Origin of the sequence: Streptosporangium sp. LJ11, assembly GCF_051918945.1 — a bacterium.
GTDB lineage: Bacteria > Actinomycetota > Actinomycetes > Streptosporangiales > Streptosporangiaceae > Streptosporangium.
Genome location: NZ_JBPXMB010000004.1, coordinates 1 through 453,382, shown reverse-complemented (window position 1 = coordinate 453,382; position 453,382 = coordinate 1). Strand labels below are relative to the sequence as shown.

Below are 453,382 nucleotides of genomic sequence, written 5' to 3'. Positions count from 1 at the left end.
CCCGACTTCGAGACCAGGCCGATGCGGCCGGCGCTGGTGATGTCGGCCGGGATGATCCCCGCGTTGGAGGCGCCGGGCGAGGCGATGCCGGGGCAGTTGGGCCCGATGATCCGGGTCTTGCCGCCCTTGGCGACCGCGTACGCCCAGAACTCGGTGGTGTCGTGGATCGGGACGCCCTCGGTGATGACCACGCAGAGCGGGATCTCGGCGTCGATGGCCTCCTTGACGGCGTCCTTGGTGAACGCCGGGGGCACGAAGACGACCGACACGTCGGCGCCGGTCTCCTTGATGGCCTCGGCGACGGTGCCGAAGACGGGCAGGCCCTCGTGGACGGTGCCCGCCTTGCGGGCGTTGACGCCGCCGACGACGCGGGCGCCGGAGGCGAGCATCCGGCGGGTGTGCTTGGTGCCCTCACCGCCGGTCATGCCCTGGACGATGATCTTGCTGTTCTCGTTCAGCCAGATGGCCATTACGCACCTACCGCGGCGAGCTCGGCGGCGCGCTTGGCCGCATCGTCCATGGTGTCCACCAGTTCGACGCCGGAGAGCTTGGCGTCGGAGAGAATCTGACGCCCGAGTTCGGCGTTGTTGCCGTCCAGACGGACGACCAGCGGGCGGCTCACGCTCTCACCGCGGGCGTCCAGCAACTGGAAGGCCGAGACGATGCCGTTGGCGACCGCGTCGCAGGCGGTGATGCCGCCGAAGACGTTGACGAAGATCGACTTCACCGCGGGGTCGGAGATGATGATCTCCAGGCCGGCCGCCATCACCTCGGCCGAGGCGCCGCCGCCGATGTCGAGGAAGTTGGCGGGCTTGGGCTGACCGGGGAACGTCTCGCCCGCGTAGGCGACGACGTCCAGGGTCGACATGACCAGGCCCGCGCCGTTGCCGATGATGCCGACGGAACCGTCGAGCTTGACGTAGTTGAGGTCCTTGGCCTTGGCCGCGGCCTCCAGCGGGTCCTCGGCGGCCTTGTCCTCGAAGGCCGCGTGGTCCGCCTGGCGGAAGGACGCGTTGTCGTCGAGGGTGACCTTGCCGTCGAGGGCCTTCACCTGGCCGTCGGCGGACAGGATCATCGGGTTGACCTCGACGAGGGAGGCGTCCTCGTCGACGAAGGCGCACCAGAGCTTCTCGATGAGCTCGGCGGCGCCGTCGAGCGCGGCCTCCGGCAGCCCTCCGGCCTGGGCGATCTCGCGGGCCTTGGCCCGGTCGACGCCGTCCAGGGGAGAGACCGGGATCTTGGCGACCTTCTCGGGGGTGCTGTGCGCGACCTCTTCGATGTCCATGCCGCCCGCCGCGGAGCAGATGGCGAGGAACGTACGGTTGGCGCGGTCGAGCAGGAAGGAGAAGTAGTACTCCTCCGCGATCGCGCTGGCTTCCTCGATCAGGACCTTGTGGACCGTGTGGCCCTTGATGTCCATGCCGAGGATGTCGGTGGCCTTCCGCTCGGCGTCGGCGGCGTCGTCGGCGACCTTCACGCCACCGGCCTTGCCTCGACCACCGGTCTTGACCTGGGCCTTGACAACGACACGGCCGGTCAGCTGCTCGGCTGCCGCCCGTGCCTCCTCCACGGTGTGCGCGACCACGCCGCGCGGCACCGGGATGCCGTACTCCGCGAAGAGCTCCTTCGCCTGATGTTCGAACAGGTCCACGAGGGTCCGTCCTTGCTTGTCCGGCTGGTGTACAGATGTGAGCGAGCCGACTCCATGATCCAAGGGGGAGCCCGGCGGTTTTGCGCCAATGAAGCCTAGCCCGCCTCATGGCATGACCAGGTAACCGGGTTCCAGATCGTACGCCCCGAACGCTGTTCGCGCCGAACCGGCCGGTCCGGCCGCCGGTCCCGCGAGCCGGTTCACCGGGCCGGCGGGCGACCTGTCAGAGGTTCGTCGGACAGGCGAGGGCGGCCGGAACACCGGCGAGAGATCCGGCGAGAGACCCGTCGGACGGGTGGGGGACCGTCAGACGGCGTGAAGGCCGTCAGACGGGCGAGGGGATCGCGCTCCGCACCCAGTCGACGATCTCCTGGGTGGTGGCGCCCGGGGTGAAGACGCGTGCGACGCCCATCTCCTGGAGGGCGGGCATGTCGGCCTCGGGGATGATCCCGCCACCGAACACCACGATGTCGCTCGCGTCGTTCTCCTTCAGCAGCTCCAGCACCTTGGCGAAGAGCGTCATGTGCGCGCCCGACAGGATGGACAGCCCGACCGCCGCGGCGTCCTCCTGGATCGCGGTGCGCACGATCTGCTCGGGCGTCTGGTGCAGGCCGGTGTAGACGACCTCCATCCCGGCGTCCCGCAGCGCCCGCGCCACGATCTTCACGCCCCTGTCGTGACCGTCCAGCCCCGGCTTGGCGATGACGACGCGGATCCTTGACACGGCATCCATCCAGACCTCCTTGTCTGCGCTCCCCTCGCGACGTGGGAGCTGTCCGCAGCGTAACCGGCCGCGCCGCGCCGGGCTCGGCGGGCCACCGCGAACCACGGTACAGCGGTACGAATTTCACCGCCTTTCCGTACGGCGCCAGGGTCCGTCTCCCCCGGCGGCCGCGCCCCGGCTAAACCGGCCGGAATACGCGGCGGAACCGGGGCCGCACAGAAAAGGGAAACTGACCGTCTGTGATTGTTCGGAAACGAAGCCGCGTTCCCGGTATAGGAGATGACGGCGCGCCAAAGGTCGGCAGGACCTCTCTGCACCGAATGTGCACGGTTAATTCAAGGCAATCCGCCAAATGCGCTACCGTTCCGTGATCTTTCTCCACAAGAATGTGTCGTCCCTCCCCCAGCGGGGTGGAGGGATCAATCAGGAGGACATCCCTTTGAAGCGATACATCGCCGGGCTGGCGTGCGCCGCAACGGCCATGCTGGGCGTTCCGGCGCTGGCATCGACCGCGCACGCACAGGCCGCCGATCCGATCAGCGCACTGAAGAAGCAGTTCGAAAACGGCCGGGGCGTCACGTACGTCGACACCACGAAGGGGCGCGCCTCGTACGGCAGCGCGGTCTTGGCTCAGCGCAAGGGGGTGCTCCAGTTCGGCGCCTCCGGAATCAACGCGTCCGACCAGACCACCAAGCTGCGCATCAAGGCGAGCGACATCGCGGAGATTACCGAGAACCTGAGCGAGGAGGAGAGCAAGGTACTGGTCGGTCTGACCAAGCCCGAGCGGGTGATCCGCGTCAAGAACACCTCCTACGTCTCCGGCGGCATCTTCGGCCAATTCCTGCCTGAGGACAAAACGTGGCTTAAATTGCCGGGCGTTCTGGGCAACACCGGCCGGTTGAGCCAGCTCGTCAATCCGGCCGAGCCCGCGACGCTCAAGGCCCTGCTCGCACGCGCCACGGTCAAGCGCCCGACCGCCTACTCGGGAAAGATCACTTTCGGCGAGCTCTACAAGGTCTCACCGTGGTTCCGAGCAGGCGTCTTCGTTGCTCCGACGGCCAAGCAGTCGAAGATCACGGTGCAGTGGAAGCTGGTTCTCGGTTCCGACCTGCTCGCCAGGAGCCTGACCACCACCTACTCCGGGACCGCCGTGGCCGCGCCGGGGACGACCATCTCGGTCGAGACCCGCTACACCGGCTGGGGCTCCAAGGTGACGGTCAAGGCGCCGCCGGCCGATCAGGTCGCCAAGCCGGGCGATCTGGACGAGGGTGTGGAGACCGACGCCCCCATCCCCCTGCTGGGCGGCAGCTGATCACCCCGGGCTGATCACACGGAACCGGTTCGTCCCGCGCTGATCACGCCACACCGATCACACGGCACCGATCGTCCCGCGCTGATCACATCTCGCACCACACGGGCCGCGCCCGGCGGGTTTCCTCCGCCGGGCGCGGCTCGCGGCGTCCGCCGACGGCGCGGGCCCCGGCACCTCTGTCGATTCTTGATCCAATATTTCGGGATATAGGGAAGAATCTTCTTCCGCCCTCCGCGACGACGCGAGGACACCTACGGGAGGACCCCCTCGATGAGGCGAATCATCGCCGCCCTGACCGGCGCCACCATGGCAGCCCTGATCGTTCCCACGCTGGTGACCGTCGCCCCGGCGAGCGCCACGACCACCCGGACCGCCCAGGCCGGCGCGGCCGACCCGGTCTCGGCGCTGAAGCGCCAGTTCAGGACCCACCGGGGCGTGAAGCTCACCGAGAACACGAAGATCGTCGGTGAGGGCAAGAAGAATCGGACGATCTTGACCCGGCGGAGCGGGGTGCTGGAGTTCGGCAGGACCGGCATGGTCGCCTCGGACCTGACCACCACATTCAGCCTGCCTGTCCCGGACAGCGAGCTCAAGGGCCTGTTCGCCCCGTCACGGACGATCTCGCTGAAGGGCGTCAGCTACACCTCGGGCGGCATCTTCGCCGAGTCCATGCCCGAGGGCAAGAAGTGGCTGCGCACGCCCAGCGGCACGCTCTCCCTGGTCAGCGCCGTCCAGCAGATCATCAGCACCGTCGAGCCCGGCACGCTCAGGGCGACTCTGGCCCACACCCGCGCCAAGCGCCCCGGCGGGACGTGGGACGGCACCCGGACCACGGTCCACTCGGGCACGATCACGCTGGCCGAGCTCTTCAGGGTCTCTCCCGCGGTACGCACGATGCTGGGCAGGAAGCCCACCGGCAGGTCCGCGACGCTCCCGGTGACCTGGAAGATCTATCTCGGCTCCGACCGGCTGGTCCGCCGGATCGTGTCGTCGTACACCGAGTCCACTCGGGGCCTCAACAGCACCGAGCTGACCTACGTCAACGACACCCGCTACACCGGCTGGGGCACCAAGGTCACGATCAAGGCACCGCCCGCCGGCCAGGTGGTCGAATTCGACGAGCTCATCGGCGACATCACCCAGCCCGAGGACCCCATCCAGGAGCTCTTCAAGGGCTGAACCGGCCCGAGGTGATGAGGGACCGAACCGGCCCACGGCGCTCGGGAAGGGCCCGGAGAGCAACCGCTCCCGGGCCCTTCCGGCCTCCCCGGACGCTCATCCGGCACAGGCTAGAGCTTCTCCAGGGGCGCGTACGCCAGCAGCAGGGTCTTCTCTCCCCCGCCACCGAAGTCGATCTTGACCTTGGTCTTCTCCGCGACGCCGTCCACGGACACGACCGTGCCCAGGCCGAACTGGTCGTGGGTGATCCGGTCGCCGGGGGTCAGGTTGGGGATCTGCCTGCCACCGGGCTTCCTGGCCGGGGCGGGACGGGAGTCGCGGCGGGTGGCGGCGCTCCAGGCGCTCTTCTCCGGATCGCTGCGCCAGTCGACCAGCTCGGACGGGATCTCGGCGACGAACCGGGAGGCCGGGTTGAACGCGGGCGAGCCCCAGGAGCTGCGGACGGCCGCCCTGGAGATGTAGAGGCGCTGCTCGGCCCGGGTGATGCCGACGTAGGCCAGGCGGCGCTCCTCCTCCAGCTCCTTGGGCTCGCCGAGCGAGCGCATGTGCGGGAAGACGCCGTCTTCCATGCCGGTGAGGAACACCACCGGGAACTCCAGTCCCTTCGCGGTGTGCAGCGTCATCAGCGTCACCACGCCCTGACCGCCGTCGGCCGCCGGGATCTGGTCGGCGTCGGCGACCAGGGAGACCTGCTCCAGGAACTCCACCAGCGTGCCCTCGGGGTTGGCCTCCTCGAACTCGGAGGCGACCGAGATCATCTCGTCCAGGTTCTCCAGGCGGCTCTCGTCCTGCGGGTCGTTGGAGGCCGTGAGCTCCAGGCGGTAACCGGTGCTCGCCAGCACCTCCTGGGCCAGCTCCGAGGGCGTCATGTCGTCGGCCTTCACCATGAGCTCGTCCATCAGCGCGACGAACTCCTTGATGGCCTTGAGCGAGCGGGTGGCCATGCCCGGCGCGTCGTCCGCCCGGCGGAGCCCCTCCCAGTAGGGGATCCGCTCCCTGGTCGCGAACGCCTCGACCATCGCCTCGGCGCGCTCGCCGATGCCGCGCTTGGGCACGTTGAGGATGCGGCGCAGCGACACCACGTCGTTCGGGTTGGACAGGAAGCGCAGGTAGGCGAGCAGGTCGCGGACCTCCTTGCGCTCGTAGAAGCGCACCCCGCCCACCACCTTGTACGGCAGGCCGGTCCGGATGAAGATCTCCTCGAACACCCGGGAGGCGGCGTTGGTCCGGTAGAACACCGCGACCTGGCCGGGCACGACGTCCTCGTGGTCGGTGAGCCTGTCGACCTCCTGCGCGACGAACATGGCCTCGTCGTGCTCGTTGTCGGCGACATAGCCGATGATCTTCGTCCCGGCGCCCTGGTCGGACCAGAGGTTCTTGGGCTTACGGCTCGCGTTGCGCGAGATCACCGCGTTGGCGGCGGACAGGATCGTCTGGGTGGAGCGGTAGTTCTGCTCCAGCAGGATCGTCCTGGCCTCCGGGTAGTCGCGCTCGAACTCCAGGATGTTGCGGATCGTCGCGCCACGGAAGGCGTAGATCGACTGGTCGGCGTCACCGACCACGCACAGCTCGGCCGGGGCGACCCCGCCCTCCCTGCCCTCCCTGACCGTGTCCCCGTCGGCGGTGCGCGGCTCGGGACGGCCGGCGATCTCGCGGATCAGGGTGTACTGGGCGTGGTTGGTGTCCTGGTACTCGTCCACCATGATGTGGCGCCAGCGGAGCCGGTAGTGCTCGGCCACGTCGGGGAAGATCTGGAACAGCGTCACCGTCAGCATGATGAGGTCGTCGAAGTCCATCGCTCCGGCCTCGGTGAGCTTCTGCTGGTAGTTGCGGTACGCCTCGGCGAGCTTGCGCTCCAGGTGGGTGGACGCCTGGGCCGACGCCGTCTCGTAGTCGATCAGCTCGTTCTTGAAGTTGCTGACCTGGGCGGAGAACGATCTCGGCGGGTAGCGCTTGGGGTCGAGGTCCATCTCGCGGCAGACCATCGCCATCAGCCGCTGGGAGTCGGCCTGGTCGTAGATGGAGAAGCTCGTCGGGAAGCCCAGGCGCCTGGCCTCGCGGCGCAGGATCCGCACGCACGCGCTGTGGAAGGTCATCACCCACATCGCCGCCGAGCGCGGGCCGATGAGCCGGTCGACCCGGTCCTTCATCTCCCTCGCGGCCTTGTTGGTGAAGGTGATCGCCAGGATCTCCTGCGGCTGCACGCCCCGCTCGCCCAGCAGGTAGGCGATGCGGTGGGTCAGCACCCGGGTCTTGCCGGAACCCGCGCCCGCGACGATGAGCAGGGGGCTGCCGTGGTGCACGACGGCCTCGCGCTGCTGGGGGTTGAGCCCGTCGAGCAACGGATGGGTCAGGGAAGAGGCTGGGATCGACACGTCCCCTAGGTTAGAGCGACCGACCGACAACCGGGTCCAGCCATCGCAAAGGAATGCGAGTGGACTCCCCCGCGGTTGTGATGACGGAGCGGTACGCGGAAAAACGGAAAGGTCTTCTCATGCTGCCCGAGAACGAGATCAACCGCGTATTGGCGGTCACCGCACACCCCGACGACGTCGACTTCGCCGCCGCGGGCACGATCGCGCTGTTCACCGATCGCGGCGTCGAGGTGACCTACTGCGTGGTCACCGACGGTGACGCGGGCGGCTTCGACCGCGAGCTGGACAACGGCGGCATGGCCGAGCTGCGCAGGACCGAGCAGTCCAACGCCGCCAAGGCCGTCGGCGTGACCGACGTGCGCTACCTCGGCCACCACGACGGGACCGTGGTGCAGAGCCTGGAGCTGCGGCGTGACATCACCCGGGTCATCCGGCAGGTCAGGCCCGACCTGGTGATCACCCACAGCCCCGAGCGCAACCACCGGTTCATCGCCCCCAGCCACCCCGACCACCGCGCGGTCGGCGGCTGTGCCCTCGACGCCGTCTACCCCGACGCGCGCAACCCGTACACCTTCCCGTCGCTGCTGCTCGACGAGGGGCTGGAGGCGTGGACCGTCCGCGAGGTGTGGCTCAACGGCGGCCCGACGCCCGACCACCACGTGGACGTCACCGACACCTTCGACCGCAAGCTCGCCGCCCTGCGCGCCCACGCCAGCCAGATCGGCCACCTGGAGGACTTCGAGAGCTTCCTGCGGGGCCGCTTCTCGCAGATCGCCGTCGAGGCGGGCTTCGGCGAGGGCCGCTACGTCGAGGCCTTCCAGCGGGTTCCCACCGCCTGATCCTCCCGAGGGTCCGAAGAGCGCCGCCGGGGGACGGGCCACGACCGGACCACCGCTCCCGCCGGGAGTCCGAGGGGCACCCGGCGGGAGGAACCGGGCCCTCCTCGCGGTCGCCGCCGGGGACCTGGAAACCTGGAAGGCACCCGCCGGGAGGTCCGCGCCGTTGAACAGCATCGATCTGTCCCTCGCCACCGCCGTCGTCGTCCTCCTGCTGGCCGTCGGAGCCGCCGCCGTCGCCCGGCTCGGCCGCCTCGGGCACGCGCCCGCGGTGCTCGTGGCGTGCCTGCGCGCCGCCGCCCAGCTCGGCGCGGTATCCCTGGTCATCGTGTGGGCCGTCGAGCACGCGCTCGCGGTGGCGGTCTTCGTGCTGGTCATGTACGGGGTGGCGAGCGTGACCGCGGGACGCAGGATCACCTCGGGTTCCGCCGTCCGGTGGGCCGCGGCGCCCATCGCGGCCGGGACCCTGCCGGTCCTGGCGCTGCTGTTCGGCAGCGGCGTCGTCCCGCCGCTGGGCATCACGCTGATCCCGGTCGCGGGCATCCTGCTGGGCGGGTGCCTGACGGTCACGGCCCTCGCCGGACGGCGGGCTCTGGACGAGCTGGCCCACCGGCGCGGCGAGGTGGAGGCGGCGCTCTCGCTGGGCTTCTCCGAGCGGGACGCGGCGCTGGAGATCTGCCGCCCGGCCGCGGCGCAGGCGCTGGTGCCCGCGTTGGACCAGACGGGAACCGTGGGCCTGGTCACGCTTCCCGGCGCCTTCGTGGGGATGCTCCTGGGCGGGGCCGGCCCGCTCCAGGCCGGAGTGGTGCAGCTCGTCGTGCTGGTGGCGCTGCTGGCCGCGGAGGCGGTGGCCGTGGTCGTCACGATCGAGCTCGCCGCCCGCGGCCGCTTCGGCGACGGTCAGCGGCCCGGGACGGACCTCTCCGGCGGGGCCAGGCGGGCGAAGAGATAGCCCAGGGAGTTGGTCGCGACGTGGAACATCGCCGGAGCGGCCAGGCCTCCCCTCCTGCGCAGCTCGGTGAAGAGCACCCCGGCCAGGCCCGTCGTGATCACCGACCCGGCCACGACGCGCGCCACCTGCCACGCGGGCGCCCTTCCGGGCGCCTCGGGCACCTCGGGCACCCCGGACACGCCCGGTGTGCCCTGCGCGTCCGTTCCGGTGGGCGTGTCCGGGGCGCCGGGGGTGTGCCCGCTCCCCGGCCCGCCCCCGGGTCCGCTCCCCGTGCCCTCCGTGCCGGGATCACGGGCGGCCGGGGCGTCGAGGGTCTCCCCCGCGGCCAGGCGGCTCAGGGCGGGGTTGGCGGCCATCATGTCGACGGCGGGCAGGATGTGCCAGAGGCCGAAGAGAACCGAGGAGACCGCGGTCGCCGTACCGTGGCCGTGGGAGCGGGCGACGAGGGCGTGCAGCACCCCGCGGAAACCGACCTCCTCGAGCAGGACCGTGCCGACCGGCACCTGGAGCAGGGCCTCCTCCAGCGCGCGGGCGCGGGACAGGGACAGGGCGCGCTCGTCGCGGAAGAACCGGCGGGTGGCCGGGACGGCGACGCCCGCCGTGTAGGCCGCGGCCACGGCGGAGACGAGCGCGCCGCCGATCCGCAGGCCCCGCGCGCGCCGGTGGAATCCCAGCTCGGCCCAGGAGAGCCCGGAACGGCGGGCCATGACGACCAGCGCGCCGGTGGCCGCGGCCGAGGTCAGCGGCGCCAGCCTCGGCGCCACGCGGTTGTTGAGCACGTTGGCCGCCACCAGCACGGCCACCGCGCCCGCCTGCACGCCCGCGGACACACCGGGCACCGCCTCGGGTCCGGCGCACGCGGCTCGCCCCGGCTCGCGCTCCATGCCCACGACCGCCCACGACTCCCTCGGACACCGTCTCGCGCCCCGCGTGCCGGGCCGCGCCGGGGACCGTGATCTTCGGGATCCCCTCGAATCCGGTTCGAGGCTACGCGATCGGAGCTCAGCCCGCGGCGGCCTGGCGCCAGCCGGTGGGGAAGCGCAGGAGACGGCGTTCCCGCACCGTCAGGCCGCCCCAGATCCCCTCGGGCTCGGCCGCGCGGAGCGCGTAGGCCCGGCACTCCTTCAGCACCGGGCACCGCTCGCAGACCGCCTTCGCCCGCGCCTCGTGCTCGGCCGACTGCGTCAGCGGGAAGAACAGCTCGGGGTCGCTCGTACCGCAGGCACCCCGCGCGGCCCAGCCGATGTCCCGCACCGTCGTCCGCATGACATCGCCCCCTGGTGGCCCGGCGTCCCCAGCCAGACTAGGTGGACCTCGGCGGCGGGACATCAGCCTCTCGGCGGATTCACCCGTACTCATCGCGGCGTACTCCGGTGGCGCGCCACCCCCGCGACACTCCCGCGGCGCCCCGGCGCCCCGGTGCCACCTCGTGGCACCCTCGTGGCCCGCTCCGGCACCCTCGTGGCCCGCTCCGGCGCCCGCGTCGCGGCCTCAGCAGGCGGTCGTCCCCTGGTTGTATCCCTTGGCGAACAGCTCCTGGCGCTGGCCCGCCGTGCCGTGGGCGTCCGGGCGCAGCCAGTCGTCGGTGGGGTCGCCCGCCGCGGCGAGGTTGATCAGGAGCTCGTCCTCGTCGCCGGGCTCGGTCTGCAGCGAGCCGCCCTTGACGAGCGCCCCCAGGGTTCCCCCGGCGTAGCAGTCGGCCTGGAGCTCCTGCTCGATGTTCAGGCGGAACGCGGTGTTCAGCTGCGCCTGCACCGCGTGCCCGAACTCGTGCGGAATGATCACGTAGACCGAGCCGTCGCCCATCCGCTCGTAGAGCTCGTTCATCCACGTCTCGTCGTAGGCGATGAAGTGTCCCGCCGAGCAGTAGAAGGCGTTGTTCGGCACCGACGGCCGCCCGCCGCAGTCGGGCCCGTTCTCTCCCTGGTAGGCGACGAACGCGGTGACCGGGCGGTAGGTCAGCCCGGCCGCTGCGAAGGTCTGCTTCCAGTAGGCCTCGGTGAGCTCCCTGGCCAGCTCGACGTCCGACTCGAACGTCTGCCCCCGCGCGCCGGGCGTGGCCTGCCCGCCGGTGGGTCCGGCCTCCGGTTCCGTGCCCTCCCCCACGCTCCCGCAGGCGGTGACGGCCGCCAGGACCAGGGCCAGGAAAAAGGAGAACGCTCTCATGGGCCCATCGTGACGGAGTCCGCGGCCCCGCGCGAGGGATCGGCGCGACCGGGGACCGGCCGGCGCGGAGGCCGGGGAGACCCGGCGGGCCCCGTCAGCCCTCGCAGCGGCGACCCCACCGGCGTTGCGGGCGTTCCGGCGGCTCGGGCGGCTCAGGCTGCGGTCCCGGAAACGATCTCGGCCGCGGTCTCACGGGGACGGCCAGGTGTGGACGGGCTCGTTGGTGTGCATGTTCTCGATGTAGCGCAGGGTCATCCGGCGCAGCGCCTCGTGCCTGTCGAGGTCGCCGAGCGCGTTCACCGCGTCGATCTGCCAGCTCGCCCCGGTCGTGCCCGTCAGGCAGCGCTGCTCGACGATCCCCAGCAGCCGGTCCCTGGCCCCGGGGTCCACTCCCCACAGGTCGAGTCCCTCGTAGGCGAGCGGCAGCAGGCGGCGCAGGACCAGCTCCGACGCGACCACCTCGCCGAGCCCCGGCCAGAACAGCCGGGCGTCCAGGCCGTACCGGGCGGCGGCGTGCAGGTTGTCCTCGGCCGCGGCGAACGACATGCGCGTCCAGACCGGGCGTTCGGCGTACGGGAGGACGCGCATGAGCCCGTAGTAGAAGGCGGCGTTGGCGGCGACGTCCGCCACCGAGGGCCCGGCGGGCAGCACCCGGTTCTCCACCCGCAGGTGCGGGGTGCCGTCCACGACCGCGTAGACCGGCCGGTTCCACCGGTAGACGGTGCCGTTGTGCAGGGTCAGCTCGCCGAGCCGCGGGGTGACGCCGCGCGCCAGCTCCTCGCGCGGGTCCTCGTCGTCGCACAGGGGCAGCAGCGCGGGGAAGTAGCGGGCGTTCTCCTCGAAGAGATCGAAGACCGAGGTGATCCACCGCTCGCCGAACCACACCCTGGGCCGCACCCCCTGGGTCTTCAGCTCCACCGGGCGGGTGTCGGTGGCCTGCTCGAACAGCGGGATCCTGGTCTCCTGCCAGAGCCTGCGGCCGAACAGGAACGGGGAGTTGGCCGCCAGCGCCACCTGGGGACCCGCGATGGCCTGGGCGGCGTTCCAGTTGGCGGCGAACGCCTCGGGGCTGACCTGGAGGTGGAGCTGGAGGCTCGTGCAGGCGGCCTCGGGGGTGATGCTGTCGGCGTAGGCCTCCAGGAACTCCTCGCCCTCGATCGACAGGTGCAGGTCCTCGCCCCTGGCCGCGAAGATCTGCTCGTTGAGGAGCTTGTAGCGGGGATTGGCCGACAGCGTGCCCTCGTGCACGTCGCCCTCTCGCAGCGTGGGCAGGATCCCGACCATCACCATGTGCCCGCCGACGGTACGGGCCCGTTCCTCGGCGTGGTTGAGCCGGTCCCTGATCACCTTCTCCAGCCGGACCGCGCCGTCCCCCTCCAGGGACTCGGGCAGGACGTTGATCTCCACGTTGAACTGGCCCAGCTCGGTGGCCCAGTCGGGCTCGGCGATGGCCTCCAGCACCTCGATGTTCTTCATGGTGGCCTCGCCGCGCTCGTCCACGAGGTTGAGCTCGATCTCCAGCCCGGCCCTGGGCTCGTCGAACTCGAACCTGGACTCGCGCAGCATCTGCGCGAAGACGTCAAGGCACCGGCGGACCTTGTCCCGGTAGCGCCGCCGGTCCTCGCGGCTGAACACCATCGCAGGTACATCGCGTCCCATACTTCGCAGAGTCGCACAGAAGTAACTGCTCGTACAGAAGTCCGCGAGGTGAGGATGCCGTGGACGCCGGGGATTCAGACCAGGCGCCGCGCCGTGGCCCAGCGGGACAGCTCGTGACGGTTGGAAAGCTGCAGCTTGCGCAGCACGGACGAGACGTGGGTCTCCACGGTCTTCACCGAGATGAACAGCTCCTTGGCGATCTCCTTGTACGCGTAACCGCGGGCGATCAGCCGCAGCACCTCGCGCTCGCGCTGGGTGAGCGAGTCGAGCTCGGGGTCGATCGGCGGGGCCTCGCTGGAGGCGAACGCGTCCAGCACGAACCCGGCCAGCCTCGGGGAGAAGACCGCGTCGCCCTCGGCCACCCGGCGGATGGCGTCGGTGAGCTCGCGCCCGCTGATGTTCTTGGTGACGTATCCCCTGGCACCGCCCCGGATCACGCCGATGACGTCCTCCGCCGCGTCGGAGACCGACAGGGCGAGGAAGCGGACCGTGGAACCGGAGCCGAGCACCCGGCGCAGCACCTCCTGGCCGCCGCCGCCGGGCATGTGCACGTCGAGCAGGACCACGTCGGGTCCCAGCGCGGCGATCGCCTTGACCGCGGACTCCACGTCCTCGGCCTCCCCGATCACCTCGATGGAGTCGCCCAGCTCGGCCCGCACGCCGGAGCGGAACAGACGGTGGTCGTCGACGATCAGGACCTTCACCACACTCATCGGACTTCTTCCCCTCGCGGTCCCGAGGGCCGCTCTCCTGCTCGTCGCGATCCCGAGGGTGATCCCGAGATCCGCTCTCCAGCCCGCCGCGATCCCGGGGGCGGGGCCCCGGCTCGCCGCGTCGTGGCTCGCTCGCCGCTCACGTCTTCTCCAGCTTCATGGTCAGCATCACTTCCGTGCCCTCGCCGGGCTCGGTCCGCACACGGGCGCTGCCCCCGTGGCGCTCCATCCTGCCGATGATCGACTGGCGGATACCCATACGATCCTCGGGCACATCGTCCATGTCGAACCCGATCCCCCGATCCCGGACGAAGACGGTGACCTCATCCGGTTCCGTCTCGGCGTACACGGAGACGACCTCGGACCCGGAGTATTTCGCGGCGTTGACCATCGCCTGCCTCGCGGCCTGCATCATCGCGGAGAGCTCGGGGGTGAGCGGGCCGTCGCCGACGCAGACGACCTCGATCGGCACCCCGTGCGCGTCCTCCTCCTCGGCCGCGACCCGCCGCACGGCCGCGGCCACCGACGCGTCGGCGTCCTGCTGGGGCTGGTAGAGCCAGTTGCGCAGCTCACGCTCCTGGGAGCGGGCCAGCCGCATCACCTCGCGCGGGTCCTGGGCGTTGCGCTGGATGAGCGTCAGGGTGTGCAGCACCGAATCGTGCACGTGCGCGGCCACCTCGGCGCGTTCCTCCTGCCGGATGCGCTCGCGGCGTTCGCGTTGCAGCTCCTTCCACAGGGCGGCCAGCCAGGGCGCCGCGATCAGCGCGACACCGCCCACGACCACCAGGGTGAACACGATGCCCGGACGCGCGCTGCCCAGCTCGTCGTTGGCCACCAGGAAGCCGATCGCGCCGACCACGACGAGCACGAGCCCGAGGAAGGTGCGGACCCGGTTCTGGCGGACCTGCCCGACGGTGTTGCTCATCCAGCGCTGCCGCCGGTCGGGGTCGGCCTGCTGCCACAGGATCAGCGAGCCGATACCGCCCACGGCGATCGGCCAGGCCCCGATCCCGGCACCCGAGGTGCCGGTGAGCCAGCCCAGGGCCATCAGCGCCAGCCCGATCGCGGCGTACGCGGTGAACTGGCTCCAGTCCCTCCCCGGCTCCCTGCCCTCGTACGGCTCGCGCGGGGTGAACATCCACAGGGCGGCGTACGCCAGGGCTCCGAACCCGTCCAGGACGGTGAGCAGCACGAAGGCCAGCCGCAGCACGACCGGGTCGAGCCGGAGCTGGGCGGCGGCACCCTGGGCCACCCCGGCGACCAGCCGCCCCTCCACCGGTCTCACCAGGCGGGGGAAGGGGGCGTCGTCGGAGGTCACGGGCGCCGCGTCGCGAACTGTCTGTCGGTCAGCCATATCGTCAGCATCGTCACATGAACCAGCCTGCCAGTGCATCAGGCGTTCCCCTGAAGCGACCCTGAGAGAGACCTGCCCTCTCCGGGACGACTCAGGGGTCTCCCGGATGCGTCATGGGCCGGGAAAGGCCACGATGAGGAACATGAACGACACCGGGCGGGCCCAGGATCCGGCGAGCTCGCCGTCCGCCTCCTCCCCCTTCGAGGAGCGCGACTTCGAGAGGCGCGACCTGAGGCGCAGCAACGAGGGGCGCATGCTCACGGGTGTCTGCGCCGGCCTGGGGAGATACGCCCGGATCGATCCCGTGGTGCTCCGGGTCGGTTTCGCGGTGCTGGTGCTCGGCTCCGGGATCGGCATCATGCTCTACATCGCGGCGTTCCTGCTGATGCGCGAGACCGACGGCGGCCCCGGCTACCTGGAGCAGTGGATCCGGCGCGACTTCGACGGCGAGACGGTCCTGACCCTGCTGACCGGCCTGTTCGCCCTCGGACTGATCGTCAACGTCTCCTCGGACGGCATCGGCACCGGCACGGTCGTGGTCGGCACGGTGTTCGCCATCGCCCTGCTCGCCGCCCATTCCCGCGGGGTCGACCTGCTGGCCGTGGCGAGGTCGCTGCCCGACCGGCTGCGCAGGCACCGCGCCCCGTCCCCGTCCTCGTCCCCGGCCGGCCGGTGGCCCGGCTCGCCCGCCCACACGCCGGGCGCCGCCGGGCAGCGCCCCGTCGGCGAGCGGGATCCGGTCGCCCACGCCGCCACCTCTCCGGCCGCCGAGACGGTCGCGGAACCGTACGCGCCCGCGGCCGGCCCGGGATCGGCGACGGTCCCGCCGCCCGCCTCCGGAACCCGGCCCATGCCCGCCTTCGAGAACCGTGCCGGGCAGGCGCCGGGCATGCCCCCGGGCCCCGTCGGACCGCCGCAACACGGGCCGCGGGACACCCCGCCGAGCCCGTACGGCGCCGCGAGGCCGTTGTTCGACTCCTCCGGCGAGCCCTTCTCGCCCTACGGCCCCTACCAGCCTCTGGATCCCCGGAGACGGCAGCAGCCGTACCTCCCCTACGACCCGTCCGCGTACCTGGGGACGGTGACGGCGCCGCCCAGGCCGCGGCGGCGCGGATCGCTCGTCGGGAGCATCACCATCTTCCTGGCCATCATCGTTGGAGGGATCATCGTGGCGATCCAGTCCGCCTCGGGATCGGTCAACATGACGGTCGCCGGCGGCGCGGTACTCGTCGTCATCGGCGCCGGCCTGCTGGTCGCCACCTGGTTCGGCCGGGGGGCGGGGCTGGTCGCGACCGGCACCGTCCTGTCGCTCGCCCTGATCGCGGGGTCCACGCTGGGCGGCGTGCCGAAGAAGTTCGGCGACTACACCTGGCGGCCCACCGCCCTGTCCGAGGTGGCGCGCACCTACTCGGTGGACGTGGGAGAGGGCAGTCTCGACCTGGGCGACCTGGCCCTGCCCCCCGGCTCGCGGACCGTCGTGAACGCCTCGGTCTCGGTCGGCGAGATAAGGGTGATCCTGCCCCCGACGGCCAGGGTCGAGGTGAACGGCTCCACCAGGTTCGGCGACGTCAAGATCGACCATGCGGTGGAGGGCGGAGCCGACATCCAGCACAACAAGATCCTGGAGCCCGAGGTGCTCCCCGAAGGGGATGTGGCCACCATCGTGCTGAACATCAAGGCCGGCCTCGGGGACGTGGAGGTGCGCCGTGCGGCCTGACGTCGAAAGGACCGAGCGCCGCCGCGTGCACCGCACCGACTGGATGGCCCTGCTCAGCGGGGTGGTGTTCATCGCGGCCGGCATCGTCTTCATCAGCGAGCCGTCCGTCCAGCCGCTGGTCATGCTCATGGTCCTGGTGAGCGGCCTGGGCTTCGCGGGCCTGGTCGCCATCCTGGCCAAGGCCATCCGGCGCTAGGTGTTCCGTCCCGGCGGGCCGGTGGCGGGTGCCGCCGGCGGTCACCGGCGACGGCAGGACCTCACGGCAAAAGACCAGATCAGGCATTAGGGTCGGAGTATGTCGGCCCTGGAGTTCGTCAGCACCGTCCGCGCGACGCGGGCCGGTCTGACGGACACGCTCGCCGACGTCGAGGGCATGACCGCGTGGGGCCGGGCGCACGCCGCCGAGCTGGGGATCGACCCGGGCTTCCTCGCCTCGGAGGAGCTGCGGCGCGAGGTGGTGGAGCTGCGGCAGGCCGTGCGGGCGCTCTTCGCCAGGGCGGTGGAGCCGGGTCCCGCGAGCGGCGCGGACGCGCACCGGCTCCCGGGGTTCGCCGAGTCGCTCGACCTGGTCAACGCCGCGGCGCTGGCCGTGCCGCTGGCCGCGCGGCTGGAGTGGCCCGCCGGCGACGCTCCCCGCGCACGGACCGTCCCGAGCGACGGGGCCACGGAGTCGGCGCGGATCCGGGCGGCCCTGGCGACGTCGGCGATCGAACTGCTGGCCGGACCCCGGCGCGAGCGGCTCCGCACCTGCCCCGCGCCGCGCTGCGTGCTCTACTTCCTCAAGGAGCACGCCCGGCAGGAGTGGTGCTCGGTCGGCTGCGGCAACCGGGCCCGCGCGGCCCGCCACTACCACCAGCACCGCGACGGCTGACCCCGCCCGGCCGGTTCTCCCCTTTTCACGCCCCGACCGGTGGATCTCACGCCTGGATTCCCACAGACGTGATTTACATCACATATTTATAATGGGAAAAATGATGATTATGCATTAGATTTACCATGCGGCCAGACTAACGGAACGAGCCGTTAGAAAGCCCGAAGGGAGAGACCAGATGACCTTCCAGACCGGCCACGTCGGCCTCAACGTCTCCGACCTCGACAGGTCCAGGGACTTCTACGTGAAGATCTTCGGCTTCGAGGTCCTCGGCGAGTCCGGCGAGGCGGGCCGCCGGTACGCCTTCCTCGGCCTCGACGGCACGCTGGTGCTCACCCTCTGGCAGCAGAGCGAGGGCCGCTTCGCCACCGGCCTGCCCGGCCTGCACCACCTGTCCTTCCAGGTTCCCGACATCGAGACGGTCCGCCGGGCCGAGACCGCGATCAGGGAGGCCGGTGCCACGCTCCACCACGACGGCGTGGTGGCGCACCGCGAGGGCGCGTCCTCGGGCGGCGTGTTCTTCGAGGACCCGGACGGGATCCGGCTGGAGATCTACGCGCCCACCGGCGCCGAAGGTTCCCCTGTGCCGGTGACCGCCGCTCCCACCTGCGGCTTCTTCTAAACGACCGTGGAGCACGCAGGAGAGCTCGCGGTTCAGCGGAGGGCCGGGGTGCGCGCGGTGGCGCTGGGTTCGGCCAGGACCCGGCCGGAGATCCCGGCGGTGGCGGCCGAGTTCCTGGGGCGGCAGCGGATGCTGCTGATCGGGGCGGCGGGGCGGGACGGGCTCCTGTGGGCGTCCGCCCTGACCGGGCCCGAGGGCTTCGCCCGGGCGCCGGACGAGCGGACGGTCGTGATCGACGCGGTTCCCGGCGAGCACGACCCGCTGGCGGGGCTGGACGGGGGCCAGATCGGGATGCTCGCGATCGAGCCGGCGAGCAGGCGCAGGATGCGGGTCAACGGCACGGTCTCGCGGGAGGGCGGGCGGCTGATCGTCCGTACCGAGCAGGCGTACGCCAACTGTCCCAAGTACATCCAGGCGCGGGAGATCGTCGTGGAACCGGCGGAGCCCGCCACCCGCTCCCCCGGATCGACCGGATCCACCGACTCCCTCGGCTCCGCCGGCTTCTCCTCGGGGACGGTGTTCGGCGACGACGACCGGGCGTGGATCGAGGGCGCCGACACGTTCTTCGTCGCCACCTCCGCGCCCGGTCTCGGCGCCGACCTGTCACACCGGGGCGGCAACCCCGGGTTCGTCCGGGTGGTGGACGACCGGCGGCTGGTCTGGCCGGACTACGTCGGCAACTCCATGTACATGACGCTGGGAAACCTGGAGCTGGACGACGGCTGCGGCCTGCTCTTCCTCGACTGGGAGAGCGGCGGCGCCCTGCACCTGACCGGGCGTGCCCACGTCGACTGGGATCCGGGGAACGTCCCGGGCGCGCAGCGGCTGGTCCGCTTCGAGGTGGACCGGATCGTCCGCGTACGGGGAGCCGTCCCGCTCCGCTGGAGGCTCGCTGAGTACTCCCGCCACAACCCGCCGGTCTGAGGGCGCGGCGCGATGGGCGCATCGTCCCCGCCAACGAGGGCAGTACCAGGGAGCGGGCACCGAACTGGAGTGCGGACACGGACCGTCGCAGGAGGTCCGGCCGGGGTTCAGGGCGGCATACTGGCAGTACGCCCCCGTGTAGTCGTAATGTCGCGACAGCGGCCGACCGGTGAGGAGCGCAGCGATGGCGATGCGATTCGAGCACGAGTTCACGGTTCCCGTACCTGTCGACCAGGCGTGGCCGGTGCTGCTCGACGTCGAGCGGATCGCGCCCTGCCTGCCCGGAGCCGCCGTGGACAAGGTCGAGGGTGACTCCTTCACCGGCCGGATGAAGATGAGGATCGGGCCGATCACGGTGACGTACCAGGGCCGGGTCGCCTTCGAGAAGGTGGACGAGGACACCCACTCCATGACCCTCAGGGCCACCGGCAAGGAGGCCAGGGGTCCGGGCACGGCGGGTGCCACGGTCGTCGCGCGCCTGCACCCGCAGGGCCCGCACACCCGGGTCACCGTCGACACCTCCTTCGACGTGACCGGCCGCCCGGCCCAGTTCGGCCGGGGCGTGATGACCGAGGTCGGCGAGAAGCTGGTCGACAGGTTCGCGGCCGGCATCTCCCGCCTGCTGGGCGAGGGTCCCGGCGTGGAGACGGCCGCCGAGACGGTCTCGGGGACGGCCGGTGTGGGCGGCTGGAACGCGAGCGCGAAGCGGGAACCGGCGTTCACGGGGCCGGACGACGTTCCGGCGATCTCGGAGACCTGGGGTCCCGGACCGGCGCGCCCCGCCGATGCCGGCGATTCCGACGATTCACGCGAGTCCGTCGACTCCACGGCCGCGTCCGCCACACCCGCCGCGTCCGCCGGTCCCGCGGGTTCGACGGCCTCCGGCCAGGAGAGCCCCGGCACCACCGGCTCGGCGTTCCCCGGCCCGGCGGGCTCGACGGGGCACGGCCCGGGAGGCCACGAGGGCACGACGGCCTCCGGCGGCACGGACCATGGTGCGGCGTCCGGACTGGGCGGCCCCGGCGGCCCGGAGGACCTGAACGGCCCCGGCGTCCCGGACGGGCCGGAGCGTCACCTCAGCGCGGTGCCGACGCCGCCCGGCCTCGCCATCGGCGAGAAGGAGGAGTCCCGCCAGAGCCACCCCGCGGGCACCTCGCGCACCTCGCTCAGCCCCGACGAGGAGGCCCTGAACCTTCTGGAGGTGGCGGGCCTGCCGCTGCTCAAGCGCGTCGCCCCCCTGGTCGCCGCCCTGGCGGGCATCGTCCTGCTCGCCTGGCTGATCCGCCGCGCCCTGCGGCACTAGCCGCCGGAGCGCGGCCCGCGATCATCGGTAGACGCACCTCTCGGCGTCGTCCGACCGGTCGGCCACCGAGGCCGCGTCGGAAACAGTGATGCCGGAAGGACAGGACATCCCTTCTTGCCGCCGGTCACCCCACCCTTCCCTGTTCTCTCACCCGCCCGCGCTCCCCCGCCGTCCGCCTTCCCGAGCACCGCGCCGACCTGTTTCCCCGACTTTCACACAACCCCAAAAACAGTGTCATCAGTGAACAAGTAGGACAACTGACTACTTTTTCTCGGGAATACCTCGGATCGTGATCAATATCCCGGAATGCAGCGTTGTGGTCATCACCTACAACGATGCCGCGCGGCTGGCCAGGGCCGTGCGGTCCGTGCTCCGGCAGTCCCTGCGCAACATCGAGGTGATCATCGCGGACGACGCGAGCACCGACGGCACGGGGAAGGTGGCCAGGGAGTTGCAGCGCAGGGACGCGAGGGTCCGCTACCTGCGCGGGGAGGTCAACAGCGGCGGCTGCGGGGTGCCGCGCAACAGGGGGGTGGCGGCGGCGCGGGCGCCGTACGTGATGTTCCTGGACAGCGACGACGAGCTGACGAGACACGCCTGCAAGAGCATGCTGCTGGAGATCGAGCGGACCGGCGCGGACTTCGTCACCGGGCAGATCGCGCGGCTGTACGAGCAGACCGGGAAGACCGCGCGCTACTACCCCGCCCTGTTCACCAGGCGCAGGACGGTGGAGGGCATCGCCAGGGAGCCGGAGATGTTCCTCGACTCCTTCAGCACCAACAAGCTCTACCGGGCCGAGTTGCTGCGGCAGGTGCCGTTCCGCGAGGACATGCACTACGAGGACCACGTCTTCAGCACCGCCCTGTACTGCGCGGCGCGGCGGTTCGCCGTGGTCCCCTGGGTGGTCTACCTCTGGCACCGGGCCTCGGCGGAGAGCGACGAGCGGCTGTCGATCTCGCTGTGCCTGACGGACATGGCCAACGTCCGCTCCAGGATCAGGGCGGCCCGGCTGAGCGACGACATCCTGCGGGACAGCGGCCTCGGCGGCCTCGGCGACCTGGTGCACGAGCGGCAGCGCCGCTTCATCCGCCAGGACCTGCGGGTCTACCTCAACCCGCTGCCCTCGCGCGATCCGGCGTGGATCGAGGAGTTCGTCTCGGTGATCCACCCCTACCTCGCGGAGCTCGACCCGGTGGTGTTCGAGACGGTCGACCCGCTCCTGCGGGTCTGCTGCAGCTTCATCCTCGACGGCAGGCCCGACGAGCTCCTGGTGGCCGCCCGGTCGCTGAACGGGCCGAAGGCCCCGCCGCGCGTCGCCGTACGGGAGGGCGGGCGCACCTACTGGGGCGCCGTCGCCGACGAGAGGCGGGAGATCACCTCGCTCCGGATGGCCGAGCTCCCCTACAGCGCCTCCCGGCTGCGCCACGAGGCGGTCGTCACCGGGGAGGGCTCGCTGATCACGCTGGCGATCACGACGTACGACCCGTTCGGGGTGCTCGCCGCCACGCCCGGCTGGACCGCGTTCCTGCGGTTCAGGAACCATCGGGTACGGCTGGAACCGCGCGCGCCGGACGGCGACGGCGGTTACCCGAGTGAGGCGACGATCGACCTCACCGCGATCCGCCACGGCCGCCTGGGCTTCGAGGGCCGCTACGACCCGGTGGTCGAGATCGTCAACCCCGACGGGCGGGTCACCTCCGACCGGCTGCTCGTCGACCCGCGCACCGCGCCGTTCGGTACGACCATCCTGTGGCACGAGGTCGTCGTCAAGGCGGAGGGGACCGCCGCGTTCCTGCGGGTGCTCTGGCGCCGCCAGGGGTTGCTGCGGCAGCTGCCCCGGCTCAAGCGGGCCGCCACCCGTCTGCTGCGGCAGCTGGGCGGGCCGGAGGTGAAGCTCCGCGTCTACAAGGGGCTGATCTCCGTGATGCCGCCGCGCGGAAACTTGGCCCTGTTCGAGTCCGACGTCGGCACCGGGTACACCGGGAACCCGCGCTACATCTACGAGGAGCTCAGGCGGCGGAACACGCCGCTGAAGGTGGTGTGGTCGGCCGCCGGGACGCGCGGGGACTTCCCCCCCGGCGTCAGGCTGGTGCGGCGGATGAGCTGGCGCCACGTCTGGACCATGGCCAGGGCGGGCTACTGGGTCGACAGCCACGGCATGCCGCTGGCCTATCCGAAACCGCCCGGCACCCGCTACCTGCAGACCTGGCACGGCCAGGGCATCAAGTCGGTCGGCTTCGACGCGCCCGACCTGCGCGCCGACTTCGACGGGCCGAGGGCGACCTGGCGGGCCGCGGTGGACCGCTGGGACGCGCTGGTCTCGCCCAGCGCCGAGTTCGAGCGGGTCTTCGTCCCCTCCAACGGCTACCGGGGGCGGCTGCTGCGGCACGGCTCGCCCCGCTGCGACGTGCTCGTGCACGGCGACCAAAAGGCGGTCAGACGGGCGAGGGAGGCGCTGGAGATCCCGCACTGGTCCAGGGTGCTGCTGTACGCCCCCACCTACCGCGACCGGGCCAAGGGGTCCGGGCGGTCGGTCAGGGCCGACCTCGCCGCGATGGCCGAGGCCCTGGCGGGCGACTGGACGGTGGTCCTGCGGACCCACCCGGTCGAGCGGTTCGAGGTGCCCGAGCACCTGCGCCACTTCGTCCGGCAGGCGGGGTCCTATCCGGAGGTCAACGACCTGATGCTGCTCTCGGACGCGCTGCTGACCGACTACTCGTCGCTGATGTGCGACTACGCGGTCACCGGACGGCCGATGCTGTTCCTGATCGACGACTGGGACGAGTACCGCAGGGTGGAACGCGGGGTCTATCACGACCTGCCCGCGATCGCCCCCGGCCCCTGCCTGACCACGACCGAGGAGCTGATCGAGGCGCTGCGCGACCTCGAGGGGCTGACGGCGTCGTTCGCCTCCAGGTACATCGCGTTCCGCAGGACGTGGTGCGCCGACGAGAAGGGCCACGCCGCGGCGAAGGTGGTGGACGCCTTCTTCGAAGGCTCCCACGTCCAGGCCCTCCGCCCCGCCGGGGCGCGGCAGCTGAGCCGCCTGTCGCTGCCGGGACGGCCGCGGTGAGCGGCGGGCACACCGGGGCGGTGGTGTTCGCGTGCATGGACGCCGACACCCTGGGCGGCGTCCAGCGGGTCACCCACACCATGGCGCAGGGCCTGGCCGAGCGGGGCCGCGAGGTGCACGTGGTCGGGCTGCACCGGGCGGAGAAGCCGTTCCGTTATGTGGAAAGGCCGCGTTACACCAGCCATGTCGTCCACCGCACTCCGGTGGGAAGGCTCTCGCGGCTGGGCAGGCGCCGCGAGCGGCGGGCGCTCGGCAGGCTGCTGCGGGAGGTGGGGCCGGGGTTCGCGGTGCTCGCCTCGCCCAGCGTGGTCGCCCGGATCGGGGGCCTGCTGCCCGAGGGACTGCTGCCGATCGGGCAGTACCACGGCTCGTACGAGCACGCGCGGGGATCCTGGCACCTCGGCTCGGTCCGCGGCCACTACGCCACCCTGGAGAAGGCGGTGTTCCTCAGCGAGGAGGACGCGTGGCTGTTCTCCGAGCACGCCCTGCTGCCCAACACCTGGTCCATCCCGAACCCGCTGCCCGCCTGGCCGTCGCGGACCGCGGACCTGACCGCCCGCCGGGTGCTCGGGGTCGGCAGGCTGGAGGGCGTGAAGCGGTTCGACCGGCTGATCTCGGCCTTCGCGGAGGCGTGCGGCCGGCCGGGTCCCGGAGGTGCCGGAGATCACCCGGAGCTCGTGGAGGCCCGTCGCGCGGCGGGTGAGGACTGGGAGCTGCACCTGATCGGCGAGGGGGTCGAGCGGGGGCGGCTCCTGTCGCACGCGGCCGCGTGCGAGGTGAGCGACCGGGTGGTGTTCCGCGGCGCGGTGCCCGCGGCCCTGATGGGGGACGAGTACCTGGGCGGGTCGGTGCTGGCACTGTCCAGCGAGCACGAGGGGCTGCCCCTGGTGGTCGGCGAGGCGGCGTCCTACGGGGTGCCCTCGGTGGCGTTCGACGTGTCGGGCGGGCTCAGGTCACTCGTCCTGGACGGGCGGACCGGGGTGCTGGTGCCCCCGGCCGACGTGACCGCGCTCGCCACCGCGCTGGCCGGGCTGATGGCCTCGGCCGAGGAGCGGCGGCGGCTGGGAGCCGCCGCCCGCGCGCACGTCGAGGCGTTCCGCCCGGACCGCGTCCTGGACCGGTGGGAGGCGCTGTTCGAGCAGGTCACCCGCTGAGCGGCACGGGCTCGTGCTCAGCGGGTCACCCGCCGGTCCCCACCGGTTCGCCGCGGGCCGGTCGGACCGGTCACCCGTTGACCGCGACGGGCTCGTTGCGCGGCAGCGGCACTCCCGCCAGCACGATCTGGGCGGAGGTGAGCCGTGCCCCCAGCGGGTTCGGCTCGCGGAGCCGGATCAGCCGGTCGAACGTGACCCGCTTGACGCGGGCCAGCTTCCGCTTGGCCGCGGTCCGCTCGTAGGAGACCATCCGCGAGGTCTCGACCTTCGGCGCGCCGGTGAGCTCGTACCCGTACGTCTCCAGCCGGTTCCCGAGCACGCTCTCGCACAGCGAGACCTCGCCGGGGTCGAGCCGGTCGCGCCACGAGCCGGTCCGCACGGTGGTCACCTCGCCGAAGGTGCGCGCGTGCCAGGTCTTGCGCGCGGGTACGGCGATGTCGGCCACCGCGCCCGGATCGCACATGGCGGGGTCGAAGTCCTCGCCGAGGAACTCGCACAGCCTGCGCAGGTGGGCCTCGGGCTCCGCGGTCAGGTCCTCGTAGCGCAGCTCGTGGTAACTGCCCTCGGGGAGCTTCGGCGCGCCGTGCCGGGCGAAGTCGATCGCCTCGGCCCAGGCGCACACCGCGCTGTAGACGCTCCCGTTGTACCAGGGCATCTCCTTCAGCGACGCCACGCAGTCGCGGCCGTCCCTGATCAGGTGCACGAACTGGGCGTCGGGGAACAGCCGCAGCAGCACGTCGGTGTACTGGAAGTACGAGGGCCGCTTGTCGCCCCAGCGCGGCTTGCCGTGCCTGGCCGCGTACGCGCGCAGCACGATGCCCAGCGCGGAGCCGAGCGTCGGCGGCCCGTCGACGATCTGCTCCAGCACGTCGTCGCGGTCCAGATCCAGCTCGTGGAAGCGCGTCTGGCGCCGGTCGACCACCCATTCGCCCAGCTCTCGCCGGCGTTCGGCGGCGTTGAGGTCGCCGAACTGGAGCCGGCGCTGGTAGGTGGAGACCATGAACCGGGTCTCCGGCGGGATGGCGACGCGCGGGTGGGCGTGCAGCATCAGCTGCAGCATCGTCGTCCCCGAACGGGGACAGCCCAGGACGAAGATCGGGCGATCGGACGTCATGTCAGACCTTCGCAAGCTCGCCGAGCTGCCGGCTGGTGAGCCGCGCGGCCACCGGGCTGGGCTCGCGGAACCGGTTGATGCGGTCGCGGATCTCCTTGCGCCTGCGCGCCCAGCGCCGCTTGGACGCCGCCTTCTCGCACGCCTGGACGTGGGCCTTGCTCGCCTTGGGCGCGCCGCTCAGCTCGTAGCCGTTGGCGGTGAGCCGGTCGGCCAGCACGGTCTCGCACACCGAGATCTCCCAGGGCTCCAGCCTGGCCTTCCACGAGCCCGCCCGCGCGGTCGTGACGTCGCCGTGGGTGTTGCTGTGCCAGACCTTGTGCTGCGGGATCGCCACCCTGGCGACGTGGTACGGCTCGGTCATCGCCGGGTCGTAGTCCTCGCCCAGGAAGTCGCAGAGCTTGCTCAGCTCGGTCTCCGGGTAGGCCGTCAGGTCCTCGTAGCGCAGCTCGTAGTAGCTGTCGGCGGGGAGCCTCTTGGCGTGCCGGCGGCCGTAGTCGATCGCCTCGCTCCAGTTGACCGCCGCGTGGAAGACGTCCTTGGTGTACCAGGGCATCTCCTTCAGCGACGCCACGCAGTCGCGGCCGTCCCTGATCAGGTGCACGAACTGGGCGTCGGGGAACAGCCGCGTCAGCAGGTCCACGTGGTGGTAGTAGCTGGGCCGCTTGTCACCCCAGCGGCTCTTGCCGTACTGCTCGGCGTACGAGCGGAAGGTGATGCCCATCGCCGACCCCAGCGTGGGCGGCCCCGCGACGATGTCGTCGATCAGCCTGTCCCCGTCGAGCTTGAGCTCCTTGAACTTGGTGTCCTTGTCGCTCACGATCCACCGGCCGACCCTGCGCCGGTTGCGCTCCTCGCGCAGGTCCCCGAAGGAGAACCTGCGGTAGTAGCCGGGCACCACGAACCGTGTCTCCGGAGGCACCGCGATGCGTGGGTGCGAGTGCAGCATCAGCTGCAACATCGTGGTGCCGGAACGCGGACAACCGATCACGAAGATCGGACGGTCGGACTGCATGACAACGAACCCCCGTAAAGCTTGGTCAAACAGATACGCGTGGCGCCTTCTGCACGAGCGGCATGACGGGCACCACCCGGGCGAAGAGCCACATTCGATAGATCAGGACGACCTCGTTCAGCAGAAGCAGCACACCCGCCGCGACCGAGAGGGGCACCAGGGCGACCGGCCCGATCAGCGGGGCGACCACGAACACCGCGGCGTGGAACTCGATGCCGCTGATCAGGTGGGTCCGCACCCGGTGGCGGGCCAGCAGGCGGCCGAACCTGCGGGGCAGCTTCGGACGCCTGCCCCCCCGGGGGCCCCGCCCGGCCCGTTTCCCGTCCCGGCCCTCGCCCGGGTTCTCGTCCCGGTTCTCGAACCCGGCGACGCGCATCGGCTCGCGGGGCGTGATGACCTCGACGGGCCTGACGTGTCCCGCGTGCTCGGCGTGTCCCGCGTGGACGGTGTGCCCGGCGGCCACCGTCGCCTCCCCGGGCCTGGGGTGTCCCACGGTCACCACGGACTCGACGGGCGCCAGGCGTCCGAGCCGGTTCTCCTTGACCACCTCGCGCACGCGCTTCATCTGCGGCGCGTTCACGTAGCGGAACAGGTCGAGCACGGCCACCCCGGCGCCGAGCAGGATGTAGGAGACGTCCCCCGTCGCCACGTACTGCCCGGACGCCAGGCCGGCGGCGCAGCACACCACCCTGATCCGGTCTCCCACGTAGTCGAGCCAGAGCCCGAACGCGGTCCCCGTCCCCTTGAGCCGGGCGATCTTCCCGTCCATGCAGTCGACCATGAAGCTCACGTAGAACAGCAGGGCCCCGGCGACCAGCCGTCCGGACGCGAAGCAGATCGCCGAGCACATCCCGAGGATCAGGGAGAAGCGGGTGAGCCCGTTGGGGGTGATGGACGTGTGGTTGGCGACGAGCAGGGTGAGCCTGCACGCCACCGGGTCGACCAGGAAAACGGTCCACCAGGAGTCTTTTCGTTTCCGGGTCGCGTGAACGTCGTCCAACGAATAGGCCCTCATGCGTTCCAGCATGGCCACGCGGCGTCCCCTCCCATCTACGCTCTGTAACTACTAGAAGATCTCCATGCCACTTCTTGACCGACCCGCGCCACAGAGATCGTGGGCTTTGAGGACGCGAAAGGCCGAGGAGGGCTTCCCCGGCCTTTCGCCCTCGCGGGGCGGGTGGTCACCGGAAGATCCGGTCCACGGCCCTGGCCGACGCGCCGCCGTCCTCCAGCGGGCAGAACCTGGCGGTGAAGGCGTCGTACGGCTTGCGGTACTTGGCGTGCACCTCGTCGGCGTCCCGTACGGCCGCCACGACCTCCTCGGTCGTGCGCAGCAGCGGCCCGGGGGCCTCGGCCTCGAAGTCGAAGTAGAAGCCGCGCACCTCGTCGCGGTAGCGCTCCAGGTCGTAGGTGTAGAACAGCATCGGCTTACCGGTCACCGCGAAGTCGAACATCGCCGACGAGTAGTCCGTGATCAGCATGTCCGCCACCAGGTACAGCTCCTGGATGTCCGGATACACCGAGACGTCGAGGACGAAGTCCGTGCCGACCCTGGGCAGCCTGTCGGTGACGCTCGGATGCTTGCGGATCATGAGCACGTGGTCCCCGCCCAGCTCCTCGTCCATGTGCCGCAGGTCCAGCCGCAGGTCGAGCCGGTAGCGCCCCTTGCTGTAGAACTTGTCGTCGCGCCAGGTCGGGGCGTACAGGACGACCTTCCTGCCCTCGGGCAGGCCGAGTCGCTCCCGGATCTCCCGGGTCCGCGTGGCGGCCCCGGCGCGGCGCAGCAGGTCGTCGCGGGGAGAGCCGATCTCCAGGACCTCCCCCTCGAACCGCAGGGCGCTGTCCAGGACCGAGGTGCACCAGGGACTGGGCGAGATCAGGTGGCTCCACCTGGCGACGGCCCTGGCCAGCCGCTCGTGGTGGTCGGACCGGGTGAACGGCACCTTCTCGACGTCGAAGCCGATGCGCTTCAGCGGGGTGCCGCGCCAGGTCTGCAGCACCGTCTGGCCCTCCCTGCGCTCGAACCAGGAGGGCAGGTGGCTGTTGGTGACGATGTACTGGCAGCGGGCCAGGGCGTCGAAGAACTCCCGCCCGTACCGCCGGACCGGCGTCACCCCCTCGGGCAGCTCCACCTGCCCGTCCCTGACGATCCACATGAACTCCAGGTCGGCACCCCGCCGCACGAGCTCCTCGTAGATCGCCTTCGGGCTGTCGGAGAACTGCCTGCCGCCGTAGCTGTCGAAGAGGACGGCGGGCCGCAGCGGCTCCCGGGACCTCGCGGGGTAGAAGTCCTCGCGCAGCAGCCGCTGCTGCTTGGGCCTGCCCGAGGCGCGCAGGTCGTCGCTCACGGTGAAGACGGCCTCGTCCATCAGGTCGGTGTCGAAGGTGAAGGTGCGGGTGGCGGAGATGTGCTCCAGCGGCGCGGACAGCCGGAACTCCACGCGCATGTCGCCGGTGCCGGTACGGATCGCGAAGCCGTGCGTGCCCGCCGGCAGCGGCAGCCGGCCGCCGAGCGTGTCGCTCCCCTCGGGCGTCACCGTGGCGCTGCCGCCGTCGAGCGGGAAGAGCCGTTCGCTGAGCCGGTTGCGCGAGGTGACGACCAGCCACGCCGGGCCGTCGATCGGGCGCATCGGGGCCCCGGTCACCTTGAGGTGGCCCAGGTCGGTCCACTCCACCCGCTCGACGTAGAACGTCGGCCGCTGCTCGCGCAGCACGAGCCCGCCCGCCTGCGACCGGTCCAGCACCACGTCGCGGCCGCGGAGCCGGTAGAGGCCGCGCTCCACGTCGCGGCCGACGAGCAGCGGCCTGGCCTGACCCCGCCCCTGGTTTTCCGAGGGTTCCGGACGCTCCGGGTTGTCCGGGAGGACCTCGAAGTGCCACTCGGCGCCGGGGTTGAGCGCGCTCATCTCCAGGCCGGCCGGGTCGAGGTCCGGCCAGCGCTCGGACAGCACCTCGTCGAGGTCGATCACCGTCTCGAAGGCGCCGTCCGTCACGGTCATCGGGTAGCGCCGGTCGCGGCCGCCCTGCGGCCGGGTCAGCCGCAGCGCCGGCGCGGCGCCGAGGTCGTCGTCACACCGGCCGCTGATCCGCAGCCTGCCCTCGGCCACCCGGTGGCCGGTGACCCATCCGCCCGGCCGCTCCACCCGGAGCCTGAACTCCTCGGCGGGCGTCCACTCCGTCCACGCCACGGTCCCCGACTCGCGCCCGGTGAACTCCAGCCGCCGCGCGGCCGGGCTCGGCTGGGACAGCCTGCCCCTGCGCAGGAGGCCCCGGGACAGCACGCACAGGTCGATCCGCCAGGTCGAGCCCGCCGGAAGCGCGGCCGGGTCGACGGCCAGCCGGAACCCGCACCAGTCCTTGCGCCTGCGCGGGCCGGTGTCGACCAGCGACAGACCGCGCCGAATCGTGACCGGGAGCCGGACCCTGCGGCTCCCGGGGCCCTCGGACACCAGCCAGGCGAGGACGTGCTGCTGGATCCGCCTGCGGGGGCGCAGGTAGCGCAGCGAGACCCGGCCCTCGACGACCAGCTTGTCGTCCTTCCAGTCCAGGCTGTCCACCCGCTGCCTCAGGTCCAGTTCCTCGCGCATCCGCGTGATCGGCCGCTCGACCTGCACGGGGCTGTTGAGGTGGTACCCGCGCAGGCCGCCGCCGACGACGCGGGCGGTCGGCTTGACCGTCCTGTCCCACTCCAGCAGCTGGAGGAGGTCGCCGATCCGGCGCTCCCGTACGAGAGCCCACTTCGCCCGGCGCTGCGCGGGGATGAGCGAGAGGACCTTCGGCCCCGCCTGGTCGAGGTAGGCGCACGCCAGGTCGAGGAAACGCTCGCGGAACTCCTCCCCCGCCTGGTCCAGCACCTGCAGGAAGTTCGGCAGGTCGCTGTCGAGGACCATCCGGTCCCACGCCTTCAGGTGCTGGGCCCGCCCGGTGCTGGCGAGGAAGCTCCGCACCGAGTTGACGGCGGCGAACCGATCCTCGATCCCCTTGACGTGCCCCCGGTTCTGCGTGATCGAGACGCTCTCCCCCTCCCGCTCCCGCCACAGGTAGACCGGGGTGGACAGCACGTCCACCGCCCCGGCCATGAAGTGGGCGGGCAGGGAGACGGAGATGTCCTCCCACAGGACCCCCTCGGGAAAGCTCAGCCCCTGCTCGTCCCAGAAGGAGCGGCGCCACAGCTTGTTCGTGACCAGCCGGTCCTTGAGCAGGATCTCGTCGCCGGTCACGTGGGTCCGCCTGGCGGAGCCGGCGAAGATCACCTTGTGCATCGCCGACTGGCGCACCCCCTGCCCGCTGAAGCGCAGGACGTTGCCCGTGACGAAATCGGACCCGCTCTCCCGCAGGCTGCACACCATCGTCTCGACGGCCGTCAGCGGGAGCATGTCATCGCTGTCCAAGAAGGCGAGGAAATCACCGGTGGCGTGCCTTATGCCGGTGTTGCGCGCGGTGCCAAGCCCCCCGTTCTCCTGCCGGATCAACTTGAACCGGTCATCACGCTCGGCGAAGGCCTCGGCGATCTCCGCGCTGGAGTCGGGAGAACCGTCGTCCACCATGACGACCTCGATGTCACTCCAGGTCTGCGCGACCAACGACTCCAGACACGCCTCAAGGTACGGTTCCACGTCGTAGATGGGCACGATGATGCTCACTGGGGCCACGATCGGTCCTCCGGTAGTCGAAAGCTCACAGTCCGGTCCATCGGCGTGAACGCCGGACACGGCACGCAGGTGAAGATCCACTCATCGTGGAAGACGTCACGGGCGCGCGGCGGGAGGCCCAGCGGTCGCCGGAAAGCGGCGGAAGGGGCCCGTGTGCCCGTCGACACAACCTGGCGGCCATGAGCGCGACGTAGACGTCACGTCAGCAGCATGGCTTCGCGACAGGCCGGGCGAACCCGAAACATGACCGCGATGGAGTGAGCTGACCGAGACTTGACCATCTCCCGTGCATCTCCCGCGGGCGGCCGGTCCGTGACGCGGCAACGCCTTCCCCAAGCCCAGGTCAAGGCTGGGAATGCACACGTCCTAGTAAGACGTGATGACCCCTCGGTCCCCCCTGACCGTCCGACACGATCGGGTGACCGAGACGGGCGAGATCGTGGGAAACGGCATTCGCGGGGGGAAGCGCATGGATTCAACAGTGGTCGTGGGAGCGGGGCCCGCCGGGCTCACCGCGGCCTACGAGCTGACCCGGCGAGGACACCCCTGCGAGGTCTTCGAGGCCGACCGCGTGGTCGGCGGGATCAGCCGGACGGAGGAACGCGACGGCTGGCGCTTCGACATCGGCGGGCACCGCTTCTTCACGAAGGTGCCGCGGGTGGAGGACTTCTGGAACGAGATCCTCGGCGAGGAGGACTTCCTGCTCCGCCCGAGAATGAGCCGCATCCACTACAAGGGCCGTTTCTACGACTACCCGCTCAAGGCGTCCAACGCCCTGCTCAACCTCGGTGTCCTCGAATCCCTGCGCTGCGTCGGCTCGTACGCCTGGGCCCGGGTCAGGCCGCCCGCCGACCAGTCGACCTTCGAGGGCTGGGTCGCGGCCAGGTTCGGCCGGCGACTCTACGGGATCTTCTTCAAGACCTACACCGAGAAGGTGTGGGGCGTTCCCGCCGCGAGCATCCAGGCCGACTGGGCCGCGCAGCGGATCAGGAACCTCTCCCTGGGAAAGGCCATCGCCGACGCGCTGACCCCCGGGAGGAACCGGAAGGAGGTCACGAGCCTCATCGAGGAGTTCCGCTACCCCAAGCTGGGACCGGGCATGATGTGGGAGGCCTGCGCCGACCGGGTCCGCGAGCGGGGTTCCACCGTGCACCTCGGCACCCGGGTCGAGCGCATCCGCCGCCACCGGGGCCGCCTGGCCGTCACCGTCCGCCAGGACGACGGCGGTACGACCCGCCAGGACGACGGCACCGGCGACGTCCGCTCCGCCGGTGACACCGGCACCGTTCACCCGGGCGGCGGGAGCGCCGTCCGCGAGGTACGTGGGAGCGCCACCCGCGAGGTGTACTGCGACGACCTCATCTCCTCGATGCCGCTCAACGCCCTGATCCGCGCGTTCGGGCCGGACGTGCCCGACGCCGTCGCCGAGGCCGCCGCGGGGCTGAGACACCGCGACTTCCTCACCGTCGCGCTGGTCGTCCCCGAGCGGTTCTCCTTCCCCGACAACTGGGTCTACATCCACTCCCCCGAGGTCCGGCTCGGCCGGGTGCAGAACTACGGCTCCTGGTCGCCGTACCTGGTGCAGGCCGGGCGGACCTGTCTCGGCCTGGAGTACTTCGTCAACGAGGGCGACGACCTGTGGCGCGCCCCGGACGACGACCTCGTCGCGTTCGGCACCCGTGAACTGGAGCACCTGGGCCTGGTGACCCCCGGCTCGGTCCAGCGGGGATACGTGGTGCGGATGCCGAAGGCCTACCCGGTCTACGACGCCGGTTACGCCGGCAACGTCGAGGTGCTCAGGAAGTACCTCGACGTGGAGTGGCCGGAGATCCACCCGGTCGGCCGCAACGGCATGCACCGGTACAACAACCAGGACCACTCCATGCTCACCGCGATGCTGACCGTGGAGAACATCGTCGACGGAGCCCGGCACGACGTCTGGGACGTCAACGTCGACGCGGAGTACCACGAGGAGCGCGCGGACCGGAAGCGGGCCGCGAGCGGCACCGGCCGTGACGCCCCCGTCCTCCTCTCGGACGCGCCCGCCCCGGCCTGACGCGCCCCTTCCCCCCGGACCAACACCAGCGATCCCATGACGCCTTGCCTGGCTCGCGCCCACCGGGCCTGAACCACCGCAGGTCAAGGCTCTCCTCCCAGCCGCCTTGGAGTTGCGCACATGACAACACAGCGATACACGGCCCCGGACGTCAGCGTCATCGTCATCACCTACAACGACGCGGCCCGGTTACCCCGGGCCGTGCGCTCCGTGCTCAGCCAGACGCTCAAGAACCTCGAAGTGATCATCGTGGACGACTGTTCCGGCGACGACACCCCCGCGGTGGCCAAGGCGCTCACCGAGGAGGACGGCCGGGTCCGCTACGTACGGCTGCCCGCCAACAGCGGCGGCTGCGGCGCGCCGCGCAACGCGGGCATGGACGCCTCGCGCTCGCCCTTCCTGATGTTCCTCGACAGCGACGACGAGTTGCCCAGGCACGCCTGCAAGAGCCTCCTGCTGGAGGCGGAGGCGACCGGCGCCGACTTCGTCATGGGCACCGTGGAGCGCGTCGACGAGGCGACCGGCGCCGTCACCCTCTGGTACCCCCAGCTGTTCGCGGAACGACGGGTCGTGGACGGCATCCGCGCGGAGCCCGAGCTGCTCTTCAACTGCCTGGCGACCAACAAGCTGTACCGGCGGACCTTCCTCGACGTCACCGGCATCCGCTTCCCCGAGGACATCCACCACGAGGACATCGTCTGGTCGACGGAGCTGTTCTGCCGCAGCAAGCTGTTCGCCATCGTGCCGTGGCCGGTCTACCGCTGGCTGCTCGCCGCCACGCCCGCCACCAGGTCGATCTCGTCCCGGCGGCACGAGCTGGAGAACGTGCGCCAGCGCGTCGCCGCCGCCGTCCTGAGCGACCGCGTCCTCGCGAGCACCCACTCCCTCGACCTCAAGGAGGACAAGGACTTCCGCTTCCTCTCCCACGACCTCCGCCTCTACCTGGGCGACCTGCCCCAGCGCGACCCGGCGTGGATCTCCGAGTTCGCCGACATCGTCATCCCGTACGTGGACACGCTCGACCCCGCCGCGATCGGGCGGCTGACCCGGGCGGAGCGGGTGTGCGTCCAGCTCGTCCGCGAGCGGCGCGGAGCGGAGGCGGCGCTCGCCGCCGTCGAGCTGGGGGGCAGGCACTCGATCCCGCCCCGGGCGGTCACCGCGGACGGCGAGCGGGTGTTCTGGGGGGCGACGCTCCCCGGAGGCGAGCAGGGACGGAGCGAGCTGGACGTCACCGAGCTGCACCTGGCGGAGCAGCCGCTGTCCGGCGCGCTGCTCCGGCACGAGCTCGTCGACCTGCAGGCGTCGAGGGACGAGATCCGGCTGAGCCTGCGGACCTACGACCCGGGCCGGGTGCTCGACGGCCGCACGCTGACCGCGTGGCTCCGTATCGGCGGCAGGAAGAGGGCGATCGCCTCGATCCCCGTCCAGATGGCACCCGTCGTGATCGGGGCGCCGGGCGAACGGGAGGAACAGGCCCCGAAGGGGCTCGAAGGACAGTGGGACCCGGAGGAGCCGGAGAGACCGAGAATCCCGCGGATGCCGGGAGCTCCCCCCGAGGGGACGGGCATCCTGGAGGGAACGGTGTCGATCTTCCTGCCCGACCTGGACTGGCCGGACAACGCCGTCAGGCCGCAGGCGGTCACGATCTCGCTCCACGAGGGCGAGCGGCGGAACATCAGGCCCCTCCTCGCGATCCCGGGGCTGTCGTTCACCTCCGTGGGCGCGGTGGGTCCGGCGGGCTCGGGCCGCCTGGTCCTCGAGGCGTCGGCCGACATCCCGTTCCGCCTCACGGCGCGCAGGCTCGGCCCCGCGTCCGGGCGGCGTTTCCCGAACGTGGCGGACCTCTGGCGGGACCTGCTGTCCGACCTCGCCACCCCCCGCAACCTGGGCCGCTTCTACCGGCTGGTCAGCGCGACGGTGCCGGTGAACCGCCGCCTGGTGCTGTTCGAGTCGGCCGAGGGCACCGGCTACACCGGAAACCCGCGCTACGTCCACGAGGAGTTGCAGCGGCGCGCCACGGGCCTGCGGGCGGTCTGGTCCCACGCCGACGTCCCCGAACGCTTCCCCGAGGACGTCGACCTCGTCCGGCGCGACACCTTCCGCTACGCCTGGACCCTGGCGCGCGCCGGGCACTGGGTGGACAGCCACAACCTCCCCTACTGCTACCGCAAGCGCAGGAGCACCCGCTACCTGCAGACCTGGCACGGTCAGGTGCTCAAGAAGATGGGACTGGACGAGCCCCGGCACCGGGCGCAGCCGTCCCTGGCCAGGAAGTACGCCGAGGCGGTGGCGCGCTGGGACGTGCTGCTCACGCCGGGCCCCGACTTCCGCCGCGACTTCGCGGAGGCCAGCGGGTTCAGGGGCGAGCTGCTGCACGCCGGCTACCCGCGCACCGACGTGCTGGTACGGCACATGGAACCGGCACAGCGCGAGCGGGCGCGGCGGGTCAGGGAGTTCTTCGAGATCCCCGCGGGAAAGCGGGTGATCCTCTACGCGCCCACCTACCGCGACAGCCGGCGCTTCAGCGGCGACTCGATCCGGCTCGACCTGCCCGCCCTCGCCGGCGTGCTGCCCCCGGACTGGGTGATCCTCGTCCGCGCCCACCAGTACGACCGCTTCGCGGTGCCCGACCCGCTCGGCTGGCTCGTCCGGGACGCCTCGGCGTTCCCCGAGGTCAACGACCTGATGCTCGCCTCGGACGTGCTGGTGACGGACTACTCCTCGATCATGTTCGACTATGCCTGCCTCGGCAGGCCGATCCTCTACTACGTCGACGACTACGAGCGCTACGCCTCCACCCAGCGGGGCGTCTGCTTCGACCTGGCCGAGGTCGCCCCCGGGCCGCTGCTGCGTGACCCCGAAGAGCTGGCCGGGGCCCTGGACGGGCTCGCCGAGATCACCGAACGGTACGGGCGGCGCTACGCGGAGTTCCGCGACCGCTGGTGCGGCCTCGACGACGGGCAGGCGAGCGGCAGGGTCGTGGACGCGTTCTTCCCGGAGGTCACGCGGTGAGATCGCTTCTTCCCGAAGACCACACAGTGAGATCGCTTCTTCCCGGAGGTCACGCGGTGAGATCGCGCAACGTCTTCTTCCTCAGCACCGACGGCGACTCGATGGGCGGGTCCCAGCGGGTCATCCACACCCTCGCCCAGGGCCTCGGCTCACGCGGGCACAAGGTCACCCTGATCAGCATCAACCCCTCCCGGCAGCCGCAGACCTACGTCGCCGACCCCGTCTACCGGCACACCACGCTGTACGACACGCCCGCCCCCGAGGCCGCCGCCCGCTCGCTGCCATGGCGCAGGGGCAGGCAGCGCAGGACCCCGGAGGAGGTCGCCGCCGCCCGGCGGAAACTGCTGCGGCTGACGGACCGGACCCGCGACGGCTACCTGGTCATCGCCTCGCCCTGGGCCGCCCACTGGATCGCCGACCTGTCCATGCCGCACATCGCCAAGATCGGCCAGTACCACCAGTCGTACGCCGAGGCGGTGGACTCCCCGAACCTCAGGCTGATCAAGAAACACTACGCGCACCTCGACAAGGCGCTGTTCCTCTGCGACGACTACGCCGCGTCCTTCACCGGACACCGGCTCGCCAACTGCGGGACCATGCTGAACCCGGTCAGCGTCTTCCCCAGGGAGGCGGCCCCGCTGCGCACCCCGCGGATCGTCTCGGCGGGGCGGCTGGTCAGGGTGAAGCGGATCGACCTGCTGATCGACGCCTTCGCCGCCGCGGCCCCGGCCGTCGCCGAGCCGTGGGAACTGCACATCATCGGCGACGGGCCGCTCCGGGCGGTCCTGGAGGCGCAGGCCGCACAGACGGGGCTCGGCGACCGGATCGTCTTCCGCGGACAGGTCGAGAACGTCGAGGCCGAGTACCTGGACGCCTCCATCGTCACCCTGAGCAGCGACTTCGAGGGGTGGGGGCTGGTCCTCGCCGAGGGCGCGGCCTGCGGCCTGCCCGCCGTGGCCTGCGACGCCTCGGCGGGGGTGAGGACCCTGGTCGAGGACGGGGACAACGGCATGCTCACCGAGCCCGGCAACACCGGGAGCTTCGCCGCCGCGCTGGAGCGCCTCATGTCCGACGCCGAGCTGCGCCGGAGGATGGGGGCCAGGGGCAGGGAACGGATGAGGGAGTACCGGCTGCCCCGCGTCCTGGACCGGTGGGAGGCGCTGTTCGACGAGCTCGACCGCTGACGGGCGGGCTCCGGGGCCCGCTCATCGACGGGGTGCCAGGGCCGCCGCCTCCCGCAGGAGCAGGGGAACGAACAGGACCCCGACGAAGATCGGCGACACCATGAACCGGAAGTCCGGCGCGGTGTTGGTGAGGATCACCCCGATCTGCTGCCCCGCGACCACGGCCGCCCCGGCGAGCGCCGCCCGGCTCCCCGTCCGCCACCACACGAGCGCGGCGGCGGCGTAGGCGAGGTAACACCAGAAGGGCGCCCGCCACAGCAGCCATTCGAGCTGCCTGACCGTGCTCGCGTCCAGCGCGAACAACCCCGCGGCCAGCAGCCCGGCGGAGATCGGCCGCTGCCGCATCACCGAGGCCGCCGGGGTGCCCTGCCAGCCTTCGGGGAGCCGGGGATCCCTCAGCGAGAAGCGGTAGAGCTCACCGCCGGGTTCGTCCGACGTCGAGGCGACCTGCCAGGCGAGCGCGGCGCGGCAGACCCGGGTGCTCAGCATCATGCCGGGGGCGCGGACCAGCAGGTCCCGCCAGAGCTCCAGCACGTCGGAGATCCGCCGCTCGGCCCGCGCGTGGCCGAACCCGGGGTCGAAGAAGACGCCCGCCATGGTCTGGCAGGTCGCCCCCCGCCGCCAGGCGTCGAGCGGGGCGATCCCCGCCAGGAGCGCCCGCTGCTCGTCGTCGAAGAGCCGGGGTCTCTGGCCGTACGCCACGGCGAGGTCGCCGAACACCGTCTGGTAGGCGAACGAGCGGGACGGCGGCGCGATGCCCATCGCCGGGTAGCCGACGCCCAGCAGGAGCAGGGGCGCCGCCACCGCCCCGGCCGCCAGGGTCGCGACCCACCGGCGGGCCCCCGGACGGCCGGACAGGAGCGCGACCAGCAGCGCGGCGGCGATCGACGCCACGAGGAAGCCGTTGTTGCGGAAGAGCCCCAGCCCGAGCAGCTCCGCCCCGAGGGCGGCGAAGCGCGGGTCCCAGGCCCACCCGCCGCGCCCACCCCTGTGCCCGGCCCCGCCCCGCCTCCGGGCTCCGCCACGCCTCCGCACCCCCTCCCGCGCCACGGACCCGGCCACGCCCCCCGCCCGGTCCTCGTCCCGCACAGCGGACCCGGCCACGCCACGCGCACGGGACCGGGCACCGGGTCGGGCCGCGAGCCGCACGGCGGTGCCCGCGGCCAGCACGGCGCACACGGTGAACGGCACGTCCTTCCACATCGACACCGTGAAGGCGCCGAGCGGCGGCGACAGCGCCGCGCACCCCACCGCCACGAGCAGCGGGCGCCCCCGTACCCCCAGCGACCGGATCGCGCCCGCGAGGTGGGCCAGCGCGGCGGCCATCGCCGCCGTCTGCAGGAGGGTGACCGGGGACAGGTCGCCGGTCGCCCTCAGGGAGAGCCCGAGCAGGGCGTCGTAGGCGACCGACTGCCCGGCCACCCAGGGGCCCGTCGTGACGTGCGCGACGTAGGTGACGGAGTCGGGACTCATCAGTCCCGGGTGGAAGGCGAGCCACCAGCCGAGCAGCGCGAGCTGGGCGGTCGCGTAACAGGCGAGGGTGAACCACCGGTCACGGGCCGGCGCCCCGCCGGTCTCCCCCCGCTCCTCCTTGACCGGTTTCGGGCTCACCGTACTGATCATCATGGTTTTCCCAGCGTGCTCCGGCAGGGGGCCGATGCCCATCATCGGGCACGCCAGGGGTCGGCCCGGCCCGTTATACACAGCCATGACCTGGGGAAACATCAAGTTTGCGCGGAGCGCGGCACCACGTGCGGCACCGTAGCCCGATCACGGGAAAATGCGCCTTTCACAGGACATTGTGACGCTTCAGCCCCGGGAGGCATCAGACGCCTCGATAGGATGCCCACTCGACCGACGTCGATTTGACCCGGAGCTCCCCTCATGAAGTCTCCTGTCCGAATGTTGCTGGCCACATCCTGTGCGCTGGCCATGTTTTCCATCCCGACCACCGCGTGGAGCGCGGAACAGCCCAGCACGACGGCCACGACGGCGGGCAAGGCCAAGCCCGCTCCCAAGGCCACGCCCACCCCCACGCCGAAGCCCGTGCCCGTGGACTGCGCGAAGGTCAAGTGCATCGCGCTCACCTTCGACGACGGCCCCGGCAAGTACGCGGACAAGCTGCTCGACACCTTCAAGAAGTACAAGTCCAAGGCGACGTTCTTCCTCGAGGGCCAGTACGTGAAGTCCCGCCCCGCCTTCGCCAAGCGGATGGTCACCGAGGGCCATGACATCGGCAACCACAGCTACAGCCACCCGCACCTGCGGGAGCTGTCGGAAGACAAGATCCGCGAGGAGCTGACCAAGACCCAGGACATCGTCAAGAAGTCCACCGGGAAGTACCCGACGACGATTCGCCCGCCCTACGGCGAGTTCGACGAGCGGGTCGCGGCGATCGCCACCCAGATGGGCATGCCGATCGTCCTGTGGAACGGCGGTTCGCGGGACTGGGCGACCAAGAACGAGAAGGCCATCTACGACGAGGTGCTCAAGAACGCCAAGCGTGACGGGGTCATCCTCATGCACGACTGGGTGCCGCAGACCGTCACGGTGATGCCGAAGCTGCTGGCCGCCCTGCAGAAGCAGGGATACCACGTGGTCGCGGTCTCCTCGCTGCGCGGCGCCAAGGCCACCAAGGCCGGGGACGTCTACCCGGTCGGCTCCGAGAAGGACGAGGACCTGTCCTCCGATTCGCCCACCGGCGACCCGGACGCCTACGCCCAGTCCCCCGAGGACGGCCTCTGAGCCGCGGCCTCACGGGAGGAAGCGGCTGGGGAGGCACCCGGCCCGCGGGCCAGCCGCCTGCCCAGCCGCTGCATGGGAAGCTCCACGTAGCGGTGGGTGAGCAGGCTCAGGCCGAGCACCACCAGCACGAACGCTGCCGACAGTGACAGCTGCACCACCTGCCCCGCGTCCCGTACGTCACCGACAACGGCGTGCATGAGCCGCAGCAGCGGGTGGTGCAGCAGGTAGATCGAGTAGCTGACCAGGCCCAGCCAGACGAGGAACCGGGGCAGCCGGCGCTCGCGCAGGGCCATCGCGGCCGCGAACGTCGCCCCGGCCAGCGCCATGGTCGCGAACCACGGCCCCGGCCGCACCCACCACCAGCCCGCCTGCTCCGACCAGACCGGGGCCAGTGCCACCAGCACGGTCGCCGCCGCCACCGGCCAGAGCCCGCCCGCGCCCTGCTCCCAGCGGCGGATCGCGGTCCCGGCGAACATCACCGCGAGGATCGCCGCCCCCAGCCAGGGCACGAAGCCCGAGAAGATCAGCAGCACCAGCGCCATCGCGCCGAGGACGTACGCGGCGGCCTTCTGGAACCGGCCGCTGATCAGGCACGCCAGGCCCGCGAAGAACAGCACGCCGGAGACGTACGCGGGCCAGGGCCCCTCCAGCAGCGGTCCCGTCAGCAGCAGTCCCGCCACGACCGCGACGGCACCGAAGCCCACCGCGTAGGTCCCGCTCGCGCGGTGCGCCCCGCCGACGAACAGCGCGGTGACGACCAGGTAGAAGACCATCTCGTAGGAGAGCGTCCACATGGTGTCGGCCAGGCCGCCCAGGTGCACCACGTCCAGCAGCATCGTGGCGTGCGCGGACACCGACGACAGGTCCCTGGGCACCTGCTCGCGGACGGGCATCCAGATCGCCATGACCAGGACGGCCGCCGCGACCAGCAGGTAGATCGGGTAGAGCCGGAACACGCGGCTGATCCAGAAGGCCCTGACGTCGCCGCGCCTCTCCAGCGAGACCGGGATGATGTAGCCGCTGACCAGGAAGAACACCAGGACGCCGTACATCCCGAGGTTGAACCAGTACGGCCTCAGGGCGGGCATGAACCAGGGCAGCAGATGCTCCAGCAACACGGCGACCGCGCCGATGCCACGCAACGCGTCGAGCCATGCCAGGCGGGTGCCGGAGGCCGGGGGGGAGTCTGCGCCGCCGGGGGTGCCGATGGGGGTGGTGGAGGACACCCGCCCCAACTTACCGCCCGGCACCTGGCGAAACCGCGCCATCGGCGCCGACGGGCCTGGGCGACCCACCCCCGCGGAGCACTTCCGCGCTTCAGCCCTCGCGGCTCACCCCCACGGCTCACCTCTGCGGCTCGGCCCTGGCGGCTCGCCCCGGCCGCGGCCTCCCGGGGCGCCTACTCCCACTCGATGGTGCCCGGGGGCTTGCTGGTCACGTCGAGCACCACCCTGTTCACCTCGCGGACCTCGTTGGTGATGCGGGTGGAGATGCGGGCGAGCACGTCGTACGGGACGCGCGACCAGTCGGCGGTCATGGCGTCCTCGCTGGAGACCGGGCGCAGCACGACCGGGTGGCCGTAGGTGCGGCCGTCGCCCTGGACGCCCACCGAGCGGACGTCGGCGAGCAGGACGACCGGGCACTGCCAGATGTCCCGGTCGAGACCGGCACGGGAGAGTTCCTCGCGGGCGATGGCGTCGGCCTCGCGGAGGATCTCCAGGCGCTCGCGGCTGACCGCGCCGACGATGCGGATGCCCAGCCCGGGGCCGGGGAACGGCTGGCGCCAGACCATGGCGGCGGGCAGGCCAAGCTCCTCCCCGGCCCGGCGCACCTCGTCCTTGAACAGCGCGCGGAGCGGCTCGACCAGCGAGAACTGGAGATCGTCGGGGAGGCCGCCGACGTTGTGGTGGGACTTGATGTTGGCGGTGCCGGTGCCGCCGCCGGACTCGACCACATCCGGGTAAAGGGTGCCCTGGACGAGGAAGTCGACGGGGCCGTCGGCGATGATGGCGCGCTGCTCGTCCTCGAAGACCCTGATGAACTCACGGCCGATGATCTTGCGCTTCTCCTCGGGGTCGGTGACCCCGTCGAGCGCCTTCAGGAAGCGCTCCTGGGCGTCGACCACGCGGAGCTTGACGCCGGTGACGGCCACGAAGTCGCGCTCGACCTGCTCGGCCTCACCCTTGCGCAGCAGCCCGTGGTCGACGAAGACGCAGGTCAGCCGATCGCCGATGGCCCGCTGGACCATGGCGGCGGCCACCGCGGAGTCGACTCCCCCGGACAGGCCGCAGATGGCGCGGCCCTCGGGGCCGATCTGGGCACGGATCGCCTCGACCGCGTCCTCGACGATGTTGAGCATCGTCCAGGAGGGACGGCAGCCCGCGGCGTCGAGGAAGTGCTTCAGCACGGCCTGGCCGTGCTCGGAGTGCAGGACCTCGGGGTGGAACTGGACGCCGTACAGGCCCAGCTCGGGGTGCTCGAAGGCGGCGACGGGCGTCTCGGCGGTCGCGGCGGTGACGGTGAAGCCCTCGGGGGCGGCGGAGACGCTGTCGCCGTGGGACATCCAGACCGACTGCGTGGCGGGCAACCCCGCGAAGAGCACGCCCTGCTGTCCGATGTCGAGGCGGGTGCCGCCGTACTCGGCGGTGCCGGTCCTGGCCACCTCCCCGCCGAGCTCCTGGGCCATGATCTGGAAGCCGTAGCAGATGCCGAAGGTCGGCACACCGGTCCGGAACAGGCCCGCGGGGGCGGCGGGGGCGCCCTCGGCGTACACCGACGAGGGGCCGCCGGACAGGATGATCGCCTTGGGCTTCTTGGCCATCATCTCCTCGACCGGCATCGTCGAGGGGACGATCTCGGAGTAGACGTGGCATTCACGCACCCTTCGCGCGATCAGCTGCGCGTACTGCGCGCCGAAGTCGACGACCAGGACCGTGTCGAAGTCAGACACCAAGACCCCCAAAAGGAACAGAGCGGTGGCCCCAGTCTATCGGCGCCTGTCAGCGCGCCTGGTCGTAGCCGGGAAACGAGGGCAGTGCCCCAGCGATCAGGGCCTCGGTCTGCTCGCGCAGGGCATCCGCGTGGCCGGGGTGGGTGAGGACCAGGAAGCGCTCCTCGCGGATGGCGGCCACCGCGGCGAGCGCCACCTCGACCGGGTCGATGCCCCCCTCCACCAGGCCGTCGATGATCGCGGAGGAGGCCGCCTCGTCCTCGGTGCGCTCGGCGGCCACGAGATTCTCCGGCCGGTGGCGGCTGGAGCGGTTGAGGCCGGTGCGCACCCCGCCGGGGCACAGCGCGGTCACCCGGAGCTTGGAACCGGCCGTCGCGAGGTCCTGGGCGAGGGACTGCGAGGCGGCGAACGCGGCGTACTTCGAGACCGAGTAGGGGCCGAAGTAGGGGGTGGCGAACAGTCCCGCGGCGGAGACGGTGTTGACGATGTGGCCCTCGGTGTCCTGGTCGATCATGCGGGGCACGAAGGCCCGGACCCCGTGGAGCACGCCCCACAGGTTCACCCCGAGCATCCAGGCGAAGTCCTCCGGCTCCCGCGTCCACATCCGGCCGCCCTGGAAGACCCCCGCGTTGTTGCACAGCACGTGGACCGCACCCAGCTCGCCGAACGTACGGTCGGCGAGGTGATCCACGGCCACCGGGTCGGAGACGTCGGTGATCTCGGTGAGCACCTTGCCCCCGAGGATCCTGCCCTCCGCCGCGCTTCCCCTCGCCGCGCTCCCCTCCACCAGCGAGGCGGTCTCCGCGAGGTCTCCCGGATCGACGTCGGCGAGCATGAGGGACATCCCCTCCGCGGCCAGGCCCAGCGCGAGTGCCCTCCCGATCCCGCTGCCCGCCCCCGTGACGACCGCGACCTTGCCCGACAGTTCACGCATAGCGCTTCCTCCAGCATCATGGTTCACGCATCGTGTTACCTCCGGACCGGCGGTTCACACCTCGCGCCGCCTCCGGTTCGCGCCGTACCCTGCGACCGCCCGGGCACAACAGCCGCCCCGCCCGACGGCCGACCGGTCACGAAGCCGCCGTACCCGACGGCCGGCCGGCCACGGAACCGCCGTACCTGGCGGCCGATTGGGCACAAACCTAACGTGAAGCCCCCGAACAATCGAGGAGGTCGCCGATGACCGGCACCGGAGTCATCGTCACCGGCGGGGCGTCGGGGATCGGCCGGGCCTGCGCGCTGGCGCTCGCCGAGGCCGGGCGCCCGGTGGCGATCTGGGACCTGGACGAGGCGGGCGCCAAGGAGACCGCCTCGCTCGCCGCCGCGCACGGCGTCGCCACGATCGCCGTCCCCGTCGACGTCACCGACTCCTCGGCCTTCCCCGAGGCGATCGCCACCAGCCGCGACGCCCTCACCTCGATCGGCGGTCTCGTGCACGCGGCCGGGATCGTGGCCCCCATGGCCGTCGGTGACCTCACCGAGGCCTCGTGGGACGCGGTGCTCAACGTCAACCTGCGCGCCCACGCCCTGCTGGTGAAGGCACTGCTGGAGGACCTGCGCGGCCAGGAGGGCTCCGCGATCGTCGGCATCTCCTCGATCGAGGGCCTGGTCGGGCAGGCCTTCATCCCGGCCTACTGCTCGTCCAAGGCGGGCATGCTCGGCCTGACCCGCTCGATGGCCCATGAGCTGGCGCCGATCCGGGTCAACGCCGTCTGCCCCGGCTACGTCGACACCCCGCTGCTCACCACCGCCGCGGGCGGCGACGCGGGCTATCTGGAGTCCTTCACCCGCAGGTCGCTCTTCGGCCGCCTGGGCCGGCCCGCCGAGATCGCGGCGGCCGTACGGTTCCTGCTGAGCGACGAGGCGTCCTTCGTCACCGGCACCCACCTGGTCGTCGACGGCGGCGCCACGGCCGTCGACCGCTGACCACGCGCCCGCCGCGCCTCCGGGTGGACATGCCGCCGGGGACCGCCGGTCACGTACCGGCGAGGGCGTGGCCGAGCAGGCCGAGGGGCGGGGAGCCGAGGTCGAGCATGGCGGTGTGGAAGCGGTTGAGGCCGAAGCCGGGGCCCCATTCGGCCCTGGCGCGGTCGCGGAGGTCGAGGATCTCCAGCTTGCCCCAGGTGTAGCGGCCGTAGGTGGGGTCGAAGGTGGCGCGCGCGGCCTCCGAGAGCGCGGCGGGACCGGCGATGTGGGTGTCGGCGGCGAAGCGGCGGGCGCCCTCCTCGACGGTCATCGTGCCGGAGTGCACGCCGATCGCGCAGGCCAGCCGGGTCACCCTGATGAGCGCCTCCAGCCACACGCCGATCTCGAAACGCGGGTCGTCGGGGGCGAAACCCTCCTCGACGCAGAGCTCCTCCGCGTAGTGGGCCCAGCCCTCCGCGAAGGCCAGCGACATCAGCGTGCGCCGCACGTCGGAGCGGGCGTGGCGCAGGGCGCGGCCGTGGGAGAAGTGCCCGGGGGCGACCTCGTGCACGTTGATCGCGGGAAGCGTGGTCTCGCTGAAGACCTCCAGCCACTCCTCGACGTCGCGCTCGGGCCACGAGGGGTCGGGCGGGGTGACGTGGTACCACGAGGGGCCGTCGGGCTCGCCGGGCGCCGACCAGCTCATCATGGCCATCGCCCACCGGCGCGACTCGGGCGCGATGCCGACCCGGCACTCCCCGTCGTGGTAGGGCACCAGGTCCTTCTCCCGGGTGAAGGCGATCGCCCTCTCGGTGCCGATCCTGGCCGCCTCGATCACGCCGCCGGGGCCGGGGTGCTGCCTGACGAGCTCGCGCGAGACCTCCAGCGGCGGCCGTCCGGCGAACCCCAGCGCGGCGCAGGACTCCGCCAGCCGGGCCATCAGGCGGTCGCGTTCGGCGTCGGCGCGCTCGGCGAGCCGTCCCAGGTCGACCGGGAGGCCGTCGCCCGCGCCCATCAGCCTGGCGAGCCCCTCGGCACCGAGGGAGGCGTCCGGGTCGCCGGTGTGCGCGGCCTTCTCGACGTGCTCCACCAGCCGGGCGTGCGCCCTGAACGCCGCCTCGCGCGTGCTCTCCTCGGCGTCCTCGGGCACCCCGGAGGCGAGGCCCCGCACCGCGCCGAGCAGGGCGGTCGCGACGGGGGCGCTGAGCAGGTCGAGCGAGGCGACCGCGTTGTCCACCGCCTCGGGCCAGCGGGCCAGGTGCGCGAGCTTGGCGGCGTGCCGCTCGGCCTCGGGGGCGTACTCGCGGTCGTAGGTGGCCAGGTCGAGGTTGCCCAGGTGCTCCAGCGGGCTGCGGCGGTGCAGCTCCAGCTCGCCGAGCTGCACCCGGGCGGCCTCCTCGAAGATCTGCAGGTGCGCCGCGTCGTACGGGTCGGCGGGCAGCGGTCCCCGGCCCAGCGCGGCCAGCCCGGCGCGCACCCCCTCGGGCGACAGGTCCTGGATCAGGCCGTCGTACTCGTGCCGCCCGGCCATTTCCCGGACGCCGGAGACGGTGAGGTCGCACACCGCGCGCAGGCGGCCGTCGAGTTCGGTCATGGACGCGACGCTATATCAGGACAGGTCCGCCCAGCCCGGGAACGACACCCGCGCATTCGAGGGCCGGGCCGGGAACCGGCCACCCGATTCCTGCCGGGCGTCCACGTGAAGCGCGCCACGGCGGACCGGAATTAATATATGGGAATATGAAATAAGCGCATTTAATACTCGGCGGATCCACGTGCCGGACGAGAAGTGCGTACTTTTACATGGCACACCCGCATCCACCGTGTTTTCGTATTTCCAGCGCCGGCAGGCGGAAAAGAATGCGGCGGCTCCGCCGATCTCACATATGCGCGATCACCACCACGCGGTCCCGGTGACGGGAGCGGAGGCGGCGGCCGCGCCCCGGCGGGATCCACGCCCTCGGCCCGGCTCCCGGGTGTGAACACCTCGCGCGCTTCCCGCGTCCCTCCCACCCGTGTGACGTATTTCCCGTTTGACGTATTTCCCGTTTGACGTCGGACCGATTCCCGCATGACGTCGAACCGCGACAGCCGAAGGATGACCTCCCGTGAAAAGCCCACCGGGCGACAGCGCCCTCCTGCGTGACATCGCGATCGCCGAGATCGGACGGGTCCCGGCCCGCGACTGGTCGGTCACCGAAGGGGAATTCTGGTGCCTGGTCGTTCCCGGCGGATACGCGATGCCCGCGCAGGGCTGGAAACTTCACGTCTCCGCGACGATGCTCTCCGCTCCGATCGTGCTTTCCCGGGTCGTACGAGTGCTGGCCGCCGAGGGGTGCGCCTTCAAGTTCCCCGCGCGGCTGGGCGACTACTGGGAGCTGCTCGCCCCCCACTGCGCCCGTGCCCAGGCGGGGAAGTTCGTCACCGCCTACCCGGCGGGCGGCGCCGAGGCGGCCCGGCTGGCGCCACTGCTCGACGAGGCCACCCGGGGGCTTCCCGGCCCGGCGATCCTGTCGGACCACCCCTACCGGCCCGGCGGGATCGTCCACTACCGCTACGGGGCCTTCGGCGGGCACCGGGTGCTCGGCAACGACGGTTTCTACGAGGTCCGGCTCCGCACGCCGGAGGGGACGGCGATCCCTGACGAGCGGCTGCCACGGTTCTCCCCGCCCTCCTTCGCCGTCTCGCCCTTCACCGCCCCCGGCGCCTCCGGAGCGGCGGACCGCGCCTTCGGGGTCCCCGGGCCACCGCAGCGGCCCGCCGTGCTGCTGAACGGCCGTTTCGTGGTCCGCGAGGCGGTGCGACACGCCAACAGGGGCGGCGTGTACATCGCGGAGGACACCGAGAGCGGCGCCGAAGTCGTGATCAAGGAGGGCCGGCCGCACGCGTCGTCCGATCTCGGGGGCCGGGACGCGCGCGACCGGCTGGCGACGGAGAGGTCCCGGCTGGAGGCCCTGGCGTCCAGCGGGGTCGTCCCTGCCGTGGTCGACTTCTTCGAACAGGGCGGGCACGCGTTCCTCGTCGAGGAACGCGTGCCGGGGACGACGCTGCGGCGCTGGTCCGAGGGGAACGCCGGGCCCCTCGGGCACGACGGCTTCGGGAACGGCGCCGCCGAGGTCCGGCCGATCCTGCGGCGCCTCGTCGACGCGCTGCGGGCCGTCCACGACCTCGGCCACGTCTTCCGCGACCTCTCGCCGGACAACGTGATGCTCCTGCCCGGCGGTGACCTCCGGCTCGTCGACCTGGAGTACGCGACGGTGCCGGGCGACATCGTCATGATCGGTGGAACCCCCGGCTACCTCGCTCCGGAACTGGTGCCGCACACCGGCGAACTCCGGCCGGCGCCGGGAGAGACGGCCGACCTGTTCGGCCTCGGCGGGCTGGCGTACTTCCTCGCGACCGGCGCCGGGCTGGAACTCCCCGAGGACGGCACGACGGGCCCGGCCCGCGGCCGGCGCCTCCTCGACCACGTCGGCGCGGTGTCCGCGGCCAACCCCACCCTCGCCCTCCTCCGCCCCCTGGTGGAGGGACTGGTCACCGAGCCGGAGGAGCGCTGGTCGCTGAACCGCTGCGCGAGGTACCTGGACGCGCTCGCCCCGGCGGCCTCCGCCACCGGCCTCACCGGCTCCCCCGCCGCGGCTCCCGCCGCCGACCTCGCGACGGCGCGGGAGACGGGGGAGACGGGGGAGACGGGGGAGACGGGGAAGGCCGGCCCCGTCCTCGCGGGGGCGAGGGCGGGCGGGGTACGACGGGCGGACCTCCTGGTGGCGGACGGGCTGGCGCGGCTGGTGGAGACCATGGACCCCCGGCGGGACAGCCCGTCGCCGTGGCCCAACGCGGTCGCCGGGGCCGGCGGGGCCGAGGCGGACCCGTGCTCGGTGAACGGAGGCGTACCGGGCATCCTGGCCGTCCTGACGCTCGCCTCCCGCGCGGCCGTCACCGACAACGCCGTCACAGACGACACGGCGGGCGCAAGAGGCGTGGCGGTCGCCGCGGCCGGGTGGCTCCGCCGCCGTCTCTCCGACGAGGACGTCTGGCCCCCCGGCCTTTACTTCGGACGCTCGGGAGCCGTCTGGGCCCTTCACGACGCGGCGGAGGCCGCGGGCGACGACGAGACGCGGGAGTTCGCGCTGCGGGCGGCGGCCCGGCTTCCGGTGGACCACCCGAGCCCCGACGTGACGCACGGGCTGGCCGGGTCCGGCATGACGGTGCTGCGCCTCGCCCTGCGCTCGGGCGACCCCGTGCTCCGCGGGCGGGCCGTGGAGACGTTCGAGAACCTGCACGGCGCGCGGTCCTACCGGATGGGGCACCCGCGGTGGCCGACGCCGGAGTCGTTCGACTCCGGTCTCGCGGGCGCCGACCATCTCGGCTTCGCGCACGGGATCGCCGGGGTCGGCACGGCGCTGCTCTACGCCGCCGTCACCCTCGGCCGCCCGGAGTGGATGGCGACCGTGCGCGAGGTCGCCCGCGCCCTGTACGAGCACGCCGACGTCGACGGCGACACCGCCTGGTGGCCGGCCCTCGCGGGGGATCCGCGGACGGTCCTGCCGCGCCGGCCGCACTGGTGCAGCGGCTCGTCGGGGGTCGGCTCCTTCCTCGTCCGGTACTGGCGCGCCACCGGCGACCCGGACGCCCTGCGGCTCGCCGGTCAGGCGGCGGTCGCGGTGCACAGGACCCGCTGGCAGTCGGGGGCGGTGCCGTGCCACGGCCTGCCCGGCGACGGCGAGTTCCTCCTCGACATGGCCGGGTTCACGGCCGACGACCGGTATCTACGCTGGGCCGGGGACCTGGCCCGATGCCTGGAGGCCAGAGCCGTGACCCGCTCCGGCAGGCTGCTCGTGCCGGACCCCTTCTCGAAGGTCGTCCCGACGTTCCTCGGCGGCACGGCCGGGATCGTCGCCTTCCTCGTCCGGCTGCGCCACCGGCACGCGCGCCCGTGGATGCTCGACGACGTCGTGGGGGACGCCTGGCGTCCTCCCGTCTCAGGCTCGCCGCCCGCTCCGGGGCGGCGGAAGGAGAAACGGTCCGCGCCCGGCGCGGCCACGAGATCGGCGAGGAGGTGAAATCGATGTCGTTCGACGTTCAGGACCTTCAGGGTCTTCAGGAGCGCGAGCCGGCCGCCGTCGAGGCGGGCCGCGTCACGAACTGCCGTATCCACATGTTCTGCACCGACAACTGATCACACGGGCCCCCTGCCCTCTCCGCGGCCGGGCAGGGGGCCCTCGGCCGTCGCGCGCCCTGCCCCTGTTCACCCCTGTTCGCGAAGTCCCGCGACGATGACCTCCAGGGCGGACCGGGGAGCCCTGCCGAGCAGGGCCCGCAGGTCGCCGCCCGTCGCGTCCATGAACCCGTTCGCGATCGAGGAGTAGGTGCTCACCAGCATCGGGACCTGGAAGGGCGCCAGGCCGAGGGCGGTGAACGCCTCGCGGGCCCCGGCGAGGGTGCCGGGCTCGTACGAGACGGTGCCTCCCGTGGCCCCGGTGAGGGCCGCGGCCAGCTCCGCGCCGCCGACCGCCTCCTCCCCGACCAGCTCGTAGGTCCGGCCCGCGTGCGCGGAGGCACCGGTCACGACCAGGGCGGCCACGTCGGCCAGGTCCTCGCGGGCCACCGCGGCCAGCCGTCCCGCTCCCAGCGGCGCGGTGATCCTGCCGTCCACGGCGGGCGCGAGCGTCGCCAGCAGCTCGGCGTAGAGGCCGTTGCGCAGGATCGTCCAGTTCGCGGCCCCCTCGCGGAGCCTGCGCTCGGTCCAGCGGTGGGCGAGCGCGTAGGCCAGGTGGTCCCCGGCGGCGCTGAGGCCGGTGTAGACGATGTGCGAGACCCCGGCCTTCTCCGCCGCCTCGATCGCCGCGCCGTGCCTGGCGATCACCACGTCGTCCTCGCCGTAGCCCGCGGAGATCAGCAGCAGCGTGTCCACCCCGTCGTCCCGCCTCAGGTCGACTACGAGCTGACCCCGTCCGGGCACAGCCTCACCCACCTGTTGCGGACCCTCGTCGACTGGTCGGCCGAGCACCGCGACGGCATCGCCGAGTCACGCCGCCGCTGGGACGCCGCCCACCCCGACTCCGGGATCCGCTGAGGGCGCCGGGATCCGCCCCGGGATCCCCGGGGACCGGCCCGGACCCCCGAGGACCGGCCTTCCGCACCGGCCGCACCGGCCGCACCGGGTTCGGCGAGGAGCGGCCCGGCGCTCCTCGCGGGGGTTCACCGGGGACCGGCCGTGGCCTCAGGTCCGGCGATCCGGTCGAGCAGCGCCTCCAGCGTCTTGTCGTCCGTGGCGGGGGCCATCACGGTGACCCGCAGGTGGCGGACCCCGCCGACCTCGGCCGAGGTCAGCTGGAAGGCCCCGTCCTCCATCAGGCGCTCGCGGATGTCCGCCTGGTCGCCGGTGCCGTACCGGAAGCAGACGATGTTGCTCTCCGGCTCGTACGGGCACTCGAAGCCCGGCCGTTCGCGGGCCAGTTCCCAGAAGCGGTGCGCGGTGGCGTACCGGCGCGCGACGTACTCGCCCAGGCCGCGCTCGCCCCGCCAGGCCAGGTTGAGGAAGATCTTCAAGCCCAGCTCGGCCTTGCTGCACTCCACGGTCCTGCCGATGAGGTCGAAGCCCTGCTCCCCGTAGAACAGGTAGCTGGCCCGCTGCCGGAAGGCCGCGTCCAGGTCGCCCTCGCGCCGGGTCAGCACCGCCGCGGCCAGGCTGGAGGTACGCAGCATCTTGTGCGCGTCCCAGATCAGCGAGTCGGCGAGCCCGATCCCGTCGAGCAGGTGGCGGTGCCGGCCGGACAGCAGCGCGGAGGCGCCGTGGGCGCCGTCCACGTGGAACCAGACGCCGTTGGCGGCGCAGAACTCCCCGATCCCGCGCAGGTCGTCGTAGAGGCCGGTCCCGGTCGCGCAGGCGTTCGCCACCAGGGCCATCGGCCGCCGTCCCGCCCGGCGCACCCGCTCCAGGGCCTCGGGCAGGCGGGCGACGTCGATCCTGCCGAGCCCGTCCACCTCCAGCGGCATCACGGCCCGTTCCCCCAGGCCGAGGATCGCGGCGGCGCGGGTGAGCGAGTAGTGCGACGACGCCGGAGCGAGCAGCGCGAGGTCGCCGGGGACGCCCTCGGCCCACGCCTCCGGGGCCACCGACGCCCGCGCGGCCAGCAGCGCGGTGAGGTTGGCCAGCGATCCCCCGTGGGTCAGCACCCCGCCGCCCGCCTCGCCGAAACCGACCTTGCCGAGCATCCAGCGCAGCACCTCGAACTCCACGGTCGCCGCCGAGGCGCCCATCTCGTAGATCGCCATCGGGTTGTTGCTCACGCCGTGGACGAGGTCGGCGAGGGCCGCGGGGAAGTCGGGAGCGGCGACCTGATGCCCGAGGTAGGCGGGATGGTGCAGCCGCGTGCCCTCGGCGAGGTAGGTGCGCAGGAACTCCGCGTGGTCGCCGGCGGTCATCCCGCCCTCGCGGATCCACCGGGCGAGCCCGAGCCGCTCGGCCAGCTCACCGGGGGGTCTGCGGCCGAGCACGGGTGGCACGCCCCGCTGGCTCTCGTCGACGTAGGCGGCCAGCTCGTCGACGGTCACGGTCGCCGCGTTCACGAATTCCTCAACATTCCACGTCACACGGGGATACTGGTCGAATTCACGACAGCTCGCCAGGCGAGCCGAATTGGACGGAGGTGAACCCGGTGAGTGTCGAACTGGATTCGGTGGACCGGCGAATTCTGGCCGAGCTGCAGAAGGATGCGCGACTCCCCAACAAGGACCTGGCCGAACGGGTGGGCGTCGCCCCCTCCACGGCGCTGGAGCGGGTGCGCTCGCTTCGGAGGCGCGGGGTGATCGGCGCCTTCCGCGCCGAGGTCGACCCGGCGACGCTGGGCCGTCCCCTGCAGGCGCTGCTCGCCCTGCGGGTGCGGCCGCACACCAGCCAGCTCGTCGACCCGCTGCGGGCCTTCGTCCTGGGCCTGCCCGAGACCATCGCCCTGTTCCACGTGGCCGGCCCCCAGGACTTCCTGGTCCACGTGGCGGTCGCCGACGCCGACCGCCTGCACCGCCTGCTGCTGGAGAAGTTCCTGATCCGGCCCGAGATCGTGCACGTCGAGACGACCCTGATCTACCGGACCGAGACCCAGCCCGTCCAGCGGCCCACCGGCTGATTCGTGTCCGGCTCCCGGGCTCAGGACGACGGCCGGGACGTCGTTCCAAGGGGAAACCGCCAGCGGGCCCAGACGGTTTTGCCGGGGTGGTCGAGGAGCGGGATGACGCCGGAGTCGTGGGAGAGGGCCTCGACGATGGTGAGGCCCCGGCCGTGCAAGGCGTCGGTGTCCAGACAGAGGTGCCGGGGCTGCCCCGGCCCGTGGTCGGTCACCTCCAGACGGAGTCCATCGGCTCCGGCCCGCAGGGAGAGGGTGACCGGGGCGTCGCCGTGGACGACGGCGTTGGCCAGGAGCTCACCGGCCACGAGGACCATGTCGTCAGCGATGTGCGCCAACGTCCAGGCGGTGAGGGTGTCGTCCACCAGGGCGCGAATCTTGGTGATCGCCGAAGGGTCGTGGGGCACGTCCCGGCAGACGGTGCGGGAGGTGTCCGGGGTGTCGGGCATCGTGGCTCCTCGGAGTGCCGGTGGAATGTGTTCGCTCTCCCACGTCGGCGGAGGTGGTGAAGCGACGAGTCGGGTTTCGCGCGTCGGCCGGGGTGGCGGCGAGGGATGCTCGACCTCACGCATCAGGTCGCAGAGCTCGTCGGCGGTGCCCGCGCACACGATCAGGGGTTGAGGTGCGGACCAGAGGGCGACGGCGTGGACGCGCCGGGTGGCCGGGCCGTACCAGACGGCCCAGGCGGGTTCCATCAGGTCGAGCCGCCGGGCGCGGGCCACGCTGTCCGCGTCCCGGCATCGGGGGTCGACCGGGGAGACGGGTGCGCCCCGCCGGTGCCGCCCTCTCGGCCGTGCCCGGACCTCCCGTCCGCTCATGAGGTCGCCGCCGGGTGGTACGGCTCGTGTTCACCGGACGCGAGCATGGATTTCGGCGGCTGATCGGCGCGCCGACGCACCCGGCTCGGCCTGAGGTTCTCCTCCAGGGTCGTGCCTCAGCATGTCTCGATCGAGTTGATCAGAGAGGCAGAGAAGGCATGGACCTGAGCGATGAGCTGAAGATGGCGGCCTGGCGTAAGGCCGCAAAAAGTGCGTCCAACCAGGGCGACTGTCTTGAGGTGGCCCCGCTGCCGGGTGGAAGGGTCGGCCTACGTGACACCGAGGCCCCCGAGAAGGCGCCGTTCGTGGTGAGCGCCGGGGTCTGGGACGCGTTCGTCGACGGGGCCAAGAAGGGCGAGTTCGACTTCTAGCCTCGGCTCCGGAAACACAAGAGCCTCCCGGCCGGCGGCCAGGAGGCTGCACGCATGGGGGCGCGCTTCATGTCCCGGTGGACATCGGGGACGCAGATCTCCCACGTCCATCTGGTCGACACCGCGTTCACCCGAGGAGCACGCCAAACGGTTACGACGTCTCGCCGACCGGTGCCCGCATGGGTTCAGGGCCCCATGGCCGATGCGGGCTCGTACGGCGGCCGCGGGTTTGACCTTGTCGCAAGGACAGGGGGTCTACTGTTCGCCATGTTGCTGATAGGCGAAATCGCCAAGCTCGCGGGCGTGACTCCGCGGACCGTACGTCACTATCACCGGATCGGGCTGCTCGCCGAACCGGAGCGTACCGCCGGCGGCTATCGAAGTTACGGCATGAGCGCGTTGAGCCGCCTGCTCCAGATCCGCAAGCTCACCGCGCTCGGCATGGGACTCGGCGAGGTCGCCGACGCCCTGGCCGACACGGGCGGGGTGGACGTGAGGGAGATACTGACCGAACTGGACACGGAGCTCGCCGGCAGGGAGTCGGAGATCCAGCGCCGCCGTGCCGTGATAGCGCGCCTCCTCGAACACGGGGACGATCCGACGCTGTCCCCCGAGCTCGCCGCGGCCGTCCGCGGCCTCGATCTGCCCCTGGACGATATCGGCATCCTCCGGGCGGCGGAGGTGGCGCTGCCCGAACTCGTGGACTCCTATCTCGCCGGGGTCGGGCAGGACTCGCCGTGGCGGGCGTGGGACCTGAAAATGGCCGCGCTGGCGGACGCCGACGCCAACGACCCGCGCGTCGAGGAGGTCGCGGGTGAGCTCTACGCGATGCTGCCGGGCCTGCTGCCCACGGACATGCCCGCCGAGCTCACCGCGGACCAGACGGCCGCCGTCGCCGGCACGGCACGGTTCGGGCAGATGATGCTGACCGATATGAGCCCCGGCCAGCGGCGGGCTCTGGAACTTCTCGTCGAGTACGGGCGACGAGAGCCGGAGAAATGGGGACAGTGACCTCTTCCGCGACGGACCGGACCCGCTCGTGAGCACCCCGCGGCCGGCGGACGTGCTCGCTCACCGGTGGCCGCCCCGAGGGGGCCGGCGAAACCCGGCGTCTGCCGTCAGGTGATGCCGACGATGGGCAGGCGCAGGGCCCCGGGGGCGGCGGCCGGGACGACGGGGCTGCGGGGGGCGACGGGCGCGAGGCGGGCGTACGGGGAGCCCGGGGCGGGGCGCGGGTCCGGCTCGCCCCGGTTGGGCCACAGCGCCATCGCCCGCTCGGCCTGGGCGGTGATGGTGAGGGAGGGGTTGACGCCCGGGTTGGCGGAGACCGCGGAGCCGTCGACGACGTGCAGGCCCTCGTGGCCGTGGACGCGGTGGTAGGGGTCGATCACCCCGGTGTCGCGATCGGCGCCGATGGCGCATCCGCCCAGGAAGTGGGCGGTGGCCGGGATGTCGAACAGGTCGAGCCAGGAGCCGCCGGGGATGCCGCCGACCTCCTCGGCCGCGTGCCGGACGAACTCGTGACCGGCGGGCAGCCAGGTGGGGTTGGGCTCGCCGTGGCCCCGCTCCGAGCGCAGCCTCCGGCCGAACGGCCCCCTGCGCGCGGACAGGGTGATCGAGTTGTCCTTCGCCTGCATGACCAGCGCGATGATGCCGCGCTCGGACCACCGGCGGTGGTTGAACAGCCTCGCCACCCGGTGGGGCGCGCGCAGGGCCTCGCCGAGGAACTTCAGCCAGCGCGGGGCGCCGCCGCCGTCGATGAGCAGGGTGCGGAGCATGCCCATCGCGTTGGAACCGTCTCCGTAGCGGACCGGCTCGATGTGCGTGCGGGCGTCGGGGTGGATCGAGGAGGTGATCGCCACCCCCCGGTTGAGCTTCTCGCCCTCGACCGACAGGCGTTCGAACCCGAGCAGCGCCTCGGAGTTGGTCCTGGTGAGGGTGCCCAGGCGGTCGGAGAGCCGGGGCAGCGTGCCCGCGGCCTTGAGCCGGTGCAGCAGGCGCTGGGTGCCGTACGTCCCCGCCGCGAAGACGACGTGCTCGGCGGTGAGCGCGCTGCGGCGCCAGGGCGCGCCCGTCCCGCGCGTCTCGACCCGGTAGCCGCCGTCCACCGGGACGACCGAGGTGACCGTGGTCTCGGGGAGGACCCTGGCCCCGGCCCTCTCCGCCAGGTAGAGGTAGTTCTTGATCAGCATGTTCTTGGCCCCGTGGCGGCAGCCCGTCATGCACTCGCCGCACTCGGTGCAGCCCCTGCGGCGCGGCCCCGCGCCGCCGAAGTAGGGGTCGTCCACCTCCACGCCCGGGGTGCCGAAGAAGACGCCGACCGGCGCCAGGTGGAAGGTGTCGCCCACGCCCATCCGCTCGGCGACCGCGCGCACCACCTCGTCGGCCGGGGTGACCGTCGGGTTGAGCGTCACGCCCAGCATGCGCGAGGCCTGGTCGTAGTACGGGGCCAGCTCGGCCTTCCAGTCGGTGATGGACGACCACTGGACGTCCTGGAAGAACGCGTCCGGCGGCTCGTAGAGGGTGTTGGCGTAGACCAGGGAGCCCCCGCCGACCCCGGCACCCGCCAGGACCATCACGCCGGTGCCCTTCTCGCCCCTGAGCACGTGGATGCGCTGGATGCCCTTCAGGCCCAGCGCCGGGGCCCACAGGAAGTCGCGGACCCGCCAGGAGGTCCTGGGGAGCGTGGTCTCGTCGAAGCGGCGCCCGGCCTCCAGGACGGCGACCCGGTAGCCCTTCTCCGTCAGCCGCAGCGCCGAGACGCTCCCGCCGAACCCCGATCCGATCACCAGCACGTCGTGGTCGAACACGGCGGCTCCCTTCGAACGACGACCCCGTCGATCACGGCGGCCTCCGGTGACTTCGACGGCCTCCCGGCGACCGTCAAAGGTCACCGGAGCCCCTCACTTCAGGTGGAGCGTCTTCATGACCTTGAAGGCGGTCGCGAGGGTGTCGGCGTACTTCTCGTACGCCATGCCGAGGATCGGCTCGAAGCCCAGCCAGGACGCCTGGCTGGAGACGGTCTGCCCCTCGGTGTACTTCAGCAGCCCCTCGGCCCCGTGACGCCGGCCCAGGCCCGAGGACTTCATGCCGCCCATGGGCGCGTCGTAGGAGGCGTAGGCCGAGCCGTACCCCTCGTTGATGTTGACCGAGCCCGCCCTGATCCGGGAGGCCAGCGCCCGCCCGCGCGGCACGTCGCGGGTCCACACGGAGGCGTTGAGGCCGTACGCGGTGTCGTTGGCCCGCTCGACCGCCTCGTCGTCGTCGCCGAAGCGGTAGATCGCGACGACGGGGCCGAAGGTCTCGGCCCGGCACATGTCCATGCTCTCGTCGACGTCGGCCAGGACGGTGGGCTCGTAGAACAGCGGGCCGAGATCGGGGCGGGCCCGCCCCCCGGCGAGGACCCGGGCACCCTTCGCGACGGCGTCGTCCACGTGGGCGGCGACCGCCTCCAGCTGCCGCCGGGAGGAGAGCGAGCCCATCTGCACGTTCCAGTCGAGCCCGGCGCCGAGCCTCATGTTCCCGACCTGCCGGACGAACCGCTCCAGGAAGGCGTCGTGCACGGAGTCGTGGACGTAGAGCCGCTCGACGGACAGGCACAGCTGCCCGGCGTTGGTGAAGCAGGCGCGCAGCGCGCCCTGGGTCGCCGCGTCCAGGTCGGCGTCGTCGAGCACGAGCATCGGGTTCTTGCCGCCGAGCTCCAGCGAGCAGCCGATCAGCCGCCGGGCCGCCTCCTCGGCGATCTTCCGGCCGGCCCGGGTGGAGCCGGTGAACGCCACGTAGTCGGCGCCGTCGAGCAGCGGTTCGCCCACCTCCGCGGGGTCGCCGAGGACGACCTGCCAGATCTCCCTGGGCATGCCGAGGGAGACCAGCAGGTCGATCGTCCACAGCGTGGACAGGGCGGTCTGGGTGTCGGGCTTGTGGACCACGGCGTTGCCGGCGAGCAGCGCGGGAACGGCGTCGGTGACGCCGAGCGAGAGCGGGTAGTTCCACGGCGAGATCAGGGCCACCGTCCCCCGGGGCTGGCGCGTCTCGACCGTCCTGGTGGCGACCGGCAGGATCCCGGCGCGCCTCCTCGGCTCCAGCAGGCCGGGGGCCCGCCGCGCGTGGTAGAGGGTGCAGCCGGCGACGTCGAGGACCTCCTCGAAGGCGTGCCTGCGGGCCTTTCCGGTCTCCCACTGGACCACGTCGAGGATCTCCTCGCGGCGGTCGAGGATGGCGTCGTGCAGGCGCAGGAAGGGCTCGGCACGCTCCCGCGCGGGCCGGGCCGCCCACGCCCGCTGCGCCTCCCGCGCCACGGCGTGGGCGGAGCGGACGTCGTCGGCGGTGGAGACGGGCATCTCGGCGAGGACCTCGCCGGTGAACGGCGCCGTGATCTCCCGCGTCTTGCCGTCGGAGGTCACGTGCCGCACGACGCGTTCGATCATGCGGGGAGCGAGGACCCTTGTCATCTCGGCCCGTGTCATTTCAGGGGGAACGGCCATGTTCGCAGCGTAATCGTGGGAGGCGTGCCCTGGCTACCGGCGGGTAGCGAGGTGTTGAACCACACGTCCTCCCGATCCGTCGTAGGGGCATGAGGACATCGATTCGTACGGCCGGCGCGGTCGCCCTCGCCGCCGCCCTGCTCGCCACGGCGTGCAGTTCGACGGAGACGAGGACCGCCGGAGGTCGTACGGCGCCGGTCGATCTGGGGAACGTCAAGCTCGTCTCCTACAGCGGCTGCGACGACATGCTGGCCGGCCTGCGCGCGGCGACGGCGAGGAACGTCGGTCCCTGGGGCATCGGCGGCCCGGTCGTCATGTACGCGGAGACGCAGTCGGACGCCTCCGCCAAGCGCGCGTCCGGTGCGCCCGAGCACTCCACCACGAACACGCACGAGGCCGGGGTCGACGAGCCCGACCTGGTGAAGACCGACGGCGATCGGGTGATCACCGTGAACCGCGGCGTGCTGCGGGTGGTGGACACCGCGACCAGGAAGGTCACCGGCACTCTCAGGCTCGTGGACGCCGAGCAGGCGTGGGTCCCGGCCGACCTGCTGGTCAGCGGCGACCGGGCGCTGGTGCTGTTCTCCGGCGGCGGGATCATCCCGTACGGCGCGACGGCCAAGCACGCGGCGAGCCCGGGACCGCGCTACGTCCTCGTCGACCTGTCGGGGAAGCCGAAGGTGATCGGCGCGCTCACCCCCGAAGGCGCCCACGTGGACGCCAGGATGGTCGGCTCGACCGTGCGGATCGTGGTCCGCAGCCAGCCGCGGATCGAGTTCCCCGACGCCGGGCCCGGCCTGTCGGACGACGAGCGCACCCGGCGCAACGCGGAGATCGTCGCCAGGGCGCCGATCGAGGCGTGGCTGCCGAAGTACGAGCTGACGTCCGCGGACGGCGCCACCTCGGACCGCAAGGTCGACTGCGGGCAGGTCAGCCACCCCGCGGAGTACAGCGGGACGTCGATGCTGACCGTGCACAGCCTCGACCTGTCGCAGGCGCTCGCCAAGACGGCCCCGATCGGCGTCGCGGCCGACGGCGACACCGTCTACGGGACGGGCACCAGCCTGTACGTGGCCAGCAACCCGCACTGGTGGTGGCCCCGCCCGGTCGACCGGGTGATCGTCGAGGACGCCCCGGCGACACCGGCCGCCGAGCCCGCCCCGACCCTCCTCCCCGAACCTTCCACCACCCCGACGCCGACCGCGACGGCGGCCCCGGAGCCGCCGCCGGAGGAGACCGAGATCCACCGGTTCGACATCACCGCGGCCGGGGCACCCCGCTATGTCGCCTCGGGCAAGGTCTCCGGCAGGCTGCTCAACCAGTACTCCCTGTCGGAGCACGAGGGGCACCTGCGGGTCGCCACCACCTCGACCGCCGCGCGGGACACCTCGACCGGCTCCCCGGAAGCCGCGCCGGACACCTCCAGCGCCGTCTACGTGCTCGACGCCGACACCCTGGTCAAGACCGGCGAGGTCGGCGGGCTCGGACAGGGCGAGCGGATCTACTCGGTCCGCTTCATCGGTCCCGTCGGCTACGTGGTGACGTTCAAGCAGGTGGACCCGCTCTACACGCTCGACCTGCGCGACCCGGCGGCACCGAGGAGGACGGGCGAGCTGAAGATCACCGGCTACTCGGCGTACCTGCACCCGGCGGGCGACGGGCGGCTGATCGGCGTGGGCCAGGAGGCCAGCGAGCAGGGCCGCACGCTCGGCACCCAGGTCTCGCTGTTCGACGTCGGCGACCCGGCCAACCCCCGCCGCCTGTCCCAGATGTTCCAGAAGGACTCCGGCTCGGAGGCCGAGTGGGACCCGCACGCCTTCCTGTACTGGGCCAGGACGGGGATGGCGGTCATCCCGGTGAGCTCGTGGACGGGGACCGAGCAGACCAACGGGACCGCCCTGGTCCTCAAGATCGACGATTCCGCGGTCACCAGGACCGGCACGGTCAGCCACCCCAGGCCCAAGCCTGCGGAGAACACCCGGGTGGCCTCGTACGACCCGGGCATCCGCCGCTCGGTCGTCATCGGCGACAGCCTGTGGACGGTCTCCGACCTCGGCCTCAAGGTCAGCGACATGAAGGACCTGGCCGACCAGGCCTGGATCCCCTTCTCCTGACCCCCTCGCGACCTGGCGAACCCCAGAGCCCGCGCCCCCGGCCCGACCGCCGGGGGTGCACCCGTTTGCACGGTCCAGACCGCCCTATAACACTGACATATACACCTTTACAAGATCTTGTCATGACACTTGAATCGGTGTTACCTCTTGCGCAACACACGTGATCCGCGTGTGCATGGCCGGCGACGGCCATCTTTCGCAGGAGGATCGGTGTCGACCAAACCCTGGTCACGCGTTACCGTCATCGCCGCCGCCACCGCGGCGCTCGTCATTCCCCTGCCGGGGGTCGCCCAGGGCGAACCCGGCGGCCGGCCCCCCAAGGTCCACGACTTCCAGGCCGAACACGGCGCCAAGCCCGACCTGGACAACCGGCGTGGCAGCGTCGCACCCCCCACCTCGCTCTCCAGGTCGGCGGCGAGCGCCGCGACGATCCGGTGGAACGCTCTCGGCACCCCGGCCGTCGTCACCGGCTCCGCCCCCCTCGCCGAGGGCCTGGACGCCGACCCCGAGCGGGCCGCGCGGGCCTACCTCAAGGCGAACGAGAGCCTCTTCGGCCTCTCCGGCGAGGCCGTGGACGCGCTGGAGAAGATCGCCGCCAACCCCATCGGCGACGGGTACGCCGTACTCCTGCGGCAGAGGTTCGGCGGCCTGCCCGCGGGCGTGGACGGTCAGGTCGTGGTCGGTGTGAAGGGCGGCAAGGTCCTCCACGTCACCTCGACCCTCTCGCGCTCCTCCGAGGCGCCTCCCGCCGCCAGGCTCACCGAGCGGCAGGCGTTGGAGATCGCGGCCAGGGACGGCGGGATCGACCTGGCCACGGCCACCGTCAAGAAGGCCACCGCCACGGCGGTACCCGCGCCCGACGGGACGCACAACGCGTTCCAGATCACCCTGATCGGCGGCGGCGAGGGCGAGCCCGCCGCGTACACGACGCACGTGGACGCGGTCAGCGGCGAGATCCTGACCCGCGAGAACCTGGTGGACCACCACAGCGCGCCGGACGACCCCCGCTGGGAGGCCTTCCCGGCCAACCCCCCGGCCGACTACTCCTCCACCGACACCCGCGCGACGTGGTGCGCCACGGCCGGGCCCGGCTGCGACCTGGTCGGGGCCGACCCGGCCACCGGCAAGGCGTGGGACGTCGACCACGCCACGGACACCCCGACGAACACGAGCGTCGGCAACGCCGCCAGGACCGTGGAGAACCGCGCCAGCGGCGACGCGTTCTCCGTCGGCACGCGCGGCAACGTGGCCACGCCGAACCGCGAGTACGTCTACCCGTGGACCAACAAGTGGTACACGGCCAAGTGCGACCCGGCCTCCCTCGACCAGCCCGGCGAGGCCGACCTCGAAGCCGCCATCTCCAACCTGCACGTCATGCACAACCGCATGCACGACTGGTCCTACCGGCTCGGCTTCACCGAGACCGCCTGGAACATGCAGAACGACAACGGCGAGCGCGGCGGCCTCGGCGGCGACCCCGAGCAGGGCAACGCCCAGGCGGGCGCCCGGGTGCTCAGCGTGCGCGACAACGCCAACCAGATCACCGGCCCCGACGGGGTCGCGCCCATCACCAACATGTACATGTGGCAGCCGATCGCGGGCGCGTTCTACTCGCCCTGCGTGGACGGCGACTACGACATGTCGGTGATCGGGCACGAGTACACCCACGCGATCTCCGGCCGCATGATCGGCGGCCCGAACGCCGGGTGGAGCGGCGCCCAGGCCGGGGCGATGAACGAGAGCACCTCCGACCTGTTCGCGATGGAGTATCTCTCCGAGTACGGCTTCCGCCCCGCGGGCGACACCCCGTACGTCACCGGCGGCTACGTCACCGGCGACAAGAAGGCGGGCATCCGCAACTACGACATGTCCAACTCCCCGCTGAACTACAGCGACATCGCGTACGACATCGTCGGCCAGCAGGTGCACGCCGACGGTGAGATCTGGTCGGCGACCCAGTACGACGTGCGCAAGGCCTTCGTGCAGAAGTACGGCCAGGGCACCCCGGCCAGGCAGAAGGCGTGCGCCGACGGCAAGACCCCGCTCGGGGAGTGCCCCGGCAACCGCCGCTGGGCGCAGGTCTCCTTCGACGCGCTGCTGCTGATGGCCTCCGGCGCGGTCAGCTACGTCGACCACCGCGACGCGCTGCTCGCGGCCGACGCCATCCGCTTCGGCGGCGCGAACCAGGCCATCATGTGGCGCGCGTTCGCCGAGCACGGCCTCGGCCAGGGCGCGGCGAGCGTCGGGGCCAACGACCCCGACCCGACGCCGAGCTTCGTCGACCCGGCCGGCAAGAACGGGAAGATCCAGCTCAAGCCGCTGCTCGAGGCCAAGGACGCCGCGCTCCGGCTGTACGTCGGCGACTACGAGGGCCGTGTCGTGCCGGTGGCCGACACCGACCCGGCGACCGAGCTCGGCGACACCGTCGAGATGACCCCGGGGATCTACGACTTCGTGGTCGCGGGCAACGGGTTCGGGCACACCCGGGTGAAGTTCGCGGTGCTGCCCGGCCTGAAGCTGCCGCTGCCGCTCGCGGTGCCGAAGAACCTCGCCTCGGCGGCGCTGGGCGCCACCGCGACCGGTGACGGCGTCAACCAGGCCAAGCTGATCGACGAGACGGAGGCCACGAACTGGGCCTCGCTCACCGGCCCGGTCAAGGGCAGGTCCGTCACCGTGGACCTGGCCGGGACCGAGCCGGAGAAGATCCGCCGCGTGCAGGTCAGCGCCATGCTCAGGCCCCCCGCCCCCACCGACCCGGCCGACCCCGGCACCCAGAACCGCTTCAGCGCCCTGCGCGCCTTCGAGGTCCTGGCCTGCGACGCCACCAAGAAGGACTGCTCCTCACCCGCGTCCTTCTCGGTCGTCTACACCAGCCCGTCCAACGCCTTCGAGACGCGCCGACCGCGTCCTCGCGGCGCCGACCTGGTCATCGAGTCCTTCAAGATCCCCACGACCACCGCGACCCACCTGACCCTGCGGGCCGTCTCCACCCAGTGCACCGGCAACCCGGTCTACGCCGGTGAGCAGGACGCCGACCCCAACTCCGCCACCGACTGCGCCACCGCCAGCCCCACCAGGGACCACCTGCGGGCGGCCGAGTTCCAGGCCTTCACCCGCTAGTCCTTCCGGAATCTCCTGCCGGCCTCTCCCGAAGGGCCGGCAGGCCCTCCGGACACCCGCCCGGCCCCTCCGGAGCCCGTCAGTCCCTCCGGAGGAGTCCCCGGGTCCCGAGTCTCTCGGGATCCGGGGACCTTTCTGTTCCGGGCGCGTTCCGCTTCCGGCCCCCGAATGGGCTAAACCGGGTTCGTCTCGGGACCGGCCACCGGCACGATCTCCGGAGCGCCCAGGCGGATAGCGTCGGCCTCCTGGTCGGTGTCCTGCTCCTGGGAGAGGCGCTCGGACTCGACGCGCTTGGTGTAGTACTCCACCTCGCGCTTGATCTGCTCGGCGTCCCAGCCCAGCGGCTCGGCGAGCAGCTGGGCCGTCTCCTCGACCACCCCCACACCCCGGTGGAAGGTCTCGATCGAGATGTGCGTACGCCGGGTCAGCACGTCGTTCACGTGCCGGGCGCCCTCGTGGGTCGCCGCGTAGACCACCTCCGCCCGGAGGTAGTCGTCGGCCCCCGTCAGCGGCTTGGCCAGCGACGGGTCCCGCTCGATCAGCGCCAGCACCTCGTCGATCATCGACCCGTACCGCTGGAGCAGGTGTTCGATCCTGGCCACGTGCAGTCCGGAGGACTGGGCCAGCCGCTGCCGGGAGTTCCACATCGCCTGGTAGCCCTCGGCTCCCACCAGCGGGACCCGGTCGGTGCAGGAGGGCGGGACCCGCTGGTCAAGGCCGTGCGCCACGGCGTCGACCGCGTCCTTCGCCATAACACGATATGTCGTGTACTTTCCCCCGGCCACCATGACCAGGCCCGGCACGGGGTGGGCCACCACGTGCTCGCGGGAGAGCTTGGACGTCTCCTCCGACTCCCCCGACAGCAGCGGGCGCAGCCCGGCGTAGACGCCCTCGACGTCCTCGCGGGTGAGCGGGACCGAGAGCACCTCGTTCACGTGGTCGAGGACGTAGTCGATGTCCGACCGCGACGCCGCCGGGTGGGCCCGGTCCAGCTTCCACGCGGTGTCGGTGGTGCCGATGATCCAGTGACGGCCCCAGGGGATGACGAACAGCACCGACTTCTCGGTGCGCAGGATGATCCCGGTGAGCGAGTGGATCCGGTCGCGCGGCACCACCAGATGGATCCCCTTGGAGGCGCGCACGTGGATCTGCCCGCGACCGCCGACCATTTCCTGGATGTCGTCCGTCCACACCCCGGTGGCGTTGACCACCTGGCGGGCCCGCACCTCGAGCTCCCTGCCGCCCTCCAGGTCGCGCACCCGGACGCCGGTGACCCGCTCCCCCTCGCGCAGGAAACCCACCACCTGCGCCCGCGAGGCGACGTTGGCCCCGTACATGGCCGCCGTCCGCAGCGTGGTCATCACATGGCGGGCGTCGTCGACCTGGGCGTCCCAGTACTGCACCGCGCCGGAGAACGCCGTCTTGCGCAGCGCGGGCGCGAGCCGCAACGCCCTCGTACGCGACAGGTGCCTGTGGCCCGGCACGCCCCGGGCGAGCCCGGTGGAGAAGCCCATCGTGTCGTACAGCACCAGACCCGCGCCCACGTAGGGCCGCTCCCAGCCGACATGCGTCAGCGGGAACAGGAACGGCACCGGCCGCACCAGGTGCGGGGCGATCCGCTGCAGCAGCAGGGCCCGCTCCTGGAGCGCCTCCCTGACCAGCTCGAAGTTGAGCTGTTCCAGGTAGCGCAGGCCGCCGTGGATCAGCTTGGACGACCTGGACGAGGTCCCCGAGGCGAAGTCGCGCGCCTCCAGCAGCCCGACCGACAAGCCGCGGGTCACCGCGTCCAGCGCGACTCCCGCTCCGACGACCCCGCCTCCGATCACCACCACGTCGAGTTCCTCGGCGCTCATCTGCGCCAGTGCGGCGGACCGCTCGGCAGGACCGAGCCGTCCGGTGCCCATTCGCGCCGTCATGTGCAACCCCCTGGGGTGCGGCTTGTCGCCTTACGTGAGGTATCTACCCATCTACCCTAGGCACCATTACCGGCCGGTAGGGAACGGCGGCGGTGATTCACGCCATACCCCCCTGAACAGCGGAAAGACAATGAGAGACCAAAGAGGGGGCAACACCGGGGAATCCCCCGAGAACGTTCGACGGCACATGGGCGCGGGAAGACGGCCGCGATGCGATCGCCCGGCTCCCGCGGACCGGTCCGGCCGCGCGCGGCGGCGCACCCCGGCGGCGGCGACGCGCCCCCATGCCCCCAGGCCCCGCCCGCGGCGTGTGACCGGGCGCGCACGCTCCGGGGTGGACGGTCACCGCTGGAGTGCCGGGAGCCGGTTCTCCCGGGGACCCGCGAGGATGGGGAGCATGAGCATCACACTCGCCGACGCCCGCGTCGTGACCCCCGAAGGTGTCCACGAAGGCTGGCTCACCATCGAAGACGGCCGCATCACCCACGTGGGCCAGGGCTCGGCCCCCGGCGCCGGGCTCGGTCTCGGCGGCCGGTACGTCGTGCCGGGCTTCGTCGACATCCACAACCACGGCGGGGCGGGCGGTTCCTTCCCCACCGGCGACCCGGACCAGGCGAGCCGGGCCGTCGACCTGCACGCCCGCCACGGCACCACCACGCTCATGGCCAGCCTGGTCACCGCGTCGCCGGACGACCTGGCCAGGGCCGCCGCCTCCCTCGCCGACCTGTGCGAGGACGGGCTGCTGGCCGGGATCCACTTCGAGGGCCCCTACATCTCCGCCGCCCGCTGCGGGGCGCACAACCCGGCGCTGCTGCGCGAGCCCTCACCCGGCGAGCTCGGCGCGCTGCTCAAGGCCGGACGCGGCCACGTACGGATGATCACCATCGCCGCCGAGCTGCCCGGCGCGCTGGACACCGTACGGGAGGCGGTGGCAGGCGGCGTGATCGCCGCCCTCGGCCACAGCGACGCCACCTACGAGCAGACGATCTCCGGCATCGAGGCGGGCGGCAGCGTCGCGACCCACCTCTACAACGCGATGCCGCCGCTGCACCACCGCGACCCCGGGCCGATCGCCGCGCTGCTCCAGGACGAGCGCGTCACGGTCGAGCTGATCAACGACGGCGTGCACCTGCACCCGGCCATGACGCGCCTGGCCTTCGAGGTCGCGGGTCCCGGCAGGACCGCGCTGATCACCGACGCCATGGCGGCGGCGGGCATGGGCGACGGCGTCTACGGGCTCGGCCCGATGACGGTGAACGTCGCGGACGGGGTGGCCCGGCTGGCCGAGGGCGGCGCCATCGCGGGCAGCACCCTGACCATGGACGTCGCGTTCCGGCGCGCCGTGCGCGAGGTGGGCCTGTCACTGGCCGAGGCGTCCGAGATCGCCTCCCTGACCCCGGCTCGGGTGCTCGGTCTCGCCGACCGCCTGGGATCCGTCTCGGTCGGCAAGCGGGCCGACCTGGTGGTGCTCACCGACGACCTGGAGGTCTCCGGCGTCATGCGCGGCGGCACCTGGATCACCGAGCCCCGCTGAACCCCTGGATCCGGGCGGCTCAGGACCAGTCCCAGCGGATGCCGACCAGGCCGGGTTCCAGCGACCCGGCCACCAGGTGCACGGCGTTGTGGGCGTTGAGGGAGAGCTCGCCGGGATTCTCCTCCCCGGTGCCGGAGCCCTGCCGGGCGAACCGCTGGACGCGCACCGGGAGGGTTTCCGGCGCGAAGTTCACCCGGAGCACGTACTGCCCGGCCGGATGCCGGAAGCCCCGCTCGTACTCGACGGTCTCCACGCCGCTCGGGTCGGCCAGCTCGTAGCGGATGATCTGCGTCTCGCCGGGCCGCAGCATCTGGTCGAACAGCAGTTCCGCCACGACCAGGGCGGTCGGCCCGTCGCGGCGGACCCGGCCGACCCGGCAGTCCTCCAGGGCCCGGACGCGCACGCGCTCCACGTCGCATCCCAGGTCGCCCCGGTAGACCATGATGTAGCGGTCGGTGGCCTCCTCGTGCGCCTGCACCACCTGGAGCGTCTCGCGCCGCACGGTGCTGCGGTCGGGACCGATCTGCAGCGTCTCGTACATCCCGGCGATGTGCAGGCGCCGGTCGTCGGCCACCCCGTTCAGATCGTGGATCATCGCCGACAGCGTCCGGGAGGACTCCATGATCGCGGAGTAGGGCAGGGCGCCCACCGGCAGCTTCCCCGCGTCCCGCCCGCGCGGCCGGGGCGGGCCGAGAAGGGCCATGAGGGAGCGCGGCGGCAGGACGAGGATCTCCTCCAGGGCGCGCACGGCGCGCAGCGACTCGGGGCGCTCAGGGCGGCGCAGCCCCTGTTGCCAGTAGCTCAGGCTCGTCATCCCGACCCGGAGGCCGCGTTCCCCGAGATGCCGGCGAAGCCCGGTCAGCGTCAGCCCGCGGGTCTCCACCGCGGCACGTAGCGCGACGTGGAAGGGCCCCTCCTTGAGGGCGACCCGGAGCTCCCGATCAGTTGGCACGTACGAATGCTCACAGATTTCTTCAAGCACGTCATTTCGGTTATCGGCGGCACGGGAGACGGCGAGCACCCGGTCTCGCGGGAGGGCGGCCCGGACGGGGTTCCGCCCCGCCCCGCGAGATGTCAGCCGATCTGCGGAGCGACGACGACCTCGACCCGCTGGAACTCCTTGAGGTCGGAGTATCCGGCGGTGGCCATCGTGCGCCTGAGCGCGCCCATCAGGTTCATCGAGCCGTCGGCGACCGAGGAGGGGCCGTGCAGGATCTGCTCCAGCGTGCCGACCGTGCCGAACTCGACCCGCTTGCCCCTGGGCAGCTCGGGGTGCTGCGCCTCGGAGCCCCAGTGGAAGCCCTGGCCGGGAGCCTCGACGGCCCGCGCCAGCGGCGAGCCGACCATGACCGCGTCCGCGCCCACGGCGATCGCCTTGGCGATGTCACCGGAGGTGCCCATGCCGCCGTCGGCGATGACGTGGACGTAACGGCCGCCGGACTCGTCCATGTAGTCGCGGCGGGCGGCGGCCACGTCGGAGATCGCGGTGGCCATCGGCACCACCACGCCCAGCACCGTGCGGGTGGTGTGCGAGGCGCCGCCGCCGAAGCCGACGAGCACCCCGGCCGCGCCGGTCCGCATCAGGTGCAGCGCCGCGGTGTAGGTGGCGCACCCCCCGACGACCACGGGGACGTCGAGCTCGTAGATGAACTGCTTGAGGTTGAGCGGCTCGGCCCTGCCGGAGACGTGCTCGGCGGAGACCGTGGTACCGCGGATCACGAAGATGTCCACGCCCGCGTCGATGACGGCCTTGTGGTACTGGACCGTGCGCTGCGGGGACAGCCGGACGGCCGTCGCCACCCCGGCGGCGCGGATCTCCTCGATACGGCGGCCGATCAGCTCCTCCTTGATCGGCGCGTCGTAGATCTCCTGCAGCCGCTTCGTGGCGGGCTCGCCCTTGAGCTCGGCCACCTCCTCCAGCAGCGGCATCGGGTCGTCGTACCGGGTCCACAGCCCTTCGAGGTCGAGCACGGCGAGACCGCCGAGCCTGCCGACCTCGATGGCGGTCTTCGGCGAGACCACGCTGTCCATCGGGCTCACCACGACGGGCAGCTCGAAGCGGTAGGCGTCGATCTGCCAGGCGATCGAGACCTCCTCCGGGTCGCGGGTGCGACGGGACGGAACGATGCCGATCTCGTCGAGCGCGTAGGCACGACGGCCGTTCTTGCCGCGGCCGATCTCCACCTGAGTCATATGTCTGTCTTTCCCGTTCCGTGCGTGCACAGCGCACGCCGCGTTCCATGCGTGCGCCATGCACGCCGCGTTCCATGCGGTCCGGCCGTGCGCGCGGCGTCTCGTGCGTGCACGGCGCACGCCACGTTCGCCCGCGCGCCCGGCGCGGGCCGCCCTAGCGACCGTGGTAGTTGGGAGCCTCGACCGTCATCTGGATGTCGTGCGGGTGGCTCTCCTTGAGGCCGGCCGCCGTGATCGGCATCAGCTCGCACCGCACGTGCATCTCGGCGACCGTACGGCACCCGGAGTACCACATGCCCTGGCGCAGGCCGCCGATGAGCTGGTGGGCCACCGCGGCGACCGGGCCGCGGTAGGGGACCTGCCCCTCGATGCCCTCGGGGATGAACTTGTCCTCGTTGCCGACGTCGCCCTGGGCGTAGCGGTCCTTGCTGAAGGAGGCGCCGCCGCGCTCGCGGTTGCGGACCGCGCCGAGCGAGCCCATGCCCCGGTACGACTTGAACTGCTTGCCGTTGATGAAGATCAGCTCACCCGGGGACTCCTCGCAGCCCGCCAGGAGGGAGCCGAGCATGACCGTGTCGGCCCCGGCCGCGATGGCCTTGACGATGTCGCCCGAATACTGCAGGCCGCCGTCGCCGATCACCGGGACCCCGGCGGGACCGGCGGCCAGCGAGGCCTCGTGGATCGCCGTCACCTGCGGGGCGCCGACACCGGCGACCACGCGGGTGGTGCAGATGGAGCCGGGCCCGACACCGACCTTGACCGCGTCGACCCCGGCGTCGACCAGCATCTGGGCGCCCGCGCGGGTGGCGATGTTGCCGCCGATCACGTCGACCCGGCTGTTGGACTTGATCTTGGCGATCATGTCGGCGAGACCCTTGGAGTGGCCGTGCGCGACGTCCACCACGATCACGTCGACCCCGGCCTCGATCAGCGCGATCGCCCGCTTCTCCGCGTCGCCGCCGACGCCGACGGCCGCCCCCACGACGAGCCGGCCGTCGGCGTCCTTGGTGGCGAGGGGATACTGCTCGCTCTTGGTGAAGTCCTTGACGGTGATGAGCCCGCGCAGCCGCCCCCCGGCGTCGACCAGCGGAAGCTTCTCGATCTTGTTCTGCTTGAGCAGGGCGAACGCGTCGTCGGTGGAGACCCCGACCGGCGCGGTGACCAGCGGCATCGGGGTCATGACCTCGCGCACCGGACGGTTCTCGTCGGTCTCGAAGCGCATGTCGCGGTTGGTGACGATGCCGACGAGCACGCCGGTCTCGTCGGTCACCGGGACGCCGGAGATCCGGTACGTCGCGCAGAGGCGCTCGACGTCGGCCAGCGTCTCGTCCGGGGAGCAGGTGACCGGGTTGGTGACCATCCCGGCCTCGGAGCGCTTGACGAGGTCGGCCTGCTGGGCCTGGTCCTCGATCGACAGGTTGCGGTGCAGGACGCCGATGCCCCCCTGGCGTGCCATCGCCACCGCCATGCGGGCCTCGGTCACCGTGTCCATCGCCGCGGAGACCAGCGGGATCCGCAGGGTGATGCCCCGCGACAGCCGCGTGGTGGTGTCGGCCTGCCCCGGCTGCAGGTCCGAATACGCGGGAACCAGCAACACGTCGTCGAACGTGAGCCCCGGCTCGGTGAACTTGGCCATCTGCGATCCTCCTGCCGCGGCGCTCTCATGACGGGGAAAGGCGCCGACCCCCGGGTCACAGTTTAGAGTCTGACGCCAAAGCCGGGGGACCCGGGGGAAAAGGCGGGGCGCGGAGGCACCGGGGAGAGACGGGCCCCGGGGGGCCCGGAGGAAGGACGGGCCCCCGGAGGACCCGGGAAAAGCGGGGGACCGAGCGGTCGGTGACCCGCTCGGTCCCCCGGATCACCGGCATCGGCGCGGAGATGCCTTGACGCCAACCGAACCCCCCTCCGCATCCGGCTGGCGGCGTGATCCGCGCCTTCGCCGACGCTGCGTCAAGAGTGCGTCACGATGCGTTCGTCTCGCAATGTCCAAACGTGCAATTGCACGAAGCTGCACACCACGGCATGCCAGTAGGAGCAACGCCCGGACAGGGACGATTCGCCGAGTTATCCTCGCCAGACCCTCGTGTCACTTGCAGGAGTCCCTCGCCGATGAGTACCGACACACCCACACTGCCCGACCCGCTGGAGAGCCTGGGGCTCACTCCGGCCCAGACGGCCCTGTACAACGCGGTCCTGCGCCTGCACCGCGCCACCTGCGCCGAGCTCGCCCAGGCCACCAACCGCTCGCCCGAGCCGCTCGGCCGCGAGCTGGCCACCCTGGTACGGCTGGGCGTGGTCGACGAGCAGGGGGGCGAGTACCTGGCCCGCCACCCGGCCGCGGCCCTCGGCCATCTGATCGCGGAGAGGCTGGACCGGCTGGCCGCCGAGAGCCGCCGGATCGACACCGTGCTCGGCTCGATCCGCGGCTTCATCCACCAGTACGACGCCGGCCGCGACTACCAGACCGGCCAGTTCTCCGTGGACCTGGTCGGAGGCGCCGACGAGCTCTACGAGAGCGTGATCGGCATGGCGGTCCAGGCCCCGCCGCTGAGGCTGCTGTCGAGCATCCCCGACCGGCGGACGATGAGCGACTTCGCGCACCGCTACGCCGACCAGTGGATCGGCGCCCAGCGTGCCGGCCTGCTCGCCTGCCGGGTCACCATCCCGGTCCACACCCTGGAGATCCCCGGCCTGCGCGACAAGCTGGACCAGTTCGAGCAGGCGGGGGCCGAGGTGCGCACCCTCGACGCGGTGCCCAGCTGGTTCCTCGTCGCGGGGGACGACGCCGCGGGCATGCCCGCCCAGTGGGGCGGCGCGCTCGCCGAGAACGCCTACAACTTCCACCTGGTCAGGGCTCCGGTCGTGGTGGCCGCGCTGCGCTCGCTCTTCGAGGAGCTGTGGGCCCGCGGGGCCCGCCTGCCCGGGACCCACCGCGACGACGGGGTGGTCCGGGTGCTGCGGCTGGCCGGTCAGGGCGTCCCCGACGAGATGATCGCCCGGCAGCTGGGCGTCTCGGTCCGCACGGTGCGCGCCAGGTTCGCCGACGCCATGGCCGAGCTGGGGGCGCAGTCCCGGTTCCAGGCGGGGGTGGAGGCCTCCCGGCGCGGCTGGCTCGTCTAGTGCCTCTCGGGCGCCGGGGGCCCGGGGCGACAGGGACCGGAGCGCCACGGCGCCGGGGCGTCAGGGACCCGGGGCGTCAGGGGCCCGGGCACACCGGGTTTCGGCCTCCGCACCACCGGGATCTCCGCCTCCCCCGCCCCGGGAATCCTTCACCACGTGCCGGTGCCGCCAGGTCTCTGACCTGCCCGTACCACCCCAGAGCGTCCTACTCGTGCAGTTCGGAACCTGTCTGTCACATCCAGGCCATAAGGTGGGATCGTGCTCGACGATGTCCCTCGCGACCCGTTCGCGGATGACCCCGACGACCCGGCGGCGGCGCTGGGCGATCCCGACGATCCCGAGCCGCTGACGACGGACGAGCGTGACGAGGCCATGACCGACCTCGCCGACGTGGAGGTCTTCCGCTCGTTGCTGGAGCCTCAGGGGGTGCTCGGCCTGGTGCTCGACTGCCCCGAATGCGGGGAACAGCACTACTTCGACTGGGAGCTGCTGCGCGGCAACCTGCGCCAGATGATCGAGAACGGCCAGCCCCAGGTGCACGAGCCCGCCTACCAGCCCAACCCCACCGACTACGTGAGCTGGGAATACGCCCGTGGTTACGTGGACGGCGTGATCGACACCGAGGAACACCGCTGATCCACGTCGTCGATCAGGGCCGCCAGCAGGGCGACCGCGGCGTCTGAGCCGGAGACGGGCCTCCTGCCGGAGAGCGCCTCCAGGAGTTCGGCGGTCTCGGCGACCGCCGGGTCCTCGTCCGGCCCGTATCTCCGAGCCGGACGTCGCGGGTGAACCGTTGTCATGATCGTTCTCGCTCCGGGTCGTCGCGAGCCCCGCCCCGCGGTTCGGGCCTCCGCTCGCGCCCCCTGCTCGACAGCTCCGCGGTCAAGCTATCGACTCCAGCTCCGCCATCGCTCGTAGCCGGGCCAGCGCCCTGTGCTGGGCCACACGAACCGCACCTGGTGACATGCCAAGTACATTACCGGTCTCCTCGGCGGAAAGGCCCGACACCACTCGAAGCATGAGCAGCTCGCGCTGGTTGTCCGGCAGCCTCGACAGCAGCCGGCGGGCGTGTTCGGCCTCGATGTAACGCACCACGGTCTCCTCCGGCCCCGGACCCTCGTCGGGCCCGTCAGGAAGGTCCTGGGTGGGCACGGCGGATCGTACGGAGCTGCGCAGCGCGTCGGCCACCTTGTGAGACGCGATGCCGAAGACGAAGGACGCGAACGGGCGTCCCATGTCACGGTAGCGGGGCAGTGCGGACAGCACCGCTATGCAAACTTCCTGGGCCACGTCGTCCGCGATGTGATACTGACCGGAAACCCGGCCCAGACGACCACGGCAATATCGGACGACCATCGGCCGCAGTTGCGCGATCAGAGATTCGATCGCGGTGCGATCCCCCTGAACGGCGAGGCTCGTCAGATCCTTGAGATCATCCCTGTGGGCGACCCCATCAGACCTCGTCGCAAGCCTCACCCCATTTTTGGCGTCGGCGACGCATCCCTCGGTCACGTTAGGCATGATGCCCGCCCTGGTAGTGACTGTCGTCATCGCAAACGGCTACGGATTGGTCACATTGAGGCGGAGATAACGGCGCGTAATCGAACGGCGACTGCAACGACTACAGAATGTGCAAATATTTCATTCGATTGCCAAATACGTCGACTATTCGTTAGAACCGCGTTTGGTCTTCTGTCCGGCGTGACGCTTGAGATCGTTTTTTGGTTTACCGCGAAACGCGAACGGCTCGCGCCTCCGGGGAGACGCGAGCCGTTCGGAACCGATGATCGGCCGGGGCCGATCGGGGGCCGGTCAGTGACCGATCAGTGACCGATCAGTGGCCGTGGCCGTGGCCGTGACCCTGGCCGGCGGCGGCCGGGGCCTCCTCCTCGGGCTTGTCCACCACGAGGGCCTCGGTCGTCAGCAGCATGCCGGCGATGGAGGCGGCGTTCTGGACGGCCGAGCGGGTGACCTTGACCGGGTCGATGACGCCCTGGGCGATCAGGTCGCCGTACTCGCCGGTGGCGGCGTTGAAGCCCTGGCCGACGGGCAGCTCGGTGACCTTCGCCGTCACGACGTAGCCCTCGAGACCGGCGTTCTCCGCGATCCAGCGGGCCGGCTCGACGAGCGCCTTGCGGACGATGGAGACGCCGGTCGCCTCGTCGCCGGTCAGGCCCAGGTCGTCGAGGACCTTGGAGACGTGGATGAGCGCGGAGCCACCGCCGGAGACGATGCCCTCCTCGATCGCCGCGCGCGTCGCCGAGATGGCGTCCTCAAGGCGGTGCTTCTTCTCCTTGAGCTCCACCTCGGTGGCCGCGCCGACCTTGAGCACGCAGACGCCGCCGGAGAGCTTGGCGAGGCGCTCCTGGAGCTTCTCGCGGTCCCAGTCGGAGTCGGACTGCTCGATGGCGAGCTTGATCTCCTTGACGCGGTCGGCGATCGCCGAGGCCTCACCGGCACCGTCGACGACGGTGGTGGAGTCCTTGGTGATGACGACGCGCCGGGCGGTGCCCAGCACCTCCAGGCCGACGTGCTCCAGCTTGAGGCCGATCTCCTCGCTGACGACCTGGCCACCGGTGAGGATGGCGATGTCCTGCAGCATGGCCTTGCGGCGGTCGCCGAAGCCCGGCGCCTTGACGGCGACGGAGGTGAAGGTGCCACGGATCTTGTTCGTGACGAGGACCGCGAGGGCCTCGCCCTCGACGTCCTCGGCGATGACCAGCAGGGCCTTCTTCGTCTGCGCGATCTTCTCGAGCAGCGGCAGGAAGTCCGAGACCGAGGCGATCTTGCCCTGGGTGATCAGGATGTAGGGGTCCTCCAGGATCGCCTCCATGCGCTCCTGGTCGGTCACCATGTAGGGCGACAGGTAACCCTTGTCGAACTGGAGACCCTCGGTGAACTCGAGCTCCAGGCCCATGCTGTTGGACTCTTCGACGGTGATGACACCGTCCTTGCCCACCTTGTCGAACGCCTCGGCGATCAGCTCACCGATCTTGGCGTCCTGCGCGGAGATCGTCGCCACATTCGCGATCTCCTTCTTGTCCTCGACCGGGCGGGCCGACTCGATCAGCCGGTCGCTGACGGCCTTGGCCGCGATGTCGATGCCGCGCTTGAGGGAGAGCGGCTGCGCTCCGGCGGCCACGTTGCGCAGGCCCTCGCGGACCATGGCCTGGGCCAGGACGGTCGCGGTGGTGGTGCCGTCACCGGCGACGTCGTTGGTCTTGGTCGCCACTTCCTTGGCCAGCTGGGCGCCCATGTTCTCGTACGGCGTCTCCAGCTCGACCTCGCGGGCGATGGTCACACCGTCGTTGGTGATGGTCGGCGCACCGAACTTCTTGTCGATGACGACATTGCGGCCACGCGGGCCCAGCGTCACCTTGACCGCGTCCGCGAGAGCGTTCACGCCGCGCTCGAGAGCTCGGCGCGCGTCCTCCTCGAACGACAGGATCTTCGGCATGACAATCCTCTCTATAAGTACGTCGGCGCATCAAAGCCCCGGGCGCTCTCGCGACCCGGGGCTCGATACGTCATCTTTGTGAAGCGAGAACTACTTCTCGATGATGGCGAGCACGTCACGAGCGGAGAGCACGAGATACTCCTCGCCGTTGTACTTCACCTCGGTGCCGCCGTACTTGCTGTAGAGGACCACGTCGCCCTCCTTGACGTCGAGCGGAATCCGCTTCTCGCCGTCCTCATCCCAGTTGCCGGGGCCCACCGCGAGGACCTTGCCCTCTTGCGGCTTCTCCTTGGCGGTGTCCGGGATGACCAGACCGGAAGCGGTGGTCTGCTCGGCCTCAAGCGGCTGGACCACAATGCGGTCGCCGAGCGGCTTAACGGGAACCTTGGTGGCGGTCGTCACGTCGGACCTCCCCTTCAGATTTGAATGATCTAGAAGAGGCGACCAGCGGTCTGCCGTCGCGGGTGTCAGACCTGCCTCGTCGCATGTATTTGGCACTCTCACCGGGAGAGTGCCAATACGGAACAGTATGCAAGGTGGCCTTGACAGTCAACACGAAGCACCCCTTCTCCGCTTCACGCGAACGTCAAGGCAGGTGGAAGCCCCTCGCGAAGCCCTACGGCCGAGGCGGTAGCGTCGGCTGGTGTGAATCTCGACGCATTCCGGGAACTCCTGACCCCGCGCGGCCAGGAGGCCCTGGGCGCGGCGGCCGGGATCGCCGGCGACGACCCGGTGTCGGCGGTGACCAGGCTGAGGAAGACCTACGACGCGGACCTGACCTCGGCGGCGCTCACGCAGGCCACGCTCCGGCTGCGCGCGAGGGAGAAGTTCGGGGCCGACGCCGATCTCATGTACTTCACCCGGACCGGCTTGGAGCAGGCCACCCGCCGGGAGGTCGCCGACCATCGGGCGCGGCGCGTCCCCGCGGGCTCGCGGGTCGCCGACGTCTGCTGCGGCATCGGCGGCGACCTCCTCGCCCTGGCCAGGGCCGGGTGCTCGGTCGAGGCCGTCGACACCGACCCGCTCACCGCGGCGATCGCCCAGGCCAACGCGGACGCCCTGGGCTTCGGCGACCGGGTCTCGGTCCGCGCCGCCGACGCCTCCGCCCTGGACCCGGCCGCCTTCGACGTCCTGTTCGCCGACCCGGCGCGCCGTACGGCGCGGGGCAGGACCTTCGACCCGATGGGCTACTCGCCGCCCTGGCCCGCCGTGCTGGAGATGGTGGCCAGGGCCGGGGCCGCCTGCCTGAAGGTCGCCCCCGGGATCCCGTACGAGTTCGTCCCCGAGGGCGCGGAGGCCGAGTGGGTCTCGTACAAGGGCGACGTCAAGGAGGCCGTGATCTGGTGCGGCGCGCTGGCGGGCGAGACGGCGCGCAGGGCGACGATCCTGCCCTCGGGCGCCACGATGACGCCCGACCCGGCCCTCGGCGCCCCCGGCACCGGCCCCGCCGGCCGCTACATCTACGAGCCGGACGGCGCGGCCATCCGGGCCCACCTGGTGGCGGAGATCGCCGCGGCGGTCGGCGGGCACCTGCTCGACCCGCAGATCGCCTACATCACCGGCGACGTCGCGACGCCGACGCCGTGGGCGTCCCGGTACGAGGTCCACGAGACGCTGCCGTTCTCGCTCAAGCGGCTGCGGGCGGCGCTCCGCGAGCGCGGCGCGGGCAATGTGACGATCAAGAAGCGCGGCTCCGCGGTGGACGTCGACCGCCTCAGGAAAGAGCTCCGCCTTTCCGGTGAGGAATCCGCGGTCGTCATTCTCACCCGAATCGGCGACCGGCCATTCGCCTTCGTGTGCGGCCCCGGCTGACCCGCCGCATCGAACCCGTTCGACCAGCAGGAGTCAGCCCTGGTTGACCAGCCAAAATAGTCAATTCTTCCAGCCAACCGGCAATTCCTCTCTTTTAATCTCGCTGCCGGAAAACCTTGATCCAGAGGCTAAGGTTGCCAGGCGGGAGTTCTCTCTCGCCTGCGGTTTCATATCGTTCATCAGCAAATCCCATCAAATCCAACCGCGCGGCTGAGCGTCGGCGAGTGAAGGAGCTCTCGGTGGATCACTCCGACCACACCCTGCTCCAGGCAGGCAGCCAGACCGCCATCTCCGACCGGATGCGCGAGCTCCTCGCCCGCGCGGCGCAGGACCACGTCTACGAGCAGCGGACCCAGGGCGCGGTGCTCGACGAGATCCGGCAGCGCCTGGAGGGCATGGAGTGGCTGCTGCGCGAGGTCAGGGAGCGCGAGATCGGCGGGCTGAACGGCACGCTGGAGTCCGTCCACGGCCGTCTGGACGACATCGCCGCCAAACCGCCCTCCTGGGCCGAGGGCCTGGCCCAGCACGTCGAGGCGGTGCGTGACCACGTCGACGCCGTCGGCGAGCGGGTCGACTCCCTCGGCCGCCGGGTCGAGGCCGTCCGCGACCGGGTCACCCCCCTCGGCGAGCTGCCGAGCCTGTGGACCGACCTCGGCACCGTCGGCGAGAGCGTGGACGAGGCGCTCACCCGCCTGCGGGCGATCTCGGACGGCACCCTGGGCCTCGACGAGCAGGTGCGGCAGCTGGCCGAGCACCTCGGCAGGCTCCAGGCCGACATGGGCATCGCGGCGCACCGGTTCAGCCGCCTGGACAGGGCCCTGGCCGACCTCTCCCAGCGCACCGGGCGCATCGAGGCGGGGATGCTCGACCTGTCGGCGAGCGTCCAGCAGGCCGTCGGCACCGCCGCCGACCGGATGCTGGCCGCCGTCGAGCAGGTCAACGGCAAGGTGGACCTGGTGAGCGGCAGGGTCGAGCAGGTGGGCGCCAGGGTCGACCTGGTCGTGCCCAGGATCGACGAGCGCGCCGCCGCCGTCGAGAACCGCATCGACAGCCGCATCGACCGGCTGGACGGCCATCGCATGGCGGCCGGTGGCCGCTTCGACACCCTCGAGGAGCGCCTCGACGACATCGAGGGCCGCCTCACCGGCCGGATGGACGTCATCGACTCCCGGCTGTCCACGCTGGACGGGCACGCGGAGAAGTCCGCCGAGCGTCTGGAGAGCCTGGACGAGCGCCTGGAGGTCCTGCCCGCCGTCCTCGGCGTCGGCGCGCTCATCGGCGTTCAGACCGACGAGCAGCGCGAGCGCTTCGACTCCCTGGACGAGCGCGTCATCCGGGCCGAGGCCGCGCTGGCCCCGCTGGCCGAGACGCTTCGCGCCCTGCCCGACCGTGACCAGCTCTCCGAGGCGCTGAGCGAGACCGTGGAGCCCGCGCACACCGACCTCACCCGCCGCCTGGGCGCCCTGGAGGAGACCATGCTGGCCCTGGCCGAGGCGCTGCTCAGGCCCACCAGGGCCGACAAGGACTGACCTGCGGGCGGGCCTCGCCTCGGTCGCGCCCCGCCCCGGCGGCCCCCGGCGGCCCGCCCGGTCCCGTACGGACGCCGTCAGCCGGCGCGCGCGACATCGGCCGGGTGGCCCTCCACGACCCTCGCCTCGGGGCACAGGTTGTTCCTGACCACGGAGAGCAGGGTCAACAGCTCGTCGGTCTGCTCGGCCGTCAGCCCCTGGGTCATCCGGCGGTGCATCTCGGCGAGGACCCGGTCCACCTCGGGGCGGAGCGCGTGCCCCCTGGGCGTGACGTCGACGATGCTGATCCGCCGGTTGGCGGGATCGGGCCTGCGGCTGACGAACCCGCTGCGCTCCAGACGCTGCAGGGTCTTGGTCATGGTGGAGACGTCGATGCCGACGATTCTCGCCAGGCCGTTCTGCGACTGGGGGCCGTTGTCCCACAGGGCGCCCATCACGCGCTCCTGGCCCGGGTAGAGGTCGATCTCCCCGAGGAGGCTGGCCAGCAGCACGCGGTGGCCGCGCGTCGCGTTGGCCATCAGGCAGTTGAGATCGCTGTCGTACTCACCGCAGCCCGGGGTGGCGCCGCACGCCCCGGCCGGGTCCCCGTCCGCGTCGCCCTCACGGGCCGCGGCGCGCTCGTCGGTCGCGTCGCGCTCTTCGTCGATCAGCGGCTCCGCCATGTCAGGTCCTTCCGTTCTCCCCCGACACTACCGCTTGCATGTTGGCCGACCAAGTTGTAAAACTACTTATTGGCTAGCCAAGTTGGCCAGCCAACAAAGGAGTTCGCCATGCCTTTCTCACCGTTCTCGCTCGCCGGTCTCCAGCTGCCCAACCGCCTGGTGATGGCGCCCATGACCCGGTCACGGTCCTATGTCGACGGGATCCCCTCGTCGCTGACCGCCCTCTACTACGCCCAGCGGGCCTCCGCGGGCTTGATCGTCACTGAGGGGGTGCAGCCCAGCCAGGCGGGAAAGGGCTACATGAACACCCCCGGGCTGCACACCGACGAGCAGGTGGCCGGATGGCGCGAGGTCACCGACTCCGTCCACGCGGCGGGCGGCAGGATCTTCGCCCAGATCATGCACTCCGGCCGGATCGGCCACCCCGACAACACCGGCGCGCTGCCCGTCGGGCCGTCCGCCGTACGACCGGCGGGCCAGATCTTCACGCCGTCGGGCCTGCAGGACTACCAGACGCCGATCGAACTGACGACCGCCCAGGTGGAGGCGACCGTCCAGGACTTCGCCGACGCCGCCGAGCGCGCCGTGGACGCGGGCTTCGACGGGATCGAGCTGCACGGCGCCAACGGCTACCTCATCCACCAGTTCCTGTCGCGGAACGCCAACCTGCGCGAGGACCACTTCGGCGGTTCGGTGGCCAACAGGATCCGCTTCGGCGTGGAGACCGCGCGGGCGGCCGTCGACCGGATCGGCGCCTCCAGGGTCGGCATCCGGCTCTCGCCCGGCAACGGCGCGGGGGACCTGGTCGAGGACGACATGCACGAGGTCTACCCGGCGCTGGTCTCCGAGCTCGCCGGGCTCGACCTCGCCTACCTGCACCTGGTGGCCGGGCCCTCCGACGACATCAACCAGGAGATCCTCAAGTCCTGGCCGAACGCCCTGATCGTCAACGACCCCTCGATCGGCGACCCGTCGGAGCGGGCCACGCGGTGGCTGGAGCGCGGCGCCCACCTGGTCTCGCTGGGCCAGTCGTTCCTCGCCAACCCCGACCTGCCGCTCCGCCTGCGTCTCGGCGCCGAGCTCAACCAGGCCGACTTCAGCTCGGCCTTCGGCGGCGACCACCGCGGCTACACCGACTACCCGGTGCTGGCCCTGCACTCCGCCTAGGACACCCCGCGGGAAGGGCCGCACAGCCGCCGCCCGACGGGGGCGCGACGGCCGGGCGGGTACCCGTGACCGGCGCACCCCCCGGGCCGGGCGACACCCGCGGACGAGGGACCGGGCCCGTCAGACGTGCACGGTGGTGACGGGCATCGAGGAGTCGGCGGGGATGTCCAGCCGCGACGGCGCGATGCCGGCCGCCACCAGATCGGAGCCCAGGGCCGCCACCATGGCGCCGTTGTCCGTGCACAACCCGGGGCTGGGGACCCGCAGCCGGACCCCGGCCGCGTCACAACGCTCCTGGGCCATCGCGCGCAGCCGGGAGTTGGCCGCCACCCCGCCGCCGATCAGCAGGTCCTGGACGTCGTGCTTGGCACACGCGCGCAGCGCCTTGCGGGTCAGCACGTCGACGACGGCCTCCTGGAACGAGGCCGCCACGTCGGGCACGTGGACCCGCTCGCCCGTCTTCTCCCTGGCCTCCACCCACCGGGCCACGGCCGTCTTCAGGCCGGAGAAGGAGAAGTCGAGCGTCCCGTCGTCGTACTTGCCGCGCGGGAACGCGATGGCCGCGCCGGAGCCGTCACGGGCCGCCCTGTCGATGTGCGGCCCGCCGGGGAACGGCAGGCCGAGCACCCTGGCCACCTTGTCGAACGCCTCGCCCGCGGCGTCGTCCACCGTGGACCCCAGCGAGACGACGTCCCTGGCGACGTCGGGCACCAGCAGCAGGGACGAGTGCCCGCCGGAGACCAGCAGGGCGATGCAGGGCTTGGGCAGCGCCCCGTGCTCCAGCTGGTCCACCGCGACGTGGGCGGCCAGGTGGTTGACGCCGTACAGCGGCACGCCCAGGCCCAGGGAGTACGCCTTGGCGGCGGCGACGCCGACCAGCAGCGCGCCGGACAGGCCGGGCCCGGCGGTGACCGCGATCGCGTCGACGTCGGCGAGGCGCAGCCCCGCCCGCCCCAGTGCCAGCTCGACGGTCGGGGTCATCGCCTCCAGGTGCGCCCTGGAGGCGACCTCGGGCACCACCCCGCCGAAGCGGGCATGCTGCTCGACGCTGGAGGCGATGGCGTTGGCCAGCATGGTGTGCCCCCTGACGATGCCGATCCCCGTCTCGTCGCAGGAGGTCTCGATCCCCAGGACCACCGGTTCGTCACGCATGGAGATCCTTCCTCATCATGATCGCGTCAGTGCCGTCCTCGTAGTAGCGGCGGCGCAGGCCGATCCGCTCGAACCCGAACCTGTCGTAGACGGCCTGCGCGCCCGGGTTGTCGGCGCGCACCTCGAGGAAGACCGACGCCGCGCCGCGACGGGCGGCCTCGGCCAGCAACTCGGTCAGCATGGCGCCGCCGACGCCGGTCCGGCGCCACTCGGCCAGCACGGCGATGGTCTGCACGTCGGCCTGGTCCCCCGCCGCGGCGAGGCCCGCGTAGCCGACGATCACACCGTCGACCAGGGCCACCACGTAGTGCCTCGTCCTCGGCTGGTCGTCGAGCTCACCGCGGAGCATGCCCTCGCTCCAGGCGTCGGCGGGAAAGGTCTTCCGCTCCACCTCCATGACCGCGGGCAGGTCCTCGACGGTCATCCGGCGCAGCACGGCGGTCATGCCGTGACCCTCTTGGGCGCCGAGGGTTCCTTGGCGTCGGGGCGGCGCAGGTAGATCGGGCGGGGCGGGCCGAGCACGGGGTGGGTGCCGCCCTCCACGGCCTCACGGACGCCCGGCTCGCCGAGCACCCCGGCGGCGAGCGCCGCCATCGCGCCCGCGTGGGGGTACTCCGGCACGTCGAGAAGCCGGGAGGCGCCGACGACCTCGGCGTACATCCGCGCGCCCGCGCCGGCCAGCGGGAGCTCCCCGGGCAGATCCTGGGGCCGGTCCACCGCGGGGCCCGACAGCCGGGTGCGCGCGTCCCGGTAGTGGCCCCAGAACACCTCCTTGCGCCGGGCGTCGGTGGCCACCAGGAACGGTTCGGCCGACCCGCTGCCGTACGCGAGCGCGTCGAGGGTGCACACGCCGTACGCCGGGACGCCCAGCGTCGTCGCGAGGGCCTGGGCGGTCACCAGGCCGACCCGGAGCCCGGTGTAGGGGCCGGGGCCCGAGCCCGCGACGACGGCGGTGACGTCGCCGAGCGAGGCTCCGGCCTCCCGGAGGACCGTCTCGATCGTGGGGACGAGCAGTTCGCCGTGGCGGCGCGCGTCGACCGTCGTCGACTCGGCGAGGACCCTCTCACCGTCGTGCAGAGCTGCGGTGACGGCGGGGGTGGCGGTGTCAAAGGCCAGGACCAGCACGAACAGTTAGCCTATCCCGTCCCGCGAGGGCTCAGGGGCACTCCCCCCGAGTGGACCGCGCGGAAAGGCGGAACGACTCAGGTCTTGACCAGGGTGGCGTAGACGATGAGGTTGTCCTGGTACTCGTTGCTGTCCCAGTCGAAGTCCCCGCCGCAGGTGATCAGCCGCAGGCCGTCCTCGAGATAGACCTTGTCGGCGGGGAACCGGTGCTTGCTGATCTGCTCGATCGTGTCCACCCGGTACTGGGCCACCTTGCCGTCGCTGCGCACGACCTTGATGACCTGCCCCTCCCGCATGTCCTTGAGCTTGTAGAAGACCGCGGGCGCGGTCTTGGTGTCCACGTGCCCGAGGATCACCGCGGAACCCTCGTCGCCGGGGACCGCGCTGTCCTTGACCCACCCCGCGACGTTCGGCTTCTCGTACGGCGGCAGATCGACCCGGCCGTCCGTCACGCCGAGCTTCATCAGGGGCGCCTTGATCCCCAGGGACGGGATGTCGATGCGGCTGGGAACGATCGAGGTGCGGGCGGGCGCCTTCTCCTCCTTGACGTCGCCGCCCCTGTTGCCGAACGCGACCATGACGGCACCGGTGATCACTCCGGCCAGGACGATCCTGGACCAGCGGGTGGAATCGGCCATCGGGGACTACGAACGGCGGCGACGCACGACCGCGATGCCGATGCCGCCCGCCAGGGCGAGGGCGAGCAGGACACCGGTCGTGCCGATCGGGGCACTCGAGTCGTCGGGGCCTCCGGCCGCGGTGCCGCCACCGCCCGTACCCGGCGCCTCGGTGCTGATGATCGTCCGGGTCGGCCTGGAGGTGGGGTCGGTGGGGGTGGGGCTCGGCTCGGTGTCGGCCACGATCCTGAGGTTGGCGCTGCCGGTGTCGTTGGTCCCCTCGCATCTGGCGTTGACCTCGTGGACCCCGGCGGCGACGCCCGCGGCGACGGTGGCCTGGCCGCGGACCCACGGGCGCGGCGTCGGGGTCGCGGTCGAGGCGGGGTCGGGCGTGGGCGTCGCGAGGATCGGGTCGAGGGTCACCGGGGTGCGGAAGATCCGGGAGGACGCGGTCCCGCGATGCTCGGGACCGCCCTGCGGGATCGGGCAGTTCGCCAGGACCCACACCTTCTGCCCGGCCTTGGCGCGGGCCGGCTGGAGCTGGACCTCGATGTCCTGCCGGCTGATGCCGGAATCAGGCGGGGTTGGGGTGGGCGTGCCCGACGGGCTGGCCGATTCGGCGCCCGCCGAGCACCCGACCAGTCCGAAAAGGACGATGGCTCCCAGAACCGCGACACGCTTGACGCTTGGCACCGTCGAACTCCACTTCGCCCTCCGGCCGACGACCCTCGCCCGGCACGATTTCCCACCTGTTCCCCATTAAACATGGGCAAACCCGCCAGAGTCGATCATCAGGCCTGACGATCTAGACCAATGGTGCGTAGTGCCAGCGTGCCAGGATTTCCCCGGCTTCGTAGGCACATCAGAGGACACCGTTCAGATGACGCCGTGCCAGCGCGGCCCGACCCCCCGGAGGGTCACGGTCCGCTCCTCGCCCGGCTCGCCGGACGCGCCCCTGCCGATGAGGATCTCCAGCCGGTCGTCGGCGAGCCCCTCCACCAGGCCCTCGCCCCACTCCACGACCGTCACCGACTCCTCCAGCGAGGCGTCCAGGTCCAGGTCGTCGACCTCCAGGTCGCCCCCGAGGCGGTAGGCGTCGACGTGGACCAGCGGCGGCCCCCCCGAGAGCGAGGGGTGCACCCGGGCGATGACGAAGGTCGGCGAGGTGATCGGGCCGCGCACCTTGAGCCCTTCGGCGATCCCCTGCACCAGGGTCGTCTTGCCCGCGCCGAGCGGGCCCGACAGCACCGCCAGGTCTCCGGGGCGCAGCAGCGCCGCCAGCTCCTCGCCCAGCTCCCGCATTTCCTCGGCGGTCGCCACGATTCTCACCGCTTCGTCACTCCTGTCGATGCCTCTCGGTGTCCCACCGCGCTTCCCGGTGTCCCACCGCGCTTCCCGGGGTCCGTCGACCCCCCGTGGCGCCGTTCGGCGCCCTCTCGGACCCTCCGGTCCTTCCGTCGGACCTCGGGCTCACCGTACGCCGTGCGCGTGCCCCCGGCTCACCGGTCCATGTCACCGGCGTCGGCGGCGTCGGCCTCGTCGCCCGCGTCCACCCGCTTGAGCAGCTCGTGCAGGGCGTCGTTGACCACGGTAGGCCGCTCCAGCTGGACCAGGTGCGAACTTTCCGCGATCTCGGTGAACCGGGCGCTCGGCAGTGCCGCCGCCATCGCCCTGCTGTGCTCGACGGGCGTCAGCCAGTCCTTGTCGCCGACCACGATGGAGGTCGGAACCCCGTTCAGCACGGACAGCGCGCTCAGCTTGTCGTGCGACATCAGCGCCGGGTAGAACTCGGCGATCACCTCGAAGGGGGTGGATCGGATCATCGACTCGGCGAAGTCGACGACCGTGGGGCTGACGTTCCTGGAGTCGCCGAAACCCAGGTGGCGCAGGGCGAGGAAGGCCACGTCGTTGCCGACCTGGCGGCTCTTGTCCACCAGCGAACCGCCGCGCCTCAGGATCGACACCGTGCCCGGCGTGACCTTGTGCACCGCCTTCGACAGCAGCGCGGGCAGGCCCAGGGAGATCTCGCCGAGCTTGCCGGTGGAGGTGGAGATCAGCGCGACGCCCCTGATCTTGTCGCCGAACAGCTCCGGATGCCGGTCGGCCAGCGCCATGACCGTCATGCCGCCCATGGAGTGGCCGACGAGCACGCACGGGCCGGGCACCAGCGCCTCGATGACCTCGGCCAGGTCGTCGCCGAGCCGGTCGATCGAGCAGTCCTTCATCGGGATGCGCGGCGAGCGGCCGTGGGAGCGCTGGTCCCACAGGACCAGGCGGTGCGTGCCGCCCAGGTCGCGCCGCTGGTAGTGCCAGGAGTCGAGGTTGAGCGTGTAGCCGTGGCAGAACACCACGGTCAGCGGGGCCTTCTCCTGCCCGTCGACCTCGGCGTACAGGGGGACACCGTCGGAGGTGGTGACCGTGGTGGGGCGGCCGCGCAGCTCTCCGAGCGGCTCGCTCGCCTCCAGGTCCGGGCGGAGCCTGATGCGTCCGACGGCGTACCGCTTGGCGAGGGCCCCGGCGGCCACTCCTGCCGACGCGACACCGACGATCGCGCCCGCGATACCGACCCTGCGCCGTCTGGTACTACTCATGCGACCCCCTGAGCTGCCTTTCACCGGTAAACGCGCGGGACCCGCGAACCGATCCTGGTCACGATCTCATGCGTGATCGTGCCGAGGGAATCCGCCCACTCCTGAGCGGTGGGCTCACCTCGCGAGCCGTCACCGAAAAGGATCACTTCGTCACCCTCCGCCAACGGGTCGTCCCCTACGTCGATCATGAACTGGTCCATGCAGACCCTGCCCGCGATCCGCCGCCTGCGGCCACCGGCCAGCACCTCCGCCAGGTTGGTGGCGTGCCGCAGGACCCCGTCCGCATACCCGAGCGGGACGAGGCCAAGCGTCGTTTCCCGATCCGTGATGTACAGGTGCCCGTAGGAGACGCCCGAGCCGGCGGGGACCCGCTTGACCAGCGCGATCCGCGCGGCGAGCGTCATCGCCGGGCGCAGCCCGAAGTCCCCGAGCCGGGGCACCGGGCTCAGCCCGAAGGCCGCGATGCCCGGGCGGACCAGGTCGTAGCGCGCCTGCGGCAGCGTCAGGATGGCCGCCGAGTTGGCGATGTGCCTGATGACGTGGGAGCCCCCCGCGCCCGCCTTCTCCGCGATGAGCAGCGCCTCGTCGAAGGCGGCCAGCTGGGCCGCGACGGACGGGTCTCCCGGGATGTCGGCGCAGGCGAAGTGGGACCAGAGCCCGACGATCTCGATCGTGCCCTCGGCCCGGTGCCGCATCGCCCGCTCGACCAGGGCGGACCAGTCCGCCGCCGTCGCGCCGCCGCGCGACATGCCGGTGTCGGCCTTCAGGTGCACCCTGGCCGTCCTGCCGGCCCTGGCGGCGGCGTCGGCGATCGCGTCGGCCGTCGCGACGGAGCCCGCCGACAGCTCGACATCGTGCCCGACGGCCTGCTCCAGCGGCTCGCCCGGCGGGATGATCCACGCCAGGATCGGCGCGGTGATCCCGGCGGCCCGCAGCTCCAGGGCCTCGCGGACGTAGGCGGTGCCCAGCCGTTCCGCCCCGGCCTCCAGGCAGGCGCGCGCGACGGGGACCAGCCCGTGCCCGTAGGCGTCGGCCTTGACCGCGACCATCATCTCGGCACCGGGGGCGTGGCTCGCGAGCAGCGCCAGGTTCTCACGGATCGCCGAGAGGTCCACCCGTGCCTCGGCGGGAGTCATCGGGAAACTCATAACCCCAGTTTGGCAGGTGAGCCGCCATGCCGGGGGCCGTTGACCAGGGAGCGCACCGCCCGCGGCAGGGCCTCGGCGACGTCCCGGGCGGTGAGAGGGCCTTCCCGTCCGGCGATCCCGTGCAGGTAGGCGGCGCAGGAGGCCGCGTCGTACCCGCTCAGCCCGGCGGCCAGCAGCGCGCCCGCCAGGCCGGCCAGCACGTCGCCGGTACCGCCGGTCGCGAGCCAGGGGCTGCCGGTGGGGTTGATCCTGACCGGTCGCCCGTCCTCGGCGACCAGCGTGGTCGAGCCCTTGAGCAGCACCGTCACGCCCAGCTCCGCCGCCGCCCTGCGCACGTTCTCCAGGCGCCGCGCCTCGATCCGCTCCCTCGGCACCTCGATCAGGCGGGAGAGCTCGCCCGCGTGCGGGGTGATCAGCACCGGCGCGCCCCGGCGGAGCAGGGACCTGTCCTGGGCCGCCAGGGTCAGCGCGTCGGCGTCGACGAGCACGGGAACCTCGCTCGACAGCACCGAGCGGGCGATGGCGCGCGCCTCGTCGCCGGTGCCGAGGCCGGGGCCCAGCACCCACGCCTGCACGCGGCCCACCTCCTCGACCCCCTCGCCCGGCGCGAGCGTGGTGATCACGGCCTCGGGCCAGCGGGCCCGCACCTGGGCCACCGGTTCCGCGACCCCCGCGTAGCGGACCATGCCCACCCCGGCCCGCAGCGCCCCGCCCACGGCCAGCACCGCGGCGCCGGTGTAGCGCTCGCTGCCGGCCGCGATCCCGACGACGCCCCTGCGGTACTTGTCGGACGACGCGCCGGGCCTGGGCAGCAGCGCGGCCACGTCGGCGTCCGTCGGCACGGCCGCGTCGGGGTCGGGCAGGTGGGGGCCGAGGCCGATGTCGACGAGTTCCGTCCGGCCCGCGTGCCCGGAGCCCGGATCGACGAGCAGCCCGATCTTCCACGCCCCGAACGTGACGGTGGCGTCCGCGAGGACCGCGGGGCCCTCCACCCGGCCGCTGCTCGCGTCCACGCCGCTCGGCACGTCCACCGCGAGGACCTCGCCGGGCGCGTCGTTCGCGAGTCCGGCCAGGGTCGCGTACGGCTCCCTGAGCGCCCCGGTCCCGCCGATCCCGAGCATCCCGTCCACGATCAGGTCCGCCGCGCCGAGCAGGTCGCGGACCCGCGCTCCCGCCGGGTCTTCCGCGGGACCGTGATCGGGGTGCGGGCCGGTCACCCGGCCGCCCGCGCGGCGCAGGGCCTCCAGGCCCGCCGCGTGGACGCGCGTCCCGGCGAGGAGCGCGTCGACCCTGGCCCCCCTGGCCGCCAGGCGGGCCCCGGCGAACAGGGCGTCGCCGCCGTTGTCGCCGCCGCCGACGAGCAGCACGACGCGGGAGCCGTACACGGCGCCGAGCATCCTGGCGCAGACCACCGCGAGCCCGGTGGCGGCCCGCTCCATCAGGGCGCCCTCGGGCAGCGTCGCCATCAGCGCCGCCTCGGCCGCCCTGATCTGGTCGGAGGTGTACGCGATTCGCATTCCACCGAATCTATCCCTCGGCGATCACGTAGGCGATGGCGACGCCCCCGTCATGGCTCAGGGAGATGTGCCACCGGGCCACGCCCAGCGCCCTGGCGACCTCCGCCGCCCGCCCGGTCACCCGCAGTTCGGGCCGCCCGTGCTCCCCGGCGACCACCTCGGCGTCCAGGTGCCGCAGCCCGGGAGGTGCCCCCAGGGCCTTGGCGACGGCCTCCTTGGCCGCGAACCTGGCGGCCAGGGAGGCCGCGCCCAGCGTGCTCTCCCCCTCGGTGAACAGGCGCTCCCGCAGCGCGGGCGTCCGCGCCAGCGTCGCCTCGAACCTGGCCGTGTCCACGACGTCGACGCCGATACCAACGATCACCCGCCCAGGCTAGTGGCGTCACGTCACCGGCCCGCGATCCCGCGGGTCAGAAGCCGCCGCGCTGCCAGGGGCCCCAGATGGCGAAGCTCATCCCCTTGGACGACTGGACGTTGACGTAGAGGGTGTGGCCGCCGGGGCCGAACGTCGAGCCGGCGAACTCGGCGCCGGAGTCGCCGTCGACGGGGACCAGCCGGGAGAAGTCGAAGATCTCGCCCCGGCGGGTGAGGCCGCGCAGGTAGTTGTCGCCCGAGCCGTCCTCGCAGAGGACCAGGGTGCCCCGGGGGCTGGCGGTGACGTTGTCGGGCAGGTCGAGGGTGACCGCGCCCGGCGACTCGTAGACGAGCCTGAGCCGCCCGCTCCACGTCTCGTACGCCCACACCTGGCCGCGTCCCTTGCCGAAACCGCTGGGCGGGGTGTCGCCGGACGCGGTCGCGCCGCCCTGGGTGGAGACGAAGTAGATCGTGCCGTGGTGGTTGATCGCCCCCTCCAGCCGGGAGAAGATCGCCGCGCCCTTGGCCCTGCCCTGGTTGCCGACGGCCTGGACGGCGACGTCGTTGGCGGGGGTGCCGATGAAGGCGGGGTCGGGGTCGTCGATGTCCACCCAGGTGGTCGCGTACGAGGCTCCCTTGGGCTGGCCGAGCGAGAGGTCCTTGCCCGGGGCGCCCCGCACGGCCAGCATCTGGAGCCTGCCGCCGTCGAGGATGCGGCGGGCCTCCAGCGGGTTCTTCGGGGGCAGATAGCGGTAGAAGCCGGAGGCGAAACCGAAGTTGTCCTCGGTGAGGTAGATCGCGCCGGTGAACCCGTCGAACGCGGCCGACTCGTGGGCGAACCGCCCGGCGTTCCTGATCGGCCCTCCGGCCTTGCCCTCGAGCGGGACCTCGAAGATGTAGCCGTGCTTCTGCGTGAGCTTGCCGTTGTCCTGACCGGTGAAGTCGTTGCCCACGTCCGGCCCGTTCACGGTCTCCTCGCAGGTCACCCAGGCGCCCCAGGGCATCGGGCCGCCGGAGCAGTTCATCTGGGTGCCGGTCAGGCTGGGGGCGGACTTGAGCACCTTGCCGTAGCGGGTGACCCGGAGGGTCGAGGTGCCGCCGCCCGCCGCCGGGTCGTAGGCCCTGGCCGGGTCGCCGAACGCGCCGACCGGGCCGTTGACCTCGTGGTTGCGGACGAGGATCGCGCTGCCGGCCGGCCCTCGGAACGCGGCCATGCCGTCGTGCCGGGAGGGGACGGTGGATCCGTCGCTGTACTTGTCGCCGGCGCCGTTGAAGGACCTGTAGTGGAAGCCGCCGGGCAGGTGGAGCCGCACCACGCCGTCCCGCTCGTCCTTGACCGGCTTCAGCGGCCCGTACCCGGCGCCCGGGAGGATCTCCCCGTTCACTCCCGCCCGTGCGACGCCGGCGAACGGCCCGGCCACCCCCAGCGCGGCCAGCGCACCGCCTCGGGCGAGGAAACGACGACGATCCATCTTGCGGCTCCCTTGGGTCCGGTGGATTCACGCCACGTTAATCCGTCCCAGTAAACCGCTATATGGCATATATCGACAATTAATCTGGCAACGAGGCGGTCAGCTCCTATACCCACTTCCGGCCGTGGATAATCCATAGACTTTGTCCACAGGCTGTGGAGAACCCCCGGCCCCGGCTTACTCCACCGTGACCGACTTGGCGAGGTTGCGGGGCTGGTCGACGTCGTGCCCCTTGGCCGTGGCCAGCTCGCACGCGAAGACCTGGAGCGGCACCGTGGCGACCAGCGGCTGGAGCAGGGTCGGCACGGCCGGGATGTGGATCAGCGTGTCGGCGTACCGCGCGACCGCGACGTCCCCTTCCTCGGCGATGACGAGGGTCCTCGCGCCCCTGGCCCGGATCTCCTGGATATTGGACACGATCTTGTCGTGGATCACCCGCTGGCCGGACGGCGAGGGGACGACGACGACCACCGGGAGCCCCTTGTCGATCAGCGCGATCGGGCCGTGCTTCAGCTCCCCCGCCGCGAAGCCCTCGGCGTGCATGTACGCCAGCTCCTTGAGCTTCAGCGCCCCTTCGAGCGCGACGGGAAAGCCCACGTGCCGCCCCAGGAAGAGCACGCACCGCTCGCCGGCCAGCGACCTGGCCAGCGCGCGGACCGGCTCGACGGTCGCGAGGACCTCGCTCACCTTGGACGGCATCTGCGCCAGCCGCTCGACGATCTGGGTGATCTCGTCGCCGAACTTCACCTCCCTGACCTGGGCGAGATAGAGCGCGACCAGATAGCACGCCACCAGCTGGGTGAGGAACGCCTTGGTGGAGGCCACCGCGACCTCGGGGCCCGCGTGCGTGTAGAGGACGGCGTCGGACTCGCGGGAGATCGTGGAACCGTTCACGTTGCAGACCGCCAGCACCCGGGACCGCTGCCCGCGCGCGTGCCGTACCGCCATGAGGGTGTCCATGGTCTCGCCCGACTGGCTGATCACGATCACCAGCGTGTCGCGGTCGAGGATCGGGTCGCGGTAGCGGAACTCGCTCGCCACCTCGACCTCGCAGGGCAGCTGGGCCCAGTGCTCGATGGCGTACTTGGCGATGAGCCCGGCGTGGTACGAGGTCCCGCAGGCGACCAGAATGATCTTGTTGATGTCGCGCAGCTCCTGGTCGGACAGCCGCATCTCGTCCAGCACCAGCCGCCCGTCCTCACCGATCCTGCCGAGCAGCGTGTCGGCGACGGCCCGGGGCTGCTCGGCGATCTCCTTGAGCATGAAGTGGTCGTAGCCGTCCTTCTCGGCGGCGCAGGCGTCCCAGTCGACGTGGTAGTCACGCGTCACCGCCGGCAGGCCCTGGAAGTCGACGACCGTGACCTTCGAGGGACGCAGCTCGACCACCTGGTCCTGGCCCAGCTCCACCGCCTCGCGCGTGTACGCGATGAACGCCGCCACGTCCGAGCCGAGGAAGTTCTCCCCGTCACCCCTGCCGATCACCAGCGGCGAGTTGCGCCGCGCCCCCACCACCACGTCGGGCTCGTCGGCCGAGACCGCGAGCAGGGTGAACGCCCCCTCCAGCCGCAGGCAGACCCGGCGCATCGCCTCCATGAGCCCCCCGGCGGCGAACTCCTCCAGCAGGTGCGCCACCACCTCCGTGTCGGTCTCGGAGACGATCCGGTGCCCCGTGCCCTCCAGCTCGGTCCTGAGCGCGGCGAAGTTCTCGATGATCCCGTTGTGGATGACCGCGATCCGCCCGTCGCAGTCGGTGTGCGGGTGGGCGTTGCGGTCGGTCGGGGCTCCGTGGGTGGCCCACCGGGTGTGCCCGATCCCCGTCGTCGCGCCGGCCGGCGGCACGGGCCGCGAGACCAGCGCCGAGCGGAGGTTGGCCAGCTTCCCCGCCCGCTTCTCCACGGCGAGGCCGTCCGCCCCGACCAGGGCGATCCCCGCCGAGTCGTACCCCCGGTACTCCAGCCGGCCCAGACCCTCGACCGCGACCTCGACCGCCGACCGCTGTCCCGTATATCCCACTATTCCGCACATTGTCATACCCCCTCCCTGAGAGATCGGCCGCCGCGTCTATGGAGAACCCCCCGGACAGCCCAAGAATCCCGACCGGCGCCCGGCGGGAACCCGCACCGGCGAATCAGCACCCGGCGGGAACCCGCGCCCAGCGGATCAGCACCCGGCAGGGGCCCGTTCCCGGCGGATCAGTAGGCTCTCTGAGCATGGCCAACGGTTTGGACACCGCGACACCGTACGTGCAGCTGAGCCGGGCACAGTGGAGCGAACTCCGGAAGAACACCCCCCTCACGCTCACCGTGGACGAACTGGAGGAGCTGCGCGGCGTCGACGATCCGATCGACCTGGCCGAGGTCACCGACATCTACCTGCCGCTCACCCGGCTGCTCAACCTCCACTTCACCGGGGTGAGGCAGCGCAGCGCGGCGCTCAACACCTTCCTCGGCGGCGGGCGGCGGCCGGCCCCGTACGTGCTGGGCATCGCCGGAAGCGTCGCGGTCGGCAAGTCGACCACGGCCAGGCTGCTGCACACCCTGCTGGCCCGCTGGCCCGAGCACCCCCGGGTGGACCTGATCACCACCGACAGCTTCCTGTTCCCGAACGAGACCCTCACCGCCAGGGACATCATGCACAGGAAGGGCTTCCCCGAGAGCTACGACCGGCGGGCCTTGGTCAGGTTCGTCGCCGACGTCAAGGCGGGCCTGCCGGAGGTGACGGCCCCGGTCTACAGCCACCTGGAGTACGACATCGTGCCCGGCGCGACCCAGGCCGTACGCCGTCCCGACATCCTCATCGTCGAGGGCCTCAACGTCCTCCAGCCCGCCCCGCCCACCGCCCTCGCGATCAACGACTACTTCGACTTCTCCATCTACGTGGACGCCAAGGTCGAGCACATCCGCGACTGGTACGTGGACCGCTTCCACAAGCTCCGGCGCACGGCCTTCGAGGACCCGAAGTCCTACTTCAGGTATCTCGCCGACCTGTCGGAGGAGGAGGCGACCGACTTCGCCAAGAATGTCTGGCGCGACATCAACGAGCGCAACCTCGTCGAGAACATCGCCCCCACCAGAGGCCGGGCCGACCTGGTGCTGCACAAGGGCGCCAACCACTCCATCCAGCGCGTCCGCCTCCGCCGCATCTGACCTTCCCGCCCCCACCCGCCGCGCTCCGCGCTCGGGCGTGTCCTGTGGAGTCCCACCCCGGGTGAGCCGGCGTGACGGGTCGCCCACCGTCGTCCGGTGTCGCCGGTCCACACGATCCAACCGGCGGATCCGAAAACCGACGGCCGCGAGGCTCGGCGTATCGCCTCCAGGGGCTTGAACCTGCCGCGACGGCAGGTCCTAACGTGGCGGACGTGATCGGGAAAGACGACGCCGGGCGCCGGTGGAGCATCGGCGAGGTGGCGCGGGCGAGCGGGGTGACCGTGCGCGCGTTGCACCACTACGACGAGATCGGCCTGCTGCGCGCGAGCGAACGCACCGCGTCGGGGCACCGCCGCTACACCGGGGGCGACGTGCGGCGGCTGTACCGGGTGCGGGCCCTGCGAATGCTCGGGCTGTCCCTGGAGGAGATCTCGGACGTGCTCGCGAACTCCACGGACGATCTGGCGGCGATGCGCGACCTGCTGACGGCACAGCTCCGCGAGCTGGAGGCGCACGGCGCACGGATCCAGCGGCTCACACAGCGGCTTCACGGCCTGCTGGGACAGATCGACAGCGCGTCGATGCCCGATCCGGACCAGTTCATGACGACCCTGGAGATGATCTCTATGTTCGAGAGCTCGTTCACGGCAGAGCAGCGGGAGCAACTGGCCCGGCGCAGGGCCGACCTCGGCCCGGAGGCCGTCGAGACGGCCAGGACCGAATGGGCCGGGCTCGTCGAGGAGCTCCTGCGGCACGTACAGGACGACACCCCCGTCGACGACCCCCGGGTGCGGGCCCTGGTCCAGCGCTGGGACGCATTGGCGAGCCGGTTCCACGACGACGGCGACGACGGTGAGCGGACCAAGGCCGCGGCGCGGCGGATGTGGCGGGAGAACAGCGAGGAGATCGGCAGGACCCTCCCCTGGCCCGCGGACCGGATGCGCGACCTGGTCCTCTACCTGGAACGCTCCCGGCAGGCCGGATGACCGCGGCGCTCCGATCCCGGCCGTCGCGGCGGCCCTCCCGGCTGTTTCGGGCGAGGCCGCATGGATAGTTTTCGAGACGAGAGCGGGTGAGGAGGGCGGGTGCCGTGGGCAGGACAGCGAGCGGTCGTGTGATCGTGAGGGTTTTGGACCCGGAGGAGGCCGAGACGATCACCGAGGAGGTCGGTACGACCTACCGGGAGGCGTTCGGTGCCCCGCCCAACAGCGAGGGGGCCGCGGAGTTCGAACACCAGCGCGCCTCCTACGCCGACCTCCTCCGACGGCGGGGGTTCCGGCTGTCGGTCGCCCGGCAGGACGGGCTGCTGGTCGGCTTCGCCTACGGGGCGTTCCTGCGGGAGGGGGGCCGCTGGTGGAACGGCGTACGTGATCCGCTCCCCGCCGGGTTCACCGACGAGTCCGGTTCCCGCACCTGGCACCTGGTGGATCTGGGCGTACTGCCCGGCCACCGCGGGCGCGGCATCGCCAGACGGCTGACCGAGGCGGTGCTGGCGGGGTGCGGGGCGCAGCGGGCGGTGCTGGCCGTGGAGCCGCGGTTGAAGGACAACCAGCGGCTTTACCGATCATGGGGCTGGCGGCAGGTCGGGAGCGTGGACGCCCCGGCGTCGTCCGTCAACGACGTCTACGACATCTACGTCCTGGAAGACCTGCCCGCGGGCAGACCGTAGGAGCGCAGCCGCTCGTCCAGGCGCACCACGGCGTCGGTGCGGTTCCAGGGTGACAGGGCCTGACGGGCGTCGGCGGTGGCCGCGACCAGTCGCGGGGACCGGTTGCGGCTGGTGAGCTCGGCGGCCAGGGCCAGCTCCGTGCAGGCCTGGCCGATCTCACGTTTCTGGGCGAACGCGCGGCTGAGATACAGGTGACCGAACGCCAGGTTGCGGGAGAAGGCCGTCCCTATCGAGGTCATCGCCTCGCGCGCGCAGGCGATCGCGTTGTCGGGTTCACGCATGTCGAGGTGGCACAGGGCGCGGGTCAGCGTGAGCATGGCCGGGCCGAAGAAGTACGTCAGTCTCCGGCCGGGGTCGTCCTCCGTGGAGTCGTCCAGCCCCGAGCGGGCGGCCGACAGCGCGGTACGGCACCGCGCGTGGTCCCTGGCCCGGTTCTTGCCGTTCTCGCGACGCGCGATTCCCGCATAGGCGCGGGCGCCGACGTCGTTGGCGTAGGCGATCAGTATGGGACTGCCGGCTCGCTGCGCCCAGGCGAGTGCCCCGAGAGCGTGCTCGACCCCGAGACGCGGGTCGCCGGACCAGGTGGCCAGGTGGCTCCACTGGGCGAGGACGTAACTGGACATGAGGTCGTCGTCGGCTTCATGAGCGGCACGCCGGGCCTGGCCGTAATAGTGCTCGGCTCCGGCGAAGTCACCGGAGTTGAACAGCAGCCACCCGATGAACCGGGATATGTCGGCGAGCAGCGACATCAGTCGCCGGCGCAGGTCCTCGTCGGCGGCGCCCGCCAGGAGCCGGCGGACCAGCCCGTGCTGCGCCAGAGCCGTCTCCAGCACGGCCTGGGGACCCAGGATGTCCTCCTGCCTGATGGCGTGACGAAGGATCGTCTCCACATGCCCGACCACCTCGCCGTCGACCCGGGAGGGTGCCCGGGAGGCCGACGTCAGGCGTTCGAGGGTGTCGCGGTCCAGGTGGGCGAGAAGGGGGGAGGCGTGCGCCGCGGCGGCCGCGGAGGCGACCACGGCCAGTAGGTCGCGGCGTTTCATCCCGTCCGCCCACTGGGTGAGAGCGGCGACCAGATAGCCGAACTCCTGCTCCCGCAGAGCCGCGACCGTGAGAACCCGATCGGCCTCGTGGCCGGGCGGCTGTGTCGGCAACCCGTCCAGAAATGAGGCGATATCGGTAACGGTGAGTACGGGCCGGGGAACGGGTCGGTCCTTGGCCGCCGGGTGCCTGCCGATGCGGTCGTCGTCACGGCTGTGGTCCTCCCCATGGACCAGGTCCCCGGCCCGGCACCGGTAGATGCGGGCCAGGCGTTCCAGTCCGGAGATGGGAGGCTCGTTGCCGGTCGCCGAAGGCCAGGCCTCCCACGCCCCGAGCCGGCGTTCGCTGAGCATGTCGTCGGGCCAGCGCAGGTTCCATAGTCGGACCACCTCGGACTGCGTGTATCGGTGTGCCTCGCGGAAGCCGCGCAGCGGATTGAGCTTGAACCGGAGCTGATAGTCCGCGGCGATCTGGCTCCACGTCGCCCCGTGCTCGCGCATCTGGGTCGTGAGAACGTCCATCTGCCGCTTGAGGCTGCGGGGTCTGGGTGGCATCGCTCGCCCCTTTCGGGCGTCACTCCCCCGAGGCGGTTGTTGTTTTCCAAACGCTACGGCATTGGTTACGCCAAGTGACGGCCGATTCAAAAACCGGCGACCAGATCGCCGATTTTGGTCACGGATCACGCCGGCGGCCGGTGGTCGCGTCGTTCGGATCCGCGAAACCCCCTCCCTGACCGCGTTCTTCGCGAGCCCGCGGTAGCGGACGGTGACAGCGGGGCCGCCGGAGCGGCGGCACGTCGGGAACCCGACGCCTCCGCCCGAGGAGCGCGGGTGCGCCTCCCCCGTCGCCACCGCCGCGAACGGGTCACCTGAAGGCGCCGACGTTGCGTCGCGCCCACTCGGCGAAGGCGCGGGGGGCGCGGCCGAGGATCCGTTCCACGTCGGGGCTCACCCGCTGTTCGGCGGCCGACGGCTCTCCCAGGATGGCGAGGGTGCCGTCCACGACCGGCTCGGGCATGAAGCGCAGCATCTGCTCCCGGGCCTCCTCGCGGCTCTGCTCGACGAACCGCACCGGCGTGCCCAGCGCGTCCCCGATCGCCCGGGCCCGCCGGCGCGGGGTGATCGGCGCCGGGCCGGTGAGCTCGTACGTGTGACCGGCGTGCTCCCCCTTGCGCAGGACCACGGCCGCGACCTCGGCGATGTCGGCCGGGTCGACGACCGGCAGCCCGACGTCGCCGAACGGCGCGGCGGCGGTCCGCCGCGAGCGGATCGTCTCCGCCCACGCGAACGCGTTGGAGTCGAAGCCTCCCGGCCGCAGAACGGTCCACTCCAGGCCCGACCGCCGGACGGCGTCCTCCAACGCCCGGAGGGGAGCGTGGGAGCCGGACTCCGGTCGCGTCCCGGCGGCCTGGGAGGACTGCAGGACGACCCGCCGGACCCCGGCCGCCCTCGCGACGTCGAGGATGCCTCGCGGGTTCAGGTGCTCTCCGGCACCGGCGACGAGGAGGAACAGCGCGTCGGCCCCGTCGAGCGCGGGCCGGAGGCTTTGCGGGTCGGCCAGGTCGGCCCGGTGGTGCGTCACGCCCTCCGGCACGTCCGAAGGCCGTCGCGAAACCGCCGCCACCCGCTCCCCGGCCTCGGCGAGCGCCCGTACGAGCACCCGTCCGACGTTCCCGGTCGATCCCGTGATCACGATCATGAAAGTCCCGCCCGTCGCGAATAAGTTAGTTGACTGACTAAAAAGACCATAACCAGCAGCCGCCCGGGCTGTCTACACTCGTCAGTGAGATGACTGACTCAGTTACCGCGAAGCGGGGCAAGCGGGAGCGGCTCGTGGCCGCCGCGTCCCGGGTCCTGCACGAGCAGGGTGTCGAGAAGACGACGCTGGCCGACATCGCCCGCGTGGCCGAGGTCCCCCTGGGCAACGTCTACTACTACTTCAAGACCAAGGATCAGCTCGTCGAGGCGGCGATCGAGGCGCACGCGCTCGGCTTCCGGGCGATGACCGCCTCTCTCGACCTGCACACCGACGGCCCCCGCGACCGCCTGAAGGCGCTCCTGCGCGGCTGGATCGAGCAGCGCGAGCTCACCGCGCGATACGGCTGTCCCACCGGGAGCCTGTGCTCGGAGCTCGACAAGCGCACCGACGGCCTCGACCGCGCCGCGGCCGAGGTCATGCGGTTGCTGATCGACTATGCCGAGCTGCAGTTCCGGGAGATGGGCCGATCCGACTCCCGCGAGCTCGCGGTCGCCCTGGTCGCCGCCTACCAGGGCATCGCACTCCTCACCAACACCTTCAGGGACCCCGAACTCATGGCCGGGGAGGGCCGCCGCCTGGAACGCTGGATCGACTCGCTCGCCTGAGCCGCCACGCCGATGACGGGGTCCCGTCGGGCGCGCCGTCGGGTGCGCCGCGAAACCAACCACCGCCAAAGGCAAAAGTTCCCTCTACTCGCGGCCATATATGCCGGATCGGCACCAAGGCTCACCCGGTGGAGTGACTTAGTGTCTGATATGTGAGCATCCCGTCCCATGGGCCGCTGAAGCTGAGCGTTGGCGCGAGCACCGGCATGAAGATCGGCGCCGCGCTCCTGGCCGTGCCCTTCGTCGGCATCCCGCTGTTCGCGATCTCGAAGCTCGAACGGGCCGCCGAGCTGTCCGCCGAGGGCTCCTCTCTCGGCCTCCAGATCCTGATGGTTCCCTTCGTCGTGGTCCTGGTGGTCTTCCTCATCGTCCTCCTCGGCATCTTCCGCTTCCGGGCGGAGCTGGAGGGAAGCGTCGTGGAGGTCCACGGCGCGTTCACGACGCGCAGGGTGGACCTCGCGCGAGCCCATGTCTGGCTGGACTCCTTCCCCGAGTGCTCAAGGGCCCGCGACCTCACCGGCCGCCGGCTCCCGTACCTGTACCTGTACGCCCAGGAGCGGGGCGGCCGCAAAGTCCTGCTGCGACTGCGCGCGGCGCGCGCCTTCATGCCGCCGCACGAGCTGGCGGCCCTCGCGGGCGCCATCGAGTCGGGCCACCGGACCGGGCGGGACGCCGAGCAGGTCTCCCGGACGGCCGACCTGCTCCGGCGCCTGAGCACCGACCCCGCCGTCAGGGTTCCCTGAGGAGATCCGCCCCCGCACCGGACACCGAACGCCGGCCCTGCGCGGGACCGCGGGACGACGACCGGGAGACGGCCATGCGGTTCCGGGCTTCAGCGGGCCGGGGCACAGGTCCTAGGGTTGGCCCGTGCTGCATCTACGCGTGATCAGTCCGCCGGAGCTGTCGGACAAGGTGCTGGAGGTACTCGACGAGTGCGTCGGCGTCGTCAACATCGTGGTGTTCCCCGGTGCCGCGCGCTCCCCCGCCGGTGACCTCCTCCAGTTCGACATCGCCCGCGAGGCCGCCAACGAGGTGATCGAGCGCTTCCAGGAGCTCGGCCTGCACACGAAGGGCTCGATCGCGGCCGAGGAGGTCGACCTGGCGATCTCGGAGGTGGCCGAGCGCGCCAAGGAGGAGGCGCCGGGCGACAGCGACGACGCGGTGGTCTGGGCGGAGTTCGCCCAGCGGGTCGACGAGGACACCCGGCTCACCTGGGCCTTCCTCGTGTTCCTCACGATCGCCACGCTGCTCGCGGCGATCGGTGTGATCGTCAACTCGCCGATCCTCATCGTCGGCGCGATGGTGCTCGGACCGGAGTTCGGCGCGATCGCGGCCGTCTGCTTCGGCCTGCTCCGTACCGACAGGGACCTCATCGGCCGCGCGGCCAGGACCCTGGTCCTGGGTTTCACCGTCGCCGTCGTGATCACCTTCGTCTGCGCGCTGGTCGCGCGGGGGCTCGGCTGGATCGGCTTGGGCACCCTGGCGACCGGGCACGAGGAGATCGAGTTCATCGTCAAGTACGACAGGTGGTCGTTCATCGTCGCGCTGCTCGCCGGGGCCGCCGGAGTGCTCTCGGTCACCGCGGGCAAGTCCTCGGCCCTGGTCGGCGTCTTCATCTCGGTCACCACGGTCCCCGCCGCCGGATACTTCGCGGTCGCCGCCGCGCTGGCCCGCTGGGGCGACATGACCGCCTCGGCCGTCCAGCTCGGGGTGAACGTCGCGGGCATGGTCATCTCCGGCGTGGTGACACTCCTCGTGCAGAAGGCCTACTGGTCCCGGTTCGGGATGAGGCTGCCGGCCCGCCCGAGTGGGAGTTAGCGGCTGAGAATTGCCCTTTCGGACGATGCGAGCCTCCTTCGTGTGACGGAGGTGCGCACCTACGGCGACGGATAGTGTCCGAGCATGACTATCCTCGCCACCGAGGGACTAACCAGACGTTTCCCCCGGGTGACGGCGCTCGACCAGCTCACCGTCACCGTCGGCCCCGGTGTGACCGGCCTGGTCGGCGCCAACGGCGCGGGCAAATCCACGCTGATCAAGATCCTGCTCGGCCTGCTCGAACCCAGCGCGGGAAGCGCCCAGGTGCTGGGCATGGACGCGACGAGCAGGGGGGCGGAGATCCGCCGGGTCGTGGGTTACATGCCGGAGCACGACTGCCTGCCGCCCGACCTGTCCGCCACCGAGTTCACCGTGCACATGGCCCAGATGTCGGGCCTGCCGCGCACCGCGGCCCGCGAGCGCGCCGCCGACGTCCTGCGCCACGTCGGGCTGTACGAGGAGCGCTACCGGGCGATGGGCGGCTACTCCACCGGCATGAAGCAGCGCGTCAAGCTGGCCCAGGCCCTGGTGCACGACCCGCGCCTGGTCCTGCTGGACGAGCCCACCAACGGCCTCGACCCGCGGGGCCGCGACGAGATGCTCGCGCTGATCCGCAGGATCGGCTCCGAGTTCGGCATCAGCGTGCTGGTCACCTCCCACCTGCTGGGCGAGCTGGAGCGGGTCTGCGACCACGTCATCGTGATCGACGGCGGCAAGCTGCTGCGCTCCTCGTCCATCGGGGAGTTCACCCAGATCACCCAGACCGTGACCGTCGAGGTCGAGGAGGGCCAGGACGCGCTGGCGGCCCGGCTGACCGAGCTGGGCGAGACCGTCACCCCGCACGGCAGGCTGCTGCTCGTCCACGTCCGCGCGCCGGAGACCTTCGACGCGCTCCGCGACGCCGTCTGCGAGCTCGACCTCTGCCTCGTGCGCGTGGAGCAGGGCCGCCAGCGCATCGAGGACGTCTTCAGGGAGCCGGTCAATGTCTGAACCCACGGGTGTCATCCACGACATCGGATACCGCCACTACGAGGGGCCGCGGCTCGGCCGCGGCCACGCCACCGCAGCGCTGACCCTGCACAGCCTGCGCGGGATCTTCGGGCTCGGCCGCACCGCCCGCTCGAAGATCATCCCGTTCGTGCTCCTGGGCGTCATGCTCCTGCCCGCGGTCGTCTCCATCGCGATCATGGCGCTGGCCAAGCAGGAGGGGATGCGCTACACCGAGTACGCGGTCGTCATGCAGGCCGTGCTCGCGATCTTCCTGGCCTCGCAGTCGCCGTACGCCGTCGCGCCCGACCTGCGCTTCCGGGTGCTGCCGCTCTACCTGTCGCGCCCGGTGACGATCTGGGACTACGTCGGGGCGAAGCTCGCGGCGATGACGACCGCCATGTTCCTGCTGCTGGCGGCACCCCTCACCGTGCTCTACATCGGCGAGGTGGTCATCGACCTGCCCGGCGACACGCACACCGCCGAATACCTCACCTCCATGGCCGGCGCGGTCTGCTACGCGCTGCTGCTGGCCTGCCTCGGCGTGGCCATCGCCTCGTTCACCCCCAGGCGCGGCCTGGGCGTGGCCGCGGTCATCGCCTTCTACCTGCTCGCCTCCGCCGTGTCGACCGTGCTGTTCGCGACGCTGGAGTCGATGGGCGACGACACCACCGCCGCGTGGGCGTGGCTGATCAACCCGTTCTTCCTGGTGGACGCCGCCGTGCACGTCGGGATCTTCGGGGCGACGCCCACCGCGGGCGTCATCTACCCGCCGGGCGGCGGATCCCTGGTCGCGGGAGTGATCATGATCGCGCTGATCGCCCTGTCCGTCACGGCCCTGATCGCGCGCTACCGTAAGGCGGCCTCCCGATGAAGATCGAACTGGCCCAGGTGTCCCGCTGGTACGGCAACGTGGTCGCCGTCAACGACATCACCATGACCGTCGGCCCCGGCGTCACCGGGCTGCTCGGCCCGAACGGCGCGGGGAAGTCCACGCTGCTGCACATGATGGCCGGGTTCCTCGCCCCCTCGGGCGGCACCGTCACCCTCGACGGCGACCGCATCTGGCGCAACCACGAGATCTACCGCTCCATCGGCCTGGTCCCCGAGCGCGAAGCCGTCTACGGCTTCCTCACCGGCTGGCAGTTCGTGCTGTCCAGCGCGAGGCTGCACCGCCTGCCCAACCCCGACGACGCCGCACGCAAGGCGCTCGCCCTGGTGGAGATGGAGAGCGCCAAGGACCGCAGGATCGAGACGTACTCCAAGGGCATGCGCCAGCGCGTCAAGGTGGCCGCGGCCCTCGTCCACGACCCGCAGGTCCTGCTGCTCGACGAGCCGTTCAACGGCATGGACCCGCGCCAGCGCCTGCACCTGATGGACCTGGTCCGCGCCATGGGCACCGCGGGCAAGACCATCCTGTTCAGCTCGCACATCCTGGAGGAGGTGGAGCGGGTCGCCCAGCACATCGAGGTGCTGGTGGCCGGACGCCACGCCGCCTCCGGGGACTTCCGCGAGATCCGCCGCCGGATGACCGACCGCCCGCACCTGTTCAGGGTCCGCTCCAGCGACGACCGCCGCCTGGCGTCCGCGCTGATCGCCGACGCCTCCTCGGGCTCGGTCTCGCTGACCCAGGCGGGCCTGGAGGTGCACGCCGTCGACTTCCGGCGCTTCACCCGGCTGCTGCCCAGGGTCGCCAAGGACGCGGACATCCGGATCCTGCAGGTCTCCCCCGCCGACGAAGACCTGGAGAGCGTCTTCTCCTACCTGATCAACAGGAGCAGCTGACCATGAACGGTGTCATCGCCGGAATCTCCTACCGGGCGCTCCTCGGCCGCCGCCGGATCTGGCTGCTGATCATGCTTCCCGTGGTGCTGGTCGCCATGGCCGCCCTGCTGAGGTTCATCGGCGCCGCCGACGAGCGGACCGCGGTCACGCTCATGCAGACCTTCGCCATCGGCACCATGCTGCCGCTGCTCGGCCTGATCGCCGGGACCGGGGTGATCGCCCCCGAGATCGACGACGGCACGATCATCCACCTGCTGTCCAAGCCGATCTCCCGCCCGGCGATCGCCCGGACCAAGTTCGTGGTCGCCGCCTCGATGCTCGCGCTGTTCGCCGCCGTGCCGACCTTCGTCGCGGCCTACCTGCTGGTCAGCCTCGAATCCGGTATCGCGTACGGCTTCGCGCTCGGCTCCCTCATCGGCGGGATCGCGTACGCGGCGGTGTTCATGCTGCTGGGCGTGCTGACCCGGCACGCGGTCACGATCGGCATCGTCTACGCGCTCGTCTGGGAGGGCGTGGTCGGCAACTTCGTGCCCGGCGCCCGCAGGTTCTCCATCCAGCAGTGGGCCCAGACGATCGCCGACCAGCTGTCGTCCTCCGCGTTCTTCTCCACCGAGATCACTCTCGGCTTCGCCGTCCCCGCCCTGGTCATCGTCACCGTCGGCGCGGTCGTCTGGGCGGGCAGGCGCCTGCGGAGCTTCTCCCTCACCGGCGACGAGTAGCCCGTCCGGACAGCGTGCACCCCGTTCCAGGGGTGCACGCCCGGGTCGTCACGAGGGCGACTGCCGCAGGTGGCGGCCGCGCCTGGAGCGGCGGAGGAACAGCAGCCCGGCCAGGGCCAGCAGCCCGGCCCCCGCGCCCAGGCCCACGTATCCCAGGCGGCTCGACACGGGGTGGGCCCTCGCGTGCGCGGCCTCGGCCGCCGCGCCGGCGGGCAACTGGTCGGAGTGGGTGGCGCAGACGATCGGCCTGTCGCTTCCCTCGGTGTTCGCGCAGGCGATGCTGGCCAGGCGCAGGAGGTCCTCCGGGGTGGCCCCCACCTCCGCGACGGTGTGGAAGGTGACGTCCTTGCCGGGCGGCACGTCGGCGCTCCAGCGGACCTGCCCCTTCGAGGCCGAGCCCCCGCCGTCCGCCGAGACGAACCTGAGGCCGGCCGGCAGGGTCTGGGTGAGTTCGAGGTCGCGCACGCGGGTCGCCCCGGTGTTGCGCACGGTGACGGCGTAGGTGAGCCGATCTCCCTCCTCGGCGGAGGTCCGGCCGTTGTCGATGCTGATGCTCAGGCTCGGTACGCCCCCGGTCACCGCCTTACCCGCCCTGCCCCCGGCACCTCCGGCGTCCCCGGGGTCCTCGGGGCGCGGTTCGAGGACGGCCGCCGCCGATGACGGTGCGGCGAGGGCGACGACCAGGGCCGCGCCGAGCCCGTAGCGGACCGCGGCGCGCAGCGTGCCGGTGGAAGGACGGATCATCGTGATCAGTGCCATGGCTTTCTCCTTCACGTTGCTCGTGTACGGGGAGTCCCGGGGCTTCCCTGGATGGCGCGGCGTCATTTGACCGTCGCGACGTAGGTGAGCGTCCCCGAATAGGTGCCGACCTGGACGAAGGGGATGTAAGCCTCGAAGTCGGTGCCGATGGCGTCTCCGTCGGGGGCGGACGCAACCGGCTGGTCGTGGACGAGCACCGGGACGGTGGTCGAAAGGGGCTGGAAGGCCGACGTGCCGCTCTCGCGCACGCGCAGGTTCCCGATCGGGATGGTGGAGTCGTTGCCGGGCTGGTCGGAGGTGAGCTCGGGGGACGCCGCCCGCACGGTGACGGTGTGGCCGTCGAAACTGTTCGTGATGACCGTCATGGTCACGGCCCGGCTGTCGCGGACCGTCGAGTCCGGTTTGCCGGTCAGGGTGAAGGTGCTGGTCAGGTCGACGAGGGTGATGCTGGTGGGGGTCACGGCGATCTGGACGGAACAGCCGGGGTCGGTGCCGCCGGCGGGGCGGGTGCTGCCGATGGTCGCCGAGGTGACCTGGTTGTCGAGGATCGCGTCGCCGGTGTTGACCAGGGTCACCGTGTACTGGACGGCCTCTCCGGCCACGACGGAGGCGCCGGTGTAGTCCGTCTGCCCTGTGTTGGCCTGATCGGGGACGCCGCCGAGAACGGCGAGAAGCGAAAGCACGGCGCGGCACCCCTCGATCGATCACGATGTCGGCGGCCTCGCGCCGCGTGGGCATCGTGACGACCGGAGTGACCGGATGGCCACCGGGGCTCGTGGCCATTCGGCACGATGAGCGGTTTCTTGGCGGGAATCCCTCCCCAACCACTGAAAGTGTCCGATCGATGACTCAGAGTGTCAATCAATGCGAAGTGTGGCGTGGCGCCGGACAAGCTGGACACAACGGGCCACGAGCACGAAGCGCGTCAAGCGCGGCGGAACGGGTACCGCGCGAGCCGGGCGGTGCCGGTCACGAAGCCCTCGCGCAACGGCCGGTCACGGAGACCGGGGTGACATACCGGACACTGCGGACCGGACACGAAGGTCATGCGTCAAAGCCGGGCGCCACAAAGGCCGGGCACGAAACGAAGCACGGCCCGCACCGGAGTACGGGCCGTGCTTCGATCGTTCAGACGCAGGCCGTGCGGACGACGTCGGCCAGCCTGCCGGCCAGCTGCTCGGCCTGTTCCGCCGAGGCGGCCTCGACCATGACGCGGATCATCGGCTCGGTGCCGCTGGGCCGGATCAGCACGCGCCCGGTCTCTCCCAGCTCCGACTCCGCGGCGCTGACCGCGGCGGCCAGCTCCGGAGCCGAGGCCTTGGACCGGTCGACGTCCTTCACGTTGACCAGGACCTGCGGCAGGCGGGTCATCACCGAGGCCAGCTCGGCCAGCGACTTCTTCTCCCGCGCCACGACCGCCAGCAGGTGCAGCGAGGTCAGCAGGCCGTCCCCGGTGGTGGCGTGGTCGAGCATCAGGACGTGGCCGGACTGCTCGCCACCGAGGTTGTAACCGCCGGCCCTCATGGCCTCCAGGACGTAGCGGTCGCCCACGGCGGTCTCGACGACGTCGATACCGGCGTTCTTGAGCGCGATCTTGAAGCCCAGGTTGGACATGACCGTGGCCACCACGGTGTCGCCGATCAGCTTGCCCTCGGCGTGCATGGCCATGGCCAGCACGGCCATGATCTGGTCGCCGTCGACGATCTCACCGGTGTGCGAGACGGCCAGGCAGCGGTCCGCGTCGCCGTCGTAGGCGATGCCAACGTCCGCGTTGCGGGAGACCACGATCTGCTGGAGCTTGTCCAGGTGGGTGGAGCCGACCCCCGCGTTGATGTTGAGACCGTCGGGGCGCGCCCCGATCGTCTCCACGGTGGCTCCGGCCCGCAGCAACGCCTCGGGAGCCACCATGTGGGCGGCGCCGTGGGCGCAGTCGAGGACCACGTTCAGGCCGTCGAGACGGCCGTCCACGGTGGACAGCACGTGGGACACGTAGCGGTCGGCCTCACCGTACGCCTCGCGTACGCGGCCGACCGAGGCACCGACAGGACGCTCCCACTTCTCGCCGAGCCGCTGCTCGATCTCGTTCTCCACCGCGTCGGGCAGCTTGTAGCCGCCTCGGGTGAGGAACTTGATCCCGTTGTCGGGGGCGGGGTTGTGGGAGGCGGAGATCATCACGCCCATGTCGGCGCTGAGAGCCGTCGTCAGGTAAGCGACCGCCGGGGTGGGCAGCACGCCGAGCCGGAGAACGTCCACACCAGACGACGCGAGGCCGGCGACCACCGCGGCCTCCAGGAATTCTCCTGAAGCCCGAGGGTCCCGGCCCACGACGGCGACGGGACGGCCCCGCCGCCCGACGCTGGTATTGAACGCCCCGGCATCGCCGAGGACATGAGCCGCGGCCACGGACAGGTCCATGGCGAGCTCGGCCGTGAGGTCGCGTCCAGCGACCCCACGTACCCCGTCGGTGCCGAAAAGGCGCCCCAACGCTTAACGCTTGCTGTACTGCGGAGCCTTGCGGGCCTTCTTGAGGCCGTACTTCTTGCGCTCGGTGGCGCGGGCGTCACGGGTCAGGAAGCCGGCCTTCTTCAGCGGCGGGCGGTTGACCTCGACGTCCAGCGCGGTCAGCGCGCGGGAGAGACCCATGCGCAGGGCACCGGCCTGGCCGGTCACGCCGCCGCCGTTGATGCGGGCGATGACGTCGAACTGCTCCTCGGCACCGAGCACCACGAAGGGCTCGTTGACGATCTGCTGGTGGACCTTGTTCGGGAAGTAGTTCTCAAGCGTACGACCGTTGATCGTCCACTTGCCGGTGCCCGGCACGATGCGCACGCGGGCCACGGATTCCTTGCGGCGGCCCGTGCCGTACGAGTTGCCGGTGGTGATGGGCTTGCGGACGGCGACGTCGCCGCTGGCGGTGGACTCGGAGGTGTACTCGGAGGGGAACTCCTCCGCGGAGTACGCTTCCTGCTCGGCCTCGACGGGCGTCTCGACACCGGTGGACTCAGCCACGGTTCTCCTCTAACTTTCCTACTCGGCGTCGGCCATCGGCCAACGCTGCTGGCGACAAGCAGCTAGTGACTACTGGGCGATCTGGGTGAGCTCGAAAGACACCGGCTGCTGCGCCTGGTGCGGGTGCTCGGAACCGGCGTAGACCTTGAGCTTCTTGATCATCTTCCGGCCGAGGGCGTTCTTGGGCAGCATGCCCTTCACGGCCTTCTCGACGGCGCGGTCGGGACGCTTGTCCATGAGCTCGCCGTAGGTCATGGAGCGCAGACCGCCCGGGTAGCCCGAGTGGCGGTAGGCCTTCTTCTGCTCAAGCTTGTTACCGGTCAGCGCGACCTTGTCGGCGTTGATGACGATGACGAAGTCACCGGTGTCGACGTGGTTGGCGAAGGTCGGCTTGTGCTTACCGCGAAGCAGGATCGCGACGTGGCTGGCCAGCCGGCCAAGCACGATGTCGGTGGCGTCGATGATGTGCCACTGACGCTCGACTTCGGCAGGCTTGGGTGTGTACGTGCGCACGGTCGTATGCCTTCTTTGGTCGCGTCTTCGGCGCTGTCGGAGAGGACAGCAACATGGTCGGTAGGTGCGGGCACACGACAGCCCGGACCTTCCGTCTCCAGAAAAAGAGGAGATGACGCCGGACGCGCCGCGTATCGGTCTGCAAGAGGAGACCAATTCGCACACAACGAACTAGCAGGATACCGGCACGGGAGAGTGCTTGCAAAACGACATGACTCTCCGCCGGTACCCCTGGCAGTCTACCCGCCCCCAAGCGGTGCCCGGGAACCGCCACGCGGGACGACGGAATCCGACGACCGCCGCAAGGGGTCGTCACCAGGGCCGGGACCCGGCGGCACGGCCTCTCCCCGCACCCCCGGGGAAGGGCGCCGGACGGTGATCTCGGGACCGCCGCGCCGGAACCTTCACGGAACGGTTCCAATATGTTCTCAGCATTCCCTTCTTCCTCACCGCAAACATCCCTATCTTTGATAGCGGTATGTGGCAGCTTCCTCACCCCGGGCATACCCAGCGAGCGCGCCTGCGTCGTATGGGGGTGTTCGCGTGCCTGCTGGCGGTCCTGCTGATCGGCTTCATCATCGGTCGGGGCAGCCGCGACGAGAACGCCGCGGACCAGATCTACTTGAACGACACCGGGCCGACGAGGCCCGCACCCAGCGGCGCCCTGGCCGGACAGGTCGAGCGCGCCCCGCTCGCCCGGGTCGCCCGCGCCTCCGTCGCCCCCACCACCCCCCAGGACCGGCGCCCGCGGCCCACCCCGAGCGCCGACGCGTCGCCCGGCGGCTCCGGGAAGGACGGCCCCTCCCGCTACCTGCTCAACGGCGACGGCGGCGACGGCGCCACCTCCGTCCTCGGCGCGATGGAGCGCGAGGTCGTCCGGCTCGTCAACGTGGAGCGCAGGCGGGCCGGGTGCGCACCGCTCCGGATCGACAGGCGGCTGACCTCGTCGGCCAGGAGGCACTCGGCCGGGATGGCGGCCGCGGGAAACCTCTCCCACAACTCCGCCGACGGCACGTCCCCCTGGGAGCGGATGGAGGCCACCGGCTACCGCGACGGCGGCGCGGAGAACATCGGGCGCGGCTACACCTCTCCCGACGAGGCGGTGCGCAGCTGGATGGGGACCAGCGGCCACCGGCGCAACATCCTCAACTGCGAGCTCACGGCCACCGGGGTCGGGGCCGTCCAGGGCCCCGACGGCCCCTGGTGGACCCAGGACTTCGGATACTCCTGAGCCAACCGGCTCCGATACCGGGCTACGCTCGGCGCATGGGTTTTCCCGTGGAGCCGCCGCGCCGCCAGCCTTACAACCGGCCTGACGCGTCGCCGCCCGCACAGGGCCAGCACTGGTTCGACGCCTCGCCGAACAACCGCGCCGCCGAGCCCCCCCAGCAGGCCTCCCGGCCCACCGGGCCGCGGGAACGCCCCGCGGAACCCCCCAGGGAACGACCCCGCCAGGAGATGTGGAGCCCGTACGACGAGGGGCCCCGCTCACGTCGCCCGATCTTCATCGCGGCCGGGGCGTTCGCCGCGCTGGTCGCCGCGGGCATCGGCCTGGCCGTGCTGGCCAACTCCGACCCCGCCCCGGTGCCCGGCGCGACGGGCCCCACCGCCGAGGCCCCCCTGATACCGCCCGCCAGCACCGCGGAGGGCAAGTTCGGCTTCGCCTCCTCCCGCGCCGGCGACCCGCACCTTCTCACCCTGAACGAGGTGTTCAAGCGCAAGAAGGTGAAGATCGGCGGGCAGACCTACCTGATGACCACGCGCAGGACCGACAAGAAGTGCGACAAGGCGGTGGTCGGGGAGAAGCTCCAGAAGGCCCTCACCGCGGCCAAGTGCAACCAGCTCCTGCGGGCCAGCTTCCGCGACGCCTCGGGGAAGATCATCGGCACCGTGGGAGTCGCCAACCTCAAGACGTCGGCGGGGGCGTCCAAGGTCGTCTCGGTCGGCTCCGGCAAGGAGCGGGAGGAATACCTCAAACCGCTCCCAGGTAAGGATAAGGTCACCAAACTTCTCGGCACCGGTGAGGCGTTCGTGGGCGAGTGGCGCCACGGGCACTACGCGGTGATGGTCTGGTTCCAGTACAAGGACGGCCATCTGCCGAAGAAGACCGAGGTCAAGAAGCTGAACCAGGCGGCCTTCGGCGCGGCGGACGCGACCGTCACCCCCGCCCTGGAGGCGCGATCACTGACCGGAAAACGCCCTTGACCATGGGTTCATACCGCCGTTTTGCGGCATGAATCCGGCAGACGATACGGCCATACTCGCATGACGATCTCCGGCTGTCGCTAGGCTGCGTCGTATGCGTGGCCAGGAATCCGGGTCCGAGCACCAACGTGAAGCCGAGGGTTCGGCAGCACCGGCGACGCCGCCGCCGAGTTTCGGCCAGCCCTCGCCCCACGTGCTGCGGACCGATCTCACAGGTGACGAGCAGCCCCACAACCCTTCGGCGTGGCCGGAGGTGACTCCCGGGGCGGCTCAACCATGGACGGTCCCCGGCGACGGGGCCCCCTACGACTGGTACGCCCAGCCGGAGGACGACCCGCCCGCCCCCTGGCCCGGCCCCTCGCACGCCGCGCCCCGGCCGGAGCCGCTCCCGTCTTCGGAGCCCTCCGGTCCCCCGCGGCCCGAGTTCTCCCCCGAGCCCTCCGATCCCGCCGGGCCCGGGTTCCCGCCCGGCCCCTCGGGGAGCGCTCGGCCGGATCTCCCCTCCGAGCTCTCAGGCCCGCGGCCCGAGCTCCCGGACCCGCGGCCCGGGTTCCCGCCCGCTCCCTCCGGCCCCACCTGGTCGGAGTTCTCCCGGCCCGATCCGGCCCCTCCGGCGTGGATCAACTCCCCCACGCCCCCGGAGCCCTCCCCTCCCGCCTGGCCGGCCCCGCCGAACCCGGGCGGCTCTTCGGGCCCGTCCTGGCCCGGCGCCCCAGGCTCGGACGCGACCTCCCCCGCCTGGCCGCCCCCGCTCCGGGACGAGACCACCTCACCCACCTCACCCGCCTGGCCCTCTCCCGCCGACCGTCCGTCCGTGCCCTGGCCCGGTACCCCCGGATCCGGCGGCTCTTCGGGCCCGTCCTGGCCCGGCGCCCCAGGCTCGGACGCGACCTCCCCCGCCTGGCCGCCCCCGCTCCAGGACGACTCCTCCCCCGCCTGGCCGGCGGAGCCGGCCGCCCCCCCGCGGCCCGGCGAGGTCGGCGAGGGCGAGCGCCACGAGCACGGGGGTTCCGCGCCGCGGAGCGACCAGCCGTTGTCCACCGCGCCCATCGTGCCGGGCGCGCCGCCCTGGCAGCCGCCGCCCGCCTTCACCGCCGCGGCCGCGGGCATGCAGGTCTGGCCCTCGTCCGGACAGGAGGCCCCCTGGCCCGCCGCGACCGGCGAGCCGGTGTGGACCGATCCTGAGGAGAGCGCCGCCCGCCCGGGAGAGCCCGGCGACGTCGCCGTGTGGCCGCCGGACGCCGCCCCCCACCAGGAACCGGGTGAGAGCGGCGACACCACGGTCGACGTCCGCGCCACCGGGCCCGCCGCGCCGGCCCACCCCGCGCCGGGGGACCTCCTGGAGGACGGCCACGGCCTCGCACCCCGGCAGGACCCGCCCGCTTGGCAGGCCCCCGCTCAGCCCTCCGCCCCGCAGGTCTCTCCTCAGCAGACCCCCGCGCCCTCACCGGCCGGCCCGCCGGACGAGGCCCCTCCCGTCCTGTCCGGCCCCGCTCCGGCGGTTGCGTCCCCGATGTCCCCCGTGTCCGCGCCCGTGGCGCAGCCCGGCACACGGCCGGGACCGGAGCCGGCCTCGCCGGTGCCCACGCCTCCCCTCGACCAGGCCGCCCGCGACCGGGCACCGTCCCAGGCCGCCGATCCCGGCCCGGAGGCGGCACAGCCCTTCCCCTCCTCGGACCAGGCGACCCCGCCGGGCGGCATCCCCGTCGTCACCGGCGTCGCGCCGCCGTTCCCGGTCCTCCCGCCCCCGCCGCCGGTGACCTCCGCGCCCGCGGGCGAGCCGACGGCGGTCCTCGGGACCGGCCCGGCGACGACGCGCGGGGCGTTCACCCCGATCTCGGCGTTCACCCCCGAGCCCCCGCCTCCCGCCCCCGCGCCGGCCCGCAGCAGGGCGAGTACGACGCTGATCGCGGCCGTGGTCGCGGTCGTGGTGGTCGGCATCGGCACCGGTGCCTTCTTCGCCTACCAGTCGTTCAGCGCCAAGCAGTCGGCGAACGCGACGGACCCGATTCCCAGCTCCGGAACCCTCGACCCCACCGACGACCTGGACATCACCGGCGAGCCCGAGCCGATCAACACCACGATGCTCAACTCAGAGAAGACCGACCCGGGCACGATGACCGTGGCCGCCGCCTTCGGCAAGAAGGTGTCCGTGGCCGGGACGACCTTCACCAGGGTCAAGACCGACGTCACCGAGCAGTGCCACAAGGCCGCGTCCGGCAAGTTCGCCGGCACCCTTCGCAGCCAGGAGTGCCGCCGGGTGCTGCGGGCGACGTACGTGGACAGCAAGCGGCGATACGCCGTGACCACGGGGATCGCCGTGCTGCCCACCCGCGAGTCCGCGGTCGCGGCCGACAAGGCCAAGAATCTCGGCAGCAACCTGTGGTTCCGCGGCCTGCCCTCGGCCGCCGGCACGGGCGGCGAGCGGGTGCACATCGCGGGCGGCTACGCGGCCGGGATGGTGTGGGGCCGCTACATCGTGTTCAGTTACGCCACCTTCAGCGACGGGCACACGCCGACCGCCAAGGAGAAGGGGCTGGGCAAGGTCAGCGGCGCCTTCCGCGACCAGACCGCGAAGGTCGTGGAGCGCCGCGTCACGAGCTGAGCGTCCGCACCCGGCGGGTCTCCGCGGCCCGCCGGGCGAGCTCCTCGGCGCCGGGATAGCGCACCTCCTCCAGGCAGAGCCCGTGCGCGGGCGCGACGTGCACCCCCGAGTCCCGTACGGCCCTCGCCAGCACCCCGCCCGGCCAGTCGACCGGGAGCCGCCCCTCGCCGACGGGCAGCAGAGACCCGACGAGCGCCCGGACCATGGAGTGGCAGAACGCGTCGGCCGTCACCGTCGCGACGACGAGCCCGTCCTCGCGGGCCCAGTCGAGCCGCTGGAGCTCGCGGATCGTGGTCGCGCCCTCGCGTTTCTTGCAGAACGCGGCGAAGTCGTGCTCGCCGAGCAGGGCGGCGGCGGCCGCGTTCAGCCTGTCCACGTCGAGGGGCCTGTTGTACCAGACGACCTCGCGGCGCCGGAGCGGGTCGACCCCGCCCGGGGCATCGGAGATCCGGTAGGCGTACCGCCTCGACAGCGCCGAGAACCGCGCGTCGAAGCCCTCAGGAGCCACCGTGACGAGACGCACACGCACATCGGGCGGCAGGACCCCGGCGAGCCTCCTGCGCATGGCGGAGAGCCTCTCGGCGAGCTCCGCCGCGGATCCCGGCTCGGGGCCCTCGCCCGCGGCCGCCCCTCGGCGGCCGCGGCCGTCCAGCGCGCCGAGCGCGCCGGGGTCCAGGTCGACGTGGGCCACCTGACCGCGGGCGTGCACGCCTGCGTCGGTCCGCCCGGCCACGGTCAGCGCCGGGGGCTCGGCGAGCCGCAGGATCCTGCCGAGCGCCTCCTCGATCTCCCCCTGGACCGTACGCCGCCCGGGCTGCTTGGCCCAGCCGGAGAAGTCGGTGCCGTCATAGGCGAGATCCAGCCTCAGCCGTACCACGATGGTTCCTTTCTGGAACTCTCACGGGCTCACGTCGCCCCCGGGCCTCCCGGGCATTCCCGGGAGAGCGTCCGGAGACCTTCCGGGAGACCGCCTGGAGAACGGAAAGGGCCCGGCGCCCCCCGCTGAGGAGGTGCCGGGCCCGTTCACGGGGCCTGAGAGATCAGGCGTTGTCCTTCTTGGCCTCGGTCTCCTCGGCGGGAGCCTCGGTCGTCTCCTCGGAGGCCTTCGTCTCCTCGGTGGTCTCGGCCTTGGCCTCGTCGGCCTCGCCGGCCTTGGTCTCCTCGACCTCGGTCTCCTCCGCCTTGGGCGCGGTGGCCTTGGCGGCGGCCGGGGCCTGGCCGACCTTGACCGCGTTCAGCGGCTCGGACACCAGCTCGATCACGGCCATGGGGGCGGCGTCACCCTTACGAAGGCCGATCTTGGTGATCCGGGTGTAGCCACCGGGACGCTCGGCGAAGGTCGGGGCGATCTCGGTGAAGAGGTGGTGGACGACGCTCTTGTCCTTGACGATCGTCAGCACCTGGCGACGGTTGTGCATGTCGCCCTTCTTCGCCTTGGTGATCAGCTTCTCCGCCACCGGACGCAGACGCTTCGCCTTGGCCTCGGTGGTCTTGATCCGGCCGTGCTGGAACAGCTGGGTGGCGAGGTTCGCCAGGATCAGCCGCTCGTGAGCCGGGCTGCCGCCGAGACGGGCACCCTTGGTGGGCCTAGGCATAACGTTCTCCTTGGGAGTAAACCCGCCCCGGCCGTACGAGGTACCGGGGTCGGGCCGGGGGCCGGAGGGCCCCCGTCATCGTGAAACTCGGTGACACCGGAGGTGACGAGGGGTCACCCGGTGCCGCGGGACGCCCGCGAGACGTGACGCTGCGGGACGTCCCGGAACTCAGTACTGCTCGGTCTCGACGTAGGCGCTGTCGTCGTCGTCGTAGCCGCCGCCGGCCACCGCGCTCGGGTCGAACCCGGGCGGGGAGTCCTTGAGCGCGAGCGTCATCTCGTGCAGCTTCTGCTTGACCTCTTCGATGGACTTGGCACCGAAGTTCCTTATGTCGAGAAGGTCCTGCTCGCTGCGGGCCACGAGCTCACCCACGGTGTGGATGCCCTCGCGCTTGAGGCAGTTGTAGGAGCGGACCGTGAGGTTCAGCTCCTCGATCGGCAGCGCCAGGTCGGCGGCGAGGGCCGCGTCCGTCGGCGACGGGCCGATGTCGATGCCCTCGGCCTCGACGTTCAGCTCGCGGGCGAGACCGAACAGCTCGACGAGGGTCTTACCGGCGGAGGCCACCGCGTCGCGGGGCTTCATGCACGGCTTGGTCTCGACGTCCAGGATCAGACGGTCGAAGTCGGTGCGCTGCTCGACTCGGGTCGCCTCGACCTTGTAGGTGACCTTGAGCACCGGCGAGTAGATGGAGTCGATCGGGATGCGGCCGATCTCCTGGCCCGGCTGCTTGTTCTGCGCGGCGGAGACGTAGCCGCGACCGCGCTCGACGGTCAGCTCCATCTCCAGCTTCGCCTTGCCGTTCAGGGTGGCGATGCGCAGCTCGGGGTTGTGCACCTCGACACCGGCCGGGGGCGCGATGTCGGCGGCGGTGACGTCACCGGGGCCCTGCTTGCGCAGGTACATCACCACGGGCTCGTCGTGCTCGGAGGAGACGACCAGGTCCTTGAGGTTCAGGATGATGTCGGTGACATCCTCCTTGACGCCCGGCACGGTGGTGAACTCGTGCAGCACACCCTCGATGCGGATGCTGGTCACGGCCGCGCCCGGGATGGACGACAGCAGCGTGCGGCGCAGCGAGTTGCCGATGGTGTAACCGAAACCCGGCTCCAGCGGCTCGATGATGAACTTGGACCGGGTCTCCTCGAGGGACTCCTCAAGGAGGGAGGGACGCTGAGCGATCAGCATGGTGAGATCTCCCTTGCATGGCGGCGCCCGCTATTTGACGCCGCTCGAACAACAGCATAGGTGCCGTACGGCGGATCGCCGCACGGCACCTACAGGAGCCGCTACTTGGAGTAGAGCTCGACGATCAGCTGCTCCTGGACCTGGGTGTCAATCTGCTGACGGACCGGAAGCTGGTGGACCAGGACGCGCAGCGCGTCCGGGACGACGCCCAGCCACGCCGGGTACGTCTTGTCACCGGCGGTGGCGCGGGCCACCTCGTAGGGCAGGAGGTTGCGCGACTTCTCGCGGACCTCGACGATGTCGTGCTCGCGCACGCGGTACGACGGGATGTCGACCTTCTTGCCGTTCACCAGGATGTGGCCGTGACGGACCTGCTGGCGGGCGGCGTCGCGCGACTCCGCGAAACCGGCGCGGTAGACCACGTTGTCGAGACGGCTCTCCAGGATCTGGAGGAGGTTCTCGCCGGTCTTGCCGGTCTTGCGGTTGGCTTCCTCGTAGTAGTTGTGGAACTGCTTCTCGAGGACGCCGTAGATGCGGCGGGTCTTCTGCTTCTCACGAAGCTGGAGCTGGTACTCAGACTCCTTGGGACGGCCGCGACCGTGCTCACCCGGCGGGTAAGGACGGATCTCGATGGGGCACTTCGCGGACTCGCACTTCTTGCCCTTGAGGAAAAGCTTGGTCTTCTCCCTGCGGCAGAGCTTGCAGTCCGCACCCGTGTAACGAGCCATTTTCTATCTTCTCCTGGGCGTCAGACGCGACGGCGCTTGGGCGGACGGCAGCCGTTGTGCGGCACGGGGGTGACGTCCTGGATGGACCCGACCTCGAGGCCGGTCGCCTGCAGCGACCGGATCGCGGTCTCACGGCCGGAGCCGGGGCCCTTGACGAAGACGTCGACCTTGCGCATGCCGTGCTCCATGGCGCGGCGGGCGGCGTTCTCCGCGGCCATCTGCGCCGCGAACGGGGTGGACTTACGAGAGCCCTTGAACCCGACGTGGCCGGCGCTGGCCCAGGAGATCACGTTCCCACTCGGGTCGGTGATCGAGACGATCGTGTTGTTGAACGTGCTCTTGATGTGGGCGTGCCCGTGAGCGACGTTCTTCTTTTCCTTGCGGCGCACCTTCTTGGGTGCACCCTGGCGGCTCTTAGGAGGCATTCTTTGCCTTCACTCCTGAGGTCTTCGGTCCTGCGGCTACGCGGACTACTTCTTACCGGGCTTCTTCTTGCCGGCCACGGTCTTCTTCTTGCCCTTACGGGTGCGTGCGTTGGTCTGCGTGCGCTGACCGTGCACGGGAAGGCCACGGCGGTGCCGAATGCCCTGGTAGCACTGAATCTCGATCTTGCGACGGATGTCGGCCTGAACTTCGCGACGGAGGTCACCCTCGATCTTGTAGTTCGCCTCGATGTAGTCGCGCAGCGGCACCAGCTCTTCGTCGGTCAGCTGGTGAACCCGCAGGTCGCCGTTGACGCCGGTGGCCTGAAGGGTCTCGAGCGCACGAGTGCGGCCGATTCCGAAAATGTAGGTGAGAGCGATCTCCAGCCGCTTGTCGCGGGGGAGGTCTACACCAACCAGGCGAGCCATGGTCGGGCATTCTCCTTCGTTATGGCGGAGGTCCTGCGCCTCACTTCCCCTCCCCATGCCCGGGGTGAGGGCCCCGGCCTCCGACCGGGGGTCTCCTGCGGGGTACGGCGCGAGCCGCCGGCGCAGGTGTGAGACACGATTACGTGAAAGCCCCACATGGATCGAGTCCGCCTCTTAGGAGCGGACTCTCACGGGGCCTTGTTTGGAGCGACTAACCCTGGCGCTGCTTGTGGCGCAGGTTGTCGCAGATCACCATGACGCGACCGTGCCGGCGAATCACCTTGCACTTGTCACAGATCTTCTTGACGCTCGGCTTGACCTTCATAGTCCTATTCGTCCCTCAGACGCGCTTACTTGTATCGGTAGACGATCCGCCCACGACTGAGGTCGTAGGGGCTCAGTTCGACGACAACCCTGTCGTCAGGAAGGATCCGGATGTAGTGCATCCGCATCCGCCCGCTGATGTGGGCCAGGACCTTATGGCCGTTGTCGAGTTGCACCCGGAACATCGCGTTCGGGAGCGACTCAACCACAGTGCCCTCGATCTCGATGGCGCCGTCTTTCTTGGCCATGTCCCTCGCGTTTCACTGATCGGTCGTCTGAGGCTTCGGAACACTAAGCAGCCGCGACCCAGCGCTTCGATGAGAGCGGCGGTTGCGACACCGCCGATGCGCAATGGTCATAGTGAACCGAAGAAGGAGTGTACGGCACCGGGCGAGGAAATGCGAAACACACGGCCGGTACCTTGACACAACCGCTACAAAGGATACCGCAGATCCCGAGCGGGACGGACGGCACGGCTCGACGCGCGAATACTCGTTTCGCCATTGTGGCACGTCCGGCCAGGTCAGGCCAGCATCCCGGCTCCCGCTCCCCGCCCCCGATCCGCCCGCTCCTCCCCCGACGTGCCACCGATCCGCTCTCAGGCCGCTCCCGGTCCGCCCTCCGGGTCCGCGCGGCGAGGCTCCATCCGGGTGATCGCCTCCGTCAGGACCACCCGGCAGGCCTCCTCGGGACCGGGAGCCCGCGTGAGCGTCCCCATCGTCCCGTCACCTCCTCGGCACCGGAAAACCTCAGGGCATCGGAAAGCCCCCGGGCACGGGAAAGCCCCCCGGCGACCCGGCGCCGGGGGGCTTGCTCGACCAACCTTATCGATCAACGTTTCCCGATCGACTTCTCTCGGCCGACGCTTCTCGACCAACACCCCTTGATCAACACCTCTCGGCCAACGTCCCGCGGAAGGGCCCCCGCCCTCATCGGATGACCTTGACCACTCGGACCGTCCCCCCGGAAGGAGTGGGGAGGGATCAGAAGGCGTCACCCCAGCGACCGCAGTCGTCGAACTTGTTGCCGCCCTCGCAGACCCGGATCTTGAAGTCGTCGAAGCCGTTGCTCTTCTTGAACCCGCCGAACTTGTTGAAGCCGGAGTTGCCGAAGGTGCTGAACACCTTGCTGTGCGAGCCGAACTTGTCGTGCCACTTGAACCACACGTAGCTGCGCTGGCGGTCGCGGTCGCGGTCGAACAGGTTGCCGTAGAACCAGTAGCGGCCACCGCTGCTGGTCCAGTAGCCCTTGAAGTAGGAGCGCTTGCCGAAGCTCTCGCCGCCGCCGAAGCCCGAGTAGTACGGACCGAAGAAGTGCTTGCTCGACGTCTGCGTCTCCTGGACCGCGACGGCGGACCCGGCCGGGGCCTGCGAGGCCGAGGCCATCGCCGACGGGGCGGCGAGGACACCCGTGGCCAGCGAACCTGCCAGCGCCGCTCCGACCAGGGCTGTACGGATCTTGCTCATTGAATCTTCCTCCTGTGAACCGGGGTCCGGCTGTCCGGACACCGCTCACGTTAGGAAGATTCAATCCCTCCTTCTGCGGAGGAATGCACACTCAACGCCCAGAGTGCACTATTACGGGTTCCGTCCTCGCCCCAGGACCGTGGCGACCGTCGTCACCAGCAACACCACACCCCACGGGCCCATGACCCACAGGGGCCACGGGTACGGGAAGTCGTCGCCGGTCACCCCGATGATGAGCCAGATCATCCAGTTGATGCCGCTGGCCGTCGCCCAGACGGACCAGGCGGCCGTCAGGCCCTTGTCCTGCGCGCCCTTCACGCTGCTCGCCTTGGCGCGCTCAGGGGCCCGGGAGGGGGCCTCGGGGAGCCGGCGCAGGTCGACGTCCGGAAGGTCGGAGGTGAGGACGGCGAGTTCGCCGTACGTCTTGCTGGTGTAGAGCTGCTCCAGACGCTCGTCGAACTCCTCCGTGGTCAGGCGTCCCTGGGCGTAGTGCTCCCTCAGGACCGAGGCGACCTTGTCGCGATCTCCGTCGGAGGCTCGCATCTCCGGACCAGCCGCCATGTCACCACATCCGCTCGCCGGCGGGCCCGAATCAGCCCGCGTCTCCCAACAGGTCGGCAAGCCGCTCTTTCCCCCCGTCAAGGGCGGTCAATACCCAAGGTCCATTATGTGTCACGGCGACGCTGTGTTCGAAGTGTGCGGAGACCTTTCCGTCGATCGTGACCACGGTCCAGTCGTCGGCCAGCACCTTGGTCCTGTCCGTCCCGAGGTTGACCATCGGCTCGACGGCGAAGCACATGCCCGGCTCGAACTTCGGGCCCCGGCCGGGCTTGCCGTGGTTGGCCACCCACGGGTCCATGTGCATCTCGGTGCCGATGCCGTGGCCGCCGTACTCCTGCGGGATGCCGTAGCGCCCCTGGGAGCGGACGTACTTCTCCACCTCGTGGCCGATATCGGACAGATGGCGGCCCACGGTGAGCGCGGCGATGCCCCGCCACATGGCCTCCTCGGTGACCCGCATCAGCTCGGTCAGCTTGGGATCCACCTCGCCGACCGGGACCGTGACGGCCGAGTCGCCGTGCCAGCCGTCCAGGATGGCGCCACAGTCGATCGAGATGATGTCGCCCTCCCGCAGCGGGCGGCGGTCACTCGGGATGCCGTGGACGACCTCGTGGTTGACCGAGGCGCAGATCGTCGCGGGAAAGCCCTGGTAGCCCTTGAAGGAGGGGATCGCCCCCTCGTCCCTGATGGCCTTCTCCGCGATCGCGTCCAGGTCCAGGGGCGTCATGCCCGGCTGGACGCTCTCCCGCAGGAGTTGCAGGGTACGGCCGACCACGAGACCTGCCGCCCGCATCTTCTCCACCTGCTCGGGCGTCTTCATCTGGATTCCATGCTTGTTCTTCTTGAACACGTGCACACCCCCTGGGGTGGTTCAACGGGCGGTCCGGGAGCCCAATTCCCCCGATTCTGCCCTAAATGACAGCACGCCACCCATGAGAAACCCATGGGTGGCGTGCTCGGTGCTATCGCTTCGCTAGCCGATGAAGGGGTTCAGAGCCTCCATCGCGCGCTGGGTGACCTCTTCCACCGGACCGGTGGCGTCCACGCCGACCAGGATCCCCTCGTCGGCGTAGAAGGAGACCAGGGGAGCGGTCTGCTCCTGGTAGACCTCCAGGCGGTGCCTGACGGTCGCCTCCTTGTCGTCGTCCCGCTGGTACAGCCGGCCGTTGCAGGCGTCGCAGACGTCGTCCTTCTTGTCATCGAAGTCGACATGCCAGATGCGGCCGCACTGGCTGCAGGTCCGGCGTCCCGCGAGCCTGCGGACGACCTCCTCGTCGTCGACCACGAGCTCCAGGACGATGTCCAGACCGACCTCGAACTCGGCGAGGATCTTCTTCAGGATCTCGGCCTGGGGCACGTTCCTGGGGAAGCCGTCGAGCAGGAAACCGTCCTGCGCGTCTTTCTCGGCGAGGCGGTCGCGGACCATCGCGATGGTGACCTCGTCGGGTACGAGGTCGCCGCGGTCCATGTATTCCTTGGCAAGCTTGCCGAGCTCCGTGCCACCCGAGACATTGGCGCGGAAGATGTCACCTGTCGAAATCTTCGGGATCGACAGGTTCGATGCGACGAACTGGGCCTGTGTCCCCTTACCCGCTCCGGGGGGCCCGACCAGGACGAGGCGCACTACTTCAGGAAGCCTTCATAGTTGCGCTGCTGCAGCTGGCTCTCGATCTGCTTCACGGTGTCGAGGCCGACACCAACCATGATCAGAATGCTCGTCCCTCCGAACGGGAAGTTCTGACTCGCACCGACGAGCGCCAGCGCGACGATCGGCACCATGGAGATCAGGCCCAGATACAGCGCGCCAGGAGCGGTGAGTCGCGTGAGCACGTAGTTCAAGTACTCAGCCGTCGGGCGGCCCGGACGGATGCCCGGGATGAACCCACCGTACTTCTTCATGTTGTCGGCGACTTCAACGGGGTTGAAGGTAATCGACACGTAGAAGTACGTGAAGAAGACGATAAGCAGGAAGAAGGTGATCATGTACGTCGGGGTGGTCCCGCCGCCGCCGAACTCCTGCGAGATCCACTGGATGATCGGGTGCGGCTCTTCCTGGGTGTTCGTGAAGAGCGTCGTGATCAGCTGCGGAAGGTAGAGCAGCGAGGAGGCGAAGATGACCGGGATGATGCCGGCCTGGTTGACCTTCAGCGGGATGTAGGTCGACGTCCCGCCGTACATCCTGCGGCCGACCATGCGCTTGGCGTACTGCACCGGGATCCGGCGCTGCGCCTGCTCCACCATCACGACCAGGGCGATCATCGCGATACCGACGACGATGACCACGGCGAAGACGAAGGCGCCCTTTTGGCGGGCGATGTTCAGCAGCTCGGACGGGAAGACCGCGATGACCTGCGTGAAGATCAGGATGGACATGCCGTTGCCGATGCCGCGGTCGGTGACCAGCTCGCCCAGCCACATGACGACGGCGGTGCCGGCCGTCATGGTCAGCACCATCGTGACGATGGCGAAGACGTTGTCCTTGTCGAGGAGGATCTCCTCGCGACACTGCGGGAACAGCTGGCCGCTGCGGGCCAGGGCCACGAAGGCGGTCGACTGCAGCACGGCCAGGCCGACCGTCAGGTAACGGGTGTACTGCGTGATCTTGGTCTGTCCGGCCTGCCCCTCCTTCTTGAGGGCTTCCAGGCGCGGGATGACCACGACGAGCAGCTGAAGAATGATGCTCGCGGTGATGTACGGCATGATGCCGAGGGCGAAAACTGAAAGTTTCAGAAGGGCGCCGCCGCTGAACAGCTGCACCATTCCGTAGATGTTGCCCGCGTCCCCCGCCTGCGCCTGGGTGAGACAACGGCTGATGTTCTCGGTATGCACACCCGGAGTCGGCAGGACCGACCCAAGTCGGAACAGCGCGATGATGCCCAAAGTGAAGAGCAACTTCTTACGCAGGTCCGGCGTACGGAACGCTCGGGTAAATGCGGTCAGCACGGTCCCTCCTGCGCGCCTGAAAGGCGAGGTCGGTCAGCGATGGTGCGGGGGTGTTCCATCTTTGCCATATCCAGTCAATGAGCCCAAGGAAATGAGTCGAGGCCCACTGTCCAGCGAACTCTAACGCACTACGGGCGCGGGAGCCCATTACGAGCCCCCGCGCCGCGTGATGATAACGCCTACAGCTCGGAGACGGAGCCCCCGGCAGCGGCGATCTTGTCCTTGGCCTTGGCCGAGAAGGCGTGCGCCTCCACGTTCAACGCCACGGAGATGTCACCGGTTCCCAGAACCTTGACGAGCTGGTTCTTACGAACCGCGCCCTTGGCGACGAGCGCGTCGACGGTGACGTCGCCACCGTCGGGGAACAGCTCGCCGAGCCTGTCAAGGTTGACGACCTGGTAGGTCGTCTTGAACAGGGCGTTGGAGAAGCCCTTGAACTTGGGCAGGCGCCGCTGCAGCGGAACCTGGCCACCCTCGAAGCCGAGCGGGACCTTGTTCCTGGCCCTCGTGCCCTTGGTACCACGACCCGCGGTCTTGCCCTTGGACGCCTCGCCGCGGCCCTTACGGACCTTCGACTTGTTGGCGCCGGGGGCCGGACGCAGGTGGTGGATGCGGAGCGGAGTGTTCTCTGCCATGTCTAGTCGACCTCTTCCACGGTGACGAGGTGCGTCACCACGGTGACCATGCCGCGGATCTCCGGGCGGTCCTCCTTGACAACGACGTCGCCGATTCGCTTCAGACCGAGCGAGCGCAGCGAGTCACGCTGGTTCTGCTTGCCACCGATCTTGGAACGGACCTGGGTAATCTTCAGGCGTGCCATGGACTAGCTCACCGCCTTCGCGGCCGCGGCCTCCGCGAGACCCTCGGCGCGAGCCTTGAGCATCCGCTTGGGGGCGACGTCCTCGATCGGGAGACCACGGCGGGCCGCGATCTCCTCGGGGCGGCTGAGGCCCTTCAGGGCCGCCACCGTGGCGTGCACGATGTTGATCGGGTTGTCCGAGCCGAGCGACTTGGACAGCACGTCGTGGATACCGGCGCACTCCAGCACGGCGCGCACCGGGCCACCGGCGATGACGCCGGTACCGGGCGAGGCCGGACGCAGGAAGACGACGCCCGCGGCCTCTTCGCCCTGCACGATGTGCGGGATGGTTCCCTGGATGCGGGGCACCTTGAAGAAGTGCTTCTTGGCCTCTTCGACACCCTTGGCGATCGCCGCGGGCACTTCCTTGGCCTTGCCGTAGCCGACGCCGACCATGCCGTTGCCGTCACCGACGATGACGAGGGCGGTGAAGCTGAAGCGACGACCACCCTTCACGACCTTGGCCACTCGGTTGATCTTCACAACGCGCTCGATGTACGAGACGCCCTTGTCAGCGTTTCCACCGCGGCGATCGTCACGACGACCGTCACGCCGCTCGCCACCGGCGGCGCCACCGCGACGCGGAGCTCCAGCCATTAGTGGTTCCTCTTCTCATTCGTAAGACGGGCCATCGGGTGCGATCCTGGATTGCGATCCTGGGACGGAGTCATCAGAACTCCAGTCCGCCTTCGCGTGCGCTGTCTGCCAGCGCCGCGATGCGGCCCGCGTAGCGGTTGCCACCCCGGTCGAACACGACCGCGGTGATCCCGGCTGCCTTGGCCCGCTGAGCGAGAAGCTCGCCGACCTGCTTGGCCTTGTCGGTCTTGGCGCCCTCCGCCGAGCGCAGGGAGGCGTCCATGGTGGACGCGCTCACCAGCGTGTGGCCCTGGGTGTCGTCGACGATCTGCACGAAGAGGTGCTTCGTGGAGCGGTTGACGACCAGGCGCGGACGCGTGGCCGTACCGGCCACCTTCTTGCGGACTCGGCCGTGGCGGCGGGCCCGCGAGACGGCGCGGGCGGCCGTGTGCTTGCCGAACGCAGTCTTGCCAGCCATGCCTACTTACCAGCCTTTCCGACCTTGCGGCGGATAACTTCACCCTGGTAGCGCACGCCCTTGCCCTTGTACGGGTCGGGCTTGCGCAACTTGCGGATGTTCGCGGCGATCTCGCCGACCTTCTGCTTGTCGATGCCGTCCACGTGGAACAGCGTCGGCCGCTCGACGCGGAAGGTGACACCCTCGGGGGCGTCGACGATCACCGGGTGGCTGAAGCCGAGAGCGAACTCGAGCTGAGTCGGGCTCTTGGCCTGCACGCGGTAACCGACGCCCACGATCTCCAGGGTCTTCGAGTAACCCTGGGTCACACCGGTCACCATGTTGGCGACCAGGGTGCGGGACAGGCCGTGCAGCGCACGGACCTTGTTCTCGTCGTTGGGGCGGGTGACGTTCAGGTTGCCGTCGTCACCCTTGGCGATCGCGATGGGTTCCGCGACCGTGTGTGAAAGCGTGCCCTTGGGACCCTTGACCGTGACGTCCCGGCCGTCGATGGCGACGTCCACTCCGTTCGGTACGGGGATGGGCAGCCGTCCGATTCTTGACATGCTGTTCGTTCTCCCCTCTACCAAACGAAGGCGAGGACTTCCCCGCCCACTCCACGCTTGCCGGCCTGCTTGTCCGTCATGAGACCGCCGGACGTCGAGATGATCGCGACGCCCAGTCCGCCCAGGACTCGGGGCAGGTTGTCCTTCTTTGCATAAACCCGCAGGCCGGGCTTGGAAACCCGGCGCAGGCCCGCGAGGGACCGCTCACGGGTCGGCCCGAACTTCAGCTCCACCACGAGGTTCTTTCCGACCTTGGCGTCTTCGACGCTCCAGGACTGGATGTAACCCTCCTGCTGGAGGATCTCGGCGATGTGCGCCTTGATCTTCGAGTACGGCATCGCCACACTGTCGTGGTACGCCGAGTTCGCGTTTCGCAGACGCGTCAGCATGTCTGCGATCGGGTCCGTCATCGTCATGGCCGGTGGCCTTCCTCACCGCGGTTTCCACAGGGGACCTACGGTGCGGTCATGGGCGCCTGTAGTCGGCGCCCGGTGAATACGACTTCTATGTGCGGCCGGTGCCACGCGCGGGCCCGTGATCGCTCACGGGGCCGCGCGGAAGGCTACCAGCTCGACTTGGTGATGCCGGGCAGCTCGCCCCGGTGCGCCATCTCGCGGAAGCAGATGCGGCACAGGCCGAACTTCCTGTAGACGGCGCGGGGACGACCACAGCGCGAGCACCGAGTGTACGCCCGGACCTCGAACTTGGCCTTGCGAGCAGCCTTGACCTTGAGCGACGTCTTCGCCATGATCAGGCCTCCTTGAACGGGAATCCGAGCTGCTTCAGCAGCGCCCGGCCCTGGTCGTCGGTCTTAGCGGTGGTCACGACCGTGATGTCCATACCACGCTGGCGGTCGACCTTGTCCTGGTCGATCTCGTGGAACATGACCTGCTCGGTGAGACCGAAGGTGTAGTTCCCGTTGCCGTCGAACTGCTTGGGCGACAGACCGCGGAAGTCACGGATTCGGGGCAGCGCCAGCGAGAGCAGCCGGTCGAGGAACTCCCACATGCGGTCACCGCGAAGCGTGACGTGCGCGCCGATCGGCATGCCCTCGCGCAGCTTGAACTGGGCGATGGACTTGCGGGCGCGGACGACCGCCGGCTTCTGGCCGGTGATCACGGTGAGGTCGCGGACGGCGCCTTCGATGAGCTTCGAGTCGCGCGCGGCCTCGCCGACGCCCATGTTCACCTTGATCTTGGTGATGGTGGGCACCAGCATGATGTTCTCGAACTCGAACTGCTCGTTCAGCTTCGCGATGATCTCTTCGCGGTAGCGCTGCTTGAGGCGCGGGAGGGCCCGCTGTCCGGTCTCGGTGGTGTTCGCGGTCATCAGTTGTCCTCACCCGTCTCCTCGGAAGCGGCCTTGGCCGACTCCTTCTTGGCGGGCTTGTCGTCCTTGGCAGGCTTCTCATCCTTGAGCTTCTTGACGTTGCTCACGTGGATGGGAGCCTCCAGGGTCTGCACGCCACCGGTCTTGGCGCCGCGCGGACCCTGGTTGGTCTCCTTGGCGTGCTTCTTGACCATGTTGACGCCCTCGACCACCACGCGCTCATCGCGCGGGTGGGCGGCGATCACACGGCCCTTGGCACCCTTGTCCTTGCCGGCGATGACCAGGACGAGGTCACCCTTCTTCACATGAAGCTTCGGCATTACAACACCTCCGGCGCGAGCGAGATGATCCGCATGAACTTCTTGTCACGCAGCTCACGTCCGACGGGACCGAAGATGCGGGTGCCCCGGGGGTCACCGCTGTCCTTGATGATGACGGCGGCGTTCTCGTCGAAGCGGATGTAGGAACCGTCGGGACGGCGGCGCTCCTTGACGGTGCGGACGATGACGGCCTTGACCACATCGCCCTTCTTCACGGTGCCGCCGGGGATGGCGTCCTTGACCGTGGCGACGATGATGTCGCCGATTCCCGCGTAACGGCGGCCCGAGCCACCGAGAACACGGATGCAAAGGACTTCCTTCGCACCGGTGTTGTCGGCGACCTTGAGCCGCGACTCCTGCTGGATCACTTGAACTCCTGTTTGTCTCGCCGGTTCTCACCCGTGGGTGAGCCTTGCGGAACCTGATGGTCTTTTTCCCCCGGCGACAGCCCTTCTCAGGACCGCCACCGCAGGCGGGGCGAAGATCGCTTCGCCCCCTTGGACGCCGTCATGGGGGGTGACGGTGTCACCCCCCACGAGGCGCGTTGCCTACTTGGCCTTCTCGAGGATCTCGATGACCCGCCAGCGCTTGCTGGCGGACAGCGGCCGGGTCTCCATCAGGAGGACACGGTCGCCGACACCGCAGGTGTTGGCCTCGTCGTGCGCCTTGTACTTGGTCGTCCTGCGGATGACCTTGCCGTACAGGGGGTGCTTGACGCGGTCCTCGACAGCGACCACGACAGTCTTGTCCATCTTGTCACTGACGACCAGACCCTCACGGGTCTTGCGGTAGTTCCGCGTCTCGGTCGTGGTTTCCGTGGCCTCAGCCATCGATCGACTCCTTCTCTACCGTGACGATTCCGAGCTCCCGCTCGCGCATCACGGTGTAGATACGGGCGATCTCGCGGCGGACGGCACGCAACCGCCCGTGGCTCTCCAACTGGCCGGTCGCTGCCTGGAAGCGGAGGTTGAACAGCTCCTCCTTGGCTTCCTTCAGCTTCGTGACCAGGGTGTCCTGGTCTTCCACCCGCAGCTCACCGGCGGTCAGGCCCTTAGCCATCACGCCTCACCCACTTCACGCTTGACGAACCGGCACTTCATCGGCAGCTTGTGCATCGCACGACGCAGGGCTTCGCGAGCCACCGGCTCGGCGACACCCGACAGCTCGAACATGATGCGGCCGGGCTTGACGTTGGCGATCCACCACTCCGGCGAACCCTTACCGGAACCCATGCGGGTCTCGGCGGGCTTCTTCGTGAGGGGGCGGTCCGGATAGATGTTGATCCAGACCTTTCCACCACGCTTGATGTGACGGGTCATCGCGATACGAGCCGACTCGATCTGGCGGTTGGTCACGTAGGAGTGCTCAATCGCCTGAATGCCGAACTCGCCGAACACGACCCTGGTGCCGCCCTTGGCGGCGCCGTGACGGTCGGGCCGGTGCTGCTTGCGGTGCTTGACCCTGCGCGGGATCAGCATGGTCAGCTCCCTTCAGCACCCGGCTGCGCAGCCGGGCCGGTCTCGGGGGCAGCCTGCGAGGCCGCCTCGTTCCTGGGGGCGGAGGCGCGGTCGCCACGGCCGGCACCCGCGCCACGACGGGCGCCACCGGCGCCGCCACGACGGGGGCGGTCGCCGCCACCGGCACCGGGGCCACGACGGTCGTCGCGGTCACGACGCTGGCCGGCACGAGCACCGGCGGCGGCCGCCTCGCGCTCGGCGCGGCTGGTCGGAGCCTCACCCTTGTAGATCCACACCTTCACGCCGATACGGCCGAAGGTGGTGCGGGCCTCGTACAGGCCGTAGTCGATGTCCGCGCGGAGGGTGTGCAGGGGCACGCGGCCCTCGCGGTAGAACTCCGAACGGGACATCTCGGCGCCGCCGAGACGACCGGAGCACTGCACCCGGATGCCCTTGGCGCCGCTCTTCATCGCCGACTGCATCGCCTTGCGCATGGCACGGCGGAACGAGACACGGCTGGACAGCTGCTCGGCCACACCCTGGGCGACGAGCTGAGCGTCGATCTCAGGGTTCTTGACCTCGAGGATGTTCAGCTGGACCTGCTTCTTGGTCAGCTTCTCGAGGTCACCGCGGATCCGGTCCGCCTCGGCGCCGCGGCGGCCGATGACGATGCCCGGACGGGCGGTGTGAATGTCGACCTGTACCCGGTCGGTGGTCCGCTCGATCTCCACCTTGGAGATGCCGGCCCGCTCCATGCCCTTCTTGAGCATGCGGCGGATCGCCACATCCTCGGCAACGTACGACTTGTAGAGCTTGTCGGCATACCACCGGCTCTTGAAGTCGGTCGTGATGCCGAGGCGGAACCCGTGCGGGTTAACCTTCTGACCCACTAGCGGGTCCTCCCCTTCGGCTCGCGGGACTCCACGATCACGGTGATGTGGCTGGTCCGCTTGTTGATCCGATAGGCACGACCCTGAGCACGGGGACGAAACCGCTTCAGCGTCGGGCCCTCGTCGACCCAGGCACGGCTCACGAAGAGCGTGTCACGGTCGAGCTTGAAGTTGTGCTCCGCGTTGGCAATGGCGCTCGAGAGCACCTTGTACACGGTCTCGCTCGCCGACTGGGGAGCGAACTGCAGCACGGCCTGCGCCTCCGAAGCGGGCAGCCCGCGAATGAGGTCCACCACACGGCGGGCCTTCATGGGCGTGTGGCGCGCGAACCGCGCCTGAGCCCTGGCTTCCATCGCTTACTCCTCTTACCCTTCGTTTTGGTCGAGTCCGTTTCGCCTTGTGAGGCTCGACGTCCTCTTCCTGAGGCGCTTATCGCCGGCTGCGGCGGTCTTCCTTGACGTGGCTGCGGAAGGTTCGCGTCGGAGCGAACTCACCCAGCTTGTGGCCGATCATCGACTCGGTGACGAACACCGGGACGTGCTTACGGCCGTCGTGAACGGCGATCGTGTGACCAAGCATGTCGGGCACGATCATGGAGCGCCGCGACCACGTCTTGATGACGTTTTTGGTGCCCTTCTCGTTCTGGACATCCACCTTCTTCTGAAGGTGGTCGTCCACGAAGGGACCCTTCTTAAGGCTACGTGGCATTTTGGCTGCTCCTACCGCTTCTTCCGCTTGGTACGACGGCGGATGATCAGCCGGTCGCTGGCCTTGTTCGCCGCACGGGTACGTCCCTCGGGCTTGCCCTTGGGGTTGACAGGGTGACGACCGCCGGAGGTCTTACCCTCACCACCACCGTGCGGGTGGTCGACCGGGTTCATCGCGACACCGCGGACGGTGGGGCGCTTGCCCTTCCACCGCATCCGGCCGGCCTTGCCCCAGTTGATGTTGGCCTGCTCGGCGTTGCCGACCTGGCCGATCGAGGCCCGGCAGCGAACATCGACCTGGCGCATCTCGCCGGAGGGCATACGCAGCGTGGCGTACTGGCCCTCCTTGGCGAGGAGCTGGATCTGCGCGCCGGCGGACCGGCCCAGCTTGGCGCCACCACCCGGACGGAGCTCCACCGCGTGGATGAAGGTACCGGTCGGGATGTTGCGCAGCGGGAGGCAGTTACCCGGCTTGATGTCGGCCGTGGGGCCGTTCTCGATGTTGTCGCCCTGCTTGAGGCCGGTCGGGCAGAGGATGTAGCGCTTCTCCCCGTCGGCGTAGTGCAGCAGCGCGATGCGGGACGTGCGGTTCGGGTCGTACTCGATGTGAGCGACCTTGGCCGGGATCCCGTCCTTGTCGTGACGCCGGAAATCGATGATCCGGTAGGCGCGCTTGTGGCCACCACCCTGGTGACGGGTGGTGACTCGGCCGTGGACGTTACGGCCACCCTTGCTGTGCAGGGGTGCAAGCAGCGACTTCTCGGGCGTGCTGCGCGTGATCTCGGCAAAGTCCGAGACGCTGGCGCCGCGGCGACCCGGGGTCGTCGGCTTGAGTTTACGGATGCCCATCTTTTTCGTTCATCCTTCGTCGGTTAATCCGGTCGAATGCCCCTCACCAGGCGGCGAGGGGCTTTCTCCCTGTACTTACTGAGCGAGCGCGTCAGCCGATCTGGCCGAAGATGTCAATCCGGTCGCCCTCGACCAGGCTGACGATGGCTCGCTTGGTGGCCGGGCGCTGGCCGTAGCCGAACCTGGTCCGCTTCCGCTTGCCCTGGCGGTTGATGGTGTTGACGCTGGCGACCTTGACACCGAAGATCTTCTCAACGGCGATCTTGACCTGCGTCTTGTTGGCCGTCTTCCGCACCAGGAACGTGTACTTGTTGTGCTCGTCGATCAGGCCGTAGCTCTTCTCGGAGACAACCGGCTTGATGATGATGTCGCGCGGGTCGGCGATCTTCTCCATCAGGCGTCTTCCTTCCCGCTCTTGCTCAGACGCGCCACGATCTGGTCGTAAGCGTCCTGAGTGAAGACGACGTCGTCGTAGCAGAGCACGTCGTAGGTGTTGAGCTGCCCGGCGTCCAGAAGGTGGACCTCGGGAGCGTTGCGCAGGCTCAGCCAGCTGAGCTCGTCACCCTCGTCGACGACGACCAGGACGCTGCGGGCCTTGGTGAGCCTGCGAAGCGACTCGAGAGCCGCCTTGGTCTTCGGGGTCTCCCCCTCGACCAGACCGCTGACCACGTGAACGCGGCCGCCGGTCGCCCGGTCGGACAGGGCCCCGCGCAGGGCGGCGGCCTTCATCTTCTTGGGAGTCTTCTGGGAGTAGTCCCGCGGAACCGGGCCGTGGACGGTGCCACCGCCGGTGAACTGCGGGGCGCGGGTCGAACCCTGGCGGGCGCGGCCGGTGCCCTTCTGGCGGTACGGCTTCTTGCCGCCGCCTCGAACCTCACCGCGGGTCTTCGCCTTGTGGGTGCCCTGCCGGCGAGCGGCGAGCTGGGCCACGACGACCTGGTGGATCAGCGGGATGTTGACCTTCGTGCCGAAGATGTCCTCCGGCAGGTCGACGGTGCCGGCCTTCTCACCGCGTACGTCGAGGACGTCAATGGTGCTCACTTGGCAGCCCCCTTCTTGGCGGCGGTGCGGACCAGGACCAGGCTGCCGTTGGCGCCGGGGATCGCACCCTTGATCAGGATGAGGCCCTTCTCGGCGTCCACGGCGTGAACCTTGAGGCTCTGGACGGTCGTGCGGACGTTGCCCATCCGGCCCGCCATGCGCACGCCCTTGAAGACGCGGCCGGGGGTGGCGCAGCCACCGATGGAACCGGGCGAGCGGTGCTTGCGCTGCGTACCGTGCGAGGCGCCGAGGCCCTTGAAGCCGTGGCGCTTCATGACACCCGCGAAACCCTTGCCCTTGCTCTTGCCCGTCACGTCGACGAACTGGCCGGCCTCGAAGGTGTCGGCGAGGAGCTCCTGGCCCAGGGTGTAGTCGCTCGCGTCGTCGGTGCGGATCTCCGCGAAGTAACGGCGCGGGGTGATGTCGTGCTTGCGCAGGTAGTCGCCGAGCGGCTTGTTGACCTTCCGCGGGTCGACCTGGCCGAAGCCCAGCTGGACGGCGGTGTAGCCGTCCTTCTCGGCGGTGCGGACGCGGGTCACGACGCACGGGCCAGCCTCGACGACGGTCACCGGGACCATCCGGTTGTCCGCGTCGAAGACCTGGGTCATGCCGAGCTTCTTGCCCAGGACGCCCTTGATCTTGTTAGCCATGTCAGTGCGTTCCCTCAGAGCTTGATCGAGATGTCAACGCCGGCGGGAAGGTCGAGTCGCATGAGCGAGTCGACCGTCTTCGGCGTCGGGTCGATGATGTCAATCAGCCGCTTGTGCGTGCGCATCTCAAAGTGCTCGCGGCTGTCCTTGTACTTGTGCGGCGAGCGGATGACGCAGTACACGTTCTTCTCGGTCGGCAGCGGCACCGGGCCCGCGACCTTGGCGCCAGTCCTTGTCACCGTCTCGACGATCTTCTTGGCCGAGACGTCGATGACCTCGTGGTCATAGGCCTTGAGCCGAATGCGGATCTTCTGTCCCGCCATAATGGCCTCGGTGTCCTTCACTGTCGTCTGAAAAAGTTACGTGCGGCCTGTTGCCGCTGTGTCATGGCCGGGTCCGTCCGGGACGGTCCCGCCACGTCGTGCCGGAGCACGTCGCGCCCTGGGGCGGCGTTCTCCGCACATGCCCCACGTAGCAGACGCTGTGAGTCCGCGCTTTCTTCCGTGATCTGGCAATTAGTTCGGTCATCCTTCGGCCGAACCAACTGCGAGATCACGGTTCGTGGGGTCCTGCCGGGGTCCGCGCCCTGCGGCGCGGTCCCCTCGTGGGGAGGCGGCCGGCCCTGCGTCGAGGGCCGACCGCCACTCCGCGATCGTACTACTTGATGATCTTCGTCACTCGACCCGCACCGACGGTGCGGCCACCCTCACGGATGGCGAACTTGAGACCGTCCTCCATCGCGATGGGCTGGATCAGCGCGACGTTCATCTCCGTGTTGTCGCCGGGCATGACCATCTCGGTGCCCTCGGGGAGGTTCACCACGCCGGTCACGTCGGTCGTACGGAAGTAGAACTGCGGGCGGTAGTTGTTGAAGAACGGGGTGTGGCGGCCGCCCTCGTCCTTGCTCAGGATGTAGACCTGGGCCTCGAACTCGGTGTGCGGGGTGGTCGTGCCCGGCTTGATGATGCACTGGCCGCGCTCGACGTCCTCGCGCTTGATGCCGCGCAGGAGCAGACCGACGTTGTCACCCGCCTGGCCCTCGTCGAGGAGCTTGCGGAACATCTCGACACCGGTGACCGTGGTGGTGGTCTTGGTCTCCTTGATGCCGATGATGTCGACGGTCTCGTTGACCTTGACGATGCCACGCTCGATACGGCCGGTGACGACCGTGCCGCGACCGGTGATCGAGAAGACGTCCTCGATCGGCATCAGGAACGGCTTGTCGGTCTCACGGGTCGGCTCGGGGACGTTCTCGTCCACGGCGGTCATGAGCTCGATGATCGAGTCGCCCCACTTGGCGTCGCCCTCGAGCGCCTTCAGCGCCGAGACGCGGACGACCGGCAGGTCGTCGCCGGGGAACTCCTGGGCCGAGAGGAGCTCACGGACCTCGAGCTCGACGAGCTCCAGGATCTCCTCGTCGTCCACCATGTCGGACTTGTTGAGGGCCACGACGATGTAGGGGACGCCGACCTGGCGGGCCAGGAGGACGTGCTCCTTCGTCTGCGGCATCGGACCGTCGGTGGCGGCGACCACGAGGATCGCACCGTCCATCTGAGCCGCACCGGTGATCATGTTCTTCACGTAGTCGGCGTGACCGGGGCAGTCCACGTGGGCGTAGTGGCGCTTCTCGGTCTGGTACTCGACGTGCGCGATGGAGATCGTGATACCACGAGCCTTCTCCTCGGGCGCCTTGTCGATCTTGTCGAACGGGGTCGCCTCGTTGAGGTTCGGGAAACGCTCGTGGAGCACCTTGGTGATCGCCGCGGTCAGAGTGGTCTTGCCGTGGTCGATGTGCCCAATGGTGCCGATGTTTACGTGCGGCTTGGTCCGCTCGAACTTGGCCTTGGCCACTGCTCTCTCCTTAGAGATTCTGACGTGACTTGCGTCTTCATATTCGGGCTTGGGGAGGCCGGCCCTTCTCGGAACCGGCCGGCGAGAGGTATCTCGCCCCGCACCCCTCCGGTGGCGGGGTGACGATCTCTCGCCTCCCGCACTCGGAACGGTGCTGGACTACTCGCCCCGCACCTTCGCGACGATCTCCTTGGCGATGTGCGCAGGCACTTCCGCGTAGGAGTCGAACTGCATGCTGTAGCTCGCGCGTCCCTGCGTCTTGCTACGGAGGTCTCCCACGTAGCCGAACATCTCAGAGAGCGGCACGAGCGCCTTGATGATCCGGGCGCCGGAGCGCTCGTCCATCGCCTGGATCTGCCCGCGGCGACCGTTGAGGTCACCGATGACGTCACCCATGTAGTCCTCGGGCGTGGTGACCTCGACGGCCATCATCGGCTCCAGGATTACGGCGTCCGCCTTGCGCGCGGCCTCCTTGAAGGCCATCGAGCCAGCGATCTTGAAGGCCATTTCGGACGAGTCCACCTCGTGGTAGGCGCCGTCCTGCAGGGTGACCTTGACCCCGACCATGGGGTATCCGGCGAGAACACCGAACTCGGCAGCCTCCTGGGCGCCCGCGTCGACCGAGGGGATGTACTCCCTCGGGATACGGCCACCGGAGACCTTGTTCGAGAACTCGTAACCGTCGTTGCCCTCGCCCAGCGGCTCAATGTCAATGATGACCTTGGCGAACTGGCCGGAACCACCGGTCTGCTTCTTGTGGACATAGTCGACCTTCTCCACCTTGCGGCGGATGGTCTCCCGGTAGGCCACCTGAGGCCGGCCGATGTTGGCCTCGACCTTGAACTCGCGGCGCATCCGGTCGACGAGGATCTCCAGGTGGAGCTCGCCCATACCCCAGATGACCGTCTGCCCGGTCTCGTCGTCACGCCGGACCTGGAAGGACGGGTCCTCCTCGGCCAGACGCTGGATCGCGGTGCCCAGCTTCTCCTGGTCACCCTTGGTCTTGGGCTCGATGGCGACGCTGATGACCGGCGCCGGGAAGTTCATCGACTCCAGGACCACGGGGTGAGCCGGGTCCGACAGGGTGTCACCGGTGGTGGTGTCCTTCAGACCCATGACGGCGACGATCTGACCCGCGACGGCCGACGGGCGCTCTTCGCGCTTGTTGGCGTGCATCTGGTAGATCTTGCCGATCCGCTCCTTGCGGCCCTTCACCGAGTTGACCACGGCGGTGCCGGTCTCGAGCGTGCCCGAGTAGATGCGGATGTAGGTGAGACGGCCCAGGTGCTGGTCGCTCATGATCTTGAAGGCGAGCGCGGAGAAGGGCTCGTTCACGTCGGCGTGACGCTCGATGACCTCCTCCTCCTTGCCGACCGCGTGGCCCTTGAAGGCCGGGATGTCGATCGGGGCGGGGAGGTAGGCGACGATCGCGTCGAGCAGGGGCTGGACGCCCTTGTTCTTGAACGCGGTGCCGGTCAGGACCGGGTTGATGGCGCTGGCCAGCGTGGCGCGGCGGATGGCCGCGACCAGCTGCTCCTCGGTGGGCTCGACGCCCTCCAGGAAGAGCTCCATCAGCTCGTCGTCGTTCTCGGAGACCGTCTCGACGAGCTTGTCACGCCACTCGCGAGCGATCTCGGCGTGCTCGGCCGGGATGTCGACGGTCTCGTACATCTCGCCCTTGGCCGCCTCGGCGCTCCAGAGCAGACCCTTCATCTTGACCAGGTCGATGACGCCCTTGAAGTCGGCCTCGACGCCCCAGGGAAGCTGGATGACGGCGGGGGTCGCGTTCAGGCGGCTGATCATCATGTCGACGCAGCGGTGGAACTCCGCGCCGACCCGGTCCATCTTGTTGACGAAGCAGATCCTGGGCACTTCGTAGCGGTCGGCCTGACGCCAGACCGTCTCGGACTGCGGCTCGACACCGGCGACGCCGTCGAACACGGCGACGGCACCGTCGAGGACGCGGAGCGAGCGCTCCACCTCGATCGTGAAGTCCACGTGGCCCGGCGTGTCGATGATGTTGATCGTGTGGCCGAGCCATTCGCAGGTCGTGGCAGCGGAGGTGATGGTGATACCACGCTCCTGCTCCTGCTCCATCCAGTCCATCGTGGCTGCGCCCTCGTGGACCTCACCGATCTTGTAGTTGATACCGGTGTAGAACAGGATGCGCTCGGTCGTCGTGGTCTTGCCCGCGTCGATGTGGGCCATGATCCCGATGTTACGGACCTTGGCCAGGTCAAGAGCGGTCGTGGTGGCCACTTCTCTCGCGTCCTCGTCGTCTCGTCGAACCCGCTGTTACCAGCGGTAGTGGGCGAAGGCCTTGTTGGACTCGGCCATCTTGTGGGTGTCCTCGCGCTTCTTGACGCTTGCGCCGAGGCCGTTGCTGGCGTCGAGCAGTTCGTTCATGAGGCGCTCGGTCATGGTCTTCTCGCGGCGGGCGCGGGAGTACTGCACCAGCCAGCGCAGGGCCAGGGTGGTGCTGCGCGCCGCGCGCACCTCGACCGGGACCTGGTAGGTCGCGCCACCGACACGGCGGCTGCGGACCTCAAGGGTGGGCTTGACGTTGTCCAGCGCGCGCTTCAGGGTGACGACCGGGTCGTTGCCGGTCTTCTCCTTGGCGCCTTCGAGGGCGCCATACACGATGGACTGGGCGATGGATCGCTTGCCGTCCAGGAGCACCTTGTTGATGAGCGCGGTGACCAGGGGCGAGTTGTGAACCGGGTCAGCCATGAGCTGACGACGGCCAGGAGAACCCTTGCGAGGCATTCCTACTTCTCCTTCTTCGCGCCGTAACGGCTACGGGCCTGCTTGCGGTTACGGACACCCTGGGTGTCGAGCGAGCCGCGGATGATCTTCTTCTTCGGGGTCGTGGTGTAAACGCGCATGCAGGTGCCGCGTCGCTGAGGGCTGGCCTTGAGCGCCGGGGTCTTGGTCTTGGTGACCTTGTCCTGGCGGCCCTTGCGGACCAGCTGCTGAATCGTGGGCACCGCGTCTCCGTTCGTGCTAGCCGGTAATTCGAATGTGATGCATTTTGCAGGTACTGCCGGTGTCATGACCTGCGGTTCTTTCATCCCCTCCGACCCACGCGGTCGGGCGTGTCGCGTAGGTTCCGCGCCACATCCCGGTTAAGGCCGGTCCGGTGGAGGAGGCCACGCGGCGCCTCTGCCGACTCCCCAATGGGAAACCTGTCGACGCGCACGCATGAAGGCCCATGAAGACATGGGCACGAAGGAAAAGACTACCCAGCCCAACGCAACACGTCAAAACGGTTGCACTCGCCAGGCGCCGGCGTTCGTGTCATGACTCCCGCGATCGGTTTCCGACCGACCGCTTCTGGGTCCGTGTCGAGTTTACCCGCCGCGGAGCACTTCTCCGGCCGTTCTCCGCATTAACGTACGGCTTTCACCGCAACATTCCGGTCAAGAAAGGTCCACATCCCCAGCTACCGGGCCTGCGGGAGGGAAAAGCACCGGCGCCGGGGAGAGGCGCGCGGAAAAGGCGACGGCGCCCGGCCCCCTTCCGGGGACCGGGCGCCGTTCGTGGCCACTCTCGGCCGGCTGCGACCGCTTAGCGGTTGTACTGCCCGAAGTCGTACTCCTCCAGCGGCACGGCCTCACCGGAGCCCGAGCCGAAGGTGTAGTCGGCCGCGGAGCCGTCGTAACCGCCGACGGTGTACATGGCGGCCTTGGCCTCCTCGGTGGGCTCGACCCGGATGTTGCGGTACTGGGGCATGCCCGTACCGGCCGGGATGAGCTTTCCGATGATGACGTTCTCCTTGAGGCCGAGCAGCGAGTCCGACTTGGCGTGGATCGCCGCGTCGGTGAGCACTCGGGTCGTCTCCTGGAAGGACGCCGCGGACAGCCAGGACTCGGTGGCGAGCGAGGCCTTGGTGATACCCATCAGCACCGGGCGTCCGGAGGCCGGCGTGCCGCCCTCCGCCACGCACTCGCGGTTGATCCGCTCGAAGCGCGGCCGCTCGACGAGCTCACCGGGCAGCATGTCGGCGTCGCCGGACTCCAGCACGTTCACGCGCTTGAGCATCTGCCGCACGATGATCTCGATGTGCTTGTCGTGGATCGACACACCCTGCGAGCGGTAGACCTGCTGGACCTCCGCCACGAGGTGCAGCTGCACGGCCCGGGGGCCGAGGATGCGCAGCACCTCGTTGGGGTTGACCGCACCGGCGATCAGCTGCTGGCCGACCGTGACGCGCTGCCCGTCGGAGACCAGCATGCGCGACCGCATCGACACCGGGTACGCGACCTCCTCGGAACCGTCGTCCGGGACGATCACGATCTTCCGCGTCTTGTCGGTCTCGTCGATGCGGACCCGGCCCTCGGCCTCGCTGATCGGGGCGACACCCTTGGGGACGCGCGCCTCGAAGAGCTCCTGCACACGGGGCAGACCGTGGGTGATGTCGGCGCCCGCCACACCACCGGTGTGGAAGGTCCGCATCGTCAGCTGGGTGCCGGGCTCGCCGATCGACTGGGCGGCGATGATGCCGACCGCCTCGCCGACGTCCACGAGCTTGCCGGTCGCGAGCGAGCGGCCGTAGCAGGTGGCGCAGACACCGATCTTGGCCTCGCAGACGAGCGCGCTGCGGGTCCTGACGGTCTCCACACCGGCCTCGACCAGCGCGGTGACGTGGATGTCGTTGATGTCGACGCCCACCGGCACGATGATCTTGCCGTCCACCTCCACGTCCTCGGCGAGGATGCGGCCGTGCACGTTGCTCTCGGCGTTCTCCGCCTTGACCAGGTTGCCCTGGGCGTCGCGCTCGCCGACGTGCAGCGGGACGCCGCGGTCGGTGCCGCAGTCGATCTCGCGGACGATGACGTCCTGCGCGACGTCCACCAGACGACGGGTCAGGTAACCCGAGTCGGCGGTCCGCAGCGCGGTGTCCGCCAGACCCTTCCGCTGGCCGTGGGTGGAGATGAAGTACTCCAGCACCGACAGGCCCTCGCGGAACGAGGCCTTGATCGGACGCGGGATCGTCTCACCCTTGGTGTTGGACACCAGACCACGGATTCCGGAGATCTGCCGGACCTGCATCAGGTTTCCTCGGGCGCCCGACTGGACCATCATCCAGACCGGGTTGGTCTTCGGGAACGCCTTCTGCATGTCGTCGGTCACGTCACTGGTCGCGTGCGTCCAGATCTCGATGAGCTCCTGACGGCGCTCCTCGTCCGTGATCAGACCGCGCTCGTACTCACGCTGGACCTTGTCGGCCCTGCGCTCGTACGTCTCCATGATCTCGGCCTTGTTCGGCGGCGCGATGACGTCCTCGATGGAGATCGTCACACCGGCCCTGGTCGCCCAATAGAAACCGGCGTCCTTGAGGGCGTCGAGCGCCGCGGCGACCTCGACCTTGGGGTACTTCTCGGCGAGCTCGTTGACGATGACCGACAGCTGCTTCTTGCCGACCTGCGAGTTCACGTACGGGTAGTTCGCCGGCAGGGTCTGGTTGAACAGGCACCGGCCCAGGGTGGTCTCCAGGCGGTAGCTGTCACCTGCCTCCCAGCCCTCGGGACCGGCCCAGCCGCGGGGCGGCGGGACGTCGCCCTTCATCCGGATCTGGATCAGCGACTGGATGTCCAGCTCGCGGCGGTCGAAGGCCATGAGCGCCTCCGACACCGAGCCGAAGACCCGGCCCCTGCCGACACCGTTCTCGTCCTCGTCCTTGAGCGTGGTCAGCGAGTAGAGGCCGATGATCATGTCCTGGGTGGGCATGGTCACGGGCTTGCCGTCGGCCGGCTTGAGGATGTTGTTCGTCGACAGCATCAGGATGCGGGCCTCGGCCTGCGCCTCGGCCGACAGCGGCAGGTGCACGGCCATCTGGTCACCGTCGAAGTCCGCGTTGAACGCGGTGCAGACGAGCGGGTGGATCTGGATGGCCTTGCCCTCGACCAGCTGCGGCTCGAAGGCCTGGATGCCCAGGCGGTGCAGGGTCGGCGCGCGGTTGAGCAGCACGGGGTGCTCGGTGATGACCTCTTCGAGGACGTCCCACACGACCGGCCGGGCCCGCTCGACCATCCGCTTGGCCGACTTGATGTTCTGCGCGTGGTTCAGGTCGACCAGGCGCTTCATCACGAACGGCTTGAAGAGCTCCAGCGCCATCTGCTTGGGCAGACCGCACTGGTGCAGCTTCAGCTGCGGGCCGACGACGATGACCGAACGGCCGGAGTAGTCGACTCGCTTGCCCAGCAGGTTCTGGCGGAACCGGCCCTGCTTGCCCTTCAGCATGTCGCTGAGGGACTTCAGGGGGCGGTTGCCGGGACCGGTGACCGGGCGGCCGCGGCGGCCGTTGTCGAACAGCGCGTCGACGGCCTCCTGGAGCATCCGCTTCTCGTTGTTCACGATGATCTCGGGGGCACCGAGGTCGAGAAGCCTCTTGAGGCGGTTGTTCCGGTTGATCACCCGGCGGTACAGGTCGTTCAGGTCCGAGGTCGCGAACCGGCCACCGTCGAGCTGCACCATCGGGCGCAGGTCCGGCGGGATGACCGGGATGCAGTCGAGGACCATCCCGTTGGGCGAGTTGCGGGTGTTCAGGAACGCCGACACGACCTTGAGACGCTTGAGCGCGCGGGCCTTCTTCTGGCCCTTGCCGCTGCGGATCGTCTCGCGCAGGTTCTCGGCCTCGAGAGCGAGGTCGAAGTTGGTCAGACGCTCCTGGATGGCCTGGGCGCCCATGCCACCGCGGAAGTAGCGGCCGAAACGGTCGCGCATCTCGCGGTAGAGCAGCTCGTCGCCCTCGAGGTCCTGGACCTTGAGGTTCTTGAAGCGGCTCCAGACCTCGTCCAGCCGGTCCAGCTCGCGCTGGGCCCGGTCGCGCAGCTGCCGCATCTCGCGCTCGGCGCCCTCGCGGACCTTGCGGCGCTGGTCGCCCTTGGCGCCCGCGGCCTCAAGCTCGGCCAGGTCGGTCTCCAGCTTGCGCTGGCGAGCCTCGATGTCGGCGTCACGGCGCTGCTCGATGTGCTGCCGCTCGACGGAGATCTTCGCCTCGAGCGACGGCAGGTCACGCTCGCGCATTTCCTTGTCGACGTGCGTGATCATGTAGGCCGCGAAGTAGATGACCTTCTCGAGGTCCTTCGGGGCCAGGTCGAGCAGGTATCCCAGACGGGACGGGACACCCTTGAAGTACCAGATGTGCGTGACGGGCGCGGCCAGCTCGATGTGGCCCATCCGCTCACGACGCACCTTGGCGCGGGTCACCTCGACGCCACAGCGCTCACAGATGATGCCCTTGAAACGGACGCGCTTGTACTTACCGCAGTAGCACTCCCAGTCGCGGGTCGGACCGAAGATCTTCTCGCAGAAGAGTCCGTCCTTCTCGGGCTTGAGCGTCCGGTAGTTGATCGTTTCGGGCTTCTTCACCTCGCCGTGCGACCACTGGCGGATGTCGTCGGCGGTCGCGAGGCCGATCCGAAGCTCGTCGAAGAAGTTGACGTCGAGCACTATGTAATCCCCTCCTCAGCTTCTAGATCAGACCTCTTCGACGCTGCTCGGCTCACGCCGGGACAGGTCGATGCCGAGCTCCTCCGCGGCGCGGAAGACGTCCTCGTCGGTGTCGCGCATCTCGATGGACATGCCGTCGCTGGAGAGCACCTCGACGTTCAGGCACAGCGACTGCATTTCCTTGATGAGCACCTTGAACGACTCCGGGATGCCCGGCTCGGGAATGTTCTCGCCCTTGACGATCGCCTCGTAGACCTTCACGCGGCCCAGGACGTCGTCGGACTTGATGGTGAGCAGCTCCTGCAGGGCGTAGGCGGCGCCGTACGCCTCCAGGGCCCAGACCTCCATCTCACCGAAGCGCTGGCCACCGAACTGGGCCTTACCGCCGAGCGGCTGCTGAGTGATCATGGAGTAGGGGCCGGTCGAACGGGCGTGGATCTTGTCGTCGACCAGGTGGAGCAGCTTCAGGATGTAGATGTAGCCGACGGAGATCGGGTGCGGGAACGGCTCCCCGGAACGGCCGTCGAACAGCTGGGCCTTTCCGTTCGCGCCGACCATGCGCCCGCCGTCCCTGTTGACCAGGGTGTTGTCGAGCAGACCGATGATCTCTTCCTCGTTGGCACCGTCGAACACCGGCGTGGCCATGTTGGTGCGCGGCTCGACCTCGGCGAAGCCCTTGTCGCGCAGCCGCTCGGCCCACGCCTCCTGGATGCCGGTGATGTCCCACCCTCTGGCGGCGATCCACCCGAGGTGGGTCTCCAGGACCTGGCCGACGTTCATTCGGCCGGGCACGCCCAGCGGGTTGAGGATGATGTCGACGGCGGTGCCGTCCTCGAGGAACGGCATGTCCTCGACCGGAAGGATCTTGGAGATGACGCCCTTGTTGCCGTGCCGGCCGGCCAGCTTGTCGCCGTCGGTGATCTTACGCTTCTGGGCCACGTAGACGCGGACCAGCTCGTTGACGCCGGGGGGGAGCTCGTCGCCCTCCTCGCGGCTGAACACGCGGACGCCGATGACCTTGCCCTGCTCGCCGTGCGGCACCTTCAGGGAGGTGTCACGGACCTCGCGGGCCTTCTCACCGAAGATCGCGCGAAGCAGGCGCTCCTCGGGGGTGAGCTCGGTCTCGCCCTTGGGCGTGACCTTGCCGACGAGGATGTCGCCCGGGACGACCTCGGCGCCGATGCGGATGATGCCGCGCTCGTCGAGGTCGGCCAGGACCTCCTCGGAGACGTTCGGGATGTCCCGGGTGATCTCCTCGGGGCCCAGCTTGGTGTCGCGGGCGTCGACCTCGTGCTCCTCGATGTGGATCGAGGACAGGACGTCGTCCTGCACCAGGCGCTGGGAGAGGATGATCGCGTCCTCGTAGTTGTGGCCCTCCCACGGCATGAACGCCACGAGGAGGTTCTTGCCCAGGGCCATCTCGCCGTCGTCGGTGCAGGGACCGTCGGCGACGACCTGGTTCACCTCGATCCGGTCGCCTTCCTTGACGATCGGCTTCTGGTTGAAGCAGGTGCCCTGGTTGGAGCGCTTGAACTTGGCGACCCGGTAGGTCGTGCGGGTGCCGTCGTCGTTCATCACCGTGACGTAGTCGGCGGAGACCTCCTCGACCACGCCCGCCTTGTCGGCGGTGATGACGTCGCCGGCGTCGGTCGCGGCACGGTACTCCATGCCGGTGCCGACCAGCGGCGCCTCGCTCTTGAGCAGCGGCACCGACTGGCGCTGCATGTTGGAGCCCATGAGCGCGCGGTTGGCGTCGTCGTGCTCCAGGAAGGGGATCATCGCGGTCGCCACGGACACCATCTGGCGTGCCGAGACGTCCATGTAGTCGACCTCGTTGGCGCGCAGGGACTCGAACTCCCCGCCCTTCCTGCGGACGAGCACGCGCGGCTCGAGGAACGTTCCGTCGGGACCGATCGGCGTGTTCGCCTGGGCGATGACGTGCCGGTCCTCCTCGTCCGCGGTCAGGTAGTCGACCTGGTCGGTGACCCGGCCGTCGACGACCTTGCGGTAGGGGGTCTCGACGAAACCGAAGGAGTTGACCCGGCCGAAGGAGGCCAGCGAGCCGATCAGACCGATGTTCGGTCCTTCCGGCGTCTCGATCGGGCACATGCGGCCGTAGTGCGACGGGTGGACGTCACGGACCTCGAAGCCGGCCCGCTCACGGGACAGACCACCGGGGCCCAGCGCGGACAGACGACGCTTGTGCGTCAGGCCGGCCAGGGGGTTGGTCTGGTCCATGAACTGGGACAGCTGGGAGGTGCCGAAGAACTCCTTGATCGACGCCACGACCGGGCGGATGTTGATCAGGGTCTGCGGCGTGATCGCCTCGACGTCCTGGGTCGTCATCCGCTCGCGGACGACGCGCTCCATGCGGGCCAGGCCCAGGCGGACCTGGTTCTGGATGAGCTCACCCACCGTGCGGAGACGGCGGTTGCCGAAGTGGTCGATGTCGTCGGTCTCGACGACGATCTCACCGTTGGCGCCGGGCATCTCGACCTCGCCGGCGTGCAGCCGGACGATGTACTCGATGGTGGCGACGATGTCGTCCTCGGTGAGCGTGCCCTGGGTGATCTCGCTGTCGACCCCGAGCTTCTTGTTGATCTTGTATCGGCCGACCTTGGCGAGGTCGTAACGCTTGGAGTTGAAGTACAGGTTCTCCAGCAGCGTCTGCGCCGACTCCTTGGTCGGCGGCTCGCCCGGGCGCAGCTTGCGGTAGATGTCGAGCAGAGCGTCGTCCTGGCCGGCCGTGTGGTCCTTCTCCAGGGTGGCGCGCATGGACTCGTACTGACCGAAACGCTCAAGGATCTGCTCGCTGGTCCAGCCGAGCGCCTTGAGCAGGACGGTGACGGCCTGCTTGCGCTTGCGGTCGATGCGGACACCGACGCTGTCACGCTTGTCGATCTCGAACTCGAGCCAGGCGCCCCGGGAGGGGATCACCTTGCATCCATAGAGGTCCTTGTCGGAGGTCTTGTCGACACTGCGGTCGAAGTAGACGCCCGGGGACCGGACCAGCTGGGAGACGACGACACGCTCGGTGCCGTTGATGATGAATGTGCCCTTGCCGGTCATGAGCGGGAAATCGCCCATGAACACGGTCTGGCTCTTGATCTCACCAGTGGTGTTATTGATGAACTCCGCCGTGACGAACATCGGGGCGGAGTAGGTCATGTCCTTGTCTTTGCACTCATCGACTGAGTACTTGGGCGGCTCGAACCGGTGATCGCGGAACGACAGGGACATGGTCCCGGAGAAGTCCTCGATGGGACTGATCTCCTCAAAGATCTCTTCGAGGCCCGACTGGGCCGGAACGTCCTTGCGCCCGGCCTGGCGAGCCGCCTCGACCCGCCCCTTCCACTTCTCGTTGCCGAGCAACCAGTCGAAGGACTCGGTCTGAAGAGCGAGAAGGTCAGGAACTTCTAGCGGCTCCTGAATTCGTGCGAAAGACACACGACGGGGACCGGCGGGTACGGCGAAGGCGTTGCGCGAGGCTGCCAACAGATGTCCTTCCGAGGGCTCGCGGCGGACTGACTACACGCACGCCAGACGACCATGCATCAGAGCACCAAAAGAAGCGGGTCGTCAAAGGGCAGCGCAAAGGGGCAGTGTAGCCGAACGGCATACACCTGTCCACTTCAGTCTCGCTGCAAGCTCCACGTTGGTCGCAGCATCGCCCGTCAGAGCCGAAACGTCAAGCCCGGGAGCTGACATTTCGGCCGGGAAATGGCCCAGACCTTGGGAGTTTTCCCACCGGGTGACCTGCGTACACCACAAGGCCGGAGACGATGCCCGACCTGGTGCGGCTGACGCTGAGTCACTCGGCGGATCGAACGCTAGCCGAGGGATCGACTGACGATCGACGCTGCCATGGCCGATGTACCCAACCGTGTGCCCAACCTAAACCAAGCCTTTACTAACAATTGGGTAAAGCGACGCGCCGATCAAGGTGGCGGAGGGTCTCCGAGCAGCGTGGAGAGCTCCGAGACCAGCCAGCGGGAGTCCTTCTTGACCATGATGAATCTGGCCCGGTTCTGGCTGACGACCCGGCGGGGCTCCTTCTCGCCCTCGGGGGTCCTGACGGTGCTCATGCTCATGAAGAGCAGCACCTCGACCCTGCCGAAGTCACCGGACTCCACCGACTCCACCCCGGCCCCGGTCACCGCGGCCTGCTGCACCGTCTTCTGCTTTCTCGCCTGCGCGGCCATGCTCCTGGCCAGCTGCCGGTAGTGCAGGCTGAGCGCCCCGGTGGTGTATCCGCCCGCTCTTGCGAAATCCTGTTCGATCGTACGATAGTCGTACGACAGCATGTCGGGGGCGACCGCGCGGGCCGCGGCGAGCGCCTCCCGCCCCGCCGTCTCGTCCGCGCGCAACCGGCTCAGGTCGGTGAACATGATCCAGACGGCCGCCGCGAGCGCGAGCGCGACGGCGACCATGAGCCCGATCGCCAGCCGGGAGACACGTCTCACAGCACCAGCTCCGCTTTGGACACCAGCCAGGCTCCCCCTACCTTGGTCACTTCCATGTTCCACCGGTAGAACCGCTCCTGCGGAGCGTCCTTGCTCCCGTCCCGCCGGACCACCGCGTCGCCCACCACCATCACCTGGGCGGTACTCCCCCTCAGTGAGACCAGCCCTGAGGCCCGCAGCGCGCCTGTTTGGAGGATCTTGTCCTTGACCGTGCTCTTCTTGAGCTCCGCGGCGGTCCTGGCGTACTCGGCCCTGGCCGCGCCCGTAGAGGTGCCGAGGATGCGCCCGATGTCGTCGTCGACGCTCCTGTAGCCCACGGAGAGCAGATGAACGGCGTGGGCCCCCGCCGCCCGCAGCGCCGCCTGCCTGTCGTCAGCGGCCGTCTGGGCGTCGCGCAGGGTGGCACCGACCCAGAACGCGGCGGCCAGCAGTCCGGCGATCAGCATTCCCAGCATCGGTACGGCGATCCTGAGCGGTCGCCGGGAGCGGCGCGAGCGACGGGAGCGGGTGGCGTGCACTGCCATGCGTCTCTCCCATCGCACGGTCTGCGGAACGCGGGCCGGCGAGCGCGGCTGCTTCGCCGCCCGGGACGGCATGCTCCCCGATCGCCGGATCATAACCCGCCACGCAGATTCACATAACGGCCTTCGCGCACATGCCCCGGGCCATTTCCCCCGCCCCGCTCGACCACGTACGAACCGGCCGGACGCGGAAACACGAAAAGAGCGGGCCACCGGCACCAGGTGGACCCGCTCTTTTCGATGAAACGAACTACTTGACGGTGACCGAAGCGCCGGCGCCCTCAAGGGCGGCCTTGGCCTTCTCGGCCTGCTCCTTGTTGACCTTGCCGTCGAAGACGGACTTGGGAGCGCCGTCAACGAGGTCCTTGGCCTCCTTGAGGCCCAGGCTCGTCAGGGCGCGGATCTCCTTGATGACCTGGATCTTCTTCTCGCCGGCGGCCTCGAGGACGACCTCGAACTCGTCCTGCTCCTCGACCTCTTCGACAGCGGCCGCACCGGGGGCGGCGGCGGCGACGGCGACGGGGGCGGCAGCCTTGACGTCGAAGGTCTCCTCGAAGAGCTTCACGAAGTCGGACAGCTCGAGGAGAGTCATCTCCTTGAAAGCGTCGAGCAGCTCGTCGGTGCTGAGCTTCGCCATGATGGTTCCTCCATACGGATCTGAACTACTAAAGAAAGTTGGGACCGCGGTTTGCGTTAATCCCCTGTGACCGCCTGCGCGGACCTACTCGCCGGCGCCTTCGCGCTTGGCGCGCAGGGCCTCGGCCAGCTGAGCCATGTTGGTGGGCAGCGCGTTGAAGACGGCGGCCGCGTGGCCCTGCTTCGCCTTCAGTGCGCCGGCCAGCTTCGCGAGGAGAACCTCACGCGACTCGAGGTCGGCAAGCTTGCTGATCTCGTCCGGCGTCATCGACCTGCCGTCGACGACACCGCCCTTGATGATCAGGAGGGGATTGGCCTTGGCGAAGTCACGCAGACTCTTGGCAGCCTCGACCACGTCGCCGTTGACGAACGCGATCGCCGACGGACCCGCGAGCAGGTCGTTGAGCTGGTTGAACCCGGCCTCGGTGGCCGCGATCTTGGTCAGCGTGTTCTTCACCACGGCGAACTTCGCATTCTCACCGAGGGAAACGCGCAGCTGCTTGAGCTGAGCGACGGTGAGACCGCGGTATTCGGTCAGAACGGCAGCATTGGAGCCGTCGAAGCTGCTCTTCAGCTCAGCGACAGCCGTTGCCTTTTCTGCCTTCGCCATGGGCCTCCTTCCAGATGTGCCGCCGGGGCAAAGGGCCCAGAGAAGCGAACAAGCCCCGGCGCAGGCGCACGGGGCTCACATGAGGAGGTTAGTCCAGATGAAAACTCACATCACAACCTACGCGGGCCGTCCACTGACGTGGATCCTTAAGTCGTCAGGCCATGCGGCTTGACGACGACCGGCGGTCTTCGGCGTTGACAGCTTACGTCCTCCCGTCCCGAATGCCAACTCGGCGTCCCCCGACGGAGACCCACGGAAAAGGCTCGCGCCCCCGGCCGGTGGGCCGGGGGCGCGAGCCTGGGGGAAACGTCAGTTTCCGCCGCGGTGCTCGGGCAGGTCGCCCACCTGGTCGGCGGGCGGGGCGGTGATCTCCACGGGCTCGTTGAAGCCCTTGAAGAGTGCCGTCAGGTTGAACGTCGCGTCCTTCTCGGAGCCGCTGAGCGTCACCTTACGGGGCAGGCTCTGGGCGTCGGCCCAGAGGTCGAACTTCACGTTCTTGGCCTGCGAGAGCTGCTCCTGGAGCTTCTCACGCTTGGCCGGGTCGATCAGCTGGGCGGCCTCGGCGACCGGGAAGGTGCCGCTGTAGTGCGTCGTGTCGACCCCGCCGACCGTCTCGGTGCCGACCGCCTTGACGTCCTTCGACGCGGTCAGCAGCTTGACGGTGCCCGCCAGGTCGAACTGCTGGGCCTGGTCCATGAACTTCCTGATCTCGGACTGCCCCTTGGCGTCGAGCTCGCTGAGCGACACCTTGGTCCACGGCTTGGTGGTGCCGGCGAACCTGTTGATGAGCTCGGACTTCACGTAGACCGTGTCGCCCGACAGGATGGCCCGCGCCCCACCGGGCACGTTCTGCCCGCCGAAGGTGATCGTGTCGAGCCTGATGTCCGTGGCCAGCTGAGGCTTGCTTTGGTAGAGCATGCTGCCCTGGACCTTGCCCGCGCCCTTCTCGCCGCCGCTGGCGTCGAGAACCACGTCCGCGGAGTAGGAGGTGACCTCCTGGGCCTTCTGTGCGCTCTGCTGCACCGCGTCCGCCGCGGCGAGTTTGATGTTTCCGAGGGAGCTGGTGCCCTGCGCACCGCATCCCGCGACCGCGACGAGCGCGGCCGCTCCCAGTGCAAGTGCGGGAGCCAATCGGCGCATTTCGTCTTCCACCCTTTCGTTCCCCCGATGATCCTGATAAAGACACTACGCGTCGACAAAGCCTGGCGCGTCGTCCGGGAGAACGAAGAAAGGCCTCAACCGAATGGCCATTCGGTTGAGGCCTTCCGCGGAAGACGTCTGGTATCAGGCGTCGAGCTCGGCGGTCAGCGCCCGCGTCTGGTTGGGGTCGACCTGGATGCCGGGGCCCATGGACGTGGAGAAGACGACCTTCTTGACGTAGCGTCCCTTGGCCGCGGACGGCTTGAGACGCAGCACCTCGTCGAGGGCGGCGGCGTAGTTCTCGATGAGCTGGCGCTCGCCGAAGGACACCTTGCCGATGATGAAGTGCAGGTTCGCGTGCCGGTCGACACGGAACTCGATCTTGCCGCCCTTGATGTCGGTGACGGCCTTGCCGACGGCCGGGGTCACGGTGCCGGTCTTGGGGTTCGGCATCAGGCCACGGGGGCCGAGCACGCGGCCCAGACGGCCGACCTTGCCCATGAGGTCCGGGGTGGCGACGACGGCGTCGAAGTCGAGGCGGCCCTTGGCGACCTCGTCGATCAGCTCGTCGGCACCGACGATGTCGGCACCCGCGGCGCGAGCCTCCTCGGCACGGTCACCGGTCGCGAAGACCAGGACCCGGGCGGTCTTGCCGGTGCCGTGCGGGAGGTTGACGGTGCCACGGACCATCTGGTCGGCCTTGCGGGGGTCGACACCCAGCCGCAGGGCCACCTCGACGGTGGCGTCGAACTTGGCGACGCTGGTGTCCTTGGCCAGCTTGGCCGCCTGGGCCGGGCTGTACAGGGTCTCGCGGTCGACCTGCGCCGCCGCGTCGCGGTATCCCTTGCTGCGCTTCATGTGATCACTCCTGTGGATCCGAGTGTTCGTGGTGCGGGCCAGCGCCTGGCCCCTCCACTTACTTCGATGTCTGATGGTCGGCGCGATCGAGATCGCGCTCGCCGCCGGTCCCCGCCGGTCTCGCGGATGCGGTTCGCCGCCGCGAGGTCACCGCCGATTCCGTACGGCGGATGGTGCTAGTCGACGATCGTGATGCCCATCGACCGGGCGGTGCCGGCGATGATCTTCTCGGCCGCCGCGACGTCGTTGGCGTTGAGGTCCTGCATCTTGGTCTCGGCGATCTGGCGCAGCTGCTCCTTGGTGAGCTTGCCCACCTTGTCCTTCTGCGGGACGGCCGAACCCTTGGCCACACCGGCGGCCTTCTTGATCAGCTCAGGCGCCGGGGGCGTCTTCGTGACGAAGGTGAAGGTGCGGTCCTCGTAGATGGTGATCTCAACGGGGATGATGTTGCCGCGCTGGGCCTCGGTGGCAGCGTTGTACTGCTTCACGAAGTCCATGATGTTGACGCCGTGCGGACCGAGGGCGGTACCGACCGGCGGCGCGGGCGTGGCCTGGCCGGCGGGGAGCTGGACCTTGACCAGCGCGGCGAACTTCTTCTTAGGAGGCATGCTTCTCTCCGGGTCCTTGCTTCTCTGAACGATGTTCCAGATCCCGCGACCGCGGGGCTCACGGCAAGTGCGCATTGGCCAGTGCCGCGAACGTGGAACCATCCCCGCGACCGCGGGGCAGACTGATGAAGTCTACGCGACCGGTTTAGATTTTCGAGACCTGGTTGAACGAGAGCTCGACCGGGGTCTCGCGACCGAAGATCGACACGAGCACCTTGAGCTTCTGCGACTCGGCGCTGATCTCGCTGACCGTGGCGGGCAGCGTGGCGAACGGGCCGTCCATGACGGTGACGGACTCGCCGACCTCGAAGTCGACCGTCGCGGCGGAGGCCTTCGCGGTGGACTTCTTGACCTCTTCCGAGGGCTCCGGTGCGAGCAGCTTGGCGACCTCTTCGAGGCTCAGCGGGCTCGGCTTGTTGGAAAGGCCCACGAAACCGGTCACACCGGGCGTGTTACGCACCGCGGACCAGGACTCGTCGGTGAGCTCCATCCGGACCAGCACGTAGCCGGGCAGCACCCGCTCCTTGACCAGCTGGCGCTTGCCGCTCTTGATCTCGGTCACGTGGTGGGTGGGCACCTCGACCTGGAAGATGTAGTCCTCCATGTTGAGGGACTGCGTGCGGGTCTCGATGTTCGACTTCACCCGGTTCTCGTAGCCGGCGTAGGAGTGGATGACGTACCACTCGCCGAACAGGCTCCGCAGGTGCCGCTTGAACTCCTCGACCGGGTCGACGTCGGGAAGGACGTCACCGTCCTCGTCGACGGCGCCGGCCGGGGCCTGCTCGGCCTCGGTTTCGGCGTCGGCGTCGGTCTCGGCGTCGACGTCCTGCCCGTCGGACTCGTCAAACGAATCCTCGGTGACGTCGACGGCCTTCTCCAGCTCGTCCTCGCGCTCTTCGCGGGGCTCGCCGGCCGACTGTGCAGACTCGGACACGGTGCTCTTTCTCTTTTCGTCGATGGCTGATGGACTCGTCCGCGGGGCTGTCTCGCCCGCTGGAGACCGCGGCTCAGGCTCCGCCGAAGATTCTCAGCACGCCCTCGGTGAACAGCGCGTCCAAAGCCGACACGATCCCGACCATGATCAGAACGAAGACCAGGACGATGATGGTGTACGAAATGAGGTCCTTGCGCGTAGGCCAGATGACCTTACGCAGCTCGGCGACTACCTGACGGTAGAAAAGGGCGGGAGAAGTGCGCTTAGTCTTCTTCTCACCGCTCGGCTTGTCTGCGGTTTCGCCGCGCGTGTCGATCGCCACAGTCCTCACCTGAATCCATCGAGTCCAACGCACATAAGCGGCGCGCTGGACGCCTGATGCGCGGACCGCTCCTAGCAGGGCACGAGGGACTCGAACCCCCAACCGCCGGTTTTGGAGACCGGTGCGCTACCAATTGCGCTAGTGCCCTAAGACATGAACCACCATACATCGGTTGGACCGAAGTTTGTCCGTGGCTCACGGTCTTGACCGCCGGTTCACGCATGCGGCGGAAAGACCATGCCGGAGTCTACGTGTGAATGGCCACCGCGTCGAACCGACAGGCGATCGCCCAGGTCAGAGACCTTTCCCGGTGCTCGTACCGCTTGCGGGGAGGAGCGTCCGCATGGTGGATATGCGGCGGAAACATCGGCACAGGTCTGTAACCATGGAGGTATGACCCGTCCTCGCATCTCAGCGCGCATCTCCGCGATCTCCGAGTCCGCCACGCTCGCCGTGGACGCCAAGGCCAAGGCGATGAAGGCGGCGGGCCGCCCGGTCATCGGCTTCGGCGCCGGTGAGCCGGACTTCGCGACTCCCGGCTACATCGTCGAGGCGGCCGTCGAGGCGTGCCGGAACCCCCGGTTCCACAAGTACACCCCGGCCGGCGGCCTTCCCGAGCTGAAGCAGGCCGTCGCCGACAAGACGCTCCGCGACTCCGGCTACCGGGTGGAGGCGGCCCAGGTCTTGATCACCAACGGCGGCAAGCAGGCCGTCTACGAGGCGTTCGCCACGCTGCTCGACCCGGGCGACGAGGTCCTGGTCGTCGCCCCGTACTGGACGACCTACCCCGAGGCGATCAAGCTCGCCGGCGGCGTCCAGGTCGACGTGGTGACCGACGAGACCACCGGCTACCTGGCGGGCGTGGAGCAGCTGGAGGCGGCGCGCACCGACCGCACCAAGGTCCTCCTCTTCGTCTCGCCGTCCAACCCGACCGGCGCGGTGTACACCCCCGAGCAGGTCGCGGAGATCGGCCGCTGGGCCGTCGAGCACGACCTGTGGGTCGTCACGGACGAGATCTACGAGCACCTCACGTACGGCGACGCCACGTTCGCGAGCATCGCCACCGTGGTCCCCGAGCTGGGTGACAAGGTCGTGGTCCTGAACGGCGTCGCCAAGACCTACGCGATGACCGGCTGGCGGGTGGGCTGGCTGATCGGCCCCAAGGACGTCGTCAAGGCCGCGTCCAACCTGCAGTCGCACGCCACCTCCAACGTCTCCAACGTCGCCCAGGCCGCCGCGCTGGCCGCCGTCACCGGCGACCTGTCGGCCGTGGCGGAGATGCGCGGCGCCTTCGACCGGCGCCGCCGGACCATGGTCCGGATGCTCAACGAGATCCCGGGCGTGCTCTGCCCCGAGCCGCTGGGCGCGTTCTACGCCTACCCGTCGGTCAAGGCGCTGCTGGGCAAGGAGTTCGGCGGCAGGCGCCCGGCGACCTCCGCCGAGCTGGCCGAGATCATCCTGGAGGAGGCCGAGGTGGCGGTCGTCCCCGGTGAGGCCTTCGGCACCCCGGGCTACTTCCGCCTGTCCTACGCGCTCGGCGACGACGACCTCACCGAGGGCGTGAGCCGCCTCGCCAAGTTCCTCGGCCAGGCCGGCTGAGCACGACGGCTCCCCGGCCGGCCGGGCACGACCTCCGTACGCGCCGGGCGGGCTCGGCCTCCCGGGGCGTGGGCCGCGGCGCCCCTCGAAGCGGTCACACTCTCGCGGGGCGTAGGTCACGGCGCCCTCGATGCGGTCAGTCCCGCAGGGCGTAGGTCACGGCGCCCTCGAAGTGGGAGGCCGCGCCCTCGTTGAAGGCCCGCGCGTAGGCGACCTCGCCGATCAGGCACACCGCGCGGGCCCCGACGGCCTCGCGGAGCGCGGTCAGGATGTCGGCCTCGGCGGCGGGCGGCCCGAAGGTGGTCCAGATGCGCTGCGCGGCTCCCAGGAGCCAGGCCGCGCGGTGGCCGTCCTCCGCGGCGGCGGCGATCCTGGCGAGCTGGTCGATGGCGAGGACGCTGCCGACCGTGTCCCTCAGCCGCCATTTGACCTCCAGCGCCGCCCTGGCCGCCGCGGAGGCCTCCGCGATGTCTCCCCGGCCGAAGAGGGCCAGGGAGAGGACGTAGTCGTCCATGGCGCGCTGTGACAGCTCCCCTCGTACCTCGTGGCGGGAGCGCGCCTCGCGCAGGATCCTCACCGCCTCGTCGAAGTCGCCGCCGAACGTGGCGGTCATCGCGAGGAAGGAGGGCAGGAAGAGCATCCCCGGCGAGGTGGGGTCCAGCCCGGCGGCCACGCGCAGCGCGTACGCCCGCGCGCTCTCCAGGTCCAGGTCACCGGTGAACAGGCGGGCCTCGGCGAGGGCGAGGAGGGCGTGTGCCTCGGCGTCGGCGTCACCGTGCCGCCGGGCGCTCTCGAGGCCCTCCTCGGCCCTGTCGCGTGCCAGGGACATGTCTCCCCGGATGAGCGCGAGATGGGCGGCGACCCAGAGCGGCCTGGACCTGGCCCGGTCGGTGACGGGGGCGGCTGCCAGGGCGCGGTCGAGATAGTGGCGGCCCTCGCGGACGAGCCCCAGATGGCACCAGAGCACCCACAGGGCCCCGGCCAGCTCCAGGGCGCCGTGGTGGTCGCCCGTGGCGAGGCAGCGGTCGAGGGCCGCGCGGATGTTGGGCAGTTCCCCGCGCGCCCAGCAGGCCCATTCGAGCTGGTGCGGGCCGTACCATTCGGTGCCCATGCGCCGGGCGGTGGACAGGTAGTGGTCGCGGTACCTGCGGGCCATCAGGCCGCTCTCGCCCAGCTCGGCGAGCCAGCCCCGCCCGTAGTCCCTGATGGTGTCGAGCAGGCGGTACCGGTCCCCCACGCGGGCGACGACGGATTTGGCCGCGAGCGTGGCGAGGACTCCGGGGACGTCGGGCAGGCGCTCGTCCTCGCACACGCCGCGCGCCGCCTCCGTGCCGAAGGCGGCGGGGAAGACCGACAGGCGGGCCCAGAGCAGGCGTTCGGCGGGCGTGCACAGCTCGTGGCTCCAGCCTGCGGCGGTGCGGAGGGTGTGGTGGCGGACGGGGAGCCCCTCACCGTCGGCCAGCAGCTTGAAATGGATGTCGAGCTGGTCGGCGAGCTGGGTCGCCGACAGGCCGCGCATGTGGCTGGCGGCCAGCTCGATGGCGAGCGGCATGCCGTCGAGCCGGCGGCAGAGCCTGGCGACGGCCATCATGGCCCGCTCGTCCGTGCGCAGCCCGGGGGCCACGGCCCTGGCGCGGTCGAGGAAGAGGCTCGGCGCGTCGTGGTCGGCGAGGTCGGCGGCCTCGGGCGGGGGGACGGGGAAGGGCTCGACGACCATGACGACCTCCAGCGGCAGGCCGAGCTCCTGGCGGCTGGTCACGATGATCTGGACGTCGGGCGCGCCGGTCAGGACGGCGACGACCATGGCCGCACAGGACTCGATCAGGTGTTCGCAGGTGTCGAGGACGATGAGGAGACGCCGGTCGGCGAGATACTCGATGAGGGACTCCAGGGCGGGGCGTTCGGCCTGGGTGTGCAGGCCGAACACTCCGGCGACGCCGTGGATGAGCAGGCCGCCGTCGCTCTCCGCGGAGAGCTCGGCCACCCAGACGCCGTCGGGGTAGTCGTCTCGGACGTTCCGCGCGGCCCGCAGGGCCAGCCTCGTCTTGCCGACGCCCCCGGGGCCGCGCAGGGTGAGCAGGCGCGTCCGGGTGAGGAGTTTCGCGATCTCGTCGAGTTCGGTGGCGCGGCCGACGAAGCTGTTCATCTCGGCCGGCAGGTTGCCGCAACGCGTCAAGAAAGTTCTCCCTGGAGTGCGTGTTCCACGGCTTCGCGCAGGCTGATCGAACCTCCCCACGCCTCCAGCCGGTCGAACTCCGCCCTGCCCAGGCGCCCGCGCAGCCTCAGCTCGGCCGCGCGGATCCGGCTCGCGATCATGGGCGAGCGGCTGGGCGGGACACCGGCGCTCTTCCACGCGGCGTCTGACGCCCCGAACATGGCGGCGGCGAAGGTGTCGTCGGCGCACGCCTCGGCGATCACGACGAACACCTCCAGCGCCTCCATGAGGGAGATGCTGTCGCCGAACAGGCGGGCCCCGCGCAGGGAGGCGCAGGCGAACTCGACGGCCGAGGCGGTGTTGCCGAGGGCGTGCTCGGCCTGGGCCAGGAGGAGGTCGAGGCGGATGAGCGTCCAGTAGTCGCCGCAGGACTCGCAGAGCTCGCGTCCCTCGCGCAGGACGGCGACGGCCTGGTCGTGGTGTTCGGCGAGCATCATGGCGGTGGCGACCACGGTGTAGGTGGGCAGGAAGCCGGGGAAGACGTTGCCGGTGGAGCGGTGGCGCACCCGGGCGTGCTTGATGAGCCGCAGGGCCTCGACCACGTCGCCCCTGACGACGGCCAGGTGGGCCTGGAACTGGCTGACGTAGGCCGTGGCGTAGCCGTCGGCGTCCTCGGCGGCGCATTCGGTGAGGATGCGCTCGGCGCGTTCGAGGTCGCCGCGCTGGATCGAGACCCAGGCGTGCACCCAGAGGGCCTTGACCCGCTCGGGGCTGGGGGTGTGGTCGAGATCGAGGCCGCGCTGGAGGAGGTCGTCGCCGGGTGCCTGCATGCCGCAGCACGCCCACAGGAACCACAGGTTGCCGACCAGGTCGAGGCCCTTGCGGTACTCCGGCGGCCGGGAGTAGCAGTATTCGATGGCGCCGCGCATGTTGCCGCATTCGAGGACCAGCCTGCGGTACCACTCCAGCTGGCGGCCCTGCCAGCTCATCTCGGCGCGGGCGGACAGCGCGAGGAAGTGGTCGCGGTGGCGGCGCTGGGTCTCGTCGGTCTCGCCGAGCCGCTCCAGCCAGACCACGCCGAACTCGCGGACGGTGTTGAGCAGGCGGTAGCGGACCCCGCCCTCGCCCTCCTCGCGGACGAGGACGGACTTGTCGAGCAGGCCGAGCAGCCCGTCGAGGACGTCCTTGACGGCGAGGGCGCCGCCGGCGCAGACCTCCTCGGCGGCCTCGATGTCGAAGGTGCCGGCGAAGACCGAGGCCCGCGCCCACAGGAGGCGCTCCTGCGGGGTGCAGAGCTCGTGGCTCCAGCCGAGGGCGACGCGCATGGAGCTGTGCCGCCGGGGAGCGGCGGCCCGCCCGCGCGGGGTGGCGCCGGCCCTCTCGGCGTGGATCTCGCGCTCGGCCGCGGGCGTCGTACGGCCTTCGAGGGCCGCGGCGATCTCGTCGGGGGAGGTCACGTGGCCGTCGAAGGCGGCGAGCCCGGCGGTGGAGATCGGGCGGCCGTCGAGAGTGGCGGCGAGCCCGTCGAGGGTGCCGGGGCCGCCGGGGATGCCGTCGGCCACGGCGAGCCGGATCGCCAGCGGCAGGTTGTCGAGGCGCCGGCAGAGCTCGGCCGGATCGGTGCCGCCGAGCCGGTCACCGGCGAGGGCGGTGATCAGATGGACGGCGTCGGCGTCGGGCAGGCCGCCGACCGGGTAGAGGTGCTCGCCGGGCAGGCCCAGCCGCTGCCTGCTGGTGGTCAGGACGCGCAGTCCCTCGACCGAGCGGAGCAGCAGGCCGACCAGGATGCCCGCGGTGCCGACGACGCGGTCGCAGGTGTCGAGGACGAGCAGGGTCCGGCGCGCGAGGAACTCGTCGACCAGGGCCCGCAGCGCGGGGACGCCGGGCTCGCGGTGGGTGCCGATCGCGCCGGCGAGCGTCTCGGCCAGGGAGTCGAGGTCGGCGGGGGCCTCCGACAGCTCCACGACGTGGACGCCGCCGGGGAACGCGGGTTCGAGGGTGCGGGCCAGCCGCAGGGCGAGACAGGTCTTCCCGACCCCCGCGGGGCCGGTCAGCGTGACGTGCCGGACCCTTTCGAGCAGCGCGGATACGTCGGCGAGTTCCGTTTCCCTGCCGACGAAGACGTCCGCTTCCATGGCAGCCCCAGCGTCCTGACAACGTGTGCCTCCACGGTCGCACGGAGACGTGGTCCGCTGAAAGCCCGTTTCCTAAATTTCCTCGATATAACAGGGGATCGGATATGGATGGGTGTGCCCTGAACCCGGTAACCCCCGCCCGAAATAACACCTTAAAACCTATAAATAGGCAATTGGGAAAGCAGCGCGAAACACCGGGGAGGATGGGCGGGGGCCTGCGCGTTCCCGGCCAGGTCCCCGGCGCCGTGCGGTGACGCGCACGGACCGGGATCGCAGCGACGCCGTACCCCGTACGGCAGGAAACCCGTCAAGGCCGCCCCGTCTCCTTCCGCCGCCGGCAAGGCCCCTCCAGCCCTCCCCGGCACGCGAACGGATCGTCAGGTCGAGGCCAAAAACCGCGGGGCCCTCGATCGGGGCCGCCCGGGGTACGGCACCATATTGAAATGCCACGTCCCCTCAGCGAACTGCCCAAGGCGCACCTGCACCTGCACTTCACCGGCTCCATGAGGCACTCGACCCTCGTCGAGCTCGCCCGCGAGCACGGGTTACACCTTCCCGACGCGCTCGAGGAGGACTGGCCGCCCCGGCTGCGCGCGACCGACGAGCGGGGCTGGTTCCGCTTCCAGCGGCTGTACGACATCGCGCGCTCGGTCCTGCAGCGGGAGAGCGACGTCTACCGGCTGCTGCGCGAGGCCGCCGAGGACGAGGCCGCCGAGGGATCGCGCTGGCTGGAGATCCAGATCGACCCCTCCGGGTACGCGTCGAGATTCGGCGGGCTCACCTCGGCCATGGAGCTGATGCTCGACGCGACGCGCAGGGCCGCGGACCACGCGGGGATAGGGATCGCCGTCGTGGTGGCCGCCAACCGCACCCGCCACCCCCTCGACGCCAAGACGCTCGCCCGCCTCGCCACGCACTACATGGACCAGGGCGTGGTCGGGTTCGGGCTCTCCAACGACGAGCGGCGCGGACGGGCCCGCGACTTCGACGGGGCCTTCCGGCTGGCCAAGCGCGCCGGCCTGCTGGCGGTGCCGCACGGCGGGGAACTGCTGGGCGCGGCCAGCGTGGCCGAGTGCGTCGACGTGCTGGACGCCGACCGTGTCGGGCACGGGGTGCGGGCGGCCGAGTCGCCCAGGCTCATGGAGCGCCTCGCGGCCCGGGGGATCACCTGTGAGGTCTGCCCGACGTCCAACGTCGGTCTCGGGGTGGCCGAGCGCGCCGAGGACGTGCCGCTGCGGCGCCTGTTCGAGGCGGGGGTGCCGATCGCGCTGGGCGCCGACGACCCGCTGCTGTTCGGCGCCAGGCTGCTGCCCCAGTACGAGCTCGCCAGGCAGGTGTACGGCTTCTCCGACCCGGAGCTGGCCGAGCTGGCCCGCCAGTCGGTACGGGCGTCGGCGGCTCCGGACGACGTGCGCGAGAAGCTTCTCCAGGAGATCGACGACTGGCTGGCGCCGGAGGGCTGAGCGGGCGGTCCCCGGCTCCGACGCGCCACACGGCCCCCGGCCGCCGACGCGTCCGGCCGGCTGACCCGAGCGGGCGATCTCCAGCCGGTCGGCCGGTCGGCCGCCAACGCGCCGGGCCGGCGTCAGCGGACCGAACGGGCGATCTCCAGGGCACGGCCGAGCTCCCCGACGCCCTCCAGGCGCAGGCCGACCCGTCCCCGCTGCCAGATGAGGGTGGGCCCGGCCGGGCGAGGACGGACCGCGGCCTGACCACCGCTCCTGGGCAGGTAGGTGAGGCCGTGGTGGACCGGGATCCACTGCGCCCGCGAGGCGCCCACGCCGGTCTCCTGCGGCCAGGGCGGGCCGAGCTCCTTGCGGAAGACGAGATGGAGGGTGCCGTCGTACTCGTCCAGTCTCAGGCCGGGCCAGAACAGCGACACCACCCTGCCGCCGTCGCTCACCCTGACCTCTGTGGGAGCGCCGAGCGCGGCCGGGAGGGAGATCGGGAACGCCACCTGTTCCCGGGCCCGCTCCAGGGTGACCCGCCGCTCGCCGGGCAGCGGCTGGGGCACCCCCGAGGGCAGCGGCCCCGGGCCGCCGGTCCTGAACTCGACCCCCGCGAAGCGCAGGATCTCCGCGACCGCCGCCCTTCCCGCGGGCGTCGCCCCCAGCAGCAGGGCGACGAGGATCGCGGCGGCGGCGACCGCCGCCCGCCGGCGCGCCCGGCCGCCGTCCCGCAGCGCCTCCCACCCGCGCCGGAGGGCGCCGGGAGCGCCGGGGGCCGCGGGCGCCTTGGGGACACGCGTCCCGGGAGCGGCGGTTCCAGGGGCCGTCGCCGGTGTCTCTGGGACGGGTGCGTCAGGGGCCGGAGTCTCGGTAACCGGTGTCTCAGGGGCCGGCGTCTCGGAGGCGAGGGGTGATTGGAGGCGGGCCCGTACGGCCCGCGCGACGTCGGCGGGGGGCGGGGACGGGACGTCGAGGGACCGGCCGAGAGCGAGGAGCCGGGCTTCGAGGTCGTCAGGTGAGGTCACGGGCCACCTCCTCGCGCAGACGGGCCAGGCCGCGGGAGGTCCGCGACTTGACGGTACCGACGGGAAGGTCGAGCACCTGGGCGGTCTCGGCCTCCGACAGCTGTAGGAAGTACCGGCAGACCACGGTCTCGCGTTCCCGTTCGGGCAGCGTACGCACCGCGTCGAGGAGCCGCGCCCTCCGGTCGGTCGCCACCGCCGCCTCCTCGGGCCCCTCGCCCGGCTCGGGAACGGCGTCCGTGAGCCGCGCGGCCAGCCTGTCGCGACGTCCGCGGGAGCGGGTCAGGTTGTGCGTCTCGTTGGCCACGATCCGCAGCAGCCAGGGGCGGAAGTGCGCGTCCCTGCGAAAGGAGGCCAGATGGCGGTGTGCCTTGACGAACGCCTCCTGGACCACGTCCTCGGCTTCGTCGGCGGCCCCGAGCATGGCCGCGGTGCGGTGCGCGATCGCGCTGTAGCGGGTGACCAGCACCTCGTAGGCGTCCAGATCACCGGCCAGCGATCGGGTGATCGCCTCGTCGTCGTCCGTCGGGGGCTCCTTCGCGGATGTCGTGAGAGATTCCACCGCATACGAGCCGTTTGCGGAAGTCCCTGTCCGCGGGCGCGCGGAATCGCCCGCCGGGGGCGGGGCGGCTTCGGCGGTCAGTGGAGGGCATAGGCGACCGCCGCGTCCGGGTCGGCCTCGTAGCCCTCGGCGAAGACCGCGTCATAGGTCTCGTCGCCGAGCAGCTGCCTGGCCGTCCGCTCGGCGACGGTCCTCGGCTCGGACATGCCCTCCGAGCCGAAGCCCGTGAGCCCGAAGGTGGCCCACAGCCGTACCCCCGCCCCCTGGAGCCTGGCCGTGCGCCGGCCGTCGCCCTCGACCGCGGCGATCACCGCGAGCTGGTCGACCGCGAGCGCCACCCCGGTGGCGTCGCGCAGGCGCCACTTGACGTCGAGCGACTGGCGGGCGGCCTCCGCCGCCTCGGCCACCCTGCCGAGGCCCAGCTGGGCGATGGACAGGACGTAGTCGCCGCAGGCGCGGGCCCAGCGCTCGCCGCGCGCGTCACAGAGCCGCTGCACCTCCTTGAGCACCGAGACCGCCCTGTCGAACTCGCCGCGCCAGGTGACCGCCATCGCCGCGGTCACCAGGGCGAGGGGTTCGCTGACGGTGGCGGCCTCGGCCCGGCGGAAGTACTCGCGGACGAGCTCGACGCGGGGTTCGACGTCCTCCAGGGCTCCGGAGCACAGGGAGCCGCTGGCCAGCCGGAGCTGGGCGTGCCCGGCCGCCGCGTAGTCGCCCCAGTCGAGGGCCGCCGACAGCGCCGCCTCCGCCCGGCGGCGGCCCAGTTCCAGCTCTCCCCTGGCGATGGCCACGCAGCCGTCGGCCCACAGGAGCCGGGGCAGCCCGGGATCGGTGACGGGAGCCGCCTCGATCGCCCGCGTCATGTGGTAGCGGCCCTCGTTCAGCCGGCCCAGGCAGAACCAGAGGATCCAGAGCGTCCCGGCGAGCTCGACGGACGTCGGGGAGGCGGGGTCGAGGGCGAGGCGGAGGTCGGTCATGGAGAAGGCGAGCCTGGCGGCCCACTCCTCCTGCCCGGGGCCGTACCAGTCGGCCTCGGCCCTGCGCGCCAGGTCGAGGTGGTGGTAGCGGTGCCGCTGCACCAGCCGGTCCTCCTCGCCGAGCAGGGCGAGCCGCTCCCTGCCGTACTCCCTGACCGTGGCGGGCAGCCGGTAGCCGCCGGGCACGCGGACGAGGAGGAACCTCTCCGCCAGGCTCGCCAGCAGGTCCGGTACGTCGTCCAGGTGCTCGTCGCCGCACACCCACTCGGCGGCGGCCGTGTCGAAGCCTCCCGCGAAGACCGAGAGCCTGGCCCAGAGCAGGCGTTCCCGCGGGGCGCACAGCTCGTGGCTCCAGCCGATCGCGGCGCGCGCGATCCGGTGGCGGGGGATCCGCGCCCGGCCGTGGAGGACCTCGAAGTGGTCGTCCAAGTGATCGGCGAGCCGCTCCACCGGCAGGGATCCCAGCCATCCGGCGGCCAGCTCGACGGCGAGCGGTACGCCGTCCAGCCTCCGGCAGATCCTGGCCGCGGCCACCGTACCGGCCCGGGTCGTCTCCAGGCCGGGCGCCACGATCCCGGCCCGGTCGAGGAAGAGGCGAAGCGCGTCGTTCTCCTCCGGTTCCTCCGGCTCCTCCGGCTCCTCCGGGGGTTCCTTCTCCGGCTCCGACCTCTCCGGCGTCCTCTCCGCCCTCGGGTCCTCCGGCGCCGTGCCTTCCGTCCATCGGGCGGCCGCCCCCGGGCCGGGTGCCGCGAAGGGCTCGACGGGGAGCAGCGCCTCCTGCGGCAGTCCGAGCGGCCGGCGGGAGGTCGCGATGATCCGTACGCCGGGTGCCGCCGCCAGGATCTCCGTGACGAGGTCGCGGCAGGCCGGCAGGAGGTGCTCGCAGGCGTCGAGGATCAGCAGGAGTCTCCTGCCCGCGAGGAACTCGACGAGCGTCCCGGTCTGCGACCGCGCGGACCGCTCCGGGAGGCCGAGGACGGCCGCGACCGTGTGGGCGAGCAGATCGCCGTTGCGCTCGCCGGAGAGCTCCACCAGCCAGGTGCCGTCGGGGTGGTGCTCCTGCCGCTCCCGCGCGGCCCTGACCACGATCCGCGACTTGCCGATGCCCCCGACACCGGTGACCGTGGTCAGCGGCGTACCGGCCAGGAGCTCCAGCAGCCGCCGCACCTCGCTTTCCCTGCCGATGAAGCCATTCGTCTCCGCGGGCAGGTTCCCGCGCCACCATTGGATCTGTTCCATCGATTCGCGCTCCTTTTTCCACTCACCGGGAATCGCACCGTTTTCAAATCACGAACCGGTCGGCCCGCCATTTCCCAGAGGGGTTTCCTTGTCCCCCGGTGCAAATCTCCCCGCCGGGTCGAGGCCGAACTTCCTCCGTACGGCGTGAACCGTGGAAATGCTGGTGCTTTATGGCTGATTCGGCGGAGCCGGTAATCGGGGTGGAGCACGGGGCGTGCCGCCCGGCGGGCCCGGCCGGTGCTCGCCGCGAAAGGGCTCGTCATGGAGGGACGGCACCGGCCGTGAAGCGTTTAAGGGGCCGCCGCGAGGGAAGCGCCACTAGACTCTGGCTGTCCCTGGTCGTGGCCTCGCCGCGGCCTTTCCGTAAGCGAGCTGGACGGAACCGCATGTCTGGGTATGACCGCGTAGTGCAACCCGCGGCCGGTGACGAGGCCCTGGAGAACCACCTGGGTGGGGACGAGGCCAAGAACTACCGGCAGTACGAGCTCGACATGGTCGCCCCGCACGTGGGCCGGTCCATGCTGGAGATCGGCTCCGGGCTCGGCCACTTCGCCGAGGCGTTCCTGCCTCGCCTCGACCGGCTGGTGGTCAGCGACTTCGACCCCTACTGCGTGGAGCAGCTGCAGAAGCGCTTCGAGGGCCGCGACGACATCGACGTGCTCCAGTTCGGCCTGCCGACCGAGATCCCGATCGGTGAGAAGGTCGACACCGTCGTGATGATGAACGTCCTGGAGCACATCGAGGACGACGTCGAGGCCCTGCGCTCCCTCGCCAAGGTCACCCTCCCCGGCGGCCGGATCGTCATCTGGGTGCCCGGCTACATGCAGCTGTACGGGGACTTCGACCGCAAGGTCGGCCACGTCACCCGCTACACCCCCGCCACCCTGCGCAGCACGGTCTCCAAGGCGGGCCTGGACATCGACGTGCTCAAGCCGATCAACTTCCTGGGCGGCATCGCCTGGTGGGCCGCCGTCCGCCGCGGAGGCGTCGGCTACCCCGACCCCCGCCTGGTCAAGATCTACGACCGCACGGTGGTGCCCCTGACCCGCCTCATCGAGCGCTTCGTCCGTCCGCCGTTCGGGCAGACCGTCTTCTGCGTCGCCCGCGTTCCCAAGTAGTCCCGGGCGAGCGCCCACGTAGCCCACAGTGCCCACAGTGCCCACAGTGCCCACAGCGCCCCCACAGTGACCACGGTGACCCGCGCGCGGTGCCGCTCCTTTTCAGGAGCGGCACCGCGCGCGGCCTTTTCACGGCTCCACGGCTCTCAGGGAATTCCCAGGATCCTCCTTCGAAGATCACAGCTCGGGACGATTGCCTGATCGACGTCTTCCCATCGGGAGACGTTCCCGGAAGGACCACCATGAAGAGGAAACTGGCACTCGGCGCCGCGGCCATTACGGCGTCGATCATGCTGACGGGCTCCACCGCCTGGGCGACCGGCACGACTCCCCCCGTGCCCACCGGCGTGACCGCCATCGCCGACCAGCTGCTCAAGGCCGACTCCACGCTTCGCGGGCCGCGGCTGCGCTCCCACTACAACCTGTGGGTGGTCGGCATCCACGGACGGGCCACCGTCAGGGACAAGAAGTCGACGTTCATCGACTACACCTGGCAGCGAGGTGTGATCACCGCCAAGGGTGAGAACAAGCTGACCGTCAAGAGCAAGGACGGACTCGTCTGGAACTGGAACCTCGACACGTCCACGAGGTTCCGCAGGCTCGGCGTCCGCGCCGACCTGACCAAGCTGGTCGTCGGGGACGGGGTCTTCGTGATCGGCGTCCCCACCTCGACCGACCCGACGGCCGCCGCGGTGTTCGTACCGCGTGACCGCGCCCTCCTGGACCCGCCGGTCACCACTCCGGGGAGCTGACCGGGGACTCCGGAGGCCCGGCGGAAGCTGACCGTGAAGCGGTGGGATCACCGAGATGCGCCGGAATTCCACCGCTTCGCGGCGGCCTCCAATTGAGGACTAACAGCTACGAAATAGGACGAAGTACGGATCGGTAGGCAAGAATGGGGCCTCCATGAACGAGCGCACCATCCTCGTCGTCGAGGACGACCCCAACATCCGTGACATCGTCGAGGTCGCCCTGCGCTTCCACGGCTTCGGGGTGACGGGCGTGGCGACCGGCGGGCAGGCCCTCGACGCGGTGGAGGGCGGCTCCCCCGCGCTGATCGTGCTCGACGTGATGCTTCCCGACGTCGACGGTTTCGAGGTGTGCCGGAGGATCAGGGCCGCGGGCCTGCACACCCCGGTGATCTTCCTGACGGCCAGGGACACCCCCACCGACACCGTGCGCGGCCTCACCCTGGGCGGCGACGACTACGTCACCAAGCCCTTCTCCGTGGAGGCCCTCGTCGCCCGCGTGCGGGCGGTGCTCCGCAGGACGGCCGTCTCCGACGACCTTGGCGGGACGCTCAGAGTGGCGGACCTGGAACTCGACGAGTCACGCTGGGAGGCACGGCGGGCCGGAGTCGCGCTGGACCTCTCCCCCACCGAGTTCCGGCTGCTCGCCTTCCTGATGGAACATCCCGGACTGGTCCTGACGAAGCGTCAGTTGCTGGAACACGTCTGGGGCTACGGGGGTTCGTCGCAGGTCGTCGAGACGTACATCTCCTACCTGCGCCGCAAGCTCGACCCGCTCGGCCCGCCGCTGATCCACACCCAGCGTGGAGTGGGTTACGCGCTGCGCCCGCCCCGGGGCACCTGATGTCGCTCAGGGCGCGGCTGCTCGCGGGCCTGCTCGCGGTGAGCACGGCCCTGCTGGTGATGCTGTCCATCGTGAGCGTCCTCGTCCTGCGCGGGCACCTGATGGAAAGACTCGACGGGCAGCTGCGGGCGGCCACCGCGACCGCCGCCAAGCGGATCGTCGCCGCCCCCGGCGGCCAGCTCGCGCAGACCCTGACCGGGTCCACCTACGCCGTGGCCGCGATGAACCTCAACTCGGGCCGGGCCAGGCTCGTCAACGGGGACGCGCCCGCCGCCGCGACCGTACCGCGGCTGGTGGAGAGCCTCGGTGCCGCCCGCCTGAAGGTTCAGGCCGAGAGCGGGGAGGCGTTCGTCCTCGACACGACGGGCGACCAGCGCATGATCGCGCGGGTGGCCGAGGCCAGGCAGGGCAACCGGCTGGTGGTCGTCGCCGTCCCGCTGGAGTCCGTCGAGGCCCCGATCCGGCGGCTCGTCATCGCCGAGCTGCTCACCGGCGGCGCGCTGATCCTGGTGCTGGCGCTCGCCGGCCGCGCCCTGATCACCAGGGGGCTCTCACCGCTGGCCAGGATCGCCGGGGCGGCGTACCGGATGGCCGGGGAGGGCGACCTGTCGGTCCGGATGCCCGAGGACCCCTCGGAGGTCGGGCGGATCGGCACGGCCGTGAACCTGCTGCTCGACCGGATCGCGGGGGCCTTCAGGGATCGCTGGGCGTCGGAGGAGCGCGTCCGCCGCTTCGCCGCCGACGCCTCGCACGAGCTGCGGACCCCGCTGTCCACCATCCGGGGGTACGCCGAGCTCTACCGGACCGGGGCGCTGCGCGCCGAGGACATGCCCAGGATCATGGGCAGGATCGAGGACGAGGCCACCCGGATGGGTGATCTCGTCAGCCAGATGCTCGACCTCGCCCGCCTGGACAGGAACGCCGGGCTCCAGCTCACCGAGACCGATCTGGCCTCGGTGGCGCGCGACGTGAGCGCGGACTGCACGGCCATCGAGCCGGAGTCGCCGATCGTCGTGGACGCCCCGGAGTCGCTGACCGTCACCGCCGACGAGGCGAGGATCCGGCAGATCCTCGTCAACCTCCTGGCGAACGTGCGAGCGCACACCCCCGCGGGGACGACGGCCACCGTGCGGGTCGCGCGGCGGCCGCCCGGCGGTGCGCTGATCGAGGTCTCCGACGACGGCCCCGGGATGTCCGCCGAGCAGGTGGACAGGGCCTTCGACCGCTTTCACCGAGGCGGGGAGCGGATGCCCGACGGTGCCGGGCTGGGACTGTCGATCGTCAAGGCGATCACCGACGCGCACGGCGGCGGCTGCTGGATCACCTCGGCCCCCGGAGAGGGCACCCGCGTTCACGTCGAGCTTCCCGAGCGCCCCGTCCCGGCGGGGCCGGCCGGTCTCGCCGGGTGAGCGCGGTCCGGAACCGGCGGCGAACAAATCGGTTGCACGCCTCGGTGGGCCGCCGTATGTTCGACCGCATGTGGACCAACTCCTAGGAGCCGGCGTCGATCGGTCCTCGCCGATCCGCCCGCACTCAGCCCTCTGGCCCCGTTCGTCCGACGCGGCAGCTGAGTCGTCCGACCCGGGATCTCACCGCGTCGTCACATTCTTCAAGGAGTCCATATGCGAATTCACGCTGCCCACGAACTCGCGCAGAAGCGCGGCGGGAAGTCCAGGACCGCCAAGACCCCCAAGCCCCGCACCCCGCTTCCCGAGCACGTCGTGCCCCCGGCGCCCCGGCACCTGCCGATGCCCCCGGCGCCGATGAGACCGACCCACCAGCCGCGCCGGATCCCCGGCAAGGGCGGCCGCTGACCTTCGGGCCCCTTCGCGAAGCCGACCTGCCGGCCCCGTCGCGAAAACACGGAAGGCCCCGGTCCTGGATTCCAGGACCGGGGCCTTCCCCACCTCACGGGCGCCTCACGAGCCCACCTCGCGGGCGCCCCGTGAACGCTCGGGTGCCCCGAGTGCCTCAGGGCGCCGGCGTCACAGACGCTCGATGATCGTGACGTTGGCCTGGCCGCCGCCCTCGCACATCGTCTGCAGCCCGTACCGGCCGCCGGTCCGCTCCAGCTCGTGCAGGAGCTTGGTCATCAGGATCGCGCCGGTGCCGCCCAGCGGGTGACCCAGGGCGATCGCGCCGCCGTTCGGGTTGACCTTCGCCGGGTCGGCGCCCAGGTCGTTGATCCACGCCAGCGGGACGGGGGCGAACGCCTCGTTGATCTCGGTGACGTCGATGTCGTCGATCGACAGGCCCGCCCTCTTCAGCGCCTTCTGCGTCGCCGGGATCGGCGCGGTCAGCATGTAGACCGGGTCGTCGCCGGTGAGCGCCAGGGTGACGATGCGCGCCCGGGGGGTCAGGTTGTGGTCGCGGACGGCCTGCTCGGAGGCGATCAGGATCGCTCCCGAGCCGTCGGAGATCTGCGAGGAGGTGGCGGCCGTGATCATGCCGTCGGGCTTCAGCGTCTTCAGCGACGCCATCTTCTCCAGCGTGGTGTCCGGGCGCGGGCCCTCGTCGTCCTCGACACCGTTGATCGGGGCGATCTGGTCCTTGAAATAGCCGTTCGCGACGGCCTTCGAGGCCCGCTGGTGGCTCTCGTACGCGAACCGCTCCAGTTCCTCGCGCTTGAGACCCCACTTCTCGCACATGAGCTCCGCGCCGCGGAACTGGGAGATCTCCTGCTTGCCGTACCGCTCCACCCACTTCTCCCCGAACGGGAAGGGCATGCCCTTCTCCAGGGCGGCGGTGATGCTCGACCCCATGGGGACGATGCTCATGGATTCCACCCCGGCGGCGACGACGAGGTCCTGGGTGCCGGAGAGCACCCCCTGGGCCGCGAAGTGGATCGACTGCTGGGAGGAGCCGCACTGGCGGTCGATGGTCACACCGGCGACGCTCTCCGGAAGGCCCGCCGACAGCCACGCGTTGCGCGCGATGTCCATGCTCTGCGGGCCGAACTGCATGACACAGCCCATGATCACGTCTTCGACCGCGGACGGGTCGACGCCCGTACGCTCGACGAGCGCGCCGAGGGTGTGCGCGGCCAGATCGGTGGGGTGGACGGTGGACAGACCGCCCTTCTTCTTGCCGACGGGGGTGCGGACCGCCCCGACGATGTACGCCTCTGCCACAGTGCCTCCTGCTTGCGGAACCGAGCTGCCTGCGAAACCGAGCAATGTTCGGTTATTAGGAGGTTACAACAGAACTTTCGCCCGCGCCCTGGACGGGAGCGGCGCGCACGGCGGCGAGGATGATCGCGTCTTTCCGGAGCACCGGATGAATCCGAGACCCGGCCCGGCCCGAGCGGTCCGTTCAGGCCTTCTTCGTGCTCGTCATGGTCGCGTAGGCGATGACGTTGTCGGTGTAGTGGCCGGTCGCGCGGTTGTAGGTGCCGCCGCAGGTGATCAGGTGCAGCTGGGGGGTCGGCGACCGGCCGTACACCCGCTGGGTCGGGAACACCGACTTCTCCGCCTGCTCCAGGCCGCCCACGGTGTAGACGGCGATGATCCCGTCCTTGCGGTGCACCTCGATGACGTCGCCGTTGCGGATCTCGTCGAGACGGCTGAACACCGCGCTTCCCGAGCGCGTGTCCTTGTGCCCGAGCATGATCGCGGGACCCGCCTCGCCGGGAGTGGGTCCCGAGCGGTACCAGCCGACCAGGTTCGGGTGGCCGACCGGCGGCACCTCGATGGCGCCCTTCCTGTCGAGCCCGACGGACCTGACCGGCGCGTTGACCCCGAGCCGCGGGATGACCAGGCGCACCGGGGACGAGGGCTGCATGGCCGGGGCCGCGGGCAGGCTGGGCAGGGGCGGCGGCGCGGTCGGGGGCGCCTGGAAGTAGGGGTTCGCCGGTGCCGCCGCCAGGTCGCGGGGCGGCAGCGTGGTGCGCTGGTCGGCCAGACCGTACTCCTCGGGCGAGGCCAGCATGTAGAGCAGGCCCACCAGCACCGTGACCACCCCGGCGATCCCGGCGAGGATGAGCACCGACCGCATCATCCGGCTGCCGGGGGGCTCCTCGTACGGCGGGCCGTACCCCTGGTGGGGGCCCGGCGGCGGGTACGGCGGCTGGACCGGGACCGGCCGGTAGTGCGGCGGCGGCCCCGGGGGCGGCCAGCCGCCCGGCGGCGGGGGGGTGGTCATCCGGCCACCCCGATCAGCCGCGACCGGCGGTGCGACGCCGCAGCACGAGCCCGCCGATTCCGGCGAGGGCCACCGTCAGCACACCGCTGAACATGATCATCCGAGCGTCGGGCCCGGCGTCACCGCCGCCGCCCGTGGAGGCGGCGCCCTTGGGGGTCTCGTCGATCTGCTCGTCGGAGTCGGGGTCGGGTACCGGGTCGGAGGTCTTGGTCTGGGTGACGGTGAGGGTCGGCCTGGGGGTCGCGCTGGCACTGGCACTGGCGCTCGCACTGGCACTGGCACTGGCGCTCGCGCTCGCACTGGCGCTCGCGCTGGGGCTGCCCGTCCCCACGGTCACCCGCAGCGCGGCGGGCGAGGCCTGGGCGGCCTGGGGCGGGGCGCAGTCGAGCAGCTCGGCCTCGCTCCCGGCACCCGCCGCGCCGGCCGCCAGGAGCAGGGTGAACGCGTCGGGCTGGAAGGCGACGACCCCGGTCGCGAGGGGGGTCACCGTGACGACCAGCGGAGGCGCGGTGACCGGCTGCCCGGCGACCGGGGGCGCGGCGGTGACCAGGATCGGGCGGAGCTCCGTGGGGAGCGCCAGGACTCCCGCGGGGCTGGCGCTGATCTGCATCTCCGCGTCGGCGACGAGGCTCGCGCCCGCCGGGGCCGGCGCGGACGGGGTGAGGGAGGGAAGGACGGCCGGCGGGCTGATCTTCCAGGTCGCCACCAGGGGGGAGTTCACCACTCCCGCCGCCGGACCGGTGAGGTCCATGGTGAAGGTGTACGTCGCCGACGGTGACGGCGCACCGGCGAGCGTGCAGGTGTAGGCCACCGGTGTGGGAGCGGCGTAGATGGAGGCGAGCGCGGGAAACGCACCGAAGATGCCTGCGCCCGCCGTAGCGATCACGGCCGTCTTGACCGCGACGCGCAGCCGCGTCTTGGACTTCAGCACAGTTTCTCCTCGTTCCAGCTTGATCGGCCGGCCTCACACCGGCCGCCGAGGCTTACAGGTTGTGGTCAAGGTTCGGCATAGATCCTACGAACACAGACCGCGCCACGCGAGCAAGTCGGCTAAACGGACACAAATTCCCATCTATCCCACAGCAAACGACACCGTACATCGGTAAAGCCCGTCGTGGCGGGTCGGGCCGGACCCCGGCCGGACACGGAACGTGCGGGAGATACCTCACGGAGCCCGCCCGAGGGTCCCGCCGCCCGGGGGGACGGGCGGCCCGGGGTTGGCAATCAGCGTCCGGATATATGTAAAAAACCAGGTCAAAACTGGTGTGGCCACACTTAAAGATCACCCTACGGAAGCCCCATCGGGCAGGGTGGAACCTGCGGTGGGCCCGATTCGGACGCTCCGAATATCCGTTTGGGTTGTTGAAATATTTCATCGACACACCCACCGTGGTCATCGGCCCGTTCATCTGACCGGGGCCTCGCGTTCGCCCGCGAGGTCGCCGCGCGGGCTGGACGGCGTCCGGCGGCTCGACCGGTTCCCGTTCGGGAAGGATTCGGTGGAAGGCGTGCGAACGGGTATACGGGGCATGAAGAGCATCACCGCGCCCTCGGCCCGGTGGGCCGCGAGGATCACTTCGCCGCCCCGCGGGCGTGAGGACTCCCCGGCGGCACGCCGCGTCGTCCGAAGGGTTCCGCCGAACGCCTTCGCCGAACAGCGACGATCATCCCCGGGCTCTCCGGTAAGCCTTCCCCCGCCCGGCCGCGAGCCCCTTCCGGGGCTCTCCCCCAGCGGATGGATCAGCGATCACCTTGAGGTTTCCCCATTGGAAGGACTGAGATGAGCACGCCGGTTGCATCGCGGGCGCGCGGCGGGCAGGTGCCCCGCCGGCGGATCCCGGTGAGATGGATCGCCGTCGCCCTGGCGGTGGCACTCCTGGCGGCCATCGGGTTCAGCACTCAGTACCGCTCGGCGGAGTCCGTCGCGGCGGCGGGTCCCCGGCGTTTCGACCCGGCCGCGTACGGAGCGCGGACGTACGAGGACAAGGTCGTGCCCGCGATCGAGAGGAAGGCCGTCGAGCTGCCCGTACTGGTGAAGGCCATGAACGCCGACGTGGATGCGGCCGGGAAGCGGTACGGCGTCCGGCACGGCAACGGCCCCTACACCTTCGCGGTCGAGGGCGCCGGCACGGCCGGGACGGTGAGGTCGGGACTGATGCACGTGACCGTGCCCGGCCTTCCCCCCGACACCCGGGTCTCGCTGCAGGTCGGTCCGATCATCAACGGCACGGCACTGCGGGACGCGGTGGGGTTCATCAGCTTCGGGCAGTTCCTCGATCAGGTGGAGTACGCCAACGCCGCCACCGCGCTGAACGACCAGATGCGGGAGAAACTGCTCAAGAACCTGGACGCACCCCGGCTGGAGGGCAAGAAGATCTCCTTCGTCGGGGCCTTCAGCTTCCTCACCCCCTCCGTCGTGACCATCACCCCGGTCTCGATCAAGGAGATCGCGTGAGGACCCCGACCACCACCGTCCTGAGCGCCCGGGACGTCACCAAGGTGTACGGGAACACGCACGTGCTCCGGGACGTCGACTTCGACGTCGCCGCCGGCCGGGTGACCGCGCTGTTCGGCGAGAACGGGGCCGGCAAGTCGACCCTGATGAGGATCCTCTCCGGGATCGAGCACCCCACCACCGGCCATGTCGAGCTCGACGGGGAGCCCGTCAGGTTCGTGTCGCCCCGCGACGCCGCCGACCAGGGCGTCGCGATCGTCCACCAGGGGCTCAGCCTCTGCCCCAACCTGAGCATCCAGGACAACCTGTTCCTGGCCAGGGAGATCCGCGGGGGCCCCTGGGTGATCGACCGCTCGTCCCAGCGGGCCACCGCCGCGGCGGTCCTCCACAGCCTGGAGGAGTATCTGGATCCCGACCGGCTGGTCGGTGACCTGACTCCGGGCGAGCAGCAGATCGTCGAGATCGCGAGGGCACTCCTCCAGGAGGCGCGGGTACTGATCATGGACGAGCCCACCTCGGCGCTCACCGCCCCCGAGGTCAAGGTCCTGTTCCGGATCATCAAGGAGCTGGCCTCGAACGGCGTGGCGATCGTCTACGTCTCCACGCACCTGGAGGAGGCACTGGAGATCGCCGACGACGTCGTCGTACTGCGTGACGGGCGGCTGGTCGCCACGGCGGACGCCGACAACGTCGGCGTCCGGTGGGTCGTGGAGCGGATGACCGACCGCGACCAGGGCGACCGGTTCCCGCGCGGTACCGCGGTCGCCGGGGAGGAACTGCTGACCCTGCGCGACCTCGTGGTGGCCGACCCGGCCAACCCCGGCCGCCTCGCCGTCGACGGCCTCTCCCTGACCGTGCGGGAGGGCGAGATCGTGGGGATCTACGGGCTGACGGGCTCGGGCCGCACCGAGTTGCTGGAGGCACTCGCCGGCCGGATCCCCTCGCAGTCGGGCCGCGTCCTGCTCTCCGGCACCCCGCTGGAGCACGTGGGGATCCGCGACCGCGTCGGCCTGGGCATGATCCTGGTCCCGGGGAACCGGCGGCGCGACGGCCTCGTCCAGACGATGTCGGTCGGGGAGAACCTCTCCCTGGCCGGGCTGGGCGCGTTCGTCCGGCGGCTGCTCATCCGCCGTGACCGCGAGCGGGAAGCCGTCTGCCGGATGATCACCGACATCACCGTCGGGACGGGCGGCACGGAGGCGTCGGTCGCGTCGCTGAGCGGCGGCGACCAGCAGAAGGTGATGATCGGCAGGGCGCTGCTGACCGCCCCCCGGGTGCTCCTGCTGGACGAACCCTCGCGCGGCGTCGACGTCGGTGCCAGGACGGACATCTTCGAGCTCATCGCGGCACAGGCGGAACGCGGCCTGGCCGTCCTCTTCACCACGTCGGACGCCGAGGAGGCCCTGCGCGTCCCCGACCGCCTGCTGGTGCTCGCCCGCGGGGTCCTCGTCGGCGAGTTCCGGCGCGGCACGACGACCCGGGAGGAACTGCTGAAGGTCTCGGACGGCAGCGCCTCCACCGCCATGGACATCGACCCTGACATCGATCGGGACACCGGCACGAGCACGGACGGGGACGGTGCGGGGTGACGCCTCGGGAAACGCCCCCCGCACCGGCGCCGCCAGGTCACTCTCCGCCGGGGAAGGCCACAGCCGAGGCCCGCCGCCTCTCCCTGGTGAACAGCCTGTTCGAGCTACGGGCGCTCATCGCGCTCGTGGCCATGATCGTGGCCTTCGGCCTGCTGTCGGACACGTTCCTCTCCGCGCCGAACCTCGTCATGGTGGCCAAGCACATCGCGATCAACGCGGTGATCGCGCTCGGCGTGCTGCTGGTCGTCGTCAGGGGCGGCATCGATCTGTCGGTGGGCTCGATCGCCGGGCTCTCCGGGGTCGTCGCCGGCGAGTTGCTCGAAGGACTCGAACTCGGGTTCGCCGACGCCTTCGCCTACCCGCCCGTGTGGGGCGTGATCGTGCTCTGCGTCGCGGTCGGCATGCTCGTCGGCCTGGTGAACGGCGTCGTCATCACCCGGTTCAAGGTGCCGCCGTTCATCGCGACGTTCGGCATGCTGTACGTGGCGCGGGGAATCGCGCTGCTGATCTCCGACGGCTCGACCTATCCCAATCTGAACGGCAACCCCGAGCTGGGCAACACCGGCTTCGAGGTCCTCGGCACCGGGCGCCCGCTCGGCCTCCCGGTGGTGATCTGGATCGCGGTCCTCCTCGCCGTCGCCGTCGCGCTGGTGCTCGCCAAGACGCCGTTCGGACGGTGGCTGTACGCCGCGGGCGGCAACGAGCGGGCCGCGGAGCTCTCCGGGGTCCCGATCGACCGCGTCAGGACGGCCGTGTACGTGATCTCCGGTGGCTGCGCCGCGCTCGCGGGTCTCGTCATCGCCTCGGAGCTGGCCTCGGCGACGCCGCTGGCCGGTGAGACGTACGAGCTCAACGCGATCACCGCGGTGATCCTCGGCGGCGCCGCGCTGGGCGGGGGGCTCGGCACGGTACGAGGCGCTCTCATCGGGGCCTGTGTCGTCGGCCTTCTCGCCGAGAGCCTGGTGCTCATGGGCGTGTCGGAGTTCTGGCAGATCGTCATCAAGGGAACCGTGCTCGTTCTCGTCGTCATGCTGGACCAGGGCCGGCAGCGGTTCCGGCGGCGTGGGGCCACCGCGTCGGCGATGGCCGCCGGCAGGCGACCGGGCTGACGTGGCCGGACGGCCGCGGCAGCCGGGGACGGGCCAGGGCTCCGGCCCCGCCCCGGGGTGCCGCGGCCACCTGTTCGTACCGGGCCGGGGTGTCACCGGTCTTGGCGGCCCCTTGATTCCCCCGTGATTCTCGAAGCACCACGATTACCGCTTCTTTTGGATTTTCAGATTAATCACAAATCCCCCCATCATTGGGGAATTGACAGGATAAACGCATGGCAGTCGAAGCGTTCAGCAGCGAGATCACGCTGCGCATCAACGGTGTCGACCACTCCGTCTCCCTGGACAACCGGGTGACCCTCCTGGACGCGCTACGGGAACATCTCGGGCTGACCGGGACGAAAAAGGGATGCGACCACGGGCAGTGCGGGGCGTGCACGGTCCTGCTGGACGGCCGCCGGGTGAACAGTTGCCTGACGCTCGCGGTCATGGCCGCCGGGCAGGAGGTCGTCACCATCGAGGGGGTGGCCGGCCTGGCCGGCTCGAACGATCTGCACCCCGTCCAGCGGGCGTTCCTCGATCACGACGGCTTCCAGTGCGGCTACTGCACGCCGGGCCAGATCTGCTCGGCCATCGGCGCGCTCGACGAGGCGCAACGGGGCTGGCCGAGCAACGTCACCGAGGACGTCGCCGCGGGCGTCGCCTCCAGCGGCGCCCTGGACGCCGAGGAGGTCCGCGAACGGATGAGCGGCAACCTCTGCCGCTGCGGGGCGTACGCCGGAATCGTCGAAGCCGTCCTCGACGCGGCCGGCGGGGGAGGCCCGGACCCGGTTCTCTCCGGGTGGAATCCCGGGAGCGCGCGATGAGGCCCTTCACCTACGAGCGCGCCACCGACCCCGGCGCCGCCGCCACCGCCGTCCTCGACGGCACCGGCACGATGTTCCTGGCCGGCGGTACCAACCTCGTGGACCTGATGAAGCTCGGCGTGGTCGAGCCGGCGACGCTGGTGGACATCACCCGGCTGCCGTACGACCGGATCGAGCACCGGGCCGACGGCGGCGTGCTCATCGGCGCGATGGTGCGCAACAGCGACCTGTCCGGCGACCAGGGCATCAGGGAACGTTTTCCCGCGCTCTCCCAGGCGGTGCTGGCCGGGGCCTCCGGGCAGTTGCGGTCGATGGCCACCACCGGCGGAAACCTGCTGCAGCGCACGCGCTGCCCGTACTTCCAGGACGTCACCAAGCCGTGCAACAAGCGCGAGCCGGGTACCGGCTGCTCGGCGATCGGCGGCGACCACCGCGACCTGGGAGTGATCGGCACCTCCGTCGCGTGCGTGGCCACCAACCCCTCCGACATGGCGGTGGCGATGGCCGCCCTCGACGCCGTGGTGCACATCAGGCTCGCGGGAGGCGACGAGCGGGCGGTCCCGCTCTCCCGCTTCTACCTGCTGCCCGGCGACACTCCGGACCGGGAGACGGTGCTGGAGCCCGGTGACCTGATCACCGGGATCGAGCTGCCCCCACCCCCGGACGGCGCGGCGATGCTGTACCGCAAGGTCCGCGACCGCTGGTCCTACGCGTTCGCGGTGGTCTCGGTCGCGGCGGTGGTCGCGACGGAGGCCGACGGTTCGCTGCGGGAGATCCGGCTGGCGCTGGGCGGGGTGGCCCCCGTGCCGTGGCGGGCCCGGGAGGCCGAGAGGATGCTGGCCGGCCACCGGCCGACCAGGACGCTGCTGCTGGCGGCCGCGGATGCGGAGTTCGTGGCGGCGCGCCCCCTCCCGCGGAACGAGTTCAAGATCGGGCTGGCCGGCGACCTGATCGCGGCGAGCGTCCGAGATCTCACCGAACCGGCGGGGTCCACGGGGAACGGCTTCACTCGGGAGGAGCGGGGATGACCACTCTCGACAAGGTGGTGGGCGGGGCACCGGTCAGGATCGAGGGACGCGACAAGGTCACCGGCGTGGCCCGCTACGCGTACGAGTACCCCGTACCGGACGCCGTCTACGTCTGGCCGGTGCAGTCCACGATCGTCCGGGGGCGGGTGCGCTCCGTCGACGGCGCCGCCGCGCTGGCCCTGCCGGGGGTGATCGCCGTGCTGGACAGCGGCAACGTCTCCCGGCTGCGTCCCGTGCAGGACGCCGAGCTGGCCGTCCTGCAGTCGGCCGACGTCGCCTACCGGGGGCAGATCGTCGCGGCCGTGGTCGCGAACACCCTGGAGGGGGCCCGCGAGGCGGCGTCGGCCGTGCGCGTGGACTACGAGGAGGAGGAGTACGAGGTCGTGCTGGATCCCGGCAGCCCGCGGATCTCCTCTCCGGAGAAGGTCAACGCGGGTCTGACGGGGACGGTCGAGTGGGGTGACGCCGAGAGCGCCCTGGCGGCGGCGCCGGTCGGCGTGGACGCCGCCTACACGACCCCGCCCGAGAACGCCACCCCGATGGAGCCGCACGCCACGATCGCGTTCTGGGAGGGCGAGACCCTGACGCTCTACAACGCCGACCAGGCACCGTGGGTGTCGGCGACCGCGATCGCCCAGCTGTTCGGCCTTCCCGAGAGCGCGGTGAGCGTCGTCGCGGACCACGTCGGCGGCGGTTTCGGGTCGAAGGCGGCGACCCGCCCGCCGACCGTGCTGGCGGCGCTGGCCGCCCGCGCCGTCAGACGACCGGTCAAGGTGGCGATGACCCGGCAGCAGATGTTCGCGCTCGTCAGCTACCGGACGCCCACCGTGCAGCGCGTACGCCTGGGGGCCGAACGCGACGGCAGGCTGACCGCGGTGTGGCACGACGCGCTCCAGCAGAGCTCGAAACTCGTCGAGTACACCGAGCAGACGGTCGCGCCCAGCCGCGTCATGTACGCGACGCCCAACAGCCACACCGTCCACCGGCTCCTGCGGCTGGACGTGCCGAGCCCCTCGTGGATGCGCGCTCCCGGCGAGGCTCCGGGGATGTTCGCCCTGGAGTCGGCGATGGACGAGCTGGCGTACGCCCTCGGGATGGACCCCGTCCAGCTGCGGATCGTCAACGAGCCTTCGGCCGACCCCGAGTCGGGCCTCCCGTTCAGCAGCCGCAACCTGGTCGCCTGCCTGCGTGAGGGGGCGGCACGCTTCGGCTGGGCCGGGCGCGACCCCACGCCGGGCGTCCGCGAGGACGGCCGGTGGCTCGTCGGGACCGGCGTCGCGTCGTCGACCTACCCCGTCTACACCAGCGCGTCCACCGCGGCCGCCTATGCCGAGCCCACGGGCAGGTTCGTGGTCGAGATCGCCGCGGCCGACATCGGCACCGGCGCCCGCACCGCGCTCACCCAGGTCGCCGCCGACGAGCTCGGCGTGCCGATGGACCGGGTCACGGTCAGGGTGGGCCGCAGCGTCTTCGGCCCCGCGGCACTCGCCGGGGGGTCCATGGGCACCTCCTCCTGGAGCTGGGCGGTGAGCAAGGCCTGCCGGGCGCTGGTCAAGGATCTCGACGAGCGGTCCGGCCTGGTCCCCCCGGAGGGCCTGGGAGCACGGGCGGACACCGCCGAGGACCTCGCCGGGTGGAAGCGCTTCGCGCGCCACTCGTTCGGGGCGCAGTTCGCCGAGGTCGGGGTGAACCTCGACAGCGGGCAGGTCCGTGTCGAGCGGCTGCTGGGGGTCTTCGCGTGCGGCCGGATCATCAATGCCAGGACGGCGCGCTCGCAGTTCCTCGGCGGCATGACGATGGGGATCTCCATGGCCCTGCACGAGGCCCTGGAGCTGGACCCCCGGTTCGGCGACTTCGTCAACCACGACCTGGCCGGATACCACATCGCGGCGAACGCCGACGTGCGCGGGATCGAGGCCCACTGGATCGACGAGCAGGACGACGAGCTCAACCCAGTCGGCGCCAAGGGCATCGGCGAGGTGGGGATCGTCGGCACCGCCGCGGCGATCGCCAACGCCGTCTTCCACGCCACCGGTTTCCGGCAGCGGGACCTGCCGATCACCCTTGAGCGGGTACGGGCGGCCATGCGGACCCGATGACGGGGGGCGCGTCCGCCGGTCAGACCCGGTGCGCGCCGGTGCGCGTCAGTCTCTGGTGCGAAGCTGGTCCCGTACGGCGCGGGCCAGGCCGGGGTCGTCGGCGATCACCCCGTCCACTTTGAGCCTGCACAGGCGCTTCAGCCACCTCCTCACCTCTTCGGTGGCGCGCCCGCCGGAGGTGTCGCCCCTGAGTTCCGCCCGGAGCCGCGCGGCGAGCTTGCGAACCGTCGTGGCGTGGACCAGGAGCCCTTCTTCCTGGGCGTTCCTGACCAGCGCGACAGGCGACACCGGCCTGCCGTCGATACCTCCGGGATCACCGGGACCGATCCGCTTGGTGACCACCCCGATGCCGTCGGCATACTCGGCGACCTCCCGCAGCCCCTCCGGGGTGACCATGTCGTCATAGGTGAGCGGGTCACCGGCGCTCGCGAGGTCGTACGGGGCGCCGGTGGCGCCGACGAACTGGATGAGCCGCAGCCGCGTGAGGGGACGCAACCGCTTGAGGTTCCCGGTCTCGAAGGACTGGATGAAGGCCGGGTCCCGCTCGTCGTCCCATCCGTACCGCGCGAAGGTCTCCAGCAACGGCTCCTCGAGCGGCAGCCCGATCGAGGCGAAGTAGGAGGGGAACTTGGTCTCGGCGTAGACGCCCACCCCGTGCTTCTGCGCGAGCTGGACCACCTCGTCGAGCGTCGGGATGCGCTCCGTCCCGTCGTACGCGGTGTTGTCCCGCCGCTCCTTGGGGAAGCGTTCCCTGGCGCGGAGGGTACGCAGCTCCTCCAGGGTGAAGTCCTCGGTGAACCAGCCGGTGTGCCGGATGCCGTTGATGACCTTGGACGTCCTGCGGTCGGCGAACTCGGGATGTCTGGCGATGTCGGTGGTCGCCGAGAGCTCGTTCTCGTGCCGGGCGACCAGCACGTGGTCCTTGGTCGAGACGAGATCGGGCTCGATGTAGTCGGTGCCCATCGAGATGGCGACCGTGTACGCGAGAAGCGTGTGCTCGGGACGGAACGCGCTGGCTCCACGGTGTGCGATGACGATCGGCGTGACCTCGTGGCGGCCGAAATGCCTGGCCTCCGGGTTCGCGGCATGCCCGGCCGCGAAACTCACGGACCGTCCGTCCGTGGAGCTCGCGGGCCGCTCGGCCGTCGAGGCAGCGGATCGTTCGTCCGCGGGGCTCGCGGATCGCGTGCCCGTCGAATCAGCGTGGTGGAGGACACCGATCGCGGCGATCCCTACGAATACGGCCAGCACACCGGCCCGCGCCTTGCTCACCTGTGTACACCCCTCGCTCTGGTTCAGCGGGGGAGACACATTCGCATAAACGGCTATACCCGGACCGGACATGCGATTAACGATCAGAAGCGATTCTGACTGAGATAAGACCACATGACCGTCTCCTGAGGTATTTCCCCGGATGTGTCCCAGTCTTGTCGGCCACAAAAAAAGAGTGAGCGACCAATCGCTCACTCCTCGGTGCGGGAAGGGGAAACCCGGGTCAACAGACGGTCACGCGTCCCTGTTCCCGGACCTGGCCCCGGCCTCACATCCCCGCATCGGCCTCAGGCGGCGATCCGGCACCGTCCGGGCCCCGTCCGGGCCCCGTCCGGCGAACCGGTGGCTCACGGGCCCCGAGCCCGGACGGCGAACCGGCCCTCCACCCGCCCCGACCGCCGAACGGGCACCGTACCGGCTCCCGGCGACGGGCGGGTGTCCTCGCGTCACCGCCCGCGCCCGCCCCGTCCCTCACCCGACCAGCCGTTTCCGTGCCGGTGTCCCCGCCGGTATCCGTACCCGTGACGACGGCGCCGCTCGCCCTGCCTGACCCACGCCGGCCGCGCGAACTCCCGATCCCTGTCGCGCCCGAATTCCCGGTCCCTATGGCGCCCGAACCCCCGGTCCCCGTCGCGCCCGAACCCCCGGTCCCCGTCGCGCCCGAACCCCCATCTCTCGCCGCGCTCGCGCCCCGGATCCCCCCGTCCGGCCGCCCTGGCCCGGTGCCGTCCGCCGTCCGAATATCTCGGCCGCCCGAAGCCCCAGTTCCCCTTGCGCTCGATGCTCGTCCTCGATCGCTCGGCCGTCCGTCCCCCGTTGCCCCAGTTCTTGGTCGTCCAGCCCCCGGCGTGCTTCGGCGTCGAGTGCGCGGGACGCTTGGCACCCCAGCCCGTGGATCGCTCGTTTCCCGACTTCGGGTGCTGGACCGCGCCGAGAGCGGCCACCCCTATGAGTACGGCCACGACCCCGGCTCGCACGATGCTCACCTGGACACACCCCCGCCTTCTGATCATTCGGGGGGTCGTCTCCTGTTGTACGACTTCCTACCCGGATCACCGGGGAGGCTAACGACCGGCGACGGGCGGCGAAGGGGCCGTGACCTGCCGGTTCGGCGAGCACCGCGCCCGGCTCTCGGGCCGTGCGGTACGGCGCGGTCAGGCTCGACGGGTCTTCGACAGGGTCGCGTAGACGATGATGTTGTCGGTGTAGTGACCGGTCCTGCTGTTGTAGACACCACCGCAGGTGATCAGCCGCAGGGTCGCCTCACCGGTGTTGCCGTAGACCCGCTTCGACGGGAAGGCCGCCTTGCTGACCTGTTCCACCCCGTCGACCGTGAACTCCGCGAGGCTTCCGTCGGAACGGGAGACCTTGATCTTGTCTCCGCGCTTGACCTCCTTCAGCCGGCTGAAGACGGCGGCGCCTTTCTTGGTGTTCACATGCCCGAGCACCACCGAGGGCCCCTGCTGCCCGGGAATCGGGCCGTGCTTGTACCAGCCCGCCTGGTTGGGCCTGCTCAGCGGAGGCGTCTGGATCTCCCGCTTGGAGTCGACGCTGAGCGCCATCAGCGGGGCCAGCACGCCGATCTTCGGGATGGCCAGCCGCCGGGGCTTCACACCGTCGCTCTTCAACGGCTCCGGAGGCATGACCACCGGCAGCGGCGGCGCCGCCGTGGGCGCGGCGGCCGTCAGAGGGGCGTCGAGCCCGCCCGGCCCCACGGAGGACGGCGTCACTCCCGCCGGCTGCTGGCCGGCGGCCGGGACCTCCTGGATCTGGATGTTGCTGTCCGCCGCCTGCGGCACGGGCGGGCCGTACGGCTCCTCCTCCAGCGCCGGAGTCAGGTACGCGAGCAGACCCGCCATGATCGCGGCCACCCCGCCGAGCGACCCGGCCACGAGGAGCCCGGCCATCAGCATGCTCCCCTTGGGCTTGGGAGCCGGACCCCGGCCCTGGTAGGGGTCGGGACCGCCCTGCACGGGTCCTTGATACATCCGGCGCCTCCTTCAGCTGTCCCTCTGGCCGCGCGCGTGTGCCGCCCGCCGCCTCATCAAGACCACACCGCCCAGTGCGCTTCCCGTCACCATCGCCGTGCCCGCGCCGAGAAGCCCCAGCCCGGAGCCTCCCCCCGGAGCCTCACCGGTCTGCGCCCCGCCGCTGGGGGTGATGATCACCTGTGGCGCGGTGGGGGTCGGCCTGGTGGGGGTGACGGTGGCGGTCACGGTCAGGGTCGGCTTGGGCGTCGAGGTCGTCGTGCTCCTGGTGGTGCTGTTCGTCCCGCCGTTCTGGTTGCCGTTCTGGTCGCCGTTCGAGCTCGGGGTGACCGTGGGGGTAGGTGTGATCGTGGGAGTGAAGGTGGGGGTGATCGTGGGTGTGACGGAGGGGTCCGAGGTCACGGTGATCGTCGGGCTGGGCGAAGAGGATCCGCCCGGCTCGGAGATCGTGACGTCCACCGAGACCGGCGCGCTGACGAGCGTGCAGGTCGCCCGGTAATCGGCCGGCGGATTCGCCAGCTCCCTCGTGATCACCCGGAAGGCGTCAATGTGTGCGGGCTTGCCGCCATCCATGTTCGTGACGCGGAGGGTGTACTTGCCGTACTTAAGACCGTTGAACCTCCACAGCGTGACCCCACCCTCGTGCGCGGCGTTCGTCGTCGTGCCGTCGGCGTTCTTCGAGGCGTCGACGAAGGACGGCGTGGCGTCCACACCGTCGATCTTGAACCCGACCCTCCCCGCGTCCTTGCTGCGCCGGGCGATGTACTCGACCCCGGTGCCGGTGAACGTGAAGTCGGCGTAGGAGCCCCCCGTGGTCGTACGGTGGAGGTCGCGGCCGTAGTCGCCGATGCTCAGCGGCTCGTTGATCACGGGTTCCCAGTCGCTGTTCGCGTGGTATGTCACCTGGGGGTCGTCGTTGTTGACCACGACCTCACCGGCCGGAGGCATGAAGTCGACGAACAGCCTCCGGGGGCTGACCTTGAGCGTGCCCGCCCTGTCGGTGTGGGCGGAGTCGGAGATCCCGTCGGGAAGCTTCAGGATCTTTCCCGGCTGCAGCTTGCCCGGCTGGTCGACGGAGCCCTTCGGCTGGAGGACGCCGACCCAGCTCCCGGAGACCTGCACGTTCCCGGTGACGAAGACCTTGCCCCCGGGGCCGAAGTAGCCCGGAGAGCCGAACCTTGCCGGGTCGCCGTTCTTGTAGTTGAGGGCCCAGCCGATGTTGAGCGGCTCCCCGACCGTGAGCGTGGTGGGAATCGACACCTTGGTCCGAAGGTTCACCACGCTGCTTCCCAGGGCGATCCCGCCCGTACAGCTGTAGTCGACCACGAGTTCGGCATTGCTGGCACCGGACGCACCGGTGGGCAGCGCGACCAGCGCGCCGCCGACAAGGCACAGGGCCGAAACCGCGAGAGACCTACGGAGCCCAGATCGCCACCGAACCACCACACACTCCGATCACGAAGGCTGCCGTCAACGGGCATACCCATAGCACACCGAGGGTAGATCGTACGGTTTCTACCGTCTTCGCCGCAGCGAGATCGCGGGTGGATCCGAAGACCGTGGCGCACTTGTGATCTGGATGTACCTCTTCATACCTCCACACATCGCACGAACGCGCCGGGTCCGGGTGTACCTGCTGGTAACAGAATCGTATTCTGTGTCACGAGCCGTCATGAGCCGTCGCGAGTCCTAGGAGGCACACCATGCAGCGAGACCTCTTCGAGGAGGAGCACCAGCTCTTCCGGGAGACCGTGCGCGAGTTCCTGGCCCGCGAGGTGGCGCCCCACCACGACCAGTGGGAGAAGGACGGCATCGTCCCCCGCGAGGTGTGGAAGAAGGCCGGAGAGATCGGGATGTTCGGCTTCGGGGTGCCCGAGGAGTTCGGCGGAGCCGGAATCACGGACTTCCGCTACAACGCGGTGATCGTCGAGGAGGTCATCGCGATCGGCGCGTCCGGCCTGGGCTACTCGCTGCACAACGACGTGATGGCGCCGTACTTCGTGGACCTCACCAACGACGAGCAGAAGGCCCGCTGGCTGCCCGGGTTCACCTCCGGCGAGCTGATCACGGCCGTCGCGATGAGCGAGCCCGGCGCGGGCAGCGACCTGCAGGGCATCAGGACGACCGCCGTGCGCGACGGCGACCACTACGTGGTCAACGGCCAGAAGACCTTCATCACCAACGGCATCAACTCCGACCTGGTCGTCACGGTCGCGAAGACCGACCCGGCGGCGGGCGCCCGGGGCATCTCGCTGCTCGTCGTCGAACGGGGCATGGAGGGCTTCACCCGGGGTCGCAACCTGGAGAAGATCGGCATGCACGCCCAGGACACGGCGGAGCTGTTCTTCGACAACGTCAGGGTCCCCGCGGCCAACCTGCTGGGCCCCGAGGAGGGGCAGGGCTTCTTCCAGCTCATGGCCAACCTGCCGCAGGAACGCCTGTCGATCGCGGTGATGGCCGTGGCGGCGGCGGAGACGGTCCTGCGGACGACCATCGAGTACTGCAAGAGCCGCACCGCCTTCGGCCGGAACATCGGCAGCTTCCAGAACACCCGGTTCGTGCTGGCCGAGCTGGACACCGAGGTGGACATCGCCCGCCTCTACGTGGACAGGTGCATCCTGGCCCTCAACGCCGGGGAGCTCACCGCCGTGGACGCCGCCAAGGCGAAGTGGTGGACCACGGAGCTGCAGACCAAGGTCATCGACCGCTGTCTCCAGCTGCACGGCGGCTACGGCTACATGATGGAGTACCCGGTGGCCAAGGCCTGGGTCGACAGCCGCGTCCAGACCATCTACGGCGGCACCACCGAGATCATGAAGGAGATCATCGGCCGCTCCTTCGGTTTCTGAGAAGCACACCTGCTTCCGGGGGACACGCAGCGGCTCCGGGACGCCCCAGCGGGGAAACCGCCGTCCACGCACCCGCGGGACGGCGGTTACCGGTGATCGGCCGGGGTCGTCACCTCTCGCTGATGTCCTCGATCTGGACGGCCACCCCGTCCTTGATCGTCACCTTGGCGAAGAAGGCGCCCCCCTTCTTGATCGCCTTCTGCAACTGCTCCACCGAGCAGCTGTACGGGGCGTTCCCCTCCTTGCAGACCAGCCCCCGCGCGTCGCGGACGACCGTGTACGGCAGCAGGAGGGCTTTCACCTCCTGGTCACTCTCGGAGGTCACGGTGATCCCGTCCACCCCGCGCAGGGCGATCTTCCCGTTCACCGCGGTATCAACTCCCCGGCCCCCGGGAATGCTCGTGGACGGCGACGCCGTGACGAGCGCGTCGACGTCCACGGACGCGGAAACGGACGCGGACGCGGACGGAGAGGGCGAAGAGGACGCGGAGGAAGACGGGGAGAGGGTGACGGACGGGGTGGCGGTCACCGTAACGGTGGCGACGGCCGGCGTGCCGGACGCCCCGGGCGCGGCACTCCCGCCCGAACATGCGGAGAGGCCTGCGCCCAGAACTGCCACCAGCAGGGCACGCGTTACCTTCGATGTTCTGTTCACGAAAGGTAACGATCCCATGGGTTGGGGATTGCGGTTACCGGCCGCACAGGCGGCTCCGCCGACGCATACTGGTCAGCGGAGACTCCCCCGAGGTGGTGACGATGGACAGCGGGCTGATTCTGCTGATCTTCCTGGCGTTCCTGTTCGCCTGGGGCCTGAACCGAGTGCGCCGCGCCCTCCGGTTCGGCCCGGTCGCCTACCTCGGCGTCATGGTCGCGTTCGTCATCGCGATGCTCGCCATCTGGGGACAGACCATCCGCTGACTCCTTCCGCCGGGCCCGGACGTCCTGAAGACGAAGCACCGCCGAGCCGGCCACTCCGAGCCGGCCACCCCCGGATGCCCGTCCCCGGGACCGTACGACGCCCCTACCGGGACGCCTCCAGCAGCACGCTCGTGACCAGCTCCGGGTCGTCGGTCATCGGCAGATGCCCGCAGCCCTTGAGCAGCTTCACCCGCTGCCCCGACCACCTGGCCGCCCGGATGGCCTGCCGGCGCGGGAGCAGCCGGTCGTGCTCGCCCCAGGCGATCGTGACCGGCGCCTTCGGCGGCGCGGGAGGCATCAGCCCCGCGAACGAGGCGAGGGTCTCGTCGAAACCGGAGGAGTCCCCGAGCGACTGGAGGGCGGCGAGCAGCGCCTCGGGCGTGAGCCTCACCGGATGGGCGACCAGGACGCCGGCGCAGAGGATGCGGCCCAGCGGATCTTCCGCGAGGGCTGCGGCCCGTCCGGGGGGAAGACGGCGAGCGGAGACCCTGATGGCACGGAGGACGGCCCGCGTGTACGCGAGCTCGCTGCGGTTCCAGAATCCGGCGGGAGAGAGCGCGGTGGCCGAGCGGACCACCCCGCGCGAGGCCAGTTCGAGGGCGACGTAACCGCCCAGGGAGCTGCCCGCCACGTGAGGGTCGCGCAGGCCGAGCACCGCGAAGAAGGACTCGATCGCGTCGGCCAGGCTTTCTGCCGTGTACGGCGTGCCGGGCGGCAGCGGCGGCGAGACGCCGAACCCCGGGAAGTCGACGGCGATCACGTCCCGCTCGGCGGCGATCCTGTCGAGCACTGGCAGCCATGCCTGCCAGTGATGCCCGATCCCGTGCAGCAGGACCAGCGGGGAACCCGTCCCTCGCCGTTCGAACGCCAGCTCCATACCCCCGAGTCAACCACCGATCGGGGAGGTGTTCCAGCTCTGCCGCGTCTGGTTCAGCGTGACCTGGTGGGGATCTCGAACCAGACTGCCTTGCCCTCCTTGGTGGGGCGGGAACCCCAGCGCTTGGCGAGCTGGTCGACGAGGTAGAGACCGCGTCCGCCCTCGTCGTTCTCCCCCGCGCTGCGGATGCGCGGCAGCCGGAGATCCTGGTCGAAGACCTCGACCCAGACGGACTCCCTGCCCCGGCGGAGCCTGAGCGTGAACTCCTTCTCGTTGACGATCTCGTCTTCGAAGCCGGGGACGTCCCAGGACTCGTCGAACGGCAGCGGAGGGCCGTCCATCGTCAGCTCCCTGCGCGGGATGCTGGCGCTGGCGGCGTGCAGCACGACGTTGGTGACGACCTCGGAGACCAGCAGGCAGGCGAGCTCGGCGCGCTCCTCGGGGACGTTCCAGCCGACGAACGCCTCCGACGCCATCCGGCGCGCCTCCCCGACCATGATCGGCTGGGCGGGAAAGGTGCGCTCCTCGACGGCGAGGTCCTCGGAGGCGGACCTGAGCACGAGGATGGCCATGTCGTCGTCGATCTCGCCGGGCACCGCGACGGTGGCGGCGTCGGCGAGGCGCTCGACGGAGGCGTCACTGATCTCGATGAGCTTGCCGCAGAGCTGCGCCAGCGTCTCCTCGACGTTGGGCGGCCTGCCGTCGGCGTCGCGGATGGGGCGACGGTCGACGAGCCCGTCGGTGTAGAGGAGCAACGCGGCCCCGGGGGGCAGCGTCCGCGTCTCCTCCTTGTAGACCAGGTCGGCGTGCATGCCCTTGGCCCGCACCCCCAGAGGCTGGCCGACCTCGTGGATGTCGAGCTCGGTACAGGTGTCGCCGATGAGCAGCAGCGGAGGCGCGTGACCGGCGTTGGCGAACGACAACTGCCGCGACCAGGCGTCGTACACCAGGTACTGGCAGGTGACGATGGGCGGGACGCTGATGTCGGTGCCGCTCTCGTCCTGCTCGGGGGTGGCGATGATGCGTGTCCACTCGTCGAGCCTGGCGAGGATCTCCGCGGGCGGCTTGTCGTCCTGGGCGAAGGCCCGCAGGGCCGCCCGCAGCTGCCCCATGACCGCCGCGGCCTTGGCTCCCCTGCCCTCGACGTCGCCGATGACGATGCCGACCCGGCCCGCCGACAGCGGGATGACGTCGTACCAGTCACCGCCGACCTGGGTCTGGATGCCCTGCCCGTGGCTGGCCAGGGGGGCGGCCGGGTAGTAGCGGACCGCGATGTCCAGCCCGTCGAGCTGCGGCAGCGCGCGGGGCAGCAGGTGCTTCTGGAAGGACTCCGCGGTGTGCCGCTCCTCCTCGAACAGCAGGGCGTTGTCGACGGCGAGCGCGACCCGGGTGGCGATGGCCCCCACGAAGTCGCGGTCGAAGGCGTCGTAGTGCGGGCTGCGCCGGTCTGTCAGGTTGGACAGCCCCAGGTACATCAGCCCGAGGGTCTCGCCGCGCACGCACAGCGGCGCCACGATGGCCGAGGTCATGCCGATCTCGGCGGCCAGGCGGGTGTTGGCCTCGCCCGGGCTGGGGTAGTTGGTCTGGGAGAAGTCCTCGACGAGGATCGTCTCCTGGCGGCGCAGCGCGATCTCGGCGTAGTGCCCCACCGGGTAGCGGATCTCCGCCCCGAGCGGCGCCCAGGTGTTGGGCGGCGGGCTCCAGCCCTGGACGTGGGTGGAGACCCTGCGGGTCAGCCGTCCCTCCTCCATCAGCTCGATGAAGCAGTGGTCGGCGAACTGCGGGACGAGCATCTCGGCGACGCGCTTGAGCGTCTCCTCGACGTAGAGCGATCCGGCGAGGCGCTCGCCGATCCGCTCCAGCAGGCCGAAGCGGTCCTTCTCCCGCTCGTTGCTGCGCATCGCCTCGCGGGCGGTGATGACGATGCCCGTCACCGCTCCCGAGGGGTGCCGCAGCGGCACGGCCTGTGCCCGTACGTAGATGATCGTGCCGTCCCCGCGCCTGACGTCGAACGTGCCCTCCCAGACGCCGCCCTTGAGGACGTGCTTGGAGAGCTCGACGGCGAGCGGGTGATCCTTCTCCATGATGCCCAGGGAGAGGGACTGGTCACGGGGCCCTGATGTGCCGGGGCGCCCGAACAGCCTTTCCGCGAACGGGTTCCAGTAGAGAAGGTTGCTGAACCTGTCGGTGACGACCACCGCCATCTCAGCGTGATCCAGGACGGAGCCGGCCGTAAGGTGATCAGCGGCGTCCTGGGAAACATCCCCCCACCGCTTCATCCGGTGACCGCCCGTCGTGGGCGGGTGTGTGCAAAGCGAACCACGGTTGCTCCTGCAGTCTCGGCCTGGGAGCGGAGGGACTCCCGAACGGGATCCAACCGAGCTAAGGGGCCTCGGTCAGCGTGTGGAGACGAAAACGTGCGCGGCAATCTCTCGCGGGAGATCCGCAAGAAAATTGTCCGCCTCGTCGTCACCTGTCACCCGCACACCGTCGTCGCTCGCCGCGAGCGTCACCTCGCGTCCGGGTTGTATCCCAACTTGCTTGAGTTTAAGCATCACAGCCGGATCGCTTTGCACTTGTTCGCTAATTCGCCGCACGACAACGGGTATATCTCTGGGTCCGGCCATCGCCGCCATCGACGGCAGCGACTCCGGCCTCCCGCCGGGAACGCCGGGAACGCCGAGTTCCTCGAGGCCGGGTATCGGATTGCCGTGCGGATCCTCGGTGGGATTGTTGAGCAGGCTGACGAGCCTGGCCTCCACGGATTCGGACATGACGTGCTCCCAGCGGCACGCCTCGATGTGCACCTCTTCCCAGGGCAGGCCGATGACCTGGGTGAGCAGGCACTCGGCGAGGCGGTGCTTGCGCATGACGCGGGTCGCGAGCGTGCGCCCCAGGTCGGTCATGGTCAGGTGGCGGTCGCCCTCGACACGGACCAGGCCGTCACGCTCCATCCGGGCGACCGTCTGGCTGACGGTGGGTCCGCTCTGCTGGAGGCGCTCGGCGATGCGCGCGCGCAGGGGGACGATGCCCTCCTCCTCCAGCTCGAAGATCGTACGAAGGTACATCTCCGTTGTGTCGATCAGGCCGTGTGCGGTCAAGGTTCCTCCCGTCCTCTCTCGATGCTACGTCCATCGCGCGGTGTTCCCGGGAGGGCGGCGCGGGACCTCGGAAGTTTGAGAAGACGACCCTATTGGGAGAACAGCCCACGATGACAAAGGACGGCAACGCCGGAGGGCGCCAAATCCTTCCCTAGCTGCTCAAACGCTACGCGTGAGCGGGCGATATTTTCTGAAGGCCGGAACGGCCAGTCCCACCGCGACCACGGCCACCGCGCAGGCGATCCCGCCGCCCACCCAGGCCCACGTGGCGCCGAACCACGAGGCGGTGCCCCCGGCCCGCAGATCCCCCAGCCTGGGGCCTCCCGCGACGACCACCATGAAGACCCCCTGCATCCTCCCGCGCATGTCGTCGGGCGCGTGGGTCTGCAGGATCGTCTGCCGCCACACCGCGGAGATCAGGTCGGCGGCCCCGCCGAACGCCAGCAGGGCGACCATCAGCCACAGCTGCTCGGCGAGCCCGGCCGCGGCGACGGTGAGCCCCCACGCGGCGATCACGTACGTGAGCGCCAGTCCCTGGCGCCGGACCCGGCCCACCCAGCCCGACAGCAGGCCGCCGAGCACCGAGCCGATGGCGATGCTGGCCGAAAGCCAGCCGAACGCGATCGGGGAACCGCCGAACCGCTCGTCCACGATCTCCGGGAACAGCGCCCTGGGCAGCGCGAACGCCATGGCGATCAGGTCGACGACGAACGACATCAGCACGACCGGGTGCCCGGATACGTAGCGCAGGCCGTCCACCACCGACCGCAGTCCCGGGCGGGTCACCTCGCCGACCGGTTCGAGCCTCGGCAGCCGCACCGCGGCGTAGAAACCGGCGCCGAACAGCAGCGCGTCGATCAGGTAGGCGATGGCGAAGCCGCTCTGGGCGAGCACGACCCCGCCGACCAGGGGCCCGATGACGGTGCCGAGGCCGCCCACCAGGAAGTTGAGGGTGTTGGCCGCGGGGATCAGGTCGGCGGGGACCAGCCTGGGGATGATCGCGCCCCTGGTCGGCCCGGTGATGGCGAACCCGGTGGCGTGTACGGCCACGGTGGCCAGCAGCAGGCCGACGCCGGTCGAGCCCAGGGCGGCCTGGACCAGGAGCGCGAGCGTCCCCGACCATGCGATCAGCGCGCCGATCATGAGGAGCCTGCGCCGGTCCACCGCGTCGGCGATCGCGCCTCCCCACAGCCCGAAGACGACCAGGGGGATCAGATTGGCGGGGCCGAGCATGCCGACCCAGAAGGACGACTTCGTGATGTCGTAGATCTGGGCGCTGACGGCCACCGAGGTGAGCTGGAATCCGATGAACGACACGCCCTGACCTGCCCAGAGCCGCCGGTAGGCGGGTATGGCGAGCGGGCGCGTATCAGCCGCGTGTCTGCGGACGAAGTCCCCGAAACCCACCCCGTTACCTCTCTACCTGACATACATGGATATATCAGTAAAGAGCGGGCAGAGTCTCAAGGGGCCAGGCGTTCGACGATCCAGGTGGCGCCGGAGCGCCGGTAACGGAGGCGGTCATGCATGCGGTCGGTGCGGCCCTGCCAGAACTCCACCTCGGACGGCACCACGCGCAGCCCGCCCCAGAAATCGGGGATCGGCGGATCCTCGGGCCAGCGCTCCGCCAGCTCCTCGTAGCGGGCGTCCAGCTCGTCCCTGGAGTGCACGACCGCCGACTGCCGCGACGCCCACGCGCCGATCCGCGACCCGTAGGGCCGGGACCTGAAGTAGGCGGCCGACTCCTCGCGCGGCAGCCGCACCACCGCGCCCTCCACCCGCACCTGGCGGCGGATGGAGTGCCAGGGGAACAGCAGGGCGGCCCGCGGGTTCTCCGCCAGGTCCCGGCCCTTGCGCGACTCGTAGTTGGTGTAGAAGACGAACCCGTTCTCGTCGTAGCCCTTGAGCAGCACGGTCCTGGCCGTCGGCCGTCCACCCGCCGAGGCGGTCGCCAGCACGGTCGCGTTCGGCTCGGGAAGCCCGGCGTCCACGGCCTCGCCGAACCAGAGGGCGAACTGCGAGAAGGGGTCGGGGGCGAGGTCTGCCTCGATCAGGGGCAGCCCCTGGTACGTGCGTCGAAGGCCCGCCATCGAAGGCGGTCGCGATGTGGCATCCACGGGAAGGTATTCTCCCGTGCCGAACAGGAAGCCCGCGCGGCGCCCCCCACCTGGGGCGATCGCGTTCCGGCGGGTCCGGCGGCACACCGCCTCGGCCCAGGGGGTTGAATATGACCCGCCGGTATCTCGACATCAAGGCTTTGACTTCAAGAAAGGGAGGCAGCCGAGAATGTCCGACTTCAAACCCGGGCTCGAAGGCGTTGTAGCTTTCGAGACGGAGATCGCGGAACCGGACAAAGAAGGGGGCGCCCTTCGTTACCGGGGCGTCGACATTGAAGAGCTGGTCGGCCGCGTCTCTTTCGGACACGTGTGGGGCCTGCTTGTCGACAACGAGTTCCAGCCGGGTCTGTCCCCGGCCGAGCCCTTCCCCGTCCCCGTCCATTCCGGTGACATCCGCGTCGACGTGCAGAGCGCGCTGGCCATGCTGGCCCCCGCGTACGGCTTCAGGCCGCTGCTCGACATCGACGACGAGCAGGCCCGCGCCGACCTGGCCCAGGCCAGTGTGAACGCACTGAGTTTCGTCGCGCAGTCCTCGCGCGGCCTGGGGAAGCCGATGGTCCCCCAGAGCGAGGTCGACAAGGGTGAGAGCATCGTCGAGCGGTTCATGATCCGCTGGCAGGGCGATCCCGATCCCAAGCACGTCAAGGCCATCGACGCCTACTGGACGTCCGCCGCCGAGCACGGCATGAACGCCTCCACCTTCACCGCCAGGGTCATCGCCTCCACCGGAGCCGACGTCGCCGCGGCGCTGAGCGGTGCGGTCGGCGCCATGTCCGGGCCGCTCCACGGCGGTGCGCCCGCGCGCGTGCTGCACATGATCGAGGGCGTCGAGCAGGTCGGCGACGCCAAGAAGTACGTCCAGTCGGAGCTCGACAAGGGCCAGCGCCTGATGGGCTTCGGTCACCGCGTCTACCGTGCCGAGGACCCCCGGGCACGCGTGCTCCGCCGCACCGCCAAGGAGCTCGACGCACCGCGTTACGAGGTCGCCGCGGCGCTGGAGAAGGCCGCGCTGGAGGAACTGCACGCCCGCAAGCCCGACCGGGTGCTCGCCACCAACGTCGAGTACTGGGCCGCGGTCATCCTGGACTTCGCCAAGGTTCCCTCGTCCATGTTCACCTCCATGTTCACCTGCGCCCGCACCGCGGGCTGGGCCGCCCACATCCTGGAGCAGAAGCGCACGGGCAGGCTTGTCCGCCCCAGCGCCGACTACGTGGGTCCGTCCCAGCGCTCGGTCCAGGACGTCCCCGGAGGCAGCGAGGTCGTCCACCCCTTCTGATTCCCCCTCCTGTACGGCTGTCGCGCGGCGTCTCGCGCGGCAGCCGTCGCCGGTTCCGGCCCTCCACACCCCCGGACCGTCCCGCCCGGCCCCGTGATCACCCAGCCCTGCCCAAAACCCCGCCACGGCTCGTCTCAGAATCCGGACCCCGTCCTGGTCCGATCCTCGGGCTCAGTAGGCTGGTCAGGTGGCTGACATCGTGATTCCCTCTGACATCAAGCCCGCCGACGGCCGTTTCGGCTGCGGGCCCTCGAAGGTGCGCCCCGAGCAGCTGTCGGCTCTCGCGGCCTCCGGATCCAGTGTCCTGGGCACCTCTCACCGCCAGAAGCCGGTCAAGTCGCTGGTCGGGCGCGTTCGCGCGGGGCTCTCCGAGCTGTTCTCCCTCCCGGAGGGGTACGAGGTCGTCCTGGGCAACGGCGGCACCACCGCGTTCTGGGACATCGCCGCCTTCGGGCTGATCCGCGAGCGGTCCCAGCACCTGCACTTCGGTGAGTTCTCCTCCAAGTTCGCCTCCGTGGCGGCCAAGGCCCCGTGGCTGGGCGACCCGACCGTGATCAAGTCGGAGGTCGGCAGCCACCCCGAGGCCCGGCTGGAGGAGGGCGTCGACGTCTACGCGCTCACCCACAACGAGACCTCGACCGGCGTCGCGATGCCGATCAGGCGCGTGGGCGAGGAGGGCTCGCTCGTGCTGGTCGACGCCACCTCGGGGGCGGGCGGCCTGCCCGTCGAGGCGAGCGAGTTCGACGTCTACTACTTCGCGCCGCAGAAGAGCTTCGCCTCCGACGGCGGCCTCTGGATCGCCCTGATGTCCCCGGCCGCGCTGACCAGGGTCGACGAGATCGCCGCCGGCGGCCGCTACGTCCCCGAGTTCTTCAGCCTTCCGGTGGCGATCGACAACTCCTCCAAGGACCAGACGTACAACACCCCGTCGGTCGCCACGCTCTTCCTGCTCGCCGAGCAGATCGAGTGGATGAACGGCAACGGCGGCCTGGCCTGGACGACCGCCCGCACGGCCGACTCGGCCCAGCGCCTCTACACCTGGGCGGAGAAGACCTCCTACACCACCCCGTTCGCGGGTCCGGAGTTCCGCTCCAACGTGGTCGGCACGATCGACTTCTCCGACGGCGTCGACGCCTCCGCGATCGCCAAGGTCCTGCGGGCCAACGGCATCGTCGACACCGAGCCCTACCGCAAGCTCGGCCGCAACCAGCTGCGCGTCGCGATGTTCCCCTCGATCGACCCCGACGACGTCGAGGCCCTGACCACCTGCGTCGACTACGTCGTCGAGCGCCTGTAGTCCCCGGCTCCCGCCCGGGAGCCGGAATCCGTTCCGCCCGTCCGGCGGTGACGGCCACGGCCTCCGCTCCCGTCCCGGAAGCCGGACTTTCGGCTCCCCGGGCGGGAGGCCAGGTGTGCCCGGCCTCCGTGGTCGGTACGGCTAGGGCAGCGTGCTCGGGGTCCCGCCCGGCCCCGGGGCGTGCGCCTGCTCCCCCGCGCGCCGCGCCAGCTCGTGCAGCAGGCGCAGGGCGTCGTCCGGATCCACCCCCTCCGCGAACCGCGAGAGCACCGGAGCCCGGTCGGGACTCCCGGCCAGGGCCGCGAGCATCAGCCCGGCCACGTGTTCGTCCCGGGAGCGGCTGGCGGTGTAGCGGAAGGCGTTGCGCACGGGTGCCCGCTCCAGCAGGCCCTTCCTGACGAGGCGCTCGGCGACGGTCTGCACCGTGGTGTAGGCCAGGCTCCGTTCGGCGTCCTGATTCAGCATGTCCTGTACCTGGCGAACCAGCAGTGGCTGCTTACAGCCCCACAGCACGTCCATGATCGCGCGTTCCAGGGATCCCAGGTTCACCCGCGGCCACCTTTCGAGGGTCGCGCCCGGCTGTGATGGCCCTGGAACATGTACGGGCACGCGGCCAGGCAGGTTCACACATGAAATTTTGTCACATTGTCACTTAAATCAACCGATGCGGCCATAGCTGATGAATTTCAGCAGGATTTTCTGTCGCTTGGTCATGGAAGAAACCATCCAGCGGTCATGGAAGAAACCACCCGGAAAAGGCGTCCGGCCGAAACACGCCGACGCCGGGTTCGGCCGCTGGGACGCCGGGCCCTTCGCCCGTACCGTGTCGGCCCCGCCGGTGGACGGCGCTCCGGAGCGGCCTCATTCGCCCGTGGAGACGTATCCGGCCGACTTCGACTCCGGGAGATTCCAGCGGTTCCACGAAGCGCCACATAGCGCCTACAGCCCCGTACAGAGCCCTTCCAGGATGAAGCCCCCGATTTCGGATGGCGACGGGCGCGCGGGGGCGGAAAGAGTCCCGCCCGGAACTCGCGGGGGCGGGAAAGGCTCACACCGGGAAGGCGGCCGGCGGGCAAGCGCCTCAGTAGGCGGGGGCGACGGCCCGGCGCCTGCGGCGTACCACCCAGGCCGCGATGACGCCACCGACCAGCCCGAACAGGTGGCCCTGCCAGGAGATGCCCGACTCGCCGGGAAGCACGCCCCAGATGATCGAGTAGTAGGCGATCGCCACACCGACACCGATCACGATGTCGAGGGCGCGACGGTCGAACAGGCCACGGGCGACGACGAATCCGAAGTAACCGAAGACCAGACCGCTGGCACCGACCGTGATGGCCAACGGCGAGCTGGTGAACCAGACGCCCAGACCGCTGACCAAGACGATGATCAGGCTGGCGGCCAGGAACCGGCCGATCCCGCGCAGCGCGGCGAGGAAGCCGAGAATGAGCAGGGGCAGCGAGTTGGCCATCAGGTGGCCGAATCCGGCGTGCAGGAAGGGGGCGAGGAAGATGCCGCCCAGACCCTCGGGATCCCAGGCCCGGATGCCGTAACCGTCGAACTCTCCCGGCAGGACGTAGTCGGCGACCTCGATCACCCACATGGCACCGACCACGAGGACATTGATGATCGCGGCGCCCAGCGCGCCCGCGGCCAGATTTCCCGCCCTGCGCTTCAGAAGATCGCCGGAGGATCGGCCGGTGGGGGACATCCCGGTCGGGTGGTCGTTCATGCACTCTCCTGGCCTTGGAGCGGTGGCGTGGATGTCAAGTGCCCCCGCCGCACCCGTCCACACCTTTACCGTACGCACTCCTGGCCGTGAACGCGCCGGGCGCGATCCCGTGGATCGCGCCCGGCCCGCTGAATTCTCGCCGCTCCCGTAGGGGTTACTCGCCCTTCCACCGGGGAGCGCGCTTCTCGGCGAAGGCCGCCGCCCCCTCCATGGCGTCCTTGGAGCTGAACACCGGGCTGATGATCTCCCCTTGTTTCGTGAACATCTCGTCGCGGCTCCAGTCCGCCGACTCGACGATCACGCGCTTGGTCGCGGCGAGCGCCAGCGGGGCGTTGGCGGCGATCCGCTTCGCGAGCTCGACGGCCGTGGCCAGCGCCTCGCCCGCGGGCGTGACGTGGTTGACCAGGCCGAGCTCGTACAGCCGGGAGGCGGGGAAGTGGTCGCCGGTCAGGGCGATCTCCATCGCGACGTGGTACGGGATGCGCCGCGGCAGCCGCATCACGCCGCCCGCCCCCGCGACCAGCCCCCGCTTGGGCTCGGGAAGCCCGAACTTGGCGTCCTCGGAGGCGATGATGATGTCGCAGGCCAGCGCCAGCTCGCAGCCTCCGGCCAGGGCGTAGCCCTCGACGGCGGCGATGAGCGGCTTCTTCGGCGGCGCCTCGGCGACGCCGCCGAACCCCCTCCCCTCCACGACCGGGAAGTCCCCGGTCAGGAACCCCTTCAGGTCCATGCCCGAGCAGAACGTGCCGCCGGCGCCGGTGAGGACGTAGGCCGCCACGTCCTTGCGCTCCTCCAGCTCGTCCAGCGCACCGGCGACGCCCCGGGCCACCGCGCCGTTGACGGCGTTCCTGGCCTTGGGGCGGTTGATCGTGATGACGGCCACGCCGCCGTCGACTTCGACCAGAACCTCGTCAGACACCGGGTGACTCCTACTTGGGCTGGAAGCGGATGCCGCCGTCGAAACGGACCGTCTCGGCGTTCATGTAGTCGTTCTCGATCAGCGAGCGGACCAGGTGCGCGAACTCGGCGGCCTGTCCCATGCGCTTGGGGAAGACCACCGGGGCCACGAGCTTGGCCTTGAACTCCTCGGCGTTGGCCGAGAAACCGTAGATCGGGGTGTCGATGATGCCGGGGCAGATGGTGTTGACGCGCACGCCGATGGCGGCGAGGTCGCGCGCGGCCGGGACGGTCATGCCGACGATGCCGCCCTTGGAGGCCGAGTAGGCGACCTGACCGGTCTGCCCCTCCAGCGCCGCCACCGAGGCGGTGTTGATCACCACGCCGCGCTGGCCGTCCTCGTCGACCGGCTCCGTCTTCGCGATCGCGGCGGCGCCGATGCGCATGAGGTTGAAGGTGCCGATCAGGTTGACCTCGATGACCTTGCGGTACGAGGCCAGATCGTGGGGCGAGCCGTCACGGCCGACGGTCCGGCTGGCCCAGCCGATGCCCGCGCTGTTCACCACGACGCGCAGCGGCCTGCCGGTCGCCACGGCCGCGTCCACGGCCGCCTGCACCTGCTCCTCGTCCGACACGTCGGCCTTGACGAAGACGCCGCCGAGCTCGTCGGCGAGTGACTTGCCGCGCTCCTCGTTGAGGTCGGCGACGACGACGGTGGCGCCGTGCGCGGCGAGGTCGCGGGCCGTGGCCTCGCCGAGGCCGCTGGCACCGCCCGAGATGATTGCTGCTGCTCCGTTCAGGTCCATGAGCGGACTTTAACGCGCCTACCGAATGAAGTTCTACTGGGGGTGGCTAAAACTCTCCGCCACCGATGTCCATGGCCGGTACGGCTAGATCTCCCCGACGGCGCTGCTCACGTCGGGGTAGACCTTGATCCGCCGGTCGAGCCCCGTCGTGCGAAGGATCCGGGCCACCGGCGCCTGGGGGGCCGCCAGCGAGACTCCGCCGCCCTCGCTCGTGGCCAGCCGCCACGCCTCGATCAGCACGGAGAGGCCGCTGGAGTCCATGAAGGACAGGGCGGTGAGGTCGAGGACCAGCCGCGCACCGTCCAGCTTGATCGCGTCGCGGACCTCGTCTCGCAGGAAGGGAGCGGTGAACAGGTCGAGCTCACCCTCGACAGCCACCACCACGGCGTCCCCGACGGCGCGGCGAGCCAGCCGTAGCTTCATCAGTCCTCCTCGCGCCCGAAGGGCAGACCTACTTTACTTCGCCGTCACTCCGCGCGAGGTCATGCGCGACTGTTCACAGCAAGTTCACGCCGACCTCGCTCCGGTGTCCGGGATCTCGCACCCGGCACCCGGATCGAGACCGGGGCCGGAGACCCCGGAGTCAGGGAGCGGCGAAACCGTACGGCAGTTCGAGCCGGTGCGCGGCGAGGAGGCTCGCGTCGGCGAGGATCTCGCGGGTCGGCCCGTCGGCGGCGATGACGCCTCCGGAGAGGATGAGCGAGCGTTCGCACAGCTCCAGCGCGTACGGCAGGTCGTGGGTGACCATCAGGACGGTCACGTCGAGCCCCCGCAGGATCTCGGCGAGCTCGCGCCGGGAGGCCGGATCCAGGTTGGACGACGGCTCGTCGAGGACCAGGATCTCCGGTTCCATGGCCAGCACGGTCGCCACCGCGACCCGGCGGCGCTGGCCGAAGGACAGGTGGTGCGGCGGCCGGTCGATCGTCTCCAGCATGCCCACGCGCTCCAGCGCGTTCTTGACCCGCCGCTCCAGCTCCTCGCCCGCGACCCCCATGTTGGCCGGGCCGAAGGCCACGTCCTCGCGGACGGTCGGCATGAAGAGCTGGTCGTCGGGGTCCTGGAAGACGAGCCCGACCCGTCTGCGGATCTCCATGAGCGACCCCTTGCCGACCGGCAGCCCCGCCACGGCCACCGTGCCGTGCCCGGCGGTCAGGATGCCGTTGAGGTGCATCACCAGCGTGGTCTTGCCCGCGCCGTTCGGCCCGAGCAGCGCGACCCGCTCACCGCGCTCCACCCGGAGGTCCACGCCGAACAGCGCCTGCGTGCCGTCGGGGTACGCGTACGCCAGGCGGCTCACCTCAAGCGAGGGCGGCGGGGGCGGGGACGCGGTCGAGGACGGCCCAGGCGGCGAGGACGGCACGGTCACGCGAACCCCCAGCTCCCGAGTAGCACGGCGAGTGCCGCACCCGGCAACATACCGGCGACGAGCCACTGCCGCGAAACGGCGGAGAGATCCTGGATGACCGGCATCGATCCGGTGTAGCCCCGGCTGAGCATCGCCAGGTGCACCCGCTCGCCCCGCTCGTACGAGCGGATGAACAGCGCCCCCGCCGACCTGGCGATCACCGGGATGTGCCGCACGTCCCTGGCCGCGAACCCGCGCGACTCCCTCGCCACCCGCATCCGGCGCATCTCGTCCAGGATCACGTCCATGTAGCGGAGCATGAACATGGCGATCTGCACCAGCAGCGGCGGCAGCCTCAGGCGCTGGGCGCCCAGCAGGATCAGCCGCGGCTCGGTGGTGGCCGCGAGCAGCACGCTCGCGACCACGCCCAGGGTCGCCTTGGCCAGGATGTTCCAGGCGGCCCACAGGCCCGCCACGCTGAGCGAGAGGCCCATGAAGGTCGCCCTCTCGCCGAACCCGATGAACGGGATGGCCAGCGCGAACACCACGAACGGGATCTCGACCGCCATCCGCCGCAGCACGAACCCCGCCGGGACGCGCGCGAGGGCCGTCACGGCGGCCAGGAGCACGGCGTACAGCCCGAAGGCCCAGAACCACTCGCGCGGGGTGGCGACCACCACCAGGGCGAACCCGGCCACCGCCACCAGCTTGCACTGGGGCGGCAACCGGTGCACGAGCGTGTCGCCCGGCCGGTGCAGCTGGTGATGGTGCCCCGCTCCCATCAGACGGAGACCTTCTCATGACTGCCGTCCCTGCCGGTGCCGCCGTCCTCGCGGCGGCGCACGGCGTAGAACACCCCGCCGCCGACGGCCAGGGTCACCCCGACGCCGATCAGCCCGGCCACGCCCACCGGGATGCCGCCCACGTCGCCGTAGTCGGCGAGCGGCTGCTCGCCCAGCGCGTGGTCGTCCGCCTGGCCGATGAAGCCCTTGTCCTCGGCGACCCGCTCCAGGCCGTCGGGCGAGGAGGAGGCGTAGAAGCTGACGACGCCCGCCAGCAGCGCCGCCACCGCGACTCCGGCGGGCAGGAACCAGCCGGGACGGCGGGCGGCGACCGGCGCCGAAGACGCGGAAGACCCCGAGGTGGCGGGGCTCCCGGGGGTGACGGTCACGTCGCCGTCCGCACCGCGCAGGACCAGCGGCGCGACGAGCTCGCGGGCGCCGTACACCAGGTCGGGCCGGATCGCCAGCACGGTACTGACGGTGACCGCGGTGATCAGGCCCTCCCCCACGCCGATGAGCAGGTGCACGCCGCCCATGGCGGCGGCGACCGTGCCGATCTCGATCGGCGCGGTGCCGCCGGCCCAGAACAGCAGGGTGAACGCCAGCGCCGAGGCCGGCACCGAGACCAGCGCCGCGACGAACGCGGTCGCCGCCACGGCACCCCTGTTCCGCACGCTCCGGGTGATCAGGCGGAAGACGCCCCACCCGACCAGCACGGCGACGAGACCCATCAGCGTGATGTTGACGCCCAGCGCGGTCAGCCCGCCGTCGGCGAAGAAGAACGCCTGCACCAGGAGGACCACGGCCACGCACAACACCGCCGTGTACGGGCCGACGAGTATCGCGGCGAGCGCGCCGCCGAGGAGGTGACCGCTGGTGCCCGCGGCGACCGGGAAGTTGAGCATCTGGACCGCGAAGACGAAGGCGGCGACCAGTCCGGCCATCGGAGCGGTGCGGTCGTCGAGCTCACGGCGGGCGCCGCGCAGGCAGACGGCGACGCCCGCGGCGGCCACCACTCCCGCCGACACCGAGACGGCGGCGTTGAAAAAGCCATCGGGTACGTGCACAACAAGCCTCCGAGGTGCGGATTTGCACCTAACTTTAGGCCATTGGCTTGTAGTTGCAAGAATGTGGCATTAACGAACGATACGTCTGATGAAAGTTCTGGGGCCGAGAGTGCGGACCACCGTGCTGAGCCGGCCCTTCCCCGCCGTGGCGTAGGGCCTGACACTCCACCGGATCGCGCCGCGCCACCACGTGCGCGGCTGCTCGATCACCTCCGGCACCGCCTCGATCCTGAAGCGCGCGGGCGGCCCGCCCAGGTCGAGCTCCAGGTAGGCGTCCCAGGTGCCTGGCCCCAGCCGCCCCATCGCCGGGGAGGCCGTGAACGTGCCGCCCGCGCCGACCGTGACCGGCTCGCGCCGCTCCCGGCTCGACTCGCGCTCCCGCCAGACCAGGGAGCGCACCGCGTCGGCCGCCGGGGCCGCCGCGCCCACGCTGACCTCGCCGTCGAGCACCAGCCGGTGCCCGGCCGCCCAGCGGGCGCGCACCAGCCTGGCGCCGCCCGGCACCGCGACCACGTGCCCGCCGATGTCGAGGCTGAGGTTGCCGTACGGGTGGGTGAAGTACGGAAGGGCGACGACGTCGCCGACCACGCGCGGCGCGGGCGGCGCGATCAGCCCCTCCCCGTCGGCGCCCAGGCGCGCGAGCCGGGGAACGCCCTCGAACGCGACGCTCACGTGGACGTCCCAGATGCCGGAGGACAGGGTGGTGACGTCGACGATCCCGGTGAACCCCGCGCAGTCGCCGGCCACCGGGACCACGACCTCGTCGGACGGGCCGGGGTCCACGTGCCGGCGCCGCAGCACCAGGGCGAGGTCCCCGCCGGTGATCTCCGGGCGGTCGTGGCGCTCCAGCGTGCTCAGCGCCACCTTGCCCGAGATGGCCAGCCGCCCCTCCCGTTCACGCTCCCAGCGAAGCGCGGTGAGCTCCCTGCGGACCGAGGCCGACTCGATGTGCGCCAGCCGCACCAGGCGGTCGATGTCCTGCAGCGCGGCGATCCGGCTCCGGTCGATCGCGGGGAGCCGCTCGCGGACCCCGTCGGTCAGCCACCGCTCGCACATGTCGGCCACCTCGGCGGCGATCTTCTTGCGCTCGACCTCCCCGGCCTCCAGAAAGGGCCTGCCGAGGTTGCCGAAGGCGTCCATCCGGAAGTGACGCCGCAGGAGGTGGTCACGAAGATCCCCGGGGCGTACGTGGGCGAGCATCAGCTCGATCGGCCGCCTGATCATCCGCAGCCAGGAGACCGGGTCGCGGCTCCCCTGCCGCTGCATGATGCTGGTGCCGTCCGGCCGGGCGACCAGGTGGTAGCAGTCGTAGTCGGCGACCACCGAGATCACGTTCGCGTGACAGTAGGCGTGGGTGGTGAAGACGACGTCCTCCCCCACCAGGAGCGTCTCGTCGAAACGGATGGCGTGCCGCTCCAGCATCTCCCTGCGGAACAGCTTGAAGCAGCTCAGACTGTTGTAGACCGCGCTGTCGCCGAGGGGCACCCGCTCGGCGTTCTCCTTGAACATCGAGATCGGCACCTTGCGGTCATGCCCGACGATCTTGCCGAGCACGATGTCCGAGCCGTTGCGGTCGGCCATCGCGAGCATCCGCTCCAGCGCCTGGGGGCCGAGATAGTCGTCCGCGTCGCAGAAGAAGACGTATCTGCCGCGCGCGTGGGAGAGCCCGACGTTGCGCGGGCGCCCCGCGCCGCCGGACGCCTCCTGCCTGACGACGCGGATCACCCCGCGGTGGCAGGAGGCGTACAGGTCGAGCAGCGCGGCACCACCGTCGGTGGAACCGTCGTCGACGACCACCACCTCCAGGGCGACACGCTGGATCAGCAGCGAGGTCAGGCACCTGTCGAGATAGGGCCCGCAGTTGTGGAGGGGGACGATCACGGTGACGTCGACGTCGGACCGGATCGCCTCCTCGCTCGTGATCTCGTGGCCGCCCCGCTCCACGCTCGTGCTGTCGCAGCCGCCCCGCTCCGTGCGGACTCGCTGGAGGATCGTTACTGTCACCGCCGCGCCCCTCGTCGGTCACTTTCCGCTTATCTAGCGTCTCAGTATGTGACGAAGGGTCGTCCGTACGGGGCGAATCCACAGGGTTGCCTCCCCGATCTGCCGGCACGGGAGACCGCACAGGGAGCGAAACGACCATTTCGTACGCCTTGCGGCGTACCGCGGATCTCGCTGGACCTCACTGGACCTCGTCACCGACCCGGGCGGGGGCCCCACGGCCGCCGCCCCGACCGTCGACGCCGAGGTCGTCGCGAGCGGGGTCGTCACGACCGCGCGGCCCCCGAGCCGCCCCGAGGCGCGCCCGGTGCCGGCGGCGCGACAGCCAGGCGAGGGCGTACAGGGCCGCCGCGACCGCGATCAGCGCCCCGAGGAAATGGAGCGGGAAGATGACCAGCGTGACGCTCCGCCGGGAGGTCCCGCCGCTGCCGGAAACCGACACCGTCGCGCGGCAGACGCACATGAACGGCGGATTCGCCCACCTGGCGGTGACGCTTCTGCCGACCCCGCGGGGCAGCGTGAAGTCGGGGAACGGCACGTCGTAGCCGTTCACCCCCACCTCCAGGCTCCGCGGGGCGAGGAAGTCGCGGTGAACGGTCCCGACGTTGTCGACGGTGGCGGTGAAGTCGATGGGGCCGCCCGTCGTGAAGCCACCGGAGGTGGTGAGGTCGCCGACGTTCACGGAGGTGTCGATCGGCCCCGGAACCGTGAGGTAGATCGGCGTCCCGATCACCCGGTCGAGCTTGATGTCGCCCCCGCCGGCTCCGGCGGGGACGGCGAAGAGCAGGGCCACCTGGTACCCGCCGTGCTCGGGCCCGGGCGGGGGGTCGATCCGCACGGTGACGCGCCGCTCCGCGCCGGGAGCGAGACGGAAGCCCGCCGGCGTGACCCTGAGCCAGCCGGCGGCGGAGTGGGGGGCGTCGTGCTCGAAGAGCATCTCACCGGCCTCGCCCACCGTGAAACCCGCCTTGTCGACGACCATGTCGACCGGCGACCGACCCCTGTTGACCACCTGGAACGACCGGGGTGCGTCGATCTCCTCCGGACCGACGACCAGGCGTGCCGGACTCACCGTCAGGGAGAAGTCCGGATCCGGGGCCGGGCCGGACGCGCCGGAGGCTCCGCATCCCGTCACCGACGCCATGCCGCCCACCACGAGAAACGCGACGATCCCGCGCCGAAGCCTTCCGGCCACCGCACATCCCCCTACCGTCGTGGAACGCCGCCGGGGCCCGCCCGGGCGGCCACGCCCCGGCCGGACACTCCACCGGACGCCCGGCCCGCCACCGCACTCGCCGTCACCGCACCCACGAGCACCGGCAGGACTCCGGGCACCCCTCGCCCAAAGATCCCTCAAGATCTTTTTCTCGACCCGTCTGCCGTCGACCCGTCCGAAGGGGAAGCGGGCCAGGGCCACGGGGACAAGGTGGATCCCCCAACCGGAGGAACGACCTTGGCCCCGTGGCCCGGGTCTGCTCGGCTTGTCCCGGGTCGATGGCGGGCGGGTGATCAGGCTTCCACCTCAGCCACATGCGGCCCTGCGTACGCGCTTCGGCGATCATCCCGGAGTCGGAGTGCCCCCGCCGGAGGCTTCAGACAGTTAAAGTGATCCCAACGCTTACTTCTCTGCTGACGTGATGGTGACCTTGCCATCACGTACTACGTCAACGACGTGGGTCCCCGACCGTAAGGGGTACGTGCATCCCGGTGCGCTGGGCCTGCAGCGTGGCCCGAGTTTTTTGATCTCAGGGATGGACGCCTTCGGCCGAAGGACTGGAAGAAGGCGCAATGGTGCCCGAATTACTTGGGCATGTCCTTGCTGGTCCTCCTGCAGTGCTGGTGGGGATTATCGCTTGGTCTTTGAGAGTCGTACCTGGTCAGATAGTTCGTCTGATTCTTGGTTCAAAAGCACTCAAGAAGGCCAGGACAGCCGATGTCCCTGCGGTCATGGAGGCGTTGGCTCGGTGGGACAGAGAGTCGCTGACGGCTCCTCCTACCGACGAAGCGGCATCCTCTGACCAACCTCAGCAATAGGCAGGAACGTTTTCGCGCGCGGTACGGCTTACAGCACGACCGCGCGCCCACGCCGAACGCCCGGCCGGCGGGCGGGCAGCTGAGGGCCGGGTACGGCGGCGCGCCGCCGCTTGATAGCCCATACGAACAATTCGGCAAGTCACCCGTGAAGCTTTGACGACCCGGGCAGACGAGTGCCGTCGTGGTGGCGGACGGCCGGCGCCTGGTCGTGGTGCACGGCGTCGAGGACGCGGATGGCGAATGCTTCGGATGCGAGTTCCCGGACCTCGTCCGCGGTGACCCAGCGGAACGCGCGGGCTTCGTCGGTCTCGGTGAGCCGGCCACTGATGACCTTGCAACGGAAGACCAGGGCGACGATGCCACGCGTCATGTTCTTGTAGACGCCGGTCAGGGTGACGGGTTCGACCGTCAGACCGGTCTCTTCGCGGATCTCCCGAAGCAGACCCGTGGTGATGTCCTCGTCTCGCTCCAGGACGCCGCCGGGTGCTTCCCAGTGGTCGTTGTCTCTGCGCTGGATGAGAAGTGCGCGGCCTTGGTCGTCGATGATCACGCCTGCCACGCTGACGGAGTGCTGCGGGTGGTGGTGATCCATCGGATGTCCTCCGGGGCTGCTGATCGCTATTCTCAAGAGGTCGCATGGCATGACGGAGCAACCATGCATCCCACGCGGCGGCAAGGGGTGGATGTACGTCAGCCGGCGGCGTAGCCTGATCGGCGGTCTGCCGGGGACGGCTGATCCTTGGCGATCTTCAAAAACTCATCCACTGCCCGTCGCGAGGGCGGGGGCTCATCGTGCTGACCCTGTCTGACGAGTGCCCCGGAATCAGCCCGCATGCGCTTCTGGCTCAACATGATCATGTGAATCCGGAGTGGCGGAAGCCGAACGGGGCTTTGGGGCGGGCGCAACCGGAGTCGTGGACGTGTGGATGTCGGACCACGATCTACGAACTCCGTGTTGGTGCTGGGCAGACAACCGCTATCCCGCCGACCCGCCCGTCACGTTTCAAGGCGCGTTTAGGGTGTGGCCATGAGCCGATGGATGCGCGCCGCCGCCGACACCGGCCTGGCGATGCTCGTCGGGATCCTGGTGGGCATCGCGATGAGCGTGGCGACCGAGCCCGTGCTCGGATCACGGCCTCCCGACGCGATCGCCTACGGTCTCGCCGCGGTCATCGGAGGGGTTCTCCTGTTCCGCAGACGGTCGCCGCTGGGAGTGCTCCTCCTCACGGCCGCGTGCCTCCTGCTGTACTACGGGCTGGAATATCCAGGAATCACCCCGGCCGTTCCCCTGGCTCTCGCGCTCTACACCGCGGCGTCGGGAGGACTGCTGGTGTGGTCGCTCGGTGTCGCCGCGCTCTTCGTCGTGCTGGGGCTGACGATCCGCCCCCTGCATCTCGGCGAACCGATCCTGCCTGTGCTCACGGACATGACGGCCCAGGCAGGGCTGCTCCTCGCCGTCGTCCTGCTGGGTGAGACCATGCGCAGCCGGAGGGTACGGCTCGCGAAGGCCGGGGAGCGGCTGGCCCTGGTGGAGGCCGGGCGGGAGCGCGAGGCGGCCCGGCGGGCGGCGGAGGAGCGGCTGCGGATCGCCGGGGATATACATGACGTGCTGAGCCACACGATCACCGGGATGACCATCCAGGCGGCGCTGGCCGACGAGATGCTCGACGATCGGCCGGCCGACGCGCGGACGGCTCTGCGCGCCATCCGCACGGCCGCCAGAGAGGCCACGATCGAGCTCAGGTCGGCCCTGGGACTCCTCAGGGCGGACGACGGCGAGACCCCGCCGCGCGTACCGGCTCCGGGCCTGGGCCAGGTCGGCGAGCTGACCGAACGGGCGCGGAGCGCCGGTCTGGAGGCGACGGTCATCGTGAAAGGTGAGGCACGGCGGCTGCCTCCCGCGGTGGACCTCGCCGCGTTCCGCGTCGTGCAGGAATCGGTGACGAACACGATCCGGCACGCGAACGCCGGCACGGTGCAGATCACCCTGGCCTACGAGCCGGACGCGCTCGAGGTCGAGGTCGTCGACGACGGACGTCCCCGCGAGGGGCGCGACCGGAGAGACGAACGCCCGGAAGCCCGGGGGACCTCGGGATACGGGCTCAGCGGGATGGGAGAGCGCGCCTCGTCCCTCGGCGGAACGCTCACGGCGGCGCCCCTTCCCGGTGGCGGATTCTCCGTCCTCGTCAGGTTGCCGATCGGAGAACCCGCGTGATCCGGGTACTGATCGCCGACGACCAGACGATGGTCCGGGTGGGCCTGCGCGGCCTCCTGGAGAACGGCGACGACATCAGGGTCGTCGCGGAGGCCACGACGGGGGAGGACGTGGTCCGGCTCGTACGCGAGCTGCGCCCCGACGTGGTGCTCATGGACATCAGGATGCCGATCATGGACGGGCTGGAGGCCACCAGGCGGATCGCCGGGGACGACACGCTGTCCGCGGTTCGCGTGATCGTGCTCACGACTTTCGATCTCGACGAGTACGTCATGGACGGCCTTCGCGCGGGCGCGAGCGGCTTTCTCACCAAGGATGTCGAACCCGCCGACCTCCGGCAGGCGGTGCGCGTGGTCGCCCAGGGAGAGGCGCTACTGTCCCCAGCCGCGACCCGCCGGTTGATCGCCCGGTTCCTCGCCCAAGAGCCGGCCCCTCGGGACACGGGCGCGCTCGGCAGGCTCACGGGCAGGGAGCGCGAGGTCATGGCGCTCGTGGCGGCCGGGCTGAGCAACGAGCAGATCGGTGAGCGCCTGTCCATGAGCCCGGCGACCGCACGCACCCACGCTCACCGGACGATGGTGAAACTCGGCGCGCGCGACCGGGCCCAACTCGTAGTGATCGCCTACGAAACCGGCCTGGTCCGCCCCGGACACGCCTGACAATCCAAATACGCCCGACAACCACGGCGCGCCACACAGCCAGGACACACCCGGCACCGTACGGCTCCCACCCGGCCGTCCATACGGTGATCCGCGTAGCCGGTGTCGGCATCGGGCGGATGCGGGCGCCCCCGCCGGGAACCTAGCGTCGGCGCCCATGTACGAGTTCGCGGTGAATGTCGACAGCATTTTGGTGATCCTGCTCCTCATCGTCTGGGGCGCCGCGGGCCTCCTCTCGGGAGGTCTCTCAACGCGCCGCCGGACCCGGCTCCTACTCGCGCTGATCGGCGCGGGGACGGTTGTCGTGGTGGCCCGGGGGATCGGCACCGGCCTGCTGTGGTCGAACGGCTGGGTCTTCGTCGCCGACCGGGTACTGGTGGCACTCCCCCTGCTCGCCGTCCCGATGGTGGCGATGTTCGCGCTGGCCGTCCCAGCACTGCGGCGGATCGCCGGTCGACGTCAAACGACGAACGGAACGGCGGAGACGGCGGAGGCAGCAAGGACGGAGAGGACACCGGGGACGGCGGGAGCACCGCCGGCGCCCTTCCCGGTTTCCGTCCGGGTCTCCGTGCGGACGACCGCGGCGGCAGCCCTGCTCGGCGCCTTCATGGAGTACCTCTCCCGTCCGCTCCCGCCGTACGGCGCGGACATGGCGATCTACGCGGGCGTCCTCCTCGTGGCAGCGGCGGCGTCCCGGGGGCGAAACCCCCGTCCCCGCCGGGCCGGGACCAGGCGGGCCGTGGCCGTCACCGCCCTGGTGGCGACGGCCATCACCGGCGCGGGCGCCTACGAGATGCGGACAAGCCTCCTGCCCGACCGGATGTCCATGATGGGCCACGGCGACGTGGACCACGGAGGAGGTCCCGGCGGTTCCCACCACGGGAGCCGGGCATCGGGCACCCCGGCCGTCAAGGCCGTCAAGGCCGTCAACGCCACCGACCTCACCGGCCCGCGCACGGGCACCCCCGACCGAGCGTTCACCCTGACGGCCCGGGAGACGAGCATCCGGCTCGGCTCCGGCGCCGTGCTCGACGCCTGGACCTACGATGGCCGGGCACCCGGGCCCGCGCTGACCGTACGCGAGGGCGACCTCGTCCAGGTGACGCTCGTCAACAGGCTTCCCCGCGAGGGGGTCACCATCCACTGGCACGGCCTGGACGTGCCCAACGCCGAGGACGGCGTCGCGGGCGTGACCCAGGACGCCGTGCAGCCGGGTGAGAGCCACGTCTACCGGTTCCGCGCCGACCAGGTGGGCACATTCTGGTATCACACCCACCAGCGTCCCCTCGTCGGCGTGCGGCGCGGGCTGTTCGGCTCGCTCGTGGTACTTCCCCCAGAAGGCACCACGGGCGAGGACATCACCGTGATGGCCCACAACTGGGAGCGTCCCGACGGGCTGGTCGCGGCGTTCGGCACGTCGGACACGCTCGACCGCCGGCCGGTGAGACCCGGCACCCCGGTACGGCTACGCGTGATCAACACCGACAGGAACGCCTGGTCGGACGTCGAGTCCAGGAATCTCGTACTGCTGGGCACGCGCTTCCGGGTGGCCGCCATCGACGGAGTCGACCTCGACGGCCCCTCCGAACTCGACGGGGTGCGGCTCTCCGTGGCCGAGGGCGGCCGGTACGACCTGACCTTCGTCATGCCGGACCGGCCGGTTCTCCTGGCCGACCTCGCCAACCCTCGGGCCGGACTGCTCCTGAGCCCCGGCTCGGACGGCCCGGTGACCGCGCCCTCGATTCCGTCTGACGCGCCGCTCTTCGACCCCGCGACGTACGGCACGCCGGCTCTGGTCCCCTTCACCCGCTTCGACCGCGATTTCACGGTCATCATCGACGACAGGATCGGCTTCCACGACGGCACCCTCCATTTCCTGCCCACCGTCAACGGGCGCAGCTTTCCTCATACCCCCGTCCACATGGTCCGGCAGGGTGAAGTCGTCCGTATGACGTTCGTGAACCGCAGTCACCAGGTCCACCCGATGCACCTGCACGGGCACCACGCCCTCGTGCTTTCCCGGAACGGCCGCCCGAGCACCGGGAGCCCCTGGTGGATCGACACCCTGGCCGTCCAGCCTGGCGAAACCTACGAGATCGGATTCCGCGCGGACAATCCCGGCGTCTGGATGGACCACTGTCACGACCTCGGCCACGCGGCCGACGGCATGGTGACGCACCTGGCCTATGAGGGGGTCTCCACTCCCTACGAGATCGGACACGGAACCCCCAACCAGCCGGAGTGATCGGGTCGCGGGCCCAACTCGCGGGAATCGAATCCCGCTGTCCCTGCGGCCGGTTCACGGAGTGAGGACGATCCGGCCGCGAAGGCCCCCTTCTCGAGCAGGGCGTGTGCGGTCCGGGCGTCGTCGAGCGGCAGTGTCCGCGCGGCTACCGGGCTCCCCGATCTCCATTTCCACGATCTCGCCACGTCGGCAACACTCTGGCCGCCTCCAACGGGGCGAGTCTCAAAGAGCTGATGTCCCGCATGGGGCACTCCTCCATCCGGGCGGCGCTGATCTACCGGCACGCCGGTCAGGACCGTGACGAGGCCATCGCGGAGGCCCTGGTCAAGGCACTCAAGGGGGCACGCAAGACGGCCACGAAGAAGGCATCCGTCACCCCGACCGGGGAACGCGCCCGCACCGTCATTAGGAACGAAGCCCTGGACCGTCGATCGCCCCCGGCCACCTTCGGAGATCAGCTGCCATCAGGCGATCGTGAGAGGTCAGCCCGGAACAGTCCACCCCCGCCGCGCATACCGGGGATCATGCCGCACGAAAGATCCCCAGACGCAGGCGAGCTGCCCCAGATCGCGTCACTCCTCGCCGGAGAACCGCTCCCACGCGGACTGGCGGGTGATCCCGAGAGCTTCCCCGAGCCTGGCCCAGGTGACGCCGCGCCGACGCAGTTCCTGTGCCCACGAGCGCAGGTCAGCCTCGGCCTGGTCGATATGCGCGGCGACGCGCGGAATATGGCTCAGCATCTCCTCGTCAGTCAGCGACTCCCACACGGGCACGCGCGGCCCTGCGGGACTTTCGGGGCTCCCGTCGATGATCGACGCGGACAGAGCCACGCACTCGTTGCAGATATACACTCCAGCACCGGCGACCAGCTTGTCGACCTCGGTGGACGGCTTGCCGCAGAAGGAACACCGAGCGAGTTCGGTCAGGGTGTCAGGCAGCGTCACAGCGCACTCCTAAGGTGTCAGGGCATCCCTGACACTGTATATTGTCAGGGGGTCCCTGACAACCCGTATGCGTATTGCACCGCTCTGAAGCGCCGCTGCCATAAGGCGAGCAGGGCTAGTTCGGCCGACGACGGCACGGCGGAGAGTAGATCTCTGTCAGGTGGCGGTGCGGCCCCGGTGCGGCGGGTTGGATGGGTGCGGCGCGCGAGCAGTGCGGCGGGCGGCCCGATTCCCGCCGCCGTTCGGGACCGGCGCCCACGCCGCACGCCCGGACGGCGGGCGGGTGGAGGGCCGTGCGGCGGCGTGCCGCGCCGCCGCTTGACGCGCGCGGCGCTGATCTACCAGCACGCCAGCCAGGACCGGGACAAGGTCATCGCCGAGGCGCTTGGGCAGGCGTTCAAACGGGCACAGGAAGCCATCGGGTACGCAACGGGCACGGAAGATCATAAAGTTTCCCTGAACGACGAAAGGCCAGGCCAACCGATATCGGTTGGCCTGGCCTTTCACATACGAGCCGACGAGGGGAATCGAACCCCTGACCTACAGTTTACAAGACTGTTGCTCTGCCGATTGAGCTACGTCGGCGCGGTCGCCAGTCGAGTGTAGTCGGCTCACTCCCCGTACGTCACCGAGGTATGCCCTGCCGATCGCGAACCGTTAGGAACGGCGGTGGCGGGCGACCTCGTAGAGGGCGATGCCGGCGGCGACCCCGGCGTTGAGGGACTCGGCGGCGGCATGCATCGGGATGCGGACGACCAGGTCACACGACTCGCGGACCAGGCGGGACAGGCCCTTGCCCTCGGAGCCCACGACGACGACCAGCGGGCCGTCGAGGAGGTTGGCCTCACCGAGGTCGACCGTCCCCTCGCCGTCCAGGCCGATCACGAACAGGCCCGCCTCACGGTACTCCCGCAGAGTGGCGGTGAGGTTGGCGGCGCGGGCGACCGGCAGGGTGGCCAGCGTGCCCGCCGAGGTCTTCCAGGCCCCGCCGGTGACCCCTGCCGAGCGGCGGGAGGGGATGACCAGGCCGTGGGCGCCGAAGGCGGTGGCCGAGCGGGCGATGGCGCCCAGGTTGCGGGGGTCGGTGACGCTGTCGAGAGCGACGATCAGCGGGACCTCCGCGGCCTCCTGGGCGACGCGGACCAGGTCGTCGGGATGGGCGTAGTCGTACGCCGGGATCTGCAGGGCGATGCCCTGGTGGATCCCGCCCTCGGTGAGGCGGTCGAGCTTCTCCCTGCCGACCTCCAGCATCGCGATGCCCCGGTCGGCGGCGATGCGGACCGACTCCTTGACGCGGTCGTCGTTGTCGATCCGCAGGGCCACGTAGAGCGTGCTGGCCGGAACCCCGGCCCGCAGCGCCTCGACGACGGGGTTGCGCCCGCCGATGTGCTCGGGCGCGTCGTCGCTCCGCCGGGTGCGGACCGGGGTGCGCGGGGAGGAAGACCTGCCGGTCTTCTCCTCGCGCTCGATCCGCTCGGTGCGCGCCTTGTCCTTGTGCCAGTGCCGCAGATGCGCCGGCGGGGTGGCCCCCCTGCCCTCCAGGCCACGACGGACGTTGCCGCCCGTGCCCTTGGTCGGACTCTTCTTCTTCGCGGGTCGCCCGGACCCTTTACCCCCACCAGCCATGGTCTATAGCGTACGGCCTGGTTTCACCGCGAGAGTTCCCAGCGTGGTCCCTGGGGGGTGTCCTCGACGTGGATGCCCGCGTGGGAAAGCTGGTCACGGATGCTGTCGGCGGCCGAGAAGTCCTTGCGCGCCCGCGCCGCCTGCCGCTGTTCCAGCGCGACGGCGACCAGCGCGTCGACGGTCGCCCGCATGCCGGTCTCGCCGCCCGAGGAGCGCCACTGCTCCGAGCGCGGGTCGAGACCGAGGACGTCGAGCATGTTCTGCGTCTCGGCGAGCAGCCTGGCCACCTGCTCCTTGTTGCCCTGGGCCAGCGCGACGTTGCCCTCGCGGACCACCTCGTGCACCACGGCGAGCGCCTGGGGGGTGCCCAGGTCGTCGTCGAGGGCGTCGGAGAAGGCCTGGGGAAGCGGCGCGTGGGCGTCGACGTCGTGGATGACCTCGGCCGCCCGGGTGACGAAGCCCTCGATGCGCTGGTAGGCCGAGGCGGCCTCGAACAGCGCCTCCTCCGAGTAGTCGATCGAGGAACGGTAGTGCGGGGCCGCCAGGTAGTAGCGGAGCTCGACCGGGCGGACCTTCTTGGTGACCTCGGGGACCAGCAGGGAGTTGCCGAGCGACTTGCTCATCTTCTCCGCGCCGATCTTGAGCATGCCGTTGTGCATCCAGTAACGGGCGAAGCCGTCGCCGGCCGCCTGGGACTGGGTCAGCTCGTTCTCGTGGTGCGGGAAGATCAGGTCGACGCCACCGCCGTGGATGTCGAAGGTGGACCCGAGATACTTGGTCGCCATGGCCGAGCACTCCAGGTGCCAGCCGGGGCGACCCCGGCCCCACGGGGTCGGCCAGGTCGGCTCACCGGGCTTCTCGCCCTTCCAGAGCGCGAAGTCGCGCGGGTCACGCTTGCAGGAGTCGGTGTCGGTGTCGCCCGCGGCCCGCATGTTCTGGAGCTTCTGGTTGGACAGCGAGCCGTACCGGTCGGCGTAGGACATGACGTCGAAGTAGACGTCGCCCTCGGAGGCGTAGGCGTGTCCGGCGGCGATCAGCCGGTCCATCAGCTCGATCATCTCGGGCACGTGGCCGGTGGCACGGGGCTCGACGGTGGGGGGCAGGCAGCCCAGCACCTCGTAGGCCCAGGTGAAGGCCCTCTGGTTGCGCTCGGCGACGGCGAACCACGGCACGTTCTCCGCGGCGGCGACTCTAATGATCTTGTCGTCGATGTCGGTGACGTTGCGGCAGAAGGTCACCTCGTAGCCGGACCTGATCATCCAGCGGCGGAGCACGTCGAAGTTGACGCCCGAGCGGATGTGCCCGATGTGCGGGGGAGCCTGCACGGTGGCACCACACAGGTAGATCGAGGCCCGGCCGGGTTCGACCGGGACGAATTCGCGGACAGTGCGTACGCTGGTGTCGTATAGCTGCAGGCTCACGAAGGCAAGGCTAATGCCTCACCTCCCCTCACAAACCGAGTTGCGGGACGTTGAAGACACTCAGCAGAGTGTTTTATGACCATTGGCGGCGAATGTCGCCCAGTTGGTCCGGCAGAACGGCATCGCGACAGAAGATGCGGCCGATAGTGATCCTGACGACCATCCTCTCCACCTGGAGATTCCGCTCGCCCCACCCCTCCCCCGGTCTTCGCGTGTCATCTCCCGGGCGAACGCCCCGTCGGGATCATCCTGTCGAGGCGGCCGTCCCTCTCACCTCCACGCGGCGATGACATGGACGAGGTGGCGGTAAGAGCCGGCGCGGTCGGACACCGCGACGGCCGTGCGCGGGTCGCGCGAAGTCGACACCCTCACGCCGTGCCCTGACCGTCGAGAAGCCGAGAACACGACGCTGTCCCCGACCGTCGACATCAGGATGTCGCCCCTGTCCGTCTTCGCCCGGACGGCACTCGCCCGCAGGCTGTCGACGCCGTTGAGACCCGTCACGGGGCGACGTTCGCCGCGTCGGACATCTCGCGCACGGGATCGGATGATTTTGCCGGCCCTCTGCCTCGACCGCCTTCGAAAAACTTCCCCGATCATGCTAGATGCCGATTCTGTAGGCTCAAAGGGCCATGGACGTCAAATCCCCCGGGGCGGCAGGCTCGATCTCCCGCCCGTCCCCGCCCCCGCCCCTGCCCATCGCCGCCGAGCCGAGCCGGGTGGCCGTCGCCCTGCGCCGCGCCGGGATCGCCGTCACCGGAGTCGGCGTGGCCGCGCTCACCGCCGCGGCCTGCGTGCTCTCCTTCGAGGATCTGCGCGCCCTCGCCGTGGCGGGCAGGGCGCCCGTCGGCCTCGCGTATCTGTATCCCGCCGCCTTCGACGCCCTGCTCGTCATCGCGATGATCGGCGTACTGCTGCTGCGCGGCGGACGGTGGCCGGTACGGCTGCAGGCGGGTGTGATCCTGACACTGCTGTTCGCCGGCGCGGCCGCCGCCGAGGTGTCCACCGCCATGCGGATGGCGGTGGACGAGGGGCGCGCGGCCGTCGTGGTCGCCGTCGCCCCCTGGGTGATGCTGATCCTGGCCCTGTGGCTCTGGCTCCTGCTGATCAAACACGCCGCCGCCCGGAGGGCCGCGAGCGACGCGGCCCTGTCCGGCCTGCCGTCGTCCGAGCGCGACATCGTGCCGTTCCCCGAGGCGAGCCCGGCGGCTCCGAACCGCCCCTCCGCGCCCGACCCCGGGGAGCGGTGGCAGGACCCGCCGGCCCACCCTGAGCAGCCCGTCCGCCCTGGTCACGAGGAGCATCCGGGTCACGGAAGCCGTCCGGGCCATGGGGACCACCCCGGTCACGGGGACCGCCCCGGTCACCCGATGCATCCAGGGCATCTGGTGCACCACTCCGCGGCGGAGATCATGCTCGACCCGCATTCCGCGCCGCCCCTGGAGGCCGCCCCGCACCACGACCTCCCGGTGGGAGAGCCGGTGGTCGGTCCCACCGCGGCACCGGAGACACCCGAGGTCACCGACATCCCGCAGGACCCGCCGTCTTCGCGGGAACCCGCGGCCCCCCGGCCGGGCAAGCCGATGCGCTGGGGCGACCTGGTCCGGCCGCGCCAGGGCGACCTCCTCGTCCACCCGCCCCGCCCGGCCGTACGAGCACCCGAGCCTGAGAGCGGCGGCAGGGTCAGCGAGCGGGTGGAGACGTGGGACAGCGACACCGACCTTCCCCGGGAGCAGGCGGCCGAGGTGAGCGAGCGCGACGCCGACACCCAGCCGATCCTCGCCGTGAAGGACCGCCCGGCGAGTGCCCCACCGGGCGGGACGGCCACGGAGCCGGCGGCGACGACGCCCGCGGAGAGCGCCGCGAAGGCGCCTGTGGCGAGGGAGAGGCGCACCACGGGCCGGAAGGCCGGAAAGTCCCCCGACCCGGCGCACGGCGCCGAGGCCGCCGAGGCCGGGGAGGAGGCCGAGGCGCGGTCGCACGACGAGGACGGCGCCGCGGCACCGCCCTCCGGGCGGATGCGCAGCACGCCCGTACCCCCGGGTGAGTGAGAGATCGGGGGCGCGTCAAAGACGAGGGCGAGCGGGGGGCGGACCTGGACGCGGGAGGCGGATCCGATCCGTCTCCAGGCGGCCGTCGAGCACGACAAGAACCCCGAGCCTGACGTTCCGGCGACCCGGCTCCCCTGCGACCCGGTGACCCGTCGATCCGCCGACCCGGTGCCGCGCAACCGGCCGCGACCGCCCGCCGGACAGGGCGCCAGGGCCCGGCCATGTCCGGTGCTCCGGTCGTACGCCCGTCGGGTCAGCTCCGGGGCCTGGGAGGAGCTGACCCGGTCTTCGGGCCGTCGCTCAGCGAGGTCTCTCAGCCGGGATGGCCGAGACCGCTGAGATCGGCTACGTGGTCGGCGTCCCTCCGGCCCCGTCCACACCCCGCCGCCGCCCGGCCGGCGAAGAGGCCGGCCGGGCGGCGGCGGGGTCTGTGCCACACGCCGCGGTGGAACCGAGCGGCGGTCTCCTGCCGGAACCACCGTTCACCACCGGGTGTTGGACCGGCCCGCAGCTATTCGCTCACACATGTGTGAACGGCGCCCCGCTGCGGACCGGCGATTTGCTCACCTCCGGGCCCGGGCCAGGATCGGCCGGAAGCCGGTTCGGCACGCTGCTCGAACCGGCCTTGAACGACCGAGACCCGCTCGGCAGATCAGATGGAACCGAGCGGGTCTTCTCCTGGAGCACGATGACATCGTGCGCGTCACCGCGATTGCCTCCGGACCGGAGGGGGTCCAGTCGAGTCTCGGCGAGGTCACCGGGATGGTTCACCCGGGGTGTTCGCTAGACCCTGGAGCGCTTGAGACCCGCGACCAGGCCGACACCGACGATGGCGAGGCCCACCTGCATGACGAGTTCGATCCAGTCGATACCGTCCGTGGTGGTGACGCCGAGGACCTGGGCGAGGGCGGTACCGATAAGCGCGGCGACGATGCCGACGACGACGGTCAGGATCACTCCGATCGCCTGCCTACCGGGAAGCAGGAGACGGCCGAGGGCGCCGATGACCGCGCCGATAACGATTGCCCCGAGAATGGACGCGATAGTCATATTCAACCTCCCAGTGATCGTGAGACCTTCACTCTCACAGGGAGGTGGCTACCCCCTGAGTCACGGTTATTCCTAACAGTGGCAAAAAATCCTTCAGTGCGTCTTTCTCGCCTGCATCTGGACGACGAGGAGCACCGCGAGCACCGCGAGTGCCAGCTGGATGATGTGCTCCCACCAGTCGATCCCTCGCGTGTTGGCCAGACCGAGCGCTCCGGCGATGAGCGAGCCGATGAGCGCGGCGACGATGCCGACGATGAGCGTCAGACCGATGCTGATGTTCTGGCGCCCGGGAAGGATGAGACGCGCCAGGGCACCGATGATGGCGCCGATGATAATTGCGGAGACAATCGAGACGATCATGTCCGGCTCCCCCTGTTACGAGACACGGTCACCAAGGGGTTACCCAGCGCATTCATTGATCACGCTAAAAGAAGGGGTGGCCCGTACCGCGCCAGTAACGGGCCACCGCCTCGATATGGATCGACGAGCATTCCGCGCCGCCCGCCGGAACGTTTTCACGTTCCGTATGGAAGACGTCTGACACCCGCTACAGGTTCACCACGATCGCGGTCGCGACGGCCGCCACGCCTTCGCCGCGCCCGGTGAGGCCGAGCCCGTCCGTCGTGGTGGCGCTGACGCTCACCGGAGCCCCCACGGCGGCGCTGAGAGCCTTCTCGGCCTCGACGCGACGGGGGGCGAGCTTGGGACGGTTACCGATCACCTGGACGGCCACGTTGCCGATCTCGAAGCCCGCGGCACGCACCTTGCGCGCGGTCTCCTCCAGCAGGGCGGCACCCGAGGCGCCCGCCCACCGGGGATCGGACGTGCCGAACAGGCCGCCGAGATCACCGAGACCCGCCGCGGACAGCAGGGCGTCACAGGCGGCGTGGGCCGCGGCGTCACCGTCAGAGTGACCGGCCAGGCCGGTCTCGCCGGGCCAGTGCAGACCGGCGAGGTGAAGCTCGCGGCCAGAAGCGAACGGGTGGACGTCGACCCCGACGCCCACCCGTGGAAATGTCTTGTTCAGGAGTTGAGAACCTCGTCCAGCAGGGCCTCGGCCTTGTCCTCGTTCGTCTTCTCCGCGAGCGCGAGCTCGCTGACGAGGATCTGCCTGGCCTTCGCCAGCATCCGCTTCTCTCCTGCGGAGAGTCCGCGCTCCCTGTCTCGCCGCCACAGGTCGCGAACGACCTCGGCAACCTTGTTGACGTCGCCGGACGCCAGCTTCTCAAGGTTCGCCTTGTAGCGTCGGGACCAGTTCGTGGGCTCTTCGGTGTGAGGCATTCGAAGCACGTCGAAGACGCGCTCAAGGCCCTCTTGTCCGACGACATCGCGAACACCGACGAGTTCTGCGTTGTCAGCCGGCACCTGGACGGTAAGGTCGCCCTTGTCGACCTTAAGAACCAGGTAGGTCCTTTCCTCACCCTTGATGGTTCGGGTCGTGATCGCCTCGATCCGAGCAGCCCCGTGGTGGGGGTAGACGACAGTGTCGCCGACCTGGAAAGTCATGTGACAAGTACCCCTTCCGCTGTACTCAAGAGTACCACGTATCCACAGCCTCCCGGAACAGTGAAATCACCATAACTGCAGGTCAAAGCCGCATCTTATGACTTGACAAGTGCCCAAGTGTGTGAATCAAGGGGACAAAAAGCACTTATGACCTGCGTTCCGCGGCTTCGGATGATGAGGTGGGGCGGCGGGAAACCCGGTAAACGTCGCCGATAGGGTTGCCCTTGCCCTATCTCACGCGTGACAAGGAGAACTCGCACCGTGACCCGCAACATCCGCCACCGGGCGATCGTCGCCGCGGCGTTCCTCGCAGCCGCTCCGGCCCTGGCCGGCTGCGGTGCCGGATCCGACGCGATCACCAACAAGCCCTACTCGCCGACCGAGGCGCTCTCGGTCAAGACGAAGGGCATCGACATCTCCCAGGCCTTCTTCCTGGGGCCGGACTCCGGCGCGACGCTGCCGGCCGGGGCGGCCACCCCGCTCTACCTGTCGGTGGTCAACACCAACGCGGGCTCCGACCAGCTCGTCGGCCTCGGCGTCGACCCCGCCCTCGGTACGGCGAAGGTGAGCGCGCCCGTGACGCTCCCTCAGGACCAGCGGGTGAACGTCGGCAAGCCGACCCCCACGATCCTCGTCGAGGGGCTGAAGAAGCCTCTCAGGGGCGGCGAGGGCCTCAAGGTGCAGTTGCAGTTCGCCAACGCCGGCATCGTGCAGCTCACGATCCCCGTCATCACCCGCAGCCGCGAGTTCACCGCCTACCCGCAGGCTCCCGGCGCCTCCGCGGCCCCCACGCCGTCACCCACCCCCTCCGCCACCACCGGGGACGAGCACTCGGGCCACTGACCCTCCGGGGCCGGCGACGGCCTCCGGACACGCCGAGGGGCCGTACGGCGCGGGCACGCCGTACGGCCCCTCGGATCGTCCGGAGGCGAAGCGTCCGCCCGGACGGGCGTCGTCCCGGAAGCGGGCGATCGTCCGGGAACGGGCGGGACGGCCCAGACCTCGGCGGGTCGGACCTCCGAGGCCCAGACCTCGGCGAGTCAGACCTCGGCGGGGTCGAACTTGTAGCCCAGCCCCCGGACGGTGAGGATGCAGCGCGGGTTGGAGGGGTCGGACTCGACCTTGGCCCGCAGCCGCTTGACGTGCACGTCCAGGGTCTTGGTGTCGCCCACGTAGTCGGCGCCCCAGACCCGGTCGATGAGCTGGCCCCGGGTGAGCACCCGCCCGGCGTTGCGCAGCAGCACCTCCAGCAGCTCGAACTCCTTCAGGGGCAGCTGTACCGGCTCACCGCGTACGGCGACGATGTGGCGGTCGACGTCCATCCGGACCGGACCGGCGGCCAGCACCGCCGACTCCAGCTCCTCCACGTCGCCCTGGCGGCGCAGCACCGCGCGGATGCGGGCCACCAGCTCTCGCGAGGAGAAGGGCTTGGTGACGTAGTCGTCGGCGCCGAGCTCCAGCCCGACGACCTTGTCGATCTCGCTGTCCTTGGCGGTGAGCATGATGACGGGCACGTTGGAGCGCTGCCGGAGGGAGCGGCAGACCTCGGTACCCGGCAGGCCGGGGAGCATCAGGTCGAGCAGCACCAGGTCGGCGCCGTTGCGGTCGAAGGTTTCCAGCGCCTCCGGCCCGGTGGTGGCCACGGCCACCTCGAAGCCTTCCTTGCGCAGCATGTATGACAGGGCGTCGGAGAACGATTCCTCGTCCTCGACAACGAGCACGCGAGTCACTGCGCGGCCTCCAGGGGAATCGTGACTGTTGCTGGTTCCGTGACCGCCATGCCGCCGAAGGCGGGCAGGCGGAGGGTGAAGGTGGAACCGGAACCTTCCTTGCTCCACACCGTGACCGCCCCGTTGTGGGAGGCGGCCACGTGCTTGACGATGGCCAGGCCGAGGCCCGTGCCACCGGTCGCCCGCGAACGTGCCGCGTCGACGCGGAAGAACCGTTCGAAGATCCGCTCCTGGGCGCTCTCGGGAATGCCGATCCCCTGGTCGCTCACGCTGATCTCGACGGATTCGGTGTTGGGGCCCGCCGCGCGGGCGCTGACCACGACCCGGGTGTGCTCGGGGCTGTAGGCGACCGCGTTGTCGATGAGGTTGCGCAGGGCGGTGACGAGGAGCTCGTCGTCGCCCCATATCCGCAGGCCCTCGACCCCACCGGCGACGAGGGTGATGTCCTTGGCCGCCGCGGTGGTGTTGCAGCGGTCGATGGCCTCGTGCACCGCCTCGTCGATCAGGACCGGGCCCGGGGTGGGAATGGGCTCGGCGCCCTGGATACGGGAGAGGGTGATGAGGTCCTGGACGAGGTAGGTGAGCCGGGCCGCCTCGTGCTGCATGCGCCCGGCGAAGCGGGTGACCGCCTCGGGGTCGTCGGCGGCGTCCTGGATGGTCTCGGCCAGCAGCGACAGCGCGCCCACCGGCGTCTTGAGCTCGTGGCTCACGTTGGCCACGAAGTCGCGGCGCACCGCCTCGACGCGGCGGTGCTCGGTCTGGTCCTCGGCGAGGACGAGCACCTGACCGTGCGAGCCGAGCGGGGCGACCCGCACCGCGAAGTTGGTCGACTCCTGGCCGAACTTGTGGCCGGCCACCTCGATCTCGCTCTCGCGGATCTCGCCGTCCCTGCGTACCTTCCTGGCCAGGGCGAGCAGCTCGGCCGCCATCAGGTGATCTCCCTTGACCAGGCCGAACGCGCGTGCCGCCGAACTGGCCCGCAGCACGCGGTCCTCCTTGTCGAGCACGACCGCCGAGGACGGCAGCACGGCCAGCACCGAGGCGACCCCCTGCGGCAGCGCGCCGGGCTCGACGCCGTCAACCGGTGTCATCGCACTCCGCTGTCCATGGGTATGGCGGACGACCATCACGGCCAGCGCTCCCACGACGAAACCGGCCAGTGCGGCCAGGCTCGCCATCAGCTCACTCACGTGGTCCTCCCGTAGGCTTCACGCCCTCGATGGTAGGTCGGGCTTTTCCTGTTGAGGACTGCTAAGGGGGCATGACCACGGCCTTTCCCATAAAGTTCACTTTACGGTCGAGGTTCGTTCACCGTTACCGCCCTACGGTGAGTCTCATGCGCGACGCCTACCACGAAGAACTCGACGCCCTCACCGAGCGGCTGGTCGAGATGACCCGACTCGTGAGGTCGGCGATATCGCGGGCCACCACCGCCCTCCTGGACGCCGACATCCACCTCGCCGAGAGCGTCATCTCCCAGGACGAGGAGGTCAACCGGATCTTCGCGGAGATCGAGGCCTCGATCTTCGACCTGATGGCCAGGCAGCAGCCCGTGGCCGTGGACCTCAGGATGATCATCGCGGCGCTGCGGATGGGCACCGACCTGGAGCGCATGGGCGACCTCGCCGAGCATGTGGCCAAGATCGCCCGGTTGCGCCATCCCGAGTCCGCCATCCCGCCGGAGGTACGCTCCACCATCCTGGAGATGGGGCAGATCGCCGAGCGCCTCATCACCAAGACCGGCAGCTGCATCGCCTCGCGTGACGTGGAGTCGGCCCTGGAGCTGGAGTCCGACGACGACGCCATGGACAAGCTGCACCGGAGGCTGTTCAAGGTCCTGATGGCCCCCGACTGGAAGTACGGCGTCGAACCGGCCATCGACGTGACGCTGATCGGCCGCTACTACGAGCGCTACGCCGACCACGCGGTCCGCGTCGCGCACGACGTGGTCTACCTGGTGACGGGCTCCCGTCCCCAGGACACCTCCGCCTTCTGACCCCCGCCGCCCCTCGCGAACGTCTTCGCGAGAAGCCGGAAAAGGAGGGAGGGCCCGCCGGATCCGGCGGGCCCTCCCTCCTTTCGTCTGTTACGGATGGCTTTCTTCGGTTCCGGGATGCCGGGGCTATTTGCCCTGGTTGGCCACGGCCTCGATGGCGGCCTCGGCGGCGGTGGGGTCGAGATACTGCCCGCCCTTGGTGACCGGGTGGAAGGCGTCGTCCAGCTCGTACCGGAGCGGGATGCCGGTGGGGATGTTGAGCCCGGCGATCTCGTCGTCGCCGATCCCGTCCAGGTGCTTGACCAGTGCCCGGAGCGAGTTGCCGTGCGCGACGACCAGCACGTTCCTTCCCTGCGCGAGGTCGGGCACGATCTGGTCGTACCAGTACGGCAGCATGCGCTCGACGACGTCCTTGAGGCACTCGGTCCTCGGCATCAGCTCGCCCGGCAGGAGCGCGTAGCGGGCGTCACCGGCCTGGGAGAACTCGTCGTCGTCGGCGATCGGGGGCGGCGGGACGTCGTAGGAGCGGCGCCAGAGCATGAACTGCTCGTCACCGAACTCGGCCCGCGTCTGCGCCTTGTCCTTGCCCTGTAGGGCGCCGTAGTGGCGCTCGTTGAGCCGCCAGGACCGGGAGACCGGCAGCCAGAGCAGGTCCGCGGCGCCCAGCGCGAGGTTGGCCGTCTGGATCGCCCTGGTCAGCAGGGAGGTGTGCACCACGTCGGGACGCACCCCCGCGTCGAGCAGCAGCCGCCCGCCGCGGCGCGCCTCCTCCTCGCCCTTGGCCGAGAGCCCCGCGTCCACCCATCCGGTGAACAGACCCTTTGCGTTCCACTCACTCTCACCGTGCCGAAGCAGCACCAAAGTCGACATGCCGACAAGCTTAGTGGGCGCTTGCTTGGCGTCTCCGGCGCTCCACCCGGCCTGAACCCGGCCTGAACCCGGTCTGAACCCGGCCTGAACCCGCCCGGCCCGCCGGCGGACCCGGCCGCCCCAGCCCTCGGAGCCGGCCTTCGAGGGTTCGAGACGGTGGGACGGGGCGCCCTCAGCGCTCGGGGTCGGCGAAGCGGGCGAAGGCCTGGAGGTTGGCGAGCGACTCGCCGCGCTTGGCACGCCACTCCCACTCGCGCCGGATCGAGGAGGCGAAGCCCAGTTCCAGGGCGCGGTCGAAGCCCTCGTCGGAGTAGGTGAGCACGCATCCGAGAAGGCGGTCGACCTCCTCGTCGGTGACCGCCTCCAGCGGGACGCGGCCCACGAGATAGACGTCGCCGATGGGGTCGAGGGCGAAGTGCACCCCGTACATGGAGCCGTTCTTGGTGAGGAGCCAGCGGTAGAACTCGGCGTGGTTCTCGTCGGGCTGGCGGCAGAAGAACGCCTCCACGTGCAGTGCCTGGTCGCCGACGATCAGCCAGGTCATGGTGGCGAGCTTGTGCTGGCCGGGGAGCTTCACCAGGAAGGCCCCCGGCCGGGGCTGCTCGTAGGAGGCGTCCGCGCTCTTCAGCGCCGCCTCGATCACTTCACGCATGGGCCCAGCTTACGAGCGGGCCTCACGAACAGCGCGCCATCCGCTTCGCGGGCGCTCCGCGCGTGGACCTCACGGGCGGGCCTCAGGAGTTGACCGCGATCGGGAGGCGGTGCAGGTTCGTCATCGCCCCGGCGTAGACGTCCGCCAGCCGGGCCGCGGTGGCCGACCAGCCGAAGGCCGCCGCGTGGGCCACCGCGCCCGCCGACAGCGTCTCCCGCCAGGCGGGCTCGTAGACGAACCGGCGGAGCACCCGCGCCCAGTCATGGGCGTCGTGCCCCTCGACGAGCACTCCGGACACACCGTCGCGTACGGCGGTGCGCAGCCCGCCCACGGACGCGGCGGCGACGGGGGTGCCGCAGGCCTGGGACTCCAGGGCCACGAGACCGAAAGACTCGTTGTGGGAGGGGACGACGGTCACGTCGGACGCGCGGTACCAGTCGACCAGCTCGTGCTGGGGCGCGGGGGGAACGATCCTGACCACGTCGGAGATCCCCAGCGAGGCCGCCACGTCGGTGAGGTAGGAGGGCCTGGCCAGACCGTTGCCGCTGGGGCCGCCGACGCAGGCGACGACCAGCCTCGACCTGAGCGAGGGGTCGTCGATGAGCATCCTGGCCGCCGCTCGCAGCAGCACGTCCGGGGCCTTCAGCGGCTGTACGCGGCCCACGAACAGCAGCACGTGAGCGTCCTGCGGCAGCCCGAGCCTGTGGCGGGCCGCGCCCTGGGAGGCGGGCTGGAAGACCCTGAGGCTCACGCCGGGGTTGACGACCTCGACGCGGGCCGGGGCGGCTCCGTACAGCTCGACGAGTTCCCTGGCCTCGGTCGGGGTGTTGGCCACCAGGCGGTCGGCGACGTCCACGACCTGCTGCTCGCCCAGCACCCGGGCGGCCGGCTCCGGCCTGTCGTCGGCGGCGAGCAGGAGGTTCTTCACCTTGGCCATGGTGTGCATGGTGTGCACCAGCGGCAGGCCCCAGCGTTCCTTGGCCAGCCAGCCCACCTGACCGGAGAGCCAGTAGTGGGAGTGGATGACGTCGTAGCGGCCCGGCTCGTACATGGCCTCGGTGCGCAGCACCCCCGACAGGAAGGCGCAGAGCTGGCCGGGCAGGTCGCCCTTGTCGAGCTCCTCGTACGGCCCGGCGGTGACATGGCGGACCGAGACGCCCGGAACGATCTCCGCGACCGGTGGCAGGTCCCGGGATGTCTGCCGGGTGAAGATCTCCACCTCCACCCCGAGTTCGGCCAGGCGTTTCGCCACTTCGACGATATAGACGTTCATCCCGCCCGCGTCACCGGTCCCCGGCTGGTCCAGGGGGGACGTGTGCATGCTGATCGTCGCGACCCGGTTGACCCGCCGTCGCCTCACCGACACCACCTCCGAGAGGGCTCAACCATGGAAAAATCAGCAACATTCCCGACACATAGCCGCGCCAGGTCCGGGCGGGGCGGCCCCGGTGCTTCCTGGCAGGATGGGGGTCCATGAAGAGGACAGCTGTGGTGACAGGGGCCAGCAGCGGGATCGGCGAGGCGACGGCCCGCAGGCTCGCCGCCGAGGGCTTCGAGGTGGTGGCCGCGGCGCGGCGCAGGGAGCGGCTCGACGAGCTGGCCGCCGAGGTGCCCGGCATCCGCCCGGTCACCCTGGACGTGACGTCACAGGAGTCGGTGGACGAGCTGGCCGCCTCGCTCGAGCGCTGCGACGTGCTGGTGAACAACGCCGGGGGCGCGATCGGCCTGGAGCCCGTGGCGAGCGGGAAGGTCGCCGACTGGCAGCGGATGTACGACGTCAACGTGATCGGCACGCTCCGCATGACCCAGGCGCTGCTGCCCAGGCTGATCGAGTCGGGCGACGGCGTGCTGCTGATGCTGACCTCGGTGGCCGGGCTCGTCTCGTACGAAGGCGGCGGCGGCTACAACGCGGCCAAGCACGCGCAGACCTCGATGACCGAGGTGCTCAGGCTGGAACTGGTCGGTCAGCCGGTCAGGATCGTCGAGGTCGCCCCCGGGATGGTCCACACCGAGGAGTTCTCGCTGAACCGCTTCCGCGGCGACTCGGCCGCCGCCGGACGGGTCTACGAGGGCGTGCCCGACCCGCTCTCCGCCGACGACGTGGCCGACGCCATCGCCTGGTGCGTGACCCGCCCGGCCCACGTGAACATCGACCGCCTCGTCATCCGCCCCCGGGCCCAGGCCGCCCAGCACAAGGTCCACCGCGTCTGATCGTGCGGAGGCCAACGGAGAAGCCGATAGGAGCGATCACCAGGGGGACGACCGGGCACAACCGCCTGCGGCGGGCCGACCGCTGGGTCGTCGCCGCGCACGGCCGCCTGCTGCGCTCCGCCGTCCGCCCGCTGGTGGTCGACCTGGGGTACGGGGCCTCGCACACCACGACCCTGGAGATGTTCCTGCGGCTGCGCGCGGTCTGCCCCTCGGTCGAGGTCGTCGGCGTCGAGATCGACCCGGCCAGGGTGGCGGCGGCCAAGCCGTACGAGCGTCCGGGACTGTCGTTCACGCTGGGCGGTTTCGAGCTGCCGGTGGCGCGGCCGCCCCTGCTGGTCAGGGCGTTCAACGTGCTGCGGCAGTACGGGGAGGCGCAGGCGTGGGAGTACTGGGCGATGCTCTCCGAACGGCTCGCGCCGGGCGGGGTGATCGTCGAGGGCACCTGCTCGGAGGTGGGCCACCGCGCGGTCTGGGCCGGGCTCGACCGCTCGGGGCCCCGGACGCTCACCCTCTCGGCCCGCTTCGACGCCTTCGAGCGCCCCTCGGACCTGGCCGACCGGCTGCCCAAGACGCTCATCCACCGCAACGTCCCCGGCGAGCCCGTCCACGCCTTCCTGCGCGACTTCGACCGGGCCTGGGCCGTCAACGCCCCCCTGAGCTCGTACGGCTCCCGGCAGCGCTGGATCGCCGCCGCCGAGACGCTCGCCGGGACCTGGCCGCTGGCCGGGCACCCGCCGCTGGGCGGCCGGGCGCGCTGGCGGCTCGGCGAGATCACCCTTCCCTGGGCCGCGGTCGCCCCGAGGTGACCTCGAAACGTTGGTAAGGCAACCCTAAGTTGTTTACATATATTTGGTAAAGTCCGCGTATGGCAGAACTGCGGTTCGTGGTGGACCCCGAACTCACCCCGGCGCTCACCGGCGAGCTCGTCGAGTGCTGGACCGAGGTGGTCAACGCCGGAGGGTCGGTCGGCTTCGTCCCCCCGGTCACCTCAGACGACATCCTGGAGACGGCGACCGCCACCTTCGCTGCCTGCGACGCCACCCGCGACGACCCCGACCATCTGCTCGTCGGGTTCGACACGGAGGGCAGGGTGGCGTGCTGGCTGGTCCTGGGCGACGGGAAGTCGTGGCTGCGGGCGCACTGGCGCTGGGTGTGGCGCGTGATGGTCGATCCCAAGCACCAGGGCAAGGGCTACGGGACGCTGCTCATGCGCGCCGCCGACGACGCCGCCCGCGGCCTGGGCGTGGAGGCGCTGCACCTTACGGTCCGCGGCGGCACCGGGACCGAGGGCTTCTACGGCCGGCTGGGATACGTGGAGGTCGGCCGGATCCCGCGGGCGATCCGCCTCGCTCCGGGGGACGACCGGGACGAGATCTACATGGTCAAACAGCTGTGACGCACGTCACTCGACAACCCGTAGTACTACCCCTCGTGGTGCGGGAGTTAGGCTTGGATGCGTGAAGGGTCTCGGCGAGCTTGAACGCAGCATCATGGACATCATCTGGGCACAGCCATCTCCCGTGACGGCGCGGGAGGTCGGGCGTCTGATCGCCGACCGCGACCTGGCGCCCACCACCGTGATGACCGTGCTCGACCGGCTCACCCGCAAGGGGTTCCTGCTCCGCACCCGGGACGGGCGCGCGTGGCGGTACGCACCGGCGGAGAGCCGCGACGCCTACGTCGCGGAGCTTATGCTGGAAGCGCTGGATATGACCGGTGACCGGTCGGCGGCCCTCACCCGGTTCGCCCAGGCCGTCACCGGCACCGAAGCCGACATCCTGCGCAGGGCCCTGACGGACCTGGAGGAGCTGGAGGACGAGTAGATGACCGCGGCAGCCCTGGCGACGCTCGCCCTGGTCTGCGCGGTCGGCGCCTGGCGCTTCACCCGGGCGCGGTGGACCTACCGCGCTCCGCACGTGGCCATCGTCCTGTGGCAGGCGCTGGGGGTCACCTGGGGCCTGGCCGGGACGGGCGCCCTGCTCGGTTACGCGCTGAAGCCCTATGACGAGGGCGTGCTGCACGGACTGCGCGAGTTCGTGGCCTCCTCGCTCGCCGGCGGACGCGGGTTCCCCCAGCCGTACGAGCTGCCGAGGATCGTCGCGCTCGCCGCCGGGCTCACCGCGCTGGCCGTGCTGATCCTGGTGCTTCTCGCCGCGGGCGCGCAGACGTTCCGCGCCCGCCACCGCCACCGCACCCTGCTCGCCCTGATCGCCAGGGAGGACCCGGTGGTCCCCGGCGTGCGGGTGCTCGACCACCCGGGCGCCACCGCCTACTGCGTGCCCGGCCTGCGCTCCCAGGTGGTGGTCAGCGAGGGGGCTCTCAAGCTGCTCTCCGCCGACGAGCTGAGCGCGGTGCTCGCCCACGAGGCCGCCCACGTGCGCGAGCGGCACGACCTGGTGCTGTTGCCCTTCGCCGCGTTGCGCCGGGCGCTGCCCTGGTCGCGCGTGGTCAAGGACGCGCAGAGCGAGGTCGGCCTGCTCGTGGAGATGGCCGCCGACGACGTCGCCCGCCGCTGCTGCTCCGCGCGCCGCCTGGCGACCGCCCTGCTGCGCTTCGGCACCGCGGGCGCCGTCCCGGCCCCGCACGGCGCGCTGGGCGCCGCGAACTCCACCGCCGCCGTGATGGCGAGGGTCGAGCGCCTGGTGAACCCGATCCCGGTCCTGCCACGCGGGATCCGCTACGCCATCGTCGCCTTCTCCGTCGCCCTGACGTCGTCGGCGCCGCTGCTCTGGCTGGTCCCGTACTGAGACCCGCGCCGAGGCCCGTCGCGGGCCCGCACCGGGCCCCGCCGGAGCCGGTGCCGCGTCGACCCGCCTTGAAGATGCCGCGTTGAACCGCCTTGAAGATGCGACCGGCCCGCATACCGAACCCGGGTCTCACCCTGGAGTTCCGGCCGGATTCGTCCGTCTATAGCCAAACTCACCCCAAAGTGCTTGCAAGTGTTAGCCAACCCGTTTGCAATAGCAAGCACGATGCGGCAGACTCGACCCATGGCACTACCCAAGGTCGGCTCGATCGGTGAGTACATCCGCGAGCAGCGCACGCACGCGAAGATCTCCCTGCGACAGCTCGCCGCGGCGGCGGGGGTCTCCAACCCCTACCTGAGCCAGATCGAGCGCGGGCTGCGCAAGCCCAGCGCCGAGATCCTGAACCAGATCGCCAAGGGCCTGCACATCTCGTCGCAGGCACTCTACGTCCAGGCGGGCCTCATCGAGGAGCGCGAGCCGGACAGCGACGTGCTGACCGCGATCAGGGCCGACCACCTCATCACCGAGCGCCAGCGCCAGGTGCTGATCGACATCTACGAGTCGTTCCGCAAGGAGAACCAGCAGGCCGAGGCCCCGGACGACGACGCGCAGACCTCCCAGAAAGCACGTCTCGCACCGGAGCCCCGGCGGGGTGACGCGGACTCCTCGCCTGACGGCGAGGCGCCGCTCCCCGGGGAATACCTCACCGCGTTGAAGCCCTACGCGGTCCCCCCGAGCAACGGCCACATCACCGAGGAAACCAAGGAAGGTTAACCCATGCCCATCACCGCCGAAGTCAAGAAGCTGGCCGAGTCCAAGCCGTTCTACGCCGTCGCCGGGGCCGGCGACTTCGCCGTCGAGAAGCTCCTCGAGCTTCCCGAGCAGATCCATAGGCTGCAGGGCCGCCGCGAGGAGATCCGCGAGGCCGCGAAGGACCTCCCGGAGAGGGCCAGGCAGCTCGCCGGCAAGGCCGAGGGATACGCCAAGGACTTCCCCGTGAAGGCGCGCGACTACGCCGACCAGATCGCGGGCCGGGCCAACGAGCTCTACGAGGAGTTCGCCAACCGCGGCCGCAAGGTCGTCTCCAAGACCAGCGGCGAGATCGCCCTGGAGCTGGAGGAGGTCTCCGAGGCCGCCGAGCCCGCGATCGCCTCCGCCCGGACGCCCAGGAAGGGCACCCGCGCCTCGAAGCCCGCGACCGGCAGGTCCACCACGACCGGCAGGTCCACCACGACCGGCAGGTCCACCACCAGCGGCAGGTCCACCACCAGCGGCAGGTCCACCCCGCCCAAGGGCTGAGCGAGTCCCTCGCGGACTCCGGTTCCACGGCCCGCCCCGGCGTCGTCTCCGGTGCGGGCCTTCGACGTTCGAGGGCCCGCGCCCGGCGAGGGCGGGGAAGCGGGCCGGCACGAGCGGGCGCGAGAACGGGCCGCCGAGGTCGGCCGGTACGGGCCGAGGACGACGCGAACGGGGCTTTCGGCATTAGGCTGAGGGAGACCGGCGAGGCGAACGTTCTGGAGAGACGATGATCGAAATCCACGGTGCCCTGGACCTGGTCTTCTGGATCCTGGCCGTCGGAGTGTTCGCGCTGTCGGGCTGGGCGCTCGTGCACGCGGTGAAGACCCCGGCACAGGCGTTCGCGGTCACCGGCAAGCAGACCAAGAACCTGTGGCTGGTCATCCTCGGGCTGGCGGCCCTGTTCGGCTTCGCCGCCGCGGTGCAGTACCTCCAGGTGCTGAGCATCTTCACGATCGCGTCCGTCATCGCCTCGGGCATCTACCTGGCCGACGTGCGCCCCGCCGTGCGGGAGATCGGCAAGGGCGGGGGCAACCAGGGGCCGTACGGACCCTGGTGAACCGGTCCCGGCCCGTCGTTTCGCGCGGGCCCCGTGGACGACTCGGGAAAACCGGGTTGCCCGGCGAGGTTCCGGCCGGTAGACACACCGGATGATGTTCGCGCGCAAGCCCACGCTCGCCGGAGAGCACGTGACGCTCCGGCCGGTCGGTCCCGAGCACGTGGACGGCCTCTGGGAGCTGGTCAACGACCCCGAGACCGTCCGGCTGACCGGTTCGCACGGCAAACCCGACTACGAGGGGCTCAAGGCCTGGTACGGCTCGCGGGGCGAGCACGGCGACCGGCTGGACCTGGCGATCTGCACCGCCGGGGACGACGCCTACGTGGGCGAGATCGTGCTCAACGAGCTCGACGCCGACAACCTCTCCTGCAACCTGCGCATCGCGCTGATCGGCCCCCGGGCGTACGGCAGGGGGTACGGCACCGAGGCGATCCGGCTCACCCTCGACCACGTCTTCCGCACCACGCCGCTGCACCGGGTGGCCCTGGAGGTTTACGCCTTCAACGAGCGGGCAGCGCACGTCTACCGCAAGATCGGCTTCGTCCAGGAGGGCGTCTGCCGTGACGCTCTGCGTCTAAACGGGGAATGGTATGACTCCGTAATCATGGCGATACTTGCCCCTGACTGGGTTGTCAGGGAAATTTGACATACACATGGTGATTTTTCGGAAACATCTTTTGACACTTCCGAAACAATGCTAGGTTCACTGGGAGCGCTCCCACCTGTGCAGGATCTTGGTGTGGAGGAAGTTATGACCGATCTACCCACACTTGCCCAGGTCGCCGCAGAGGCAGGGGTCTCCCCCGCCACAGCGTCCCGGGTACTCACCGGTTCAGTCAGAGTCAGCACGTCGACTCGTAGGCAGGTGCATGACGCAATATCGCGTCTCGGTTACGTAAGACATCGCGCTCCCCGGGGCGGCTCCGGTCGCCGATCCGACCAGGTCGTGGCCATCGTGGTCTGCGAACCCGCGCACCGGCTCTTCACCGAGCCGTTCTACGCGCGGATGATCACGGCTGCGGAGGAGGTCCTCACCGGGCACGGCGTGCCACTCGCCGTGATGACCGCCACGGCGGCCACCTCCACCATCGCCACACCGCCGCTCGTCGCCGGAGGCATCGACGGCGTCCTGCTGATCGGCGCACGTGACAGGCATCCGCTCGTGGTGACCCTGGCCGCCTCGGGCATTCCGGTACGGAGTGCGGGCCGTCCCCCGGACGGCATCGACCTCCCCCACGTCGACATGGACAACCGCGACGGAGGCCGGCAGGCGGCGGAACACCTGCTGCTCGGCGGCCGGAGGTCCATCGGCGTCATCGCGGGTCCACCGGCCCTTCCGGCCGCCCGCGACCGGCTCGAAGGGTTCATGCAGACCCTCTCCCTGGCCGGGATGACCGGCGTGCCGGTCGCGTACGGCGACTTCAGCCACACGTCGGGAGTGCACGGCATGCAGTGGCTGCTGCGCAGGATGCCGCACGTCGACGCGGTCTTCGCCGCCTCCGACGTGATGGCGGCCGCCGCGCTGCAGACCCTGCGCCGGGCCGGCCGCCGGGTGCCGGAGGACGTGGCCGTCATCGGGTTCGACGACGCCCCCGCCGCCCGGCGGACCTCCCCCACGCTCACCACCGTCCGCCAGCCGGTGGAGGAGTTCGCCGCGCTCGCCACCCGGCTGCTGCTGCTCTCGATGAGCTCGGCCGGTGCTCCCCGTGACAATCCCGTCCTCCCCACTGAGCTGGTGGTCCGTGAGTCCGCCTGACCAGGTCGGGCTTCGCGCGGGGGACGTGCTCACCCGCAGGTACCTGTTGCTGGAGCGGATCGCGTGGGGTGGCATGAGCGTCATCTGGCGCGCCTTCGACCAGTCGCTCCAGCGGATGGTCGCCGTCAAGCTGCTCGACGGCGAGCTGGGCGTCGACCTGGGGGAGCGCGAGCTGATCCGCAGGGAGGCGCGTGCCACCGCGCGCCTCATCCACCCCGACGCGATCGAGGTCTACGACTACGGGGAGACCGTGACCTCGCACGGTCGCCTGGCCGCGTACGTCGTCATGCGTCTGCTGGAGGGGCGCCCGCTGTCGGACCGGATCAACGAGGGCCCGCTGCCGTGGGCGGAGGCTGCGACGATCGCCGCCAGGCTGGCCACCGTGCTGGCCGCCGCCCACGAGCGGGGCATCGTGCACCGGGACGTCACCGCCGAGAACGTGCTGCTGACCTCGGCGGGCGCCAAGCTGCTCGACTTCGGCATCGCGGCGTTCATCGGGGAGGACGCCGACGACCGGGCCTCCGACTACGGGACCCCTCCCTACGTGGCGCCCGAGCGGCTCACCGGCACGGTCGCGGACCCGGCGAGTGACGTCTACGCGCTGGGCGTGCTGCTGTTCGAGATGCTCACCGGCGATCCCCCGTACCCGGAACGGACCTGGGAGGAGATCGAGAACGTCCGCCGGGAGGGACCGCCGCCGGTGGCGGAGGTGCCGGGCATGCCCGCGCGGATCAGCGCGCTCTGCCAGGTCTGCCTGTCGCACCGGCCCGAGGCCAGGCCGAAGGCGCAGGAGGTGGCCGACGACCTGGCCGCGGCCCTCAGGCCCCCGGCCACGTCCCCGGTCCACTGGACGCGCGCGCACGGGCTGGTGGGCTGGACGGTGGTCGCGACGGTGGCGGCGCTGCTCGCGGGTCTCCTGGTGTGGAGCCGGATCTCCGGCTCCTACGAGGAACAGGTGGCAGCTCCACCGGGTCGGGGGACGGCACCGCCCACGGTCCTCGACCCCACCACCGCCTATCCCGAACCGGGCACGACGCCACGCCCCAGTCCCTCTCCGTCCGGCCCCGCCCCCAAGCGGGGCGGGTACGCGGCGGAATCCGCACCGGGGGTGGAGACGATCCCCTTCTCCACCCCCAATCTCAACCAGAGCGTGCGGCGCTTCAACGCGGTGCTGGCCAGGGGGGAGGACGAGGGCAGGATCCGCCCGGACGTGGCCCTGGACCTGCGGCAGGTGCTGGCCAACAGCGTCTGGGGCTCCCGCGACCTCGCCCCGATCCGGGGAAAGATCGCTGACCGCCACCGGGAGGGCTCGCTGCCCGACGACTTCCGCCACGCTCTGGAGGCTCAGCTCCTGCTCGTGTCGGTCGCGTTGACCGGCTAGGGAGCCGACCGGCTGGAAGGACGAAACACACGACCGGGCCCCCTCGAATCCTCGGGTGGAGGGGGCCCGGGTTCCGGCCGCCGGGGTTCGCGGTCTCGAAGCCGGCGGCCGGGCCGTGCGGTGCGCGATTCCCGCCGGCCCGTCGAACGCCGAGCCTCCCGCGGGCATGCCCGTCCCTCCCGCCACCCGCCACACCGGCCGGTGAAACTTTCACCTCGTGCCCGGCGGGGCGATCGCCGCACAGGGCGAGATGGGAGGGGTCGCGGCCGCCGTGGAAAGGCGCCGGCGATCCCGGCGGCGGTTGACGGGACCGGGGTGGGCGCCGAACCATGGCGAGCGCGACCGGCCGCACCTCTCGATCGCGGGGGCCCTCCCCTCGCGTACAGATCCCGTCCTCGAAGGGCCCTTGATGAAAGTCCTGCGTGTTCGCAGGTGGCCGGCGGCGCTCGCGGCGCTCGTGGTCACCTCGGCGCTGGCGGTCGCGCTCGGCTCCTCCCCGGCCGGTGCCGCGGGCGGAACCGGCACCGGCTACCTGCGCACCTCCGGTAACAAGATCGTTGACAGCACGGGCGCGACCGTCCGGTTGACCGGCATCAACTGGTTCGGCATGGAGACCGACAACAAGACCTTCCACGGGTTGTGGTCGAGCAACCCGTGGAGAGGCCAGATCGACAAGATGGCCTCGCTCGGTTACAACACCCTTCGCGTGCCGTTCTCCAACGACGCCCTCAAGCCCGGCGCGGTGGCCAGCGGCGTGAACGACTTCGTCAACCCGGACCTGGTCGGCGACAGCCCGCTGCAGATCCTCGACAAGGTCATCGCGTACGCCGGAAGCAAGGGCATGCGGATCATCCTGGACCGGCACCGGCCGACCGCGGCCGGGCAGTCGCCGCTGTGGTACGTCGCCGCGACACCGGAGAGCACCTGGATCAACGACTGGAAGGCGCTCGCCCAGCGGTACGCGGGCAACACCACCGTCATCGGCGCGGACCTGCACAACGAGCCGCACGCCGAGGGCACCAATCCGGCCGCCACCGGGGCGTGCTGGGGCTGCGGGGACACCGCTCGCGACTGGCGGCTGGCCGCCGAGCGGGCGGGCAACGCGGTGCTGTCGGTCAACCCCAACTGGCTGATCTTCGTCGAGGGCGTGAGCTGCCCGAGCGGTGGCCTGTCGAACGTCTGGGACAACGACCCGAGCAACGACGAGGACTGCGGCTGGTGGGGCGGCAACCTGTCGAAGGCCGGGGAGTTCCCGGTGCGGCTGAACGTGGCCAACCGGCTCGTCTACTCGCCGCACGACTACGCCACCTCGGTCTACCGCCAGACGTGGTTCGACGCGCCGAACTATCCGGCGAACATGCCCGCGATCTGGGACAAGTACTGGGGCTACCTCTACAAGCAGAACATCGCCCCCATCATGCTCGGCGAGTTCGGGACCACCATGCAGGCCGCGGTGGACAAGGTCTGGCTCCAGGAGCTGATGAAGTATCTGGGCACCGGGGTGAACGGGATGTCGTTCACCTACTGGTCGTGGAATCCCAACTCGGGTGACACCGGGGGCATCGCCAAGGATGACTGGACCTCCATCAACCAGGACAAGCAGGACATCCTCCAGCCGTACCTGATCCCGCCGGTCGGCGGCGGCACGTCCACCCCGACCCCCACCCCGACCCCCACGCCGACCCCGGGGACCACGGCCTGCGAGACGTCGTACGCGCTCACGAACTCCTGGCAGGGAGGCTTCCAGGCCGCGCTGACCGTGAAGAACACCGGGACCTCGGCCTGGAACAACTGGTCGGTGAGCTGGACCCTGCCGTCGGGGGTGACGCTCGGCAGCGGCTGGAACGCCACCGTCACGCAGAGCGGGACCACCTTCACCGCGAAGGCCCCGAGCCACGCGGCCAACCTCGCGGCGGGTCAGTCCGTCGTCGTCGGATTCACCGCCAACGGGCCCTCCACCCCCGGCGCGTCCGGGATCACCTGCACCTGATCCCCGACTCCCCGTTCCACGGAACCGTCGAGGGCGTGCCGCCGAGCGGCACGCCCTCTCGTGGTGTGAACCGCGGCCGAAACAAGGACGCGGCCCTTCGTCGTGCGGACGCCGCCCTCGCCGCCGGATCCGTCCCCGCCGGAATATCCCGTGTACCCCCACAAACAGCAACATAGCCATATCTCTCTTATATGCCTTGATAACTACGCAATAAAACATCCCGCATGTCGCATAACAGATACGACACCGCCGACCAGCGGAGCCAGAAAAACGGCATATCATCGGCAATACGCCTGGACGGAGAAATACCAAAAGAAAAGGATGGAACCGTGACAGTCATTGGTCACCCCCATATCGTTTCGCGAAATACCGTCCGTTCCCGGCCGGGGTCCTGACCGTCGCGGTCGCGCCGGGCCGTGTCGCCGTGTCGCCGTGTCGCCGTGTCGCCGCGACACCGCGTACGGCGAGCCCGGCGAGCCCGGCGACGGCGCCCCCGCTCGACACGACCGTGGACCACGCGTTCCTGGCGGGAACGACGGTCACCGACACCGGCGCCACGCTGAGCGCGGTGTGCACGTCGAGGGTGGCGGGCAGGCTCATCGCCGGTCCGCGCGTCACCCCCGGGACCGTCCATGTCCGGCCTTCCCGCGTTCGAGACCATCGAGGGCGTGCCGCCAGGCGGCACGCCCTCTCGTCGTGGAAACGGACCCGCGAACGCCACCGAGCCGCGGCCGGCGGAACGACATCCCACCGAATATCGCCAAAAACAACAACATGCCCGCATTTTCATTTGTCCACGAATAAGTAACGCGACAAAGCAAGCCGCATGTCGTACGGCAACCACGACACCGCCGATCAGTAGTCTCGGAAAAACGGCGCATCATCGGCAATGCGCCTGGACGGAGAAATACCAAAAGAAAAGGATGGAACCGTGACAGTCATTGGTCACCCCCATATCGTTTCGCGAAATATCGTCCGTTCCTGGCTGGCAGGAGCAGTGACGGTCGCGGTCGCGCTGGGCTGCGTCGCCACGACACCGCGCGTGGCGAGCGCGGCGCACACGACAGGCACGGCGGGTACCGCGGGCACGGCGGGCGCGCCGGTACCGGTACCGGTGACGCTCGGCGCGGCCGCGGACTTCGCGGTCCTGGCGGGGACGACCGTCTCCGGCACCGGGGCCACCGTCGTCACCGGCGAGGTCGGGGTGAGCCCGGGCTCGGCGACCGCCGGATTCCCGCCGGGCGTCGTGGTCGGCGCCGTCTACCTGGACGACTCCGTCGCCGAACAGGCCCAGGACGACCTGGCCGCCGCCTACGCCAACGCGGCGAGGCGGCCCGGCACCGCCTCCCTCCCCGCGCAGCTCGGCGGGACCACGGTGGCGCCGGGCGTCTACAACTCCATCTCGGGCGCCTTCCAGATCGGCGGGGAGCTGACCCTCGACGGGCGGGGGGATCCGAACGCCCTCTTCGTCCTCAGGGCTCCCGCTCTGACCACCGCGCCCGCCAGCACGGTGCGGCTCGTCAACGGCGCCCAGGCGTGCAACGTCATCTGGCAGGTCGGCGGTTCGGCCTCGCTGGGGGCCGGCTCCCGCTTCGCCGGGACCGTCCTCGCGCTGACCTCGATCACCGCGGCCAGTGGCACGACCGTGAACGGCCGTCTCCTGGCCCACATGGGCACCGTCAATCTGGACACCACCACCGTCACACGATCCGCCTGCGCGGTCGTGCCGCAGCGGAAGACCGCCACCAAGCTGGCCGCGTTCTGCGATCCGGGAGCGCCGGGTCACCTCACCCTTGTCGCGACCGTCACGGCCTCGGGGGCGGTCCCCCCGGCCGGGCCGGTCGATTTCTTCGCCAACGGGGTACGCCAGGAACAGATCCCATCGGACGCCACCGGCCACGCGAAACTGATCGTGAACAAGATCCCGTTGCGCACCCATGAGTTCGTGGCGGCCTTCGCGGGCACGAACCGGCTGGAGCCCAGCGCCTCATCGGTGCTGACCGTGCCCGTCGGCCCCAAGGGCGTCTGCCCGGCGCCGCCGGCGAGTCCGGCCGCTCCCGCCGCCACCGCCGGCGACGGCGGAAAGGGCCGGGACGCCGTGAAGCGTCCGCGCAGCTACACCCTGTTCGGGCCGAAGCACCGCGAACGCAAGCGTCACCACCCACGATTCCGGCAGCATCGCCACGCGCGCTGACAGGACGGGCCGGAGAACTGTGAATCCGCCCCACCGGCCGGCGGCCGGTGGGGCGAGCCGCCGGCGGGCGCCGCGTGCGGGTCAGGTGAGCTTGTCCTTGAGCTTGCCCAGGGGGCCGACCTCGGTGCCGAGGGCCGGACCGGCCGGCTCGCCCATGCTGCCGTCGTAGGTGGCGTACAGCTTGGGGTCGGGCGGCGGCGCGGTGGCGGGACCGCCGAGCGGCCGGGGATCGAGGAGGTAGGAGAACTCGTGACGACCGTCCGGCTGCGGGCCGGACGCCCAGCCCCCCAGCGTCCCCTCGGTTCCCTCCGACAGGTCCCAGATCGCCGAGGCGTGCTCGGCGTACTCCTCGTCGAACAGGTCGTCCGGGACGATGACGTCCTCCAGGCCGTCGGCCTGGAGTTCCTCGATGGCCTTCAGCCACATGTTCTGGTGCAGGGTGTCGCGGGCCAGGTTGAACTTGAGCATGTCGCGCACGCCCGGGTCGTCGGTCATGTGGTAGAGCCGCGCGGTCTGCAGGCGGCCCTGGGCCTCGGCGGCGACGTTGGCGCGGAAGTCGGCCAGCAGGTTGCCGCTGGCCACGATGTAGCGGCCGTTCCAGGGGTAGCCGTTGCTGTCGGCCAGCAGGGGACCGCCTCCGGAGACGATGGCCTGCTGGAGGTCCATGCCGCCCAGCACGGCACCGACAACAGGGTCGGCGGCGGCCATCTTCGTGGTCGCGGTGGCGGGCGCCCCCTCCAGGAGGCGGGCGATCATGGTGGCGATCATCTCGACATGACCGATCTCCTCGGTCGCGATGTCCATGATCAGATCCTTGTACTTGCCGGACATCCGGCAGTTCCAGCCCTGCATCAGGTACTGCATGGTGACGGTCATCTCGCCGTAGGCGCCGCCGAGCAGTTCCTGGAGCTTGTGGGCGTAGACCGGGTCGGGCTTCTCCGGCTTGGCCTCGAACTGCAAATGCTTGGTGTGCAGGAACATCAACCGCTCCTCGGCTCGGGCCCCGGGTGGAGCCGTCCGGGACCGCACGCCGCCTGCCGACGGAAGGGCGCGACCCCGCTGGTGAACATGGCGGGGGTCACTTACGAATCCCACCAGACTCACCGGTGGACCGGCAGGAGCGACACACTCGTGCAGATCAGTCGCGATCCAAAATTTCGGTCAGATCGTCGTCGGTCGCGGCGGGCACGGAACGCGGCGACCGTGAAGGCCAGAACGCATATCCACAAGCAAGCACTCGGCTGGCAAGATCGAAAGTCATGAAACTTTCATGACCCGCGAAAAAGGCCTTCCGGATCGCAGCAGCCTGGCGGCATGGGCCGCGAAACATCGGTGTAACCGGGGGCGCATGCCATTGACATCCCGTTCACCGTCTCCAGAATCCCTTATGGGAGCGCTCCCACCCCCTCTCTCCCTTGCTTGATCCGATGCGGTGCCACCACCAGCGACTTCGCATCGATCCCCACCCACGGAGGCCCATTTCATGCATCTGTTCCCCAGTAAAGCGGGAGCGCTCCCACGCTTCCGGAGGCGGATCGCCGCGCTGGCGCTGCTCAGCCTGGCGGCCGGGACGACCACCGCCCTGGCAGCCTCCCCGGCCCTCGCCGCCGTCTCCTGCGACGTGACGTACAACACCACCGACTGGCAGGGCGGCTTCACCGCCAACGTGTCCATCAAGAACCTGGGCGACCCGCTGACCGGCTGGACCCTCGGGTTCAACTTCCCGACGACCACCCAGCGGGTCTCCCAGGGCTGGAGCGCCACCTGGGCGCAGAGCGGCCAGGCCGTCACCGCCCGGAACCTCGCCTGGAACGGCAACCTGGCCACCGGCGCCTCGACCAGCATCGGTTTCAACGGCAGTTGGTCCGGCTCCAACCCCAAGCCGACCGCCTTCACGGTCAACGGCACCACCTGCGGCGGCGCCCCCATCAACCTGCCGCCCACGGTGAGCATCACCAGTCCGGCGGCCGGGGCCACCTTCGCCGCGCCCGCGACGGTGCCGATCGCCGCCAACGCGGCCGACAGCGACGGCACCATCGCCAAGGTCGAATTCTTCAACGGCACCACGCTGCTGGGTACCGACACCACCGCGCCGTACACCTACAACTGGACGGGCGTCGCCGCCGGGAGCTACTCCATCACGGCGAAGGCCACCGACGACAAGGGCGAGGTCACCACCTCCGCCCCCGTGGGGATCACCTCCACCGCCGACCTGCCCCCCGCCGTGGTCGTCACCCCGGCTACGATCGCCGTCCCCGAGGGCGGTTCGGCCAACCTCTCGGTCAAGCTCTCCAAGGCCCCGTCCGCGAGCGTCACCGTGGCGACCGCGAGGACGAGCGGCGACACCGACCTGACCGTCTCCTCCGGCGCGTCGCTCACCTTCACCACCGCCAACTGGAACACGGCCCAGACGGTACGGGTCGAGGCGGCGGAGGACGCCGACGAGGCCTCCGGCAGCGCCGAGTTCACCTCGACCGCCACCGGCCACACCGCGGCCAAGGCGACCGCCACCGAGGTCGACAACGACTCCACCGGCGGCGACAACGAGTACATCCAGCGCTTCACCGAGATGTACAACAAGATCAAGGATCCGGCGAACGGCTACTTCTCGCCGCAGGGCGTGCCCTACCACTCCGTCGAGACCTTCCTCGTCGAGGCTCCGGACCACGGGCACGAGACCACCTCCGAGGCCTACAGCTACTACCTGTGGCTGGAGGCGGCCTACGGCAAGGTGACCGGCGACTGGACCAAGTTCAACGAGGCCTGGGCCTCGATGGAGAAGTACATCATCCCGGCCACCGCCGACCAGCCGACCAACGCCAACTACAACCCGTCCAAGCCCGCCACGTACGCCGGTGAGTGGGACGACATCAAGCAGTACCCGTCCAAGCTGGACGGCGGCGTGAGCGTCGGCGTCGACCCGATCGCCAACGAGCTCAAGACGGCGTACGGCACCAGCGACGTCTACGGCATGCACTGGCTGCTGGACGTGGACAACACCTACGGCTTCGGCCGCTGCGGCGACGGCACCACCAAGCCCGCCTACATCAACACCTACCAGCGCGGCCCGGAGGAGTCGGTCTTCGAGACCATCCCGCAGCCTTCCTGCGACACCTTCAAGCACGGCGGCCCGAACGGGTTCCTGGACCTGTTCACCGGTGACAGCTCCTACGCCAAGCAGTGGAAGTACACCAACGCCCCCGACGCCGACGCCCGCGCCGTCCAGGTCGCCTACTGGGCGCACACCTGGGCCAAGGAGCAGGGCAAGGAGGCCCAGGTCTCGTCCACGATCTCCAAGGCCGCGAAGATGGGCGACTACCTGCGCTACGCGATGTACGACAAGTACTTCAAGAAGCAGGGCTGCACCAGCACCTCGTGCCCGGCCGGAACCGGCAAGGACAGCTCGGCCTACCTGCTGAGCTGGTACTACGCCTGGGGCGGCGCCTACGACACCTCCGCCGGCTGGGCCTGGCGGATCGGCTCCAGCCACAACCACTCCGGCTACCAGAACCCGATGGCCGCGTGGGTGCTGTCCAGCGTGGACGCGCTCAAGCCCAAGGGCGCGACCGCCGTGCAGGACTGGACCACCAGCACCAAGCGGCAGATGGAGTTCTACCGCTGGCTGCAGTCGTCCGAGGGCGCGATCGCCGGTGGCGCCACCAACAGCTGGCAGGGCCACTACGCGGCCCCGCCGTCGACGCTGCCCACCTTCTACGGGATGGCCTACGACTGGCAGCCGGTCTACCACGACCCGCCGTCCAACCAGTGGTTCGGCTTCCAGGCGTGGTCGATGGAGCGGGTCGCGGAGCTGTACTACGCGACCGGCAACGCCGACGCCAAGATCGTGCTGGACAAGTGGGTCAAGTGGGCCACCGACAACACCACGATCAACGCCGACGGGACCTACCAGATCCCCTCGACGCTGGTGTGGACCGGCCAGCCCGACACCTGGAACCCGAGCAACCCCGGCACCAACTCCGGGCTGCACGTGAGCATCAGGGACTACACGACCGACGTGGGCGTGGCGGGCTCGTACGCCAAGGTGCTGATGTACTACGCGGCCAAGTCCGGCAACGCCACGGCCAAGACGGTCGCCAAGGGCCTGCTCGACGGCCTGTGGAGGAACAACCAGGACGCCAAGGGCGTGTCGGTCACCGAGACCAAGGCCGACTACAGCCGCCTCAACGACCCGGTCTACGTGCCCCCGGGCTGGACCGGCAAGATGCCCAACGGCGACACGATCAACTCCAGCTCGACCTTCATGTCCATCCGGTCCTTCTACAAGAACGACCCGGACTGGCCGAAGGTGGACGCCTACCTGAAGGGCACCGGCCCCGCGCCGTCCTTCAACTACCACCGGTTCTGGGCGCAGGTGGACGTCGCCGTCGCCCTCGCCGAGTACGGACGCCTCTTCCCCTGACCCCCCGCCCCCGGGTCCGGCCCTCCCCCAGGCCGGACCCGGGCCCGACCCGAGCCCGGGCCGAACCTGACCCGGGCCCGACCCCCCTGAGACCTCGGGGCGTGGTGGCACCCCTGACCTGCTGCCACGCCCCGAGCACCACCTCCGAGAGGCACACCCCCCATGAAGAGAAGTTTGGCGGCGCTCGCGCTGCTGGCGCTGGCGGCCGTGCCGGTGACGGTGCCCGCCACCGGCGCCCAGGCCGCGGCGCCCGCCTTCGCGTACGGCGAGGCGCTGCAGAAGTCCATCTGGTTCTACGAGGCCCAGCAGTCGGGGGCGTTGCCGAGCTGGAACCGCGTCAGCTGGCGCGGTCCGTCCGGGCTCGGCGACGGCCAGGACGCCGGGCTCGACCTGACCGGCGGCTGGTACGACGCGGGCGACCACGTCAAGTTCGGCCTGCCGATGGCGGCGAGCGCGACGATGCTGGCCTGGGGCGCGGTGGAGTACCGCGACGCGTACGCCTCCTCCGGGCAGCTCACCCACCTGCTGAACAACCTCAAGTTCGTCAACGACTACTTCATCAAGGCCCACCCGTCGGCGAACGTGCTGTACGGGCAGGTCGGCAACGGCGGCAAGGACCACGCCTGGTGGGGCCCGGCCGAGGCGATGCAGATGGAGCGGCCCGCGTACAAGATCGACGCCTCGTGCGGGGGGTCGGACCTGGCCGGGGAGACGGCGGCGGCGATGGCGGCCTCGTCGATCGTCTTCCGCCCGACAAATCCGACTTACGCCGACACGCTGGTGACGCACGCCAAGCAGCTCTACACCTTCGCCGACACCGTGCGGAAGAAGTACAGCGACTGCATCACCGACGCGTCCGGGTACTACCAGTCGTGGAGCGGCTACAACGACGAGCTCGTCTGGGGCGCGATCTGGCTGCACCGGGCCACCCAGGACGCCTCCTACCTGGCCAAGGCGGAGTCGTACTACGACAACCTCGGCACCGAGCCGCAGTCCACCACGAAGTCCTACAAGTGGACGATCGCCTGGGACGACAAGTCCTACGGCGCCTACGTGCTGCTGAACAAGCTGACCGGCAAGCAGAAGTATCTCGACGACGCCAACCGCTGGCTCGACTTCTGGACGGTCGGGGTCAACGGGCAGCGGGTGAGGTACTCGCCCGGCGGGCAGGCCGTGCTCGACCGGTGGGGGTCGCTGCGCTACGCGGCCAACACCTCGTTCGCGGCGCTGGTCCACTCGGACTCGATCACCGACGCGACCCGTAAGGCGAGATATCACGACTTCGCGGTCAGGCAGATCAACTACGCGCTCGGCGACAACCCGCGCAGCTCCTCGTACATGATCGGGTTCGGCGCGAACCCGCCGAAGAACCCGCACCACCGCACCGCGCACGGCTCGTGGACCGACCAGATGACCAACCCGGTCGAGACCCGCCACACCCTGTACGGCGCCCTCGTCGGCGGCCCGCCCGACCCCGACGACAAGTACACCGACAAGCGCGACGACTACGTGATGAACGAGGTCGCCACCGACTACAACGCGGGCTTCACCAGCGCCCTCGCCCGCCTCTACCGCGAGTACGGCGGAGCCCCCGCCGCGAACTTCCCCGTGGCGGAGACCCCCGACGGCCCCGAGATCTTCGTGGAGGCCGGGGTGAACGCCTCCGGCTCGGCGTTCACCGAGATCAAGGCCATCGTGCGGAACCAGTCGGCCTGGCCGGCCCGCCCGCTGGACAACGGCTCGTTCCGCTACTACTTCACCCTCGACGGCACCACGACCGCGAGCCAGGTCTCCGTGACGTCCGCCTACAACCAGTGCAAGGCTCCGACCGGGCCGACCCTGCTGTCCGGGAAGACCTACTACGTCACCATCGACTGCTCGAACACCTCGATCGCCCCGGCGGGGCAGTCGCAGCACCGGCGCGAGGTGCAGTTCCGCATCGCCAGCACCGGGACGTGGGACCCGTCCAACGACTGGTCGTACACCGGCATCGCCACCACGCCGGGCGCGACCCCGGTGCGGGCGCAGAACATGACGGTCTACGCGGGCACCACGAAGGTGTGGGGCAACCCGCCCGGCGACGAGCCGGTGGACACCGTGGCGCCGTCGCGGCCGGGCAAGCCCGCCGTCTCGGCGATCACCGCCACCGGCGCCACCCTGACCTGGACGGCCTCGACCGACAACGTGGGCGTCAGCGGCTACGACGTCTACCGGGGAACGACCAAGGTCGCCACCGCCACCGGCACCTCCCACACCCTCACCGGGCTCACCCCGGCGACGGCGTACACCGTGTCCGTGGTGGCCAAGGACGCGGCCGGCAACTCCTCCACCGCCTCCGAGAGCACCGCGTTCACCACGACGACCGCCCCGGAGGACGACACCGAGGCGCCGTCGCGGCCGGGCAAGCCCGCCGTCTCGGCGATCACCGCCACCGGCGCCACCCTGACCTGGACGGCCTCGACCGACAACGTGGGCGTCAGCGGCTACGACGTCTACCGGGGAACGACCAAGGTCGCCACCGCCACCGGCACCTCCCACACCCTCACCGGGCTCACCCCGGCGACGGCGTACACCGTGTCCGTGGTGGCCAAGGACGCGGCCGGCAACTCCTCCACCGCCTCCGAGAGCACCGCGTTCACCACGACGACCGCCCCGGCGGGCGGCTGCACGGCCACGTACACGGTCATCAGAGACTGGCAGGGCGCCTTCCAGGGCGAGGTCACCGTCAAGAACGAGGGCACCTCGGCGATCAACGGCTGGACGGTGACCTGGAGGTTCCCCAACGGCCAGACGATCAGCCAGCTCTGGAGCGGCACGCACACCCAGACGGGAGCGGACGTGTCGGTCAGGAACCTGAACTGGAACGGCACGCTCGCCCCGAACGCCTCGACGTCCTTCGGCTTCACCGGGACCCAGAACGGCACCAACGGCGTCCCCGTCCCGGTGACCTGCACCACCGGCTGACCCCCGTTCCGCCGGCCCGCACCACGGGCCGGCGGAGCGCCCCGGCCCCCTCGCCCTACTGGCCCGCGGAGCGAACCGGCATCCCGCTCCCCGCTGTCCAGGCGTCCGTTCCTTCCCCGGACGCCTCATCGCCCCGGCCGGGCGCGACGACCCCTCCGCCCGGCCGGGCACCCCCCCAACCGAGGTAGGTCATGCGCACCAGACTGGCGCTGCTCGCGGCGCTCCTGTTCCCGTTCCTCCTCTCCGTACCGCCCGCCCACGCCGCCACGGGTCTCCACGTGAGCGGCACGCGGATCCTCGAGGCGAACGGCAACGCGTTCGTCATGCGGGGCACCAGCCACGCGCACACCTGGTACGCGACCCAGACCGGCTCGTTCGCGGACATCAAGTCGCTGGGCGCGAACACCGTCAGGGTGGTGCTCAGCGGCGGCCGGTGGACCGCCAACGGCGCGGCCGACGTGGCGAACGTCGTCTCGCTCTGCAAGCAGAACAAGCTCATCTGTGTCCTGGAAAACCATGACACCACCGGGTACGGCGAGCAGAGCGGCGCGTACACCCTCGACCAGGCCGTGGACTACTGGATCAGCGTCAAGAGCGCGATCGTCGGCCAGGAGGACTACGTCGTCCTCAACATCGGCAACGAGCCCTTCGGCAACAACGCGACCACCCCCGGCTGGACCCAGGCCACCTCGGCCGCGATCACCCGGCTGCGGAGCAACGGGTTCCAGCACCTGATCATGGTGGACGCGCCCAACTGGGGCCAGGACTGGAACTTCACCATGCGCGACAACGCGGCCACGGTCGCCGCCGCCGACCCGCAGCGCAACACGGTCTTCTCCGTCCACATGTACGGGGTGTTCGACACGGCCGCCGAGGTCACCTCCTACCTGCAGGCGTTCCAGACGGCGGGACTGCCGCTGGTGATCGGCGAGTTCGGTTTCGACCACTCCGACGGCAACCCCGACGAGGACACGATCATGGCCCAGGCGCAGGCCAGGGGGGTCGGCTACCTCGGCTGGTCGTGGAGCGGCAACGGCGGCGGCGTCGAGTATCTCGACCAGGTGACCAGCTTCGACGTCACCAGGCTCACCACCTGGGGACAGCGCCTGTTCAACGGGGCGAACGGCATCGCGCAGACCTCCGTCGAGGCCACGATCTACGGCGGCACCGGCACCCCCGACACCCAGGCGCCGACCCGCCCCGGCACCCCCGTCGCCTCGGACATCACCTCGACCGGCGCCCGGCTGTCCTGGGCCGTCTCCACCGACGACCGCGCGGTCACGGGCTACGACGTCTTCCGGGGGACCACCAAGCTCGGTTCGTCCGCGATCAACTCGATCACCCTGACCGGGCTCACCCCGCAGACCGCGTACAGCGTCACCGTCGTCGCCCGCGACGCGGCGGGGAACACCTCCGCCGCCTCGGCGGCGGCGACCTTCACGACCACCCCGACCTCGCCGGGCGGTTGCACCTCGACATACCGTACGGGCAACTTCTGGCAGGGCGGCTTCCAGGGTGAGGTCACCGTCCGCTGTGCCTCGGCCGTCACCAACTGGCGAACCGTCCTCACCTACCCCTCCGGCGTGAACATCGGCCAGGCGTGGAGCTCCACCCTCTCCGCTGTTCCCCCGGTCTTCACCTTCACCAACGCCGCCTGGAACGGATCCGTCCCCGCCGGGGGCTCCGTCGTCTTCGGCTTCATCGGCACCTGGTCGGGCACCGGCGCCCCGCCCACCCCCACCGTCTCCTAGACGTACCCCGGCGGTTCCCGGGGCCCGCTCGACGTTCGGACCTCGGAACCTCGGGGTCCGGCACCGGGCAGGAGCGGGGTCGCGCCCACGCGATCGACGCCGCGCCGGCCGACCGGCGGCAGGACGTGGCCAAGACGCTCGGCTGAGCCGTCCCTGCGGCCGTACGCCGACGGCGAGGCCGCCGTCACCGGCGGTCTCGCCGCGGCCCCGTGGCCGGTTCACACCGGCCACGGGACTCCCCCGCGCCGCGCCCGGATCAGGTCGCGAGCGTGCTCCGGCGATCGGGAGATCCGGTCAGTCGTCGAACCCGAAGCCGCCGCTACTGTTCCTGTTCGACAGGTAGTTGTTGTTGTTGTTGTGGTTGTTGATCCGTACCTTGACGCGGTGGCGGCCGCCTCCGCCGTGCCGTCCCCAGCCGCCCCAGCCGCCGCCACAGCCGCGGCGGCAGCCACCCCCGCCCCAGGTCGGGAAGGCCGCGGCGGTGACGGCGGTGGTCGTCGTGGCGGCGCTCGCGACGGTGGTCGCCGCACCCACTCCGACGACCCCGCCGGTCAGCGCCACACTGAACGCGAGCCCTGCGATAACACTCTTGAACTTGGGCATTGCTTTTCCCCTCGAAAGGTTCAATTACCCCGATTTCCGATATTTCTGGATCAGTCGGAAATCATTAGCGATGGATAGATATGACCCATCCCCGCTTGTCATACTTTCCTGCCTTCTGTTCCCATAAACGATAATTCAGTCCTTTTACACTACGATTGTCGGCTTATGGGGATCGTCGAACACTTAAGGGTAGCTTTATGGCGAAATGTCCCTTATGTGCTATCGAGGGATGTGGTCCATGAAGACCGCGCCGGCGAACAGGGCCGGGAGAACCGGGCCGGGGACGGGCTTCCGCGCTCGGCTCCGGTGGCGGAAGACGGTGCCGGGCGAGCGCGACGCCCACCCGTTCCCGGGCTTCCCGGGCTTCCCGAGCTCTCATGGGCTTCCCGGGCCTTCCCCCGGCGCACCGTTTCCGCCGACCGGTCCCGTGCCCTCAGGAAGGACGCGCCTCGACGCCGTACTTCTGCAGCGCGGAGACCATCCAGCGCGAGAGGCGTACGTGGCCGGCGAGGGTCGGGTGGACGCCGTCGGGCAGGACCGCTCCGCGACCCCAGCCCCGGCCGTGCGGGCCGAGGGGTTCGAACGGGTCGAGGAAGGGCACCTCCTGCCGGTCGGCGGCGAGCAGGACGGCCTCCCGCACGTCGTAGGCCCACCGGGGAGCCTTGGTCATCCAGATCGGGCCGACCAGCACGATCCTGGTGTGCGGCCATCGCCGCCTGACCAGCTCCAGCAGGTGGACGGCCGCGTTCTCGACCCTCGCGGCTCCGATCCGGCGGTCGTTGCGCCCGCCGGAGATGATCAACATGTTGGGCTCGGGGCGCCAGGAGAGCTCCTTGACGAAGGAGTCCTCGAAGGTCCGGCCCACCCGGCCGGGATTGACGAAGCCCGTTCCCGCGGCGCCCGCGGTGATCAGCTGCCAGCCCAGCTCCCGCGCGACCCTGGCCGCGTAGCCGTCCCATGCCCGTACGGGACCCGATCCGACCGTGAAGCTGTCGCCGACGATCATGACGAGCGGGGCCGGGCGCGGTGAGGCGGCCGGGAGGTCCGTGCCGGCGGCCAGCGGCGTGGTCGCGCCACCGCCAAGGCTGCATCCCGATATAAGGCAGGAAATCGCCACAAGAAACGCGACCGCCAGCGTCCACGGTCGTCTACGTACGGGCGCGCGCATGCCACCTCGGGAAACGTCGGACTCCCGACATGATTGCAGATGTCCGCCGCCGACCGTGGCGACTCCGCCTCACGAACACGATCGGACCCGCGATTCCGGCCCGGCCCTCCCGGATCAGGGCGGCTCATCGACCACGACGGCATCGCTCGTCTGCGGCCGCTCCACCGGCTCGGAGCGGCACCGCCGGCCCGTGACGGTCCTGGCCCCGTCCCACCGGGGCCAGGCGGGGGAACGGGGCGAGGGTGGGTCAGCTCACATCGGAGGGGCCGACGGACCAGGTGTTGCAGTAGGCGATCCTGGCGTACTTCCATCCCTGGTGGAGCCAGGCGGCGTAGTGCTCACCGCTGCCGTGGTCGCGCCGGGGGTTGCCGTTCTGGTCGTCACCGCGCCCGAACTCCGTCCGCAGCACCTCCTGCCAGCGGGCGGCGGTGACGCCCAGCGGCTCCCGTACGGTGCGGACGAAGGCCCCGGCGAAGCACTGCGCCTGGAGCTCGTGACGGCGGGAGTGGGAGTCCTGGGCGGCCCGGGACTTGCTGGAGACCTCCCACCACCAGGCTCCGCCGATACCGGCCATGCTCTGCACGTGGTGCGCGTACTCGTGGGCGAGCACGGTCAGGTAGGGCACGTGGTTCCTGGCGGGGTCGACGTCGCCGCTCTGCTCGATCACATGGCTCAGGCCGATGTACATGCCCCGGTTGGACGGGCAGTAATAGGCGGAGGCGGAGTTGTCGGGATAGGTCCCGCAGGGGCCTCGTCCGGGACGGGACCAGTAGACCTTGCGCGCCGGGAGGAAGACCGCGCCGGCCTGGGAGAACTTCGCCGACCACGCCCGCTCCAGGCAGCCGGTGACGGCGTTGAGATAGGCCAGCATGTCGCGGGGCTGGGTCGAGGGCCGCGGGGCGCGGCAGGTGGTCCGGCGCATCAGGCCCGTGCCGTACAGCGGGTTGCGCTTGAGCCGGGCCGTGGTGTCCGAGCGCCGCATGTAGCGGAGGTCGACGGCCATGTTCCGCGCCGCGGCGACCGGCGCGATCTCGACGCCGCCCAGCGAGCCGAGGTCCAGCTTCTCCGGCGGGGTGAAGTCCGGCGTGGTGATCTCGGTGTCCCCCGTCTGCCGAGGGGGTGCGCCTCCCGTCGCCACCGGTGCGGTCCCGGGGCCGGCGGGGACCTCGGACTTCTCCTCACCGGCCAGACCGGCGATCACCACGACCGTGGCGAACGCCAGGGCGAGAACACCGAGTACGCCGAAGGCCAGCGGGTTCGACCCCCGTGGGCGCATGCGACCGCCTCTCCAAAGAGTGGATCTCCGGGCGGCAATCTAGCGGATATATACACATACGGGTTTATGAGCGGGAAAAAATGGATACGCGGTGGGCCATCACAGGCCGGTGGATCTCGCTAAGCTCCCGACACATGGCGGCATCTTTCTCGTACCGAGCGGCTTCCTCGCGCCGAGCGACTGCGCTGCGCAGGACGGCTTCCTCGCGCAGGACGGTCTTCCCACGTAGGACGGTTCTCTCCCGCCGAGCAGCCGGGAGCCTGGCCGCGACGGCCGTCCTCGCGCTGGCCCTCGGCGCGTCCCCTGCCCTCGCGTCCTCGGCACCGGCCGGGCAGAGCACCCGGCTCGCGCAGGTCGCACAGACCGGGCAGGTAGCACAGTCCGGGCAGGCCGGGCAGGTCACGCGGGCCGGCAAGGTGACGAGCACGACGGTCCAGCTGGAGCTCCGGCAGGACGGCGTGCTCCACGTCAAGGAGGAGGTCGTCTTCGAGGGTGACGCGCCGTCGCGCGACCTCGTCGACCGGACCCGCTACGACGACGGCAGCGACCGGCTCTACCGGGTCACCGGTCTCAAGGGCGACGCCACACTGACCGGCGAGACCATCACCCTGAAGGGCACCGGGAACGCCACCCTGGAGTACGACGTCCAGGGCGCCGTCACGCCGCTGGCCGACGCCCAGGAGCTGCGGTGGTACGCGGTGGGCGCCTGGTCCGTCCCCGTCGAGCAGGCCAAGGTCAGCGTGAGCGGGCCCGCCACGATGCAGAACCTGTCGTGCTTCGCCGGCCCCCTGAGCTCGGCGATCGCCTGCACCGAGGCCTCCATGGACCACACGGGCGTCACCGCCGAGTTCGGGCAGCAGGACCTCGGCGCCGGCGAGGTGCTCACCGTGGTCGTCGGCTACCCCACCGGTGCGACCAAGGGCGCGCCGATCCTGGAGCGCCGCTTCGAGCTGTCCAACGCCTTCACCCTGAACGCCGTCACCGGCGGCGCGCTGGCCGGCCTGCTGCTCCTGCTGCTCGGCGGCCTCGGCCTCCTCTACTGGACCCGGGGCCGCGACGCCCGCGTGGTCGGCCACGAGTCGGGCTCGCTCAGCGGTGTCGAGAACGGTCACTTCGCCCCGCCGGACGGCGTCCGCCCCGGCCAGATCGGCACCCTCATGGACGAGCAGGCCGACGTGATCGACGTGACCGCCACGATCGTCGACCTGGCCGTCCGGGGCTACCTCAGGATCGACGAGCAGCCCCGGCAGACGTACGAGACCCCCGACTGGAGGCTGGTACGGATGCCCGCCGCCCAGGTCGCCTCGCTGATGCCCTACGAGCGGGAGCTCTACGACGCCATCTTCGACGGCCACGACGCGGTGCTGCTGTCAGAGCTCAAGGGATCGTTCGGGACCAAGCTGGGCAAGGTCCGCGAGGCGCTCTACCGCGACGTGGTCACGCAGGGCTGGTTCGCCCGCCGCCCCGACACCGTCCGCACCCGCTGGACGACCATCGGCGTGGTCCTCACCGGGCTCGGCGTCCTCGCCACCGTCGCGCTGGCCTGGTTCACCACGTACGGGGTGCTCGGCCTGGCTCTGATCATCGCCGGTGCGGCCCTGGCCGTGGGCGGCCAGTACATGCCCGCCAAGACCGCGAAGGGCGCGGGTGCCCTCGCCCACACCCTTGGCTTCAGGGAGTATCTGGCCGGCGCCGACATCGGCGGGGACGTCCCGGTGGCCCAGCGGGTGGAGCTGTTCTCCCGCTACCTGCCCTACGCCGTGATCTTCGACAGCGTCGACCGCTGGGCCCGCGTGGTCTCCTCGGTCACCGGCAACGGCCAGCAGGCCGACCACCTGTACTGGTATCACGGCCCGGCTGAGTGGGACCTGTCCAGGTTCGCCGACTCGATGCGGACCTTCACCATGACCACCTCCGGGGCGATCTCCACCACCCGCCAGTTCCGCTCCCTGTGAGGACCGCCGTACGCGAATCCGCGGCGGCTACCGAACGCGGATCTCGCCCACCGGACGCCCCCCGCCGAGCAGGACCCCGGCGGCGAACTCGTCGAGCCCGGGGGCCTCGAAGCCGAGAGCGGTCAGGGCCGCGACGGTGACCGGGACCCGGGCACGCTGGCCGCCGTCCTCGATCTTGACGGTTCCCGAGCGGCCGTCGGTGAAGACGAAGGCGTCGAACGCCTCGGCTCCGGCCTTGACCAGCAGCCCGGGAACCGCCCGCATCAGCCGGGCCTCGGGGCGGGCGGTCCCCGACGTCCACTCGGGGTGGGCGCGGAAGGCGTCGGCGACACGGCGCTCCGGGGTGTCCGGGTCGGCCCGGACGAGGGCGCGGAACGCCCGCGTCACGCCCAGCATCGAGACGAAGAACAGCGGGGCGCCGCAACCGTCCACCCCGCTGGCGGCGACGCGCTCGCCGGTCAGCTCCTCGACCGTGGCGCGCACGGTCCGCTGCAGCGGATGCGCCGGATCGAGGTAGGTCTCCAGCGGCCAGCCGTTGACCGCGCAGGTGGCGAGCATCGCCGCGTGCTTGCCCGAGCAGTTCATGTAGACCCTGGCCCGCCTCCCTCCGGAGCGCAGCACCTCGTCGCGGGAGGCGACGTCCTCCGGCAGGTCCTCCGGGCAGCCGAGCGCGCTCTCGTCCAGCCCGGCCCCGGCCAGGATCCTCCGTACCCCGTCCACGTGGAACGGCTCCCCCGCGTGACTCGCGCACGCCAGCGCGAGCAGCTCCCCCTCCAGGGGGAGGCCGGCGCGGACCATGGCGAGCGCCTGCAGGGGCTTCATGGACGAGCGCGGCGAGACCAGCGCGTCCACCTCCCCGTGGACTCGCACCAGCGACCCGTCGGCGGCCACCGCGAGCATCCGCGCCCGATGGGTGGACTCCACGAAACCCGAGCGGACGACCTCGACCAACAATGACTCAGCAGACACCTTTGTCTCCTTTCGCCCGAAGTCTAGAGATGCCCGGGAGCACGGGATGATGGGGGCATGCGTGCGGTCGTACAGCGGGTGAGTTCCGCGTCGGTGGTGGTGGACGGCGTGACGGTCGGGGCGATCGACGAGCCGGGGCTGCTGGTCCTGGTCGGCGTGACCCACACCGACACGCGCGCCGAGGCGGCCAGGCTCGCCGCCAAGCTCTGGGGCCTGCGGATCCTCTCCGGCGAGAAGTCCTGCTCCGACATCGGCGCGCCCCTGCTGGTGGTCAGCCAGTTCACCCTGTACGGCGACACCCGCAAGGGACGCCGTCCCACCTGGCAGGCCGCCGCCCCGGGTCCGGTCGCCGAACCTCTGGTGGAGGCGGTCTGCGCCGAGCTGCGCGGGCTGGGCGCCCGCGTGGAGACAGGGGTGTTCGGTGCCGACATGAAGGTCGGACTGACCAACGACGGCCCGATCACCCTGGTTCTGGACATCTGACCGCCCGGGACCGTACGCACGCCCTGGGAAGGCTGAGCGGCCCGGGACCGTGACAGCGGCCATCCGGGCAGGCCGGACAGCCGGGAACGATGACGGCGGCATCCGGGCGGGCCGGAAGCGGCCCGCCCGGGACGCGACGCCGTCAGGTGTGAGCCGTCAGGCGCCGAGCGTCAGGTGTCGAGCGTCAGGTGTCGAGCGTCAGGTGTCAGCGGATGCGGCGGCGCAGGCTCGGGTCGATCTGGACGTTGCGCCCGGCGTCCGGCGGCACGATGACCTCCTGGGACGCGGCCACTCCCGCGGCCTCCAGCGTGGTGTCCACCGGCACGGTCCGCTTGACCACGGCCAGCGCGACCGGACCCAGCTCGTGATGGCGCGCCGAGCTTCCCACGAAACCGATCTCCGCGCCGTCGAGGGTCACCGGGGCGCCGTGCTTGGGCAGGGTGTCGACGCTGCCGTCCAGGTGCAGGAAGACCAGCCGGCGCGGCGGGTGGCCCAGGTTGTGCACGCGGGCCACGGTCTCCTGGCCCTTGTAGCAGCCCTTGTTGAGGTGGAGGGCCGTGCCGATCCAGCCCACCTCGTGCGGAATCGTCTTGTGGTCGGTCTCGAAGCCCAGGCGGGGGCGGTGCTCCTCGATCCGCAGCGCCTCGTACGCCCAGAGCCCGGCGAGCCTCAGCCCGAGATGCCCGGCCAGCAGGTCACGCGGGAGCAGGATGTCCCGCCCGACGGCGATGGCGCCCTCGGGCAGGTCGGGGTGCGCCTCCCCCGCCACGGAGACCACGGCGTAGCGATCCGTCACGTCGGCGACCTCGACCCTCAGCATGAACCGCATCTTGTCGAGGAACGCGGCCACCTCCGCGCCGGTGCCCGGCTCGACGTGGGCCCACACCGCCTCGCCGTCGTCGACGAGGACGAGGTGGTGCTCCACCCTGCCCTGGGCGTCCAGCAGCAGCGTCTCGGTGGGCCGGCCGGGTTGCAGGTCGTCGAGTTTCTGCGAGCTGAGGCTGTTGAGCCAGCTCAGACGGTCGGGACCGGAGATCCGGACGACCTCGCGGTTGCTCCGGTCGACCATCGCCTCCCCGGCGAGCAGCGCGCGCTGCTCGGCGAACGGGTCGCCGTAGTGTCCGGCGACGTCGGCGTCGGGGGTCTCAGCCGCGACCGCGCCGGGAGTGTCCAGCAGAGGGCTTCGCATGCACACAGCCTACGAGGCCCCGCCGACGAGGGCTGCGGCGACTCTTCCCCCGGCGGGTCCCGGGCCGTACGACGCACCTCGGCGGCTCGGCGGGACAGAAGCCGAAGCGTGTCTCCCGGCGACCCGGCGACGTACCCCGGCACCGGCCCCCCGGCCCCCCGGCGGCCCGGCGAACGTACTGCGGCGACGGCCTCCCCGGCGGCTCAGCGGCATTTGCGGCAGCGGCCGAAGACCGTCAGGTGGTGCACGTCGGTGAGGAACCCGAGCTTCTGGTCGAGGTTGGCGACGAAGTTCTCCACCAGGTCGGGGCTGACCTCGCTGATCTCCCCGCAGCCACGGCAGACCAGGTGCACATGATCGGCCTCGGCCGTCAGGTGGTAGGTGGGGGCGCCGTGCCCCAGATGGGAGTGGGTGACCATGCCGAGCTCCTCGAGGAGCTCAAGGGTCCGGTAGACGGTTGATATGTTCACCCCGCGCGCGGTCTCCCGCACCCGGGTGCAGATCTCCTCTGGAGTGGCGTGCTCGCAGGCCTTGACCGCCTCAAGCACCAGCTGGCGTTGCGGAGTGACCCGGTAACCGCGCGCCCGCAGTTCCTCATGCCACGACGTCTCGGTCATATCCAGAGTCTATGAGCATCGGGGCTCTCCTCGTCGTCCTACGGTCCGAGAGACCGGAGGCGGCGACCGGCCGCGCGACCCGCTTCGATGAGTCCAGGGAACACGCCCTCAGCGGGCCGTGACCCGCGTGGCGCGATCACGGCGGGCACGGGTGCGGGCGGCTTCGAGGTTGGGCTGGTGGTCGACGGCCCAGAGGCCCAGGGCGAGCACAGGCTCCAGGAAGGAGGATCCGAGATCGGTGAGCGCGTAGTCGACGCGCGGTGGCGCGCTCGGGTGCACGGTGCGGCTGATCAGCCCGTCCTCTTCGAGCCCGCGCAGCGTTCGCGTCAGCATGCGACGGCTGAGGCCCTCCACCGATCTGTCCAGCTCGTTGAAGCCGCGGGCGCCACGCGTCAGGATCGACAGGATCACGACGCTCCACTTGTCGCCAACCCTGCGCAGCACACTCGTCGCGGGGCAGTTCCGGTGATCGTCCATCGTGACGGGGACGGGGACGGGGACAGTGGACATGAATGTGCCTTCTTTCGGACTGTTCGCCTGCCGGCCAAGGATCAGGGTACGCACATCGACCTCCAAGGAGGATTCACCGTGATCGTTGTCAGCGGAGCGTCCGGGCAGCTCGGACGCCTCACCGTCGGGCACCTGCTCCAGCGGGTGGACGCCGCACGCGTCGTGGCCCTGTCCCGTACCCCGGACGACGTCGCCGATCTCGGAGTGGCCACCCGGTACGCCGACTTCGACGACCCCTCCGGCCTGCCCGGCGCGTTCGAGGGCGCGGAACGGCTGCTGATCATCAGCCTCGGCTCGTTCACCGGACCGGCCCAGGGGCATGTGAACGCCATCGACGCGGCGGCCAAGGCGGGCGTGGGCCATGTGATCTACACGTCGTTCGCCAGGGCGGGCGAGCCGGGCCAGCCCCAGGCGCTCATCCAGAACCACCGGGAGACCGAGCGGTTGCTGGCGGAGTCGAGGCTGACGTTCACGGCGCTGCGCTTCAACCAGTGGCCGGAGATGTGGAACCTTGTCGGCATACCCGCCGGCGCCGTCGCCACAGGGGTGCTGCCCAGCAACTCGGGTGACGGCCGCGTGGGGCACATCACCCGCGACGACAGCGCCGCCGTCGCCGCGGCCCTGCTTGCCAACGGCGGGTGCGAGGGGCAGTTCGTCGAGGTCACGGGCCCCGCGGCGGTGACGGACGCGGACGTCGCCGAAGCGCTTTCCCAGGTCACGGGCCGCCCGGTGCGCTGCGAACAGGTCACCGACGCCGAACTGGCCTCGACGCTGTCCGGACGCGGGCTGCCCGAGCAATACGTCCAGGGGTGGACGGGGCTGGGCGTGTACAAGCGCGAAGGCTGGTTCGACGTCACCACGCACGCCGTCGAACGCCTGGCCGGTCGCAGGCCCGCGACGATCGCCGACTACTTCGCCGCACACTCCGACGCCTTGCGCGCCGCCTGAAGATCATCTCTTGGCATGACGAAGGGCACCGGCCCATGAGCCGGTCGCACCCGGCGCCCTGAACGCAACCGACGTCATCGGCCCTCGTTCGGGAAGCCCCGACGGAGACGGAGCGGGTGCAAGCGTCTGCGCACCGGTCCCCTTTTGTTCCCGTCAGCCCTCATGGCTGGTCAGACGGCCGACTTCGGGCGACGGCGGGAGGCCGGGAAAATTCATTTGCCCCGGGGGCGTGGAGTTTCATAACGTACAGGCACGCCGAAAGGAGGTGGTCCGAACGATGGTTGATCATAGTTGGGCTAGCGAGGTGGCTGTCCGCTAGGACGCCGCGACCGGACTCTGTCCGGGCGTCTGGCGACGTTCGGCGAATCCACGACAATCACCGGAACCCCGGGCCGCCGGAGGCGGGCGATCCCGCCTGTAGTCCACCGGCCCTCCTGCCGAGCAGGGGGAAGTGGCCCGGGGTTCTTCCCTTTCCCGCGCCTTCCCTCTCGATCACCCCGCTTCCGCGAAGCCCCTTCCGGAAGCCGCCCCGCCGCGCGACCGCCTCTCCCTCACGGGACCGCGTCGCCTCACGGGTTTCACAAGGCACCACCTCCCCGCCGCGAGACCGGTCTCCCCCTCGCGGGACCGCTCACCTTCGCGCGACCGCCCCCTCGTCGCGAGGTCGCGCCGGCCGTCACTCCTGGAAGCCGGGGTTGGCGCAGTGCAGCGGGCGCTCGCCGCCGAGGACCCTGACGATGTCCTCACAGATCATCCGGGTGTGGTTGATCTCGGTGTCGTAGGTTCCGGAGCCCAGATGCGGGGTCAGCACCACGTTGTCCATGTCGGCGAGCGGGTGGGACGGGTCGAGCCACTCCCCGGTGAACCGGTCGAGGGCCGCTCCGCCGAGATGGCCCGCCTTCAGGGTTCCCACGAGCGCGTCCATGTCGTGCAGGGCCGCGTCCGCGGTGTTGACGAAGATCGATCCGGGCTTCATCGCGGCGAACTCCGCCGCCCCGACCGACAGGCCCGCGGACGCGGAGGCGTGCACGGAGACGACGTCGGCCTGGGCCAGCAGGACGTCGAGCCCGTACCGGTTCTCCGCCGCGTCGGGGTCGTGGACCATGACGCGCATGCCCAGCCCCTTCATCCGCCAGGCCAGCGCGCGGCCGACCACCCCGTAGCCGACCAGGCCGATGGTCCGGCCCGCGAGCTCCCACGCTCGGTACCGTCGGTAGGAGGCCATGCCCCGCCGGATCTCCCTGTCGCCGACCGCCACCCGGCGGGTCACCGCGAGGATCAGGGCGAGGGTGAGCTCGGCGATCGCGTCGGCGTCGCGTCCCGGGGCGCAGACGACGGGGATGCCCTTCGCCGTGGCGACCGGGAGGTCCACGTTCCCCGCCTCGCCACGGGCGCAGCCCACCACCAGCAGGGGAAGGTCCAGGACCGGACCGGCGACCTCGTCGGACTCGGTGATGAGGATGCGCGCGCCGGTGTCCACGAGCTGCCGGGCGAGCTCGGCCGCCGGGTGGGGACGGTGGTCGGCCGGGTCGTAGTGGACGTCGATCAGCTCTCTCAGGCGGTTCCACTCCTGGCCTCGCATCGGCGCCAGTACGAGTGCTCGTGGTTTCACCGCGCCCCCTTTTCAGGAAATTTTGGTATTTGGGAGCTTTCCACGAACGTCACGATCGGTCTCGACAGTGACCGGACCGTCATCAACCGGCCCACCGGCTCCTCCCGTTTCCCGTTTCCCGTTCGGGAAGGGGATCCCTGGCGAACGCCGGCCGGACGGCACGGCCGTTCCGGATCACCGCCTCCACCCGAATCCGGCCCGGCGCGGGCGGCGTGAAGAACGAAGGGAGAGAACGCGGATCCGCCGGTCAGTGCTCGCCGCGGGCGGGGACACCGAGGGCGGCGCAGGCGTCACGGTAGAGGCGGACGACCTCCGTGCGGACCTGGGCGCGCTCGGTCAGCGTGGTACTCCAGGGGACCCGGACCATGACGTCCCGCCCGCCGACCACGGCGGCGAACTCGATCGCCTCGGCGTCGACGCCGGTCGTCGTCGCGCCGGTGGCCTCGGGGTGCCCGCCGAGGCCCTTGCAGATCAGCAGCGCGTCATCGGCGTGGTCGTCGTTCATGTGGCGCTTGATCGCCTCGACCACGTCGGGGGTGAAGGGGGTGCTCATGCTCAGAGGGTAACCAGCGTCCCGCCCCACCCCGCCGCGGGCACCGGGCGAAGACCACGCCTCACCCGGTGTAGGAGACGAATCCCAGCCGGGGACGACCCCCCCGGGCGGGAACGGATCCCGGTCAGGAACGGAGCCCGGGCGGTGACGGACCTCGGCCGGGGACGAACGTCACCCGGCCCTGGGCGCGGGCGCGGACCTCACACCTCGTCGGGTACGAAGTCACCGACCCGCTTGAGCTCGGCGGAGATGTGGGACTGGAGCGGCTGCCCCATGGCGGCCATGTCGTACGCCCACATCAGGTTGCCGTTGACCAGCCCGTAGAGGCGGTGGCCCGCCGTGTACTCCTTGGCGGTCGCGGTTCGGGCCACCACGTCGGTCTGGAGCTCGATCTTGTTGAAGACCACCTCACCGACATAGATCTCCACGATGCCCGTGGGGTGGGACAGGCACACCTCAAGCTGGCGGCCCGGGAGCTGGCGCCAGAAACCGGTCTCGGTGCCCAGCGGCCGGACCTTGGCACCCGCCTCGTCGAGCAGCCAGGTGCGGCTGCTGTAGGTCAGGAACGGCTTGCCGTTGTGGCCGAAGACGATCTCCTGGCCGAAGTTGAAACTCTCGATCGTCGGATACCCCCCGACCCCGGCGCCTTCCCATCGGCCCACGAGGAAGGCGATCGGCTCAAGATCGGGATGCAGTTCGGGAACGTCCATGAAAACGAGCCTAGAGCCGCTCAGGTATGGTTCGCGCCGGTGACACCGGGCCGCATAGGCTTCGAGCATGGCACGATCACTGGTGATCAAGGTTACCGCAGGCGAAGACTCACCTGAGCGCTGCAATCAGGCGTTCACGGTGGCCGCGGCGGCGTTGGCGAGCGGGGTTCCCGTCTCGCTCTGGCTGACGGGCGAATCCGCCTGGTTCGCCCTTCCCGGCCGGGCGAAGGAGTTCACCCTCCCGCACGCGGCCCAGCTCGGGGACCTGCTCGACGCGGTGCTCGCGGGGGGCAGGGTGACCCTGTGCACGCAGTGCGCGGCCCGTCGGGACATCACGGTCGACGACGTGATCGAGGGCATCCGCATCGCGGGCGCCCCCACCTTCGTGGAAGAGGTGCTGGGCGAGGGCGTCCAGGCCCTCGTCTACTGAGACCGCCGGAACACCGCCCGCCCCGAGCCCGCGGCCGTCGGGCCACCGGCCGCCTGGCGAGGCCGGGCAGCCGGTCTCCCACGCCGGTGGGGCGCCACTGTCAGCAGGGCGCCTCCATCAGCGAGACGCCCCGTCGGCGAGGCGGCACCCGATCAGCGGGGCAGCACCGCGGCCAGACGCTCCTCGCGGAGCCGGTCGAACCAGGCGTCGTCGATCGGCGGCAGCTGGGCACCCACCGCCCAGGTGAGCAGCAGGTCGGCGAGGCCGTGGTTGCGGGCGAGCGCGGGACCGTGCAGGTAGGTACCGACGATCTTGCCGGTGTGGCAGCCCTCGGTGCCGTCGCCGTTGCCCGTACCGACCGCCGTACGCGCCAGCGGCCGGATCCCGGCCCCGAGCCGGGTGACGCCCATGTGGTTCTCGAAGCCGGTCAGCGTCGGGATGCCGAGCGCCGGGTCCGCCTCCCCCGCCAGCTCGCCGACGGCCCGGCCCTGGCCACGCCCGCTGGAGATGTCGATCAGGCCGATGCCGTCGACCGGCTGGCCCTCCTCGCCGCCGAACGTGGTGCCGATGATCTGGTAGCCCGCGCACACGGCCAGCAGGGCCGCGCCCCGCTGGATGGCCCGGTGCAGGCCGCCGTCGCGCCGGAGCCTTTCCGAGGCCAGGATCTGCGGCCGGTCCTCACCGCCGCCGATCAGGTAGATGTCGCCGCCCTCCGGGACCGGATCGGCCGAGCGCACGTGCACGGTCTCGACCGGGATGCCCCGGCGCTTGGCGCGCTGCTCCAGGACCAGGACATTGCCCTGGTCGCCGTACGTGCTCAGTAGGTCCGGATAGATCCAGACAAGGCGCAGGGCGCTGTCAGACTGCACGACCGAACTCCGATCGGATCTGCTGGAAGGCGGTGTAGTTGGCGATCACGTCGACCTTGCCCGGTGGTTGCGCGGCGAGCGCCTGCTCGAACGAGCCCGCCAGCTGGAACGGCACGTCAGCCACGTCCAGCCGGAGCGCGAGGTCGAGCCGCCGTTCACCGGCCACGAAGACCGGCCTGCCGCGCAGCACGCGGTAGTCGACGTCCCACAGCCACGAGGTGTCGCGGCCGTCGGGCCCCTGGGCGTTGACGGAGAGGATCACCGGAAGCGAGGAGTCGAGCACGTCGAACGCCTCCAGCCAGCCGGCCGGGTTCTTGGCGAGCAGTAGCCGGGCGTGCCGGCCGTCGCGTTCCACCGTGGTGTACCGGCCGGCGACCGACCTGACCTCGCGCAGCCGGGGAAGCGCCCGCTCGACGGGCAGGCCGAACACCTCGGCGGTGGCCAGCGCGATCGCCGCGTTGGCCCGGTTGGCGCGCCCGGGAAGCTGGATGTCGAGCACCCAGCGCTGCCCGCGCGGGTCGATCACCGCGTCGTCGTCGAGGATCCAGGACGGCTCGGGCCGCCGGAAGGTGCACTCGCGGCAGGCCCAGTCGTTCTCCCCCGACTTCGAGGGGGCACCGGCGCCGATGCTGCCGGGCGGGACGTACTCCATGCCCTTGCGGTCGAGGGGGCCGCCGCACTCGGGGCAGCACCAGGAGTCCTCCTTCCACGGCTGGCCCGCCGACACCCAGGTGACCGAGGCGGCCGTGGAGGCGCCCCAGGCGACCAGCGGGTCGTCGGCGTTGGCGATCACGTGGGTGTTCCTGCCGGCCAGCGCCCGCCGCCACTTCTGGGCGAGCAGCCAGATCTCGCCCGCCCGGTCCATCTGGTCGCGGCTGAGATTCATCAGGCAGATGACCCCGGCACCGGTGGTGTCGATCACCTCGGGCAGGTACTTCTCGTCGACCTCCAGCACGCCGTACGGGGCGTGCTTGGCCGACGACAGCGCCGAGACGTGCCCGGCGGGCATGTTGGCGCCGAAGGCGTTGGTGGCGACGTCGCCGAGCTCCGACAGCGCGGAGGTGATCAGGCGGGTCGTCGTGGTCTTGCCGTTGGTCGCGCTCACCAGCACGAGCTTGCGGTCGTGCGCGAGCTTGCGCAGCAGGTCGGGCTCCAGGACCAGGCTCACCCGGCCCCCGATCACCGATCCGTCTCCGCGCCCGGTGACCCGGGACAGGGTCGCGGCCGTCCGGCCGAGAGCGGTGGCGAGCTGCGCCCGCAGCGGAAGCTGAGTCATGCCGTCTCCTCGCTTGGCGACCCGTCGCGGGACGACCCGGCGGCCGACCGGCCCGGCCGCGGGACCGGAATCACCGAATCGTTCATGCCGCAGATCTTAGCCCTGCTTCGGCACCGTCACCCCCCGGCGGCACGTCACACGCGCCGCCCGGTGACGGTGAGGTACGCGAGCCCTCGGATCCGGTCGGAGAACACCGGAAAAGCTCATGGCGGAGTTCGGGGGAAGGCTCACGGCGATGCTCTGGCAAAGCTCGTGGAGCGAACCTTCCGCACACCGGGGACACCCCGGCCGAACCGCCCTCACTGCTCGGCGAAGGCGAGCTCCGCGGGCTCCGGCGAGTCGGCGTCGAAGGGCAGCACGAACCGGCGCGGCCACGACAGCACGCTCTCCAGCCAGCCCGCCCCCATGGTCTGGGACACGTGCCGGAGCCGGTCGGCCGGGTCGACGCCGATGGTGACCGTGAGGATGTCGCGCTCCACGCTCTCGCGCTCGTCGTCACCGAGGATCACCCGCCAGGCCAGCTCCCTGTTCCTGTCCACCTCCATGGACAGCGGGTGGTGGCGGAGTGCCTTGGCCCGGTGGCCGAGCAGCTCGGTGCCGCCCGCGGGACGGTTGAACAGGGCGTACTCCATGACCGGTGCGGAGCCGCGCGGGTTGGGCGCGGGCTGGCCGTGCGGGAAGAGCCTGTCCACCTCGTGCAGCCACCGCACCTGCGGGATGACCCAGGCGGGCCCCGGCCGCTCGCCGGGGTCACGGTCGGGACCGAGCAGCCTGGTCGCGATCGTGGCGACCTGCTCGGTCAGCTTGACCGGGTCGCTGACGGTACGCAGCGACCAGGCGCGGCGGCCCACGCAGCGTTCCACCGCCGTGGCCAGCAGGCACTCGCGCCGCCGCGGCGGGAGCTCCGCCCAGAGGTCGGCCAGCGCCCTGGGCACCCCGGGCACCGGCCGGTTGGTGCAGAACGCCAGCACCAGCGTGTCGGTCCAGATCCGCAGCCAGGCCCATTCGGACGCCCCGGCGAGCAGGTCCGCCTCGCGCAGCTCGACCAGCGTGCACGCCCGGCCGGTGCGGCACTCCTGCCCGCAGGCCGCCGACCGCCGGCCGCAGATGGGCGGCATGTGGCCGGGGACCGGGCGCTCGCGGTCCTCGCCCAGCGGTACCTGGATGCGCAGCGGCCGGTCCATGCCGTCGGCGAAGACAGCGGCGACGCCGGGCGGGAGCGAGACGACCTGCCGGGACTGCTCCTCGCTCAGGTTCGTCGCCGCGCCGACCAGCTGGCGGTCGTCCTCGGCGGGGAGCCGGTGGATGACCTTCAGCGCGGTGTTCTTCACCACGTCGGAGACCAGCTTCGTGGGGATCTGCTCGGCGACCACGATGCCCTCGCCGTACGCGCGGATCTCGGCGAGCATGCCCGCCAGGAGCTCGACGGCGTGCGTGCTGGCCCGCCCCGCGCCCCGGTCGCGCAGCAGCCGGTGCGCCTCCTCGATCACGATGACGTGCTTGAGCCCGCTGCTGCGTTCCTTCCTGGCCCGCATCCGCAGGTGCTCCACGATCCGGATGATCAAGGTGCCCATCAGGAACGCCTTGTCCTCGTCGTTGGCGACGTCCTCGATCGCGAGCACCACGTTGCGCTGGAGCAGGTCGCCGATGTCGGCGGGGTGCCCACCCTCGAAGAACCGGCCCGCGGAGCCGACCCGCAGCGACCGCAGCCGCAGCGAGATGAAGCCCTCCACGTCGGCCTGGACCTCCCGGCCGTAGCCGATCTCCTTGATCACGTCCATCGCGTGCTGCTGGAGCTGTTCGAGGGTCGGTACGGCGGGCCTGACCGCGGCGCCCGGGGCGGCCCAGCCGGTGACCACGTCCCAGCCGTTGGCCTCGTACACCCGCTGCAGGGCGAGCGACATGATCTGCGGGAACGGCTCCTCGGCGTCGAAGGCCGCCATGAACAGCGCACGGACCATGTCGATGTGGGCCTGCACCGGATAGCCGGGCTCGGGGGCGAGCGGGTTGACGCTGAACGGCACGCTCTCCGGGGCCGACGGGTTGATCACGGTCACCGGGGCGAGATGCTCGATCCGGCCGCCCATCGAGGCGTACTCGGACTTGGCCGGTTCGATGGCGAGCCACGGGATGCCCGCGCCGGTGAGCTGTTCCAGCAGGTGCCTGACGGTCTGGGACTTGCCGGAGCCGGTGGCGCCGGTGATGAACGCGTGCCGGTTGAGGGTGGCCAGCGGAACCTTGAACGAGCCGACCGGCCTGTCCTGGCCGTCGAGGATGGACCCGAGCTCGACGGTGAGCGCGCCGGGCACGTTGTCCGCCTCGCTGGTCACGTCGAAGAAGCCCGCGTCGAGGACCCGTACCCCCGGCACCTCCCGGTGCGGCAGCCCGGCGAGCGCGGCGAGCGCCCCCGCGGTGGCCGCGAACGGGGAGGCCGCGCCGTCCGCCGGATCCTGCAGGGTCGTGGCCAGCGCCTCGGCGAAGCCGTACACGGGGCCGGACAGCGCGCTGCGCAGGCGGTAGGGGTGGTGGCTCATCTCGGCGGAGCCGACGAGCACCGGGGCGATCTGGCGCAGTTCCTCGGGTCCGGCGGCCCCGGCGAGCACCCGGACGTTCCACAGCCCGGCCTCGCGGAAGGCGTCCAGCTCCTGCATGCGCCGCTCGGCCCGCTCGGCGTCGTAGCGGGAGCGCTCGGAGGCGTCACCGTACTGCCGCAGCACGTTGAGCTGGGTGCGCAGGTGCGCGACCTCGGCGTCGAGCAGGTCGGTCTGCTCGGCCACCACCAGCCAGGCGAACGGCCGGGACATGAGCGTGACCAGCGTGGACTCGAAGAGCGTGGGCCGCCTGATCTCGTCGGCGTCCGGCTCGCGGCGCCCGCCCAGCGGCGGGGCCTGCCGTCCCGGGCATACGGTCCAGGCGAGGTCGGACAGGTCGCGAAGCCACTCGTCGCCGATCCGGACACCACGGGCGCCACTGGGGAACAGCAGCGGCTCGGGACCGCCGGGGGCGTGCTCGGCCTCGGTGGCGGCCCTGCGGGGCGGGCGCGGCGGGGTGAGCGGCCCCGCGTTGGTGATCAGCTCCAGCGGGGCCCCGGACCCGCGCGAGAGCCAGCCGACCACGAAGGGCCGGTTGCGCTGGGCCGTGGAGAGCACGGCGGGCAGGACGGTGACGAAGTCCCACTCGGCGGAGGAGCTGCGCGAGGGTGCCGTGATCGCCTGGATTCTGTACCAGGGACCGGTCAGGGCAGTGGGCGGACGGGACACACTTGGCTGCATTTGGTCTCCACCCGGGGGACCCGGCTCCAGGCCGGAGGGTTGACGCTTCACGGATCGCTCCGTCGTACCGGCCGACGCATGATCGAGATCGAGATCGAGGGTAGGTCACCCCCGCGACCACGGTCGAACCTGACTCGGGGCTCGCACCCCGGCATTGACCATCCCATTACGAGATACGGACGGCTCGTTGACGCACCCGGTGAAAACGCCGCCGCTCGAACGGTCCTCGCCCGAGCCTCCCCCCTCCGGATCGGCGCCGCCCGGACCCGTACCGCCCGGACCTCCGCCCCCCGGGCCCGCATCACCCGGGCTCTCGTCGGCGTGGGCCGGGTTCTCATTGGCGGCGACGCCAGTCGAGCCTGGCCGGGGGCGGGCCGAGGTTGGGCGGCGCGTCCTCGAACGCGCTCGACGGGCGCGGCTCCGCCTTCCTCTCCTGGTGCACGTGGTCCAGCGCGGCTTCCTTGATCTCGTCGAACTCGCCCAGCGTCGTCTTGGGGAAGGTCAGTATGGCCGGGTTGGCATCGGCGAGACGGACCCTGCGGCCCTCGGCGGTGGCGTCGGTGACGATCACCGAGGTGGTGGGAAGCTGCTGGAGCTGGTGGGGCTCGACGAGGAACTCCCTGGAGCGGTGCAGCACCCGCTCGGTCTCCCCCATCGCCTTGGTCGCGCGACGGCCCCACTCGGTGGACTCGGTGATGTCCTCCTTGAGGTCCGTGTGGCTCACGTCGCGTTCCTCGTCGCCCTCCTCGGCCTGGCCGACCGTGGAGACGTAGCCGCCGTCCATCCCGGCTCCGGCGGCGCTGATCGTCTCGGTGAGCTGGGCGAGCTCCAGCCGGTGCTCGGTGCCGACGTGCTCGCTGGCCACCCGGGCGTCCTCGGCGTTGCCGAGCCGCATGAACGTCACCGCCGCGTGCCCGCGCCCGAGCCGCTCCCGCACGGTCGGGGTCAGCGACCGGTAGGTGAGCACGAGGCCGGTCCTGGAGGTCTCGCAGGCGTCCATCAGCCGGTCGAGCACGTCGCCGCGGAGCTTGTCCGCGCCCGCGACGATGATCGTGTGGTACCACGGCCGCTCGGAGGCGGGCGACTGGCGCAGGATGTGGGTGAGCGCGGTCGCCACGTACGTGCCCAGGACGCGGTTGCCGAACACGCCCGCCTGGCGGTCCATCGACACGACCCGCAGGCGCGCGGGCGGCAGGCGCACCGCCTCCGAGCCGAGGGTCTCCAGCTTGCGCAGCTGCGACTCCAGCGCCCACGCCCGCTCGATCACCACCCGGTCGCTGACGCCCCGGCCGAACAGCGTGCCGATCCGCTCCAGCTGGGTGGCGGTGATCAGGCCGAACCGCAGGTCCTCGCGGGGGTCGCCGACCTGGGCCAGGGCGCGCAGGGCGGCGGTGACCTGGTTGATCGTGGCGCTCTCGCCGAGGACCTCCAGGACCCGCTCCAGGATGGCGTTGTCGAACGACAGGTCCCTGGTCGAACGGTGCTCCTCGCTGACGCTCACGACGTGGGCGAGGACGTCGGCGAAGGCCTCCGGGGCGAGCGTCGCGCCCAGGTCGAGCCGGGGCAGGTCGACCGGCAGCACCCAGACCAGCGGGTCGTCGCCACCCCTGCGCGCGAGCTCGATCAGGTCCTTGGCGATCGCGCCCTCGGACAGGTCCAGCACGGTCAGGTGGCCGCCGCTGTAGAGGCGGGTCGCGCCGAGCAGGGTGATCAGCGCCGACCAGCCGGGCAGCGTGCCTCCGGCCACGTCGATCCGGTCGATCTCGTCGGGCACCGCCACCGCGTACCAGGTCAGCTGGCGGTCGTGGCGCTCCTTCTTCTCCGCCCACTCCCGGTAACGGGCGGCGTGCTCCTCCTGGGCGAGGAAGAGCTCCCTGTCACGTTCCTCCCGCAGCCGGTCACCGGCCACCTCGCGCTCCCTGATGCGGTGGCGCACCGCCCGGTCGCCCTGGTGGACGGCGTAGCTGCAGAACGCCGCGATGCCACCGGCGGCGATGACCCCGACGGCGGCGAACGACCAGCTGAGCATCTCGGTGAGGCCGAGGACGAGGATCAGCGTGGCGAGCGCGGCCATGAACCCTCGGACGATCTTGACCGGCCGGTTCAGGAGGTCTTCGTTGAGGCGTTCCCTGCGCACCCACTCGGGGTCGAGCGGCTCGGGAGGATTCTCGACGGGCGAGGGTCGCTTGGGAGCCGGACCCGGATCAGGGTGCAACAAGGCGTACTGCCAGCCCAGGTAGATCCGGTCCGCCTGGAGCTGCGCATGCTCTGGATGCACGTCCGCCACGGAACCTCCGCCATCGGGCTCATCGGAAGCCTCGGAGACAGCGTAAGAGTTCGACATCGTATTCGGGCAGCGTTCCCGTCAATCCGCTGTATTTTCCCCAGGTTCGCCAGGACTTAAGAGACAGATGAGTCGGATGAGACGGACGTCAGCGATTAACATCATTTCTCATGACTCCGCCTCCCGAGGGTCCCACCAGACGGCGCCCCATCGCGGTCCCGCTCGTCGCCCTGGTGACGGTCGCCGGTCTGGGAGTCACCGCCGCTCTCGGCGGCTTCGCCACGGCCCCCGACAAGCCTCCCAAGCGGCTCGGCCAGGGCTCGACCGTGGACCAGGAGCAGTTCACGACCACGTTCGTCGGGTCCCGCACCCTGAGCGAGCCCGGCCTGTTCGGCAGCCCGGCCAAGCGTTTCCTGGAGATCGAGTTCCGGGTCACCAACAAGGGCGACGAGACCGCGATCACGGGACTGCTCTACGAGGGCGGCCTGGCCGGCGGGTCCTTCGGTACGTCCCTGCTCAAGATAACCCCGGCGATAAAGGGCAAGTACGGCGCGTCGGTGTTCTCTCCCACCGGAGGAGGCGAGAGCACACAACTCCACCCGGCCCTGCCGACCAGCGTGGTGGTCAGGTACGAGCTGGAGGACAGGCAGCGGGCTCCCAAGCAGTTGACGATCGACGTCGGCAAGTACGAGTGGCGTGAGGGGATCACCTTGTCGCCGGGCTGGTTCCTGGTGACGGAGAACGACGCGGGCAAGGAGAAACCCGTGGTGACGGCCCAGGTCACGCTTCCCGTCGCGCAGAAGGGGACACGCTCGTGAACGCCTCTTCCCGTTCCCGGCCCGAGACCCGTTCCCAGCCCGAGACTCCTCCGCTGCCCGAGACTCGTCCTCGGCCCGAGAACCGCCCCCGGCCCGGTTCCCGCTCCCGCTCCGGGGCGCCCGCCCGCCGCAGAACCACCGCGCCGCCGAGCCGATGGCGCGCCGCCGGCGCCGTGCTGGCCGGGATCGCGCTGGCGGCATCGGCCGTGGGACTGCAGGCCTTCGGCTCGGGGATCGCCGACCATGACGCGCCCCTCACCTCGACCGGCGACATCAACGAGGAGGTCACCGGCTCCCGGATCTCCGCGCGGGTCAAGGCGGTGCACGCGGCCAAGGCCATCGCGGCCAAGAACGCCGGCGGCGAGCAGAAACGGGTGACCGCCAAGGGGGTCTTCATCATCGTCGAGGTGGGCGCCACGGCGACCTGGGAGCCGCAGCAGCTGGGGCCTCCCCGGCTGCTGACGGGCGGCGGGCACCGTTACGTGGCCTCCGACAGGGTGGACCAGATGTCGACCATCACCCATCCCTACATCCAGCCGGGCTGGTGGACCGAGGGCGTGACGGTCTTCGAGATCCCGCCCGGGGAGCTCCCGGACTCGCGGATCCTGCTCGCCCCCTCATCCGGTTTCATCGTCGAGCCGAACGGACCCGAGATCGAGATAGACCTGGGTCTGGACGAGGCGGCCGCGCGACGGCTGACCTCCACCGCGAAGGACGTCTACGAGTTGGCGAGCAGGAACTGATGGGGACGCCGCACCGGGGAGGTCCCGAGGACGAGCAGGGCCGCGACTGGTTCGCCTCGCGGGAGGAACGGCTCGCGCGGGAGGAACGGTCCGCGGGCGGGCCCCGGCCCGCGGGGGAGAACGGGCCGGCGGGGGAGAACGGGCCCGCCTCGGAGGGGCATCCCTCGACGCCGTCTCACGATCCCTACCGAGGCAGCCCCTGGCCCGCCACCCTCGGCACCTGGCCGGCACCCCCCGGCACCCCCGGTGAGCGTCCGACACCACCCGGCCAGATGCCCCCCGGCCAGATGCCTCCCGGCGCTGCCGGCGAGCGCCCGACGCCGCCAGGACCGATGTCTCCCGGCGTTCCGGGTGCTCCCGGCGTCCCCGGTGCTCCCCTCAGGCACCCGGCACCGCCCGGTCTCGACGACGACGCGCCCACGCGACCTCGCGGACGTCACGCGGAACCTCCCGCGGCCCACCGGCCGCGTACCGGACAGAATCCGGAACGGCCCGCGCTTCCCCGGGCCCGGCGGCTGAACCCGCCCGAGCCCGGGAACCGCCATGCCGGGCAGGGGTTCCCCGATCCGGCACAGCCGGCCCCCGCACCCCGGTCTCGGCCCGCCGCGTCACCGGCGCCTCCCACCCCGGCCCCGGGTCTCCCCGCCGTACCTCCCACCCCGGCCAGGAGCCGCCCCACCCCGCCTCAGCGCCGGCAACCTCCGGGCGGGGGCCAGTGGACGCCCGGCCCTCCGCGGACGTTCCCGGACGAGCAGGTCTGGCCCCCGAGGCCGCCCGTGGAAGAGCCGGCGGAAGAACCGGAGGGAGCCTCGACCCAGCCGTTCCCCTCCGTCACCGGGTCCCCGCCGCCCAGGCCCTCCACCACCGGAACCGGGACGGCGGCGGCGATGCCCGCGGCCGCCCCCGCCGCACCCACCGACGCGCCGCCCGGGGAACGCCCGCCGCAGGAGACCGCGGCGGCCACGGAGGAGACCCCGCCGACGAGGAGGCGCCGTACGGTGCTGCGGGCCGGCGCGGCGATCGTGCTCGTGGGCCTCGGCATCGCGGTCTCCACGTGGAACGGTTACACCGTCTACAGGACCGGCAACCCCGCCGACAGGATCTACACCGTCGCGGCGGGGGGTGCCATGACGCTGATGCACGTGTCGTGGAAGTCCTCGGTCGAGCAGGTGGACAGCCTGCCCGGCCAGAAGCCCCTCCCCGCCGACCGCCAGTGGCTGAAGATCAAGGTGACGAGAACCGCGCTGGACGCCGAGGGCATCAGCCTGCGCGGTGAACCCCAGGTCGAGGTCAGGCACTCCGACGGCCGCGTGTGGAAGGTCCTCCCCGAGAGCGACGACGTCCCGGACGAGGCCAAGGACCACAAGATCGGTGCCGCCTACTCCTACAACATGGTCGCCGTGGTGCCCAGGAAACTGGCCGGGCAGGTCGAGGTCCACGTCCGCCCCGCCACGTACGACGTCGTGGAGGACGAGTCCGTGAAGGACATCTTCAAGAAGGCCGCGGAGCAGAAGGACCCTGTTCAGGATCAGGTGCTGCGCTTCCGGCGGTGAGCGTCTCCCCCGCCTCACGACTGCGGGTGGCCGCGATGTCGAACGTGGCCGCCAGCAGGCAGACGGTCAGCGTCAGCACCACCATCTCCCTGACGAAGGACACCGGCCCGGCCAGCGCCATCCAGACGAACGGATCCTCGTTTCCGATCAGCATCCGCACGCCCCGGTCCGCGTAGTCGGTGACCACCCTGATCCCGACATAACCGAGGCAGAAGAGACCGAACAGCGCGGGACCGCCCCGGACGGCGAGCCGGAAGGCGTTCACCGGGGGAACCCAGCGCTCCTGGAACCCGGCCGTGGCACGGGTCATCGTGGTCTGGGTGAGGGTGTGCGTCCGCTCCATCCGGGTGGCCACGTTGTCGAGCCTGGTTCCCCGTACGACGGCCCGGGTGTCCTCGGCGAAGGCCCCGTAGACGAGCGAGGCGACCGTCAGCCAGGTGAGCGGCACGACCAGACCGTCGATCATGTGGGGCCAGACGTCCCCGACCGCGTCCCAGAAGGCCTTCCACCACGGCATGGCCTCACCCGCCTCCTCGGCCCAGTCCTTGGCCGCCGCCACGACGACCCGGTCGTCCAGCCATTCCGCCCGCGCGTCGGCGAAGGCGAACAGGGCGTTGATGCTGTAGAAGGCGAAGGCCAGCTCGAAGAAGGTCGCGAACACGCCGCTGCCCCTGACCTTGCCGTTGACGTGCCACCAGCTGAACAGTGTCTTGAGCAGGTACGCGACCACGGCGACCCCCAGGGAGACCCGCACGTCCAGAGTGGAGAGCCCGGTGCCGCCCTCCACCTCCTGCCCCGCGAGACTCGCCGCGAAGTCCTGGTCGACCCGCCTGGCGGTGTCGACGGCGATGAACTCCCTGGCGTCCGCGTTCTGGAAGCTCCAGGCGAGATAGATGGTGGCGAAGGCCAGCGTGGCACGGTTCAGCGCGCCGAACATGCTCTCGTCCGCCTCGCCGCCCTCCCGCCGCGCCCGGATCTCCCGAAGCGCCCCGCGCACCGAGTGCAGCATGCCGACCATGATCACGAGCTCGTTCAACACGATCAACGTGAAGACGAACATCGTGATGACGAGCCGTACCTGCAGGTAGTCGCCGTGGGAGACCTCGCTGGCGGCCACCATCAGCAGCCCTCGGACCACCCTGCCGGCCGAGAACCAGAGGATCAGCGACAGGGCGCAGGCGCCGAAGATCCTGAGCGTGTGCATGGGCAGCGAGGCCGCGGAAAGGGATGCGGACCTCCGGCCGACTGCCGGCGACTGTGCGGGCATAACAGGCGTTTCAGGCACCCGACGCATGCTAACGACTCCCCTGACAGAGCGCAGCCCGACCGGCGAGGCCGGTGGGCCCACCGAATAAACGACCGGCCCCGTTTGTTGCAGCGGCAATGAAGCGCATGGAAGTCTGGGCCGACATGGCCTGCGCGTGGGCCTACATCGGCAGGCGACGTCTGGAGCAGGCGGAACTCGGCGAGGACGTGGAGATCGTCTGGCGCCCGTACGTCATCGACCCGATGGCTCCGGTGCCGTCGGAGCCGCTGGAGGAGGAGCTGCGCGACCCGGTCGCCGAGGGCGCCCTGCGAGCCCTCCACCCGGCCCCGCTCTCGGCCGGGGAGCGGGCCGGTGACGGCGGGCGGCCGCGGGGCGCCGTGTGGCGGGCGAACACGTTCGACGCCCACCGGGTGATCGCCCTCGCCCACCGGCGGGGCGGTGCCGCGCTCCAGGGCGCGGTCGTGGAGCGGATCCTGCGTGCCCACTTCGTCGAGGGCTCCGACATCGGGGACCGCGCCACCCTGGTGGCGCTCGCCGCCGAGGCCGGTCTGGACGGCATGGCCGAGGCGCTCGACCGCGGTGACGGCGCGGACGAGGTCCGCTCCGAGCTGCTGCGCGGCAAGGCCGAGGGCATCGCCACCTCGCCGACCTTCGCGGTCGGCGACACGGTGGTCTCCGGCGCGCAGCCGGCCGAGGTCCTCGCCGAACTGGTACGGGACGCCGCTCCCCGGCGGGCACTCCCCGACGAGGTCAGGTGGCTGCGCCAGGCCGAGGCGCTGATGGACGCCCGGGATCCCCTCGGCGCGTTGTGGACGCTGCGTCCGCTGCTGGCCGATCACGGCGACGACCCCGCCGTCCGGCTGCTGGCGGCCCGCGCCTACTTCGGCTCGGCTCAGCTCGGCCGGGCGGGGGAGACGCTGGAGGCGCTTCTGGAGCGCACCCCCGGTGACCACTACGCCCGGTTCCTGCTCGGCCGGACCCTCGAACGCGCCAACCGTCTCCCCGAGGCCCTGCCCCACCTGCGCCTGGCGGCGGCCATGTCCCCGGAGCCCGACTACGTCGATGCCCTCGATCGTGTCGAGAACCGGCTGGCGGACCGTCTCACGGTCTGACGTGAGAGGGCGGAGACACCGCTCCGCCCTCTCGGGAACGGCGAGCTCCGAAACGGCGAACCGCGGAACGAGCGAACCCTCAGGACCGGCGGACCTTCAGGGTCGGCGGGCTTCCGGCGCGGTCGGCACGTCCGGCGCGTCCGGCACAACGGAAAGGACCGGCCTCCCGAAGAAGAGCCGGTCCTGTCACCCTGCTGGTTCGTGCTGTTCGTGCTGTGCGGTCAACGTGCTGGTTCGCTGTGGCGAGTCCGGCCCCGAGAGGTCAGACGGCCACGGCGAGCTGGGTGACCTCACCCAGGCGGGCCTGGGCCGGGATGTCCTTGGTGACCCCGCCGCCCGCGATGATGCGGACGGTCCAGTCACCGGGGGCGGCGAAGAAACGGAAGATGCCCTCGTCGGACACCACGACCTCACCGGTGAACTCTCCCGCGTGGTCGAGCAGGCGGGCGTATGCCGTGCCCGCGCCCGAGACCACGCCCTGGATGACGGCCTGGCTCGAAAGGTCGATCCCGGCCGGAAGGGCAACAGTCTGTTCCGGAGCAGCGCATCCCTGAGTCATTATCGGGCCTCTCCCAGTTCGATCGGCACGCCGACGAGCGAGCCGTACTCGGTCCACGATCCGTCGTAGTTCTTCACGCTGGCCTGGTCGAGGATCTCGTGGAGGACGAACCACGAGTGCGCCGAGCGCTCCCCGATGCGGCAGTAGGCGATGGTGTCCTTGGCGAAGTCGATGCCCTCGCCCTCGTAGAGGGCCTTGAGGTCCTCGTCCGTCTTGAAGGTGCCGTCGTCGTTGGCGGTCTTCGACCACGGAATGTTGCGGGCGGTGGGAACGTGGCCGCCGCGCTGCGCAGCCTCCTGCGGGAGGTGGGCGGGCGCGAGCAGCTTGCCGGTGAACTCGTCGGGCGAGCGCACGTCGACCAGGTTGAGCTTGCCGATCGCGGCGACGACGTCGTCACGGAAGGCGCGGATGGACAGGTCCTGGTCCTTGGCCTGGTAGTTCGTCTCGGGACGCGCGGAGACGTCCTTGACCAGCTCGCGGGAGTCGAGCTCCCACTTCTTGCGGCCACCGTCGAGAAGCCTGATGTTCTCGTGGCCGTAGAGCTTGAAGTACCAGTACGCGTAGGCGGCGAACCAGTTGTTGTTGCCGCCGTAGAGGACCACGGTGTCGTCGTTGGCGATGCCCCTGGACGACAGCAGCGCCTGGAAGCCCTCACGGTCGACGAAGTCGCGACGGACCGGGTCCTGAAGGTCCTGCTTCCAGTCGATCTTCACGGCGCCACGGATGTGGCCCTTGTCGTATGCACTGGCGTCCTCGTCCACTTCAACGAGAACGACGCCGGGAGTGTCGAGGTTGGCCTCGACCCAGTCAGCGTCGACCAGGACGGCGGAGCGGCTCATTTTGATCCTCCAGGATCATCGTGCGGCGGGTAGTAAACGGCGAATGATCAAAAACATCTCGCAGCCGAGACAGAAACCAAAAGCGACGTTGAGAAATGCGGCGAAAAGGGCCGCTGCGACGACACCGAGGGCCAGCGGCGTGATCTGTGCGACGTATCCGACCAAGCCCACCAGAGCGAAGGCCAGTCCGACCCCCTGCGCGAAACGCGGCGGGGCGGCGTCCTCCAGTTCCTTCGGCGGACTCTTCACTATCCCTTTGAAAATCATCCCGTACGGCGAGATGCCGAGAACGCCCAGTGCGAACACGACGGCCTGCGCCGCCAGCAGCCACGCGCTGCCCGTCACGAGGACGAGTGCGAGGACAACGGTGGTGACGGCCGCTGCGAAGCGGAGAGCTCGGGAATCAACCTGCATCGCCTGATGCTCCTGAAGGGTTGTGCAGATCGGTGCGGCTCGACGGCCGCTTGAGATCGCCCTTAGGAAACGCGACAGAGAGCGGTGGTCACGCGGCAGAAATCAACCGCGCGCCGCTTCGTGAGCAGCTCTGTCGTGGAGTTCATGTCCACGACATTACCCCGGCGTCCCGCCATCTGTCACATCCCTGTCCAATTTCTGAGACATGATCGTTCAATGGGCGATAGGGTGCCCCGCTCATTCGCCGACCGCCAGACCGAGGGCACCGATGACGTCGGCTTTCCTGGGTTGACCGGAGGCACGCCTCACGACCCGCCCGGACGCGTCGAGCACGAGGACGGTGGGGGTGCGCAGGATGTTCAGCGATCGGACCAGGTCCAGGCGGGACTCCGCGTCGATCTCCACGTGCGCGACGCCGGGCACCATCCCGGCCACCTCGCCGAGGATCCGCCGGGTCGCCCGGCACGGCTGGCAGAAGGAGGTGGAGAACTGCACGAGCGTGGCCCGCTCTCCCAGCTCCGCGTGGATGTCACCGGACGTGAGCCGCTCCACGTCGCCCCGCACCTCCCGTGCCACGCCGTTCCGTCGCCGCAGCACCACGCCCACGAGCGTGGCGAGGGCGAGGGTGACGACCACCACCGTCAAACCGGTCACGGAACACGACAACAGGCGTGCGCCCCGCGCCATTCCCGCGCCGGCCCCCATCCTTGGACCGTTTTCCCGGACCGGGCGGACGACTCTTCCCCGGACCGGGCGGACGACCCGGCGGGACGGGCGCACCGGGCGGGTCAGGAGGTGGGGATCGTGAGCAGCACCCGTCCCCCGGCGGTGGTGATCTCGAACGACGTGATCCGCTCCGGCGGGATCGTCGTGGTGCCCTCGAAGTCACCCGACTCGTCGTAGGCGGCCCGGTTGACGACCCAGTTGCCCGCCGTCTCCCTGAGCCCGCCCTCCCCGGCCACCTCCAGCCGGCAGCGCGTGCCCTTGGCCACCCCGGTGAGCGTGACCTTGATCGTGGTCGCCCCCTCCCCCGCGGACGCGGTCACCACCGCGCGGACCGTGCCCGTGTCGTCCGCCCCCTTGAACCGCAGCTCACTCGGGGCGAGCAGGACCTCCGGTGCGGGACCGGCCGTCGGAGACCCGGAGGTCTTCGCTGCGGGACCGGCCGTCGAGGATCCGGAGGTATCCGGCGCGGAGCTGGCCGCCGGGGATCTGAAGGCCTCCCGGGGCGGTGACGTGGAGGACCTGACCTGGGCACTGGCCTTGGCGTCGCTGTCGGGCGCGGCCGGGTCCTCGAAGGACCGAGCGCTCTCCTGGCCACCCTCCGCGGAGGTCACCGGCCTGTCCGCCATAGGCGCCGACGCCGTGCCGACCTCCGGGGAGCTCTGGGTGACGGTCCACAGGATGCCGCCGCCGAGCCCGACCACCAGGACCGAGGCGGCCAGCGAGAGCATCAGGCGGTTCGTACGGCGCCGCTTGACCTTGGCGCTGAGCAGCCGGTCGAGCACCGCCGTGGGCGGGCTCGCCACCTGCGCCACGTCGCCCTCGGACACCCTGCCGAGGAACGCCGTCACCCCGGCCAGCTCCTCCAGTTCGGCCCGGCACTCGGCGCACTCGGCGAGATGGGCCTCGACGAGCACGCGCTCGTCCGGCTCCAGGGCACCGAGAGCGTAGACCCCGAGCGACATCCGTACTTCGTCACAGGTCATCATCATGGCGCGAGCCCCCGCTCCTCCAGCGCCAGTTTGAGCGCCCGAAGCGCGTAATACGTGCGCGATTTAACCGTTCCTGCGGGGATGCCGAGCGACTCGGCGGCCTCCTTGACGGATTTCCCCTGGTAGTAGACCTCGGCCAGCACCTCGCGGTGCTCGGGCCGCAGCGCGGCCAGCGCCTCGGCGACCGCCCACGACTCGACGGCCCGCTCCAGCTCGTCGTCGGCGGGCACCACGGCGAGCGCCTCGTCACCCGTCTCCGGGGGGCGCGCCTTGCGCGCCCGGTGCTGGTCGACGACGAGGTTGCGGGCCACCGTGAACAGCCACGCGCGGATGGAACGGCCGGCGAACGCGTCAGGATGGCGCCAGGCCCGCAGCAGCGTTTCCTGCACGACATCCTCCGCTCTCCCCGAGTCGCCCGTCAGCCGCAGCACGTAGCCGTAGAGTGGCCCGCCGTGCTCGTCGAAGAGCGCCCTGACGAGTTGCTCGTCGGCGGTTCCGGCTTGGCTCACATCCTCACGACGTACGGCGGGACGATCCGGTTCAGGCACGGGACACGTTCAACCTCGGAGGGGCACGTCGGAGGCCTCGCCCGAGATGCGCAGCCCCTCGGGAACGGCCTTGACCTCGGTCAACTTGAGGTTGTACGGCAGCTTGCCGATCGGGACGCGGTAGTTGATGAACCGCTCGGGATCGGGCACGGGGATGCCTCCGCCCAGGGTCACCTTCCCGGGAACGAGCTGCAGGCCGCCCTTGACGATCTCGACCTTCAGCGCCGCCTTCACGGGCACCTTCTGTCCCAGCACGGTGATCTCCCCGCTGACATTGAGCTCGTCGCCCACGACACTGACCTTGATCCCGCGAGGTGCCCGCTGGTTGAGCGTCTCCACCGGGACGACCACCGCCCCCTCCACGCGCTCGGCGCGCATGTCCACCTGCTGGGGACGGAGCACCAGGTCCTCCAGCGGGGCCGTGACGCCGCGCAGGGTGAAGTCGACGCTCGACAGCCGGATGCCCGAGATGGTCATCGCGCCCGCGGCGACCCTGACCTCCTCGTAGCGCCCGGCGATCGCCTGGGTCAGGAAGGGGATGCCCTCGATCGTGACCTCCGGCGGGGTCGACAGGTCGTACTTGGCCGTGGCCTGCGTGGCGATCTCGCGCTGGACTCCCGTGACGGCGACCCTGTCGAGGATCACCACGAGAACGAGAAGCAGGAGGAGAAAACCGATCAGCTTGCGCATCCGACTCCCTGTTCGTTCCCCGGCCCGAGAGGGGCCATTGGCGTGACCTCCCCCCGCAATCCTGTCCGAAACGCCGCGCCGGTGGTAGCGTCCACCCCGCTCAACCGCCCGCGAACGGCGGGAGCACCTCGACCGTCGCCCCGTCCGTCAGGATGATCGTCTCGTGGGCCCGCAGGCCCACCGGATCCCCGTCCACCAGGAACGACGACCGGCTCACCACGCGAGCCAGCCCTTCACGATTCGATGTGATTTTCGTCATCAACTCGGCAAGCGTCGCGGCCTCGGACCGCTCCTCCGCGATCCCCGCCGCTTCCTTCGCCGCGGCCCAATATCTGACAATGACCGTCGCCATCAGTGAATCAACTCCCCAAGCACACGTACGGTTACCGTGCCATTACGGTGAATCCACATGGAGAACGGGTGTTCACCAGGTGGACGTTCGCTGGACGCTGAACCCTTGTGGGTTATCCTCACCTACTACGGGACCTGGGCAATGTAGCCCCCGGGTCCTTACGTGTTTGTGCGGCTATCGCCGACATGACGCGGGAAGGAGGCATCGTGAGCAATCTCCTGCTGCTCACCAACGCCCTTGAGCCCTCAACTGAGGTGCTTCCGGCGCTGGGGCTGCTACTGCACTCGGTACGGGTCGCGCCCGCGGAGGCATCCGCCCTGCTCGACGCCCCGCCCGCCGACGCGATTCTGGTGGATGCGCGCCGCGAGCTCGTCCAGGCCAAGAGCCTGTGCCGGCTGCTGCGCACCACGGGCGTCGCCTGCCCCCTGGTGGTGATCGTCACAGAGGGCGGACTCGCCGGGCTGACCGCGGAGTGGGGCACCGACGACGTCATCCTCGACACCGCCGGACCCGCCGAGGTCGAGGCGCGGCTCAGGATGGCCGTGGGCAAGCTCCACCTGTCCGCCGCCGAGGAGGTGCCGGACGAGATCCGCAACGGCGACCTGTCGATCGACGAGGCCACCTACACCGCCAGGCTCCGCGGGCGCGCACTGGATCTGACCTTCAAGGAGTTCGAGCTCCTGAAGTACCTGGCGCAGCACCCCGGCAGGGTCTTCACCCGCGCCCAGCTCCTCCAGGAGGTCTGGGGGTACGACTACTTCGGCGGTACCCGCACCGTGGACGTCCACGTCCGGCGGCTCCGCGCCAAGCTCGGCGCCGAGTACGAGGCGCTGATCGGAACGGTCCGCAACGTCGGCTACCGGTTCGTCCCCGAGCGCGGCAACGAGCCCGTCGAGGAGCGCGAGCCCGCGCGCCATTAGGCCCTGTCCTCCTCGGCCCTGTGTCCCGGGGCTCCCGGGAGTCACCGGAAACGGCCGTGGCACGTTCCCGCTTCCGCCCCGCGGAGTTCTCGCGAGGGCGGTGAGCCGGGCACGCCCGTGCCGCCGGGCACGCCAGACGGGTACGCGGTCGTGTCCGGCCATGCGTGACGTGCGTGCCCTTCAGGCGCGTCCACCGGACGACGAGCCAGGCGTACCGGACGTTCCGCACGCCTTGGGGGCTCCGGTCGCTCCGGGCGCTCCCGACGCTCCGGGCGTGACCAGTCCCGACTCGTAGGCGAAGACGACGAGCTGTGCCCGGTCGCGCGCCCCCAGCTTGGTCATCGACCGGCTAACGTGGGTCTTGACGGTGGCGTGGCTGATGGCCAGGTGCCCCGCCATCTCCGCGTTGGACATGCCCGTGGCGACCAGTGCCAGGATCTCCAGCTCGCGGCCGGTCAGGCGTTCCAGGCCGGGCCCCGCGACGGGCCTGGGCGGAGTGGACACGTACTCCTCGATCAGCCGCCGGGTCACGGAGGGCGAGAGCAGCGCGTCACCGGCGGCGGCCACCCGGACCGACCTCAGCAGCTCGGCGGGTTCGATGTCCTTGAGCAGGAAGCCCCCGGCCCCGGCGCGCAGCGCGGCGAAGACGTACTCGTCGAGGGCGTAGTTGGTCAGGATCACCACGCGCACCGCGTCGAGCTCGGGGTCGGCGCCGATCCTCCTGGTGGCCTGGATGCCGTCCAGCAGCGGCATCCTGACGTCCAGCAGCGCCACGTCCGGCCGTAGCGCGCGGGACATCTCGACGGCCTCGACGCCGTTGCCCGCCTCGCCGACGACGGTGATGTCGCCGGCCATGTCGAGCAGTGCCCGGAAGCCCGCGCGGATCAGCGCCTGGTCGTCGGCGAGCAGCACCCTGATCACGGCCGCCCCGCCAGGGGCAGCTCGGCACGGACGGCGAACCCGCCCTGCGGACGCGGGCCCGCGGTGAGCGACCCTCCGGCGGCGACGGCGCGCTCGCGCATCCCGATCAGCCCCATTCCGTATCCCGTGACCTCCGCGGCGGACTCCCCGTCGTCCTCGACGCGCAGCACGACCGTTCCCGGCCGGTACTCGGTCGTCAGCGTGATCGACGCGGGCCCGGCATGACGAAGCACGTTGGTGAACGCCTCCTGCGCGATGCGGTAGGCCGCCCGGTCGACGTCCGGGGGCAGGTCCAGGCGCTCTCCGACGACGAGGACCCTGACCGGCAGCCCCACCGCCTCCGCCCTGGCGACCAGCCGGGGCAGCCTGGCCAGGCCCGCCTCGGGGTCGTCGGGATCGGCCTGCCTCAGCACGCCCAGCGTGGCGCGGAGCTCGCGCATCGCCTCCCGCCCCGACTCCTTGATCACGGCCAGTGCCTCGCGGGACCGCGCGGGGTCGTGGTCGAGCAGGTGCACGGCGACGGAGGTCTGGACGTTGATGACCGAGATGCTGTGGGTGAGGGTGTCGTGCAGCTCCTGGGCGATCCACAGCCGCTCCTCGTCGGCCCGGCGCAGCGCCGCCTCCTCGCGGGTGCGCTCGGCCTCGATCGCCCGTTCCTCGACCTCGTTCAGGTACGCGCGACGGTTCCTGGTCATCTCCCCGAGGACCACCATCGCCACCAGCCAGCCGCTGAGCAGGGTGAAACCGCCGTCGGGGGCGGGGTCGACGTCGGACAGCGCGATGGGGCCGTAGATCCCCACGGCCATCGCGACCGCCAGCCGGACCGCCAGGCTCCGCCGTCCGAGGACCGCCACCGTGTAGATCGACATCAGGGCGGGCGCGGCGGCGAAGATCCCCGGGTACCGCCAGGCGTGGTAGGCGACGACGCAGGCCACAGTGATCGTTCCCACCGGCAGCGGCGCGCTCCGCCGGAATGCCAGCGCCAGCGACGACACCGTGATCAGCGCCAGGCCGAGCGTGTCCAGCGGACGCTCGGGGAAACCCGAGCCGGACAGCCCGCCGTAGGTGCCCCCGACGATCCCCGCCAGCACCCCGGCCGCGACCAGCGCGTCGGTTCTCCGGGTCCTCACCCCTGACACGGTAGGCCACCGTGCCCGCTGTGCCGACCCTCGGAAGGAGGAGGTCGCCCGTACATCCCCGGCCGTACGCCGGCCTGGGCCGGGCCGCGGATACCGCTCACGGCGTACGGCCCTCCTGCCCCACCGGGCTCCTCGCGACGTACGGCGAAACGCCCCCGGCACCACGTGCGGAGAGGCCCACCGGACGCGTCCGATGGGCCTCTCGCGCGTGTCACACCTTCACGGTGTGCCATGCCTCACGACGTACCGCGATCCTCGCGGCGTGGCGCGTCTTTCGCCCGCGTTACGGAACGACCGTGATGTGGTCGGGCACCGGGGGCGTGATCGACGGGTTCGCCGCGAAGTAGGCGGCGAAGGCGTCGATGTCCAGCGGGCCGCTCCACACGTCCGCACCGTCCTTGAAGGCGAGGAACGCGTCACCGCCGCCGACCAGGAAGTTGTTGGCCGCGACCCTGATCGTCTGCGTGTCCGTCACGGCGACACCGTCGATCTTCATGTCGGAGATCTTCGAACCCCACGGCGCGCTCGCGCTGTAGGTGTAGGTGAAGTTCGACGACGGCTGCAGGATCTTGGTGAACGCCTGGGCGTTGGGACCGCCGACGAACTGCTGCTCGAGAACGGTCTTGAGCTGCGCCCCGGTGAGTGTGACCACCTGCATGAGGTTGTTGAACGGCTGGACCGTGAACGCCTCTCCGTACGTCACCACACCGTCTCCCTCACCGGCGGGCGAGCCCGCGTAGGTGAGGCTCGCCCGCACGCCGCCCGGGTTCATCAGGGCGATCTGGGCGTTGCCGCCGGTCCTGGTCGCGGCGAGCTGGCCGTCGGCGATGAGGTTGCCCAGGGGGGACTCCCCGGAGGCCACCGCGGTGTTGGTGATGTCCGCGGTGATCCGGCCGATCGGCCTGTTGGCCACCGCCGCGACGCGGTCCTTCCACGTCTGGACGAACGCGCCGATCTCCGGGTCGGGGGTGACGGTCCTGGTCACGACCTGGTTGTCGGCCACGACCGAGGAGCGCACGACGTCGCGGGTCCTGACGTCCACCTGGAAGTCGACCTTGGTGATGACCCGGCCGAAGGAGCCGCCCTGGCTGTAGAGGCGGGTGCCGCCCTTGGGGTCGGTCACCCGGCACAGGTACGCCTGGTGGGAGTGGCCGCTGAGGATCATGTCGATCTCGGCGTCGACCTGGGTGGCGATCCGGTTGCCCGCGCCGGGCTGGGCGGCGCACGCGTCGGGCGACTGGCCCGCGGTGACCTGGTCGCCCTCGTGCACGAGCACGACCTGGGCCTTGACGCCGACGATCTTGAGGAGCTTGGACGCGACGTTCGCGGCCTTCACCTCGTCGACGAACTCGAGGTCCTTGACGCCCTCGGCGGTGACGATGTTCGGGGTGGTCTGGGTGACCAGGCCGATGAAGCCGATCGGCACGCCGTTCATCCAGCGGATCGCGACCGGGGGCAGCGCGGGGATGCCGTAGTCCTTGAGGAGGTCGCGCAGCGAGCCGCCGCTCGTCCCGCCCAGGGCCTCCAGCGCCTCCTTCTCCGCGCCCCGCTCGGGCCGCTTGAAGATGACGTTCGCGCCGAGATAGCTGTACTTCGCGCCCTTCCACGTACCGGCGGGCGAGCAGCCGTCCACCGGGTGGCAGCCGCCGTTCATGATCCGCTTGAGCTCGGCGTACCCCTCGTCGAACTCGTGGTTGCCCACGGCGGAGGCGGTGACGCCGACCTTGCCGAGGAACTCCACCGAGGGCTCGTCGTGGTAGGCCGCGGAGATCAGGGGGGTGGCACCGATCAGGTCGCCCTGGGCGACCTTCAGCGTGTTCTTGTCGGAGAGCTGCTTGAGGTGGGTGGCGGCGAACGCGGCGCCACCCGCGTCGACCGTGGCGCCGGTCTCGTCGACCATGCGGCCGGACGAACCGGTCGGCGGCTCGAGGTGGCCGTGGAAGTCGTTGAGGGAGAGCAGGCGGACCGGCACCGTCTTGGCGGTCTTGACGGCGGGGCCGGCGGGCTTGTTGCCCGCCTGGGCCGGTCCCATCGCGAGCACGAGACCGGCCCCGGCGAGCACGCCCGCCATGGCCAGCCGCTGGAAGGAACGAGACATCATGAACCACGACACTAAAGGGACCACCTGTGCAAGGAATGACCGAGAGGTAACGATTCACCCGGCGAGTGCATGGCGCCTTTTGCCAGTCCCCGGTGGGCTCGGGAAACATGTGCCCGCTTAGAGTCCACACCATGAACGCGCGTGTGGAGTACCAAGGGTCGCTCGGCGAGCAAGAGGTGTCCGGCGTCCTCGCGGTGGTGGAGGCGGCCACGGAGGCCGACGGGGTCAGGCCGCTCAACGAACATGTGATGCTGCACCTGCGCTACGGCGGCGACGAACGGGCCGGAGCCGTGCTGCTGTACGCCGGGGACGACCTCGCGGGCTACGCCCACGTCGACCCGACCGACCCCGTCGAGGGACCCAGCGGGGAGCTGGTCGTCCACCCGGCGTTCCGCGGGAGGGGATACGGGCGGCGGCTGCTGGAGACGGTGCTCGACCACACCGGCGGGCACCTGCGCCTGTGGGCGCACGGCGGGCACCCGGCCGCCGAGGCCCTCGCCCGCTCGGCGGGATTCGACAAGGTCAGGTCCCTGTGGCGGATGCGCCGCTCCCTGTCCTCCGACATCCCCGGCTTCGAGCTTCCCGAGGGGGTACGGCTGCGCACGTTCGAGCCCGGCACCTCCGACCGGGAGGCGTGGGTGGCGCTCAACGCCAAGGCCTTCGCCCGGCACCCCGAGCAGGGAACGTGGACGATCGAGGACCTGGAGCGGCGCGAGCGGGAGCCCTGGTTCGACCCGGCCGGATTCTTCCTCGCCGTACGACCGGACGGCTCCGGGGACGGCGACCGGCTGGTGGGCTTCCACTGGACCAAGGTCCACGGTGACGGCGACCACGCGCACGAACCCCTCGGCGAGGTGTACGTCGTCGGCGTCGACCCCGCCGAGCAGGGCGGCGGTCTGGGCAGGTCGCTCACCCTCGCGGGCCTGACGTACCTGAGGTCGCGGGGCCTGAGCCAGGTGATGCTGTACGTGGACGAGGACAACCCCGCGGCGCTCCGCCTGTACGAGAGGCTGGGCTTCACCCGGTGGGACGTCGACGTGATGTACCGGAAGTAGAGACGTCTTCCGCCTGACGTACCGAAAAGCGGGGACGCCCCCTGGAAGCAGGGCGCGCCGGACCGGGTTCGCTCCCGGTCCGGCGCGGTCACCCGAGGACTACTCGACCATCCAGTGGAGCGCGAAGTAGGACAGCGCGGCGACGAACGCGGCGGCCGGGATCGTGAGGATCCAGGCGGTCACGATGTTGCCCGCGACGCCCCAGCGCACGGCCGACAGGCGCTTGGTGGCGCCGACGCCCATGATCGCGCTGGTGATCGTGTGAGTGGTGGAGATGGGGGCGCCGAAGCCGATGGCCGCGGTGTAGAGCACGGTCGCCGCGGCCGTCTCCGCGGCGAATCCCTGCGGAGGGTCGAGCGCGATGATCCGGCGCCCGAGCGTCCGCATGATCCGCCAGCCGCCCGCGTACGTGCCGAGCGAGATGGCCGTGGCGGCGGAGAGGATGACCCACTGGGGGATCGGGTCACCGTCGTTCTGGTAGCCGCCGACCACGAGGGCGAGGAAGATGACCCCCATGGTCTTCTGCGCGTCCTGGAGGCCGTGGCCCAGCGCCATCGCCGCCGCGGACACGGTCTGCGCGAGACGGAAGCCCCGGTTGGTCCTCGTGGGCTGGGAGCGCCGGAATCCCCACAGGATTCCGATCATGATGAGCCCGGCGAGGCTGAAACCGATCAGCGGAGACAGGATCATCGGGATGACGACCTTCTCCATCACCCCGTCCCAGTGGACGGTGCTCGCCGAGGCGAGCGCGGAGCCGACCAGGCCGCCGATCAGCGCGTGACTGCTCGACGAGGGAAGGCCGAAGTACCACGTGACGAGGTTCCAGGTGATCGCGCCGACCAGACCCGAGCCGACGATGACGAGGCCGTGGCTTCCCTGCGGGGCGTCGATGATGCCCTTGCCGACGGTCGCCGCCACCTGCGTACCGAGATGCGCACCCAGGAAGTTCATGGCCGCGGCCATGAACAGCGCGGCCCTCGGCGTCAGCGCGCGCGTCGAGACGGAGGTCGCGATCGCGTTCGCGGCGTCGTGGAAGCCGTTGGTGTAGTCGAACACCAGCGCCACGACCACCACGCCGATGACGAGTGCGAGCGTGAGATCCACTTAGCTTTCCTTGACCGCGATCGACTCGATCGTGTTGGCCACGTGCTCGAAGGCGTCGGCGGCCATCTCGAGCTGATCGATGACCTCCTTCATCTTGAGGACGGTCAACGCGTCGTACTCCCCGCCGAAGAGCTTGGCGAGAAGGCGTCGGTAGACCTGGTCGGCCTGGTTCTCCAGCCGGTTGATCTCGATCCAGTACTCGTTGAGGTTCTTCATCGAACGCAGCCGCGGCATGGCCTCGGCGGTGAGCTCGGCGGCGCGCTCCAGGACCTCGACCTGCCGGACGACCTCCTTGGGGAGGTGGTCGATCTGGTACAGGACGATCAGGTCGGCTGCCGCCTCCATGTAGTCCATCACGTCGTCGAGGTTCGAGGCGAGGCGGTAGATGTCCTCGCGGTCGAAGGGGGTGATGAAGCTCTCGTTGAGCCGATTCATGATCGCGTGAGTGCGCTCGTCGCCGGCGTGCTCACATGCGCGCATCTTCTCGGCCAGGGCTTCCCGGTCCGATCCGTCACTGATGATCTCTACCAGCAGACGGGACGCTGTGACGAGGTTGTTCGCCGAGTCGGCGAACAAGTCGTAGTAGCTGTCCTCACTAGGTGTGAGACGCAGGCGCACGTCGTTCTCCAGATGTGCGGGGATGGTCCGCAGAGAAGGGTACGGGTTACCAGCGGAAATGCGAACTTCACCTGCCAGACACGCACTCTTCGTGATGTCGTTACCCGGCGGGTACCCGGCGACACACGGCTTGAGGCAGTCTTGCGAGCATCTTTCCGGTGACCGTTTTTGCTAGTTTTCGGCCACATTATGCCGAAGGCAGGTCACGTATGGGACTCTCTCCCCCGGATCACCGTCCGGCGCGTCGCCCCCGCTCTCCCCCGAAGCTCCTGCTTCCACGACGTTTCCCCGAGATCCACCAAGGTCGGACAGACCGGCGGCCCTCGCGAACAATCAGGGTGATTTCCATCACGGTCCCTCGCTAAACCGCGTTCGGACCCCTCACGAGGGTCCGCGCCCTCCCCCGTCGACGATCATGGAAATCAGATGGGAGTCCGGTGGAAGTTGAGGTACGAACGGCTCGGCGTCGGTCCCCGCTGCCCCTGGTAGCGCGATCCGTACTTCTCCGAACCGTAGGGATACTCCGCCGGGGAGCTGAGCCTGAACATGCAGAGCTGACCGATCTTCATACCGGGCCAGAGCTTGATCGGCAACGTCGCGACGTTGGAGAGCTCCAGCGTGACGTGCCCGCTGAACCCGGGGTCGATGAACCCTGCCGTCGAGTGCGTCAGCAGCCCGAGCCTGCCCAGCGAGCTCTTGCCCTCCAGCCGCGAGGCGATGTCGTCCGGCAGCGTGACGACCTCGTACGTGCTCGCCAGCACGAACTCCCCCGGATGCAGGATGAACGGCTCGTCCTTGTCCGGTTCGACCATCCGCGTCAGATCGGGCTGCTCGACCGCCGGATCGATGTGGGGGTACCGGTGGTTCTCGAAAACTCTGAAGTAGCGGTCCAGGCGTACGTCAACACTGGACGGCTGGATCATCTCCGGCTGGAAGGGATCGATCCTGACCCTTCCAGCCTCGATCTGAGCGGCGATGTCACGATCGGAAAGCAGCACGTGTGGAACCTACCAACGGCGGAGCCGTGAAGCTTGCCTCCGGGAGGGGAACCTGGCAACGGCGGAGCCGTGAGGCCCGCCTCCGGAGGGAACGCATGAATCTTGCTCCCGGGAGGGACGAGAGTCGCCCAACTTTCCGCTAGAGTGGTGACTCGCGGCACGCCGCACGCGGGTGTAGTTCAATGGCAGAACATCAGCTTCCCAAGCTGACAGCGCGGGTTCGATTCCCGTCACCCGCTCCAAGAGCGAAGGCCCAGGTCAGGGATGGATTCCCGACCAGGGCCTTGTTTGTTTCTAACGCTATTTGATCTTCGCGTGCCATTAGCGTGCCATTAGCTCTCGATCAGCGCATCGGGATCAGCTTCCCCGACGAGCCGTCCTCCTCGTCGTCGCGCCCACTGATCTGCCGGTCGATTGCGTCCGTGATCGTTCTGTCGGCACCCCGCACGGCGTGCTGATAGATCATCGCGGCGCGCACGTTGTCGTGACCCATTCGGGCCATCAGATCCTTGAGCCCCGCGCCGGACTCTGCGGCGAGCATGTTGCCCGTGTGACGGAGATCATGGAAGTGGAGACCGGGAAGACCCATCTCCCTGACCACATCCACCCAGCGCGTGCGAGTGTTGAACCCACTGCGCCGGAGCGGGCCGCCCTTGGCGCCGGGGAAGACGAGCGCGCCGGGATCCTCCTGGACATAGGTGGCCAGGTGCTCCCGCAGCACCGAAATGACGCCCTGGGGGATACCGACCACGCGACGCCCAGCCTTGGACTTGGGCTGGCCGAGGACCAGCTCACCCGTGGAGCGCTCGACGAAGGCCGCCCGGATGCGCACCGTCCCCGCATCGAGGTCGATGTCACTGCGGCGGAGCGCACTCACCTCGCCCCATCGCAGACTGGCGAAAGTAGTCAAGAGCACCAGGGCGCGGAAACGCCGGTCATGGGTGCAGTCGGCCCGACCGTCCGTGCCCATCTTCCACAGCGCCCGTTCGGCGTCCGCCCGTGTTGTGAAGACCTCCGGATGGGTGCGCATCTCGCCGTGCCGCTGGAAGCGCAGCCGATAGGCGTTGTCCTTGAGCTTGCGGACGTTGCCGACCGGACGACGGCCCACGAGGTCGGCCAGCTCGAAGACCTGGGCCACGGTGAGCACCGGGCGCTCCTGGGCGTGCTCGTCACCGGCCCCGCGGATCCGGCACGGGTTACGCGAGATGATGTGATCCTCTTCGGCCGCCGTCATCAACACGGCCCGCAACAGGCGATACGCCTTGGCCGCCATGCTGACCGAGACCCCGTTGCCGAGCAGGTCGGCCCGCCACTGCCGAATCATCGCGGTGGAGAGCTTGCCGAGCTGGACCCCGCCCAGGTGCGAGGCGATGTGTTTCTTGAGCAGCCAGCGATAGAGGTCGACGGTGCGGGGGCGGAGGCCCGCGCGCTGGGAGATCCACGTCTCCGCGTAGTCCTGAAGCTTGATCTTCCCGCGATCCGGATCCGTCCACTCCCCCTTGATGATCTGAGCCTCAACGAGGGACAGTGCCCGTTCCGCGTCACCCTTACGGTCGTAGGTGTCCGAGCCGGTCCGCATACGCCCGTCCGGGCCGGGATAGCGGATCTGGAAACGTCCGGACGGGAGCTTGCGGACGTTGCCGAAACGTCGGTGACCGTCCTTGTTTGCCATCAGGCCGCCTTTCCGGTGACGTCGTGAGTCATCAGGGGCTCAACCGTCCCCGCGACGACGAAAGCGAGCAGTGCGGACTCTCGGATGCGGACGTGACGGCCGATCTTCACGAACTCGATCCGGCGTTCCGCGATCAGCCGGCGGATGAAGCGCTCCGAGGTGTGAAGCAGTGCGGCGGCCTCGTGCGCTTTGAGTAGTTCGTCCAATGGATTCTCCTGTCAGGTGTCAGGCGGCCAGTGAAGTCACCGAAAGATCTGAAACGGGTTGTCCGTCTGCTCTGGCCTGAAGTTCGATCAGGCGTGCGCGGGTGCGCTGGCGATTGGCGACCTCGCGCAGCAGTCGTTTGGCCAGTGGAGTGCGGCTGGGGTCTTTGGAGGAGACCGGTCGCCAGACGTAGCGGTGCGGGTCGGTCACCGTCTCGTCGGGAAGCCCGAGCATGTCGAGCGCCCAGGCCCGGCGATCGGCCTTGTGCTCGCGCAGCGTCTTGTTCGACCACTTACGCGAGACCAGGACGCGGCGCCCGGCGTAGCCGAGGTGTTCGGCCTTGTGCGCCTTGCCCTTGCACCGGCCCGGCAGCATGCCCGCCTTGGCACCCTTGGGCTGGATTCCGTAGCGCAGCCAGTTCGGGCACGTCGGTGAGCAGGGTTCATAACGCAGCGCCTCGACCATCCGCACGGCGTGATCACGTCGGGCCTGGTTGTCCTGGTCCTCAGGGTCAAGGGGGTCGCCGAGGTTCTTGGTTAGGTACTTGGTGAGGTAGCCGATGCGTTTGTGCGCGTCCGGCGATCCGGCGACGATGCCCTGAACATCAACCTGAGAGCCGAAGCGGACCACGTGCAGGGGTTCGGCCGTCTCGTCGGCGTCGAGCTGGTCGAGTGCCTCATCCCAGGTGGGCAGCAGTTCACCCGTGACAGGGTCGAGGTAGTCGCCGGCCTGTCCGTCCGGGTAGGTGGCGCCGTCGCCCAAGTCGGCCCGTTCCGCCCACACGGGCAAGTGCTCCCCGTCGAAACGGACCTCAGTGACCGATGGCCACCACACCTGGTGATAGGTCGCGGCGGCAATCGCCTTGATCTCCGCGCGCGGCATGGTCCCGCGGATTGCCATGTGCAGGTGCGGGGCGAGCCGCTTCTGAGGTTCGACGGTGGCGAAGTACTGCACGTCGTAACCCGCGACCCGGCGGAGGTTCTGCACGAAGCGGTCGACGAGCTTGGAGAAGTGCAGCGCATCGCGGGCCGCGCGAGCGTAGTCGTAGGTGTTCGGATCGACCGGCACGCCCAGCCCGGAGCGGATCTTGCCGTAGGAGGGCAGGGTGAGTGTGACGAACAGCGACGGCCGATACACCCTGCCATTGGGGGCGATGAAGGTCCGGCCGAGGGTGGTGTCCTGCTTGGCCCGCTTGGGCAGGTCCGGCGCATCCTGGCGCCGCCTCGTCGAGCGCGAGCGCTTGGGAGTCGACCGCCCGCCGAGGATGTTGCCCCGCATCCCAGCGGCGTTGATCTCCGCATCGATCCCGGCAATCGCCTCGTCCCAGTCAAGGGTGTCTTCCCCGTCCCTCTCGGCCTCGTCCCGCTTGGCCTGCACGTCGGCCCGGAACTCGATCAGCCACCGCTGGTCTTCGGTGGAGGGGTGAGGTTCGGTGACGGGTTCGGCCTCCAGGTGCCAGCCCTCGCGGCACTGAGCCTTACGCAGCTGCTTGTTGCGCTGGGCACACGGCGGACATTTGGCTTCCTGGGTGGCACCGCAGGGGATGTTGAACGACTCGGTCATGCCGGTGTGGGTGTCCAGGCGCCGCAGTTCGATCGGGCGGATACAGACGCCGTTGTTCTTGGCGACCTCCACCGCGACGTCCAGGGCGAAGGGCAGGGTGTCACGGATGAGACGAGGAAGAGTGCGGTCGGAGCCGTCCGGCGAGGGGGTGGGGGTGTCGGTCACATGTCCTCCTCTCGGGCGAGCACGTCGGCAGTGAAGCGGTAGGAAGCGCTATAGGGGTCACGGCGCAGCCGAATGTTCACCAGGTCGGAGAGCACCAGCTCAAACCGCGCCGGGGAGTCGGACAGGGTGCCCAGGAGGCGGAAGGGGATCGTGTCGATCTCGGCGAGGGTGCCCTGAATGATGATCTTCACTGGTGTGCCTCCTCGGCGAAGTCGGCGACCATGGCGCGGATGTCGGCATCGGAGACGTAGCCGGCACGGGCGCGGATCGGCTCAGGTGAGGTCTCCAGGCGGACGTAGCCGATGCCCGCACCCTGCTCGGGGACCGGGGAGATGTGATCGGCCAAGGCTCCGCGGTCGCGTGCGCCGTCGCCGAGGACCATGTCCACCTGCTCGGACTCATCCAACCGGAGGGCGATCTTGTCGGGGAACAGGTTGCGGACGTTCATGACTTCCTTGCGCGGGTCCTGGAGAGCGGCCATCACGCCGAACCCGACCGCACGGCCCTGGGTGGTGAGCGTCGCCAGCGCAGCGGAGATGCGGAGCTTGAGGCCCTTGTCGGATTGGTAGGCGGTCAGGAACGCCACCTCGTCGACCACCACCAGGACGAACGGATCCTCGACGGTGGGTGTGTGGTTGCGCTGGAGGCCGGCGAACCGGTCGGCCCGCTCCTGCATGACCGTCACCGCCGCTTCCAGCAGATCGGCACACGCCGCCGGGCTCGCGGCGTAGTGGTCGCCGAACAGGGCGCGGCCGAAGGACAGTTCCATCCGCTTGGGATCCAACGCCCACACCTGAACCAGGCCCACCCGCACCGCAGGCAGGAGACCCCGGATGGTGGACCAGATGATGGAACCCTTGCCCGCCCCGGTAGCGCCAGCCACCAGAACATGGGTGCCGTGAACCTTGAGCCGCCACGGGGTGCCGTCCTCGCACCGGCCGATCTTCACCGGCCCGACCAACGCCACCTCGGGGATGGGCAGGGCGGGTAAGGGGATGGCCAGCGGGTCACGCCGAGGGAAGGCCAGCAGCAGACGGCCCGAGCGGGCGACGGTCACCCGGCACGAGGTGGCACCGAAGCCGTGGGCCAGGTGTTCGATGCGGTTGGTCCAGTCCTTGACCGCCTGGCCGCTGATCATCTTCACCGTGACCAGGTCCGCCCACGAGGTGCAGGTGACGCGCACGATGCGAGGCAGGTAATCCCGGCCGCGCAGGTTCCGGCCGAGCCCGGAGACGATCATCACCGGTTGCCAGTGCCGCCGATACACCCACACCAGCCGCCACCAGGCCAGCAGCCGCCAGCCCATCCAGCGGTTGAACGAGGCCCGATCGAAGAACGGCCACGGCGCCAGCAGCGAGAGCGGAACAGCGACGACGACCACGGCGAGGCGCCAGCCGTACAAGACGCCGAGCACCGCGGGAACGGCGAGCACAGTTACGGCGATCGGGTGACGCCAGACGAGTCGGACGATTCCGGCCAGCAGCCGCCACAGGAAGATCGTGATGGTGAAGATGGCCGGAGTGCGGACCACGGCCGGGCGGAACACCACGGCGGTGTCGAGGGTCGTGGTGACGAGGGTACGAGCCTCGTCACCGGGCAGTTTTTTGAACATTAGGCTGGAGCCCTCTCTTGATTCGCGTCTGGGGAGAACCGAGGGGCCGCCGGAAGTTGCACCTTCCAGCGGCCCCGCTTCGTGTCAGGCCGCCTTGCCCTGCTCGGACTCGTCGACGACCTGGTGGGGGTTGGTGGACTGTTCGGTGTGCAGGCGCTCGCAGTCGGCCAGGTAGCGCGCGGCGACGTCGGCGATCTGCCGGGCGAGCATCACGTCCTGTTCGGTGACCGGTCCGCCGCCCGTGGTGGAGACGATCACCTGGGCCTCACGGGAGGACAGGTGCAGGAACGGCCGCCCGCCATCGGCGACCAGCGCCATGACAGACAGGTGCGGGGTGCGAAACGAGGTGTCGAGCCGGGTGCCGTCCTCGTCGAGGGTCACTACGGCGCGGGTGTAGGGCAGGTGCTCTCTCACGCGGCCACGTCCTTACCGGCCGCAGCAGCCTTGACCGGGGACGCCGCGGTGCGGGGAGGGCGCATCGACGTTGCTCGGATGGACCAGGCCAGGCGTCCGGTGTTCTGGTTGACGTAGGCGGTGGCGGTCATGCCGTCGAACTCCACCGGCACGAACGGCAGGCCCGGCAGCGCGGCCGGAACGACGGGCTGGATGGGGGACAGGATCTTGACCGAGACCGTCTTCTGGCCGGCCTTCACGGTCGGGTCGGCGTCCATGACGGCGACCTGCCACACCAGCTCTCCGGTGTTCTTGTCCTTGGCGTAGACGGTGCGGCCCTTGGACGAGGCGTCGAAGTCCTTGACCTGCTCGACCTCGCCGACGATGAAGCAGCCGTGCGGGAAGACCTGCTCGAAGTGGACGGGGATGGGGCCTTGGATGGCCATGACGCGTTCTCCTAGCTTGACAGGAAGGATGTAAGCATCAACCTGACCTATCAGGTTGCTCTATGAAAGTAGGTCCACCAACCTGTCATGTCAAGTCGGAATTTAGAGATGATCGATCAGGCGAGGTCAGGCCAAGGGGTAGGCATCACGCAGCTCATGGCGATCCCCTGGAAGGACCGCGTCGACGAGCTGAAGTGCCCTGCCGTCGGCGTCGTGTCCGGTCACCACGAGATTCAGTACTGGCGCGCCGATGGACATCTTCAGGGCTTGCGCCTCATCCACCGCCGCTGCTCGTGAGAGCGTGCGTTCGACGGCGTAGTCCAACCGGAGCTTCTTGCGGCCGTACAGGTGACGCCGGATTCCCTCGTCCATAGGTTCGGGCGAGGTCAGTTTGGTTCCGGAGACCAGGTCGATGGGGAACCATGCCGAAATCAGCTCTATGGGGCCGTCCTCGTCACTGAGAACGTACTGCCGCAGGAATGCCTTGGATCCGGCGGGCAGGTCAAGCAGGGTGGTGACCCGAGTGGGGGCGACGATGATCCCGGCTTGCAGCAACTCGGCGGAGGATTCCGACTCGGCGAGATCCAGAAGTCGCTGACCGGGGTGCGCGCGTTCCATGCTCAGTACGGGCACCTTCCCGCGCACGAACGAGCCGCGCCCGGTCTGAGATTCGATCAAGCCTTCTTGGCGGAGCAGTCGCAACGCCTCGATCACCGTGGGCCGTGACACGTCGAACTCGGCGACAAGCCGACTCTGCGAGGGCAGCATCATTCCCGGCGGATAGGTCCCGTCCGCGATGCGCGACCTCAAGGCGTTCAGTACGCGCTCGTACTTGAGACCGTCCTCGCGTGGAGCTGCCATTACAACCGCCTTACCAGCTTTAACATGTCCTATCAGGTCGAGCGTAGCATCAGAGCGATGATCTTCCACCCCCTGGGAACATGGAAGGCCCGGCAAGCTTGGGTGTGGTAGCCCTTCGGGGCTGGCTTGCCGGGCCAAGGCGCAACAGAGAGGGACACGCCTGCGTGTCAATGACACACCAGCAGGGATCAACCTCGTCGTCGCGCCCGCTTCGGTGGAACGCCGACGGCAGGACCGAAACTCTCGTCCTGCAAATTGACGGCCCACCACTGATCTTCAATTCGCTTCTCGGCGGCCAAGTGATCGGCCAACTCCTCCAAGGTCTGCCCACAGCGCACATAGGACAGGCCACGTTGAAGGCTCTCCCTGGAGAGGTCATGCCGACGCACCGCGTACCACCCGCCCCCGAGGGACGCCGAGATCCTCCACCGCCTGCCGTAGACAGCGTTCAACTCGCTGACCGTCACAGCGATCACTCCGGCCATACGGGCGAGGTAAGACGCCGTCCACGCAGGTTGACCGGTCGGCGATCATCCGGGAGTACACATTGGGTCTCTTCGACCACCTTCGACAACGGATGACCGTCGCGAAGGTCCGCGTACCGGACAGCAACCCGACGAGCGGCCGTCAGCGGATCATTCACCGGGCTGTACGCGTAGAGCCGGCGCATGCGCGCCGACGTGTTCCCCGACCACCAGTGATACGAGACCCCGTTGGTCCAGACGACCAGATCGATCCAGACCGAAACAAGCGCGATTCCGATACCGTGGTGAATATCGGCGGGCACTTCCAGATTACGCAGTTCCTCGGCGAGGCGTACAGCCGCATATAAAGGGTCATTGGTCACCGGCTCAGCCGGTCGCCACCACACAAGCGTGTCTGTCATGTCTCCCGCCGTCCGCTTCCAGCGCAGTCGAAGCAATCGCTCCGCGTTCTTGGAGCACGCCGACCATCGATGATCTGAGCGCCGTAAGCCGCGCTCACCCGCGCATATCGCCACCCCTTGCCCCGGCAGGCCGAGCAGCAGCCCTCCCCGCTGGTCTCTCGTGAGCCCGTCGTGTCCACTCCCTTTCCTCCGTCGCAATGGACGTTTTCTCGGTCAGTCGAGACACTAGAAAAAGGTGGCCGCTCCGCCCCGGAAAAGAATTCCGGGGTCCCCGAGGTATCCGTGCGAGGCTGATCGGTATGCGAGGCATGACGGATCATCTGACCATCGGGGAACGCGTAGCGTGGTATCGCCGACGGCGTGGAATGTCACAAGAAGTCCTGGCCGGACTCGTCGGTCGCACGGTCGATTGGCTCAGCAAGATAGAAAACGACCGGATCGAGCTTGACCGTCTGTCGGTGATCAAGTCCCTCGCGGTCGCTCTGGACGTCGCACTCGGCGACCTTCTCGCCGAGCCGTCCCTACTCGACTGGAGCCCCGACAGCGGAGACCGCACCGTCCCGGCATTACGTGCGGCGATCACCGACTACCGTCAGCTCACCCCGCTCGCCGCCCTCGCCCAGGCCCACGAACCGCCCAGCCTTTGCGAACTGCGCAGCGAGATCGCCGATGTCTGGCATGCCTACCAGGCATCCCGGTATGGCCTCGTGGTCCGCCGCCTGCCGGCACTTCTCACCGAGGCCCACCACGCCGCCGGTGCCTACCAGGGTGATCAGCACATCCAGGCCCTCAGCCTGCTCGGTCAGGCTTACCACGCAGCCACCAGCATCCTCGTCAAGATCGGGGAGAACGACCTGGCCTGGATCGCCGCGGAACGGGGCCTGACCTACGCTCAGAACTCCGGTAATCAGATCGTGGTCGCCTCACTGCTGCGATCCGTCACCCACGCCCTGCTCTCCAACGGTCGATACGACGCCGCATCACAACTGACGAGCGACGCCGCCGGACTTCTCCAAGCAGACCTGCCCCAGGGAAGCCCCGAACTCCTATCGGTACACGGCACGCTCTTCCTCGCAGGATCGATGGCCGCAGCCCGAGCCGATGACCGCGCCACCACCCGCGCCTTCCTCGCCGAAGCCGCGGAATCGGCCCGCCGACTGGGAGGCGACGCCAACCACGTCTGGACCGCGTTCGGCCCCACCAACGTGGCCATCCACCAGGTGGCCACCGCCATCGAGCTGGGAGACATCCAAGTCGCCATCGACATCGGCCCTGACCTGGACACCAGCGCCCTGCCGATCGAGCGTCGAGCCCGTCATGGAATCGCCGTCGCCCAGGCGTTCAGCCTGTGGAACCGCACCGACGAGGCATTGGATGCCCTCCTTCAGGCTGAACACCTCGCTCCCGAGCAGATCCGTCACCACTACCTCAGCCGCCAGCTCGTCCTGAACTGGATTCGTCGCCAGAAGGGCAAGCCCAGCCACCGGCTCACTGACCTCGCTCGTCGCCTGCGCGTCACCTGAGCGACCTTCACACCGGGCGGACTTCCCGTACCGTAGGGATCATGACCGGACAAGAGACCCCGCCCATGGCCACCCCCCGCGCCGCAGCCGGGGCACTCTTCTTCGACGACCACGGCCGCCTGTTGCTGGTTCGCCCTCACTACAAGGACTATCGCGACATTCCCGGCGGCTACATCGAGCCTGGTGAGACCCCGTTTCAAGCGTGCGTACGCGAAGTTCAGGAAGAACTCGGCATCCAACCGCCGATCGGCGACCTCCTCGTGGTCGATTGGGCACCCCACCCCGAGGAAGGCGACAAGGTCCTGTTCCTCTTCGACGGCGGAACCCTCAGCCCGAGCATGCGCGACAACATCCGACTCGGAGCCGACGAACTGGCCGGCTACGACTTCCACCCCACCGAGGAACTACCCAGCCTCCTGATCGAACGCCTCGCCAACCGCGTCACGGCCGCCGTCACCGCTCGCACCATCAGCCGTCCGCTGTATCTGGAGCACGGCCAGCAGTTGCCGAAGTAATCCGTACCGCCGCGTAAACGCCGGTAAGCATGGAGCATCGTCAGTGCGGTACGAGAGAAAGGTGACCGGCGAACCTGCTGCCGTCATCGGTCGGTCCGATCATCAGGGGTATGGCATCTGGCTGATGATCACGCTTGCCAGACCGCGTTGCGACGGTGCCGCATTGGCGGAACGTCGAAGTCTTCAGCCAACTCAGCGAGGCGATAACCGTCGGATGTGGCGTTGACCGCCTGGCGGATCAACTCGGTGGAACGGCGAAGGCGCTGCCGCCCCTGACGCTCCTCGATGTTTGCCCACCACGCTACGGATCGATCCCGCGGATCGGCCCGCGCCCAGGAGTAGACGACAGTCCTACGCCGGACAAGTTTCGGGTGCGGCCGACGCCCGCTTCGAGCTGCCTCCTTCAGGCATGCGTCGCTGTAACGCAGATCAGCGACAGTCACCAACCGCCAAGGGCCAGGACGATCGAGGACATAACCGATGTCGGAATGCGATGGGGAAACATGGTGAGCAGTGCGGGACATGAGACTCCCTGGTCACACCGCCAGGTATTTCCTGGCGAGCTACCTGAAGCCCATTGGTCCCGTAGATCGCTCTTCGCTCATTGCCACAACCCTAACAACCAGCAGCAGGAACGGTCACACGGCTGTCACCCCTCCTGAGCGCTGGCTGCGTCGAACTTGCGCATGCCCCTGAACGGCAGGGTCCTGCCAGGGAAGCTGCTCAAGCCGTCACTCAGGCTCATGAACTACTCGTGCCGACGAAGACGCAAGAGCCCCGCTGTCCACTGCCGAATTGTTCTCATAGGTATCAAGGCGGCAGCGCGGCGCGCCGCCGCACGGCCCTCCCACCGCCCGCCGTCCGGGCGTGCGGCGTGGGCGCCGGTCCCGAACGGCGGCGGGAATCGGGCCGCCCGCCGCACCCGGCACCCGCCGTCCCCATCCAACCCGCCGCACCGAGGCCGCACCGCCGCCATACGATCACTTCAACCACTGGCCCCGGCTGATACGCGGAGCTTCGAGCGGCATTCGGATCAGTGCTGGCCGATTTGCTCTCGCCGCTCGAACGCTGTTGCGGCCCAGATCCGCGCTTTAAGATCAGTCGGCATGAATTGGTTCAAGCCTCACCCTGCCGGCGGCTTTTTCATCCTCTGCTTCAGCATCGTGTATCTAGTGACGACACTTCCCGATGAGGCGGCATCGACAGTGACAACGATCCGCTGGGCAGGGCTAGGGATCGCCTTCCTCCTGTCCGGCATCCTCGCGATGCTGATCGGTATCTTGGCCGTACTCATCGAGCAATCCAAGAAGGAAACCCATGCCTCCGGCGGGGGCACTCGGCTCCGGGATGATCGTCCGAACGAACCTATGGAGCCGTAGGTGGCTAAGGTGGGGCCGGATCTTCCCGTCTGCCTCGTCCCAGGCAAGCCCAACATCTCGACTCCTCCGGATCAAGGCCGTCTGTGATCGTTGGCGTCCCATGGCCGAGGAACGTCTACCGATTGACGTACACGCGAAGACGGCCTTGATCCTCCGTCCCCGAGCTGTTGCCCCTCCGGGGTGGGACGAGGCAGACGGGAAGATCCGGCAGGCGGGGTGTGTGCGTCCGCACGAGGCTCTCAAGCCGTGCCCGTTGCGTGCCCGTCAGGAGGGTCAGCAAGGGGGAATCACGGGGACTCACGGATAAGGCTAAAACGCCTCTTACCTGGGCCGCAGCAGGTCACGGGGACGCACGCCGCAATCTTCCAAACTGGGGTTCCTAGTCCCCGATGAACCAAAGTTGACGATGGTGTATGCGCCCCGGCCCGTGCCTGCTTCCCCTGCGGGCGGGTCGACGGCAGACGGGATGAGCAGGCGGGCGGAGTGTGCGGCATGAGGCCGCGTTCTCCCTATGCTGCGTCACAGCAACGCGATCATAGGAAGGCTCGACGTGTCCGAGCGGATCACCTACACCATGCACCACTTCTCCCAGACCAACCCGAAGGGACCAGGACAAGGAGACGTGCCCGTGCTCCTCCGCAGAGTGGCCGACAGCATCGAGGACCTGGGCGACATCGAAGTCCACGATGTGATCATGCACAACGAAATCGCTGAGGATGGCGACTGGCCGAGCCTCACCGTGTACTTCGACTACCGGACCGACGGCGTCTGACCTGGGCTTCGGCTCTGATCGTCGTGCCATTAGCGTGCCATTAGACAGGGTGACGAGGGGTCAGCCACGGTCACTCATGACCGGCCCAACGCCCAGCTCAGCCACCCCACGAGGCGGGATCGATGCACTTCCCAAGCTGACAGCGCGGGTTCGATTCCCGTCACCCGCTCCAAGAGCGAAGGCCCAGGTCAGGGATGGATTCCCAACTCGGACCTTACTCGCCTTCAGAGCTGTTCGATCTTCCCGGGCCACTACGGCCTGTTTGAAATTCGGATCTTCAGGCGTGCTGCAGGCTTCGCATCTATACGATGACGCCATTTAGGTTGAGCCCGGCCAGGTGGCCGTCCGAGGTCGTCGAAGCTGAAGACCGGCCCCGCCACTCCTTGATGTGGCTGATGCGGCGCTCGGTGTACAGGACTTCGTCGTGATGGACGAGGCGGCCGGCGCGGGCGGTCAGCCTGTTGTGATGGGCCAGGCCGCCTGTGATCAGACTGAGAGACTCATCAGCATCTCTCAGTCTGATCACAGGCGACGCCGTGGATCCTACGGCCATGACACATACAGCAGTTCCTCCGCCACCCCGCTGGGCGCGTATCGCCGGAACAGTAGGTTGGGCGGCTCCCATCTTCGGATTCGTGCCGTTACACATCCCTTGGATACTCGGAATCCCGTTCCTGGCCCATGAAGCGAGCTTCGACGCCTGGTATCACGGCCGCAGTCACGGCACGGAAAGCTACCCAGAGGACGGAATCCTGGGTATCCCTGCGGGTGCCATGTACCTCGGGGTGCTGGCGCTGCTCGCCGTCCTCGGTGGAATCCTGTCGCTCGGTCTGATCAGCGGCTGGGGGCTGGTCTATCCCCGGTGGATCCCCGTGCTGGGCGGACACCGGGTCCCCCCATGGTTTCCACTCACCCCGACCATTCTGGGCTCCGTCCTGCTGGTGGGCTACTCGCTCACCCTGCCCGTGCAGATCCCTCGTGCCATCGCCGAGGCGAGTCCGGACGATCCGTTCACCCTGACCGGCGCGTTCATCGGCCTGCCCATCTTCCTCGCGTGGATGATCGCGTTACCGGTCGCCGGTTGGTCGTACTACCGGCGCACCCGGCGGGTTACTCCGACCGCCGCCGGCTGACCACCCGGCTTCTGAGGAGAAGAGGAGGCCGACCTTCATCTACGCGGAGCCATCTTGAGGGTCCGAAGCCTTCAACCCATCTGAAGATCCGAAGTCCGTACAGGCCCCAGGACGCGCCGCCGCTGGCCGCTGAATAGATGCCGCCCCGTTGAAGGGGAAGAGGTCCTGTTTCCGTATCAAGAGGTCTACCTTGTTCGCATGGTTGCCCGCGTCGACGAAGGCTGCCGAGCTGTCCTGTCTGACCTTTCCCCGCCAGCCGCACTCGCACGTTGCCGCATACATATTCGGGGCAAGTTCCTCTACTCGACCGTGGTGCCGCCGACCCCGTTTCTGTCTAAGCACACAATAGGCGCCTATGACCAGGACCGCCACAGCGCCCAAGGCGACGATCGCAGTCAACAAGCCCGCCAATTCCGCTTGCCCGGCGTTTCCCAGAGGAATAGGGTCATGCCTCCGACTGAATCCACCTATTGCAGCGGTAGTTCCAAGCGCAACCGCGACCAAGAGGGCGAGCCCACCGAACGCCATTCGACGTATCTTCCGAACCAAGGTCAACCCTACGAGAACAGCGACCACGCTCGTACCGATTGCGCCGCCTACCACGACTCGCGACCAAAGCCACGGTTGATCAAACACCTGCCCCAACAGGATCAGGGGAGCAACACTGAACATCAGGGCAATTAACAGGAACGCAAGCCATCCATGCCGATCGAAGAAGTCATCTAAGCGATCTTCAACCTTCCCCATGCCAAGAGAACGGCCGACGCTAAACGCTGGTTCCCTGTTGCCGCCATTTGGAGCCTGGGCTGATTCTCAGGCGCAGCCCACCTGGCGCCCTTGCTTGGCACCATGCGAGATATGCATGGATGACGCTGTTGACGGGAGGTAGTAGACGATGAACTCTGAGTGACGGTCGCACTCAGAAGCCAGCAACCCGTCCTCCTCGCTGATCGAGTATCCCGGTTGAGGCCCCGAGTCAAGGATGCCTACGGCGTCACTACGCGATCAACTTCGTTAACCCTTGACACGGCGACCTCACCCTGGGGATCGGCAGCTACGAGGAGGATGGGGAGAACCAGGAAACGGCTGGGCTACCGCAACAGCCCCACACAACCGCTCACGATCACGACCGCCCGGTGCCATCCCAGAGCAGGATGCGAGCTTCTGATCACGCGGCGGATGGTCCTGATAAGGAAGCGGTCGCTTCGTCACATCGAGCCCGTTGCGTGCCCGTCAGCAGGGAAATCAAGGAGGACTCACAGGGGGTCACGGACACTCATCCCACTCCCCCACAGGTCAGCGTTCTGCCTGGTCAGCGGCCATGGCGCGCAGAGACTTCCCAAGCTGACAATGCAGATCGCTCTATTCCACGCCAGCTTGCCTGGATCGTTCAGAGTTCAGCCAGTACTGAAAAGATGAACTCGTGGATTTGAGCACGGTGGGATCACGTGGCGGCTCAGGCCAGATCTGCAGGAAGTAGTGATCACCTATTTCGATCGCGTCCTCTTCGTCCATACCTCTGACGTGGTAGCGCAAACGATACGCTCCGGGACCGGCGGGCAACGGAGGAAGAGAATGTTCCCGCCCTTCCCACTCCTCCAGAGAAACACGGCCTGATGGGGACTCATAGCTGATCTCGACGATGTCTTCGTAGCCATCGAGGTCGGCACCCGGATCCTGATCGGCGACAGTCACCGTGAACTCCACCGTTCCCCACTGAGGACCCACAAGCAGGGAGGCCCTGCCTTTTTCGACTTGGATGATCCCCACAGGGTGGCCCGGCACGCCATCAAACTGGCCGTACGCGTCACACCCCTCATCCACGAGATAGACCTGGCTGTAATCCACCTCCACATCCATCTGTTTGATCTGCACGACAGGAGTCTCATCTCTGGTCATGGGCGGGAAGCGTAGACTTCGCCACCGACAAGATCGCCTATCAGCGGCAGCACAACCAGGCTGCCGTCAAGCGATAGACAACGAGCGAGCTTCCCGTGCCAGATGCGTGCCCGATGCCGGTGGATCTTCTTTCTTGAGAACGGCTTCGGCAAGCTTTCCCGTGCCGTCGGCGATCATCTGATCCCGCCCGTTCTCGGTGTGCAGATAGATCAGCGCGGCCCACGTGGTCAAGCGGCAGCGCGCCGCGTCGCCGTACTCGGCCTTCTGCCGTCCGCTGTCTGGGCGTGCGGCGTGGACGCCGGTCCCGAACGGCGGCGGGAATCGGCCCGCGCGCCGCACTCGACCATCGTCCGCCGCAGTGGGGCCGCACCGCCGCCTACTCGGCGGGCTCCGACTACCGGCTCTCACCGCTTCGCGGCGCCTTCGGGTACTTCATATGAGCGCCGGCCCCTCCGCTGCCGCCTGACGGGTCTTCGAGTCCCTGGTCAGGAACCGCATAACCCGGGACCGACGGCCAGCGGACCGTGAGCACCACCGATTCCTCCTCGGCATACCAGGAATGATCGACGCCGTGACCCCACACGACGTAGTCACCTTGTCTGGACAACAGCACGCTACGTCCCGGCAGCTCCACCCGAAAACGGCCGCTGATCAACATGAGCAGCGCCGTGCGCTTCTCACCGGTGACCCATCGCGCACGCTCATCGCCACGCGGATGCACGCCCCACTTGATCTCAACGCCGTCACTGTGCCGGACATCATCAGCCGGCTTGAAGTGCCCGAGCAGCCAACCACGGTCACAGGCCGCATCCACGTCCGCGCTACCCACATATACGTTCTCCAGCACGAGCCGCGACGCTAGCACGACACCCTTCCGATCTCGCCTGTCCAGTCAGAAGATGCCTCCGGCGGGGGTACTCGGCTCCTGGATGATCTAAGTTGCACCACGAAGGCTGTAGATGGTTGGGGTGGAAGCCGACTCTTTCCCTCTGCCGCGTCCCAGGCAAGCCCAACATCTCGACTCCTCCGGATCAAGGCCGTCTGTGACTGCTGCCACCAAACCTCTCCCGGTTCGGTCTCCACGCGAGGGAAAGGGCAGATGCGGACGTTGCGTCCGACGTGGATGAAGGCGATCCGTCGTTCCTCGATCAGGCGACGGGGGAAGCGGACCGAGGTGTTCAGCCGTTCGGCGGCCTCTTCGACGGTGAGCAACCGGCCTTGTGCGAGTTCCGGGAGAGGCGAGGTGGGTTCTTGCCTGGTCTTCCTGGTCATGCCGCCACTTCCAGTCCCGGAGTTGCCGAAAGATCTGGAACAGGGAGGCCGTCCGCTCTGGCCTGGAGTTCGATCAGGCGTGCGCGGGTGCGCCGGCGGTTGGCGACCTCGCGCAGCAGGCGTTTGGCCGGCGGGGTGCGGTTGGGATCTTTGGAGGAGACCGGTCGCCAGAGGTAGCGGTGCGGGTCGGTCACGGTGTCGTCGGGAAGGCCGAGCATGTCGAGCACCCAGGCCCGCCGATCCTGCTTGTGCTCTCGGAGGGTCTTGTTGGACCACTTACGGGAGACCAGGATGCGACGGCCCGCGTAGCCGAGGTGTTCGGCCTTGTGCGCCTTGCCCTTGCACCGGCCCGGCAGCATGCCTGCCTTGGCACCCTTGGGCTGCACGCCATACCTCAGCCAGTTCGGGCACGTCGGCGAACACGGTTCGTAGCGCAGCGCCTCGACCATGCGGGTCGCGTGGTCACGGCGGGCGTGGTTGTCCGGGTCCTCAGGGTCGAGGGGGTCGCCGAGGCTCTTGGTCAGGTACTTCGACAGGTAGCCGATGCACTGGTCAGCGTCGGGTGATCCGGCGAGCACGCCCTGAACATCGACTTGAGTACCGAAGCGGACCACGTGCAGCGGTTCGGCCGCCTCGTCGGCGCCGAGCTGGTCGAGCGCCTCGTCCCAGGTGGGCAGCAGTTCCCCGGTGGCCGGGTCAAGGCGACGGCGCTCCGCGCCGCCGCACGGCCCGCCGCCCGCTCCGCCCGGCCGGGCGTGCGGCGTGGGCGCCGGTCCCGGCCGACGGCGGGAACGCGGGCCGCCCGCCGCACGCAGCGCCCGCCGCACCAAGCCTCACCCACCGACCAAGGACGCGCCGTCGCCGGCCCCGCCACTGCGTCCACACAGAGGACAGCTCGGGCAAGGCTCCTGTAGCCGCCCGGTACCCGCCATCGTGGCTAAGGCCTGTATCAAAGATCTTGTGAAAAGATCGCGGAATGCTGCGATTCACCGATTTCATCATCGACTGCCCGGACACGATGAAGCTGGCGGCCTTCTACTCCGAGGTGACGGGCCGCCCTGTCAAGGAAGGCAGCCACGAGAACTGGGCTGGCATCAAGTTCGGCGAGGTCGAGCTGGCCTTCATCCGGGTGGACGACTACCGCGCTCCGCAATGGCCCGACAGCGAGCACCCCAAGCAGTTCCACCTCGACTTCGAAGTGGACGAGATCGAGTCCGAGCAGCGCCGCGTCCTCGACCTCGGCGCGACGCTGCAGCAGGACTTCATCGGCCCCGACGGCTACGGCTGGCGGGTCTACACCGACCCGATCGGCCACCCCTTCTGCCTGTGTCGCAACAAGGGCGTCATCTGGACCGACCAGGGCCTGATCTGGCCCTAGCCATGGGTCAGCCACCACACCCATACGGGTCGTGATCGCGCTGTGGCTGATCACCGAGCCGGTTGACGGCGATCGAAGGTCCGGGCTTCCTTCGTCAGCCCGGCCCGCCGTCTCGGAGGGCGCGGATGGTGCACAGGCCGAGGGTGCCGAGGGCCACTGGGCACGAGACCGAGAGGCCGAATCTCAGGTGCATCCGTACTGGTTGACCTCATGATCGTCGTGTCAGATGCAGCGGGCGATCATGGTGAATCACGGGGAACAGCGGGGAGTCACACTGCCCCTAGTAGGACCTATGATTCCGCAGGTCAGCGCACGAAGATCAGTGGCCGCTTCCCAAGCTGACAGCGCGGGTTCGATTCTCGTCACCTGCTCCATGCTTCAAGGCCCGGGTCGGGCATGGATTCCCGACCCGGGCTTCAGCCATTCTCAGAGCTGTTCGAGTTTCTCGAGCCACTGCCCCGCCCCGCGGTCGATGTGGCAGCAGGACAGCCAGAAGTGGTCAAGGGTCGGGATGATCCTCCTCCCCCTCATCGGCGCATGCGGTTGATCGCAGTACGTGATTGGACGCTCTATCCAGGCGACCAGCAGGGGTTCTGCCATGTCTTGACATGTCAGGATTCCTCGAACGTCTGGCCTTGTGGGGGCCTGATGTCCAGGTCGGTGTGCCCGACGACTCCAGCGCGGTGGGATGGAGCGCTCGCACCCTTCGCGACGTGAACCCGTTCTACTGGGGATCGCGGTTCACCGAAGACGGGACCTGGCCGGCGCCTGAAGTCCACTTCTCCTGACCCGCGCAGTACGACCCTCAGGAGCAGGAGCCTGACCGATGCCCCTGGCCGGACAATGATCGTCGTGCCGTCGGCCCCGGTGACGAGGGATCGACCACGGTCACTCACGCCCGGCCCGACAACCAGATGAGCGCCCCCACAAGGCATGGTCCATGCAATTCCCAAGCTGACGGCGCGGGTTCTGATGTACTCCGGCTTTCGTGGAGTCGCTTCGGTTGACTACATGCTTCCACCGCCACCTTCAGGCGTTCGCTGCAGAATCTGCTACGCAGGAAGCCTGACGCAGTGCCCACATCGCGACGATGAGCGCCAGCAAACGCGCCAGGTTGCCACGGTGCCAGGTCTGAACCAGACCGCGAACTTCCGTCACGCTCAGCGGCTCACTGCTTCGCAGGAGTCGAAGGTTGACGGTCCGCACCAGATAGGCCGTCAGCGCCGTCGCTGATGCCATGCTCACCGCAGCCGCGATGATGACACGTCTGTCACCACCGGACCGCCAACTGTCGATCAGACTGGCCGCAGTGCCTGCCAAGGTCAGCGGTGCCACCGGAAGGTAATAGCGCAGCGGACTTCCGGCTCCCAGAAGCTTCGGCACTCGATGCGATCGAGCATCCGCCAGTAGTTGAGGCATGTCCACCATCGCTTCATAGACGTTGCCAAAGAACCAGTGCATCTGGCCGAGCCGAGCGGCCACAGTCCATACGGTTCGCGATCGCATGGCCTGCCTAGGTGGGCGGTTCCGCATGCCGGCAGCATCCCATACGGAGATCCAACGCCGTGTCCGTTACGTGCCGATGAGACGGATGGCTTCATTACCTCTTCGACAGATCGACTAGCTTCACGCAACGGCTGGAACTGGACACTGAGCCGCATCTCCAATGCCTCCGCAAGCCTCTCCTGCATCGGAATCGTCGGCATCGTCCCACCTGCCTCGAACCGCGCCATCGCGGGCTGCTTCAACCCTGTACGCTCGGCCGGTGCGGCCTGAGTCGAGCTGATCGCCGGGCCATTGGCCGGAGTGACAATCCGAGATGGTCAACACGGGGCGTTCCCCAGAACGTTCCATCCCGGCGTTCTTGATCTCGAACCGCTCATCCGCGTTCCGCGGGTGGGTCGGCCGACCTAAGGGTCGGTCGGCGGGGCGACGACCAACTCGGTGTCCGGGTCGTGGTCGATCCGCGGAGGGCCGGCGACGATCATGGTGGCTCGGGCCCACGGCCGTTCTCGCACCATGAACGGCAGTTCTTCCAGCAGCCAGTTCGCCACGTGCTCCAGTTGCCCGGGGGAGTCACCGTCGCGGACGACCAGCAAGCACTCCTGCTCATCGAGGTCACCCTGCATCCACACCGAGGCGTCCAACCACGGGGCGAGCTCTTCGCGGATGACGCCGGTGCCCTCGACCCAGATGACGTCGGCACCGGCGGGGACGGTGATCGATCCGGGCCGGTCGTGGGTGATCCAGGCACCAGGGCGGAAGTCCACCGCCTCACCCCGGTGCAGGGGCTTCAGGATGTTCTCGACGAGCACGTCGCCCCAGTCGAAGTAGGCGTGGTTCCAGGCGATGTCGTCGGTGTGCACGGTGGCGGAGGTGGGCACCGCCTTGCGCAGCCGCTCGGCCAGGGTCGTCTTGCCGGCGCCGCCCCGGCCGTCAATCGCGATCACCCGCGGACGTCCGGTGACGTCGGGTGACGCGTCGCACAGCTGCCGGACGGCGTCGAGCACGGTCACCACCCGCCAGCCAACGGCCTCGGTCTCACCTGGATGTAGACGCATCGACAACCTGTCTTCGAGGAGGACGGGAGAACCAGGGAATGGTGCGGTACCGCAGCGAGTACTGCACCATTCCCTCACAACGGCTCACGATCACACCTATCCAGCACCGTTCGGGGGCAGGCCGTGAGCCCTTGACCGTGGCCGGGGTGGTCGGACAAGAAAGAGGCCCCGACCTTGATCGCGTGCCGGAACAGGCGAGGGACCACGGTCACTCACGAGGAATCACGGAGACTCGACCTGCCCCCGCCTGCCCTCCCGTTTTCCCGGCCCAGGGCAGCAGGGTCAGTGGACGATTCCCAGGCTGACAGCGCGGGTTCGATTCCCGCACCCGCTCCGCTCTCACTCCGAGCTCTCCGGAGGCGTTGAGCTCTCTCCATCCTCGTCAAGAGGGTCGAGCAGACCGCAGGCTCCTTCGATGTCTCCTGAGGAGATCAGGTCATGGATCGCAGCCGCCATACCTTCGAACCCGACGTCCCTGATGACGATCAAATCTGAGCACCAGAAGTACCGGCCGCCGAGGCGCTCACCGGTGCGCGCGTTCTTGTCCATGATCTGCTGGACTACATCCAGGGTCATGAAGGTCGCATACCGGCGGGAGCCATCGCGGAAGGTGATCGTCGCATCTGCCTGGTCGGCGGTGTCCGGCTCGTATCCTTCCCATGCTGGAATGGTCATTTCGAACTCGGGATTCGTGATGCAGTAGAAGGTCCCGTCGAAAGTGATCATTCTGTTGCCTTTCCCGTAACCGGCCGCGCTGTCTCGGCCAGGATGGCAGCAGTGACGTAGAAATCGTCCGGAGCGATCTGCGTCACCGCATCGAGGCGGATTTCCAGATTTGGGTCTTGATTGTTTCCAGGGCCTTGCCGATCTTCTGTGCCCATTGCGTACCCCGTCCCCCCACCACCTTCCGCATGGCCTCTTTCGCGATCTTGCTCGCGCTGTCCGCGACGGTCCGGTCACGTCCGTTTTTCGTGTACGGGTAGATGCGCGGTACGCACGAAGATCCAGGGATCGCGCGGGGGCTCGTGGGCGATCACCGTAACCGGCTGTTCTCGAAAGCTCGCCACGAGGATGCGCGTAGCAGTCGATCTCAACACCTCTCCACGCCCCCGCGCGCTGACCTCTCAAGCGAACCGATCCGGCCCCCGTGACGGCCCTCATGACGGCCCCCGTGACGACAACCGCTCCGTCACCGGCTCCTCGCGCCCCGGGCGACGTCCACGATCAGCCGGGGAAGCAGCCGGCCCGCCACCGACCCCGAAGGCACCTCGCCGACCCGTACTGCCCCCATCGCCAGATAGAACGGCTCGGCGTGCGGGTCGGAATCGATGCCCAGCCGCGCGAACCCCGCCCGGGCCGCGGCCTCCGTCACGTGTGCGAACAACCGCCGTCCGACCCCCTGGCCGATCGCCTCCGGCTCGACGAACAACATGCCCAGCTCACCCGTCGGCGGCTCGCCCTCCAGCGTGGCCATCCCCAGTATCCGGCCGTCCCGCTCGGCCACCACCGTGCGCCGCGCCTCCATCCGCGCCGCCGCGACCGTCAGCTCCTCCCGGCACGCCGCCATGAACACCTCGTCGTACCCCCAGTGCGCCTTGGACCGCAACACCAGCGCGGCCAGCGCCGCGCCCTCGTCCGCCCGCGCCGCCCTGATCAGCATGAACACCCTCCCCGGCATCCCCGCATGCCCGCCACGTGCCCTTGGCCGCCGATCACCCGACCGTCACCGGCACCCCGAGACGACGTGGTGCCCGAGCCTTCCGACGACGCTAACGGTCCGCCGGGATGCGGTAGACGGACACGTGGGAAAGGGACTCGGCGGTGAACTCGGCTCCGGTCCAGTCCGCGTGCCTGGTCTCCGGCTCGAACCCGGCCAGCTGAGCCATGAGGCCGTCCGCCCGCCACCATGCAGGAGAAGCACGTCCATACCGTGCCCGCCATGGTCTTTCGCCACGATCGACACATCGCCGATCGCGAGTTTCCCGATCGCGTCCACGGTGCCCGCCGCCTTTCGCCCGTACTCCTGTCCTCCGCCCTTCGTAACAGCCTGGCGCGGCGGTCTCCACGGCTTTTCCCGCTGGACGGCGTCATCTTCGCCTCCTGCCGAGGACGGCACACCATGGCGCGCGTGCCGGATGCGCGCCGGCCCCGGCCACGAACGGGGACCTGTACGTCGATCGTCACGCTCCCGCACCGGCCGGCGGCGGCAGGTCCTGTCCCATCAGTGCGATCGCAAGTTCATCCAGGGACCGGATCACTGTGATCCCGTCCAGGGGCGTGGCTCCGGTGGCCGCCCTGTCGAGCCAGTACGAGCGAAGGCCCGCATCACGAGCGCCGAGAGCGTCGATCTCGTATTTGTCGCCGACGTACGCGACCTGGTGCGCCGGCATTCCAAGGACCGCGCATCCTGCCAGGAAGATGCCGGCGTTCGGCTTGGGCGCGCCGTGCTCGTCGGAGCAGACGATCGCGTCACCGAAGTGGTCGAGCAGGCCGATCACGCGTAGTTTGCGCTGCTGGTACGCCAGCGACGAGTTGGAGACGACACCGAGCCGGAATCGCGGCGCGAGTTTTCTGAGCACAGGGTCGGCGTCAGGGAAAGCGGCCCACGCGGCGTTCTGGAACTCCCCGTATCTCGCGAACCAGACGCCCGCCTCGTGGTCAGAGATGCCGCCTGCGGGAAGGCCCCCGACATGTGCCAGGAACCGCCGGGTCCGTGAGAGTCGCTGCCCGGTGAATGTCAGCTCACCGGCGAGGAATCGCGCGTACTCCTCTTCCATGATCTTCCGCCAGATCGCCACCGCGTCGGCCGGCGACGGGAAGAACTCCAGCAGCCCCTCGGCCGCCAGGTGCTTGAGCACGCCGACCTCTTCCGAGGTCGAGTAGTCGAAAAGCGTGTCGTCGACGTCGAACAGCACCCCGCGGATCGTCATCCGTCCACCATGCCAGGACCGGGGAGAAGCCGCGGTCGGCGCTGTTGCCGTGGGTGTTCCCGCTCGGCATGGAGGCAGGCGTGCTCGTCACGGGAAACCACTACGTGCTCGACGCCGAGGCCAACGGGATGGTGACGGGCCGCCTGACGGGCCAGGCGGCCGTGTCAGCTCGTGAGCACCCATCGGCCGCGGTGTGCGCCGTCGCGGAAGGCGTGGTACGCGTACCCGGCCTTGTCCAGGGGCACCGTGCCGGCGAGGTGCCGGACGCCTGCGGCGATCGCGGCATCGACGACGTTCAGGCCGCGCCGCAGCTCGTTCTCGGCGTAGCCGGGCGCGATGAAGGCGGGCTGGACGCTGAACACGCCGTGCGCGCCGCGGACGGCGGCGTCGACGCTGTCCCGGTCGTCCATGTCCCCGGTGACCAGCTCGACGCCGGCGCGGGCGAGCCGTGTCGCCGCCGCGCCGCGCGGGTCCCGGACCAGTGCCCGTACGTGCCAGCCGTCGGCGAGCAGGTGCCGGGTGGTGGCGCCGCCCTGCTGCCCGGTCGCTCCCGTGACGAGGATCGTCCGATCTGTCGTGGTCATGTGTGCTCCATGGGTACGCTGATCAGCAGGGCGGAGCACCGCTCCGCAACTGCCCGCCGCACAATACGGAGCACTGCTCCGCAGGTCAAACCGAGGAGACACACGTGGCCGGCACATCCCGGGCAGAGGTAGGGCGTAACCGCGAACGTCTGCTGGCCGCGGCCCGCGACGCGTTCGCCGCCGATGGGACCGACGCCTCCCTGCGCGACGTCGCCCGACGGGCGGAGGTCGGGATCGGCACGCTCTACCGGCACTTCCCCACTCGCGAGGCCCTCCTCGAGGCCATCCTCGACAGCAACTTCGACACGCTGCGCGAGCGCGCCGAGCAGCTGCTCGACTCGCCCGCGCACGCGCCGCACGACGCGCTGCTGACATGGCTGAACGAGCTGGCCGCCGGCACGCGCACCTACCAGGGGCTACCCCAATCGATCATGGCGGCGCTGGCCGACGAGAGCTCCGAAATGCACCTGTCCTGCGCCGCCATGCAGTCCTCCGGCGCGCGGCTGCTGGAACGCGCGCAGGAGGCCGGGCAGGTACGCGCCGACGTCACGGTCCACGAGGTGATCTCGCTCGCCATCGGCCTGGCCTGGGCGGCGCAACAACCCGGCGGATCGTCCGACCTGGTCGAACGCCTGCTCTCCACGGCGATGTACGGGCTGGCGCCGCACGGGTAGCGACGGCGGCCCCCGACCGGCCATCTCGATCGACGACGGCGATCACCGGGCCGGTGTCCGCGAGCGTGGCGGTCACACCGGCCGATCGAGCCGCCCCACCGGGTGGTGAAGCTCCTCACGCGCCTGCCCGGCGCCCATGACCACGAGTCCATGCAAGCCCTTCCGCTCGCGGCAGCGGCACCACACCCACGGGCTCCGGCACGGCCGGGACCGCCGCCCGTCGTCCGCGGTCCGTGGGGAAGCGGCGGGGAATGCCGGGTGCGGCGCGGCAGTTGGGGGTCGCCATGACAACTGTTGGATTCATCGGCAGCGGGAACATCGGTGGCACGGTCGCCCGGCTCGCCGTCGCGGCGGGCTACGACGTGGTGCTGAGCAACTCACGCGGCCCCCGGACGCTGAAGGAACTGGTCGACGAGCTCGGGCCGAGGGCCGCCGCCGCGACCTCCGCCGAGGCCGCCGCGGCCGGCGACCTGGTGGTCGTCAGCGTCCCGCTGCGGGCCTACCTCGACGTTCCGGTGGAGCCGCTCGCCGGCAAGACCGTCCTCGACACCAACAACTACTACTCCGAGCGGGACGGGGCCTTCCCGGAGCTCGACGCCGGATCCGTCACGTCCAGCGAACTGCTGCAGCGGCACCTGACGATGTCCAAAGTCGTCAAGGTCTTCAACAACATCTACTTCCGGCACCTGCGGGCGCTGGCCCGGCCCTCCGGCGCGGCGGACCGCAACGCCCTGGCGATCGCGGGCGACGACGCCGGCGCGAGGGGAGAGGCGACCGTGTTCCTCGACCGGATCGGCTATGACACCGTCGACGCGGGAGCACTCGCGGACGGGTGGCGTTTCCAGCCGGGAACCCCCGCGTACGGCTCCATCTACGCAGGGGAGATCGAGAACTTCTGGGAGTCGCCGGGAGTACCCGTCGAGGCCGCGGCGCTCCGCGCCAAGCTCGCCGCCGCTCAGCGCTGACACCCGGGCTGACGGCGTGGTCGCGTGCCGTCAGGCCGGCGCCGCGATCTCCATCGACCGCTTACAAGCGTGAGAGGACCAGCGCCCCGCCAGAGGGAACCGGCCGGGATGTACGGTGCGATGAAGGAGGATGACGCCATATGGCAGATGAGCAGATCACGACAATCGGCAGATGCTACGTATGCAAGCGCACCTTCGGTTTCGTCCCCGCGAGCGTGACGACCGTCACGATCGACCCTGAGAGCGGTCTTCCTCCCGGAATGACGGTGTTGGGCACCCTCCGCGAACCGACACCGGAGGCGACGGCCAGATCGGTCGAGGAACCCCTCTGCCCCGGCTGCCTGGACAGGGCGCAGCAGTTCCTGGAACTCACCCGTTCGCCCGCTCCCCCCTTCGAGAAGTGGCACAACAACCCTGATCCCGGCTGATTCCCGGGCGTGGTCGAAGGCGTCTCGGGGAACGGCCGGAGATGATCGAGCTCCGAGCACGGCGAGGTCGAGTACGGGCTCACCCGGGCCGGGTGGGAGCGGCGTCGGCCGGAATGTTCGATTCCCTCCACCCGCTCCAACGCCGGGGTTCAGGCCGGGAAACGATCCCCGACCTGGGCCTCGAGGTTTCTCGGACTCTTCGTCCCTGCGGGTCCTCGGCGTTCAGCCGGTCGTGACCGCTGCGGTCACGGGCCGGCGCAGGTCGCCACCGGGGTGGCGGAGGACCCTCCGGCGGTGAAGCCGAAGGTCGTGCTCGCGCCGGCCGCGATCGAGCCGTTCCACGACTCGTTGCGCACCGTCACGTTCGAACCGGAGCCCGAGCGCACACCTCCCCACAGCTGGGTGACGGTCTGCGAACCGGGCCAGGCCCAGTTCACGGTCCAGCCGCTGATCGGCGCGTTGCCCGCGCGCACCGTGACCTCACCCTGGAAACCACCGGACCAGGAGGTGACCACCCGGAACGTCGCCGAGCAGGCGCCGCCCGGCGTGGGAGTCGGGGTCGGCGTGGGGGTCGGAGTGGGGGTGGGAGTGGGGGTCGGGGTGGTGGTCGTACCGCCCCACCCCGCCGTCGAGTCCAGCCAGGCCGTACGGCGCAGCATCCAGTCCCGCATGTACTGCACCTGGCCCTGCCACGTGGGCGCGGTCGGGGTGTTGAAGAAGCCGATGACCGGCGTCGAGAGGTTCGGCCAGCGTTGGAAGTTGCGCTGCGCGGCGTTGGGCAGCGGCCTGGCGAGAGCGTCGATCCTGCTCTGCAGGGCGGTGTCGGAGAGCGGGCCGCGGCGTAGCGTCTGCCAGCGCGACCTGACCTGGTCGACGAAGGCCGGATCCCGCAGGAGCTGGGTGAACCAGTCGTTGGCCAGTGGCTGCCGGGTCTGCTGGTACTGCCAGCCCGCGATCTGGTCGTTCTGGAAGAATCCGCCCACACCGAACGTGAGGTCGAAGTCCCACAACGGACCGGCGAAGATCTTGGTGTCCCGGTCCTTGTAGAAGTGGGAACTGCGGACGTACGCGTCCATGCTCCGGCTCAACTCGTTGACGATCAGGTGGTCGATGAAGGAGTCGACGTCGATGTACGCCCGGTAGCCGGTGGCCGGGTCGGCGAAGTTCGGTGCCCGCAGCACGTTGTGGAATTCCTGGACGTGGTCGCGCAGCCAGTCCCGCTGCTGGGGCTGCAACGGGGACGGGTCGGCCACTTCGAGGTAGTTCCAGCAGGTGGCCGCCGGCCCGCTGCACGGCAACGTCGGCTCCTCGGCGGCCATCCACTCGAACTTCCAGATGTATCCGCCTGTGATCTTCGGCAGGGTCGTGTCGTCCTCGTCCAGCTGCTTGAGGTCGAGACGGTCCTTGGAGTTCTTGATCGTCTCGACGATCATGTAGACGCCCATGTAGTCGCCGGCGCCCACCGGACCGGCGTCGGTGTTGAGGTAGAGCTCCGCGAACGCGTACCGCGGGGCCCGCAGGCCCATCTCCCTGCCGAGGTCGTAGACGAAGGCCTCCCGGATCAGCGACTTGTCGGTGAACGGCCCGCGCAGCACCCAGTCGGAGTCGGCGGGCATGCCGAGCACCGGGTGGTCGGCGTCGTCGTTGTCGTTGTCCCAGAACTCGACGCGGTAGGGCGTCTTCTCGAACGTGGCCGACGACTGCCCCCGCAGCCGGAATCCGGCGCGGGTGGCGACCGCCGGAGCCGCGGCCAGCGACGTCGTCCCGCCGCCGCCCGGCTGGAAGATCATGGTGGTGGCGTCGAAGTACTCCCGGGCGGGCTTGCCCGCACCGTAGGAGTCGATCATGATCACCGGCAGGTCGTGCGCCGTGGCGGTGTCGCGGGCGGCGTACATCGCCGTTCCCGGCGCCCCGGACGCCGCCTGGCCGACGAAGGCCTGGGCCCGCAGCTGGGTGGTGCGGGTGAACCGCAGGGGTGAGCCCTGGTAGAGCGCCGACTGCGCGGTGGGCAGCCGCCCGTCGGTGGTGTAGCGGATCTGGGCTCCGCTGATCGCGGTGCTCAGCGACACCGTCACCTGTCCCTGGAAAGTGCCGCTCGGCACGGAGAAGGCGATGTCGCCGACCAGGTCGGCCGCCGCGGCACCGGCGTTGGCCTTGGCGGCCACGGTGCCGGTGGCCGCGGTGCTCGCGATGTGACCGCCCGGCCGGGTGCCGGAACCCGATTCGGCGGTGGCCGACGGCGGGTACGGGACGAGCAGTCCGGCGAGGAGCACCGCGGTGGCCGCGGCGCGGGTGCCGCGGAGGGTCAGACGCACGATGTCTCCTGTTCGGATCGGGGGGCGGCGGGCAGGTGGAAGATGGCCGGCACCGGGTCCACCGACGGCGCGGTGCCCCGGAAGTGGCGGCGCAGCGTCCGCCGCCACGGCACGTCGGGCAGGTCCAGGCGGAGAGCGGCCAGACCGGTGGCGTACTTGGAGATGCGGGCGGGCCTCATCCCCGCCTGCCACAGCATGCGGTCGACCGGCGTGGCGGCCAGCGTGGACTTGGTCTCGACCACGGCGAGGCCGGACAGCCTCAGCGTGGAGCCGGCGTCCCGCCAGACGAGCCCGGTGTCGATGGTGACCCGGCTCGCGGTGTCCGGCAGCAGCAGGGTGGCGCGGTGGTACTCGGTGACCAGGATCGGGTCGAGGGGATTCCCGGCGGCGGGAACGATCAGCTCGCGGGCGAGCGCCTCGTCGACGAAGTCGCGCCCCAGGTGCACGGTGCCGCAGTCCTGCGAGTGGTACGGCAGCCGGTGTTTGGTGACGCTCCCCCGCGCTCCGCTGATCTTGACCTCCAGCCAGCACTGGTCGGAGTCGAGGTAGGTGCGGGTGCGCACCTTGAAACGCCGGCGCCTGCGGTACGCCGCGCAGTGGTAGCTGGCCAGCCGCGGGGTGTCGAAGTACACCGACCTGTAGCGGAACGTACGCTCGCCGGCGATGTCCAGTGCCTGGGCGTACGGCGTGAGCCGCCCCAGCAGGCCGGGCAGCGTCTCCGCCGGGACGAGATACTTGCGGTCCACCCTGGTCTGCAGCGCGGCGCGGTCGATCAGTTCGGCGAGCCCGACGGGGGCCAGCCCCGCCAGGGCCGGCAGGAGGGGTGCCGTGGTCATCGGTACGCTCCGGAATGCGCGGGGGCGACGGATTCGGCGGTCAGGCCGCGTCCGGTCAGCGCGTACCGGACGTCGACCACGGTGGTCTCGTTGACCATGTCGAGCCGCTGGACGGTGACGGCGTGCACCCGGGCGGCGAGCAGTTGTTCCAGGTGCGCGACGAGCACGACGTGGTCGGTGATGGCCGAGTCGAGCACCAGGATCTGATGCCGGTAGTTCCGGAACAGCCGCCTGTGGTCGCCGAGGTACATCACCACGAGGATGAGCACCATCAGGCCGCCGCTGAGCCATATCGAGGTGGTGCTCAGCGCGCCGAGGATGCCCATGGCGAGGGCGGAGAAGTAGTACGCGACCTCGTGCTGGTCGAGTTCCGTCGAGCGCAGGCGAATGATGGACAGCACGCCGAACAACGCCATCCCCAGCCCGAGCCCGGCACCGGCGTCGCTGGCGCTCAGCGCGCTCGCCACCGCGAGGACGCCGACGTTGACCCCCAGGTAGGCGACGACCAGATCGCGGCGGCGATGTCGCGGGAAGTAGAGCCCGAAGACGAGCAACATCACCGTGCAGATGTCGATCGCGAACAGGATGAGCTGTGACCTCACGTTCGTTCCTCCTGAACCGGTGCCGGGGTTGGCCGAGCACCGCCCGCTTCTTCGCAGGATCCGCAGGGCGGTCGCCGAAACTTTCAAGATTTCATATAAACTTTCGGGAACCCGGCCGGAACGATAAGTGCACAACAGGTGTCGAGTCAATGAACTCCCCCGGCCCACAGCACAGCCACCACCGCGCCGTTTCTTGTCGCCCTCACGTCGCCGCGCGCCAAAGAACGAGTTTCTCCCTGTTCAGAGCCGATTACCGATCGGCACTACCGCTATCAGGTGAGAACAAAGGGTGACGCGGACCGTGGCGCGCCCACGTCACCCCGACTTGAAAGTTTCGGCGGCACCTGCTCGAAAGGCGGGTGCAAAACCACCGCGCGCGGCGCTGTCACCGACGAGTGGCCGCCCTCGCCGACGAATCCGAGCACCACTCGGCGACCAGGGCGTCCGCGTCAGCGGCCCGTACGCGTCCGGCCGCCCGAACGGGTACGGGCCGGCGTCCAGGGCACGGGGGCCGGACGGGAACCGGCCCGCTCGTACACCACGACGGGGTCACCTGTGCCCGAAGCCGTCCGCGGGCGCCTCGCTCCCCGCCGGGGCTCCCGTCTCCAGCAGCCGGCCCTCGGAGAGCCGCAGCCAGCGGTCGACCTTGATCTCCGCGAGGAAGCGTTCGTCGTGGCTGACCACCACGAACGCCCCTTCGTAGGCGCTGAGCGCGCTCTCCAGCTGGCCGACGCTGACCAGGTCGAGGTTGTTGGTGGGTTCGTCCAGCAGCAGCAGCTGGGGTGCCGGTTCCGCGTACAGCACGCAGGCCAGGGTGGCGCGCAGCCGCTCACCGCCGGACAGCGCACCGACCGGCAGGTGGACGCGGAAGCCCCGGAAAAGGAAGCGGGCGAGCAGGTTCATCCGCTGGGCCTGCGGCATCGCGGGGGCGAACGTGGCCATGTTCTCCGCCACGGTGCGGTCGAGATCGAGCAGGTCCAGCCGTTGGGACAGGTAGGCGACCCGGCCGTCGGCCCGCCTGGCCAGGCCGCCCCCCGGTTCCAGATCGCCGTTGATCAGACGCAGCAGGGTGGACTTGCCGACGCCGTTGGAGCCGGTCAGCGCGATCCGCTCGGGTCCCCGGATGGTCAGATCGGCGCCCTCTCCCGCGAACAGGGCCCGCTCACCGTAGTGGACCTGCATCCGTTCGCCGAGGAAGACCGTGCGTCCGGCCGGGACGTTGGTGCCGGGCAGTTCCAGCGTGATCCTCTGCTCGTCGCGCAGGGCGCGGCCCGCCTCGTCGAGCCGGGCCTTGGCGTCGTTGACCCGCGCGGCGTGGACCTCGTTCGCCTTTCCCGCCGACTCCTGGGCGTCGCGCTTCATCGTCCCGGCGAAGATCTTCGGCAGGCCGGCGTCCTTGAGGTTGCGGGAGGCGTTGCTGGCCCGCCGCGCCGCCCGCTCGCGGGCCTGCTGCATCTCCCGCCTCTCCCGCTTGACCTCCTGCTCGGCGTTGCGGACGTTCTTCTCCGCGACCTCCCGCGCGGCGCGCGCGGCCTCCTCGTAGGCGGTGAAGTTCCCGCCGTAGGAGCGGATCTCGCCCCCGTCGAGCTCGGCGATGCGGTCCATCCGGTCCAGCAGCGCCCGGTCGTGACTGACCAGCAGCAGGCAGCCGTTCCAGTCCTCCAGCACGCCGTAGAGCTTGCGGCGTGCTGCCAGGTCGAGGTTGTTGGTCGGTTCGTCGAGCAGCAGGACGTCGGGCTGCTTCAGCAGCTGCGCCGCCAGGCCGAGGGAGACGACCTGGCCGCCGCTGAGGGTGTGCAGGGGCCGGGTGAGGGAGAGCTCCCCGAGGCCGAGCCGGTCCAGCTGGGCACGGGTGCGCTCCTCGATGTCCCAGTCGTTGCCGATCGTGGTGAAGTGCTCCTCGCCGGTGTCTCCGGACTCGATGGCGTCCAGGGCCCTGATCACCGGAGCGATCTCCAGGACCTCGGCCACGGTCAGGTCACCGGCCAGCGGCAGGCTCTGCGGGAGGTAGCCGAGCACGCCCTGGACGGACGCGGTCCCGCCGCCGGGCCGGTACTCGCCGGCGATCAGCTTGAGCAGGGTGCTCTTACCGGCGCCGTTCGGGGCGACGAGGCCGGTACGGCCGCCGCCCACGGTGAAGGAGAGATCCTGGAAGACCGGGGTGTCGTCGGGCCAGGAGAAGGAAAGGTTCGAGCAGATGATGAACGCATCGGACATGCGAGAAAACCTCGTGTGGGACGCGGGCGCGCCGAAAGCCGCCCAGCAGGGGAACAGGAATCGGTGAGACGACGGCATGGCCACGGCGACGGCGCTCCTACGCGCCGGCCGGTGGCCGATCACTTCCGGTATCACCCGGAGATGTCGTCGTCACCTATCACTTCTGGTCTCCCTTGTGTCCTGTCACTCGCAGCCCATCATATTAGGCACGAAGGGGTGCGAACGCGAGCCCTGGGGGCCCGCGGGGCGGGCGGCTCTCGCGGTGAGCCCGATCCGTTCACGTGGGCGAGGTGTCCCGCCGGCGTTCGCATGGGCGAGGTGTCCCGCCGGGGCGAGACGGTCAGGGGTCGCGGACCGTCGTCGCGGTGCGGGCCGGCACGAGGCCGGCCCGCCGCGGATCAGCGAGGGGGAGTGATCCCGCCCCCGCGGGGAGCGGGATGGGTCACGCCTCCGCGTCCTGGGTGGCCTGTTCGGCCGCCTGGCGGATCCGCTCGATCTGCGCCCCGGTGACGTTGAGCGTGCCGAATTCCTTGACCGCCTGGTAGTAGGTCCAGGCGAGGCTGTTGCAGGTGCCCCTGGGGATGGTGGAATATCCCGCGCAGACCTGCCTCATGTCGAAGTAGAAAGCGTCGTCGATGCGTGCCTTGTTCGCCGGGAACTGGCTCACCGCCTTGTAGTTGCGGTAGCCGAAGTCGTGACGCCGGCACGGCGTCCTGAAGTCGAAGCCGAGTGGCTGGTCGGGGCTGCTCGAGCACAGATCGGTCGACCAGTCGAAGGCGTAGTCCCCCCAGGCTCCCTGGTTCTGCCAGGCGGAAAGCCAGCTCGCGGCGCTGGCCGCGGTGGGCTGGCTGAAATTCGAAAGTGCGGCGAGCTTTTGCTCCAGTGTCACCGCATAGGCGGGCGGCGTTAATCCGAGGAGTGCGGTGAGGGAGAGGGCGGCGGTTGCGAGGGCGCGTTTGACCATGGACTCTGCCTTTGTCCGGGGGATACCTCTCGCGGCAGGACTCTGCCACGGCCTAACAATGAGGTGAAACACCCGGTGACGCCGGAACATATCTCCGTAAATATCGGCGCGGATATTCGTGAACGGCAGCTCTTTACAATGTTTACAACTTCAAGTAAGAACCCCTTTCCGACTTCGCTCGGACAAGGGGCGGTTCGCCCCGCCTGGAGAGGATCACCCGTTGGGGCGACCGCCCGCCGCCCGGAGTCCGCCATCGCTCGCGGAGGTTAGGCGCCGCTGCCGCCGCGCCTCACTCAGGTGTCAAGGTGTGTGGCGTGCCCCTCCACGACGAGGGGACCGTCGAAGACGAGAACCTCGTTGACCAGGCGGCCGCTCACCGTCCGGTTGCGGTAATTGATCACCAGGGTGTTGATCCCGACGTAGGCGGCGATCATCTCGAACCGCAGGTCCGGCGTGCCCCTCAGGCCCGCGGCCCAGTACTCGCGCAAGGCGGCCTTGCCCCGGACCACACCTCCGGAGCCGGGGACCAGCGCGGCCGCGGTCGGGGAGGTGAAGAGCACGTCCTCGGCGAAGTGCGACAGGACGGCCCCGACCTCCTGCGCTCGCGCGTGCTCGTGCCCGAGGTCCTCCAGTTCTGGGGGATGGAGTTCGACGCCCCGGCGCTGGACCACCACACGCTGATGATCCCCACCACTCCGGTGAGGCATAGCAACTGTTCGAGCTGGAGAGCCGCTTCGCCAAGCACGACGCGTTCCCCGCCGACCCCGGCCGCGACACCGAGGCCAAGATGGTGGAGTTCCTGAAGGCCGCGAAGGACATGCGGCAGAAGCCGCTGGTGATCGCCCACCACGCCTCGCGGTCGGCGCCCGGTCTCGGCGTCTACGGGCAGGACACCCCCGGGAGTTCCGCAACGGCAACAACGCCGCACCGGAGATCTACGTCGGCTCGCCGACGGCGAGGAGAGCCCCTGGGAGGACCTGTGGTTCTACTCCAACCCGGTCTTCGTCCACTACCGCTAGTTCCCTGACCGGGCGATCCCTCCCCGGCGGGGAGGGATCGCCCCGGCTTCGAGGAGGTCGGCGGAACGCGGGACGGCCACCGGGTGCCCGTGACGACATGGTCGTCACGGGCACGAGCGGCCCCTCTCAGCCCAGGAGGCCCTCCCCGATCCAGCCGTTGGGCGAGCATCCCGGCGGGATGGCGAAGACGGCCGAGCCGATCGGGGTCGTCCACTCGTTGAGCAGGTCGGCCTCGGCCAGCCTGCGCTGGATCGGGACGAACTGCCGGGAGACGTCGGCCTGGTAGGAGGCGAACAGCAGCCCGGAGTCGGCGTGCCCGTCCGGGGTGATCCCCTCGTCGTAGTTGTAGACCCTGCGCATGATCCGCAGGTTCGGGTCGGCGACATGGGCCCGGCGGATGTGGGCCTGCTCGGAGATGACGGGGAAGCCGATCGCGTTGAGCTTCTCGAAGTCGGCCATGTCATGCTCGTCGCGTCCGGTGAGCGGGGCGCCGTTGTCCAGGCGCCGGCCCACGGTGAACTCCTTGGCGACCCGGTCCACGGCGTCCCAGGTCTCCATCTCCGCCCGGATGCGCCGCAGCACCAGCGTGGTGCCGCCGCGCAGCCACTCCGGACCGCCGCTCACCCACACGGCCCGGTCGAACTCGGGAGTGCCGGGTGCCGGGTTGACGGTCCCGTCGAGCTGGCCCATGACGTTGCGCTGGGTCAGCCCGGCGGGCTGGGTGCCCGCGCCGCGCCGGAAGCCCCGCTGGGTCCAGCGGACCTTCGCGAAGGAGCGCGCGTCCTTGACGACCATGCGCAGGGCGTGGCTCAGGGTGAGAGCGTCGTCGGCGCAGATCTGCAGCAGCAGATCCCCGCCGCTCCACTCCTTCCTGAGCCTGTCGATCGCGAAGGCGGGCAGCGGCGCCGCCGCCTCCGGACGGCGGTCGGCCAGCCCGGCCGCCGTGAAGAGGCCGGGGCCGAACCCGAAGGTCACGGTCAGCCTGGCGGGCAGGACGGCCAGCTCAGGTTCGGTGTCGGCCAGGGCCGGCCTGCCCTGGGTGAGCCGCCGGGCGTCGTCGGTGAGCAGTCGCATCATCCGGACCAGCGCCTCACGGTCGGTGTCCGGCAGCAGATCCAGGCCGACGAACACCCCGTACGTCTGGGGCGCCGTCGCGATCCCGGCCTGGTGGACCCCGTCGAAGGGTTCCGTCAAGGAACCCCCGGAGACGGGGGACGCGGCCGGAGCGGTCCGGGGATCGGCCTGGGGGGCGACTGGGGGGACAGCCTGGTCGGGGGCGCACGCGGCGAGGGCGCCGACCGCGGTGGCGGCGCCTCCCGCGAGCAGGCCCCTACGGCTGAGTCGGGGTTCCCGCATGAGTTCTCCTCCGTTCCCGCTCAGCCGTCGCTCTCGCCCATGTCTGCGCCCTTGTCGCCGTGACCGTCTCCCATGTCCATGCCGGGCCGGTAGTCCTCCTTGCCTCCGGCGAAGTCCTTGCCGACCGCGGTGAACTCCACGGTCTTGCCGTCCTTGAGGGTCAGGGTGAAGGGAATCTGCGCGCCGGGCTTCACCGCCTTGGTGATGCCCATCAGCATGATGTGATCACCGCCGGGCTGGAGCAGGTGGGTGCCCCTCGCGGGGATCACGATCCCGCCCTCCTTGGGCCGCATGATCATCTTTCCCTTGGAGTCGACGACCTCGTGCAACTCGATCTTCGGGGACAGCGGCGAGGCTCCGGAGACGACCGTCACCTCGGCGTCGGTGTTGTTGACCAGGGTGCCGAAGGCGGCGCTCATCCCCTTCCTCGCGGTCTTCACCCACGGATCGGTGATCGTCAACGCGACGGCGGCGACGGCGGGGGTGACGGGGGTGGCGGCGGGTGCGGCGGTACTCGGGGCGGCGGCCGGTACCGTGCTGTCCTGGGAGCCACATCCGCCCAGGACCATCACGGCCGCGAGCAGGACGCCCGCGGGGGCGGTACGCCGGATTCCGGCGCGGGTGACGCGGGTGACCCCGTAACGGCTGGTTCCGGCACGGTTGATACGACGAGCAGACACGTTGACGCCTTTCTTCTGGCCGGACCGGCAGGCCGCGGCCGAACGCCGCCTCGATGGGGCCATGCCGGCCACGCGGCCGGGATTGTCACGCTGATTCGGTCCGCCGGGCAGCCCGAAGGCCGCGTCGGCGCAGGCCCGCGCGCACGTACGCGCGGGCTCGGGAACGAGTCACGCCCCCGGGTGACCTGGACGGTCAGCCGGGGGTGACGGTGACGATCCGGGGAGGGCCGCGCCGGCTGACGACGTGGCGCAGCACGGCCGGGCGCAGGACGCCCGGCTCGATCGCGCCCGCGGTGAGGAAGGACGTGTACGCCGGGGTCACGACCACGACGAGCACGCGGCGCAGCCGGACACCGAGCCGCCGGAGCAGTGCCCACAGCACCGCCTCGCCGCGCGCCAGCCACAGCGCGGTCAGCCCGACGGCCCAGCCGTGCGCCACCAGCATGCCCAGGCCGGGCAGCAGCCCCGAGTGGACGTGCCCGATCATCTCGGCGGGGGACGCGGCGTGCGCGAGGGAGAACAACACGTGCAGTCCGGCCTGCGCGCCCGCCAGCACCGGCAGGATCATCGCCAGCGTCCGTTCGCGCCCCGACACGGCGAGAGCCGCGGCGAAGGCGAGCACCAGGGCCACGGTCGCGGTCGGCACGGAGACCGAGCCTCCCGCGAGGACGTGTGCCATCACGCTCAGCCCCAGGCAGACCGCGGCGAAGGCGGCCGCGCGGGCGAGGCGGAAGGGCAGCGTCGCGGGCATGATGGGGAAATCATCCCACGCCACCCCGGCGGTGCGGCGTCCGAGGCTCGCGGGCGGTTCGCGCCCGCGCCACCGCCGGGTGTCTCCCAAGCGCCGCGGATCACGGCCGCTCCGCCCGCGCCGGCCCGGACCCCTGTTTTCGCGGCTCGGAGGGGAAGAGGTCACTCCGGGGACATCGAGGCGATCCGCGCCCCGAAAAATCTTGAAAGAAATCCGGCCGCCGTGTCGAATCCGGCCGGGCCCGTTCGAAGCGTGGTCAGAGGGCCGGAAGGAGTACGGGAGCCGGCCCAGGACACGTGAGGAGAAGACCATGACCCGGCAGACGACGAGGACCGCCGACACGGTGGCCCGCGACACGTGGCCGCTCCATCTCCGCCGGCGCACCGCGTCCCGGCGTGCCTGACCCGGCCCGCCCCCGACCAGACCGTTAGAGAAACAGGATCAAGGAGAAAAGCGATGCGATACCTGGCCACCCTCAAGGTCACCAAACGGCCCGACACCCCGCCGCCCGCCGAGCTGATGGAGGCCATCATGAAGCTCGGCGAGGAGGCCACCAGGGCGGGCGTGTTGCTCGACAACGGCGGGCTGGCGCCGAGCGCCCAGGGCGCGCGGATCGAGCTCACCGGGGGCAGGCTGAGCGTCACGGACGGCCCGTTCGCCGAGGCGAAGGAGCTGATCAGCTACGCCCTCTACCAGGTCAGGTCGAAGGAGGAGGCGATGGAGTGGGTCTCCCGCTTCATGAGGCTCCACCGCGACCACTGGGAGGGCTGGGAGGGTGAGGGCGACCTCCACCGCGTCTTCGGCCCCGAGGACTTCGCCGCCCCCGCGTGAAGTCGTCACCGGCGGCGCCCCGGCCGGGATCCCATCGGGAACCCCGGCCGGGGCGCCGCGTTGTCCCGGTGCTCCGGTGTTCCGGCACCCCGGCGTCCTGTTTCACCGGCCTCACCTGGATCGGGGCACTCCTCGTCTCCCGGCGTCCTCCAAGGCGCCGCCCCCTGCCGCCCTCGCCCGGGGACGACGTGCTTGGATCGGGGAGCATGACGGTCGGGGATGCTCACCGGGTGGTCGAGGCGGTCTGGCGGATCGAGTCCGCGAGGGTGATCGCCGGGCTCGCCCGGATGGTGCACGACGTCGGGCTGGCCGAGGAGCTCGCGCAGGACGCCCTGGTCATCGCGCTGGAGCAGTGGCCCAGGACGGGCGTACCGGATAATCCCGGCGCCTGGCTCATGCTCACCGCCAAGCACCGGGCGATCGACCTGCTGCGCCGCAGGAACCGGTACGAGCGGAAACTCGAAGAGGTCGGCCGGGACATGGAGAGCCGCCGGGAGTCGGCCGAGGTCGAGCTGGACGACACCCTCGACGATCACATCGGCGACGACGTGCTGCGCCTCCTCTTCACGGCCTGCCATCCCGTGCTGCCCACGGAAGGACGCCTGGCGCTCACCCTCCGCCTGCTCGGCGGCCTGACGACGGAGGAGATCGCGCGCGCCTTCCTGGTGCCCGAGCCGACCGTCGGGCAGCGGATCTTCCGGGCCAAGCGCACCCTCACCGACAAGCGGGTGCGGATCGAGATGCCCACCCCGGCCGAGCTGGGCGACCGGCTCTCGTCGGTCCTGGAGGTCGTCTACCTCATCTTCAACGAGGGCTACTCGGCGACCGCCGGCGACGACTGGATGCGTCCCTCGCTCTGCGAGGAGGCGCTGCGCCTGGGCCGGATCCTGGCGGGTCTCATGCCGGAGGAGTCCGAGGTGCACGGCCTCGTCGCCCTGATGGAGATCCAGGCGTCCCGCACGCGCGCCAGGACGGGAGCGGACGGCGAGCCGGTCCTGCTCCTCGACCAGGACCGGGGACTGTGGGACCGGCTGCTCGTCCGCCGCGGGCTGGACTCGCTCGCCCGCGCCGAAGGGCTCGGCACGCTGGGCCCGTACGGCCTGCAGGCCGCGATCGCCGCCTGCCACGCCCGCGCGCCGTCCGCCGGCGACACGGACTGGGAGCGGATGGCCGCCCTGTACCGGGTGCTCGCCCATGTCGCCCCCTCACCCGTGGTGGAGCTGAACCGCGCGGTCGCGGTGGGCATGGCGTACGGCCCGGAACGCGGTCTGGAGATCGTGGACGGGCTGGTGACGGAGCGCGCGCTGAAGGGCTATCCGCTGCTGGCGGCCGTACGGGGTGACCTGCTCGTGAAGCTGGGCCGCCTCGACGAGGCGCGCGAGGAGTTCGAGCGGGCCGCCGGGCTCACCCGCAACGAGCGCGAGCGGGCCCTCTTCCTCGCCCGCGCGACCGCCGCGGGCGGCTGACGGGCACCGGCCCGGCACCGGACCGGCGGGGCTCGGCAGGGAAACGGCGGGGCTCGGCAGGGGAACGGCACCGCGAGCCGGAGGTCCACCTCACCGGTAACCGGCCGCGTCCGGCGCCGGGGCAGGCGCACGTCTCAGGATTCGGCGTGCTCGTACCGGTCCGTGCCCGCCTGATCGTGTGACGGGGCCGGGGGTTCGGCCCCGGGGCCGGGCAGCACGTCGACGTCGGCGGCGCCCATCCGCCGGTCGCAGACCGAGCAGCGCAGCTCGACATGACTGATCTCGCCGCAGGCGTGGTGGCGGTAGAGCACCGGCGGACCGGCCTCGCCCGCCGTCCACCGGTCGCCCCAGCGCACCATCACCAGGAGCAGGTCGCACAGCTCAAGGCCCTTGGCGGTGAGCGTGTACTCGTGGCGGGGCGGCCGGCTCGAGTACTCCCGCCGCTCCAGCACGCCGTTCTCGACCAGCCACTTGAGCCGTTCGGTGAGCACCTTGCGTGAGATGTCCAGGCTCTGCTGGATCTGGTCGAAGCGGTTGATGCCGACATAGATGTTCCGCAGGATCAGTGGCGACCACGGTTCCCCGATGACATCCAGCGTGCGGGCGATCGAGCAGGCCATGTCACCGAATCGGGTTCGCTGCATGAGAGCAGTCTAGGCGAGAGGGTTCCCTTAAGGAACGATCCCCTGTTAGCGTCTCCCTAGTAAGTTCCTTGAAGGAACCCACCGGAGGGAGCGCATCATGAATCACCCCCAGGTCGTCTCGGTCGAGGATTGGCAGGCCGCGCGGGAGGCGCTGCTGGTGAAGGAGAAGGAACACACCCGCGCGCTGGACGCGCTGGCCGCCGAGCGGCGCAGAATGCCGATGGTCCGGATCGGCGAGGAGGGGGACGGCGGCGGGTACGTGTTCGAGGGCCCGGACGGGCCGGTGAGCCTGGTCGACCTGTTCGACGGGCGGCGCCAGCTCATCGTCTACAGCTTCATGTGGCTGGGCGGAGACGCCTTCTGCTCGGGGTGTTCGATGTTCACCGACAACATCGGGCATCTGAGCCATCTCCACGCGCGCGACACCTCCCTGGTCCTGGTGTCCCGGGGTCCGCTGGCCGAGATCATCCCGTTCAGGGAGCGCATGGGCTGGACGATCCCGTGGTTCTCCTCGCTGGGCACCACCTTCAACGACGACATGGGAGCGGGCGACGGGTTCGCGCTGAACGTCTTCCTTCGCGACGGCGACACCGTCTACCGCACCTACTCCACCACGGGGCGGGGAGTCGAACGGCTCGGCAGCGGCTGGACCTTCCTCGACCTGACGCCTTTCGGCCGCCAGGAGACCTGGGAGGACTCCCCCGAGGGCCGGCCGCAGACCCGGCCCTACGCGTGGTGGCGCCTGCACGACGAGTACGACGAGTACGGGGCGTGAGCACCGCCCGACCGGCCATCGCCCGGCGAGGGGCGGGACCCCGAGGACCCCGAGGACCCCGAGGATGAGGAGACCCGTGATGACCGAGAGGACCCCTGTCGCCGAACTCCTGTTCGGCGAGGCCGACGCGACGCCGTTCAGCACGGACGAGGCGACGGTCGAACCGTGGGACGAGGCGCGGGCGTGCCTGGAGTCCGCGCCGAAGGCCTGGCTCTCGACGGTGCGGCCCGACGGCCGCGCGCACGCCGTGCCCGTGCTGCTGATCTGGTCCGGCGACGCGCCCTGGATCACCACCCGCCCGACGTCCCGCAAGGCCAGGAACCTGGCCGGCAACCCCCACTGCGTCATCACCGTCGCCGGCGAGACCCTCGACCTCGTGGTGGAGGGGAACGCCACCCGGGCACGGGACGAGGACGAGCTCCGGCGGGTGGCCGCCGCCTTCAGGGCGAAGTACGAGTGGGAGCTCGCGGTGCGCGACGGCTCCGTCCACGAGGACGGCCTTCCCGGCTCACCCGAGTACGGCTTCTACCGGGTCACGCCCACGCGTGCCTTCGGTTACGGCGCGGACGGCAGGACGGCGACACGCTGGCGGTTCGGGTGACCGGAACCGGCCGGCCTCACGCCCGCTCACGCCCGGCCCGCTCCCTGCCCGAGTAGTCCTTCGGCTCGATCGTGTCGTGCATGCGCACGCTCGTGCGCCGGAGACCGGCCAGGGCGCGGACCAGGCCGCGGGGCAGGCGGGCGAGCAGCCACGTACCCCGCAGGGTGGCCCACAGCTGGAACCGGCTGTCCGGCACGAGGGTCTTCGCCATCCTGCGGCCCAGCCCCCAGCTGTATCTCACGTAGTCGCCGAGCTCGCTCTCGTACGCGCGGAAGGCCCGCTCGTGGTCGCCACCGGCCGCCGCCAGCTCTCCGGCGAGGATGTAGGCGCCGACCACCGCGAGGCTGGTGCCGCCCCCGACCGCCGCGCCCGGCGAGTAGCCCGCGTCGCCGACCAGGCTGATCCGGCCGCGCGACCAGGAGTCCATCCGGATCTGGGTGATCGAGTCGAAATAGAAGGCGGAGCTCGCGTCCATCTCGTCGAGCAGTCTCGGCACCTCCCAGCCCGCCCCGGAGAACGCCTCCCGCAGCAGCCGCTTCTGGCGCGGGATGTCGCGGTGGTGGTAGTCCAGTTCCTCGCTGCGGAACAGGAGGATCGCCCGCGCCTCGTCCAGGTGCGCCGCGCTGTAGAACGCGGCCATCCTGCCCACGTCGCCGTACGCGAGCACCTCGGCGTCGAGGTCGCGGTGGTCGGGCAGGGAGAAGACCCCGAGGTAGGTGCCGACGAACTCGGCGAACCGCGACTCCTCGCCGAAGGTCAGGCCGCGCACGTTCGAGTGGACGCCGTCGGCACCGATCACCAGGTCGAACCTGCGGGGCGCGCCCGTCTCGAAGGTGACGTCGATCCCGCCGTCGTCCTCCCTGAGGGACGCGATCGAGTCGCCGAACACGTACTCCACACGGTCGCGGGTCGCTCCGTGGAGGATCTCGCTCAGGTCGTCGCGCATGATCTCGACGTGCCGGTCGGAGAACGCGGCGATCAGGCGGTCGACGTCCACGCGCACGGGCCGTTCGCTCCCCGCGCCGGTGAGGGTGATGCGCAGGGTGCCCGTCTCCCTCTCCTCGACCGCGGGGAGCAGGCCCATCCGCTCCACGATCTCCAGGGCCGGTTTGAACAGGTCGACCGCGTGCCCGCCCGTCCTGCGCGGCGCCGGTGCCCGCTCGACCACGGTGACCTCGAAGCCGTGGTGGTCCAGCCAGTACGCCAGGACCGGCCCGGCGACGCTGGCTCCGGAAACGAGGATTCGCATGCCCTTCCCTCCCGCTCACTTTTTTACTTAACGGAAGGTAAGTCATCCGAACGACCTCGCACAAGCACTTACCTATCGTTAAGTCAGTCACTTTCGCCGTGCCGGTACCCTTGGTCCGAGCACGAGGACGCCCGCGCGTACGGGAGGTCCGGCGCGAGGACAGGAGAGAACAACAGGTGGCGAGGCCGTCCGACACCAAGGCGCGCATCCAGGCGGTCGCGCGGGAACTGTTCGCCGAGAAGGGCGTGCAGCAGACGAGCCTGCGTGACATCGCCGACCGGCTCGGGATCACCAAACCCGCGCTCTACTACCACTTCACCTCGCGGGAGGACCTGCTCCGCAGCATCGTCCAACCGCTGATCGACGATGTCGACACCTTCCTGGCCGCCACCGAGGCGAACGCTCCGCAGAGCCCTCGCGATCTCCTCCAGAACTACTTCGACATCACCTTCCGGCACCGGGAGGTGACCGTGATGGTGGTGCGCGACCTGTCCACCCTGGCCCATCTCGACCTGGGGTCCCGCATGGGCCACTGGCGGCGGCGGCTCATCACCCTGCTGCTCGGTCCGGAGCCCGACCTGGCCGCCCGCGCCCGCGCGGTCGTGGCCATCGGCGGGCTCTCGGACTGCACCGTGGAGTTCGCCGACGTGCCGGCCGAGACGCTCGGCCCCCTGGCGGTGGCCGCCGCGCTGGCGGCGCTCGGGGCCGACCCGCCGGCGGCCGGGTGAGGCCCGCGTGAAGCGACCCCACCGGGCCGGGTGCCGGCGAAAAACGGATCCGCCGCCCCGGACACGTCGGCGATGACGAACAGGCACCACGGAAACGCACTCCGATGTGGCACACTTTCGACATCGCCACAGCGGCATCGATCGGTCACACCGCCCGCCCATTCCAACGGACGCTCCACGGGCTGATGCCCGCGGCCGCCGATCGGAGGTCCACATGGACCTGTCCACGCACGCCCACCCGGACTGGATGGTCTGCGACGTCGCAGGAAAGATCGACATCTTCACCGCCAACGCGCTCCGCGAGCACCTGCTGGCCGCGCTGGGCCGCCCGGGATACCGGCTCCTCCTCGACATGTCCATGGTCACCGCCATGGACGCCAGCGGGGTGGCCGTGCTGCTCTCCACCCTGCGCAGGGCCGTGCGGCACGGTGGCACGCTGCGGCTGATCGCGCCGGCGCCGGTGGTGCGCGGGCTGCTGAAGGTCAGCGGGCTGTCGGGGAGGTTCGCCGTCAGCGCCGATCTGGCCGGTGCGCGGATCGCGGAACCGCTGCCCGCCGGCGTCCGGTGAACCACCGCCCGCCCCCGCCGTTCCGGCCCTGGAGTCCTTCGCGCCGGAGCACGGGCCGGTTCCGGGCAAGCCTCGATTGATTTATTAGTAAAAAAAGCGAGGAAATATCATAAAAGCGTCAAACGAGTCTAAAGTTAGCTCATGGTGACTCACCGCACGGCGGTCGTACCGGTGGATTCCGGAACTTCCGGTAAGTGTCTCTGCGGCCATCCGGCCGACTACGTGATCGAAACGCGCTGGTTCTCCGGCAGGCACTCCCGCGACCCGGTCTGCGCCCCCCACGTCACCGAGGTCCTCCAGGGAATCGCGAAGCAGAACGCGCGCCGCGACGGAGGATGAACGCCCGGCGGGAACCGGCCGCGAGCTCGCCCGCGCGCCGGTGATCGGCGCCCCGGCCGGTGCCATCACCATGATCAACGCTATGACCCGCGGACGCTCCGGGTCACGGGCCCCCGTCCTCGCCACGGGTCCCGGCCGGACCCCGTAGTCACCGGTGGCGCCCTCCGGAAAACGCGTGAGAACATCGGCGCCGCCGTCGAGGGCGACGAATCCGGCGCCCTTTTCCACGTCGGGCCCCTTTACGACTTCACGACGCCTTTGGGCGAACACCTTTTCGCGTGAGCCGCCCCGGCCCTCCGTCCGCGCCTCTCCCGCTTCCCGTCCTTTTCGGCATGGCGAACGTACCGGGCATCGAACACGGCGGTACCGGGCACGGCGACCAGAACGGGAACGGCGTCCGGCCTCAGGGAGCCGGAGATTCGCGGATCTCGGCCAGGGAGATCCGCATGGCGTCGGCGGCACGCGTGAACCAGTCGGAGATGGCGGCCAGCTCGTCCGGGCCATAGCTCTCGAAGAGCTCGGTGAGCCGCCGGTAGGTGGGCTCGTACGCCGCCGCGATGCGGGCGGCCGAATCCCCTTCCGGGACGATCCGGACACGGCGCCGGTCGTGGGGGTCGGGAACGCGCCGGGCATAACCGGCGCTCTCCAGACGGTTGACCACCCCGGTGACGGCTCCCGTGGTGAGACCGGCCAGCTCGGCGAGGCGTCCCGCGGTGAGCGCCTCCTCCCCCGCGCCGAGGACGAAGCCCAGGCACGTCAGGTCCGTGACGTTGATGCCGAGGCGCTCGGCGAGCGTGTGCTGCCCGACCAGGCTCAACGCGATCAGCTGGTCCATGCGGGCCAGGACCTCCGGCGGCGAGGCGCCGGCTTCTGACTTGCGTTCCACCACAAAGTCTCCTTACTATCTAAGAAACTTAGCTCGTGAGATAAATGATACGGGCGGACTCAACCTAGCGCCTGCCACCCGGCGATCCGCCACGGCCCGCAGAGGGCGGCGCTCCAGACGGAGGAGACATCGTGGGGATAAGGAAAGACCTCGCGGAGCTGGCGGAGATCCACGAAGAGCACGACATGGGACACACCGTGGCGGGCTGGACCGGCTCGATCGTCTGCATCACCGGCTTCGCGATCTCCGGGGTGGCGATGGTGTCCGCCAGCGTCCTCTTCTTCTGGGTCGGTGCGGGGGTCGTGGCCCTGGGAGGCTCCCTGGGGTGGCTTCTCCACCGGATGGGATTCGGCAAGGAGATCGGACCACGGCCGGCGGCCGAACGCGGCATGCGCCGGCGCCCGGCATCGAGCGCACCGGGAGCGGTGGAACCGCCGGGAGGAGCCGCGGGATCCCGTACGGAACCTCGTCCGCCTGTCCTTTCGGCTCAGCCCGTGACGGCGGTCCCCGTCACCTCGGGCACGCGATCCGGCATCTGATCCGGCCACCCCGCACGATCCGGCCCCGGTGTCACCGGAGCGCGCAGGCCGGCCCCTCGACCGGGGGGCCGGCCTGCCGGTTTTCCGGCCCGTTCCGGCTCGCTCCGGACCGGCCCGTTCCGGTCCGGCCGAGCCTGCGCGATGTGGTCGTTCGCACGGTCCGGCCGAGCCCGCGCGGTGAGGCCGTTCGCGCGGCCCGGCCGAGCCCGCGCGGTGAGGCCGTCCTTCCGAAACGAAGGACCGATGGCCAGGGGCTTCGAGTGGGTGGTCCTCCCCCGCCATCCGCCAGATAGGACGAAATCTCGCAAGTACACTGTAATTGCCCCCATTGGGGCGACCAGAACTGCATACCTGGTAAGACGGAGGGAACGCCCGCCCTGTGAACTGCGGGTCTAAGGAGTCTTTCCATGCCACCCGAAGGTGTGAACACGCTCTCGATATCGGCCGATGCGCGCGGAAGCGCCATCGTGGTCCGGGCGATCGGCGAGCTCGACTACGACTATGCACCGACCTTCCGGAGAGAGATCGTCCGGGCCCTGAGCCTGAGCACCGGCAACTCGCCGTCCGAGCTCCCGGCTTCTCCGGCGCTCGACTCGCGGTCCGAGATCCCCGCTCCTCCGTCACTCGGTTCGCCGTCCGCGTTCCCGACGCTTCCGACGGCGTTCTCCGGCGTGTCACCGCTTCTCCCGGAGACGCCGTTCCGCTCTGAGACGCCGTTCCTCTCGGAAGTCCCGCTGACCTCGGGAGCTCCGCTCCCCTCGGATCCGCCGTCACCGCTGTCGCCCGAGCCCCCTTCCCCGTTCTTCCCCGGGAGCCCGCCTCCCCCCTCCCCGGGAAGCCCGCCACCACTCTTCCCCGACGGCCCCTCTCCCCTCTCCCCGGACAGACCGCCACCGGACGGGCCGCCGTCGGACGGGGTGCCGTCGGACGGGGTGGCATCGCTCTCCACGATGGCCTCGCTCTCTCCCCCACCACAGGTCCTCGCCTCCTTCGAGACGTCTCCGGAGGCCTTCGAGACGTCTCCGGACACGCGGGCCCAGGCCGGGCCGCGGCTCATCCTCGACCTGGCGGGGCTCACCTTCTGCGACTCCACCGGCCTCGCGGAACTGCTGTGGCTCCTGCGCAGGAGCCAGGAGACCCGGACCCGCCTGGTGCTGGCCGGGGTGAGCCGGACGCTGCGCCACATGATGGCCACCACCGGTCTCCTGGCCTACTTCACGATGGCCGCCTCCGTGGAGGAGGCCCTGCTGGATGAGGAGTCCAGGGCGGCGGAGGGACACTGACGCGCGGGCGGACGACGGTTCCGTCCTCCGGCGCGCAGCGGACCTCGGCATCCGGGAGAGACGCGTTCAGGGAAGACTCGCCGGCGGGAGAGGCCGCGCAGAACTCTGAGACGTATGTCGTTAAAACGCACTCATTCGCCTGACAAGTGGGTCAATATCTTCTTACGGGAAAATCCACTATCCGGCGAAAGTGGGGTCCCGATGCGGAAGATGTCACCGCGGATGACCGCGGCAGCACTACCCGAGACCCTGGACGGGCTGCCCGTCGCACCCGGGGAATTCCTCGCCCTCGTCTCCGTGGACTTCACAGGGACGTACCAGGTCTATCTTGCGGCCAAGGACGAGCGCATCAAGATGACCCGGCTGTCCATGAGCCTGCTCGCCGCCCCGTTCGCCGCGGCGGTCGCGCTGGCCAGCGCGAAGGTGGTCAGCCCGGAGACGCTGACCACCTGGCTCACCGTGCCCTGGCACCTGTTCGCGATGGTCGCCGCGTTCGGGCTGCTCAGCGTGCTGCCCTTCCTGCGGCTGATCGAGGCCGTCAACGCTCACATGAGGACCGCGCGGGCGCTCAACAACTTCCGCCTGCTCTACGCGGTCCACCTCAAGGACCAGTTCTCGGCCCTCGGCTGGACTCCCAACCTGCCGGTGGATCCCCGGTATCCGGAGACGTACGCGCCGATGGCCTGGCCGGGGATCAACGTGATGATGCTGGCCCTGGTCAACAGTTCCTACATCGCGGTAGGCGTGCTCGGGATGATCGGGGCGGCGCCGACCACGGCGCTGCTCCTGGTGATCATCGGCCTGCTCGCGCTGGTCCACTATTTCGTCTACTACGTTCGCGCCAATGTTTCCCGGCAACGCCGGCTCCCACACAATCCCTTCCATTTCCCCAACGTGGAGACCTGAATGTCCGACCTCCTCAGATTCGCGTCTTGTGGGGAGACGTGGATCTGGCTGATGCGACACGTGACACACAACGGCGGGCCCGCCCTGGACGACCGCGGCCCGATCATCGAGGCTCCGGCGGTGCTGTTCGAGGTCACCGGCCTGGCCTGGGACGATCCGGTGCTGAAATGCTACGGCGACGCCGGGAAGATCCCGCTGTACTCCAGCAAGTTCAGCGAGCGGTCGGTCGTCCCGCCGTTCAAGTACAGCTACGGAGGGCGGCTCCGCCAGTTCCTCGGTGTCGACCAGCTCGGCTGGATCACCGACGTGCTGCGCGCCAAGCCGTACACCAAGAGCGGCTGGATCTCGCTCACCGCTCCCGGCGAGCCTTTCGACGCGGTGCCGTGCCTGACCAGCCTGGCCTTCAGGCTTCGTGCCGGGCGGCTGGTCATGACCGCCGCCTTCCGGTCGCAGAACGTGTTCACCTCCTACCTGAACTACGTACCGCTGCGCGGCATCCAGAGCGAGGTCGCGGACGGTCTCATGGTGGGCTGCGGGTCGATGAGGGTGTTCGTCGACGTGCCTCACATCTACACCGCGGACGAGGCGACGGTCGGGAAGATCCTCCAGCTGTCGGAGCGCGACGGGCCCGGCGCGGGAGTCCCCGTGCCGGACCCTGATCATCGGCCCTGTCCCATCTCCTGACCCGGCGGACCGGCGGCGCGGTGACCGGCGATGACCGGTCAGCGCGTCAGGGGGAGATCCTCGCCCCGGCCTCGGCGAGCATTCCGGCCAGCTCGGGGTGCCCGCCGAGCACGGCCAGCTCGTAGGGCGTACGGCCCTGGAAGATCGGATGGCCGGTGCCGGGGCCGTCGAGGCCCGCGCCGTGCTCGATCAGGAGCCTCAGGCGCCGGGGCCGCCGCCTGATGACCGAGGCGAGCACCTCGTCCTGGAGCATCTGCTCCGGTGTCGCGTGCGTGGGACCGAGGCGCCGGTGCCACGGCCCGCCGTCCCCCCGGCCGAGACCGTACTCGAAGAGCAGCTCCAGATGCTCGGTGTCGTCGGAGCCGAACCCGCAGAGCCCCCGGTTGTAGAGGGTCTGGCTGTCGTTGGGATCGGCGCCCGCCTCCAGCAGGAGCCTGGCCAGCTCGGCGGAGCGCGGGTGCGGCGGCTCGCCGCGCTCGCCACCGCCGAAGGCCCCGGTGAGCGCGGTGAACGGCGAGGTCAGCCCCTCCCACAGGTATCCCGCGTCCGGGTCGGCACCGTGTCGCAGCAGCAGCCGGGCGGTCTCCGGCGCGTCGCCGCCCTCGACCCGCGAGTACGCCAGGTAGAGCAACGGCTCCCACCGGTACGGCCCGCCCTCGGCCCTCGCCTGGGCCGGGTCGGCCGCCAGCGTCGCGGCCATCGCCTCCACCTGACCGGTCGCGGCCATGGTGTGGACGCTCGCGACCGCGAGTCCCGGGTCCAGGGTCAGCGCCCGCGCCGCCTCGCGACGGCGCGACGGGTCGTCGTTCCCGTACGGCAGGCAGGCCAGCCGGAGGAACTCCGCGACCGGGTCCGCGCTCCGGGGTACCAGGTGGGGTGAGCGGGAGTGCCGGGCGAGGACGTCGAGGTGGGCACGGAGCCGGGGCCAGCTCGCGAAGCCGTACGCCCTCGCGACCGTCAGCTGGGCGTCGGCCAGCGTGAACCCCTCCGGCGGGCGCGGGTCTCCCCCGACCGGCGGCGACGCGGGCCGCGCGGGAAGACCGGGGAGCGGGCGGGGGTGGAACTCGGCGACCAGCTCCAGCGCGGCGGTGTCGGCGGCGCGAACCGCCCTCTTGAGGCGCTTGGCCTGATTTCTCAGGTGTTCGAGGCTGGGGTTGTCGGGAAGACGGCGAACAGGCACGGAGGCCTCCCTTTCGTCACGCCCGACGTCCGCGTGATCGGGCCGAAAAGGAGGTCGGCCGATGAGCAGTGTGGTGCTCAGGTGGGCTCTGCCCTTCCCGCGGACCGGGTGCGCCCTGCCGCGCGGACTCCACCATAACGCCCGCGCCGCGGGGGCGCCCCTCACCTGAAGCGGCGCAACCGCAGGCTGTTGCTGACCACGAACACCGAGGAGAGCGCCATCGCGCCGCCGGCGATCATCGGGGTGAGCAGCCCGAACGCGGCCAGCGGGATGGCGGCGACGTTGTAGGCGAAGGCCCAGAAAAGGTTGCCCCTGATGGTGCGCAGCGTGCGGCGGGACAGCCTGATCGCTTCGGCGGCCACCCGCAGGTCGCCCCGGACCAGGGTGAGGTCGGAGGCCTCGATCGCGACGTCGGTGCCGGTGCCCATCGCCATGCCGAGGTCGGCCTGGGCCAGAGCGGCGGCGTCGTTGACCCCGTCGCCGATCATGGCCACGGTACGGCCCTCGGACTGGAGCCGCTTGACGACCTCCACCTTGTCGGCGGGCAGCACGTCGGCGATCACGTCCTCGATGCCGACGGCCTCGGCGACCGTGCGGGCCACCGTCTCGTTGTCGCCGGTCAGCAGGATCGGGCGCAGGCCGAGCGCGCGCAGCGCGGCGACCGCCTCGGCCGAGGTGGGCTTGATCGCGTCGGCGACGGTGAGCACCGCGCGGGCCTTCCCGTCCCAGCCGACCGCGACGGCCGTCTCCCCGCGCGCCTGTGCCCGCTCCAGCTCCTCCTCCAGCTCGGGCGGCAGGTGCTGCGACCGGTCGGCGAGCAGCCGGGGCCGCCCGACGAGCACGGCGTGCCCGTCGACGACGCCCCGGACACCGAGTCCCTCGACGTTCGCGAAGTCCTCGACCGGGGCGGTGGAGTCCGCCGCGCGGGCGACGGCGCGGGCGACGGGGTGCTCGGAGGCGCCCTCCAGCGCCCCGGCCAGCCGGAGCACTTCCTCGCGCTCCTCACCGGCGGCGGGGAAGACGTCCCTGAGGGTCATCGTGCCCGACGTCACGGTGCCGGTCTTGTCCAGGACGACGGTGTCGATGCCGTGGGTCGACTCCAGCGCCTCCGGCCCCTTGATCAGGATGCCCAGCTGGGCGCCCCGGCCGGTGCCGACCATCAGCGCGGTCGGCGTGGCGAGGCCCAGGGCGCAGGGGCAGGCGATGATCAGTACCGCCACGGCGGCGGTGAAGGCCGCGGCGGCGCCGGAACCGGTGCCGAGCCAGAAGCCGAGGGTGGCCACGGACAGCGCGATCACGATCGGCACGAACACCGCGGAGATCCGGTCGGCCAGCCGCTGCACGGCGGCCTTGCCGTTCTGCGCGTCCTCCACCAGCCTGGCCATCTGGGCGAGTTGGGTGTCCGAGCCGACCCGGGTGGCCCTCACCACGAGGCGCCCCCCGGCGTTCACGGTGGCGCCGGCCACCGCGTCGCCCGGCCGCACCTCGACGGGGACCGACTCGCCGGTCAGCATGGACGCGTCCACGGCCGAGGATCCCTCCTCGACCACGCCGTCCGTCGCGATCTTCTCCCCCGGCCGTACGACGAAGAGGTCGCCCGCCGTGAGCCTGCCGACCGGAACGACCTCCCCGGAGGCCAGCGTGACGTCCTTGGCGCCCATCGACAGCAGCGCGCGGAGCGCGGCACCGGCGCGCCGCTTGGAGCGGGCCTCGAAGTAGCGGCCCGCGAGGATGAAGGTGACCACCCCGGCGGCGGCCTCGAAGTAGATGTTCCCCGAACCGTCACCCCCGGACAGGGTGAACTCGAAGCCGTGCCGCATGCCCGGCATGCCCGCCGTGCCGAAGAACAGGGCCCAGAGCGACCAGGAGAAGGCGGCGATCGTCCCCAGCGAGACCAGCGTGTCCATGGTCGCGGCGCCGTGCCGCAGGTTGGTCCAGGCCGCTCGGTGGAAGGGCCACCCGCCGTAGACCACGACGGGACCGGCCAGGGCGAGGGAGAGCCACTGCCAGTGGTCGAACTGCAGCGCCGGGATCATCGCCATCGCGACGACCGGCACCGACAGCACGGCCGAGGTGATCAGGCGCTGCCTGAGGGGAACGAGCCCGCGCTCTCCCTCCTCCCCCTCCTCCTCGTCCGTCCCGTCCCGCTCGGCGGACACCGGCGGGGCGGGCGGCTCGGCGGTGTATCCGGCCTTCTCCACCTCCGCGACCAGATCGTCGGGGGTGACGCCGGCGGGGTAGGTGATCTTCGCCTTCTCGGTGGCGTAGTTGACGGTCGCGGTCACGCCGTCCAGCTTGTTGAGCTTGCGCTCGATGCGGGCCGCGCAGGAGGCACAGGTCATGCCGCCGATGGCGAGCTCGATCCCGCCGTGGACGGGCGCCTCGCCGGTGGTCGTGGTCGTGGACGTCACGGCATCTCCTCGTACCTTCTCCGTCGTCGTGTGCGGCCCGGCATCGGCCGGCGGGTCAGGACCGGGAACCTCGCCGCCGCCAGGGAACGGGCCCGTCCCTCGACCCGGCACGGGCCGTCGCCCCCGCGGTGGGTGTGTCCAGGCACGTGTCTCTCCTCGCTATCAGAACGCCTAACCCCTACGGGGTATTTCACGGCTGGTGGCTGTGCCCGTGGCCGTCTCCGGACGATGCCGTGGCCCCGCCCCCCTCGGGGTCCGGGCTCGTGGCGGCGGTGAACACGGCGGTACGCACGGTCCCGGCGTGCTTGAAGTCCAGGTAGAGCCCGTAGGTTCCCGCGCTCGGCACCTCGGCGTAGAAGGTGATGTCCGGGCCGGGCGCGCTGCGCCCGTCACCGGGCGCGCCGTCGGGGTGCACGTGCAGGTAGGCCAGGTCGCCGTCGCGCAGCGCGACCAGGTGCCCGTACGCGGCCAGGTAGGGCTGCAGGTCGGTGACCGGCTCGCCGTCCTTGGCGATCGAGAGCGTGAGCATGCTCGTACGGCCGGGGATGAGATCACCCTTGAGGGTGACGGTGTAGTCGCCCACCTTGGCGGTCCCGGCCGGGACGGCGGGCGGCTCGGGCCGGTAGTCTCCGGCCACCGACAGGTCCATGCCGAGCGTCAGGGGCTGCGCCCCCTCGGGGGCGAAGTCGGCGAACGCGCGGTACTCCCCGGCGTCGGGGAGTTCGAGCGGGACCGACCAGACCCCGCCGCCCAGCTGGGTGGGATGCAGGTGCTGGAAGCCCGTCAGGTCGCGGCGGACCACGATGAAGTGCAGCTTCTTGTCGTGCTGGGTGGTGAACCCGGTGACGGGCGAGCCGTCGGGGCCGATCACCGTGAAGCGGAAGTCGGTCCGCTTGCCCGCCTTGACCTCGTCGGTCTCCGGCATGAGCATGTATCCGCCCTGGGAGACCTGGAGCCCCGCGGGAACGGTCGGCGCCTTCGCGGCCGCCGTCTCCCGCCCCGCCCCCTGCCCGGTCTCCTGGTGGGCGCCGTGGTCCGCACCCGCCCCGGCGTCCTGACCCGCGCCCCGCTCGGTGCCGGTGCCGGGAGATCTCTCGGCCGCCGCGCTTCCCACCGGACCGGCCAGCCGGCCCGCCCCCAGGGCTCCGCCGAACAGCACGGCCAGCCCCAGCGCGTACGCACCCACCTTGATCGCGCCGTTCATCTCGACCATCCCTTCTCAATACCCATAGGGGGTATCCGTTCGCTCGACCACAGTGCCACACCACCACCTTTCCAGCAACCCCAGGGGGGTATATCTGACGCCGGTCTCCAGATCACAGGATGGCCGATATGCACGTCCGTGACGGGACCTATGGGAAATCAGGGACGGGTGCCGGCCTCTCACCACCGGGCCCGCAAAGGACCGCAAGAGGCCGCGAAGGGCCCTGAAGAGCCGCGAAAGGCCGCAAAGAGTCGCAAAAGGCCGCGAAACCAGGCGAAACCCAGCTGGCCGGTGGGGCCAGCGCCCGCCGGGACGGTCAGGACGGCAGGCGCCGGACCCGTTCCGAGGACGGGTCGTAGAGGGGTTCCGCGGTGACGACGGCGCCCGCCCAGGTGCCGGTGACGCCGACCTCCACGCGGTCGCCGGGGGCGGTGTCCCCGGGCAGGTAGGCGTAGGCGATCGAGCGGTCGACACGGTGGCCGTACCCGCCGCTGGTCACCCGCGAGGCGGGCAGGCCGCCGGCGCGGACCGGCTCCCCGCCGAGGCAGACCTGGCGGGGGTCGTCCAGGACCAGGCAGAACAGACGCCGTGCCGGCGCTCCGGCACCCGCGCCGGCCTCCAGGGCGGCGCGGCCGAGGAAGTCCTTGTCGCGGGCGACCGCGAAGCCCAGGCCGGCCTCGTGGGGGGTGGTCTCCGGGGTGATGTCCATGCCCCAGACGCGGTACCCCTTCTCCAGGCGCATCGAGTCGATCGCACGGTACCCGGCCGGGCGCATGCCGTGCGGCGTTCCCGCCTCCGTGAGCGTGTCCCACAGCGTCAGCCCGTACTCCGACGGGCAGTACAGCTCCCAGCCGAACTCGCCGACGAACGTCACCCGCTGGGCCAGTACCGGGACGTTCCCGACGCTGATCTCCCTGGCCTTCATGTAGCCGAAGGTGAGGTCGTCGCCGGAGACGGAACCGAGGATGTCGAGCGCCCTGGGACCCCACAGGCAGTAGCAGGCGTGCGCCGAGGTGACGTCGCGGACGTCGAGGCCCCGGCCGCGCAGCCAGGCGGCGTCGTGGACGCCGAAGGCGGTGCCGGTGACCAGGCGGAAGCGGTCCTCCGCCAGGCGGGTGACGGTCAGGTCGGCCTCGATGCCGCCGCGCTCGTTGAGGAGCTGGGTGTAGACGATCGAGCCCACCGGCCGGTCGAGCCGCCCGGCGCACGCCCGCTGCAGCCCCTCCAGGGCCCCGGGCCCCGACACCTCCAGCTTGGAGAACGAGGTCTGGTCGAAGAGACCGGCGGCGTCGCGGGTGGCCAGGCACTCCTCGCGCACGGCGGGCGACCAGATCCGGCCCGCCCAGCCGTCCGGGCGGGGGCTCCGGTCGTCCGGGGGAAGATCACGGCCGGGCTCGTACCAGTTGACCCGTTCCCAGCCGGACTTCTCGCCGAACGACGCTCCCAGCTCCACGTGCCGCACCCAGGCCGGGGAGCGGCGGAGCGGCCGGGCGGCGGTGCGCTCCTCGCCGGGGTAGACGATGTCGTAGTACTTCGAGTACGAGTCGAGGGCCTTGGCCCGGGTCCACGACGCGGAACGGGCATGGGCCCCGAAGCGCCGCAGATCCATGCCGAACATGTCGTACTCGGGCGAGCCATCCACGATCCACTCGGCCATGACCTTGCCCACGCCCCCGGCCGCGGCCAGGCCGTGGACGCAGAAGCCGGCCGCCGCCCACAGCCCGCGGACCGGGGTCTCGCCGAGGAGGAACTCGCCGTCGGGGGTGAACGCCTCGGGGCCGTGCACGACCTTCGTGATCTCGGTACGGCCCAGCTCGGGAACCCGTCGCACCGCCGATTCCCACGATTCCCGAAATTTCGGCATATCTGGGGGAAAGACGGTTCGCGGCTCGTCCAATGGAGCAACCGTGTCCCAGATTTCTGGATCGCGAATATATCCGCCCACCAGAATCCCGCCGTTTTCTTCCCGGAAATAGACAATGTTGTCCGGATCCCGCACCGTGGGCATGGACGACGGGACCCCGAATGATTCGGTGGTGACATATTGATGCTTGATTGGCACGACCGGAATATCGACACCGGCCAGCCGTCCGACCCGCCCGCTGGCCGCCCCCGCCGCGACGACCACGGTCTCCGCCTGGACCGACCACTCCTCGAAGCCGTCGGAGCCCCCGGCCCCCGACGCGAGCCGTACCCCGGTGATCGCGCCTCCCGCCACGTCGAGTCCCGTCACGCGGGTCCCGGTGTGAATCCGCACGCCCAGCTTCCGCGCCCCGGCCGCCAGCGCCCTGGCCAGCAGCGCCGGGTCCAGCCAGCCGTCCCCGGGCAACCAGAGCGCGGCCCGCACGTCGTCGGCGTGCAGCAGCGGGAGCATCTCCTTGGCCTCGGCGCCGGAGACGACCTCAAGGCCCAGGCCGTAGGTCTCCCCGGCCCCGGCCAGCCGCAGCGACTCCTCCACCCGCTCGGGCGTGGTCGCCAGGCGGAGGCCGCCCACCCCGCGCCATCCCGGGTCCAGCCCGGTGAGCTCGGCCAGCTCGGGGTAGAGGCCGGCCGAATACATGATCATCTTGGTCTGGGTGACCGTGGAGCGGAGCTGGCCCACGAATCCGGCCGAGTGCCAGGTGGTCCCCTCGGTGAGTTCGTGCTGCTCGACGAGGATCACCTCGGTCCAGCCGAGCCTCGCCAGGTGGTAGGCGACGCTGCAACCGGCCACCCCGCCGCCGATCACGACGGCCCGCGCGGAACTGGGAAGTTTCAAGGCGCGCAACCCCTCTGTAACACCTAGTCCACAGAATTGGATCAATGGTATGAAGGTAGGCCAAAGGAGGGCGGCATGCCAGATCCTCTAGCGGACGTCCGTAAATGGGCTGACCAGCCCGTGACCGAGACTCTGATCAAGGGTGGTCTCAGCCACCGGATCTCCCGGCTCACCACGGCCGACGGGCAGCGATGGCTGCTGCGCGTGCTGGATCCCCGGGTCTCGGAGGCCGGCCTGGGCATACCGCTCGACCAGGAGATCGCCAACACGCTCCACGCGGCGGACGCGGGAGTCGGCCCCAGGGTGCTGCACCGGCTGCCGGGCGCGCTGGTCCTGGAGTATCTCGACGGCGCCACCCTGGACGCCCACGCCGTACGGACGATTCCGGGCCCCATCGCGGCGGCCTGCCGCCGGCTGCACGCCGGACCCAGGTTCGTCAACGACTTCTCCATCTTCCGCAAGCTCGACGAGTTCCTCGCCCTCTGCCGTACCCACGAACTGAGCACACCCGACGGCTACGAGGACCGTCTTCCCACGGCGGCGGAGATCGAACGGGCGCTGGCCGCCGATCCGCTGCCCACGGTGCCGTGCCACAACGACCTGCTGCCGGAGAACTTCATCCGCTGCGGCGCCGAGGTCAGGATCGTCGACTACCAGCTCTCCGGGAACAACGACCCGGCCTTCGAGCTGGGCGACATCGCGGCCGAGGCGGACTACGACCCCGATCTGACCGCCCGGCTGGCCCGCGCCTACTTCGGCACCGACGACCGGCGCCTCACCTCCAGGGTCCGGCTCAACCTGATCATGTCCAACCTGACCTGGACGCTCTGGTTCGCCGTGCACCACGGGCTGCTCAAGGAGCAGGCGGCCGACGCCGACTTCGACTACGAGGCGGAGGCGGCCGACAAGTTCTCGCAAGCCGTACGGGACCTGGACGACCCCGGGTTCGGACGGCTCGTCGACGACGTCCGGGGCGCGAGCGCCGGATCTCCCCACCCCCCGCACCACCACGCAAGGAGGCTTGAGTGACCAAGCCAACATCGGTCGGCTCCGTCGACGAGGACGCGAAGCGCCTCGCGGAACTCGGTTACAAGCAGGAGCTCTCCAGAACCTGGAGCGGCTTCTCCAACTTCGCCATCTCCTTCTCGATCATCTCCATCCTGGCCGGCTGCTTCACCACGTTCGGCCAGGCCTGGAACAACGGTGGCCCCGTCGCCATCGCGTGGGGGTGGCCGCTGATCTCGATCTTCATTCTGATCATCGGGCTGTGCATGTCGGAACTGGTCTCGGCCTATCCGACCGCCGGCGGCATCTACTGGTGGGCCGCGAAGATGGGCAAGCCGATCCACGGCTGGTTCACCGGGTGGTTCAACCTCATCGGCCTGATCGCCGTGACGGCCTCGGTCGACTACGGCTGCGCCACCTTCCTGAACATCACCCTCAGCCGGTTCTTCGCCGGCTGGGACCCCAGCCTGACCAACGCGTTCATCCTGTTCGCGGTCATCCTCGTGCTGCACGCCCTGATCAACATCTTCAGCCACCGGCTGATCTCGACGCTGCAGAACGTCTCGGTGTGGTGGCACGTGTTCGGCGCGGCGGTGGTCGTGCTGATCCTGGTCTTCGGCCCCGACTCGCACCAGTCGATGTCGTTCGTCTTCACCGAGACGATCAACAACTCCGGCTTCTCCGACTCGTCGTACTGGTTCTACGTGCTGCCGCTCGGCTTCCTGCTGACCCAGTACACGATCACCGGGTTCGACGCGTGCGCGCACGTGTCGGAGGAGACCCAGGGCGCCTCCACCGCCGCCGCCAGGGGACTGTGGCAGTCGATCTTCTACTCGGCGATCGGCGGCTGGATCCTGCTGCTCGCCTTCCTGTTCGCGGCCACCGACGTGGACGCGGTCAACGAGGCGGGCGGCTTCGTCGGCGCCATCTTCGACAGCGCGCTCCCCGGCAACCTGGCCACGGCGATCTTCGCGATCTCCACCATCGGCCAGTTCTTCTGCGGGATGAGCTGCGTGACCTCGATGTCCCGGATGACCTACGCCTTCTCCCGGGACGGCGCCATCCCCGGCTGGCGCCTGTGGTCGAGGGTGGACGCCAACCGGACCCCCGTCAACGCGATCGTCTTCGGCTGCGCGTCCGCGCTGATCCTCACCCTGCCCGCGTTGTACGAGGCCCCCGGCGGCCTGCCGCTGGCCTTCTACGCGGTCGTGTCGGTGGCGGTCATCGGCCTCTACATCGCCTTCGCGATCCCGATCTGGCTCCGGCTGCGGATGGGCGACCGGTTCCAGCCGGGGCCCTGGACGCTGGGGCCGAAGTACAAGGTCATGTGCTGGATCGCCATCGTCGAGATCTTCATCGTCTCGATCTACTTCATCATGCCGCTGGTCCCGGCCGCCGTGCCGTTCAGCGACGACTTCACCTGGACCGCGGTCAACTACGCGCCGATCGTGGTCGGCGTGATGGTGCTGGCCGTGGGCCTGTGGTGGACGCTGTCGGCCAGGCACTGGTTCACCGGCCCGCGCCGCACGATCGACATGGCCGAGGCGTTCGACCCGACCGGCACGGCCGCCGACACGGCCGGCAAGGAGCCGATCGGCTGACCTAGGTCCCGAGATCCCAGAGGGCCCCCGAGAGCACGAGGTGACCGGCCCGCTCCCCGAGACCGGGCCGGTCAGCTCGCCTCGAAGGCCTCCGCCACCGCCGCGCGGACCCGGTCCATGGCCGCGGCGGCGGGGGCCTCCCGCCCCATGGAGGTCATGTCGACGTCGGGCATGCCACAGGCCACCGCCCAGCCCCACGGGGTCAGGTCGCCGTCGACGTTGAGGGCGAACCCGTGACTGGTGACGCCGCGGCTCTGCCGCATGCCGATCGAGACGATCTTGCGTCCCGTCTCGGCCGTCCACACACCGGTCAGCAGCTCCGAGCCCGGCGGGGTGTCGCGGCGCTCGGCCGGGACGCCCAGCGCGCCGAGCGCGCCGACGAGCCTCAGCTCGACCTCGCGGACGTAGTCGACGATCCCCTCGTCCTCATCGAGCTTGACGACCAGGTAGCCGACCAGCTGGCCGGGACCGTGGTAGGTGAGCTGCCCGCCACGACCCGTGCTCACGACCGGGATGCCGTGAGCGGGGTCGGGCAGGTGCTGCTCAGGGGTTCGCCTGCCCACGGTGTACACCTGCGGGTGGCTGAGCAGCCAGAGCGTGTCGGGGCGCTCGTCGCGCTGCCGCTGACCGACCAGGTCGGTCATCCGCTCCATCGCCTTCTCGTAGTCGACCAGGTCGTCCTGGACCAGGGACAGTGGGCGTCGCCTCATGCCCCCAGCTTATTTTCAGTAGCGGACTGCCGGCGCCTTGGGGACGAAGATCCACATGAGCACGTAGGCGACCCACAGAGGTCCCGGGATGAGCGAGAGCAGCAGCCAGAACACCCGGACAAGGGTGGGCGGCATGTTGAGGGTCTCCGCGATCCCGCCGCAGACTCCGGCGATTATCTTGTGGTTTCTCGAACGGTGCACGATACCTCTCCCCGAATCGGTGTTCTTCGTCTCTTCAAACGAACGACCGGAACTCACCCGTTCCCGAGACATCCCTGAGAAAACCCTGTCAGGGTCGGCTTGATAACTTTTCGTGCACCTGAGCGTCAGCGCATCTAGGCGAAACCAGCTGATCACGGTACGTTCCGCCATGTACGTAATAGGGGATCCCCCTCCGTTCCACCCCGAGGAGCGCTATGCGCCTGAGGTTACGACGCAGCATGGTCCAGGCCGCCACCCTGGTCACGGCCATCGCTCTCCCCCTCGCCTTCACCGTCCCGGCGAGCGCGACCATCGCGACCACGTCCCCCGGCGTCACCGACGTCCTCGCCAACGTGTTCGCGACGCAGATCAAGGGCGGCAACGTCAAGAAGCACCTGGACAAGTTCCAGGAGATCGCGACCGCCAACGGCGGCAACCGCGCCGCGGGCACGCCCGGTTACGACGCCTCCCTCGCCTACGTGCAGGACAAGCTGCGCAAGGCCGGGTACAAGACCTCCACGACCGACGTCGAGTTCCCGCTGGGCTGGGAGGAGGCGAGCCCCTCCGTCCTGCAGCAGACGGCCCCCGAGGCGAAGACCTACGCCAACCCGGCCGACTTCGTGACCGTGGTCTCCTCCAGCGGAGGCGACGTCACCGCGCAGGTACAGGTCGTCGACGCCGTCATCCCGCCGGCGCCGACCCCGAACACCTCGACGGCGGGTTGTGAGACCTCTGACTTCGCCGGGTTCGTCCCCGGCCGGATCGCGCTGATCCAGCGCGGCACCTGCCCGTTCGTCGACAAGGCCACCAACGCCAAGGCGGCCGGCGCGGCCGGTGTGATCTTCTTCAACGAGGGCCAGCCCGGCCGTACCGACCCGCTCGTCTTCGACATCATCGAGTGGCGCTTCGGCTTCCCCATCGTGATGGCGAGCACGGCCGTCGGCCTTGACCTGGCCGACAGCCCGAACACCACCGTCCGCCTGAAGGTCGACGCCGAGACCACGGTCGGCCGCACCAAGAACCTGATCGCCGACACCCGCTGGGGCAAGTCCGGCGAGATCGTCGCGGTCGGCGCCCACCTGGACAGCGTGCCCGAGGGCGCCGGCATCAACGACAACGGCTCCGGCAGCGCCGCCGTCCTGGAGACCGCGCTGAAGCTGGCCCACGTGCCGACCAAGTACAAGGTGCGCTTCGCCTGGTGGGGCGCCGAGGAGCTGGGCCTGCTCGGCTCCGACCAGTACGTCGCGGGCCTGTCGCAGGCCGAGAAGGACAAGATCAGGCTCTACCTGAACTTCGACATGATCGCCTCGCCGAACGACGGCACCTTCCTGTACGACGGTGACGACTCCGACGCCGAGGGCGCCCCCGCGGGCCCGGCCGGATCGCCGGAGATCGAGAAGCGCCTCGAGGCGTTCTACGCCAAGCGCAACCTGCCGTTCGAGGGCACCGACTTCACCGGCCGCTCCGACTACGGCGCGTTCATCGCCAACGGCATCCCGGCCGGCGGCATCTTCACCGGCGCCGAGGGCATCAAGACGCCCGAGCAGGCCGCCAAGTTCGGCGGGACCGCGGGCATCGCCTACGACCCCTGCTACCACTCCGCCTGCGACGGCATCGACAACATCAACGCCGCCGCGCTCGAGCGCAACTCCAAGGCCGTGGGCTACGCCACCGCGTACTTCGCCTACGACCTGACCGGCATTCCCGACCGCAACGCCGCGGTGGCCAAGTCCGCGGCGAGGACCGCGGCGGCACACGAGGGCGCCGCCCGCTAGGGACCGCTCCGCAAGCGCACCACCACGCTGTACGGCGCGCACCCGCCACGGGTGCGCGCCGCTCGGGGGACCCACACACCCTCAAACCCGAGGAGCATGATGCGCAGTCTGTGGACCATGGGCATGGCGGCGATCCTGGCCATCCCGTTGGCGTTCACCGCACCGTCGGCGTCGGCCGCCGTCCCACCGGACATCTCGCTGACCGCCCTGAAGGCACACCTCACCCAGCTCCAGTCCATCGCCACCGCCAACGGCGGCAACCGCGCCCACGGCCGCCCCGGCTACCTGGCCTCGGCCAACTACATCAGGGGCCTGCTGGACGGGGCGGGATTCACCACCTCCCTGCAGTCGTTCACCTACAACGGCGCGACCGGCTACAACGTCATCGCCGACTGGCCGGGCGGCGACCCGAACGACATCCTGATGGTCGGCGCCCACCTCGACAGCGTGACCGCCGGACCGGGCATCAACGACAACGGCTCCGGCAGCGCCGCCATCCTGGAGACCGCCCTGGAGGTCTCCCGCCAGTCGCTGGCACCCACCAAGCACCTCCGCTTCGCCTGGTGGGGCGCGGAGGAGCTGGGCCTGCGCGGCTCCCAGTACTACGTGAACAACCTCCCGGCCGCCGAGCGGGCCAAGGTCAAGGGCTACTACAACTTCGACATGGTCGGCTCGCCCAACGCCGGATACTTCGTCTACGACGGCGACAACTCCGACGGCGTCGGCTCGGGCCCCGGCCCGGCGGGTTCGGCGCAGCTGGAGTCGACGCTCCAGGCGTACTTCACCTCGATCGGCGTGGCCACCCGGGGCACCGACTTCGACGGCCGCTCCGACTACGGGCCGTTCATCGCCGTCGGCATCCCCGCGGGCGGTACCTTCACCGGCGCCGAGGGCATCAAGTCCAGCGCCCAGGCCACCCTGTGGGGCGGTACGGCGGGGCAGGCGTTCGATCCCTGCTACCACCGGGCGTGCGACACCACGTCCAACATCAGCGACACCGCGCTGAACCGCAACGCCGACGCCATCGCCTACGCGGTGTGGACGACCGCGACCGCCGTGCCTCCGACGGTCGTCTGGCAGGACACCTTCGAGACCTCGACCGGCTGGACGACCAACCCGTCCGGCACCGACACCGCCACCTCCGGCCTGTGGGAGCGCGGCGACCCCGAGGCCACCGCCTCCAGCGGCGCCAAGCAGCTCGGCACCACCGTCAGCGGCACCAACGACCTGGTCACCGGCAGGCTCGCGGGCACCGCCGCGGGCGACCACGACATCGACGGAGGCATCACCAGCGTCCGGTCGCCGGCGGTCACCCTGCCGTCGACGGGCACGCTCAAGCTGGCGTTCTCCTGGTATCTGGCGCACGGTTCCAACGCCTCCAGCGCCGACTTCCTGCGGGTGAAGGTCGTCGGCTCCACCACCACCCAGGTGTTCCAGCAACTCGGCGCGGCCTCCAACCGCAACGGTGCCTGGGGCGCGGCCAACGTCGACGTCTCCGCCTTCGCGGGGCAGAGCGTCCGGATCCTGGTCGAGGCCGGTGACGCCTCCGGCGCCTCCCTGGTCGAGGCAGGGGTGGACGACGTCAAGCTGACCCGCCAGTGAGCGGGACGGTGACCCGGCTGCGGTGAGCGAGACCGGGTGCGGCCCGCGCCTTCCCCTCCACGGGCCGTCCGGACCCCTCCGGACGGCCCGGCACGCGGGTCGCACCCCTCGCGGAAGAACCGCCTTCGAAAAGGACCGCTCGCGGAAGGCCCCTCCGGGGCCCGCGGTCCGTCAGCTCAGCTCGGATCGTCGAGCCGGGGCTCCTCGTGCGGGGCTCCCTTGAGCTCGTGGAACCCCGGGGTCGCGGCCACCAGCAGCGTCCCGTCCCACAGGCGGCCCGCCTGCTCGCCCACGGGAGTCCGGGAGATCACCGGGCCGAAGAACACCACGCGCTCGCCACCGGTGGCGGGGCCGGTGGCGGCGACCACCGGGGTGCCGACGTGCTCACCGATCAGGCCGATGCCCTCCGCGTGCGAGGCGCGCACCGCCTCGTCGTAGGCCGTCGACGTCCCGGCCTCGGCGAGTTCCGGCGGCAGGCCGGCGGCGACGAGGGAGTCGTGCAGGGAACCGGCCCAGTCATCCCCGCGAGCGCGCCCGACGGTCCACATCGCGGCGTGGAGCCTCCCGAGCGCCTCCTGGCCGTACTCCTGCCGCACGGCCATGCAGACGCGCACGGGCACCCACAGGTACCCCTCCGTGTCCCCCTCGGGATCCTCGTCGCGGCCCTCGTTGAGCACCGACAGGCTCATCACGTGCCGGCGCACCTCGACGGGCCGCACCCGTTCCACCTCCGCCAGCCACCGGGAGGTGATCCAGGTGTAGGGGCAGGAGGGGTCGAACCAGAAGTCCGCGATCGTCCTGTCCGTCATTTCCCGTTCTCCGATCGTCGCCCTCCGGACCGCGCCCAGGCAATATGCCACCTTCGCCGGGCCGCGCGCCACAACCGGCCCGCTTGCCTCCCCGTTCCCCGTCGTGACCCGTCCCTGTCGCCAAGAAAAATAAACCGGGTTTGCTTTTGAACTCGGTTCGCCTTTACCGTACTCGCATGGCAGGACTACGGGAGCGGAAGAAGGAGCAGACCCGACGGCGGATCGCCGCGGTGGCGCTGCGGCTGTTCGCCGAGCGCGGCTTCGACGCGGTGACCGTCAACGAGATCGCCGAGGCCGCCGAGGTGGCGAAGGTGACGCTGTTCAAGTACTTCCCGACCAAGGAGTCACTCGTCCTGCGGGGAGTGGGTCAGGAGGACCTGGCCGGGATCGTCGCCGCGCGGCCTCCCGGGCAGTCACCGCTGGAGGCATTGCGGGCGTACTACCGCGGATTCGCCACCGAGCCCGCGGAGGCCGTGGACAGGGACACGCTGATCGTCCAGATGCGAGTGATCTTCTCCAGCCCCGCGCTCAGCAGCGGGGCGAACGACCTGCTCCACGGTCAGCGCCTGGCGCTGGCGCGGGTGCTCGCCGAAGAGCGCGACGAGCTGACGGCCGCTCTGATGGCCGCCCAGATCACCGCTTCGGTGCTGACCCTGCAGGAGAGGTTCTTCCGCCACCTGGTCTCCGGCGCCTCGCTGGACGAGGCGGGCAGCCGCCTCTGCGGGGACGTCGAGCTCGCCTTCGACCTACTGGAACACGGTCTCGACCAACCGGGAGAGTAATGCGCGCGAAAGGGATCAACTATGACACCGGGTTCCTCCCCGGCCAGGACAACACCCGCAAGGTGTTCGACCCCGGCGCCGTCCGGCACGACATGGACGTCATCGCCGGCGAACTGCACTGCGACGCCGTACGGATCTCCGGTGGCGACCCCGCGCGGCTGAGCGTCGCCGCCGAGCACGCCGCCGCGGCGGGGCTCGAGATCTGGTTCGCCCCCTTCCCGGTCGATCTCCCGGCCGAGGCGATGCTCTCGACCTTCGCCGACGCCGCGGAGCGGGCCGAGGCCGTACGGCGCGGCGGGGCCGAGGTGGTGTTCGTGGCCGGGTGCGAGATCAGCGCGTTCGGCCCCGGGTTCATCCCCGGCGCCACGTACCGCGACCGCATGCGGACGATAGACGAGGCCGACCTGGAGTGGTGGTCCTCGCTCGGCCCCGTCCTGGAACGGCTCAACGGCTTCCTGGCCGAGAGCGCGGCCGTCGTCAGGCCCCGCTTCGGCGGCCGGATCACCTACGCGGCGGCCCCATGGGAGTTCGTCGACTGGGGCCCGTTCGACATCGTCGGCGCCGACAGCTACCGGGCCGCCTACAACGCCGGCACCTTCAGGGAGGAGCTGCGCGAGAAGTTCAAGCACGGCAAGCCGGTCGCGGTGACCGAGTTCGGCACCTGCGCCTGGCGGGGCGCGGGCGAGCGCGGCGGCATGGCCTGGCTGCCGCCCGAGGACGCCGTACGGGACGAGGGCGAGCAGGTGCGCTACTTCACCGAGCTGCTGGACGTCTTCGAGGAGGAAGGGGTGGACACCGCGCTCTGGTTCACCTTCGCGGGCTTCGGCCGCGTCGGGGACGGTGACCTCGCCTCCTACGGCGTGGTCAGGATGCTCGACCGGGAGCGCTGGGCGCCGAAGGAGGTGTTCCACACGATGGCGGCCAGGTACGCTCGCGGCCGAGCCGTCTGACGGGAGTCGTCCCGAGGGCCGGGGGATCGGGTCAGGAGGACGGGCGGTCGTAGACGCCGATCGCCCAGCGGCCGGGCCTGCTGCCCACATTCGCCAGCACCCGCTCGAGCACCCGCGTGTCCATCCGCGGGCCTATCAGGGCCCAGATCATGTAATGCCCGCGGCACATCCCCGTCCTCTCCACTTCCTTCTCCGGGCACTTCAGCTTTTTGAGCGCTTCACGGGAGATACGCGGCCTGGGGGGAAGCACCCAGACCGTGGCACTCTGCTCGCGCGACGTCCAGCCGGGGGGCACCGACCTCTCGTCGTGCTGCGAGATCAGCCCCGGCCAGCCGCTGCCGCATTCGCCGGCGGAGCCCGATCTGTGTTTCCCCGTCCCGATCACCTTGACCACCACTGCCCTCGGGTCCTCGCAGACGACCCGGAATCCGGTGAAGACACTGGTCGGGGTGAACTTCACGGTGCGTTTCACGCCCAAGGTATTCGACCGGTACGCGTGGATCAGCCGCATTTCATGACGGTTCCGCAGGTCGTTGACGGTCGCGGGAAGGTCCTTACCGGGGACGGCGGTGGGAACGGGCGGAGGAACGGGCGTGGGGTCGGCGGCGACGGCCACGATCGGCGCCTCCGCCCCGCCTCCGGCGGACAGCGACGGCGCCACCACGGCGACCGCGAGCGCCCCGGCGGTGACGACCGCCGCGGCCGTGGCCGCCGTCCGCCGCCGCCGGATCGCCCGGCCCCTGGCGAGGATCGCCTCCAGCCGGGCCGTGTCTCCACCGTCTCCACCGTCTCCACCGTCTCCACCGTCTCTGCCGCCTCTGCCGCTCCCGCCGCCTCTGCCGCTGCCCGCGCCGCGCTCCTCCAGGAGCGCCCTGAGGTCGTTCTCGGTGTTGCTCATCTGCGTACTCCCGTCGTCGCCTGGATCCCCTGATCCACCCTGAGCCGGGTGAGAGCCCTGTTGAGCTGGCTCTTCACCGTCCCGACCGAGCATCCGAGCACCCCGGCCACCTGGGTCAGCGGCATGTGCTCGAAGTAGTGCAGGACGACCACCGCGCGCTGGCGCCCCGACAGGGTGCCGATCGCCGTCCACAGCGCGTCCCTGTCGCCGACGTCGCTCGCGAAGTCCCGCCCGTCCGGCCGGTCGGGCAGTTCCCCCGTCGGGACCTCCCGCCGCCAGCGCCGCCGCCACCAGGAGGCGTGGGTGTTGGTGATGATCCGGTAGACGTACGGGTCGGGATCGCCGTCGATCCGCTGCCAGGCGAGCCAGGCCCTGGCCAGCGCGGTCTGCACCAGGTCCTCGGCGATCGCCCAGTCTCTGGTGAGGAGGTACGCCGCTCGCAGTAGCCGCTCGTGGCGCTGCTCGACGTACTCCGCGAACTCGGTCATCGTGCCTCCGCCTCGGTGTTCCGATGATGACTACCGTCTGGCGGGCGGGTTCGGTTTACGGCCGATCACGAAAGAAGCGCGGTCGGCATCGGCCGTACGGCCGGGTCACAGTTGCTCCGCCGCTCCGCTAGCCTCGCGTAGGTTACGCACGCGCTGGTACGGAAGGTGCTGAAGTGATCGGCTGGTTCGAAGCGGTGGTCCTCGGGCTGATTCAGGGATTGACGGAGTTTCTGCCGATCTCCTCCAGTGCCCACATCAGGGTCGTGTCGGCGTTCTTCGGCTGGCCGGACCCGGGGGCCGCGTTCACCGCGGTCGTCCAGCTCGGCACCGAGGCCGCGGTGGTCATCTACTTCCGCAAGGAGATCTGGGAGATCATCTCCACCTGGACCCGCTCCCTGTGGACCCCCGACCTGCGCGGCCACTACGCCGCCCGGATGGGCTGGTACGTCATCGTCGGCACCATCCCGATCGTGGTGCTCGGCCTGCTCTTCAAGGACTCCATCGAGGGCGCCTTCCGCGACCTGCGCCTGATCGGCACGACGCTGATCGTCTTCGGACTGATCCTGTGGTTCGCCGACCACACCGCCCGCAACAGGCTCACCCTGGAGCGGCACCTCAGCTTCACCCACGCCCTGATCTACGGCTTCGCCCAGTCGCTCGCCCTGATCCCCGGCGTGTCCCGCTCCGGCGGCACCATCAGCGCCGGGCTGCTGCTGGACTACCGCCGCGAGGAGGCCGCGAAGTACTCCTTCCTGCTCGCCATCCCGGCCGTGCTGGGCGCGGGCTTCCTGGAGCTGTTCAAGATCGGCGAGGGTGCGGCGCCCGAATGGGGCCCCACGATCCTGTCCACCGTGATCTCGTTCATCGTGGGCTACCTGGCGGTCTCGTGGTTCCTGAAGTACATCAGCACCCACCGCTTCACCGGCTTCGTGATCTACCGGATCGCCCTCGGGATCATCATCATCGCCCTGGTGAGCTTCGGGGTCCTCGACCCCTCGGCCTAGAGCCTGTCCGCCAAATGATCACGGCTGGTCCGGAGGGGCCGGCCGTCACCGCGCCCTTCTTGGCCATCTCCTCGCCCGGGAAAAGAATTTCGCTCGTCAAGTGAACGGTCTTGGTGAAAAGCGGGAAGAAACAGGGTAGAGCCCCTCCGCCCCCCGCCCGCCCGAACCACCCGGGCCACCCGAACCGCCTGGCTCGCCGCGAACTCCACGATCCTTCCCGGGGGAGGGACGAGGTGCCCATTGAGTACGCGACCGATCAACGACTACGCCCTGCTGTCGGACTGCCGATCCGCCGCGCTGGTCACCTCCGACGGCTCGGTGGACTGGCTGTGCCTGCCGCGATTCGACAGTCCGGCGCTCTTCGCCCGGCTGCTCGACGAGGACGCCGGATACTGGTCGATCCGCCCCACCGGCCCCACCGAGGTCACCCGCCGGTATCTGGAGCACACCCTGGTGCTCGAGACCACCTTCCGCGGCCGGGACGGAACCGTGGTGCTCCTCGATGCGCTCGCCCTGGGCAGCCGGGAACGCGGGCACTCGCTGGGCGCGTCCTCGCCCGGCCTGCTCCTGCGTCAGGTGACCTGCGTCGAAGGTCGCGTGCCCGTGGAGATGGCGTACGTGCCGCGACCCGAGTTCGGGCTCGTCCACCCCCTGATGCAGCCTGTCCGAGGCGGCCTGATCTCGCGTGGCGGGGCCAACGTCCTCGCCCTGTCCAGCCCCGTCGAGCTGCGGGTGAGCGGCTCGGTCGCGGACACCGCCGTCACCCTGCGCGCCGGACAGAGCCTGGGGTTCGCCCTGCAGGCCGGCTGGGCGTGGGCGCCCGACCCGTTGTGCCGCACTCCCCCGTACATCGCGCGCCGGGCGAAGGACACCGTCTCGGGCTGGCGCTCCTGGTCACGGCATCACGCCGACTACGAAGGCCCGTGGCGTGAACAGGTGAACCAGAGTGGCCGGGTGCTGCGTGCGATGACGTACTCCCCCACCGGGGCCATCGTGGCCGCGGCCACCACCTCCCTGCCCGAGAGCATCGGCGGGGAGCGGAACTGGGACTACCGCTACACCTGGATCCGGGACGCCAGCTTCACCCTGCAGGCCCTGTCCACCGCCACCTGCGAGATCGAGGAGACCGCCTTTTTCACTTTCCTCGCCAACGCCTGTGCCACCCAGCTCGACCGGGGCGTCGACCTGCAGATCATGTACGGCGTGGGCGGCGAGCGCGATCTGAGCGAACGGCACCTGCCGCACCTGCGCGGCTGGCGGGGCAGCGCGCCGGTGCGGGTCGGCAACGACGCCTGGCGCCAACGCCAGATCGACGTTTACGGGGAGCTGCTCGACGCGGCCCATCAGGTCTACTGCGACACCGGCCCTCTCGACCCGTTCACCTGCGCTTTTCTGGTCGGGGTGGCTGAGACCGCCGCCCGTCGCTGGCGAGAGCCGGACCAGAGCCTGTGGGAGATCCGCGGGTCCGGCCGCCACTTCACGCACTCCAAGCTGATGTGCTGGGTGGGACTGGACCGGGCCATCGCGCTGGCCCCGATGCTGGGGGCCGACGCCCGGATCGCCGACTGGACGAGCACTCGCGAGGAGATCCGCGCCGCGATCCTGGCTCAGGGCTGGAACGAGCGCGCGGGTGCCTTCACCCAGACGTTCGACGGCACCGACCTCGACGCCGCCGTGCTGGTGATGCCCATGGTCGGGTTCCTCTCCCCGGACGATCCGCGGGTGCGGTCCACCGTGCACGCCATCGCCACCCACCTGACCGACGATCGAGGCCTGGTGCACCGCTACCACGCCGCCGACGGGCTCCCCGGCCAGGAGGGCACGTTCCTGCTGTGCACCTTCTGGCTCGCGCAGGCCCTGGCCCTCATGGGGCAGGGCGCCGCGGCCAGGAGGGCGTTCGAGACCGCCGCGTCGTACGCCAACGACGTCGGTCTGCTCGCCGAGGAGGTCGACTCGGCCACCGGGGAGCCCCTCGGCAACTTCCCGCAGGCTTTCAGCCACATCGGCCTGATCAACGCCGCCCGCGCCATCGGCGACACCATCTGACTCCCGACGCCGGTGACGAGCCGGGTGTGCCGGCAGGTGCCGGCACACCGGAACGATCGAGATGACGGAGCGCTCCATCGGCTCGTGGGCCGATGCCCCCGCACTCCCCGGCCGGCATGCGGTCCTGCCCGGCGCCGCTGAATACAGCCCGGCGTAGACTGGGCACACGCAGGACATTCGCGACGCACCATGCGAGGGGATACCTGTATGAGAACGCGACCCACGACCGCCTGCAATCTCCAGATCGCGGGGGCCTCGACGCTTCGTTTCGGGCTGGCGCTCAACCTGGTGGTGATCGGGCGGCTCAAGTTCGAAGACTACGAGGTCGAGAACATCCGCCCCTTGATCACCTCGAGTCCGCCGTTCTCGCGACTTGCCACCAAGCTCGGTGAACAGCGGCTGGCCAGGCTCATCGGCGTGGCGGAGATCGTCATCGGATCGCTGATCGCAGCGAAGTCGTTCGCCCCCAGGGCCTCGGCGCTCGGCAGCCTGGCGGCGGCGGGGATGTTCACCACCACGCTCAGCTTCCTGATCACCACGCCGGAGGCCTGGCAGGAAAGGCGCGGGGAGCCGAAGCTCTCCCTCGCGGGCCAGTTCCTGCTGAAGGACGTCGTCCTTCTGGGAGCCTCCCTGTTCACCGCCGCCGAGTCCCTGCGATACGCCTCGCGCCCGTAGCCCTCGATTCCGGCCGGGGTCGATGATCGCGGATGGTTTCGTCCTCGATCGGCGCGGGATGGTCGCACGCGCCGTGGATACACCGAGGCGCATCGGCCGGTGCGCGCCCGCGACGCGGGCGATGTCGCGAACGAACGCGACCGGCCGGCTGATCGACCGGTCGGTCGCGTTCGGGTTCCCGCCGTCCGCGGGCTCGCTAGCACTCGCTGTCGGCGACGACCCAGTGGTTGGGACCGGTCTGCTTGAGACCGTGCGTGATGAGGGTGTTCCACAGGCCCATGGCGTTGTTGGACCCGTTGGCGTAGGTGTAGCCGCCGGACTGGTAGGCCCGTCCGGCGACGGTGTGGGCGTAGTTGCTCGCCCTGACGCAGGTCTGGGGCACCGTCGGGGTGGGGGTCGGGGTCGGGGTCGGCGTGACGGTCGGGTTCGGGGTCGGCTGCGTGCCACCGGTCAGGCCGAAGAACTGCGCGTCGTGGTAGGCCGAGCAGATGGTGTCGAGGAAGTACGCCGCCGCGCTGCCGCACTGGTCGGCGGCGCCGCCGGGATCGATCGGCAGGCCGTGTCCCATGCCGGCGATCTCGTACACGCGCACCACGTCGTTCCCGTACACCTTCAGCGAGGTGCCGCCGGTGAGGCTCCGCGTGGAGGTGGGGCTCTGCGAGACGCCCCGCACGTTCGTCCACTGGTCGCGCAGCTGGGCGGCGTTGACCGGGACGACGGTGGGGTCGGCCGTTCCCTGCCAGATCGCGACGCGCGGGTACGGTCCCGAGTAGCCGGAGTGGGCGCCGCGTACCAGGTCGCCCCACTGCTGCGGGGTCTTGCTGACCGGACCGCGCTGGCAGGGGGAGGCCTGGAGGATGCTGGTGGCGCACCGGTACGCCAGCCCGGCCCCGATCGAACCGCCCGCGAAGACGTCCGGGTACGTGGCGAGCATGACGGCCGACATGGCCCCGCCCGCCGACAGGCCGGAGACGTAGACGCGCGCCGGGTCGGTCCCGTAGGTGGAGACCGCGTAGGCGACCATCGCGCGGATCGAGGCGGCCTCGCCCTGGCCCCGGGTGGTATCGGCGGTCTCGAACCAGTTGAAGCAGCTCAACCCGTTGTTCGCGCTACTGGTCTGCGCCAGGACGAGGGTGAATCCCGACTGGTCGGCGTACTTGCGCCATCCCGAGTTGGCGAAGTAGCCGCTCGCGTTCTGCTGGCAGCCGTGCAGCAGGACGACCAGCGGGCGCCCGGCGGTCGATCCGTCGGGACGGTAGCTGAACATGGTGAGGTTGCCCGGGTTGCTGCCGAACGAGCCGACCTGGACGAGTGACGCGGCTCGCGCGGGAGACGTCGTCGCGGTCGCCGCGCCGAGCAGTCCGAGCAGTCCGAGCAGTCCGAGCGACAGGGTGAGAAGGATGCGGAGTAGACCCGCGGGAAGGGATGCGGTCATGACGTGCTCCTTTGTGGCCCTGTGACCCGTATCACCGGCCCTTACCAGCGCACGTTAAAACCGTCGTAACCCATTTGACATGTTCCCGAGACACACTCTTCGCCTCCGCGTTATGGATCACACGGTGGCGGGCGGGGCTCCCCGGTCCCGGACCTCACGAACTTTCCCGGCTTTCCCGGCTTTCCCTGCCTTCACGGGCTCCTGACCTTCACGGGCTCCACGGACTTCACGGACGCCCTCCGCGGGCGGCCCTGCGGCCCCCCTCGGCGACCGCCGCGAGGCGCCACTCCCCGAAGCAAGCCCGGCTCCGGCGGGAGGCTGCCGGTCGTCCGCCCGCAGCCGGGCGGCGTGTTGGTAGGCGGTCACAGCGGTGAGGAACATAGCGGTCAGACCGATCACAGAGGGATCATTCCCCCGCCCAGCACGACGAACACCACCGCAGGCGCGAACCCCCGGCCGTGTCCCCCGTCACCGTTAGCCGCCGCTCCCGCTCACGGTCCGATCTGTGTGAGCAGGGCGATGAGTTGGAGCATGCCGTAGGCGGCTGTCATGGTCTCGGCGGTGAAGACAACGGTGCGCCCGCTTCTGGTGACGCCGGGAATGAGGGCGGAAAGGTCTGCCGAGCGTGGCTGATGTAGATCGACCTCGACCTGCAGCGGTTGAGAAACCAGGGTCGGCGGATTGTCGGCATGGAGTTGCATCGCCTGGCCGGCGCCTTGACGCAAGCGGTCTTGTGCCTCCTGTGGGTGAAGAGTGTCGGCCGCGTGCTGGCCGAGGCCTCGTTTGACCGGCACGGTGACGGCCCGGGGCGCCAGCGCGCTGAACTCGTCGCATGCGGCCTCATCTCCGCTGGCCAGCACGACGGGTACGCCGTATGAGCCCGCCAACAGGGCGTTGATTCCGATCTCGCCGTACGAGCGGCCGTTGATGCGGACGTCAAGGATGGCATCGGCGATGGTGTGAGCGAGTACGGCGCCACTGGCACCCGCGCGGGCGTGGTACCCCACGAACATCGCTACCTGGGCTCCCACTTCCAAGCCCGCCAGCATGCCCATTTCACGAGGTTTGCCACGGATCAGCCGGGCTCGCTGGTCGAGTTCCTCGGGCAGGATGTTGCGGTAGGAGCCGTGGGAGTCGGCCACCAGCACCTCGGCTGTCGGCTCGGCACCAATCAGCCCCGCCACCACGGCGTTGGCCGCTGCCGTCATCAATCGCCGACCACGTTCATAGTCGTAGCGTTCCGGGGTGGTCTCCGCAGGGTGAACGATCCCGGCGATGCCCTCCATGTCCACCGAGATCAATACCTTGATTCCCATGGCTTGTTCCAGCACGCGAGCAAGGCGATGCCACGGCCACCGAAGAACGTTTCGAACACGTCGACGGGCAGGCTCGCCCGGCGAGCGCCGGGCGTGTGGCCGGAGGGATTATGCAGGTGAATCAGCCCATGGTCGTGGCCGGTGAGCAGGACCAGGTGGCCGCCCCGGCCGGGCGCGGGCAGATCGGGGCGGCGGATCTCCTTGTGAACCGAGGCCATCACCAAGCACCCGGCCGCCAGTAAGCCGGGGATCTCCTGCATGGTCAGGTGCGGATGGACGGTCGCGTCCAGGCTGTGCTCAGCGCGGACGTAGTCGGCGAACGGCTGGTAGTACAGGCCCTTGATCCGGCCCTGGCCGTCTTCGACGTAGCCGCCGTAGGGCAGCACCCCGCGCAGCAGCTCCATCATCGGCGGCGCGTAGCCGTCACGGTGGTCGAGGATCATCTGGAGGTCAGCCATCCCGCAGCAGTGCTGAGCCCACCGGGCGTACTCCTCGTGGGTAGCGGCGCCGGACTCCGCCCAGCGCGGATCGTCAGCGGGGTCGGCGCCCCGGTAGGCGATCGCCTCGATGAGATCGGGCGTCATGTACTGGGTGTAGATCCCGACGTCGTCATGAAGCGTCTGCTCGGGGTTGGCGGCCGTCGTCGGCCTGCAAGTCATGCAACCCATCGTTTCCGGGGATCGAACCACCCTTGGAGTTACGCTGACAACGGAGGTACATGCAGTGCCCGAGGCCCAGCTTCCGAGCATCGCCGAAGATCTCACAACCCTGGTATCCACGCTGATCAGTGAGATTCGCCCTCAGCTCATCGGCGCTGCCCTCTCGGGCAAGCACGCCGACCGCACGAACGCCCGGCACACCGGCAACTTCCTGTCCGACTACGACCTGCTCCTCCACGACCGCTATCGGGAACTGCTCTCAGAGATCTTCCCGTCCTTCGTCTACGCCAGCGAAGAGGCCGACCCGCAGGTCATAGGCGACGACCCTGACCCCGACCTGTGCGTCCTCGTGGATCCGCTGGACACGAGCGAGATGGCTGTTCGTTCCCTCTACGGCTACACGCACGTCATGGTCTACTCGCGAAGCCTCGCACGTCCGATCGCGGCCGTGGTGGGTGACATCTTCCACCACCTCCAGATCTACACCGCGGCCCGTGACGAGGCCGGCCAGGATCACGCGTTCCTGCGTGAGCAGAACGGCGTCACTCATCCCCTCCGGCCGAGGCAAGCCGTGCCCGTACAGGAAGCCCTCATCACCAACTTCCTGATGAAGCCCGACCGCTTTCAGGCACTGGCCCAGCAGAACCGCCTGATCGAGGAACTGAACCAGCCTGCCGGCAACGGGAACAGCCGTGGCCGTATCGGTGTGGACTTCGGCTCCGTCAGCTTGTGCCATGTCGCTGCCGGCTTCACGGACGCGACGATCGAGTTCTCAAAGGGCTTCGCAATATGGGACCTGGCCCCAGGCCACTACATCCTCAGCGCGGCCGGCGGGACCGTCATCGACCTCCAGGGCAAGCCCATCTCACTGAACTACCAGCTCGATACCTTGGGCGATATCGCCGAGGCGATGGATCGGCGCCAGATGTTCATCGCAGCCACCAACCCAGCGCTTGCCGACGAGATTGCTCATGTGCTGACAGAGCAATGAGAGCGCCGACTGTTCGGCCGAGCCGCCGGCCACGTCGTGGCACGCGCCCAGGAACGCCCCAAACGTGGAGTGTCCGATCGGCGCGGCCAGGTCGAGGACCCCGCGAGGTTCCGTTCAGCAACGTCCGGCGCGCAGGCCGCGACGTCGCGGACGTCGATCGGCTGGATGGGCCACTCGGGGCGGCCGGGCGCCAGAACCTCGCCGCCGGCATGGATCCGCGACAGCCACCAGGGGATGCGGCCGACGTACTCGTGCGGACCGAGGATGACGCTGGGCCGCGGCAGCGTGGTGCATTCCCCGAAGACGCTCGTGACGGCCTGCTCGCATCCGGCCTTGAGGCCCCCGCACTCGTCGGCGTCGCTTTCCCACTCAACGGGACGAGGCCGGGAATCGGCCGTCCCGGGCGGCGTCTCACCCGGTACCGGACTCGGGGACACTGGACGGGTGCGTTCCGACTGGTCCGGCCTGCCCGTACGTCACGTTCTGCCCGAGTTGCTCGCGGCGCTGGACGGGCGGGGCGTCGCCGTGCTCACCGCTCCCCCCGGCACCGGCAAGACCACGCTCGTCCCGCTCGCGCTGGCCGGGCTCCTCGACGGCTCGGCGCCCAGGCGGGTGATCGTGGCCGAGCCGAGGCGGATGGCGGTACGGGCGGCGGCGAGGCGGATGGCGTGGCTGCTGGAGTCCGAGGTGGGGGCGGAGGTCGGGTTCTCGATACGCGGCGAGCGCAGGGTGGGTCCGAGAACGGTCGTCGAGGTCGTCACCACGGGAGTCCTCCTGCAGCGGCTCCAGCGCGACCCCGAGCTCGAAGGCGTGGACGCGGTCCTGCTCGACGAGTGCCACGAGCGCCACCTGGACGCCGACACCGCGCTGGCGTTCCTCCTCGACGTCCGCGCCGCGCTCCGCCCCGACCTGCGGATCGTCGCCACCTCCGCCACCGCCGACGCCGCCCCCTGGGCCCGTCTCCTCGGCTCCCCCGGCGACGCCGTCCCCTCCGATGCCTCCGGTGAACCCGGTGAACCCGGTGAACCCGGTGAACCCGCGCCGATCGTGCACGCCTCCGGCACCATGCACCCGGTCACGCCCGTCTGGGCACCGCCCGCCGGGACCATCGCACCGCCCCACGGCATGCGGGTGGACCCGGCGTTCCTGGCCCACGTCGCCGGTGTCGTACGGCGCGCGCTGGCCGAGCACGAGGGGGACGTGCTCTGCTTCCTGCCGGGCGTCGGCGAGATCGGCCGGGTGGCCGCGATGCTCCCCGGCGTCGAGGTCCTCCAGGTGCACGGCCAGGCCCCGGCCCGCGTCCAGGACGCGGTCCTTTCCCCGGGCGACGGGAGGAGGGTGGTGCTCGCCACCTCGGTCGCCGAGTCGAGCCTGACCGTGCCGGGCGTGCGGATCGTGGTCGACTCCGGCCTGGCCAGGGAGCCCCGTACCGACCACGCGCGCGGTCTCGGTTCGCTCACCACCGTCCGCGCGTCCAGGGCCTCGGCCACCCAGCGGGCGGGGCGGGCGGGCCGCGAGGCGCCGGGCGTGGTCTACCGGTGCTGGTCGCGGGCCGAGCACGACCGGCTGCCCGAGCACGCGCGACCCGAGATCGCGCTCGCCGACCTGACCGGCTTCGCCCTCCAGGTAGCCTGCTGGGGCGATCCGGCCGCCACCGGCCTGGCCCTGCTCGACGCGCCGCCGGCCGCCGCGATGGACGCCGCCCGCCGCACCCTGTACGCCCTGGGCGCGTTGGACTCTCCCGGCACGCCGCGGCCACCGGGCGCGCCGGAGCACTCGCCGGGCCTTCCCCCCGTGGGCCGGGTGACCGACCGGGGACGGCGGATGGCCGGGGTCGGGGTCCATCCGCGCCTGGCGCGGGCCCTGATCGACGCCGGCACGGACGGGATCGGCGCAGGGTCCCGGGCCGCCGAGGTGGTGGCGCTGCTGTCGGAGCAACTGCCCAGGGACGCGGGCGACGACCTGGTGGCGGTCTGGCGCTCCGCGCGCCGGGGCGGTGACGGTTTCTCCGCCCGCTGGCGCCAGGAGGCGGGACGCCTGGCGCGGGCCGTGCCCGGCACCGCCCGGCGTACGGGCCGGACGGCGGGCGGTGCCGTCCGGCCGGGGAACGGCGAGACGGCCGGGAGCGACGACGCCGTGGCCGGGACGGTCGTGGCGCTGGCCTACCCGGAGCGGGTGGCGCGGCGGCGCGGCGGCTCGTACCTGATGGCCTCGGGAACGGCCGCGGAGCTGCCGCGCGGGTCGCGGCTGGAGACGGCGGAGTGGCTGGCCGTCGCGGTCGCCGACCGGCCCACCGGAGCGGCGTCCGCCAGGATCAGGCAGGCGGTGGTGATCGACGAGGAGATCGCCAGGTTCGCCGCGGCCTCCCTGTACGGCTCCGGTGAGGAGATCACCTGGCACATCCCGCCGGGAGGGCGGCGCGGCGACGTGTCGGCGCGGCGGGTGGAGCGGCTGGGCGCGATCGAGCTGTCCAGCGGCGCGCTCCGCGGCGCCGACGTGCGGCCCGCCGTCCTGGAGGGCCTGCGCGCGGAGGGCCTGTCGATCCTGCGCTGGACGCCCGAGGCCGTGGCCCTGCGCGAGCGGCTGGCCTTCTGCCGCCGCACGCTCGGCGACCCGTGGCCCGCGACCGACGACGACGCGCTGATCGGCGCGGCCGACCGCTGGCTGGAGCCCGAGCTGTCGCGAGCCCGCCGCCGGTCGGACCTGGAGCGCCTCGACGTGGTCTCCGCGCTGCACCGCCTGGTCCCGTGGAACGCCCGGCTGGCCGAGGTGGCCCCGGAACGGGTCGAGGTGCCGAGCGGGTCGCGTGTCAGGATCGACTACTCGGGCGAGCGGCCGGTGCTGGCGGCCAAGGTGCAGGAGCTGTTCGGCTGGGCCGAGGCCCCGCGCGTCGCCGGGGTCCCGCTGGTGATCCACCTGCTCTCCCCCGCGGGCCGCCCGGCCGCCGTCACCGCCGACCTGGCCTCCTTCTGGCGCGAGGGCTACCGCGCGGTCCGCGCCGAGCTCCGCGGGCGCTATCCCCGGCATCCCTGGCCCGACGATCCCCTGTCGGCCACCGCCACCCGCCGTACCAACCCCCGCCGCTGACTCCGGCGGGCCGGAAGCCCGGTCACGCCGGGCGAAATAACGCCGATGAGCCGGACAAGTCATCTGATTGAGACGTGGGGCGCTTCCCCTTACGCATTCGCCAGACCACACTCGGTGCATGTCGTGGGTGGGAAGTTCCGCAGTGGAGATCGCGGAGGCCGTGCGACGGGGGAAGGTCACGGCACCCGTGGTGGTCGCCGAGCACCTCGACGCCATCGCCGAGCGCGACGGGCGGGTCGGGGCGTTCCGCGTGGTCCTCGCCGAGCGGGCGCTGGCCGACGCGCGGGCCCTGCAGGAGCGGGAGGACCTGTCCGGGCTGCCGCTCGCCGGGGTGCCGATCGCGATCAAGGACAATGTCGCGACCCGCGGGGAGGCGTCGCGCAACGGTTCGGCGGCGACGTCCGACGTGCCCGCGGACGAGGATCACCCCGTGGTCGCCAGGCTGAGGGCGGCGGGCGCGGTGGTCGTCGGCATCACCAACGTGCCGGAGCTGTGCCTGGCCGGATTCTCCGACAGCGTGTACGGCGTCACCCGCAACCCGTGGGATCCGAGCCGCACCCCCGGCGGCTCCTCGGGCGGGAGCGCGGCGGCCGTGGCGGCGGGGATGGTACCGCTGGCCCACGGCAACGACGGGCTGGGCTCGCTGCGCATCCCCGCCGCCTGCTGCGGCCTGCTCTCGATCAAGCCGGGACACGGGCTGGTCCCGCCGCCGGAGCACGACTGGTACGGGATGTCGGAGAACGGGCCGCTGGCCACCACCGTGGCCGACCTCGCCCTCGCCCTCGCCGTCATGGCGGGCGACATGTCGCTGGCGACGCCCGGGGAGAGCGAGGCCCTGGGCGTGGGCCGCGCCATCGACGACTATCCGGGCGGGCTCACCCTGTCGGAGCCGCTGAGGCTGCGGGTCGCGGTCGCGCCGATGCCGCTGCCGCCGGGACTCTCGGTGGACGCCGAGTTCCAGCGGGCGGTGACCGGGGCGGCGGAGGCGCTGGGCGCGGCGGGGCACACCGTGGTGGACCACGCCGAGCGGATGTCCCTCCGGGTCGGCGCCGCCGCCGTGGCCACCTGGTTCGCGTGCGCCAGGGGCGACGTCGAGGGCCTCGACCCGCGCGGGCTGGAACGGCGCACCAGGTCCCTGGCGAGGATGGGCCGGCTGCTCGCCAGGTTCGGGGCGGACGGCGCGGCGGGCCGCGACCGCTGGCGCGCGTACGGCGCCGACCAGTGGTTCGGGAACGCCGACGTGCTCGTCACCCCGACGCTCGCCGCCGTGCCGCCGCCCGCCGAGCGCTGGGGCCGCCGGGGGCTGCTGGCCAACGTCCGCGTCAACCTGGCGTACGCACCCGCCACCGCCGCGTGGAACATGGCCGGCTGGCCGGCCATGAACGTCCCGTACGGCAGGCACTCCAACGGCATGCCGATCGGGGTCCAGCTCGTCGCGGCACCGGGCGGCGAGGCACAGCTCCTGGCTCTGGCCGGCCAGCTCGAGGCCGCCCACCCCTGGACCCGTCACGCCCCGCTCACCTGACCACCGGCCCCACCAGGCCCGGCGGGGCCGGACGTGGCAGGCCGGGCGTGGCGACGCCTGGCGCGCCGGACCCGGCGGACCAGGCGTCATGGACCGGACGCCGTGGAGCCCGGCGCGCCGGAGCCCGCGGGGCGGACCTGGCGGGGCCCGGCGCGCGGCAGGCCGGGCGCGTCAGACGCCGGTGGGGTGCCAGACGGTCTTGGTCTCCAGGAAGGCCGTCAGGCGCCTGGTGCCGGGGTCTGCGGACCAGTCGGTCGCCGCGGGGCGGAAGACGCGCTTGAGGTTCTCCGCCGCCGCCTCCTCGCACGCGACCGCCAGGCCCTCGTCGGCGACCCCGGTGAGGTCGAGGGCGTTGACGTCCATGTGCGCGGCCAGCCAGGGGGCGATCTCGGCGACCGAGCCGGTGAGGATGTTCACCACCCCGCCGGGCAGGTCCGAGGTGGCGAGCACCTCGGCCAGGGTGATCGAGGGCAGCGGGGCCCGCTCGCTCGCGATCACGACGCAGGTGTTGCCCGTGACGATCACCGGGGCGATCACCGAGACGAGCCCCAGCAGCGGCTCGTCGGGGGCGACCACCGCGACCACGCCGGTCGGCTCCGGCGAGGAGATGTTGAAATAGGGCCCGGCGACCGGGTTGGAGGATCCGGCGACGGCGGCGATCTTGTCGGACCACCCGGCGTACCAGACCAGCCGGTCGACGGCCGCGTCCACGACCTCCCCGGCCTTCCTCGTCCCGGCCTCCGCCAGCTCGGCGACGAACTGGGCCCGGCGGCCCTCCAGCATCTCGGCGACGCGGTAGAGGATCTGCCCCCGGTTGTACGCGGTGGCGCCCGACCAGCCGCCGAAGGCCTTGCGCGCGGCCGTCACCGCGTCGCGGGCGTCCTTGCGGGAGGCCTTGGACGCGTTGGCGAGGAAGTCGCCCCTGGAGGAGGCCACGGCGTAGGACCTTCCGCTCTCGGAGCGCGGGAACGCCCCGCCGATGTACAGCTTGTACGTCTTGCGCACGGCGAGCCGCGCGGGCCCGCGGCTTGCCTCGTCCTCGCCGGTACGGTTCCCGGCGCCCTCGCCCGTACCGTCCGCCGCGGGGGCACCCGCCTGCTTGCCCGCCCGCGCCCGGCCCGGCCGCTCCGCCTTACTCATTTCCCAGCCCTCTCCACGAGCTCTCCTGCTGCGCCAGCCGGGCCGGCACGAAGATCTGACCGCAGCGGCTCACGCCGCACCGGTGGGCGAACCAGCCCCGCAGCACCGGCCGTCCGGCGCGGGCGAAGCCGTGGCCCCGGGTGCTCTGGGCACGGCGGGGACGGCGTCTGGCCCTGTGATGCTCACACATCGAGATACGCCTCCAGCCCGTGCCGTCCGCCCTCGCGCCCGTATCCGGACTCCTTGTAGCCGCCGAACGGCGAGGTGGGGTCGAACCGGTTGAAGGTGTTGGCCCAGACGACGCCGGCGCGGAGCTTGTCCGCCATCCACAGGATCCGCGAGCCCTTCTCCGTCCACACGCCCGCCGACAGGCCGAACGGGGTGTTGTTGGCCTTCTCCACCGCCTCGGCCGGGGTGCGGAAGGTCAGCACGGACAGGACCGGGCCGAAGACCTCCTCGCGGGCGATCCGGTGCGACTGGGCGACGCCGGTGAAAATGGTCGGCGGGAACCAGAAGCCCTTGTCGGGCAGCGAGCAGGCCGGGGACCAGCGCTCGGCGCCCTCGGCCTCCCCCAGGTCGGACAGCTCGCGGATCTTGGCGAGCTGGGCCGCGGAGTTGATCGCGCCGATGTCGGTGTTCTTGTCCAGCGGGTCGCCCAGCCGGAGGGTGCCGAGCCGCCGCTTCAGCGCGTCGAGCAGCTCCGTCTCGATCGACTCCTGCACCAGCAGCCGGGAGCCCGCGCAGCAGACGTGGCCCTGGTTGAAGAAGATCCCGTTGACGATGCCCTCGACGGCCTGGTCGAGCGCGGCGTCCTCGAAGACGATGTTCGCGGCCTTGCCGCCGAGTTCCAGGGTGACCTTCTTGCCGGTGCCCGCGACCGACCTGGCGATCTGGCGGCCGACCTCGGTGGAGCCGGTGAAGGCCACCTTGTTCACGTCGGGGTGGTTCACCAGGGCGGCGCCGGTCTCGCCCGCGCCGGTCACGATGTTGACCACGCCGGGCGGCAGGTCGGCCTGCGCGCAGATCTCCGCGAACAGCAGCGCGGTCAGCGGGGTGGTCTCCGCGGGCTTGAGGACGACCGTGTTGCCGCAGGCCAGCGCGGGAGCGATCTTCCACGCGAGCATGAGCAGCGGGAAGTTCCACGGGATGACCTGGCCGGCCACCCCGAGCGGGCGCGGGCTGGGACCGTACCCGGCGTAGCCGAGCTTGTCGGCCCAGCCGGCGTAGTAGAAGAAGTGGGCCGCCACCAGGGGCAGGTCCACGTCGCGGGACTCGCGGATCGGCTTGCCGTTGTCCAGGGACTCCAGCACGGCCAGCTCGCGCGAGCGCTCCTGGATGATGCGCGCGATCCGGAACAGGTACTTGGCCCGCTCCGAGCCGGGCATCGCCGACCAGACGCCGAACGCCTTGCGGGCGGCCTGGACCGCCCGGTCGACATCGGCCTCGGTGGCCCAGGCGACCTCCGCCAGGACCTCCTCGGAGGCCGGGTTGACGGTCTTGTTGCGGTTCTCACCCTGGGAGTCGACCCACTCGCCGCCGATGAACAGGCCGTAGGACGGCCTGATGTCGACGACGTCACGCGACTCGGGCGCCGGTGCGTACTCAAACATGTGAACGCCTTAGTCGAGAGTGAAGTAGTCGGGACCCGCGTACCTGCCGGTGGCCAGCTTCTGGCGCTGCATCAGCAGGTCGTTGAGGACGCTGGAGGCGCCGAGCCGGAACCAGTCGGGGTCGAGCCAGCCGTCTCCGACGGTCTCGTTGACCAGGACGAGCATCTTGATCGCGTCCTTGGTGGTCTTGATGCCGCCCGCGGGCTTCACCCCGACCTTGCGGCCGGTCGCGGCCAGGAAGTCGCGGACCGCCTCCAGCATGACCAGCGTCACGGGGAGGGTCGCGGCGGGCTGCACCTTTCCGGTGGAGGTCTTGATGAAGTCGCCCCCGGCGAGCATGGCCAGCCAGGACGCGCGGCGCACGTTGTCGTACGTGGACAGCTCGCCGGTCTCCAGGATCACCTTCAGGTGGGCGTCGCCGCACGCGGCCTTGATCGCGACGATCTCCTCGAAGACCTTGAGGTAGTCACCCGAGAGGAACGCGCCCCGGTCGATGACCATGTCGATCTCGTCGGCGCCGGCCGCCACCGCGAAAGTGGTGTCGGCGATCTTGACGTCGAGCGAGGAGCGCCCGCTGGGGAAGGCGGTCGCGACACTGGCCACCTTGACACCGGAGCCCTTCACGGCCGCCGCGGCCTCGGCGACCATGTCGGGGTAGACGCACACCGCGGCCACTTTGGGCACGGAGGGGTCGGCCGGGTCGGGGTGGACGGCCTTGGCGCACATCGCGCGGACCTTACCCGGGGTGTCGGCGCCCTCCAGGGTCGTCAGGTCCACCATGCCGATGGCGAGGTCGATGGCCCGGGCCTTGGCCGTGGTCTTGATGGATCGGGTGCCGAGCGTCGCGGCGCGCTGGTCGGCACCCACGCGGTCGACACCGGGCAGGCCGTGCAGGAAGCTTCGCAGCGCGACGTTGGACGTTGCCACGTCGGTGAGCGAGGTCGTCATAGTTGACACCTCTCCAGCATGCCTACTGGTGTGATTACTTCCAAACTGGACCCTGCCCAGCGGCCCCGCCGGTTTTCGTCAACATCCGCCGACCGCCCCCGCGCGGGAGCGCCCTGTCGCCCGGGGGCCCGGCGGTGACGCGGGGCCGTTCCGGGGGACACACAGGGACCGGGGCCCTGCCGGAGAGGCGAATCGGCGCCGTCTAGGTAGTGCCGGGACGGCCTAGGCGTGATCTAGGTAGTGCGGGGGCGAGAAGCGTCCGGGAGATAGGACATCCTCCCGATGTGGGACCGGGGGCCTTAGGACGAATCTTGAGTCTGTAAGGAAAGCGCGCCGCGAGGCGCCACACCAGAGAGGAACCCTCATGGGTCCCGAGCTCCACCTTGAGATGATCGCCCACCGGACCACCGAGCTCCGCGAGGAGGCGGACAGCTACCGCCGCGCCCGCGAGGCGCAGGAGGACAGGAAGGCCCACTCTTCCGAGAAGCGCCGCCGGGGCTTCTTCGGCAAGATCATCCCGGCATGACCCCGCCCCGAGAGCCCGGCCGCTCCCATCTGCCCGGCCGGGCCTCACTGCCCCCCTGAACCGCCGATTTCACCGAGCGAAAAATAAGGAGATCACACCTTTAAGGCATGACATGCTGGCAGACATGGTGGGTCGGGCGGTAAGTCCCGTCTTCGTGGGGCGGGAGCGGGAGCTCGCGGACCTGACCGAGGCGTTCGAGCAGGCCCGGAAGGACGCGGCGGTGACCGTGCTGCTCGGTGGCGAGGCGGGCGTCGGCAAGTCACGGCTGATCGGGTGTTTCGCGGAACGGGCCACGGCCGACGGCGCCCACGTGCTCAACGGGGGCTGCGTGGAGCTGTCGACCGAGGGCCTCGCCTACGCGCCGTTCACCGCGGCGATCCGCCAGCTCGTCCGCGAGTGCGGCGCCGAGGTGGTCGCGGCCCTGCTCCCCGAGGGCGGGGCGCGCGACCTGGCCCGGCTGCTCCCCGAGTTCGGCGAGCCGAGCGGCGACACGGAGAGCGACACCGCCCGCGCCCGGCTCTTCGAACAGATCCTCACCCTGCTGGAACGGCTCGCGGAGCGCCATCCGGTGATCCTCCTCATCGAGGACGTCCACTGGGCCGACAGCTCCAGCCGCGACCTGATCGCCTTCCTCAGCCGGAACCTCCGCACCGCTCCCGTGCTGATGGTCCTCACCTACCGCTCCGACGAGCTCCACCGCCAGCACCCGCTCCGGCCGGTGCTCGCCGAGCTCGGCCGGCTGGACGGGGTCCTCCGGATGGACCTGCCCCGGCTCACCCGGTCCGAGGTGGCCGCCCAGATGGCCGGCATCCTCGGCACCGCGCCCGAGTTCGCCCTGATCGACAAGGTGTTCCAGCGCAGCGAGGGCATCCCGCTGTTCGTCGAGGCGCTGATGGAGTGCGGCGGCGACTGCACCTTCCCCGACTCCCTGCACGACCTGATCATCGGCTCCGTGGAGCGGCTCCCCGAGGAGACGCAGCGGGTGCTGCGCATCGCCGCCGCCGGCGGCATCCGGGTGAGCCACGCCCTGCTCGTCGCGGTCAGCGCGCTGTCGGACGTCGAGCTCGACGACGCGCTGCGCACCGCGATCGCCGCCAACGTGCTGCAGGTCGCCGACGGCCGCGCCTACGTCTTCCGGCACGCGCTGATCCGCGAGGCCGTGCACGACGAGCTCCTGCCCGGCGAGCACGTACGGCTGCACGCGCGCTTCGCCGAGGAGATCGGCAACGACCGCACGCTGGTGCCCCCCGGCCGGGCCGCCATCGAGATCGCCCACCACTGGCACTCCGCCCGCGACGACCTCTGGGCCCTCATCTCCGCCTGGGAGGCGGCGGGCAAGGCCGCCAAGACCTTCGCCCACCGGGAGATGCTGCAGCTGCTGGAGCGGGTGCTCACGCTGTGGAGCAAGGTCCCCGACGCCGCCGAGCGCATCGGCGTGGACCACACCACCGTCCTGGAGCAGGCCGCCGAGGCCGCGAGCGCCTGCGGGGAGGTCGACCGGGGCAGCAAGTTCGTCAAGGCCGCGCTGAACGAGCTCGACGGGCGGACCGAGCCCGCCCGGGTGGCGAACCTGGTCGTACGGAGATCGCAGTTCAAGAAGGCCAGGCGGCGGCCGGGAGTGCTCGACGATCTCCGCTACGCCGAGCGGCTGGTCCCTGAACCGGGGCTGGAGCGCGCCGAGGTGCTGTCCAAGCTGGGCTCGTACCTGATATTCAGCGGCGAGCTGGCGGAGGGGACGGCGCTCACCGAGGAGGCGCTGCGGATCGCGCGCGAGCACGGCGAGGAGACCCTGGAGGCGGAGCTGCTGCTCAACCTCGCGCTGGGCCACTCGATCGCGGGGCGCATCGAGGCCACGATCGAGCTGAACGAGACCGCGCAGGCGATCGGCGAGCGCGTCGAGTCGGGCCGCAGCGTCCTGCGCGCCATCGCCAACAACGTGGACGCGCTGAACAACATGGGCCGCTCCACCGAGGCGATCGAGCTCGCGCTCGAAGGGGAGCGGCTGGCGAGGAAGTACGGCCGCTACCGGGACCAGGGCACGTTCATCGCCAACAACCGGGCCGAGGTGCTGGAGGCGCTGGGCAGGTTCGACGAGGCCGCCCGGCTGATCGAGCAGACCCTCGGCAAGGACCCCACCCTGCGCACCCGCCACCACCTGCGGCGGGTCCGCGGGGACGTGGCTGTCGCCCGCGGCGAGACGGACGTGCTCAGATCCGTCCTGGACGAGGTGGGCGCGTTCGGCACCGCCCCCGAGGAGTTCACGCAGGAGCTGACCGCCAACGCCCGGCTCATGATCGGCCTGCACATGCTCGGCGGGGAGCCGCTGGCCGCGCTGGAGGTCGCCGAGCGGGTCGCCCGCGAAGCGCAGATCACGAGCAAGCCCATGCTGGGCTGGCGGACGCTCGGCCTGCTCGGCGGCATCTGCGAGACGGTCGAGGAGCTCGCGCCCGAACGGGTGGCGGCGCTGCGCGCCCACGTCGGCAAGGCCGCGGCGACGATGGCCGTGGACAGTCCCGTCGCCGAGGCCTACCGGCTCGGTCTCACCCGCGACCACGACGCCGCGGCCGCCGCCTGGGAACGGCTGGGCCGCCCCTTCCCCCAGGCGAGGTCGCTGCTGCGCGGGGGACGGACGGCGGCCGGCGCCGGTGACCGCGACGGTGCCGCGTCCCGGCTGCGCGCGGCCCACCCGATCGCCGTGGCGCTCTCCGCCCGGCCGCTGGCCACCGAGATCGAGGCGCTCGCCCGCCGGATCGGGATCTCCCTCACCGAGCAGGCCGGAACCACCGGGCAGGCCGGGAGCGGAGAGTCTCCGCTGACCCCGCGCGAGCTGGAGGTGCTCCGGCTGGTCGCGCTGGGACGGTCCAACCGCGAGATCGCCGCCGAGCTGTTCATCTCGGCCAAGACCGTGAGCGTTCACGTCTCCAACATCCTCGGCAAGCTGGGCGTCTCCACCCGGGGCGAGGCGGCCGCGGCCGCCCGACGCCTCGCCCTGATCGGCTGACTCCCGCTCCCTCCCCGGAAGCGATCACCGGACGACGGTACGGCCGGGCGCCGCCCGTATCGGGGACCGGCCTCCTTCGGGACGGCGCGAGCGGCGGTGTCACGACCACTGGCGCCAACGGTCGTCCCGAAGGAAGCCGGAAGCCGTGACCGGCGAGGGGTTGCACAGGGCGGGTCAGGACGGGATCTTGCTGGGGTAACCGATTTCCCCCAGGAGACGATCATGTTGCCCCTCCATATGCGCCGCCGGGAGTTCGATCCCGATCCCGAACTGGCCGCCGTCCGCGAGCAGCCGGGCCTGCAACGGGTGCCGACGCCCTACGGCCGCGAAGCCTGGCTGGTCACCCGGTATGACGACGTGCGTGAAGTGCTCAGGAACGCCGAGCTGTTCAGCTACGCCAGCGGCATCACCCTGCCGCCCATGAGCGAGGAGCAGGCCAGGCGGTTACGCGCCGGCGCGCTGCTCCTGATGGATCCCCCCGACCACACCCGCTTGCGCCGCATGCTGACCCCCGAGTTCACGATGCGCCGCATCCGCCGCCTGGAGCCCCGCATCCGCGAGATCGTCGCCGACCACCTGGACGCGATGGAACGCACCGGTGCCCCGGCCGACCTGATCTCCGAGTTCGCCACACCGATCCCGTCGCTGGTCATCTGCGAACTGCTGGGCGTGCCCTACGAGGACAGGGAGGCCTTCCAGGCGCGCACCCGGTCGATCCTCGACTTCAACCAGCCACCGGAGGCACGCGGGAAGGCCCAGATGGAGGCCTCCATGTACATGGCCGAACTGGTCGGCCGGGCCCGGGTCGAACCGGGCGAGGACCTGCTCGGCATGCTCATCCGCGAGCACGGCGAGGGGATATCGGACGACGAGCTGGCCGGCATCGGCGGCCTGCTGCTGGTGGCGGGCCACGAGACGACGGCCAGCATGATCGGCCTGGGCACGCTGGCCCTGCTGCGCCACCCGGACCAGCTCGACCTGGTGCGTGCCGCCCCGGACAGGGTCAAGGGCATGGTCGAGGAGCTGCTGCGCTGGCTGACGATCATCCACCAGGGCGCCACCAAGGTCGCCTCGGCCGACACCGAGATCGCGGGCGTGCCGATCGCGAAGGGCGACGTGGTGGTGGTCTCGCTCCCCGCCGCCAACCGCGACCCGGCGCTGGCCGAGGACCCCGACCGCTTCGACATCCAGCGGCCCGACATGCCCCATGTCGCCTTCGGTTACGGCGCGCACCACTGCATCGGCGCGCCACTGGCCCGGATGGAGATGCAGATCGCCTTCCCCGCCTTGTTCGACCGGTTCCCCGGGTTGCACGAGGCCGGGGAACCGGAGTTCCGTTCGTTCAATGTCGTGTACGGCCTGACGACCTTCCCGGTCGCCTGGTGACACCCCGGCCCGCTCGGCCGCCTGGCTGAGCGGGCACGTCGGCCGCCGGCCGGTACGTGCCCAGGCCGGCGTACTCGCCAAGCGGGACACGGTCGCCGCCCCGTGCCTGACATCGCCGTACCGATCAGACGAACAGTGGTTCGAGCAGCAGGATCACACCGAAGACGGCGAAGGCCGCGGCGGCACCGTAGCGGATGATTCTCTCCGGCAGGTGCTTGCCGAGCATCCGGCCGACCACGATGGCCAGGGCGTCGGCGGCGACCATGCCCACCGTCGAGCCGACCCAGGTACCGAACCAGCCGTACTGGGTGGCGAGTGTGATGGTCGCGAGCATCGTCTTGTCACCCAGTTCGGCGAGGAAGAAGGCGACGGTCACGGCGATGATCGCCGACCGGGTGGTGCGCCGCGCCTTTCGCGACTCCTCCTCGGTCAGCTCGTCCCCGCGCAGCGTCCACAGCGCGAAGCCCAGGAAGGCGATGCCGGCGATGATCGTGATCGCCGTGGTGGGGAGGAAATCGCCGACCAGCCCGCCCAGGGCGACGCTGAACAGGTGAACCACCGCGGTGGCCAGGGTGATTCCGGCGAGGACCGGCCACGGTTTGAACCGGGTGGCGAAGGTCATCGCCATGAGCTGGCTCTTGTCGCCGAGTTCGGCGACGAAGATCACGGCGAGACTGATCCAGAACGCTTCCAACGAGGGTGCCCTTCCCGCATACGCAGCCGGGCGGAAGGGCGGAACCCGGGGAGTCTCGGGCACGTCTTCGGCCCGGCGGCATCCATCAATGCCTGCCAGGCCGAAGGTCTCGTCCGCCACGGAGCCGAGCCGAACCGGCCGGATCCGAGGCCCGCGCGACCGGGCGCCTCAGGCGCCAGCATGTCGATCACGCGATTGGGACTACTCCCCTTCGGGTCTTTCCATCAGACCATATCAGCAGAAATCGGATGCCCATTCTCGCCTCAGAGGACCGCCGAGATCCTCCTAGGTCCTCGGAGGATCTCGGAGGACGCCGGAGGACCTCGGAGGACGTCAAGGCGAGGAACCCCGGAGGGCTTTCGGGGAGCCTCGGGAGAATTTCGAAAGACCTCGGAACCCCGAGAGCCTCAGAGCCGGGTGCCGACCATCACGGGCTCGTTGACCAGGGTGACGCCGAACTTCTCCAGGACACCGTCCCTGACCTCGCGGGCGAGGTCGAGGAGCTCCTCCGTCGAAGCCACCATTTCCGGATTTGTCATGGCAAGGGTGTGCTTGGTGGAAATGCGGGCCGGGCCGCGCCGGTAGCCCTTCGGGAACCCGGCGTTCTCGATCAACCACGCCGCCGGGACCTTGACGGCCCCCTCCGGCATGTCCCAGCGGGGAAACCCCGGTGCCCGCAGCTCCAGCTCGGCGGCCTGCACGGCGGTCAGGACCGGGTTGGTGAAGAACGACCCCGCGCTGCGGGTGTCCGGGTCGGCGGCGTCCAGGACCATGCCCTTGCCCGCGCGCAGCTCCAGCACCGCCGCCCGGGCCTCCGCGAGCGGCACCCGGTCGCCCAGGCCGACCCCCAGCCGGGAGGCCAGCTCCCGGTAGGCGACCGGGCCGGACAGGGCGTCCCCGGCCAGCTCGTAGGTGACCGCGAGCACGACGTACCGTCCCAGGTCGTCCTTGAACGCGCTGTGCCGGTAGGCGAATCCGCACTCCCGCGCGGCCAGGTCCCGCACCTCAGCGGTCCGGCGGTCGTAGGCCCGGACGGCGGTGATCGTCTGGGAGACGTCCTGCCCGTAGGCGCCGACGTTCTGGATCGGCGTGGACCCGACCAGCCCGGGGATGCCGGACAGGCACTCCACGCCCGACCGGCCCTCGTTCACCGCGCGCTCGACCAGGGCGTCCCAGTCCTCGCCCGCCTGCGCGGTGACCAGGTCCCCCTCGACCTCGACGCCCCGGGAGGCGACGCGCACGACCAGGCCGTCGAAGCCCTCGTCGGAGACGACCAGATTGCTGCCGCCCCCCAGCACGAGCACCGGCTCGCCCGCCCGGTCGGCCGCCGCCACCAGCTCGACGATCTCCTCGGACGACCCCGCCTCCACGAACGCCCCGGCCGGTCCCCCCAGCCCCAACGTCGTGTACGGCGCCAGCCGCACCCCCGCCACCCGCTCCGTCATGCGCTTTTCCCCACCCGCGACCCGGCCGAAATCCGCGACCAGCCTACGGGGAGCGCAGCAGCTTCAGCACCCGGTCGTAGGTTCGCCGGGACTCCCCGTCGCGGTATTCGGGGTCCACGCCGTCGTCGCGGCGGTGCCTCTCCTGGTGGACCGGGAGATCCTTCCCCAGGGCGACGAGAGTGCCGGGCAGCCTGAGCGAGAACTCCAGGTCGGCGTTGCGGTAGTAGCGGGCGTCGGCGGGGAAGCCGCCCGCGGCGAGCGCGGTGTCGCGCCTGACCGCGAACAGGTGCCCGAGCAACCCCCGGACCTCGCCGGGCTCGGCCTCCAGCCATTCCTTGCCGTCCTCGCGGGGATTCATCCCCTTCCACCCGGCCGCGGTCACATCGTCGTCCAGCGCCTTGACCAGCGGGGTGACGGCGTCGCCGTCCAGGACCACGGAGGTGTCCATGACGACGTGCACGTCCGAGGTGTCGAGGCGCAGCAACCTGTCGCGGCTCTCGCCCCACCCCGCGGAGCCGCCCTGCCAGTGCGGCGTCTCGGCCACGTGCCAGGCCTCCACCCGGCGGGGGAACTCCTCCACCAGCTCCTGCAGGACCGCTCCCGCGCCGTCCACGTCTCCCAGGTCGAGGGCGAGGATCCTCGCCTCCGTACGGGCGACCAGGGCGCGTACGCACTCGCGCAGCTCGTCGGGGCGGCCGTCGACCAGCAGCGCGACGGTCACCGTCGGCCGCGCGGCCTTCGGTTCCTCGACGCCGGCCGGGGGAACGATGGTCTCGTCGAGCCGGGAGACCGACAGGCTGCCGTCCCACAGCAGCTGGGAGGAGACCATCCGCTCGGGATGGCCGTCGAGATCGTCGGCCCGGCCGACCAGCTCCGAACCCTCGGGCGTCTGCTGGGGCGCCGCCTCGGTCTCGGCGACCCGCTCGGCGTCCAGGCCACCGAGCCGTCCCGGGTGGCGTCCGGGATCCGCCGCCTCGGCGACCCGCCCGGGGTCGGCCGAGTCGTCCCGTCCGGTGGCGGTGTCCCCCGCGTCCCCGGCGTCCCCGCTCGTGGCGCTCACCCGCCCGGGGGCCGTGGACGCTCCCGGGGAACCCCCCTCGGGCAGGGAACTCACCGTGGGCCACACGTCGAAGGAGGGGGAGGGGATGAGCTCGAAGCCGTCCGCGGTGTCCCGGACGAGCCAGCCCTCGGTTCTGATCTCGTCACGGAGCGCGTCGGAGGCGGCATGATCGTGCTCGGCTCGTGCCTTGGCCCGCCGCTCGGCCAGGCCGGTCACGTTAGGAGGTACTTCGCTCATGCTGGGGAGCTACCCCCGGACGGGGAGAAGATTCGGCCCCGGCCCACGAGCATGCCGCGAACCACGACCAGGCCGGCGAACCGCACCCTGATCCGCTGCGAGCCCTACCGGCGAACCACGCCCCGACCCCGCCGCGGGCCGTACCCGCGAACCGGCGCGGGCCGCCCGGGTGAACCCCTCCCGCCCCACCGCACCCCGAACCGGCTCCGGGCCGGAGCCGGTTGGGCACCGGCGGCGCCCGCGACAGGGCGCCTACGACAGCTGGACCACCGCGCGGGCCTTGGACAGGACCCGGGAGTCGTTGGACCTGGCGGTCAGGGCGACCACCACGCGCTTGTCCTCGAGCTTCTCCTCGACGATCCCGCTCACCGTGATGACGGCGCCCTGGTCGTCGTCGGGGACGACCACCATGGAGGAGAACCGCACCCCGTAGTCGACGACCGCGCCGGGGTCGCCCACCCAGTCGGTGACGAACCGGCCGCCCTGCGCCATGGTGAACATGCCGTGCGCGATGACGTCGGGAAGCCCGACGGTCTTGGCGAAGCGCTCGTTCCAGTGGATGGGATTGAAGTCACCCGAGGCCCCGGCGTACATCACCAGGTTCGCGCGGCGTACCGCGTATTCGGCGGGCGGGATCTGCTGGCCCGTCTCGACCTCGTCGTACTTGACCGTCGCGGCCATGTCAGCCCGCCCCTCCACGCTCGACGATGGTGTTGTAGGTCGTGCACACGAACTCGCCGTCGACGGTGCTGACGTCGCTCCTGACGGTGATCAGCTCGTTGCGGCCGATGCTGCGGATGTCGGTCACGGTGGAGACACTGACCAGCTCGTCCCCGGCGTGGATCGGCCGCCGGTACTCGAAGCGCTGCTCGCCGTGGACCACCATGGCGAGGTTCAGACCGAGCTCGGGGTCGGTCAGGATCGACCCTCCGGCCAGGCTGAACACGATGGGGAAGGTCGGCGGCGCGATCACGTCGGGGTGCCCCGCAGCCTGGGCGGCCTCCCTGTCCCGGTAGATCGGGTTGTTGTCGCCGATCGCCGTCGCGAACTCTTTGATCTTCACGCGACTGACCTCGTACGGCAAGGAGGGCGCGGACGCCCGCCCGACGAAGTCACGGTTCAGAGCCATCGTGCTCCTTTGCGGATATCGAACCGGTGGGGCCGACACCGGCGGGTCGGACGAGACATTAACAGAACAAGATTCCAGTATGTGTCCTCGGGTGGGACATCGGGCGGCGAGCTACCGGAAAGCGGTTCACCGGTAGGCGAGCCACCAGGAAACCGTAGCCCGGCCCGTTCTCGCGCCGGATCTCTTCCGTGGTCAACGCTCGTGCCAGAAAACTGTATAGATACGACAAACCGGCGCCTCGTCTGAGGACGCCGGTTTTCGTGGAGTATGTGCGTGCCGAAGCACTCATCCCCCGCCGCGGCGGAAGGCTTCGCGCAGACTAACGAGTCTCGCGGTGCGCCTGATGCGTCTTGCAGTTCGGGCAGTACTTCTTCAGCTCAAGCCGATCCGGGTCGTTGCGCCGGTTCTTCCGCGTGATGTAGTTGCGGTGCTTGCACTCCTGGCAGGCCAGCGTGATCTTCGGCCTAACGTCGGTGGCAGCCACTTGGGAGTGCCTTTCTACGTTCTGGACAGTGGACAACCCACGGCAGGACCTCTCTGGTGGGAGAAGCCCCGGATGGGTAGTAGCGGAGGCCGGACTTGAACCGGCGACACAACGATTATGAGCCGTTTGCTCTGCCTGGCTGAGCTACTCCGCCTTGAGGCCGACGAAATCGACCGACCCCGCAAGGATACCCGACCCGCAGAGTGCCTGCGTACTTGTGCAGGTCAGGGCGATCTCTTCTGGGTCGCCCCAGTATGCCCGCTCGCGCGTCAGGAACCTTGAGTACTTTCTGGCCCGCCTTTACCTGTCTTCAAGGCCAACCAAGCCGAAAGCCCTAACCAGGAGGTTAGGGCCTTTAGGCTGTCGAGCCCCTTTACGGAATCGAACCGTAGACCTTCTCCTTACCATGGAGACGCTCTGCCGACTGAGCTAAAGGGGCCTGTCCGTGTCGCTCTCGCTTGCGGACAGGTGTAACCATACACGGCTCCGCAGCGGGATGCGAAATCAATTGAGGTCCACCCGGACCACCACACGTCCCCCCTCGAAGCACCCACGCCGTCCCCCCGCGCCGGGCCTCTTCCCGCCGTCCCTCACACCGGACCCCGCGACCGGCCCCGCCCAGGATCGGGAGGGACGGCCGCTCCTCCCGACCGCCGGGAAACACCGGCCCGTCGCCGACCGGCGGCGCGGCGGACGTCCGGAGCCGGGTACCCGCCGAGGGGTGGCCACGTAGGCCGGAAGGGCGGCCGACGGCCCGGGCGGCGGTCGCCCGCACCACAGGTCATCGATGAAACGATCGGCGGAGACCACGCGCCCGCCCGCCGCGCGAGCCTGGCCGCCGCAGTCCGCCACCGGGAGGCGCCCAGGTCCCCGTACGGCCGTCGATCTCCGCCTGGAGCGGTACCGAGAACACGCACCACAGCAAAAGGCAGGTTGTGCGCCTTTTAGCCTTTTTTGGCGACAGCATGCCTTTTGAGGAACACCGAGCCTTTTGCCGAACACCAAGGAGCATGATGCTGCAGGATCGTCGCAGGGACACGATCCGGGCGCTCGACGAGAGCGACCGGCCGCACCTGTACTGGCACGGAGTGGACGGCGACGGCCACGTGTGGTTGTTCGAGACCGTCCTCGACAGCGGCGGGGAGTACTGGCCCGTGAGGCACGCCGAACTGGGTTCGGACGGCCTCGCCCGCAGATACTCGTGGCGGCACATCGAGGACGAGCACGGCTTCCTGGCCGAGGGCCCGATCTACCCCGGCGACTTCGGCCTGAACGCCCTGACCTCCGAGGAGTTCGACACCCTGTGGGCCGCGCTCGACGGGTGAGGGTGCCCTCCGGACCCCCGTCACGCGCCCCGGCCACGCGTGCCTCGTCCCCCACCGGCAGCGCCCCGGCAGTGCCCCGGCAGCGCCCCGGCAGTGCCCCGGCCGCCCCATCCTCGATCCACGGGGACGGCCCGGCCACCGACCGTCCCGCACCGGCACGTGAATGGCATTCTTCATCCCTTCCCATCGATTTTCGACTGTTTTCGACCACTGGCCGACCCCTGTTTCGGCCGCGCCATAAGATCGCTGCATCCGGATGACAAAGTTGGTTATTTCGCATATATGCATAGGGGTAAGTTGCTCGCATGAGCGGAACGCCCGGCCTGAGGATGGCGGCCTCGGACATGACCGCGCTGAGCCTGTGGACCGCCGACGCGGTGGTGCTGTTCGACTGGCTCCTGAGCGTGGATCTCGACCAGCTTCCCGTCCAGCACATGGCACAGAAACAGGCCCTGATGGCTCTTCTCCAGCAGCTTGACCGGAGCGTTCCCGGCTACACCTCCGAGGACATCGAACAGGCGCACCTGCTGCTGACCCGCGAGATGGGCCTGTGATCACGCCCGGCCCGCCACACCGCGACGGTGAGCGCCCCCGGCGGAGCCCTGCGATCCGTGCCGCGGCCATGAGCGTCCACGGCGCGACCGCGTGATTCACGTCGGGACCGTGCGTCCCGGCGGAGTCACGTGGCCCGGGACAGACCGTGTGGCTCGGGACGGGGCGGGGATCGCTGTCTCAGGGACGCTGGCCTAGAGTTTGATCTGTAGTGGTTTGTACTGCTTTGTGAGGCACAATCGTCTGCCCCGGCTGATTCCGGTGGCTCCGGGTATGAGCGGCGTGATCGTGGATGACGTACCCGGAAGAAGGCAGTCGCGCACATGGGCGTTGAGATCCCGGCGGCGGTGTTCGATCCCAAACGCCTGTCGGCGGTGTGGGCCACCGGCCTGCTCGACTCCGAACCCGAACCGTCGTTCGACGACCTCGCACGTCTGGCCGCGCGGGTGACCGGAACGCGGCGGGCGTTCGTGACCCTGGTCGACGACCGGCGGTCGTTCTGGAAGAGCGCGATCGGAATGGGCGAGCCGTCCATGTCCGAGCGGCAGAACGCGGTGGCCGACAGCCCCTGTCACATCCTGGTCGCGACGAACGAGCCGTTGCTCGTGGGCGACGCCGCCACCGACCCCCGCGTGCGCGATCTGCCGGCGGTGGAGCGGCTGGGGATCGGCGGCTGGGCCGGATATCCCATCCACGGCCCGGACGGCGAGGTCCTGGGCGGGCTCTGCGTGGTGGACTCGGTGTCGCGCGCGTGGTCCGACACCGACGCGCAGACGCTGGCCATCCTGGCGCGCGCCGTGTCGGGCGAGATCCGGCTCCGGGACGCGCTGGCCCGGTCCGAGCGGCACGTGATGGAGCTGAAGGCCGCGGGAAAGGTGTCCGAGAGACTGGTCCGGACCCTCCAGGACAGCCTGCTGCCGCCGATGATGCCGACGGTTCCCGGCCTGCAGGCCGCCGCCACCTACATCCCCGCCACGGGCGAGGTGGACGTCACCGGTGACTTCTACGACCTGTTCCTGGCGAGCGGTTCGCGCTGGTGCGCGGTCCTGGGCGACGTGTGCGGGCACGGGGTGGAGGCCGCGCAGATCACCGCCCTGGCCCGCTACACGCTGCGGGCCGACGCGCCCCGCCACATCTCGCCCAGCAGGGTGCTGGAGCAGCTGAACCGGGCTCTGCTGGCACAGCGGATCAGGGACGGGCGGTTCCTGACGGTGGTGTGCGCGATCTTCCGCCCGGACGGGGACGGTTTCACGGGAATGCTGTCCACGGCCGGGCACCCCTCCGCCCTGCTGCGACGGGCCGACGGAAGCGTGGAGTCCCTGAGAACACCCGGCGTCGTGCTGGGCATCATGGAGGAGACGAGGCTCGGGAACATCCGTTTCGATCTGAGGCCCGGAGACACGCTGGTGCTGTACAGCGACGGCGTCACCGAGGCGCATCCGCCGAGACAGCAGGACCTGTTCGGCGACGAACGCCTGATCACCCTGCTGGCGGAGTGCCGTGATCTCGACGCCGGTGACATCGTGCGGCGGATCGGGGACGCCACGATCGCCCACAGCCGAGGACGCATGACCGACGACATGGCCATCCTGGCACTTCGCGTTCCGGCTCCATGACCGGATGTTTTTCGCCGGATGCCCGGCAGAATGTCGAGAACGCGGTCGCCTGCTTCTACCTGTGGGTGAGGGCGTCGACGAGGGCGCTCGAACATGAGGAGCGAAGACATGAAGTACATGATGTTGATGCAGTTCAGCGGGCAGACGCAGGACGAGTTGCCGCCGATCGACACCTGGCCCGTCGAGGACGTCCAGGCTCACATCCAGTTCATGCACGACACGAACAGGAAGCTCGTCGACGCCGGGGAGTTCGTGGACGCCCAAGGGCTGGCGGCTCCGGACCAGGTCAAGATCGTACGGGCCGGTGAGGGTGGTGCCGCCGTCGTCACGGATGGCCCGTTCCCCGAGACGAAGGAGTTCCTGGTCGGCTACTGGATCATCGACTGCGACAGCCCGGAGCGGGCGGTCGATCTCGCCGCGCACGTCTCGGCGGCGCCCGGCCCCGGCGGCAAGCCGCTGAACATGCCGATCGAGCTGCGCCAGGTGATGTCGGTCGCCCCGTCCGAGGAGCTGTGACCGCTGGATAGCCCGGCCGCCGACGACCTGCTGCGCCGGCTGGTGCCGCAGGTCGTCGGCGTGCTCACCCGGCGCTTCGGAGACTTCGCCGCCGCCGAGGACGCGGTCCAGGAGGCACTGATCGACGCCGCGGCCCAGTGGCCGGAGGAGGGCGTCCCCGCCAACCCGCGCGGATGGCTCATCCATGTCGCGTACCGCCGGATGACCGAGCAGCTCCGCAACGAGCAGGCACGGCGCCGCCGGGAGGAACTGGTGGCCACCCAGGCGCCCCCCGATCGGCGGACGGCGCCGCCGGCGGACGACGCGTACGAGACGGACCGGGACGACACGCTCACCACGCTGTTCCTGTGCTGCCACCCCGCGCTCACCCCGGCGTCGGCGATCGCCCTCACCCTGCGGTCCGTGGGCGGCCTGACGACGGCCGAGATCGCCAGGGCCTTCCTGGTGCCCGAGCCGACCATGGCGCAGCGGATCAGCCGGGCCAAGCAGCGCATCAAGGCGTCCGGTGTCCCGTTCCGCATGCCGGCTCCCCCGGAACGGGCACGACGGCTCGGCTCGGTGCTGCACGTGCTCTACCTCATCTTCAACGAGGGCTACGCCAGCAGCGCCGGTCCCGACCTGCAGCGCGTGGAGCTGGCCCGCGAGGCGATCCGGCTGGCCAGGATGGCCCACGGCCTGCTCCCCGACGACTGCGAGGTGGCCGGGCTCCTCGCGCTGATGCTGCTCACCGACGCCCGGCGCCCGGCCCGTACCGACGCGAACGGCACCCCGATCCCGCTGGCGGACCAGGACAGAAGCCTGTGGAACGGCGAGGCCGTCGCCGAGGGGATCGCGCTCATCACCGGCACCCTGGCCAGGGGCTCGGTCGGCCCCTACCAGCTCCAGGCGGCGATAGCCGCGGTCCACGACGAGGCGGCGACGGCCGGGGAGACCGACTGGCCGCAGATCCTGGCGCTGTACGGCCTGCTGGAACGCATGTCCGACAACCCCATGGTCTCGCTCAACCGCGCCGTCGCCGCCGCCATGGCGCACGGCCCCGCGACCGGCCTCGACATGCTCAAGGCGCTCGACGCCGACGGCCGGCTGGCGGGCCACCACCGCTTCTACACGGCCCGGGCCCACCTCCTGGAGATGGCCGGTGACCTGCGGGCGGCCGTCGACGACTACCGCGCGGCGGCGAGCCGCACGACGAGCGCTCCGGAGCGCCACTACCTCACCACCCGTGCCGCCCGGCTCGCCACGCCGGGCCCACCGGAGCGAGGATGACCGCCTTCCACCACCGCCGGATCGAAGACCTCCGCGACGCCCTCTCGCCCCTCCTCGACGCGGCGGCCGCGTACGCGCGGGAGGGGCTCACCTGATCACGGTCGGCGACCTCGTCGCCGCCTTTCTCCCCGTTCCGATCATCCGGCCGGCGCCGCGGCCGGGGTCTGGGCCAGCAGCTCCCTCACCCGCGGCACGACCTCCTCTCCGTAGAGGCGGATCGTGTTCATCAGCTTCTCGTGCGCGAGCGTCCCGGAGCTGTACTTGAGCTCGAAGCGGTCGACGCCGAGCGCACCGACGGTTTTCGCGATCTTCGTGGCCACCGTCTCGGGCGATCCGACGTAGAGCGAGCCCTCGTCGGCCTCCGACTCGAAGCGGCCGCGGGTCGTGGGGCCCCAGCCGCGCTCGCGGCCGATGCGGTCGTGCATCGCTCGATAGTGCGGCCAGAGCTCGTCGCGGGCCTGGCCGTCGGTCTCGGCGATGTGACCCGGCGAGTGCACGCCGACCGGCAACCGCGCAAACCCGAACTGGTCGAGAGCTCGGTGGTAGAGATCGACGTACGGCGCGAAACGCTCCGGCGGACCGCCGATGATCGCGAGCATGAGCGGCATCCGGTAGCGCGCCGCGCGCACCACGGACTCGGGACTGCCGCCGACGCCGATCCAGGTGCGCAGCCGGCCGGACTCCGTCTTCGGATACACGTGCTGGTCCTTCAGCCCCGGACGGAGACGGCCCTGCCAGGTGACCGGGCCCTCCCCCAGGAGATGGGAGATCAGGTCGAGTTTCTCCTCGAACAGCTCCTCGTACTGCGCCAGGTCGAAACCGAACAGCGGGAACGACTCCGTGAACGAGCCACGGCCGAGAATGATCTCCGCGCGGCCCTGGGACACCGCGTCCAGGGTGGCGAACCTCTCGAACACGCGCACCGGGTCGTCCGAGCTGAGCACGGTCACCGCGGTGCCGAGGCGGATGCGTTCGGTACGGCCGGAGATCGTCGCCAGCACGATCTCCGGCGCCGAGACGGCGAAGTCGTCCCGGTGGTGCTCCCCGATGCCGATCGCGTCGATCCCCACGCTGTCGGCGAGCACGGCCTCCTCGACGACGTTACGGATCACCTGCGCGTACGACAGCCGGTTTCCGTCCGCGTCGACGGTGACGTCCCCGAACGTGTCGATCGCGAACTCCAGCGATGCGGACATCATTTCCTCTCTTTCCAACGACTTCCCAACCGCTTCTCAACGGCGTCGGCAGTAGACGGAAACCATGGCGACGCGGTGAGAATTCCGGACACCTCGGAGGCGTCCTTCAGGGCGCCACCTCGGGAAAGGCCCGCTGTGCCGTACCGAAGGGATCGTCGACGAGGTGGCGCCGGAGGGCTGCTCATGACGGGCCGGGGTCCGGAAGCCGCGCTAGGTGTGGCGGCCCTGCCGTACCGATTCAGGATTTTCTTCGTGTAGGGCACAGCCGTACACGATGACCTGAACCATGCTCTGGACGACGTCTCTGCCGACGCTCCCCGGGGGCGCGGTGACCAGTGTGAACAGCGCACCCCCGTAGAGCGCGATCAGGGCGGGGATCTTCTCGCGCGGGATGGCGAGGCCGAGTTCGTCGTGGTGCCCGGCGGTGATCTGCACCGACGTGTCCCGCAGGCCCGCGAGCGCCGAGGCGAGCGGCGGCCGGCGCACGGCCTCCAGCTGGAGTTCGAAGATTGCCAGATAGCGGTTGCGCAGTGTGGTCGCCGCCGTGAGCAGCGATTCCGTCAGCAGGTCGACCAGTGTCGCGGGCTGCCCGGTGGCCCGGTCGGTGTCGGCGTGATGCAGCTCGGCGATGCGCTCCGCGGCGGCCACCAGCAGCGCTTCCCGGCTGCGGAAGTAGTTCGAGGCCGTTCCCGGCGGAAGGTCGGCTTCCTTCTCCACCGCGCGGTGGGTCAGTCCGTGCACGCCCGACGACGCCAGTAGCTCGATGGCGGTGTCGGCCAGGGCTCGGCGACGGGCCGGATTGGTGGGCGGCATGCGGTCACGCTATACCAATATCCGTACTAGTACTTTCGTAGTGAATCGACGAGGAGGTCCCATGAGGATCGTGGTGGTCGGTGCCGGGCTCGGGGGAGTGACGGCCGCGGCGGGGCTGCATCGCCTGGGCCACGAGGTGACGCTCTTCGAACGGGGCGCCGAGCTCCGGGAGGCGGGCACCGGGATCGTGGTCATGCCCAACGGGCTCCGCGCGCTGGGCGCGCTGGGGCTGGCCGAAGACGTTCGCGGGCACGTCATGCCCGCCGCCCGCGCGGGATTGCGGGACTGGCGCGGGCGCCCGCTGCTGGTCACCGATGCGGTCCAGGCGCAGCAGGAGGTCGGAACGCCCGCCATCATCGACCGGGCGGAACTGCACCGGGCGCTACGCGCCCCGCTGCCCGCCGGCCTGGTGCGAACCGCGACCCCGGTCGAGCGCCTGGAGCCCGACCCCACCGGGGTGACCGTGATCAGCGACGGCACCCCCGTCGCGAGAGCGGACGCCGTGATCGCGGCCGACGGCATCGGCAGCAAGCTGCGCGAACAGCTCATTCCCCGCCACCCCGGGCTACGGCGGACCGGCCGGATGGACCTGCGCGGTATGCTGCCCCGCCCTCCCGGCCTGGTGACAGACCTGCTCGCCAGCCAGCTGGTCGACCGCCGCAGCGGGGCGATGTTCGGCCTGTTCCCCGTCGGCGAGCATCGCCTGTACTGGTTCACCGACTCCGTCCTGCACGGCACGCCGCCCGGCGCGGACGAGGCACGCCGACAGATGCTGTCCCTGATGGCCGACTGGCACCCCCTCGTCACGGCACTGATCGAGGCCACCCCGCCCGCCGACGTCTACGTCGACCCGATCGCTCGCCTGGCCGAACCCCTGCCCTCGTTCACGGTCGGCAGGATCGCGCTCCTCGGCGACGCCGCGCACGCCATGCCACCCGACCTCGGCCAGGGCGCCAGCCAGGCCTTCGAAGACGCGGCCGCACTGACCCGCCACCTGACCGGCGCAGAGCCGGCAGACGTCGCCCAGCGGCTCCTGCGCTACGACGCCGAGCGCAGGCCCAGCGCCAACCGCATGATGCGGGCGGCGTCCCGGCAGTCGCGGCTGACCTCCCAGACCGGCGTCGCCGCGTGGCTTCGCGACGCGTTGCTGCGCGCCGTACCGTCCCGGCTCGCCACCCGGCGGCTTGCCGCCCTCTGGCACGCCTAGTCGGTGGCCGCGGGCAATCAGCGATCGGGTGATGGGCCGGCCGGTGTGGCGGTTGTGCCGGACGGCGGCGGTCAGGGCCGGGACGCGCTGGGCGATGCGGGCGCCGACGCCGGTGGCGGTGCGGGCACGTCCCGCCGCCGTCCCAGGCCGAGCCCGCCCGCTCAGCCGTACATCCCCTCCGCGTAGGAGGGGCCGTAGTAGCGCTCCAGCTCCTCGATCGGGTCCTCCGGCCGTTCCAGCGCCTGGGCGATGCGTGCCCGCGAGGGCAGGGCCTGCGGGTTCCAGCTCTCCGGGCGCCACAGCTCCGAGCGGAGGAACGCCTTGGCGCAGTGGTGGAAGATCTGCTCGATCTCGACCACGATCGCGAGCCGCGGCCGGTGCCCCTTGACCACCATCCGGTCGAAGAAGGGGGCCTCGCGCACCAGGCGCGCCCTGCCGTTGACGCGCAGGGTGTCGCCGCGGCCGGGGACGAAGTAGATCAGGCCGACGTGCGGGTTGCGCAGGATGTTGTGGAATCCGTCCGCCCTGCGATTGCCCGGCCGTTCGGGGATCGCGATCGTCGAGTCGTCCAGGACCAGGGTGAAGCCGGGCGGGTCACCCTTGGGTGAGACGTCACAGGCGCCGTCGGTGTCCGAGGTCGCGACGAGACAGAACGGCGAGGCGGCCAGCCAGGCCCGGTCCAGCTCGTGCAGGGTCTTCCGCTCCTTGGCGATCACGGCCGGTTTGGGAGTGCCGAGCAGTTCCCGCAATTCGTCGGCGGAGTCGATCGATTCCCAGTCCTCGGCCGCCATGTTTCTCCTTTATGCAGAAGGCACGGAAAGTCTATTTTGGTGCCGTCCACGTTGGCGAGCGCCGCACTCGGTCCGGCGGGCCTCGCGCGAGACCACCGGGTCCTGAGCGGAGGCCTGTCCGGCAATTCGGAGTGGCGAAGCCGTAGCGTGACGGATGCCAGGATGACGCCCACCTGCGTGAGGTCCTCCATCGGCTTCGTTCCTGGATCGAGAGCGTCACCGAACAAGCCCGTCACGGGGTGCCGTTAGGCGCGCGTGACGCCGCCGGGAACGGGCTTGCCGACGCCCACGCGAGCCGCCCCCTACTCCTCGCGGTGATCCGCTCGGGAAGCCCACCCCCGCACCTGCTCGGTGAGCCGTACGGCAACGCGTCAGGGCACTGGCGCGGTGACGGTGTCTTAAAACTCGGCGGACCACCCGACACGCGGATCGGAAAGTCGATCTGACACCTACTCCACCCACCACCAGCCATCTCCAAGCTCGCGTGTGGCACTGCCGAGATCACCGCTCGCCGTGCGGACCGTCGCACCTCGACCACCGGAACCCGGGACATAGGCGATGCCCCTGCCGCTCTCCGCCCGCCAATCCTCGAACACCGGCAGGTAGAGCGCGTCGTCCTGTGACCGTACCCGACCGTCTATCGACAGATATTCCATCCACCCGGGCACGGTGAGTGGGCGGTGGTTGTCATAGTCGGAGGCAAGTTCGGCGAACGCGTCCCGGTGCAGCCATACCTGGCCCTCCGCATACAGGGGCTCCCAGTCGGCGGTTCTGACCACCGCTCCGGCACCGAGGGCAAGCAACAGCACGGCGACACACCGGCCGTAGTCCTTGAGGAACAGACAGGTCACCACCACCGCGACCGACCGGCTGATCACCCATAACCAGACCGCCATGATCGCAAGCCAGGCGAACAGCTCGGACACCCTGAACACCGGAATCCAGAAGTACTCCAGCGCCACCAGCGTGAGCCATGCGAGTGACACCACCTTGAGCACCGGACGGCTCAGGGGCTTCTTCTCGCTGGATGCGGTCGACACGGCGTGAAGTTTTCTGCAGCGACGAGCAACTACGCCACACCCGGACAGATAACTTCACACTTTTTACACAGTTTCCCTCCATATTCACCATGTCCAGTGGGCTCGTGCCGAGGCACCAAAGCCCCGGACCGTCGATCGCACCCACTTACGGCGTCCACCCATCACCGGGTGATCATTAGGCCAACGTCCGCGCGGCGACATCATGGCGTACACCAGACCGCATCAGCAGTTCTGATCTTGCCCGTCCCGATCGGCTCCACCTGGACCGGCGGGCACGGCCGGCCCCTGCGGAACGGAGTTGAACGGGGCTGGACCGCGACCAGGAACTCATCGTCACGAGCGGCGTGATCTCGATGATGCGTGCCGTCCGGCGGCCGGTCGCACCTTGTCCGGGCTCATATCTCACCCTCGTCCTGCCCACCCTGAACGGCCATCACGCGGTCGTGAGAGCGGTGATCCAGTGGATCGAATCCGGAAGGCGGCTTCTCAGCGTGCGATCATGAATTCCATGACGTCGACCAGAAAGGGCCATGCCGCGTAGGCGCCCTTCCGCGGTCCGCGCACGAGGACCGGTGTGCGGAACCCACAGAACCTCGATCCATCATGTCCCCGGCCTCGGACGCCGAGCCATGGCCGCGGTGATCACACTGGAACACACTCGCATGTGGCCAGGTGAGGTGGCTGCGGCATTGCTGGCCTGGACGCAGGCGGTAGTGCCCGGCACCGCCGACCGGATCGCGCCTACGTGCATGTGCCCCGAATGTTGTGGAGACGGGCCACGCCGGCGACTCGAACAGGCACTCATCGCACTGCCGCGCTGGGCCAAGCCCTGCCTGTACGCCTTGGTCCTCCCCATCGACAGACGCTTCGTCGCTCGAACGTTCCCGAACCCGCATGCTTCGCCTGAATGGCCGTGGTGGCAGCGACGGCGCTGAGCACTTCGAATTCTTGAGAGCTTGCCCGCAAAGACGTACACCGATCTCGCGCAACCTGCGAAGAAGCGGCTCACAGCACTACCAAGCCGTTCAGGGGGCTCGGGGACGGACGACCTTGCTCCAACGACGACGCGCGTACGACGCGAGCAACCGTAGAGCGCCGTTGACGACCATGAACAGCCGAAAATACGAGAAGAGCCGCCATACCGCGTTTCCGCTGGTGTGGGGTTGTCAAGCGAACTGGATGGCCCGAAGCTTGAAGATCCTCGAGTCACGTAAGCAAGTACGCTGACCGCGATCGCCCGCGACGGTGAAGGAGCCGCCAATGACCGCCGACCCGACGATGGCCCGGATCGGCCAGGGAGTGGAGTTACATCACCACCGAGGTCAGCGTGAAGCCGCTCGCGACTTGTTCGCGCAGATCTGGGACGACATCGGCGGCGAGCAAGGCGAACCACTGCATGTTTGCGTCCTTGCCCATTCGATGGCCGACGTGCAGGACGACGTGCACCAGGAGCTGATGTGGGATCTGCGGGCGCTCACCGCCGCCGATCTGGTCACCGACGAGCAGGTGGCGCAGGCCGGGGTGCCGCTTTCAGTGGCCGGCCTGTATCCGTCGTTGCACCTCAATCTGAGCGACTGCTATCGCAAGCTGGGCGACCTCGGCCGCGCCCGCGAGCACCTCCAGCAGGCGCGAGCCGGGATCGGCGCACTGGGCGACGACGAGTACGGGAAGCTCATCAAAGGTGGCCTGGAGCGGCTGGCCGAACAGCTGGATGACGCCACCTGACCGCGTCCCGGCGAATTCTCCGCATCAGTTGTTGATCTTCTCCGTGGATGCTTTGAGCCGGGGTGCCCTGGGTCGGGAGGCCCAGGGTTTCGAGCGTTTCCCAGGCTGTCAGCTGCCGTGCTGACATGCCTGAAGCCCCCTGAACACTGGTGAGGCGAGTACGCCCTCGCCTCACTTGCCTCACGTGACTTCTCCGAACCGGCGACAGCCCGGGCGAACGGGCGGGAGGGAAGATCGTGATCCTCCCGCTCGCCTCGGGGCCGGGAACTATTGTCGCGAGCATGGTCGAACACGATGTCCTCAGTACCACCCGCGAGGCTTACGACGCTGTTGCCCTCACCTATGCGCAGCTGTTCCGCGACACGCTGCGTGACAGTCCCCTGGACCGCGCGATCCTGGGTGCCTTCGCCGAGGTCGTGAGTGCGAACGGGGACGGTCAGGTCGCGGACCTGGGGTGTGGGCCTGGCCATGTCACCGCTCATCTGGACGAGCTGGGGCTGGCGGCGTTTGGTGTCGACGCCTCTCCCGCGATGATCGAGTTGGCTCGGCAGGCCTATCCGGGCCTGCGGTTCGACGTGGGCTCGATGACCGCGTTGAACATCGCTGACGGCGTGCTGGGCGGCGTACTCTCACGGTGGTCCATCATCCACACTCCGCCGCAGGAGATCCCCGTCATCCTGGCCGAGTTCCATCGTGTGCTGGCACCTGGCGGCCACCTTCTGGTCGGCTTCTCGGCAAGCGATGGTCCGTCTCACCCGACGCAGGTCTTCGATCACACCGTCGCGCCGGCCTACCGGTGGTGGCCTGATCACCTCGCCGCGATGCTGCGCGAGTCCGGGTTGTCCGAGGTGGCCCGGATGGTTCGCGAGCCTCAGCCCACCGACCGACGGCAGTTCCAGGAAGTTCACCTGCTCGCCCGCAAAGCCTGAACAGGGGCTGTCTGACCGAGCACATGACCGCGTCCAGCCTGCCGCACGGGGAGCCTTCAGGCTCCAGACGTCGACTCGTGATCAGGGCTCACCGACCGTTCGAGCTCCGATTCGGCCGCCGGGAGCCGGTTCCCCCTGCCTACGGCTTGCCCCGCTCCAGGGCCTCCTCCGGGAGGACACAGCCGGCGGTAGCGGTTTTCAAGAGCGCCGCGTTCTCGGCGCCGATACTATTTCTGACCTGCAGATTGATTCTCATCAGGCGTGCGGCCAACGAAAATCATCCCGCGCATATCCCGTATGTGTGGCTGCTCTGTCCGTCCACCCTCCGAAAAGGTCCGGTTCACCATTCGCGATAGCGTCGGACCGTGTCGTATGACGTCTGCGTGTACGGTCCTGCCGACGAGCCAGGGGAAGGCCAGGAACTCTACGAGGCGGCCCTGGGGAGCCACAGGTCGATCAACCACTACTGGGTCAAGCCGGCGCAGTTGCTCGGACTTCCTCTCCTCTCCCTCCTACCTGGCGAAGACCTTACGGTCCGGCATGAGGAATTGGCCGCGCTCTCGGCTGAACTGCAAGCGCTCGTCAAGCACTGGATCGACACCGTCCCCGATGACGAAACCATCATTTACCATATTGGACATCGAAGATTTCGCGTACCTCTGCTCATCGATCTGCTCGATCGAGTTGACCACCTGCGAGCAGCGATACGGATCGCTGAGTTGACCGGAGGTCACCTCTACATCTAGCGGTGGCTTCTGGAGAGCTTCCAGACCACCTGCTGGCGAATCGGTCTGATCTCGGGCTGTGCTTAGGGTCGGCGATCACACGAGCATGCTCCGACTGGATGATCGCCGTCTCACGATCCGCGGCCCGGCAGTACTCGTAGAAGCCCACGCGAATGATCGTGGTCCGGCACGCGCAACAGGGCAACTCTCGTCAACGACGTCGTCGTATTCCTGGCATCCTGCTTGAAAAGACGCATGCCGATGTCCACTTGGCCGGCGTCGGCGTACTTCGCAACGAGTTGAAAAGTCCTGCTACGTCGCGATCTTTGAGGATTTCTCTGCCGTCTTCGTGGTCCCGTACTTCGACTGGGGTCTCGATCGGTTCGAAAGCGCTCCCGTGCATTCCGCCCCCCCGGCTGCTGGTTCCCAAGGGGATGCGTCGCTACATGTCGAGACCCTAGATGCCTCGGTGGAATATACGCGTGGGATGGGGCTGAGAAGTTCTTCCGTATGGTCACCGACGTCGCCCTTTTCCGGCTCCTCGCCACATCGCCCGTCTTCTCGGCATTGAGGACAGGACCCCGGTGATCTCGCGTCGGCGGGTGGCCAGACAGGGGGTCGGCTGTCTGCGGTGGAGACCCTGTGGTTCCCGCTGGAGGGCGCATCGGGCACCGACGTCGACAAGCCCGAACCGCCGGTACGCGGGGTGCGCCATCACCTCCGGGCGGTCAAGCACCTGTGCTCCGATCACGTCACCGAGCGACTGACCGCGCGCGACCCCACCAAGGAAGAGGCCGAGCCACTCGCCTCTTCCAAGCCCGTCATGGGGGTGCCGGCCAGCGTGCATGACGCCGCCGGGGCCGTGATCCTGGTGATGGGCGTGGCCTTGCCAGCTGATCTTCACGAGCTGCGAATGTGGGTCAACGACGCGAAGCTCGACGCTCTGATCGATCGATTCGAGAGCCATCCCCTGCCGCCCAAGACCTATATGGTCGATGGTCACGCGGAAGGCTCCATGGCGCTTCGTGGCAACGGCAACCACTGCGACCACCGTGTTCGGTTGACACTGAACACGGAGTTGTCCGTCGACGAGCTCATCGACTATTACGATCGGGCCGACATCACAGGCGTCGACGGCGACCGGCCGATCACCACCGTGTGGACCTATCAGCCGTCGAAGCACGCGATCTACGGTAACCGCGCGGTGATCGTGGAGCTCAACGACAGCACCGGCGCGGGCTTGGGCCTTCGCTGTCACCGAGCAGCTGAGGTACGTCGCCGGATACTGGCCCCCGCTCGCCGCATCTCCTACCCACTCGTGCGGACGCGTTGAAGAAACCAACCTCGTCTCAGCCGGACAAGTGGACGAGCGCACACATAGCCGTCTCGCTTCAAAGGAGCCTCAGCAACGGCCATCTGAGGCCCCATCCCGATCAGCTTCCACCAGAGCCTCCCCGCGCGGCTGCTTCGTCGTCGGCAAGGTCGAGCAGGTCAAGGACTTCGACGCCTCGTCCGGGACGCCGCCAAGCCCTGAGAACTTGGGCACGTATTCGGCACAGCCCCCCGTGGACGCCCGGCGACAGCCGTAGACGGCCGGGCATGCGAGAACAGCCCCTCACCGCGTTTCCGCTGGCGAGAGGGCTGTTTCTGCTGGTGTGGCAGGTGCGGGAGTTTTCCGCAGGTGGCATCTGGTACGTGACCTGCGCCAACGGGTGCGGACACGTCCGTCGACGTTCGTGATCGTCCGCGCCTGTTGTCACGCGGCCGGCCACGAGATGCGGAAGATCGTCAACGCGCTCCTCTACCGGGGCCGGACCGACTGCCGGTCGGACTCCCGATCGCGGGCAGGATCGCCTGGTCGACTATCGCCGCGAGGTCCTCGTCGCTGGGCGGTACCCCGGCGTCGATCAGACGCTTGGTGACGAGGGCCTCGCCGATGTCGGCCACAACCGGGGTGAGGAGCTCAGCCGGGAAGTGGCCCCGGTCGGCGTAGTGCTGCAGCACGGTGCGGGTGAACGTGCCGCCCCGGTTGGCGAAGACCCGCTCGAACAGGGCCTCGGACATCAGTGCGGCGCTTTTCGGGTCGGTGAGGATGGCCGCGACAGCGCGGCCCGCCGGGCTGAGGGCCCAGTCCACCATGAGGCGCAGGGCGCGGATGAGGTCACCGCGCAGGTCGTCGGCCCCCGCCGTCGGCTCCTCGACCGGGTGCTGGTGGTAGAGCGCGTCGAGGAGCACCTCCAGCGGGTCCGACCAGCGGCGGTACAGGGTCGTGCGGGGCGTGGCCGCGCGCCGGGCGATGCCGTCCATGGTCAGCCGCCCCGCACCGACCTCCACCACCTCTTCCAACACGGCGTCGTGGATGGCCTTCAGCAGTTCTTCTCCGCGCCGGCGCATCCGGGCGTTGTGATCGCCCATCGCTCCCCCTTGCTTAGCTGCACGGGTGTATCTTACTCTCAAACATTAGCTACACCTCTGTATCTAATTTCAAGAGGACAACCATGTCCATCGCCCCACCGGCTCCCGTTCACGGGGCCACCCCGATCACCCAGCGCGCGCTCGCGCCCGATCTCGCACGTGGGCTGATGCTGCTGCTCATCGCGTTGGCGCACTCGCACATGTACCTGTCAGGCCACGAGGCGGGCTTCCGCGGCTACGCGCTCGACGGCGGCCCCCTGGACCGGCTGGTCGCCGGGACGCAGATCCTGCTGGTGGACGGACGTGCGCTGCCCATGTTCGCCGCCCTGTTCGGCTACGGCCTGGTGCAGCTCGCCAACCGGCAGCTCGCCACGGGCAGGAGCTGGCCACAAGTGCGCAAGGTGCTGCGCCGGCGGAGCCTGTGGCTGCTGGCGTTCGGGTTCTGCCACGCGCTGCTGCTGTTCTTCGGTGACATCCTCGGGGCGTACGGGCTGGTCGGGCTCGTGCTCGTCGGGTTCATCCGGCGCGAGGACAAGGTCGTGCTACGGGCCGCCAGCGTAGGCCTGGTGCTGCACGTCGTGATCCTGTTCGGTTTCGGGCTGCTCACCATCTCCGCGCCCAAGGGCGACACGCCCGCCGCCATGGCGGACCCGATCGAGGCGACCGTGATGCGGCTCATCGGATGGTCCGGGATGACGCCCACATACTTCGCCGCCAGCGTGGTGCCGGCCTTCCTGCTCGGGATCTGGGCGGCGAGGCGCCGCCTGCTGGAAGACCCCATCTCGCACCGGGACCTGCTCTCCCGGGTCGCCGTCCTGGGCACCGGGCTGGCCGTCGTCGGCGCAGTGCCGCTGATGCTGGTCGACACCCGCGTCTGGACGCCATCTGACATGGTGGCCGTGTCGGCGTACGCACTGCACAGCGTGACCGGCATCGCCGGCGGGCTCGCGTACGCGGCCATCATCGGACTCGCCACCGGCCGGATGCGGCGCGACCGTTCCGGCCCGGTCGTCAGGGCTCTGGCCGCGTGCGGTCAATGGTCGCTGACCTGCTACCTCCTCCAGTCGGTGATCTTCGTAGCGGTGTTCACACCGTACATCGGAGGGCTCGGCACGCGTGTGGGCGACGCCGCGGCGTCCGGCATCGCCGTGGTGACCTGGCTGGCCACCGTGGTGCTCGCCGCGCTGCTGGCGCCCGGTGGGCGAAGAGGACCGGCCGAGGCCGCACTGCGGCGCCTCACCTACTCGCGCCGCTGACTCCCCCGTACGTCGGGGTACAAGACCCGCCGGGTCGCGGCGGGCATCCAGCAATGCCGGAGGCCGCTTCCAACGCCCCGGAAGCGGCCTTCGACGGGGATGGGCGGCTCGTCGGCAAGTCGTTCAGGGTAGTCGTACCGCCTCGAGCTCGGTGTCGGTCAGCAGCGCTTCGATGAGAGCCGGAGGGCCGGCGACCTCGGTGGCTCACAGGTCGTAGTCGGCGCACAGGGCCCATGAGCGGTCCTCGGCCCAGAGGTTGGACGGGCTGAAGTCGACCTCGGGATTGTCATGCAAGATCCCGGAATCTCCGAGGCATCCCGCACGCACATGGAGGTTGTCGAATTCGATGGCCCCGAGCACCAGCGGGTTGCAGCAAGCCAGGCACTCTACATTCAGCCGGAGTGACCTGTAGGTACCCGCGTGCCACCGTGCCAAGCCCGCTGTCGAACCGACAGCCTCAGCCGTCCCCTGTCATCGCCGGCTTACTTCGGACGGCCCGCAGACGACCCAGCCCTGCCGGTTGTTCCGATGCTGCTACGCGCTTGAGTCCTCCTCGCAAACGGGAGCCGGCCCCTCCTGGGGAGCCCCTGATCCGGCCACGCGGCAGATGTGGGCCAGGGGCGTGTGACCTGAGGTGACGTCGCCGTACCTCACTGAGGAAACTCCATCCTGTTTTCACAGGGAGAACGGGCCGGTGCGGTGGCGGTCGGGTGTGAACGTCGTGGTGGCGGGGTGAGATCTTGGAGGTAGATCGCCTGTCGGCGGGCGACAATCAGCCGAACTGCCAGCCGAGCAGGTTCCAGTGAATGCAGAACCAGACGAGGGCCAGCATTCCGGCCAGCAGGGTCACCTGGTGACCGCGGGCCAGGATGCCGATGGGCCGGTGTCTCCAGCCGATCACGGTGGTCGCGATCGCGGCGATGGTGAGGGCGAGGAACAGCGGGGGAAGAAGCAGCAGGACCCGGAGGGTCGTCGGCACGCCGTACAGGATGCTCGTGTCGCCGGTCAGGGTCAGCGCGAACATGACGACGAACACCAGCCCGACGGTGCCGGCCAGGCCGGCGAGGAGGCGGCCGGCGCGCCAGGCGCGAGACGTTTGAGCGGGACGCCTCCGCAGTCGCCGGAGCACGGCGGCCGACGGCAGGCCGAGTACGGCCGTCAGGGCGGTGACGACGAACACCAGGACGACGATGAGGTTGGCCGGAGGGGTGTCCCACCAGGGAATGAGTTCGTAGGCGGGCCCGTCGGTGGCCGCGTACGTGACGCCGGCGCCGTTCGTGACGAACGCCAGCCGCTGGGAGCCGCCGTCTTGCTGATAAAGCCCTGGCGCCAGCGGGCTCCACGTCATGCCCTTGAAGGCGAGTTTCCCGCCGTCCTCGACCCGCAGCCGGGAGGAGCCGGTGAGGGTGAGCACCTTCTCGATGGTCGACTCGACGGTGCGGGCCGGCTTGTAGAAGCCCGCCACGGGCGTGGCCGCCTTGCCGGGAGGGCCGGAGGGCGCGGCGCGGTCGCCGGGGAGGAAACGGTTGAAGAAGGCGGGTATGAGCTCGGTGACGGTATCGATGCCGCCCATGCCGTTGGTGGAGACGAACAGGCCGATATCGGCGTCGGGCACCAGCAGTAGCGCGCTCTGGAAGCCTTCCCAGCTGCCGTCGTGCATGATCACGCGATGCCCGTTGACGGTCTGCTCCTTGAACCCGTGGGCGTACCCGTCGATGCGGGGGTCGGCGGCGAAGGACCGCTGGTGCATGAGACGGGCGGTGGGCTCGTCGAGGATGGGCCCGTTCTCCAGATGGGCGATCATGAAGCGGGCCATGTCGTTCGCGGTGGCACTGATCGATCCGTCGGGCGGGAGGTTGTCGAAGACGAAGGGCTTGCGCTGGTACATCCCGTCTTCGTAGTCGTAGCTGCGCGCCTGGCCCACGGTCAAGCGGGTGGGGACCGGCTCGGAGGCCGTACTGTGCCGCATGCCGAGCGGGTCCAGGATGTGGTCCTGTACGTACTGGTCGTAGGGCTGCCCGCTCACCTGCGACACGATGTATCCGGCCAGCGCCGCGCCATAGTTCGAATAGGCCGACACCTCTCCGGGCGGGCGTATCCGCGCCGGCATGTGCTCGGCGAGATACGTGCCCAGAGGCGGCACGTCGGCCTTGCGCCGCGCGCCCACGCCGATGGTGCGGTCCTCGAACCCTGCGGTGTGGTTCATCACCTGCGCCAGCGTGATCGGCTGGGGGTACGTCGCGGGGATGCGGAATGTGGTGAGGTAGCGGTTCACGTCCGCGTGCAGGTCGAGCCTGCCCCGCTGCACCTGTTGCAGCACCGCGGTCCAGGTGAACAGTTTGGTGATCGAGGCGATCCGCACCAACGAGGTGCCGGAGTCGAACGGCGTCCCGTTCTCGCGGTCGGCCAGGCCGTACCCCTTGCTGAAGAGGGTTTTCCCGGCGCCCACCACTGAGACCACCGCGCCCGGCACGTGGTTGGCCTCCAGTCCTCTCGGCATGGCGGCGTCGAAGAAGTCCGCCAGTTGACGGGTGTCCGGAATGCGCGGCGAGGCCGCCGCCGCGGCAGGCGGCCAGACGGCCACCAGCGACAGCGCGGCGATGAGCAGCAGGCGTGGAAGGGTGACTGGCCACACGGCGTGACTCCTGACGTTGTCGGGAGTCATCAACGGTGCCGCCGGCGAGGGCGCGGCCACATCGCCATCACGGCCATGGTCGCATCACACTAAAGTCGGAGATTTTCGGACGGACGGCATCGACGTTCGTAGGAGGTGACGCGGCGCCGCCCTGGCTACGCTGGGCCGATGGTGACGTACCGGAACGCGCTGCGGCGGGTCGTCACGCTCGGCCCGCACGCGATCAGCGTGGCCTCCGTGGCGTTCTGCCTGTTCCTGACCATTCTGGCGGTCAGGGTGCCGTGGGCGCCGCTGCCGCGCGTGGTCATCGCGGCCGCCGGGCTGGTCGCCACGGGCGCCGTGTGGTTCCGCGATCGGTGGCCGACCGCGGTCACCGCCATCGGGGCGGGTGCGTACGCGCTGTCGGGCAACCCCGGGCCGCTGCTGATCGGCCTGTTCTCCGGTGCGGGGGCGCGACTGGGCCCGCGGTTCGCGGCGCTGGCGGCGATCGGCGTGGCGGGATTCCTGGCACAGCAGTGGGTCGACGACGGCAGGTTCGGCACGGACACGCTGCTCTCCGCGATGGCCGCCACCGCCGCCGTGCTGGTGGCCGGCGGGTACACCGCCACCCGCCGCGAGCTCACCAGATCACTGCGGGAACGCGCGGAGCGCGCCGAGACCGAACAGCACCTGCGCGACGAACAGGCGAAGGCCGCCGAACGCGGCCGAATCGCACGGGAGATGCACGACGTGCTCGCGCACAAGGTCACCCTCATCTCGCTGCACGCCGGCGGGCTGGAGGTCAACCCCGGCGCGGAATCGGCACGGATCGAGCGGGAGGCGGCGCTGATCCGGGTCACCGCGCAGGAGGCCCTCGAAGAGCTGCGGAAGATCGTGGGTGTATTGCGGGCCGGACATGACGACGGGTTTCCCGACCTGCGGCGATTGGTGGATTCCTGGACGTCGGCCGGCAACGCCGTCACGCTGCACGGCGACCTCGGCACGTTGCCGGTGGCGACCGCCCGGGCCGCCTATCGGCTCGTACAGGAAGGGCTGACCAACGCGCACAAGCACGCCGCCGGAGCACCCGTCACCGTCTCCGTGACCGGGAGCCCGGAGGACGGCGTCACGATCACGGTCACCAACAAGCGATCGCTCCGGCCCGCCGCGCGCCCTTCCGGCGCCCGAGCCGGTCTCGTGGGCCTGGCAGAACGTTTCCGGCTGATCGGCGGAACGGTACGCAGCGCGCCCGGCGATGCGGGAGGCTGGCGTCTCGAGGGCCGGTTGCCGTGGGGCGCATCCGCGAGGGACGCACATGATCAGGACACTGCTGGTGGATGACGAATCGCTGATCCGCGCCGGACTGCGGTTCATCCTCGAATCCGCGCCCGACGTGGAGGTCGTGGGGGAGGCCGCGGACGGGGACGAGGCGGTCGACGCCGTGCACCGCCTGGGGCCGGACGTCATCCTGATGGACATCAGGATGCCGCGGACCGACGGCCTCGCCGCCACCGAGGCCATCCGCCGGCTCGCCCGTGCGCCCGCGGTCGTGATCCTCACCACGTTCGACAGCGACGAGCACGTCTTCACCGCCCTGGAGGCCGGGGCCTGCGGATTCCTCCTCAAGGACACCTCGCCGCACGATCTGATCCGTGCCGTACGCCTCGCGCACAGCGGTGACGCGATGCTGTCCCCGCAGGTGACCCGGCGGCTGATCCACCGGGTCACCGACGCGCCCATCCGGCGTCGCCGTGACGCGCTCGCCCGGCTGGAAATCCTCACCGGCCGCGAGCGGGAGGTGCTCACCGAGGTGGGGCTCGGCCGCTCCAACACCGAGATCGCGGCCAGCCTGCACATGAGCGAGGCAACCGTCAAAAGCCACATATCCCACTTGTTCGACAAGCTCGCCGTCACCAACCGGGTACAGGTGGCCATCGCCGCCTACCGCGCCGGCCTGGTGGACTGAGCATTTCCGTACGTGGACGCGGGTACCCGGCGTCCCCCGTACCGCCGTGGCAGCAGAGCCGTTCCGGACTCCGTCCCCCACCACCGAGCCGACTGAAGAGCCCCCTCGGCAGTCGCCAATCTGACGATCGGCGCCCGTCCCTTCCACGGAGAGTTGAAGGGCGAGCTGAACGCCAAGGTCCCCGCTCAGGAGACCGCTCATGCCCTGACCACGATGTGGCGGATGGTCATTGCCGTCGCCTTCGTCGTCGTCGCGCCCGCCATGATTCTTCTCCTCGGGCCTGATGCGGGCCTGCCTCCGGAATGGATCGCCGGCCTTACCACGGGCAGAGGCAGGAGCGTCTCCTTCCCTGGTAGCAGGCGGGGATCATGCGTGTCGATCGTCTGTCAGCGGGTGTGCTCGGTGGTGGCCAGCCCCGCTTCCCGCAGGCGGGCGCAGATCTTGTCGTGGCGGGCGGTGGTGATCTCGCTGGAGCCGCTCGGCCGGGCGGCGGAGATCCACAACAGGTTGCCCTTGCGGTCGGTTAGAGCCGGCACCAGCAACCCATGAACCTGGTGCTTACCCGAATGGTTCCTACGGTTGTCCGGTCCCGTGCGGCGGCGCTGCGTACCAGGGTGCCATCGAGTAAGACGACCTCGCCGCCCCGCTCGGCGGTCTTGTTCAGGACACGGTCCAGCCGTGACGCGCGGGCGGCCAGAAGGACGACGGACTCCAGCACCCAGCGGCGCACGGTGGCGGCCGAGACCTGGTTGCCGCCGGCGATGTCGGCCGGGCGCCGGTCATGGCGCAGAACGGCGAGCACGATCAGGGCGATCTTCCCGGCGGGCAGCTTGCGCCAGCGTGAGCCGATCGCCTTCAGGTGGCCGCGCCGCAGGTCGGCCAGGAAGGTGAGGGTCTGGGCGGACAGCGGCAGGGCGCAGCTGCAGACGAGCGACGGCGCGTCCCCGGTGGACGTCGCTGTTGCCGACGTCGTGGTCATGGTAGTGGTCACACACCGCCAGGCCCCTGCCGGGGACGTGCCCGGACTCTTCGGGCAACCCCCTGGTCAAGGGGCTGCGGACACCATCAGCACCGGGGCAACGCGGGGCGGCACCGCGCAGCGCCGGGCTTGGTCGGAGCAGCGGCGAACGCGCCGCCGGGAGTTTTACGCAGCCACCCCCGCTCGGCCAGCCGGTTCAGTTCGGCCCGCACCCCCTCCACCTGCCCCGGCTCGACAGGCGGCCCGAGCCGCTCGCAGATCGCCTTACAGATCACCGGACCGTCGGCGGTGCGCACCGTCGTAAGCAGCGCCTGACAGTCGGCGGGCAGATCGCGCACGTCACGGGCCTGGTGACGGCAGGGGTCAGCAGACCTGCGGAGGACGGCTCGGCCACGCGACCGGCGGATAGCGCCACCTGGTACATCAGCGCCATGTCGTCCCCGGCGTCGTCGGCCTGTTCGGACAGCTCTGGGGCCGGGCCGTTTCCGGCGAGGAGTTCCTTGACCACCTGTTCTGCGACCCAAAGTCGTTACAGGCCGTCTTCGGTTTCGGCCAGCTGCGTCCGCAGGCGTTCAGCCTGCGTGGTCGTGGAGACCAGGCGCGTGGTGATCTCCTCCAACAGTCACTGCGACACGGGGGTCCTCCGGCTGACGACACGTCAGTTACCTAGTGAAAGCGCCCGGACACGGACGACAACGATTCAGGTTGTGGCGCCGCAGCCGAATCCCGGAAGATCCGCTTTTGTCCGTGGCAGACGATCGACGATCAGCTCCATCGGGCCGAGGAAGCTCTTGCATGTGCGCAGAGCCAAGATCTCGTGTCGGGGGCGGGTGCGCCAATCGATCACTCAGTCTCTAGCCTGTTCCAGTCCCAGAGGCAGAGCCTCCAGGACATCTGAGGCCAACCTGTCCGGGCTCCACAACGGACCATCGTCCGGAGCGAGATCGGCAATCAGCGACGCTCGAAGATTGAAGCGACTCGCGTTTGCGCTCCTCGTGGGGTAGCCGGCCTCTTCGGCACCGTCGAGAGCGGCGAAAGCAACCCGTGCCCAGATCCGCCGGGCCTCACCTCGATCATGATCCTGCGCACAGCCCTGATTGAGCCGCCACGCGCTCAACCACTCGTTGACGCGATTCGCGGTGACCTCTTCACCAGTAATGCCTTCCACTCTCCTCACCATCACATCCAACGGCACTGGGCCGCATTTTTTGGATCAGGGCCCGGTCTGCGGAGCGCCGTTGTGAGGGCGTATGGCGATGGTGCTGACGGTGCCGTCGCCCCAGACGGTGGTGTTCATCATCATCTGCCCGTCCAAGGACACCATCGTGAACTCCGGCACGAAGCGCGTTGTGAACATCGCCGCCATCCAGCTTCGCAGCTGATCTACCTCGCTCGCGACCAGGTCCCATTCATCAAGGAGTCGCACCTGGGCCCAACCTCTGTGGGCCTCCCGATCGTCCCCGTCGTCGCTTTCCGTATAGGTGACCCCGAGCAGGAACTCGCGGTCATCGTTGAAGAGGCCGTACTCCGTCGCCATCCGGAACCAGCCGCCATCCGGAACCAGCCCGCGTTGAGCTTGTCGGCCATGGAGTCGAGATGCCGGCCTCACCAGGAACGCGGCGAGCGGGAAGACCAGATTCTCACCCTGACCACCTACTCCGTTCTAAAACGTTGACCGTCCCAGAGCCGGACGCCCCTGCCGGAGGCACAGCGGTTTTCAAGAGGGCTGCGTTTCTAGCGGAGACAGGGGCTCTCACCAGGGCGGGAGCGTCTTTCCTCGTCCCAACCACCGAAGATCATCCCGCGCATATCCCGCAACGGCTATTCATCGACCTCGGCATGCCTGGCACGCTCTCGCAGCCGACGTAGGCGACGGTCGTACTGACCGGCATATGACCTCTCGGCTCTGTCGATCAACCGGTTCTGCGGATCGGAGGAGCTTTCATACAGCTCGGTCTCGAATGGATCGTGGTCGTACTCGATCAGCCGGACCAACGCCTCACGGTCCTGCTCGATGGAACCTCGCGCCCGAACCTGTCCGCGCCACCTTTCGGCACTAGCCATGGCTTCATCCACGTCTTGACCCTAACTGGCGATTCCAGGTGACAGGCACCTACCTAAGCCGCATTAGCAGCTCGGGGCGCCATCGTTCAGGACGGTCCCACCTGGACCAACATCCCTTCCTGACCTGCCTGGAACGCGCTGGTACGGCGGTGAACTGCAACCCAAACCGCAACCCATGGCGATCACATCCGGAGGAGCCTTCGATGTGGCGAACAGGACCTTACGATCATCTTTTGTCCGACCTCACGCTCCTGGAAATCGTCGGCTCAGTCTTTCCCGGACCGTTCATCTACGGCATCGTCTTGGGGGCGGTGGGCATGATCCGGTTATTCAGATGGCGTTGCGTGCTCCGATACACCGACCGGATCAGAGCCGAGGAACTCACCGCCGCATCCGCCAACTCAGGTCCGCGGGTGCGAGGAGCAAGTGAACCAGCTCGTTCAAACCGAACCCGGGATGCCGGCGAATGCCCGTTCGTGGCTGACTGCCGTTCCTCGGCTCCCACTACAGCGCGGCAGAAGGACATGGAGCCCAGGCCAACGGACAAGAGATCCACGCGAGCGAGACCGGCGACCTTCACGCCGCCGTGGTCGCCATGGGTGATTACGCCGTAGGCAGCGACGCGCAAACGAAAAACCGTCTCCGCCTGGCACTCACCCACGAACTCGTCGTCCGCGTGCAACGCATCCGGATGTTCGGAGCGGCCTCGATCGATCTCGCCTGGGTGGCGGAAGGCAAGGTCGACGCCCTCATCATGATGAGCAACAAACCGTGGGACACCGCCGCGGGAGTACTCATCGCCCGCGAGGCCGGCGCCAGCGTCGTCGACCTGGACGGCAGCCCGCACACCATGAACTCCGCAGCCACCATCGCGGCGAGCCCCAAAATCCTCGCTGATCTCGTCGAACTCATCGCCGAAGCGCGCAAGGACGCAGAGCGTAGCGAATAGCTTGCCGAATTGTTCTTATGGGTATCAAGCGGCGGCGCGCCGCGCCGCCGTACCCGGCCCTCTGCCGCCCGCCGACCGGGCGTGCGGCGTGGGCGCCGGTGCCGACCGGCGGCGACCCGGGCCGTAACCGTACCGCGCGCCCGCCGTACCCAGATAACGCGCCGACCACCGGCCCGCCGCCGCTACACGTCGTCAGTTCCTTCCGCTTCACGCCGTCGAGCCGCTCGCTCCTCCGCCTCTCGCTTCTGTGCTGCTCTCTCCGCCGCCACACGCTCCCGCAGCTCCGCATCCGCCACATCGCGCGGACGCGGAACCTGACTCCGACGATCATGCGTGAGCGCCAGCCTTATCGCCACATAAATCACCAAGAACAGCACCGCCATCGAGAACAACCACGAAAGCACTCCCCACAGCCACACAAACAGCTCTCTCAACTCGCCCACCCGCCCCTGTCCTCAGCGTCCGATCATTATTTCGATCAAGCCTGCCCGATCCATCCCCATACCGTCTATTGCCTCCGGCGGGGGCTTCCGGCTCCGGGATGATCGCCAGAGGCAGAGGCCCGGTTCGTAAATGGTTAAGAGCCGGATTTTCCCGTCGCCGTCGTCCCAGAGCAGGCCGAGCAGACCGGGGCCAGGGGGGTGGAACGACGGCGACGGGAAGATCCGGCGGGTGGGGTGTGCGTCCGCACGGGGTTCTCAGGCCGTGCCACTCGCGTGCCAGTACGGCCGGAAACAAGGGGGAATCACTGGGACTCACGGGCAAGGGAAGACCGCCTCTCACCTGCACCGCAGCAGTTCGGGAAGCCGTGTACCGAAATCTTCCAAACTGGTTGTCACATCCCGCCGCTACAGTTCGATCATGGGTGACGACCTCAAGAACGGCCTCATCTGGTGGTCTACTCACCGTGCCACCGTTGGGTTGATCGTGCGCGACGGCATTGTGGTTGAGTCCGCCTCGTATGCCCGGCGGTGGGCTCAGGGACGCGACGCCCGAGAGATCTACCGCACGGGAGAACGGCAGACAGGCATCACGCTCGCCTGGATCCCAGCGAACGAAGACTGAGGTATCCCCGCTATGGGATTTGCCGGGCCGAGCTGAATTCAGGGAGAACTGATGCGGGAAGCAGGTCACTTCCGAGAGCTTCGTCATGGTCGACCAGATGGGCCATCTCTCGTCGATGCGGTAGGGCAGGGCCGCTACCTCGATCGGCGGCAGATTGCCGACTATCTGATGACCGCCTCTGTGCTGGCCGTCACGGGTTCCATGGTTGACGACGTGATCAACCCGGAGAAGAAGCGGGTGGCCCCCTTGGAGATGGCCACGGACGGGGAGTGGACATGGCCGCGGGATCTCTCCTACTACGTTCGGGAGTACGGCGTGGCACTCCCCGCCGAGTTCGTTGATCACATCCGACGGGCGAGATGGACCTCACCTCAGCTGTCACACGAACAGCTTGCCGAGTTGACGGACCGGATGTGGGAGGAGATCCACGGTGAGTCACCCGAGCTCTGATCGTCTGACTCCCGAGGTGCGGATACCCCTCGGACCCGCGAAGACGTTTGTCCGGCTGGCGCATTGCGAGCGCCCCGATGAGGATGCCCTGTTGGTCTTCCTCGTCCACGTTGAGGCTCCCGGCCTGCAGGCCGAGGTAGACGTTGACACGTTCAGGGGAAGCGAACTCGCGGATTTCCTTGACTCCCTTGTGGCCGACTTCACGGGATGGGAGGGTACGCGGACGTGGGAGTCGCCGTGGGCCGATCTTCAGCTCGAAGCCGTCCACACGGGCCGCTCCGTCAACTTTGGCTGGACCCTCCGCTTCCCAAATCGGACCGAGGACCCCAGTGGTATCTGGTTCGCCACGGTCCACACCCATGTCGCACCGGGCGAGGAGCTGACCAATCTTGCCCGCGAGGTCCGAAGCTTTCTCTACGACGAGTGAGAGCCGCCGTGTAGCCCAAGCCCAATACTGAGGGTTGATCACGTGCCACAGGCGTGCCAGATCTCACGGGAAACGAGGGGGAATCACGGGGACTCACGGATCAAGAACGAAGAAGGCCCCTCACCGCATTTCTGCTGATGAGAGGCCTCTTTACGCTGGTGTGGCAGGTGCAGGACTTGAACCTGCGTAGGCTGAGCCGACGGTTTTACAGCGGGCCGACGATTCCGACTGCGGCATGCCTTTGAGCTGGCTGTATAGCTCCGCTTGAAGCCTTGGCGTACGAGATCATCCCGCACATACCCCGGATCTTGGTATGCACTCCCACACGCTCTTGCGCTGGGCGATCCACCGGGATCGGACTACCTATGCCGGAAGCTCTTGCTTCTTGATTCCTCCTGATGCAACGGCGCTCAACCTCGTTCCCCGGTGAGCCAGGGTGAGGAACGAACCCTGGATCTTCGATCGCCCCCGACCACGGCAGACCTCAACCACGATGAGGCGATCGTCGGGCTGCATCGGGGCGGCGGCGCGACCAAAGGCCGGCGGGGACGTCGGTACGGCGTGGCGCGCGTGCGGCGACGGCCCGGAGTCCTGCCCGTGCGTCGGGACCGGCCCCCAGGCCGCATGCCCGGCGCGCGCCGCAGGCGCAGGGCCGGGCGACGGCGCGCAGCGCCGCCGCCCCTTGATACCTACAAGGACAATTCGGCAACGAGGTAAGCATCCAGTTGTGCGCTGTCTGCCATCAGGATAGATCAGCATCGCCTATAACCCATGATTCGGTTATCCGCAATTAACGACACATTGTGTTACTTCTGAGTAGTTACAGTAACGATCAGGGTAATCCGGTAACCTGCCCCAAGAGAACATCAACCACTACTTGATAGCGAATACTCTGCCCTGCTTACCGCAAACTCCATCATGAAGGTGAAAATTGTCAATCCACCACCAATTCGAACGCACTCCTCTCTGGCGCAGAACTCTAGCCGCAACTCCTGAGGATGAGTATGAGCGGGAAAGAGAGACGCTAAGGAACTCATATATGCAGTTTCGTTCAACAGTAGAGCCCTTGGCAAATGATATTGCAATATCGATGCCAATGTTCACCGACCATTCAATGCTTCATATCGACTCCCTTTGGGACACCGCATCACTAGTCTGTGGTGACGATTATCCAATCAATCCAATTGAAGCTTTTATCCTAGGTGGCGCGTTTCTCTTACATGACTTAGGCATGGGGCTTGTGGCATATCCCGAAGGATTGGATTGCGTAAAACGAGATCCGCAATACGCAAACATTAGAGCTATGATTGCAATCAAGGGCGATCGGGAAAAGACATCCAATAGCTCGATACAGGACATGCTAGAAGAGCAAGAAGCAGCAGTGAGTGTCTTGCGTTTGCAGCATGCTCAGCAAGCAGAACGGCTCGTAAATGAAATATTCCAAGTTCCTGGTGGAACGAGCTTTTTTCTACTACAAGACTCGGCCTTAAGGCAAGATTTCGGAACACTTATTGGCAAAATAGCTCATAGTCACTGGTGGGATGTAGATCTACTAGGTGAGAAGTTTTCCCAACGTCGAGGTTCCATGCCCCAACACCCTGCGGAATGGACGGTCGACCCGTTGAAGATAGCGTGCATATTGCGCTTAGCGGATGCCGTTCATATTGACAGCCGAAGAGCCCCGACTTTTCTTCATGCCTTCCGAAAGCCTTCTGGAATATCTGGACAGCACTGGCATTTTCAACAGCGAATTACTAGACCACTCGTAGTTGACGATAGGCTGGAATACACGTCTACAAATGGTTTTAGCCATAACGAAGCCGCTGAGTGGTGGCTAGCATTTGAGACAATTAAAATGATTGATAGCGAACTTCGACGCGTGGACGCACTGTGTGCTGACTACAGTCGGCCTCGCTTTGCTGCTCGCTCTGTTGCTGGCGCTGATTCCCCTTCCCGCTTCGCGCGATACATTCCGACGCAAGACTGGCACCCTATGGATGCCAGCCTTCGTGCGACACAAGTACAGAATTTGATAGGGAATCTTGGAGGAGAATATCTATACGGAAATGAACCAAAGGTGGCAGTTCGCGAGTTAATAGCAAACGCCGCAGATGCCACTAAGGCACGCTTGGCATCATTTGGCGGTAGTGATGCAGTGGTCACAGTGTCATTGCGTTATGAGGAAGATAGCTGGTGGCTAACAATATCCGATAACGGCATAGGAATGGATGCCAAAAATCTCGTCACTTCTATGACGGATTTTGGACGTTCATCATGGAGATCCGAATCCATGCTTGAGCAGTATCCCAAACTACTGGAAAATGGATTCACACCAGCAGGACGGTTCGGCATTGGCTTTTTCTCTATTTTCATGATTGCCGAAAAAGTGCACGTGAAGAGCCTGAAATATTTCGACTCTCCAAGCAATACTCATGTTTTGGACTTTCCTGCAGGTTTTAAAGAGAGACCCCTGTTGAGGGTTGCTCAAGAGAACGAAAGATTGCGCATCGGAGGAACCGTTATAGAGGCTCGACTCAAGCTTCCGCCGAATCACCGTAACGGACTTCTACCAGAATCAGCCGAGGAGGATATAAGCGAAGAGTTTACCGATATGCTGATCGAACTATGTGCGTTATCTGAGGTTGATATTGATGTCGTAAGTCTTGCATCAGACTCTCCGGCCAGGCTAGTCCGAGCTAATGATTGGCGCTATATTCCATTAGAGGATTTGTTTGATCGAATTTACAAATCAGACATGGTCTACTATTTTGGTACTGATATTGAAAGAACCCTTAGAACGTCCTTTAGTACCGTCGCATCGGAAGTAAAGAACGCGGACGGGGAAGTAGTCGGGCGTGCCATGATTGCGCCCAATGCCCTACTAGGGATCGATGATATTCATCGCTATAGCGTGTCAACATCGGCTAAAGTTTACGTAGGCGGTTTTGCGTCTGCTGAACTCAATGGCGCTCTTGGCGCATTCCAAGGATTTCCACAGAAGGCTGATCGGAATTCATCTTTCCCTGTAGCGTCACCGGTCGATATAAAACGGTGGATTGACGAACAGGCAGGAAGAGTAATACCTCTCCTTGGTAATCATCACGATCGCAAGCTATGGTTGTGCGCCACGATTGAGTCTTTCGGAGTTTCCTCACCGAACCTTCCCTGTGCAATTGCAGACTACAAGGCAATGACGCGCACAGAATTAAAAGAGTGGGCAGAAAAACAAGATACTATTACGCTCATTCCTCAGCATCATCTATCGCAATATTTCAGAAAGGGCGGCTCTCCTAAATTTTTTTCACAGCTAAGTGGCCGAGAAGTTGTGCTTCCAGGCAATGCTATTGTTTTCAACACTCATCCACAATGGATATTTCCCGAGGATGTTTTCCCTACCCCTAAAGGGAATTTTGCTAAGTTTCCAGAAGAGATAATGGAAATATCTTCCTGGTGGAACCAGACGGGTAGCTATGGCTGCTCAGGAACTACCATTCAGGCTATCGCCAATGCTTGGGAGACTTCAATTGAGCAACTTCTAAGGAGTTCAATTTCCCGCGGTTTCATCTGGTTTGATGACGAGTCTTACACGCCATTGCAATATCTTGATGGCGATGGATATCTGCGCGTAGGCGCATTATTCTTAAGCAGAGGACGGCTCGGATAATTATTTAAAGTAGGCAATCATCATGTTATCCAATTCGAGACTTAAATCATGTCATGGAAGTGCAGATGCGACGAAATTCGAGATCTGTTTACCAGAAGTCCCAACAGCTCGAAGGGAGATTTTCGATAACAGCAAGCGGTGGCAATATGGCCCGAAGATCTCCTAGGTCAGCTGCCTTGAAAAGGAAGTATGCTAAGCCATATCTGCAACACTCTTCAATGACCTCGGACGGCGTGGACCAGTTTGTCCTAGAGCGATACAAATATATTCTTCAGCAAATTCATGCGATCAATGAAAATGCCCATAGATATCTTGCCTTATATCAGACTCTAGTAACTGCAGTTGCAACTGCAGGCATTGCTCTTTTTGTTGGTTACAAAAATTTTGGGATTGCTGCCAACGTGGCGAGATCCGGTCTAATTGGACTCATGCTGCTTGAGTCTTTAATTGCTGGCTTCACTGTCCTCTTGGTCGTAGCAGGCATGCTTTCATGGTTTGATTATCGAAAGGAGGAGTGCGCTCTAACTGATGTATACATCAGTCCAGGGTTTAGGAACGAACCCCGTTGGCGGAATTTTTTTCGTTGGCACGAAACTTACATCGCATTATTCATGATAGGTTCAACTATCTTCATGTGGGTCCTTGTTCTGGCATTCTTGATGCCAGCTATGCAACTTTCCAACTGATATATCTGATGTAGTGTTGCATTAAATATCCCTGTGTAGTCTCATTGAGCGGTGCTCGTCATGTGTCCAACCCATGGCAGGCCACTACAGATACCTTCATGATGACGTGCGGCTATATGCTCGTGCCCGTGTACGTCGGAGGTGTGGGCCTGTAACTTCGCTGTGTGGCTACCAACGAAGAGCGGTCGCGGTGGATCGTGCACGGGGAACGGCTCATCTATGACAACCGGTGGATCCGGTTGGGGCTCGTTGACGTGGCAATCCCGGACGGGGAGCGGTTCGAGCATCACGCGGTGCATCTGGATCGGGCGGCGATCGCCGTGGTGGTCGACGAGCAGAACAGAGTGCTGATGATGTGGCGGCACCGGTTCCTGTTCGACCGGTGGGGCTGGGAACTTCCCGGCGGCCTGGTCGACGCCGGCGAGGAGGCGATCACAACGGCTGCCCGTGAGGTGGAGGAGGAGACGGGGTACCGGCCCAAGGAGATCGAGCCTCTGATCACCTACCAGCCGATGGCGGGCATGGTCGACTCCGAGCACAGTCTCTTCCTGGTGCGGGGTGCCGATCTGGTCGGAAGCCCGACCGGCGAGATCGAGGCGGATCTCATCGAGTGGGTGCCGATGGCGGAGATCCCGGCGATGATCGCCCGCGGTGACATCTGGACGTCGGGGACGTTGATCGGTCTGTTCGCGGCGCGGGATCGGCTCAGCGCAACGAGCGGCTGACGGCTCGGGCGAGTTCCTCGACGCGTCGGCGTTGCCGGCTGAATCCGGTCATCGTGGCGAGGTGTTGGGCGCGCTGGATGTGGGGTTGGGCGGCGTCGGGCTCTCCGCGGGCGAGAAGGGCGTGGCCCAGGTCGCAGCGGACGCCGGATTCGGCGCGGTTGTAGGTGCCGTCCATCCCGGCCAGTGCGGAGCGCAGGTCCTCGACGGTTCCCGGATCGCCGAAGCGCACCAGGCAACTCCCCCGCCAGCGTGCCAGGTGGTGGGCGTTGACCGACAGGTAGGGCATGTCGGGGTCGGCGTCGCCGTCGGGCAGGAGTGCGGCGGCCTGTTCCAGGGCGGTACGGCAGGTCGTTTCGTCGCCGAGGATGGCGGCGCCTTCGGCTTCGGCTGCGGACATCCAGGTGCGTAACCGGGCGGGGATGCGGTCGCGGTAGGTGGTGTGGATGTACTGGAGGAGTTCGGTGCCTTCGGCTGGGCGGCCGAGTTCCATCAGGACGTATGCCTGTTCGCCGGAGACGTAGGCGATGAGGGCGGGGTCGTCGGCTTCGCGGGCGGCGGCTTTGGCGTGCTCGTAGTGGTTCCAGGCGTCGTTGAGCGCTCCGGTGTGGATGGCCTGCCAGCCAGCCAGTGAGGCGGTCTCGGCCAGGACGTGGGCGAGCTGGGCGCGGATGCCGGGGCGTACGGCGTGGCGGTGGGCGTGTTCAACGTGGGAGATCTGGGCGCGCATCTTGTCGGCGATGGCGATGCCGCCGAGTCGGCGGTCCATGAGGCGCAGATTGTTGGTGTCGGTGGTGAGGATCATGACCATGGTGGGGTCGATGGCGGCGGCTGCTTTGATCCGGGCTGTCAGTTCCTCGCTCTGCTCCTGGTGGTGGTCGCCGTAGTTGCCGGTTGGGGATGCGGTGTCGAGGGGGGCCAGGCCGAAGAGCATGCGGGCGTGATCGGGCAGGCCGAGACCGGTGGCGATGCGCTCGTAGACGTCCAGCTCGGTGATGTGGGACTGGTTGTGGCTGATCCGGCTGACGCGTCCTTGGGACAGGCCGGTTGCCGCGCCGATGTCCACTTGGCTGGCGCCTGCGTACTTCGCGGCGAGTTTGAAAAGTCCTGCTACGTCGCGATTTTTGAGGATTTCTCTGCTGTCTTCACGGTCCCATGCTTCGGTTGGGATCTTGATCGGTTCGAAAGCGCTCCCGTTCATTCCGTCCTCCGGATGTCGGTTCCCGAGGTGGTGCGTCGCTACATGTCGAGACCCTATATGCCTTGGTGGAATATACGCGTGGGATAGGGCTGAGAAGTTCTTCCATCGATCCTTTCCGGTATGACAACACCGGTTAAGTGCGATGAATGCGATGGGCGCGGCTGGAAGATCGTCACGCGGCGCGGACATGTCGCGACCTCGTTTCTGGGAGGTGCGGTTTCCTCGCAGGAGGACTGCCTGTACTGCGACGGCCCCGAGCCCATTGTCGAGATGTTCGAGTGGGAGGTCTTCGCCTCCGAGGGCGTCGACCGGCTCGGACCGTGCGGCACCAGCTCGGGGCAGGCGACCTCGATGGACGAGCTGCGCAAGGCACTGCGCAGGATGGATCCGCAACCAGCGCTGTGGGGGCGGATCACGCGGCGGCTCTACGACTTCGGCCTGGCGCCGGGCGACTGGTCACGACAGGTGATCTTTCACGCCACCGTGGACCTGGCCGGTTCGGTGCGTTTCGAGCGGCAGGAATCGTGAGCGAGGATTTCTCTCGACGGGGAATGTCATGCCTGTCCGAGCATCTCGTTCCGGCCGCTCCAGGATGCATGCCTTTGGCCTGGCACAGGTCGCGGCGTTTCGGGCGGGTTCGGGTAGTGGCCTGGACCTGTCATGAGCATCGGGTGACGTTTTACGAATTGTGCGATGCGGGCGGGTTGTCGTTCATTCGTAAGACGGTTCAGGACAAAGGGAAGGTGACCGTGTTTCACAGTGACGCATGGTCGCCTGCTCAGGCGCGAGTGGTGTGGATCAGAGTTCTGGCAGGGTTGGCCAGGTAGTTGTTTCCTGCTGTCGCGGGTCCTGACAGGGCTGCTCTTAACCGGTACTGTACTTGTGCAGACAAGTGGAAGAGTGATCGGGCGGTTAAGATGAGCAAGGATTTCGCCCCTCCGAAGTATGCCCAGGTGATGGGCACGATTCAGGAGCGCATCGAGGCCGGGCAGTACGCGGCCGGTGACATGCTGCCCTCGGAGACGCAGCTCGTCAGAGAGTTCGGCGTAGGCCGCACGACGGTAGTCCGGGCGCTTCAGACACTAGCCATGCAAGGCTGGATCGAGCGTGAGCACGGCCGTGGTTCGTTCGTGAAGGGCCGCCCCGAGAGTGCCGTCGATCGCATCCGGCCAGGGCTGGCGGTGGCCGAGCAGGCCGAGAACGGCGACCTGGTCACCGACGTCGCCCGTGTTCCGGCTCCTCGCCACATCGCCCGCCTTCTCGGTGTTGAGGACAAGACCCCAGTCATCTCGCGTCGACGAGTGGCCAAACAGGGTGGTCGGCTGTCTGCGGTGGAAACCCTGTGGTTCCCGTTGGAGATTGCATTGGGCACCGACGTCGACAAGCCCGAACCGCTCGCGCGCGGGGTGCGCCATCACCTCCAGGCGGTGAAGCATCTGCGCTTCGACCACGTCACCGAGCGGCTGACCGCGCGCAACCCCACCAAGGAAGAGGCTGAGCTGCTCGGCTCTTCAAAGCCCGTCATGGGTGTACTGGCCAGCGTGCATGATGCTGCCGGGGCCGTGCTCCTAGTGATGAGCGTGGCGCTCCCCGGTGACCTTCACGAGCTCCAGGACGTCTACCCGGTGAGCTAGTTAGGCGTCGTGCCAGGCATCTGTGACACAGGAAGCCTCGAAATGCCACCAACCGTCTTCCTCGCCACGTGTCAGCAGCGTCTTTATCTGGCTGAGTTCTGCGGCAGCCGGCACGTTGAAGGCGACCAGCGGCAGTTCCTTACTGAAGACCTCTCCCCCCAGGCCGAACGGTGCCAACCGCTCGTGCACGGCTTCAGCGCTTGTCCCGAGTGGACCGCTAGGAACGGGCAGGACCCGAACGGTGCAGTTTCCCGACGCCTCCACGCGCTCCGTGGACCAGTGGAGACCATCGGCATTGGTAAGGAACCGCACGACATCTCCCTCGGCCACCCCTTCCTGTAGGAAAGGGACGTTCTCCAGGCGCGCGGTGTCCTCGCTGAGCCGCGTAGCCCAGATCCCTTCGGTGCTGTAGGGAAGCCAGCCTTCTCGCGGCACGAACTGGAACCAGACCTTGATCCGGTTGTTCTCGGCGGTGTCATGCTCCGGCGAAGTCATGGAGGCCATGACCGACATGATCGCGCATCCTCCTTGAGCACCGAGCGCCGTTAGGACGTCCGAGAGGCAGTCCCGAACACATGGCCATCCTCTCTCCGCCGATCTACTCATTCACTTGTGCGGACAAGTTGTCGTGGGCTACTCTCAACTCAATCGGACAAGTGGACGACCGAACATCGGCCGTCCAAGTGAAAGGAACACCCGACATGGCCATCCAAGGCCCCATCCCCGTCCACTTCGGACAGGTCTTCCCGCATGGCTGCTTCATCGTCGGCGAGGTCGAGCAGGTCAAGGACTTCGACGCCTCGTCCAAGGGCCGCACCGTCTACGCCAAGGACAAGAACACCGGAGAGCTGGTGTGGCAGGTCGCCGTCATGGACGCCGACCCGACCGTGAAGGCCGGCCAGAAGACGGTCTCGGTCAAGATCCTGTCCCCCATCCAGCCCGTCGTTCCGGCCGCGCTGCCGGGCCTGCCGTTCGTGCCGGTGGAGTTCGACGGCATGACCGCCACCGCCTACGTCAACCAGAACACCGGACGCCTGGCCTGGTCCATCCGAGCAACCACGATGCGTCCTCCCCGCACCGCCACGGCTCCCGCTCGGCAGAGCGCTCCGGCGCCGGTCAAGGAGACGGCCGGTAAGGACGTGGCGGCGTGAGCGAACACAAACCCTACACCTACGTCACCGCGTCGATTCACGAGGGCGTCACCCGATTCGATGTCTCCTTCTGCACCTCGGAGATGTCGGCCAAGGCGTTCGGGGGCGACGGGGAGCGACCGTTCCTGGCCCTGTCCAGCACTGAGGCACACATGACGGTCACCACCACGGGCGGCGGGCCGGTCACCGAGCAGGACGTGACCCTCGCGCGGGAGATCTTCACCGCCTCCGCGCGCTACCTGGCCAACTGCGAGCGCCTCCACGCGGAACAGCCGCCCAACCCCACCGACCAGACCACACCGTCCGGTGAGGTCGCGGCCTGACACGTAAGCGGGGCCGCCAGAAGCGCCAACTTCCGGCGGCCCCTCGGTTCTCCCTCTCACGCGAATTCAAGGAAGGCCCCCAGCCTAATGTTCAAGAAACTGCCCGGCGACGAGGCGCAGAACCTCGTCTCCACCACCCCCGATACCGCCGTCGTCTTCCGCCCGGCCGTCCTCCGCACTCCGGCGATCGTCACCATTGTGATCTTCGCGTGGCGGCTGCTGGCCGGTGCCCTGCGGCTGCTGTGGCGCCACCCCATCGCCTCGGCCGTCGCGCTCACTCCCGTTGCAGTCACCTACTGGTACGGCTGGCGTTGGGGCCTCGGCCTCGTCACCATGCCACCTCTCAGCCTCACCGCCTGGTTCTTCCTCGCTCGTCCCTCGTTCCTTCGCCTGCTGGGCTGGCATCTGTTGGCCTGGTGGCGGCTGGTGTGGGTCTACCAGCGGCACTGGCAACCAGTGATGATCATCTCCGGACTCGGACGACACTTACGCGGCCGGGACTACCTGCCTCGCGTCGTCCGCGTCACCTGCACCTCGTGGGCCGACGTGGTCACGGTGCGGATGCTCACCGGGCAGGCGGTCAAAGACTGGGCCGACCGCACCGAGCACCTCGCCCACGGGTTCGGCGCTCGCTCCTGCCGGGTCTCCATCGCACGCTCCGGCCGACTGCTGCTCGTCTTCCCTCGCCGCGATCCCCTCGCCACTCCGCTCCCGGCCGTACCGGTCCCGGATGAGGCATCGGTGGGACCGGTGGAGGTCGGCAAGTGCGAGGACGGCACCCCCTGGTTTTTGAAGGTCCATGGCACGCACGTCCTGGTCGCCGGTGCCACCGGGGCGGGCAAGGGCTCGGTCATCTGGTCGGCGATCCGCGGCCTACTGCCCGCCACGCATGCGGGCCTGGCGCAGGTGTGGGCGCTGGATCCCAAACGGATGGAGCTGTCCTACGGGCGCGACCTGTTCGGCGACCGCTACGCCGCGAGCCCGGCCGACTGCGCCGATCTTCTCGAAGCCGCGGTGAAGATCATGCAGGAGCGGGCCGACCGTTACGCCGGACTCCAGCGCTCCCACACTCCCTCTGTCGATGACCCGTTCGTCCTGGTGGTGGTCGACGAGGTGGCGTTCCTGACCGCCTACCAGTCCGACAAGGGTCTCAAGCTCCGCATCTCCGCCGCCCTGGCGACGCTCACCACGCAGGGTCGCGCGGTCGGCTTCGGTGTCCTGGCAGCTCTCCAGGACCCGCGCAAGGAGGTCATGAACATCCGCAACCTGTTCCCCGACAAGATCGCGCTCCGCCTCGACGAGTCCGAGCAGGTCGACATGGTGCTCGGCGACGGTGCTCGGGATCGCGGTGCACTGGCCGATCACATCTCCCCGATCCCCGAGCAGGGTGCCGGTATCGGCTACGTCCGGCTGGAGACCTCGCCCGACCCGATCCGGGTCCGTGCCGCCTACGTCTCCGACAGCGACATCCGCGCGATGGCCATGGAGGTGACCGCGTGAGGGTCTGCTTCTACGGCACCGACGAGGAGATCACCCGCCTCTGCGAGCGGCCCGTCCTCGCCGCCCTGGGACCGCACCACACTCAGCCCGTCCTGGCCTTCGAGCTGTTCAACGTCCGCGTCACCGCCGACCCGTACCAGACCATGTTCCGGCTGGTGGCCGACCTGTCCGAAGTGCGGGAGAGGGACGACCGTGACTGAACTGGCCTACATCCTCGACGGCCTGCGCTGCGCTGCCTGCCACGCGGTCAACACGCTGTGGCTGGACCTGATCCGCGGCCTGGTCGAGTGTCGCGAGTGCGGACAGGGCGCGCTCCTCGACCCCGGCGACACGTACGAGGAGGGCGCGTGAGCAACCCGAACGACCGCGGCCTGTCGCGCGCCGAACGTCAGAGGATGCCGCTCGCGCTGGATGTGGCGGTGGAGATCGCCAAGCACAACGGAGTGTGCATCCGGCCGGTGGTCCTGCGTCGGCTGGACACCCACACCGGGCTCACCGAGGACATCAACGTGCCCTGCGGGGCCACCATGGAGGCCAAGTGTCCCTCCTGCGCCCGGCGCAACCGCTACCTGCGGATGGCCCAGTGCCGGGAAGGCTGGCACCTGGAGGCCGAACCTTCGATCACCCCGGATGAGCCCAACGAGGAACAGGTCTGGCTGGTGGAGTTCCGCGCCGACATGCAGGCCCAACGCGATGCCGCGGAAAAGGCCGGCGACGACACCGCCGACCTGGACGCGATCCTCACCGGCCTGGACGACGAGATCAACGCTGCCGGAATGCGTGGCACCCTGCTCGGTCGTGCTGCCGGCAAGCGCAACCGCTCGACCCGGCGGCGACAGGATGCCCCCGATCTCCCCAAGCGGGTCCGGCAGAACACCACGCTCGGGCGGACCTTCACCGGCTCGGACGGAACCACCTACCGGCCGTCGCTGTTCCTCACCCTCACGCTTCCCTCGTACGGCAAGATCCGGGCAGGGCAAGGCGTGCCCGTCGATCCGGGCGCCTACGACTACACGCGGGCGGCTCGGGACGCGCTGCACTTCTCCAAGCTCGTCGACCGCTTCGTGCAGAACCTTCGCCGGGTCGCGGGCTATGACGTGCAGTACTTCTCCTCCGTCGAACCACAGAAACGGCTCGCTCCCCACCTGCACATGGCAGTCCGCGGCACCATGCCTCGCGCTGAGATCAAGCAGATCACGGCGGCGACCTATCACCAGGTGTGGTGGCCGTCCGTCGATGAGGTCAAGTTCGACGGCGATCACCTGCCGGTGTGGACGCAGCGGGCCGACCTCCCCGACGAGGAGACCTATCCAGACGGACAGACCGGCGACTACCTCGACCCGGCCACCGGGGAACTCCTCCCGACCTGGCCTCAGGCGCTCGACCGGCTCGGCACCGACGACGAGGCCGAACCCCTGCATGTGGTCCGCTTCGGTTCTCAAGTCGATGTTCAGGGCGTCCTGTCCGGCACCCCGGATGCCGACCAGTGCATCCGCTACCTGTCGAAGTATCTGACCAAGAGCCTCGGCGACGCCCTCGACCCTGACAACCCTGCTCAGCGAGCGCATGCCGCGCGGATGGCCGAAGCACTCCGCTACGAACCCTGCTCTCCGGCCTGCCCGAACTGGCTGCGGTACGGCGTGCAGCCCAAAGGCGCCAAGCAGGGCATGACTCCGGGCCGGTGCCGGAGCAAGGCGCACAAGCCCGAACACCTCGGCTACGCGGGCCGTCGCGTCCTGGTGTCCCGTAAGTGGTCCAACAAGACCCTGTCCGAGCACAAGCGCGACCGCCGTACCTGGGTCATGGAGGCGCTCGGCCTGGCCGATGAGGTCCCCGATCCGCACCGTTACGTCTGGAAGCCCGTCCCGGCCGGTGACAGCGACATCCCCTCTCTGGCCCTGCGACTGCTGCGCATGGTCGCCGAACGCCAGCGCTGGCGGGCAACCCTTCTCGCACTCCAAGAGAAGGCGATCGGACAAGACCTTTCGGCAATCAGGGAGGCGGCGTGAAGAAGAAGGACGACGACAAGCTCATGACCGTCCCCGAGATCCTCGACAGGCTCGGCGGGATCTCCGTCCGGACCCTCTACCGCTGGCGCGAGATCGGCAAGTTCCCCCGCGGCCTGCGACTGCCCAACGACGAGATCCGCCTCTATCGCAGTGAGTTCGAGGCGTGGCTTGAGAGCCTCCGGGAGGCGGCGTGAACACCTCGTACGACGTGAAGTTCTGGGAGATCCGCCGGAACAAGTCCAGCAAGGCCGCGTCCTATGAGGTCCGGTGGAAGGTGGGTAGCCGGGAGAAGTCCAAGAGCTACCGGACCAAGGCTCTCGGCGAGAACTTCCTGTCCGACCTGCGTCAGGCGGCCAAGCGGGGCGAAGCCTTCGACATGGAGACGGGCCTCCCCGAGTCGATGATCCAGGCCAAGGAGGCGCAGAACTGGTACGCCTTCGTCCTGGCCTACATCGACATGAAGTGGCCCCACGCGGCGGCCAAGACTCGGGACGCGATGACCGATGCCCTGGCGACGGTGGTCCCCGCGCTGACACGAGACATCCCCGGCAAGCCAGAGATCTCCGTCCTTCGTGCGGCGTTGCGTCATTACGCGCTGCCTCCCAACGCTCGGGACAAGGCGCGGCCGGTTGAGATCGCCAAGGCGCTGCGTTGGCTCGACAAGGCGTCTGTGCCTCTCTCGGAGCTTCAGGAGGCCAAGACCGTCCGGGCCGGGCTCGACGCGCTCGCCCTGCTCCTCAACGGCAAGGCGGCGGCTGCGAACACGATTCGGCGTAAGCGGGCCGTCTTCTACAACGCCCTTCAGTACGCGGTGGAGCTGGAGGAACTGCCCGCGAACCCGGTGACGAAAGTTCGCTGGAAGCCGGTGAAGGTCGCCGAGACGGTCGATCCCCGCGTGGTCGTCAACCCCGAGCAGGTTCGCGAGTTGCTGACCATGGTGACCTACGTGGGCAGGCGCGGCCGTGGTCGTCGGCTCATGGCGCTGTTCGCCTGCATGTACTACGCGGGCATCCGGCCGGGTGAGGCGGTCGCGCTGCGCAAGCAGGACTGTCGTCTTCCGGCAACCGGCTGGGGTCGGCTCAGCCTCGATGTCTCCCGTCCCGAGGTGAACACCCGGTGGACCGATTCCGGGGATGCCCACGAGGCGCGCGGGCTCAAGCATCGGGCGCAGGAGGACACGCGGCCTGTCCCGATCCCTCCCGTCCTGGTGAGGATCCTCCGCGAGCACCTCGACGAGTTCGGGACCGCCAAGGATGGCCGGCTGTTCCAGAGCGAGCGCGGCGGCGTGGTCGCCTCGACCGCCTATACCGAGGTGTGGGCCGCGGCTCGGCTCCTCGCGCTGACGCCGGAACAGGCCGCCTCTCCCCTGGCTCGCAGGCCGTACGACCTACGGCACGCGGCGGTGTCGCTCTGGCTCAACGCCGGGGTTCCCGCCCCGGAGATCGCCAGGCGGGCCGGTCACGGCGTTGACGTTCTCCTCCGCGTCTACGCGAAGTGCATCGACGGCCAGGAGGAGACAGTCAACCGGAGGATTGATGACGCGCTGGCCGCGTGAAGATCACCTCTGCTGTGGGGCTCTGGGACACACTCCCGGAGCCCTTTCGGCGTTCCGGGGTCCATCCCGCGCATGTCCCGCAACGCCCGGCGCGACCTGGGGAAATGCCTCATGATCCATCCCGCGTATATCCCGCGAGCGCTGACATGCGGCTGCTTCCGGCTGCCTGCGGCTGCATGTCCCGGAAACGCAAAAGAGGCCCCGAAGGGCCTCTGAGCTGCTGTTTCTGCTGGTGGCAGGTGCAGGACTTGAACCTGCGTAGGCTGAGCCGACGGTTTTACAGACCGCTCCCTTTGACCACTCGGGCAACCTGCCATGTCCTCCGCTTGCGGCGGCGACAGGAAGAAGAATAGCGGACTTCCGGGTGTGACGTGACATCGACGCGGGGCACCTCCCGATACCCACTCCTATCAGGACTTTTGGTACGCATGTCGCCACTTGTGCCGGTGTTCTCCGGGGAGGAAGTGACGCCAGAGGCGTCGCGGCGTCGGGGGGGACAGGTCTCAATGGCGGGGGTTCCGAGGGGTGGCCGGAGGGCGGTGCGAGGAAACTGAAGGAACGGGGACACGCCAAGGCGAGCGGGAGGGCGGGAGTGGAAACGAGACACGCTGAAGTGGACAGGGCCCGCTGATGGCGGGAGAGGGACACGCTTCCGCCTCGGCATCGGCGGGAGATGCTGGCTAGGCTGATCGGTTACGTACGCGTCTATCGAACCGGCTCGCGGGCGCCACCGCGATTCGAGATCCGTGGCTTCCGGGAGCCGGGCGGCGATTGATAGTTCCAGCAGGTCAGAGGGGATTGAGCTTTGGCGGATTCATCGTTCGACATCGTTAGCAAGATCGACCACCAGGAAGCCGACAACGCGCTGAACCAGACGGTCAAGGAGGTCGGACATCGATTCGACTTCAAGGGCACCGGCGCGACCATCGCCTGGTCGGGCGGTCAGAAGGCCGTTGAGATCAAGGCCAACAGCGAGGAGCGCGCCAACGCGGTCCTCGACGTCTTCAAGGACAAGCTGATCAAGCGGGGGCTCTCCCTCAAGATCCTGGACGCGGACGAGCCCAGGCTGTCCGGCAAGGAGTACCGGCTTCTGGTGACCCTCAAGGAGGGCATCGACCAGGAGCACGCCAAGAAGATCTCGAAGATCATTCGTGATGAGGGGCCCAAGGGCGTCAAGGCCCAGATCCAGGGCGAGGAACTGCGGGTGAGTTCCAAGAAGAGGGACGAGCTGCAGGAGGTCATCGCCCTTCTCAAGGGTAAGGACCTGGAGATCGCGCTTCAGTTCTCGAACTACCGCTAGCAGAAGGGAAACCGAGGCTCTGACCTGTGGTTTCAGGACCTTACTGCTCCGGGGAGGGCACATCCAGGGCATACGGCCGGGGCAAGAGGCTCTCTTGTGCCCCGGCCGCTCACCCGTTTCACATCGCTGGAGGTGAGCGACGCGGTCTCCCCCGCTTGGGGTACCTGTGCAGGGTGGGCCGGCGAAGACTCGCACTCCTGAGGAGATCGTCCACCATGCGGTCCGGAGCACCACGCCGATCAGCCTCAGTTCCTCCCCTTCGAGCAGGGCCACGGTGGGTGCCGGTGACGCCCTCGATCGTTTTGAAGCGATCCGGGCTCGATGGAGGCTCTACGGGCTGACTCCAGCCGCCGGTTCGGGCTGGTGTTGAGCGTAACCGTGCCGGGAATTGACGCGGGTTCCGAAGATTCGATCCATGGCGACCGCGCCGCCCCGGAGTACGGGCCGGATCTGCTTGCGGTGGGCCGGCTCGGAGCGGCCGTGCTGCCGAGGCCGAGCTGTCTGGATTCCGGTACAACCCTCCCGATCGAAGGCAACTACTGGACACGGCGCCAACCGGCGAACAATAAAGAATTATCGTCCTGTTCATGGGGAAAATTCATGACAGGATTAACGATCGGCTGCGTGAGTTCATCGGAGCACAGCCGATCTACTTCGTGGCGACGGCTCCCGAGCAGGGCGGCCACGTCAACATGTCCCCCAAGGGATACGCCGACACCTTCGCCGTCCTCGATGACACCACCGTCGCCTACCTGGACCTGGACGGCAGTGGAGTGGAGAGCATCGCCCATCTCCGCCAGAACGGCCGCATCACGGTCATGTTCTGCGCCTTCTCCGGCCCTCCCGACATCCTCCGCCTGTACGGCACCGGCCGTGTCGTCGTACCGGAGAACCCCGACTTCGCAACACTGATCAAGAATTTCGGCCCGCATCCGGGCGTGCGGTCGATCGTCGTCGTCGACTGTGACCGGATCTCCGATTCCTGCGGCTTCTCGGTACCGTTCATGTCCTTCGAGAAGGACCGGACGCTGCTGGACGAGTGGGCGGAACGCAAGGACGTCCAGCAGCGGCGCACCCACCGGGCGCGGAAGAACCGCGAGAGCATCGACGGCATCCCCGGCCTTTCCGCGGAGGAGACCGACCCGGTCACGCAGCACTCCTGAGCCGGTCGGCCGGTGGCCGCCCCGGGACCGGCCCTCGCGGGGGCCGGTCCGTTCGCCTGCACCGGAGGGGTTTCCGCTCGCTCCCCCCGATCGGATGACACTCACGGCGACACCGCCGGTCGGCCTCCCCCTGGGCGTACAGTAAGCCGGTAAGCGACGGACACCCCCCGTATGTCCGGAAGACTCGGGGGGCCTCAGTGGGGTTGTTCTGCCGCTTGAGCGTTTGCGTCGGCGCGGTCGCCATGGTCATGGGGGCGGGCGTTCCCGCGAAGGCCGGAGGTGTGAGACCTCCGGTCCGGTACGCGGGACTCGACGGGTGTGTCTGCGCTCCATGGAAACTCTGGGTACGCGGCGGCGGGGTGATCACTCTCCCCGACGCCCGGGTGTTCTCCGTGGGGAGGCAACGAGCACCGCTGGCCCTGTCGCCGAACGGTAGGTATGTCGCGTACTTCCAGCGGCGGGGTGGGGCGCTGGTGGTGCGGGAGGTGGCCACCGGCGAGGTGCGCGCGGTGCCGGGAGTGATGTGGTCGAACGCCATGCGCGCGGCACGGGTCGATCTCTCTCCCGGCGGGCGGTACGTGGTGCTGGGCATCGGCTGGGAGCATCGGATCCTGGACACGTACAGCGGGGAGAGCATCCCGGTGCCACCTGGCCTGCGTCCGTGGAGTTTCAGCCCTGACGCGAAGTTCGTACTCGTGGTGGACGACACGTTCCAGGCGGGGATCTACTCGATGTCGCCCTTCACCGAGCGGGGGCGCGTTCCGGTGGGGGGCGCGCTCGGCCCGGACGGCGAGACCGTCGCCCACTTCACGGCACGTGACGCGGGGATCCGCCTGTGGAACGTGCCCACCGGCGGCATCCCCAGGCACGATCCCATCGCCGTACCCGTCAACAGGACTCCGACCCGGATGCGCTGGAACGGCGCGGGCCGTCTCGACCTGCAGACGGTCACCCCGCGCAGGATCAGGAAGGGGGGCGGCACCCGCTACACCTGGTATCGGGTCGATCAGGAGTCGGGCGGCACGGAACGGGTGAGCGGCTTCGTCGTGCCCGGGTCCGTCCACAACCCGATCGTCACGGGACTGGCTCCCTGATCCGTCACGGACCGTAGGGGCTCACGGCGGCAGGGAAGCGCGGGGTCAGCGGCGGTAGCCGGCCATACGCTCCAGACGGGCGACGCGCTCGGCGGTGGGCGGGTGGGTGGAGAACATCCGGCCGATCCCGGCGCCGCGGAAGGGATTGGCGATCATCAGGTGGGAGGCGGAGGCGATCCGGCCGTTCTCCGGGAGGGGCAGCTGACGGGTGCCCATCTCGATCTTTCTCAGCGCCGAGGCGAGGGCCAGCGGATCGCCCGTCAGCCGGGCACCGGACTCGTCCGCCTGGTACTCACGGGAGCGGGAGATGGCCATCTGGATCATTCCGGCCGCGACCGGACCGAGCACGATCATGAGGATCGCACCGATGAACCCGGGGCCCTCGTCCTCGTCACCGCCGCCGAAGAACAAGCCGACATAGCCGAGGTAGGTGATCATCGTGGCGAGCGCGCCGGCCACCGAGGAGATCAGGATGTCGCGGTTGTAGACGTGGGAGAGCTCGTGCCCGATGACCCCGCGCAGCTCGCGCTCGTCGAGGAGCTGGGTGATCCCGTAGGTTACGCACACCGCGGCGTTGCGGGGGTTGCGCCCCGTCGCGAAGGCGTTGGGCTGCATGGTCGGCGAGACGTAGAGCCGGGGCATGGGCTGGCGGGCCTCGGTGGAGAGCTCGCGCACGATCCGGTAGAGGAGCGGCTGCTCCACCTCACCCACCGGCCGGGCGCGCATGGCCGACAGCGCGATGCGGTCGGAGAAGAAGTAGGCGACGCCGCTGGTCGCCAGCGCGACCAGGACCGCGATCTGCACGCCGGTGCCGCCTCCGAACCACGCCCCCACCACGATGATCACCGCGGACAGTGCGCCGAGAAGGACCGCGGTACGCAGACCGTTGTGGTGCACTACACCCCCCTTTCGGTTGATGCTGATTCACCTGTGACAACGTCTCCGGCCAGGTCGAACGTTCCCGGATGGTTCAGCCCGCGGCGATGAGCGCCGCGGGGACGAGGTCGAGGACCAGCTGGGGAGCGGCCGAGAACGCGATCGCGACGATCCCGGCCACCGCGACCGCCACACTCGCGGGTATCCATCCGGTGCCGCGGCCACCCGTCTCCGCGCTGCCCGGCACGACGCTGCCCGCCATGGCGCTTCCTGTCACGGCACCGCCCGGCACGGCACCCCCGATCACGGCTTCCCTCGTCACAGCACCCCCGATCACAGCGCTGCCCGCCATGGCGCCCCCGATCGCAGGGCTCTCGGTCACCGGGGCCGGGGTGAAGATCCGCACGACCCAGGCGACGTAGTAGTAGAGACCCACGACGGTGTTGACCGCCATCACGGCCGCCAGCCAGCCACCGCCTCCGCCGAGGAGCTCCCGGAACACCACGATCTTGGCGAAGAGCCCGGCCAGCCCCGGGGGCAGGCCCGCCAGGCAGATCAGGAAGAAGGCCAGTGCCAGCCCGGCCGCCGGGCTCCGGAACGCCAGACCCCGGTAGTCGTCCAGTTCCCCGCTGCCCGACCTCCTCGACACCAGCGTGACCACGGCGAACGCCCCGAGGTTCATCGCCGCGTAGAAGACCAGGTAGGCGACCGAGGCGTTCATCGCCTCGTCGTTCCTGATGCCGAGGGGAGCGAGGATGTAGCCCGACTGGGCGACGGAGGACCAGGCGAGCAACCGCACGGCGTGGCGCTGGCGCGTGGCCAGGAGGTTGCCGACGGTCATGGTCAGCGCGGCGAGAATCGCGACCAGCGGGATCCAGGTGGCCCCCAGGCCGCCCAGGGCGACGACCAGGATGAGGATCAGCCCCGCGAACCCCGCCGCCTTGGAGATGACGGAGAGAAGCGCCGCGACGGGGATGGGCGCGCCCTGGTAGACGTCACCCGCCCACGCGTGGAACGGCACCGCTGCGATCTTGAAGGCGAACCCGGCGAGGACCAGGACCACGGCCACGGTGACCACGGCGGGCAGGTCGTAGGCGATCTGCAGCGAGGACTCGTAGGCGCCGCCGTCGCCGATGTCCCCCTGGCCGGGCCCGAGGCCGGTGGCGGCGGGGACGTCCTGTCGTAGAACGTGGGCGATGCGGTCGAGGTAGACGGTGCCGGTGGTTCCGTACAGCAGGGAGACCCCGAAGAGCATCACCGCCGTGGAGACCACGGAGACCAGGAAGAGCTTGACCGCCGCCTCGGAGCTCCGGCCGTCGTAACGCTTGAGCGCGGTGAGCGCGAACACCGGCAGCGAGACGAGCTCCAGTGCGACCACCAGCATGATCAGGTCACGGGAGGCGGGCAGGGCGACGGCACCCGCCAGCGTGCAGAGCAGCAGGAAGTACCACTCTCCGACGGGGATGTCCCCGGAGGAGAGTTCGGCCGCCGACAGCAGCACCACCACGATCCCGGCGAACAGCGCGAGCCCGGCGAAGACCAGCGTGAAGTCGTCGACCACGAACGAGCACGGTGCCACGGCGGCCGTGGGCGCCTTCGGCCCGGTGACCGGGGGAGCGATGGCGCCGATCGCCGCGCGGGGGGAGCCGAGCAGCCCCTCTGGCACGCAGAAGGTTCTCAGCGGCTCTCCGGCGCGTACGGCCTGGGAGATCACTACTGCCAGGGCGGCGATCACCCCGGACAACGTGACCGCGCCGAGTGCCGTCCGGACGTACGGCCTGCGGGGCAGGAAGGCGTCCAGGAGCAACACGAGCCCTGCGGTGAGGGCGAGGATCAGGGGCGGCGCGACCGCGTAGTAGTCGATCGACTGGATCACGGCGCGCCCACCAGGGTCCGGACCACCGGATCGGTGAGGAGGAGGAGCGCCTTGGGCCAGAGCCCGAACAGCAGGATCAACGCGATCAACGGCACCCAGGCGGCCAGTTCGTGGCCCGAGACGTCGGGCATGCGCGATCTGCCCGTGCCCGTCGCCCCCGAAGCGACTCCCGAAGTCGCCCCTACCCTCGAACCCCCCGAAGTCCCCAGAGCAGCCGGGGTCGCCGGGGTCGCCGGGGTCGCCGGAGGGGGAGCGCCACCCCCGCCGACGGTTGCCATGAGGGGGCCCTCCTTCTCCCCCGCCTCGCCGGCGGGGGCACCACCGTCGTGATCACCCTCCTCCCCGGTCGGTCCCGTGGAGGGCAGGCCGCCCGCGGCGGCCGCGGCGAGGACCGGGACATGGACGGTCTCGGTGCCCCGGCCGTGGGTGACGCGGGAGAGCATGAGCAGGAAGTAGGCGGCGGTCAGCACGGTACCGAGACCTCCGAGGGCCATGAAGACCAGGTAGAGGGGGCGCGACAGACCCGCGGCCGGTTCGAAGGCACCGAGGAGGGCCAGCATCTCACCCCAGAAGCCCGCCAGTCCCGGCAGCCCGAGCGAGGCGACGCAGGCGAAGGTGAGCAGGGAGGCGAGGCGGGGAAGGCGTGTCAGCATGCCACCGCCGAGGGCCGGCATGTCGGAGGTGCCGTAGCGCTCCTTGATGGCTCCGGCGACGAAGAACAACAGGGCGGTGATGAGACCGTGGGCGATGTTGCCGAACAGGGCACCGTTGACTCCGGCCGGAGTGAGCGTGGCGAAGCCCAGGAGCACGAAACCCATGTGGCCGACCGAGGAGTAGGCGATCATCCTTTTGAGGTCACGCTGGGCGAGACAGGCCAGCGAGCCGTAGACGATGCCGATCACCGCGAAAGCCCCGAGCCACGGGGCCGTCGCGGCGGCACCATCGGGCAGGATCGGGATCGCGACGCGGGCGAAGCCGTACGTGCCCATCTTGAGCAGCACGCCGGCCAGGAGCACCGAACCGACGGTCGGCGCCTCGGTGTGGGCGTCGGGCAGCCAGGTGTGCAGCGGCCACATCGGGGTCTTGACCGCGAAGCCGATGCCGACGGCCAGGAAGGCGATGGTCTGCACAGCGGGTGACATGCCCGTTCCCCGTGCCCGCGCGAGGGCGATCATGTCCAGGGTGCCGGTCTGCGACCAGATGAGCAACAGGCCCAGCAGGAGGACCACCGAGCCGAGCAGGGTATAGAGGATGAACTTGATCGCCGCCGCCCGGCGGGCGCGCCCGCCCCAGATGGCGATCACGAAGTACATCGGGATGAGGACGACCTCGAAGAACACGAAGAACAGCAACAGGTCGAGCGCGAGAAAGGTGCCGATCATGCCCACTTCGAGGACGAGCAGCGTGAACACCAGCGCCCGTGGCCGGTTGCCACCGGGCCGGGGACTGAGCAGCTGCCCGGGGCGGTCGGCGCGCCCCCTGCACAGGTAGACGAAGCAGAGGAAGGTCAGCAGCGTGGTCAGCACGACCAGCGGCAGCGAGATCCCGTCCACGCCGAGGTGGAATCTGAGGTCGAGGCCGGGGATCCAGGCCAGGTCTGTCGCGAACTGCACCCGAGCGGCGTCGCCGTAGTCGAACGCGGCGACCAGCACCACCGACAGCGCGAACGTGAGGCCGGAGACGACCAGGCCGTGCACCCTGAGCAGCCGACCCCTGGCCGCGACGTCCGACCCGAACGGTGCGAGCAGCGCGGCGGCTCCGGCGAGTGGCACACCGAGGAGCACGATCAGAATCCAGCTCATGGCGTGGCCACCTCACCGAAGTTCGGCATCGGGTTCGGCCCCGAGTTCGCCCCGGTGTCCGGTCCCGTGTTCGGTGTCGGATCCGGTGTCGGGTCCGGTTCCGGTTCCGGGTTCGGTGTCGGGTCCGGTTCCGGGTTCGAGTCGGGTGTCGAGTCCGGTCGTGTGCTCGGTCGCGGAGAGGAGGTCAACGGCGCGTCACCGCCAGACGGATGAGGAGCAGCACGACGAGGGCCACGACGCCCCAGAACAACAGAGAGATCACCTGAAGATCACCGCCCCGGCCGCGATCAGGAGGACTCCGGCCAGCAGGCCGGTGATGTAGAGCTGGGCGTTGCCGTTCTGCGCCAGGCGGACCAGCCCGGCCAGGCCCAAGGTCGCCCGGCCCGAGCCGCGCACGGCACCGTCCACCACGCGACCGTCGGCGCGGACGACAAGACTCGCCAGGAGCAGCACGGGTCGGACGAACAGACCGTTATAGACGGAGTCGACGTGGAAGGCCTGCTCGCAGGGGGCCCGGAAGGGGCCGAGCAGGCGAGCCGGGTCGGCCAGGGGGTCGGAGCGCCACACGGCGTAGACCGCTCCCGCCCCCAGCAGCGCCACCGCGAGGCTGAGGGCGGCGGCGTCCCAGTGAACGTCGCCGACACGGGCGAAGCCGAGGAGCAGGGCCGGAACGGCCAGGACGAGAATGGGCCAGCGCATGGTGGCCGGAACCTCGTGAACGGCGGTGTGAGCGGAGGCGTGGACGGCGGTGTGAACGGCGTGCGGCGCGCCGGATGCGGGCGCGGACTGGGGCTGAGGCTGGGGCTGGGGCTGGGGGGCACGCTGCCCGAAGAAGGTTCGCAGCCACGCGCGGGTGGCGTAGGCGCCGGTCACCGCGACCGTGGCGAGGGCGCAGCCGTAGAGCAGCAGGGCCGCGGCGCCTGTCAGCGGCCCGGAGGACAGGGAGTGCTCGATGGCCACCAGCACCTCGTCCTTGCTGAAGAAGCCGCTGGCCGGGGGCAGACCCATGAGCGCGGCGAAGCCGATCGTCATCGCGGCGAAGGTGACGGGAAGCCCCCTCCTGAGGCCCCCCATCGTGCTCATCAGGTTGGAGCCGACCGCGTGGATCACCGCTCCGGCGCAGAGGAAGAGGAGCGCCTTGAAAGCGCCGTGGGTGATCAGGTGGAAGATCGCGGCGCTCCGGGACCCGGCGGCCAGGGCGCCGGCCATGTAGGCGAGCTGGCTGATCGTGGAGTAGGCGAGGACGCGTTTGAGGTCGTCCTGGGCCAGGGCGGCGAGGGCCGCGCCGAGCATGCCGATGGCGGCCAGGACCGCGAGGACGTCCAGGGTGGGGCGGGCGCCGAGGAAGGCCGGGTAGAGCCGGGCGACGACGAAGATGCCCGCGGCGACCATGGTGGCCGCGTGGATGAGGGCGCTGATCGGTGTCGGTCCGGCCATCGCGTCGGGAAGCCAGACGTGCAACGGCACCTGGGCGCTCTTCCCCGCCACCCCGGCCAGCAGCAGCATGGTCGCGGCGATGAGCGTGCCGGAGGACATCTCGGGGACTCCGGCGATGACGTCGGCGATCCTGAAGCTTCCCGCCGCCGTCCCGAGGACGAAGATGCCGAACAGGAATCCGACGTCGCCGATCCGGGTGACGAGGAACGCCTTGATCGCCGCTCGCGAGTTGGCCCTGTCTTCCCACCAGTGCCCGACCAGCAGGTAGGAGCACAGGCCCATGATCTCCCAGCCCACGTAGAGGACCATGAGGTCCGCCGCGTAGACGACCAGCAGCATGGCGCTGGTGAACAGGCTGATGAAGGAGCTGTAGGACGGGTAGCGCCGGTCACCGCGCATGTAACCGACGGAGTAGATCTGCACCGCCAGCGCGACCGCGGCGACCAGCACGGCGATCGACGCGGCGAGGCCGTCGACCAGCAGCCCGACCGAGATCGGCACCGAACCCGTCTCGATGACGGTGAACGCCGCGGTGACACCGTCGATCGCTCCCTGGCCTCCCGGCCCGGCCGGGGCGGACGGCTCGGCTCCGCCCCCGCCGGTGGTGGCCCAGGTGGCGTAGGCCAGCCAGATCGCCAGGGCCGCGGAGACGGCGGTGGGCACCACGGCGATCCAGGCGGCCCGGTGGTTGGCGGCGGTGTCGGCGTTGACCTTGAAGGCGCCACTCCTGGGAGCGTCGGCCTTGGGGGCGTCGGCCTTGAGGATGCCGCCTTCGCCGGTCTCCGGGGGCGTCACGCTGTGGGGGCGCCGGGGGAAACGGGAGCCGAGAAGGCCGGTGACCGCCGCGAGGAAGGGCAGCAGGATCACGAGCGAGGCGATAGTGATCATGGCGCGTCACCCGGCCCGGTGTCCGCCTCGGATCCGGTCCCGGACCGGGACCGCCGCGTGTCGGTCCCGATCTGGGGGTGTGTCTGTGTCCGGGACCGGCCCCGGGACCCGGCCGGAGGCTGCTCCACGAGTGAGGAGTCCGAGCCGGTGTTGCCGGGACCGGTGTCGCCGGGACCGGTGTCGCCGGGACCGGCGTCGGCGAGGTCGGTGTCCGTGGGGTCGGACAGGGAGCGGAGGCGGTCGAGGTCGACGGTCTGGCGGTTGCGGTAGAGCGCGAGGATGATCGCGAGACCGAGGCCGACCTCGGCGGCGGCGATCACGATGACGAACAGTGTGAGGACCTGCCCGCCGTGCAGCCGGTCGCGCAACCACACGTCGAAGGCGACCAGATTGAGGTTGACGGCGTTGAGCATGAGCTCGACGGACATCAGCACGAGGATCGTGTTGCGGCGGGCGAGCACCCCGTACACGCCGATGGAGAACAGCAGTGCCGAGACGACCGCGGGATAGACGACGTGCACGTCAGTCCCTCCCGCGGATGTCCGTGCGGGACAGGACGATGGCGCCGATCAGAGCCGCCAGCAACAGGACCGAGAGCGCCTCGAACGGGAGCACCCAGTTACGGAAGATGCTGGAACCGAGCTCGCCGGCCGATCCGCCGCCGGGCTCAAGCGGGACGTAGGCCATGCGGAAGCCGTCGACGACGACGGTGACCAGCACGGCCGCGGTGGCGATCGCCACGATCGCCGCGGTCGGACGGTTCGGACTGTCGAGGTCGGCGCTCCTGCCGATCGGGGCGCGGGTGAGCATGATGCCGAACAGGAGCAGGACCACGATCGCGCCGACGTAGATCAGCACCTGGACCCAGGCGACGAACTCGGCGGTGAGCACCAGGTAGCACCCGGCCAGCGCGCCGAAGCAGACGACCAGCCACAGGGCCGCGTGGACGAGCTGCCTGGTGGTCACGACGAGCAGCGCCGACCCGACGGCCACCGCGCCCAGCAGAAGGAAGACGATCTCCTGCCCGGTCGGCGACAGGTAGGACGGCACCTCGGTCACCTCTCCTCCTCGGGCTCTCCACTCGGATCCGTGGAAGGAGTCTGCTCCGGTGTGGCCGCCGCCGGAGGTGCTTCACCCCCGCCTGTGGATAACTTCTCGACGGATGGCCCACCTGTGGACGGATCGTTTTTCTTCGGAAGGGCACCCGGTGGCCGGATGGCCCGGACGCTCGCGTGCCCCGCCGAGGTGCCCGGTCTGGACGACCTGTCCGGGGATGGGCCGCGCCGCGCGGGCGGCGCGTCGGGGGTGCCGGGAGCGGGTGAGGCGGGTGGCGAGGACGGGGAACCGGACGGCGAGGACCCGGACGACGAAGGCCCTGACGGCGAGGACGGGGCATCGGGTACGGAGGTGCCGGAACCGGGCGCGGGCGCTCCAGGGCCCGGCTGGAGACCCGGTTCTGAGCGGGAATCGGCGGGGGAGGCCGGGGCTCCGGACGGTGAAGCCGACGCGCCGGGCGCGGAGGCCGCAGGACCAGAACCGGCCGCGGGACCAGAACCGGCGGTAGGGCCCGAACCGGCTGCGGGACCGGGGCCGGCGGCGATACCAGGACCGCCTGCGGGACCAGGACCGGCGGTGGGGCCGGTCCTGGTTCCGGCAGCGGGAGCGGGCTCGGAGGGAGCCGGGCGAGGACGGACCGGACGGGAGGTGGCCGCCAGTTCCTTGGGCGGATCGGCGTTGGGCTCGTGGGCCGGAGGCGGCGGTACGGTCTGGGCCCAGGCGGCCAGCTTGTCCTTCTCATGAAGAAGGTTACGGATGTCGCCTTCGGCGTACTCGAACTCCGGGGACCAGAACAGCGCGTCGAAGGGGCAGACCTCGATGCAGATCCCGCAGTACATGCACAGGGAGAAGTCGATCGCGAAGCGGTCGAGCATGTTGCGGGCCCGGGGACGGCCGCCTTCCGGGGCGGGGAGGGTCTCCTTGTGGGAGTCGATGTAGATGCACCAGTCGGGGCACTCGCGGGCACAGAGCATGCACACCGTGCAGTTCTCCTCGACCAGCGCGATCACCCCCCTGCTCCTCGGGGGCAACTCCGGCCGGACTTCGGGATACTGCTGGGTCACCGACCTGCTCAGCATGTGGCGAAGGGTGACGGAGAGTCCCTTCGCCAGTCCCACTCCTGGTATCCGTGCCACAACTCAACATCATGGCGCACAGCGGGGCGCTCGGGAATGCGTGGGCCCCGGAGACCGTCGCGGTGAGAGGTATCAGCCGGGGAACCGGGTTATCCACAGAAGTTATCCACAGACTGTGTGTTCGATAACCGCTCCCCACCCACAGGCTCGCCAGCGAAGCGACTGCGGACCTTCTGAAAAAATCGTATTGTTCGCCACATGTCCCACCAGTACGGGCCGGCTTGGCAGTCGCAACCACCGGCGCGATCCAACACGGCGTGGAGCGTCGTGTGGGCGCTGGTACCCCTGCTGACCTGCGGTATCGGGACACCGTTCGTGATCGGCCACGCCGCGCGCCGGCTGCGGAGCCCGTTGCTGGCCGTCGCCGCCGTCTTCTACGGGCTCGGCATCGGCATCTTCATGGTCGCCGCGGCGATCTACGGAAGTTCCGACGACATCCCGGTCGTACTCGACACCATCGGGACGATCGGCCTGTTCGGCAGCTGGATCGGCGGGCTGGGCCACGCGCTGATCCTCAGGGCATCGGTTTTCCGGCGGTGGCCGTCCCGGGAATTCCATCCGGGACCGCCTCAGGGGTACGGCCACGTGCAGGGCCCGCCCCGGGTGCCGTCGTACCAGACGGGTCCCACCGCGACCTCGGTCGTGCACCCGGCCGCGCAACGGCCGCAGCCACACCACCAGGAGCCTCCGTACCACGGCGGGTACCAGCGGCCGCCACAGCCCCGCCATGACGACCGGCCGCCGCAGCACTCGCCCCAGTACACCCAGGGCCACTTCGCGCAGGGCCGGCCCACCCACACTTCGCAGGGTCCCCACGCCCCCTTCCCGCAGGGCCGGCCCACCCACGCTTCACAGGATCCCCACGCCCCTTTCGCGCAGGGCCGGCCCGCCCACACCTCGCAGAGCCGGAACGCCCCCGCCCCGCAGGGCTGGCTCGGGCCGTACCGGCTGATCGGCAGCCTGGGTAAGGGCGGCCAGGGAACGGTTCACCTCGCGCTCAACCCGCAGGGTCAGAAGGTCGCGATCAAGGTGCTGCACGAGCACTTCAACGGCAACCAGGTGGTCAGGGAGCGGTTCCTGCGGGAGGTCGAGGCGACCCGCAGGGTGGCGACGTTCTCCACGGCACGGGTGCTCGACGTGAACATCAACGAGGACCAGGCGTACGTCGTCAGCGAGTACGTGGAGGGCGACTCCCTGGAGCAGCTGGTCCGCGACAAGGGCCCGCGCGACGGGGACGGCCTGACCAGGCTGGCCCTGGCCACGGCGGGCGCGCTGGCCGCGATCCACCGGGCCGGCGTGGTACACCGGGATTTCAAACCGGCCAACGTGCTGATCGGCGCCGACGGCCCTCGCGTGATCGACTTCGGCATCGCCCGAGCCCTCGACCAGGTCACCGCGACATCGGGCAACATCATGGGCACCCCCGCCTACATGTCGCCCGAGCAGCTCTCCGGCGGGGCGATCGGCCCGGAGACCGACGTGTTCAGCTGGGCCGCGACCATGATCTTCGCCGCCTCGGGGAAGGTCGCCTTCGGGGAGGACACCATCCCCGCGATCCTGAACCGGGTGATCAACCACCAGCCGGACCTGGCGGTCCTGCCCCGGTCACTGCGCCCGCTGGCCGCCGCCTGCCTGGACAAGCAGCCGGGCAACCGGCCCACGGCCGCCGACATCATGCTGCGAATCGTGCAGTAGGGAACCAGGACCACCGGCGCTCGCGCGAAAAACCGACGCGAAAAACCAGCGTCAACAGGCCACCCGGAGGAGACGTGGCGGCCGAAGCCCGGCTAGGGAACCGCGTCCTTCGCCCGCGCCGTCAGCTCCAGGTACTCGTCACGGGTCAGCGCGCGGACCTCGAGCTCCAGGCCGTTCCCTGTGGCGAAGCGCTCGACGTCCTCGGCGTCCCACTGTCCCGGCAGGTGGAACAGCTCCCCGCCCACCATCAGGCCGGTCACCCCGGAATCCACCGAGTACAGCAGCAGCTCGGACGCGTCCAGCTCGCGGGTCCTGCGCGCGGTCTCCAGCAGCAGGCGACCGTGGACGACCACCAGGCGGCAGTGCGGCTGGCCCTCGCGCCTGAGCACGCGTCCCTCGGCGGTCTGGTTGCGGGACCTGCGGCGGCCGACCCCGACCACGACGACGGCCCCGGCGACCGTCAGCGCGGCCAGCACCAGGGCGGCGATCCCGAGCGGGCCCATCCCCCGGGTGACGTCGGCGCGGGTCTCGGTCAGGTTGAGGAGCACGAGCGCCACGAAGACCGCCCCGTAGGCGAGCACCGCCCACATGAGCACGTACAGCAGTTGCTCGCGCCACCACACCTTCGGCGAGCTCAGAGGCGGTCTGAGGCTTCTCGCGCCGGGCACGCGCAGGCGCGGCAGGGGCGCGGGCGCCCGCCGCCAGGTCACCGCGCACCACCTCGGCGACCTCCGGGCGAGGGCGACCCTGGCCCGCTGCGGCGTGTCGAACGCCCGGAACTCGAACTCCAGCCCGTTGTCCGCGGCGAACGCCTTCACCGCCCTCTTCGACCGGGACCCCGGAGCCTCCAGCATGACCAGGCCGGACTCGTCGAGCACCGCCAGGCCGTATCTCGTCCTCCCCCTGCCGGGATAACCGAAGATCAGCAGCGTGCTCGCCCGGCCCTCCCCGGCGAGCGGCAGCCGCACCGCCGGATGTTCCGGCACATCGACGACCAGTTCATCCTTTTCCACGGCAAGCGCGAGGGTCATGCGTTCCGTCCTTGGCAGGTGGTGTCACAGAGTGTATTTACTCCCTGCCCTGCGTGGGCACTTCGAACGTCAGATCGTTCGGTACGACGGTACGCGGAATGGAGGGGATCATCCCACGGCGACCCTGACGATTCCCGTCAGCGCCAGCTGGACCAGGGCCAGCGGTACCAGGCCGACCCAGGCGAGCCGCTGCAGCTGGTCCTCGCGCAGGCGGGGATAGCTCACCCGGATCCAGATGATCACGAAGACCAGCAGGAAGACCTTGAGGAGCATCCACACCGGCCCCGGCAGGAACGGGCCGTGCCAGCCACCGAGGAAGAGCACGCTGGTGAGCGCGGAGACCACGATGATCCCGGCGTACTCGGCCAGCATGAACAGGGCGAACCTCATGCCGGTGTACTCGGTCATCGGACCCATGATGATCTCGGAGTCGGCGATCGGCATGTCGAACGGCGGGCGGCGGAGTTCGGCGAGCCCGGCGACGAAGAAGACCACGCCGCCGATCGCCTGCCAGGGCAGCCACCACCACTGCCAGGCCTGCACGATGCCCGGCAGGGAGAGCGTGCCCGCCGCCATCGCGACGCTGGAGGCCGCGAGGACCAGCGGCAGCTCGTACGACATGAGCTGGGCGGCCGAGCGCATTCCGCCCAGGACGGAGTACTTGTTGCCCGAGGACCACCCGGCCATGATCGAGCCGAGCACGCCGACCCCCATCACGGCGAGGACGAAGAACAGTCCGGCGTCCAGGTCGACCCCGACCAGCCCGGGTCCGACCGGGATGACGACCATCACCAGGAGGTAGGGGACCAGCGCCACGCCGGGGGCCAGGCTGAAGACCCGGCGGTCGGCGGCGGTCGGGATCACCTGCTCCTTTTGCATGAACTTGACCCCGTCGGCGATCAACTGGGCCCAGCCGTGGAAGCCCCCGGCGTACATGGGACCGAGGCGCGACTGCATGTGCGCCATGACCTTGTGCTCCATCTGCCCGGCGACCAGCGGCAGCACCAGGAAGATCGCGACGATCACGACAAGCCGTACCGCGACGTCGAGCACCTCGGCGATCACGGGCACCTCCGGTCTTTCGGGGGAAACCCCCGGCCATAACCGACATCGCGGGCATCACAGACATCGCGGGCATCGCGGCGGGACAGCCGCCGGGGAGTCTCAGGTGCCACGTTCGTGCCCCCAGTCGGCGGGCACCCCCGGCGGGAGCGTCTTGCGGCGGCTCGGCGAGCCGTGGCCGGACTCTCCGGGCTCCTTGGCCCCCGGCCAGGCCTTGGCGACCCGGGCGGCGAGCACGAAGTCCTTGCGCAGCGGGAATCCCTCGAAACCCTCGGGGAGCAGCAGCGGCACCAGGTTCGGGTGGCCCTCGAAGACGACGCCGAACATCTCGAAGGTCTCGCGCTCGTGCCAGTCGGCTCCGCGGAAGACACCGACCGCGCTGGGCAGCCGGGGGTCGGCGCGCGGGACCCGGGTGCGCAGCAGCAGGTGGGCGTGCGAGACGGGGGCGAAGAGGTGGGCGACGACCGCGAACGCCTCCGGCGGCTCGTCCACCGCGGTCAGCCAGTCGAAGAACTCGTAGCCCCCGGCCCTGGCGGACTCCAGCAGGCCGACCCAGCCGCCGGGATCCACGTCGACCGTGGTCTGGCCGAAGGACTCCGACACCCGGGCGCCCTCGCCGTACGCGAAACCGGGCGCGGAATCGGGCACGGAACCAGGCACGGAACCAGGCGCGGAACCGTTTCCGGGGCCGAGCTCGGGTTCGGGCGCGGAACCGGACGCGGGTTCGGGTAGGTCAGGCATAGCGGTCACCCAGGTTCTCCGCGGCGATCTTCTCCTGGAGCATCATGATGCCGTGGAGCAGCGCCTCGGGGCGAGGGGGGCAGCCGGGGACGTAGACGTCGACCGGGATGATCTGGTCGACGCCCTTGGTCACGCAGTAGGAGTCCCAGTACGGACCACCGGAATTGGAACAGGCGCCGAAGGAGATCACGTACTTCGGGTCGGGCATCTGCTCGTAGAGCCGCTTGACCGCGGGCGCCATCTTGTCGGTCACCGTGCCTGAGACGATCATCAGATCCGCCTGCCGGGGACCGTTGGCGAACGGGATGACCCCGAACCTTATGAAGTCGTGCCTGCTCATCGAGGTCGCGATGAACTCGATCGCGCAGCAGGCCAGACCGAAGTTGAACGCCCACAGCGAGTAACGGCGCCCCCAGTTCAGAATGAAGCGCATGGGTTTGGGGGCCAGACGCGAGACTGGCCCCACGGTGGGCATCGGGAGATCCGCCATGGCACGCATTCTCCTTCAGAGTCGGTGCTCGCGCTCGCCCGGCCCTTCGAGCTCCCGGATCCGGCCTGTCGAGTTCCCAGGCCGGGCTTTCGAGCTCTCAGGTCCAGGTGAGCGCGCGCTTGCGCCAGGCATAGATGATGCCGAGCGCGATGAAGCCGAGGAAGACGAACATCTCGACCAGGGTGGTCGTCCCGAAGCCCGGCGCGGCGAAGACCGTCGCCCAGGGGAACAGGAAGACCGCGTCCACCGCGAAGACCACGTACAGGTAGGTGAACACGTAGTAGCGGATCTGGGACTGGGCCCAGCCGTCACCGACCGGGTCGACGCCGCACTCGTAGGTGAGCAGTTTCTCCGGGGTGGGGCGACTGGGCCGGAGCCCCCGGTTGACGAGCAGTGCTCCGGCGACGATGAGCAGGCCGATCGCGAACAGCGCGAGGACCACCACATAAGAGCCGAAATATCCGCTCATGGTCTCTCCTTCTTGGGGCCGCCGCCCGAACGTTCCGGGACGCCGCACGACCTTCCGGGACGCCGCCCAACGCTCCGGACGCCGCACAAGCCACACAACGCTCGGGGACGTCGCACAACGCTCCGGGACCTGCCGTACGGGGCTTTCCGCCCTACCTATAGCAGTATCCGCGCTTCCCGTCACGCGGGGAAACCGGCGGGCGCGAAACGCTAAAGCCTCTGTCCATTTAACATCAAGGCAGAGTAAATGCCCCATAAACCCCTATAGCGTTAGTTTATGTTTAAACTGCGATTCGGCGGAGGAATCGCGTTGACGGCCGTGATGCTGGCCGGTTGCGGTGTGGCCACCGCCTCCCCCCATGGGGATTCCCCGATCCCCTCGGAGCCAACGCTGATCAATTACGTCGACCCCTCCATGGTCCAGGGCCTGAGCACGAGAAGCCTGAACGCGGGAGAGACCAAGGGCCGGCGCGTGCACGCCACCTACCCGGCCGTCGCCGACGCCCCCCGGCTCACCCAGAAGCTCCTCAAGACGGTGACCAGGAGTCTCAACCGGTTCACCTGGCACGACCTCCCCGCCGACGCCCTGCCCAACCCCGAGTTCAACGTGGACTGGCAGCTCGCCGCCGCGTCCCCCGAGGTCCTGGGGGTGCGGCTGCGCATCGGCCAGTCCACGGGCTCAGGCTGGAGCGAGTCGCGGACCACCGTCTGGTACGACCGGGCGAGCCGGCGCGCCCTGGACTCCCCCGGCCTGCTCAGGGACGTCTCGGCGCTGACCACGCTGGCCGGCATCGTCAGGAGCGAACTGGCGCTGCGGGGGCCGCTGGTGAACCCCAACGCGCTCAGACCGGAACCCTCGATGTTCGACTCCATCGGTTTCAACCCGCGCGGCGACCTCGTCGTGGAGTTCGACGACAAGCAGGTGGGCCTGGGCGTCGCCGGCCGGGTGGCGGTCGCCGTGCCGTCCGCGACCGCGGCGCCGCTGCTGTCGGCGACCGGGCTGCGGGCGCAGCGGGCCTCCGTGAGGACCGCGACCCTCACCTCGCAGAAGGACATGCTCGCGGCGAGCATGGACAGGCCCGCGGCGCGCAGTTCCATGGCGGGCACCGTGGACTGCGCGAAGGCCAGGTGCGTGGCGCTGACCTACGAGGACGGTCCGGGCCCCGAGACCGGGCGGCTGCTCGACATCCTCGGCGCGTACAAGGCGAGGGCGACCTTCTTCAGCCTCGGTTCCAACGCCTCCGCGCGTCCCGAGTTGCTGCGGCGGATGCGTGACGAGGGGCACCTGGTGGCCAACCACACCTGGTCCCACCGCGACCTCAGCGCGCTGCCCCCCGCCGTGCTCGCCGACCAGCTCACCCGCGCGCAGCACGCGATCATCCAGGCGATGGGCCAGGTGCCCACGCTGATGCGCCCGCCGTACGGCGTGACCGACGAGCAGGTGGCCTCCGTCTCGCGCCGGTTGGGCATGTCCGTGGTGCGCTGGAGCGTCGACGCCGAGGACAGGAACGACTCCGACCCCCGCGCGATCGCCCGCCGGACCATCGCCCGGGTCAAGCCCGGATCGATCGTCCTCATGCGCGACTTCCACCACGCCACCGTCGACGCGGCCCCCGCGATCTTGCGCGAGCTCACCGCAAAGGGTTATACCTTTGTCACTGTTCCGGAGCTGTACGGCCCGCGCGCGATGGAGCCGGGCCGGACCTACGACTCCGGGGCCATGCCCACCGTGCTGGAAAAGCAATCCCTGTCATAGCCGGAGGCTATGGGGTCATAGCCAGAGGCGATGAGAGCGCCTTCGCGACGGGACATATAGTTGGGCATCGTGATCCCAACTGTCCTCTTCGGCCGCCTGCACGTTGACCTGTGTCGGCTCGCGGCCGGGCTGTGTCGGGCCGACCGTCTGCGATCGTGACTTCCCCGTAGGCCGTACGACGGCCGCGACGCGCGATGTCCGCGCCCAGCTTCGACTCAGTTTCGACTCAGCGGCCGTCAAGGATATGCGACAAAGGTCACTTTCCTTCGCCGAGTGGAACGCGAAAAGACTACGCGTGACCCCGAGGATCTAGCATGGAAAAAAGAATGTGCCACGAGCAACGGCGCCCTGTCGCGTCGAGGAGGACTGAGCTGTGACCAAGCAGGTTCAGCAACTCGACCGCGTGATCATCCGGTTCGCCGGCGACTCCGGCGACGGCATGCAGCTGACCGGTGACCGCTTCACCGCCGGAACCGCGGAGTTCGGCAACGACCTGTCGACGCTTCCCAACTTCCCGGCGGAGATCCGCGCCCCCGCAGGCACCCTGCCGGGCGTGTCGAGCTTCCAGCTGCACTTCGCCGACCACGACATCCTCACGCCGGGAGACGCTCCCAACGTCCTGGTCGCGATGAACCCCGCCGCGCTGAAGGCCAACCTCTCCGACCTGCCGCGCGGTGCCGACCTCATCGTCAACACCGACGAGTTCACCAAGCGCAACCTGCAGAAGGTCGGCTACGACGGCAGCCCCCTCGACGACGACTCGCTCGCCGAGTGGCGGGTCCACGCGGTTCCGCTGACCTCGCTGACGGTCAAGGCCCTCGAAGGCTTCGCGCTGTCCAAGAAGGACGCCGAGCGCTCGAAGAACATGTTCGCCCTCGGGCTGCTGAGCTGGCTCTACCACCGGCCCACCGAGGCGACGATCCAGTTCCTCGAGACCAAGTTCGCCAAGAAGCCCGACATCGCCAAGGCCAACATCGCCGCCTTCCAGGCGGGCTGGAACTACGGCGAGACCACCGAGTCCTTCTCGGTCTCGTACGAGATCAAGCCGGCCAAGCTGGCCCCCGGGGTGTACCGCAACATCTCCGGCAACCAGGCGCTCGCCTACGGCCTGATCGCCGCCTCGGTGCAGTCGAGGCTGCCGCTGTTCCTCGGCTCGTACCCGATCACCCCGGCCAGCGACATCCTGCACGAGCTGTCCAGGCACAAGCGGTTCGGCATCCGCACCTTCCAGGCCGAGGACGAGATCGCGGGCGTCGGGGCGGCGCTCGGCGCCGCCTTCGGCGGGGCGCTGGGGGTCACGACGACCTCCGGGCCGGGTGTCGCGCTGAAGGCCGAGACCGTGGGCCTCGCGGTGACCACCGAGCTGCCGCTCATCATCGTCGACGTGCAGCGCGCGGGTCCCAGCACCGGCATGCCGACCAAGACCGAGCAGACCGACCTGCTGATGGCCATGTTCGGCCGCAACGGCGAGTCGCCGCTGCCGATCGTGGCGCCCTCGACCCCCTCCGACTGCTTCGACGCGGCGGTGGAGGCGGCCAGGATCGCGGTGAAGTACCGCACCCCGGTCATGCTGCTCTCCGACGGCTACCTCGCCAACGGCTCCGAGCCGTGGAAGCTGCCCGACGCCGCCGACCTGCCCGACATCTCCACCGAGTTCGCCTCGGGGCCGAACGGCGAGGACAGCACGACCTTCCTGCCGTTCAAGCGCGACCCCGAGACCCTCGCCCGCCCCTGGGCGATCCCCGGCACCGCGGGCCTGGAGCACCGGATCGGCGGCATCGAGAAGGCCGAGAACACCGGCAACATCTCCTACGACCCCAACAACCACGACCGGATGGTCCGGGTCCGGCAGGCCAAGATCGACGGGATCGCTAACGACATCCCGCCGCTGGCCGTGGACGACCCCGACGGCGACGCCCGCGTGCTGGTGCTGGGCTGGGGGTCCACGTACGGGCCGATCGCGGCGGCCGTGCGGCGCATCAGGAGGTCCGGGGGCAAGGTCGCCCAGGCCCACCTGCGGCACGTCAACCCGCTGCCCGTCAACACCGGCGAGGTCCTGCGCGCGTACGACAAGGTCCTCCTGCCGGAGATCAACCTCGGCCAGCTCGCGCTGCTGCTCCGCGCCCGCTTCCTGGTCGACATCATCAGCTACAACCGAGTGCGCGGGCTTCCGTTCAAGGCCGAGGAACTTGCCGGCGTGATCCAGGACGTGATCGACAGTGAGTAGTGCTGAGTTGCCCGCGGTGTCCACCCCCGGGAGGGGCGGGGCGCTTTCGCTGGTCCCGAAGTCCGAGGTCAAGCTCGGGATGAAGGACTTCAAGTCCGACCAGGAGGTCCGCTGGTGCCCCGGGTGCGGTGACTACGCCATCCTGGCCGCGGTCCAGTCGTTCGTGCCGGAGCTCGGGCTCAAGCGCGAGAACATGGTGTTCGTCTCGGGCATCGGATGCTCCTCCCGGTTCCCGTACTACATGGACACCTACGGGTTCCACTCGATCCACGGCCGCGCCCCGGCGATCGCGACCGGCCTCGCCGCCTCGCGTCCCGACCTGTCGGTGTGGGTGATCACCGGTGACGGCGACGCGCTGTCCATCGGCGGCAACCACCTCATCCACGCGCTGCGCCGCAACGTCAACCTGAACATCCTGCTGTTCAACAACAGGATCTACGGTCTGACCAAGGGCCAGTACTCCCCGACCTCCGAGATCGGCAAGATCACGAAGTCGACCCCGATGGGCTCGCTGGACAAGCCGTTCAACCCGATCTCTCTGGCCATCGGGGCCGAGGCCTCCTTCGTGGCCAGGACCATCGACTCCGACCGCAAGCACCTGCAGTCGGTGCTGCGCGAGGCCGCCGAGCACCGGGGCACCTCCCTGGTGGAGATCTACCAGAACTGCAACATCTTCAACGACAACGCCTTCGAGCCGCTGAAGGACCCGGAGCAGCGCGACGACATCACGCTGCGCCTGGAGCACGGTCAGCCCATCGCCTCGGCCTCCAAGGCGGTGCGCAGGGCGGCCGACGGCGGCATCGAGGTCGTCCCGAGGTCGGCGGTGAGCGAGGACGAGATCCTCGTGCACGACGCCCACCGCGCCGACCCGTCGCTGGCCTTCGCGCTCTCCCGGCTGGACGAGCCCTCCTTCGAGCACGTCCCGATCGGCGTCTTCCGCAACGTCGACCGCCCCTCCTACGACGAGCTCATGGCCGAGCAACTCCAGGAGGCCGTCGGCGAGCGGGGGCCGGGCGACCTGAACGACCTGCTCCTCGGCGGGGACACCTGGCGCATCGGCTGATCGGAACGAACGCACGACATCACACGGTAAGGCCCGCTCTTCGGAGCGGGCCTTACCGCTTATCTGCTACAAATCCCCCCGAACCAGGAGAAAGCACATGGCCGACCCGGTAGCGGAAGACCACTGGCGGGCGAGGCCCGTACTGGTGACGGGGGCCGGTGGCTTCATCGGGGCTCACCTGGTGCGGCGGCTGAGCGCGCTCGGCGCGCGGGTGCACGCGGTCAGCCGCCGGTCCAGGGAGAGCTCGGACGGCGAGACGTGGCACGTCGCGGACGTCGCCGACGCGGGCACGGTCGAGTGGCTCGTCGGCTCGACCCGCCCGGCCGTCGTGTTCCACCTGGCCAGCGAGGTCGCCGGGGCGAGGGATCCACGGCTCGTGCTGCCGATGCTGCACAGCAACCTCACCGGCGTGGTCAACCTGCTGACGGCGGTCGCCGGGGCGCCCGAGACGAGGGTGGTGCTGGCGGGCTCCCTGGAGGAGCTCCGGCCCGAGGAGGGCGACCGGGCGCCGTCCTCGCCGTACGCGGCGTCCAAGTGGGCCGCCGACGGCTACGCGCGGATGTTCCACCACCTGTGGGGCGTCCGGGTCAGCAACCTGCGGATCGGCATGGTCTACGGGCCGGGCCGCCAGGACACCCGCAAGCTGGTCCCCTACGTGGCGCTGTCACTGCTGCGCGGGCGGACACCCGAGCTCGGCAGCGGAACGCGCCACCTCGACTGGGTGTACGTCGACGACGTGGTCGACGCCTTCCTCGCGGCGGCCGAGACCCCGGAGGCGGCGGGCCGCGCCTTCGACATCGGCACGGGAACGGGCACCTCCATCCGCGACACCGCGGAACTGCTCTCCGAGATCGTCGGCGGCCGGGCCCGTCCCCGCTACGGCGTCCTCGGTGACCGCCCCCTCGACAGCGCCAGGATCGCCGACCTGACCGCCGCCACCGAGATCCTCCGCTGGCGTCCCACCGTCGGGCTGGAGGAGGGACTGCGCCGGACCGTCGACTGGTTCGCCCGCGAGAACGGCTGAGCCCCGGTCGGGCGGGCGCGAACCTCGCTGAGGTCATCGGTATCGAGGAACCGCTTGACGTACCCGTGGAATCACTCGGACGGGATCGTCCGGGTGGCCTGGATGGCGCGACGCAACCGGCCGTCGGCGGCCAGCTCCCCGAACATGTAGATCTCGGTGGTGATGGTGCCGCCCTTACGCATCTCCGCGATGAGCCGGTACCGGGCGGCAACCTGGTCACCGTCCACCAGCGCCTGCTCCACCTCGACACGGAGCCCGGTGGCCCGTTTGCGGGCCGGACGGATGTGGTCGAGCAACCGCTTCCTGTCCAGCCGCACACCGTCGTTCACCAGCTCGTAGTCCGGCGTGTGGTAGCGGTCCAGCACGGTCGCCGGCTCCTCGTCGCCCAACCCCGCCTCCTGCGGATAGCGGACCAGGTAGCCGGTCAGATCGGTGCGGGGCGTCATGTGATCTCCATGAGTCGACTTATCTTTGACATCGCGTCTACGATAATGCCGGGTGGTAGATTAGACAACGTGTCAGAGGTAACGGGCGGCCGGCGCCGCCGACGACGTTCGGACGCCGAGCGCAGCGCCGCCGCCGTACTCGACGCCGCCGTCCAGGTGCTCGGCCGGCAGCCAGACGCGAAGGTGGAGCAGGTCGCCGCCACAGCCGGCGTCACCCGCCAGACCGTGTACGCCCACTACCCGTCCCGGCCGCTGCTGGTGGCCGCGGTCGTCGACCGCATCACCGCCGAAGCCGTAGCCGCCCTCGACATCGCCGACGTGGACAGCGGCACCGCCGGGGAGGCACTGCTGCGCTGGCTGGACGTCACCTGGCGACTGTTCGAGCGGTACCCGTTGCTCCTGCACCCCTCGGTGACCGCCGCCGACCCGGTGGATTCCGACCGCCGGCATGCCGGGGTCATCGAGCGCCTTGAGAAGCTGATCAGGCGCGGCCAGGCCGCCGGCGAGTTCGACGGCGGCCTCAACCCGGCCTGGCTGGTCTCCGCGACCATCGCACTCGGTCATGCGGCCGGCGGCGAGGTCGCCGCCGGCCGCATGACCACCGCCCAGACGGCGGCAGCGCTCCGCCACAGCATCCTGCGCGTGTACGGCGCCCGCGAATCCTGACCGGCGACGGCCCCCTGGCACTCCCGTGTCCGCTCGATATCGATCGGTGCATCCAGCGCCGGCACACGAATCTCAGCACCGTGACCGAGGGGCCATGGACCGCGGTGGCCGGTGCTCACACCCAGGTCACCTCGGCTGTTCCCGAGGCCCGCGAGAGATAGCCACAGAACCGGCTGGCTTCAGCCAACTCCGCAGAGCCCGGAAAGCCTCGACCAGGTGGCCAAGGGTTGCGGCTGTTTCCTTGACGTGGAGGCTCTCGGCGGGCGGTTGCGCGTGGTGGCCGACTTCGGCGACGTCGAATACACCGTGGCATAGCCCGTACGACGTCAGAAGCCCTCGGCCACCTGGTCGAGGGCTTCCTTGTCTCCGGGAGCGGAGTCAGAAGTCGAACTCGCCCTTCTTGGCGCCGTCGACGAAGGCGTCCCAGACGCTCGCGCTCACCACGAAGGGCGCCTGGTCGGGAGCCTCGGTGTCGCGCAGGCCCACCCGGCCGCCGGACAGCGGGGCGACCTCCAGGCAGTTTCCCTGGTTGGATCCGCTCTTGGTGGCCTTGCGCCAGGCCGCGGTCTTGAGTTCGTCGCTCAGATCCACAGTTTCTCCGCCTTTCTGATCAACTCGACGGACGCGCGCTGGGGCTGCGCCTCCGCGCGCAAGGCGTCGTATCTGGCATGGATGGCTTCCACATCTTCCGGACGACTCGACACATATCCATTGGTTGCGGATTCGATGTACACCATATCCGGGTTTCCCGGAAGCTGAGCGATCACGAAACCGCCGAGGATTCCCGTCGTCACTCCCAGCTCCATGGGAACGATCTGCATGCCGATTCGCGGGGACTCTATCGCCTGCGCGAGGCGTTCGAGTTGTCGGCGCATGACTTTCCTGCCGCCGATCGGACGGCTTAGAACGCCCTCGTCGATCACCGCACGGAACAGAGGCGGGTCGGCGCGATCGAAGATCGCCTGACGCTCCATCCGGGCGGCGACGGCTTTTTCTGTCTGCTCTTCGGTTATGCCGGGCTCTCCACGGATAACCGCCCGCGCGTATTCCTCGATCTGGAGAAGGCCGGGTATGACGAGCGGCTCCCAGGTGTGCAGGGTGTGCGCCACCGGCTCGATGTCGAGCCAGCTTCGGAACCACCAGGGGCTCGCGGCATGGGTGATGTGCGCCCAGAGCTGGACGAGCTCCCCGTCCGCCCCCAGAGCTTCGTCACAGCGTTGTGCCAGGTTGCGGCTGGGTGTGCGCTCGCCCCTCTCGATGAAGCTCAGCAGGCTCCTGCTGAACTGGGTCACCTCGGCCAGCTCATCCTGGGTCATTTTTGCCCTTTTTCGGTATTTACGGAGTTCAGCGCCGAAGAGAGCCAGGTTACTCATTGTCGGGTCGAGCTCGGAGTTCGTGAACATTTCGACTCCATCCAGCGAGGGATTCCACACCGCGGCACAAATGACACAGCTTTTCCACAAACTGTCTCACTGATGTGCCACATGTTTCACTACCCAAAGCAGCTATCCGGGGGCACTCTGTGAAGTGGTCCGGGGCGGCAGAAACGCTACCGGAGTGGCCCTTTCACGCGTATGAGGAGCCCTCTTCTCGGGCCATCGAAAAACACCGTTTATGTCCGGATAAGGGGGTGGAAAGTGTCTGTCGATTCATTGGAGAAGGAGATATCGGTCGTGCTTCACGCCTCTGCCGGACACACACCTGTCACCGCTGAGTAAGTCCTGCAGAGTCGCCTCCTCGCAAGGCGAACCCACCAAACCAAATGGGGCCTGCCACGGCGCGGCACGCCATGACAAGCCCCTCGACCGGACTCTGGAGGTCCGACCTGATGCACAACCCTAGAGGAAACCCCAGGCCGATCCGGGTGCGTTGGCACGCGAACCGGCCGCCGATGCCGCTCGGCTGCCGCTGGTGCGGCCATCCCCCGTACGCCCACGAGGCCGCCAGTCTTCCGCACCGCGCGCACCACCACTGGGAGCAGCCCACCCCCGCCCAGGTCCACGCCCGGATGAGCGTTCGCCGCCGCCTCAACCTCTCCAGCCGCCCGCCCGTCACGACGCCCATCCGCACGATCCCCGGCCCGGCGATCCCCGGCTCCACGGCCCCCGGACCCATGACCCCCACCGCTCTCCCCGCGCGGCTCGCGGAGGTCTCCCCCGGTCGGCACCGGCGGCCGGAGCAGACCGTGGCCACGGCCGCCGTGCCGTACCGGCGCGGACGGCCGCCGAACCCCCGTACCCCCTCCGGCAGGCACACCCCGTACCGGCAGGGAGCGACGGCGTGAACGAACGCGCCTCCCAGCCCCGGCAGGGCGGGCGGCATCGGCGCGGAGCGGCCACCGCGCAGATCGGCCACCGGTCCTGGGACCCCGCCGAACGCTCCGCCGCCGAGCGGCTCGACCAGGTCGAGCCCGCCTGGACCGTCTGGTACGGCCCCGGCACCCGGCGCTTCCACGCCGCCGCCCTGTGGCCCGCTCCCGAACCCCTGATCGTGCGGGCCGGCACCGCCGACGAGTTACGCGACCTGATGCGCGAGGCCGAGCACGGCCCACCGCCCCCCCGAGGAGAGACCATGCCCGAGATCCCGGACACCCCACCGGCCCCGGACGGCTCGCGGACCGTCTGCTGGGACCTGCCGCACGACCTGCCGATCGTCGGCAAGGCCCGCGCCATGGTGCGCGAGATCCTCGTCGCCTGGGAGCTGCACCACCTCGTCGACGACGCCGTCCTGGTGGCCGGCGAGCTGCTCGCCAACGCGATCGTCCACGGCGAGCCCGTGGTCAGGCTTTCCGTGCGGGCCTGCGCGGACGAGCTCCGGCTTCAGGTCACCGACCGGGGAACCGGGCAACCCCGCCTCCTCGCCCTCGACGCCGAGGCCGTCCACGGTCGCGGCCTGGCCATCGTCCGCGCCCTCGCCCACGACCACGGCGTCACTCCCCTCCTCGACCGTCTCGGCAAAACCGTCTGGGCCCGCTGGCGCCTGCCGTCACACGGCGCCTCGCCGACTCCGTGAACCAGGTGTCCGGGACCTGATGACGTACGTTCACGGCCTGCTCGCCGCCGCGTCGAACGGCCGCGCACGGCAGAAGATCATCGCCATCGCTGAACGTTTCATCACGGAGCCGATCCCGCACGGTGCGATCGGACGCCCGTAAGGGCAGATGAAGGCCCGCCGGGGGCGCGAGCGCGGGGAAGAGGGTCAAGGGACGTGCCTTGACGCGGATCGGCCACATCGTATTGGCTCCGCGCACCACCACCATCTCTCGCCAGAGAAATGGAGCAATCCGTCGGCGAACTTAATGTGAGCGCTAACAACGATCTTGGCCTCGCATGAACATCTGGGCGGCATTCCCGGCACGCCACCACCCGCACCAGTCCCCGACAGCGGCTGGACGAAAAGATGAGGAGCACCCATGCGCCTGCCCTGGCGAACGCGGACACCGCGTCCCTCCGCCGTCACATCGACGGCGCCGTCCCAGCCGGCCACACGCCGCGTCTTCACGATCATCGCGATCCCGATCCTGCTGGCGGCGGCCGGGCTGGTGGCCACGCAGCCCGCGCAGGCGGCCGTCGCCTGCCGGGTCGACTACACCGTCACCTCGTCGTGGCCGGGCGGCTTCGGCGCCAGCGTCACCATCAACAACCTGGGTGACGCGGTCAACGGCTGGCGGCTGACCTGGTCCTTCGAGGGCGGCCAGCAGATCACCCAGATGTGGAACGCCACGTCCGCCCAGTCCGGTTCGACGGTGACCGCGACCAACGTCGCCTACAACGTCGCCATCCCGTCGGGGGGCAGCACCGCCTTCGGGTTCAACGGCTCGTACACAGGCAGCAACTCGTCGCCCGCCTCGTTCTCCCTGAACGGCGTGGCCTGCACCGGGAACCCCGGGACCCCCACCCCCACCCCCACGGTCACGCCGACCCCCGACCCGACGCCGACGCCGACCCCGACGCCGACCGGTACCTGCAACCTCCCGTCGACCTACCGGTGGAACTCGACCGGCGTGCTGGCGAATCCGAAGTCGGGCTGGGTCTCGCTCAAGGACTTCACCGTCGCCCCCTACGAGGGCAAGCAGCTCGTCTACGCCACCAC

At 69.8% G+C, this 453,382-nt stretch carries 425 protein-coding genes, 6 tRNA genes and 4 pseudogenes; 172 read left to right on the top strand and 263 right to left on the bottom strand.

Annotated elements, in window-relative coordinates; translation table 11 throughout:
• The 3 genes from ACTOQ3_RS09045 to ACTOQ3_RS09035 form a co-directional block, all read right to left on the bottom strand.
• A partial coding sequence (locus ACTOQ3_RS09045; protein ID WP_440082895.1) for a CoA-binding protein occupies positions 1-470 on the bottom strand: 470 nt, incomplete at its 3' end.
• The gene (gene sucC / locus ACTOQ3_RS09040; protein ID WP_440082894.1) at positions 470-1,651 is read right to left on the bottom strand and encodes an ADP-forming succinate--CoA ligase subunit beta; all 1,182 of its coding nucleotides are present in this window, start codon (positions 1,649-1,651) and stop codon (positions 470-472) included. The genes sucC and ACTOQ3_RS09045, both read right to left, overlap by 1 nt.
• A 325-nt stretch (positions 1,652-1,976) precedes the next feature.
• Positions 1,977-2,384 (bottom strand): cobalamin B12-binding domain-containing protein, encoded by a 408-nt coding sequence (locus tag ACTOQ3_RS09035; protein ID WP_440073307.1) that lies wholly within the window; start codon positions 2,382-2,384, stop codon positions 1,977-1,979.
• Between the two features lie 343 nt (positions 2,385-2,727).
• Between ACTOQ3_RS09035 and ACTOQ3_RS09030 the strand changes: the two genes are divergently transcribed.
• Both ACTOQ3_RS09030 and ACTOQ3_RS09025 read left to right on the top strand, forming a co-directional pair.
• Positions 2,728-3,687: a hypothetical protein gene (locus ACTOQ3_RS09030; RefSeq protein ID WP_440082893.1), complete on the top strand. Its 960-nt coding sequence runs from the start codon at positions 2,728-2,730 to the stop codon at positions 3,685-3,687.
• A 270-nt stretch (positions 3,688-3,957) separates the two neighbouring features.
• Entirely contained in the window at positions 3,958-4,866 is a 909-nt protein-coding gene (locus tag ACTOQ3_RS09025) for a hypothetical protein (RefSeq protein WP_440082892.1), read from the top strand.
• Positions 4,867-4,976: 110 nt separating this feature from the next.
• Here ACTOQ3_RS09025 and pcrA read toward each other — a convergent pair whose 3' ends face one another.
• On the bottom strand, positions 4,977-7,241 hold the full coding sequence (gene pcrA, locus ACTOQ3_RS09020) for a DNA helicase PcrA (RefSeq protein ID WP_440082891.1): 2,265 nt from the start codon (positions 7,239-7,241) through the stop codon (positions 4,977-4,979).
• A gap of 119 nt (positions 7,242-7,360) precedes the next feature.
• On the opposite strand from pcrA, the gene ACTOQ3_RS09015 reads away from it, so the two are divergent.
• Together ACTOQ3_RS09015 and ACTOQ3_RS09010 are read left to right on the top strand one after the other, a co-directional pair.
• Positions 7,361-8,080, top strand: coding sequence for a PIG-L deacetylase family protein (locus ACTOQ3_RS09015; RefSeq protein ID WP_440073319.1), 720 nt, complete (start codon positions 7,361-7,363; stop codon positions 8,078-8,080).
• Between the two features lie 163 nt (positions 8,081-8,243).
• Complete coding sequence (locus tag ACTOQ3_RS09010) at positions 8,244-9,029, top strand: ABC transporter permease (protein ID WP_440082890.1); 786 nt, start codon at positions 8,244-8,246, stop codon at positions 9,027-9,029.
• On the opposite strand, the gene ACTOQ3_RS09005 is transcribed toward ACTOQ3_RS09010, so the two are convergent.
• The 6 genes from ACTOQ3_RS09005 to ACTOQ3_RS08980 form a co-directional block, all read right to left on the bottom strand.
• A complete protein-coding gene (locus tag ACTOQ3_RS09005) occupies positions 8,978-9,913 on the bottom strand; it encodes a CPBP family intramembrane glutamic endopeptidase (RefSeq protein ID WP_440082904.1) in 936 nt (311 codons plus the stop codon). The two genes, ACTOQ3_RS09010 and ACTOQ3_RS09005, sit on opposite strands and share 52 nt — an antisense overlap.
• A gap of 118 nt (positions 9,914-10,031) precedes the next feature.
• Positions 10,032-10,295 carry a WhiB family transcriptional regulator gene (locus tag ACTOQ3_RS09000; protein ID WP_440082889.1) on the bottom strand — a complete coding sequence of 88 codons (264 nt, stop codon included), beginning with the start codon at positions 10,293-10,295 and terminating at the stop codon, positions 10,032-10,034.
• A 225-nt stretch (positions 10,296-10,520) separates the two neighbouring features.
• Positions 10,521-11,195: a neutral zinc metallopeptidase gene (locus ACTOQ3_RS08995; RefSeq protein WP_440082888.1), complete on the bottom strand. Its 675-nt coding sequence runs from the start codon at positions 11,193-11,195 to the stop codon at positions 10,521-10,523.
• Between the two features lie 189 nt (positions 11,196-11,384).
• Positions 11,385-12,854: a glutamate-cysteine ligase family protein gene (locus tag ACTOQ3_RS08990; RefSeq protein WP_440082887.1), complete on the bottom strand. Its 1,470-nt coding sequence runs from the start codon at positions 12,852-12,854 to the stop codon at positions 11,385-11,387.
• 74 nt (positions 12,855-12,928) lie between these two features.
• On the bottom strand, positions 12,929-13,567 hold the full coding sequence (locus ACTOQ3_RS08985; RefSeq protein WP_350943408.1) for a response regulator transcription factor: 639 nt from the start codon (positions 13,565-13,567) through the stop codon (positions 12,929-12,931).
• Positions 13,568-13,706: 139 nt separating this feature from the next.
• Positions 13,707-14,921, bottom strand: coding sequence for a PspC domain-containing protein (locus ACTOQ3_RS08980; RefSeq protein WP_440082886.1), 1,215 nt, complete (start codon positions 14,919-14,921; stop codon positions 13,707-13,709).
• A 142-nt stretch (positions 14,922-15,063) separates the two neighbouring features.
• Between ACTOQ3_RS08980 and ACTOQ3_RS08975 the strand changes: the two genes are divergently transcribed.
• The 8 genes from ACTOQ3_RS08975 (at position 15,064) to ACTOQ3_RS08940 (ending at position 24,585) form a co-directional block, all read left to right on the top strand.
• The gene (locus tag ACTOQ3_RS08975) at positions 15,064-16,638 is read left to right on the top strand and encodes a PspC domain-containing protein (RefSeq protein ID WP_440082885.1); all 1,575 of its coding nucleotides are present in this window, start codon (positions 15,064-15,066) and stop codon (positions 16,636-16,638) included.
• Positions 16,628-16,834 (top strand): hypothetical protein, encoded by a 207-nt coding sequence (locus tag ACTOQ3_RS08970; protein WP_440082884.1) that lies wholly within the window; start codon positions 16,628-16,630, stop codon positions 16,832-16,834. Before ACTOQ3_RS08975 ends, ACTOQ3_RS08970 begins: the two co-directional genes overlap by 11 nt.
• 99 nt (positions 16,835-16,933) lie before the next feature.
• A complete protein-coding gene (locus tag ACTOQ3_RS08965) occupies positions 16,934-17,509 on the top strand; it encodes a CGNR zinc finger domain-containing protein (protein ID WP_440082883.1) in 576 nt (191 codons plus the stop codon).
• 178 nt (positions 17,510-17,687) lie between these two features.
• Positions 17,688-18,131: a VOC family protein gene (locus tag ACTOQ3_RS08960; RefSeq protein ID WP_440082882.1), complete on the top strand. Its 444-nt coding sequence runs from the start codon at positions 17,688-17,690 to the stop codon at positions 18,129-18,131.
• Positions 18,132-18,137: 6 nt separating this feature from the next.
• Entirely contained in the window at positions 18,138-19,055 is a 918-nt protein-coding gene (locus tag ACTOQ3_RS08955; RefSeq protein ID WP_440082881.1) for a pyridoxamine 5'-phosphate oxidase family protein, read from the top strand.
• 184 nt (positions 19,056-19,239) lie between these two features.
• Positions 19,240-20,358 (top strand): SRPBCC domain-containing protein, encoded by a 1,119-nt coding sequence (locus tag ACTOQ3_RS08950; protein WP_440082880.1) that lies wholly within the window; start codon positions 19,240-19,242, stop codon positions 20,356-20,358.
• A gap of 289 nt (positions 20,359-20,647) precedes the next feature.
• A complete protein-coding gene (locus ACTOQ3_RS08945; RefSeq protein ID WP_440082879.1) occupies positions 20,648-23,431 on the top strand; it encodes a bifunctional glycosyltransferase/CDP-glycerol:glycerophosphate glycerophosphotransferase in 2,784 nt (927 codons plus the stop codon).
• Complete coding sequence (locus ACTOQ3_RS08940; protein WP_440082878.1) at positions 23,428-24,585, top strand: glycosyltransferase; 1,158 nt, start codon at positions 23,428-23,430, stop codon at positions 24,583-24,585. Before ACTOQ3_RS08945 ends, ACTOQ3_RS08940 begins: the two co-directional genes overlap by 4 nt.
• Positions 24,586-24,655: 70 nt before the next feature.
• Here the strand turns inward: ACTOQ3_RS08940 and ACTOQ3_RS08935 are convergent, their stop codons facing one another.
• From ACTOQ3_RS08935 to ACTOQ3_RS08920, 4 genes are all read right to left on the bottom strand, one after another.
• A complete protein-coding gene (locus ACTOQ3_RS08935) occupies positions 24,656-25,699 on the bottom strand; it encodes a sulfotransferase family protein (RefSeq protein ID WP_440082877.1) in 1,044 nt (347 codons plus the stop codon).
• A 1-nt stretch (position 25,700) separates the two neighbouring features.
• Complete coding sequence (locus ACTOQ3_RS08930) at positions 25,701-26,711, bottom strand: sulfotransferase family protein (protein WP_440082876.1); 1,011 nt, start codon at positions 26,709-26,711, stop codon at positions 25,701-25,703.
• Between the two features lie 25 nt (positions 26,712-26,736).
• Complete coding sequence (locus ACTOQ3_RS08925) at positions 26,737-27,726, bottom strand: CDP-alcohol phosphatidyltransferase family protein (protein WP_440082875.1); 990 nt, start codon at positions 27,724-27,726, stop codon at positions 26,737-26,739.
• A 166-nt stretch (positions 27,727-27,892) separates the two neighbouring features.
• A complete protein-coding gene (locus ACTOQ3_RS08920; protein ID WP_440082874.1) occupies positions 27,893-31,354 on the bottom strand; it encodes a bifunctional glycosyltransferase/CDP-glycerol:glycerophosphate glycerophosphotransferase in 3,462 nt (1,153 codons plus the stop codon).
• A gap of 478 nt (positions 31,355-31,832) precedes the next feature.
• Here ACTOQ3_RS08920 and ACTOQ3_RS08915 point away from each other — a divergent pair, with 478 nt between their 5' ends.
• The 3 genes from ACTOQ3_RS08915 (at position 31,833) to ACTOQ3_RS08905 (ending at position 37,615) form a co-directional block, all read left to right on the top strand.
• Positions 31,833-33,419 (top strand): NAD(P)/FAD-dependent oxidoreductase, encoded by a 1,587-nt coding sequence (locus tag ACTOQ3_RS08915; protein ID WP_440082873.1) that lies wholly within the window; start codon positions 31,833-31,835, stop codon positions 33,417-33,419.
• A 120-nt stretch (positions 33,420-33,539) separates the two neighbouring features.
• On the top strand, positions 33,540-36,431 hold the full coding sequence (locus ACTOQ3_RS08910; RefSeq protein WP_440082872.1) for a CDP-glycerol:glycerophosphate glycerophosphotransferase: 2,892 nt from the start codon (positions 33,540-33,542) through the stop codon (positions 36,429-36,431).
• Positions 36,432-36,487: 56 nt separating this feature from the next.
• On the top strand, positions 36,488-37,615 hold the full coding sequence (locus ACTOQ3_RS08905; protein ID WP_440082871.1) for a glycosyltransferase: 1,128 nt from the start codon (positions 36,488-36,490) through the stop codon (positions 37,613-37,615).
• 21 nt (positions 37,616-37,636) lie between these two features.
• On the opposite strand, the gene ACTOQ3_RS08900 is transcribed toward ACTOQ3_RS08905, so the two are convergent.
• Positions 37,637-39,226: a hypothetical protein gene (locus tag ACTOQ3_RS08900; protein ID WP_440082870.1), complete on the bottom strand. Its 1,590-nt coding sequence runs from the start codon at positions 39,224-39,226 to the stop codon at positions 37,637-37,639.
• Positions 39,227-39,517: 291 nt separating this feature from the next.
• Between ACTOQ3_RS08900 and ACTOQ3_RS08895 the strand changes: the two genes are divergently transcribed.
• The gene (locus ACTOQ3_RS08895) at positions 39,518-40,360 is read left to right on the top strand and encodes a polysaccharide deacetylase family protein (protein WP_440082869.1); all 843 of its coding nucleotides are present in this window, start codon (positions 39,518-39,520) and stop codon (positions 40,358-40,360) included.
• Here ACTOQ3_RS08895 and ACTOQ3_RS08890 read toward each other — a convergent pair.
• The 3 genes from ACTOQ3_RS08890 to ACTOQ3_RS08880 form a co-directional block, all read right to left on the bottom strand.
• Positions 40,330-41,586, bottom strand: coding sequence for an acyltransferase family protein (locus ACTOQ3_RS08890; RefSeq protein ID WP_440082868.1), 1,257 nt, complete (start codon positions 41,584-41,586; stop codon positions 40,330-40,332). The genes ACTOQ3_RS08895 and ACTOQ3_RS08890 overlap by 31 nt on opposite strands.
• Before the next feature lie 173 nt (positions 41,587-41,759).
• Positions 41,760-43,331, bottom strand: a complete 1,572-nt coding sequence (gene guaA, locus ACTOQ3_RS08885) for a glutamine-hydrolyzing GMP synthase (protein ID WP_440082903.1) — start codon at positions 43,329-43,331, stop codon at positions 41,760-41,762.
• Positions 43,332-43,359: 28 nt separating this feature from the next.
• Positions 43,360-44,244, bottom strand: a complete 885-nt coding sequence (locus ACTOQ3_RS08880; protein WP_440082867.1) for an SDR family NAD(P)-dependent oxidoreductase — start codon at positions 44,242-44,244, stop codon at positions 43,360-43,362.
• Positions 44,245-44,489: 245 nt separating this feature from the next.
• On the opposite strand from ACTOQ3_RS08880, the gene ACTOQ3_RS08875 reads away from it, so the two are divergent.
• Entirely contained in the window at positions 44,490-45,236 is a 747-nt protein-coding gene (locus tag ACTOQ3_RS08875) for an SDR family NAD(P)-dependent oxidoreductase (protein ID WP_440082866.1), read from the top strand.
• A gap of 49 nt (positions 45,237-45,285) precedes the next feature.
• Here ACTOQ3_RS08875 and ACTOQ3_RS08870 read toward each other — a convergent pair whose 3' ends face one another.
• The gene (locus ACTOQ3_RS08870; protein WP_440082865.1) at positions 45,286-46,809 is read right to left on the bottom strand and encodes a DUF885 family protein; all 1,524 of its coding nucleotides are present in this window, start codon (positions 46,807-46,809) and stop codon (positions 45,286-45,288) included.
• A gap of 514 nt (positions 46,810-47,323) precedes the next feature.
• On the opposite strand from ACTOQ3_RS08870, the gene lanL reads away from it, so the two are divergent.
• A complete protein-coding gene (gene lanL, locus ACTOQ3_RS08865) occupies positions 47,324-50,278 on the top strand; it encodes a class IV lanthionine synthetase LanL (RefSeq protein WP_440082864.1) in 2,955 nt (984 codons plus the stop codon).
• 185 nt (positions 50,279-50,463) lie between these two features.
• On the opposite strand, the gene ACTOQ3_RS08860 is transcribed toward lanL, so the two are convergent.
• Positions 50,464-51,177, bottom strand: coding sequence for an NAD(P)H-binding protein (locus tag ACTOQ3_RS08860; RefSeq protein WP_440082863.1), 714 nt, complete (start codon positions 51,175-51,177; stop codon positions 50,464-50,466).
• Between ACTOQ3_RS08860 and ACTOQ3_RS08855 the strand changes: the two genes are divergently transcribed.
• Positions 51,160-51,291 (top strand): hypothetical protein, encoded by a 132-nt coding sequence (locus tag ACTOQ3_RS08855; RefSeq protein ID WP_440082902.1) that lies wholly within the window; start codon positions 51,160-51,162, stop codon positions 51,289-51,291. The genes ACTOQ3_RS08860 and ACTOQ3_RS08855 overlap by 18 nt on opposite strands.
• Positions 51,292-51,416: 125 nt before the next feature.
• Here the strand turns inward: ACTOQ3_RS08855 and ACTOQ3_RS08850 are convergent, their stop codons facing one another.
• Complete coding sequence (locus ACTOQ3_RS08850) at positions 51,417-52,787, bottom strand: pyridoxal phosphate-dependent decarboxylase family protein (RefSeq protein ID WP_440082862.1); 1,371 nt, start codon at positions 52,785-52,787, stop codon at positions 51,417-51,419.
• Positions 52,788-52,876: 89 nt separating this feature from the next.
• On the opposite strand from ACTOQ3_RS08850, the gene ACTOQ3_RS08845 reads away from it, so the two are divergent.
• On the top strand, positions 52,877-53,344 hold the full coding sequence (locus ACTOQ3_RS08845; RefSeq protein ID WP_362839792.1) for an Lrp/AsnC family transcriptional regulator: 468 nt from the start codon (positions 52,877-52,879) through the stop codon (positions 53,342-53,344).
• 20 nt (positions 53,345-53,364) lie between these two features.
• Here the strand turns inward: ACTOQ3_RS08845 and ACTOQ3_RS08840 are convergent, their stop codons facing one another.
• A complete protein-coding gene (locus tag ACTOQ3_RS08840; protein WP_440082861.1) occupies positions 53,365-53,790 on the bottom strand; it encodes an ATP-binding protein in 426 nt (141 codons plus the stop codon).
• A gap of 527 nt (positions 53,791-54,317) precedes the next feature.
• Here ACTOQ3_RS08840 and ACTOQ3_RS08835 point away from each other — a divergent pair.
• A complete protein-coding gene (locus ACTOQ3_RS08835; RefSeq protein ID WP_440082860.1) occupies positions 54,318-54,530 on the top strand; it encodes a DUF397 domain-containing protein in 213 nt (70 codons plus the stop codon).
• Between the two features lie 267 nt (positions 54,531-54,797).
• Positions 54,798-55,541: a MerR family DNA-binding transcriptional regulator gene (locus ACTOQ3_RS08830; protein ID WP_440082859.1), complete on the top strand. Its 744-nt coding sequence runs from the start codon at positions 54,798-54,800 to the stop codon at positions 55,539-55,541.
• A gap of 107 nt (positions 55,542-55,648) precedes the next feature.
• Here the strand turns inward: ACTOQ3_RS08830 and ACTOQ3_RS08825 are convergent, their stop codons facing one another.
• Together ACTOQ3_RS08825 and ACTOQ3_RS08820 are read right to left on the bottom strand one after the other, a co-directional pair.
• Positions 55,649-57,340, bottom strand: a complete 1,692-nt coding sequence (locus ACTOQ3_RS08825; RefSeq protein WP_440082858.1) for a GMC oxidoreductase — start codon at positions 57,338-57,340, stop codon at positions 55,649-55,651.
• A 93-nt stretch (positions 57,341-57,433) separates the two neighbouring features.
• Positions 57,434-58,957, bottom strand: a complete 1,524-nt coding sequence (locus ACTOQ3_RS08820; RefSeq protein ID WP_440082857.1) for a succinic semialdehyde dehydrogenase — start codon at positions 58,955-58,957, stop codon at positions 57,434-57,436.
• A 146-nt stretch (positions 58,958-59,103) separates the two neighbouring features.
• On the opposite strand from ACTOQ3_RS08820, the gene ACTOQ3_RS08815 reads away from it, so the two are divergent.
• Positions 59,104-61,128, top strand: coding sequence for a beta-propeller domain-containing protein (locus ACTOQ3_RS08815; protein ID WP_440082856.1), 2,025 nt, complete (start codon positions 59,104-59,106; stop codon positions 61,126-61,128).
• Between the two features lie 210 nt (positions 61,129-61,338).
• On the top strand, positions 61,339-64,248 hold the full coding sequence (locus ACTOQ3_RS08810) for a M36 family metallopeptidase (protein WP_440082855.1): 2,910 nt from the start codon (positions 61,339-61,341) through the stop codon (positions 64,246-64,248).
• Between the two features lie 173 nt (positions 64,249-64,421).
• On the opposite strand, the gene ACTOQ3_RS08805 is transcribed toward ACTOQ3_RS08810, so the two are convergent.
• Positions 64,422-66,164, bottom strand: a complete 1,743-nt coding sequence (locus tag ACTOQ3_RS08805) for a glycerol-3-phosphate dehydrogenase/oxidase (RefSeq protein ID WP_440082854.1) — start codon at positions 66,162-66,164, stop codon at positions 64,422-64,424.
• Positions 66,165-66,561: 397 nt separating this feature from the next.
• Here ACTOQ3_RS08805 and nagA point away from each other — a divergent pair, with 397 nt between their 5' ends.
• Positions 66,562-67,698, top strand: a complete 1,137-nt coding sequence (nagA, locus tag ACTOQ3_RS08800) for an N-acetylglucosamine-6-phosphate deacetylase (protein ID WP_440082853.1) — start codon at positions 66,562-66,564, stop codon at positions 67,696-67,698.
• 19 nt (positions 67,699-67,717) lie between these two features.
• On the opposite strand, the gene ACTOQ3_RS08795 is transcribed toward nagA, so the two are convergent.
• The 3 genes from ACTOQ3_RS08795 to guaB all read right to left on the bottom strand — a co-directional run bounded on the left by ACTOQ3_RS08795 (position 67,718) and on the right by guaB (position 71,527).
• Entirely contained in the window at positions 67,718-68,650 is a 933-nt protein-coding gene (locus tag ACTOQ3_RS08795) for a hypothetical protein (RefSeq protein WP_440082852.1), read from the bottom strand.
• A 122-nt stretch (positions 68,651-68,772) separates the two neighbouring features.
• Positions 68,773-69,891: a GuaB3 family IMP dehydrogenase-related protein gene (locus tag ACTOQ3_RS08790; protein ID WP_440071004.1), complete on the bottom strand. Its 1,119-nt coding sequence runs from the start codon at positions 69,889-69,891 to the stop codon at positions 68,773-68,775.
• A 154-nt stretch (positions 69,892-70,045) separates the two neighbouring features.
• On the bottom strand, positions 70,046-71,527 hold the full coding sequence (gene guaB, locus ACTOQ3_RS08785; RefSeq protein ID WP_440082851.1) for an IMP dehydrogenase: 1,482 nt from the start codon (positions 71,525-71,527) through the stop codon (positions 70,046-70,048).
• A 473-nt stretch (positions 71,528-72,000) separates the two neighbouring features.
• On the opposite strand from guaB, the gene ACTOQ3_RS08780 reads away from it, so the two are divergent.
• The gene (locus tag ACTOQ3_RS08780; protein ID WP_440082850.1) at positions 72,001-73,011 is read left to right on the top strand and encodes a LuxR C-terminal-related transcriptional regulator; all 1,011 of its coding nucleotides are present in this window, start codon (positions 72,001-72,003) and stop codon (positions 73,009-73,011) included.
• Positions 73,012-73,269: 258 nt separating this feature from the next.
• The gene (locus tag ACTOQ3_RS08775; RefSeq protein ID WP_326635634.1) at positions 73,270-73,647 is read left to right on the top strand and encodes a DUF5319 family protein; all 378 of its coding nucleotides are present in this window, start codon (positions 73,270-73,272) and stop codon (positions 73,645-73,647) included.
• On the opposite strand, the gene ACTOQ3_RS08770 is transcribed toward ACTOQ3_RS08775, so the two are convergent.
• The 4 genes from ACTOQ3_RS08770 to groES form a co-directional block, all read right to left on the bottom strand.
• Entirely contained in the window at positions 73,608-73,811 is a 204-nt protein-coding gene (locus ACTOQ3_RS08770) for a hypothetical protein (protein WP_440082849.1), read from the bottom strand. The two genes, ACTOQ3_RS08775 and ACTOQ3_RS08770, sit on opposite strands and share 40 nt — an antisense overlap.
• A gap of 82 nt (positions 73,812-73,893) precedes the next feature.
• A complete protein-coding gene (locus ACTOQ3_RS08765) occupies positions 73,894-74,532 on the bottom strand; it encodes a sigma-70 family RNA polymerase sigma factor (RefSeq protein WP_329090055.1) in 639 nt (212 codons plus the stop codon).
• A gap of 313 nt (positions 74,533-74,845) precedes the next feature.
• On the bottom strand, positions 74,846-76,468 hold the full coding sequence (groL, locus tag ACTOQ3_RS08760; RefSeq protein WP_440082848.1) for a chaperonin GroEL: 1,623 nt from the start codon (positions 76,466-76,468) through the stop codon (positions 74,846-74,848).
• Positions 76,469-76,558: 90 nt separating this feature from the next.
• A complete protein-coding gene (groES, locus tag ACTOQ3_RS08755; RefSeq protein WP_362678524.1) occupies positions 76,559-76,870 on the bottom strand; it encodes a co-chaperone GroES in 312 nt (103 codons plus the stop codon).
• A 243-nt stretch (positions 76,871-77,113) separates the two neighbouring features.
• Here groES and ACTOQ3_RS08750 point away from each other — a divergent pair, with 243 nt between their 5' ends.
• The gene (locus ACTOQ3_RS08750; RefSeq protein WP_440082847.1) at positions 77,114-78,280 is read left to right on the top strand and encodes a class I SAM-dependent methyltransferase; all 1,167 of its coding nucleotides are present in this window, start codon (positions 77,114-77,116) and stop codon (positions 78,278-78,280) included.
• A gap of 239 nt (positions 78,281-78,519) precedes the next feature.
• Positions 78,520-79,809, top strand: coding sequence for a hypothetical protein (locus ACTOQ3_RS08745; protein WP_440082846.1), 1,290 nt, complete (start codon positions 78,520-78,522; stop codon positions 79,807-79,809).
• Positions 79,810-79,886: 77 nt separating this feature from the next.
• On the opposite strand, the gene ACTOQ3_RS08740 is transcribed toward ACTOQ3_RS08745, so the two are convergent.
• Entirely contained in the window at positions 79,887-80,471 is a 585-nt protein-coding gene (locus ACTOQ3_RS08740; protein WP_440082845.1) for a MarR family winged helix-turn-helix transcriptional regulator, read from the bottom strand.
• A 108-nt stretch (positions 80,472-80,579) separates the two neighbouring features.
• Here ACTOQ3_RS08740 and ACTOQ3_RS08735 point away from each other — a divergent pair, with 108 nt between their 5' ends.
• Positions 80,580-81,638, top strand: coding sequence for an alkene reductase (locus tag ACTOQ3_RS08735; RefSeq protein ID WP_440082844.1), 1,059 nt, complete (start codon positions 80,580-80,582; stop codon positions 81,636-81,638).
• A 120-nt stretch (positions 81,639-81,758) separates the two neighbouring features.
• On the opposite strand, the gene tsaD is transcribed toward ACTOQ3_RS08735, so the two are convergent.
• The 12 genes and pseudogenes from tsaD to glmS all read right to left on the bottom strand — a co-directional run bounded on the left by tsaD (position 81,759) and on the right by glmS (position 93,624).
• Positions 81,759-82,790 carry a tRNA (adenosine(37)-N6)-threonylcarbamoyltransferase complex transferase subunit TsaD gene (gene tsaD, locus ACTOQ3_RS08730; protein WP_440082843.1) on the bottom strand — a complete coding sequence of 344 codons (1,032 nt, stop codon included), beginning with the start codon at positions 82,788-82,790 and terminating at the stop codon, positions 81,759-81,761.
• A pseudogene (gene rimI / locus ACTOQ3_RS08725) lies at positions 82,783-83,262 on the bottom strand (ribosomal protein S18-alanine N-acetyltransferase); the annotation flags it as partial. The gene tsaD and the pseudogene rimI, both read right to left, overlap by 8 nt.
• Positions 83,232-83,915 carry a tRNA (adenosine(37)-N6)-threonylcarbamoyltransferase complex dimerization subunit type 1 TsaB gene (tsaB, locus tag ACTOQ3_RS08720; protein WP_440082842.1) on the bottom strand — a complete coding sequence of 228 codons (684 nt, stop codon included), beginning with the start codon at positions 83,913-83,915 and terminating at the stop codon, positions 83,232-83,234. The gene tsaB and the pseudogene rimI, both read right to left, overlap by 31 nt.
• A gap of 77 nt (positions 83,916-83,992) precedes the next feature.
• On the bottom strand, positions 83,993-84,553 hold the full coding sequence (locus ACTOQ3_RS08715; RefSeq protein ID WP_440082841.1) for a class F sortase: 561 nt from the start codon (positions 84,551-84,553) through the stop codon (positions 83,993-83,995).
• 6 nt (positions 84,554-84,559) lie between these two features.
• On the bottom strand, positions 84,560-85,225 hold the full coding sequence (locus ACTOQ3_RS08710) for a hypothetical protein (protein WP_440082840.1): 666 nt from the start codon (positions 85,223-85,225) through the stop codon (positions 84,560-84,562).
• A 183-nt stretch (positions 85,226-85,408) separates the two neighbouring features.
• A complete protein-coding gene (tsaE, locus tag ACTOQ3_RS08705) occupies positions 85,409-85,861 on the bottom strand; it encodes a tRNA (adenosine(37)-N6)-threonylcarbamoyltransferase complex ATPase subunit type 1 TsaE (RefSeq protein ID WP_440082839.1) in 453 nt (150 codons plus the stop codon).
• 170 nt (positions 85,862-86,031) lie between these two features.
• Positions 86,032-87,123 carry an alpha/beta fold hydrolase gene (locus tag ACTOQ3_RS08700; RefSeq protein WP_440082838.1) on the bottom strand — a complete coding sequence of 364 codons (1,092 nt, stop codon included), beginning with the start codon at positions 87,121-87,123 and terminating at the stop codon, positions 86,032-86,034.
• Positions 87,124-87,143: 20 nt separating this feature from the next.
• The gene (gene alr, locus ACTOQ3_RS08695) at positions 87,144-88,271 is read right to left on the bottom strand and encodes an alanine racemase (RefSeq protein WP_440082837.1); all 1,128 of its coding nucleotides are present in this window, start codon (positions 88,269-88,271) and stop codon (positions 87,144-87,146) included.
• Positions 88,268-89,788 carry an NAD(P)H-hydrate dehydratase gene (locus ACTOQ3_RS08690; RefSeq protein WP_440082836.1) on the bottom strand — a complete coding sequence of 507 codons (1,521 nt, stop codon included), beginning with the start codon at positions 89,786-89,788 and terminating at the stop codon, positions 88,268-88,270. Before ACTOQ3_RS08690 ends, alr begins: the two co-directional genes overlap by 4 nt.
• Positions 89,789-89,798: 10 nt before the next feature.
• Positions 89,799-90,149: a holo-ACP synthase gene (locus ACTOQ3_RS08685; RefSeq protein WP_440082835.1), complete on the bottom strand. Its 351-nt coding sequence runs from the start codon at positions 90,147-90,149 to the stop codon at positions 89,799-89,801.
• 46 nt (positions 90,150-90,195) lie between these two features.
• A complete protein-coding gene (locus tag ACTOQ3_RS08680) occupies positions 90,196-91,611 on the bottom strand; it encodes a PhoX family protein (RefSeq protein WP_440082834.1) in 1,416 nt (471 codons plus the stop codon).
• 177 nt (positions 91,612-91,788) lie between these two features.
• Positions 91,789-93,624 carry a glutamine--fructose-6-phosphate transaminase (isomerizing) gene (gene glmS, locus ACTOQ3_RS08675; RefSeq protein ID WP_440082833.1) on the bottom strand — a complete coding sequence of 612 codons (1,836 nt, stop codon included), beginning with the start codon at positions 93,622-93,624 and terminating at the stop codon, positions 91,789-91,791.
• A gap of 197 nt (positions 93,625-93,821) precedes the next feature.
• Between glmS and coaA the strand changes: the two genes are divergently transcribed.
• The 3 genes and pseudogenes from coaA to ACTOQ3_RS08660 all read left to right on the top strand — a co-directional run.
• Entirely contained in the window at positions 93,822-94,757 is a 936-nt protein-coding gene (gene coaA / locus ACTOQ3_RS08670) for a type I pantothenate kinase (protein WP_440082832.1), read from the top strand.
• Positions 94,758-94,969: 212 nt separating this feature from the next.
• Entirely contained in the window at positions 94,970-95,743 is a 774-nt protein-coding gene (locus tag ACTOQ3_RS08665; RefSeq protein ID WP_440082831.1) for a MerR family transcriptional regulator, read from the top strand.
• Between the two features lie 83 nt (positions 95,744-95,826).
• Positions 95,827-96,426: pseudogene (locus ACTOQ3_RS08660) on the top strand (N-acetyltransferase family protein); the annotation flags it as partial.
• Here ACTOQ3_RS08660 and ACTOQ3_RS08655 read toward each other — a convergent pair.
• Together ACTOQ3_RS08655 and ACTOQ3_RS08650 are read right to left on the bottom strand one after the other, a co-directional pair.
• Positions 96,390-98,021: a hypothetical protein gene (locus tag ACTOQ3_RS08655; RefSeq protein ID WP_440082830.1), complete on the bottom strand. Its 1,632-nt coding sequence runs from the start codon at positions 98,019-98,021 to the stop codon at positions 96,390-96,392. The pseudogene ACTOQ3_RS08660 and the gene ACTOQ3_RS08655 sit on opposite strands and share 37 nt — an antisense overlap.
• A 310-nt stretch (positions 98,022-98,331) precedes the next feature.
• The gene (locus ACTOQ3_RS08650) at positions 98,332-99,165 is read right to left on the bottom strand and encodes an NAD(P)H-binding protein (protein ID WP_440082829.1); all 834 of its coding nucleotides are present in this window, start codon (positions 99,163-99,165) and stop codon (positions 98,332-98,334) included.
• Between the two features lie 89 nt (positions 99,166-99,254).
• On the opposite strand from ACTOQ3_RS08650, the gene ACTOQ3_RS08645 reads away from it, so the two are divergent.
• The 7 genes from ACTOQ3_RS08645 to ACTOQ3_RS08615 all read left to right on the top strand — a co-directional run bounded on the left by ACTOQ3_RS08645 (position 99,255) and on the right by ACTOQ3_RS08615 (position 105,139).
• A complete protein-coding gene (locus ACTOQ3_RS08645; protein WP_440082828.1) occupies positions 99,255-99,830 on the top strand; it encodes a TetR/AcrR family transcriptional regulator in 576 nt (191 codons plus the stop codon).
• A 152-nt stretch (positions 99,831-99,982) separates the two neighbouring features.
• Positions 99,983-100,573, top strand: a complete 591-nt coding sequence (locus tag ACTOQ3_RS08640; protein WP_440082827.1) for a hypothetical protein — start codon at positions 99,983-99,985, stop codon at positions 100,571-100,573.
• Positions 100,574-100,697: 124 nt separating this feature from the next.
• Positions 100,698-101,648, top strand: a complete 951-nt coding sequence (locus ACTOQ3_RS08635) for a DUF389 domain-containing protein (RefSeq protein ID WP_440082826.1) — start codon at positions 100,698-100,700, stop codon at positions 101,646-101,648.
• Positions 101,649-101,732: 84 nt separating this feature from the next.
• Positions 101,733-102,638, top strand: a complete 906-nt coding sequence (locus tag ACTOQ3_RS08630; RefSeq protein ID WP_440070970.1) for an ABC transporter ATP-binding protein — start codon at positions 101,733-101,735, stop codon at positions 102,636-102,638.
• Positions 102,631-103,509, top strand: coding sequence for an ABC transporter permease (locus ACTOQ3_RS08625; RefSeq protein WP_440082825.1), 879 nt, complete (start codon positions 102,631-102,633; stop codon positions 103,507-103,509). Before ACTOQ3_RS08630 ends, ACTOQ3_RS08625 begins: the two co-directional genes overlap by 8 nt.
• Positions 103,506-104,420, top strand: coding sequence for an ABC transporter ATP-binding protein (locus tag ACTOQ3_RS08620; RefSeq protein WP_440082824.1), 915 nt, complete (start codon positions 103,506-103,508; stop codon positions 104,418-104,420). The genes ACTOQ3_RS08625 and ACTOQ3_RS08620 overlap by 4 nt, the downstream gene beginning before the upstream one ends.
• Positions 104,421-104,422: 2 nt before the next feature.
• Positions 104,423-105,139, top strand: a complete 717-nt coding sequence (locus tag ACTOQ3_RS08615) for an ABC transporter permease (RefSeq protein ID WP_440082823.1) — start codon at positions 104,423-104,425, stop codon at positions 105,137-105,139.
• Positions 105,140-105,187: 48 nt separating this feature from the next.
• Here ACTOQ3_RS08615 and ACTOQ3_RS08610 read toward each other — a convergent pair whose 3' ends face one another.
• The 5 genes from ACTOQ3_RS08610 to rplM form a co-directional block, all read right to left on the bottom strand.
• Entirely contained in the window at positions 105,188-105,898 is a 711-nt protein-coding gene (locus tag ACTOQ3_RS08610; protein WP_440082822.1) for a hypothetical protein, read from the bottom strand.
• Positions 105,899-105,960: 62 nt separating this feature from the next.
• Positions 105,961-106,581 carry a hypothetical protein gene (locus ACTOQ3_RS08605; protein ID WP_440082821.1) on the bottom strand — a complete coding sequence of 207 codons (621 nt, stop codon included), beginning with the start codon at positions 106,579-106,581 and terminating at the stop codon, positions 105,961-105,963.
• 445 nt (positions 106,582-107,026) lie between these two features.
• Positions 107,027-108,382 (bottom strand): phosphoglucosamine mutase, encoded by a 1,356-nt coding sequence (gene glmM / locus ACTOQ3_RS08600; RefSeq protein ID WP_440082820.1) that lies wholly within the window; start codon positions 108,380-108,382, stop codon positions 107,027-107,029.
• Positions 108,383-108,385: 3 nt separating this feature from the next.
• Positions 108,386-108,907, bottom strand: coding sequence for a 30S ribosomal protein S9 (gene rpsI, locus ACTOQ3_RS08595; protein WP_362839934.1), 522 nt, complete (start codon positions 108,905-108,907; stop codon positions 108,386-108,388).
• A gap of 69 nt (positions 108,908-108,976) precedes the next feature.
• A complete protein-coding gene (rplM, locus tag ACTOQ3_RS08590; RefSeq protein WP_344746717.1) occupies positions 108,977-109,420 on the bottom strand; it encodes a 50S ribosomal protein L13 in 444 nt (147 codons plus the stop codon).
• 529 nt (positions 109,421-109,949) lie between these two features.
• Here rplM and ACTOQ3_RS08585 point away from each other — a divergent pair.
• The 3 genes from ACTOQ3_RS08585 (at position 109,950) to ACTOQ3_RS08575 (ending at position 114,230) form a co-directional block, all read left to right on the top strand.
• Entirely contained in the window at positions 109,950-110,651 is a 702-nt protein-coding gene (locus ACTOQ3_RS08585; protein ID WP_440082819.1) for a CAP domain-containing protein, read from the top strand.
• Between the two features lie 35 nt (positions 110,652-110,686).
• Entirely contained in the window at positions 110,687-111,625 is a 939-nt protein-coding gene (locus tag ACTOQ3_RS08580; protein WP_440082818.1) for a hypothetical protein, read from the top strand.
• Between the two features lie 814 nt (positions 111,626-112,439).
• The gene (locus tag ACTOQ3_RS08575; protein WP_440082817.1) at positions 112,440-114,230 is read left to right on the top strand and encodes a hypothetical protein; all 1,791 of its coding nucleotides are present in this window, start codon (positions 112,440-112,442) and stop codon (positions 114,228-114,230) included.
• On the opposite strand, the gene truA is transcribed toward ACTOQ3_RS08575, so the two are convergent.
• From truA to ACTOQ3_RS08325, 50 genes are all read right to left on the bottom strand, one after another.
• Positions 114,220-115,107: a tRNA pseudouridine(38-40) synthase TruA gene (gene truA / locus ACTOQ3_RS08570; protein ID WP_440082816.1), complete on the bottom strand. Its 888-nt coding sequence runs from the start codon at positions 115,105-115,107 to the stop codon at positions 114,220-114,222. The genes ACTOQ3_RS08575 and truA overlap by 11 nt on opposite strands.
• A 163-nt stretch (positions 115,108-115,270) precedes the next feature.
• A complete protein-coding gene (gene rplQ, locus ACTOQ3_RS08565; protein WP_440082815.1) occupies positions 115,271-115,825 on the bottom strand; it encodes a 50S ribosomal protein L17 in 555 nt (184 codons plus the stop codon).
• A gap of 168 nt (positions 115,826-115,993) precedes the next feature.
• On the bottom strand, positions 115,994-117,010 hold the full coding sequence (locus ACTOQ3_RS08560) for a DNA-directed RNA polymerase subunit alpha (protein WP_089210160.1): 1,017 nt from the start codon (positions 117,008-117,010) through the stop codon (positions 115,994-115,996).
• A 101-nt stretch (positions 117,011-117,111) separates the two neighbouring features.
• Positions 117,112-117,738 (bottom strand): 30S ribosomal protein S4, encoded by a 627-nt coding sequence (rpsD, locus tag ACTOQ3_RS08555; RefSeq protein WP_030912875.1) that lies wholly within the window; start codon positions 117,736-117,738, stop codon positions 117,112-117,114.
• A 20-nt stretch (positions 117,739-117,758) separates the two neighbouring features.
• A complete protein-coding gene (gene rpsK, locus ACTOQ3_RS08550) occupies positions 117,759-118,163 on the bottom strand; it encodes a 30S ribosomal protein S11 (RefSeq protein WP_012887860.1) in 405 nt (134 codons plus the stop codon).
• A gap of 45 nt (positions 118,164-118,208) precedes the next feature.
• Positions 118,209-118,589 (bottom strand): 30S ribosomal protein S13, encoded by a 381-nt coding sequence (rpsM, locus tag ACTOQ3_RS08545; RefSeq protein ID WP_362678418.1) that lies wholly within the window; start codon positions 118,587-118,589, stop codon positions 118,209-118,211.
• A gap of 211 nt (positions 118,590-118,800) precedes the next feature.
• Positions 118,801-118,914 (bottom strand): 50S ribosomal protein L36, encoded by a 114-nt coding sequence (gene rpmJ / locus ACTOQ3_RS08540; protein ID WP_003956441.1) that lies wholly within the window; start codon positions 118,912-118,914, stop codon positions 118,801-118,803.
• Between the two features lie 25 nt (positions 118,915-118,939).
• The gene (infA, locus tag ACTOQ3_RS08535) at positions 118,940-119,161 is read right to left on the bottom strand and encodes a translation initiation factor IF-1 (RefSeq protein ID WP_012887858.1); all 222 of its coding nucleotides are present in this window, start codon (positions 119,159-119,161) and stop codon (positions 118,940-118,942) included.
• A gap of 735 nt (positions 119,162-119,896) precedes the next feature.
• A complete protein-coding gene (locus ACTOQ3_RS08530; protein ID WP_440082814.1) occupies positions 119,897-120,379 on the bottom strand; it encodes a hypothetical protein in 483 nt (160 codons plus the stop codon).
• Between the two features lie 111 nt (positions 120,380-120,490).
• Positions 120,491-120,940, bottom strand: coding sequence for a DUF1707 domain-containing protein (locus tag ACTOQ3_RS08525; RefSeq protein ID WP_440082813.1), 450 nt, complete (start codon positions 120,938-120,940; stop codon positions 120,491-120,493).
• A gap of 31 nt (positions 120,941-120,971) precedes the next feature.
• Positions 120,972-121,790 carry a type I methionyl aminopeptidase gene (gene map / locus ACTOQ3_RS08520; protein WP_440070954.1) on the bottom strand — a complete coding sequence of 273 codons (819 nt, stop codon included), beginning with the start codon at positions 121,788-121,790 and terminating at the stop codon, positions 120,972-120,974.
• Positions 121,791-121,913: 123 nt separating this feature from the next.
• Positions 121,914-122,564, bottom strand: a complete 651-nt coding sequence (locus ACTOQ3_RS08515) for an adenylate kinase (RefSeq protein ID WP_440070953.1) — start codon at positions 122,562-122,564, stop codon at positions 121,914-121,916.
• Positions 122,564-123,883, bottom strand: a complete 1,320-nt coding sequence (gene secY / locus ACTOQ3_RS08510; RefSeq protein ID WP_440082812.1) for a preprotein translocase subunit SecY — start codon at positions 123,881-123,883, stop codon at positions 122,564-122,566. Before secY ends, ACTOQ3_RS08515 begins: the two co-directional genes overlap by 1 nt.
• A gap of 179 nt (positions 123,884-124,062) precedes the next feature.
• Positions 124,063-124,518: a 50S ribosomal protein L15 gene (gene rplO / locus ACTOQ3_RS08505; protein WP_362839960.1), complete on the bottom strand. Its 456-nt coding sequence runs from the start codon at positions 124,516-124,518 to the stop codon at positions 124,063-124,065.
• A 2-nt stretch (positions 124,519-124,520) separates the two neighbouring features.
• Entirely contained in the window at positions 124,521-124,703 is a 183-nt protein-coding gene (rpmD, locus tag ACTOQ3_RS08500) for a 50S ribosomal protein L30 (protein ID WP_012887849.1), read from the bottom strand.
• 3 nt (positions 124,704-124,706) lie between these two features.
• Positions 124,707-125,339 carry a 30S ribosomal protein S5 gene (rpsE, locus tag ACTOQ3_RS08495; protein ID WP_329089955.1) on the bottom strand — a complete coding sequence of 211 codons (633 nt, stop codon included), beginning with the start codon at positions 125,337-125,339 and terminating at the stop codon, positions 124,707-124,709.
• A 73-nt stretch (positions 125,340-125,412) separates the two neighbouring features.
• Positions 125,413-125,796 carry a 50S ribosomal protein L18 gene (gene rplR, locus ACTOQ3_RS08490; RefSeq protein ID WP_344913778.1) on the bottom strand — a complete coding sequence of 128 codons (384 nt, stop codon included), beginning with the start codon at positions 125,794-125,796 and terminating at the stop codon, positions 125,413-125,415.
• A 2-nt stretch (positions 125,797-125,798) separates the two neighbouring features.
• Positions 125,799-126,341, bottom strand: coding sequence for a 50S ribosomal protein L6 (gene rplF, locus ACTOQ3_RS08485; protein ID WP_344746701.1), 543 nt, complete (start codon positions 126,339-126,341; stop codon positions 125,799-125,801).
• A 17-nt stretch (positions 126,342-126,358) separates the two neighbouring features.
• On the bottom strand, positions 126,359-126,757 hold the full coding sequence (gene rpsH / locus ACTOQ3_RS08480; protein ID WP_329089949.1) for a 30S ribosomal protein S8: 399 nt from the start codon (positions 126,755-126,757) through the stop codon (positions 126,359-126,361).
• Between the two features lie 146 nt (positions 126,758-126,903).
• Positions 126,904-127,089 carry a type Z 30S ribosomal protein S14 gene (locus ACTOQ3_RS08475; protein WP_012887844.1) on the bottom strand — a complete coding sequence of 62 codons (186 nt, stop codon included), beginning with the start codon at positions 127,087-127,089 and terminating at the stop codon, positions 126,904-126,906.
• Positions 127,090-127,091: 2 nt separating this feature from the next.
• Positions 127,092-127,670 (bottom strand): 50S ribosomal protein L5, encoded by a 579-nt coding sequence (gene rplE / locus ACTOQ3_RS08470; RefSeq protein ID WP_329089947.1) that lies wholly within the window; start codon positions 127,668-127,670, stop codon positions 127,092-127,094.
• Complete coding sequence (gene rplX, locus ACTOQ3_RS08465; protein WP_440082811.1) at positions 127,670-127,990, bottom strand: 50S ribosomal protein L24; 321 nt, start codon at positions 127,988-127,990, stop codon at positions 127,670-127,672. Before rplX ends, rplE begins: the two co-directional genes overlap by 1 nt.
• Positions 127,990-128,358: a 50S ribosomal protein L14 gene (gene rplN, locus ACTOQ3_RS08460; protein WP_012887841.1), complete on the bottom strand. Its 369-nt coding sequence runs from the start codon at positions 128,356-128,358 to the stop codon at positions 127,990-127,992. The genes rplX and rplN overlap by 1 nt, the downstream gene beginning before the upstream one ends.
• A gap of 180 nt (positions 128,359-128,538) precedes the next feature.
• A complete protein-coding gene (rpsQ, locus tag ACTOQ3_RS08455; RefSeq protein WP_326635528.1) occupies positions 128,539-128,820 on the bottom strand; it encodes a 30S ribosomal protein S17 in 282 nt (93 codons plus the stop codon).
• Complete coding sequence (gene rpmC, locus ACTOQ3_RS08450; protein ID WP_030912909.1) at positions 128,813-129,049, bottom strand: 50S ribosomal protein L29; 237 nt, start codon at positions 129,047-129,049, stop codon at positions 128,813-128,815. The genes rpsQ and rpmC overlap by 8 nt, the downstream gene beginning before the upstream one ends.
• Positions 129,049-129,468, bottom strand: coding sequence for a 50S ribosomal protein L16 (rplP, locus tag ACTOQ3_RS08445; protein ID WP_030912912.1), 420 nt, complete (start codon positions 129,466-129,468; stop codon positions 129,049-129,051). The genes rpmC and rplP overlap by 1 nt, the downstream gene beginning before the upstream one ends.
• A 2-nt stretch (positions 129,469-129,470) precedes the next feature.
• A complete protein-coding gene (rpsC, locus tag ACTOQ3_RS08440; RefSeq protein WP_362870059.1) occupies positions 129,471-130,337 on the bottom strand; it encodes a 30S ribosomal protein S3 in 867 nt (288 codons plus the stop codon).
• Positions 130,337-130,690, bottom strand: a complete 354-nt coding sequence (rplV, locus tag ACTOQ3_RS08435; protein WP_030912916.1) for a 50S ribosomal protein L22 — start codon at positions 130,688-130,690, stop codon at positions 130,337-130,339. Before rplV ends, rpsC begins: the two co-directional genes overlap by 1 nt.
• A 76-nt stretch (positions 130,691-130,766) precedes the next feature.
• The gene (gene rpsS / locus ACTOQ3_RS08430; RefSeq protein WP_012887835.1) at positions 130,767-131,045 is read right to left on the bottom strand and encodes a 30S ribosomal protein S19; all 279 of its coding nucleotides are present in this window, start codon (positions 131,043-131,045) and stop codon (positions 130,767-130,769) included.
• A gap of 11 nt (positions 131,046-131,056) precedes the next feature.
• The gene (gene rplB, locus ACTOQ3_RS08425) at positions 131,057-131,893 is read right to left on the bottom strand and encodes a 50S ribosomal protein L2 (RefSeq protein ID WP_329089941.1); all 837 of its coding nucleotides are present in this window, start codon (positions 131,891-131,893) and stop codon (positions 131,057-131,059) included.
• A gap of 91 nt (positions 131,894-131,984) precedes the next feature.
• Positions 131,985-132,287, bottom strand: a complete 303-nt coding sequence (rplW, locus tag ACTOQ3_RS08420) for a 50S ribosomal protein L23 (protein ID WP_030912923.1) — start codon at positions 132,285-132,287, stop codon at positions 131,985-131,987.
• Complete coding sequence (rplD, locus tag ACTOQ3_RS08415) at positions 132,287-132,934, bottom strand: 50S ribosomal protein L4 (RefSeq protein ID WP_344746698.1); 648 nt, start codon at positions 132,932-132,934, stop codon at positions 132,287-132,289. The genes rplW and rplD overlap by 1 nt, the downstream gene beginning before the upstream one ends.
• Positions 132,931-133,584 carry a 50S ribosomal protein L3 gene (rplC, locus tag ACTOQ3_RS08410; protein ID WP_329089937.1) on the bottom strand — a complete coding sequence of 218 codons (654 nt, stop codon included), beginning with the start codon at positions 133,582-133,584 and terminating at the stop codon, positions 132,931-132,933. The genes rplD and rplC overlap by 4 nt, the downstream gene beginning before the upstream one ends.
• 14 nt (positions 133,585-133,598) lie before the next feature.
• Entirely contained in the window at positions 133,599-133,907 is a 309-nt protein-coding gene (rpsJ, locus tag ACTOQ3_RS08405; protein ID WP_030912931.1) for a 30S ribosomal protein S10, read from the bottom strand.
• Between the two features lie 334 nt (positions 133,908-134,241).
• Complete coding sequence (gene tuf / locus ACTOQ3_RS08400; protein ID WP_362839969.1) at positions 134,242-135,435, bottom strand: elongation factor Tu; 1,194 nt, start codon at positions 135,433-135,435, stop codon at positions 134,242-134,244.
• 159 nt (positions 135,436-135,594) lie between these two features.
• Positions 135,595-137,643, bottom strand: a complete 2,049-nt coding sequence (fusA, locus tag ACTOQ3_RS08395; RefSeq protein ID WP_440071015.1) for an elongation factor G — start codon at positions 137,641-137,643, stop codon at positions 135,595-135,597.
• An 87-nt stretch (positions 137,644-137,730) separates the two neighbouring features.
• Positions 137,731-138,201, bottom strand: coding sequence for a 30S ribosomal protein S7 (gene rpsG / locus ACTOQ3_RS08390; RefSeq protein WP_012887827.1), 471 nt, complete (start codon positions 138,199-138,201; stop codon positions 137,731-137,733).
• 2 nt (positions 138,202-138,203) lie between these two features.
• Positions 138,204-138,422, bottom strand: coding sequence for a hypothetical protein (locus ACTOQ3_RS08385; RefSeq protein WP_440082810.1), 219 nt, complete (start codon positions 138,420-138,422; stop codon positions 138,204-138,206).
• A 580-nt stretch (positions 138,423-139,002) separates the two neighbouring features.
• The gene (locus ACTOQ3_RS08380; RefSeq protein WP_350970959.1) at positions 139,003-142,890 is read right to left on the bottom strand and encodes a DNA-directed RNA polymerase subunit beta'; all 3,888 of its coding nucleotides are present in this window, start codon (positions 142,888-142,890) and stop codon (positions 139,003-139,005) included.
• Between the two features lie 27 nt (positions 142,891-142,917).
• Positions 142,918-146,385, bottom strand: a complete 3,468-nt coding sequence (rpoB, locus tag ACTOQ3_RS08375) for a DNA-directed RNA polymerase subunit beta (RefSeq protein WP_440082809.1) — start codon at positions 146,383-146,385, stop codon at positions 142,918-142,920.
• A 443-nt stretch (positions 146,386-146,828) separates the two neighbouring features.
• A complete protein-coding gene (locus ACTOQ3_RS08370) occupies positions 146,829-147,353 on the bottom strand; it encodes a hypothetical protein (RefSeq protein ID WP_440082808.1) in 525 nt (174 codons plus the stop codon).
• On the bottom strand, positions 147,350-147,877 hold the full coding sequence (locus tag ACTOQ3_RS08365; protein WP_440082807.1) for a hypothetical protein: 528 nt from the start codon (positions 147,875-147,877) through the stop codon (positions 147,350-147,352). The genes ACTOQ3_RS08370 and ACTOQ3_RS08365 overlap by 4 nt, the downstream gene beginning before the upstream one ends.
• A gap of 247 nt (positions 147,878-148,124) precedes the next feature.
• Positions 148,125-148,511, bottom strand: coding sequence for a 50S ribosomal protein L7/L12 (gene rplL / locus ACTOQ3_RS08360; RefSeq protein ID WP_440070946.1), 387 nt, complete (start codon positions 148,509-148,511; stop codon positions 148,125-148,127).
• Positions 148,512-148,595: 84 nt separating this feature from the next.
• Positions 148,596-149,120 (bottom strand): 50S ribosomal protein L10, encoded by a 525-nt coding sequence (gene rplJ / locus ACTOQ3_RS08355; RefSeq protein WP_344746617.1) that lies wholly within the window; start codon positions 149,118-149,120, stop codon positions 148,596-148,598.
• Between the two features lie 309 nt (positions 149,121-149,429).
• Positions 149,430-150,260: an LppX_LprAFG lipoprotein gene (locus tag ACTOQ3_RS08350; protein WP_440070945.1), complete on the bottom strand. Its 831-nt coding sequence runs from the start codon at positions 150,258-150,260 to the stop codon at positions 149,430-149,432.
• Between the two features lie 144 nt (positions 150,261-150,404).
• Positions 150,405-151,118 carry a 50S ribosomal protein L1 gene (gene rplA / locus ACTOQ3_RS08345; RefSeq protein WP_440082806.1) on the bottom strand — a complete coding sequence of 238 codons (714 nt, stop codon included), beginning with the start codon at positions 151,116-151,118 and terminating at the stop codon, positions 150,405-150,407.
• A 176-nt stretch (positions 151,119-151,294) separates the two neighbouring features.
• Positions 151,295-151,726, bottom strand: coding sequence for a 50S ribosomal protein L11 (gene rplK, locus ACTOQ3_RS08340; protein ID WP_362840357.1), 432 nt, complete (start codon positions 151,724-151,726; stop codon positions 151,295-151,297).
• Between the two features lie 145 nt (positions 151,727-151,871).
• Positions 151,872-152,660 (bottom strand): transcription termination/antitermination protein NusG, encoded by a 789-nt coding sequence (gene nusG / locus ACTOQ3_RS08335; protein WP_440070944.1) that lies wholly within the window; start codon positions 152,658-152,660, stop codon positions 151,872-151,874.
• 73 nt (positions 152,661-152,733) lie between these two features.
• Complete coding sequence (secE, locus tag ACTOQ3_RS08330) at positions 152,734-152,982, bottom strand: preprotein translocase subunit SecE (RefSeq protein WP_329089906.1); 249 nt, start codon at positions 152,980-152,982, stop codon at positions 152,734-152,736.
• A 75-nt stretch (positions 152,983-153,057) separates the two neighbouring features.
• A tRNA-Trp gene (locus ACTOQ3_RS08325) sits at positions 153,058-153,130 on the bottom strand.
• Between the two features lie 245 nt (positions 153,131-153,375).
• Between ACTOQ3_RS08325 and ACTOQ3_RS08320 the strand changes: the two genes are divergently transcribed.
• Entirely contained in the window at positions 153,376-154,581 is a 1,206-nt protein-coding gene (locus ACTOQ3_RS08320; RefSeq protein WP_440082805.1) for a pyridoxal phosphate-dependent aminotransferase, read from the top strand.
• A 136-nt stretch (positions 154,582-154,717) separates the two neighbouring features.
• Here ACTOQ3_RS08320 and ACTOQ3_RS08315 read toward each other — a convergent pair whose 3' ends face one another.
• Positions 154,718-156,757, bottom strand: a complete 2,040-nt coding sequence (locus ACTOQ3_RS08315) for an ATP-binding protein (RefSeq protein ID WP_440082804.1) — start codon at positions 156,755-156,757, stop codon at positions 154,718-154,720.
• Positions 156,754-158,871 (bottom strand): ATP-binding protein, encoded by a 2,118-nt coding sequence (locus tag ACTOQ3_RS08310; RefSeq protein WP_440082803.1) that lies wholly within the window; start codon positions 158,869-158,871, stop codon positions 156,754-156,756. Before ACTOQ3_RS08310 ends, ACTOQ3_RS08315 begins: the two co-directional genes overlap by 4 nt.
• A 443-nt stretch (positions 158,872-159,314) precedes the next feature.
• On the opposite strand from ACTOQ3_RS08310, the gene ACTOQ3_RS08305 reads away from it, so the two are divergent.
• Positions 159,315-160,334 (top strand): adenosine deaminase, encoded by a 1,020-nt coding sequence (locus ACTOQ3_RS08305; RefSeq protein ID WP_440082802.1) that lies wholly within the window; start codon positions 159,315-159,317, stop codon positions 160,332-160,334.
• Positions 160,335-160,456: 122 nt separating this feature from the next.
• Here ACTOQ3_RS08305 and ACTOQ3_RS08300 read toward each other — a convergent pair whose 3' ends face one another.
• From ACTOQ3_RS08300 to ACTOQ3_RS08290, 3 genes are all read right to left on the bottom strand, one after another.
• Positions 160,457-161,344, bottom strand: coding sequence for a hypothetical protein (locus ACTOQ3_RS08300; protein ID WP_440082801.1), 888 nt, complete (start codon positions 161,342-161,344; stop codon positions 160,457-160,459).
• The gene (locus tag ACTOQ3_RS08295; protein ID WP_440082800.1) at positions 161,331-161,903 is read right to left on the bottom strand and encodes an RNA polymerase sigma factor; all 573 of its coding nucleotides are present in this window, start codon (positions 161,901-161,903) and stop codon (positions 161,331-161,333) included. Before ACTOQ3_RS08295 ends, ACTOQ3_RS08300 begins: the two co-directional genes overlap by 14 nt.
• Before the next feature lie 77 nt (positions 161,904-161,980).
• Positions 161,981-164,119: an ATP-binding protein gene (locus ACTOQ3_RS08290; RefSeq protein ID WP_440082799.1), complete on the bottom strand. Its 2,139-nt coding sequence runs from the start codon at positions 164,117-164,119 to the stop codon at positions 161,981-161,983.
• A 407-nt stretch (positions 164,120-164,526) separates the two neighbouring features.
• On the opposite strand from ACTOQ3_RS08290, the gene ACTOQ3_RS08285 reads away from it, so the two are divergent.
• From ACTOQ3_RS08285 to ACTOQ3_RS08265, 5 genes are all read left to right on the top strand, one after another.
• A complete protein-coding gene (locus ACTOQ3_RS08285; RefSeq protein WP_362678365.1) occupies positions 164,527-165,237 on the top strand; it encodes a class I SAM-dependent methyltransferase in 711 nt (236 codons plus the stop codon).
• Positions 165,238-165,479: 242 nt separating this feature from the next.
• Positions 165,480-165,989, top strand: coding sequence for a hypothetical protein (locus tag ACTOQ3_RS08280; protein ID WP_440082798.1), 510 nt, complete (start codon positions 165,480-165,482; stop codon positions 165,987-165,989).
• Between the two features lie 154 nt (positions 165,990-166,143).
• On the top strand, positions 166,144-166,830 hold the full coding sequence (locus tag ACTOQ3_RS08275) for a response regulator transcription factor (protein ID WP_440082797.1): 687 nt from the start codon (positions 166,144-166,146) through the stop codon (positions 166,828-166,830).
• On the top strand, positions 166,830-168,239 hold the full coding sequence (locus ACTOQ3_RS08270) for a sensor histidine kinase (RefSeq protein WP_440082796.1): 1,410 nt from the start codon (positions 166,830-166,832) through the stop codon (positions 168,237-168,239). Before ACTOQ3_RS08275 ends, ACTOQ3_RS08270 begins: the two co-directional genes overlap by 1 nt.
• 213 nt (positions 168,240-168,452) lie before the next feature.
• On the top strand, positions 168,453-168,644 hold the full coding sequence (locus ACTOQ3_RS08265; RefSeq protein ID WP_440082795.1) for a hypothetical protein: 192 nt from the start codon (positions 168,453-168,455) through the stop codon (positions 168,642-168,644).
• A gap of 171 nt (positions 168,645-168,815) precedes the next feature.
• On the opposite strand, the gene ACTOQ3_RS08260 is transcribed toward ACTOQ3_RS08265, so the two are convergent.
• From ACTOQ3_RS08260 to ACTOQ3_RS08250, 3 genes are all read right to left on the bottom strand, one after another.
• On the bottom strand, positions 168,816-169,961 hold the full coding sequence (locus ACTOQ3_RS08260; RefSeq protein ID WP_440082794.1) for an acetyl-CoA C-acetyltransferase: 1,146 nt from the start codon (positions 169,959-169,961) through the stop codon (positions 168,816-168,818).
• A 181-nt stretch (positions 169,962-170,142) separates the two neighbouring features.
• Positions 170,143-170,970, bottom strand: a complete 828-nt coding sequence (locus ACTOQ3_RS08255) for a class F sortase (RefSeq protein ID WP_440082793.1) — start codon at positions 170,968-170,970, stop codon at positions 170,143-170,145.
• A gap of 13 nt (positions 170,971-170,983) precedes the next feature.
• The gene (locus ACTOQ3_RS08250; protein WP_440082792.1) at positions 170,984-171,901 is read right to left on the bottom strand and encodes a hypothetical protein; all 918 of its coding nucleotides are present in this window, start codon (positions 171,899-171,901) and stop codon (positions 170,984-170,986) included.
• Positions 171,902-172,750: 849 nt separating this feature from the next.
• On the opposite strand from ACTOQ3_RS08250, the gene ACTOQ3_RS08245 reads away from it, so the two are divergent.
• The 6 genes from ACTOQ3_RS08245 (at position 172,751) to ACTOQ3_RS08220 (ending at position 180,056) form a co-directional block, all read left to right on the top strand.
• Positions 172,751-173,425: a DUF2291 family protein gene (locus tag ACTOQ3_RS08245; RefSeq protein ID WP_440082791.1), complete on the top strand. Its 675-nt coding sequence runs from the start codon at positions 172,751-172,753 to the stop codon at positions 173,423-173,425.
• Positions 173,422-175,014, top strand: a complete 1,593-nt coding sequence (locus ACTOQ3_RS08240; RefSeq protein ID WP_440082790.1) for a sugar ABC transporter ATP-binding protein — start codon at positions 173,422-173,424, stop codon at positions 175,012-175,014. The genes ACTOQ3_RS08245 and ACTOQ3_RS08240 overlap by 4 nt, the downstream gene beginning before the upstream one ends.
• An 86-nt stretch (positions 175,015-175,100) precedes the next feature.
• A complete protein-coding gene (locus ACTOQ3_RS08235; RefSeq protein WP_440082789.1) occupies positions 175,101-176,123 on the top strand; it encodes an ABC transporter permease in 1,023 nt (340 codons plus the stop codon).
• A gap of 215 nt (positions 176,124-176,338) precedes the next feature.
• Positions 176,339-176,929, top strand: a complete 591-nt coding sequence (locus ACTOQ3_RS08230) for a 2Fe-2S iron-sulfur cluster-binding protein (RefSeq protein WP_440082788.1) — start codon at positions 176,339-176,341, stop codon at positions 176,927-176,929.
• Positions 176,926-177,957, top strand: coding sequence for an FAD binding domain-containing protein (locus ACTOQ3_RS08225; RefSeq protein ID WP_440082787.1), 1,032 nt, complete (start codon positions 176,926-176,928; stop codon positions 177,955-177,957). Before ACTOQ3_RS08230 ends, ACTOQ3_RS08225 begins: the two co-directional genes overlap by 4 nt.
• Positions 177,954-180,056 carry a xanthine dehydrogenase family protein molybdopterin-binding subunit gene (locus tag ACTOQ3_RS08220; RefSeq protein WP_440082786.1) on the top strand — a complete coding sequence of 701 codons (2,103 nt, stop codon included), beginning with the start codon at positions 177,954-177,956 and terminating at the stop codon, positions 180,054-180,056. The genes ACTOQ3_RS08225 and ACTOQ3_RS08220 overlap by 4 nt, the downstream gene beginning before the upstream one ends.
• Before the next feature lie 45 nt (positions 180,057-180,101).
• On the opposite strand, the gene ACTOQ3_RS08215 is transcribed toward ACTOQ3_RS08220, so the two are convergent.
• The 4 genes from ACTOQ3_RS08215 to ACTOQ3_RS08200 form a co-directional block, all read right to left on the bottom strand.
• Positions 180,102-181,163 (bottom strand): glycerophosphodiester phosphodiesterase family protein, encoded by a 1,062-nt coding sequence (locus ACTOQ3_RS08215; RefSeq protein ID WP_440082785.1) that lies wholly within the window; start codon positions 181,161-181,163, stop codon positions 180,102-180,104.
• A gap of 611 nt (positions 181,164-181,774) precedes the next feature.
• Positions 181,775-182,314, bottom strand: coding sequence for a hypothetical protein (locus ACTOQ3_RS08210; RefSeq protein ID WP_440082784.1), 540 nt, complete (start codon positions 182,312-182,314; stop codon positions 181,775-181,777).
• A gap of 168 nt (positions 182,315-182,482) precedes the next feature.
• Positions 182,483-183,316, bottom strand: a complete 834-nt coding sequence (locus ACTOQ3_RS08205; protein WP_440082783.1) for a class F sortase — start codon at positions 183,314-183,316, stop codon at positions 182,483-182,485.
• 12 nt (positions 183,317-183,328) lie between these two features.
• A complete protein-coding gene (locus ACTOQ3_RS08200; protein ID WP_440082782.1) occupies positions 183,329-184,759 on the bottom strand; it encodes a hypothetical protein in 1,431 nt (476 codons plus the stop codon).
• Between the two features lie 260 nt (positions 184,760-185,019).
• Here ACTOQ3_RS08200 and ACTOQ3_RS08195 point away from each other — a divergent pair, with 260 nt between their 5' ends.
• Positions 185,020-186,165: an acyl-CoA dehydrogenase family protein gene (locus ACTOQ3_RS08195; protein ID WP_440082781.1), complete on the top strand. Its 1,146-nt coding sequence runs from the start codon at positions 185,020-185,022 to the stop codon at positions 186,163-186,165.
• A 109-nt stretch (positions 186,166-186,274) separates the two neighbouring features.
• On the opposite strand, the gene ACTOQ3_RS08190 is transcribed toward ACTOQ3_RS08195, so the two are convergent.
• Entirely contained in the window at positions 186,275-186,532 is a 258-nt protein-coding gene (locus ACTOQ3_RS08190) for a hypothetical protein (RefSeq protein WP_440082780.1), read from the bottom strand.
• 389 nt (positions 186,533-186,921) lie between these two features.
• Here ACTOQ3_RS08190 and ACTOQ3_RS08185 point away from each other — a divergent pair, with 389 nt between their 5' ends.
• Positions 186,922-187,083 carry a hypothetical protein gene (locus ACTOQ3_RS08185; RefSeq protein ID WP_436761249.1) on the top strand — a complete coding sequence of 54 codons (162 nt, stop codon included), beginning with the start codon at positions 186,922-186,924 and terminating at the stop codon, positions 187,081-187,083.
• A gap of 103 nt (positions 187,084-187,186) precedes the next feature.
• Here the strand turns inward: ACTOQ3_RS08185 and ACTOQ3_RS08180 are convergent, their stop codons facing one another.
• The 5 genes from ACTOQ3_RS08180 to pdxH all read right to left on the bottom strand — a co-directional run bounded on the left by ACTOQ3_RS08180 (position 187,187) and on the right by pdxH (position 193,151).
• Complete coding sequence (locus ACTOQ3_RS08180) at positions 187,187-187,960, bottom strand: alpha/beta fold hydrolase (RefSeq protein WP_440082779.1); 774 nt, start codon at positions 187,958-187,960, stop codon at positions 187,187-187,189.
• Positions 187,961-188,013: 53 nt separating this feature from the next.
• On the bottom strand, positions 188,014-190,239 hold the full coding sequence (locus ACTOQ3_RS08175) for a SpoIIE family protein phosphatase (RefSeq protein ID WP_440082778.1): 2,226 nt from the start codon (positions 190,237-190,239) through the stop codon (positions 188,014-188,016).
• Between the two features lie 117 nt (positions 190,240-190,356).
• Positions 190,357-191,061, bottom strand: coding sequence for a metal-dependent transcriptional regulator (locus tag ACTOQ3_RS08170; RefSeq protein ID WP_440082777.1), 705 nt, complete (start codon positions 191,059-191,061; stop codon positions 190,357-190,359).
• Between the two features lie 159 nt (positions 191,062-191,220).
• Positions 191,221-192,468, bottom strand: coding sequence for an MFS transporter (locus tag ACTOQ3_RS08165; RefSeq protein WP_440082776.1), 1,248 nt, complete (start codon positions 192,466-192,468; stop codon positions 191,221-191,223).
• 56 nt (positions 192,469-192,524) lie between these two features.
• On the bottom strand, positions 192,525-193,151 hold the full coding sequence (gene pdxH, locus ACTOQ3_RS08160) for a pyridoxamine 5'-phosphate oxidase (protein ID WP_440070910.1): 627 nt from the start codon (positions 193,149-193,151) through the stop codon (positions 192,525-192,527).
• 196 nt (positions 193,152-193,347) lie between these two features.
• Between pdxH and ACTOQ3_RS08155 the strand changes: the two genes are divergently transcribed.
• The gene (locus ACTOQ3_RS08155; protein ID WP_440082775.1) at positions 193,348-194,454 is read left to right on the top strand and encodes a citrate synthase 2; all 1,107 of its coding nucleotides are present in this window, start codon (positions 193,348-193,350) and stop codon (positions 194,452-194,454) included.
• A gap of 187 nt (positions 194,455-194,641) precedes the next feature.
• Positions 194,642-195,751, top strand: coding sequence for a phosphoserine transaminase (gene serC, locus ACTOQ3_RS08150; protein WP_440082774.1), 1,110 nt, complete (start codon positions 194,642-194,644; stop codon positions 195,749-195,751).
• A 141-nt stretch (positions 195,752-195,892) separates the two neighbouring features.
• Here serC and ACTOQ3_RS08145 read toward each other — a convergent pair whose 3' ends face one another.
• The 11 genes from ACTOQ3_RS08145 to ACTOQ3_RS08095 all read right to left on the bottom strand — a co-directional run bounded on the left by ACTOQ3_RS08145 (position 195,893) and on the right by ACTOQ3_RS08095 (position 207,004).
• On the bottom strand, positions 195,893-196,300 hold the full coding sequence (locus ACTOQ3_RS08145; RefSeq protein ID WP_440082773.1) for a BlaI/MecI/CopY family transcriptional regulator: 408 nt from the start codon (positions 196,298-196,300) through the stop codon (positions 195,893-195,895).
• Between the two features lie 532 nt (positions 196,301-196,832).
• On the bottom strand, positions 196,833-197,480 hold the full coding sequence (locus ACTOQ3_RS08140) for a rhomboid family intramembrane serine protease (RefSeq protein ID WP_440082772.1): 648 nt from the start codon (positions 197,478-197,480) through the stop codon (positions 196,833-196,835).
• A 154-nt stretch (positions 197,481-197,634) separates the two neighbouring features.
• Positions 197,635-198,399 (bottom strand): crotonase/enoyl-CoA hydratase family protein, encoded by a 765-nt coding sequence (locus ACTOQ3_RS08135; protein WP_440082771.1) that lies wholly within the window; start codon positions 198,397-198,399, stop codon positions 197,635-197,637.
• A 10-nt stretch (positions 198,400-198,409) separates the two neighbouring features.
• The gene (locus tag ACTOQ3_RS08130) at positions 198,410-199,183 is read right to left on the bottom strand and encodes an SDR family NAD(P)-dependent oxidoreductase (RefSeq protein ID WP_440082770.1); all 774 of its coding nucleotides are present in this window, start codon (positions 199,181-199,183) and stop codon (positions 198,410-198,412) included.
• A gap of 84 nt (positions 199,184-199,267) precedes the next feature.
• Positions 199,268-199,606 carry an STAS domain-containing protein gene (locus tag ACTOQ3_RS08125; protein ID WP_344750334.1) on the bottom strand — a complete coding sequence of 113 codons (339 nt, stop codon included), beginning with the start codon at positions 199,604-199,606 and terminating at the stop codon, positions 199,268-199,270.
• A gap of 160 nt (positions 199,607-199,766) precedes the next feature.
• Positions 199,767-200,480 (bottom strand): energy-coupling factor ABC transporter ATP-binding protein, encoded by a 714-nt coding sequence (locus ACTOQ3_RS08120; RefSeq protein ID WP_362678311.1) that lies wholly within the window; start codon positions 200,478-200,480, stop codon positions 199,767-199,769.
• A 65-nt stretch (positions 200,481-200,545) separates the two neighbouring features.
• Positions 200,546-201,310, bottom strand: a complete 765-nt coding sequence (gene cbiQ, locus ACTOQ3_RS08115; protein ID WP_440082769.1) for a cobalt ECF transporter T component CbiQ — start codon at positions 201,308-201,310, stop codon at positions 200,546-200,548.
• A complete protein-coding gene (locus ACTOQ3_RS08110; protein WP_440082768.1) occupies positions 201,310-202,377 on the bottom strand; it encodes an energy-coupling factor ABC transporter permease in 1,068 nt (355 codons plus the stop codon). Before ACTOQ3_RS08110 ends, cbiQ begins: the two co-directional genes overlap by 1 nt.
• A 69-nt stretch (positions 202,378-202,446) precedes the next feature.
• The gene (locus tag ACTOQ3_RS08105) at positions 202,447-204,381 is read right to left on the bottom strand and encodes a glycosyltransferase family 2 protein (protein ID WP_440082767.1); all 1,935 of its coding nucleotides are present in this window, start codon (positions 204,379-204,381) and stop codon (positions 202,447-202,449) included.
• 178 nt (positions 204,382-204,559) lie between these two features.
• Positions 204,560-205,573, bottom strand: coding sequence for a hypothetical protein (locus tag ACTOQ3_RS08100; protein WP_440082766.1), 1,014 nt, complete (start codon positions 205,571-205,573; stop codon positions 204,560-204,562).
• Positions 205,574-206,551: 978 nt separating this feature from the next.
• Entirely contained in the window at positions 206,552-207,004 is a 453-nt protein-coding gene (locus ACTOQ3_RS08095) for an NUDIX hydrolase (RefSeq protein WP_440082765.1), read from the bottom strand.
• Between the two features lie 435 nt (positions 207,005-207,439).
• Here ACTOQ3_RS08095 and ACTOQ3_RS08090 point away from each other — a divergent pair, with 435 nt between their 5' ends.
• The 3 genes from ACTOQ3_RS08090 to ACTOQ3_RS08080 all read left to right on the top strand — a co-directional run bounded on the left by ACTOQ3_RS08090 (position 207,440) and on the right by ACTOQ3_RS08080 (position 211,531).
• Positions 207,440-208,627 (top strand): sensor histidine kinase, encoded by a 1,188-nt coding sequence (locus tag ACTOQ3_RS08090; protein WP_440082764.1) that lies wholly within the window; start codon positions 207,440-207,442, stop codon positions 208,625-208,627.
• A complete protein-coding gene (locus tag ACTOQ3_RS08085) occupies positions 208,624-209,286 on the top strand; it encodes a response regulator (RefSeq protein WP_440082763.1) in 663 nt (220 codons plus the stop codon). The genes ACTOQ3_RS08090 and ACTOQ3_RS08085 overlap by 4 nt, the downstream gene beginning before the upstream one ends.
• 157 nt (positions 209,287-209,443) lie before the next feature.
• Positions 209,444-211,531, top strand: a complete 2,088-nt coding sequence (locus ACTOQ3_RS08080; protein ID WP_440082762.1) for a multicopper oxidase family protein — start codon at positions 209,444-209,446, stop codon at positions 211,529-211,531.
• A gap of 572 nt (positions 211,532-212,103) precedes the next feature.
• Here ACTOQ3_RS08080 and ACTOQ3_RS08075 read toward each other — a convergent pair.
• The 4 genes from ACTOQ3_RS08075 to cysS all read right to left on the bottom strand — a co-directional run bounded on the left by ACTOQ3_RS08075 (position 212,104) and on the right by cysS (position 215,522).
• Positions 212,104-212,475, bottom strand: a complete 372-nt coding sequence (locus tag ACTOQ3_RS08075) for a ClpX C4-type zinc finger protein (protein WP_440082761.1) — start codon at positions 212,473-212,475, stop codon at positions 212,104-212,106.
• Positions 212,476-212,987: 512 nt separating this feature from the next.
• Positions 212,988-213,060: transfer RNA gene (locus ACTOQ3_RS08070), tRNA-Thr, on the bottom strand.
• Between the two features lie 72 nt (positions 213,061-213,132).
• Positions 213,133-214,101, bottom strand: coding sequence for a 23S rRNA (guanosine(2251)-2'-O)-methyltransferase RlmB (rlmB, locus tag ACTOQ3_RS08065; protein ID WP_440070397.1), 969 nt, complete (start codon positions 214,099-214,101; stop codon positions 213,133-213,135).
• A 23-nt stretch (positions 214,102-214,124) separates the two neighbouring features.
• Positions 214,125-215,522, bottom strand: a complete 1,398-nt coding sequence (cysS, locus tag ACTOQ3_RS08060) for a cysteine--tRNA ligase (protein ID WP_440070398.1) — start codon at positions 215,520-215,522, stop codon at positions 214,125-214,127.
• Positions 215,523-216,154: 632 nt separating this feature from the next.
• Between cysS and ACTOQ3_RS08055 the strand changes: the two genes are divergently transcribed.
• On the top strand, positions 216,155-217,573 hold the full coding sequence (locus tag ACTOQ3_RS08055) for a hypothetical protein (protein WP_440082760.1): 1,419 nt from the start codon (positions 216,155-216,157) through the stop codon (positions 217,571-217,573).
• Between the two features lie 783 nt (positions 217,574-218,356).
• Here the strand turns inward: ACTOQ3_RS08055 and ACTOQ3_RS08050 are convergent.
• The 4 genes from ACTOQ3_RS08050 to ACTOQ3_RS08035 all read right to left on the bottom strand — a co-directional run bounded on the left by ACTOQ3_RS08050 (position 218,357) and on the right by ACTOQ3_RS08035 (position 220,129).
• The gene (locus tag ACTOQ3_RS08050) at positions 218,357-218,623 is read right to left on the bottom strand and encodes a GlsB/YeaQ/YmgE family stress response membrane protein (protein ID WP_440082759.1); all 267 of its coding nucleotides are present in this window, start codon (positions 218,621-218,623) and stop codon (positions 218,357-218,359) included.
• A gap of 93 nt (positions 218,624-218,716) precedes the next feature.
• A complete protein-coding gene (locus ACTOQ3_RS08045; RefSeq protein WP_362678273.1) occupies positions 218,717-218,983 on the bottom strand; it encodes a GlsB/YeaQ/YmgE family stress response membrane protein in 267 nt (88 codons plus the stop codon).
• Positions 218,984-219,170: 187 nt separating this feature from the next.
• The gene (gene ispF / locus ACTOQ3_RS08040; RefSeq protein WP_362678271.1) at positions 219,171-219,629 is read right to left on the bottom strand and encodes a 2-C-methyl-D-erythritol 2,4-cyclodiphosphate synthase; all 459 of its coding nucleotides are present in this window, start codon (positions 219,627-219,629) and stop codon (positions 219,171-219,173) included.
• Between the two features lie 17 nt (positions 219,630-219,646).
• A complete protein-coding gene (locus tag ACTOQ3_RS08035; protein WP_030924410.1) occupies positions 219,647-220,129 on the bottom strand; it encodes a CarD family transcriptional regulator in 483 nt (160 codons plus the stop codon).
• A 261-nt stretch (positions 220,130-220,390) separates the two neighbouring features.
• Here ACTOQ3_RS08035 and ACTOQ3_RS08030 point away from each other — a divergent pair, with 261 nt between their 5' ends.
• The gene (locus tag ACTOQ3_RS08030) at positions 220,391-220,972 is read left to right on the top strand and encodes a copper chaperone PCu(A)C (RefSeq protein WP_440070401.1); all 582 of its coding nucleotides are present in this window, start codon (positions 220,391-220,393) and stop codon (positions 220,970-220,972) included.
• A 197-nt stretch (positions 220,973-221,169) separates the two neighbouring features.
• On the opposite strand, the gene ACTOQ3_RS08025 is transcribed toward ACTOQ3_RS08030, so the two are convergent.
• Positions 221,170-221,859: a response regulator transcription factor gene (locus tag ACTOQ3_RS08025; RefSeq protein ID WP_362678267.1), complete on the bottom strand. Its 690-nt coding sequence runs from the start codon at positions 221,857-221,859 to the stop codon at positions 221,170-221,172.
• Positions 221,856-223,037 carry a sensor histidine kinase gene (locus tag ACTOQ3_RS08020; RefSeq protein WP_362680557.1) on the bottom strand — a complete coding sequence of 394 codons (1,182 nt, stop codon included), beginning with the start codon at positions 223,035-223,037 and terminating at the stop codon, positions 221,856-221,858. Before ACTOQ3_RS08020 ends, ACTOQ3_RS08025 begins: the two co-directional genes overlap by 4 nt.
• Positions 223,038-223,195: 158 nt before the next feature.
• Between ACTOQ3_RS08020 and phoU the strand changes: the two genes are divergently transcribed.
• Positions 223,196-223,855 (top strand): phosphate signaling complex protein PhoU, encoded by a 660-nt coding sequence (gene phoU / locus ACTOQ3_RS08015; protein ID WP_440082758.1) that lies wholly within the window; start codon positions 223,196-223,198, stop codon positions 223,853-223,855.
• A gap of 126 nt (positions 223,856-223,981) precedes the next feature.
• Here the strand turns inward: phoU and ACTOQ3_RS08010 are convergent, their stop codons facing one another.
• From ACTOQ3_RS08010 to mshA, 3 genes are all read right to left on the bottom strand, one after another.
• Complete coding sequence (locus tag ACTOQ3_RS08010; protein WP_362678263.1) at positions 223,982-224,725, bottom strand: phosphoglyceromutase; 744 nt, start codon at positions 224,723-224,725, stop codon at positions 223,982-223,984.
• 172 nt (positions 224,726-224,897) lie between these two features.
• Positions 224,898-225,377 (bottom strand): YbjN domain-containing protein, encoded by a 480-nt coding sequence (locus tag ACTOQ3_RS08005; protein WP_440070404.1) that lies wholly within the window; start codon positions 225,375-225,377, stop codon positions 224,898-224,900.
• A gap of 82 nt (positions 225,378-225,459) precedes the next feature.
• Positions 225,460-226,743, bottom strand: coding sequence for a D-inositol-3-phosphate glycosyltransferase (gene mshA / locus ACTOQ3_RS08000; RefSeq protein WP_440082757.1), 1,284 nt, complete (start codon positions 226,741-226,743; stop codon positions 225,460-225,462).
• A 107-nt stretch (positions 226,744-226,850) separates the two neighbouring features.
• Here mshA and ACTOQ3_RS07995 point away from each other — a divergent pair, with 107 nt between their 5' ends.
• From ACTOQ3_RS07995 to ACTOQ3_RS07940, 12 genes are all read left to right on the top strand, one after another.
• A complete protein-coding gene (locus ACTOQ3_RS07995) occupies positions 226,851-227,588 on the top strand; it encodes an SDR family oxidoreductase (protein ID WP_440082756.1) in 738 nt (245 codons plus the stop codon).
• Positions 227,589-227,590: 2 nt separating this feature from the next.
• A complete protein-coding gene (locus ACTOQ3_RS07990; RefSeq protein WP_440082755.1) occupies positions 227,591-228,394 on the top strand; it encodes a class I SAM-dependent methyltransferase in 804 nt (267 codons plus the stop codon).
• A gap of 59 nt (positions 228,395-228,453) precedes the next feature.
• Positions 228,454-228,984: an N-acetyltransferase family protein gene (locus ACTOQ3_RS07985; RefSeq protein WP_440082754.1), complete on the top strand. Its 531-nt coding sequence runs from the start codon at positions 228,454-228,456 to the stop codon at positions 228,982-228,984.
• 61 nt (positions 228,985-229,045) lie between these two features.
• The gene (locus ACTOQ3_RS07980; RefSeq protein WP_362678251.1) at positions 229,046-229,411 is read left to right on the top strand and encodes a BlaI/MecI/CopY family transcriptional regulator; all 366 of its coding nucleotides are present in this window, start codon (positions 229,046-229,048) and stop codon (positions 229,409-229,411) included.
• A complete protein-coding gene (locus tag ACTOQ3_RS07975; protein WP_440082753.1) occupies positions 229,412-230,335 on the top strand; it encodes a M56 family metallopeptidase in 924 nt (307 codons plus the stop codon).
• Positions 230,336-230,578: 243 nt separating this feature from the next.
• On the top strand, positions 230,579-231,109 hold the full coding sequence (locus ACTOQ3_RS07970; RefSeq protein WP_440082752.1) for a helix-turn-helix domain-containing protein: 531 nt from the start codon (positions 230,579-230,581) through the stop codon (positions 231,107-231,109).
• 3 nt (positions 231,110-231,112) lie between these two features.
• Positions 231,113-231,634, top strand: a complete 522-nt coding sequence (locus ACTOQ3_RS07965) for a hypothetical protein (protein ID WP_440082751.1) — start codon at positions 231,113-231,115, stop codon at positions 231,632-231,634.
• Between the two features lie 226 nt (positions 231,635-231,860).
• Positions 231,861-232,190 (top strand): DUF2516 family protein, encoded by a 330-nt coding sequence (locus ACTOQ3_RS07960; RefSeq protein ID WP_440082750.1) that lies wholly within the window; start codon positions 231,861-231,863, stop codon positions 232,188-232,190.
• Between the two features lie 91 nt (positions 232,191-232,281).
• Positions 232,282-232,836: a GNAT family N-acetyltransferase gene (locus ACTOQ3_RS07955; RefSeq protein ID WP_440070413.1), complete on the top strand. Its 555-nt coding sequence runs from the start codon at positions 232,282-232,284 to the stop codon at positions 232,834-232,836.
• Positions 232,837-232,884: 48 nt separating this feature from the next.
• Positions 232,885-233,946: a LacI family DNA-binding transcriptional regulator gene (locus ACTOQ3_RS07950; RefSeq protein ID WP_440082749.1), complete on the top strand. Its 1,062-nt coding sequence runs from the start codon at positions 232,885-232,887 to the stop codon at positions 233,944-233,946.
• Positions 233,933-235,327 carry a serine/threonine-protein kinase gene (locus tag ACTOQ3_RS07945; RefSeq protein ID WP_440082748.1) on the top strand — a complete coding sequence of 465 codons (1,395 nt, stop codon included), beginning with the start codon at positions 233,933-233,935 and terminating at the stop codon, positions 235,325-235,327. The genes ACTOQ3_RS07950 and ACTOQ3_RS07945 overlap by 14 nt, the downstream gene beginning before the upstream one ends.
• A 409-nt stretch (positions 235,328-235,736) precedes the next feature.
• Positions 235,737-237,317 carry a cellulase family glycosylhydrolase gene (locus tag ACTOQ3_RS07940; RefSeq protein ID WP_440082747.1) on the top strand — a complete coding sequence of 527 codons (1,581 nt, stop codon included), beginning with the start codon at positions 235,737-235,739 and terminating at the stop codon, positions 237,315-237,317.
• A 336-nt stretch (positions 237,318-237,653) separates the two neighbouring features.
• On the opposite strand, the gene ACTOQ3_RS07935 is transcribed toward ACTOQ3_RS07940, so the two are convergent.
• Positions 237,654-237,935 carry a hypothetical protein gene (locus tag ACTOQ3_RS07935; RefSeq protein WP_440082746.1) on the bottom strand — a complete coding sequence of 94 codons (282 nt, stop codon included), beginning with the start codon at positions 237,933-237,935 and terminating at the stop codon, positions 237,654-237,656.
• Between the two features lie 379 nt (positions 237,936-238,314).
• On the opposite strand from ACTOQ3_RS07935, the gene ACTOQ3_RS07930 reads away from it, so the two are divergent.
• The gene (locus tag ACTOQ3_RS07930) at positions 238,315-239,511 is read left to right on the top strand and encodes an ice-binding family protein (protein WP_440082745.1); all 1,197 of its coding nucleotides are present in this window, start codon (positions 238,315-238,317) and stop codon (positions 239,509-239,511) included.
• 81 nt (positions 239,512-239,592) lie between these two features.
• On the opposite strand, the gene ACTOQ3_RS07925 is transcribed toward ACTOQ3_RS07930, so the two are convergent.
• Positions 239,593-240,492: a manganese catalase family protein gene (locus ACTOQ3_RS07925; RefSeq protein WP_440082744.1), complete on the bottom strand. Its 900-nt coding sequence runs from the start codon at positions 240,490-240,492 to the stop codon at positions 239,593-239,595.
• Between the two features lie 502 nt (positions 240,493-240,994).
• Here ACTOQ3_RS07925 and ACTOQ3_RS07920 point away from each other — a divergent pair.
• The 3 genes from ACTOQ3_RS07920 (at position 240,995) to ACTOQ3_RS07910 (ending at position 248,646) form a co-directional block, all read left to right on the top strand.
• Positions 240,995-243,931, top strand: coding sequence for a glycoside hydrolase family 48 protein (locus ACTOQ3_RS07920; protein ID WP_440082743.1), 2,937 nt, complete (start codon positions 240,995-240,997; stop codon positions 243,929-243,931).
• Positions 243,932-244,093: 162 nt separating this feature from the next.
• A complete protein-coding gene (locus ACTOQ3_RS07915; RefSeq protein ID WP_440082742.1) occupies positions 244,094-246,895 on the top strand; it encodes a glycoside hydrolase family 9 protein in 2,802 nt (933 codons plus the stop codon).
• A gap of 191 nt (positions 246,896-247,086) precedes the next feature.
• On the top strand, positions 247,087-248,646 hold the full coding sequence (locus ACTOQ3_RS07910) for a cellulase family glycosylhydrolase (RefSeq protein WP_440082741.1): 1,560 nt from the start codon (positions 247,087-247,089) through the stop codon (positions 248,644-248,646).
• Positions 248,647-248,940: 294 nt separating this feature from the next.
• On the opposite strand, the gene ACTOQ3_RS07905 is transcribed toward ACTOQ3_RS07910, so the two are convergent.
• From ACTOQ3_RS07905 to ACTOQ3_RS07895, 3 genes are all read right to left on the bottom strand, one after another.
• Positions 248,941-249,249: a hypothetical protein gene (locus ACTOQ3_RS07905; protein ID WP_440082740.1), complete on the bottom strand. Its 309-nt coding sequence runs from the start codon at positions 249,247-249,249 to the stop codon at positions 248,941-248,943.
• A 433-nt stretch (positions 249,250-249,682) separates the two neighbouring features.
• A complete protein-coding gene (locus tag ACTOQ3_RS07900) occupies positions 249,683-250,255 on the bottom strand; it encodes an SGNH/GDSL hydrolase family protein (protein WP_440082739.1) in 573 nt (190 codons plus the stop codon).
• A 409-nt stretch (positions 250,256-250,664) separates the two neighbouring features.
• Positions 250,665-251,693, bottom strand: a complete 1,029-nt coding sequence (locus ACTOQ3_RS07895; RefSeq protein ID WP_440082738.1) for a neutral zinc metallopeptidase — start codon at positions 251,691-251,693, stop codon at positions 250,665-250,667.
• A gap of 134 nt (positions 251,694-251,827) precedes the next feature.
• On the opposite strand from ACTOQ3_RS07895, the gene ACTOQ3_RS07890 reads away from it, so the two are divergent.
• The gene (locus tag ACTOQ3_RS07890; RefSeq protein ID WP_440082737.1) at positions 251,828-253,648 is read left to right on the top strand and encodes a DUF2207 domain-containing protein; all 1,821 of its coding nucleotides are present in this window, start codon (positions 251,828-251,830) and stop codon (positions 253,646-253,648) included.
• A gap of 27 nt (positions 253,649-253,675) precedes the next feature.
• Here the strand turns inward: ACTOQ3_RS07890 and ACTOQ3_RS07885 are convergent, their stop codons facing one another.
• The gene (locus ACTOQ3_RS07885; protein WP_440082736.1) at positions 253,676-254,617 is read right to left on the bottom strand and encodes an asparaginase; all 942 of its coding nucleotides are present in this window, start codon (positions 254,615-254,617) and stop codon (positions 253,676-253,678) included.
• 57 nt (positions 254,618-254,674) lie between these two features.
• Here ACTOQ3_RS07885 and dtd point away from each other — a divergent pair, with 57 nt between their 5' ends.
• Entirely contained in the window at positions 254,675-255,100 is a 426-nt protein-coding gene (gene dtd, locus ACTOQ3_RS07880) for a D-aminoacyl-tRNA deacylase (protein ID WP_344746920.1), read from the top strand.
• Between the two features lie 205 nt (positions 255,101-255,305).
• Here dtd and ygfZ read toward each other — a convergent pair whose 3' ends face one another.
• From ygfZ to ACTOQ3_RS07865, 3 genes are all read right to left on the bottom strand, one after another.
• The gene (ygfZ, locus tag ACTOQ3_RS07875) at positions 255,306-256,289 is read right to left on the bottom strand and encodes a CAF17-like 4Fe-4S cluster assembly/insertion protein YgfZ (RefSeq protein ID WP_440082735.1); all 984 of its coding nucleotides are present in this window, start codon (positions 256,287-256,289) and stop codon (positions 255,306-255,308) included.
• Positions 256,290-256,492: 203 nt separating this feature from the next.
• Complete coding sequence (locus ACTOQ3_RS07870; protein WP_440070433.1) at positions 256,493-256,906, bottom strand: Fur family transcriptional regulator; 414 nt, start codon at positions 256,904-256,906, stop codon at positions 256,493-256,495.
• 108 nt (positions 256,907-257,014) lie between these two features.
• Positions 257,015-257,416 (bottom strand): winged helix-turn-helix transcriptional regulator, encoded by a 402-nt coding sequence (locus ACTOQ3_RS07865; protein ID WP_440082734.1) that lies wholly within the window; start codon positions 257,414-257,416, stop codon positions 257,015-257,017.
• A 78-nt stretch (positions 257,417-257,494) separates the two neighbouring features.
• Here ACTOQ3_RS07865 and ACTOQ3_RS07860 point away from each other — a divergent pair, with 78 nt between their 5' ends.
• Positions 257,495-258,364, top strand: a complete 870-nt coding sequence (locus ACTOQ3_RS07860) for an NAD(P)H-binding protein (protein ID WP_440082733.1) — start codon at positions 257,495-257,497, stop codon at positions 258,362-258,364.
• Positions 258,365-259,040: 676 nt separating this feature from the next.
• On the opposite strand, the gene ACTOQ3_RS07855 is transcribed toward ACTOQ3_RS07860, so the two are convergent.
• The 3 genes from ACTOQ3_RS07855 to ACTOQ3_RS07845 all read right to left on the bottom strand — a co-directional run bounded on the left by ACTOQ3_RS07855 (position 259,041) and on the right by ACTOQ3_RS07845 (position 261,239).
• Positions 259,041-259,976 carry an NAD(P)-dependent oxidoreductase gene (locus ACTOQ3_RS07855; RefSeq protein ID WP_440082732.1) on the bottom strand — a complete coding sequence of 312 codons (936 nt, stop codon included), beginning with the start codon at positions 259,974-259,976 and terminating at the stop codon, positions 259,041-259,043.
• A 247-nt stretch (positions 259,977-260,223) separates the two neighbouring features.
• Complete coding sequence (locus tag ACTOQ3_RS07850; protein WP_440082731.1) at positions 260,224-260,529, bottom strand: DUF2470 domain-containing protein; 306 nt, start codon at positions 260,527-260,529, stop codon at positions 260,224-260,226.
• A 200-nt stretch (positions 260,530-260,729) separates the two neighbouring features.
• The gene (locus ACTOQ3_RS07845; RefSeq protein WP_440082730.1) at positions 260,730-261,239 is read right to left on the bottom strand and encodes an FABP family protein; all 510 of its coding nucleotides are present in this window, start codon (positions 261,237-261,239) and stop codon (positions 260,730-260,732) included.
• Positions 261,240-261,306: 67 nt separating this feature from the next.
• Here ACTOQ3_RS07845 and ACTOQ3_RS07840 point away from each other — a divergent pair, with 67 nt between their 5' ends.
• A complete protein-coding gene (locus tag ACTOQ3_RS07840) occupies positions 261,307-261,669 on the top strand; it encodes a DsrE family protein (RefSeq protein ID WP_355622372.1) in 363 nt (120 codons plus the stop codon).
• 152 nt (positions 261,670-261,821) lie between these two features.
• Here ACTOQ3_RS07840 and ACTOQ3_RS07835 read toward each other — a convergent pair whose 3' ends face one another.
• From ACTOQ3_RS07835 to ACTOQ3_RS07820, 4 genes are all read right to left on the bottom strand, one after another.
• The gene (locus ACTOQ3_RS07835) at positions 261,822-262,538 is read right to left on the bottom strand and encodes a type 1 glutamine amidotransferase (RefSeq protein WP_440082729.1); all 717 of its coding nucleotides are present in this window, start codon (positions 262,536-262,538) and stop codon (positions 261,822-261,824) included.
• Positions 262,528-263,814 carry a MurT ligase domain-containing protein gene (locus tag ACTOQ3_RS07830; RefSeq protein ID WP_440070440.1) on the bottom strand — a complete coding sequence of 429 codons (1,287 nt, stop codon included), beginning with the start codon at positions 263,812-263,814 and terminating at the stop codon, positions 262,528-262,530. The genes ACTOQ3_RS07835 and ACTOQ3_RS07830 overlap by 11 nt, the downstream gene beginning before the upstream one ends.
• Before the next feature lie 299 nt (positions 263,815-264,113).
• Entirely contained in the window at positions 264,114-267,086 is a 2,973-nt protein-coding gene (locus ACTOQ3_RS07825) for an ATP-binding protein (protein ID WP_440082728.1), read from the bottom strand.
• A gap of 334 nt (positions 267,087-267,420) precedes the next feature.
• Positions 267,421-269,364: a hypothetical protein gene (locus ACTOQ3_RS07820; RefSeq protein ID WP_440082727.1), complete on the bottom strand. Its 1,944-nt coding sequence runs from the start codon at positions 269,362-269,364 to the stop codon at positions 267,421-267,423.
• 176 nt (positions 269,365-269,540) lie between these two features.
• Here ACTOQ3_RS07820 and ACTOQ3_RS07815 point away from each other — a divergent pair, with 176 nt between their 5' ends.
• The 3 genes from ACTOQ3_RS07815 to ACTOQ3_RS07805 all read left to right on the top strand — a co-directional run bounded on the left by ACTOQ3_RS07815 (position 269,541) and on the right by ACTOQ3_RS07805 (position 272,484).
• The gene (locus ACTOQ3_RS07815; RefSeq protein ID WP_440082726.1) at positions 269,541-270,188 is read left to right on the top strand and encodes a hypothetical protein; all 648 of its coding nucleotides are present in this window, start codon (positions 269,541-269,543) and stop codon (positions 270,186-270,188) included.
• Complete coding sequence (locus ACTOQ3_RS07810) at positions 270,185-270,931, top strand: hypothetical protein (protein ID WP_440082725.1); 747 nt, start codon at positions 270,185-270,187, stop codon at positions 270,929-270,931. The genes ACTOQ3_RS07815 and ACTOQ3_RS07810 overlap by 4 nt, the downstream gene beginning before the upstream one ends.
• A 776-nt stretch (positions 270,932-271,707) precedes the next feature.
• Positions 271,708-272,484: a hypothetical protein gene (locus tag ACTOQ3_RS07805; RefSeq protein ID WP_440082724.1), complete on the top strand. Its 777-nt coding sequence runs from the start codon at positions 271,708-271,710 to the stop codon at positions 272,482-272,484.
• Here the strand turns inward: ACTOQ3_RS07805 and ACTOQ3_RS07800 are convergent.
• Positions 272,423-273,688 (bottom strand): hypothetical protein, encoded by a 1,266-nt coding sequence (locus tag ACTOQ3_RS07800; RefSeq protein ID WP_440082723.1) that lies wholly within the window; start codon positions 273,686-273,688, stop codon positions 272,423-272,425. The genes ACTOQ3_RS07805 and ACTOQ3_RS07800 overlap by 62 nt on opposite strands.
• Before the next feature lie 188 nt (positions 273,689-273,876).
• On the opposite strand from ACTOQ3_RS07800, the gene ACTOQ3_RS07795 reads away from it, so the two are divergent.
• Positions 273,877-274,863: a DsbA family protein gene (locus ACTOQ3_RS07795; protein WP_440082722.1), complete on the top strand. Its 987-nt coding sequence runs from the start codon at positions 273,877-273,879 to the stop codon at positions 274,861-274,863.
• Positions 274,864-275,125: 262 nt separating this feature from the next.
• Here the strand turns inward: ACTOQ3_RS07795 and ACTOQ3_RS07790 are convergent, their stop codons facing one another.
• From ACTOQ3_RS07790 to ACTOQ3_RS07750, 9 genes are all read right to left on the bottom strand, one after another.
• Positions 275,126-275,422, bottom strand: a complete 297-nt coding sequence (locus ACTOQ3_RS07790) for a DUF1416 domain-containing protein (RefSeq protein ID WP_329089613.1) — start codon at positions 275,420-275,422, stop codon at positions 275,126-275,128.
• Entirely contained in the window at positions 275,422-276,261 is an 840-nt protein-coding gene (locus ACTOQ3_RS07785; RefSeq protein WP_440082721.1) for a sulfurtransferase, read from the bottom strand. The genes ACTOQ3_RS07790 and ACTOQ3_RS07785 overlap by 1 nt, the downstream gene beginning before the upstream one ends.
• 15 nt (positions 276,262-276,276) lie before the next feature.
• Complete coding sequence (locus tag ACTOQ3_RS07780; RefSeq protein ID WP_440082720.1) at positions 276,277-276,675, bottom strand: DUF4395 domain-containing protein; 399 nt, start codon at positions 276,673-276,675, stop codon at positions 276,277-276,279.
• A 62-nt stretch (positions 276,676-276,737) separates the two neighbouring features.
• The gene (locus ACTOQ3_RS07775) at positions 276,738-276,821 is read right to left on the bottom strand and encodes a putative leader peptide (RefSeq protein WP_350969279.1); all 84 of its coding nucleotides are present in this window, start codon (positions 276,819-276,821) and stop codon (positions 276,738-276,740) included.
• A gap of 91 nt (positions 276,822-276,912) precedes the next feature.
• The gene (locus ACTOQ3_RS07770) at positions 276,913-277,251 is read right to left on the bottom strand and encodes a TlpA family protein disulfide reductase (RefSeq protein WP_362680553.1); all 339 of its coding nucleotides are present in this window, start codon (positions 277,249-277,251) and stop codon (positions 276,913-276,915) included.
• Between the two features lie 212 nt (positions 277,252-277,463).
• On the bottom strand, positions 277,464-278,390 hold the full coding sequence (locus tag ACTOQ3_RS07765; RefSeq protein WP_440082719.1) for a zf-HC2 domain-containing protein: 927 nt from the start codon (positions 278,388-278,390) through the stop codon (positions 277,464-277,466).
• Positions 278,387-278,899 carry a sigma-70 family RNA polymerase sigma factor gene (locus ACTOQ3_RS07760; RefSeq protein ID WP_350969222.1) on the bottom strand — a complete coding sequence of 171 codons (513 nt, stop codon included), beginning with the start codon at positions 278,897-278,899 and terminating at the stop codon, positions 278,387-278,389. The genes ACTOQ3_RS07765 and ACTOQ3_RS07760 overlap by 4 nt, the downstream gene beginning before the upstream one ends.
• A 48-nt stretch (positions 278,900-278,947) precedes the next feature.
• Entirely contained in the window at positions 278,948-279,628 is a 681-nt protein-coding gene (locus tag ACTOQ3_RS07755) for an LmeA family phospholipid-binding protein (protein ID WP_440082718.1), read from the bottom strand.
• Between the two features lie 100 nt (positions 279,629-279,728).
• Entirely contained in the window at positions 279,729-279,980 is a 252-nt protein-coding gene (locus tag ACTOQ3_RS07750) for a MoaD/ThiS family protein (protein ID WP_440082717.1), read from the bottom strand.
• 206 nt (positions 279,981-280,186) lie between these two features.
• On the opposite strand from ACTOQ3_RS07750, the gene ACTOQ3_RS07745 reads away from it, so the two are divergent.
• A complete protein-coding gene (locus ACTOQ3_RS07745; RefSeq protein ID WP_436761326.1) occupies positions 280,187-280,900 on the top strand; it encodes a winged helix-turn-helix transcriptional regulator in 714 nt (237 codons plus the stop codon).
• A gap of 180 nt (positions 280,901-281,080) precedes the next feature.
• Here ACTOQ3_RS07745 and ACTOQ3_RS07740 read toward each other — a convergent pair whose 3' ends face one another.
• The 3 genes from ACTOQ3_RS07740 to ACTOQ3_RS07730 all read right to left on the bottom strand — a co-directional run bounded on the left by ACTOQ3_RS07740 (position 281,081) and on the right by ACTOQ3_RS07730 (position 285,061).
• Positions 281,081-281,821, bottom strand: coding sequence for a response regulator (locus tag ACTOQ3_RS07740; protein ID WP_440082716.1), 741 nt, complete (start codon positions 281,819-281,821; stop codon positions 281,081-281,083).
• Positions 281,818-282,951, bottom strand: a complete 1,134-nt coding sequence (locus tag ACTOQ3_RS07735) for a sensor histidine kinase (protein ID WP_440082715.1) — start codon at positions 282,949-282,951, stop codon at positions 281,818-281,820. The genes ACTOQ3_RS07740 and ACTOQ3_RS07735 overlap by 4 nt, the downstream gene beginning before the upstream one ends.
• Positions 282,952-283,243: 292 nt before the next feature.
• Positions 283,244-285,061 carry a bifunctional metallophosphatase/5'-nucleotidase gene (locus tag ACTOQ3_RS07730; protein WP_440082714.1) on the bottom strand — a complete coding sequence of 606 codons (1,818 nt, stop codon included), beginning with the start codon at positions 285,059-285,061 and terminating at the stop codon, positions 283,244-283,246.
• Between the two features lie 131 nt (positions 285,062-285,192).
• Between ACTOQ3_RS07730 and mshD the strand changes: the two genes are divergently transcribed.
• Positions 285,193-286,116, top strand: coding sequence for a mycothiol synthase (gene mshD, locus ACTOQ3_RS07725; protein WP_440082713.1), 924 nt, complete (start codon positions 285,193-285,195; stop codon positions 286,114-286,116).
• Positions 286,117-286,215: 99 nt separating this feature from the next.
• Here mshD and ACTOQ3_RS07720 read toward each other — a convergent pair whose 3' ends face one another.
• The 3 genes from ACTOQ3_RS07720 to dcd form a co-directional block, all read right to left on the bottom strand.
• Entirely contained in the window at positions 286,216-287,220 is a 1,005-nt protein-coding gene (locus ACTOQ3_RS07720) for an anion permease (protein ID WP_440082712.1), read from the bottom strand.
• Positions 287,221-287,838, bottom strand: a complete 618-nt coding sequence (locus ACTOQ3_RS07715; protein ID WP_030924556.1) for a DUF47 domain-containing protein — start codon at positions 287,836-287,838, stop codon at positions 287,221-287,223.
• A 422-nt stretch (positions 287,839-288,260) separates the two neighbouring features.
• Positions 288,261-288,836: a dCTP deaminase gene (gene dcd, locus ACTOQ3_RS07710; protein ID WP_440070455.1), complete on the bottom strand. Its 576-nt coding sequence runs from the start codon at positions 288,834-288,836 to the stop codon at positions 288,261-288,263.
• Positions 288,837-289,004: 168 nt separating this feature from the next.
• On the opposite strand from dcd, the gene ACTOQ3_RS07705 reads away from it, so the two are divergent.
• Positions 289,005-289,078, top strand: a tRNA-Gly gene (locus tag ACTOQ3_RS07705).
• 101 nt (positions 289,079-289,179) lie between these two features.
• Here ACTOQ3_RS07705 and ACTOQ3_RS07700 read toward each other — a convergent pair.
• From ACTOQ3_RS07700 to ACTOQ3_RS07660, 9 genes are all read right to left on the bottom strand, one after another.
• Positions 289,180-290,508, bottom strand: coding sequence for a tyrosine-type recombinase/integrase (locus ACTOQ3_RS07700; protein WP_440082711.1), 1,329 nt, complete (start codon positions 290,506-290,508; stop codon positions 289,180-289,182).
• Positions 290,508-290,714 carry a helix-turn-helix domain-containing protein gene (locus ACTOQ3_RS07695; RefSeq protein WP_030924563.1) on the bottom strand — a complete coding sequence of 69 codons (207 nt, stop codon included), beginning with the start codon at positions 290,712-290,714 and terminating at the stop codon, positions 290,508-290,510. Before ACTOQ3_RS07695 ends, ACTOQ3_RS07700 begins: the two co-directional genes overlap by 1 nt.
• Positions 290,715-290,733: 19 nt before the next feature.
• On the bottom strand, positions 290,734-292,440 hold the full coding sequence (locus tag ACTOQ3_RS07690) for a replication initiator (RefSeq protein WP_440082710.1): 1,707 nt from the start codon (positions 292,438-292,440) through the stop codon (positions 290,734-290,736).
• Positions 292,437-292,631: a hypothetical protein gene (locus ACTOQ3_RS07685; protein ID WP_440082709.1), complete on the bottom strand. Its 195-nt coding sequence runs from the start codon at positions 292,629-292,631 to the stop codon at positions 292,437-292,439. Before ACTOQ3_RS07685 ends, ACTOQ3_RS07690 begins: the two co-directional genes overlap by 4 nt.
• On the bottom strand, positions 292,628-294,052 hold the full coding sequence (locus tag ACTOQ3_RS07680) for an FtsK/SpoIIIE domain-containing protein (protein WP_440082708.1): 1,425 nt from the start codon (positions 294,050-294,052) through the stop codon (positions 292,628-292,630). Before ACTOQ3_RS07680 ends, ACTOQ3_RS07685 begins: the two co-directional genes overlap by 4 nt.
• 84 nt (positions 294,053-294,136) lie before the next feature.
• Entirely contained in the window at positions 294,137-294,466 is a 330-nt protein-coding gene (locus ACTOQ3_RS07675; protein WP_440082707.1) for a hypothetical protein, read from the bottom strand.
• Positions 294,463-294,891, bottom strand: coding sequence for a plasmid replication, integration and excision activator (locus ACTOQ3_RS07670; protein WP_440082706.1), 429 nt, complete (start codon positions 294,889-294,891; stop codon positions 294,463-294,465). Before ACTOQ3_RS07670 ends, ACTOQ3_RS07675 begins: the two co-directional genes overlap by 4 nt.
• A gap of 126 nt (positions 294,892-295,017) precedes the next feature.
• Complete coding sequence (locus ACTOQ3_RS07665) at positions 295,018-295,752, bottom strand: GntR family transcriptional regulator (RefSeq protein ID WP_440082705.1); 735 nt, start codon at positions 295,750-295,752, stop codon at positions 295,018-295,020.
• 472 nt (positions 295,753-296,224) lie between these two features.
• A complete protein-coding gene (locus ACTOQ3_RS07660) occupies positions 296,225-296,638 on the bottom strand; it encodes a hypothetical protein (protein WP_440082704.1) in 414 nt (137 codons plus the stop codon).
• A 299-nt stretch (positions 296,639-296,937) separates the two neighbouring features.
• On the opposite strand from ACTOQ3_RS07660, the gene ACTOQ3_RS07655 reads away from it, so the two are divergent.
• From ACTOQ3_RS07655 to ACTOQ3_RS07635, 5 genes are all read left to right on the top strand, one after another.
• Positions 296,938-298,161: a helix-turn-helix domain-containing protein gene (locus ACTOQ3_RS07655; RefSeq protein WP_440082703.1), complete on the top strand. Its 1,224-nt coding sequence runs from the start codon at positions 296,938-296,940 to the stop codon at positions 298,159-298,161.
• Positions 298,162-298,202: 41 nt separating this feature from the next.
• On the top strand, positions 298,203-298,676 hold the full coding sequence (locus ACTOQ3_RS07650) for an NUDIX domain-containing protein (protein WP_440082702.1): 474 nt from the start codon (positions 298,203-298,205) through the stop codon (positions 298,674-298,676).
• Between the two features lie 1,106 nt (positions 298,677-299,782).
• On the top strand, positions 299,783-300,055 hold the full coding sequence (locus tag ACTOQ3_RS07645) for a hypothetical protein (RefSeq protein WP_440082701.1): 273 nt from the start codon (positions 299,783-299,785) through the stop codon (positions 300,053-300,055).
• A 511-nt stretch (positions 300,056-300,566) separates the two neighbouring features.
• The gene (locus ACTOQ3_RS07640; protein ID WP_440082700.1) at positions 300,567-300,827 is read left to right on the top strand and encodes a hypothetical protein; all 261 of its coding nucleotides are present in this window, start codon (positions 300,567-300,569) and stop codon (positions 300,825-300,827) included.
• A gap of 773 nt (positions 300,828-301,600) precedes the next feature.
• The gene (locus tag ACTOQ3_RS07635; protein ID WP_440082699.1) at positions 301,601-301,960 is read left to right on the top strand and encodes a hypothetical protein; all 360 of its coding nucleotides are present in this window, start codon (positions 301,601-301,603) and stop codon (positions 301,958-301,960) included.
• Between the two features lie 1,362 nt (positions 301,961-303,322).
• Here the strand turns inward: ACTOQ3_RS07635 and ACTOQ3_RS07630 are convergent.
• The 5 genes from ACTOQ3_RS07630 to ACTOQ3_RS07610 all read right to left on the bottom strand — a co-directional run bounded on the left by ACTOQ3_RS07630 (position 303,323) and on the right by ACTOQ3_RS07610 (position 305,958).
• Positions 303,323-303,859, bottom strand: coding sequence for a hypothetical protein (locus ACTOQ3_RS07630; protein WP_440082698.1), 537 nt, complete (start codon positions 303,857-303,859; stop codon positions 303,323-303,325).
• A gap of 66 nt (positions 303,860-303,925) precedes the next feature.
• A complete protein-coding gene (locus ACTOQ3_RS07625; RefSeq protein WP_440082697.1) occupies positions 303,926-304,198 on the bottom strand; it encodes a hypothetical protein in 273 nt (90 codons plus the stop codon).
• 55 nt (positions 304,199-304,253) lie between these two features.
• Positions 304,254-304,706 (bottom strand): signal peptidase I, encoded by a 453-nt coding sequence (locus ACTOQ3_RS07620; protein WP_440082696.1) that lies wholly within the window; start codon positions 304,704-304,706, stop codon positions 304,254-304,256.
• A gap of 11 nt (positions 304,707-304,717) precedes the next feature.
• Positions 304,718-305,131: an excisionase family DNA-binding protein gene (locus ACTOQ3_RS07615; protein WP_440082695.1), complete on the bottom strand. Its 414-nt coding sequence runs from the start codon at positions 305,129-305,131 to the stop codon at positions 304,718-304,720.
• Positions 305,128-305,958 (bottom strand): replication initiator, encoded by an 831-nt coding sequence (locus tag ACTOQ3_RS07610; protein ID WP_440082694.1) that lies wholly within the window; start codon positions 305,956-305,958, stop codon positions 305,128-305,130. Before ACTOQ3_RS07610 ends, ACTOQ3_RS07615 begins: the two co-directional genes overlap by 4 nt.
• 149 nt (positions 305,959-306,107) lie before the next feature.
• Here ACTOQ3_RS07610 and ACTOQ3_RS07605 point away from each other — a divergent pair, with 149 nt between their 5' ends.
• A complete protein-coding gene (locus ACTOQ3_RS07605) occupies positions 306,108-306,509 on the top strand; it encodes a VOC family protein (protein WP_440082693.1) in 402 nt (133 codons plus the stop codon).
• A 1,029-nt stretch (positions 306,510-307,538) separates the two neighbouring features.
• Here the strand turns inward: ACTOQ3_RS07605 and ACTOQ3_RS07600 are convergent.
• The 7 genes from ACTOQ3_RS07600 to ACTOQ3_RS07570 all read right to left on the bottom strand — a co-directional run bounded on the left by ACTOQ3_RS07600 (position 307,539) and on the right by ACTOQ3_RS07570 (position 312,584).
• On the bottom strand, positions 307,539-307,991 hold the full coding sequence (locus tag ACTOQ3_RS07600) for an anthrone oxygenase family protein (protein WP_440082692.1): 453 nt from the start codon (positions 307,989-307,991) through the stop codon (positions 307,539-307,541).
• Positions 307,992-308,419: 428 nt separating this feature from the next.
• Positions 308,420-309,070 (bottom strand): uridine kinase family protein, encoded by a 651-nt coding sequence (locus tag ACTOQ3_RS07595; protein WP_440082691.1) that lies wholly within the window; start codon positions 309,068-309,070, stop codon positions 308,420-308,422.
• A 339-nt stretch (positions 309,071-309,409) separates the two neighbouring features.
• Positions 309,410-309,796 (bottom strand): hypothetical protein, encoded by a 387-nt coding sequence (locus ACTOQ3_RS07590; protein ID WP_440082690.1) that lies wholly within the window; start codon positions 309,794-309,796, stop codon positions 309,410-309,412.
• Positions 309,793-309,951, bottom strand: a complete 159-nt coding sequence (locus ACTOQ3_RS07585; protein ID WP_440082689.1) for a hypothetical protein — start codon at positions 309,949-309,951, stop codon at positions 309,793-309,795. Before ACTOQ3_RS07585 ends, ACTOQ3_RS07590 begins: the two co-directional genes overlap by 4 nt.
• Before the next feature lie 308 nt (positions 309,952-310,259).
• The gene (locus tag ACTOQ3_RS07580; protein WP_440082688.1) at positions 310,260-310,730 is read right to left on the bottom strand and encodes a GNAT family N-acetyltransferase; all 471 of its coding nucleotides are present in this window, start codon (positions 310,728-310,730) and stop codon (positions 310,260-310,262) included.
• Positions 310,731-311,250: 520 nt separating this feature from the next.
• Positions 311,251-312,000 (bottom strand): HAD family hydrolase, encoded by a 750-nt coding sequence (locus ACTOQ3_RS07575; RefSeq protein ID WP_440082687.1) that lies wholly within the window; start codon positions 311,998-312,000, stop codon positions 311,251-311,253.
• Positions 312,001-312,164: 164 nt separating this feature from the next.
• Positions 312,165-312,584, bottom strand: a complete 420-nt coding sequence (locus tag ACTOQ3_RS07570) for an NmrA family NAD(P)-binding protein (protein ID WP_440082686.1) — start codon at positions 312,582-312,584, stop codon at positions 312,165-312,167.
• 104 nt (positions 312,585-312,688) lie between these two features.
• Between ACTOQ3_RS07570 and ACTOQ3_RS07565 the strand changes: the two genes are divergently transcribed.
• The 3 genes from ACTOQ3_RS07565 (at position 312,689) to ACTOQ3_RS07555 (ending at position 314,651) form a co-directional block, all read left to right on the top strand.
• A complete protein-coding gene (locus ACTOQ3_RS07565; protein WP_440082685.1) occupies positions 312,689-313,258 on the top strand; it encodes a TetR/AcrR family transcriptional regulator in 570 nt (189 codons plus the stop codon).
• 251 nt (positions 313,259-313,509) lie between these two features.
• Complete coding sequence (locus ACTOQ3_RS07560; protein ID WP_440082684.1) at positions 313,510-314,223, top strand: NADPH-dependent F420 reductase; 714 nt, start codon at positions 313,510-313,512, stop codon at positions 314,221-314,223.
• 140 nt (positions 314,224-314,363) lie between these two features.
• Positions 314,364-314,651: a hypothetical protein gene (locus tag ACTOQ3_RS07555; protein WP_440082683.1), complete on the top strand. Its 288-nt coding sequence runs from the start codon at positions 314,364-314,366 to the stop codon at positions 314,649-314,651.
• A 245-nt stretch (positions 314,652-314,896) separates the two neighbouring features.
• Here the strand turns inward: ACTOQ3_RS07555 and ACTOQ3_RS07550 are convergent, their stop codons facing one another.
• From ACTOQ3_RS07550 to ACTOQ3_RS07510, 9 genes are all read right to left on the bottom strand, one after another.
• Complete coding sequence (locus ACTOQ3_RS07550) at positions 314,897-316,966, bottom strand: CotH kinase family protein (RefSeq protein WP_440082682.1); 2,070 nt, start codon at positions 316,964-316,966, stop codon at positions 314,897-314,899.
• A complete protein-coding gene (locus ACTOQ3_RS07545) occupies positions 316,957-317,802 on the bottom strand; it encodes a polyphosphate polymerase domain-containing protein (RefSeq protein WP_440082681.1) in 846 nt (281 codons plus the stop codon). The genes ACTOQ3_RS07550 and ACTOQ3_RS07545 overlap by 10 nt, the downstream gene beginning before the upstream one ends.
• The gene (locus ACTOQ3_RS07540; protein ID WP_440082680.1) at positions 317,799-318,404 is read right to left on the bottom strand and encodes a DUF4956 domain-containing protein; all 606 of its coding nucleotides are present in this window, start codon (positions 318,402-318,404) and stop codon (positions 317,799-317,801) included. Before ACTOQ3_RS07540 ends, ACTOQ3_RS07545 begins: the two co-directional genes overlap by 4 nt.
• Before the next feature lie 549 nt (positions 318,405-318,953).
• Positions 318,954-320,621: a ribosomal protection-like ABC-F family protein gene (abc-f, locus tag ACTOQ3_RS07535; RefSeq protein WP_440082679.1), complete on the bottom strand. Its 1,668-nt coding sequence runs from the start codon at positions 320,619-320,621 to the stop codon at positions 318,954-318,956.
• Positions 320,622-321,063: 442 nt separating this feature from the next.
• The gene (locus ACTOQ3_RS07530) at positions 321,064-321,510 is read right to left on the bottom strand and encodes a phospholipase (protein WP_440082678.1); all 447 of its coding nucleotides are present in this window, start codon (positions 321,508-321,510) and stop codon (positions 321,064-321,066) included.
• Between the two features lie 368 nt (positions 321,511-321,878).
• The gene (locus ACTOQ3_RS07525; RefSeq protein ID WP_440082677.1) at positions 321,879-322,259 is read right to left on the bottom strand and encodes a nuclear transport factor 2 family protein; all 381 of its coding nucleotides are present in this window, start codon (positions 322,257-322,259) and stop codon (positions 321,879-321,881) included.
• 471 nt (positions 322,260-322,730) lie between these two features.
• Positions 322,731-323,960, bottom strand: a complete 1,230-nt coding sequence (locus ACTOQ3_RS07520) for a Dyp-type peroxidase (protein WP_440082676.1) — start codon at positions 323,958-323,960, stop codon at positions 322,731-322,733.
• Positions 323,961-323,980: 20 nt separating this feature from the next.
• A complete protein-coding gene (locus tag ACTOQ3_RS07515; RefSeq protein ID WP_440082675.1) occupies positions 323,981-324,640 on the bottom strand; it encodes a copper chaperone PCu(A)C in 660 nt (219 codons plus the stop codon).
• Between the two features lie 193 nt (positions 324,641-324,833).
• The gene (locus ACTOQ3_RS07510; protein WP_440082674.1) at positions 324,834-325,391 is read right to left on the bottom strand and encodes an MFS transporter; all 558 of its coding nucleotides are present in this window, start codon (positions 325,389-325,391) and stop codon (positions 324,834-324,836) included.
• Between the two features lie 456 nt (positions 325,392-325,847).
• Between ACTOQ3_RS07510 and ACTOQ3_RS07505 the strand changes: the two genes are divergently transcribed.
• Positions 325,848-326,222, top strand: a complete 375-nt coding sequence (locus tag ACTOQ3_RS07505) for a YciI family protein (RefSeq protein WP_440082673.1) — start codon at positions 325,848-325,850, stop codon at positions 326,220-326,222.
• Positions 326,223-326,428: 206 nt separating this feature from the next.
• A complete protein-coding gene (locus tag ACTOQ3_RS07500) occupies positions 326,429-327,688 on the top strand; it encodes an RNA polymerase sigma factor (protein ID WP_440082672.1) in 1,260 nt (419 codons plus the stop codon).
• Between the two features lie 134 nt (positions 327,689-327,822).
• Here the strand turns inward: ACTOQ3_RS07500 and ACTOQ3_RS07495 are convergent, their stop codons facing one another.
• Complete coding sequence (locus ACTOQ3_RS07495; protein WP_440082671.1) at positions 327,823-328,332, bottom strand: winged helix-turn-helix transcriptional regulator; 510 nt, start codon at positions 328,330-328,332, stop codon at positions 327,823-327,825.
• A gap of 97 nt (positions 328,333-328,429) precedes the next feature.
• On the opposite strand from ACTOQ3_RS07495, the gene ACTOQ3_RS07490 reads away from it, so the two are divergent.
• Positions 328,430-329,107 carry a DUF899 domain-containing protein gene (locus ACTOQ3_RS07490; RefSeq protein ID WP_440082670.1) on the top strand — a complete coding sequence of 226 codons (678 nt, stop codon included), beginning with the start codon at positions 328,430-328,432 and terminating at the stop codon, positions 329,105-329,107.
• 79 nt (positions 329,108-329,186) lie between these two features.
• A complete protein-coding gene (locus ACTOQ3_RS07485; RefSeq protein ID WP_440082669.1) occupies positions 329,187-329,708 on the top strand; it encodes a pyridoxamine 5'-phosphate oxidase family protein in 522 nt (173 codons plus the stop codon).
• Positions 329,709-329,724: 16 nt separating this feature from the next.
• On the opposite strand, the gene ACTOQ3_RS07480 is transcribed toward ACTOQ3_RS07485, so the two are convergent.
• Complete coding sequence (locus ACTOQ3_RS07480) at positions 329,725-330,957, bottom strand: FAD-dependent monooxygenase (protein ID WP_440082668.1); 1,233 nt, start codon at positions 330,955-330,957, stop codon at positions 329,725-329,727.
• Positions 330,958-331,133: 176 nt separating this feature from the next.
• Here ACTOQ3_RS07480 and ACTOQ3_RS07475 point away from each other — a divergent pair, with 176 nt between their 5' ends.
• The 3 genes from ACTOQ3_RS07475 to ACTOQ3_RS07465 all read left to right on the top strand — a co-directional run bounded on the left by ACTOQ3_RS07475 (position 331,134) and on the right by ACTOQ3_RS07465 (position 332,592).
• Positions 331,134-331,685: a TetR/AcrR family transcriptional regulator gene (locus tag ACTOQ3_RS07475; RefSeq protein ID WP_440082667.1), complete on the top strand. Its 552-nt coding sequence runs from the start codon at positions 331,134-331,136 to the stop codon at positions 331,683-331,685.
• Between the two features lie 214 nt (positions 331,686-331,899).
• Complete coding sequence (locus ACTOQ3_RS07470; protein ID WP_440082666.1) at positions 331,900-332,253, top strand: STAS domain-containing protein; 354 nt, start codon at positions 331,900-331,902, stop codon at positions 332,251-332,253.
• Positions 332,254-332,394: 141 nt separating this feature from the next.
• Positions 332,395-332,592: a hypothetical protein gene (locus tag ACTOQ3_RS07465; protein WP_440082665.1), complete on the top strand. Its 198-nt coding sequence runs from the start codon at positions 332,395-332,397 to the stop codon at positions 332,590-332,592.
• 403 nt (positions 332,593-332,995) lie between these two features.
• Here the strand turns inward: ACTOQ3_RS07465 and ACTOQ3_RS07460 are convergent, their stop codons facing one another.
• Positions 332,996-333,478, bottom strand: coding sequence for a MarR family winged helix-turn-helix transcriptional regulator (locus ACTOQ3_RS07460; protein ID WP_440082664.1), 483 nt, complete (start codon positions 333,476-333,478; stop codon positions 332,996-332,998).
• A gap of 131 nt (positions 333,479-333,609) precedes the next feature.
• On the opposite strand from ACTOQ3_RS07460, the gene ACTOQ3_RS07455 reads away from it, so the two are divergent.
• The 4 genes from ACTOQ3_RS07455 (at position 333,610) to ACTOQ3_RS07440 (ending at position 336,890) form a co-directional block, all read left to right on the top strand.
• The gene (locus tag ACTOQ3_RS07455) at positions 333,610-334,017 is read left to right on the top strand and encodes an HGxxPAAW family protein (protein ID WP_440082663.1); all 408 of its coding nucleotides are present in this window, start codon (positions 333,610-333,612) and stop codon (positions 334,015-334,017) included.
• 407 nt (positions 334,018-334,424) lie between these two features.
• Positions 334,425-335,300 (top strand): STAS domain-containing protein, encoded by an 876-nt coding sequence (locus ACTOQ3_RS07450; protein ID WP_440082662.1) that lies wholly within the window; start codon positions 334,425-334,427, stop codon positions 335,298-335,300.
• 222 nt (positions 335,301-335,522) lie between these two features.
• Entirely contained in the window at positions 335,523-336,206 is a 684-nt protein-coding gene (locus ACTOQ3_RS07445) for a hypothetical protein (RefSeq protein WP_440082661.1), read from the top strand.
• 51 nt (positions 336,207-336,257) lie between these two features.
• Positions 336,258-336,890 (top strand): hypothetical protein, encoded by a 633-nt coding sequence (locus ACTOQ3_RS07440; protein WP_440082660.1) that lies wholly within the window; start codon positions 336,258-336,260, stop codon positions 336,888-336,890.
• Positions 336,891-336,936: 46 nt separating this feature from the next.
• Here the strand turns inward: ACTOQ3_RS07440 and ACTOQ3_RS07435 are convergent, their stop codons facing one another.
• From ACTOQ3_RS07435 to ACTOQ3_RS07420, 4 genes are all read right to left on the bottom strand, one after another.
• Positions 336,937-338,070 (bottom strand): hypothetical protein, encoded by a 1,134-nt coding sequence (locus ACTOQ3_RS07435; RefSeq protein ID WP_440082659.1) that lies wholly within the window; start codon positions 338,068-338,070, stop codon positions 336,937-336,939.
• A gap of 161 nt (positions 338,071-338,231) precedes the next feature.
• Complete coding sequence (locus tag ACTOQ3_RS07430) at positions 338,232-340,412, bottom strand: heavy metal translocating P-type ATPase (protein ID WP_440082901.1); 2,181 nt, start codon at positions 340,410-340,412, stop codon at positions 338,232-338,234.
• A 259-nt stretch (positions 340,413-340,671) separates the two neighbouring features.
• A complete protein-coding gene (locus tag ACTOQ3_RS07425; RefSeq protein ID WP_440082658.1) occupies positions 340,672-341,694 on the bottom strand; it encodes a hypothetical protein in 1,023 nt (340 codons plus the stop codon).
• A 307-nt stretch (positions 341,695-342,001) separates the two neighbouring features.
• Entirely contained in the window at positions 342,002-344,443 is a 2,442-nt protein-coding gene (locus ACTOQ3_RS07420) for a GcvT family protein (RefSeq protein ID WP_440082657.1), read from the bottom strand.
• 120 nt (positions 344,444-344,563) lie between these two features.
• On the opposite strand from ACTOQ3_RS07420, the gene ACTOQ3_RS07415 reads away from it, so the two are divergent.
• Both ACTOQ3_RS07415 and ACTOQ3_RS07410 read left to right on the top strand, forming a co-directional pair.
• Positions 344,564-345,472, top strand: coding sequence for a phosphotransferase (locus ACTOQ3_RS07415; RefSeq protein WP_440082656.1), 909 nt, complete (start codon positions 344,564-344,566; stop codon positions 345,470-345,472).
• On the top strand, positions 345,469-347,049 hold the full coding sequence (locus ACTOQ3_RS07410) for an amino acid permease (protein ID WP_440082655.1): 1,581 nt from the start codon (positions 345,469-345,471) through the stop codon (positions 347,047-347,049). Before ACTOQ3_RS07415 ends, ACTOQ3_RS07410 begins: the two co-directional genes overlap by 4 nt.
• Before the next feature lie 71 nt (positions 347,050-347,120).
• On the opposite strand, the gene lipB is transcribed toward ACTOQ3_RS07410, so the two are convergent.
• Positions 347,121-347,759, bottom strand: coding sequence for a lipoyl(octanoyl) transferase LipB (gene lipB, locus ACTOQ3_RS07405; protein ID WP_440082654.1), 639 nt, complete (start codon positions 347,757-347,759; stop codon positions 347,121-347,123).
• 15 nt (positions 347,760-347,774) lie between these two features.
• Positions 347,775-347,960, bottom strand: a complete 186-nt coding sequence (locus ACTOQ3_RS07400; protein ID WP_344743060.1) for a PspC domain-containing protein — start codon at positions 347,958-347,960, stop codon at positions 347,775-347,777.
• Between the two features lie 215 nt (positions 347,961-348,175).
• Between ACTOQ3_RS07400 and ACTOQ3_RS07395 the strand changes: the two genes are divergently transcribed.
• Both ACTOQ3_RS07395 and ACTOQ3_RS07390 read left to right on the top strand, forming a co-directional pair.
• On the top strand, positions 348,176-349,735 hold the full coding sequence (locus ACTOQ3_RS07395; RefSeq protein WP_440082653.1) for a M28 family metallopeptidase: 1,560 nt from the start codon (positions 348,176-348,178) through the stop codon (positions 349,733-349,735).
• Positions 349,736-349,831: 96 nt separating this feature from the next.
• A complete protein-coding gene (locus ACTOQ3_RS07390; RefSeq protein ID WP_440082652.1) occupies positions 349,832-351,337 on the top strand; it encodes a M28 family metallopeptidase in 1,506 nt (501 codons plus the stop codon).
• A gap of 176 nt (positions 351,338-351,513) precedes the next feature.
• Here ACTOQ3_RS07390 and ACTOQ3_RS07385 read toward each other — a convergent pair whose 3' ends face one another.
• Positions 351,514-352,146, bottom strand: a complete 633-nt coding sequence (locus ACTOQ3_RS07385; protein ID WP_440082651.1) for a mycothiol-dependent nitroreductase Rv2466c family protein — start codon at positions 352,144-352,146, stop codon at positions 351,514-351,516.
• A gap of 176 nt (positions 352,147-352,322) precedes the next feature.
• Here ACTOQ3_RS07385 and ACTOQ3_RS07380 point away from each other — a divergent pair, with 176 nt between their 5' ends.
• Positions 352,323-352,928, top strand: a complete 606-nt coding sequence (locus ACTOQ3_RS07380) for a TetR family transcriptional regulator (protein ID WP_440070524.1) — start codon at positions 352,323-352,325, stop codon at positions 352,926-352,928.
• The gene (locus ACTOQ3_RS07375; RefSeq protein ID WP_440070525.1) at positions 352,928-353,878 is read left to right on the top strand and encodes a hypothetical protein; all 951 of its coding nucleotides are present in this window, start codon (positions 352,928-352,930) and stop codon (positions 353,876-353,878) included. The genes ACTOQ3_RS07380 and ACTOQ3_RS07375 overlap by 1 nt, the downstream gene beginning before the upstream one ends.
• Positions 353,879-353,909: 31 nt before the next feature.
• On the opposite strand, the gene ACTOQ3_RS07370 is transcribed toward ACTOQ3_RS07375, so the two are convergent.
• Entirely contained in the window at positions 353,910-354,776 is an 867-nt protein-coding gene (locus ACTOQ3_RS07370) for a hypothetical protein (protein ID WP_440082650.1), read from the bottom strand.
• Entirely contained in the window at positions 354,773-355,264 is a 492-nt protein-coding gene (locus tag ACTOQ3_RS07365) for a SigE family RNA polymerase sigma factor (RefSeq protein WP_440082649.1), read from the bottom strand. Before ACTOQ3_RS07365 ends, ACTOQ3_RS07370 begins: the two co-directional genes overlap by 4 nt.
• A gap of 173 nt (positions 355,265-355,437) precedes the next feature.
• Between ACTOQ3_RS07365 and ACTOQ3_RS07360 the strand changes: the two genes are divergently transcribed.
• The 3 genes from ACTOQ3_RS07360 to ACTOQ3_RS07350 all read left to right on the top strand — a co-directional run bounded on the left by ACTOQ3_RS07360 (position 355,438) and on the right by ACTOQ3_RS07350 (position 358,989).
• Positions 355,438-356,268: an undecaprenyl-diphosphate phosphatase gene (locus ACTOQ3_RS07360; RefSeq protein WP_440070528.1), complete on the top strand. Its 831-nt coding sequence runs from the start codon at positions 355,438-355,440 to the stop codon at positions 356,266-356,268.
• Positions 356,269-356,508: 240 nt separating this feature from the next.
• Positions 356,509-358,314: a glycoside hydrolase family 15 protein gene (locus ACTOQ3_RS07355; RefSeq protein WP_440082648.1), complete on the top strand. Its 1,806-nt coding sequence runs from the start codon at positions 356,509-356,511 to the stop codon at positions 358,312-358,314.
• Between the two features lie 207 nt (positions 358,315-358,521).
• Entirely contained in the window at positions 358,522-358,989 is a 468-nt protein-coding gene (locus ACTOQ3_RS07350; protein ID WP_440082647.1) for a DUF417 family protein, read from the top strand.
• 196 nt (positions 358,990-359,185) lie between these two features.
• On the opposite strand, the gene ACTOQ3_RS07345 is transcribed toward ACTOQ3_RS07350, so the two are convergent.
• From ACTOQ3_RS07345 to ACTOQ3_RS07335, 3 genes are all read right to left on the bottom strand, one after another.
• The gene (locus ACTOQ3_RS07345) at positions 359,186-360,424 is read right to left on the bottom strand and encodes an extracellular catalytic domain type 1 short-chain-length polyhydroxyalkanoate depolymerase (protein WP_440082646.1); all 1,239 of its coding nucleotides are present in this window, start codon (positions 360,422-360,424) and stop codon (positions 359,186-359,188) included.
• Positions 360,425-360,915: 491 nt separating this feature from the next.
• Complete coding sequence (locus ACTOQ3_RS07340; protein WP_440082645.1) at positions 360,916-361,755, bottom strand: M55 family metallopeptidase; 840 nt, start codon at positions 361,753-361,755, stop codon at positions 360,916-360,918.
• Positions 361,722-362,399: a peptidase gene (locus ACTOQ3_RS07335; protein ID WP_440082644.1), complete on the bottom strand. Its 678-nt coding sequence runs from the start codon at positions 362,397-362,399 to the stop codon at positions 361,722-361,724. Before ACTOQ3_RS07335 ends, ACTOQ3_RS07340 begins: the two co-directional genes overlap by 34 nt.
• 64 nt (positions 362,400-362,463) lie before the next feature.
• Between ACTOQ3_RS07335 and ACTOQ3_RS07330 the strand changes: the two genes are divergently transcribed.
• From ACTOQ3_RS07330 to ACTOQ3_RS07320, 3 genes are all read left to right on the top strand, one after another.
• Entirely contained in the window at positions 362,464-363,390 is a 927-nt protein-coding gene (locus tag ACTOQ3_RS07330) for an inositol monophosphatase family protein (RefSeq protein ID WP_440082643.1), read from the top strand.
• Positions 363,391-363,834: 444 nt separating this feature from the next.
• Complete coding sequence (locus ACTOQ3_RS07325) at positions 363,835-366,477, top strand: ATP-dependent RNA helicase (RefSeq protein ID WP_440082642.1); 2,643 nt, start codon at positions 363,835-363,837, stop codon at positions 366,475-366,477.
• Positions 366,478-366,595: 118 nt separating this feature from the next.
• Positions 366,596-368,002 carry an amidase gene (locus tag ACTOQ3_RS07320; protein ID WP_440082641.1) on the top strand — a complete coding sequence of 469 codons (1,407 nt, stop codon included), beginning with the start codon at positions 366,596-366,598 and terminating at the stop codon, positions 368,000-368,002.
• A 171-nt stretch (positions 368,003-368,173) separates the two neighbouring features.
• Here ACTOQ3_RS07320 and ACTOQ3_RS07315 read toward each other — a convergent pair whose 3' ends face one another.
• From ACTOQ3_RS07315 to deoC, 3 genes are all read right to left on the bottom strand, one after another.
• Positions 368,174-369,142 carry an aldehyde dehydrogenase family protein gene (locus tag ACTOQ3_RS07315; RefSeq protein WP_440082640.1) on the bottom strand — a complete coding sequence of 323 codons (969 nt, stop codon included), beginning with the start codon at positions 369,140-369,142 and terminating at the stop codon, positions 368,174-368,176.
• A gap of 182 nt (positions 369,143-369,324) precedes the next feature.
• A complete protein-coding gene (locus tag ACTOQ3_RS07310) occupies positions 369,325-370,752 on the bottom strand; it encodes an aldehyde dehydrogenase family protein (protein ID WP_440082639.1) in 1,428 nt (475 codons plus the stop codon).
• 9 nt (positions 370,753-370,761) lie between these two features.
• On the bottom strand, positions 370,762-371,700 hold the full coding sequence (deoC, locus tag ACTOQ3_RS07305; RefSeq protein WP_440082638.1) for a deoxyribose-phosphate aldolase: 939 nt from the start codon (positions 371,698-371,700) through the stop codon (positions 370,762-370,764).
• Between the two features lie 364 nt (positions 371,701-372,064).
• Between deoC and ACTOQ3_RS07300 the strand changes: the two genes are divergently transcribed.
• From ACTOQ3_RS07300 to ACTOQ3_RS07290, 3 genes are all read left to right on the top strand, one after another.
• Entirely contained in the window at positions 372,065-372,226 is a 162-nt protein-coding gene (locus ACTOQ3_RS07300) for a hypothetical protein (protein WP_440082637.1), read from the top strand.
• A gap of 124 nt (positions 372,227-372,350) precedes the next feature.
• On the top strand, positions 372,351-375,227 hold the full coding sequence (locus tag ACTOQ3_RS07295; protein ID WP_440082636.1) for an ATP-binding protein: 2,877 nt from the start codon (positions 372,351-372,353) through the stop codon (positions 375,225-375,227).
• 222 nt (positions 375,228-375,449) lie between these two features.
• On the top strand, positions 375,450-376,613 hold the full coding sequence (locus ACTOQ3_RS07290; protein ID WP_440082635.1) for a cytochrome P450: 1,164 nt from the start codon (positions 375,450-375,452) through the stop codon (positions 376,611-376,613).
• 124 nt (positions 376,614-376,737) lie between these two features.
• Here ACTOQ3_RS07290 and ACTOQ3_RS07285 read toward each other — a convergent pair whose 3' ends face one another.
• The 8 genes from ACTOQ3_RS07285 to ACTOQ3_RS07250 all read right to left on the bottom strand — a co-directional run bounded on the left by ACTOQ3_RS07285 (position 376,738) and on the right by ACTOQ3_RS07250 (position 382,101).
• A complete protein-coding gene (locus ACTOQ3_RS07285; protein WP_440082634.1) occupies positions 376,738-377,307 on the bottom strand; it encodes a TMEM165/GDT1 family protein in 570 nt (189 codons plus the stop codon).
• 407 nt (positions 377,308-377,714) lie between these two features.
• Positions 377,715-378,752, bottom strand: coding sequence for a UDP-N-acetylmuramate dehydrogenase (locus ACTOQ3_RS07280; protein ID WP_440082633.1), 1,038 nt, complete (start codon positions 378,750-378,752; stop codon positions 377,715-377,717).
• A 43-nt stretch (positions 378,753-378,795) separates the two neighbouring features.
• On the bottom strand, positions 378,796-380,049 hold the full coding sequence (locus tag ACTOQ3_RS07275) for a CysS/YqeB C-terminal domain-containing protein (protein WP_440082632.1): 1,254 nt from the start codon (positions 380,047-380,049) through the stop codon (positions 378,796-378,798).
• 252 nt (positions 380,050-380,301) lie between these two features.
• Complete coding sequence (locus ACTOQ3_RS07270) at positions 380,302-380,730, bottom strand: MaoC family dehydratase (protein WP_440082631.1); 429 nt, start codon at positions 380,728-380,730, stop codon at positions 380,302-380,304.
• Position 380,731: 1 nt separating this feature from the next.
• Positions 380,732-381,178, bottom strand: coding sequence for a MaoC family dehydratase N-terminal domain-containing protein (locus ACTOQ3_RS07265; protein WP_440082630.1), 447 nt, complete (start codon positions 381,176-381,178; stop codon positions 380,732-380,734).
• 319 nt (positions 381,179-381,497) lie between these two features.
• Positions 381,498-381,662, bottom strand: coding sequence for a 50S ribosomal protein L33 (rpmG, locus tag ACTOQ3_RS07260; RefSeq protein ID WP_030921771.1), 165 nt, complete (start codon positions 381,660-381,662; stop codon positions 381,498-381,500).
• An 80-nt stretch (positions 381,663-381,742) separates the two neighbouring features.
• Positions 381,743-381,816 (bottom strand) — tRNA-Met (locus tag ACTOQ3_RS07255).
• Between the two features lie 212 nt (positions 381,817-382,028).
• Positions 382,029-382,101, bottom strand: a tRNA-Thr gene (locus ACTOQ3_RS07250).
• A gap of 571 nt (positions 382,102-382,672) precedes the next feature.
• On the opposite strand from ACTOQ3_RS07250, the gene ACTOQ3_RS07245 reads away from it, so the two are divergent.
• From ACTOQ3_RS07245 to ACTOQ3_RS07225, 5 genes are all read left to right on the top strand, one after another.
• Positions 382,673-382,987, top strand: coding sequence for a hypothetical protein (locus ACTOQ3_RS07245; protein WP_440082629.1), 315 nt, complete (start codon positions 382,673-382,675; stop codon positions 382,985-382,987).
• 305 nt (positions 382,988-383,292) lie between these two features.
• Positions 383,293-383,541, top strand: coding sequence for a hypothetical protein (locus tag ACTOQ3_RS07240; protein ID WP_440070545.1), 249 nt, complete (start codon positions 383,293-383,295; stop codon positions 383,539-383,541).
• Between the two features lie 321 nt (positions 383,542-383,862).
• Positions 383,863-385,155: a PP2C family protein-serine/threonine phosphatase gene (locus tag ACTOQ3_RS07235; protein ID WP_440082628.1), complete on the top strand. Its 1,293-nt coding sequence runs from the start codon at positions 383,863-383,865 to the stop codon at positions 385,153-385,155.
• 108 nt (positions 385,156-385,263) lie between these two features.
• A complete protein-coding gene (locus ACTOQ3_RS07230) occupies positions 385,264-385,671 on the top strand; it encodes a YciI family protein (RefSeq protein ID WP_440082627.1) in 408 nt (135 codons plus the stop codon).
• Between the two features lie 3 nt (positions 385,672-385,674).
• The gene (locus tag ACTOQ3_RS07225) at positions 385,675-386,937 is read left to right on the top strand and encodes an RNA polymerase sigma factor (protein ID WP_440082900.1); all 1,263 of its coding nucleotides are present in this window, start codon (positions 385,675-385,677) and stop codon (positions 386,935-386,937) included.
• Between the two features lie 137 nt (positions 386,938-387,074).
• Here the strand turns inward: ACTOQ3_RS07225 and ACTOQ3_RS07220 are convergent, their stop codons facing one another.
• Both ACTOQ3_RS07220 and ACTOQ3_RS07215 read right to left on the bottom strand, forming a co-directional pair.
• Positions 387,075-388,136: an LLM class flavin-dependent oxidoreductase gene (locus ACTOQ3_RS07220; RefSeq protein ID WP_440082626.1), complete on the bottom strand. Its 1,062-nt coding sequence runs from the start codon at positions 388,134-388,136 to the stop codon at positions 387,075-387,077.
• A 207-nt stretch (positions 388,137-388,343) separates the two neighbouring features.
• Positions 388,344-388,946: a TetR/AcrR family transcriptional regulator gene (locus ACTOQ3_RS07215; protein WP_440082625.1), complete on the bottom strand. Its 603-nt coding sequence runs from the start codon at positions 388,944-388,946 to the stop codon at positions 388,344-388,346.
• A gap of 61 nt (positions 388,947-389,007) precedes the next feature.
• Here ACTOQ3_RS07215 and ACTOQ3_RS07210 point away from each other — a divergent pair, with 61 nt between their 5' ends.
• Positions 389,008-390,153, top strand: a complete 1,146-nt coding sequence (locus ACTOQ3_RS07210; protein WP_440082624.1) for an FAD-dependent monooxygenase — start codon at positions 389,008-389,010, stop codon at positions 390,151-390,153.
• Positions 390,154-390,156: 3 nt separating this feature from the next.
• Here the strand turns inward: ACTOQ3_RS07210 and ACTOQ3_RS07205 are convergent.
• The 3 genes and pseudogenes from ACTOQ3_RS07205 to ACTOQ3_RS07195 form a co-directional block, all read right to left on the bottom strand.
• Positions 390,157-390,276, bottom strand: a pseudogene (locus ACTOQ3_RS07205) (IS982 family transposase); the annotation flags it as partial.
• A gap of 38 nt (positions 390,277-390,314) precedes the next feature.
• On the bottom strand, positions 390,315-390,944 hold the full coding sequence (locus tag ACTOQ3_RS07200) for a pyridoxamine 5'-phosphate oxidase family protein (protein ID WP_440082623.1): 630 nt from the start codon (positions 390,942-390,944) through the stop codon (positions 390,315-390,317).
• 449 nt (positions 390,945-391,393) lie between these two features.
• Positions 391,394-391,984, bottom strand: a complete 591-nt coding sequence (locus tag ACTOQ3_RS07195; RefSeq protein ID WP_440082622.1) for a hypothetical protein — start codon at positions 391,982-391,984, stop codon at positions 391,394-391,396.
• Positions 391,985-393,244: 1,260 nt separating this feature from the next.
• Between ACTOQ3_RS07195 and ACTOQ3_RS07190 the strand changes: the two genes are divergently transcribed.
• The 4 genes from ACTOQ3_RS07190 to ACTOQ3_RS07175 all read left to right on the top strand — a co-directional run bounded on the left by ACTOQ3_RS07190 (position 393,245) and on the right by ACTOQ3_RS07175 (position 396,696).
• Positions 393,245-393,709: a hypothetical protein gene (locus ACTOQ3_RS07190; RefSeq protein ID WP_440082621.1), complete on the top strand. Its 465-nt coding sequence runs from the start codon at positions 393,245-393,247 to the stop codon at positions 393,707-393,709.
• Positions 393,710-393,990: 281 nt separating this feature from the next.
• Positions 393,991-394,638 (top strand): class I SAM-dependent methyltransferase, encoded by a 648-nt coding sequence (locus ACTOQ3_RS07185; RefSeq protein ID WP_440082620.1) that lies wholly within the window; start codon positions 393,991-393,993, stop codon positions 394,636-394,638.
• A gap of 365 nt (positions 394,639-395,003) precedes the next feature.
• Positions 395,004-395,384 (top strand): hypothetical protein, encoded by a 381-nt coding sequence (locus ACTOQ3_RS07180; protein WP_440082619.1) that lies wholly within the window; start codon positions 395,004-395,006, stop codon positions 395,382-395,384.
• A gap of 610 nt (positions 395,385-395,994) precedes the next feature.
• Positions 395,995-396,696, top strand: a complete 702-nt coding sequence (locus ACTOQ3_RS07175) for a hypothetical protein (protein WP_440082618.1) — start codon at positions 395,995-395,997, stop codon at positions 396,694-396,696.
• A 455-nt stretch (positions 396,697-397,151) separates the two neighbouring features.
• On the opposite strand, the gene ACTOQ3_RS07170 is transcribed toward ACTOQ3_RS07175, so the two are convergent.
• The gene (locus ACTOQ3_RS07170) at positions 397,152-397,778 is read right to left on the bottom strand and encodes a TetR/AcrR family transcriptional regulator (RefSeq protein ID WP_440082617.1); all 627 of its coding nucleotides are present in this window, start codon (positions 397,776-397,778) and stop codon (positions 397,152-397,154) included.
• Positions 397,779-397,861: 83 nt separating this feature from the next.
• Here ACTOQ3_RS07170 and ACTOQ3_RS07165 point away from each other — a divergent pair, with 83 nt between their 5' ends.
• Positions 397,862-399,034, top strand: coding sequence for a DUF418 domain-containing protein (locus ACTOQ3_RS07165; RefSeq protein WP_440082616.1), 1,173 nt, complete (start codon positions 397,862-397,864; stop codon positions 399,032-399,034).
• A 772-nt stretch (positions 399,035-399,806) separates the two neighbouring features.
• Here ACTOQ3_RS07165 and ACTOQ3_RS07160 read toward each other — a convergent pair.
• A complete protein-coding gene (locus ACTOQ3_RS07160) occupies positions 399,807-401,669 on the bottom strand; it encodes a serine hydrolase domain-containing protein (protein WP_440082615.1) in 1,863 nt (620 codons plus the stop codon).
• Positions 401,670-401,837: 168 nt separating this feature from the next.
• On the opposite strand from ACTOQ3_RS07160, the gene ACTOQ3_RS07155 reads away from it, so the two are divergent.
• Entirely contained in the window at positions 401,838-402,989 is a 1,152-nt protein-coding gene (locus ACTOQ3_RS07155) for a sensor histidine kinase (RefSeq protein ID WP_440082614.1), read from the top strand.
• The gene (locus ACTOQ3_RS07150; RefSeq protein WP_440082613.1) at positions 402,964-403,614 is read left to right on the top strand and encodes a response regulator transcription factor; all 651 of its coding nucleotides are present in this window, start codon (positions 402,964-402,966) and stop codon (positions 403,612-403,614) included. Before ACTOQ3_RS07155 ends, ACTOQ3_RS07150 begins: the two co-directional genes overlap by 26 nt.
• Before the next feature lie 386 nt (positions 403,615-404,000).
• Here ACTOQ3_RS07150 and ACTOQ3_RS07145 read toward each other — a convergent pair whose 3' ends face one another.
• The 5 genes from ACTOQ3_RS07145 to ACTOQ3_RS07125 form a co-directional block, all read right to left on the bottom strand.
• Positions 404,001-404,150, bottom strand: coding sequence for a hypothetical protein (locus ACTOQ3_RS07145; RefSeq protein WP_440082612.1), 150 nt, complete (start codon positions 404,148-404,150; stop codon positions 404,001-404,003).
• Positions 404,138-404,605 (bottom strand): hypothetical protein, encoded by a 468-nt coding sequence (locus tag ACTOQ3_RS07140; protein ID WP_440082611.1) that lies wholly within the window; start codon positions 404,603-404,605, stop codon positions 404,138-404,140. Before ACTOQ3_RS07140 ends, ACTOQ3_RS07145 begins: the two co-directional genes overlap by 13 nt.
• A gap of 74 nt (positions 404,606-404,679) precedes the next feature.
• Positions 404,680-404,931 (bottom strand): hypothetical protein, encoded by a 252-nt coding sequence (locus tag ACTOQ3_RS07135; protein ID WP_440082610.1) that lies wholly within the window; start codon positions 404,929-404,931, stop codon positions 404,680-404,682.
• A gap of 875 nt (positions 404,932-405,806) precedes the next feature.
• Entirely contained in the window at positions 405,807-406,130 is a 324-nt protein-coding gene (locus ACTOQ3_RS07130) for a hypothetical protein (RefSeq protein WP_440082609.1), read from the bottom strand.
• 284 nt (positions 406,131-406,414) lie between these two features.
• On the bottom strand, positions 406,415-406,669 hold the full coding sequence (locus tag ACTOQ3_RS07125) for a hypothetical protein (protein ID WP_440082608.1): 255 nt from the start codon (positions 406,667-406,669) through the stop codon (positions 406,415-406,417).
• Positions 406,670-407,141: 472 nt separating this feature from the next.
• On the opposite strand from ACTOQ3_RS07125, the gene ACTOQ3_RS07120 reads away from it, so the two are divergent.
• Positions 407,142-407,606 (top strand): inositol monophosphatase family protein, encoded by a 465-nt coding sequence (locus ACTOQ3_RS07120; RefSeq protein ID WP_440082899.1) that lies wholly within the window; start codon positions 407,142-407,144, stop codon positions 407,604-407,606.
• A 182-nt stretch (positions 407,607-407,788) separates the two neighbouring features.
• Here the strand turns inward: ACTOQ3_RS07120 and ACTOQ3_RS07115 are convergent, their stop codons facing one another.
• Positions 407,789-408,049: a hypothetical protein gene (locus ACTOQ3_RS07115; RefSeq protein ID WP_440082607.1), complete on the bottom strand. Its 261-nt coding sequence runs from the start codon at positions 408,047-408,049 to the stop codon at positions 407,789-407,791.
• A gap of 418 nt (positions 408,050-408,467) precedes the next feature.
• On the opposite strand from ACTOQ3_RS07115, the gene ACTOQ3_RS07110 reads away from it, so the two are divergent.
• From ACTOQ3_RS07110 to ACTOQ3_RS07085, 6 genes are all read left to right on the top strand, one after another.
• Complete coding sequence (locus tag ACTOQ3_RS07110; protein ID WP_440082606.1) at positions 408,468-408,671, top strand: hypothetical protein; 204 nt, start codon at positions 408,468-408,470, stop codon at positions 408,669-408,671.
• A 51-nt stretch (positions 408,672-408,722) separates the two neighbouring features.
• On the top strand, positions 408,723-409,121 hold the full coding sequence (locus tag ACTOQ3_RS07105; RefSeq protein ID WP_440082605.1) for a hypothetical protein: 399 nt from the start codon (positions 408,723-408,725) through the stop codon (positions 409,119-409,121).
• Entirely contained in the window at positions 409,102-409,548 is a 447-nt protein-coding gene (locus ACTOQ3_RS07100; RefSeq protein WP_440082604.1) for a DUF6228 family protein, read from the top strand. Before ACTOQ3_RS07105 ends, ACTOQ3_RS07100 begins: the two co-directional genes overlap by 20 nt.
• 1,039 nt (positions 409,549-410,587) lie before the next feature.
• Positions 410,588-413,212 (top strand): HD domain-containing protein, encoded by a 2,625-nt coding sequence (locus ACTOQ3_RS07095; protein ID WP_440082603.1) that lies wholly within the window; start codon positions 410,588-410,590, stop codon positions 413,210-413,212.
• Positions 413,213-413,445: 233 nt separating this feature from the next.
• Positions 413,446-413,898 (top strand): hypothetical protein, encoded by a 453-nt coding sequence (locus tag ACTOQ3_RS07090; RefSeq protein ID WP_440082602.1) that lies wholly within the window; start codon positions 413,446-413,448, stop codon positions 413,896-413,898.
• Between the two features lie 164 nt (positions 413,899-414,062).
• On the top strand, positions 414,063-414,623 hold the full coding sequence (locus ACTOQ3_RS07085; RefSeq protein WP_362698215.1) for an NUDIX hydrolase: 561 nt from the start codon (positions 414,063-414,065) through the stop codon (positions 414,621-414,623).
• Here ACTOQ3_RS07085 and ACTOQ3_RS07080 read toward each other — a convergent pair.
• Positions 414,604-415,686, bottom strand: a complete 1,083-nt coding sequence (locus ACTOQ3_RS07080) for an XRE family transcriptional regulator (RefSeq protein WP_440082601.1) — start codon at positions 415,684-415,686, stop codon at positions 414,604-414,606. The two genes, ACTOQ3_RS07085 and ACTOQ3_RS07080, sit on opposite strands and share 20 nt — an antisense overlap.
• Positions 415,687-415,941: 255 nt before the next feature.
• On the opposite strand from ACTOQ3_RS07080, the gene ACTOQ3_RS07075 reads away from it, so the two are divergent.
• Positions 415,942-416,349, top strand: a complete 408-nt coding sequence (locus ACTOQ3_RS07075; RefSeq protein ID WP_440082600.1) for a hypothetical protein — start codon at positions 415,942-415,944, stop codon at positions 416,347-416,349.
• A gap of 389 nt (positions 416,350-416,738) precedes the next feature.
• Positions 416,739-417,455: a GntR family transcriptional regulator gene (locus ACTOQ3_RS07070; protein WP_440082599.1), complete on the top strand. Its 717-nt coding sequence runs from the start codon at positions 416,739-416,741 to the stop codon at positions 417,453-417,455.
• Here the strand turns inward: ACTOQ3_RS07070 and ACTOQ3_RS07065 are convergent, their stop codons facing one another.
• Entirely contained in the window at positions 417,456-417,968 is a 513-nt protein-coding gene (locus ACTOQ3_RS07065) for a DUF4265 domain-containing protein (RefSeq protein WP_440082598.1), read from the bottom strand.
• 188 nt (positions 417,969-418,156) lie between these two features.
• Between ACTOQ3_RS07065 and ACTOQ3_RS07060 the strand changes: the two genes are divergently transcribed.
• The 8 genes from ACTOQ3_RS07060 (at position 418,157) to ACTOQ3_RS07025 (ending at position 423,993) form a co-directional block, all read left to right on the top strand.
• Positions 418,157-418,606, top strand: a complete 450-nt coding sequence (locus ACTOQ3_RS07060) for a plasmid replication, integration and excision activator (protein ID WP_440082597.1) — start codon at positions 418,157-418,159, stop codon at positions 418,604-418,606.
• Positions 418,603-418,929, top strand: coding sequence for a hypothetical protein (locus ACTOQ3_RS07055; RefSeq protein ID WP_440082596.1), 327 nt, complete (start codon positions 418,603-418,605; stop codon positions 418,927-418,929). Before ACTOQ3_RS07060 ends, ACTOQ3_RS07055 begins: the two co-directional genes overlap by 4 nt.
• 87 nt (positions 418,930-419,016) lie before the next feature.
• Positions 419,017-420,429 carry an FtsK/SpoIIIE domain-containing protein gene (locus ACTOQ3_RS07050; RefSeq protein WP_440082595.1) on the top strand — a complete coding sequence of 471 codons (1,413 nt, stop codon included), beginning with the start codon at positions 419,017-419,019 and terminating at the stop codon, positions 420,427-420,429.
• A complete protein-coding gene (locus tag ACTOQ3_RS07045; RefSeq protein WP_440082594.1) occupies positions 420,426-420,629 on the top strand; it encodes a hypothetical protein in 204 nt (67 codons plus the stop codon). Before ACTOQ3_RS07050 ends, ACTOQ3_RS07045 begins: the two co-directional genes overlap by 4 nt.
• Positions 420,622-420,780 (top strand): hypothetical protein, encoded by a 159-nt coding sequence (locus tag ACTOQ3_RS07040; protein ID WP_440082593.1) that lies wholly within the window; start codon positions 420,622-420,624, stop codon positions 420,778-420,780. The genes ACTOQ3_RS07045 and ACTOQ3_RS07040 overlap by 8 nt, the downstream gene beginning before the upstream one ends.
• Positions 420,777-422,438 (top strand): replication initiator, encoded by a 1,662-nt coding sequence (locus tag ACTOQ3_RS07035; protein WP_440082592.1) that lies wholly within the window; start codon positions 420,777-420,779, stop codon positions 422,436-422,438. Before ACTOQ3_RS07040 ends, ACTOQ3_RS07035 begins: the two co-directional genes overlap by 4 nt.
• A 23-nt stretch (positions 422,439-422,461) precedes the next feature.
• The gene (locus ACTOQ3_RS07030) at positions 422,462-422,632 is read left to right on the top strand and encodes a helix-turn-helix transcriptional regulator (RefSeq protein ID WP_362515482.1); all 171 of its coding nucleotides are present in this window, start codon (positions 422,462-422,464) and stop codon (positions 422,630-422,632) included.
• Positions 422,629-423,993, top strand: a complete 1,365-nt coding sequence (locus tag ACTOQ3_RS07025) for a tyrosine-type recombinase/integrase (RefSeq protein WP_440082591.1) — start codon at positions 422,629-422,631, stop codon at positions 423,991-423,993. The genes ACTOQ3_RS07030 and ACTOQ3_RS07025 overlap by 4 nt, the downstream gene beginning before the upstream one ends.
• 230 nt (positions 423,994-424,223) lie before the next feature.
• Here the strand turns inward: ACTOQ3_RS07025 and ACTOQ3_RS07020 are convergent.
• Positions 424,224-424,308 (bottom strand) — tRNA-Tyr (locus ACTOQ3_RS07020).
• A gap of 490 nt (positions 424,309-424,798) precedes the next feature.
• Here ACTOQ3_RS07020 and ACTOQ3_RS07015 point away from each other — a divergent pair.
• The 3 genes from ACTOQ3_RS07015 to ACTOQ3_RS07005 all read left to right on the top strand — a co-directional run bounded on the left by ACTOQ3_RS07015 (position 424,799) and on the right by ACTOQ3_RS07005 (position 427,550).
• A complete protein-coding gene (locus ACTOQ3_RS07015; RefSeq protein ID WP_350969089.1) occupies positions 424,799-425,293 on the top strand; it encodes a YajQ family cyclic di-GMP-binding protein in 495 nt (164 codons plus the stop codon).
• A gap of 587 nt (positions 425,294-425,880) precedes the next feature.
• Complete coding sequence (locus ACTOQ3_RS07010; RefSeq protein ID WP_440082590.1) at positions 425,881-426,456, top strand: pyridoxamine 5'-phosphate oxidase family protein; 576 nt, start codon at positions 425,881-425,883, stop codon at positions 426,454-426,456.
• A 215-nt stretch (positions 426,457-426,671) separates the two neighbouring features.
• Positions 426,672-427,550: a hypothetical protein gene (locus ACTOQ3_RS07005; RefSeq protein WP_440082589.1), complete on the top strand. Its 879-nt coding sequence runs from the start codon at positions 426,672-426,674 to the stop codon at positions 427,548-427,550.
• A gap of 45 nt (positions 427,551-427,595) precedes the next feature.
• On the opposite strand, the gene htpX is transcribed toward ACTOQ3_RS07005, so the two are convergent.
• The 7 genes and pseudogenes from htpX to ACTOQ3_RS06970 form a co-directional block, all read right to left on the bottom strand.
• Positions 427,596-428,447 (bottom strand): zinc metalloprotease HtpX, encoded by an 852-nt coding sequence (gene htpX, locus ACTOQ3_RS07000; RefSeq protein ID WP_362698260.1) that lies wholly within the window; start codon positions 428,445-428,447, stop codon positions 427,596-427,598.
• A 73-nt stretch (positions 428,448-428,520) separates the two neighbouring features.
• Positions 428,521-430,302, bottom strand: coding sequence for an NADH-quinone oxidoreductase subunit N (locus tag ACTOQ3_RS06995; RefSeq protein ID WP_440082588.1), 1,782 nt, complete (start codon positions 430,300-430,302; stop codon positions 428,521-428,523).
• Positions 430,299-432,104: a complex I subunit 4 family protein gene (locus tag ACTOQ3_RS06990; protein ID WP_440082587.1), complete on the bottom strand. Its 1,806-nt coding sequence runs from the start codon at positions 432,102-432,104 to the stop codon at positions 430,299-430,301. Before ACTOQ3_RS06990 ends, ACTOQ3_RS06995 begins: the two co-directional genes overlap by 4 nt.
• Before the next feature lie 258 nt (positions 432,105-432,362).
• The gene (locus tag ACTOQ3_RS06985) at positions 432,363-434,429 is read right to left on the bottom strand and encodes an NADH-quinone oxidoreductase subunit 5 family protein (protein ID WP_440082586.1); all 2,067 of its coding nucleotides are present in this window, start codon (positions 434,427-434,429) and stop codon (positions 432,363-432,365) included.
• 203 nt (positions 434,430-434,632) lie between these two features.
• Positions 434,633-434,950: pseudogene (nuoK, locus tag ACTOQ3_RS06980) on the bottom strand (NADH-quinone oxidoreductase subunit NuoK); the annotation flags it as partial.
• A 1-nt stretch (position 434,951) separates the two neighbouring features.
• A complete protein-coding gene (locus ACTOQ3_RS06975) occupies positions 434,952-435,488 on the bottom strand; it encodes an NADH-quinone oxidoreductase subunit J family protein (RefSeq protein WP_440068117.1) in 537 nt (178 codons plus the stop codon).
• Positions 435,485-436,459, bottom strand: coding sequence for a 4Fe-4S binding protein (locus tag ACTOQ3_RS06970; RefSeq protein ID WP_440082898.1), 975 nt, complete (start codon positions 436,457-436,459; stop codon positions 435,485-435,487). Before ACTOQ3_RS06970 ends, ACTOQ3_RS06975 begins: the two co-directional genes overlap by 4 nt.
• A gap of 360 nt (positions 436,460-436,819) precedes the next feature.
• Here ACTOQ3_RS06970 and ACTOQ3_RS06965 point away from each other — a divergent pair, with 360 nt between their 5' ends.
• On the top strand, positions 436,820-438,316 hold the full coding sequence (locus ACTOQ3_RS06965) for a protein kinase domain-containing protein (protein ID WP_440082585.1): 1,497 nt from the start codon (positions 436,820-436,822) through the stop codon (positions 438,314-438,316).
• 92 nt (positions 438,317-438,408) lie between these two features.
• On the opposite strand, the gene ACTOQ3_RS06960 is transcribed toward ACTOQ3_RS06965, so the two are convergent.
• The 5 genes from ACTOQ3_RS06960 to ACTOQ3_RS06940 all read right to left on the bottom strand — a co-directional run bounded on the left by ACTOQ3_RS06960 (position 438,409) and on the right by ACTOQ3_RS06940 (position 442,109).
• Positions 438,409-439,347 carry a hypothetical protein gene (locus ACTOQ3_RS06960; protein WP_440082584.1) on the bottom strand — a complete coding sequence of 313 codons (939 nt, stop codon included), beginning with the start codon at positions 439,345-439,347 and terminating at the stop codon, positions 438,409-438,411.
• A gap of 108 nt (positions 439,348-439,455) precedes the next feature.
• The gene (gene nuoH / locus ACTOQ3_RS06955) at positions 439,456-440,409 is read right to left on the bottom strand and encodes an NADH-quinone oxidoreductase subunit NuoH (RefSeq protein WP_440082897.1); all 954 of its coding nucleotides are present in this window, start codon (positions 440,407-440,409) and stop codon (positions 439,456-439,458) included.
• Between the two features lie 102 nt (positions 440,410-440,511).
• Positions 440,512-441,057: an NADH-quinone oxidoreductase subunit C gene (locus ACTOQ3_RS06950; RefSeq protein WP_440082583.1), complete on the bottom strand. Its 546-nt coding sequence runs from the start codon at positions 441,055-441,057 to the stop codon at positions 440,512-440,514.
• An 85-nt stretch (positions 441,058-441,142) separates the two neighbouring features.
• Positions 441,143-441,583 (bottom strand): NADH-quinone oxidoreductase subunit B, encoded by a 441-nt coding sequence (locus ACTOQ3_RS06945; protein ID WP_246474028.1) that lies wholly within the window; start codon positions 441,581-441,583, stop codon positions 441,143-441,145.
• Between the two features lie 154 nt (positions 441,584-441,737).
• A complete protein-coding gene (locus ACTOQ3_RS06940) occupies positions 441,738-442,109 on the bottom strand; it encodes an NADH-quinone oxidoreductase subunit A (protein ID WP_440082582.1) in 372 nt (123 codons plus the stop codon).
• 318 nt (positions 442,110-442,427) lie between these two features.
• Here ACTOQ3_RS06940 and ACTOQ3_RS06935 point away from each other — a divergent pair, with 318 nt between their 5' ends.
• From ACTOQ3_RS06935 to ACTOQ3_RS06915, 5 genes are all read left to right on the top strand, one after another.
• On the top strand, positions 442,428-443,864 hold the full coding sequence (locus tag ACTOQ3_RS06935; protein WP_440082896.1) for a polysaccharide deacetylase family protein: 1,437 nt from the start codon (positions 442,428-442,430) through the stop codon (positions 443,862-443,864).
• A gap of 69 nt (positions 443,865-443,933) precedes the next feature.
• Entirely contained in the window at positions 443,934-444,023 is a 90-nt protein-coding gene (locus tag ACTOQ3_RS06930; protein ID WP_362698292.1) for a putative leader peptide, read from the top strand.
• A gap of 214 nt (positions 444,024-444,237) precedes the next feature.
• Complete coding sequence (locus ACTOQ3_RS06925; protein ID WP_440082581.1) at positions 444,238-446,091, top strand: 2-oxoacid:acceptor oxidoreductase subunit alpha; 1,854 nt, start codon at positions 444,238-444,240, stop codon at positions 446,089-446,091.
• Complete coding sequence (locus ACTOQ3_RS06920) at positions 446,084-447,154, top strand: 2-oxoacid:ferredoxin oxidoreductase subunit beta (RefSeq protein WP_440082580.1); 1,071 nt, start codon at positions 446,084-446,086, stop codon at positions 447,152-447,154. Before ACTOQ3_RS06925 ends, ACTOQ3_RS06920 begins: the two co-directional genes overlap by 8 nt.
• Before the next feature lie 97 nt (positions 447,155-447,251).
• Entirely contained in the window at positions 447,252-448,178 is a 927-nt protein-coding gene (locus tag ACTOQ3_RS06915; protein WP_440082579.1) for an NAD-dependent epimerase/dehydratase family protein, read from the top strand.
• 71 nt (positions 448,179-448,249) lie between these two features.
• On the opposite strand, the gene ACTOQ3_RS06910 is transcribed toward ACTOQ3_RS06915, so the two are convergent.
• Positions 448,250-448,624: a nuclear transport factor 2 family protein gene (locus ACTOQ3_RS06910; RefSeq protein WP_440082578.1), complete on the bottom strand. Its 375-nt coding sequence runs from the start codon at positions 448,622-448,624 to the stop codon at positions 448,250-448,252.
• A 69-nt stretch (positions 448,625-448,693) separates the two neighbouring features.
• Between ACTOQ3_RS06910 and ACTOQ3_RS06905 the strand changes: the two genes are divergently transcribed.
• Entirely contained in the window at positions 448,694-449,290 is a 597-nt protein-coding gene (locus tag ACTOQ3_RS06905; protein ID WP_440082577.1) for a TetR/AcrR family transcriptional regulator, read from the top strand.
• A gap of 378 nt (positions 449,291-449,668) precedes the next feature.
• Here the strand turns inward: ACTOQ3_RS06905 and ACTOQ3_RS06900 are convergent, their stop codons facing one another.
• Both ACTOQ3_RS06900 and ACTOQ3_RS06895 read right to left on the bottom strand, forming a co-directional pair.
• Entirely contained in the window at positions 449,669-449,881 is a 213-nt protein-coding gene (locus tag ACTOQ3_RS06900) for a DUF397 domain-containing protein (protein WP_362849784.1), read from the bottom strand.
• Complete coding sequence (locus ACTOQ3_RS06895; protein WP_440082576.1) at positions 449,872-450,693, bottom strand: helix-turn-helix domain-containing protein; 822 nt, start codon at positions 450,691-450,693, stop codon at positions 449,872-449,874. Before ACTOQ3_RS06895 ends, ACTOQ3_RS06900 begins: the two co-directional genes overlap by 10 nt.
• 425 nt (positions 450,694-451,118) lie before the next feature.
• Between ACTOQ3_RS06895 and ACTOQ3_RS06890 the strand changes: the two genes are divergently transcribed.
• The 4 genes from ACTOQ3_RS06890 to ACTOQ3_RS06875 all read left to right on the top strand — a co-directional run.
• The gene (locus tag ACTOQ3_RS06890; protein WP_440082575.1) at positions 451,119-451,574 is read left to right on the top strand and encodes a hypothetical protein; all 456 of its coding nucleotides are present in this window, start codon (positions 451,119-451,121) and stop codon (positions 451,572-451,574) included.
• Complete coding sequence (locus ACTOQ3_RS06885; RefSeq protein ID WP_440082574.1) at positions 451,571-452,302, top strand: ATP-binding protein; 732 nt, start codon at positions 451,571-451,573, stop codon at positions 452,300-452,302. Before ACTOQ3_RS06890 ends, ACTOQ3_RS06885 begins: the two co-directional genes overlap by 4 nt.
• 19 nt (positions 452,303-452,321) lie before the next feature.
• A complete protein-coding gene (locus ACTOQ3_RS06880; protein WP_440082573.1) occupies positions 452,322-452,444 on the top strand; it encodes a hypothetical protein in 123 nt (40 codons plus the stop codon).
• Positions 452,445-452,702: 258 nt separating this feature from the next.
• A partial coding sequence (locus ACTOQ3_RS06875; RefSeq protein WP_440082572.1) for a non-reducing end alpha-L-arabinofuranosidase family hydrolase occupies positions 452,703-453,382 on the top strand: 680 nt, incomplete at its 3' end.

Bases quoted from the DNA above. Each gene is read 5' to 3' on its own strand.
- rpsG (WP_012887827.1), bottom strand. From the start codon at position 138,201: ATGCCTCGCAAGGGTTCTCCTGGCCGTCGTCAGCTCATGGCTGACCCG.
- ACTOQ3_RS07245 (WP_440082629.1), top strand. From the start codon at position 382,673: ATGATGCTGCAGGATCGTCGCAGGGACACGATCCGGGCGCTCGACGAG.
- ACTOQ3_RS06880 (WP_440082573.1), top strand. From the start codon at position 452,322: ATGACGTACGTTCACGGCCTGCTCGCCGCCGCGTCGAACGGCCGCGCA.
- ACTOQ3_RS07425 (WP_440082658.1), bottom strand. From the start codon at position 341,694: ATGGTCGAGATGAACGGCGCGATCAAGGTGGGTGCGTACGCGCTGGGG.
- ACTOQ3_RS07010 (WP_440082590.1), top strand. From the start codon at position 425,881: ATGGGGAAAATTCATGACAGGATTAACGATCGGCTGCGTGAGTTCATC.
- ACTOQ3_RS07200 (WP_440082623.1), bottom strand. From the start codon at position 390,944: ATGGCGGCCGAGGACTGGGAATCGATCGACTCCGCCGACGAATTGCGG.
- ACTOQ3_RS07315 (WP_440082640.1), bottom strand. From the start codon at position 369,142: ATGAGTAAGGCGGAGCGGCCGGGCCGGGCGCGGGCGGGCAAGCAGGCG.
- ACTOQ3_RS08560 (WP_089210160.1), bottom strand. From the start codon at position 117,010: ATGCTGATCGCTCAGCGTCCCTCCCTCCTTGAGGAGTCCCTCGAGGAG.
- ACTOQ3_RS07965 (WP_440082751.1), top strand. From the start codon at position 231,113: ATGCCCATCACCGCCGAAGTCAAGAAGCTGGCCGAGTCCAAGCCGTTC.
- ACTOQ3_RS07310 (WP_440082639.1), bottom strand. From the start codon at position 370,752: ATGTTTGAGTACGCACCGGCGCCCGAGTCGCGTGACGTCGTCGACATC.
- rplW (WP_030912923.1), bottom strand. From the start codon at position 132,287: ATGGAGAAGATCGCCGACCCGCGCGACATCATCATCAAGCCGGTTGTC.
- abc-f (WP_440082679.1), bottom strand. From the start codon at position 320,621: ATGTCCGATGCGTTCATCATCTGCTCGAACCTTTCCTTCTCCTGGCCC.
- ACTOQ3_RS08225 (WP_440082787.1), top strand. From the start codon at position 176,926: ATGAGGCCCTTCACCTACGAGCGCGCCACCGACCCCGGCGCCGCCGCC.
- rpsQ (WP_326635528.1), bottom strand. From the start codon at position 128,820: ATGGCTGAGGCCACGGAAACCACGACCGAGACGCGGAACTACCGCAAG.
- ACTOQ3_RS08055 (WP_440082760.1), top strand. From the start codon at position 216,155: ATGGACGTCAAATCCCCCGGGGCGGCAGGCTCGATCTCCCGCCCGTCC.
- ACTOQ3_RS07050 (WP_440082595.1), top strand. From the start codon at position 419,017: ATGTTCAAGAAACTGCCCGGCGACGAGGCGCAGAACCTCGTCTCCACC.
- ACTOQ3_RS07920 (WP_440082743.1), top strand. From the start codon at position 240,995: ATGCATCTGTTCCCCAGTAAAGCGGGAGCGCTCCCACGCTTCCGGAGG.
- coaA (WP_440082832.1), top strand. From the start codon at position 93,822: ATGGCCAACGGTTTGGACACCGCGACACCGTACGTGCAGCTGAGCCGG.
- ACTOQ3_RS07940 (WP_440082747.1), top strand. From the start codon at position 235,737: ATGAAAGTCCTGCGTGTTCGCAGGTGGCCGGCGGCGCTCGCGGCGCTC.
- ACTOQ3_RS06990 (WP_440082587.1), bottom strand. From the start codon at position 432,104: ATGAGCTGGATTCTGATCGTGCTCCTCGGTGTGCCACTCGCCGGAGCC.
- ACTOQ3_RS08320 (WP_440082805.1), top strand. From the start codon at position 153,376: ATGACCCGTCCTCGCATCTCAGCGCGCATCTCCGCGATCTCCGAGTCC.
- ACTOQ3_RS07510 (WP_440082674.1), bottom strand. From the start codon at position 325,391: ATGCCCGCGACGCTGCCCTTCCGCCTCGCCCGCGCGGCCGCCTTCGCC.
- ACTOQ3_RS08310 (WP_440082803.1), bottom strand. From the start codon at position 158,871: ATGGAAGCGGACGTCTTCGTCGGCAGGGAAACGGAACTCGCCGACGTA.
- ACTOQ3_RS07580 (WP_440082688.1), bottom strand. From the start codon at position 310,730: ATGCTGATCAGGGCGGCGCGGGCGGACGAGGGCGCGGCGCTGGCCGCG.
- ACTOQ3_RS07320 (WP_440082641.1), top strand. From the start codon at position 366,596: ATGTCGTGGGTGGGAAGTTCCGCAGTGGAGATCGCGGAGGCCGTGCGA.
- groL (WP_440082848.1), bottom strand. From the start codon at position 76,468: ATGCCGAAGATCCTGTCGTTCGAGGAGGACGCGCGCCGAGCTCTCGAG.
- ACTOQ3_RS07795 (WP_440082722.1), top strand. From the start codon at position 273,877: ATGGAAGTCTGGGCCGACATGGCCTGCGCGTGGGCCTACATCGGCAGG.
- ACTOQ3_RS07640 (WP_440082700.1), top strand. From the start codon at position 300,567: ATGCTGCGTCACAGCAACGCGATCATAGGAAGGCTCGACGTGTCCGAG.
- ACTOQ3_RS08205 (WP_440082783.1), bottom strand. From the start codon at position 183,316: ATGTATCAAGGACCCGTGCAGGGCGGTCCCGACCCCTACCAGGGCCGG.
- ACTOQ3_RS07670 (WP_440082706.1), bottom strand. From the start codon at position 294,891: ATGGCCATCCAAGGCCCCATCCCCGTCCACTTCGAGCAGGTCTTCCCG.
- ACTOQ3_RS09005 (WP_440082904.1), bottom strand. From the start codon at position 9,913: ATGGAGCGCGAGCCGGGGCGAGCCGCGTGCGCCGGACCCGAGGCGGTG.
- ACTOQ3_RS07545 (WP_440082681.1), bottom strand. From the start codon at position 317,802: ATGACCACGGCACCCCTCCTGCCGGCCCTGGCGGGGCTGGCCCCCGTC.
- ACTOQ3_RS07450 (WP_440082662.1), top strand. From the start codon at position 334,425: ATGCCACCCGAAGGTGTGAACACGCTCTCGATATCGGCCGATGCGCGC.
- ACTOQ3_RS07910 (WP_440082741.1), top strand. From the start codon at position 247,087: ATGCGCACCAGACTGGCGCTGCTCGCGGCGCTCCTGTTCCCGTTCCTC.
- rplQ (WP_440082815.1), bottom strand. From the start codon at position 115,825: ATGCCTAGGCCCACCAAGGGTGCCCGTCTCGGCGGCAGCCCGGCTCAC.
- ACTOQ3_RS06940 (WP_440082582.1), bottom strand. From the start codon at position 442,109: ATGAGCGGATATTTCGGCTCTTATGTGGTGGTCCTCGCGCTGTTCGCG.
- ACTOQ3_RS07970 (WP_440082752.1), top strand. From the start codon at position 230,579: ATGGCACTACCCAAGGTCGGCTCGATCGGTGAGTACATCCGCGAGCAG.
- ACTOQ3_RS08910 (WP_440082872.1), top strand. From the start codon at position 33,540: ATGACAACACAGCGATACACGGCCCCGGACGTCAGCGTCATCGTCATC.
- ACTOQ3_RS06965 (WP_440082585.1), top strand. From the start codon at position 436,820: ATGTCCCACCAGTACGGGCCGGCTTGGCAGTCGCAACCACCGGCGCGA.
- ACTOQ3_RS07215 (WP_440082625.1), bottom strand. From the start codon at position 388,946: ATGCCGCCCACCAATCCGGCCCGTCGCCGAGCCCTGGCCGACACCGCC.
- ACTOQ3_RS08090 (WP_440082764.1), top strand. From the start codon at position 207,440: ATGAGCCGATGGATGCGCGCCGCCGCCGACACCGGCCTGGCGATGCTC.
- ACTOQ3_RS07065 (WP_440082598.1), bottom strand. From the start codon at position 417,968: ATGTCGGTCATGGCCTCCATGACTTCGCCGGAGCATGACACCGCCGAG.
- ACTOQ3_RS07465 (WP_440082665.1), top strand. From the start codon at position 332,395: ATGGTGACTCACCGCACGGCGGTCGTACCGGTGGATTCCGGAACTTCC.
- ACTOQ3_RS07265 (WP_440082630.1), bottom strand. From the start codon at position 381,178: ATGGCTCTGAACCGTGACTTCGTCGGGCGGGCGTCCGCGCCCTCCTTG.
- ACTOQ3_RS08980 (WP_440082886.1), bottom strand. From the start codon at position 14,921: ATGGCTGACCGACAGACAGTTCGCGACGCGGCGCCCGTGACCTCCGAC.
- ACTOQ3_RS07470 (WP_440082666.1), top strand. From the start codon at position 331,900: ATGGACCTGTCCACGCACGCCCACCCGGACTGGATGGTCTGCGACGTC.
- ACTOQ3_RS07655 (WP_440082703.1), top strand. From the start codon at position 296,938: ATGCGAGGCATGACGGATCATCTGACCATCGGGGAACGCGTAGCGTGG.
- ACTOQ3_RS08875 (WP_440082866.1), top strand. From the start codon at position 44,490: ATGACCGGCACCGGAGTCATCGTCACCGGCGGGGCGTCGGGGATCGGC.
- ACTOQ3_RS08155 (WP_440082775.1), top strand. From the start codon at position 193,348: ATGTCCGACTTCAAACCCGGGCTCGAAGGCGTTGTAGCTTTCGAGACG.
- ACTOQ3_RS08925 (WP_440082875.1), bottom strand. From the start codon at position 27,726: ATGAGGGCCTATTCGTTGGACGACGTTCACGCGACCCGGAAACGAAAA.
- ACTOQ3_RS06915 (WP_440082579.1), top strand. From the start codon at position 447,252: ATGGCCGACCCGGTAGCGGAAGACCACTGGCGGGCGAGGCCCGTACTG.
- ACTOQ3_RS08700 (WP_440082838.1), bottom strand. From the start codon at position 87,123: ATGAGTAGTACCAGACGGCGCAGGGTCGGTATCGCGGGCGCGATCGTC.
- ACTOQ3_RS08350 (WP_440070945.1), bottom strand. From the start codon at position 150,260: ATGCGCCGATTGGCTCCCGCACTTGCACTGGGAGCGGCCGCGCTCGTC.
- ACTOQ3_RS08280 (WP_440082798.1), top strand. From the start codon at position 165,480: ATGAAGAGGAAACTGGCACTCGGCGCCGCGGCCATTACGGCGTCGATC.
- ACTOQ3_RS08265 (WP_440082795.1), top strand. From the start codon at position 168,453: ATGCGAATTCACGCTGCCCACGAACTCGCGCAGAAGCGCGGCGGGAAG.
- ACTOQ3_RS07210 (WP_440082624.1), top strand. From the start codon at position 389,008: ATGAGGATCGTGGTGGTCGGTGCCGGGCTCGGGGGAGTGACGGCCGCG.
- rpsM (WP_362678418.1), bottom strand. From the start codon at position 118,589: ATGGCTCGCCTGGTTGGTGTAGACCTCCCCCGCGACAAGCGGCTGGAG.
- ACTOQ3_RS07825 (WP_440082728.1), bottom strand. From the start codon at position 267,086: ATGCAGCCAAGTGTGTCCCGTCCGCCCACTGCCCTGACCGGTCCCTGG.
- ACTOQ3_RS08230 (WP_440082788.1), top strand. From the start codon at position 176,339: ATGGCAGTCGAAGCGTTCAGCAGCGAGATCACGCTGCGCATCAACGGT.
- ACTOQ3_RS07170 (WP_440082617.1), bottom strand. From the start codon at position 397,778: ATGGGCGATCACAACGCCCGGATGCGCCGGCGCGGAGAAGAACTGCTG.
- ACTOQ3_RS08740 (WP_440082845.1), bottom strand. From the start codon at position 80,471: ATGGCGGAGCCGCTGATCGACGAAGAGCGCGACGCGACCGACGAGCGC.
- ACTOQ3_RS07190 (WP_440082621.1), top strand. From the start codon at position 393,245: ATGACCGCCGACCCGACGATGGCCCGGATCGGCCAGGGAGTGGAGTTA.
- ACTOQ3_RS08835 (WP_440082860.1), top strand. From the start codon at position 54,318: ATGGACCTGAGCGATGAGCTGAAGATGGCGGCCTGGCGTAAGGCCGCA.
- ACTOQ3_RS07395 (WP_440082653.1), top strand. From the start codon at position 348,176: ATGCGCCTGAGGTTACGACGCAGCATGGTCCAGGCCGCCACCCTGGTC.
- ACTOQ3_RS08620 (WP_440082824.1), top strand. From the start codon at position 103,506: ATGAAGATCGAACTGGCCCAGGTGTCCCGCTGGTACGGCAACGTGGTC.
- ACTOQ3_RS08525 (WP_440082813.1), bottom strand. From the start codon at position 120,940: ATGGCGGCTGGTCCGGAGATGCGAGCCTCCGACGGAGATCGCGACAAG.
- ACTOQ3_RS07950 (WP_440082749.1), top strand. From the start codon at position 232,885: ATGCTAGGTTCACTGGGAGCGCTCCCACCTGTGCAGGATCTTGGTGTG.
- ACTOQ3_RS08715 (WP_440082841.1), bottom strand. From the start codon at position 84,553: ATGGCCGATTCCACCCGCTGGTCCAGGATCGTCCTGGCCGGAGTGATC.
- ACTOQ3_RS07960 (WP_440082750.1), top strand. From the start codon at position 231,861: ATGATCGAAATCCACGGTGCCCTGGACCTGGTCTTCTGGATCCTGGCC.
- ACTOQ3_RS06910 (WP_440082578.1), bottom strand. From the start codon at position 448,624: ATGACGCCCCGCACCGATCTGACCGGCTACCTGGTCCGCTATCCGCAG.
- ACTOQ3_RS07235 (WP_440082628.1), top strand. From the start codon at position 383,863: ATGGGCGTTGAGATCCCGGCGGCGGTGTTCGATCCCAAACGCCTGTCG.
- rplA (WP_440082806.1), bottom strand. From the start codon at position 151,118: ATGAAGCGCAGCAAGGGATACCGCGACGCGGCGGCGCAGGTCGACCGC.
- rplB (WP_329089941.1), bottom strand. From the start codon at position 131,893: ATGGGCATCCGTAAACTCAAGCCGACGACCCCGGGTCGCCGCGGCGCC.
- rplF (WP_344746701.1), bottom strand. From the start codon at position 126,341: ATGTCAAGAATCGGACGGCTGCCCATCCCCGTACCGAACGGAGTGGAC.
- ACTOQ3_RS07165 (WP_440082616.1), top strand. From the start codon at position 397,862: ATGTCCATCGCCCCACCGGCTCCCGTTCACGGGGCCACCCCGATCACC.
- rpmD (WP_012887849.1), bottom strand. From the start codon at position 124,703: ATGGCACGCCTGAAGATTACCCAGGTCCGTTCCAAGATCGGTGGCAAG.
- ACTOQ3_RS08680 (WP_440082834.1), bottom strand. From the start codon at position 91,611: ATGGATCGTCGTCGTTTCCTCGCCCGAGGCGGTGCGCTGGCCGCGCTG.
- rpsD (WP_030912875.1), bottom strand. From the start codon at position 117,738: ATGGCTCGTTACACGGGTGCGGACTGCAAGCTCTGCCGCAGGGAGAAG.
- ACTOQ3_RS08915 (WP_440082873.1), top strand. From the start codon at position 31,833: ATGGATTCAACAGTGGTCGTGGGAGCGGGGCCCGCCGGGCTCACCGCG.
- rplK (WP_362840357.1), bottom strand. From the start codon at position 151,726: ATGCCTCCTAAGAAGAAGTTCGCCGCGCTGGTCAAGGTCCAGCTCCCC.
- ACTOQ3_RS09000 (WP_440082889.1), bottom strand. From the start codon at position 10,295: ATGCGGACGACGGTGCGGGACATCGGCTGGGCCGCGCGGGGTGCCTGC.
- ACTOQ3_RS08950 (WP_440082880.1), top strand. From the start codon at position 19,240: ATGGCGATGCGATTCGAGCACGAGTTCACGGTTCCCGTACCTGTCGAC.
- ACTOQ3_RS07155 (WP_440082614.1), top strand. From the start codon at position 401,838: ATGGTGACGTACCGGAACGCGCTGCGGCGGGTCGTCACGCTCGGCCCG.
- ACTOQ3_RS07635 (WP_440082699.1), top strand. From the start codon at position 301,601: ATGTACCTCGGGGTGCTGGCGCTGCTCGCCGTCCTCGGTGGAATCCTG.
- ACTOQ3_RS07060 (WP_440082597.1), top strand. From the start codon at position 418,157: ATGGCCATCCAAGGCCCCATCCCCGTCCACTTCGGACAGGTCTTCCCG.
- ACTOQ3_RS07700 (WP_440082711.1), bottom strand. From the start codon at position 290,508: ATGGCAAACAAGGACGGTCACCGACGTTTCGGCAACGTCCGCAAGCTC.
- ACTOQ3_RS08290 (WP_440082799.1), bottom strand. From the start codon at position 164,119: ATGGAACAGATCCAATGGTGGCGCGGGAACCTGCCCGCGGAGACGAAT.
- ACTOQ3_RS08630 (WP_440070970.1), top strand. From the start codon at position 101,733: ATGACTATCCTCGCCACCGAGGGACTAACCAGACGTTTCCCCCGGGTG.
- ACTOQ3_RS08820 (WP_440082857.1), bottom strand. From the start codon at position 58,957: ATGATCGAACGCGTCGTGCGGCACGTGACCTCCGACGGCAAGACGCGG.
- ACTOQ3_RS08130 (WP_440082770.1), bottom strand. From the start codon at position 199,183: ATGGACCTGAACGGAGCAGCAGCAATCATCTCGGGCGGTGCCAGCGGC.
- ACTOQ3_RS07555 (WP_440082683.1), top strand. From the start codon at position 314,364: ATGGCAGATGAGCAGATCACGACAATCGGCAGATGCTACGTATGCAAG.
- ACTOQ3_RS07070 (WP_440082599.1), top strand. From the start codon at position 416,739: ATGAGCAAGGATTTCGCCCCTCCGAAGTATGCCCAGGTGATGGGCACG.
- ACTOQ3_RS07850 (WP_440082731.1), bottom strand. From the start codon at position 260,529: ATGAGCACCCCCTTCACCCCCGACGTGGTCGAGGCGATCAAGCGCCAC.
- ACTOQ3_RS07390 (WP_440082652.1), top strand. From the start codon at position 349,832: ATGATGCGCAGTCTGTGGACCATGGGCATGGCGGCGATCCTGGCCATC.
- rplX (WP_440082811.1), bottom strand. From the start codon at position 127,990: ATGCCGAAGCTTCATGTGAAGAAGGGTGACCTCGTCCTGGTCATCGCC.
- ACTOQ3_RS09035 (WP_440073307.1), bottom strand. From the start codon at position 2,384: ATGGATGCCGTGTCAAGGATCCGCGTCGTCATCGCCAAGCCGGGGCTG.
- ACTOQ3_RS08255 (WP_440082793.1), bottom strand. From the start codon at position 170,970: ATGACCACCCCCCCGCCGCCGGGCGGCTGGCCGCCCCCGGGGCCGCCG.
- ACTOQ3_RS07925 (WP_440082744.1), bottom strand. From the start codon at position 240,492: ATGTTCCTGCACACCAAGCATTTGCAGTTCGAGGCCAAGCCGGAGAAG.
- ACTOQ3_RS08005 (WP_440070404.1), bottom strand. From the start codon at position 225,377: ATGCGTGAAGTGATCGAGGCGGCGCTGAAGAGCGCGGACGCCTCCTAC.
- ACTOQ3_RS08035 (WP_030924410.1), bottom strand. From the start codon at position 220,129: ATGACTTTCCAGGTCGGCGACACTGTCGTCTACCCCCACCACGGGGCT.
- ACTOQ3_RS07280 (WP_440082633.1), bottom strand. From the start codon at position 378,752: ATGACGGAGCGGGTGGCGGGGGTGCGGCTGGCGCCGTACACGACGTTG.
- ACTOQ3_RS06985 (WP_440082586.1), bottom strand. From the start codon at position 434,429: ATGATCACTATCGCCTCGCTCGTGATCCTGCTGCCCTTCCTCGCGGCG.
- rplV (WP_030912916.1), bottom strand. From the start codon at position 130,690: ATGGAAGCCAGGGCTCAGGCGCGGTTCGCGCGCCACACGCCCATGAAG.
- ACTOQ3_RS08220 (WP_440082786.1), top strand. From the start codon at position 177,954: ATGACCACTCTCGACAAGGTGGTGGGCGGGGCACCGGTCAGGATCGAG.
- ACTOQ3_RS07955 (WP_440070413.1), top strand. From the start codon at position 232,282: ATGATGTTCGCGCGCAAGCCCACGCTCGCCGGAGAGCACGTGACGCTC.
- ACTOQ3_RS08610 (WP_440082822.1), bottom strand. From the start codon at position 105,898: ATGGCACTGATCACGATGATCCGTCCTTCCACCGGCACGCTGCGCGCC.
- ACTOQ3_RS07605 (WP_440082693.1), top strand. From the start codon at position 306,108: ATGCTGCGATTCACCGATTTCATCATCGACTGCCCGGACACGATGAAG.
- ACTOQ3_RS07505 (WP_440082673.1), top strand. From the start codon at position 325,848: ATGCGATACCTGGCCACCCTCAAGGTCACCAAACGGCCCGACACCCCG.
- ACTOQ3_RS08870 (WP_440082865.1), bottom strand. From the start codon at position 46,809: ATGACCGAACTCGACGGCCGCCTGCGCGCGGTGTGCGACCTCACCGTC.
- ACTOQ3_RS07500 (WP_440082672.1), top strand. From the start codon at position 326,429: ATGACGGTCGGGGATGCTCACCGGGTGGTCGAGGCGGTCTGGCGGATC.
- ACTOQ3_RS07150 (WP_440082613.1), top strand. From the start codon at position 402,964: ATGATCAGGACACTGCTGGTGGATGACGAATCGCTGATCCGCGCCGGA.
- ACTOQ3_RS07560 (WP_440082684.1), top strand. From the start codon at position 313,510: ATGCCGGGTGCGGCGCGGCAGTTGGGGGTCGCCATGACAACTGTTGGA.
- ACTOQ3_RS08990 (WP_440082887.1), bottom strand. From the start codon at position 12,854: ATGGGACGCGATGTACCTGCGATGGTGTTCAGCCGCGAGGACCGGCGG.
- ACTOQ3_RS07335 (WP_440082644.1), bottom strand. From the start codon at position 362,399: ATGACTTGCAGGCCGACGACGGCCGCCAACCCCGAGCAGACGCTTCAT.
- ACTOQ3_RS08895 (WP_440082869.1), top strand. From the start codon at position 39,518: ATGTTGCTGGCCACATCCTGTGCGCTGGCCATGTTTTCCATCCCGACC.
- ACTOQ3_RS08045 (WP_362678273.1), bottom strand. From the start codon at position 218,983: ATGATCGTCTCGATTGTCTCCGCAATTATCATCGGCGCCATCATCGGT.
- ACTOQ3_RS08645 (WP_440082828.1), top strand. From the start codon at position 99,255: ATGACTGACTCAGTTACCGCGAAGCGGGGCAAGCGGGAGCGGCTCGTG.
- ACTOQ3_RS08985 (WP_350943408.1), bottom strand. From the start codon at position 13,567: ATGAGTGTGGTGAAGGTCCTGATCGTCGACGACCACCGTCTGTTCCGC.
- ACTOQ3_RS07345 (WP_440082646.1), bottom strand. From the start codon at position 360,424: ATGACCGCATCCCTTCCCGCGGGTCTACTCCGCATCCTTCTCACCCTG.
- ACTOQ3_RS07240 (WP_440070545.1), top strand. From the start codon at position 383,293: ATGAGCGGAACGCCCGGCCTGAGGATGGCGGCCTCGGACATGACCGCG.
- ACTOQ3_RS07520 (WP_440082676.1), bottom strand. From the start codon at position 323,960: ATGCGGGAACCCCGACTCAGCCGTAGGGGCCTGCTCGCGGGAGGCGCC.
- ACTOQ3_RS07290 (WP_440082635.1), top strand. From the start codon at position 375,450: ATGTTGCCCCTCCATATGCGCCGCCGGGAGTTCGATCCCGATCCCGAA.
- ACTOQ3_RS08815 (WP_440082856.1), top strand. From the start codon at position 59,104: ATGAGGACATCGATTCGTACGGCCGGCGCGGTCGCCCTCGCCGCCGCC.
- ACTOQ3_RS08195 (WP_440082781.1), top strand. From the start codon at position 185,020: ATGCAGCGAGACCTCTTCGAGGAGGAGCACCAGCTCTTCCGGGAGACC.
- ACTOQ3_RS07985 (WP_440082754.1), top strand. From the start codon at position 228,454: ATGGCAGAACTGCGGTTCGTGGTGGACCCCGAACTCACCCCGGCGCTC.
- rplE (WP_329089947.1), bottom strand. From the start codon at position 127,670: ATGACCGCGAACACCACCGAGACCGGACAGCGGGCCCTCCCGCGCCTC.
- ACTOQ3_RS08790 (WP_440071004.1), bottom strand. From the start codon at position 69,891: ATGACTCAGGTGGAGATCGGCCGCGGCAAGAACGGCCGTCGTGCCTAC.
- ACTOQ3_RS07485 (WP_440082669.1), top strand. From the start codon at position 329,187: ATGACCGAGAGGACCCCTGTCGCCGAACTCCTGTTCGGCGAGGCCGAC.
- ACTOQ3_RS07300 (WP_440082637.1), top strand. From the start codon at position 372,065: ATGGGTCCCGAGCTCCACCTTGAGATGATCGCCCACCGGACCACCGAG.
- ACTOQ3_RS08095 (WP_440082765.1), bottom strand. From the start codon at position 207,004: ATGGATCACCACCACCCGCAGCACTCCGTCAGCGTGGCAGGCGTGATC.
- ACTOQ3_RS07975 (WP_440082753.1), top strand. From the start codon at position 229,412: ATGACCGCGGCAGCCCTGGCGACGCTCGCCCTGGTCTGCGCGGTCGGC.
- ACTOQ3_RS08960 (WP_440082882.1), top strand. From the start codon at position 17,688: ATGACCTTCCAGACCGGCCACGTCGGCCTCAACGTCTCCGACCTCGAC.
- rplR (WP_344913778.1), bottom strand. From the start codon at position 125,796: ATGGCTGGCAAGACTGCGTTCGGCAAGCACACGGCCGCCCGCGCCGTC.
- ACTOQ3_RS07680 (WP_440082708.1), bottom strand. From the start codon at position 294,052: ATGTTCAAAAAACTGCCCGGTGACGAGGCTCGTACCCTCGTCACCACG.
- ACTOQ3_RS08995 (WP_440082888.1), bottom strand. From the start codon at position 11,195: ATGAGAGCGTTCTCCTTTTTCCTGGCCCTGGTCCTGGCGGCCGTCACC.
- ACTOQ3_RS06945 (WP_246474028.1), bottom strand. From the start codon at position 441,583: ATGCGCTTCATTCTGAACTGGGGGCGCCGTTACTCGCTGTGGGCGTTC.
- ACTOQ3_RS07445 (WP_440082661.1), top strand. From the start codon at position 335,523: ATGACCGCGGCAGCACTACCCGAGACCCTGGACGGGCTGCCCGTCGCA.
- ACTOQ3_RS07570 (WP_440082686.1), bottom strand. From the start codon at position 312,584: ATGACCACGACAGATCGGACGATCCTCGTCACGGGAGCGACCGGGCAG.
- ACTOQ3_RS07110 (WP_440082606.1), top strand. From the start codon at position 408,468: ATGGGTGACGACCTCAAGAACGGCCTCATCTGGTGGTCTACTCACCGT.
- ACTOQ3_RS08655 (WP_440082830.1), bottom strand. From the start codon at position 98,021: ATGCCACCCAGACCCCGCAGCCTCAAGCGGCAGATGGACGTTCTCACG.
- ACTOQ3_RS07075 (WP_440082600.1), top strand. From the start codon at position 415,942: ATGACAACACCGGTTAAGTGCGATGAATGCGATGGGCGCGGCTGGAAG.
- ACTOQ3_RS09015 (WP_440073319.1), top strand. From the start codon at position 7,361: ATGCTGCCCGAGAACGAGATCAACCGCGTATTGGCGGTCACCGCACAC.
- dtd (WP_344746920.1), top strand. From the start codon at position 254,675: ATGCGTGCGGTCGTACAGCGGGTGAGTTCCGCGTCGGTGGTGGTGGAC.
- ACTOQ3_RS07785 (WP_440082721.1), bottom strand. From the start codon at position 276,261: ATGAGCCGCTCCGCCGTCCTGGTCGACGCTGACTGGGTCGAGGCCAAC.
- ACTOQ3_RS08780 (WP_440082850.1), top strand. From the start codon at position 72,001: ATGAGTACCGACACACCCACACTGCCCGACCCGCTGGAGAGCCTGGGG.
- ACTOQ3_RS07490 (WP_440082670.1), top strand. From the start codon at position 328,430: ATGAATCACCCCCAGGTCGTCTCGGTCGAGGATTGGCAGGCCGCGCGG.
- deoC (WP_440082638.1), bottom strand. From the start codon at position 371,700: ATGACGACCTCGCTCACCGACGTGGCAACGTCCAACGTCGCGCTGCGA.
- ACTOQ3_RS08650 (WP_440082829.1), bottom strand. From the start codon at position 99,165: ATGATCGTGATCACGGGATCGACCGGGAACGTCGGACGGGTGCTCGTA.
- ACTOQ3_RS07105 (WP_440082605.1), top strand. From the start codon at position 408,723: ATGCGGGAAGCAGGTCACTTCCGAGAGCTTCGTCATGGTCGACCAGAT.
- ACTOQ3_RS07730 (WP_440082714.1), bottom strand. From the start codon at position 285,061: ATGATGTCTCGTTCCTTCCAGCGGCTGGCCATGGCGGGCGTGCTCGCC.
- ACTOQ3_RS08475 (WP_012887844.1), bottom strand. From the start codon at position 127,089: ATGGCGAAGACGTCGCTCAAGGTCAAGGCTGCTCGCAAGGCCAAGTTC.
- ACTOQ3_RS07790 (WP_329089613.1), bottom strand. From the start codon at position 275,422: ATGACTCAGGGATGCGCTGCTCCGGAACAGACTGTTGCCCTTCCGGCC.
- ACTOQ3_RS07350 (WP_440082647.1), top strand. From the start codon at position 358,522: ATGAGAACGCGACCCACGACCGCCTGCAATCTCCAGATCGCGGGGGCC.
- ACTOQ3_RS07815 (WP_440082726.1), top strand. From the start codon at position 269,541: ATGACTCCGCCTCCCGAGGGTCCCACCAGACGGCGCCCCATCGCGGTC.
- ACTOQ3_RS07095 (WP_440082603.1), top strand. From the start codon at position 410,588: ATGCAGTTTCGTTCAACAGTAGAGCCCTTGGCAAATGATATTGCAATA.
- ACTOQ3_RS07840 (WP_355622372.1), top strand. From the start codon at position 261,307: ATGGCACGATCACTGGTGATCAAGGTTACCGCAGGCGAAGACTCACCT.
- ACTOQ3_RS07865 (WP_440082734.1), bottom strand. From the start codon at position 257,416: ATGTCCACTGTCCCCGTCCCCGTCCCCGTCACGATGGACGATCACCGG.
- ACTOQ3_RS08805 (WP_440082854.1), bottom strand. From the start codon at position 66,164: ATGACGGCGCGAATGGGCACCGGACGGCTCGGTCCTGCCGAGCGGTCC.
- ACTOQ3_RS08010 (WP_362678263.1), bottom strand. From the start codon at position 224,725: ATGTCGACTTTGGTGCTGCTTCGGCACGGTGAGAGTGAGTGGAACGCA.
- ACTOQ3_RS07645 (WP_440082701.1), top strand. From the start codon at position 299,783: ATGAATTGGTTCAAGCCTCACCCTGCCGGCGGCTTTTTCATCCTCTGC.
- ygfZ (WP_440082735.1), bottom strand. From the start codon at position 256,289: ATGCGAAGCCCTCTGCTGGACACTCCCGGCGCGGTCGCGGCTGAGACC.
- mshD (WP_440082713.1), top strand. From the start codon at position 285,193: ATGAACGCGCGTGTGGAGTACCAAGGGTCGCTCGGCGAGCAAGAGGTG.
- ACTOQ3_RS07845 (WP_440082730.1), bottom strand. From the start codon at position 261,239: ATGGACGTTCCCGAACTGCATCCCGATCTTGAGCCGATCGCCTTCCTC.
- rplO (WP_362839960.1), bottom strand. From the start codon at position 124,518: ATGGCAGAGAACACTCCGCTCCGCATCCACCACCTGCGTCCGGCCCCC.
- ACTOQ3_RS08585 (WP_440082819.1), top strand. From the start codon at position 109,950: ATGGGGGTGTTCGCGTGCCTGCTGGCGGTCCTGCTGATCGGCTTCATC.
- ACTOQ3_RS06895 (WP_440082576.1), bottom strand. From the start codon at position 450,693: ATGTTCACGAACTCCGAGCTCGACCCGACAATGAGTAACCTGGCTCTC.
- rplC (WP_329089937.1), bottom strand. From the start codon at position 133,584: ATGGCTAACAAGATCAAGGGCGTCCTGGGCAAGAAGCTCGGCATGACC.
- ACTOQ3_RS07630 (WP_440082698.1), bottom strand. From the start codon at position 303,859: ATGACCAGAGATGAGACTCCTGTCGTGCAGATCAAACAGATGGATGTG.
- ACTOQ3_RS08275 (WP_440082797.1), top strand. From the start codon at position 166,144: ATGAACGAGCGCACCATCCTCGTCGTCGAGGACGACCCCAACATCCGT.
- ACTOQ3_RS07030 (WP_362515482.1), top strand. From the start codon at position 422,462: ATGACCGTCCCCGAGATCCTCGACAGGCTCGGCGGGATCTCCGTCCGG.
- ACTOQ3_RS06970 (WP_440082898.1), bottom strand. From the start codon at position 436,459: ATGCTCTGTGCCCGCGAGTGCCCCGACTGGTGCATCTACATCGACTCC.
- ACTOQ3_RS07615 (WP_440082695.1), bottom strand. From the start codon at position 305,131: ATGACCAGGAAGACCAGGCAAGAACCCACCTCGCCTCTCCCGGAACTC.
- ACTOQ3_RS08965 (WP_440082883.1), top strand. From the start codon at position 16,934: ATGTCGGCCCTGGAGTTCGTCAGCACCGTCCGCGCGACGCGGGCCGGT.
- ACTOQ3_RS07765 (WP_440082719.1), bottom strand. From the start codon at position 278,390: ATGATGATGACCTGTGACGAAGTACGGATGTCGCTCGGGGTCTACGCT.
- ACTOQ3_RS07370 (WP_440082650.1), bottom strand. From the start codon at position 354,776: ATGAGCAACACCGAGAACGACCTCAGGGCGCTCCTGGAGGAGCGCGGC.
- ACTOQ3_RS07365 (WP_440082649.1), bottom strand. From the start codon at position 355,264: ATGACCGAGTTCGCGGAGTACGTCGAGCAGCGCCACGAGCGGCTACTG.
- ACTOQ3_RS08830 (WP_440082859.1), top strand. From the start codon at position 54,798: ATGTTGCTGATAGGCGAAATCGCCAAGCTCGCGGGCGTGACTCCGCGG.
- rpmC (WP_030912909.1), bottom strand. From the start codon at position 129,049: ATGGCTAAGGGCCTGACCGCCGGTGAGCTGCGGGTGGAAGACCAGGAC.
- ACTOQ3_RS07385 (WP_440082651.1), bottom strand. From the start codon at position 352,146: ATGACGGACAGGACGATCGCGGACTTCTGGTTCGACCCCTCCTGCCCC.
- ACTOQ3_RS07595 (WP_440082691.1), bottom strand. From the start codon at position 309,070: ATGCGTCTACATCCAGGTGAGACCGAGGCCGTTGGCTGGCGGGTGGTG.
- ACTOQ3_RS07750 (WP_440082717.1), bottom strand. From the start codon at position 279,980: ATGGCGACGGTCATTGTCAGATATTGGGCCGCGGCGAAGGAAGCGGCG.
- ACTOQ3_RS07650 (WP_440082702.1), top strand. From the start codon at position 298,203: ATGACCGGACAAGAGACCCCGCCCATGGCCACCCCCCGCGCCGCAGCC.
- ACTOQ3_RS07830 (WP_440070440.1), bottom strand. From the start codon at position 263,814: ATGACTCAGCTTCCGCTGCGGGCGCAGCTCGCCACCGCTCTCGGCCGG.
- ACTOQ3_RS08245 (WP_440082791.1), top strand. From the start codon at position 172,751: ATGAGCACGCCGGTTGCATCGCGGGCGCGCGGCGGGCAGGTGCCCCGC.
- rpsH (WP_329089949.1), bottom strand. From the start codon at position 126,757: ATGACGATGACGGACCCGATCGCAGACATGCTGACGCGTCTGCGAAAC.
- rpsJ (WP_030912931.1), bottom strand. From the start codon at position 133,907: ATGGCGGGACAGAAGATCCGCATTCGGCTCAAGGCCTATGACCACGAG.
- ACTOQ3_RS07130 (WP_440082609.1), bottom strand. From the start codon at position 406,130: ATGGCGACGGAGTACGGCCTCTTCAACGATGACCGCGAGTTCCTGCTC.
- ACTOQ3_RS08935 (WP_440082877.1), bottom strand. From the start codon at position 25,699: ATGACGTCCGATCGCCCGATCTTCGTCCTGGGCTGTCCCCGTTCGGGG.
- fusA (WP_440071015.1), bottom strand. From the start codon at position 137,643: ATGGCCCACATCGACGCGGGCAAGACCACGACGACCGAGCGCATCCTG.
- ACTOQ3_RS07660 (WP_440082704.1), bottom strand. From the start codon at position 296,638: ATGACAGACACGCTTGTGTGGTGGCGACCGGCTGAGCCGGTGACCAAT.
- ACTOQ3_RS08175 (WP_440082778.1), bottom strand. From the start codon at position 190,239: ATGAAGCGGTGGGGGGATGTTTCCCAGGACGCCGCTGATCACCTTACG.
- ACTOQ3_RS07870 (WP_440070433.1), bottom strand. From the start codon at position 256,906: ATGACCGAGACGTCGTGGCATGAGGAACTGCGGGCGCGCGGTTACCGG.
- ACTOQ3_RS07575 (WP_440082687.1), bottom strand. From the start codon at position 312,000: ATGACGATCCGCGGGGTGCTGTTCGACGTCGACGACACGCTTTTCGAC.
- ACTOQ3_RS07480 (WP_440082668.1), bottom strand. From the start codon at position 330,957: ATGCGAATCCTCGTTTCCGGAGCCAGCGTCGCCGGGCCGGTCCTGGCG.
- pdxH (WP_440070910.1), bottom strand. From the start codon at position 193,151: ATGGCGGGCCTTCGACGCACGTACCAGGGGCTGCCCCTGATCGAGGCA.
- ACTOQ3_RS08365 (WP_440082807.1), bottom strand. From the start codon at position 147,877: ATGGCAGTGCACGCCACCCGCTCCCGTCGCTCGCGCCGCTCCCGGCGA.
- tsaD (WP_440082843.1), bottom strand. From the start codon at position 82,790: ATGCGTGACGAACCGGTGGTCCTGGGGATCGAGACCTCCTGCGACGAG.
- ACTOQ3_RS07895 (WP_440082738.1), bottom strand. From the start codon at position 251,693: ATGCGCCCACGGGGGTCGAACCCGCTGGCCTTCGGCGTACTCGGTGTT.
- rpmJ (WP_003956441.1), bottom strand. From the start codon at position 118,914: ATGAAGGTCAAGCCGAGCGTCAAGAAGATCTGTGACAAGTGCAAGGTG.
- guaB (WP_440082851.1), bottom strand. From the start codon at position 71,527: ATGGCCAAGTTCACCGAGCCGGGGCTCACGTTCGACGACGTGTTGCTG.
- ACTOQ3_RS08580 (WP_440082818.1), top strand. From the start codon at position 110,687: ATGGGTTTTCCCGTGGAGCCGCCGCGCCGCCAGCCTTACAACCGGCCT.
- ACTOQ3_RS07220 (WP_440082626.1), bottom strand. From the start codon at position 388,136: ATGATGTCCGCATCGCTGGAGTTCGCGATCGACACGTTCGGGGACGTC.
- ACTOQ3_RS08530 (WP_440082814.1), bottom strand. From the start codon at position 120,379: ATGAGCAAGATCCGTACAGCCCTGGTCGGAGCGGCGCTGGCAGGTTCG.
- ACTOQ3_RS06890 (WP_440082575.1), top strand. From the start codon at position 451,119: ATGCACAACCCTAGAGGAAACCCCAGGCCGATCCGGGTGCGTTGGCAC.
- ACTOQ3_RS08770 (WP_440082849.1), bottom strand. From the start codon at position 73,811: ATGACAACGGTTCACCCGCGACGTCCGGCTCGGAGATACGGGCCGGAC.
- ACTOQ3_RS07270 (WP_440082631.1), bottom strand. From the start codon at position 380,730: ATGGCCGCGACGGTCAAGTACGACGAGGTCGAGACGGGCCAGCAGATC.
- ACTOQ3_RS07375 (WP_440070525.1), top strand. From the start codon at position 352,928: ATGCGCGCGAAAGGGATCAACTATGACACCGGGTTCCTCCCCGGCCAG.
- rpsS (WP_012887835.1), bottom strand. From the start codon at position 131,045: ATGCCACGTAGCCTTAAGAAGGGTCCCTTCGTGGACGACCACCTTCAG.
- ACTOQ3_RS07915 (WP_440082742.1), top strand. From the start codon at position 244,094: ATGAAGAGAAGTTTGGCGGCGCTCGCGCTGCTGGCGCTGGCGGCCGTG.
- ACTOQ3_RS08185 (WP_436761249.1), top strand. From the start codon at position 186,922: ATGGACAGCGGGCTGATTCTGCTGATCTTCCTGGCGTTCCTGTTCGCC.
- ACTOQ3_RS08140 (WP_440082772.1), bottom strand. From the start codon at position 197,480: ATGAACGACCACCCGACCGGGATGTCCCCCACCGGCCGATCCTCCGGC.
- ACTOQ3_RS07905 (WP_440082740.1), bottom strand. From the start codon at position 249,249: ATGCCCAAGTTCAAGAGTGTTATCGCAGGGCTCGCGTTCAGTGTGGCG.
- ACTOQ3_RS07440 (WP_440082660.1), top strand. From the start codon at position 336,258: ATGCGACACGTGACACACAACGGCGGGCCCGCCCTGGACGACCGCGGC.
- ACTOQ3_RS07780 (WP_440082720.1), bottom strand. From the start codon at position 276,675: ATGCAGGTTGATTCCCGAGCTCTCCGCTTCGCAGCGGCCGTCACCACC.
- ACTOQ3_RS07275 (WP_440082632.1), bottom strand. From the start codon at position 380,049: ATGAGCGAAGTACCTCCTAACGTGACCGGCCTGGCCGAGCGGCGGGCC.
- rlmB (WP_440070397.1), bottom strand. From the start codon at position 214,101: ATGGCTGGTGGGGGTAAAGGGTCCGGGCGACCCGCGAAGAAGAAGAGT.
- ACTOQ3_RS07590 (WP_440082690.1), bottom strand. From the start codon at position 309,796: ATGATCACTTTCGACGGGACCTTCTACTGCATCACGAATCCCGAGTTC.
- ACTOQ3_RS07775 (WP_350969279.1), bottom strand. From the start codon at position 276,821: ATGAACTCCACGACAGAGCTGCTCACGAAGCGGCGCGCGGTTGATTTC.
- ACTOQ3_RS08615 (WP_440082823.1), top strand. From the start codon at position 104,423: ATGAACGGTGTCATCGCCGGAATCTCCTACCGGGCGCTCCTCGGCCGC.
- ACTOQ3_RS08690 (WP_440082836.1), bottom strand. From the start codon at position 89,788: ATGCGAATCGCGTACACCTCCGACCAGATCAGGGCGGCCGAGGCGGCG.
- lipB (WP_440082654.1), bottom strand. From the start codon at position 347,759: ATGAGGCGACGCCCACTGTCCCTGGTCCAGGACGACCTGGTCGACTAC.
- ACTOQ3_RS07185 (WP_440082620.1), top strand. From the start codon at position 393,991: ATGGTCGAACACGATGTCCTCAGTACCACCCGCGAGGCTTACGACGCT.
- ACTOQ3_RS07665 (WP_440082705.1), bottom strand. From the start codon at position 295,752: ATGGCAGCTCCACGCGAGGACGGTCTCAAGTACGAGCGCGTACTGAAC.
- ACTOQ3_RS07900 (WP_440082739.1), bottom strand. From the start codon at position 250,255: ATGATCGTCGGCGACAGCTTCACGGTCGGATCGGGTCCCGTACGGGCA.
- ACTOQ3_RS08880 (WP_440082867.1), bottom strand. From the start codon at position 44,244: ATGCGTGAACTGTCGGGCAAGGTCGCGGTCGTCACGGGGGCGGGCAGC.
- rplJ (WP_344746617.1), bottom strand. From the start codon at position 149,120: ATGGCGAAGGCAGAAAAGGCAACGGCTGTCGCTGAGCTGAAGAGCAGC.
- ACTOQ3_RS08735 (WP_440082844.1), top strand. From the start codon at position 80,580: ATGCCTTTCTCACCGTTCTCGCTCGCCGGTCTCCAGCTGCCCAACCGC.
- ACTOQ3_RS07230 (WP_440082627.1), top strand. From the start codon at position 385,264: ATGAAGTACATGATGTTGATGCAGTTCAGCGGGCAGACGCAGGACGAG.
- ACTOQ3_RS07890 (WP_440082737.1), top strand. From the start codon at position 251,828: ATGGCGGCATCTTTCTCGTACCGAGCGGCTTCCTCGCGCCGAGCGACT.
- ACTOQ3_RS08305 (WP_440082802.1), top strand. From the start codon at position 159,315: ATGCCACGTCCCCTCAGCGAACTGCCCAAGGCGCACCTGCACCTGCAC.
- ACTOQ3_RS08125 (WP_344750334.1), bottom strand. From the start codon at position 199,606: ATGAAGCTACGGCTGGCTCGCCGCGCCGTCGGGGACGCCGTGGTGGTG.
- ACTOQ3_RS07995 (WP_440082756.1), top strand. From the start codon at position 226,851: ATGAAGAGGACAGCTGTGGTGACAGGGGCCAGCAGCGGGATCGGCGAG.
- ACTOQ3_RS08080 (WP_440082762.1), top strand. From the start codon at position 209,444: ATGTACGAGTTCGCGGTGAATGTCGACAGCATTTTGGTGATCCTGCTC.
- ACTOQ3_RS08270 (WP_440082796.1), top strand. From the start codon at position 166,830: ATGTCGCTCAGGGCGCGGCTGCTCGCGGGCCTGCTCGCGGTGAGCACG.
- rplL (WP_440070946.1), bottom strand. From the start codon at position 148,511: ATGGCGAAGCTCAGCACCGACGAGCTGCTCGACGCTTTCAAGGAGATG.
- rpsK (WP_012887860.1), bottom strand. From the start codon at position 118,163: ATGCCTCCTAAGAGCCGCCAGGGTGCACCCAAGAAGGTGCGCCGCAAG.
- rpsE (WP_329089955.1), bottom strand. From the start codon at position 125,339: ATGGCTGGAGCTCCGCGTCGCGGTGGCGCCGCCGGTGGCGAGCGGCGT.
- ACTOQ3_RS07295 (WP_440082636.1), top strand. From the start codon at position 372,351: ATGGTGGGTCGGGCGGTAAGTCCCGTCTTCGTGGGGCGGGAGCGGGAG.
- ACTOQ3_RS07800 (WP_440082723.1), bottom strand. From the start codon at position 273,688: ATGCACACGCTCAGGATCTTCGGCGCCTGCGCCCTGTCGCTGATCCTC.
- ACTOQ3_RS07380 (WP_440070524.1), top strand. From the start codon at position 352,323: ATGGCAGGACTACGGGAGCGGAAGAAGGAGCAGACCCGACGGCGGATC.
- ACTOQ3_RS06960 (WP_440082584.1), bottom strand. From the start codon at position 439,347: ATGACCCTCGCGCTTGCCGTGGAAAAGGATGAACTGGTCGTCGATGTG.
- ACTOQ3_RS08930 (WP_440082876.1), bottom strand. From the start codon at position 26,711: ATGCAGTCCGACCGTCCGATCTTCGTGATCGGTTGTCCGCGTTCCGGC.
- infA (WP_012887858.1), bottom strand. From the start codon at position 119,161: ATGGCCAAGAAAGACGGCGCCATCGAGATCGAGGGCACTGTGGTTGAG.
- ACTOQ3_RS07430 (WP_440082901.1), bottom strand. From the start codon at position 340,412: ATGACCTGTGCCTCCTGCGCGGCCCGCATCGAGCGCAAGCTCAACAAG.
- alr (WP_440082837.1), bottom strand. From the start codon at position 88,271: ATGAGTTTCCCGATGACTCCCGCCGAGGCACGGGTGGACCTCTCGGCG.
- ACTOQ3_RS08050 (WP_440082759.1), bottom strand. From the start codon at position 218,623: ATGACTATCGCGTCCATTCTCGGGGCAATCGTTATCGGCGCGGTCATC.
- ACTOQ3_RS08180 (WP_440082779.1), bottom strand. From the start codon at position 187,960: ATGGAGCTGGCGTTCGAACGGCGAGGGACGGGTTCCCCGCTGGTCCTG.
- ACTOQ3_RS08840 (WP_440082861.1), bottom strand. From the start codon at position 53,790: ATGCCCGACACCCCGGACACCTCCCGCACCGTCTGCCGGGACGTGCCC.
- ACTOQ3_RS07495 (WP_440082671.1), bottom strand. From the start codon at position 328,332: ATGCAGCGAACCCGATTCGGTGACATGGCCTGCTCGATCGCCCGCACG.
- ACTOQ3_RS08975 (WP_440082885.1), top strand. From the start codon at position 15,064: ATGAACGACACCGGGCGGGCCCAGGATCCGGCGAGCTCGCCGTCCGCC.
- ACTOQ3_RS08765 (WP_329090055.1), bottom strand. From the start codon at position 74,532: ATGCCTAACGTGACCGAGGGATGCGTCGCCGACGCCAAAAATGGGGTG.
- phoU (WP_440082758.1), top strand. From the start codon at position 223,196: ATGCGCGACGCCTACCACGAAGAACTCGACGCCCTCACCGAGCGGCTG.
- ACTOQ3_RS07585 (WP_440082689.1), bottom strand. From the start codon at position 309,951: ATGGGCACAGAAGATCGGCAAGGCCCTGGAAACAATCAAGACCCAAAT.
- ACTOQ3_RS09030 (WP_440082893.1), top strand. From the start codon at position 2,728: ATGCGCTACCGTTCCGTGATCTTTCTCCACAAGAATGTGTCGTCCCTC.
- ACTOQ3_RS08020 (WP_362680557.1), bottom strand. From the start codon at position 223,037: ATGGCGAGCCTGGCCGCACTGGCCGGTTTCGTCGTGGGAGCGCTGGCC.
- cbiQ (WP_440082769.1), bottom strand. From the start codon at position 201,310: ATGGGAGCGGGGCACCATCACCAGCTGCACCGGCCGGGCGACACGCTC.
- ACTOQ3_RS08625 (WP_440082825.1), top strand. From the start codon at position 102,631: ATGTCTGAACCCACGGGTGTCATCCACGACATCGGATACCGCCACTAC.
- ACTOQ3_RS07755 (WP_440082718.1), bottom strand. From the start codon at position 279,628: ATGCGCAAGCTGATCGGTTTTCTCCTCCTGCTTCTCGTTCTCGTGGTG.
- rplP (WP_030912912.1), bottom strand. From the start codon at position 129,468: ATGCTGATCCCGCGCAGGGTCAAGCACCGCAAGCAGCACCGGCCCGAC.
- nagA (WP_440082853.1), top strand. From the start codon at position 66,562: ATGAGCATCACACTCGCCGACGCCCGCGTCGTGACCCCCGAAGGTGTC.
- ACTOQ3_RS09025 (WP_440082892.1), top strand. From the start codon at position 3,958: ATGAGGCGAATCATCGCCGCCCTGACCGGCGCCACCATGGCAGCCCTG.